This window comes from Campylobacter lanienae NCTC 13004 (genome assembly GCF_002139935.1).
Classification (GTDB): Bacteria; Campylobacterota; Campylobacteria; order Campylobacterales; family Campylobacteraceae; genus Campylobacter; species Campylobacter lanienae.
The window spans coordinates 1,153,427-1,594,554 of record NZ_CP015578.1 but is presented as its reverse complement, the minus strand read 5'-3'; the positions used below and the strand labels follow the sequence as shown (position 1 = coordinate 1,594,554).

General features: G+C 34.9%; 456 protein-coding genes, 10 tRNA genes, 3 rRNA genes and 3 pseudogenes (1 of these 472 cut by a window edge). 313 read left to right on the top strand and 159 right to left on the bottom strand.

Going from position 1 to position 441,128, the window contains the following annotated elements; all coding sequences use genetic code 11:
* Positions 1–132 precede the first annotated feature (132 nt).
* On the top strand, positions 133–606 hold the full coding sequence (gene ruvC, locus CLAN_RS08205; RefSeq protein ID WP_167368972.1) for a crossover junction endodeoxyribonuclease RuvC: 474 nt from the start codon (positions 133–135) through the stop codon (positions 604–606).
* 39 nt (positions 607–645) lie between these two features.
* Here ruvC and CLAN_RS08200 read toward each other — a convergent pair whose 3' ends face one another.
* Positions 646–3,024, bottom strand: coding sequence for a ribonucleoside-diphosphate reductase subunit alpha (locus tag CLAN_RS08200; RefSeq protein ID WP_100591026.1), 2,379 nt, complete (start codon positions 3,022–3,024; stop codon positions 646–648).
* A gap of 20 nt (positions 3,025–3,044) precedes the next feature.
* Complete coding sequence (gene purB, locus CLAN_RS08195; protein ID WP_100591025.1) at positions 3,045–4,376, bottom strand: adenylosuccinate lyase; 1,332 nt, start codon at positions 4,374–4,376, stop codon at positions 3,045–3,047.
* 80 nt (positions 4,377–4,456) lie between these two features.
* On the opposite strand from purB, the gene CLAN_RS08190 reads away from it, so the two are divergent.
* Positions 4,457–5,419, top strand: coding sequence for a pseudouridine synthase family protein (locus CLAN_RS08190; RefSeq protein ID WP_100591024.1), 963 nt, complete (start codon positions 4,457–4,459; stop codon positions 5,417–5,419).
* A gap of 97 nt (positions 5,420–5,516) precedes the next feature.
* Here CLAN_RS08190 and rlmN read toward each other — a convergent pair whose 3' ends face one another.
* Genes rlmN through hisF form a run of 3 tightly spaced genes read right to left on the bottom strand, consistent with a single transcriptional unit; the run spans position 5,517 to position 7,911 of the window.
* A complete protein-coding gene (rlmN, locus tag CLAN_RS08185; RefSeq protein ID WP_096026433.1) occupies positions 5,517–6,593 on the bottom strand; it encodes a dual-specificity RNA methyltransferase RlmN in 1,077 nt (358 codons plus the stop codon).
* Entirely contained in the window at positions 6,590–7,099 is a 510-nt protein-coding gene (locus CLAN_RS08180) for a phosphorylase family protein (RefSeq protein WP_100591063.1), read from the bottom strand. Before CLAN_RS08180 ends, rlmN begins: the two co-directional genes overlap by 4 nt.
* A 50-nt stretch (positions 7,100–7,149) precedes the next feature.
* Entirely contained in the window at positions 7,150–7,911 is a 762-nt protein-coding gene (gene hisF, locus CLAN_RS08175; RefSeq protein ID WP_100591023.1) for an imidazole glycerol phosphate synthase subunit HisF, read from the bottom strand.
* 63 nt (positions 7,912–7,974) lie between these two features.
* On the opposite strand from hisF, the gene rsmA reads away from it, so the two are divergent.
* The 16 genes and pseudogenes from rsmA (at position 7,975) to CLAN_RS08100 (ending at position 21,183) form a co-directional block, all read left to right on the top strand.
* Positions 7,975–8,784 (top strand): 16S rRNA (adenine(1518)-N(6)/adenine(1519)-N(6))-dimethyltransferase RsmA, encoded by an 810-nt coding sequence (gene rsmA, locus CLAN_RS08170; protein WP_100591022.1) that lies wholly within the window; start codon positions 7,975–7,977, stop codon positions 8,782–8,784.
* The gene (locus tag CLAN_RS08165; protein ID WP_100591021.1) at positions 8,750–10,711 is read left to right on the top strand and encodes a ribonuclease J; all 1,962 of its coding nucleotides are present in this window, start codon (positions 8,750–8,752) and stop codon (positions 10,709–10,711) included. The genes rsmA and CLAN_RS08165 overlap by 35 nt, the downstream gene beginning before the upstream one ends.
* 57 nt (positions 10,712–10,768) lie before the next feature.
* A complete protein-coding gene (locus tag CLAN_RS08160; protein ID WP_096016272.1) occupies positions 10,769–11,725 on the top strand; it encodes a KpsF/GutQ family sugar-phosphate isomerase in 957 nt (318 codons plus the stop codon).
* Positions 11,725–12,489 carry a pseudouridine synthase gene (locus CLAN_RS08155; RefSeq protein ID WP_100591020.1) on the top strand — a complete coding sequence of 255 codons (765 nt, stop codon included), beginning with the start codon at positions 11,725–11,727 and terminating at the stop codon, positions 12,487–12,489. The genes CLAN_RS08160 and CLAN_RS08155 overlap by 1 nt, the downstream gene beginning before the upstream one ends.
* Positions 12,490–12,494: 5 nt before the next feature.
* Complete coding sequence (locus tag CLAN_RS08150; RefSeq protein WP_059434219.1) at positions 12,495–13,361, top strand: restriction endonuclease; 867 nt, start codon at positions 12,495–12,497, stop codon at positions 13,359–13,361.
* A 13-nt stretch (positions 13,362–13,374) separates the two neighbouring features.
* Positions 13,375–13,890: a pyridoxamine 5'-phosphate oxidase family protein gene (locus tag CLAN_RS08145; protein WP_086243323.1), complete on the top strand. Its 516-nt coding sequence runs from the start codon at positions 13,375–13,377 to the stop codon at positions 13,888–13,890.
* Positions 13,891–13,924: 34 nt separating this feature from the next.
* Positions 13,925–14,008: pseudogene (locus tag CLAN_RS08140) on the top strand (arsenate reductase/protein-tyrosine-phosphatase family protein); the annotation flags it as partial.
* Positions 14,009–14,069: 61 nt separating this feature from the next.
* Positions 14,070–16,130 carry a DUF262 domain-containing protein gene (locus tag CLAN_RS08135; RefSeq protein ID WP_100591019.1) on the top strand — a complete coding sequence of 687 codons (2,061 nt, stop codon included), beginning with the start codon at positions 14,070–14,072 and terminating at the stop codon, positions 16,128–16,130.
* A gap of 175 nt (positions 16,131–16,305) precedes the next feature.
* Positions 16,306–16,479 (top strand): hypothetical protein, encoded by a 174-nt coding sequence (locus CLAN_RS08335; RefSeq protein WP_167368959.1) that lies wholly within the window; start codon positions 16,306–16,308, stop codon positions 16,477–16,479.
* Between the two features lie 43 nt (positions 16,480–16,522).
* Positions 16,523–16,798 (top strand): hypothetical protein, encoded by a 276-nt coding sequence (locus CLAN_RS08130; protein WP_147525237.1) that lies wholly within the window; start codon positions 16,523–16,525, stop codon positions 16,796–16,798.
* 66 nt (positions 16,799–16,864) lie between these two features.
* Entirely contained in the window at positions 16,865–17,569 is a 705-nt protein-coding gene (locus tag CLAN_RS08125; protein WP_100591017.1) for an SIR2 family NAD-dependent protein deacylase, read from the top strand.
* 491 nt (positions 17,570–18,060) lie between these two features.
* Positions 18,061–18,783 carry a hypothetical protein gene (locus CLAN_RS08120; RefSeq protein WP_100591016.1) on the top strand — a complete coding sequence of 241 codons (723 nt, stop codon included), beginning with the start codon at positions 18,061–18,063 and terminating at the stop codon, positions 18,781–18,783.
* A gap of 46 nt (positions 18,784–18,829) precedes the next feature.
* Positions 18,830–19,135: a vWA domain-containing protein gene (locus CLAN_RS08115; RefSeq protein WP_100591015.1), complete on the top strand. Its 306-nt coding sequence runs from the start codon at positions 18,830–18,832 to the stop codon at positions 19,133–19,135.
* A 153-nt stretch (positions 19,136–19,288) separates the two neighbouring features.
* The gene (locus tag CLAN_RS08110) at positions 19,289–20,485 is read left to right on the top strand and encodes a YcjF family protein (RefSeq protein WP_100591014.1); all 1,197 of its coding nucleotides are present in this window, start codon (positions 19,289–19,291) and stop codon (positions 20,483–20,485) included.
* 130 nt (positions 20,486–20,615) lie between these two features.
* The gene (locus CLAN_RS08105) at positions 20,616–20,870 is read left to right on the top strand and encodes an AbrB/MazE/SpoVT family DNA-binding domain-containing protein (RefSeq protein WP_086225263.1); all 255 of its coding nucleotides are present in this window, start codon (positions 20,616–20,618) and stop codon (positions 20,868–20,870) included.
* A gap of 1 nt (position 20,871) precedes the next feature.
* Positions 20,872–21,183 carry a type II toxin-antitoxin system PemK/MazF family toxin gene (locus CLAN_RS08100; RefSeq protein WP_086298488.1) on the top strand — a complete coding sequence of 104 codons (312 nt, stop codon included), beginning with the start codon at positions 20,872–20,874 and terminating at the stop codon, positions 21,181–21,183.
* 43 nt (positions 21,184–21,226) lie between these two features.
* On the opposite strand, the gene CLAN_RS08095 is transcribed toward CLAN_RS08100, so the two are convergent.
* The gene (locus CLAN_RS08095) at positions 21,227–21,523 is read right to left on the bottom strand and encodes a hypothetical protein (RefSeq protein WP_096018225.1); all 297 of its coding nucleotides are present in this window, start codon (positions 21,521–21,523) and stop codon (positions 21,227–21,229) included.
* Positions 21,524–21,808: 285 nt separating this feature from the next.
* Between CLAN_RS08095 and CLAN_RS08090 the strand changes: the two genes are divergently transcribed.
* The gene (locus tag CLAN_RS08090) at positions 21,809–22,252 is read left to right on the top strand and encodes a low molecular weight protein-tyrosine-phosphatase (protein ID WP_096018224.1); all 444 of its coding nucleotides are present in this window, start codon (positions 21,809–21,811) and stop codon (positions 22,250–22,252) included.
* Complete coding sequence (locus CLAN_RS08085; RefSeq protein ID WP_086243341.1) at positions 22,249–22,782, top strand: GNAT family N-acetyltransferase; 534 nt, start codon at positions 22,249–22,251, stop codon at positions 22,780–22,782. Before CLAN_RS08090 ends, CLAN_RS08085 begins: the two co-directional genes overlap by 4 nt.
* 44 nt (positions 22,783–22,826) lie before the next feature.
* Here the strand turns inward: CLAN_RS08085 and CLAN_RS08080 are convergent, their stop codons facing one another.
* A complete protein-coding gene (locus CLAN_RS08080) occupies positions 22,827–23,201 on the bottom strand; it encodes a group III truncated hemoglobin (protein ID WP_086229611.1) in 375 nt (124 codons plus the stop codon).
* Between the two features lie 21 nt (positions 23,202–23,222).
* Positions 23,223–24,293 carry an Mrp/NBP35 family ATP-binding protein gene (locus CLAN_RS08075; RefSeq protein WP_100591013.1) on the bottom strand — a complete coding sequence of 357 codons (1,071 nt, stop codon included), beginning with the start codon at positions 24,291–24,293 and terminating at the stop codon, positions 23,223–23,225.
* Positions 24,294–24,378: 85 nt separating this feature from the next.
* Between CLAN_RS08075 and CLAN_RS08070 the strand changes: the two genes are divergently transcribed.
* Both CLAN_RS08070 and CLAN_RS08065 read left to right on the top strand, forming a co-directional pair.
* On the top strand, positions 24,379–26,118 hold the full coding sequence (locus CLAN_RS08070) for a bifunctional chorismate-binding protein/class IV aminotransferase (protein WP_100591012.1): 1,740 nt from the start codon (positions 24,379–24,381) through the stop codon (positions 26,116–26,118).
* Positions 26,115–26,690, top strand: coding sequence for an anthranilate synthase component II (locus tag CLAN_RS08065; protein ID WP_086289377.1), 576 nt, complete (start codon positions 26,115–26,117; stop codon positions 26,688–26,690). Before CLAN_RS08070 ends, CLAN_RS08065 begins: the two co-directional genes overlap by 4 nt.
* On the opposite strand, the gene CLAN_RS08060 is transcribed toward CLAN_RS08065, so the two are convergent.
* Complete coding sequence (locus CLAN_RS08060; RefSeq protein WP_100591011.1) at positions 26,682–27,668, bottom strand: YeiH family protein; 987 nt, start codon at positions 27,666–27,668, stop codon at positions 26,682–26,684. The genes CLAN_RS08065 and CLAN_RS08060 overlap by 9 nt on opposite strands.
* The gene (thiC, locus tag CLAN_RS08055) at positions 27,649–29,010 is read right to left on the bottom strand and encodes a phosphomethylpyrimidine synthase ThiC (protein WP_086226618.1); all 1,362 of its coding nucleotides are present in this window, start codon (positions 29,008–29,010) and stop codon (positions 27,649–27,651) included. Before thiC ends, CLAN_RS08060 begins: the two co-directional genes overlap by 20 nt.
* Before the next feature lie 383 nt (positions 29,011–29,393).
* Between thiC and CLAN_RS08050 the strand changes: the two genes are divergently transcribed.
* From CLAN_RS08050 to CLAN_RS08035, 4 genes are read left to right on the top strand one after another with little or no spacing between them, the layout of a single operon-like run.
* Complete coding sequence (locus CLAN_RS08050) at positions 29,394–30,509, top strand: bifunctional 2-C-methyl-D-erythritol 4-phosphate cytidylyltransferase/2-C-methyl-D-erythritol 2,4-cyclodiphosphate synthase (protein WP_100591010.1); 1,116 nt, start codon at positions 29,394–29,396, stop codon at positions 30,507–30,509.
* On the top strand, positions 30,506–31,378 hold the full coding sequence (locus CLAN_RS08045) for a response regulator (RefSeq protein ID WP_096029795.1): 873 nt from the start codon (positions 30,506–30,508) through the stop codon (positions 31,376–31,378). The genes CLAN_RS08050 and CLAN_RS08045 overlap by 4 nt, the downstream gene beginning before the upstream one ends.
* Positions 31,356–32,534 carry a hypothetical protein gene (locus tag CLAN_RS08040; protein WP_100591009.1) on the top strand — a complete coding sequence of 393 codons (1,179 nt, stop codon included), beginning with the start codon at positions 31,356–31,358 and terminating at the stop codon, positions 32,532–32,534. Before CLAN_RS08045 ends, CLAN_RS08040 begins: the two co-directional genes overlap by 23 nt.
* Before the next feature lie 8 nt (positions 32,535–32,542).
* A complete protein-coding gene (locus tag CLAN_RS08035; RefSeq protein WP_086234777.1) occupies positions 32,543–33,037 on the top strand; it encodes a phosphatidylglycerophosphatase A family protein in 495 nt (164 codons plus the stop codon).
* Here CLAN_RS08035 and CLAN_RS08355 read toward each other — a convergent pair.
* Positions 33,026–33,544, bottom strand: coding sequence for a P-loop NTPase family protein (locus CLAN_RS08355; RefSeq protein ID WP_197736425.1), 519 nt, complete (start codon positions 33,542–33,544; stop codon positions 33,026–33,028). The two genes, CLAN_RS08035 and CLAN_RS08355, sit on opposite strands and share 12 nt — an antisense overlap.
* 90 nt (positions 33,545–33,634) lie before the next feature.
* On the opposite strand from CLAN_RS08355, the gene CLAN_RS08025 reads away from it, so the two are divergent.
* From CLAN_RS08025 to CLAN_RS08010, 4 genes are read left to right on the top strand one after another with little or no spacing between them, the layout of a single operon-like run.
* The gene (locus tag CLAN_RS08025; RefSeq protein ID WP_096018216.1) at positions 33,635–34,999 is read left to right on the top strand and encodes a nicotinate phosphoribosyltransferase; all 1,365 of its coding nucleotides are present in this window, start codon (positions 33,635–33,637) and stop codon (positions 34,997–34,999) included.
* Positions 35,000–35,025: 26 nt separating this feature from the next.
* Entirely contained in the window at positions 35,026–36,048 is a 1,023-nt protein-coding gene (locus CLAN_RS08020) for a ribonucleotide-diphosphate reductase subunit beta (RefSeq protein ID WP_096013729.1), read from the top strand.
* Positions 36,038–36,700: a carbon-nitrogen hydrolase family protein gene (locus CLAN_RS08015; protein WP_100591008.1), complete on the top strand. Its 663-nt coding sequence runs from the start codon at positions 36,038–36,040 to the stop codon at positions 36,698–36,700. The genes CLAN_RS08020 and CLAN_RS08015 overlap by 11 nt, the downstream gene beginning before the upstream one ends.
* Entirely contained in the window at positions 36,693–37,328 is a 636-nt protein-coding gene (locus CLAN_RS08010) for a protein-L-isoaspartate(D-aspartate) O-methyltransferase (RefSeq protein ID WP_096013727.1), read from the top strand. The genes CLAN_RS08015 and CLAN_RS08010 overlap by 8 nt, the downstream gene beginning before the upstream one ends.
* 88 nt (positions 37,329–37,416) lie before the next feature.
* Here the strand turns inward: CLAN_RS08010 and CLAN_RS08005 are convergent, their stop codons facing one another.
* The 3 genes from CLAN_RS08005 to CLAN_RS08330 all read right to left on the bottom strand — a co-directional run bounded on the left by CLAN_RS08005 (position 37,417) and on the right by CLAN_RS08330 (position 38,891).
* On the bottom strand, positions 37,417–38,037 hold the full coding sequence (locus CLAN_RS08005) for a hypothetical protein (RefSeq protein WP_100591007.1): 621 nt from the start codon (positions 38,035–38,037) through the stop codon (positions 37,417–37,419).
* A 318-nt stretch (positions 38,038–38,355) separates the two neighbouring features.
* A complete protein-coding gene (locus CLAN_RS08000; protein ID WP_096013724.1) occupies positions 38,356–38,730 on the bottom strand; it encodes a type II toxin-antitoxin system death-on-curing family toxin in 375 nt (124 codons plus the stop codon).
* Positions 38,730–38,891, bottom strand: coding sequence for a hypothetical protein (locus tag CLAN_RS08330; protein WP_167368958.1), 162 nt, complete (start codon positions 38,889–38,891; stop codon positions 38,730–38,732). Before CLAN_RS08330 ends, CLAN_RS08000 begins: the two co-directional genes overlap by 1 nt.
* A gap of 216 nt (positions 38,892–39,107) precedes the next feature.
* Between CLAN_RS08330 and CLAN_RS07995 the strand changes: the two genes are divergently transcribed.
* The 12 genes and pseudogenes from CLAN_RS07995 to sodB all read left to right on the top strand — a co-directional run bounded on the left by CLAN_RS07995 (position 39,108) and on the right by sodB (position 57,982).
* Positions 39,108–42,638: a S8 family peptidase gene (locus tag CLAN_RS07995; protein ID WP_100591006.1), complete on the top strand. Its 3,531-nt coding sequence runs from the start codon at positions 39,108–39,110 to the stop codon at positions 42,636–42,638.
* Between the two features lie 42 nt (positions 42,639–42,680).
* Positions 42,681–43,946 (top strand): hypothetical protein, encoded by a 1,266-nt coding sequence (locus tag CLAN_RS07990; RefSeq protein ID WP_147525236.1) that lies wholly within the window; start codon positions 42,681–42,683, stop codon positions 43,944–43,946.
* A gap of 145 nt (positions 43,947–44,091) precedes the next feature.
* Positions 44,092–44,658, top strand: coding sequence for a hypothetical protein (locus CLAN_RS07985; protein WP_100591004.1), 567 nt, complete (start codon positions 44,092–44,094; stop codon positions 44,656–44,658).
* Positions 44,655–45,017 carry a hypothetical protein gene (locus CLAN_RS07980; protein WP_100591003.1) on the top strand — a complete coding sequence of 121 codons (363 nt, stop codon included), beginning with the start codon at positions 44,655–44,657 and terminating at the stop codon, positions 45,015–45,017. The genes CLAN_RS07985 and CLAN_RS07980 overlap by 4 nt, the downstream gene beginning before the upstream one ends.
* Positions 45,001–46,458: a pilus (MSHA type) biogenesis protein MshL gene (gene mshL / locus CLAN_RS07975; protein WP_096018208.1), complete on the top strand. Its 1,458-nt coding sequence runs from the start codon at positions 45,001–45,003 to the stop codon at positions 46,456–46,458. Before CLAN_RS07980 ends, mshL begins: the two co-directional genes overlap by 17 nt.
* On the top strand, positions 46,455–47,972 hold the full coding sequence (locus CLAN_RS07970) for a GspE/PulE family protein (protein WP_100591002.1): 1,518 nt from the start codon (positions 46,455–46,457) through the stop codon (positions 47,970–47,972). The genes mshL and CLAN_RS07970 overlap by 4 nt, the downstream gene beginning before the upstream one ends.
* A complete protein-coding gene (locus CLAN_RS07965; RefSeq protein ID WP_100591001.1) occupies positions 47,969–49,171 on the top strand; it encodes a type II secretion system F family protein in 1,203 nt (400 codons plus the stop codon). The genes CLAN_RS07970 and CLAN_RS07965 overlap by 4 nt, the downstream gene beginning before the upstream one ends.
* Before the next feature lie 102 nt (positions 49,172–49,273).
* Positions 49,274–49,792, top strand: a complete 519-nt coding sequence (locus tag CLAN_RS07960; RefSeq protein ID WP_096013716.1) for a PAS domain-containing protein — start codon at positions 49,274–49,276, stop codon at positions 49,790–49,792.
* Between the two features lie 567 nt (positions 49,793–50,359).
* A pseudogene (locus CLAN_RS08505) lies at positions 50,360–51,034 on the top strand (methyl-accepting chemotaxis protein); the annotation flags it as partial.
* Between the two features lie 9 nt (positions 51,035–51,043).
* Positions 51,044–55,027 (top strand): DNA polymerase III subunit alpha, encoded by a 3,984-nt coding sequence (dnaE, locus tag CLAN_RS07950; RefSeq protein ID WP_100590999.1) that lies wholly within the window; start codon positions 51,044–51,046, stop codon positions 55,025–55,027.
* 196 nt (positions 55,028–55,223) lie between these two features.
* Positions 55,224–56,792 (top strand): autotransporter outer membrane beta-barrel domain-containing protein, encoded by a 1,569-nt coding sequence (locus CLAN_RS07945; RefSeq protein WP_100590998.1) that lies wholly within the window; start codon positions 55,224–55,226, stop codon positions 56,790–56,792.
* 530 nt (positions 56,793–57,322) lie between these two features.
* Positions 57,323–57,982: a superoxide dismutase [Fe] gene (gene sodB / locus CLAN_RS07940; protein ID WP_100590997.1), complete on the top strand. Its 660-nt coding sequence runs from the start codon at positions 57,323–57,325 to the stop codon at positions 57,980–57,982.
* 57 nt (positions 57,983–58,039) lie between these two features.
* Here sodB and CLAN_RS07935 read toward each other — a convergent pair whose 3' ends face one another.
* The 3 genes from CLAN_RS07935 to CLAN_RS08405 all read right to left on the bottom strand — a co-directional run bounded on the left by CLAN_RS07935 (position 58,040) and on the right by CLAN_RS08405 (position 60,066).
* Positions 58,040–59,140, bottom strand: coding sequence for a PepSY-associated TM helix domain-containing protein (locus CLAN_RS07935; protein ID WP_100590996.1), 1,101 nt, complete (start codon positions 59,138–59,140; stop codon positions 58,040–58,042).
* A gap of 235 nt (positions 59,141–59,375) precedes the next feature.
* Positions 59,376–59,843, bottom strand: coding sequence for a methyltransferase (locus tag CLAN_RS08325; protein ID WP_172618499.1), 468 nt, complete (start codon positions 59,841–59,843; stop codon positions 59,376–59,378).
* Between the two features lie 4 nt (positions 59,844–59,847).
* The gene (locus tag CLAN_RS08405) at positions 59,848–60,066 is read right to left on the bottom strand and encodes a class I SAM-dependent methyltransferase (RefSeq protein WP_096013710.1); all 219 of its coding nucleotides are present in this window, start codon (positions 60,064–60,066) and stop codon (positions 59,848–59,850) included.
* A gap of 334 nt (positions 60,067–60,400) precedes the next feature.
* Between CLAN_RS08405 and CLAN_RS07920 the strand changes: the two genes are divergently transcribed.
* Both CLAN_RS07920 and CLAN_RS07915 read left to right on the top strand, forming a co-directional pair.
* On the top strand, positions 60,401–60,604 hold the full coding sequence (locus CLAN_RS07920; protein WP_096021154.1) for a helix-turn-helix domain-containing protein: 204 nt from the start codon (positions 60,401–60,403) through the stop codon (positions 60,602–60,604).
* 304 nt (positions 60,605–60,908) lie between these two features.
* Positions 60,909–61,400, top strand: a complete 492-nt coding sequence (locus tag CLAN_RS07915) for a hypothetical protein (protein WP_096025709.1) — start codon at positions 60,909–60,911, stop codon at positions 61,398–61,400.
* A 686-nt stretch (positions 61,401–62,086) separates the two neighbouring features.
* On the opposite strand, the gene CLAN_RS07910 is transcribed toward CLAN_RS07915, so the two are convergent.
* Positions 62,087–62,359, bottom strand: coding sequence for a hypothetical protein (locus tag CLAN_RS07910; RefSeq protein ID WP_180383257.1), 273 nt, complete (start codon positions 62,357–62,359; stop codon positions 62,087–62,089).
* A gap of 187 nt (positions 62,360–62,546) precedes the next feature.
* On the opposite strand from CLAN_RS07910, the gene CLAN_RS07905 reads away from it, so the two are divergent.
* The 40 genes and pseudogenes from CLAN_RS07905 (at position 62,547) to tkt (ending at position 85,564) form a co-directional block, all read left to right on the top strand.
* A complete protein-coding gene (locus tag CLAN_RS07905; protein ID WP_096015204.1) occupies positions 62,547–62,753 on the top strand; it encodes a hypothetical protein in 207 nt (68 codons plus the stop codon).
* The gene (gene rpsJ, locus CLAN_RS07900) at positions 62,729–63,040 is read left to right on the top strand and encodes a 30S ribosomal protein S10 (RefSeq protein ID WP_002847957.1); all 312 of its coding nucleotides are present in this window, start codon (positions 62,729–62,731) and stop codon (positions 63,038–63,040) included. Before CLAN_RS07905 ends, rpsJ begins: the two co-directional genes overlap by 25 nt.
* An 18-nt stretch (positions 63,041–63,058) precedes the next feature.
* The gene (rplC, locus tag CLAN_RS07895; RefSeq protein WP_086225385.1) at positions 63,059–63,637 is read left to right on the top strand and encodes a 50S ribosomal protein L3; all 579 of its coding nucleotides are present in this window, start codon (positions 63,059–63,061) and stop codon (positions 63,635–63,637) included.
* Positions 63,634–64,248, top strand: coding sequence for a 50S ribosomal protein L4 (gene rplD / locus CLAN_RS07890; RefSeq protein WP_063997497.1), 615 nt, complete (start codon positions 63,634–63,636; stop codon positions 64,246–64,248). The genes rplC and rplD overlap by 4 nt, the downstream gene beginning before the upstream one ends.
* Before the next feature lie 2 nt (positions 64,249–64,250).
* Positions 64,251–64,532, top strand: a complete 282-nt coding sequence (locus tag CLAN_RS07885; RefSeq protein WP_086225386.1) for a 50S ribosomal protein L23 — start codon at positions 64,251–64,253, stop codon at positions 64,530–64,532.
* Position 64,533: 1 nt separating this feature from the next.
* Positions 64,534–65,364 carry a 50S ribosomal protein L2 gene (rplB, locus tag CLAN_RS07880; RefSeq protein ID WP_086226585.1) on the top strand — a complete coding sequence of 277 codons (831 nt, stop codon included), beginning with the start codon at positions 64,534–64,536 and terminating at the stop codon, positions 65,362–65,364.
* 2 nt (positions 65,365–65,366) lie between these two features.
* The gene (gene rpsS / locus CLAN_RS07875) at positions 65,367–65,648 is read left to right on the top strand and encodes a 30S ribosomal protein S19 (RefSeq protein WP_086225388.1); all 282 of its coding nucleotides are present in this window, start codon (positions 65,367–65,369) and stop codon (positions 65,646–65,648) included.
* Between the two features lie 9 nt (positions 65,649–65,657).
* Positions 65,658–65,990: pseudogene (gene rplV, locus CLAN_RS07870) on the top strand (50S ribosomal protein L22); the annotation flags it as partial.
* A 7-nt stretch (positions 65,991–65,997) separates the two neighbouring features.
* Positions 65,998–66,696, top strand: coding sequence for a 30S ribosomal protein S3 (gene rpsC, locus CLAN_RS07865; RefSeq protein WP_086244518.1), 699 nt, complete (start codon positions 65,998–66,000; stop codon positions 66,694–66,696).
* A complete protein-coding gene (gene rplP / locus CLAN_RS07860; RefSeq protein WP_086225391.1) occupies positions 66,696–67,121 on the top strand; it encodes a 50S ribosomal protein L16 in 426 nt (141 codons plus the stop codon). The genes rpsC and rplP overlap by 1 nt, the downstream gene beginning before the upstream one ends.
* The gene (gene rpmC, locus CLAN_RS07855) at positions 67,108–67,293 is read left to right on the top strand and encodes a 50S ribosomal protein L29 (protein ID WP_086225392.1); all 186 of its coding nucleotides are present in this window, start codon (positions 67,108–67,110) and stop codon (positions 67,291–67,293) included. Before rplP ends, rpmC begins: the two co-directional genes overlap by 14 nt.
* 22 nt (positions 67,294–67,315) lie before the next feature.
* Positions 67,316–67,561 (top strand): 30S ribosomal protein S17, encoded by a 246-nt coding sequence (rpsQ, locus tag CLAN_RS07850; protein ID WP_390885761.1) that lies wholly within the window; start codon positions 67,316–67,318, stop codon positions 67,559–67,561.
* Positions 67,561–67,929 (top strand): 50S ribosomal protein L14, encoded by a 369-nt coding sequence (rplN, locus tag CLAN_RS07845; RefSeq protein WP_086225394.1) that lies wholly within the window; start codon positions 67,561–67,563, stop codon positions 67,927–67,929. The genes rpsQ and rplN overlap by 1 nt, the downstream gene beginning before the upstream one ends.
* On the top strand, positions 67,929–68,162 hold the full coding sequence (gene rplX / locus CLAN_RS07840; RefSeq protein ID WP_100590995.1) for a 50S ribosomal protein L24: 234 nt from the start codon (positions 67,929–67,931) through the stop codon (positions 68,160–68,162). The genes rplN and rplX overlap by 1 nt, the downstream gene beginning before the upstream one ends.
* Positions 68,163–68,164: 2 nt before the next feature.
* A complete protein-coding gene (gene rplE, locus CLAN_RS07835) occupies positions 68,165–68,707 on the top strand; it encodes a 50S ribosomal protein L5 (protein ID WP_086225396.1) in 543 nt (180 codons plus the stop codon).
* Between the two features lies 1 nt (position 68,708).
* Positions 68,709–68,894 carry a type Z 30S ribosomal protein S14 gene (locus CLAN_RS07830; protein ID WP_038452543.1) on the top strand — a complete coding sequence of 62 codons (186 nt, stop codon included), beginning with the start codon at positions 68,709–68,711 and terminating at the stop codon, positions 68,892–68,894.
* Positions 68,895–68,904: 10 nt separating this feature from the next.
* Positions 68,905–69,300, top strand: coding sequence for a 30S ribosomal protein S8 (gene rpsH / locus CLAN_RS07825; RefSeq protein WP_086225397.1), 396 nt, complete (start codon positions 68,905–68,907; stop codon positions 69,298–69,300).
* Between the two features lie 103 nt (positions 69,301–69,403).
* Positions 69,404–69,940, top strand: a complete 537-nt coding sequence (gene rplF, locus CLAN_RS07820) for a 50S ribosomal protein L6 (protein ID WP_086226581.1) — start codon at positions 69,404–69,406, stop codon at positions 69,938–69,940.
* 9 nt (positions 69,941–69,949) lie between these two features.
* On the top strand, positions 69,950–70,306 hold the full coding sequence (rplR, locus tag CLAN_RS07815) for a 50S ribosomal protein L18 (protein WP_086225399.1): 357 nt from the start codon (positions 69,950–69,952) through the stop codon (positions 70,304–70,306).
* Positions 70,307–70,320: 14 nt separating this feature from the next.
* A complete protein-coding gene (gene rpsE, locus CLAN_RS07810) occupies positions 70,321–70,764 on the top strand; it encodes a 30S ribosomal protein S5 (protein ID WP_086237489.1) in 444 nt (147 codons plus the stop codon).
* A 9-nt stretch (positions 70,765–70,773) separates the two neighbouring features.
* Positions 70,774–71,175: a 50S ribosomal protein L15 gene (gene rplO, locus CLAN_RS07805; protein ID WP_086235450.1), complete on the top strand. Its 402-nt coding sequence runs from the start codon at positions 70,774–70,776 to the stop codon at positions 71,173–71,175.
* Positions 71,175–72,437: a preprotein translocase subunit SecY gene (secY, locus tag CLAN_RS07800; RefSeq protein ID WP_086225402.1), complete on the top strand. Its 1,263-nt coding sequence runs from the start codon at positions 71,175–71,177 to the stop codon at positions 72,435–72,437. The genes rplO and secY overlap by 1 nt, the downstream gene beginning before the upstream one ends.
* Position 72,438: 1 nt before the next feature.
* Positions 72,439–73,200 carry a type I methionyl aminopeptidase gene (gene map / locus CLAN_RS07795; protein ID WP_086225403.1) on the top strand — a complete coding sequence of 254 codons (762 nt, stop codon included), beginning with the start codon at positions 72,439–72,441 and terminating at the stop codon, positions 73,198–73,200.
* Between the two features lie 84 nt (positions 73,201–73,284).
* Positions 73,285–73,503: a translation initiation factor IF-1 gene (gene infA / locus CLAN_RS07790; RefSeq protein ID WP_009649712.1), complete on the top strand. Its 219-nt coding sequence runs from the start codon at positions 73,285–73,287 to the stop codon at positions 73,501–73,503.
* A gap of 3 nt (positions 73,504–73,506) precedes the next feature.
* Positions 73,507–74,118, top strand: coding sequence for a Crp/Fnr family transcriptional regulator (locus CLAN_RS07785; protein ID WP_086238510.1), 612 nt, complete (start codon positions 73,507–73,509; stop codon positions 74,116–74,118).
* 66 nt (positions 74,119–74,184) lie between these two features.
* Positions 74,185–75,510 (top strand): hydroxylamine reductase, encoded by a 1,326-nt coding sequence (gene hcp / locus CLAN_RS07780; RefSeq protein WP_086238511.1) that lies wholly within the window; start codon positions 74,185–74,187, stop codon positions 75,508–75,510.
* 227 nt (positions 75,511–75,737) lie between these two features.
* Positions 75,738–75,851, top strand: a complete 114-nt coding sequence (gene rpmJ / locus CLAN_RS07775; protein WP_002848032.1) for a 50S ribosomal protein L36 — start codon at positions 75,738–75,740, stop codon at positions 75,849–75,851.
* 3 nt (positions 75,852–75,854) lie between these two features.
* Positions 75,855–76,223, top strand: a complete 369-nt coding sequence (gene rpsM, locus CLAN_RS07770) for a 30S ribosomal protein S13 (protein WP_086225406.1) — start codon at positions 75,855–75,857, stop codon at positions 76,221–76,223.
* 9 nt (positions 76,224–76,232) lie between these two features.
* Positions 76,233–76,625, top strand: a complete 393-nt coding sequence (gene rpsK, locus CLAN_RS07765; RefSeq protein WP_086225407.1) for a 30S ribosomal protein S11 — start codon at positions 76,233–76,235, stop codon at positions 76,623–76,625.
* Positions 76,626–76,652: 27 nt separating this feature from the next.
* Positions 76,653–77,279 carry a 30S ribosomal protein S4 gene (gene rpsD, locus CLAN_RS07760; protein WP_086322456.1) on the top strand — a complete coding sequence of 209 codons (627 nt, stop codon included), beginning with the start codon at positions 76,653–76,655 and terminating at the stop codon, positions 77,277–77,279.
* A 13-nt stretch (positions 77,280–77,292) separates the two neighbouring features.
* Positions 77,293–78,291 (top strand): DNA-directed RNA polymerase subunit alpha, encoded by a 999-nt coding sequence (locus tag CLAN_RS07755; protein ID WP_096013705.1) that lies wholly within the window; start codon positions 77,293–77,295, stop codon positions 78,289–78,291.
* Positions 78,292–78,307: 16 nt separating this feature from the next.
* Positions 78,308–78,664, top strand: coding sequence for a 50S ribosomal protein L17 (rplQ, locus tag CLAN_RS07750; protein WP_086270410.1), 357 nt, complete (start codon positions 78,308–78,310; stop codon positions 78,662–78,664).
* A gap of 169 nt (positions 78,665–78,833) precedes the next feature.
* Complete coding sequence (locus CLAN_RS07745) at positions 78,834–79,109, top strand: NifU family protein (protein WP_100590994.1); 276 nt, start codon at positions 78,834–78,836, stop codon at positions 79,107–79,109.
* Between the two features lie 137 nt (positions 79,110–79,246).
* Positions 79,247–79,792 carry a histidine kinase gene (locus tag CLAN_RS07740; protein WP_167368957.1) on the top strand — a complete coding sequence of 182 codons (546 nt, stop codon included), beginning with the start codon at positions 79,247–79,249 and terminating at the stop codon, positions 79,790–79,792.
* Complete coding sequence (locus tag CLAN_RS07735; RefSeq protein WP_100590993.1) at positions 79,773–81,050, top strand: UDP-N-acetylmuramoyl-L-alanyl-D-glutamate--2,6-diaminopimelate ligase; 1,278 nt, start codon at positions 79,773–79,775, stop codon at positions 81,048–81,050. The genes CLAN_RS07740 and CLAN_RS07735 overlap by 20 nt, the downstream gene beginning before the upstream one ends.
* Positions 81,051–81,052: 2 nt before the next feature.
* On the top strand, positions 81,053–81,400 hold the full coding sequence (gene panD, locus CLAN_RS07730; protein ID WP_096015210.1) for an aspartate 1-decarboxylase: 348 nt from the start codon (positions 81,053–81,055) through the stop codon (positions 81,398–81,400).
* A 57-nt stretch (positions 81,401–81,457) separates the two neighbouring features.
* Positions 81,458–81,775 carry a YbaB/EbfC family nucleoid-associated protein gene (locus CLAN_RS07725; protein WP_096018193.1) on the top strand — a complete coding sequence of 106 codons (318 nt, stop codon included), beginning with the start codon at positions 81,458–81,460 and terminating at the stop codon, positions 81,773–81,775.
* Positions 81,772–82,833 (top strand): DUF7488 domain-containing protein, encoded by a 1,062-nt coding sequence (locus CLAN_RS07720; RefSeq protein ID WP_167368956.1) that lies wholly within the window; start codon positions 81,772–81,774, stop codon positions 82,831–82,833. Before CLAN_RS07725 ends, CLAN_RS07720 begins: the two co-directional genes overlap by 4 nt.
* Complete coding sequence (locus CLAN_RS07715; RefSeq protein ID WP_096015211.1) at positions 82,830–83,657, top strand: polyprenyl synthetase family protein; 828 nt, start codon at positions 82,830–82,832, stop codon at positions 83,655–83,657. Before CLAN_RS07720 ends, CLAN_RS07715 begins: the two co-directional genes overlap by 4 nt.
* A gap of 2 nt (positions 83,658–83,659) precedes the next feature.
* Positions 83,660–85,564 carry a transketolase gene (tkt, locus tag CLAN_RS07710; RefSeq protein ID WP_100590992.1) on the top strand — a complete coding sequence of 635 codons (1,905 nt, stop codon included), beginning with the start codon at positions 83,660–83,662 and terminating at the stop codon, positions 85,562–85,564.
* 21 nt (positions 85,565–85,585) lie between these two features.
* Here tkt and CLAN_RS07705 read toward each other — a convergent pair whose 3' ends face one another.
* Entirely contained in the window at positions 85,586–85,852 is a 267-nt protein-coding gene (locus CLAN_RS07705) for an HP0495 family protein (RefSeq protein WP_100590991.1), read from the bottom strand.
* Positions 85,845–86,321 (bottom strand): cyclic pyranopterin monophosphate synthase MoaC, encoded by a 477-nt coding sequence (gene moaC / locus CLAN_RS07700; RefSeq protein ID WP_100590990.1) that lies wholly within the window; start codon positions 86,319–86,321, stop codon positions 85,845–85,847. Before moaC ends, CLAN_RS07705 begins: the two co-directional genes overlap by 8 nt.
* Before the next feature lie 170 nt (positions 86,322–86,491).
* Between moaC and CLAN_RS07695 the strand changes: the two genes are divergently transcribed.
* A tRNA-Ser gene (locus CLAN_RS07695) sits at positions 86,492–86,579 on the top strand.
* 72 nt (positions 86,580–86,651) lie between these two features.
* On the opposite strand, the gene rpsU is transcribed toward CLAN_RS07695, so the two are convergent.
* Positions 86,652–86,864: a 30S ribosomal protein S21 gene (gene rpsU, locus CLAN_RS07690; protein ID WP_002848116.1), complete on the bottom strand. Its 213-nt coding sequence runs from the start codon at positions 86,862–86,864 to the stop codon at positions 86,652–86,654.
* 151 nt (positions 86,865–87,015) lie between these two features.
* Here rpsU and ccoG point away from each other — a divergent pair, with 151 nt between their 5' ends.
* From ccoG to CLAN_RS07660, 6 genes are all read left to right on the top strand, one after another.
* Positions 87,016–88,398: a cytochrome c oxidase accessory protein CcoG gene (ccoG, locus tag CLAN_RS07685; protein ID WP_100590989.1), complete on the top strand. Its 1,383-nt coding sequence runs from the start codon at positions 87,016–87,018 to the stop codon at positions 88,396–88,398.
* A 218-nt stretch (positions 88,399–88,616) separates the two neighbouring features.
* Positions 88,617–89,687, top strand: a complete 1,071-nt coding sequence (locus CLAN_RS07680) for an efflux RND transporter periplasmic adaptor subunit (protein WP_100590988.1) — start codon at positions 88,617–88,619, stop codon at positions 89,685–89,687.
* The gene (locus tag CLAN_RS07675) at positions 89,688–92,828 is read left to right on the top strand and encodes an efflux RND transporter permease subunit (protein WP_100590987.1); all 3,141 of its coding nucleotides are present in this window, start codon (positions 89,688–89,690) and stop codon (positions 92,826–92,828) included. It begins immediately after the preceding gene.
* Positions 92,821–94,221 (top strand): efflux transporter outer membrane subunit, encoded by a 1,401-nt coding sequence (locus tag CLAN_RS07670; protein WP_100590986.1) that lies wholly within the window; start codon positions 92,821–92,823, stop codon positions 94,219–94,221. The genes CLAN_RS07675 and CLAN_RS07670 overlap by 8 nt, the downstream gene beginning before the upstream one ends.
* An 83-nt stretch (positions 94,222–94,304) precedes the next feature.
* Positions 94,305–95,618, top strand: a complete 1,314-nt coding sequence (locus tag CLAN_RS07665) for a hemolysin family protein (protein WP_096018189.1) — start codon at positions 94,305–94,307, stop codon at positions 95,616–95,618.
* Between the two features lie 211 nt (positions 95,619–95,829).
* On the top strand, positions 95,830–96,948 hold the full coding sequence (locus tag CLAN_RS07660; protein ID WP_100590985.1) for an acyltransferase: 1,119 nt from the start codon (positions 95,830–95,832) through the stop codon (positions 96,946–96,948).
* Here CLAN_RS07660 and cheQ read toward each other — a convergent pair.
* Positions 96,945–97,421 (bottom strand): cheVAW transcriptional regulator CheQ, encoded by a 477-nt coding sequence (gene cheQ / locus CLAN_RS07655; RefSeq protein ID WP_096020483.1) that lies wholly within the window; start codon positions 97,419–97,421, stop codon positions 96,945–96,947. The genes CLAN_RS07660 and cheQ overlap by 4 nt on opposite strands.
* Before the next feature lie 370 nt (positions 97,422–97,791).
* Between cheQ and CLAN_RS07650 the strand changes: the two genes are divergently transcribed.
* From CLAN_RS07650 to rrf, 4 genes are all read left to right on the top strand, one after another.
* A 16S ribosomal RNA gene (locus CLAN_RS07650) occupies positions 97,792–99,303 on the top strand.
* An 80-nt stretch (positions 99,304–99,383) separates the two neighbouring features.
* A tRNA-Ala gene (locus tag CLAN_RS07645) sits at positions 99,384–99,459 on the top strand.
* A 498-nt stretch (positions 99,460–99,957) separates the two neighbouring features.
* Positions 99,958–102,988 (top strand): 23S ribosomal RNA (locus CLAN_RS07640).
* A 151-nt stretch (positions 102,989–103,139) separates the two neighbouring features.
* A 5S ribosomal RNA gene (rrf, locus tag CLAN_RS07635) occupies positions 103,140–103,259 on the top strand.
* Together the 16S, 23S and 5S rRNA genes with 1 tRNA gene alongside form the textbook arrangement of a ribosomal RNA operon.
* A 1,400-nt stretch (positions 103,260–104,659) precedes the next feature.
* On the opposite strand, the gene CLAN_RS07630 is transcribed toward rrf, so the two are convergent.
* From CLAN_RS07630 to accB, 3 genes are all read right to left on the bottom strand, one after another.
* Positions 104,660–106,237, bottom strand: a complete 1,578-nt coding sequence (locus tag CLAN_RS07630) for a flagellin B (RefSeq protein ID WP_100590984.1) — start codon at positions 106,235–106,237, stop codon at positions 104,660–104,662.
* A 540-nt stretch (positions 106,238–106,777) separates the two neighbouring features.
* Positions 106,778–108,115, bottom strand: coding sequence for an acetyl-CoA carboxylase biotin carboxylase subunit (locus CLAN_RS07625; RefSeq protein ID WP_096029899.1), 1,338 nt, complete (start codon positions 108,113–108,115; stop codon positions 106,778–106,780).
* Positions 108,112–108,561, bottom strand: a complete 450-nt coding sequence (accB, locus tag CLAN_RS07620) for an acetyl-CoA carboxylase biotin carboxyl carrier protein (protein ID WP_100590983.1) — start codon at positions 108,559–108,561, stop codon at positions 108,112–108,114. The genes CLAN_RS07625 and accB overlap by 4 nt, the downstream gene beginning before the upstream one ends.
* Positions 108,562–108,683: 122 nt before the next feature.
* Between accB and dcd the strand changes: the two genes are divergently transcribed.
* Together dcd and pseC are read left to right on the top strand one after the other, a co-directional pair.
* Positions 108,684–109,244, top strand: a complete 561-nt coding sequence (dcd, locus tag CLAN_RS07615) for a dCTP deaminase (protein WP_086239172.1) — start codon at positions 108,684–108,686, stop codon at positions 109,242–109,244.
* A gap of 9 nt (positions 109,245–109,253) precedes the next feature.
* Positions 109,254–110,378 carry a UDP-4-amino-4,6-dideoxy-N-acetyl-beta-L-altrosamine transaminase gene (pseC, locus tag CLAN_RS07610; RefSeq protein WP_100590982.1) on the top strand — a complete coding sequence of 375 codons (1,125 nt, stop codon included), beginning with the start codon at positions 109,254–109,256 and terminating at the stop codon, positions 110,376–110,378.
* A gap of 28 nt (positions 110,379–110,406) precedes the next feature.
* On the opposite strand, the gene CLAN_RS07605 is transcribed toward pseC, so the two are convergent.
* From CLAN_RS07605 to rho, 8 genes are read right to left on the bottom strand one after another with little or no spacing between them, the layout of a single operon-like run.
* Positions 110,407–110,976, bottom strand: coding sequence for a ComF family protein (locus CLAN_RS07605; RefSeq protein ID WP_086225012.1), 570 nt, complete (start codon positions 110,974–110,976; stop codon positions 110,407–110,409).
* Positions 110,976–111,512 carry a hypothetical protein gene (locus CLAN_RS07600; RefSeq protein ID WP_096014208.1) on the bottom strand — a complete coding sequence of 179 codons (537 nt, stop codon included), beginning with the start codon at positions 111,510–111,512 and terminating at the stop codon, positions 110,976–110,978. Before CLAN_RS07600 ends, CLAN_RS07605 begins: the two co-directional genes overlap by 1 nt.
* A gap of 13 nt (positions 111,513–111,525) precedes the next feature.
* The gene (locus tag CLAN_RS07595) at positions 111,526–112,185 is read right to left on the bottom strand and encodes a hypothetical protein (protein WP_096014209.1); all 660 of its coding nucleotides are present in this window, start codon (positions 112,183–112,185) and stop codon (positions 111,526–111,528) included.
* Entirely contained in the window at positions 112,182–112,388 is a 207-nt protein-coding gene (locus tag CLAN_RS07590) for a tautomerase family protein (protein ID WP_086296420.1), read from the bottom strand. The genes CLAN_RS07595 and CLAN_RS07590 overlap by 4 nt, the downstream gene beginning before the upstream one ends.
* A 51-nt stretch (positions 112,389–112,439) precedes the next feature.
* Positions 112,440–112,787, bottom strand: a complete 348-nt coding sequence (locus CLAN_RS07585; protein ID WP_096014210.1) for a hypothetical protein — start codon at positions 112,785–112,787, stop codon at positions 112,440–112,442.
* 9 nt (positions 112,788–112,796) lie between these two features.
* Positions 112,797–114,587: a translation elongation factor 4 gene (gene lepA, locus CLAN_RS07580; RefSeq protein WP_086244309.1), complete on the bottom strand. Its 1,791-nt coding sequence runs from the start codon at positions 114,585–114,587 to the stop codon at positions 112,797–112,799.
* Positions 114,588–114,594: 7 nt separating this feature from the next.
* Positions 114,595–116,160 carry a DNA polymerase III subunit gamma/tau gene (locus CLAN_RS07575; protein ID WP_100590981.1) on the bottom strand — a complete coding sequence of 522 codons (1,566 nt, stop codon included), beginning with the start codon at positions 116,158–116,160 and terminating at the stop codon, positions 114,595–114,597.
* Between the two features lie 9 nt (positions 116,161–116,169).
* On the bottom strand, positions 116,170–117,486 hold the full coding sequence (rho, locus tag CLAN_RS07570; protein WP_086293634.1) for a transcription termination factor Rho: 1,317 nt from the start codon (positions 117,484–117,486) through the stop codon (positions 116,170–116,172).
* A 579-nt stretch (positions 117,487–118,065) separates the two neighbouring features.
* Here rho and CLAN_RS07565 point away from each other — a divergent pair.
* Together CLAN_RS07565 and CLAN_RS07560 are read left to right on the top strand one after the other, a co-directional pair.
* Entirely contained in the window at positions 118,066–119,073 is a 1,008-nt protein-coding gene (locus tag CLAN_RS07565) for a hypothetical protein (RefSeq protein ID WP_100590980.1), read from the top strand.
* A gap of 72 nt (positions 119,074–119,145) precedes the next feature.
* Positions 119,146–120,921, top strand: coding sequence for a hypothetical protein (locus tag CLAN_RS07560; RefSeq protein ID WP_100590979.1), 1,776 nt, complete (start codon positions 119,146–119,148; stop codon positions 120,919–120,921).
* Positions 120,922–121,187: 266 nt separating this feature from the next.
* On the opposite strand, the gene CLAN_RS07555 is transcribed toward CLAN_RS07560, so the two are convergent.
* From CLAN_RS07555 to CLAN_RS07530, 6 genes are all read right to left on the bottom strand, one after another.
* On the bottom strand, positions 121,188–122,531 hold the full coding sequence (locus tag CLAN_RS07555; protein ID WP_096016503.1) for an anaerobic C4-dicarboxylate transporter: 1,344 nt from the start codon (positions 122,529–122,531) through the stop codon (positions 121,188–121,190).
* 61 nt (positions 122,532–122,592) lie between these two features.
* The gene (aspA, locus tag CLAN_RS07550; protein WP_096014217.1) at positions 122,593–123,996 is read right to left on the bottom strand and encodes an aspartate ammonia-lyase; all 1,404 of its coding nucleotides are present in this window, start codon (positions 123,994–123,996) and stop codon (positions 122,593–122,595) included.
* Between the two features lie 233 nt (positions 123,997–124,229).
* A complete protein-coding gene (locus tag CLAN_RS07545; RefSeq protein ID WP_232045876.1) occupies positions 124,230–125,225 on the bottom strand; it encodes an AI-2E family transporter in 996 nt (331 codons plus the stop codon).
* Between the two features lie 20 nt (positions 125,226–125,245).
* The gene (locus tag CLAN_RS07540) at positions 125,246–125,680 is read right to left on the bottom strand and encodes a molybdopterin synthase catalytic subunit (protein ID WP_100590977.1); all 435 of its coding nucleotides are present in this window, start codon (positions 125,678–125,680) and stop codon (positions 125,246–125,248) included.
* 1 nt (position 125,681) lies between these two features.
* The gene (locus CLAN_RS07535) at positions 125,682–125,903 is read right to left on the bottom strand and encodes a MoaD/ThiS family protein (protein ID WP_096027465.1); all 222 of its coding nucleotides are present in this window, start codon (positions 125,901–125,903) and stop codon (positions 125,682–125,684) included.
* 9 nt (positions 125,904–125,912) lie between these two features.
* Positions 125,913–127,223 carry an NFACT RNA binding domain-containing protein gene (locus CLAN_RS07530; protein WP_100590976.1) on the bottom strand — a complete coding sequence of 437 codons (1,311 nt, stop codon included), beginning with the start codon at positions 127,221–127,223 and terminating at the stop codon, positions 125,913–125,915.
* 69 nt (positions 127,224–127,292) lie between these two features.
* Between CLAN_RS07530 and leuC the strand changes: the two genes are divergently transcribed.
* The 3 genes from leuC to CLAN_RS07515 are packed head-to-tail and all read left to right on the top strand — an operon-like array spanning position 127,293 to position 130,000.
* Positions 127,293–128,558: a 3-isopropylmalate dehydratase large subunit gene (gene leuC, locus CLAN_RS07525; RefSeq protein WP_100590975.1), complete on the top strand. Its 1,266-nt coding sequence runs from the start codon at positions 127,293–127,295 to the stop codon at positions 128,556–128,558.
* A 1-nt stretch (position 128,559) separates the two neighbouring features.
* Complete coding sequence (gene mobA, locus CLAN_RS07520; RefSeq protein ID WP_096016509.1) at positions 128,560–129,117, top strand: molybdenum cofactor guanylyltransferase; 558 nt, start codon at positions 128,560–128,562, stop codon at positions 129,115–129,117.
* The gene (locus tag CLAN_RS07515; RefSeq protein ID WP_167368954.1) at positions 129,080–130,000 is read left to right on the top strand and encodes a phospholipase A; all 921 of its coding nucleotides are present in this window, start codon (positions 129,080–129,082) and stop codon (positions 129,998–130,000) included. Before mobA ends, CLAN_RS07515 begins: the two co-directional genes overlap by 38 nt.
* On the opposite strand, the gene CLAN_RS07510 is transcribed toward CLAN_RS07515, so the two are convergent.
* The 4 genes from CLAN_RS07510 to dapF are packed head-to-tail and all read right to left on the bottom strand — an operon-like array spanning position 129,990 to position 132,688.
* A complete protein-coding gene (locus CLAN_RS07510; protein WP_100590973.1) occupies positions 129,990–130,751 on the bottom strand; it encodes a UDP-N-acetylmuramate dehydrogenase in 762 nt (253 codons plus the stop codon). The two genes, CLAN_RS07515 and CLAN_RS07510, sit on opposite strands and share 11 nt — an antisense overlap.
* Positions 130,748–131,014, bottom strand: a complete 267-nt coding sequence (gene fliQ / locus CLAN_RS07505) for a flagellar biosynthesis protein FliQ (RefSeq protein WP_086237127.1) — start codon at positions 131,012–131,014, stop codon at positions 130,748–130,750. Before fliQ ends, CLAN_RS07510 begins: the two co-directional genes overlap by 4 nt.
* A complete protein-coding gene (locus CLAN_RS07500; protein ID WP_096015479.1) occupies positions 131,015–131,881 on the bottom strand; it encodes a menaquinone biosynthesis family protein in 867 nt (288 codons plus the stop codon).
* A 48-nt stretch (positions 131,882–131,929) separates the two neighbouring features.
* Entirely contained in the window at positions 131,930–132,688 is a 759-nt protein-coding gene (gene dapF / locus CLAN_RS07495; RefSeq protein ID WP_100590972.1) for a diaminopimelate epimerase, read from the bottom strand.
* 159 nt (positions 132,689–132,847) lie between these two features.
* On the opposite strand from dapF, the gene CLAN_RS07490 reads away from it, so the two are divergent.
* The 20 genes from CLAN_RS07490 to CLAN_RS07395 all read left to right on the top strand — a co-directional run bounded on the left by CLAN_RS07490 (position 132,848) and on the right by CLAN_RS07395 (position 150,125).
* Positions 132,848–135,637, top strand: coding sequence for a flagellar hook-basal body complex protein (locus CLAN_RS07490; RefSeq protein WP_167368953.1), 2,790 nt, complete (start codon positions 132,848–132,850; stop codon positions 135,635–135,637).
* 87 nt (positions 135,638–135,724) lie between these two features.
* Positions 135,725–136,246, top strand: a complete 522-nt coding sequence (locus CLAN_RS07485; protein ID WP_096015477.1) for a 4'-phosphopantetheinyl transferase family protein — start codon at positions 135,725–135,727, stop codon at positions 136,244–136,246.
* 40 nt (positions 136,247–136,286) lie between these two features.
* Positions 136,287–137,492 (top strand): NAD(P)/FAD-dependent oxidoreductase, encoded by a 1,206-nt coding sequence (locus tag CLAN_RS07480; protein ID WP_100590971.1) that lies wholly within the window; start codon positions 136,287–136,289, stop codon positions 137,490–137,492.
* Positions 137,489–137,848 carry a hypothetical protein gene (locus tag CLAN_RS07475; protein ID WP_096014231.1) on the top strand — a complete coding sequence of 120 codons (360 nt, stop codon included), beginning with the start codon at positions 137,489–137,491 and terminating at the stop codon, positions 137,846–137,848. Before CLAN_RS07480 ends, CLAN_RS07475 begins: the two co-directional genes overlap by 4 nt.
* The gene (locus CLAN_RS07470) at positions 137,838–138,968 is read left to right on the top strand and encodes a beta-ketoacyl synthase N-terminal-like domain-containing protein (RefSeq protein ID WP_100590970.1); all 1,131 of its coding nucleotides are present in this window, start codon (positions 137,838–137,840) and stop codon (positions 138,966–138,968) included. Before CLAN_RS07475 ends, CLAN_RS07470 begins: the two co-directional genes overlap by 11 nt.
* The gene (locus tag CLAN_RS07465; protein WP_100590969.1) at positions 138,958–139,386 is read left to right on the top strand and encodes a hotdog family protein; all 429 of its coding nucleotides are present in this window, start codon (positions 138,958–138,960) and stop codon (positions 139,384–139,386) included. Before CLAN_RS07470 ends, CLAN_RS07465 begins: the two co-directional genes overlap by 11 nt.
* Positions 139,376–140,095 (top strand): 3-oxoacyl-ACP reductase FabG, encoded by a 720-nt coding sequence (gene fabG / locus CLAN_RS07460; RefSeq protein WP_100590968.1) that lies wholly within the window; start codon positions 139,376–139,378, stop codon positions 140,093–140,095. Before CLAN_RS07465 ends, fabG (CLAN_RS07460) begins: the two co-directional genes overlap by 11 nt.
* Positions 140,089–141,300 (top strand): beta-ketoacyl-ACP synthase, encoded by a 1,212-nt coding sequence (locus CLAN_RS07455; protein ID WP_100590967.1) that lies wholly within the window; start codon positions 140,089–140,091, stop codon positions 141,298–141,300. Before fabG (CLAN_RS07460) ends, CLAN_RS07455 begins: the two co-directional genes overlap by 7 nt.
* A gap of 13 nt (positions 141,301–141,313) precedes the next feature.
* On the top strand, positions 141,314–141,763 hold the full coding sequence (locus CLAN_RS07450; protein WP_096014236.1) for an excinuclease ABC subunit A: 450 nt from the start codon (positions 141,314–141,316) through the stop codon (positions 141,761–141,763).
* The gene (locus tag CLAN_RS07445; RefSeq protein ID WP_167368952.1) at positions 141,760–142,377 is read left to right on the top strand and encodes a beta-ketoacyl synthase chain length factor; all 618 of its coding nucleotides are present in this window, start codon (positions 141,760–141,762) and stop codon (positions 142,375–142,377) included. Before CLAN_RS07450 ends, CLAN_RS07445 begins: the two co-directional genes overlap by 4 nt.
* Entirely contained in the window at positions 142,365–143,099 is a 735-nt protein-coding gene (locus CLAN_RS07440; protein ID WP_100590965.1) for a lysophospholipid acyltransferase family protein, read from the top strand. Before CLAN_RS07445 ends, CLAN_RS07440 begins: the two co-directional genes overlap by 13 nt.
* The gene (locus tag CLAN_RS07435) at positions 143,096–143,344 is read left to right on the top strand and encodes a phosphopantetheine-binding protein (protein ID WP_096014239.1); all 249 of its coding nucleotides are present in this window, start codon (positions 143,096–143,098) and stop codon (positions 143,342–143,344) included. Before CLAN_RS07440 ends, CLAN_RS07435 begins: the two co-directional genes overlap by 4 nt.
* Positions 143,341–143,589, top strand: a complete 249-nt coding sequence (locus CLAN_RS07430; protein WP_096029873.1) for an acyl carrier protein — start codon at positions 143,341–143,343, stop codon at positions 143,587–143,589. The genes CLAN_RS07435 and CLAN_RS07430 overlap by 4 nt, the downstream gene beginning before the upstream one ends.
* A 253-nt stretch (positions 143,590–143,842) precedes the next feature.
* Positions 143,843–144,082, top strand: a complete 240-nt coding sequence (locus tag CLAN_RS08400) for a COG4648 family protein (protein WP_141080490.1) — start codon at positions 143,843–143,845, stop codon at positions 144,080–144,082.
* A complete protein-coding gene (locus tag CLAN_RS07420; RefSeq protein ID WP_100590964.1) occupies positions 144,079–145,581 on the top strand; it encodes an ApeI family dehydratase in 1,503 nt (500 codons plus the stop codon). The genes CLAN_RS08400 and CLAN_RS07420 overlap by 4 nt, the downstream gene beginning before the upstream one ends.
* Positions 145,569–146,279 (top strand): glycosyltransferase family 2 protein, encoded by a 711-nt coding sequence (locus tag CLAN_RS07415; RefSeq protein WP_100590963.1) that lies wholly within the window; start codon positions 145,569–145,571, stop codon positions 146,277–146,279. The genes CLAN_RS07420 and CLAN_RS07415 overlap by 13 nt, the downstream gene beginning before the upstream one ends.
* On the top strand, positions 146,272–147,162 hold the full coding sequence (locus tag CLAN_RS07410) for an LpxL/LpxP family acyltransferase (RefSeq protein WP_100590962.1): 891 nt from the start codon (positions 146,272–146,274) through the stop codon (positions 147,160–147,162). Before CLAN_RS07415 ends, CLAN_RS07410 begins: the two co-directional genes overlap by 8 nt.
* A complete protein-coding gene (locus CLAN_RS07405) occupies positions 147,159–147,566 on the top strand; it encodes an acyl-CoA thioesterase (RefSeq protein WP_232045875.1) in 408 nt (135 codons plus the stop codon). Before CLAN_RS07410 ends, CLAN_RS07405 begins: the two co-directional genes overlap by 4 nt.
* Positions 147,556–148,068, top strand: coding sequence for a LolA family protein (locus tag CLAN_RS07400; RefSeq protein WP_096015464.1), 513 nt, complete (start codon positions 147,556–147,558; stop codon positions 148,066–148,068). The genes CLAN_RS07405 and CLAN_RS07400 overlap by 11 nt, the downstream gene beginning before the upstream one ends.
* Positions 148,065–150,125, top strand: a complete 2,061-nt coding sequence (locus CLAN_RS07395) for an MMPL family transporter (RefSeq protein WP_100590961.1) — start codon at positions 148,065–148,067, stop codon at positions 150,123–150,125. The genes CLAN_RS07400 and CLAN_RS07395 overlap by 4 nt, the downstream gene beginning before the upstream one ends.
* 304 nt (positions 150,126–150,429) lie before the next feature.
* Here CLAN_RS07395 and CLAN_RS07390 read toward each other — a convergent pair.
* A tRNA-Ala gene (locus CLAN_RS07390) sits at positions 150,430–150,505 on the bottom strand.
* A 150-nt stretch (positions 150,506–150,655) separates the two neighbouring features.
* On the opposite strand from CLAN_RS07390, the gene CLAN_RS07385 reads away from it, so the two are divergent.
* From CLAN_RS07385 to CLAN_RS07365, 5 genes are all read left to right on the top strand, one after another.
* Positions 150,656–150,730, top strand: a tRNA-Gly gene (locus CLAN_RS07385).
* Positions 150,731–150,736: 6 nt separating this feature from the next.
* Positions 150,737–150,823, top strand: a tRNA-Leu gene (locus CLAN_RS07380).
* 9 nt (positions 150,824–150,832) lie between these two features.
* Positions 150,833–150,906 (top strand) — tRNA-Cys (locus CLAN_RS07375).
* Positions 150,907–151,080: 174 nt separating this feature from the next.
* Positions 151,081–151,170 (top strand) — tRNA-Ser (locus CLAN_RS07370).
* 35 nt (positions 151,171–151,205) lie between these two features.
* Entirely contained in the window at positions 151,206–152,387 is a 1,182-nt protein-coding gene (locus tag CLAN_RS07365) for a multidrug effflux MFS transporter (protein ID WP_100590960.1), read from the top strand.
* 39 nt (positions 152,388–152,426) lie between these two features.
* On the opposite strand, the gene thyX is transcribed toward CLAN_RS07365, so the two are convergent.
* From thyX to typA, 3 genes are all read right to left on the bottom strand, one after another.
* Positions 152,427–153,044, bottom strand: a complete 618-nt coding sequence (gene thyX / locus CLAN_RS07360) for an FAD-dependent thymidylate synthase (RefSeq protein ID WP_096027482.1) — start codon at positions 153,042–153,044, stop codon at positions 152,427–152,429.
* 8 nt (positions 153,045–153,052) lie between these two features.
* The gene (locus CLAN_RS07355) at positions 153,053–153,652 is read right to left on the bottom strand and encodes a nitroreductase family protein (protein WP_100590959.1); all 600 of its coding nucleotides are present in this window, start codon (positions 153,650–153,652) and stop codon (positions 153,053–153,055) included.
* A 117-nt stretch (positions 153,653–153,769) separates the two neighbouring features.
* On the bottom strand, positions 153,770–155,572 hold the full coding sequence (gene typA / locus CLAN_RS07350; RefSeq protein ID WP_096017780.1) for a translational GTPase TypA: 1,803 nt from the start codon (positions 155,570–155,572) through the stop codon (positions 153,770–153,772).
* A gap of 149 nt (positions 155,573–155,721) precedes the next feature.
* On the opposite strand from typA, the gene fliK reads away from it, so the two are divergent.
* The 7 genes from fliK to CLAN_RS07320 all read left to right on the top strand — a co-directional run bounded on the left by fliK (position 155,722) and on the right by CLAN_RS07320 (position 163,111).
* Positions 155,722–157,302: a flagellar hook-length control protein FliK gene (fliK, locus tag CLAN_RS07345; protein ID WP_100590958.1), complete on the top strand. Its 1,581-nt coding sequence runs from the start codon at positions 155,722–155,724 to the stop codon at positions 157,300–157,302.
* 42 nt (positions 157,303–157,344) lie between these two features.
* On the top strand, positions 157,345–158,127 hold the full coding sequence (locus tag CLAN_RS07340) for a flagellar basal body rod modification protein (RefSeq protein ID WP_096028189.1): 783 nt from the start codon (positions 157,345–157,347) through the stop codon (positions 158,125–158,127).
* The gene (locus tag CLAN_RS07335) at positions 158,124–159,758 is read left to right on the top strand and encodes a flagellar hook-basal body complex protein (protein WP_100590957.1); all 1,635 of its coding nucleotides are present in this window, start codon (positions 158,124–158,126) and stop codon (positions 159,756–159,758) included. The genes CLAN_RS07340 and CLAN_RS07335 overlap by 4 nt, the downstream gene beginning before the upstream one ends.
* A 273-nt stretch (positions 159,759–160,031) precedes the next feature.
* Positions 160,032–161,090, top strand: a complete 1,059-nt coding sequence (locus CLAN_RS07330; RefSeq protein ID WP_100590956.1) for a CatB-related O-acetyltransferase — start codon at positions 160,032–160,034, stop codon at positions 161,088–161,090.
* A gap of 101 nt (positions 161,091–161,191) precedes the next feature.
* On the top strand, positions 161,192–161,521 hold the full coding sequence (locus tag CLAN_RS07325; RefSeq protein ID WP_167368971.1) for an MGMT family protein: 330 nt from the start codon (positions 161,192–161,194) through the stop codon (positions 161,519–161,521).
* 132 nt (positions 161,522–161,653) lie between these two features.
* Complete coding sequence (locus CLAN_RS08305) at positions 161,654–161,809, top strand: hypothetical protein (RefSeq protein WP_167368951.1); 156 nt, start codon at positions 161,654–161,656, stop codon at positions 161,807–161,809.
* 18 nt (positions 161,810–161,827) lie between these two features.
* Complete coding sequence (locus tag CLAN_RS07320; RefSeq protein WP_100590954.1) at positions 161,828–163,111, top strand: hypothetical protein; 1,284 nt, start codon at positions 161,828–161,830, stop codon at positions 163,109–163,111.
* Positions 163,112–163,212: 101 nt separating this feature from the next.
* Here the strand turns inward: CLAN_RS07320 and ilvD are convergent, their stop codons facing one another.
* Genes ilvD through CLAN_RS07300 form a run of 4 tightly spaced genes read right to left on the bottom strand, consistent with a single transcriptional unit; the run spans position 163,213 to position 169,281 of the window.
* Positions 163,213–164,886: a dihydroxy-acid dehydratase gene (gene ilvD / locus CLAN_RS07315; protein ID WP_100590953.1), complete on the bottom strand. Its 1,674-nt coding sequence runs from the start codon at positions 164,884–164,886 to the stop codon at positions 163,213–163,215.
* Between the two features lie 9 nt (positions 164,887–164,895).
* A complete protein-coding gene (gene nhaA / locus CLAN_RS07310; protein WP_096014260.1) occupies positions 164,896–166,071 on the bottom strand; it encodes a Na+/H+ antiporter NhaA in 1,176 nt (391 codons plus the stop codon).
* Positions 166,068–167,654 carry a single-stranded-DNA-specific exonuclease RecJ gene (gene recJ, locus CLAN_RS07305; RefSeq protein WP_096029359.1) on the bottom strand — a complete coding sequence of 529 codons (1,587 nt, stop codon included), beginning with the start codon at positions 167,652–167,654 and terminating at the stop codon, positions 166,068–166,070. Before recJ ends, nhaA begins: the two co-directional genes overlap by 4 nt.
* The gene (locus tag CLAN_RS07300) at positions 167,644–169,281 is read right to left on the bottom strand and encodes a CTP synthase (protein WP_100590952.1); all 1,638 of its coding nucleotides are present in this window, start codon (positions 169,279–169,281) and stop codon (positions 167,644–167,646) included. Before CLAN_RS07300 ends, recJ begins: the two co-directional genes overlap by 11 nt.
* A 133-nt stretch (positions 169,282–169,414) precedes the next feature.
* Here CLAN_RS07300 and CLAN_RS07295 point away from each other — a divergent pair, with 133 nt between their 5' ends.
* From CLAN_RS07295 to CLAN_RS07245, 11 genes are all read left to right on the top strand, one after another.
* Entirely contained in the window at positions 169,415–172,954 is a 3,540-nt protein-coding gene (locus tag CLAN_RS07295; RefSeq protein ID WP_100590951.1) for a S8 family serine peptidase, read from the top strand.
* A gap of 28 nt (positions 172,955–172,982) precedes the next feature.
* Positions 172,983–173,528 (top strand): DJ-1 family glyoxalase III, encoded by a 546-nt coding sequence (locus tag CLAN_RS07290; RefSeq protein WP_100590950.1) that lies wholly within the window; start codon positions 172,983–172,985, stop codon positions 173,526–173,528.
* A 129-nt stretch (positions 173,529–173,657) separates the two neighbouring features.
* Positions 173,658–173,903 carry an RNA recognition motif domain-containing protein gene (locus CLAN_RS07285; RefSeq protein WP_096014364.1) on the top strand — a complete coding sequence of 82 codons (246 nt, stop codon included), beginning with the start codon at positions 173,658–173,660 and terminating at the stop codon, positions 173,901–173,903.
* Positions 173,904–173,996: 93 nt separating this feature from the next.
* Entirely contained in the window at positions 173,997–174,821 is an 825-nt protein-coding gene (gene ppk2 / locus CLAN_RS07280; protein WP_096017769.1) for a polyphosphate kinase 2, read from the top strand.
* A 47-nt stretch (positions 174,822–174,868) separates the two neighbouring features.
* Positions 174,869–175,345 carry a 3-isopropylmalate dehydratase small subunit gene (locus CLAN_RS07275; RefSeq protein ID WP_096018606.1) on the top strand — a complete coding sequence of 159 codons (477 nt, stop codon included), beginning with the start codon at positions 174,869–174,871 and terminating at the stop codon, positions 175,343–175,345.
* Between the two features lie 9 nt (positions 175,346–175,354).
* On the top strand, positions 175,355–176,425 hold the full coding sequence (gene leuB, locus CLAN_RS07270; RefSeq protein ID WP_100590949.1) for a 3-isopropylmalate dehydrogenase: 1,071 nt from the start codon (positions 175,355–175,357) through the stop codon (positions 176,423–176,425).
* Positions 176,422–176,673, top strand: a complete 252-nt coding sequence (locus CLAN_RS07265) for a hypothetical protein (protein WP_096014268.1) — start codon at positions 176,422–176,424, stop codon at positions 176,671–176,673. The genes leuB and CLAN_RS07265 overlap by 4 nt, the downstream gene beginning before the upstream one ends.
* Entirely contained in the window at positions 176,670–177,167 is a 498-nt protein-coding gene (locus tag CLAN_RS07260; RefSeq protein WP_100590948.1) for a CiaD-like domain-containing protein, read from the top strand. Before CLAN_RS07265 ends, CLAN_RS07260 begins: the two co-directional genes overlap by 4 nt.
* Entirely contained in the window at positions 177,127–178,221 is a 1,095-nt protein-coding gene (locus tag CLAN_RS07255; RefSeq protein WP_100590947.1) for a tRNA nucleotidyltransferase/poly(A) polymerase family protein, read from the top strand. Before CLAN_RS07260 ends, CLAN_RS07255 begins: the two co-directional genes overlap by 41 nt.
* Positions 178,208–179,053 carry a Ppx/GppA phosphatase family protein gene (locus CLAN_RS07250; RefSeq protein WP_100590946.1) on the top strand — a complete coding sequence of 282 codons (846 nt, stop codon included), beginning with the start codon at positions 178,208–178,210 and terminating at the stop codon, positions 179,051–179,053. The genes CLAN_RS07255 and CLAN_RS07250 overlap by 14 nt, the downstream gene beginning before the upstream one ends.
* Positions 179,050–179,493 carry a GatB/YqeY domain-containing protein gene (locus tag CLAN_RS07245; RefSeq protein ID WP_100590945.1) on the top strand — a complete coding sequence of 148 codons (444 nt, stop codon included), beginning with the start codon at positions 179,050–179,052 and terminating at the stop codon, positions 179,491–179,493. Before CLAN_RS07250 ends, CLAN_RS07245 begins: the two co-directional genes overlap by 4 nt.
* Before the next feature lie 418 nt (positions 179,494–179,911).
* Here CLAN_RS07245 and CLAN_RS07240 read toward each other — a convergent pair whose 3' ends face one another.
* The 16 genes from CLAN_RS07240 to CLAN_RS07165 all read right to left on the bottom strand — a co-directional run bounded on the left by CLAN_RS07240 (position 179,912) and on the right by CLAN_RS07165 (position 198,528).
* Positions 179,912–180,652 carry an SIMPL domain-containing protein gene (locus CLAN_RS07240; RefSeq protein ID WP_100590944.1) on the bottom strand — a complete coding sequence of 247 codons (741 nt, stop codon included), beginning with the start codon at positions 180,650–180,652 and terminating at the stop codon, positions 179,912–179,914.
* Between the two features lie 142 nt (positions 180,653–180,794).
* Positions 180,795–181,715, bottom strand: a complete 921-nt coding sequence (locus CLAN_RS07235; RefSeq protein ID WP_100590943.1) for a helix-turn-helix transcriptional regulator — start codon at positions 181,713–181,715, stop codon at positions 180,795–180,797.
* Positions 181,712–181,891, bottom strand: coding sequence for a hypothetical protein (locus tag CLAN_RS07230; protein ID WP_086226058.1), 180 nt, complete (start codon positions 181,889–181,891; stop codon positions 181,712–181,714). Before CLAN_RS07230 ends, CLAN_RS07235 begins: the two co-directional genes overlap by 4 nt.
* A 13-nt stretch (positions 181,892–181,904) precedes the next feature.
* The gene (locus CLAN_RS07225; protein ID WP_100590942.1) at positions 181,905–183,032 is read right to left on the bottom strand and encodes an HP0729 family protein; all 1,128 of its coding nucleotides are present in this window, start codon (positions 183,030–183,032) and stop codon (positions 181,905–181,907) included.
* On the bottom strand, positions 183,025–186,195 hold the full coding sequence (locus tag CLAN_RS07220; RefSeq protein WP_100590941.1) for an ATP-binding protein: 3,171 nt from the start codon (positions 186,193–186,195) through the stop codon (positions 183,025–183,027). The genes CLAN_RS07225 and CLAN_RS07220 overlap by 8 nt, the downstream gene beginning before the upstream one ends.
* Positions 186,195–186,740, bottom strand: coding sequence for a hypothetical protein (locus CLAN_RS07215; RefSeq protein ID WP_100590940.1), 546 nt, complete (start codon positions 186,738–186,740; stop codon positions 186,195–186,197). The genes CLAN_RS07220 and CLAN_RS07215 overlap by 1 nt, the downstream gene beginning before the upstream one ends.
* Positions 186,737–186,997: a hypothetical protein gene (locus tag CLAN_RS07210; RefSeq protein ID WP_100590939.1), complete on the bottom strand. Its 261-nt coding sequence runs from the start codon at positions 186,995–186,997 to the stop codon at positions 186,737–186,739. The genes CLAN_RS07215 and CLAN_RS07210 overlap by 4 nt, the downstream gene beginning before the upstream one ends.
* 12 nt (positions 186,998–187,009) lie before the next feature.
* Positions 187,010–187,681, bottom strand: a complete 672-nt coding sequence (locus tag CLAN_RS07205) for a hypothetical protein (RefSeq protein WP_100590938.1) — start codon at positions 187,679–187,681, stop codon at positions 187,010–187,012.
* A 9-nt stretch (positions 187,682–187,690) separates the two neighbouring features.
* Positions 187,691–188,353 (bottom strand): hypothetical protein, encoded by a 663-nt coding sequence (locus CLAN_RS07200; protein ID WP_100590937.1) that lies wholly within the window; start codon positions 188,351–188,353, stop codon positions 187,691–187,693.
* A 209-nt stretch (positions 188,354–188,562) separates the two neighbouring features.
* Entirely contained in the window at positions 188,563–189,855 is a 1,293-nt protein-coding gene (locus CLAN_RS07195) for an RNA-guided endonuclease InsQ/TnpB family protein (protein WP_172618492.1), read from the bottom strand.
* Complete coding sequence (locus tag CLAN_RS07190; protein ID WP_002782963.1) at positions 189,842–190,480, bottom strand: IS607-like element ISChh1 family transposase; 639 nt, start codon at positions 190,478–190,480, stop codon at positions 189,842–189,844. Before CLAN_RS07190 ends, CLAN_RS07195 begins: the two co-directional genes overlap by 14 nt.
* Positions 190,481–190,573: 93 nt before the next feature.
* On the bottom strand, positions 190,574–192,625 hold the full coding sequence (locus CLAN_RS07185) for an acetate and sugar kinases/Hsc70/actin family protein (protein ID WP_100590936.1): 2,052 nt from the start codon (positions 192,623–192,625) through the stop codon (positions 190,574–190,576).
* Between the two features lies 1 nt (position 192,626).
* Positions 192,627–193,448: a coiled-coil domain-containing protein gene (locus tag CLAN_RS07180; RefSeq protein ID WP_147525235.1), complete on the bottom strand. Its 822-nt coding sequence runs from the start codon at positions 193,446–193,448 to the stop codon at positions 192,627–192,629.
* Positions 193,449–193,536: 88 nt separating this feature from the next.
* Complete coding sequence (locus tag CLAN_RS07175; protein ID WP_100590934.1) at positions 193,537–194,214, bottom strand: hypothetical protein; 678 nt, start codon at positions 194,212–194,214, stop codon at positions 193,537–193,539.
* A 208-nt stretch (positions 194,215–194,422) separates the two neighbouring features.
* Positions 194,423–194,851, bottom strand: coding sequence for a hypothetical protein (locus CLAN_RS07170; protein WP_100590933.1), 429 nt, complete (start codon positions 194,849–194,851; stop codon positions 194,423–194,425).
* 479 nt (positions 194,852–195,330) lie between these two features.
* Complete coding sequence (locus CLAN_RS07165) at positions 195,331–198,528, bottom strand: autotransporter domain-containing protein (RefSeq protein ID WP_100590932.1); 3,198 nt, start codon at positions 198,526–198,528, stop codon at positions 195,331–195,333.
* A gap of 301 nt (positions 198,529–198,829) precedes the next feature.
* Between CLAN_RS07165 and CLAN_RS07160 the strand changes: the two genes are divergently transcribed.
* Positions 198,830–199,450: a hypothetical protein gene (locus CLAN_RS07160; RefSeq protein ID WP_100590931.1), complete on the top strand. Its 621-nt coding sequence runs from the start codon at positions 198,830–198,832 to the stop codon at positions 199,448–199,450.
* Between the two features lie 365 nt (positions 199,451–199,815).
* Here CLAN_RS07160 and CLAN_RS07155 read toward each other — a convergent pair.
* The 6 genes from CLAN_RS07155 to glmM all read right to left on the bottom strand — a co-directional run bounded on the left by CLAN_RS07155 (position 199,816) and on the right by glmM (position 202,699).
* Positions 199,816–199,892: transfer RNA gene (locus CLAN_RS07155), tRNA-Met, on the bottom strand.
* Between the two features lie 11 nt (positions 199,893–199,903).
* Positions 199,904–199,979: transfer RNA gene (locus CLAN_RS07150), tRNA-Val, on the bottom strand.
* A 73-nt stretch (positions 199,980–200,052) separates the two neighbouring features.
* On the bottom strand, positions 200,053–200,499 hold the full coding sequence (locus CLAN_RS07145; protein WP_096016725.1) for a CopD family protein: 447 nt from the start codon (positions 200,497–200,499) through the stop codon (positions 200,053–200,055).
* Positions 200,500–200,550: 51 nt separating this feature from the next.
* Positions 200,551–200,919: an NINE protein gene (locus CLAN_RS07140; RefSeq protein ID WP_096014288.1), complete on the bottom strand. Its 369-nt coding sequence runs from the start codon at positions 200,917–200,919 to the stop codon at positions 200,551–200,553.
* Positions 200,920–201,366, bottom strand: coding sequence for a signal peptidase II (lspA, locus tag CLAN_RS07135; protein WP_096025367.1), 447 nt, complete (start codon positions 201,364–201,366; stop codon positions 200,920–200,922).
* The gene (gene glmM, locus CLAN_RS07130; protein ID WP_100590930.1) at positions 201,359–202,699 is read right to left on the bottom strand and encodes a phosphoglucosamine mutase; all 1,341 of its coding nucleotides are present in this window, start codon (positions 202,697–202,699) and stop codon (positions 201,359–201,361) included. The genes lspA and glmM overlap by 8 nt, the downstream gene beginning before the upstream one ends.
* A gap of 159 nt (positions 202,700–202,858) precedes the next feature.
* Here glmM and rpsT point away from each other — a divergent pair, with 159 nt between their 5' ends.
* From rpsT to CLAN_RS07115, 3 genes are read left to right on the top strand one after another with little or no spacing between them, the layout of a single operon-like run.
* Positions 202,859–203,125: a 30S ribosomal protein S20 gene (gene rpsT, locus CLAN_RS07125; protein WP_100590929.1), complete on the top strand. Its 267-nt coding sequence runs from the start codon at positions 202,859–202,861 to the stop codon at positions 203,123–203,125.
* A gap of 8 nt (positions 203,126–203,133) precedes the next feature.
* Positions 203,134–204,201, top strand: coding sequence for a peptide chain release factor 1 (gene prfA / locus CLAN_RS07120; protein ID WP_096015558.1), 1,068 nt, complete (start codon positions 203,134–203,136; stop codon positions 204,199–204,201).
* Positions 204,201–204,752: a manganese efflux pump MntP gene (locus tag CLAN_RS07115; protein ID WP_100591061.1), complete on the top strand. Its 552-nt coding sequence runs from the start codon at positions 204,201–204,203 to the stop codon at positions 204,750–204,752. Before prfA ends, CLAN_RS07115 begins: the two co-directional genes overlap by 1 nt.
* Here CLAN_RS07115 and CLAN_RS07110 read toward each other — a convergent pair.
* Together CLAN_RS07110 and CLAN_RS07105 are read right to left on the bottom strand one after the other, a co-directional pair.
* Positions 204,741–204,980 (bottom strand): replication/maintenance protein RepL, encoded by a 240-nt coding sequence (locus CLAN_RS07110; RefSeq protein ID WP_167368949.1) that lies wholly within the window; start codon positions 204,978–204,980, stop codon positions 204,741–204,743. The genes CLAN_RS07115 and CLAN_RS07110 overlap by 12 nt on opposite strands.
* A gap of 11 nt (positions 204,981–204,991) precedes the next feature.
* Complete coding sequence (locus CLAN_RS07105; RefSeq protein ID WP_167368948.1) at positions 204,992–206,512, bottom strand: phosphoethanolamine transferase; 1,521 nt, start codon at positions 206,510–206,512, stop codon at positions 204,992–204,994.
* 141 nt (positions 206,513–206,653) lie between these two features.
* Here CLAN_RS07105 and CLAN_RS07100 point away from each other — a divergent pair, with 141 nt between their 5' ends.
* Together CLAN_RS07100 and CLAN_RS07095 are read left to right on the top strand one after the other, a co-directional pair.
* On the top strand, positions 206,654–207,412 hold the full coding sequence (locus CLAN_RS07100) for an exodeoxyribonuclease III (protein ID WP_096029841.1): 759 nt from the start codon (positions 206,654–206,656) through the stop codon (positions 207,410–207,412).
* Positions 207,413–207,421: 9 nt separating this feature from the next.
* Positions 207,422–207,925, top strand: coding sequence for an isochorismatase family protein (locus CLAN_RS07095; RefSeq protein WP_100590927.1), 504 nt, complete (start codon positions 207,422–207,424; stop codon positions 207,923–207,925).
* Position 207,926: 1 nt separating this feature from the next.
* On the opposite strand, the gene CLAN_RS08300 is transcribed toward CLAN_RS07095, so the two are convergent.
* The 5 genes from CLAN_RS08300 to CLAN_RS07075 are packed head-to-tail and all read right to left on the bottom strand — an operon-like array spanning position 207,927 to position 213,683.
* Positions 207,927–208,088 (bottom strand): hypothetical protein, encoded by a 162-nt coding sequence (locus CLAN_RS08300; protein WP_167368908.1) that lies wholly within the window; start codon positions 208,086–208,088, stop codon positions 207,927–207,929.
* Positions 208,081–209,910 carry a mechanosensitive ion channel domain-containing protein gene (locus CLAN_RS07090; protein WP_100590926.1) on the bottom strand — a complete coding sequence of 610 codons (1,830 nt, stop codon included), beginning with the start codon at positions 209,908–209,910 and terminating at the stop codon, positions 208,081–208,083. The genes CLAN_RS08300 and CLAN_RS07090 overlap by 8 nt, the downstream gene beginning before the upstream one ends.
* Positions 209,873–210,508, bottom strand: a complete 636-nt coding sequence (locus CLAN_RS07085; protein ID WP_100591060.1) for a carbonic anhydrase — start codon at positions 210,506–210,508, stop codon at positions 209,873–209,875. Before CLAN_RS07085 ends, CLAN_RS07090 begins: the two co-directional genes overlap by 38 nt.
* Positions 210,509–210,555: 47 nt before the next feature.
* Entirely contained in the window at positions 210,556–212,967 is a 2,412-nt protein-coding gene (locus tag CLAN_RS07080) for an EAL domain-containing protein (RefSeq protein WP_100590925.1), read from the bottom strand.
* The gene (locus CLAN_RS07075) at positions 212,967–213,683 is read right to left on the bottom strand and encodes a class I SAM-dependent methyltransferase (RefSeq protein ID WP_100590924.1); all 717 of its coding nucleotides are present in this window, start codon (positions 213,681–213,683) and stop codon (positions 212,967–212,969) included. The genes CLAN_RS07080 and CLAN_RS07075 overlap by 1 nt, the downstream gene beginning before the upstream one ends.
* Positions 213,684–213,786: 103 nt before the next feature.
* Between CLAN_RS07075 and CLAN_RS07070 the strand changes: the two genes are divergently transcribed.
* The 3 genes from CLAN_RS07070 to CLAN_RS07060 are packed head-to-tail and all read left to right on the top strand — an operon-like array spanning position 213,787 to position 216,227.
* On the top strand, positions 213,787–214,671 hold the full coding sequence (locus tag CLAN_RS07070; RefSeq protein ID WP_100590923.1) for a metal ABC transporter solute-binding protein, Zn/Mn family: 885 nt from the start codon (positions 213,787–213,789) through the stop codon (positions 214,669–214,671).
* On the top strand, positions 214,668–215,429 hold the full coding sequence (locus CLAN_RS07065) for a metal ABC transporter ATP-binding protein (RefSeq protein WP_100590922.1): 762 nt from the start codon (positions 214,668–214,670) through the stop codon (positions 215,427–215,429). Before CLAN_RS07070 ends, CLAN_RS07065 begins: the two co-directional genes overlap by 4 nt.
* Positions 215,430–215,456: 27 nt before the next feature.
* Complete coding sequence (locus tag CLAN_RS07060) at positions 215,457–216,227, top strand: metal ABC transporter permease (protein WP_100591059.1); 771 nt, start codon at positions 215,457–215,459, stop codon at positions 216,225–216,227.
* Here the strand turns inward: CLAN_RS07060 and pseB are convergent, their stop codons facing one another.
* Complete coding sequence (pseB, locus tag CLAN_RS07055; RefSeq protein ID WP_096014301.1) at positions 216,228–217,223, bottom strand: UDP-N-acetylglucosamine 4,6-dehydratase (inverting); 996 nt, start codon at positions 217,221–217,223, stop codon at positions 216,228–216,230.
* A gap of 15 nt (positions 217,224–217,238) precedes the next feature.
* Positions 217,239–217,667 (bottom strand): copper chaperone PCu(A)C, encoded by a 429-nt coding sequence (locus CLAN_RS07050; protein ID WP_096017743.1) that lies wholly within the window; start codon positions 217,665–217,667, stop codon positions 217,239–217,241.
* 115 nt (positions 217,668–217,782) lie between these two features.
* On the opposite strand from CLAN_RS07050, the gene CLAN_RS07045 reads away from it, so the two are divergent.
* The 3 genes from CLAN_RS07045 to CLAN_RS07035 are packed head-to-tail and all read left to right on the top strand — an operon-like array spanning position 217,783 to position 219,991.
* A complete protein-coding gene (locus CLAN_RS07045) occupies positions 217,783–218,751 on the top strand; it encodes a L,D-transpeptidase family protein (RefSeq protein WP_096014303.1) in 969 nt (322 codons plus the stop codon).
* A gap of 3 nt (positions 218,752–218,754) precedes the next feature.
* Positions 218,755–218,994: a CmeU family protein gene (cmeU, locus tag CLAN_RS07040; RefSeq protein WP_096019349.1), complete on the top strand. Its 240-nt coding sequence runs from the start codon at positions 218,755–218,757 to the stop codon at positions 218,992–218,994.
* The gene (locus CLAN_RS07035; RefSeq protein ID WP_100590921.1) at positions 218,987–219,991 is read left to right on the top strand and encodes an alanine racemase; all 1,005 of its coding nucleotides are present in this window, start codon (positions 218,987–218,989) and stop codon (positions 219,989–219,991) included. Before cmeU ends, CLAN_RS07035 begins: the two co-directional genes overlap by 8 nt.
* Before the next feature lie 269 nt (positions 219,992–220,260).
* On the opposite strand, the gene gdhA is transcribed toward CLAN_RS07035, so the two are convergent.
* Positions 220,261–221,625 (bottom strand): NADP-specific glutamate dehydrogenase, encoded by a 1,365-nt coding sequence (gdhA, locus tag CLAN_RS07030; RefSeq protein WP_100590920.1) that lies wholly within the window; start codon positions 221,623–221,625, stop codon positions 220,261–220,263.
* Between the two features lie 118 nt (positions 221,626–221,743).
* On the bottom strand, positions 221,744–222,418 hold the full coding sequence (locus CLAN_RS07025; RefSeq protein WP_100590919.1) for an MqnA/MqnD/SBP family protein: 675 nt from the start codon (positions 222,416–222,418) through the stop codon (positions 221,744–221,746).
* 386 nt (positions 222,419–222,804) lie between these two features.
* On the opposite strand from CLAN_RS07025, the gene CLAN_RS07020 reads away from it, so the two are divergent.
* Positions 222,805–224,523, top strand: coding sequence for a hypothetical protein (locus CLAN_RS07020; RefSeq protein WP_100590918.1), 1,719 nt, complete (start codon positions 222,805–222,807; stop codon positions 224,521–224,523).
* A gap of 69 nt (positions 224,524–224,592) precedes the next feature.
* On the top strand, positions 224,593–225,033 hold the full coding sequence (locus CLAN_RS07015; RefSeq protein ID WP_415270422.1) for a DUF411 domain-containing protein: 441 nt from the start codon (positions 224,593–224,595) through the stop codon (positions 225,031–225,033).
* Positions 225,034–225,163: 130 nt separating this feature from the next.
* Here the strand turns inward: CLAN_RS07015 and CLAN_RS07010 are convergent, their stop codons facing one another.
* Positions 225,164–226,411: a malic enzyme-like NAD(P)-binding protein gene (locus CLAN_RS07010; RefSeq protein WP_100590917.1), complete on the bottom strand. Its 1,248-nt coding sequence runs from the start codon at positions 226,409–226,411 to the stop codon at positions 225,164–225,166.
* Between the two features lie 190 nt (positions 226,412–226,601).
* The gene (gene gltX / locus CLAN_RS07005) at positions 226,602–227,981 is read right to left on the bottom strand and encodes a glutamate--tRNA ligase (RefSeq protein ID WP_100590916.1); all 1,380 of its coding nucleotides are present in this window, start codon (positions 227,979–227,981) and stop codon (positions 226,602–226,604) included.
* A 71-nt stretch (positions 227,982–228,052) separates the two neighbouring features.
* On the opposite strand from gltX, the gene CLAN_RS07000 reads away from it, so the two are divergent.
* Positions 228,053–228,883: a peptidylprolyl isomerase gene (locus CLAN_RS07000; protein WP_100590915.1), complete on the top strand. Its 831-nt coding sequence runs from the start codon at positions 228,053–228,055 to the stop codon at positions 228,881–228,883.
* Between the two features lie 2 nt (positions 228,884–228,885).
* On the opposite strand, the gene CLAN_RS06995 is transcribed toward CLAN_RS07000, so the two are convergent.
* The 4 genes from CLAN_RS06995 to CLAN_RS06980 form a co-directional block, all read right to left on the bottom strand.
* Complete coding sequence (locus CLAN_RS06995) at positions 228,886–230,187, bottom strand: coproporphyrinogen III oxidase family protein (RefSeq protein ID WP_100590914.1); 1,302 nt, start codon at positions 230,185–230,187, stop codon at positions 228,886–228,888.
* Positions 230,188–230,261: 74 nt separating this feature from the next.
* The gene (locus tag CLAN_RS06990; RefSeq protein WP_096021880.1) at positions 230,262–230,927 is read right to left on the bottom strand and encodes a thioredoxin domain-containing protein; all 666 of its coding nucleotides are present in this window, start codon (positions 230,925–230,927) and stop codon (positions 230,262–230,264) included.
* A 10-nt stretch (positions 230,928–230,937) separates the two neighbouring features.
* Positions 230,938–231,435: a YajQ family cyclic di-GMP-binding protein gene (locus tag CLAN_RS06985; protein WP_096014313.1), complete on the bottom strand. Its 498-nt coding sequence runs from the start codon at positions 231,433–231,435 to the stop codon at positions 230,938–230,940.
* Positions 231,428–232,369 (bottom strand): D-2-hydroxyacid dehydrogenase, encoded by a 942-nt coding sequence (locus CLAN_RS06980; protein WP_096017735.1) that lies wholly within the window; start codon positions 232,367–232,369, stop codon positions 231,428–231,430. Before CLAN_RS06980 ends, CLAN_RS06985 begins: the two co-directional genes overlap by 8 nt.
* A 135-nt stretch (positions 232,370–232,504) precedes the next feature.
* Here CLAN_RS06980 and CLAN_RS06975 point away from each other — a divergent pair, with 135 nt between their 5' ends.
* The 7 genes from CLAN_RS06975 (at position 232,505) to CLAN_RS06945 (ending at position 239,775) form a co-directional block, all read left to right on the top strand.
* Positions 232,505–232,840, top strand: a complete 336-nt coding sequence (locus CLAN_RS06975; RefSeq protein WP_096015699.1) for a hypothetical protein — start codon at positions 232,505–232,507, stop codon at positions 232,838–232,840.
* Between the two features lies 1 nt (position 232,841).
* Complete coding sequence (locus CLAN_RS06970; protein ID WP_096023096.1) at positions 232,842–233,153, top strand: hypothetical protein; 312 nt, start codon at positions 232,842–232,844, stop codon at positions 233,151–233,153.
* A gap of 55 nt (positions 233,154–233,208) precedes the next feature.
* A complete protein-coding gene (locus CLAN_RS06965; protein WP_096014317.1) occupies positions 233,209–233,952 on the top strand; it encodes a phosphatidate cytidylyltransferase in 744 nt (247 codons plus the stop codon).
* On the top strand, positions 233,949–235,040 hold the full coding sequence (dxr, locus tag CLAN_RS06960) for a 1-deoxy-D-xylulose-5-phosphate reductoisomerase (protein WP_100590913.1): 1,092 nt from the start codon (positions 233,949–233,951) through the stop codon (positions 235,038–235,040). The genes CLAN_RS06965 and dxr overlap by 4 nt, the downstream gene beginning before the upstream one ends.
* A gap of 67 nt (positions 235,041–235,107) precedes the next feature.
* Positions 235,108–236,391 carry a M99 family carboxypeptidase catalytic domain-containing protein gene (locus CLAN_RS06955; RefSeq protein ID WP_415270433.1) on the top strand — a complete coding sequence of 428 codons (1,284 nt, stop codon included), beginning with the start codon at positions 235,108–235,110 and terminating at the stop codon, positions 236,389–236,391.
* Positions 236,388–237,386 carry a tRNA (adenosine(37)-N6)-threonylcarbamoyltransferase complex transferase subunit TsaD gene (gene tsaD, locus CLAN_RS06950; protein ID WP_100590911.1) on the top strand — a complete coding sequence of 333 codons (999 nt, stop codon included), beginning with the start codon at positions 236,388–236,390 and terminating at the stop codon, positions 237,384–237,386. Before CLAN_RS06955 ends, tsaD begins: the two co-directional genes overlap by 4 nt.
* A gap of 13 nt (positions 237,387–237,399) precedes the next feature.
* On the top strand, positions 237,400–239,775 hold the full coding sequence (locus CLAN_RS06945; protein ID WP_100590910.1) for a tetratricopeptide repeat protein: 2,376 nt from the start codon (positions 237,400–237,402) through the stop codon (positions 239,773–239,775).
* Here CLAN_RS06945 and miaA read toward each other — a convergent pair.
* Positions 239,758–240,639 (bottom strand): tRNA (adenosine(37)-N6)-dimethylallyltransferase MiaA, encoded by an 882-nt coding sequence (miaA, locus tag CLAN_RS06940; protein ID WP_100590909.1) that lies wholly within the window; start codon positions 240,637–240,639, stop codon positions 239,758–239,760. The genes CLAN_RS06945 and miaA overlap by 18 nt on opposite strands.
* Positions 240,640–240,760: 121 nt before the next feature.
* On the opposite strand from miaA, the gene mqnP reads away from it, so the two are divergent.
* The 24 genes from mqnP (at position 240,761) to CLAN_RS06820 (ending at position 258,593) form a co-directional block, all read left to right on the top strand.
* The gene (gene mqnP / locus CLAN_RS06935) at positions 240,761–241,630 is read left to right on the top strand and encodes a menaquinone biosynthesis prenyltransferase MqnP (protein ID WP_100590908.1); all 870 of its coding nucleotides are present in this window, start codon (positions 240,761–240,763) and stop codon (positions 241,628–241,630) included.
* Complete coding sequence (locus CLAN_RS06930) at positions 241,624–242,130, top strand: hypothetical protein (protein ID WP_096014325.1); 507 nt, start codon at positions 241,624–241,626, stop codon at positions 242,128–242,130. Before mqnP ends, CLAN_RS06930 begins: the two co-directional genes overlap by 7 nt.
* Positions 242,120–242,644 (top strand): DUF6115 domain-containing protein, encoded by a 525-nt coding sequence (locus CLAN_RS06925; RefSeq protein WP_100590907.1) that lies wholly within the window; start codon positions 242,120–242,122, stop codon positions 242,642–242,644. Before CLAN_RS06930 ends, CLAN_RS06925 begins: the two co-directional genes overlap by 11 nt.
* Positions 242,644–243,615 (top strand): GTP 3',8-cyclase MoaA, encoded by a 972-nt coding sequence (gene moaA, locus CLAN_RS06920; RefSeq protein WP_100590906.1) that lies wholly within the window; start codon positions 242,644–242,646, stop codon positions 243,613–243,615. The genes CLAN_RS06925 and moaA overlap by 1 nt, the downstream gene beginning before the upstream one ends.
* Before the next feature lie 2 nt (positions 243,616–243,617).
* Complete coding sequence (locus CLAN_RS06915; protein ID WP_100590905.1) at positions 243,618–244,343, top strand: 7-carboxy-7-deazaguanine synthase QueE; 726 nt, start codon at positions 243,618–243,620, stop codon at positions 244,341–244,343.
* Positions 244,344–244,346: 3 nt separating this feature from the next.
* Positions 244,347–244,928, top strand: coding sequence for a 6-pyruvoyl trahydropterin synthase family protein (locus CLAN_RS06910; protein ID WP_096015620.1), 582 nt, complete (start codon positions 244,347–244,349; stop codon positions 244,926–244,928).
* Positions 244,928–245,107: a hypothetical protein gene (locus tag CLAN_RS06905; protein ID WP_100590904.1), complete on the top strand. Its 180-nt coding sequence runs from the start codon at positions 244,928–244,930 to the stop codon at positions 245,105–245,107. The genes CLAN_RS06910 and CLAN_RS06905 overlap by 1 nt, the downstream gene beginning before the upstream one ends.
* Positions 245,104–245,511: a hypothetical protein gene (locus CLAN_RS06900; protein WP_096015618.1), complete on the top strand. Its 408-nt coding sequence runs from the start codon at positions 245,104–245,106 to the stop codon at positions 245,509–245,511. The genes CLAN_RS06905 and CLAN_RS06900 overlap by 4 nt, the downstream gene beginning before the upstream one ends.
* Positions 245,508–246,164: a 16S rRNA (uracil(1498)-N(3))-methyltransferase gene (locus tag CLAN_RS06895; RefSeq protein ID WP_100590903.1), complete on the top strand. Its 657-nt coding sequence runs from the start codon at positions 245,508–245,510 to the stop codon at positions 246,162–246,164. Before CLAN_RS06900 ends, CLAN_RS06895 begins: the two co-directional genes overlap by 4 nt.
* A 2-nt stretch (positions 246,165–246,166) precedes the next feature.
* Entirely contained in the window at positions 246,167–246,496 is a 330-nt protein-coding gene (locus tag CLAN_RS06890; RefSeq protein ID WP_100590902.1) for an NUDIX hydrolase, read from the top strand.
* Positions 246,474–249,098, top strand: a complete 2,625-nt coding sequence (gene polA / locus CLAN_RS06885; protein WP_100590901.1) for a DNA polymerase I — start codon at positions 246,474–246,476, stop codon at positions 249,096–249,098. The genes CLAN_RS06890 and polA overlap by 23 nt, the downstream gene beginning before the upstream one ends.
* Before the next feature lie 67 nt (positions 249,099–249,165).
* Positions 249,166–249,936, top strand: coding sequence for a flagellar motor stator protein MotA (gene motA / locus CLAN_RS06880; RefSeq protein WP_096014335.1), 771 nt, complete (start codon positions 249,166–249,168; stop codon positions 249,934–249,936).
* Between the two features lie 8 nt (positions 249,937–249,944).
* Positions 249,945–250,661, top strand: a complete 717-nt coding sequence (motB, locus tag CLAN_RS06875; protein WP_096014336.1) for a flagellar motor protein MotB — start codon at positions 249,945–249,947, stop codon at positions 250,659–250,661.
* A gap of 86 nt (positions 250,662–250,747) precedes the next feature.
* Positions 250,748–251,032 (top strand): DUF362 domain-containing protein, encoded by a 285-nt coding sequence (locus CLAN_RS06870; RefSeq protein WP_096014337.1) that lies wholly within the window; start codon positions 250,748–250,750, stop codon positions 251,030–251,032.
* An 87-nt stretch (positions 251,033–251,119) separates the two neighbouring features.
* Positions 251,120–251,533, top strand: coding sequence for a nucleoside-diphosphate kinase (gene ndk / locus CLAN_RS06865; RefSeq protein WP_086227234.1), 414 nt, complete (start codon positions 251,120–251,122; stop codon positions 251,531–251,533).
* Between the two features lie 10 nt (positions 251,534–251,543).
* Positions 251,544–251,909, top strand: coding sequence for a DUF177 domain-containing protein (locus tag CLAN_RS06860; protein WP_096015613.1), 366 nt, complete (start codon positions 251,544–251,546; stop codon positions 251,907–251,909).
* Position 251,910: 1 nt separating this feature from the next.
* Complete coding sequence (gene rpmF / locus CLAN_RS06855) at positions 251,911–252,057, top strand: 50S ribosomal protein L32 (protein ID WP_086225358.1); 147 nt, start codon at positions 251,911–251,913, stop codon at positions 252,055–252,057.
* An 8-nt stretch (positions 252,058–252,065) separates the two neighbouring features.
* Complete coding sequence (gene plsX / locus CLAN_RS06850; RefSeq protein WP_096016560.1) at positions 252,066–253,058, top strand: phosphate acyltransferase PlsX; 993 nt, start codon at positions 252,066–252,068, stop codon at positions 253,056–253,058.
* Positions 253,055–254,041, top strand: coding sequence for a beta-ketoacyl-ACP synthase III (locus CLAN_RS06845; RefSeq protein ID WP_096014341.1), 987 nt, complete (start codon positions 253,055–253,057; stop codon positions 254,039–254,041). The genes plsX and CLAN_RS06845 overlap by 4 nt, the downstream gene beginning before the upstream one ends.
* A 1-nt stretch (position 254,042) precedes the next feature.
* Entirely contained in the window at positions 254,043–254,660 is a 618-nt protein-coding gene (gene plsY, locus CLAN_RS06840) for a glycerol-3-phosphate 1-O-acyltransferase PlsY (RefSeq protein ID WP_100590900.1), read from the top strand.
* Positions 254,657–254,974 carry a dihydroneopterin aldolase gene (locus CLAN_RS06835; protein ID WP_096015510.1) on the top strand — a complete coding sequence of 106 codons (318 nt, stop codon included), beginning with the start codon at positions 254,657–254,659 and terminating at the stop codon, positions 254,972–254,974. Before plsY ends, CLAN_RS06835 begins: the two co-directional genes overlap by 4 nt.
* Before the next feature lie 196 nt (positions 254,975–255,170).
* Positions 255,171–255,842, top strand: coding sequence for a homeostatic response regulator transcription factor HsrA (gene hsrA, locus CLAN_RS06830; RefSeq protein ID WP_096014344.1), 672 nt, complete (start codon positions 255,171–255,173; stop codon positions 255,840–255,842).
* A 38-nt stretch (positions 255,843–255,880) separates the two neighbouring features.
* On the top strand, positions 255,881–257,104 hold the full coding sequence (locus CLAN_RS06825) for a sensor histidine kinase (RefSeq protein ID WP_172618507.1): 1,224 nt from the start codon (positions 255,881–255,883) through the stop codon (positions 257,102–257,104).
* 10 nt (positions 257,105–257,114) lie between these two features.
* Entirely contained in the window at positions 257,115–258,593 is a 1,479-nt protein-coding gene (locus tag CLAN_RS06820; RefSeq protein WP_100590899.1) for a Ppx/GppA phosphatase family protein, read from the top strand.
* A gap of 25 nt (positions 258,594–258,618) precedes the next feature.
* Here the strand turns inward: CLAN_RS06820 and bamA are convergent, their stop codons facing one another.
* On the bottom strand, positions 258,619–260,889 hold the full coding sequence (gene bamA, locus CLAN_RS06815; RefSeq protein WP_096020297.1) for an outer membrane protein assembly factor BamA: 2,271 nt from the start codon (positions 260,887–260,889) through the stop codon (positions 258,619–258,621).
* 125 nt (positions 260,890–261,014) lie between these two features.
* Between bamA and CLAN_RS06810 the strand changes: the two genes are divergently transcribed.
* The 16 genes from CLAN_RS06810 (at position 261,015) to CLAN_RS06735 (ending at position 276,952) form a co-directional block, all read left to right on the top strand.
* On the top strand, positions 261,015–261,845 hold the full coding sequence (locus CLAN_RS06810) for a prephenate dehydrogenase (protein ID WP_096014347.1): 831 nt from the start codon (positions 261,015–261,017) through the stop codon (positions 261,843–261,845).
* Between the two features lie 64 nt (positions 261,846–261,909).
* Positions 261,910–263,259, top strand: a complete 1,350-nt coding sequence (gene pgp6 / locus CLAN_RS06805; protein WP_096014348.1) for a peptidoglycan metallopeptidase Pgp6 — start codon at positions 261,910–261,912, stop codon at positions 263,257–263,259.
* Between the two features lie 36 nt (positions 263,260–263,295).
* Complete coding sequence (gene lpxC, locus CLAN_RS06800) at positions 263,296–264,180, top strand: UDP-3-O-acyl-N-acetylglucosamine deacetylase (RefSeq protein WP_096014349.1); 885 nt, start codon at positions 263,296–263,298, stop codon at positions 264,178–264,180.
* Between the two features lie 56 nt (positions 264,181–264,236).
* Positions 264,237–264,623 carry a glycoprotease gene (locus tag CLAN_RS06795; protein ID WP_232045873.1) on the top strand — a complete coding sequence of 129 codons (387 nt, stop codon included), beginning with the start codon at positions 264,237–264,239 and terminating at the stop codon, positions 264,621–264,623.
* A 9-nt stretch (positions 264,624–264,632) separates the two neighbouring features.
* Positions 264,633–265,514: a homoserine kinase gene (gene thrB, locus CLAN_RS06790; RefSeq protein ID WP_096019377.1), complete on the top strand. Its 882-nt coding sequence runs from the start codon at positions 264,633–264,635 to the stop codon at positions 265,512–265,514.
* A gap of 25 nt (positions 265,515–265,539) precedes the next feature.
* The gene (locus tag CLAN_RS06785) at positions 265,540–265,782 is read left to right on the top strand and encodes a YlxR family protein (protein WP_232045872.1); all 243 of its coding nucleotides are present in this window, start codon (positions 265,540–265,542) and stop codon (positions 265,780–265,782) included.
* Positions 265,769–268,300: a translation initiation factor IF-2 gene (gene infB, locus CLAN_RS06780; protein ID WP_100590898.1), complete on the top strand. Its 2,532-nt coding sequence runs from the start codon at positions 265,769–265,771 to the stop codon at positions 268,298–268,300. Before CLAN_RS06785 ends, infB begins: the two co-directional genes overlap by 14 nt.
* Positions 268,297–268,665, top strand: a complete 369-nt coding sequence (gene rbfA / locus CLAN_RS06775) for a 30S ribosome-binding factor RbfA (protein WP_086227221.1) — start codon at positions 268,297–268,299, stop codon at positions 268,663–268,665. The genes infB and rbfA overlap by 4 nt, the downstream gene beginning before the upstream one ends.
* Entirely contained in the window at positions 268,662–269,087 is a 426-nt protein-coding gene (gene rimP / locus CLAN_RS06770; protein WP_100590897.1) for a ribosome maturation factor RimP, read from the top strand. The genes rbfA and rimP overlap by 4 nt, the downstream gene beginning before the upstream one ends.
* 2 nt (positions 269,088–269,089) lie before the next feature.
* The gene (ribD, locus tag CLAN_RS06765) at positions 269,090–270,109 is read left to right on the top strand and encodes a bifunctional diaminohydroxyphosphoribosylaminopyrimidine deaminase/5-amino-6-(5-phosphoribosylamino)uracil reductase RibD (protein WP_100590896.1); all 1,020 of its coding nucleotides are present in this window, start codon (positions 269,090–269,092) and stop codon (positions 270,107–270,109) included.
* Positions 270,106–270,630 (top strand): LOG family protein, encoded by a 525-nt coding sequence (locus CLAN_RS06760; RefSeq protein ID WP_100590895.1) that lies wholly within the window; start codon positions 270,106–270,108, stop codon positions 270,628–270,630. The genes ribD and CLAN_RS06760 overlap by 4 nt, the downstream gene beginning before the upstream one ends.
* A gap of 30 nt (positions 270,631–270,660) precedes the next feature.
* Positions 270,661–271,047, top strand: a complete 387-nt coding sequence (locus CLAN_RS06755; protein WP_096025546.1) for a cupin domain-containing protein — start codon at positions 270,661–270,663, stop codon at positions 271,045–271,047.
* A 399-nt stretch (positions 271,048–271,446) separates the two neighbouring features.
* Positions 271,447–273,018, top strand: a complete 1,572-nt coding sequence (locus CLAN_RS06750; RefSeq protein WP_100590894.1) for a flagellin B — start codon at positions 271,447–271,449, stop codon at positions 273,016–273,018.
* A gap of 822 nt (positions 273,019–273,840) precedes the next feature.
* Complete coding sequence (gene dapB, locus CLAN_RS06745) at positions 273,841–274,602, top strand: 4-hydroxy-tetrahydrodipicolinate reductase (protein ID WP_086243581.1); 762 nt, start codon at positions 273,841–273,843, stop codon at positions 274,600–274,602.
* A gap of 1 nt (position 274,603) precedes the next feature.
* Positions 274,604–275,944 (top strand): amidophosphoribosyltransferase, encoded by a 1,341-nt coding sequence (purF, locus tag CLAN_RS06740; protein ID WP_100590893.1) that lies wholly within the window; start codon positions 274,604–274,606, stop codon positions 275,942–275,944.
* Between the two features lie 120 nt (positions 275,945–276,064).
* Positions 276,065–276,952, top strand: a complete 888-nt coding sequence (locus CLAN_RS06735; RefSeq protein ID WP_100590892.1) for a hypothetical protein — start codon at positions 276,065–276,067, stop codon at positions 276,950–276,952.
* Positions 276,953–276,993: 41 nt separating this feature from the next.
* Here the strand turns inward: CLAN_RS06735 and thiS are convergent, their stop codons facing one another.
* From thiS to CLAN_RS06685, 10 genes are all read right to left on the bottom strand, one after another.
* A complete protein-coding gene (gene thiS / locus CLAN_RS06730; protein ID WP_096015710.1) occupies positions 276,994–277,197 on the bottom strand; it encodes a sulfur carrier protein ThiS in 204 nt (67 codons plus the stop codon).
* Positions 277,194–278,786, bottom strand: coding sequence for an ABC-F family ATP-binding cassette domain-containing protein (locus CLAN_RS06725; RefSeq protein WP_096030026.1), 1,593 nt, complete (start codon positions 278,784–278,786; stop codon positions 277,194–277,196). Before CLAN_RS06725 ends, thiS begins: the two co-directional genes overlap by 4 nt.
* Before the next feature lie 9 nt (positions 278,787–278,795).
* On the bottom strand, positions 278,796–279,983 hold the full coding sequence (locus CLAN_RS06720; protein ID WP_096015712.1) for a 2,3,4,5-tetrahydropyridine-2,6-carboxylate N-succinyltransferase: 1,188 nt from the start codon (positions 279,981–279,983) through the stop codon (positions 278,796–278,798).
* A 26-nt stretch (positions 279,984–280,009) separates the two neighbouring features.
* Complete coding sequence (locus CLAN_RS06715) at positions 280,010–280,930, bottom strand: hypothetical protein (RefSeq protein ID WP_100590891.1); 921 nt, start codon at positions 280,928–280,930, stop codon at positions 280,010–280,012.
* Complete coding sequence (gene fliN, locus CLAN_RS06710) at positions 280,927–281,232, bottom strand: flagellar motor switch protein FliN (protein WP_096014195.1); 306 nt, start codon at positions 281,230–281,232, stop codon at positions 280,927–280,929. Before fliN ends, CLAN_RS06715 begins: the two co-directional genes overlap by 4 nt.
* Complete coding sequence (locus CLAN_RS06705; RefSeq protein WP_096014194.1) at positions 281,229–281,648, bottom strand: chemotaxis protein CheX; 420 nt, start codon at positions 281,646–281,648, stop codon at positions 281,229–281,231. The genes fliN and CLAN_RS06705 overlap by 4 nt, the downstream gene beginning before the upstream one ends.
* A 108-nt stretch (positions 281,649–281,756) precedes the next feature.
* Positions 281,757–282,503 (bottom strand): tryptophan synthase subunit alpha, encoded by a 747-nt coding sequence (gene trpA, locus CLAN_RS06700; RefSeq protein ID WP_100590890.1) that lies wholly within the window; start codon positions 282,501–282,503, stop codon positions 281,757–281,759.
* Positions 282,496–283,677, bottom strand: a complete 1,182-nt coding sequence (trpB, locus tag CLAN_RS06695) for a tryptophan synthase subunit beta (RefSeq protein WP_100590889.1) — start codon at positions 283,675–283,677, stop codon at positions 282,496–282,498. The genes trpA and trpB overlap by 8 nt, the downstream gene beginning before the upstream one ends.
* Positions 283,674–284,285 carry a phosphoribosylanthranilate isomerase gene (locus CLAN_RS06690; protein WP_100590888.1) on the bottom strand — a complete coding sequence of 204 codons (612 nt, stop codon included), beginning with the start codon at positions 284,283–284,285 and terminating at the stop codon, positions 283,674–283,676. Before CLAN_RS06690 ends, trpB begins: the two co-directional genes overlap by 4 nt.
* Entirely contained in the window at positions 284,282–285,382 is a 1,101-nt protein-coding gene (locus CLAN_RS06685; RefSeq protein ID WP_100590887.1) for a DNA adenine methylase, read from the bottom strand. Before CLAN_RS06685 ends, CLAN_RS06690 begins: the two co-directional genes overlap by 4 nt.
* 245 nt (positions 285,383–285,627) lie before the next feature.
* On the opposite strand from CLAN_RS06685, the gene CLAN_RS06680 reads away from it, so the two are divergent.
* From CLAN_RS06680 to CLAN_RS06670, 3 genes are read left to right on the top strand one after another with little or no spacing between them, the layout of a single operon-like run.
* On the top strand, positions 285,628–286,860 hold the full coding sequence (locus CLAN_RS06680) for an HNH endonuclease signature motif containing protein (protein WP_096017477.1): 1,233 nt from the start codon (positions 285,628–285,630) through the stop codon (positions 286,858–286,860).
* Entirely contained in the window at positions 286,857–287,954 is a 1,098-nt protein-coding gene (locus CLAN_RS06675) for a DNA cytosine methyltransferase (protein WP_100590886.1), read from the top strand. Before CLAN_RS06680 ends, CLAN_RS06675 begins: the two co-directional genes overlap by 4 nt.
* A 2-nt stretch (positions 287,955–287,956) precedes the next feature.
* Positions 287,957–288,937 (top strand): DNA cytosine methyltransferase, encoded by a 981-nt coding sequence (locus tag CLAN_RS06670; RefSeq protein WP_100590885.1) that lies wholly within the window; start codon positions 287,957–287,959, stop codon positions 288,935–288,937.
* A gap of 70 nt (positions 288,938–289,007) precedes the next feature.
* Here CLAN_RS06670 and trpD read toward each other — a convergent pair whose 3' ends face one another.
* Both trpD and CLAN_RS06660 read right to left on the bottom strand, forming a co-directional pair.
* The gene (trpD, locus tag CLAN_RS06665; protein ID WP_100590884.1) at positions 289,008–290,609 is read right to left on the bottom strand and encodes an anthranilate phosphoribosyltransferase; all 1,602 of its coding nucleotides are present in this window, start codon (positions 290,607–290,609) and stop codon (positions 289,008–289,010) included.
* Positions 290,609–291,868 (bottom strand): anthranilate synthase component I family protein, encoded by a 1,260-nt coding sequence (locus CLAN_RS06660; RefSeq protein ID WP_100591057.1) that lies wholly within the window; start codon positions 291,866–291,868, stop codon positions 290,609–290,611. The genes trpD and CLAN_RS06660 overlap by 1 nt, the downstream gene beginning before the upstream one ends.
* Before the next feature lie 132 nt (positions 291,869–292,000).
* On the opposite strand from CLAN_RS06660, the gene CLAN_RS06655 reads away from it, so the two are divergent.
* On the top strand, positions 292,001–292,774 hold the full coding sequence (locus tag CLAN_RS06655) for a sulfite exporter TauE/SafE family protein (protein ID WP_332057405.1): 774 nt from the start codon (positions 292,001–292,003) through the stop codon (positions 292,772–292,774).
* Between the two features lie 24 nt (positions 292,775–292,798).
* Here the strand turns inward: CLAN_RS06655 and CLAN_RS06650 are convergent, their stop codons facing one another.
* From CLAN_RS06650 to CLAN_RS06630, 5 genes are all read right to left on the bottom strand, one after another.
* Positions 292,799–293,341: a putative periplasmic lipoprotein gene (locus CLAN_RS06650; protein ID WP_100590883.1), complete on the bottom strand. Its 543-nt coding sequence runs from the start codon at positions 293,339–293,341 to the stop codon at positions 292,799–292,801.
* Positions 293,342–293,373: 32 nt separating this feature from the next.
* Entirely contained in the window at positions 293,374–294,039 is a 666-nt protein-coding gene (gene modB / locus CLAN_RS06645) for a molybdate ABC transporter permease subunit (protein ID WP_086302087.1), read from the bottom strand.
* Entirely contained in the window at positions 294,036–294,860 is an 825-nt protein-coding gene (locus tag CLAN_RS06640; protein WP_086240850.1) for a sulfate/molybdate ABC transporter ATP-binding protein, read from the bottom strand. Before CLAN_RS06640 ends, modB begins: the two co-directional genes overlap by 4 nt.
* Positions 294,861–294,868: 8 nt before the next feature.
* A complete protein-coding gene (modA, locus tag CLAN_RS06635; RefSeq protein ID WP_100590882.1) occupies positions 294,869–295,600 on the bottom strand; it encodes a molybdate ABC transporter substrate-binding protein in 732 nt (243 codons plus the stop codon).
* Positions 295,601–295,764: 164 nt separating this feature from the next.
* Complete coding sequence (locus tag CLAN_RS06630; protein WP_100590881.1) at positions 295,765–296,553, bottom strand: TOBE domain-containing protein; 789 nt, start codon at positions 296,551–296,553, stop codon at positions 295,765–295,767.
* Positions 296,554–296,720: 167 nt separating this feature from the next.
* Here CLAN_RS06630 and CLAN_RS06625 point away from each other — a divergent pair, with 167 nt between their 5' ends.
* From CLAN_RS06625 to CLAN_RS06615, 3 genes are read left to right on the top strand one after another with little or no spacing between them, the layout of a single operon-like run.
* Positions 296,721–297,440: an MlaA family lipoprotein gene (locus tag CLAN_RS06625; RefSeq protein WP_100590880.1), complete on the top strand. Its 720-nt coding sequence runs from the start codon at positions 296,721–296,723 to the stop codon at positions 297,438–297,440.
* Positions 297,441–297,443: 3 nt separating this feature from the next.
* On the top strand, positions 297,444–298,049 hold the full coding sequence (locus CLAN_RS06620; RefSeq protein ID WP_096014181.1) for a Tgt2/MlaC family protein: 606 nt from the start codon (positions 297,444–297,446) through the stop codon (positions 298,047–298,049).
* The gene (locus CLAN_RS06615) at positions 298,033–300,477 is read left to right on the top strand and encodes an efflux RND transporter permease subunit (RefSeq protein ID WP_100590879.1); all 2,445 of its coding nucleotides are present in this window, start codon (positions 298,033–298,035) and stop codon (positions 300,475–300,477) included. The genes CLAN_RS06620 and CLAN_RS06615 overlap by 17 nt, the downstream gene beginning before the upstream one ends.
* Here CLAN_RS06615 and CLAN_RS06610 read toward each other — a convergent pair.
* Together CLAN_RS06610 and CLAN_RS06605 are read right to left on the bottom strand one after the other, a co-directional pair.
* Entirely contained in the window at positions 300,474–300,947 is a 474-nt protein-coding gene (locus CLAN_RS06610; protein WP_100590878.1) for a DUF4405 domain-containing protein, read from the bottom strand. The genes CLAN_RS06615 and CLAN_RS06610 overlap by 4 nt on opposite strands.
* Positions 300,948–301,015: 68 nt before the next feature.
* Positions 301,016–301,591 carry a BON domain-containing protein gene (locus CLAN_RS06605; RefSeq protein ID WP_096014178.1) on the bottom strand — a complete coding sequence of 192 codons (576 nt, stop codon included), beginning with the start codon at positions 301,589–301,591 and terminating at the stop codon, positions 301,016–301,018.
* Positions 301,592–301,717: 126 nt separating this feature from the next.
* Here CLAN_RS06605 and CLAN_RS06600 point away from each other — a divergent pair, with 126 nt between their 5' ends.
* From CLAN_RS06600 to CLAN_RS06380, 44 genes are all read left to right on the top strand, one after another.
* Positions 301,718–303,511: a PAS domain S-box protein gene (locus tag CLAN_RS06600; protein ID WP_172618498.1), complete on the top strand. Its 1,794-nt coding sequence runs from the start codon at positions 301,718–301,720 to the stop codon at positions 303,509–303,511.
* 9 nt (positions 303,512–303,520) lie between these two features.
* Positions 303,521–304,375 (top strand): ATP phosphoribosyltransferase regulatory subunit, encoded by an 855-nt coding sequence (locus CLAN_RS06595; RefSeq protein WP_096014176.1) that lies wholly within the window; start codon positions 303,521–303,523, stop codon positions 304,373–304,375.
* 10 nt (positions 304,376–304,385) lie between these two features.
* On the top strand, positions 304,386–305,636 hold the full coding sequence (locus tag CLAN_RS06590) for an adenylosuccinate synthase (RefSeq protein ID WP_100590876.1): 1,251 nt from the start codon (positions 304,386–304,388) through the stop codon (positions 305,634–305,636).
* Positions 305,633–306,049 carry a flagellar FliJ family protein gene (locus tag CLAN_RS06585; RefSeq protein ID WP_096027538.1) on the top strand — a complete coding sequence of 139 codons (417 nt, stop codon included), beginning with the start codon at positions 305,633–305,635 and terminating at the stop codon, positions 306,047–306,049. The genes CLAN_RS06590 and CLAN_RS06585 overlap by 4 nt, the downstream gene beginning before the upstream one ends.
* A 10-nt stretch (positions 306,050–306,059) precedes the next feature.
* Positions 306,060–306,575 (top strand): MotE family protein, encoded by a 516-nt coding sequence (locus CLAN_RS06580; protein WP_096014173.1) that lies wholly within the window; start codon positions 306,060–306,062, stop codon positions 306,573–306,575.
* 81 nt (positions 306,576–306,656) lie between these two features.
* On the top strand, positions 306,657–307,208 hold the full coding sequence (locus CLAN_RS06575; protein ID WP_096014172.1) for a DUF507 family protein: 552 nt from the start codon (positions 306,657–306,659) through the stop codon (positions 307,206–307,208).
* Positions 307,208–308,326: a glutamine-hydrolyzing carbamoyl-phosphate synthase small subunit gene (gene carA, locus CLAN_RS06570; protein WP_096015137.1), complete on the top strand. Its 1,119-nt coding sequence runs from the start codon at positions 307,208–307,210 to the stop codon at positions 308,324–308,326. Before CLAN_RS06575 ends, carA begins: the two co-directional genes overlap by 1 nt.
* Positions 308,326–308,991 (top strand): sulfite exporter TauE/SafE family protein, encoded by a 666-nt coding sequence (locus CLAN_RS06565; RefSeq protein ID WP_100590875.1) that lies wholly within the window; start codon positions 308,326–308,328, stop codon positions 308,989–308,991. The genes carA and CLAN_RS06565 overlap by 1 nt, the downstream gene beginning before the upstream one ends.
* Positions 308,992–309,226: 235 nt before the next feature.
* Positions 309,227–309,919: a response regulator transcription factor gene (locus tag CLAN_RS06560; protein WP_100590874.1), complete on the top strand. Its 693-nt coding sequence runs from the start codon at positions 309,227–309,229 to the stop codon at positions 309,917–309,919.
* A 177-nt stretch (positions 309,920–310,096) separates the two neighbouring features.
* Complete coding sequence (gene ccoN / locus CLAN_RS06555; protein WP_100590873.1) at positions 310,097–311,563, top strand: cytochrome-c oxidase, cbb3-type subunit I; 1,467 nt, start codon at positions 310,097–310,099, stop codon at positions 311,561–311,563.
* Positions 311,564–311,573: 10 nt separating this feature from the next.
* On the top strand, positions 311,574–312,239 hold the full coding sequence (gene ccoO / locus CLAN_RS06550; protein ID WP_096017493.1) for a cytochrome-c oxidase, cbb3-type subunit II: 666 nt from the start codon (positions 311,574–311,576) through the stop codon (positions 312,237–312,239).
* An 8-nt stretch (positions 312,240–312,247) separates the two neighbouring features.
* A complete protein-coding gene (locus CLAN_RS06545; RefSeq protein ID WP_096014166.1) occupies positions 312,248–312,475 on the top strand; it encodes a cytochrome c oxidase, cbb3-type, CcoQ subunit in 228 nt (75 codons plus the stop codon).
* Positions 312,472–313,344, top strand: coding sequence for a cbb3-type cytochrome c oxidase N-terminal domain-containing protein (locus CLAN_RS06540; RefSeq protein ID WP_096014165.1), 873 nt, complete (start codon positions 312,472–312,474; stop codon positions 313,342–313,344). Before CLAN_RS06545 ends, CLAN_RS06540 begins: the two co-directional genes overlap by 4 nt.
* Position 313,345: 1 nt before the next feature.
* Complete coding sequence (locus CLAN_RS06535; RefSeq protein WP_096014164.1) at positions 313,346–313,564, top strand: DUF4006 family protein; 219 nt, start codon at positions 313,346–313,348, stop codon at positions 313,562–313,564.
* Positions 313,565–313,567: 3 nt separating this feature from the next.
* A complete protein-coding gene (locus CLAN_RS06530) occupies positions 313,568–313,669 on the top strand; it encodes a hypothetical protein (protein ID WP_096014163.1) in 102 nt (33 codons plus the stop codon).
* Positions 313,666–314,283, top strand: a complete 618-nt coding sequence (locus tag CLAN_RS06525; protein ID WP_167368945.1) for a TPM domain-containing protein — start codon at positions 313,666–313,668, stop codon at positions 314,281–314,283. The genes CLAN_RS06530 and CLAN_RS06525 overlap by 4 nt, the downstream gene beginning before the upstream one ends.
* Positions 314,270–314,803 carry a hypothetical protein gene (locus tag CLAN_RS06520; RefSeq protein WP_096017494.1) on the top strand — a complete coding sequence of 178 codons (534 nt, stop codon included), beginning with the start codon at positions 314,270–314,272 and terminating at the stop codon, positions 314,801–314,803. Before CLAN_RS06525 ends, CLAN_RS06520 begins: the two co-directional genes overlap by 14 nt.
* Positions 314,793–317,147 (top strand): PD-(D/E)XK nuclease family protein, encoded by a 2,355-nt coding sequence (locus tag CLAN_RS06515; RefSeq protein ID WP_100590872.1) that lies wholly within the window; start codon positions 314,793–314,795, stop codon positions 317,145–317,147. Before CLAN_RS06520 ends, CLAN_RS06515 begins: the two co-directional genes overlap by 11 nt.
* Positions 317,144–319,909: a RecB-like helicase gene (locus CLAN_RS06510; protein WP_167368944.1), complete on the top strand. Its 2,766-nt coding sequence runs from the start codon at positions 317,144–317,146 to the stop codon at positions 319,907–319,909. The genes CLAN_RS06515 and CLAN_RS06510 overlap by 4 nt, the downstream gene beginning before the upstream one ends.
* A gap of 85 nt (positions 319,910–319,994) precedes the next feature.
* Positions 319,995–320,420 carry a 50S ribosomal protein L13 gene (rplM, locus tag CLAN_RS06505; protein WP_063998780.1) on the top strand — a complete coding sequence of 142 codons (426 nt, stop codon included), beginning with the start codon at positions 319,995–319,997 and terminating at the stop codon, positions 320,418–320,420.
* A gap of 2 nt (positions 320,421–320,422) precedes the next feature.
* Positions 320,423–320,812 (top strand): 30S ribosomal protein S9, encoded by a 390-nt coding sequence (rpsI, locus tag CLAN_RS06500; RefSeq protein WP_096018304.1) that lies wholly within the window; start codon positions 320,423–320,425, stop codon positions 320,810–320,812.
* A 414-nt stretch (positions 320,813–321,226) separates the two neighbouring features.
* The gene (locus CLAN_RS06495) at positions 321,227–322,237 is read left to right on the top strand and encodes an OmpA family protein (protein ID WP_086229853.1); all 1,011 of its coding nucleotides are present in this window, start codon (positions 321,227–321,229) and stop codon (positions 322,235–322,237) included.
* 2 nt (positions 322,238–322,239) lie between these two features.
* Positions 322,240–323,079 carry a mechanosensitive ion channel family protein gene (locus tag CLAN_RS06490; RefSeq protein WP_096018306.1) on the top strand — a complete coding sequence of 280 codons (840 nt, stop codon included), beginning with the start codon at positions 322,240–322,242 and terminating at the stop codon, positions 323,077–323,079.
* Positions 323,069–323,716, top strand: coding sequence for an HAD family hydrolase (locus tag CLAN_RS06485; protein ID WP_167368943.1), 648 nt, complete (start codon positions 323,069–323,071; stop codon positions 323,714–323,716). Before CLAN_RS06490 ends, CLAN_RS06485 begins: the two co-directional genes overlap by 11 nt.
* Positions 323,717–323,990: 274 nt before the next feature.
* Positions 323,991–327,542 carry a pyruvate:ferredoxin (flavodoxin) oxidoreductase gene (nifJ, locus tag CLAN_RS06480; RefSeq protein ID WP_100590870.1) on the top strand — a complete coding sequence of 1,184 codons (3,552 nt, stop codon included), beginning with the start codon at positions 323,991–323,993 and terminating at the stop codon, positions 327,540–327,542.
* Positions 327,543–327,765: 223 nt separating this feature from the next.
* Positions 327,766–328,659 (top strand): DMT family transporter, encoded by an 894-nt coding sequence (locus CLAN_RS06475; protein ID WP_096020869.1) that lies wholly within the window; start codon positions 327,766–327,768, stop codon positions 328,657–328,659.
* A 59-nt stretch (positions 328,660–328,718) separates the two neighbouring features.
* On the top strand, positions 328,719–329,714 hold the full coding sequence (locus tag CLAN_RS06470; protein ID WP_100590869.1) for an asparaginase: 996 nt from the start codon (positions 328,719–328,721) through the stop codon (positions 329,712–329,714).
* Positions 329,715–329,773: 59 nt separating this feature from the next.
* A complete protein-coding gene (gene kdsA, locus CLAN_RS06465; RefSeq protein ID WP_100590868.1) occupies positions 329,774–330,574 on the top strand; it encodes a 3-deoxy-8-phosphooctulonate synthase in 801 nt (266 codons plus the stop codon).
* The gene (locus tag CLAN_RS06460) at positions 330,567–330,893 is read left to right on the top strand and encodes an SMR family transporter (protein ID WP_096015123.1); all 327 of its coding nucleotides are present in this window, start codon (positions 330,567–330,569) and stop codon (positions 330,891–330,893) included. Before kdsA ends, CLAN_RS06460 begins: the two co-directional genes overlap by 8 nt.
* Positions 330,890–331,213, top strand: coding sequence for a DMT family transporter (locus tag CLAN_RS06455; RefSeq protein ID WP_096015850.1), 324 nt, complete (start codon positions 330,890–330,892; stop codon positions 331,211–331,213). Before CLAN_RS06460 ends, CLAN_RS06455 begins: the two co-directional genes overlap by 4 nt.
* Before the next feature lie 9 nt (positions 331,214–331,222).
* Positions 331,223–331,693: a 6,7-dimethyl-8-ribityllumazine synthase gene (gene ribH / locus CLAN_RS06450; RefSeq protein ID WP_096015849.1), complete on the top strand. Its 471-nt coding sequence runs from the start codon at positions 331,223–331,225 to the stop codon at positions 331,691–331,693.
* A gap of 1 nt (position 331,694) precedes the next feature.
* Positions 331,695–332,090, top strand: coding sequence for a transcription antitermination factor NusB (gene nusB, locus CLAN_RS06445; protein ID WP_096019546.1), 396 nt, complete (start codon positions 331,695–331,697; stop codon positions 332,088–332,090).
* Positions 332,091–332,771, top strand: a complete 681-nt coding sequence (gene pyrF / locus CLAN_RS06440) for an orotidine-5'-phosphate decarboxylase (RefSeq protein WP_096020874.1) — start codon at positions 332,091–332,093, stop codon at positions 332,769–332,771. It abuts the gene before it with no gap.
* Between the two features lie 43 nt (positions 332,772–332,814).
* A tRNA-Ser gene (locus tag CLAN_RS06435) sits at positions 332,815–332,905 on the top strand.
* A 995-nt stretch (positions 332,906–333,900) separates the two neighbouring features.
* Positions 333,901–335,163, top strand: coding sequence for a major outer membrane protein (locus CLAN_RS06425; protein ID WP_100590866.1), 1,263 nt, complete (start codon positions 333,901–333,903; stop codon positions 335,161–335,163).
* A gap of 717 nt (positions 335,164–335,880) precedes the next feature.
* A complete protein-coding gene (locus CLAN_RS08350; protein ID WP_197736424.1) occupies positions 335,881–336,054 on the top strand; it encodes a hypothetical protein in 174 nt (57 codons plus the stop codon).
* Positions 336,055–336,104: 50 nt separating this feature from the next.
* Positions 336,105–337,172 carry an NAD(P)-dependent alcohol dehydrogenase gene (locus CLAN_RS06415; protein ID WP_096020876.1) on the top strand — a complete coding sequence of 356 codons (1,068 nt, stop codon included), beginning with the start codon at positions 336,105–336,107 and terminating at the stop codon, positions 337,170–337,172.
* A 6-nt stretch (positions 337,173–337,178) separates the two neighbouring features.
* The gene (locus CLAN_RS06410) at positions 337,179–338,453 is read left to right on the top strand and encodes an ArsB/NhaD family transporter (protein ID WP_100590865.1); all 1,275 of its coding nucleotides are present in this window, start codon (positions 337,179–337,181) and stop codon (positions 338,451–338,453) included.
* A 3-nt stretch (positions 338,454–338,456) separates the two neighbouring features.
* The gene (locus tag CLAN_RS06405; protein ID WP_100590864.1) at positions 338,457–338,996 is read left to right on the top strand and encodes a metal-dependent hydrolase; all 540 of its coding nucleotides are present in this window, start codon (positions 338,457–338,459) and stop codon (positions 338,994–338,996) included.
* 132 nt (positions 338,997–339,128) lie between these two features.
* On the top strand, positions 339,129–340,484 hold the full coding sequence (locus tag CLAN_RS06400) for a COG3014 family protein (protein WP_096015115.1): 1,356 nt from the start codon (positions 339,129–339,131) through the stop codon (positions 340,482–340,484).
* A 3-nt stretch (positions 340,485–340,487) separates the two neighbouring features.
* Positions 340,488–340,871 (top strand): YcfL family putative periplasmic lipoprotein, encoded by a 384-nt coding sequence (locus CLAN_RS06395; protein ID WP_100590863.1) that lies wholly within the window; start codon positions 340,488–340,490, stop codon positions 340,869–340,871.
* 19 nt (positions 340,872–340,890) lie between these two features.
* Positions 340,891–341,493 carry a penicillin-binding protein activator LpoB gene (gene lpoB / locus CLAN_RS06390; RefSeq protein WP_415270432.1) on the top strand — a complete coding sequence of 201 codons (603 nt, stop codon included), beginning with the start codon at positions 340,891–340,893 and terminating at the stop codon, positions 341,491–341,493.
* A 20-nt stretch (positions 341,494–341,513) separates the two neighbouring features.
* Entirely contained in the window at positions 341,514–342,857 is a 1,344-nt protein-coding gene (locus CLAN_RS06385; RefSeq protein WP_096014142.1) for a DUF6844 domain-containing protein, read from the top strand.
* Between the two features lie 8 nt (positions 342,858–342,865).
* Positions 342,866–344,059, top strand: a complete 1,194-nt coding sequence (locus CLAN_RS06380) for a CsgG/HfaB family protein (RefSeq protein WP_100590861.1) — start codon at positions 342,866–342,868, stop codon at positions 344,057–344,059.
* Positions 344,060–344,188: 129 nt separating this feature from the next.
* Here the strand turns inward: CLAN_RS06380 and CLAN_RS06375 are convergent, their stop codons facing one another.
* A complete protein-coding gene (locus tag CLAN_RS06375; RefSeq protein ID WP_100590860.1) occupies positions 344,189–345,481 on the bottom strand; it encodes a glycosyltransferase family 8 protein in 1,293 nt (430 codons plus the stop codon).
* Between the two features lie 97 nt (positions 345,482–345,578).
* Here CLAN_RS06375 and CLAN_RS06370 point away from each other — a divergent pair, with 97 nt between their 5' ends.
* The 6 genes from CLAN_RS06370 to glf all read left to right on the top strand — a co-directional run bounded on the left by CLAN_RS06370 (position 345,579) and on the right by glf (position 352,277).
* Positions 345,579–346,706, top strand: a complete 1,128-nt coding sequence (locus tag CLAN_RS06370; RefSeq protein ID WP_100590859.1) for a glycosyltransferase family 4 protein — start codon at positions 345,579–345,581, stop codon at positions 346,704–346,706.
* Positions 346,696–347,610, top strand: coding sequence for a glycosyltransferase family 2 protein (locus tag CLAN_RS06365; protein WP_167368942.1), 915 nt, complete (start codon positions 346,696–346,698; stop codon positions 347,608–347,610). Before CLAN_RS06370 ends, CLAN_RS06365 begins: the two co-directional genes overlap by 11 nt.
* A 9-nt stretch (positions 347,611–347,619) precedes the next feature.
* Positions 347,620–348,669, top strand: coding sequence for a glycosyltransferase family 2 protein (locus CLAN_RS06360; RefSeq protein ID WP_100590857.1), 1,050 nt, complete (start codon positions 347,620–347,622; stop codon positions 348,667–348,669).
* Complete coding sequence (locus CLAN_RS06355) at positions 348,666–349,787, top strand: glycosyltransferase family 4 protein (RefSeq protein WP_100590856.1); 1,122 nt, start codon at positions 348,666–348,668, stop codon at positions 349,785–349,787. Before CLAN_RS06360 ends, CLAN_RS06355 begins: the two co-directional genes overlap by 4 nt.
* A 91-nt stretch (positions 349,788–349,878) precedes the next feature.
* A complete protein-coding gene (locus tag CLAN_RS06350; protein ID WP_100590855.1) occupies positions 349,879–351,165 on the top strand; it encodes a glycosyltransferase family 4 protein in 1,287 nt (428 codons plus the stop codon).
* Complete coding sequence (gene glf / locus CLAN_RS06345) at positions 351,153–352,277, top strand: UDP-galactopyranose mutase (RefSeq protein WP_100590854.1); 1,125 nt, start codon at positions 351,153–351,155, stop codon at positions 352,275–352,277. The genes CLAN_RS06350 and glf overlap by 13 nt, the downstream gene beginning before the upstream one ends.
* A gap of 84 nt (positions 352,278–352,361) precedes the next feature.
* On the opposite strand, the gene CLAN_RS06340 is transcribed toward glf, so the two are convergent.
* The 6 genes from CLAN_RS06340 to mqnF form a co-directional block, all read right to left on the bottom strand.
* Positions 352,362–354,371: a motility associated factor glycosyltransferase family protein gene (locus CLAN_RS06340; protein ID WP_100590853.1), complete on the bottom strand. Its 2,010-nt coding sequence runs from the start codon at positions 354,369–354,371 to the stop codon at positions 352,362–352,364.
* A complete protein-coding gene (locus CLAN_RS06335; protein ID WP_096019145.1) occupies positions 354,364–354,909 on the bottom strand; it encodes a UbiX family flavin prenyltransferase in 546 nt (181 codons plus the stop codon). The genes CLAN_RS06340 and CLAN_RS06335 overlap by 8 nt, the downstream gene beginning before the upstream one ends.
* Positions 354,906–356,081 carry a glutathionylspermidine synthase family protein gene (locus tag CLAN_RS06330; protein WP_096020883.1) on the bottom strand — a complete coding sequence of 392 codons (1,176 nt, stop codon included), beginning with the start codon at positions 356,079–356,081 and terminating at the stop codon, positions 354,906–354,908. Before CLAN_RS06330 ends, CLAN_RS06335 begins: the two co-directional genes overlap by 4 nt.
* 80 nt (positions 356,082–356,161) lie before the next feature.
* Positions 356,162–356,809 (bottom strand): MOSC domain-containing protein, encoded by a 648-nt coding sequence (locus CLAN_RS06325; RefSeq protein ID WP_100590852.1) that lies wholly within the window; start codon positions 356,807–356,809, stop codon positions 356,162–356,164.
* Entirely contained in the window at positions 356,797–357,666 is an 870-nt protein-coding gene (sppA, locus tag CLAN_RS06320; protein ID WP_100590851.1) for a signal peptide peptidase SppA, read from the bottom strand. Before sppA ends, CLAN_RS06325 begins: the two co-directional genes overlap by 13 nt.
* A complete protein-coding gene (gene mqnF / locus CLAN_RS06315) occupies positions 357,654–358,874 on the bottom strand; it encodes an aminofutalosine deaminase family hydrolase (RefSeq protein WP_100590850.1) in 1,221 nt (406 codons plus the stop codon). Before mqnF ends, sppA begins: the two co-directional genes overlap by 13 nt.
* Before the next feature lie 90 nt (positions 358,875–358,964).
* Between mqnF and aroQ the strand changes: the two genes are divergently transcribed.
* The 9 genes from aroQ to fliY are packed head-to-tail and all read left to right on the top strand — an operon-like array spanning position 358,965 to position 366,082.
* The gene (gene aroQ / locus CLAN_RS06310) at positions 358,965–359,432 is read left to right on the top strand and encodes a type II 3-dehydroquinate dehydratase (RefSeq protein WP_096014120.1); all 468 of its coding nucleotides are present in this window, start codon (positions 358,965–358,967) and stop codon (positions 359,430–359,432) included.
* The gene (locus CLAN_RS06305) at positions 359,425–360,438 is read left to right on the top strand and encodes a M24 family metallopeptidase (protein ID WP_100590849.1); all 1,014 of its coding nucleotides are present in this window, start codon (positions 359,425–359,427) and stop codon (positions 360,436–360,438) included. Before aroQ ends, CLAN_RS06305 begins: the two co-directional genes overlap by 8 nt.
* On the top strand, positions 360,438–360,923 hold the full coding sequence (gene folK, locus CLAN_RS06300; RefSeq protein WP_096015591.1) for a 2-amino-4-hydroxy-6-hydroxymethyldihydropteridine diphosphokinase: 486 nt from the start codon (positions 360,438–360,440) through the stop codon (positions 360,921–360,923). The genes CLAN_RS06305 and folK overlap by 1 nt, the downstream gene beginning before the upstream one ends.
* Complete coding sequence (flhF, locus tag CLAN_RS06295; protein WP_096018338.1) at positions 360,923–362,254, top strand: flagellar biosynthesis protein FlhF; 1,332 nt, start codon at positions 360,923–360,925, stop codon at positions 362,252–362,254. The genes folK and flhF overlap by 1 nt, the downstream gene beginning before the upstream one ends.
* Positions 362,254–363,117, top strand: coding sequence for a MinD/ParA family protein (locus CLAN_RS06290; protein WP_167368941.1), 864 nt, complete (start codon positions 362,254–362,256; stop codon positions 363,115–363,117). The genes flhF and CLAN_RS06290 overlap by 1 nt, the downstream gene beginning before the upstream one ends.
* Before the next feature lie 9 nt (positions 363,118–363,126).
* Positions 363,127–363,471 carry a hypothetical protein gene (locus CLAN_RS06285; RefSeq protein ID WP_096014115.1) on the top strand — a complete coding sequence of 115 codons (345 nt, stop codon included), beginning with the start codon at positions 363,127–363,129 and terminating at the stop codon, positions 363,469–363,471.
* Positions 363,443–364,147, top strand: coding sequence for an RNA polymerase sigma factor FliA (locus CLAN_RS06280; protein ID WP_096017530.1), 705 nt, complete (start codon positions 363,443–363,445; stop codon positions 364,145–364,147). The genes CLAN_RS06285 and CLAN_RS06280 overlap by 29 nt, the downstream gene beginning before the upstream one ends.
* Positions 364,147–365,256 carry a flagellar motor switch protein FliM gene (gene fliM, locus CLAN_RS06275; protein ID WP_096014113.1) on the top strand — a complete coding sequence of 370 codons (1,110 nt, stop codon included), beginning with the start codon at positions 364,147–364,149 and terminating at the stop codon, positions 365,254–365,256. The genes CLAN_RS06280 and fliM overlap by 1 nt, the downstream gene beginning before the upstream one ends.
* Positions 365,249–366,082 (top strand): flagellar motor switch protein FliY, encoded by an 834-nt coding sequence (gene fliY / locus CLAN_RS06270; protein ID WP_096017531.1) that lies wholly within the window; start codon positions 365,249–365,251, stop codon positions 366,080–366,082. Before fliM ends, fliY begins: the two co-directional genes overlap by 8 nt.
* Positions 366,083–366,137: 55 nt before the next feature.
* Here fliY and CLAN_RS06265 read toward each other — a convergent pair whose 3' ends face one another.
* The 14 genes from CLAN_RS06265 to CLAN_RS06200 all read right to left on the bottom strand — a co-directional run bounded on the left by CLAN_RS06265 (position 366,138) and on the right by CLAN_RS06200 (position 377,385).
* Positions 366,138–366,830, bottom strand: a complete 693-nt coding sequence (locus CLAN_RS06265) for a class I SAM-dependent methyltransferase (RefSeq protein WP_100590847.1) — start codon at positions 366,828–366,830, stop codon at positions 366,138–366,140.
* A 42-nt stretch (positions 366,831–366,872) separates the two neighbouring features.
* A complete protein-coding gene (locus CLAN_RS06260; RefSeq protein WP_100590846.1) occupies positions 366,873–367,607 on the bottom strand; it encodes an oxidoreductase in 735 nt (244 codons plus the stop codon).
* On the bottom strand, positions 367,600–368,301 hold the full coding sequence (locus CLAN_RS06255; RefSeq protein WP_100590845.1) for an acylneuraminate cytidylyltransferase family protein: 702 nt from the start codon (positions 368,299–368,301) through the stop codon (positions 367,600–367,602). The genes CLAN_RS06260 and CLAN_RS06255 overlap by 8 nt, the downstream gene beginning before the upstream one ends.
* Positions 368,298–369,191: a Gfo/Idh/MocA family protein gene (locus tag CLAN_RS06250; RefSeq protein ID WP_100590844.1), complete on the bottom strand. Its 894-nt coding sequence runs from the start codon at positions 369,189–369,191 to the stop codon at positions 368,298–368,300. The genes CLAN_RS06255 and CLAN_RS06250 overlap by 4 nt, the downstream gene beginning before the upstream one ends.
* Positions 369,188–370,273, bottom strand: a complete 1,086-nt coding sequence (locus CLAN_RS06245; RefSeq protein ID WP_232045871.1) for a nucleotidyltransferase family protein — start codon at positions 370,271–370,273, stop codon at positions 369,188–369,190. Before CLAN_RS06245 ends, CLAN_RS06250 begins: the two co-directional genes overlap by 4 nt.
* Entirely contained in the window at positions 370,270–371,418 is a 1,149-nt protein-coding gene (gene neuC / locus CLAN_RS06240; protein WP_100590843.1) for a UDP-N-acetylglucosamine 2-epimerase, read from the bottom strand. Before neuC ends, CLAN_RS06245 begins: the two co-directional genes overlap by 4 nt.
* Positions 371,415–372,413, bottom strand: a complete 999-nt coding sequence (neuB, locus tag CLAN_RS06235; protein ID WP_100591055.1) for an N-acetylneuraminate synthase — start codon at positions 372,411–372,413, stop codon at positions 371,415–371,417. Before neuB ends, neuC begins: the two co-directional genes overlap by 4 nt.
* Before the next feature lie 4 nt (positions 372,414–372,417).
* Complete coding sequence (gene pseI, locus CLAN_RS06230) at positions 372,418–373,425, bottom strand: pseudaminic acid synthase (protein WP_100590842.1); 1,008 nt, start codon at positions 373,423–373,425, stop codon at positions 372,418–372,420.
* Between the two features lie 129 nt (positions 373,426–373,554).
* Positions 373,555–374,241 carry an energy transducer TonB gene (locus CLAN_RS06225; RefSeq protein WP_100590841.1) on the bottom strand — a complete coding sequence of 229 codons (687 nt, stop codon included), beginning with the start codon at positions 374,239–374,241 and terminating at the stop codon, positions 373,555–373,557.
* Positions 374,238–374,624, bottom strand: coding sequence for a TonB system transport protein ExbD (gene exbD, locus CLAN_RS06220; protein ID WP_100590840.1), 387 nt, complete (start codon positions 374,622–374,624; stop codon positions 374,238–374,240). The genes CLAN_RS06225 and exbD overlap by 4 nt, the downstream gene beginning before the upstream one ends.
* The gene (gene exbB / locus CLAN_RS06215) at positions 374,621–375,046 is read right to left on the bottom strand and encodes a TonB-system energizer ExbB (RefSeq protein ID WP_096018346.1); all 426 of its coding nucleotides are present in this window, start codon (positions 375,044–375,046) and stop codon (positions 374,621–374,623) included. The genes exbD and exbB overlap by 4 nt, the downstream gene beginning before the upstream one ends.
* A gap of 152 nt (positions 375,047–375,198) precedes the next feature.
* The gene (locus tag CLAN_RS06210) at positions 375,199–375,984 is read right to left on the bottom strand and encodes a sugar phosphate isomerase/epimerase family protein (RefSeq protein WP_100590839.1); all 786 of its coding nucleotides are present in this window, start codon (positions 375,982–375,984) and stop codon (positions 375,199–375,201) included.
* Positions 375,974–376,648: a pseudaminic acid cytidylyltransferase gene (gene pseF, locus CLAN_RS06205; RefSeq protein ID WP_100590838.1), complete on the bottom strand. Its 675-nt coding sequence runs from the start codon at positions 376,646–376,648 to the stop codon at positions 375,974–375,976. The genes CLAN_RS06210 and pseF overlap by 11 nt, the downstream gene beginning before the upstream one ends.
* Complete coding sequence (locus CLAN_RS06200) at positions 376,645–377,385, bottom strand: thioredoxin domain-containing protein (protein ID WP_096017543.1); 741 nt, start codon at positions 377,383–377,385, stop codon at positions 376,645–376,647. The genes pseF and CLAN_RS06200 overlap by 4 nt, the downstream gene beginning before the upstream one ends.
* Positions 377,386–377,766: 381 nt before the next feature.
* Here CLAN_RS06200 and CLAN_RS06195 point away from each other — a divergent pair, with 381 nt between their 5' ends.
* The 26 genes from CLAN_RS06195 (at position 377,767) to CLAN_RS06070 (ending at position 397,914) form a co-directional block, all read left to right on the top strand.
* Entirely contained in the window at positions 377,767–378,795 is a 1,029-nt protein-coding gene (locus tag CLAN_RS06195) for a cytochrome-c peroxidase (RefSeq protein ID WP_100590837.1), read from the top strand.
* A gap of 177 nt (positions 378,796–378,972) precedes the next feature.
* Positions 378,973–379,281, top strand: coding sequence for a 50S ribosomal protein L21 (gene rplU, locus CLAN_RS06190; RefSeq protein WP_086252651.1), 309 nt, complete (start codon positions 378,973–378,975; stop codon positions 379,279–379,281).
* Positions 379,282–379,293: 12 nt separating this feature from the next.
* The gene (gene rpmA / locus CLAN_RS06185) at positions 379,294–379,551 is read left to right on the top strand and encodes a 50S ribosomal protein L27 (RefSeq protein ID WP_038455086.1); all 258 of its coding nucleotides are present in this window, start codon (positions 379,294–379,296) and stop codon (positions 379,549–379,551) included.
* 71 nt (positions 379,552–379,622) lie between these two features.
* Positions 379,623–380,654: a GTPase ObgE gene (gene obgE, locus CLAN_RS06180; protein ID WP_100590836.1), complete on the top strand. Its 1,032-nt coding sequence runs from the start codon at positions 379,623–379,625 to the stop codon at positions 380,652–380,654.
* Positions 380,655–380,810: 156 nt separating this feature from the next.
* Positions 380,811–381,575, top strand: coding sequence for a glutamate 5-kinase (proB, locus tag CLAN_RS06175; RefSeq protein WP_100590835.1), 765 nt, complete (start codon positions 380,811–380,813; stop codon positions 381,573–381,575).
* Complete coding sequence (gene fmt, locus CLAN_RS06170) at positions 381,572–382,486, top strand: methionyl-tRNA formyltransferase (RefSeq protein ID WP_100590834.1); 915 nt, start codon at positions 381,572–381,574, stop codon at positions 382,484–382,486. Before proB ends, fmt begins: the two co-directional genes overlap by 4 nt.
* Positions 382,464–383,099, top strand: a complete 636-nt coding sequence (locus CLAN_RS06165; protein ID WP_100590833.1) for a biotin--[acetyl-CoA-carboxylase] ligase — start codon at positions 382,464–382,466, stop codon at positions 383,097–383,099. The genes fmt and CLAN_RS06165 overlap by 23 nt, the downstream gene beginning before the upstream one ends.
* Positions 383,096–383,878, top strand: a complete 783-nt coding sequence (locus tag CLAN_RS06160; protein ID WP_096018352.1) for a ParA family protein — start codon at positions 383,096–383,098, stop codon at positions 383,876–383,878. The genes CLAN_RS06165 and CLAN_RS06160 overlap by 4 nt, the downstream gene beginning before the upstream one ends.
* Before the next feature lie 3 nt (positions 383,879–383,881).
* The gene (locus tag CLAN_RS06155; RefSeq protein ID WP_100590832.1) at positions 383,882–384,721 is read left to right on the top strand and encodes a ParB/RepB/Spo0J family partition protein; all 840 of its coding nucleotides are present in this window, start codon (positions 383,882–383,884) and stop codon (positions 384,719–384,721) included.
* A gap of 62 nt (positions 384,722–384,783) precedes the next feature.
* On the top strand, positions 384,784–385,206 hold the full coding sequence (locus tag CLAN_RS06150) for a FoF1 ATP synthase subunit B' (protein WP_096014091.1): 423 nt from the start codon (positions 384,784–384,786) through the stop codon (positions 385,204–385,206).
* Between the two features lie 9 nt (positions 385,207–385,215).
* Positions 385,216–385,728 carry a F0F1 ATP synthase subunit B gene (locus CLAN_RS06145; protein ID WP_100590831.1) on the top strand — a complete coding sequence of 171 codons (513 nt, stop codon included), beginning with the start codon at positions 385,216–385,218 and terminating at the stop codon, positions 385,726–385,728.
* Complete coding sequence (locus CLAN_RS06140) at positions 385,728–386,261, top strand: F0F1 ATP synthase subunit delta (RefSeq protein ID WP_096015236.1); 534 nt, start codon at positions 385,728–385,730, stop codon at positions 386,259–386,261. Before CLAN_RS06145 ends, CLAN_RS06140 begins: the two co-directional genes overlap by 1 nt.
* A gap of 14 nt (positions 386,262–386,275) precedes the next feature.
* A complete protein-coding gene (gene atpA / locus CLAN_RS06135; protein WP_096014088.1) occupies positions 386,276–387,793 on the top strand; it encodes a F0F1 ATP synthase subunit alpha in 1,518 nt (505 codons plus the stop codon).
* Positions 387,794–387,802: 9 nt separating this feature from the next.
* Positions 387,803–388,690 carry an ATP synthase F1 subunit gamma gene (gene atpG, locus CLAN_RS06130; RefSeq protein ID WP_096014087.1) on the top strand — a complete coding sequence of 296 codons (888 nt, stop codon included), beginning with the start codon at positions 387,803–387,805 and terminating at the stop codon, positions 388,688–388,690.
* A 17-nt stretch (positions 388,691–388,707) separates the two neighbouring features.
* The gene (gene atpD, locus CLAN_RS06125) at positions 388,708–390,105 is read left to right on the top strand and encodes a F0F1 ATP synthase subunit beta (RefSeq protein ID WP_096014086.1); all 1,398 of its coding nucleotides are present in this window, start codon (positions 388,708–388,710) and stop codon (positions 390,103–390,105) included.
* A gap of 17 nt (positions 390,106–390,122) precedes the next feature.
* Entirely contained in the window at positions 390,123–390,512 is a 390-nt protein-coding gene (gene atpC / locus CLAN_RS06120; RefSeq protein ID WP_096014085.1) for an ATP synthase F1 subunit epsilon, read from the top strand.
* Between the two features lie 9 nt (positions 390,513–390,521).
* Complete coding sequence (locus CLAN_RS06115; RefSeq protein WP_096014084.1) at positions 390,522–391,082, top strand: MotA/TolQ/ExbB proton channel family protein; 561 nt, start codon at positions 390,522–390,524, stop codon at positions 391,080–391,082.
* Positions 391,083–391,475: a biopolymer transporter ExbD gene (locus CLAN_RS06110; protein ID WP_096014083.1), complete on the top strand. Its 393-nt coding sequence runs from the start codon at positions 391,083–391,085 to the stop codon at positions 391,473–391,475. It abuts the gene before it with no gap.
* The gene (locus CLAN_RS06105) at positions 391,475–392,248 is read left to right on the top strand and encodes a TonB C-terminal domain-containing protein (protein WP_096026564.1); all 774 of its coding nucleotides are present in this window, start codon (positions 391,475–391,477) and stop codon (positions 392,246–392,248) included. The genes CLAN_RS06110 and CLAN_RS06105 overlap by 1 nt, the downstream gene beginning before the upstream one ends.
* Positions 392,245–393,501 carry a Tol-Pal system protein TolB gene (gene tolB, locus CLAN_RS06100; protein WP_100590830.1) on the top strand — a complete coding sequence of 419 codons (1,257 nt, stop codon included), beginning with the start codon at positions 392,245–392,247 and terminating at the stop codon, positions 393,499–393,501. Before CLAN_RS06105 ends, tolB begins: the two co-directional genes overlap by 4 nt.
* 73 nt (positions 393,502–393,574) lie before the next feature.
* Entirely contained in the window at positions 393,575–394,060 is a 486-nt protein-coding gene (locus CLAN_RS06095; protein ID WP_096014080.1) for an OmpA family protein, read from the top strand.
* A gap of 14 nt (positions 394,061–394,074) precedes the next feature.
* On the top strand, positions 394,075–394,959 hold the full coding sequence (locus CLAN_RS06090) for a tetratricopeptide repeat protein (protein ID WP_096014079.1): 885 nt from the start codon (positions 394,075–394,077) through the stop codon (positions 394,957–394,959).
* A gap of 14 nt (positions 394,960–394,973) precedes the next feature.
* Positions 394,974–395,570: an FKBP-type peptidyl-prolyl cis-trans isomerase gene (locus CLAN_RS06085; RefSeq protein WP_096018355.1), complete on the top strand. Its 597-nt coding sequence runs from the start codon at positions 394,974–394,976 to the stop codon at positions 395,568–395,570.
* 9 nt (positions 395,571–395,579) lie between these two features.
* Positions 395,580–396,491: an ACP S-malonyltransferase gene (gene fabD, locus CLAN_RS06080; protein WP_100590829.1), complete on the top strand. Its 912-nt coding sequence runs from the start codon at positions 395,580–395,582 to the stop codon at positions 396,489–396,491.
* On the top strand, positions 396,488–397,174 hold the full coding sequence (locus tag CLAN_RS06075; RefSeq protein ID WP_096014076.1) for a 5'-methylthioadenosine/adenosylhomocysteine nucleosidase: 687 nt from the start codon (positions 396,488–396,490) through the stop codon (positions 397,172–397,174). Before fabD ends, CLAN_RS06075 begins: the two co-directional genes overlap by 4 nt.
* A complete protein-coding gene (locus tag CLAN_RS06070; RefSeq protein WP_096014075.1) occupies positions 397,171–397,914 on the top strand; it encodes a tRNA 2-thiocytidine biosynthesis TtcA family protein in 744 nt (247 codons plus the stop codon). The genes CLAN_RS06075 and CLAN_RS06070 overlap by 4 nt, the downstream gene beginning before the upstream one ends.
* 37 nt (positions 397,915–397,951) lie before the next feature.
* On the opposite strand, the gene CLAN_RS06065 is transcribed toward CLAN_RS06070, so the two are convergent.
* The 13 genes from CLAN_RS06065 to CLAN_RS06005 all read right to left on the bottom strand — a co-directional run bounded on the left by CLAN_RS06065 (position 397,952) and on the right by CLAN_RS06005 (position 410,244).
* A complete protein-coding gene (locus tag CLAN_RS06065; RefSeq protein WP_096015244.1) occupies positions 397,952–398,392 on the bottom strand; it encodes a hypothetical protein in 441 nt (146 codons plus the stop codon).
* A gap of 9 nt (positions 398,393–398,401) precedes the next feature.
* Entirely contained in the window at positions 398,402–398,857 is a 456-nt protein-coding gene (locus tag CLAN_RS06060) for a nitrous oxide reductase accessory protein NosL (protein WP_096014073.1), read from the bottom strand.
* Positions 398,854–399,681 carry an ABC transporter permease gene (locus tag CLAN_RS06055; protein WP_096014072.1) on the bottom strand — a complete coding sequence of 276 codons (828 nt, stop codon included), beginning with the start codon at positions 399,679–399,681 and terminating at the stop codon, positions 398,854–398,856. The genes CLAN_RS06060 and CLAN_RS06055 overlap by 4 nt, the downstream gene beginning before the upstream one ends.
* Position 399,682: 1 nt before the next feature.
* On the bottom strand, positions 399,683–400,321 hold the full coding sequence (locus CLAN_RS06050) for an ATP-binding cassette domain-containing protein (RefSeq protein WP_096014071.1): 639 nt from the start codon (positions 400,319–400,321) through the stop codon (positions 399,683–399,685).
* 9 nt (positions 400,322–400,330) lie between these two features.
* The gene (locus CLAN_RS06045) at positions 400,331–401,227 is read right to left on the bottom strand and encodes a NapH/MauN family ferredoxin-type protein (RefSeq protein WP_096014070.1); all 897 of its coding nucleotides are present in this window, start codon (positions 401,225–401,227) and stop codon (positions 400,331–400,333) included.
* A 4-nt stretch (positions 401,228–401,231) separates the two neighbouring features.
* Positions 401,232–401,672, bottom strand: coding sequence for a c-type cytochrome (locus CLAN_RS06040; protein WP_096014069.1), 441 nt, complete (start codon positions 401,670–401,672; stop codon positions 401,232–401,234).
* Entirely contained in the window at positions 401,669–402,208 is a 540-nt protein-coding gene (locus tag CLAN_RS06035; protein WP_096014068.1) for a c-type cytochrome, read from the bottom strand. The genes CLAN_RS06040 and CLAN_RS06035 overlap by 4 nt, the downstream gene beginning before the upstream one ends.
* Before the next feature lies 1 nt (position 402,209).
* A complete protein-coding gene (locus CLAN_RS06030; RefSeq protein ID WP_096027599.1) occupies positions 402,210–402,881 on the bottom strand; it encodes a 4Fe-4S dicluster domain-containing protein in 672 nt (223 codons plus the stop codon).
* A complete protein-coding gene (locus tag CLAN_RS06025; protein ID WP_100590828.1) occupies positions 402,874–404,088 on the bottom strand; it encodes a nitrous oxide reductase family maturation protein NosD in 1,215 nt (404 codons plus the stop codon). Before CLAN_RS06025 ends, CLAN_RS06030 begins: the two co-directional genes overlap by 8 nt.
* The gene (locus tag CLAN_RS06020; protein WP_100590827.1) at positions 404,085–404,846 is read right to left on the bottom strand and encodes a cytochrome C; all 762 of its coding nucleotides are present in this window, start codon (positions 404,844–404,846) and stop codon (positions 404,085–404,087) included. Before CLAN_RS06020 ends, CLAN_RS06025 begins: the two co-directional genes overlap by 4 nt.
* Before the next feature lie 87 nt (positions 404,847–404,933).
* Positions 404,934–407,528: a Sec-dependent nitrous-oxide reductase gene (gene nosZ, locus CLAN_RS06015; protein ID WP_096025949.1), complete on the bottom strand. Its 2,595-nt coding sequence runs from the start codon at positions 407,526–407,528 to the stop codon at positions 404,934–404,936.
* 30 nt (positions 407,529–407,558) lie between these two features.
* Positions 407,559–408,416 (bottom strand): hypothetical protein, encoded by an 858-nt coding sequence (locus CLAN_RS06010; RefSeq protein ID WP_096014063.1) that lies wholly within the window; start codon positions 408,414–408,416, stop codon positions 407,559–407,561.
* Between the two features lie 172 nt (positions 408,417–408,588).
* Entirely contained in the window at positions 408,589–410,244 is a 1,656-nt protein-coding gene (locus tag CLAN_RS06005) for an SLC13 family permease (RefSeq protein ID WP_100590826.1), read from the bottom strand.
* Positions 410,245–410,519: 275 nt separating this feature from the next.
* Between CLAN_RS06005 and CLAN_RS06000 the strand changes: the two genes are divergently transcribed.
* The 4 genes from CLAN_RS06000 (at position 410,520) to uvrA (ending at position 416,914) form a co-directional block, all read left to right on the top strand.
* On the top strand, positions 410,520–411,524 hold the full coding sequence (locus tag CLAN_RS06000) for a Fe(3+) ABC transporter substrate-binding protein (protein ID WP_096026560.1): 1,005 nt from the start codon (positions 410,520–410,522) through the stop codon (positions 411,522–411,524).
* Entirely contained in the window at positions 411,521–413,137 is a 1,617-nt protein-coding gene (locus tag CLAN_RS05995) for an ABC transporter permease (protein ID WP_100590825.1), read from the top strand. Before CLAN_RS06000 ends, CLAN_RS05995 begins: the two co-directional genes overlap by 4 nt.
* Positions 413,124–414,032 (top strand): ABC transporter ATP-binding protein, encoded by a 909-nt coding sequence (locus tag CLAN_RS05990; RefSeq protein WP_100590824.1) that lies wholly within the window; start codon positions 413,124–413,126, stop codon positions 414,030–414,032. Before CLAN_RS05995 ends, CLAN_RS05990 begins: the two co-directional genes overlap by 14 nt.
* A gap of 62 nt (positions 414,033–414,094) precedes the next feature.
* Positions 414,095–416,914 carry an excinuclease ABC subunit UvrA gene (gene uvrA / locus CLAN_RS05985; RefSeq protein WP_100590823.1) on the top strand — a complete coding sequence of 940 codons (2,820 nt, stop codon included), beginning with the start codon at positions 414,095–414,097 and terminating at the stop codon, positions 416,912–416,914.
* A 610-nt stretch (positions 416,915–417,524) separates the two neighbouring features.
* On the opposite strand, the gene CLAN_RS05980 is transcribed toward uvrA, so the two are convergent.
* From CLAN_RS05980 to nusA, 4 genes are all read right to left on the bottom strand, one after another.
* Entirely contained in the window at positions 417,525–420,116 is a 2,592-nt protein-coding gene (locus CLAN_RS05980) for a DEAD/DEAH box helicase family protein (protein WP_232045870.1), read from the bottom strand.
* Positions 420,109–421,476: a site-specific DNA-methyltransferase gene (locus CLAN_RS05975; protein ID WP_415270431.1), complete on the bottom strand. Its 1,368-nt coding sequence runs from the start codon at positions 421,474–421,476 to the stop codon at positions 420,109–420,111. Before CLAN_RS05975 ends, CLAN_RS05980 begins: the two co-directional genes overlap by 8 nt.
* Before the next feature lie 119 nt (positions 421,477–421,595).
* Positions 421,596–422,066, bottom strand: a complete 471-nt coding sequence (locus tag CLAN_RS08500) for a site-specific DNA-methyltransferase (RefSeq protein WP_415270421.1) — start codon at positions 422,064–422,066, stop codon at positions 421,596–421,598.
* Positions 422,067–422,267: 201 nt separating this feature from the next.
* Positions 422,268–423,365 carry a transcription termination factor NusA gene (nusA, locus tag CLAN_RS05970; RefSeq protein WP_096030147.1) on the bottom strand — a complete coding sequence of 366 codons (1,098 nt, stop codon included), beginning with the start codon at positions 423,363–423,365 and terminating at the stop codon, positions 422,268–422,270.
* Between the two features lie 186 nt (positions 423,366–423,551).
* Between nusA and CLAN_RS05965 the strand changes: the two genes are divergently transcribed.
* From CLAN_RS05965 to CLAN_RS05940, 6 genes are read left to right on the top strand one after another with little or no spacing between them, the layout of a single operon-like run.
* Positions 423,552–423,794: an HP0268 family nuclease gene (locus CLAN_RS05965; protein ID WP_086240403.1), complete on the top strand. Its 243-nt coding sequence runs from the start codon at positions 423,552–423,554 to the stop codon at positions 423,792–423,794.
* A complete protein-coding gene (gene miaB / locus CLAN_RS05960) occupies positions 423,791–425,101 on the top strand; it encodes a tRNA (N6-isopentenyl adenosine(37)-C2)-methylthiotransferase MiaB (RefSeq protein WP_096015783.1) in 1,311 nt (436 codons plus the stop codon). Before CLAN_RS05965 ends, miaB begins: the two co-directional genes overlap by 4 nt.
* Before the next feature lie 46 nt (positions 425,102–425,147).
* A complete protein-coding gene (locus CLAN_RS05955; RefSeq protein WP_235606099.1) occupies positions 425,148–425,711 on the top strand; it encodes a lysophospholipid acyltransferase family protein in 564 nt (187 codons plus the stop codon).
* 45 nt (positions 425,712–425,756) lie between these two features.
* A complete protein-coding gene (locus CLAN_RS05950) occupies positions 425,757–426,779 on the top strand; it encodes a hypothetical protein (protein WP_096027609.1) in 1,023 nt (340 codons plus the stop codon).
* Positions 426,769–427,302, top strand: coding sequence for a hypothetical protein (locus tag CLAN_RS05945; protein WP_100590821.1), 534 nt, complete (start codon positions 426,769–426,771; stop codon positions 427,300–427,302). The genes CLAN_RS05950 and CLAN_RS05945 overlap by 11 nt, the downstream gene beginning before the upstream one ends.
* Positions 427,289–427,816: a hypothetical protein gene (locus CLAN_RS05940; RefSeq protein ID WP_100590820.1), complete on the top strand. Its 528-nt coding sequence runs from the start codon at positions 427,289–427,291 to the stop codon at positions 427,814–427,816. The genes CLAN_RS05945 and CLAN_RS05940 overlap by 14 nt, the downstream gene beginning before the upstream one ends.
* Here the strand turns inward: CLAN_RS05940 and tilS are convergent.
* From tilS to panC, 3 genes are read right to left on the bottom strand one after another with little or no spacing between them, the layout of a single operon-like run.
* A complete protein-coding gene (gene tilS, locus CLAN_RS05935) occupies positions 427,782–428,786 on the bottom strand; it encodes a tRNA lysidine(34) synthetase TilS (RefSeq protein ID WP_096014048.1) in 1,005 nt (334 codons plus the stop codon). The two genes, CLAN_RS05940 and tilS, sit on opposite strands and share 35 nt — an antisense overlap.
* On the bottom strand, positions 428,777–430,084 hold the full coding sequence (gene rimO / locus CLAN_RS05930) for a 30S ribosomal protein S12 methylthiotransferase RimO (RefSeq protein ID WP_096023455.1): 1,308 nt from the start codon (positions 430,082–430,084) through the stop codon (positions 428,777–428,779). The genes tilS and rimO overlap by 10 nt, the downstream gene beginning before the upstream one ends.
* A gap of 1 nt (position 430,085) precedes the next feature.
* Positions 430,086–430,907: a pantoate--beta-alanine ligase gene (gene panC / locus CLAN_RS05925; RefSeq protein WP_096014046.1), complete on the bottom strand. Its 822-nt coding sequence runs from the start codon at positions 430,905–430,907 to the stop codon at positions 430,086–430,088.
* A gap of 125 nt (positions 430,908–431,032) precedes the next feature.
* Between panC and prfB the strand changes: the two genes are divergently transcribed.
* Genes prfB through CLAN_RS05910 form a run of 3 tightly spaced genes read left to right on the top strand, consistent with a single transcriptional unit; the run spans position 431,033 to position 432,885 of the window.
* Entirely contained in the window at positions 431,033–432,133 is a 1,101-nt protein-coding gene (gene prfB / locus CLAN_RS05920; protein ID WP_096014045.1) for a peptide chain release factor 2, read from the top strand.
* 9 nt (positions 432,134–432,142) lie between these two features.
* Complete coding sequence (locus CLAN_RS05915; protein WP_096014044.1) at positions 432,143–432,469, top strand: type II secretion system protein; 327 nt, start codon at positions 432,143–432,145, stop codon at positions 432,467–432,469.
* Positions 432,466–432,885 carry an SEL1-like repeat protein gene (locus CLAN_RS05910; protein ID WP_096018375.1) on the top strand — a complete coding sequence of 140 codons (420 nt, stop codon included), beginning with the start codon at positions 432,466–432,468 and terminating at the stop codon, positions 432,883–432,885. The genes CLAN_RS05915 and CLAN_RS05910 overlap by 4 nt, the downstream gene beginning before the upstream one ends.
* Positions 432,886–432,928: 43 nt before the next feature.
* Here CLAN_RS05910 and CLAN_RS05905 read toward each other — a convergent pair whose 3' ends face one another.
* Positions 432,929–434,077, bottom strand: coding sequence for a glycosyltransferase (locus CLAN_RS05905; RefSeq protein ID WP_100590819.1), 1,149 nt, complete (start codon positions 434,075–434,077; stop codon positions 432,929–432,931).
* Entirely contained in the window at positions 434,074–436,302 is a 2,229-nt protein-coding gene (locus tag CLAN_RS05900; RefSeq protein ID WP_172618497.1) for a capsular polysaccharide export protein, LipB/KpsS family, read from the bottom strand. Before CLAN_RS05900 ends, CLAN_RS05905 begins: the two co-directional genes overlap by 4 nt.
* Before the next feature lie 158 nt (positions 436,303–436,460).
* Here CLAN_RS05900 and CLAN_RS05895 point away from each other — a divergent pair, with 158 nt between their 5' ends.
* Positions 436,461–436,754, top strand: coding sequence for a helix-turn-helix domain-containing protein (locus CLAN_RS05895; protein WP_197736423.1), 294 nt, complete (start codon positions 436,461–436,463; stop codon positions 436,752–436,754).
* Between the two features lie 102 nt (positions 436,755–436,856).
* Here the strand turns inward: CLAN_RS05895 and CLAN_RS05890 are convergent, their stop codons facing one another.
* The 5 genes in view from CLAN_RS05890 to gpmI are tightly spaced (at most 59 nt apart) and all read right to left on the bottom strand, a layout consistent with a single transcriptional unit that may run on beyond the window.
* On the bottom strand, positions 436,857–437,789 hold the full coding sequence (locus CLAN_RS05890; RefSeq protein ID WP_096014040.1) for an acetyl-CoA carboxylase carboxyltransferase subunit alpha: 933 nt from the start codon (positions 437,787–437,789) through the stop codon (positions 436,857–436,859).
* Complete coding sequence (locus CLAN_RS05885) at positions 437,789–439,000, bottom strand: beta-ketoacyl-ACP synthase II (RefSeq protein WP_096019835.1); 1,212 nt, start codon at positions 438,998–439,000, stop codon at positions 437,789–437,791. Before CLAN_RS05885 ends, CLAN_RS05890 begins: the two co-directional genes overlap by 1 nt.
* 44 nt (positions 439,001–439,044) lie before the next feature.
* Complete coding sequence (acpP, locus tag CLAN_RS05880) at positions 439,045–439,278, bottom strand: acyl carrier protein (RefSeq protein ID WP_096014038.1); 234 nt, start codon at positions 439,276–439,278, stop codon at positions 439,045–439,047.
* 59 nt (positions 439,279–439,337) lie between these two features.
* Entirely contained in the window at positions 439,338–440,081 is a 744-nt protein-coding gene (gene fabG / locus CLAN_RS05875; RefSeq protein ID WP_096027610.1) for a 3-oxoacyl-ACP reductase FabG, read from the bottom strand.
* Positions 440,082–440,091: 10 nt separating this feature from the next.
* A protein-coding gene (gpmI, locus tag CLAN_RS05870) for a 2,3-bisphosphoglycerate-independent phosphoglycerate mutase (RefSeq protein ID WP_100590817.1) crosses the window boundary here: on the bottom strand, positions 440,092–441,128 show its 3' portion. 427 nt of this gene lie beyond the right edge of the window; the window shows 1,037 of its 1,464 coding nt (coding positions 428–1,464); its start codon lies beyond the right edge, outside the window; the stop codon is at positions 440,092–440,094.

The following is a 441,128-nucleotide window of genomic DNA, read 5'->3' as shown; positions in this document are numbered from 1 at the left end:
TACTTTCCCTTTAAATTTATTGGCTAATATTCTACTAAAAATTTAATTAAAAATGACTTATTATGGTATTATAGCGGTTTTAAAATTAAATTTAATTTTGCTAATGTGAATAAATGTGAATAACTCAAAAGGATATATGTGAAAATCTTAGGAATAGACCCTGGAACGCGCAATTGCGGTTATGCGATAGTTGAAAAAGTCGGTAATAAAAAGATCTTAATAGAAGCCGGACTTATAAAGATCAAACAAGATAGCTTACAATATCAGATAACCCAACTTTGCGAAGGGCTAGATCTTATATTTAAAACGCATAAGATTGATGAGGTGGCGATTGAAGATATATTTTATGCTCATAATCCAAAAACCGTCTTAAAACTCGCTCAATTTCGTGGTGCTCTTAGTCTTAAAATACTTCAAATTCATGGCGAATTTAGTGAATACACCCCACTTCAAATCAAAAAAGCCGTCACAGGCAAGGCAAAGGCAGCCAAAGAGCAAGTGGCATTTATGGTAAAAAAGATGCTAGGGATAAATAAAGAGATAAAGCCACTTGATATAACCGATGCAATAGCAATAGCTTTAACTCATAGTTTTAATGTAAAATAATGAATTTACCTAGCAATTACAACTAGGTAAATTCGAATTTTACTGACAACCCTCGCACTCTATGCTACGATCAACTGGTTTATTATCCAAGTGGCTTGAGTCTGGGCTTTCACTTCTTAGATAGTATGTAGATTTCACGCCTAAGCTCCAAGCAAGCATATATATATCGCTAAGATATTTTCCACTAGCTTTATCTAAACTCATAAATATATTTAGACTTTGACCTTGATCTATCCATTTTTGGCGGATTGCTCCTGCTTTGATAAGGACTCTTTGATCTAGCTCATAAGCTGGAGTGTAGTATTGCCAAGTTTCAGGGCTCAAATTTGGGACTACGCAAGGGGTCATACCGCTTAGATTTTGCTCAAACCATTTTCGCTTATATACTGGCTCGATGGTTTGGGTCGTTCCTACTAATATACTTATGCTTGAAGTTGGTGCTATAGCCATTAAATAGCCATTTCTTATACCATCTTTTTTGACTTTTTCTCTTAATTTAGCCCAATCACAACTACCTTCATCAAATAGACTTCCACCACGATTAACAAGGGCTTTGGCGTTTGGATTTGCTAGGTCTATTGGGAATATTCCTTTGCTCCAGTTTGAGCCAGCAAAATCTGGATAAATTCCTTTTTCTACGGCTAAATTTGATGAAGCGTAAATGGCGTTGTAGCTGATATTTTCCATTATTTCATCTATTTTTTCAAGGTGTTCGTAGCTACCCCATTGTATCTGCTTTGTAGCTAGCATTTCAGCCTCTCCCATAACGCCTAAGCCTATTGAGCGACTAGCTAAATTTGTGTGTTTAACCTTAGCATGTGGGTAGAAATTTAGATCTATAACATTATCTAGCATTCTAATGGCTATTGGTGTAACTCTTGCTATATCTTCAGGAGTGTTGATTTTGCTTAAATTTATACTTGCTAGGTTACAAACGGCGGTTTTGCCCTCTTTTAAGCCTTTTTCTACTATAAATATATCTTTGTTGTTTAATCTATCTAAAGCGGTAATTTTTTTAGCCTTTTTAGTGTATCCGCCATCAACTGTTACTTCTAGATTTTCATCAAATAGATCATAGCTACCATCTGTGTAGATTACCTTAGTTTGATAGTAATTGGGCTCAGTATTTTGGAAGATTTCAGTGCATAAATTTGAGCTTCTAATTATGCCTTTGTGCGAATTTGGATTTAGCTTATTTGCGCTATCTTTAAAGCATAAAAACGGCATACCACTCTCAAAATAGCTTGTAAGAATTTTCTTCCATAACTCTTTGGCTTGGATTACGCTTTTAGCGATATCTTGGTTATTTTCATACTCTAGATATCTTTTTTCAAATTTATCGCCATATAGATCACAAAGATCAGGCGTATCAGCTGGATCAAATAGCGTCCATCTCTCATTATTCTCCACTCTTTTCATAAAAAGATCATTTATCCACAAAGCCGGAAATAATTCATGAGCTCTGCGACGCTCTTCGCCAGAGTTTTTACGAAGATCCAAAAAGTCGCTTACATCCATATGCCAAGGCTCGATATAAACTGCTATTGCGCCTTTTCTAGTGCCTAGCTGATCGACTGCAACTGCGATATCGTTTGTAACTTTTAAAAATGGTATTATCCCACCAGCTGCGTTTTTATGCCCATCAATGCTACCGCCCATAGCACGCACTTTACACCAATCCCAGCCGATACCACCACCAAATTTAGAGAGCAAAGCCATCTCTTTATAACTATCAAAAATTCCTTCGATATTATCAGGAGTGCTTCCAACATAGCAGCTTGATAGTTGGTGCCTTGTGGTTCTAGCATTTGAGAGAGTTGGAGTTGCTAGCATTACTTCAAATTTGCTTATGATATCGTAAAATTTTTTCGCCCAACCTTGAGAATCTAGCTCATTTTGAGCCAAAAACATAGCGATCGCCATAAACATCTGTTGCGGTAGCTCTATAGGTTTGCCATTTTTGTCTTTTATAAGATATCTATCATATAGAGTTTTAATCCCAAGATATGTAAATTGCATATCTCGCTCTGGTTTTATATAGTTGTTTAGATCATCAAGATCATATTTTTCTTTTAAACCAAGCAAGATTCTGCCCTCTTTTTCACCCTTGATTAGATAATTTTCAAGGCTATTATATCCGCTAAATCCAGTTGCTTTGTGATACAAATCATACAAAAATAGCCTAGCTGCGACAAAGGTCCAGTTAGGGCGATCGATATCTATCTTATCAACTGCGGTTTTGATGAGAGTTTGTTGGATCTCTTCAGTTGTGATATTATCACGAAATTGAATTTTCGCATCAACTTCAAGCTCGCTTAAGCTGACATTATCTAGTCCGGCTACGGCTTCACTTGTGTATTTTTTGATTTTAGATATGTCTAACTCTTCAGTTCTGCCATTTCTTTTTATAACTTTCATATTATCGTTATGCCTTTATATTAAATTTCAAATACTCTTTTAAATATTCTATCTACATTTTTTGTATAGTAAGTGTAGTCAAAACACTCTTTTATCGCATTTTCATTGAGTTTTTCTCTAAGCTCATTATCATTTAGTAAATTTTGTAAAAATAGACTCTCGCCATTTTCATTAAGAGCTTTTTTACCCTCTTGTAAGTCAGCCCAAACTTTCATAGCATTTCTTTGGACGATTTTGTATGCGTCTTCTCTACTTACACCTTGTTTTGGTAGCTCTAAAAGGACTCTTTGAGAAAAGACTAATCCACCGGTTAAATTTAAATTTTTCATCATATTTTCTGGATATACAACCAAATTTGCTAAAATTCCATTTAATCTATTTAGCATAAAATCACTCGTGATAAAGGCATCAGGCAAGATAAATCTCTCTACACTTGAGTGGCTGATATCTCTTTCATGCCAAAGGGCGACATTTTCCATAGCTGGGATAGCGTAGCTACGAATCATTCTACAAAGACCGGTTACATTTTCGCTTAAAACTGGGTTTCTCTTGTGTGGCATAGCGCTTGAGCCTTTTTGCCCTGGGCTAAAATACTCCTCAGCTTCATAAACTTCTGTCCTTTGATAGTGCCTTATCGCTACTGCTATCTTCTCACAACTACTAGCTAGTATGGCTAGAGCCGATATCACTTGAGCGTAGCGATCTCTTTGGATTACTTGATTACTTGCTGGGGCTGGATTTAGGCCTAAGTTTTGACATACTAGCTCTTCTAATTCAAGTGGAGAGTGAGCGAAATTACCCATCGCACCGCTTATCATACCAGTGCTAATAACGCTTTTAGAGTGGTTTAGTAGCTCATAGGCTCTTTTGATCTCATCATACCAAATAGCAAGAACCAAACCAAATGTTATAGGCTCTCCGTGAATTCCGTGGCTTCTGCCGACCATTAGAGTGTTTTTATGCTCGTAAGCTCTTTTTTTGATAGTGTCCATTAAAATTTTAATATCATCTAAGATTAACTCCATACTATCTTTGATCTGTAACGCAACGGCTGTATCGATACAATCACTACTTGTCATACCAAAATGGATAAATCTACTCTCTTCACCCAAGCTCTCGCTCACGCTAGTTAAAAAGGCGATTACATCATGTTTGGTGGTCTTTTCTATCTCATCTATGCGGTTAATATCAAATTTAGCATTTTCGCAGATTTTTTTACAATCACTATCAGGAATTAATCCTAGCTTATTCCACGCTTTGACTGCTGCTAGCTCAACTCTTAGCCACGCATCATATTTGGCTTGTAAGCTCCATTTATCACTCATAATTTTCCTGGCATATCTCTCTACCATTTCAGAACCTTTTTTGCTAAATTTTTATATAATTTTAATCTGATATTATATAAAAAATCTTATAAAATTTAGGTTAATAAATGTCTTATGAAAAGATGAAAATCGGCAAATTTTATGGTCAAAAGATATATCAAATACTCATATCTCAAGGCTATTGTATGAAAGAGGCTCAAAAGCTATGTGATAATGGGCGAATTATAGATAATTTCGGCTCTGTGCTTAAGAAAAATAGCGTAGCAAATGGGGATATATTTTTGATAGATTATAAGTGCGAACCAAAGGGGCTCAAACCGATTTTTGAATGCAAGGAATTTGGGGTATTTGATAAACCAAGTGGGGTTTTGACTCATCCAAATGGTAGGCATTGTAGCTATAGTTTGTGTGATGAAATTTGGTCTTTATGGGGCAAAAAAGCTTGCGTGGCTCATAGACTAGATAGAGAAACTAGTGGAGTAATCTTAGTAAGCAAGAGCCAAGAAACAGCTATAGAGCTTAAAAAAATGTTTGAAAATAGAGAGATTTTCAAAAGCTATTTAGCTATTGTAAGTGGCAAAATTGAAGTGGGGGAATTTTATAAATTTAGAGCGGAAAATTATACGGATTTTGTGGGTAAATTTGGTTTTTTGGATAGTTTGGATTGGCTTGTGATTGATAAGGCTATGGATATCACAAATGATTATGATGATATTAAGACCAGAATGCGAATTTGCGAAAGTGGCAAGCGTGCTGTGACACTATTTCGGTTGATTAGTTACGAGGCAAAAAGTGATACTAGCTTAATAGAGTGTGTTCCATTAACAGGGCGGCAGCATCAGATTAGGCTTCATATGTTTTATGTGAAACATAAAATTTTAGGCGATCCGATTTATGGGCTTGAGCGTGGCGATATAGAGCGAATTTTAGATGGTAAAATGAGTGAAAATGAGCGTATAAATTTAACTGGAGCAAGTAGGCTTATGCTTCACTCTAATCGGCTCAAATTTAGTTATAATGGAGCTGAATTTGATATCAGCTCCAAGATGGAATTTGGATTAAATCTGTGAGATTAAATTTATTTATTTATTATCAGATTTAATCACATAAATCATACCAAATAATCCGATAATCACAACAATTGAGATAAAAATTAATTGTATTATATCAAGCAGTGGCACTATTTTCTCCTTTGCTTCGCTCTTTTAATTGGCCGCATGCAGCACTTATATCAAGCCCTTTACTTTGACGAATTGTGCATGTAACGCCACGAGATTGAAGGTAATCTCTGAATTTCTCTACATTTTCTTGCGATGGTCTTTGATATGGGCTACCTTCATGTGGATTAAAAAGGATTAAATTCACCTTTGCTTTAATCCCGTGAAGTAGCTTTACAAGGGCTTTTGCGTCGCTAAGGTTGTCATTTATCTTATCCATTATTAGGTATTCGAACATAACTCTTTTTCTCATATCTATAGGGAATTGACGCACAGCATCCATCACACTAGCGATATTATAAGCCTTATTTACCGGCATCAATTTCTCTCTTAATTCATCTGTAACAGCGTGTAAAGATATAGCCAAAAGCACGCCCAAATCCATTTCTCCAAGCTTTTTAATCTGTGTAGCTAACCCACTTGTGCTGATAGTTTGGCGCCTTGCTCCTATAGCTAGACCATCATTATCTTTTAAAATATTTATAGCTTTTGATACATTATCTAGATTATCAAGAGGCTCGCCCATGCCCATATATACGATATTTACTCTTCTCTCATAAGGTATGTTATTTTCTCTTTTTATCCATAGAATTTGCCCTACGATCTCGCCAGCACTTAGATTACGGATGAATCCGCCTTTAGCCGTTAGACAAAAGCTACATCCCATCTTACAGCCCACTTGAGAGCTGACACAGATAGTGTATCTAGCGTGTTTTTCTACTTTGCCATTTTGATCCAAAATTTCATCTTTCATAGGCAAAAGAACGCTTTCAATTGTCTTGCCATCGTGGAGCTTAAATAGATATTTTATGCTTCCATCTTTGCTAATTTCACTTCTAACGCAACTCAAAGGATCAATCTGAAATTCGCCTTTTAAATTCTCTCTAATATCCTTTGGCAAGTTACTCATCTCATCAAAAGATTTAGCATTTTTCTTATATATCCACTCATAAATTTGCTTTGCTCTAAATTTAGGTTTAATGATATTGGCCAACTCATTTTGAGTATAATCAAGCAAATTTTTCATATAATTCCTTCTGATTTTAGATATTTTGTGATGATTTTTTTGGCTTTTGGGTAGTTTTGGATGAAGTCATTGTGGGCATTTTCGTTACAATAGTTTGTCGCACATAAGATAAATTCAAAATCAATATTAAATTTATTTGCTACAGATTGAACACTGTAAGCTTCCATATTTTCAGCTATAAATCCTAAATTTTTAAATTTATTAGAGATATCTCTTGATTTGGTTATAAAATTTGATGAATTTATCCTATTTGTTTCTTGTGAAACTTGCGGTTGGTTTGAGATAATTGGAGTGTAGCCAACGCCCATTATGCCAGCAATTTCATAGTTAAAAGCTAGATTGCTTTTGTAAATTTCAAGTAGTTTATCATCTGTGTATAATCCACAGCTTCCTATGAAAATAATCTTTTTAGGCAAATTATCTAAATTTAGTAAAATTTCGGTTAAATTTATCGCTGATTCTACCACTCCTATGCCAATTGCTTTGGCAAATTCAAAGCTCTCCATTGCCCCAGCACAAACTATTAAAATATCGCTATTTTCTTTGATATTTTTTATCAAATTCTAACTCCAATTTGATTGGCTTTTAAAAACTCTTTTAACTTTGAAATCTCAATCTCTTTATAGTGAAATATACTAGCTGCCAAGGCTGCGTCTGCACCATTTTTAAACGCTTCTAAGATATGCTCCATAGTCCCAGCGCCACCACTTGCGATAACAGGAATTTCAACTAAATTTGATATAGCAGAAGTTATAGCTAAGTCATAGCCATTTTTTGTCCCATCGGCATCCATTGATGTTAGAAGTATCTCTCCAGCACCTAGATCATAAACTTTTTTTGCCCACTCTATCGCACCTAATCCTGTATCTTTTCTACCGCCATGGACAAAGACATTGTAGCCACCATTGCTATTTTTTTTGACATCGATTGCGACTACAACGCATTGAGAGCCAAATTTTTTAGCTGCTTCATATATCAAATTTGGATTATCTACAGCCGATGAGTTTAGGCTAACCTTATCGCAACCTACATTTAATAGCTTTGAGATATCATCTAATTTTCTTATTCCGCCACCGACTGTCAGCGGGATAAATAGCTGTTTTGCCACCTCTTCTACTACATGAACGATAGTATCTCTACCATCGCTACTAGCAGTAATATCTAAAAAGCATAGCTCATCAGCGCCTTCATCATTATATCTTTTGGCTACTTCAATCGGATCGCCGGCATCTCTTAAACCTATGAAATTGACGCCTTTGACAACTCTACCATTATTGACATCTAAACACGGGATTATTCTTTTAGCGAAATTTCTCATTTTTACGACTTTTTGTTTTTATTTTACTATAAATTCAGTCAAATTTAGCTAAAATAGCCACCCATGATTAAAGCAAAAAAGAAATTTGGCCAAAATTTTTTGATAGATGATAGTATAAAAGCCAAAATCATCCAAGCGATTCCCAATAATTTAGATAGGATTGTAGAGATTGGGCCTGGCTTAGGTGATTTAACACAAAAGCTTGTTGAACTTAGTGGGAAAATCGAGTGTTTTGAGATTGATAGTGAGCTTTATGAGATTTTATTAGATAAATTTTCTAGTGAAATTTCAGATCAAAAGCTGAAAATAATCAACGCCGATGCTCTTAAATCATGGGATGAGATAGCTAGGCAAGACTATTTTTTGGTTGCGAATTTACCCTATTATGTAGCGACAAATATAATTTTAAAGTCGCTTAGTGATATTAGGTGTAAGGGGCTTGTGGTCATGATACAAAAAGAGGTAGCCTTGAAATTTAGTGCTAAGGCCGGAGATAGCGAGTTTAGCGCATTGTCAATTCTAGCTCAGATAAAGGGCGATGTGGAGTTGCTTTTTGATGTGCCAGAAACTGCGTTTGATCCCCAGCCAAAGGTTATCTCAGCGGTTATTAGGATTATTAAAAATAGGGATTTATTACAAGGATTTGAGGCTTTAGAATTTGAGAGATTTCTCAAATCTGCCTTCTCATCTCCTCGTAAAACCTTATTAAAAAATTTATCAATCTCTACCCCAAAAGCTCTTATAGATGGCTTTTTGACTAAAGAGAATTTGTCACTTACGATTCGCCCACATGAGCTTTGTGTCGCCTTGTATTTAAAACTATTTAAAGAGGCCAAAAATGAACGAAGAGAAAAATCAAAGCGAAAAACCTAGCAAAAAAAGAAGATATCGCAATCATAAAGATAATCTAAAAAAAGAGGCGAAACACGCAGTTGTGGATCAAAATTCACAAATTGATGAAACCACTAAAACTGACGAGTCAAAAGAGCAAACCAAAAAAGCTAAAAAGCGCCGCAAAAATAGCAATCCAACAGTAAAAATCAGTGGCAACGAAGAGTGGCAAAAAGATATGAAAGCCGCCATAGAAGCAAATAAGGCTAGTCATGAGTTGCGTCTTGAGCCTTTGAAATATCTAAATTCAGCCGAGCATAAAATCACCATAACTCCGCTTGGAGGGCTTGGTGAAATCGGCGGAAATATGACTATTTTTGAGACAAATAACGATGCGATTATCATTGATATCGGTATGAGTTTTCCTACTGAGAGTATGCATGGCGTGGATATTTTGGTGCCAGATTTTGACTATGTTAGAAAGATCAAAGACAAAATCAGAGGCATTATCATCACTCACGCACACGAAGATCATATCGGTGCGGTGCCATATTTTTTCAAAGAATTTCAATTCCCAATTTATGCTACGCCACTTCCATTGGGGATGATAAGCAATAAATTTGAAGAGCATGGATTAAAATCTTATAGAAGCTACTTTCGCCCGATTGAAAAGCGCAAGGTCTATGAGCTTGGGGAATTTGAATTTGAGCTTATACATATCACTCACTCTATAATCGATGCTAGTGCGTTAGCCATAACTACAAAGGCTGGAACTATAATCCACACTGGCGATTTCAAGATCGATCACACCCCAATCGATGGCTATCCAACGGATTTAAATCGCTTAGCATATTATGGCGAAAGGGGCGTTTTGTGCTTATTAAGCGACTCTACAAACAGCTACAAAGATGGAATTACAAAGAGTGAAAGTAGCGTTGGAAAGACCTTTGATTCTATATTTGCTACCGCTAAGGGCAGGGTGATAATGAGTACATTTAGCTCAAATATTCATAGAGTTTATCAAGCTATCGAGCGTGGTATAAAATATGGCCGTAAAGTCTGCGTGATAGGCAGAAGTATGGAGAGAAATCTATGGACGGCTATCGAGCTTGGATATGTGAATTTAGATCGCAAGATTTTTATCGATGCAAATGAAGTTGTCAAATATCCAGATAATGAGGTTTTAATAGTCACAACAGGCAGTCAAGGTGAGACAATGAGCGCTCTATATAGGATGGCAACTGATGAGCATAAATATATCAAAATCAAGCCAAGTGATCAAGTAATCATCAGTTCCAAAGCAATTCCTGGCAATGAAACTAGCGTATCAACGATTTTGAATTTCTTATTAAAAAGTGGAGCAAGTGTAGCTCATCAAGATTTTAGCGAAATTCATGTAAGCGGACACGCAGCCCAAGAGGAGCAAAAGCTTATGCTAAGGCTGATTAAACCTAAATTTTTCCTTCCAGTTCATGGCGAGTATAATCACATAGTCAAACACAAAGAGACAGCGATGAGCTGTGGGATTGATGAGAGAAATATATATTTGATGAGCGATGGAGATCAAGTTGAGGTTTGCCAACGCCATATCAAAAGAGTAAAAACAGTTAAAACTGGTAAGGTATTTATAGATAATCAGATAAACAAACAGATCGCCGATGATGTCGTAATCGATCGCCAAAAACTTGCCGAAGCGGGAGTTATAACAATAATCTCACAAATTGACAAAAACGCAAAAAGGCTAATACACAATAGAGTTATAAGCTATGGCTTAGTGAGCGAAAAACAGACAAGAAATTTAAGCAAAGAGCTTGAAGAGATACTACTTCAATTTTTAACAAATATAAAAGATGAGCTACTAAACGATCAAAAAGCTCTAGAAAATCAAATTCGCCAAGTTATCAGAAAGCATATATTTAGAAAACTCAAAAAATATCCAACAATCGTACCGGTTGTATATTTAATGTGAGATTAGCCCCAATTTTTAGGGTGAAATTATGATTTTAGCAATAGAATTTGGAGTTTGATTATGAAAATTGTAGATATAGCAAGGGAAGTTTTGAGCTTAGAAGCCAAAGAGCTGGAGCGACAAGCGAATTTGATCGGTAGTGAGTTTGAAAAGGCGGTGAATTTGATACAAAATTGCTCTGGCAAACTCATCGTAACAGGCGTGGGAAAAAGTGGCCATATCGGTGCGAAAATCGCCGCAACCTTAGCAAGCACCGGGACGCCTAGCTTTTTTATCCATCCGACTGAGGCCTTACACGGGGATTTAGGTATGATAGGGGATAAAGACGCTGTTTTGGCTATCAGCTATAGTGGCGAAAGTAGCGAGCTTTTGGCGATTTTGCCACATATCAAAAGGCGTAATATCACAATAATTGGTATGTCAAAAAGCGGCTCAAGCCTAGCAAATTTAAGCAACGCAAATTTAAACTTAGATATCATCCGTGAGGCGTGTCCTTTTGATGCTGCGCCTACTGTATCTACTACGCTGACTCTGGCTTTTGGCGATGCTTTGGCTGTTTGTTTGATGAGATTAAGGAATTTTCAAAAAGAGGATTTTGCTATGTTTCATCCTGGGGGAAGCTTAGGTAAAAGACTATATCTCAAAGTTAGCGAAGCGATGAGAAAAACAAATTTACCTATAGTTAGCGATGAAGTTAGCCTAAAATATGCTATAGATTCCATGACTCATGGCAAGCTTGGGAGCGTGCTGCTTACGAATTCCAAAGGCGAATTGGTGGCGATTTTGAGTGATGGGGATTTGAGGCGTGCTTTGAGTAGCGAGAATTTCGATATAAATGATAAGGCTATTAAATTTGCCACCAAAAACCCAAAAGTGCTAGAAGATGAAAATACCTTAGCCTATGATGCTTTAAAGCTAATCGAAGAGTATAAAATCCAAATTCTAATCATCACCAAAGAGAAAAAACCAATTGGAGCCTTACATATCCATGATCTAACTAGTTTAGGATTATAATGCGTATCAATAAATTCATTTCACACAATACAAACTACTCACGCCGTGAGGCTGATGAGCTTATCAAGGCTGGTAAGGTCAGTATAAATGGGCGAATTATAAGCGACTTATCAACCGATATCAAAGATGGCGATAAGGTAAGAATCGGCTCAAGGCTAGTTAAACTCAAAAAAGAATTTAGCGTCATACTCTATAACAAGCCAAAAGGTGAGCTAGTAACCAAAAGAGATGATCGTGGTAGAAGGACGATTTATGATAGTTTGCCACGGGGATTTTCTAAATTTATTAGTATCGGTAGGCTAGATTTTGCTAGTGAGGGGCTTTTGCTTTTGACTGACGCTCCTGTGATTGCTCAGGCTCTTATGGATAGTGATATAGAGCGTGAATACTACCTAAAAATTAAAGGCAATATCACAGAACAAGTGATAAATGCGATGCGTGAAGGCTTTTTCGCTAAGGATGCTACCAAAGGAGCTCACGCTAAAACAAAGCAAATTTCAATGGAATTTAAACCATTTTTAGCCTATAGAATCATAAGCCAAAGTGGTGGCTACACAAGGCTAAAAGTCATCATAAATGAGGGGCAAAATAGAGAGTTAAGAAGGTTTTTTGGCTATTTTGATTTAGAGGTTATGGATCTAAAGCGAGTTAGCTTTGGTAGGGTTAGCTTGGATCAATTAGGCGAGGGGAAATGGCGGTATTTTACAAACTCCGAATATGATGATTTAAGAGATTTTTTAAAGCAAAATAAAGTGAGGTATTAAGTAAGATGGTTCCAAAATTTAATGAAATGGCTTTTGTAATTTTGAAATTTGCTATGAGTAAAGATGTTTTTACTCGTCAAGATGTTTATGCTTTTGTAGCTGATTATTATAAATTTAGTCAAGAGGATTTGGAAAAAACTACAAAACGAGGACAGCAATTATATAAAAATAGGGCAGATTGGGCTATTACTTATTTAATGGGTTCTGATAAAACAAATGGTAGTATAAATCGCATCATGAGAGGCGAGTACAAAATTACTGAATTTGGAATACAACTTAGCAAAGATGAAAATAAATTTAATAAATGGTTTTATGACAAGACGCCGACAAACCAAAATTTAGTAGACGATATCCAAACTCCAGATGAAAACCTAGAAGCAAATATCGAAGAGATACATTTAGAAGTGAAAGATGAGATCATTAGTCGAATTTTAGAGCGTGAGCCTAGATTTTTTGAGAATTTGGCTTTGGAGCTTATGAAAAAGATAGGCTATGACGTGGGTGGCTCTAGTTTAACCCAAAATGGTGCAGATGGCGGGATAGATGGTATTATAAATGAAGATTTATTTGGATTTTCTAAAATTTATATACAAGCTAAACGTTATGATAAGGGTAAAATCGGTCGTGATGCGCTTCAAGCATTTGCAGGAGCGCTTTCAAATAAACCAACAACAAAAGGGCTTTTTATAACTACTTCAACATTTACAAAAGAAGCTATAGAATTTGCTAAAGAACATCAAAATTATTCTATAGTTTTGATAGATAAATACAGACTTACTGATTTGATGCTAAAATATGAAGTTGGCGTGGAAGTCAAAGAGATCAAGAAAATTTATAAAATAGACGCTGATTTTTTTGAACAAGAAATTTAATAAAAGAATAATTATGCGCCGAAGTGATCGTGAATTAGATCAAGAGATTGCCTTGAAGATTATCGATGAGTGTCAGTATGCGACTCTTAGCTGTATAGATGAAAATAATGAGATATTTAGTATCCCTATTTCTATAGCTAGAGATGGTATGAGTATTTATATCCACGGAGCAAAAACTGGCTCAAAAGCTAGATTATATAAAGATGGTAAAATCGTAGAGTTAGTCGCCGTTAGCCATAACAGAGTCCCCACACCTAGCTATGAGTATTGTGAGAGTATCAAAGATAGTGCTAGTGAGCTTGGGAGTAGGGTTTTTACTACTGAATATCAAAGTGCGATAGCCAAAACTAAGGCTTATGAAGTTACTAATGAGAGTCAAAAGATAAAAGCTTTGGAGCTATTGTGTAAAAAATATACGCCAAATTATATGGATTATTTTGATACTGCGGCGATTGGATCGCTAAGTAAAATCAATATTTATGAATTAAAAATAGAGCATTTAAGTGCTAAAGCAAAGATTATCAAATAAATGATATTTTAAAGCAAAATATAAAGAGGTGTTAATGGTTAAATCAATTTTGTTTGTATGTCTTGGTAATATTTGTCGCTCGCCTTTGGCTGAAGGCATCGCAAGAAAGGCGCTTAATTTTTTTAAGTTAAAATTAGGAAATTCTAGAATTCTTAGAATCAAAATCAAGGGAGATAAAAATGCCACAAAACGATGTAAAAACATTGAATGAAATTTGTAATAAAATACTAAGAATTCCAGATTACCAGCGTGGCTATTCTTGGGGAGAGAAACAACGAAAAGATTTTTGGAAGGATTTAATTTCTATAAAAGGTGAGCAAAAACACTATACAGGTACAATTAGCTTAGAAAAAATTGAGCAAAAAGTGTGGGAAAAAAAAGAGGAATATAATCAAATTAAAGGTGCTATAAAAGAAGGTGATGGCTTATATTATGTTGTAGATGGTCAACAAAGACTTACTACAATTTTCATTTTGCTAAATGAATTATTAAACTTAGCTATAAGTAAAAATTTAGAACTAGATGATTCGCCATCAAATGAGCTAAAAAGTAGATGGATTTTGAAACAATCTGATGGAAAAGATCCTGTCTTTTTCTTTTGTTATGAAAAAAAGAATGATAATTATGGATTTATGACTAATAATATTTTTGAATACGAGTCAAATAAAGACAAAGATGCGACAAACTTATACGCAAAAAATCTAAAAGAAGCAAAAGATTTTTTCAAAGAAAAAATAAAAAATTTAAGTGATAAAGACTTAAACACAATTTTTACAAAATTAAAGAATAAATTATCATTTAGCGTATATATAATAGAAAATGAAGAGGATGTGTATATTACTTTTGAGTCAATGAATAACCGCGGTAAACCACTAAGTACATTAGAGCTTTTAAAAAATCGCTTACTATATCTAATAACACTTATAAATAGAAGAGATAATGGAGAACAAAATGAACCTAGAATAAACATAAATGACCGATGGGCAGAAATATATAGAAATCTTGGCAAAGATATTGAGTACCCACTAAACGATGATGAGTTTTTAAAAGACCATTGGCTCGTATATTACGGAGAACCAAATAAAGGCAAAAAAGAACCTTACAAAAGTTCTTTGCTGGATTACAAATTTTATATTGGTAAAGTATATGGCGAAAAGCCTGATACAACAGAAGAATCTGAAAATAATACAAGAGAGAGTGATGATATAGATGATGGAGCAAATGATGGACAAAGCTCAAAAAGCAATTATGAATCAAACACTAATATCACAAAACTAGAAATGAGTGATATTAATGAATACGCAGATAAAATAGGCGAATTTTCTAAATATTGGGCTTGGACTTGGATTGATGATGAAATAAAATTAATCTGTAGTAGTCTAAAATTAGAAAGACTAAAAAATATAATTTTTAGATTAAATATGCTAAAAATGAGGCATTTTAGACCATTGATTGCTAGCATTTTCCTTAAACTTGATAATGGAAAATTAAATATAAGTGAAGCGTGTGATTTCTTGGAGATTGTAGAAAAATATATATTTCTTACTTTTGTGTTTGGTAAAGAATACACATCTCACGAAATCACTACCTTTCAAAAGCTAAACCACGAGTTTTATACAGATAAAACAGAGCTATCTAAGATAAAATTAGAATTTCAAAATAGAATAGAACAAGAGAAAGTAAAGCATACTGAACAATTTATTCAGCGTATAAGAGATATTTTTAATAAAGATGAAAATAAAGGATTTTATACTTGGGATGGTTGTAGATATTTTCTTTATGAATATGAAAGAGAGCTATTTAAAGAAAAGCATGGTGGCAAAATGTTTTTAAATAAAGAATGGTGGTCTAAAAATAAAAGCGATGAAGGCAAAACGCTTACCATAGAACATATATATCCACAAACTCCAAAAGAAAATGATTGGAATGAATTTGATAACTTCGATGATAAAGATAAAAATATTTTAAGAAATCTCTTGGGAAATCTTTTGCCTATTGCCAATAGTGAAAACATAAAACTTGGTAACCATGATTTTTTAACTAAATGTTTATCATATAAAAAAGATTGTTATTCAGCGCAAGATATAGAAAAAAATTACCAAGTTTGGAATGCTGATATAATTTATAAGCGCAGTAAAAGCCTTATAGATTTTATGAAAGATCACTGGGGTATTGAATTTAGCGAAGAACAAGAACATTATTTAATTCATGGCAAAGAAAAACCAAGGGATAATAAATAAAAGATTTAATATAAAAGAATTCTAGAGTTTCTAATGCTTTGCTGTAATGGCTAAATAACTAATAATTCTAGCATTGTGCCTAATAATGCCACTAATAAAATATAAAACTGACAATAAATAGTCTGCTTTATATGCTAGAATTCCTATAAAATTTATAAAATCAAAGGAATTCTAGATGAAAGAATATCAGCCACAAAGTCTAGTCCAGCTAAAAGCTCTTGTAAAAGATGAGAGCGTGTATCTAGGCGATATCGATACTAATCTTATTGCCGATATGAGTTCGCTCTTTGAGCCTGATGTATGTTTAGTGGCTGTAATTGCGCCGTTCCTAGCTGGTATAATAAAATGAAAGGATAAAAATTGGTATCTCAAAATCTCTATATATAAATGGTATGCAGTGTCCTAAGCTACTGTGGCTAAGCAAACACCGCAAGGGCGATGAGAGCGTGTTTGCGCCTGATGTGAGCTTGGAGACTGTTTTTGAGCGTGGAAATGAAGTTGGTGAGCTAGCGTGCGAGCTATTTAAAGGCGGAGAGCGCATTGAGTGGGAGGGCGCGAGCTTTGATGAGAAAATCGCCAAAAAACGCAAAGAGCTACTAGCTTATTGCGGACTAGATACACTGGCTATGGTAAAGGTGCTTGAAGGGCTAAAAGAGCTGGTAAAATAGGTATTTGCAGCTATAAAAATAGTCTGAAATTTTGGCTAGAGTTATTAGTATTTTTAAGGAGTAAAGATGAAAAAAGTGCTTATTTTAAGTGGTGCTGGATTATCAGCTGAGAGTGGGCTAAGGACTTTTAGAGACAGTGATGGACTTTGGGAAGAGTATGATATAGAAGAGGTTTGCTCAGCTAGGGGTTTTAAAAAAGATAGGCAAAAAGTGCTGGACTTTTACGACAAGCGTAGGGCTCAGCTAGCAGAGTGCGAGCCAAATGAGGCTCACCGCATGATAGCTCGTATAAAGGCAAAATACCCCGAGCAAATCGCAGTACTAACGCAAAATGTAGATGATTTGTTAGAGCGGGCAGGCTGCATGGATGTCGTTCATTTACACGGATTTTTGCCTGAGATTTACTGTGAGCATTGCAAAAAAATAGAATATATCGGCTACGAGGCGATAAATGCCAAAGAGCATATTTGTAAATGTGGGTGTAAGAAGTTTCGCCACAATATCGTTATGTTTGGCGAACAAGCTCCATTTTATAAGGTGCTTTATAATGAGCTAAATGCGCTTAGAAAGGCCAAGGACTCGCTATTTGTGTGCATTGGCACTAGTGGGCAGGTGCTAGATGTGGCAGACTTTAGTATTTTTGCTAAAAATAGCATTTTAAACAACCTTGATAAAAGCGATATAGACCACGCATTTAACAAATGCTACATAGAAAAAGCCACAACAGCTGCGCCAAAAATAGAAGCTGATATAGAGAAGTTTTTTAGCTAGAGTTTTAGCAAAATAGCTATATAGAGCTTAAGAGATGCGCTTGTTTTAATATCCATATTGGATACTGGGTGTAAGTAGTGTAGAAAACACAGAAAACATGTTTAATGGAGTTAGGGCTTTTAATCAGCTCTTAGATAAGTCAGCAAATCTTAAAAATCAATGTCGCATATTTCATAATTGTAAAGGTTTTACCTGCTCACTAAACGATAAAAAAATGCAAAAAGATTACTTACCACGCTGTTATTTTATCTATGAAGCGATAAATAAATAGCGCGGTAATTACTCACGCTATGTATTTGCTAACAAGGTTGTATAATTTACAAACTATACACCTATTTAATAATAAAAGCTACTAAATTTCAATCTTTCATTTACATTTACTAGAAAACATAAAAATTTTTTAAAATTATTTTCTCTTTTATCATTTTACGACATTATATGTCGCATGCTTCTTGTAAAATACGCTTACAATTTTACTAAAAGGAGCAAATATGCTACAAACAATCTTAACTGAACTACAATGTGGCGATAGAGCCAAAATCACTGAAGTGCTAAATGCTGGGGTTAAAAAAATCTGCGAGGATTTTGAGAAAATCTGCCTTGCTAGTGATGAGCTGGGTGAGTCGTTTGCTGATGATGAGCCTAGAGAGCAAAAAGAGCTAGACTTTGAAAAAATGAGCGATGAAGAAATTGATGCAGAGCTAGATAGACAAAGTGTAGAAATCGATAAAGACTTGGAGCTTATAGACAAAGGTCTAAATGCTATTAGTGAGTGCGATTCGCTGTTATTTGGTATCATTGATATAGTCTGCTCTGAGTTTTCAAATGAGAGTATAAACTCTCAGTTTGGCAAACTGCTAAAAGAGCAGGCTAGCAAGCTAAGCCACCAAAAAGCAAAAACTGAGCTACTTGATACTGCTAGTAAGATAGAAAGTTTTGCTAAAGATAGATCAAATGGTGTTAGCGTACTTTTTACTAATGCGCTTTATATCTTTAAGGCTGATAAGCTAGTAAGCAAGGTGGGTACTAATGTCGCTAGTCTGCTTGATAATGAGAGTGATGGGAGCTTTAAGAGTGCGTTAAAGACAGCTGCAGAGCTACTAAAAGAACAAAAACTAGGCTCAAAACTACTACTTTGGGCTGAGCTAAAAAGAGCAAACCAAGCCCTAAAAGCGCAGTTTCCTAGCCTAAGCATAGAAAATCTAGAATTCTAAGGGGCAAATAAACGAAGTAAATGTAAATTTTGAAGAGATCATCGCTATGGCAAAAACTGAGCTAAGCAAAAACAAAACGCAAAACTACGATCTAAATGTGCTAATAGCAGGTAGTACAGGTGTAGGCAAGGCACTAGAAAAAGGCGTGGAGATGATGAGCAAAGATGAGTTTGAAAAAAGCGATTTGCTAGTAATTAGCGATGGGAATTTTGGCGAGGTTAGCCAAAGAATCATGGGAAAAATGGATAAGCAAAGAGAGCAAGAAAATCGCTTTTTCTTGCTAGACATTATAGAAAAATCAAAGGCGCTTGACTACTTTGATAAGCATTTTTTATATGATGGAAAAATGTGAAAGTCTTAGGCGAGCTAGCTAGCCAAATTCGCTAGGGAATTTTAGAATTCCTTACGGAATTTTAAATATATAGTAAATTATTTTTAACCACCATTAACTAAATATTTATGGGGGGGGGTATAATTGACAAATTTTTTAAAAAAAGGAGATAAAATGGCAGAAAATGCACAAGAAAAAAAATATAATCTTGAGGATTTATTAAACAAAGCTAAGGGGATTTTTGAGCAAGTTAAAAAAGAGACTTCTAAAAATCTAAATGTATTAATCGCTGGCAAAACTGGCGCAGGTAAAAGCACGCTAATAAATGCTGTTTTTGGTAGCGAGGTAGCACCTACTGGTTCTGGCAAGCCACTTACACAAAACATAGAACAATACCAAATAACAAATAATTTTAGCATTTTTGATACAAAAGGGCTTGAAATGGCTGCTTTCGATGAGACTGTATCTCAAATAAGAGATTTACTAAAAGAGCAAAAAACCAAACCAGTATATGAGCAAATTCACATCGCTTGGCTATGTATCCCAGAAGGCAATAGACGCATAGAAGAAGGAGAAAAAGAGTTTCACAAAATTTTTAAAGAGTTTGATTTGCCAGTAATTACAATTATCACAAAAGCAATACAAGATGCTGATGAAAAAGGTGTGAAATTCTCCGATATTGTAAAAAAAGAACTTAGTATAAATGATGATAAGTATTTTCAAAGAGTAAGAGCTCTAGAAGTAGAAGATGATGAGGGCGAAATCAAAAAAAGACTAGGTCTTATAAAAGATAATAAAGGCAATGATGGGCTTATTGAAAAGACTTATGCTCTACTTCCTAAGGGTCAAAATACAGCTTTTGCTAGACATCAAAAATACAATGAAGAACTAAGACAAAATGCAGCAAGAGAACACGCAAGAGAGCTAATAAATCACTATTCAATAGCTGCAGGAGGCGTGACTGCTGCACCTATACCATTTAGTGATTTTGTCTTGCTTTTGCCTACGCAAATAGGCATGATTGCTCATGTTAGCAATGCTTATGGACTTGATATGTCAGCTGATACCGCTAAAAAACTAGCTATTGCCTTTGCTGGTGTGGCTGGTGCCGGTTTTGGTGTAAAACTAGCTGTAGGTTCGCTATTCAAAATAATCCCAGGTCTTGGCTCAATAGCAGGTGGCACAATGAATGCTACAATAGCAACAACCACAACAAAGCTAATGGGACATGCGTATCTTTCATACTTAGATGATAACTTTGATGAGCTAGAAAACGCTATAAGCTCAATAAGTCCTGATATTTTAAAAGAATATTGGGACAAAGCAAAAGTCTTTTTTCCAGATGATGCTAAGAACATAGCTAGTAAATAATCTTTACTTAAATTTAATTCTAGAATCCCTTAGCTGCCATGCTAGCTAGGAAATTCTAGAATTTCTTAGATTAAAAATCTTTTATCTCTTTTTAAAAATAATTATTTTATAATTATAAAAAGGAGAGCAAATGACTACTGCAAATATAATCTCAATCGGCACTTCAAAAGGCATAAGAATACCAAAAAATATAATAGAGCATTTTGGTTTTGATAAAGTAAGCTTGGAGATTTTAAAAGACGGACTGCTTATAAAGCCTCTTAAAACTAGCAAAATTTCAAGCTGGGATACAAAAAAGCTAAGAGAGCTGGCTAAAAACGATAAAAGTGATTTAATAGATGATTTTGCCACTTGTGATGTAGAACAAAAAGACTGGGAGTGGTAGAATGAGCAGGTTTGAGATTTGGTGGGTAAGCCTCGATCCAACAATGGGTGCTGAGATAAAAAAGCAAAGACCTTGCCTCATCATCTCGCCAAATGAGCTAAACTACCTAAATACTCGCATAATCGCACCAATTACTTCAAAGGGCTTTGCTGCGCCTTTTAGAGTGAGTTTTACTCTGCTAAATAAAAACGCAAAGATACTCTGCGACCAAGTAAGGTGCGTAAGCACAGAGCGATTTGTGAGCAAAATCGGCGAGCTAGATAGCAAGAAAATAAAAGAAGTAAAAGAGATTTTGGGCTTAATGTTTGCCTAAAAAGATTTGAGTTAAGCAATTCTAGCAATTGCTTAAACTGATTTTAGCCCAAAATGCTCTTGCGAAAATCCTTGTCGCTTTCAATCTTTAAAATTATTTCGCCAAGTGCATCAAATGCTTCGTTAAACTCGGCTGGATTTTCTTTTTTAAACTCCAAAACCTTTTTGGTTAGCTCTATTGCGGCGTTTATTTTTTCATCTTTTGTGCTTGCGTTTTTTAGCTTTTCTATACTATCAGAGTTTTGATAGGCAAACCATGTGAGCTTAGCAGTCGTGCTAAAATGCTTGCAAATCGTAGGAAGTGTGTTAAACACAATATAAAAAATATTTTTTAAACTCATTTTTCATCCTTTTTATAAAATTATAGCAGAATTCTAGAATTCCCTAGAATTGTAATGTTGATTTTGTTATAATTTACAAAACAATTTTAATTATAAACTAAGGAAATATTTTGGTTTTACAAACTTTTTGGCTAGAAATGGTGGTAGAATTCTAGAATTCCTAAGATAATTAAAATTAAAAGACAAGAAAATGTATAAATGGAAAGATGGCTATCCGCCACATTCATCACGCAAAAGCAATAAAATCAAAATAATTGATTTTAAAATAAAATATAAGAGGTCTTAATGGTTAAATCAATTTTATTTGTATGTCTTGGCAATATTTGTCGCTCGCCTTTGGCTGAAGGAATCGCAAGAAAGGTAGCCAAAGAGCGTGGCTTGGATATTTTGATAGATTCGGCAGGGACTAGTAATTATCATATATCAGAGCCACCAGATAGTCGCTCTATAAGGATCGGGAGGCAAAATGGAGTTGATATCTCTATGCTAAAAGGTAGGCAAATTGATAGGAGTGATTCTAAATTTGATTTGATTATAGCGATGGATAGGCAAAATTATGATAATATTTTGCGTTTAAAGCTTGGCAATAAGGTAGCTTTGATGGGGGATTTTGGGCTTAATGGGGCTGAAATTCCAGATCCGTATTATGGTGATATGAGTGATTTTCAAAGCGTTTATAATATGCTTAAAAATGCGATAAATACGATGCTTGATGAGGTTTGTAAATGAGTTTGGATTGTAGATTAGTTGATGTAAATAGCGATATTTTTATAGATATTTTAAGGCTAAATTCAGAAGTTTTCCCTTCAAATGAGCTAGTAGCACCAATAAATTTATCTAATAACATATATGCAAATGATGAAAATCTATCTATTTTCTCTTTTTATAATGATAATGAGTTTGTAGGTTATGCTGCTATATATAGCTATGAAAATATATCTTATTTAGCATTTTTAGCAGTTTGTGTTAAGTATCAAGGTCGTGGTTTTGGTGGTTTAATTTTAGAAATTTTAAAATCAAATTTTAGCCAAATTGTCTTAGAGATTGAGAGTTTAGATCCAAAAGCTACTGATTACTTACAAAGAGTCAAACGCAGTAAATTTTATAACAATCATGGATTTAAAGATTCTGGTTATAAAATATCATATTGCAAAATGACCTATAGTATTTATAGTAATTTTGAGTTTGATTCTAAGCAATTTATAGATATGTTTAATCTATTTAAGAGCAAAAATTATTTTGATTTTAAATTTGAATAGCAGATAATATTTAGCTATATCCAGCCAAATTTGGCTGGATATAATTATGAGTATAAAACTGATTTAAATCTATTTGCGATCATTTGAGCGCGCATTAAGATCATATCAGCAATTTCAGGCTCATAAATGCTATCTAAGCTCTCTTTAAACAAATTTAGCCAATTATCAAAATATTCAGGCGGAAATGGATCAAGATTCATATGAGCTTGCATAGGATTGCCTCTAAATTCGCTCTGACCTATGAGCATCCCTTTCCAAAATTCACCAATCTTAGCTTTATGAGCGTCCCACGCCTCTTCGCTTGTGCCGATTTTGTTATTAAATATCTCGCCAAGACCGCTCTCATCTTCTCTAATAGCTTCATAAAAGCTCTCCATAAGCTTAGCAATGCTCTCGTTTGTGATCTCTTTGTATTTCATTTTTTATCCTTTTAAATTTGATTAATGACAGCCAGACCTACTCATATCAGGCTGAATAGCTGAGTTATCAGCACCGCCATTTGCGTTGATATCTTCTATAATATCCCATAGCTTTGTAGCGGCCTCTTCATATCTTTTAGCGCTGATTGAATTTGGCTTATAAAAGCTAACTGGCCTTCCGCTATCACCACCTATTCTAACAGATGGTTCTATAGGAATTTGGGCTAGTATCGCAGTATCATACTCACTAGCCAGCGCGTCAGCTCCACCCTTGCCAAATATATCATACTCTTTGCCATTATCAGGGCAGATAAATCCACTCATATTCTCTATCACGCCAGCCACTGGGATATGGAGCTTTTCGAACATATCAAGGCTTCTAGCAGAGTCATCTAGAGCGACTGTTTGCGGAGTTGTAACGCAAATTCCAGCTGTTACTGGCACACTTTGGGCTAGGGTGATTTGCGCATCGCCTGTGCCTGGAGGCATATCTAGAAGTAAGATATCTAGCTCTCCCCACTCAACTTCATTTAAAAGCTGAGTTATAGCCTTCATAATCATAGCGCCACGCCACATTAGTCCTTGACCCTCTTCTATCAAAAGCCCCATGCTCATCATCTCGATTCCGTGAGTTTGAAGTGGCTTTAACTTTTGGCCTATGACTTCGGGCTGTTTGCCTTGGACACCTAGCATTCTTGGGATATTTGGCCCATAAATATCAGCGTCTAATAGCCCTACTTTTTTGCCTTGTTTGGCTAGGCTAATGGCTAAATTTAAAGTAGTTGTGGATTTGCCTACGCCACCTTTGCCGCTGCTTACCATTACGAAGTTTTTAATCTGTGGGGCGATATTTTTGCCACTTTGTGAGTTGGATTGTTGGGTTTGAGGCTTTGGGGCGATGATCTCTATCTCTTTGTTTAAATTCAGCTTTTCTATCTCATTTTTGATAGTTTGAGCGACTTCAGGTTTGGCTGAGGTGATCTCTACTATGATCTTTGGATCTGTGGATTTGACAAAGCCAAATTCTACAATGCTCTTTTTAAAGCCTGGGTAAATCACGCTTTTTAGTCTGTCTAGAATTTTTTCATCCATTTTTAGTCCTTTTTAAAATTTGGATATATTAGCTAAAAATTATAAATCTTTGGCTAAAATTTTTTAAATTAAAATAGAGAATTATATGAGTGAATTTAGTATTTTTGGTAAATATTTATATCGTGATTTAAAAAGCGAATTTATCTGCTTTAATAAAGATGAGCTTAATCAAGCTTTAAAAACTATACAAAAGATAAAAAATTTATATTTTGTAGGTTATATAGTTTATGATATTAGCAAAACAGCGTCAAATTACCCTATAGCGCACTTTAAAGGCTATAAAAATAAAGAGATTTTCAAACCAGACAAGAGCTTTGAATTCTCTATATTTAAGCCATATTTTTATCCGCAAATTGTAAAAAATTTATCCAAAAAAGAGTATGAAAAAGCATTTAATCAAATAAAAGATGAATTAGCCAGTGGCAATAGCTATCAAATAAATTTCACAAATGAACTACAAATATCCACCAAAGCTAGTAGCAAGGAGATTATAACCTCACTTTTAAGTAGGCAAAAGAGTAGATATTTTGGCTATTTTAAGAGTGAATTTTGTGAGATAATATCATTTTCGCCAGAGCTGTTTTTTAAACTAAAAGGCAAGAAAATCACCTTTGCGCCTATGAAAGGCACTATAAAACGGGGTCAAAATAGAGATGAAGATAGGGTTTTAAAAAATAAGCTTAAAAACGACCCAAAAAATAGAAGTGAAAATTTGATGATAGTTGATTTGCTCCGCAATGATATGAGTAAGATTATCAAAATTGGCTCATTAAAGCTAAAAGAGCCGATGAAAATCATCAAGCTAAAAACGCTATTTCAAGCGATTTCGCCACTTAAAGCAAGGCTTAAGAGCAGAAATTTAAATAAGATTTTTGAAGCGGTTTATCCTTGTGGATCGATTACTGGTGCGCCAAAACTTGCCACAATGCGTATTATAGAGCGTTTAGAAGCTAGAGATCGTGGGGTTTATTGCGGTGCGATGGGGATGATTAGCCATAAAAGGGCGGAATTTAGCGTGCCGATTAGAACGCTTCAGAAATGGACTAAAGATGAATATTATAGATATGGTGTTGGGAGTGGCGTGGTATGGGACTCAAAGTGCGATGATGAATTTGCTGAATTGGAGCTAAAAAGTAGCTTTTTAAGACCAAATATTGAATTTAATCTTTTTGAGACTATGCTTTTGCGTGAGGATAAGATATTTTTGTTACAAAATCACTTAAAAAGATTGATAAATAGCGCTAGGTTGCTAGGATTTAAATTGCCTATTGGATTTGAGCTTTGCGAGATGGATGAAGAGAGATTGAAATTTAGCGATATAATTGGCGGGATTAATGGCGGATTTGAGAGTATAGATAAATTTACAGATATTTTTGCTAATTTAAGGGCTGATAATGTGGATTTAAGAGTGAATTTAACCCTTAATAAAAGTGGCGAATATCAGATAACCCAAACTCAAATTCCCCCACTTAAATCCCATAAAATCGCAATTAGCCAAAACCGCCTAAACTCTTGTAATGATCTATTGTATCACAAAACCACGCTAAGAGATGAGAGGATTATAGATGATGGGCTTTTTGATATTTTTTATCTTAATCAAAGAGATGAGCTATGCGAGGGGAGTCGCTCAAATATCGTCTTAAATATCGGCGGTGAGCTATTAACGCCAAAATTAGATTGTGGTCTATTGGCTGGGACTTTGCGTGAGAGACTGCTGAAATTTGGCGAGATAAAAGAGGCGATTTTGGGTTTAGATGATTTAAAAAATGCTAAAGAAATTTACGCTATTAACTCACTTCGTGGCGCTATCAAGGTGGAGTTATGAGAGTTTTACTAATAGATAATTATGACTCATTTACCTATAATATAGTCTATTATTTAAAGGAGTTAGGGGCCAAAGTCAAGGTAGTCAAAAATGATTTTGCTAAAGCTAAAAAAGCTATAAAATATGCTAATAAATTTGATAAAATCATTATTTCACCAGGCTTTGGCACACCTGATGATTCTGGAGTTTGTATGGATATTATCAAGGCTCTTGGGGCTAAAAAGCAGATTTTAGGTATATGCCTAGGTCATCAATGTTTGGCTAAGGCTTTTGGCGCAGAAGTGGTGCGAATGCCACGCCCTTTTCATGGAGTGAGCGTGGAGTGTGAATTTAGCAAATCCACGCTTTTTAAAGGGGTGAAAAAGCCATTAAAAATCGCTTTGTACAACTCATTGCGAGTTGTAAATACGGCTGAATTTGATATCTTAGCGGATATAAAAGTGGAGAATAAAAGCATTATAATGGCTATCAAGCATAAAAAATATAGTTGCTATGGGGTGCAGTTTCACCCTGAGTCTATATTACAAGCTCAAGGCAAAAAGATATTAAAAAATTTCTTAAATTTAAAATAGCAAATTTGCTAAGACAAAAGCCAAAACAATAAGCCACAAAAATATCAAACTAGAAGCGACAAATACCTTTAAATTCGCATTTTTCAAAGCTTTTTTGGTGATTGTAAGCCCTAGAGCGCTCATCGCAACACTAAGCAAGAAATTATCAATCAAAGATATGAATTCTCTAACTTGAGGATTTATAAATCCAGAGCAGAGCAATGCTACAAAAAACCATAGAGCAAAATATGGGAAATTTGCTCTAATGCTTGATTTTTCGCCGATGAAAAATCTACTAGCAAGGCTTAAAATTATCAAAAATGGCGCTAGCATTAGAACTCTTAGCATTTTTATTATAATTGCGTTATTGGCTACTACTTCATTATAAGCACTAGCACCAGCTACATGCGCTACTTCGTGTAAGCTAGCACCGATTATAAATCCAGCTTTGAGATTTTGAGCTTCACTAAGGACAAATGGGTATACAAACATCCCCAAACTACCAAATATCACAACCGAGCAAAGTGCGATGGCCACGGCATTTGGTGAAGCTTTAACAATACTTTGAGTAGCCATCAAAGCAGCCGCACCGCAGATGCTAGACCCAGAGCTTATTAAAACTGAAAGTTTCTTATCAATACCAAAAACACGACAGATAAAATATCCAAAAATAAAACTACTAAAAACAATGATAAAAGCGCTTAAAATCCCAGCATAGCCGATACTAAGCGCTTCATCAAGGCTGATTTTAAATCCATATAAGACAATGCCTAGTCTTAGAATTTGCTTTGTAGATATAGCCAAAATCCCACTTCTAGCTATCAAATTCGCACTTTTTTTGCTACTATTAGCTAAAATAGCACCCAAAATCACAGCAATTATCAAAGCACTAATCCCAAAAGCGCTTAAAAAATTCGCTGCTAAAATAGATATAGCCGCTAAAATTATCAATATAGTAGCGGCGTAAATTTTCCTTGTTTTATATATCTTTGCTCTCATTTGTAGGGTAGCTTTCACAGCTAGTTTTGGCTATCTCTTGGCTAATTTTATAAGCGCAAAATTTCGGCCCACACATAGAGCAAAACTCAGCTTCTTTAAAGACATCTTGAGGCAAGCTCTCATCATGAAGTTCTCTAGCCTTATCAGGATCTAGAGCTAATTCAAATTGTTTATTCCACTCAAATTTATATCTAGCGTCGCTCATAGCGTGATCTCTATCTATAGCTCCTGGTCTATTAAGGGCGATATCAGCAGAGTGGGCAGCGATTTTGTGAGCTATTATCCCATCTCTTACATCTTTTGCGTTTGGTAGGCCTAAATGCTCTTTTGGCGTTACATAGCATAGCATACTAGCGCCATGATATGCGGCCATAGTCCCACCAATAGCACTTGTGATATGATCATATCCAGCGCCTATATCAGTAGGAAGTGGCCCAAGGATATAAAATGGCGCATCATCGCAAAGTCTTTGCTCCTCTTTCATATTAAATTCAATCTGATTAAATGGCACATGGCCGGGGCCTTCTACCATTACTTGGACATTTTTGGCCCAAGCTCTTCTAGTTAGATTGCCAAGCTCTTTAAGCTCAGCCATTTGAGCAGCATCACTCGCATCAGCCAAGCAGCCAGGACGCAAGCTATCACCCAAAGATAGAGCCACATCATATTTAGCACAGATATCGCATATATCATCAAAGGCTGTGTGGAATGGATTTTCTTTGTGATGTTTCATCATCCAACTAGCCATCAAGCTACCGCCACGGCTGACAATTCCCATTTTGCGTTTAGCCACTAATGGCATAAATTCAAGCAAAAATCCAGCGTGGATAGTGAAGTAGCTAACGCCTTGTTTAGCCTGTTTTTCGATACAATCTAGCATAATTTGTGGTGTGAGATTATCTAAATCTTTGATATCGTGGATGATTTGGTATATAGGCACGGTGCCAATCGGGACGGTTGAGTTGGCTATTATAGCCTTTCTAATAGCATCTAAATCCCCACCAGTGCTTAGATCCATCACGGTATCGGCTCCATATTTTAAGCATACATTTAGCTTTTCTATCTCTTCATTTATATTGCTGATTATCGCACTTGATCCGATATTTGCGTTGATTTTACAAGTTACGGCTCTGCCTATTGCCATCGGAATTAGATGATGGTGATTGATATTTGATGGGATTATGAGCTTTCCACTTGCGACTAGGTCTCGAATTTGGGTTGCTTGAAGCTTTTCTATCTTGGCTACATACTCCATCTCTTCAGTGATTATGCCCTTTTTGGCGTAATACATTTGAGTTGGGGTAGCGTCGTTTTGGCGTTTTTGACACCACTCTTTTCTCATTTATTATCCTTTTTTAAGCGTTTAAAAGTGAATTCTACAATATTTAATTAAATACAAAACAACTCTTAAATAATTTATTCATTTAAATTTGATTTATATAATTTTTTCATTAAATTTAGACTATTTTGAGCTATTTGTGTTACAAATTTAGCTTTTATAATATTGTTGAGTAGAGATTACACATTAAAAAGCTTAAATTTAATATATCTTAAATATAGTTTTTAAGTGGCTTTTGTAAGTAAATTTGGTTTATATTTGATTAAAATATCTATAATTTGGTAATTAACTAGCCAAATTTGGATTAAAATTTCTGTTAATTTCAGTCAAATGAAATTAAAAACTATGTATAATTTCGTAACATAATTTTAAATTTAGGATCTATTTTGATTGATATATCTTTAATAATGCTAGGTGCGGGAAGCTCTACAAGGTTTGGATTGCCTGTTAAAAAGCAGTGGCTACGCACCGGTGATATCCCATTGTGGCTAAAAGCGACTAGAAATATAAGCTCAAATTATAATTTTAAAGAGATTATTGTAGTTAGTAATGAGTGCGAATATATGTCTAAATTCGCTACTAATATAAAATTCGTCCAAGGTGGCGCCACTAGACAAGAGAGCCTTAAAAACGCTCTTAATCATATAAATAGCGATTATGTTATGGTAAGTGATATAGCTAGAGTGGATATAAGCCAAGCTCTGATAAAGCGGTTGATAGATGATGCGAATTTGGCTGATTGTATTGTGCCAGTTCTAAAAGTCAGCGACACAGTTGCTTATGGTAGTGAGTATATAAATAGAGATGAATTAAAGCGAATTCAAACCCCACAACTCTCCAAAACTGCGGTATTAAAAAAGGCTTTAAATAGCGACAAAATTTACACAGATGATAGCTCGGCTATCGCTGCTACCTGTGGTAAGGTATGGTATATTGCTGGTGATGAGAGAGCTAGAAAACTAACATATAAAGATGATTTGAAGCTTATAAATCTTGATCCACCTTCATCTGATATATTTTGTGGTAATGGCTTTGATGTCCATGCCTTTTGCGATGGTGATCATCTGAATTTAGGCGGTGTGAAGATAGAATTTGATAGAGCTTTTAAGGCTCATAGCGATGGCGATGTAGCTATACACGCACTTTGTGATGCGATCTTAGGGGCGGCTAGCGCGCCTGATATTGGGCAGTTGTTTCCTGATAATGATATGAAATTTAAAGGCATTGACTCTAAAATTTTGCTTGAAAGGAGTGTGGATTTCATCCGTTCTATTGGATTTGAGATTGTAAATGTGGATTTGACTATCATTTGTGAAAAGCCTAAAATCTCTCCATATAAAGATGAGATGGCTCAAACCTTAGCAAGCGTGATGGGTATAAATAGATTTAGAGTAAATATCAAAGCCACAACAAGCGAGAAATTAGGCTTTACAGGGCGTAGCGAAGGGGTAGCTGTGATAGCAAATGCGAATTTAAAATATTTTGATTGGACTAGGATATGAGAGTTTTAATAGTAGAAAATGAAATTTACCTAGCTCAAAGTATCGCTAGCAAGTTATCTGAATTTGGCTATAGCTGTGAGATTGCTACTCATACATTTGAGGCTTTAAGGGATGATAAATATGATGTAGTTTTGCTCTCTACTAGCTTTGGGGCTAATGAATTTTACAAAGTTATACAAAATCATAAAAATTCAATTATAATTTTATTAATTAGCTACATTAGCTCTGATACCGTGCTAAATCCTATTAAAGCTGGGGTGAGTGATTATATCCAAAAGCCATTTATGATAGAAGAGCTTATTAGAAAGATTAAATTTTTTGAGTCTTTTAAGCGATATGAGACCTTAAATGAAACTTACCGCATTATGCTAGAATCAGCCATGCTAAGCTATAAGCCTTCAAATTTAGATCTCAAAAAGATTAAGCTACCATTGATTATTAGCTCTAGTAAAATTCAAATTAGCGATGGATTTGTCTTTGCTTATGCTCAAGATAGCGGATTGAATTGTAAAATAGTAGATGCTAAGACCTTATTTGATATCAAGGATTTATTGCCAAAGAGCTTTATATATGTTAGAAATATAGATGAGTTGAGTTTAGAAGCAGGGGAAGAACTATTAGATTGTTTGCGTAGTGTGCCTACTATTATCCATAGCAAAAATGAGCATACCGGATATAATTTTATGGTATTAAATCACTCTCGTACCACTACTATGACTGATATTTTATCTATTGATGAGTATGTTAAACAGATGATTTTATTGTATCAAGATATATTGCCAGATACTGAAATTTCCAAAAAGCTTGGAATATCACGCAAATCAATATGGGAAAGAAGAAAAAAGCATGATATCTATAGACAAAAATAATGTAATAAATATCAATCAAGACACATACGGCACACTATGCCTAATCAAAAATCAAATTCTAGGCAAATTTAAAAGACTAATGGACGCTAGTGAGGCCAAAAGCGTCTATCAAACTGGATATTTCAGAGGTGAGCCTATGCCATATGCTTATACCTTTGCTCCATTTGGTAGGCGAAATCAAGCTATAATTAGATCTATAGAGCAAGGTCAAAAGCTAGAATTTGCTCTAAATGGCAATATAGTAGGGCATATGATAGTCTCATCTGTTTATAAGCTTGAAAATCCGCATAATAGCATATTTGCTGCTAGAGAGATTGAACTTGATGAAGATAATAAAACAGGTAAATACGCAGTTAGCGGCGAATTTGAAATTTATGATAATAATTTAGCTAAGATTAAAGAAAATGTTCTAAATAGAATAAAGGAAAATAATTATCAAAAAGTAACCGCCCTAATGCTCACAGCTGATCCATTCCACAGACTTCATGAAAGGCTAGTGAGAATGACTATTGATAAGGCTGATATCACTATAATTTTTTTGATTTGTACCCTTGAAAATAGACGAAATTTGGATTTTAAATTAAGGCTAAAAACCTTAGAATATTTCGTAAGCAATTTCTTGCCTAATGAGCGTGTGGTTATAGTGCCTTTTGAAAATACCTATCTATTTAGCAATCATATAAATCCAGTTTTGGAGTGCTTAGCCGCTTATAACTTTGGTGCGACGAAGTTAGTAGTAGGGCAAAATCACGGCGGTATCGGAATGTTTTATGATCATAATCAACCAAATACAATCTTAGATAGTGTAACAAAAAATTTGGATATAGAGCTTATAGTTATGCCTGAATTGGTCTATTGTAATCAGTGTAGAACGATTGTGAGTATCAAGACTTGTCCGCATGGTCAGCACCATCATATCAAGTATAAATCCGATACCCTAAAAGAGCTTTTATTTAGTGGGATTTTGCCGCCTGCGATTTTAATGCGAAAGGAGATTTCAGCTATGATATTAAGCACGCTATTTCCAAATAGATTTGAAAATTTCCAAAAAATTTGTAATGATCTATTCCCTAATGTTGGGTTATTAGAAGATCGCACTCAAAATGATTTTTATCTAGATTTAATGGGTTTATATCAGACTACTTCGCTTACATAAGGATGAAAATGCAAAAGCTATTTGTAACATTTTTTTACTCTGGATTGCTAAGGCCAGCACCTGGGACTTGGGGTAGCTTGGCTGGGAGTATAGCAGGCGTGGCGATATATTATTATATCGGGCTTGAGACGCTATTTATGGCTAGTATATTGCTATTTTTGGCTAGTATTAGCGTGATTGACTCTTATGAGGCTAAAAGTGGCACACACGATGATAGCTCTATAGTCATTGATGAGGTTGCTGGTGTGTGGGTGGCAATATCTATAGCTTTATCTAGCTGGGAGCAGTTTGGGGTGGATAAATTTGGATGGGTTAGTGTGATTTTGGCTTTTGTCTTTTTTCGAATTTTAGATATTACTAAGCCTAGTATCATTGGTAGGCTAGATCGCAATCTCAAAGGCGGCCTTGGTGTAATGAGTGATGATATGGTAGCGGGGGGATTTGCTGGGCTTATCACCGCTGCAGTTGTGGCTATTTTGGTTAAATTTGGTTTAATTATTTAGTGAATTATTAAAGCAAATTTGATAGGTTGATGATATATCGATATTTAATTTTGAGTTTATAAGGGATTTTATAAGCTTTGGATCGCTCTCTCGCTGATTTAGCTGATTTATGCGTTGGGTTTCATCTATTTTAAGAGTGATTAATATATCAGCAAAGTTAACTCTAGTTGCGTTGGCATTGATATAAAAAATTAATTTGATATATGATGGAAGGAATTTAAAAAAGGGCTTGAGATTATCTACTGGATTAGATGGGGGGGGGGTATGGCGTATTTTGGGCCGTATCAAAAAGAGATTAAGGCTCATTACATTATCATCGATAACGGCGATTTGATAGGGCTTAAAGTCGCCAAAACCTTCTTTTCTTATGAATTTGCCAAGGGTGCTTTTGCCGCTTCCGCTTAGTCCTGTGATGGCGATTATTAGGCAGGATTTGCTTTTTAGAATCTCTTGGCAAATTTGATTTAACTCATTAAAAAGCTGAGATTTAGTATATACTATTTTCATTGATTACCTTTGGTTTGAATTTGGCTTGATTATATCTAAAATTAAAATAAATTTGATAAAATACAGGCCAAATTTCACAAAAGAGTAGATATGAATCCGATACTAAATACCGATAGTTACAAAATTTCACACTATTTACAATACCCAAAAGATATTAAATTTATAAGCTCATATATTGAGTCTCGTGGTGGGCGGTGGAATCGCTTGTTATTTTATGGATTACAGATATTTTTGATGGAATATCTAAGCCAAAAGATAAGCTACGATGATATAGATGAGGCTGATGAGTTTATCAAAGCACATGGGATGAAATTTAATAAAGATGGCTGGAAATATATAGTAGAGCATCATGGTGGGGTTTTGCCTTTGGAGATAGAGGCGGTGGCCGAAGGTAGCATTATACAAACTGAAAATGTCCTTTTACAGATTAAAAATACAGATCCGAATTTAGCGTGGCTTGTGGGGTATTTTGAGACGGCGATTTTGCGATCGATTTGGTATCCTGTGGCCGTAGCTACTAATAGCTACTTTTGTAAGCAAAATATCTTACACTTTTTAAAAGAGAGCGGAACACCTGAAAATATCGATTTTGCCTTACATGATTTTGGTGCTAGGGGGGTTAGTAGCTTTGAGAGTGCCGGTATTGGTGGGAGCGCTCATATGGTGAATTTCAAAGGCTCTGATACCATCACAGGCGCACTATTTGCCAAAAAATATTATGGTGCGGATATGGCGGCATTTAGCATACCAGCTAGCGAGCATAGCACGATGACTTCATGGGGCAAGGATGGGGAATTTCAAGCTTATGAGAATATGGTACAAAGCTACGGCGATGGGACTTTTGCTTGCGTGATTGATAGTTATGATACCTTAAATGCTATTGATTTGTGGGGAAAACTCTTTGATAAGGTTAAAAAGCTAGGTGGCAAGGTGGTGCTTCGCCCAGATAGTGGCAATCCTGTGACAATGGCTAGTGAGTGTATAGAGAAGATGATGAGCCTAGCAGGATATAGTATAAATTCCAAAGGCTATAAGATCTTGCCAGATCATATAAGGCTTATATATGGCGATGGGATAAATCCACAAAGTATAGAAGATATCTTAAATGAGCTTAAATTTAGAAAAATTAGTAGCGATAATATTGTCTTTGGTATGGGCGGGGCGTTGCTTCAACACTTAAATAGAGATACTCTAAGGTTTGCTATGAAGGTAAATGCCGTAAGTAGCGATGGGATAAAGTGGAGAGATGTATATAAAGATCCAGTTACAGATCCCAAAAAACGCTCAAAATCAGGTCGCTTAGCACTCATTAAAGAGAATGACCTATATAAAACTATAAGATTTGATGAGCTAAATGGTAGGCAAAATTGGCTAACTAAGGTATTTAAAGATGGCGAAATTTTACGCAAATTTAGCTTTGATGATATCAGGGCTAGGGCTAAAGAGTATGATTAATTTATAAATTTAAATAAAGGATAAAAATGCATAGAAAAAAGATATATAATCCAGCTTCCAATGAGACGCTAAGTGATCGTAAGGTTTTTAATGGCAATCCGCATGGAATTTTGAATTTCACAAAGGCCAAATATACTTGGGCGCTTAAACTTTGGGATCTTATGGAGGCAAATACTTGGTTTCCAAAAGAGGTTGATACTACTGATGATGTGCGGGACTATGCTTGTAATCTCACAGCAGCTGAAAAGCGTATGTATGATCTAGTGTGGAGTCAGCTTATATCTATGGATAGTTTTCAGACAAATAACCTAGCTGATAATATCAATCCATATATAACTGCTCCTGAGATAAATGCGGTTTTGGCTCGTCAAGCCTATGAAGAGGCAAATCACTCTAAAAGCTATGCTGTGATGGTAGAAGCGATCTGTGATAATACAGATTTAATCTATGAGATGGAGAAGCATGATGAGGTTTTAAGGCGTAAAAATGATTATATTTCAAGTGTTTATGAAGAGTTAGCCGGAGAGGTGACTGATGAGAAACTGCTTCTAGCTATGGTGGCAAATCAAATTCTAGAAGGGGTATATTTCTATAGTGGATTTACAGCAATTTATGCGCTAGCAAGGGCTGGAAAGATGCTTGGAAGCGCTCAAATGATAAGATTTATCCAAAGAGATGAGATAACTCATTTGCTATTATTTCAAAATATGATAAACTCAGTTCGCAAGGAGCGTCCGGATCTATTTACAAATGAGATTGAAGCTAAAATTTATGAGATGTTTCAAAAGGCTGGAGAGCTAGAGATAGAGTGGGGAAAATATATCACACAAAATCAGATAATGGGCTTTACAGATGATATAATAGATCAATATATCAAATATCTAGTTGATGATAGGCTAACTTCAATAGGCTTAAAGAGAATATATAATGTCGCTCATCCGATAAAATGGGTTGATGATTTTGCTAAATTTAATGACCAAAAATCAAATTTCTTTGAAAGCAAGGTTACAAATTATAGCAAAGGTAGCCTAAGCTTTGATGATTTCTAATCTCATAGCTTATAATCTAAATTCCATTGGAGCGATCAATAGAGCTAGTGAGTTGTGTAGCTTGGCTGGCTCTTTAGATAGCGGAGATTTAGCACTTTGCTCTGAGCTTTGTGTGAGTGGATATGAGAGCCTTGGGGGTGAATTTGAGCGTGATTTGGAGCGGAATTTAATCAGCTCTTTAAAAAATGGGGCTTATCTTGGATTTAGTAGAATTTATAATGGATATAATGAGTTTATTTGCTTAAGCTCTAAAGGGGCGGAGTTTAAGCAAAATAAATATAAGCTTTTTAAACCAAATAACGAAGATAAAATCACACTAAAAGGGAATTTAAATGATATTAAAATTCACCATATCAATGGGGTTAAAATAGGGGTTTTAATCTGCTTTGAGCTGCGTTTTATAGAGCTTTGGACTAGATTGATGGGGGCTGAAATTATCTTGGTTCCTGCTATGTGGGGTAAGGGTAGAAAGCGTGATTATATGGTGCTTTGCGAGGCCTTAGCCTTACAAAATAGAGCCTATGTCGTTGCGTGTAGCGATATGGATTTGAAATTCAGATCCATATTTACGCCCAGTGGCAAAAGAGGCGAAAATATGAAATTTGATATAAATTTGATAGATAAATTTAAAAATTGGATAAATTATGGATAATTTAGAAAGAGTAAAATGCCAAACAATGAGCGATGAGATTGCTAACTTAGTAGAGCTTAGTCCGATGGTTTATAATGCGTTTAGCAATACGCCTAGGACGCCTTTTGTGCCAGTATCGATAAATGCTTTTAAGCTTGATGCTCATCCTATTGGTGGTAATCAATGGATTAGCTCACCTCTAACTGTGGCGAAAATGACAATGGCGTTAAAAGCTGAAAATTGCGATAATATATTAGAGATTGGCTGCGGTAGCGGATATCAAGCAGCGATTTTGGCTAAGATAGCAAGGCGTGTTTTTAGTGTGGAGAGGATCGAGGCGTTGGCAAATTCGGCTAAATCTTTGATGAAAAATTTAGGGATAAATAATGTATTTATACGATTTGATGATGGGAATTTAGGTTGGCGAAGCTATGCGCCTTATGATAGGATTATACTTAGTTGCTTTTGCCAAAGTGTGCCTGATAGGCTATTTGATCAGCTTAAAGATGATGGAATTTTAGTTGCGCCAGTAGCTAAGGATAATAAACAATATATCACACAATATAAAAAATCAAATGGCCAAATCATCAGCCAAATTTTAGATGAGTGTGTATTTGTCCCGTTGCTTGATGGAACAGAGCAGAGATAAAAAAGGAAAAAGATGGAATTTAAAGATTTATTAGCGAAATTTAGAGCCAAAAGCAAAGATGAAAGAGCCAAAGGGACAAAATTTGAGCTCATATCAAATCTAAGTTATTAAAATTATTTTTAATATAATATCTTAGAATTAAAGGGTTATAATTATCTAAAGTATCATTATAAGTATGATTATCTATCTCTTTACATTCATTGAAAATAAAAGGTCTACCGCTAATTTTAGAAATTGTTTTACCATCTTTTCCAAACATAGGGCTGCCTAATTTGATTTCACTTTCATCGCACATTATCAAATAATAATCTCCACTTTTAGTGGAAAATGTTATAGCTTCTTGATTGAACTTTTTGCCCGCATTTATTAGATCCTGTTTTAATTTACCTGTATCGTTAATATCTATAACTATGAACGACATTTCTTTAACAGTTTTTTGATCACCACTCGGTGTGGTTGCTTCATAAGTCCCTTGTATTTGTGTTACAGCGTAGCCGTTGGCTAACAAATAATTTTTTAATTTCTTATTATTTTCTTGATTTTTAGTTTTAGTATTTTCGCTGCGATATGCGCTGATAGTGCCAGAATCGTGTTCTGTGTAGTGTTTGTATAGTCTAGATTTAGAATCTATTTCAATATTTTCGATGCTTTTAATATTTTCAATATTTTTAAAATTTTCAATAGTTTTAATATAATCTCGAAATTTCACATTCAGCTCCTTTTTAATTGATTTTTAAATTATAATGAATTCAACTTAAATTAGATTATAAAAATCTCTGAAATCAAGAATAAATATACAAAAAAGTAGCTGTGCTTACTCTTGCGTAGATTACATTTAATCTACCATCATCGCCTTTACCAAGTATTTTATAGACATCTCATCGCTACATTTGTAGTATCCGTTTGGGACTTTTTTCTACTCTTATTTTTCTATTTTTAATATATTTACAAAGAGCAACACGAGATATTTTTTATAATTTTAAGACTTCGTTTGATTTCATTGTCTATTTCTTTGTTTAGGAGATTTTTAAGTAAGAATTACAAAAAGAATATCTTTTAAATCATCTTTTGATATGTAATTTTCGGCAATCTTAATAACTACATCTTCCATTTCAGTATAATATCGATTTGGACAATCTAAGCCATTTATTTTAGCAAAATGACAACCAAGATAAATTGCAGTTCTTTTGTTGCCATCTAAAAAGGGATGAAATTTTACACAAGAAAAAATTATATGAGCCATTTTATCCAAAAAAGTTGGATAATAATCATCATTTTGTATCTGATCTAATGCTGAATTTAGGTATCCTATTTGAGTTTTATTGTATCCTTCTAAACCACCTATTTCACGAATTATATCATCGTGAAAATCAATAGCACATCGCAGATCAAAATAATACATTATTTATCTTTTAAACGCATAAATACGGCTCTAATTTCTGGGTCTTTTAGTTTTTCTAATCCATATTGTCTAGTTTTTTCAAACTCTTCACGAGTAATCATACGAGATGTTTTTTTACTTTTTTTCTCAACATTTTTTTGGGTATTATTTACATTATTCATTCTGTCTCCTTATTAGTTTGATTATTATATATTTTTAATATTTTAAAATTACTTATATGGAAAATTATATTATGGATATTTGAGCTATACACAAAAGTGGTTTAAAATTTATAATTTCTAATGTAATTTAAATGAATTTAAGCGAATTTAAAGTGATAAAAAGTGATAATTTTAATTATTAGGCAAAATTATTTATCATATTTTTAAGGAAAATTCGTGAAAAAAATCTCAAAAATCACGCTATCATTAGTTTGTGCTTCTGTTTTATTATCAGCTACAAATTCTCTAGCACAGGCCAATGATAAGGTTTATAGCGTTATAAATCTCCATAATGCCAAAGCAGAAAATCCAAATATAAATGGCGCTGGCGTGGTAATTGGCGTTGTAGATAGCGTATTTAATACTAAAAATCCAATAATCCAAAACAAATTGATAAATTCGATAAATAACAGCATTGACCCAGATCGCTTCTCAGGTAGTGATAAGATTACTATGCTTCACGGCACTCAAGTATCATCTCTCATAGTGGGTAATAGTAGCGATCTAATGGGTGTGGCAAATGGTGCGACATTCTACGGCCTAGCATATCTAAATCCAAGCCCATTATACACAGGCGATATAAAAACCGATATCCAAAAAATGATAGATAGTGGCGTAAAAGTGATAAATCATAGCTATGTTAGCAATGGATTTGCTCTTATAAATCGCAAATGGGATAATGGCCTAGAGCCCATAGTCCCAAATCAACAAAATAGCCAAAATGGCAGCGCTATAAGCTACGATGAATTTCAAAAGCTCACACAAAGCGATATAAGTTTGCAAAGGGCTCAAGCCTTAGCCGAGCTATCCAAAGAGCAAGGGATATTAAATATCGTTGGCGTAGGAAATGATGGTTTTAGCTCACCTAGAGCGAATTCTGTTTTGCCAAGTTATGATGAGAGCTATCGTGGGCTTTTGGCTGTTGGGGGCTTGAATGCTGATAAAATCACTATCCAAAATGACAAGATAACAATCGGTAAAATCACTGATGATGAGTGGAAAGCCGCAGCCGATAAGTGGAGCGCCGGCACAGGCGATAAAAGCAAGGTAATCCTAAATGAGCTAATTAACAAGCAAGGGATCTATACTTATAGCAATTTTTTTAAAGGCGGAGCGTCTCTTTATGGCATTATGGCGCCGGCTCAAAACATAGTAACAGCTAATGGTAGATATGGCTATACATATTATGATACTGATAGCAAGAAGATAAAAACAGACCTAACCACCACTATCACAGATTCTGGGACTAGCTTTGCTGCTCCACTTGTGAGTGGGGTGGCAGCTTTGGTAGAGCAGAAATTTCCATTTTTAAATGGCTCACAAATCGGCGATATCTTGCTAACTACGGCTAATAAAAATGTAGAGACTCCAAATTTAGTAGTAACCAAAAATGTCGGCAAAACTGGCTCGGCTGAATTTTATAGCATTTTTTATATCGATAATGAAGTACCAAAAGATGGTAGCGGCGGTATAAACTGGGAGCAAGTAAAAAAAGATTTAAAGGATGCTGGATTTAAAGCAGATGAAAATGACAATGGTGTAGCAGAATATATCATAAGCAATCTATTAAAAAGTGAAGCCGATGTGAATAACAGTCTTAAAGCAAATTCAGTAGCAGTGGTGAAACTAAGCAAAGAAGATTTCATAGGTAGCGGTATTTTAGACGCTAGGAAGGCTCTAAAAGGCTTAGCAGCGCTAAATATAAATCGCCTAAATCCTAGTAATATTGAGAGTTTTGATAATAAATATTATGGATTTTACACCATCGATACAAAGGGGCTAAATGGCACCTTCACAAATAATATAGATGAGATAAAATGGGATGATAAATACCATCTAAATGACGCTACAAACTCCCTTAAAAGCGATAATAGAGTAAATGCGGATTTATCCACTTTACAAGCTGGATTTATCAAAACTGGTGATGGGAATTTGAAATTTAGCCAAAATACTCTAAATTATTATGGTCCTACGATAGCTCGTGGCGGGATTTTGGAATTTGATAGAGTAACAGCGGAAAATTCAGCTCTCTATGCTGATAATGGCGGTCAAATCCTAATATCAGGCGAAACTAACGCCAAACAAAATCTATACGCTATCAATGGCGGTGAGGCTAGAATAATTGGCAAATTAACAAATGGTGATATTTTTGCTAGAAATCGTGGTTTGATTAGCGGAACTGGAACCATAGCCAAAAATCTCACCAATGAAAGCGGTATTGTGATGCCTGGTGGCGCCAGGCAAATCGGCGTTTTAAATGTAAATGGTACATACACTCAAAACCAAAATGCAAGCCTACACATAAATTTTAATAACCAAGCAAACTCAGATATCATCGCTACAAACTATGATATCAAGGGCGGAAATTTGGTTTATATCCCGCTTAGCGGGGAGTTTTTCAAAACTGGACAAGAGATTAAAATTGATTTTGATAAGCTTAGTGAGAATGGAAATTTAGATAAATTTACTAATATCTCAGTCCTAGATACAAGCACTTTAAATTTCAAGCTAAAAGATAATAACACAATAGAAGTAAATGTCAAAGAAGGAGCCTACATACCTACAGGTGGTTTTACAATGGTAGGTAATTCTCTTATAGAGATTAGAAATTCAGCGAATTTAAGCCCAAAATATCAACAATTCTTTACAGAATTAGATACAACAAGCAATAATCGTAAAAAAGAAATTCTATCAAGTGTAAATTCAAAAGATATCTCAAGATCCGCAGGAGAAGCTGCGACATTCACAGGTAGAACTTTAGGACAACAAACATTGCCATTTACAACTATTCAAAGTGGCGCTACAAAGGTCGCTACTATAGCTAAGAATTCGAAATTAGCTCTCATAAATAGCGATATGACTGATAGTATGGTCTATGATATCTTAGAGAGTTATAACGCAGCTTTGAGTAAAAGCGAGATTTTAAGTAGGGTTTCATACTCATATTTTAAAGGCGATGACTATAATATCGATACATATTCTGTGAATTTAGGTACCAACAAATGGGTAAGCGATGATGTGAAATTGGGTGCGTTTTTGAACTATTCTCACCAAAAAGGGGATTATGAATTCTCAGATATTAAAAGCGAGTTAATATCTGTGGGTTTAGCTGGTTTAAAAGATTTTGGCGATTTTAATTTAATAGCTAGTGTGGATGTCGGTATGGGATTTAATGATACGAGTCGTTATATCCTAACCTTAAGTGATGAGCTAAAAGCCGATTATAAGAGCTATTTTGTCTCAACTGGGCTTGGTCTATCAAAAGATTTTGCGATAAATGATAGCTTTGTTTGGACGCCAGTATCTATGCTAAATTATATATATTCTAAGCAAGATGGATTTGAAGAGAGTGGCGGTATATTGGCTAAGGGGTATAAAAATATATCTATAAATAGCTTAAATTTAAGTCTAGGTGGCAATATAGCTTACAATATCGCTACCCAAAACAATCTTTTTGCTACTTTAAATGGCTTTGCCTTTTATACAAGGCGATTAAATAGCGATAGTTTTAGTAGTACAGAGTATTTTGTAGATGCTAAAAATAATCTCTGGACACAAACAACTAAGCTAAATACCGATAGCGTCTATTTTGGTGCTGATGCCAATATCGAAAAGGGTAATAAATTTATAAACTTTTTAGTCTCAAGCGAGATAACCAAAGATGAATATAGCGTAAATACTGCTATTAGGGCTGGGATTAGATTTTAAGAGTGAAATTATAATTTTATGAAAAGCAATAAGTGGAGAAAATTGGCGATAAATTATAAGAATTTATCGCTACCGGCCTTTAAGCTTGGAAAACAAAATTTAATATCCGCTGATCTATATAAAAATATAATTTATCGCTGTTTTGATGAGTTTAAATTTAAAAATCAAAAAAGATTATCTAGCAAGGATTTTAACGCCTCTTATATGGAGGCTAGGGCTTTTAGTGCTTTGCGATATAGGGGTGAGGTGGCGAATTTGGATAGTAGGATTATATCTTATGCTTATGAAGAGTTGCTTTTAAATCCTACAAAAGAGTATAAGATTAGCTATTATAAGAATTTAGATGATAGTTATACTATCTTTGTGATTGATATGGAGCTAGCTTTAAATGGGTTAAAAAATAGCTTAAAATCTCTACCAAATATCGATATTATAATACCATCACCATTGCTGATGAGTGGATTTTATAGTAGTGGATTGGTGGATAAAAGCAAGGTAGATTGCTATATATTTTTGGATCAAAATGAGAGTTATATGAGCTTTTATAAAGATGGCGAGTATATATTTCATCATCCTATTATTACTGATAGCCTAGCTTTGATAGCTGGGGCGAATTCTTTTGAGCTTAGTATTAAGGCTATAAATCAAAATATAGATAAATTTGATGAGTTTATCAAGATGAGTATCGAGACTCTAAAAAGCATAGCAAATATAGATAAAATCATCCCACAAAGAGTGTTTTTAAGCTCATTTCTTGGGGATTTGAGTGAGCTAAATAGAGAGCTTAGTAATCATCTAAATATCAGTGTAAATGGGTTTAGCTTTTTGGATAAATTTGACGGTAAAGAGGTTATAAACTTAATGATTGCCATATATGCCAAAGAGCTAATCTCTAAGCGATTAAAAGCAGATTTTAGGGTATTTCAAAGAGCTAAACCACTACACCAAAGAGCCGATGGAAAGCTGATAATTAGCCTTGTAGCTGGCGCTATGCTGGGGATGATATATCCTATTTATATGCTTATTTTGGCGCTTAATTTGGATTTAAAAAGAGAGATTTTAAAAGCAGATTTAACCACGCAAAATGCTAGTTTAAATAGCTTAAATAGTGATTTAGCACTCATAAATAACCAGTTAGAAAATCTATTAAAAGATAAGCAAAATATAAAAGATAATATAAATCTAAATTTAAGCAAAATAGATAAAATATCAAATAAAATTAATAACCAAAATTTAGCCATAATCCTATCAAATATCACAAAATCAATGCAAACGCACTCTCTAAAAGCTAGAGAAATAAAATTATAAAATCAAAAATTAATCATCTCAATAGTATCACCAAATACTAAAAATATAAATGATTTTATAAAGGCATTTGAGAGTATCGCTGATATATCACAGATAGTTAGTAATAAAAATTTATTTGAATCCAATATTACAATAGGGCTAAAATATGGAATTTAACTCCCTATTAAATAATCGCAGCAAAAAAGAGCAATATATGATATTTATGGGTAGTTTTTTGGTGGTTTTTTATCTATTTTATCTTAGTTGGGGATATTTTGATAAGTTATATTTTAAGGCTTTAATGAGATATGAAAATGAGCTAAATAGCTATCTAAGCACGAATTTACCAACTCAAATTCAAAATCAAATAGACCTATCTAGCCAAAAACTCCAAAATAGCAAAACCGAGCTAAATCAGCTAAAGATTGAAAATGAGTTTTTACAAACTCACGCTATAAATCTAGCAAATCAAATATCCAAATTTAGTTCAAATAGCGAAATTCTAGCCTTTATAGACAATAAATCCAACACCAGCGGTATCAAAATATCCAAAATTCTCCCAAATCAAATATCTAATGATAGATTGTATGATTATAATATATCTTTTAGCTCTACTTTTGATTTAGCATTGATATTTATAGATGAGTTAGAGGGGGCTTGGCTTGAGATTTCACAGGCTAGATTTGAGCCTTATAATAGTGAAATTCGCTTGATTTTAAGGGATTTTAGATGAGAATATACGCAAGTATTTTAGTGCTAGTTTCTACTATATATTCTCAAGATTTAAATATCAAATACAAATATATACTAGATTTGTATAATAAATTTAACACAAGGGCAAATTTAGCTGATATTAGCTCACCATTTTTCATATCACAATCCCCACAAACCACCATGGATACACCAAATTTAAATTTAGAAGCCATCATAGAAAATAGAGTCAAAATCAACTCCAAATGGTATGAAGTCGGCAAAGAGTATGATGATCTATATATCTTAGAAATTAATGGTTTAACTGCTAGAGTTTTACACCAAGATCAATATATAAATTTAAAATTTATAAAAAGCAGCGTTGATGTTGAAGTTTATTAATATAATTTTGCTTTTATTTGCTATAAATTTAAGCGCCAATGAGTGTAAAAACAAAAAATTAGATATGAGCCTAAATCCATCTATAACCTCATATGAGATTTTAACCCAACTAGCTGATATATGTAAATTTAGCATTGTTTTAAAGGACGCAAATACCACAAAAATACTCAAATCCCCCACAACGATGATTAACATTTCACGCCTAAACCTAGATGAGATAATCAAATTTATAGCCGAATCTAGCGCCCTTAGTTATAAATTTAATGATAATATATTAAGCCTATCATTTATCCAGACTAAAACTTTCAAAATAGATTATATAATCTCATCACGCCAAGGCCAAGCCATCACCAAAGCTTCGGTGGATTCAGCGCCCATAGAGATATCCCAAGAGTATCAAAACAACCAAAATTATGATGAAAATAGCCAAGAAAATATTATTAAAACTACAGAAAAATTTGATTTTTGGCAAGATTTAGCCATAGAGCTTAAAGCGATATTAAATAGTCATAACGACCCTTTTGTCGCCCCAATGCCTATAATCAACAGGGCTGCTGGCCTCATTCATATAACCGGCACAGAAAATCAGCTTAAAAGGGTTGAAGAGTATTTGGATCTACTCTCATCAAGGCTAAAAAGACAGGTTTTAATAGATGTCAAAATCATCTCTGTAGATCTAGATAATAGCTATACAAAGGGGGTTGATTGGAGTAAATTTGAACTTGGATTTAACACCTATTTAGATGATAAAAGCCCATCTAGACTAAGCTTTTATAAAGGCACTACGCAAAATCCAGCTCACAGCTTACGAAATATTTCGGGTGGATTTATTGTTGGTGGGAATTTGAGTTTGAGCTTAGATGGAGTTTTGAATTTCTTAAATAGCAATGGCAAAACTCACATAATCTCAAGCCCTAAAATCACAACGATGAATAACCAACAAGCCCTAATCTCTGTAGGTGATAATATAAATTACAGAATCGCCGAAGATATCACCAATAACGAAACCAGCCAAATCACCAAAACAACTTACAAGCAACACTCTGTATTTGTGGGAATTTTGCTAAATTTACTTCCTGAAATTAGCGAAAATAACCGCATAATGCTAAGGATAAATCCTAGTTTAAGTAGCTTTAAATACTCAGCCGATGATACTAAGCAAGATTTGCCACGAGTCATCGCCCCAGACACAATGCAAAAGAAGCTCTCCACAGTAGTAGAAGTAGCCAGTGGCGATAGCATAATTTTAGGCGGATTAATAGCCAAAACCCTAAGCAATGAGATAAATAAGGTGCCAGTTTTAGGCGATATTCCACTGCTTGAGTATCTATTTAAAAGCGACAAGCAAATAGAGAAAAAAAGCGAGCTAATCTTTATAATCACGCCTATTATAATGGATAGCTCACTACCACCAAATGCCCTTGGATACGATGAAATATGAATGAGTTAATATCCAAGCTTCAAAATTTTGATTGTGAGTTTAGTCAAATAGCTAGGGAATTTGGCCTTAGTCAAGATGAGATTTTTGATATTTTGGTGAGTAAATTTGATTTTGAAGTGGCGGATATGGAGTTTGTAGATTACTCTTTGGCTGAGAGTTTGCCACTTGATATGATGATGAAATTGGAGCTTTTGCCTATTAAATTTGAGCTAAATATAATCCATATCGCTATGAAAAATCCCCTTAATATAGCTACAATTGCTAAGCTTAGAAATATCTATAAAGATAAGATTGTCAAGCTACTGATTTCTCACCCAACCACGATGGATAGGCGACTTGCTAAACTGCCTTTGTATTATGGATTAAATGAGATAATATCGCTTATAAGAGTTCAGATAAATGCCAAAAATTCAAATGACGATAGTGCCGTTTTAAGATTGATTGATAAAATTTTGCTAAATGCCATAGAGCTAAACTCAAGCGATATCCATATCGAGCCAACTAGCAAGGCATCTAGCATTAGAGTGCGTGTAGATGGGGTTTTGTGCGAGTTGTTTGAATTTGATAAAGATATATATAATAGCTTAATTGGTAGGATAAAATTGCTAGCAAATTTGGATATTGCTGAACATAATAAGCCTCAAGATGGGAGATTTAGCTACTTTATAAATGATAGAAAGATAGATTTTAGAATCTCCATTTTGCCAGTTATTGGCGGTCAAAGCGTGGTACTTAGGATACTTGATACGCATAAGATGATTGTAAATTTACAAAATTTAGGCTTAAATGAGTTTAATTTAAATTTGCTCAAAAGATCAATATCTAAAAGCTATGGAATGATATTAGTCACAGGCCCAACAGGCAGCGGCAAGACCACCACCATATACTCGGCTCTAAATGAGCTAAAAGGCACTACTAAAAAGATAATAACAATAGAAGAGCCAATAGAGTATCACCTAAGCCACTTACAGCAAGTTTCAGTCGGTAAAATCAGCTTTGAAGACGCCCTTAGAGCTACTTTGCGCCAAGATCCTGATATCATAATGATAGGCGAGATTAGAGACCATCAAAGCCTTCGCACAGCCCTTAGAGCATCTCTAACAGGCCATTTGGTGCTATCAACTCTTCATACAAATGATGCTATAAGCGCTATAGATAGGATGACTGATATGGGTTTGGAGCGATATCTTATAAGTGGCTCGGTGATTGCTATAATGGCACAAAGACTAGCTAGAAAACTTTGCGAACATTGTAAGCAAAAAGTTGAGAATAATCGCTATAAAGCTCATGGTTGCCACCACTGCGTAGGGACTGGGTATAGCGGTAGAGTAGTGATAAGCGAGATTTTAGAAATTACTAATGATATATCTTCGCTAATTGCTAAGGGTGAGCCTAGTAAGGCGATTTTACAAGAGGCCTTAAAAAATGGATTTATCCCCATAAGAGATAGCGCTATGGAGCTAGTAGATAAGGGAATTACTAGCTTAGAAGAGGTTTTAAGTATAATTAGATGAAAAAATTTATAGCCAAAATTATAAAAGATGGCACCACTCAAACTCACACCATAAACGCTATAAATCTAGAAAATGCCAAAGATATTTTGTCTAAAAATGGCACCATAATCGAGATTAAAGAGATTAAAGAATATGGATTGAATTTAAGTTTTAAGGCTATTGATGAGAGAATTTTAGCTATTTATATTAAAGAGCTTAGCGCACTTTTAGAAGCTGGAGTGAGCGTGCTTGATGCCTTTAATAGCGTAGCAAAGGGGTGCGATAATCCTAAGCTTAAGCAGATTTTTAATGATATTAGTGCTGATTTAAATGCTGGAGCAAGCCTAGAAAAAGCCTTAAATACGCATAAAGATGAGCTTGGGAGTGTGGTTTTGGCTATGTTTGCCCTAGGGCAAAATAGTGGCAAACTCGCAAGCTCACTATCCACCCTTAGTAATATGCTAGAAAATATCTCTATAAATAGGGCTAAATTTAAAAAAGCAATCAGATATCCCGCCCTTACATTTGTAGCTTTATTAATAGCTTTTAATATACTTATAACGATGGTTATGCCATCATTTAAAGGGATTTTTGATAGCTTTGGTGGGGAGCTTTATTGGGCTAGTAGAGCTATATTGGCTTTAGGGAGCTTTGTGAGTGATTATGGGATTTTGATAGCTTTTGGCTCTGTTTTTGTGATATTTTTGATCTGGTATTTTCATAAATTTAATTATAAATTTCAGCTTAAATTTGATGAGATTATGCTGAAAATTCCACTATTAAAAAGGCTTATTTTATATAGTTTTTTGGCTAAATTTAATCTCATTTTATCTCAACTAATCACCGCTGGAACCCCTATAGATAAGGCTTTAGTCATCTCAAATAGCGTAGTAGATAATAGCTATATAAAGCTTAAAATCAATCAAGCTATCAAAGATATTTATAATGGAAATACCCTAAACTCATCATTTCAAAAGATCGCCATATATGAAAATATCGCTATAGAGATTATAAAAGTCGGTGAAAAAAGTGGCACAATAGATCAGATGTTTGGCTATATCTCAAACTATTATAAAGAGAAATATGATTCTCTCATTGATAATCTTAGTGCTTATTTGGAGCCGATTTTGCTCGTGATTATATCGGTGGCGGTTTTGGTATTGGCGCTTGGGATTTTTATGCCACTTTGGGATATCTCTAATAGGGCTAATTTGTATTAAATTTAGGTTAAATTTATATTAATTTATTTTAATTTAGGGTAAATTATATTAGATTGTTTTAATATATTATTGGATATAATCACAAAAATATTAGGAGTTTAAATGAATAGTAATACGCTATATAATCATCAAAAAGATATTGGTGATGAAGCTTTCATTACTACAAAGACAGATTTAAAAGGCCGCATTACTTATGCTAATAGCTATTTTTTAAATATCGTAAATGCCAAAAATTCAGATCTCATAGGCAAAAATCACAATATAGTTCGCCATCCCGATATGCCAAAGTATGTATTTAAACTACTTTGGGATAGGATAAAAAATAAACAAGAGATATTTGCTTTTGTTAAAAATATAACCTTTGATGGTGGATATTACTGGGTATTTGCCAATGTTACAAGCTCTCTTGATGAAAGTGGCAATATCATAGGCTACTACTCAGTTCGACGCAAAGCCAATCCACAAGCCGTGGAGAAAATCATCCCAATATACCAAAAAATGTTAGAATTAGAAAAATTCGGCGGAATCGAAGCTAGCCAAAAATATATAGCCGATTTGTTAGCTACACACAACACTACATACGACCGCTTTGTCAATGAACTACAAAGAGCAAAAGGATAATAAATGGGTATATTTAGCAAAAAAAGCAAATTTGATGATATTGTTTATAATGAGATAGTAGCAGTAGCATGCGGCGCATCAAAAGGCAAATTAGAAGCTAGAATTACAAATATTGATAATGATTCTAGATTAGTAACTATAGCTAAGTGTATTAATAATCTTTTAGACCAAGTAGAAGCCCTACAAAGAGAGACTCAAAGCAGCATTTTAGCAGCCAGAAGTGGCGATGACTATCGAAATATCTATGTTGAGGGATTTAAAGGAATTTTTAGAAATAACGCAGAATCTCTAAGCGAAGGCGTAACCGGTGTTTTAGAGGGCCAAAAAGGTAGAATTAGGGGGATTTTGAGTCAGAAATTCACAGAGTTAGGTAACGGCACAAGCGGAATGGATGCCGTCCAAAGAGATTTGATAGAGAGTGTAAATGATCTATCTAAGGTTGTTGATTCTAGCAGACAAACAGCAGATATAGCCAAACAAAGCATAAGTAATGTAGAAGAATTAAGCTCAAATTTCAGTGTAATTACCGCAAATAGCAATCAAACTACCCAAAGCATATACCAAAGAGCTACTGATATTAGCAGTATGGTAAATTTGATTAAAGATATCGCAGACCAGACAAATTTATTAGCTCTAAATGCCGCCATCGAAGCAGCTAGGGCAGGCGAGCATGGTAGGGGATTTGCCGTGGTGGCTGATGAGGTTAGAAAATTAGCTGAAAATACCGCCAAAGCCACAGCTGATATAGAAAGCACCGTAGCAATGCTAAGCCAAGATGCCGATGAGCTAAACCGCTCAACTGATATGATAAACAAAGTAGCGCAAACCGCCATTGACAACACAGATAAACTCAAAACCACGCTCCAAAATTTCAGCACAGACTCCGCCACAACAGCTCAAATCTCTGAACTAACACAGAATAAAGCAATTGGAATTCTAACCAAAATCGATCTAATCTTAGCTAAAACTAACGCCTATAACAACGCTCTAAATGACCTAGTTATCACGCCAGAGCAAGAAGCTCACATAGATGAATTACTCAGTGATTGTGATAAAAACTTTGCTAAATTCAAGCCATCGCAAGCGGCTCAACTCAAAGAGGCATTAGAGACTATAGCAAATATTTTAAAAGATAAAAATAGACAAGATATTGATGGATTAGTCCGCAAATTTAACTCAATTGAACAAAATAGTAGCGCAATTTTTAAAAATATTGACAATATCATATCAGACAAAAATTAGGATAGTTATATGAGCGAATTTACCCATCTTCATCTACATACCGAATACTCTTTATTAGATGGTGCGAATAAGATTAAAACCCTAGCCAAAAGGCTAAAAGAGATGAATATAAAATCTTGCGCTATAACAGATCATGGCAATATGTTTGGTGCGATTGAGTTTTATAAAGGTATGAAAGCAGAAGGGATCAAGCCTATTATCGGGCTTGAGGCCTACATCCACAATAGCGATGATATAGAGTCCAAAGAGAGTAGATATAGATTTCATCTATGCTTATTTGCTAAAAATGAGATAGGATATCAAAATTTAATGTATCTTAGCTCAATGAGCTATATCAAGGGCTATTACTACTATCCAAGAATCAATAAGAAGCTATTAAGAGAGCATAGTGAGGGGCTAGTTTGTAGCTCGGCTTGTTTAGCAGGAGAGGTGAATTTTCATCTAAATTTAAGTGAGAGAAATATCAAAAGGGGTGCAGGCGGATATGAAGCAGCCAAAGCTGCAGCACTAGAGTATAAAGATATATTTGGGGATGATTTTTATCTTGAGATTATGCGTCATGGGATATTTGATCAGCAGCGAATCGATAGTGATATTATCAGATTATCTAAAGAGACTGGTATTAAATTAATCGCCACAAACGACGCTCACTACACCACCAAAGATAGCGCCATAGCACAAAAAATATTTGTCTATATCTCAGCCAATAAAAATTTCGATGAGAGCGTCAAAGAGCAGGTTTTAAGCGAATTTTATGCTAAATCCCCAGAGCAGATGAGCGAGATTTTCGCTGATATCCCAGAAGTGGTATCTAATACCCAAGAGATAGTAAATAAGTGTAATTTAGAGATTAAATTAGGCAACGCCACTCCGCCAAATTTTAAATTCACTCAAGAATATGCCAAAGCAAGGGATCTAGCCTTGCCAAATCCAGATTTAGAGTATGATTTGGATAATGATAGCCTTTTGTTTGAATATGAGTGTAAAGAGGGGCTTAAAAAGCGTTTAGAGTTTATCGATCCTAGCAAACATCAAATTTACAAAGATAGGCTAGACTTAGAGATAAACACCATTAAAAATATGAAATTCCCAGGCTACATGCTTATCGTGGCTGACTTTATCAACGAAGCCAAAAAGCGCGGTATCCCAGTAGGCCCTGGACGTGGCTCGGCTGCTGGAAGCTTGGTAGCTTACGCCCTTCGTATAACTGACCTTGATCCGATCCCATATAACTTGCTATTTGAGAGATTTTTAAATCCTGAGCGTATCAGTATGCCTGATATTGATGTGGATTTTTGTCAAAATCGCAGAAGCGAAGTTATTGATTATGTGATTGAAAAATATGGCCAGTATAATGTCGCTCAAGTAGCTACATTTAATAAGCTCTTAGCCAAGGGCATTATAAGAGATGTCGCTAGGGTTATGGGTATGCCATACGCTGATGCTGATGCGATGGCAAAGTTAATTCCTGATGAGCTTGGAATTAGCTTAAAGGGCTACACAAATAAAAAGGGCGAATTTGAGCCTGGAGCCTTTGAAAAAGAGCCAAAAATCGCTGAATTGATAGAGAGTAATGAGCTAGCTAGAAGCGTGTGGCAATATGCTTGCGAGCTTGAAGGTTTAAATAGAAATCCCGGTATGCACGCTGCTGGTATAGTAATCAGCAATGAAGAACTATGGAAAAAGGCACCGCTATGGCGACAAAGCAACGCCGAAGATGGCCACTATGTCACGCAATATACTAAGGATTATTTAGAAGATGTAGATCTGATCAAATTTGACTTTTTGGGGCTTAAAACTCTAACTGTGATTGATGATGCCATTAAGCTTATTAAAGCTAAATTTAATCAAGATATTTTATGGGAAAAGATCGATTTTAACGACCCTAAAACCTATCAAACTATACAAAGTGGCAACACTCTTGGAATTTTTCAGATAGAATCTAGCGGAATGCAAAAATTGGCCGCTAAGCTTAGGCCAGATTGCTTCGAAGATATAATCGCTATGATTGCACTCTATCGCCCAGGACCTCTAAATTCAGGTATGGTTGATGACTTCATAGATATCAAACATGGCAAAAAGAGCGTAGAATACGCTTTTGAAGCCTTGCGACCGATATTAGAGCCAACTTATGGAGTTATAGTCTATCAAGAGCAAGTCATGCAAGTAGTCCAAACTGTGGGTGGATTTAGCCTTGGTGGAGCGGATTTAGTCCGTAGGGCAATGAGTAAGAAAAAAGAAGATGAGATGCTAAGGCTCAAAACCCAGTATCTAGATGGCGCTTCTCAAAATGGCTTTGATAGAGATAAGGCTGATGCTCTTTTTGAATTGATTATGAAATTTGCCGAATATGGATTTAACAAATCCCACTCCGCAGCTTACGCTCTTATCACCTTTCAAACAGCATATTTAAAGACATATTATCCAGCTGAATTTATGGCTGCTCTTTTAAGTAGCGAAGAGAATAACGCCGATAAAGTCACCAAATATATAGAAGAGATCCGCCGTTTAGATATAGAGCTACTCCCACCTAGTGTTACTAAAAGTAGTAGTGAATTTAGCGTTATTAGCAAGGATGGTAAGGATGCTATCATCTATGGACTGGGCGCTATCAAAGGCGTTGGTGGATCTGCGATTGAAGATATCACAAATATCAGAAAAGATGGCCTAAATAGCTTAGAAGATCTAGTGTCTAAAAGCGATTGTACCGTAGTAAATAAGCGAGTTTATGAATCGCTTATTAAATCAGGTGCTTTGGATGAATTTGGCTACACTAGAAAAACTTTGATGCAAAATATTGAGTATCTCACAGACCAATCCAAAAAAAGCTCCGATATCAAAAAAGAGGCGCAATTCTCGCTATTTGGCGATGATGAGAGTATGAGTAAAATGGTGCTTAATCTAAGCTTAGCACCAGATGAATTCACCCAAAGAGAGCTTTTAAGCTTCGAGCAAGAGTATCTAGGCGTATATATCAGCGGACATCCATTAGATGAGTTTAAAAGTAGCATTGAAGCCATTTCGCATACGAATTCAACGCAGTTTGATACTATCGAAGATGGCAATGAAATTATCGTAATAGGCAAGATAGAAGATATATCAATCAAGCTGACAAAATCTGGCAATAAAATGGGTATCATAACCATCCTTGATATGTATGGAAGTATGGAAGCTACGGTATTTTCCCATATACAAAAGATAGAATCAATGCCAAAAGATGAGCTAAATAAACCACTTGTATTTAAGATGCTTTTTAATAGAGACGACCAGCAAGTCAAGCTAAAAGTAAATGAAATTTACACTCTTGAAGAGGCCGGAAATACCAAAATCACACTAAAATCCAACAAAATCACCGCCGAAGAGATAGAAGAGAATAAAGAGTATTTTGGCGCCATCAAACACTCTACAATCCTAGATATCTTAAAAAGTGCTAAAAACGGCGAACATCTCATCATCGCTAAGCTAAATGATATCAGCATCAAAGATACAAAATCAGGCAATAAAATGGCGATATTAAGCGTAACTGACAAAAGCTCAAATGCCGATATGTTTGCCTTTGATGTGGCTTGTACTCAAGCTAGTGAGATAATCAACACAGATAGATTATACGCACTCAAAGTCACACCACCAAGGGACACAAACTCAAAAATGATAGTCAATCAAATCATCGATATAGACGAGGCAAAAAATGGCGATATAACCCTTAGAAACGCACCTAAAAAAAGAGCCATAAATACAGAAACCACTATCGAACAACCTAGCTCAAATATCGTTGGAAAATTAGAAATTGAGCTAAAATTAAGCGCTTTAAACAAAAATAAAATCAATCAAATTTACCAACTCGCACACAGACACAACGCTATAATCGGAGCCAAAAAGAGCTTGATTTTAAGAGTTTTAGATGAGAATAAAACGCAAATTATGCAGTTTGTAACTGAATTTAGCGTCACTGATGATTTCGAAAGTGAGCTAAATACGCTTTTAGCTGGTTAAGAGATTAGCGATAATCTCTTAACTTCTTTTTAATCCACGCCATTATTTTGTCGCCACACCACACTCACGCTCTTGCTTTTAACAATATAAAAATTTATAAAAATTTACTCAATTTATCCAAATTTAAGCTTAAATTAATGGGGGGGTATAATACCACCTTTAAAATTTAATTTTATCAAAAAGGTGGGGGGAGATTATGAAAATTTCAAAAATTCTAAGTGCTGTGATAATTGGTTTGGGCTTGAATGGCTCTTTGTATGCTAACTTTGTTTATGACCCTATCAATGACCCAAAAAACTCTAATAAATATATGCAAGATTTTAATGAGTTGGTAAATAATAGCATTTGTCTTGCAGGATGCGACAAGACTGAAGAACAGCGTGCTAATGAAATTAATGAGTTTAATAAATTTCCTACTATAAATGCCGAGCAAATTAAAAATCAAATCGATAAATATACAGATAGTATAGCAAACAATCCTACATATTCTGATTTAAAGGCTCTTGGTGAAGCTCTTATAAATTATCAATATGCTAAAGATAATCCTACTGATATTAGGGGTTGGGCTTATGGAGATAATGTATACCAAATGGGTAAGTTTTTATTTATAGAATTTTTAAAAGATCCAAATATAAATTTAGGAGTAGATGTCAGTCAATATAGTAATCTTAGTGGTGGATATGTTGTCGTAGTCGAAAGACTTCAAGAAATCTTCGCCAACGCCATCAAAGAGCTAGAGGCCTTAGAGAAAAGCTCGATCAATAATACAATAGAAGCATTAAGACCAAACACAAATATAAATTCTATAATAAGCTTAAGCAAAAACGCCCTTGATGCTAGAGCTATAGCCTTGCTAAATCCAAACAATAGTAGCAATATAGCTCTTGCGGCCGCTATCAAAAATCTTGAAGGATTGGAATTTGCTTCTTGTGATAACGACCAAGCTTTGGCGTGTGTAGTCCAAGAATATACAAAGAGATTTGAGACTACTAACAACCTATGGGCCAATGTCTTAGGTGCTAAAGCCTATCTAAAAAACAGCCCAGATACCGATATATACGGCTTTATACTAGGGTATGACCACGCATTTGATAGCGATATCTTAGGTGCGTTTATAAGCTTTGCTAAGGCAAAAAGTGATGGCAATAATATAACAAATGAGAGCGACAATTATCAGTTTGGTATCTACTCAAAAAGCTTTTTTGGAAATTCGGAGCTAGACTCTAAAATTTATTATGGATTTAGTAAGAGTGATTATAGTAGATCTGTGTTAAATAGGGTTTATAGCGCTGATTATGATAGCGATTTTATGGGGATTGAGTTAGAGTATGGATATGTCTTTGATATAAATTCGCTATTTATCAAGCCGCTTGTGGGATTGGGTTATAGCTATATAAGGACTAATGACTTTAATGAGCGTGGGGATTTAACTCTACACTACAATAAAACAACCAATAAAAATGCTATGGCTAAAATAGGAGTTGAGCTAAGAAAATATTATGATGAGTATAGCTACTTTTATATCAAACCAGCCATCGAGAGAGATATCTATAAAAGCGGCACCGATAGTGTGGCGAACTTCATAGGGAGTGAGTATAGTATCATTAATCAAAATGATGAGAAAAAGCACACATATATAAGCGGAAGTTTAGGTGCTGAAGTTTCGCTAAATGAAGCATTTAGCATAAATGCTAATATCGGTGCTAAGCTAAGAAGTGATGAGAAAATTTATAATGGCACCTTTGGGGTTAAATATAAATTTTAATTGAATTTACCAAATAGCAAATACCATCTTTGCTATTTGGCTTATTTAAAAGATGGATTTATTTTTGTAAATTTATTTTTAAATTTAATAAAAGTGATTTTGTGAATTTAAAATTTTAGATAAATTCTTTTTTAAGTAAGCATTAGCACTTTGGTAGCTACGCTACGAATAATAGCAACACAACCCCCCCCTTTTTTTTTTAACAACCCCTAACCTCCTGTAATAGCCTTCTAAGGTTAATTATCCCAAATTTTGCCGCAAAATAATCATTTAAGGTCATTTTGCTATTGCGAAAATTTTATCGCAAACGGCGGGCTTTTTGCCGTGCGAAGTAAAAATAGGCTGCCACGCTTGTGGGGCTTTGTGAAGTCAAAATAAAAATTAAATCTCATTTTTAATGCTCTGAATTTGCTTGGTATTTAGGTGATAGCACGATTTTTTAAATTTATAAATTTGTTTAAGAGTTTTATACTCTTATTTAATATTTTAGGCTATAATTTCAAATCTCAAATTTAATCAAAGGAGAAAATATGCTAGAGTTAAGAAACCTACCATTTGACCCAAATTCCAACGCAGTAGTGAGTAAAGAAGCCTGTGATTATCACCACGGCAAACACCACCAAACATATGTAAATAACTACAACAATCTAACAAAAGATAGCGAACTAGCTAATGCTAGTTTATATGATGTGCTTGTAAGCTCACAAGGCGGATTATTTAACAACGCTGCGCAAGTGTATAATCACGATTTTTACTGGGATTGTATAGCGAAAAAAAGCGATAAAAGCAGCGAGCTTGAAGCGGCTTTAAAAAGCGATTTTAAAGACTTTAAAGCTGAATTTATAAGCTCAGCTACAACTCTATTTGGCTCTGGCTGGACTTGGCTAGTTTATAACCCAAACACAAGCAAACTAGAGATCAAAAACACCTCAAACGCAGCTACACCGGTAACTGATGGATTAGTACCACTTCTAGTAGTTGATGTATGGGAGCACGCATATTATATAGATAGTCGCAATGCTCGCCCGGCGTATTTGGAGAAATTCTATGAAAATATCAATTGGGATTTTGTAAGCGCAGCTTACGAATGGGCGAAAAAAGAGGGGATAAAATCTGTGAAATTCTACATAGATGAGCTTCACCCTGTAGCATCTGGTTGCTGCGGCGGCGGATGCGGTTGCGGACATTAATCTAATAATCAAACTCTAAATTTATTTAGAGTTTGACCTTTTTATACTATTTAAAATTTATATTTTTGGCTTTTTGTGAATTTTAGGTTTAAGCCTATTATAAGTCAGCACAAAGCCAAGCACCGCCAACACAGCTCCCATAAAAGAGACAACACAAAATACAAACTCACCTATAAAGCCAAAAACCCTACCAGAGTGTATATCTAGAACTTTTCTAGCTAGATTTTTGCTTTGTGCTGTGTTGGATTTAATCTGTGAATTTGGGTTATCTGTATTGATCGTGATCGATGATTGGTCATTTGCGTTTTTGATATTAAATGTATAGTGTTTGGCTCTATTTTGTGTAATTGAGATGGTATCAAAGCTATTTAAATTTGATTCCATAGCTTTTAGGGCAGTTTGTAACTCTATGATATCAAAGCTATTTTCTATGATTTGGGGCGTGCTTTTATTGCCTCCTTTTGGTCTGTTTTGGATCTCTACACCATAGGCCCAAGCAAACGCCTTTTGAACGACACTATATGACCAAAATAGCCCCGTAACGCTCATTGTCAAAAAGACAATAGCAAATATCACCCCAAGTGCGGTGTGAGTCTTATAAGCTATCATTAATTTTTTAGCTTTTAAACTAATACTAAGGGCTTTTATAAAATTATGCTTCAAAGCTGGTAAATAGATATAAATTCCGCTTAAAACAAGGATTACAAACCCAATAGCACTCAATGCTACAATCTGTTTGCCGATAGCGACATTATCAAATTCATTAAATAGCAGCCATCTATGTAGTGAGCGTATAGTACGCATAAATAAAGTCCCATTATCACCGCTTATTATCGCTCCATCTTTGCTGGTTAGATAGCCGATATTTTTGCCATTTTGATTGGTGTAGATGGTGTAGTATGAATTTGAGTTTTCATATGATATGCTAGAGATATTAAGCGAAGGATTTTGAGATTTAAATTTGCTTATTACATCGGCAAAATCGGGCTTAGATATCTCATCGGCGTTATGAGTAATAACAGCATTTATAGCTCTTGCTATAGCCTTATCATATGAGAGCATAGCTCCAGTGATACATACTATAAATAGTGGTATAACCGCCATTATAGCGACTATTAAGTGGAGATTAAAGATCCACTTTTTCTTTTTAAATAACATATTTGCTCCTGAAATTTAATCTTTGATTATAAATTTGATTTGTTAAATTAGTGTGAAATTTATAATCTTTATCAATTAAATTTGGATAATTCCCCATTTTATAGGCAATTTAGTTGGATATTGTTATAAATTTATTTTAAAATGAAATATAAAAATTGCTATATTTACAACCCTTAAAATCATAAATATAGCAAATATTGTGTAATTAGCGAATTCAACTATTATTAAATAGCGATTATTTCTGACCTATATAGATATAATGCTCCACGCTACCTTCGTAATTGTGTAAATTCATAAGCTCATAATCACCCCAAAATAGCGGCTTAAATGGTTTAAAATTCTCTTTTAACTCCTCAATGCTATGAGTGTATCTAATGTATGAAGAGCCTTTGATCCTACCTGTCGGGCAATCTTTGACTTCACGAAGTCCATTTGGCATAACTTCGCCCCGTTTATACTGGCTATAACCCTTATCGCTCATCATCGTAGCAAAGATTATCGCACCATCATTACACATATCATAAAATTCATTAATTGTATTTTTGAAGCTAGAATTCGTAAGATAATATAAGCTTTGATTAGCAAATATAAAATCCATTTTGACATTAAATAGACCTTTTATGCTTGAATTTGGCTCTATTATATGGAAGTTTTGCGGATTTAGTGTTTTATCATTGTCCCAAATTTTTCTTAAACTAGGCACAATATCAACGCCATAAGGCTCTATACCCCCCCCCAGTAATATTTTTAAAATATTTTGAGTGAATTCCATTACCGCAACCAAAATCTAGCAAATTTCCGCTAGTTTTGTGAAGTTGGAATTTAAGAATTCTCTCATAAAACCTAATAACATGACCATCAGGATATTGTAATCCATAACCCTCTTTGTCATATTTTTGCGTGTAAGCCTCCAAAGAGTTATCCATAAAAATCCTTTATATTAAATTTAGACCTAGTCTATCTTAGGATTATAACAAAAAATAGTTAATTGTATAAATTAGAGATAGGATATATTAAATTTATTCCTGATAAAAAGGAAAAAAATATGATAAAATTTAACAAAATAGCCTTAAAATTTGATTTCAAGATTAAAAGCAATCCCCCATTTATAGAGGATCACTCACAAAGAAGCGCTGTAATCAACTGAATTTTAGGATAAATGGCAATTTGTATAAATTGCCATTTGGTAAATTCATTTATTCGCACCACGATAATGACACGCTAGATCGTCGCTGATATAGTATTTGGAAGCTTAGAAAGTTGGATTGTAAGTTTTTACATAGTTTAGCTGATGAGCAGCATATGATGGTGCGTGATAAAAAGATAGTTCAAATTCCATTTTCTATTGCTACGCTATCTAATCTTTTAGGTGCACAAAGACAGAGTGTATCGACTGTATTTAATAAACTTATTAAAACCGGAAAGCTTATTAAATACGGCAAGAGTAGTTATATTATCTCTTGAATTTAATATTTATTGCAAAGTGCGTTAAAAATTTACATTAAATTACTTTATTATTATAATTTTTAATCATTAAATAATTATATTTAAGCTATTTTTTTTTTTTTTTTTTTTTTGAATACAATAACGAAAATTTTATATAAAAAGAGCGAATATGGGCTGGGCTTTTTTGATTTCTTTAATCGTGTCATTTATGGTTGTTAATAATGATTACCTACGATCTACAAGCAAAGATTTTTCTGCATTGACTATTTTAGTAACCATTATGCTAGGCATTATTTGGTTAGTTTCATAAAAAGGAGTAATTATGGGAATTTTTTGGGGTATCGTTTTTGCTATTTTTATTCTTATAGCAATGTTTAAATTGGGAAAAGCTTGGTCTTTTACACAAAAAGTAGATGATGATATTGAATTTTATATACAAGAATATATAAAATTTCACGAAGAATTATTTGCTCGCTCGCAATTGCCACCTACATTCACAGAAGAACTGAGGGAAGGATTTTCTAAATCCGCAGAAAAACGGAGGGAAAAATTTTATGCAGAATGTCGTGCGATAAATAGATACAAATTCGCTAAAATGGTAAAAATTATACTTCCGCGTATCGAAAGTTATTTTCATAAAGATGATATTTTGTTTTATTTAAATGCTATTATATGGGATTATCATTATAGAAAGGGAGATGGGTGCCTTGGAGATGGAGTACCTTTAGATGGCTTTTTATTAGGTAAATTAATATCTGATACAATTAAAAATTATTCTATGAATGATGGTAATATATTAAAATTAATTCGTTAGCCTTAAATTTATCATTGGAGCGTTGTCATTGCGAGCCTTACGCCAGGAAGTCGTGGCAATCTTTTGCGAATAATGCTTTTTATAAAATTCAAAATTTGGCAATTCTGAATTTATTTAATAAGATTGCTTCGTCGCTACTTCAAGGTAGCTTCGCTTTTATGTTTCGTAGCGTCGGCAAACGATAGATAGCTATCGTTTGCCTTTTATGCTACTCATCTCGCAATGACCGAATTTGGTGCGTGATAATCGTTCGTTATTGCGAGACTTGCAAATGCAAGTCGTGGCAATCTCTTGCGACAAATTCAAAATAGCCATCATTGTGAGCAGACGAAACGAGCGTGGCAATCTTTTTAAAAAAAGCGTTACTTTTAAATTTACACTATCACGCCTTATATTTGCAAAACCCACAACGGAAAAAATTTTTAAATTTAGTTAAATCATAGAATTTAAAGCTACTCCACCAAACAAAGTCCGTGTGTAAAAGGTGTATCGATATTTATTTTTCCGTTCATTAGGATTTTATTAGCTCTGCATCGCTCTCTCTTTGTTCTAGCTGTTTTTGGCGTCTTTGCTTATCGATTTTAAGGATTATCACTACATCAGCAAAGTTTATTCTTACTGGATTTGCACAGATATAAAAAATTATTTTGACATATGAAGGTAGAAATTTTGTAAATGGTTTTAAATTATATTTTAGATTGTGTTGAGGGAGGGGTATTGCGAATTTTAGGGCGCACAATAAATAGGTTTAAGCTCATCACATTATCATCTATGACGGCGATTTGGTACGGGGCAAAGTTACCAAAGCCTTTTTTGCGAATTGTCTTGCCAAGTGTGCTTTTGCCACTACCACATAGCCCAGTTAGTGCTACTATTAGTCGTGGTTTTTCTTTTAATGTTTGAATACAAATTTGATTTAATTGCTCAAGTAGTTGCGAGCGATTTTGATATATTTTCATTAATTACCTTTTTAATTTATGTTAATTATATCTAAAATTTGATTGTAAATTAGATAAATTTAATGTTATATAAAAATTACTTAATTAGCTTTACAATCTTTTAGTAATAATAACATAATGCTATAGATTATCTAAATTTAAATTTCATTCTAATATTTAAAATATTCCTTATAAAAAGGAAAAAAATATGATAAAATTTAACAAAACAGCCTTAAAATTTGATTTTAAAACTTATTTTGGGTATAATTCGCGTCTTTTGATGAGAAGCGTAAGCTTTGCTTGTATGCTTGATTCTGTTTATAAGCCTCTACAAGAGCATTATATCAAAAGGTCGCAAGTTAGCGATAAGTTATTTTTAAAGGAAAAAATATGGAAAGAATTAGGCTTAAGCTAAAAGCTTATGACCACAGAGTTCTAGACCGCACAGTTGCAGCCATCGTAGAAGCTGTCAAACGCACTGGTGCCGATGTTCGTGGGCCAGTACCTATGCCTACAAAGATTAAACGCTACACAGTGTTAAAATCTCCACATGTAAATAAAGATTCTCGTGAGCAATTTGAGATGAGAATTCACGCTCGTATGCTAGATATCGTAGCAGCTACGCCTGATACAGTTGATAGCCTAACAAAGCTTGACTTAGCTCCAGAAGTTAATGTCGAAGTTCGCGCTATGGGCAAGTAAGCATAAAAGGAAGAGATGATGGAATATATCGTAGAAAAAATAGGTATGAGCAGAACTATCTCAAACCCAAGCACTCCTGTTACATTGCTTAGACTTTTACCAGCTAAAGTATGCGAAGTAGGCGAAAATAGCAGAGCTATCGTAGCTTATGCACACACAAAAGCAAATAACAAAGCCATAAAAGGTCAGCAAAAAAAATATGGTTTAAGTAGTGAATTTAACCAATTTGCGACTCTAAGCGTAGCAAATAGCGAAGCTGGGGATTTAGATACTACTCCACTAAATGAAGCAAAAGTTTTAAAAGTTAGCTTTAATACAAAAGGTAGAGGCTTCCAAGGTGTTATAAAAAGACATGGATTTTCAGGTGGTCCTGCGAGTCATGGTTCGAGATTTCACCGCAGACCAGGTTCTATAGGTAACTGCGAATGGCCAGGCCGTGTCCAACCAGGTAGAAAGATGGCCGGACACTATGGTAATGAAAAAACTACCGTTAAAAACGAAGTTGTAAGCTTTGATAGTGCTAATGGAATTTTAGTATTAAAAGGCTCAGTTCCAGGATTTAATGGTGCGATGGGTAGAGTAAGGATAGTTAAATGAGTAAAATAGCAGTTTTAAATGATAAATTTGAAAAAACAAGTGAATTAGAACTTCCAGCTAGTTACGCTGAAGTAAATTCGCACAATTTATATCTCTATGTCAAAAGCTACCTTGCTAGTATGAGAGCAAACTCAGCCCACACAAAAGGTCGCTCAGATGTAAGTGGTGGCGGTAAAAAACCTTGGCGTCAAAAAGGCCGTGGTGGCGCAAGAGCTGGTTCAACTAGAACAAATGTTTGGGTTGGCGGTGCTGTGGCATTTGGTCCTAAAAATAATAGAAATTATAATCAAAAAGTTAATAAAAAACAAAAAAGATTAGCGCTTGAATTTGCTCTAAATGAAAAAGTAGCAAATGGCAAATTTTACGCAGTAGATAGCATCGCTATCGAAAGTGGCAAAACAAAAGACGCAGCGGCTATCATCAAAAAACTAGGCGTTAGAGATGCGTTAATCATCAAAAATGAGCTTGATGCTAAGACTCTTTTAGCATTTAGAAACCTAGCAAATTGCTATGTAATTGATGCTAGTGAAGTAAATGCATATTTAGTCTCAGTCTATAGTGCGGTTATAGCAGAGAAATCAGCACTACAATCAATAGTAAAAGAGGGCTAAAAATGGCAGATATAACAGATATCAAAACTATAGTATATACAGAAAAAACTCTTGGCCTTCAAGAACAAGGTGTAGTAGTAATCCAAACTTCACCAAAAATGACTAAAAATGGCCTAAAAGAGGTATTGAGAGAGTATTTTGGTGTAACGCCACTTAGAGTAAATTCACTTAGAATAGACGGCAAAGTTAAGCGTTTTAGAGGTAGAGTTGGCGTAAGAAACGACTATAAAAAATTCTATGTCAAATTACCAGATGGCGTAAGCCTAGCAAGTCAGGAGGCATAAGATGGCAATAAGAAGTTTTAAACCTTATACCCCAAGTAGAAGATTTATGACAAGTCTTAGCAGCGAAGATATCACAGCTAAAGCTAGCGTAAGAAGCCTACTTGTTAAAATTCCTGCCGCAGCTGGTAGAAATAACAATGGTAGAATCACGAGTCGCCATAAAGAAGCAGGTGCTAAAAAATTATATCGTATAATTGACTTTAAGCGTCGTAAATTTGGAATTCCAGGCAAGGTTGAAGCTATTGAGTATGATCCAAATAGAAATTGCCGTATCGCTCTAATCTCATATGTAGATGGCGAAAAAAGATATATTATCCGCCCTAGTGGCTTAAATGTAGGCGATGTTATCAGTGCAGCCGAAGCCGGCCTTGATATAAAACCAGGCAACGCTATGAAGTTAAAAAGCATTCCAGTTGGTACAATCGTCCATAATATCGAGCTAAAACCAGGCAAAGGTGCCCAAATGGCAAGAAGTGCGGGTGGATATGCTCAACTTATGGGTAAAGAAGAAAAATATGTAATCCTAAGACTTCCAAGCGGTGAGATGAGACAAGTATTAGCTGAATGTATGGCTACAGTTGGCGTAGTTGGCAATGAAGATTGGGCAAATGTAACTATCGGTAAAGCAGGTCGCAATCGCTATAGAGGTATCCGCCCACAAACTAGAGGTAGTGCGATGAACCCAGTAGATCACCCACACGGCGGTGGTGAAGGTAAGAAAAATTCAGGTCGCCACCCAGTTACTCCATGGGGCAAACCAACTAAAGGTGCTAAAACTCGCCGTAAAAAAGCTAGTGATAGACTTATAATTTCTAGAAGAAAGGGTAAATAACGATGGCTAGATCGCTAAAAAAAGGTCCTTTTGTAGATGACCATGTAATGAAAAAAGTCATCGCTGCAAAAGCCGCTAATGATAATAAACCAATCAAAACTTGGTCAAGAAGAAGCACAATTACACCTGAAATGATAGGTTTGACATTTAATGTGCATAATGGCAAAAGCTTCATCCCTGTATATATAACAGAAAATCATATAGGTTACAAGCTAGGCGAATTCGCTCCAACAAGAACATTTAAGGGTCACAAAGGCTCTGTTCAGAAAAAAATAGGTAAATAAGGGGAAGTTATGAGTAGAGCGATTATTAAATTCATCAGACTATCTCCAACAAAAGCTAGATTAATAGCTGATGAAGTTCAAGGTATGAATGCTGAATTAGCATTAGCTAGCCTTAGCTTTATGCCAAATCGTGGCGCAAAATATATCGCAAATGCTATCAGCTCAGCTGTAGCTAATGGCGGATTTGAGCCTGAAGAGGTAGTTGTGAAAAGTTGTAGAGTAGATGCAGGTCCTGTCTTAAAAAGATTCCGCCCAAGAGCAAGAGGAAGCGCAAGTAGAATTCGCAAACCTACTAGCCATATCTTAGTAGAAGTAGCTAGACCAGTAAAAACAGAGAAGGAAGCATAAAATGGGACAAAAAGTTAATCCAATAGGTCTTAGACTAGGTATAAACAGAAACTGGGAGTCTAGATGGTTTCCATCAAAAGCAACTCTTCCAGAAAACATAGGCGAAGACTATAAAATAAGAAAATTCCTAAAAGCTAAGCTATATTACGCTGGTGTTAGCCAAATTTTAGTTGAAAGAACAGCTAAAAAACTAAGAGTTACAGTAGTTGCGGCTCGTCCTGGTATCATCATCGGCAAAAAAGGTGGCGAAGTAGAAAATTTAAGACTAGAAGTTGCTAAATTAGTCAATAAAGATGTAGCTATCAATATCAAAGAAGAGCGTAAAGCAGGAAGCTCAGCTCAATTAGCAGCTGAAAATGTAGCGATGCAACTTGAGCGTCGTGTGGCATTCCGCCGTGCTATGAAAAAGGTAATTCAAGGCGCTCAAAAAGCTGGCACCAAAGGTATCAAAGTAAGCGTAGCAGGTCGCTTAGGCGGTGCTGAAATGGCTAGAACAGAGTGGTATCTTGAGGGTCGTGTGCCTTTGCATACTTTAAGAGCTAGAATAGACTATGGTTTTGCAGAAGCGCATACAACTTATGGCAATATAGGTGTCAAAGTATGGATATTTAAAGGCGAAGTATTACAAAAAGGTATCCAAGCTGATAAGAGTGAAGAGACAACTTCTAAAAAAGCAAAACGCGCTAGAAGGGGTAAATAATGTTATTACCAAAAAGAACGAAATATCGTAAAATGATGAAAGGCCGCAATCGTGGCTACGCAACTCGTGGTACAGCTCTAGCACTTGGCGAATTTGGATTAAAAGCTGTAGAAGCTGGTAGAATCAACTCTCGTCAAATAGAATCTGCTCGTCAAGCATATACTCGTCATGTTAAAAGACAGGCTAAAACTTGGATTAGAGTATTTCCAGATAAACCAATAACCAAAAAACCATTAGAAACTCGTATGGGTAAAGGTAAAGGCGGTGTTGAAGAGTGGGTTATGAATATTAAACCAGGTAGAATAATATTTGAAATGGCTGGAGTATCTGAAGAGCTTGCTAGAGAGGCTCTGACATTAGCTATGCACAAACTACCATTTAAAACTAAGTTTGTAACAAGAGAGAGCGAAAATGAAATATACTGATATAAGTGGAAAAAATTTAAGCGAACTTAACGCTTTGTTAAAAGAGAAAAAGGTGCTTTTATTTACACTTAGACAAAAGCTAAAAACTATGCAGTTAACTAACCCAAATGAGATCCGTGAAGCTAAAAAAGATATCGCTAGGATCAATACTGCAATTAGTGCTGCGAAGTAAGGGGTAAATGATGGCAGTAGAAATGAAAAGAGAAATTCAAGGTGTCGTAGTAACGATAGCTGGGAATAAAACTGCAACTATATTAGTTGAAAGAAGAGTTATGCACCCAAGATATCATAAATTCGTAAAACGCTTTAAAAAGTATCTAGTTCATGATGAGAAAAATGAACTAAAAGTGGGAGATACTATATTAGCTGTTGAGTGCAGACCGCTAAGCGCTAGAAAAAAATTCCGCTTACAATCAGTTTTGAAAACAGGAGTTGAATAATGATACAAAGTTTTACAAGACTAGCAGTAGCAGATAATAGTGGCGCAAAAGAGTTAATGTGTATAAAGGTTTTAGGTGGTAGCAAAAGACGATATGCAAGCCTAGGTGATGTTATCGTTTGCTCAGTTAAGAAAGCTCTACCAAATGGCAAAATTAAAAAAGGTCAAGTGGTAAAAGCAGTAGTAGTAAGGACTAAAAAAGAGGTTCAAAGAGATAATGGATCTTTAATTAGATTTGATGAAAATGCTGCTGTTATACTTGATAACAAAAGAGAGCCAGTAGGTACTCGTATATTTGGCCCAGTGGGTAGAGAAGTAAGATATGCGAATTTTATGAAAATCGTATCTCTTGCACCGGAGGTTCTATAATGGCAGTAAAATATAAAATCAAAAAAGGCGATGAAGTAAAAGTAATCGCAGGTGATGATAAGGGCAAAGTTGCTAAAGTTTTAGCAGTGCTTCCTAAAAAAGGTCAAGTGATAGTAGAGGGTGTAAAAGTTGCTAAAAAAGCTGTAAAACCAAGTGATAAAAATCCAAATGGTGGCTTTATAAGCAAAGAGATGCCTATTGATATTTCAAATGTAAGCAAAGTTGAGGGCTAAGTATGAGATTAAAAACTAAATACGCAGAGAGTATTAAACCGGCTTTGGTTAAAGAATTTGATATCAAAAATCCTATGCTTATTCCAGCGATTGAAAAAATTGTGATTAGCGTCGGAGCTGGCGAGGGTGCTAAGGATCAAAAATTACTTCAAAATATGGCTGATACAATATCTTTAATAGCCGGCCAAAAAGCAGTTGTTACAAATGCTAAAAAATCAGTTGCTGGCTTTAAAGTAAGAGAAGGCTTCCCAGTGGGTATAAAAGTAACTCTAAGAAAAGAGCAAATGTATGCATTCTTAGATAAACTAATTAGCATCGCACTTCCTAGGGTAAAAGACTTCCGTGGTTTGCCTAGAGATGGATTTGATGGTCGTGGTAATTATAACTTTGGTTTAAATGAACAACTAATGTTTCCAGAAGTTGTATTTGATCAAATTCTAAGAACACATGGTATGAATATAACTATAGTTACAACAACTAACGATGACAAACAAGCGTTCAAGCTACTTGAACTCTTTGGCATTCCATTTGCAAAAGGAAAGTAATATGGCAAAAAAATCAATGATAGCAAAAGCAGCACGCAAACCTAAATTTAGCGTGCGTGGATACACTAGATGTCAAATTTGTGGTCGCCCACACTCTGTTTATAAAGATTTTGGAATTTGCCGTGTGTGCCTAAGAAAAATGGCTAACGAAGGACTAATACCAGGTCTTAAAAAAGCAAGTTGGTAAGGGAAGCAAGATGATAAATGATTTAATTTCAGATGGATTAACACGCATTAGAAATGCGGCTATGAGAAGATTAGAGACTACTCAACTTCTACACTCAAATGTTGTTGAGGCGACTTTAAAAATTCTAGCACAAAAAGGTTATATTGAAAGCTACAATGTTATTGAAGAGAATAATAAAAAATTCATTAATGTAGTTTTAAAATATGACGAGCGTGGTAGAAGTGTTATCAATGAGCTAAAAAGAGTTTCAAAACCAGGCCGTAGAGTTTATCAAGGCAAAGATGAGATTAAAAGATTTAAAAATGGTTATGGGACAATTATCGTTAGCACAAGTAAAGGTGTTTTAAGCAATGATGAAGCACACAAAGCTGGTGTTGGCGGTGAGGTGCTTTGTACAGTTTGGTAAGAGTGGAATTAGCCTTTTTAAATTTGAAAGGCTAATCTTTTTATGGTATTGGGTATCCATTCGCATAGCGTAGAAATACCCTAGACAAGTAAAAAGGAAAAATATGTCAAGAATTGGAAAACAGCCAATATCTATCCCAAGCGGTTTAGATGTTAGTTTAAATGGTGCAGTTTTAGTGTTTAAAAAGGGCAACGCTACTAAAGAACTAGACACTAAAGGCAATGTCAATGTAGAAGTTAAAGATGGTCTTATCACTTTTGCTAGCAAAGGCGATGATAGACAAAGCAGAGCCTACTGGGGTACATATCGTGCTTTGGCTAATAATATAGTAATTGGCTTAACTGCTGGATTTACTAGACAGTTAGAGATCAATGGTGTTGGTTATAAAGCTGCGGCAAAAGGTAAAGTATTAGAGTTAGCATTAGGCTTTTCTCACCCTATTAATTATGAGCTTCCTGAAGGTGTAGAAGTAAGTGTTGAGAAAAACATTATCACAATTAAAGGTAGCGATAAACAAGTAGTAGGCCAAGTAGCAGCTGAAGTAAGAGGCTTTAGACCACCAGAACCTTACAAAGGCAAAGGTGTCAAATATGTTGAAGAGCGCATAATCCGCAAAGCCGGTAAAACATCTAAGAAATAAGGGTAAGCAATGGTAGCAAATGTATTAAAAAGAAAATTATCTCTAAGAATTAAGAGAAAAAGAAGAATAAGAGCTAAAATTAGCGGTACTGCGTCTTGCCCTAGAATTTCTATATTCAAATCTAATAGAACTCTATATGTCCAAGCGATAGAAGATATCAACGCTACTACGCTTTGTGCTAGTGATGGTAGAAAACTAGGCATAAAAGCAAATAAAGCCGGTGCGGCAGTGCTGGCTAAAGATATTGCTGCAAAACTAGAAAAAGCTGGAATTAAAGAAGCGGTATTTGATAGAAATGGCTATCTTTATCATGGTGTAGTTGCAGCATTTGCTGAAGCTCTAAGAGAAAATGGCATTAAGCTATAACGCAAGGATTGTTGATGGAAAAGTATAATAGAGAAGAATTTGAAGAAGTAATCGTCGATATCGGTCGTGTTACTAAGGTTGTAAAAGGCGGTAGAAGATTTAGATTTACAGCTCTTGTTGTTGTAGGTGATAAAAAAGGTCGTGTTGGATTCGGATTTGGTAAAGCCAAAGAGGTGCCAGATGCGATGAGAAAAGCTACTGATGATGCCTTTAAAAATATCGTAGAGGTAAAACTCAAAGGTAGTACCATTCCACATGATGTTGAAGTTAAATATAACGCAAGTAGAATCTTGCTAAAACCAGCTAGCGAAGGTACCGGAGTTATCGCTGGTGGTGGTGCTCGTCCAGTTGTAGAGTTGGCAGGTATCAAAAATATACTTACTAAATCTCTTGGTTCAAACAACTCTGCAAATGTCGTTCGTGCTACAATTAAAGCATTAAGTATGCTAAAAGGTTAAGGAGAGAGCATGGGACTAGAAAATTTACAAAAAGCTGCTGGCTCAACTCGCAATACTAAAAGAATCGGTCGTGGTCAAGGTAGTGGCTGGGGTAAAACGGCTACAAAAGGTGGCAAGGGTCAAACAGCTAGAAAAGGTTATAACGAAAAAAGAGGCTTTGAAGGTGGCCAACAACCACTTCAAAGAAGACTGCCAAAAGTAGGCTTTACTTCTAAATTTGAAAAACCATATGCGATTAGCGTTGATAGAAATCCTGCTATTAAAGAGTTAAGCGAAATTACGCTAGATACTCTTAAAACAGTACATAAATTCTCAAACAGCATTAAAAAGGTTAAACTCATTGGTGCTGGTGCTAAAGATTTAGCAAGTAAAATAAAAGATGAGAATATAAAGGCAACTGGAAATAGCTAATGAACAGAGCATTAATCAACAAGATATTAATTACGCTTGGATTTTTGTTTGCTTACAGGGTGCTGGCTTATGTGCCAGTACCTGGTGTAAATATTGATGTTATTAGGGAATTTTTTACTTCAAATAGCTCAAATGCACTTGGTATGTTTAATATGTTTAGCGGCGGCGCTGCTGAGCGTTTAAGCATTATTTCGCTAGGCATTATGCCTTATATCACTGCTTCAATTATTATGGAGCTTTTAGCTGCTACATTTCCAAATTTAGGCAAGATGAAAAAAGAGCGTGATGGTATGCAAAAATATATGCAAATTATCCGCTATGCTACTATCGTAATTACCGTGATACAAGCTATAGGAGTAAGCATCGGATTACAAAGCCTAACTGGTAAAGATGGATCTAGTGCGATAATGATAGATATGAATTTATTTATCGGAATTAGCTGCGTATCTATGCTAACTGGCACAATGCTACTTATGTGGATAGGTGAGCAGATCACTCAAAGAGGTATTGGTAATGGTATCAGTCTTATAATCTTTGCTGGTATAGTAAGTGGTATTCCAAGTGCTATTGGAGGGACAATTGATCTAGTCAATACCGGCGAGTTAAATTTCTTAGTAGTTATAGCAATTGCTTTGATTATCCTAGCTACTGTTGGTGTGGTAATATATGTAGAGATGGGCGAAAGAAGGGTGCCAATTTCATATTCTCGTAAAACTGTTATGCAAAATCAAAATAAGAGAATAATGAATTACATCCCTATTAAAGTAAATTTAAGTGGTGTTATTCCACCGATTTTTGCTAGTGCTATTTTGATGTTCCCAGGGACAATTTTACAAGCAAGTACAAATGAGTTTATAGTAGCTATCAATGATTTTTTAAATCCAAATAGCTATTTTTTCAATATTTTAACATTTTTGTTTATTCTATTTTTTGCATATTTTTATGCCTCCATTACATTTAATGCAAAAGATATAAGCGAAAATTTAAAAAGACAAGGCGGATTTATCCCTGGTGTCAGACCTGGTGAGAGCACGGCTAATTTCTTAAACGAAGTAGCTAGTAGGCTTACCTTGACTGGTTCTATATATCTTGGTCTTATATCTACTTTGCCTTGGGTTTTAGTTAAATTTATGGGAGTGCCATTCTACTTTGGTGGTACATCTGTATTGATTGTGGTGCAAGTAGCACTTGATACGATGAGAAAGATAGAAGCTCAAGTCTATATGAGTAAATATCAAACTCTAAGTGCGGTTGGGCTATAAAATGGCTATAGGTATAAAAACTCCAAAAGAGATAGAGAGTATGCGTGCGGCTAATAAGATAGTCGCAGCTACTCTAGATCATCTCCATACTATTATTAAGCCTGGAATTTCGCTACTTGAAATTGACAAAATTTGCGAAGATATGATAGTTTCTGCTGGGGCTAAACCCGCTTTTAAAGGACTTTACGGCTTTCCAAATACAGCTTGTATCAGCGTAAATGAGGTTGTGATTCATGGAATTCCAAATGGCTATATTTTACAAGATGGCGATATAGTTTCAGTTGATATCGGTTCAAATTTAAATGGATTTTTTGGTGATAGTGCTAGGACATATCCAGTAGGCAATATCTCAAAAAGCGATGAAGATTTGATAGCTTGTAGCAAAGATGCCTTGTATTATGCTATTGATGAGATTAGGGTCGGTATGCATTTTAAAGAGTTATGCTATAAGTTGGAGCAATTTATACTATCTCGTGGGTATGTGCCTTTGAAGGGCTTTTGTGGTCATGGTATAGGTCGCAAACCACATGAAGAGCCTGAAATTCCAAATTATTTAGAAGGGACAACCCCAAAAGCTGGGCCAAAGATTAGAAATGGTATGGTCTTTTGTATCGAGCCGATGATTTGTCAAAAAGATGGCACCCCAAAGATTGCCGCAGACAAATGGACTGTTACTAGCGTAGATGGTATGCGAACTAGCCATTATGAGCACTGCGTAGCTGTGATAAATGGCAAGGCTGAAATTTTAAGTAGCGTTAGCTAAAGGTTGCTTTGAGTTTAAAGAAATTTAAATTCAATTTAATTTTCTTTAAATTTGTAATAGCTGATAATAACGAAAGGAATAAATTTGGCAAAAGATGATGTTATAGAGATTGATGGCAATGTAGTTGAAGCCCTACCAAATGCCACTTTCAAAGTAGAATTAGATAATAAGCATGTGATTTTATGCCACATTGCAGGCAAGATGAGAATGCACTATATCAAAATAATGCCAGGTGATAGGGTTAAAGTGGAGCTTACACCATATAGTCTAGATAAAGGCAGAATCACATATCGTTATAAATAATCTATGATAGAGATTTTAAAAGATAAGCTTAAAAGATTTGGTGTATCTTCGCAAGATTTAGATGAGATAGAAGAATCTTTACAAATTAAAAAATTTAGCGATGGTAGCTCCCTTACAAAGAGCCATTATGGACTGCTGATGATAGGCTCTGGGTCTCTTAGAGTTTATACTATTTTTGGCTCTCAAGAACAGACAATTCTCACCCTTGAAAAGGGTGATGAATGGGTAATATGCCAAATTTGTACTCAAAAATCACTTCAATTAGAATTAAATCTTCAAGCTCTTGGCGATTTAGAAATTATTGCAATCCCAGATAATATTTTTAGAAATTTAAGGGAGAAATATCCTAAGCTTAGTGAGTATATTTTGACTATTTTTGCTAAGCAATTTGCTAAGAGTATAGAGGTAGCTTCAAAAAGCAAAACTATACCATTTCGTGATAGGTTGATTGAATTTATCAATAAAAATGCTATAAATAACAGCATAAAGATAACTCATCAGCAAATAGCAAATCATCTAGGCGTAACAAGAGAGAGCGTATCTAAAAATCTCAAACAGCTAGAAAAAAATGGATTTTTAACCCTATCAAGAGGTGAAATTTGTTTAGTTGTGTGAAGCGGTTACATACAAAAATATAAAAATTCTATAAAATCCAAATTTAATTTATTTTAAAGGATTTTTATGGATTTAGAGATGTTTTGTCATCAATGTGAGATGAGTGCTAATGATGGATGTGGTTCTAAAGGACAAAGTATCGGAACTTGCGGTAAAGACGCTACACTAGCAAGACTACAAGATATGATGATATTTGCCTTAAAGGGTCTAAGTGCATATCGCCACCACGCAAATGAATTAGGGGCTAATACAAAAAATGTAGATGATGTAATGGCTCAAACCTTGTATTTTACACTTACAAATATGAATTTTAACTTTGATCAGCATATTGAACAATTGCTAAAAGTAGGCAAAGCTGGAGTAGAAGTTATGGATATTCTAAGCAATGCTCATACAAGCAAATTCGGTATCCCGACTCCTGTAAAAATCACTCAAAACAGAGCAGAAGGCAAAGCTATTTTAGTAAGCGGACATAATCTTCATGCACTAAAAGAGCTATTAGAACAGACCAAAGACAAAGGGATCAATATCTATACTCACTCTGAAATGCTTCCAGCTCATGGCTATCCAGAGCTTAAAAAGTATCCTCATTTAAAAGGGAATTTAGGCAAAGCTTGGTTTGATCAAACTGAGCTTTTTAATAAATTTAACGGGGCTATTTTGATGACTACAAATTGTATTGTCCCACTTCGCAAAAGTGCCAAGTATAGTGATAGATTGTTTGGATATGATATTGCTAGCACTAAAGGCATAGCTCATATTATCGGCGACGACTTTACTCCATTAATTAATAAAGCTTTAGAGCTTGATGATGTAAGCGGCTTTGATAGCGATGAAGTAATCAGCACAGGCCATCACTATAAGGCTGTTTTGCCTATGGCTGGTGAGATTTTAGAGGCAATTAAAAGTGGTAAAATTCGTAGATTTTTTGTTATAGCAGGATGTGATGCGCCGGGCAAGGGTAGAGAGTATTATAGAGAGCTAGCTCTTAGCGTGCCAAAGGATTGTGTGATTTTGACTTCAAGTTGTGGTAAATTTAGATTTAATGATATAGATTTTGGCTTAATTGAAGGGACAAATATCCCAAGATATTTAGATTTGGGTCAGTGCAATGATAGCAATGGCGGAGTAAAAATAGCTATGGCTTTAAGCGAAGCTACAGGGATAGCTATCAATGACTTGCCGCTTTCAATAGTGTTAATGTGGATGGAACAAAAAGCTATAATAATATTAGTAGCACTCTTATATTTAGGTGTAAAAAATATCCATATAGGGCCTAGCTTGCCAAAATTTTTAAATAGCGAGATATTAAATTTCTTAGTAGAAAAATATAATCTATCACTAATCAGCGAAGATCCAAAAGCGGATTTGGAGAAATTTTTAAACTCTTAAGTTTTTAACAGAGCTACGGCTCTGTTAAGCGTAATTCCATTTCGATTTAAATTCAAATTTATAAATTTTAAAGCCAATTTTAGATACAATTTTGCGCTTTGCATCCAAACTGGATAAAAGAAGTGTTTTCAAAGCGTGCCACTTGTTTTGAAAATAGTTGGTTTAGGCGTGTTCTTAGACCTAAGTGCAGTCTAGTAAAAGTGGTAAATAATTTTTAGGAGACTCAGATGAAAGTTCGTCCTTCTGTAAAGAAGATGTGTGACAAATGTAAAATTGTCAAACGCAAAGGCATAGTTCATGTAATTTGCGAAAATCCAAAACATAAACAAAGACAAGGATAAGGTATGGCTCGTATTGCAGGTGTTGATTTACCAAAGAAAAAAAGAGTTGAGTATGGCCTTACATATATCTATGGTATAGGGCTATATACTTCAAGAAAAATTCTTGATGCTGTAGGTATCTCTTATGACAAGAGAGTTTATGAGCTAAGTGAAGATGAAGCCGCTGCGATCAGAAAAGAGATCCAAGAGCACTATATGGTTGAAGGTGACCTAAGAAAAAGTGTAGCTATGGATATTAAGGCTTTAATGGATTTAGGTAGCTTTAGAGGCTTAAGACACAGAAAAGGTCTGCCAGTGCGTGGTCAAAAAACAAAAACAAACGCAAGAACTAGAAAAGGCAGAAGAAAAACTGTTGGCGCTGCTACTAAATAAGGATAAAATATGGCAAAGAGAAAAGTAATTAAGAAAAAAGTAGTTAAAAAAAATATAGCTAGAGGCATTGTATATGTTTCTGCTACATTTAATAATACAATGGTTACGGTTACTGATGAGATGGGTAATGCTATTGCTTGGAGTAGTGCTGGTGGCTTAGGCTTTAAAGGTAGCAAAAAATCAACCCCATACGCAGCTCAACAAGCTGTAGAAGATGCATTAAATAAAGCTAAAGAGCATGGCATTAAAGAAGTAGGCATCAAAGTCCAAGGCCCAGGTAGTGGTAGAGAAACAGCAGTTAAAAGTATCGGCGCAGTAGAAGGAATTAAGGTGCTATATCTAAAAGATATAACTCCTCTAGCTCACAATGGCTGCAGACCACCAAAACGCCGCCGCGTGTAATTGTAGATAGAATTTAGGAGAATTATAATGGCAAGATATAGAGGACCAGTTGAAAAATTAGAAAGACGCCTAGGTGTATCTCTTGCACTTAAAGGCGAAAGAAGACTAGCTGGCAAGAGCGCATTAGAAAAAAGACCATACGCTCCAGGCCAACATGGACAAAGAAAAGCTAAAGTAAGCGAATATGGCTTACAATTAAGAGAGAAACAAAAAGCTAAATTTATGTATGGCGTAAGTGAAAAACAATTTAGAAGATTATTTGCCGAAGCCGCAAGAAGAGAGGGAAATACCGGTGCACTTCTTATCTCTTTATTAGAGCAAAGACTTGATAATGTAGTTTATAGAATGGGCTTTGCATCTACTAGAAGATTCGCAAGACAGCTAGTAACTCACGGCCATATCTTAGTAAATGGCAAAAGAGTTGATATCCCTTCATACAGAGTAAGAGCCGGTGAAAAGATAGAAATTATCGAGAAGAGCAAAGAAAACCCACAAATCGTTCGTGCCATTGAGCTTACTAACCAAACAGGCATAGTAGCTTGGGTAGATGTAGAAAAAGATAAAAAATATGGAATTTTCACTAGAATTCCAGAACGAGAAGAGGTTATCATTCCAGTTGAGGAAAGATATATAGTCGAGCTTTACTCTAAATAATAAGGAGATTATGATGAGAAAGATAACAACATCAGCTTACATGCCTACTGACATAGAGGTTACCCCAATAAGTGAAAATGTGGCTAAAATAGTAGCGTATCCTTTTGAGACCGGCTATGCAGTTACTCTAGCTCATCCGCTTCGCAGACTACTCTATACAAGCACGGTTGGATTTGCTCCAACTGCTGTAAAAATAGAAGGCGTGTCTCACGAATTTGATAGTATGCGTGGTATGCTAGAAGATGTAACGCTATTTATCATAAATCTCAAAAATTTACGATTTAAGCTCAAAAATGACTCAGAGCATGAGGTTATCGAATATAGCTTTAAAGGGCCAAAAGAGATTACAGGTGCAGATCTATCTAATAATATAGTAGAGATAGTAAATCCTGATGCGTATCTAGCTACAATTAACGAAGACGCAGAGCTAAATTTCTCTCTAATAATAGAAAAAGGAATTGGCTATGTGCCTAGCGAAGAGATTAGAGAGAGTGTAGAGAGTGGCTATATCGCTCTTGATGCTTTCTTTACACCTGTTAAACATGCAGTTTATGAGATTGAAAATGTGTTAGTTGAAGATAATCCAGACTACGAAAAAATAGTCCTAACTATAACTACAGATGGTCAGGTAACGCCTTTAGAAGCATTTAAAAACTCAATTGAAGCTATGTATAAACAGATGTCTATATTTAACAATATTTTAAATATAGATGTAAATATGGCTATGACTTCATCTCAAGGCTCTAGTGAGCATTCAAAACTTTTAGAGAGTATTGAGAATTTAAATTTATCAGCTAGAAGTTTCAATTGTCTAGATAAAGCTGAGATTAAATTCATTGGTGAGCTTGCTTTAATGGAAGAGAGTGACCTAAAAGAGCTTAAAAATTTAGGCAAAAAATCTCTTGATGAGATTAAAGCTGTAATGGCTGAAATAGGCTATCCATTTGGTGAAAATAAGCTAGGAGATAGCAAAGAATCACTCAGAAAAAAAATAGCTGAGTTAAAATCATAAAAGCGAAGGAAAGATAATGAGACATAATCACGGATATAGAAAACTAGGCCGCACTAGCTCTCACCGTGCTGCTTTGCTTAAAAATCTTACGATAGCAATCGTTAAGTCTGGTAAAATAGAAACTACTTTACCGAAAGCAAAAGAGCTAAGAAGCTATGTAGAAAAGCTAATAACAAGAGCTAGAAAAGGTGATTTCAACGCCCATAAATATGTATTTGCATCTTTACAAGATAAAGAAGCTACTAACAAATTAGTTACTCAAATCGCACCAAAATACACAAATAGAAATGGCGGTTATACAAGAATCATCAAAACACGCACCAGAAAAGGTGACGCAGCTGAGATGGCTTATATCGAGCTAGTATCTGAGTAGCGATTTGCTAGGATTTTTCCTAGCAAATTTGCTTTTATAAATTCAAAAATCAATAATTTTTAACTAATAATCCAAACAAAACAACCTTGCTGTCATAAATTTAAAAATACAATATTTAATCTAAATTTCTTATTTTTTAATATAATTGAGTAAAAACAAAAGGATGATTATGATACCATTTAGTGATGAAGAGCTTTATGAGCCAGTTAGTGAGAGTCTTAAAGTTGTCACGCCTATGCTTGAGCGTGATGGCGGTGGAATCGAGCTTTTGGGGATTAAAAATGGTGTGGTTTATGTGCGTTTAGTAGGGCATTGCCACGGCTGTGCGGCTAGTTCTCAAACTCTGAAATTTGGCGTTGAAAAGCAAATTCGCAATGATATTCACCCAGAGCTTAACATTGTTAATATCCCAATGGGGCAAGAATTTGATATTACAAAGATGTAAAAATTATTATAGATTGTTAAATTTTTAATCAGATAATAGGGATAAAATCGGCGATATTTAAATATAAATTTTTTATATTTTGTGTATAATTATCGCAAATTTTATTGAGAGATAAAGAGTATAATCCGAGGAAGTTGATGAGTCAAAGGTATAAAGATATCGCAATTAAGCTATTTAAAAGAGGCAAATTTGATCTTGCTAAGATGAGTTTTAATATCGCATATAATATCTCGCCTAGCGATGAAATCCTTGCTTTTATAGAGCTTTGCGAGATAGCTAAAAGCAATCCTAGCGAGGCCATATCGCTATTTGAGATATATTTTGATCCAGCCCAAAAAGATAACTCCGATACTATCGCCGAGATTATCGATATCATACAAAGCGCATCTCAAGAGAGTAATATGATATTAGAGAGCCAAAATGCCATCACCTATGCGGATTTTAAGAATTTATTAAATAATAACGATTTTAAGCAGATATTTGAGAGTATTTTGTTTTCTACTAAGATTATAATCACAGATAAAGATGAGCTTTTTGAGCTTGTGAATTTCTTAATAGATAATGGATTTATAGATATTGGGCTTAAATATTTAGAGAGTTCGGTTAAGATGTTTATGGGTGATGAGAGAGTTGGCGAGGTCTTGGCTAAGATTAGGAGCAAAGATGAAAATAGCCTTAAATAGTGGATTTATTACTGATAATTCTAAAGAAGTTAAGAGTGGATGCTACTTCGTAGTCTCTAACTCAAATTCCAAATATAGCGCTGAAGCTATGGAGCTTGGGGCAAATTTGATTACTCCTAGTGAAGCCATAGATATTTTAGGGCTTAGAGATCGCATTAAAATTATCGGTATCACAGGGACAAATGGCAAGACCACGACGGCTTTTTTGCTCTCTTATGCTTTGGCAAATTTAGGCCACAAAAGCGCAGTTAGCGGAACTTGCGGATCTTTTATCGGTGATAGGCAGATAGCTAAAAAAGCTCTAACGACAAGTCAAATTTTAGAAACTATTAGCTATATTAAAGAGGCTGTTAATAGTGGATGTGAGTATTTCATTATGGAGGTTAGCTCACACGCAATAGCTCAAAATCGCATTGAAGGCTTGAGTTTTGCGTTAAAAATTTTTACAAATTTAAGCCAAGATCATTTAGATTATCATAAAAGTTTTAGCGAATACGCAAGAGTAAAATCTAGCTTTTTAAGCGATGAGTGTGATAAGATAATAAATGGCGATGATGATAATATCACCTACAATAGATCAAATTCGCTTACATATTCTTTTAAAAATGGCGATATTTGCGTGGGTGAGTTTGAGCTAAAAAATGGCATAAACGCAACTATATTTACAGATAAAGAAAGGGCAAATTCAAGCCTTGATCTACATGGTAAATTTAATCTCTATAACGCTCTTGGTGTGGTAGGCGCTTTGAAAAAACTCTTAAATTTGGATTTACAAACCATATCCAATTCGCTCAAAGGCTTTAAAGGCGTAGCCGGTAGGATGGAGATAGTATCGCATTCTCCGACAATTATAGTTGATTTTGCCCACACGCCAGATGGGATAGAAAAGGTGCTAAGCTCTATGAAAAATAGCGAATTGATAGTGGTATTTGGTGCTGGTGGCGATAGGGATAAAACCAAACGCCCTATAATGGGGCAGATAGTCGCTAAATACGCTAAAATAGCGATCGTAACAAGCGATAATCCAAGAAGCGAAGATCCAGATGAGATAATAGAGCAAATCAGCTCTTCAATGCCTAAAAATACGATTAAAATTCAAAATCGCAAAGAGGCAATCGCCAAGGCTATATCTATACAAAATGATGAAATATTGCTGATTTTAGGCAAGGGCGATGAGGATTATCAGGAGATAAATGGAGTTAAATACCCATTTAGTGACCAAGAAGTTGTAAAAGAGATATTAAGCAAAAAAGGATAAAGATGAAAATAGAGATGCTAGCTAGCAAAATTCACAGAGCCACAGTAACTGATGCGAATTTAAACTATGTTGGTTCAATCACTATAGATGAAAAATTGATGAAAGCGGCGAATTTGCTTGAGTTTCAAAAGGTTGAAATTTTGGATGTTAATAATGGTGAGAGATTTGCTACATATGTGATTAAAGGCGAGAAAGATGGCGAAATTTGCCTTAATGGCGCAGCAGCTAGAAAGGTCTGTGTAGGCGATATAATCATAATTGTAAGTTATGCTTCGATGAGTGTTAAAAAAGCGAAAAAATTTCAACCTACAATTGTCCATGTAGATTCAAATAACAAAATAGATGGCTAAAAAGCCAATTTTAAAGGCTCTTTTGATATAATCGTGACAAATTTAAAAGGTTAGTGTATGTTTAAAGATTTTGATCTTTCAAAGATGACGCAGATGTTATCTCAAGCTCAACAAAAGGCAAATGAATTTGAAGAAAGCCTTGCTAAAAAGGAATTTGAGAGCAAGTCAGGTGGTGGATTAATCAGTGTAAAAATCAATGGAAAATCTGAAATTTTGGATATTTGTATTGATGACTCGTTACTTGAAGATAAAGATAGCTTACAAATTCTATTGATTTCAGCGATTAATGACGCTATAAAATTGGCAAATGATGAGAAGCAAAATGCCGCCGCATCGCTTTTTGGTGGATTTGGTGGTTTTGGAGGTGTAAATTGATTAGAATTTTTATAGCTATTTTGATGGTTGGGGCGATTTTATACGCAGCTCCAGAACCAACGATCGCCGATAGAACTGCGATATATGAGAAGATGCGAGAGTCTCAATTTAACTATAAAGACAATATCGCAATTGCCTTAAATGGCGAGTATGCCGCCGTGATTTATGACAAAAAAAATCCATTAGATAAAAAAGATTATATCAAATTTGATCCGTATCTTGGCCTATATCTAGTCAAGCCAGGATTTACTCTTCGTGGGGCGTTTATGCTTGATGAGCTTGATAGTAAGCAAGATATGTGGGTTATGACGCTAGAAGAAAATATAGCAAATATGGGGCATATTAAGAGTTTTGGTAGCGAGCTTGGGCAGTTTGATGAGCTTAGTTTTAATACCGGTAGAGCTGGAATGCTGGTGTGTGATTGTGCTTCTATGGTGGGGATTAGCCTTGGGGATAATAAGTTTATCCCAAATAGATATTTAAAACATTTTATGCGATATGATGATGTGTATTATGGTGATATTGGAGTTAAATTTATTGAAAATAACGGCACGATAAAGGTATCAAGCGCAAATCCATTTGGCTCTGGCAATGAGCTTAGAAGTTCTGATGAAATTTTATCAATCAATGGCAAAAAGCCATCAACTCTAAGAGAGATAAATGAGATGATATTATTTGCTGATAAGGGCTCTTTGCTAAAATTTGAGATTAAGCGTGGAGAGCAAATCCTAAATTATAATATAAAAATGTCAAATATCACAGCTAAAAATATTGTAGATAACAATAAAACCACAGAGATAAAAAAAGTCCCCCCAAAACCAAAATTTCTTTCTGAATTTGGGGTAAATGTAAATAAATATATGATAATCACTAGTGTAAAAGCAAATTCCAAGGCTAGTAAATTAGGGCTAAAAGTTGGAGATAGAATCATGCAAATAGATGGCGTAGCGGTAAAAAATGCTATTGATGTAGATAATATTATGAAAAATAAAAATTCACAAACATACTATCTAATTTCAAGGGATGATTTTCAATTTTTTGTTCGGGTAAATAAATGAATTTTTCAGACTATTTGGAGGCGAATTTGCCTAAGGTAGAGAGCTTTCATCCGCATTTTAACGAGGCTATTGCGTGGATTTTAAAAGCAGGTGGCAAACACTTTAGAGCTAAGTTATTAATCGGCACAGCAAAAGCGATAAATCCGCTATGCGATCCATATCCTGTAGCCTTGGCGGTAGAGTTTTTACACGCTTATTCTTTGATCCACGATGATTTACCAGCTATGGATAATTCAGCACTTCGCCGTGGTGTTGAGACCTTACATGTCAAATATGATGAAGTTACGGCTATTTTGGTTGGCGATGCTTTAAATACTGAAGCTTTTAGAGTGATAGCAAATTCAAATTTACCACCACAGATAGCGATCAAATGCATAGAGATACTTAGTAGAAATGGCGGCCTAGAGGGCATGGTGATTGGTCAAGCGATCGATTGCTATTTTGAGAATAAAAAATTAAATTTAAATGAGCTTAAATTTCTTCATCTACACAAAACCGGCGCACTCATAGCAGCTAGTATGGAGATGGGCGCTGTGATCGCTGGGGCTAGCGATGAAGAGTGTAAAAGCATCTATGAAGCGGGATTGAAGCTTGGCTTAGCTTTTCAAATTCACGATGATATAATCGACGCTACAAGCAACGCTAAAATCGCTGGAAAACCCACAAATAACGATACTTCTAAGAATTCATTTACAAATTTACTTGGGGTAGATGAAGCTATAAAAATCCAAAATGAGCTAGAGTCTCAAATAATTTTAGAAATTCAAAACAAAGAGCTAAAAGAGCTAATCTCAAATCTAATAAACAGATATTTAAAAGGATAAAAATGTATAAAAAACAGGCCGATACAATAAGATTTTTATGTGCCGATATGGTACAAAAAGCAAATTCAGGTCACCCAGGCGCACCAATGGGGCTAGCTGATATAATTGCGGTTTTAAGCACTCATCTAAATCACAATCCCAAAAATCCATCTTGGTTAAATAGAGATAGATTGATCTTTAGTGGCGGTCATGCTAGCAGCTTGGTTTATAGCTTTTTATATCTTAGTGGATATGATATTAGCTTGGATGATTTAAAGGTATTTCGCCAACTTCACTCTAAGACTCCAGGCCATCCCGAGATCGAGACTGCTGGTGTAGAGATCGCTACGGGGCCTCTTGGTCAGGGCGTGGCAAATGCTGTTGGCTTTGCTATGGCGGCTAAATCGGCTGAGAATTTGCTAGGTAGTGATATCATAAATCACAAGATCTATTGTTTATGTGGCGATGGCGATTTACAAGAAGGGATTAGCTACGAGGCCTGTGCGCTTGCGGGTAAGCATAATTTGGATAATTTAGTAATAATCTATGATAGTAACGAGATTACTATTGAAGGCGATACAGCTATAGCGTGGTCTGAAGATGTAAAGGTGAGATTTGAAGCGGCTGGATTTGAGGTAGCTAAGATAGATGGTCATTGCTATGATGAGATCGAATTTGCCCTAAATGAAGCCAAAAACAAAACCAAACCATATCTAATAATAGCCAAAACCAAAATCGCTAAAGGCGCTGGCGAGCTAGAAGGCAGCCATCACGCTCATGGCGCTCCGCTTGGCGCTGAGATTATCGCTAAGGCTAAAGAAGCGGCCGGATTTGATCCGAATTTAAGTTTTTTTGTAGATGATGATGTGAAATTTTGGTTTAATCTAGCCTTAGAAAGGGGTGATTTGGCAAATGCTTTATGGGATAAGAAAGTAAGTGAGTTAAGCCAAGATAAAAAAGAGCTGCTAAATTCACTCTTAAATCCTGATTTTAGCAAGATAGAATTTCCTATTTTTAACGCTCAAAAGATAGCTACAAGAGATAGTAATGGTAAAATTTTAAACGCTATCGCCGCCGCTTTGCCAGGTTTTATAGGTGGTAGTGCGGATTTAGCACCTAGTAATAAAACAGAGTTAAAGGGCTTTGGCGACTATCCAAACGGCAAAAATCTACACTTTGGTATCAGAGAACACGCTATGGCTGCGATCTGTAATGCCTATGCTAGGTATGGAATTTTCATCCCATTTAGTGCGACATTTTTTATATTTAGCGACTATCTTAAAGCTGGAGCTAGACTTGCGGCGTTAATGAAGCTTAAACACTATTTTATCTGGACGCACGATAGTATCGGAGTAGGTGAAGATGGCCCAACACATGAGCCAATTGAGCAGCTTAGTACATTTAGAGCAATGCCGAATTTCTATACATTCCGCCCAGCTGATGGCGTGGAAAATGTAGAGTGCTGGAAGGTTGCGCTTAGGCTCAATGCGCCGTGTGCTTTTGTCTGTTCAAGACAGGGATTAAATCCATTAGATGAGCCTAAATTTGGTAGCGTGGCAAATGGTGCTTATCTCATTAAAGAGAGCCAAAATCCGCAAATTACACTAGTAGCTAGCGGCAGTGAGGTTGGATTATGCCTTGAAGCATCTAAATTATTAGAAAATAGCGGTATTGGCGTAAATGTCGTCTCTGCGCCTTGCTTCGAGCTTTTATGCGAGCAAGATGGTGATTATATCAAGCGTATATTTTCGCCTAATACTAAGATTTTAGCCGTAGAGGCAGCAAGTGCGCTTGAGTGGTATAAATTTGCTGATAATGTGCTTGGAATGAGTTCATTTGGTGCTTCAGCTCCAGCTGATGAGCTATTTAAATATTTTGGATTTAGTGCTACAAATGTAGCTAATATCGCTAAAGATATGATCAAATAAGCTCTAGCCGATTGGCTAGAGTTATAATACAAATTTAGAGTGTTTTTTAAGTAGAGTAAATAGCTCTAAACGCTCTGTGTTGTTATTTACTAATACGCTTAGATTAAAGCTTTTGAATTTAGCATTTTTGCTAGTGTGAGAGCTTTGAAGTTTGTATTCCCTATCGCCTACGCACTCTTTTATAATGCTTTTTTCATCGCTTAAACTATCAAATATTACCTTATATTCCCAAAATATTGGATAGATTATTTCTGGTTTTTTATTATTAAAATCGCAAATTTCAGTCATCATTTCTCCTATATTCTCCACTTTTACCGCCACTTTTAGATTCTAGGGTTATATCGCTAATTACCATGGATTTATCAATAGCTTTTATCATATCATAAATAGTCAAAAGCCCGATACTAACACTGCTTAAAGCCTCCATCTCTACGCCTGTTTTGCCATGAGTTATAACCTTAGAAATGAGCTTAAAACCTGGCAAATTTGGCATATCTTCTATATCGATATCAACTGAATTTATATAAAGTGGATGACACATAGGAATTAGCTCGCTAGTGCGTTTAGCACCCATAATTGCAGCGATAACAGCAGTTTGTAAGACAGGACCCTTTTTGCCTGTGTTTTGTTTAATCGCATTGTAAGCTTCTTGCGACATTGTGATAGTACCACTAGCGATTGCGACTCTTTTGGTTGTATCTTTATCGCCTACATCTACCATTTTGGGCATATTTTTTTCATTTAAGTGAGTTAGCATTTTGATCCTTTGATGTGGATTATATCAAATTTGTTTTAATAGCTTTTATTTATTATATGTTAAAAAAGTAACTATATAATCTAGCTTCCTAAATAGTAATCTCCTTTTTTAAGACGCTTGCTCTTTTTAGAGCTAGTGTTTTGATTAATCAAATTTTATTTTTGTGTTTTGGGCAGATGTCCGAGTGGTTGAAGGAGCACGCCTGGAACGCGTGTAAGGTGAAAGCCTTCGGGGGTTCAAATCCCTCTCTGTCCGCCATTATAACAATTGTAAATTTCTAGGCTGAATTCAAAAATTTGATATAAAAGACCGCCGAAGCGGCCTATGGTATTAGAGTCTTGACTCATAGCGTCTAAGCATATAAAGTCTTTTAAGCATTTTTTTGCGAGCTGAAATTTTCTGTTTTTTGCGAATTTCAGTCATTGGCTCAAAAAAGCGTCTAGCACGAACTTCAGTAACAACTAAGTTACGATCAGTTTGCTTTTTAAAGCGTCTGTAAGCTTCATCAAAAGACTCATTTGGATGTACCTTAACTCCTGGCACGATCCTCACCACCTTTCGTTAAAATTTGAGCGATGATTATATCTAAAAATAACTTAAATTTAAATTTCTTAAACAAATAATAAATTTGACTTAACTATATTTTAATATAATAAGGTATATAATTACGCCAAAAATCAATAAGGAATTATCAATGTCTTGTACGCCTACACACTACACCAAACGGCGATATATTGTATATTTGATTGTTACGATTGTCGCTTTGGTGCTTCCATTTATTCGCATTAATGGAAATCATCTATTTTTGCTTAGTTTTGATAAAAAGCAACTTCATCTATTCTTTACTGCTTTTGATATGCAAGAGCTCTATTTGATGCCTTTTTTGCTTATTATTTTATTTTTAAGTATATTTTTTCTTACCACTTTGGGCGGTAGAGTTTGGTGCGGTTGGAGCTGTCCACAGACGATATTTCGTGTAATTTATAGGGATTTGATATGTACTAAAATCCTGAGAATTCGTAAAAATATTAAAGACAAACAAAAAGAATTTGATGGTAATATCATTAAAAAATTTATCTCAATAATCATTTGGGTAGCTCTAGCTTTCATAGCTGCGAGTAATTTTATGTGGTATTTTGTGCCACCTGAGGATTTTTTTGCTTATCTTAGTAATCCAGTAGAACATAAACTTTTAGTTGGAATTTTGATAGGGATTACGGCGTTTTTGGTATTTGATGTTGTATATTTGGCTGAGAATTTCTGTGTTTATGTCTGTCCATATGCGAGAATTCAAAGCGTTATGTTTGATAATGATACAATTCAAGTGATTTATGATGAAGACCGTGGTGGTAAAATTTATGATGGCCACACTAAATTAGGTAAAAAGCCAACTACTCCAGATGCTGAATGTATCGGCTGTGAGGCCTGTGTGAGAGTCTGTCCAACCCATATTGATATACGAAAAGGTATGCAACTTGAGTGTATAAACTGCTTAGAGTGTAGTGACGCATGTAGCGAAGTGATGGGCAAACTTGGCAAAAAAAGCTTGATAAATTGGACAAGTGCTAAATCTATAAAAAGTGGCAATAAGGTAAAATATTTTAGATTTAGGACGATTGCCTATATGGTTGTATTGTCTATAGCTGTGGTTGCGCTTGGGGTTATGACGACTAAAAAAGAGCATATGCTATTAAATATCAATAGAGCTACTCAATTATATAGCATTAAAGTACTTGATGATGGTGTTTTGAAAGTACAAAATGCTTATACATTTTTGATTCAAAATACAGATAATAGTGACCACTCTTATTATTTTGATGTCAATGAGAGTAAAATATCAATCGACAGACCACTAAATCCTATAACTCTAAAAGCTGGCGGCAAGAAAAAAATAATAGTAGTATTGAGCACCATTGATGCCCTAGCTAATGACAATAGGCATGATGTTCCGCTAGATATTACGATCCACGCTTACGCTAAGGATAATAAAGAGTTAATTAGCGTTGATCGCAAAACTATCTTTGTCTATCCAAAGAGCGTTGAGCTAGAAAAAGCCTTAAGCTCAAAAGAGAGATAAAATTTGATTTAAAGCCAAATAAATGGCCTATTTAGCATATTTTGCGAATTTGGCTAGGCTAATTGGGATTTTGATCTCTTTTGGCCTATTTTTGATTAAGATTGAATTTAATATTTTGCTTTTTGATAATAAATATCCAAATATTAATTTAAAATTGTTTATTAACATTTTCTTTATTAAATTTTTGTATAATATTGCCAAATTCGAAAGGTTATAATATGAAAAAATTAGGCAAAATTCTAACTTTTGGCTTTGTTGCTTTGATGATTACAGGTTGTGGTGAGAATAAACAAACCGCCCAACAAGCCGTTCCAGCACTGCCAGTTAGTGTAGCGATAGCAAAGATAGGCGATATACCCATAACTCTTGAATTTAATGGTCAAGTTGTCAGTGATATGGATGTAGTGCTTAAAGGCAAGGTGGTTGGCTCCATAGAAAAGCAGTTTTTCACTCCAGGAAGCACGGTAAAGCAAGGTGACAAGCTATACCAAATAGATCAAGCAAAATATAGATCTGTATATAATGAGAGATTAGCAACTTACAAAAATGCCAAAGCTCAATATGACAGAGCTGTTATATTGAGATCTAAAAATGCAATTTCAGCTAAAGAATTTGACGCTGCTAGTAGCGCATACGGCTCGGCTGTGGCAAATTTAAATAACGCTAAAGTGGATTTAGACTATTCAGTTGTCACAGCTCCATTTGATGGTGTTATCGGCGATACGCTCAAAGATGTTGGATCATATGTGAGCACTACTGATAATGATTTAGTAAGAATCACAAAGCTAAATCCAATATTTGTGGAATTTGGAATTTCAGATACCGATAGGCTAGATATAGATGAAAAAAGTGCCAGTGGTCAGTGGAAGCAACTTAACTCAATTGTGGAGATAAGATTAGCTAATGGCAGTGAATATAATGGCACTATAAGCTTTCTTGATAGGGTAATCGATGAAAAGAGTGGCACAGTAAAAGCAAAAGCCAAATTTGATAATAACCAAACGCAAATTCGCCCAGGTGTATTTGCTGCTGTGAAAGTTCATGGATTTTACCAAAAAGATGGTTTTAAAATACCGCAAATTGCCGTATTACAAGATTTAGTCAATCCATTTGTCTATGTTGTAGAAAATGGCAAAGTATCAAAAAGAGCTATCAAAATCGCCTCTCAAGATGCCACTAGCGTGGTAGTTTCAAGTGGATTAAAAGATGGCGATCAAGTTATCTTGGATAATTTTAAAAAGATCAAGGATGGCTCACCTGTCCAAGTCGTAGCTACAAAAGGCGAGTAGATGTTTTCTAAATTTTTTATTAATCGCCCGGTTTTTGCCTGCGTTATCTCTATAATAATTGTTCTAGCTGGTCTCATCGGACTTAAAAATGCCGCCGTAGAAGAGTATCCGCAACTCACTCCACCACAAATAGTCGTCCAAGCCACATATAGTGGTGCTGATGCGCAAACCATAGCAAGCGCCGTAGCCGCTCCATTAGAAGAGGCGATAAATGGTGTTGATGATATGATATATATGCAAAGCACTTCTAGTTCAGCTGGCACTATGAGTTTAAATGTATTTTTCGAAATCGGCACCAATCCGCAAACCGCTTCGGTCAATGTCAATAATAGAGTAAGCCCAATCTTGTCTAAACTCCCAGAAGAGGTGCGTAGAGTCGGCGTAAAAGTAGATGAGAGAAGTAGTAATATCTTAGAAGTTTTGGCATTTTATGACCCAAGTAAAAAGATGAATGATACAGAGTTATCTAACTATGTAAGTATTAATATAGCAGATGAATTAAAGCGTGTAAAAGGCGTTGGTGATGCTGTTGTAATCGGCAATAAAGAGTATTCTATGCGAATTTGGATTAAGCCTGAAATGCTCAAACACTACAATATAACTGTAAATGAAGTCATTTCAGCAATCAGAGAGCAAAACTCACAATACGCAGCCGGCAAAATCGGAGAACAACCGACATCTACAGGAAACCCATATGTATATTCTATCAAGCCAGAAGGCAGATTAACGCAGATTAGCGAATTTGAAGATATTATAGTAAGAGCTGATTTGAGCGGCAATATTATTAGATTAAAAGATCTTGCTAACATAGAGCTTGGATCGCAAAGTTATTCATTTGCTGGGCGTTTTAATGGCGGTAGCATGGTGCCTGTGCTTATATTTTTACAAAGTGGCGCAAATGCTCTAGAAACGGCTGAAGCTGTAAAGGCTAGAGTCGATCAGCTCAAAGAGAGTTTTCCAGGCGATATGACTTATAGAGTGGCATATGATACTACTGAATTTGTCAAGGTATCTATCGATGAGGTTATTAAAACCTTTATTGAAGCAATTATTTTGGTTGTGATTGTTATATATATGTTTTTAGGAAATCTTAGGGCGACTTTTATTCCATTGCTTACGGTGCCAGTGTCTATTTTGGGGGCATTTGCGGGAATTTATGTGATGGGATTTTCTGTAAATTTGATTACGCTTTTTGCTCTGATTTTGGCTATTGGAATTGTCGTTGATGATGCTATTATCGTTATAGAAAATGTCGAGCGTATTTTACATGAAGAACCAAATTTAAGTGTTAAAGAAGCTACTATTAAAGCTATGGATGAGATTATGGCACCTGTTATATCTATCGTTTTGGTGCTTTCGGCGGTATTTATTCCGGTTGCATTTATGGAAGGTTTTGTGGGCGTGATACAAAGGCAATTTGCCTTAACTTTAGTTGTATCTGTATGTATATCTGGACTTGTAGCCCTTACGCTTACTCCAGCACTTTGTGCGATAATACTACGCAAAAAAGAGAAACCGCCATTTTGGTTTGTGCGTAAATTTAATGAATTTTTTGATTTTTCAACTAGGATATTTTCTGCCGGTGTAGCAAAGATTTTGCGTCATGTGATTATCAGCTTAATTAGCGTTGGGATTATAATATTTATGATGATCGAGCTATTTAAGGTTATCCCTAGTGGGCTAGTACCGGCTGAAGATAAAGGTAGTATATTATCAATTATAAATTTACCTCCAGCCTCAACTCTACCTAGAACTCTTGAAGATGCGGCATTTATAGAGAGTTTGGTATCTAAAAATCCAAATGTAAAAAGTGTAACCACGCTAACAGGTTATGATATGATGGCCGGATCGCTTAGAGAGAATGCGGGTATGATGTTTATCACTCTTCAGCCATGGAGCGAGCGTCCGGGCAAGGAGAATTCGGCTGCTGTTATGGCTGGCGAGTTTATGAAAACACTATATGGTGTTGATAGAAACTCATTAGCCTTTGTAACTACGCCACCACCTATTATGGGGCTATCTATGACAGGTGGCTTTGAGTTATACGCACAAAATATAACCGGTAAAGATTACAATCAAATAGAAGCCGATGTGCAAAGAGTCGTAGCAAAAGCCAATCAAAGTCCAGTTTTAACTCAAGTTAGAACCACTCTTGATACAAATTTCCCTCTATATAACCTAACTCTAAATAGAGATAAAATTAAGATGATGGGAATTTCATTTAGTGATATATTTGATACCATAAATTCAACCATAGGTCAATACTATGTAAATGATTTTAATATACTTGGTAAGACTTATAAGGTAAATATCAGAGCCTATGAGAGCTATAGAGATTCGCCTGAAGATTTGGGCTTGATCCATGTGCGTGGTGCAAGCGGAGATTTGGTGCCACTTGATTCTGTTGTTACGCTTACAAGGGGGCTTGGACCAGATAATGTCGATAGGTTTAATGGCTTTCCAGCGGCTAAAATCATGGGTGAGCCAAAGCCTGGATATACTTCTGGAGACTCTATTAAAGAGATTGAAAGAATTATAAAAGAAGAGCTTGGCAATGATTATAACATAGGTTGGGCTGGATCAGCATATCAAGAGGTTAGTAGCACTGGCAAAGGGGCTCAAGCCTTTATTTTTGGTCTTATATTTGTATTTTTAATCTTAGCAGCGCAGTATGAGAGATGGCTAATGCCTTTAGCGGTTGTAACGGCTGTGCCATTTTCGGTATTTGGAGCCTTGACATTTACCTATTTTAGGGGGCTTAGCAATGATGTTTATTTTGAGATTGGGTTGCTTTTATTGATAGGTTTGGCAGCTAAAAATGCAATTTTGATAGTTGAATTTGCTATGCAAGAGCATCTATTAGGCAAAAGTATAAAAGAGGCTGCCATTAGTGCGTCTAAGATGAGATTTAGACCGATTATTATGACCTCTTTGGCATTTACTCTTGGGGTATTGCCTATGGCCTTAGCTACCGGCGCTGGAGCAGCCTCACGCCACGCATTAGGCACGGGCGTAATCGGCGGTATGATAGCAGCATCTACTATTGCGATATTCTTTGTGCCACTATTTTTCTATATATTAGAAAGTTTCAATGAGTGGCTAGATAGAAAACGAGCTAAATTTGGAGCAAAAGATGAATAAGGTTATAACAATTTTAATAGCAGCTATTATAAGTGGTTGCTCTCTTCGCCCTGATATGATAGAGATACAACAAGAGTATAGATATCAGATGGACTATTATAGTGTTAATGAGAAGTGGTGGGAGAGTTTTGGCGATGAGAAATTAAATTTATTAATCGAAAAATCACTACAAAACAATAGCGATCTGCTCATTGCTTTAAACAATATAGAAAAAGCCAGAATAAGCCTTAGGCTAGATAGACTTGAATACCTTCCAAATATCACGCTAGAAGGCCAAGCAATCAAAGATAGTAGAGCAGATAGCAGTAAGAATAATATAAATAACTTCTCTCTAAGTGCTGTTTTGAGCTATGAGCTTGATCTATGGGGTAGAGTAAGAGACCAAGCAAATGCGAGTGAGGCTTTATATAATGCTACTAAATTTGATTATGAAAGCGCTAGAATCAGCCTAGCAAGTAGTGTGGCTAATGCCTATTTTTTGCTAATTTCATTAAGAGAACAAGAGCAAATTTTAAAAGATACCCTAATCTCATATATCCAAAGTGTAGAGTATAGGGCTATGCAATTAGCTAGTGGTGAAATAGATGAGCTAGTATATGCCCAAACAGTAGCAACCGCAGATGAAGCTAGGGCCCAGCTAGCCGGATTACAAACTCAAATTTCACAAGCCAATTCAGCTTTAGCGATATTAGTCGGTGGAAGCTTGAATGAGATATTGTATGACAATATGAATGTGGCAATCTCTTTACCGATGCTTCCAGATGTCCCAAGTGGAGTTAGCTCAGATATCTTGCTAAAAAGAGCCGATGTAGCAAGCGCACTTGAGAGATTAAAATCTAGCAATTTTTTGGTCGGCGTAGCTAGAACGCAGTGGCTACCACAAATTTCAATTACTGGAATGTTTGGCTACTCTAGTAATGAATTAGATACACTAATCAGCTCCAATCAATCTGTATGGAGTGTAGGTGGAAGCTTGCTTGCTCCTTTAATAGATTTTGGTCGCACATACAATAGAGTGGAATTAGCAAATTTAGATCAAAACGCATCTTTTTTGGCTTATGATAAAGCGGTTAAAAATGCTTTTAGCGAGATTAGAACGGCTCTAGATAGTAGAAAAAACTCAATGATAAAAGCCCAAAGCACAGCAAATTTAGTCGCTAGCCAACAAAAGGTCTATGATATAGCTCAAAGTCGCTATGAGGCTGGATATAGCACTCATTTGGAGTTATTAGACTCACAAAGAAATCTATTATCAGCTAAGCTTAGTCTCTCTGGCGCAAATTTAGAAGCGGCAAATAGCATTGTCTCTGTATTTAAAGCATTTGGTGGCGGATTTGAGTATGAGAGCGATGAAGAGACAAGGCAAAAATTAACCCAAGATGGCTTAAATTAGCAAAAATTTTTAAAATTTATGCTATAATTGGAGCTATTTATCTAAATTTTTAAGGACATATTTTGGAGAGTTACCCCATTATTATGATAATTTTGGCGGCCATTTTTATACTTTTAAATGGCTTTTTTGTTTTATCTGAATTTTGTATTGTTAAGGTTAGAAGATCACGCTTAGAGGAGCTTGTCAAAGAAAAACGCCCCAACGCCAAACTCGCTCTAAGGATGTCAAATTCCCTAGATACCTATCTTAGTGCCACGCAGCTTGGCATTACACTTAGCTCTCTTGCGCTTGGTTGGATCGGCGAGCCAGCTGTGGCTGATATCATCAGAGAGCCATTAAAAATTATATTTGATATTGATAATACCACTACTTTACACACGGTATCTTTTGTTATTGCTTTTAGTTTCATCACTCTTTTACATGTTGTCTTAGGTGAACTAGTGCCAAAATCAGTAGCAATCGCCAAAGCCGAACAAGCCGTGCTTTTGGTCGCTAGACCATTATACTTTTTTTGGCTTATATTTTTTCCTGTTATACGCACATTTGATTTTGTAGCGGCTATGTTTTTAAAGCTTATTGGTATTAGACCTGCTAGAGAGAGCGAGTTAGCACACTCAGAAGAAGAGATTAAAATCATAGTCGGCGAGAGCTTAAAAGGCGGCGTATTAGACAGCATGGAGAGCGAAATCATCAAAAATGCTATAGATTTCAGTGATACAGTGGCCAAAGAGATCATGACACCACGCAAAGATGTAGTTTGTCTAAATAAAAAATTAAGCTTTGAAGAAAATATGAATATCATAATAAAAAGCAAATATACTAGATTTCCATACATTGATGGTAGCAAAGATAGTGTTTTGGGGATGATTCATATAAGAGATATTTTACAAAATGATCTAGAGGGGAAAATAGAAAATTTAGATAAAATTGTGAGAAAATTCATCATAGTACCAGAAAATAGCTCTATTTCTAAAATCCTTGTAATGATGAATAAAGATAGAATTTCAGCAGCGCTCGTAGTCGATGAATATGGCGGCACAGCGGGACTTCTAACGATGGAAGATATCATAGAAGAGATCGTAGGCGATATCAACGACGAACACGATGATAAAGACCAAAACTATAAAAAAATCGCCGATGATACATATGAATTTAATGGTAGATTTGAGATTGAATCTGTTGAAGAAATTATGGGAATTCGCTTTGATGAAGAGACCGAACAGCTTACGATTGGCGGATATGTTTTTAATCTATTTGAAAGATTGCCAGTTGTCGGAGATACCATAGAAGATGCAAATTGCCTATATGAAGTTATCAGTATGGATGGCACCAGCATCGGCTCAATCAAGGTAACTCTGTTAAATTCCAAAAATGATGATGAAGAGGAATTAGACTAATATGCTACGCCTTTTTTGGCGTAGCATATTCTTAAATACACATATTAACTAAATTTAATTCTATCAATAATAATTTTTAATTAAACAAGAGTGATAAGCCTATTTTTATTAATTTAATCTTAAATAAATAAACTAATCTATTTTTATAATTTCATTTTTTTTTTTTTTTTTTTTTTTGATAACCTACCGCCAAAGTTTCGCGGGAGAGATTATGCAAAAACATATAAGAGAAAATGGAAATGTGATTTATGGAGATTTATCTAAACAAGTAAATTTGAAATTAGATTTTAAAGGCAAAAATAATATTGTATTCTTTGCTGGCGGAAGCAGGAATGTGAATATTATATTTGATAGCGATGATGGATTTGTATTTATTGGAAATAATGTTATATTTGCTGGAGTAATAAAAATACATAACAATTCTTTATGTTTTATAGATGATAACTCTACTTTTAACGGCACTTCAATCGAAGCGTTTGAAGCTAAGAATATATTTTTTGGTAGAGATTGTATGTTTTCATGGGGGATATGGTTATCAACAACTGATTATCATCCATTAATGGATTGCAATACTAATAACAGAATTAATTTTTCTAAAAGTATTTATATTGGAGATCATGTGTGGTGTGGACGCGATGTTGGTATTTTAAAAGATGCTTTCATTGCCACAGGGTCGGTTATTGGTGCTAAAAGCGTAGTGTCTAAGATGTGCTACTCTAATGCTGTCAATGCTGGTGTAATCAATAAAGAAATTAAGCAAGATACATTTTGGTTACGTAACTCTATTGGCAATAAGGCATGGAATAAAAAACATACTGAGCAATATTCTAATGTTGCTATTAATGACTTCAAATACACCTACAACCAAAACGAATTCCTATCACCAAAAGCGATTGAAGCCAAGCTAGATTCCCTAAACACAGCGCAAGAGAAGTTGGAATTTGTATATGATGCAATCTATATGAATAAAAACAAAAATCGATTTGCTTACTTCAAAGATATGCCTTATGATATCCCTTTGCCAAAATACGAAAGCAAATTTAAACTTTTAAAATTTGAAGAGATAGAACCCGCGCCACCAAAGCCAACCACACCACAACCAACCCCACAAGAGCAGATAAACTCACTTAAAGAAGAGATAAATAAAAAAGATATAGAGATTAAAAATTTAAAACTAACTAACCAAAAAGCCCAAAATATCAAAAATCATTTAAGCTACAAACTAGGAAATGCCCTTATAAAAGCACATAAACAATGGTATAAAGGTGGATATATTAAATTCATATTTGAAGCTATAAAAATCAAAAACGAACACAAATTCAAACGCTAATAATACCCCAAGCAAAGCGTATCAGTGATCTTGATACGCTTTTCAAATGGTGTTGGCGAAAAATATTTACACTTTTCTATATAAATATGCGCCGAATAGGCAAGTCCAAGGTCATCATAGAGCTTTTTAAGATTGACAAATTTGAATTTATCCACCATCTTAATCTCAAGCAAACTATGTAAATTCGAGCCATTTGACGCCACCAAATGCGAACTTGCCATGCCACTAAACGAACAAAACGCACTTGCTAATACAAATCCATCTAAATTTGAACACGATTTTATAGCGTATCTATATTTTTGCGGGATGGTTTTTTTATGTAAAAACACGGTGCGAGAGTTTTGATACGAGGCCGAAATCGCATCTTTCCAAAATTTATAAGCCCCATTTGATATTTTACAAATACTACAAAATTCACAATTTAGCACATAATCATCCAAAAAATCATTTGACGATAAAGTAAATTTAACCATAATCACCTCAATTTTTTGCTTATTTTAATAAATAAATAGAAAAAAATCAACTTTTTTAAAATACCACCCATTATTTAAGCATACATTAAGTATAACTCTTATATAATTCCAGCTCACGAATTAAGAAACCATCTTACCACACTTCAAAGGTTGGATAAATCATATCTTAATCGTCTGTTTTGTTTTTTAATTTTATAATGTTAAACTATCTTTTATAGTCAATCTTTGAAATCTAAACAAGTGATCGATTGAGCCAAGCAATTTTAATTATTTAAATTATTAATTGCTAATTTAATAGTTACAAACAATTAAGTTTTTAGATTAAAACTTCATAATAAAGATCTTGCTTTACTATTTTGTAAAGTATTTTTTTATGGAGAGTTTGATCCTGGCTCAGAGTGAACGCTGGCGGCGTGCCTAATACATGCAAGTCGAACGGACAAGTAAGAGCTTGCTCTTATGAGTTAGTGGCGCACGGGTGAGTAATGTATAGTTAATCTGCCCTATGCTGGAGGACAACAGTTAGAAATGACTGCTAATACTCCATACTCCTTCTTAACACAAGTTAAGTTGGGAAAGTTTTTTCGGCATAGGATGAGACTATATTGTATCAGCTAGTTGGTGAGGTAATGGCTCACCAAGGCTATGACGCATAACTGGTCTGAGAGGATGATCAGTCACACTGGAACTGAGACACGGTCCAGACTCCTACGGGAGGCAGCAGTAGGGAATATTGCTCAATGGGGGAAACCCTGAAGCAGCAACGCCGCGTGGAGGATGACACTTTTCGGAGCGTAAACTCCTTTTCTTAGGGAAGAAATTTGACGGTACCTAAGGAATAAGCACCGGCTAACTCCGTGCCAGCAGCCGCGGTAATACGGAGGGTGCAAGCGTTACTCGGAATCACTGGGCGTAAAGGACGCGTAGGCGGATTATCAAGTCTTTTGTGAAATCTAATGGCTCAACCATTAAACTGCTTGAGAAACTGATAATCTAGAGTGAGGGAGAGGCAGATGGAATTGGTGGTGTAGGGGTAAAATCCGTAGAGATCACCAGGAATACCCATTGCGAAGGCGATCTGCTAGAACTCAACTGACGCTAATGCGTGAAAGCGTGGGGAGCAAACAGGATTAGATACCCTGGTAGTCCACGCCCTAAACGATGTATACTAGTTGTTGCTGTGCTAGTCATGGCAGTAATGCACCTAACGGATTAAGTATACCGCCTGGGGAGTACGGTCGCAAGATTAAAACTCAAAGGAATAGACGGGGACCCGCACAAGCGGTGGAGCATGTGGTTTAATTCGATGATACGCGAAGAACCTTACCTGGGCTTGATATCCTAAGAACCTCTTAGAGATAAGAGGGTGCTAGCTTGCTAGAACTTAGTGACAGGTGCTGCACGGCTGTCGTCAGCTCGTGTCGTGAGATGTTCGGTTAAGTCCGGCAACGAGCGCAACCCACGTATTTAGTTGCTAACAGTTTGGCTGAGCACTCTAAATATACTGCCTTCGTAAGGAGGAGGAAGGTGTGGACGACGTCAAGTCATCATGGCCCTTATGCCCAGGGCGACACACGTGCTACAATGGCATATACAATGAGACGCAATATCGTGAGATGGAGCAAATCTATAAAATATGTCCCAGTTCGGATTGTTCTCTGCAACTCGAGAGCATGAAGCCGGAATCGCTAGTAATCGTAGATCAGCCATGCTACGGTGAATACGTTCCCGGGTCTTGTACTCACCGCCCGTCACACCATGGGAGTTGATTTCACTCGAAGTCGGAATGCTAAACTAGCTACCGCCCACAGTGGAATCAGCGACTGGGGTGAAGTCGTAACAAGGTAACCGTAGGAGAACCTGCGGTTGGATCACCTCCTTTCTAGAGTACAAAGTGATAATCTCACAATTATCACTTCAATATATCTCAATCACACTTGTTTAGGTTTGAGAGATTGACAAGGGGAATTAGCTCAGCTGGGAGAGCGCCTGCTTTGCACGCAGGAGGTCAGCGGTTCGATCCCGCTATTCTCCACCATAGTTTAAATTTAAAAGATAGCAATAATATAAATTTATTAATCAAAGTCTAATCAGAGAGTTTATTTTAAACTTTCTGATTAGACTTTAGTCTAAAGTTACTTAAATTACCATTGTTAAAAGTCACAATCAAGTTTTAATATTTAAAACAATTTTACAGGACTTGTTAGAGCTTTGAATTTAGTTTAATTTCAAATATTCTATATCAAACACTGTTATCCCAATAATATAAAAGATATAGTTTATAAATATTAACTTCACAAGCTATTAAGCTTTAAAACTTACTTAATAGTAGTTAATACTTTCCGTCTTATTAAATTTAAATTCAAATATTATAAATCTAATAGCCATATCTTTAATAAAAGAAAAGAGTAGTAAAAAATCTAGTAAAATCTAGTAAAATCTAGTAAAAATCTTTTTATATTTTAAGATTAGCTATCTATTTTTATCTTTAACAAGGAAGTGATGCGAATTAGAATATCAATAATCTAATTAAAAAAGGTAAGCTACTAAGAGCAAATGGTGGATGCCTTGGCTAGTAGAGGCGATGAAAGACGTGCCAGGCTGCGATAAGTCTCGGGGAGCCGTCAAGGGGCTTTGATCCGGGAATTTCTGAATGGGGCAACCCAGTATATAGTGATATATACTACCGCAATGCGGAGCGAACGTTGGGAATTGAAACATCTTAGTACCAACAGGAAAAGAAATCAAACGAGATTACGCTAGTAGCGGCGAGCGAAAGCGTAAGAGGGCAAACCACTAGCTTGCTAGTGGGGTTGTAGGACTGCAATATAGACTTAAACAATCTAATAGAATAAGTTGGAAAGCTTAAGCATAGAGGGTGATACTCCCGTATATGAAAGTGCGTTTATACTTAGCAGTATCCTGAGTAGGGCGGGACACGTGTAATCCTGTCTGAAGCTGGGTAGACCACTATCCAACCCTAAATACTACTACTAGACCGATAGTGCACAAGTACCGTGAGGGAAAGGTGAAAAGAACTGAGGTGATCAGAGTGAAATAGAACCTGAAACCATTTGCTTACAATCATTCAGAGCCCTATGATTTATCAGGGTGATGGACTGCCTTTTGCATAATGAGCCTGCGAGTTGTGGTGTCTGGCGAGGTTAAGGAAACCCGGAGCCGTAGCGAAAGCGAGTCTTAATAGGGCGTATAGTCAGATGCTGCAGACCCGAAACGATGTGATCTATCCATGAGCAGGTTGAAACTGGTGTAAGAGCCAGTGGAGGACCGAACAGACGGCCGTTGAAAAGGCTCCTGATGACTTGTGGATAGGGGTGAAAGGCCAATCAAACATCGTGATAGCTGGTTCTCTCCGAAATATATTTAGGTATAGCGTTGTGTAGTAACTTTGTGAGGTAGAGCACTGAATGGGCTAGGGCATACACCAATGTACCAAACCCTATCAAACTCCGAATGCGCAAAGTGTAATCACAGCAGTCAGGCGGCGAGTGATAAAATCCGTCGTCGAGAGGGGAACAACCCAGACTAACAGCTAAGGTCCCTAAATCTCATTTAAGTGGAAAACGATGTGGAGTTACTGAAACAACCAGGAGGTTGGCTTAGAAGCAGCCATCCTTTAAAGAAAGCGTAATAGCTCACTGGTCTAGTGATTCTGCGCGGAAAATATAACGGGGCTAAAATGAGTACCGAAGCTTTAGACTTGCACTTAATTCTGATTATAAATTTGGCTATGAGCTTTTAAGTTATATTTCTCATAATTTAATTGTACTCATATAAATTAAATTATGAGAAAATAGTTTAGCTAAAATAATTAGAAGTAGTTAGAATTAAGTGCAAGTGGTAGGAGAGCGTTCTATTCAGCGTTGAAGGTATACCGGTAAGGAGTGCTGGAGCGGATAGAAGTGAGCATGCAGGCATGAGTAGCGATAAAAGGGGTGAGAATCCCCTTCGCCGTAAACCCAAGGTTTCCTACGCGATGCTCGTCATCGTAGGGTTAGTCGGGTCCTAAGCAAAGTCCGAAAGGGGTATGCGATGGAAAATTGGTTAATATTCCAATACCAATTATTATGTGCGATGGAAGGACGCTTAAAGTTAATGGAGCTAGCGGATGGAAGTGCTAGTCTAAGGGCGTAGGTTGAGTTATAGGCAAATCCGTAACTCTCTATCCGAGACCTCAAAGGCTCTTGACGCTCTTCGGAGTAGATGGAGAATCCATGATACTATCGAGCCAAGAAAAGTTTCTAAGTTTAGTAATAATTGCCCGTACCGTAAACCGACACAGGTGGGTGGGATGAGTATTCTAAGGCGCGTGGAAGAACTCTCTTTAAGGAACTCTGCAAAATAGCACCGTATCTTCGGTATAAGGTGTGCCTAACTTTGTATTAAGATTTACTCCTAAAGCATTGAAGGTTACAACAAAGAGTCCCTCCCGACTGTTTACCATAAACACAGCACTCTGCTAACTCGTAAGAGGATGTATAGGGTGTGACGCCTGCCCGGTGCTCGAAGGTTAATTGATGGGGTTAGCATTAGCGAAGCTCTTGATCGAAGCCCGAGTAAACGGCGGCCGTAACTATAACGGTCCTAAGGTAGCGAAATTCCTTGTCGGTTAAATACCGACCTGCATGAATGGCGTAACGAGATGGGAGCTGTCTCAAAGAGGGATCCAGTGAAATTGTAGTGGAGGTGAAAATTCCTCCTACCCGCGGCAAGACGGAGAGACCCCGTGGACCTTTACTACAGCTTGACACTGCTATTTGGATAAAGATGCGCAGGATAGGTGGGAGGCTTTGATCCATAGACTCTGGTTTATGGTGAGCCATTGTTGAGATACCACTCTTCTTTATTTGGGTAGCTAACTAGCCTAAGTTATCCTTAGGTAGGACAATGTCTGGTGGGTAGTTTGACTGGGGCGGTCGCCTCCCAAAGTGTAACGGAGGCTTACAAAGGTTGGCTCAGAACGGTTGGAAATCGTTCGTAGAGTATAAAGGCATAAGCCAGCTTAACTGCGAGACGTACATGTCAAGCAGAGACGAAAGTCGGTCTTAGTGATCCGGTGGTTCTGTGTGGAAGGGCCATCGCTCAAAGGATAAAAGGTACCCCGGGGATAACAGGCTGATCTCCCCCAAGAGCTCACATCGACGGGGAGGTTTGGCACCTCGATGTCGGCTCATCGCATCCTGGGGCTGGAGCAGGTCCCAAGGGTATGGCTGTTCGCCATTTAAAGCGGTACGCGAGCTGGGTTCAGAACGTCGTGAGACAGTTCGGTCCCTATCTGCCGTGGGCGTAAGAAGATTGAGGAGAGTTGACCCTAGTACGAGAGGACCGGGTTGAACCAGCCACTGGTGTATCAGTTGTTCTGCCAAGAGCATCGCTGAGTAGCTAAGCTGGGATGTGATAAGAGCTGAAAGCATCTAAGCTCGAAGCCAACTCCAAGATGAATCTTCTTTTAAGAGCTCTAGTAGACTACTAGTTTGATAGGCTGGGTGTGTAATGGATGAGAGTCCTTTAGCTGACCAGTACTAATAGCTCGTTTGCTTATCTTATAAGCATCACTTCCTTGTTAAGGATAAAATATAATCCTTTTAGGTTTTTAGAATATTTTTAGATATTAAACTTAGTGATTTTTAGCTTTAATACTCTAAGCAGTGTTAAATAAGATATCATCTTTTCTGATATGATATTTTATTTAACACTGCTCGTGGCTATACATGATTAGGAAACGCCTTGCTCCATCTCGAACCAAGAAGCTAAGCTTTTCATGGCCGATGATACTCTCCCTTACTGGGATGCTGGAAAAGTAGGTTGCTGCGAGCTTTGTTAAAATCTTTTTAATATTCTTTCTTTTTATCTCTTAATCCTCTTTTATGGAATTATTTATAGATTAATCTTTTTAAATTGTTAAACTATTTATGATTACTGTAGTTTTAAAAGATTTTTTATATTTATTTATATTTATTTATATTTATTTATATTTATTTATATTTATTTATATTTATTTATATTTATTTATATTCCCAGATTTAATGTTTGTATGCTTTTGAATATATCTTTATTATCTTTATTATCTTTATTATCTTTATTATCTGCCCCAGGCTTTTGAATTTTTAACTTTATACTCTTAATAGGAGATTTGGTTATAAATAATTAATGTTATGATATGATATGATATGATATGATATGATATGATAGGGTGTTTAATATACCATTATGAAACTTTATAATAGCTCTATTTTTATTAGTGATTTAGGTATAGATATATGAAATTGGTATGTTATTAAATAGTTTTTTTATGTTTATTTTTTTAAATTAATATATTGTAATTACTTTTATTTGTGTTATTATTTATCTTTTTATTAAAATTTCTTTATTTGCCTCGCTTATCTAAGTTATTTAAATTTTAATATTAGCAATCAAATAACTTTTTTATTTATCATAGAGTTATTTTATTATTGATTTAAAAAAGATATGTGTATCTACTAAGTAATTTTATAAATTTTAATTTTAGCTTAAATATATTAGATTTTATAATTGAGCTGTAGGTGGCGTATGAAAAATTAAAGAAAAAAAGGATTAAAAAGAATTTATAATTGTAATATAATTAAATTTTTGAGGTTGTGAGGGATTTTTGGTTGATTTGGGGAGATTGCGATTTAAAAAAGAGATAGAGTACTGAAAAAGAGTAGTGGAATGTGTGATGATTATTTTTTGTGTTTTTTTTGGGGGGGGGTGTTGGTTTGTGATGGTAGTTAAACTTACATTACTTGTAAAATGATTTTTATTAAAACTTAAAAGAGCTTTAAGAAAAATCATTTTTAGAATAATAGAAATTTAAATTTCTCTCATATTTCAAAAAATTTAAATCCATAAAAAAGAAATATAAATTTAAAATTCAAATTTTCTAAAATTAAAAATTTTAGTAAAAATTTGAAGTCTAAAGTGAGGTACCCTGCAAGTGGGGCTTTAGTGCGTTTCCAAAACCAGCTAATGCAACCCCAAAGGGTGGTCTCTGTGAAAGACTTGTCTTTGGTCGCAAAGACTAGCTTTGCTAGTCTGCGAAGTAAAAGATAATTTAATTTAAGTGGGAAGGGGGAGTGCTTTTTTGGCAGCCGCTACCCCTTCCCCCTTAACAACCCCTAACCCCCTGTAAAAGCCTTTCAATGGGTGGCTTCGCCACGGATTTTATAGGGGTAACCTTGCGAAGTAAAAAATTTAAATTATTGTAACAATCTTAAAATATTTTGTTGGACGGCGTTGGCTTGGCTCATGGCGTAGCTACCACTTTGAGCTAGGATATTGAATTTAGAGAAATTCGCACTCTCACTAGCAAAATCCACATCCCTTATCTGACTTTCAGCTGATTTGACATTGACTTGGGTAACTGTGATGTTATTGATAGTTGCTACTAATTGGTTTTGGACTGAGCCTAGATCTGCTCTTAGTTTATCCAAAGTTTTTCTAGCTGATTCTGCTACATCCACCATAGCTTGAGCACCACCATAGGTATTTACCCCACCGGCTTGATCTACTTGCTGACCTGCATCAGAAGCTCCGCCATTGAAAAATCCCATTGCTTTAGCTATCGTGGCACTAATTGTTCCAGCATTCATATATTTTAAATTTACACTAGCTTGATTGTAGGCATTTGAAGCTACAGAAGCCTTGCTTATTGCTGCGTTTGAACTAAATACTGTAGAAGCAACAGTCGACATACCATTTAAGCCTATTTTAATATCCCTAGCATCTTGGCGGACAAAAGTTAATTGACCTAAATAAATTACGCCACCTGTACTAAATGCGGTTTCTTTACCACCTGCATTACTTAATCCACCAGCGGAATTTGTATCTACTGTTATAGCTCTACCATCTTTAGCTGCTAAGACTAGTCTTCCGTTATCTAAACTAGCTTCTACGCCTGTTTCATCCTTTTTAGCATTGATCGCTGCGATTAAGGTATTATCGCTATCATTTGCTTTAAATGTTACATTTCCGATTGTAACACCATTGATTTTTAAATCATTAATTGTACCACCAGCTATTGCCGCGGACATAACTTGAGTATTATTTACATTTACTTTTACACCAGTTTTATCACTTACACCATTCATCATTTCAGCTACAGCTTTGTAACCTTCTGATTTTAGAGTATCCGCATCTATAGCTTGAAATTCATAGCCATTAGGATAACCATCAACACCACTGAGTTTTATTGTCAAAGTATCGCCAGTTGAGATTAGCGACACCACAGATACATAAGTATTCAAAGTAGTCTCAAACCTCGTATGCCCTATAGTATTTGAATTTGTAGCCCCTATACTTACCTTAGCAGTTTCATTGCTATAAGCACCTATTTGGAAGTTTTTATTACTAAAGTTACCATTTAGTAGTTGTTGTCCATTAAAGCTTGTAGTAGTAGCTATCATATCTAGCTCTTCAAGAAGTCTGCTAATATCATTTTGAAGGGCTCTTCTAGAATCACTATTTTGACCATCTTGAGCTGCTTGGATAGCTTTGGTTTTAATAGTATCTAGTATTTTAATCTGTTCATCCATAGCTTTATCAGCTGTTTGGACTATACCTATTGCGTCATTACCATTAGATATAGCTTGACCTAATGAGTTAGCTTGGCTTTTTAATGAGTCAGCAATAACTAAGCCAGAAGCATCATCAGCTGCTGTTTGAATTCTAAGGCCTGAACTAAGGCGACCAAGTGAGCTAGTAAGCTCTCTATCTGTGATTTGTGAGTTAGCATGAGCATTCATCGCTGCTATGTTAGTGTTGATTCTAAAACTCATATTTGATCCTTTTTAAAAGATTTAAGCTTAATCCTTTGCTTAAGCATATTTCATTATATCGCACGAAAGATTAAAATATTAATATGGGGGGGGGGGGAATTCACTAAATTTTTTAAAAAATTTAAAAATTTTTATATAAATTTACCTTTTTGGCTTAAATATTACTTAAATTAATTATATTTTAATGGTTAGTTGTAAGTAATATAATGGTAAAAAATTAAAGAAAAATGGATTAAAATGAATTTGTAATGAGAATGTAATTAAATTTTAGAGAATTTGGAATTTTATTGGTTTTTATAGATTTGTATAGTGGAGAAATTTATTTTTAAATCTATTTTGAGATTTTAATAAAAATCATTTTTAGAATAATAGAAATTTAAATCTTATTTTTAAAGTTTTAAATTTTTGCTAATATTTTTAATTTATGAAATATTATGTGAATTTGGTAATTTAAATTTATCAAAAAATAAATTTAGAATAATAAAAATATGATTAAGTAATCAAATTTGGCTATCTTAACCAAATTTGATTTAAGTAGATTTAATGCTTTGATAGGTAGTTTGTATCATATAAATTATTGATAAAATCATCATTATTCATCATATTTATATGAAAATCTTTAGTTGTTTTGATCCCTTGTATGATTAGCTCATCAAGTGCGACTTTCATCTTGGCAATAGCTCTATTTCTATCTATATCATGGACGATTAATTTGCCTATCATGCTATCATAATACGGCGGAACGCTATAACCCTCATAAACATGGCTATCCATTCTGACATTTCTACCGCCTGGGGCGACATATTTTGTGATTTTACCTGGATTTGGGGTGAAGCTTTTTGGGTCTTCGGCTGTGATTCTACACTCGATTGAGTGGCCGCTTAATTTGATATCTTTTTGCTCTGGCAATCTCTCGCCTTGTGAGATTCGTATCATCCACTCTATAAGATCTAGCCCGCTACACATTTCGCTCACACAATGCTCGACTTGGAGTCTTGTATTCATCTCAATAAAATAAAATTTATTATCTCTTTGATCGTATAAAAACTCAAAAGTCCCAGCACCCGTATATCCTATAGCTTTAGCAGCATTTACGGCTGTTTGGTGGAGTTCGGCCCTAGTTTTATCATCCAAAATTACTGCTGGGCTCTCTTCTATTAATTTTTGGTGGCGGCGTTGCATTGAGCAGTCTCTTTCACCTACATGGATTACATTGCCATACTCATCGCCTAGGACTTGAACCTCTATGTGGCGTGGATTTGAGATATATTTTTCCATATACATTGTTCCATCACCAAAGGCACTCATAGCCTCGCTTTCAGCTGACCAAAAGCTCTTTTCTAAATCCTCTTCTTTCTCTACCACTCTCATACCACGGCCACCGCCACCTGCGGCTGCTTTTATAATCACTGGATAGCCTATTTGAGTGGCTAATTTCTTAGCTGCTTCTATATCTTTGATAGCGCCATCACTACCTGGGACAACTGGAATTCCCGCTCTCATCATCATCTGTTTGGCTTTGCTTTTATCACTCATTAAAGCCATAGCCTCTACACTTGGGCCTATAAATTTGATATTGTGTTTTTCGCAAATTTCTACGAAATTTTGATTTTCACTCAAAAATCCATAACCTGGAAATATCGCATCAGCTTCGCTAATCTCGCAAGCTGTGATAATAGCTGGGATATGTAGATAGCTCTCGCTACTTCTAGCACCACCTATACAGATACTAGCATCAGCGTATTTAACATAAAGAGCATCTTTATCAGCTGTAGAATGCACTACAACTGCTTCTTTGCCCATCTCTTGGATAGTTCTAAGTGCTCTAAGGGCTATTTCACCACGATTTGCTATTAGGATTCTTTTGATCTCTCTCATAGTTTTTCAACCTCAAATAACGCCATACCAAATTCCACCGGCTGACCATCTGCGATTAGGGCTTTTGTAATTCTACAATCAAACTCAGCTTCAATCTCATTCATAATTTTCATCGCTTCTATAATACCTATAGTATCGCCTTTTTTCACTGTTTGACCTACCTTAACAAAGCTTGGAGCGCCTGGACTTGGAGCTATATAAAATGTCCCTACCATCGGTGCGTTTAATGTATCAGTTGCTGTTGAAGTAGTTACTGTTTTTTCATTTACTACTACATTGATTGGGGCTGGGGCTGGGATCGGAGGGCAAGCTGGGGCTGGGGCTACTTGCTCGCATGGCTCGTGTTTTTCTAGCTCGATTACGAAATCACCATCTTTTATCTTAATTTTATTAATGTTTGTCTCATCAAAAAAACTAATAAGCTCTTTAATTTCGTCTCTTGTCATAAATTCTCCTTAAATTTGGGTAAAATCTCATAATTTTAGCAAAAATATATAAACAATAAGCTAAACTTTAGTTTAAAGTAGAAATTGCTATAATCTTACAATTTAATTTTAAGGGGAAATTTATGGGTTTAAAAAGCGATAAATGGATACGCCAAATGAGCTTAGAACACAAGATGATAACTCCATTTTGTGAAGAGAATATCGGTCGTGGCGTTGTCAGCTATGGGCTTTCTAGTTATGGATATGATATTAGGGTTGGAAATGAATTTAAGATCTTTACAAATGTCGGCGGGACGGTGGTGGATCCAAAAAATTTTGATGAGAAAAATGTAGTGGATTTCATCGGTGATATCTGTATTGTGCCACCAAATTCATTTGCCTTAGCTAGGACGGTGGAGTATTTTATAATGCCTAGAGATACCCTAGCTATATGCCTTGGCAAAAGCACATACGCAAGGTGCGGGATAATAGTCAATGTAACGCCATTTGAGCCTGGATTTGAAGGACATATCACAATTGAAATTTCAAATACTACCCCACTTCCGGCTAAAATTTACGCAAATGAGGGAATAGCTCAGGTGCTATTTTTACAAGGGGATGAGATCTGTGAAACTAGTTACGCTGACAAAAATGGCAAATATCAATCCCAAACTGGCATAACCCTACCAAGAATACTACAATAAGGGTATAAAATGATGGTTTATAGCAGACAAAAAATAGAAGATGATGATATAAAAGCCGTGGTAGAAGCGCTAAAAAGCGATATGCTAACTTGTGGAAATCGTGTGGTTGATTTTGAGAGTGCTTTGTGTGAGCTTACTGGGGCGAAATTTGCTGTGGTGATGAACTCGGCCACTTCAGCACTTCACGCTGGATATATCGCACTTGGCGTGGGGTCTGGTGATGAAGTTATCACCACCCCTATAACTTTCGCAGCCACCGCAAATGCGGCTATAATGTGTGGCGCTAGGATTAAATTTGCTGATATTTTACCAAATGGAAATATAGATCCAAAAGCTATAAAATCTTTGATAAATACAAAAACCAAGGTTATAACCGCTGTGGATTTTGGCGGGTATCCAGCAGATATGGATGAGATCAAAAATTTAACGCAAAATAGCCAAATTAAAATAATCGATGATGCTAGTCACGCCCTAGGTAGTAGCCGTGATGGCGTGATGGTGGGGAGCTTGGCTGATGTGAGTATATTTAGCTTTCATGCGATTAAGCCTATTACGACTTTTGAGGGTGGGGCTTTGCTAACTAATGATGAAAATATCGCTAAATCCGCTAGACTCACACGCTCACATGGTATGATAAAAAAAGAGGCTTGGAATATGAATATGGTAACTCTAGGCTATAATTACCGCTTAAGCGATGTGGCGTGTGCTTTGGGGCTAAGTCAGATCAAAAAGCTTGATAAGTTTATTAATAGGCGTTATGAGATTGCTAAGATATATGATGATGCCTTTAAAAACTCAAAATATCTAAAAACGATAGATATCCCAGATAATATAAGAAGTGCTAGGCATCTATATCCGGTGCTTTTAAACTCAAATTTATGGTGCGTAAAAGAGGATATCTATAACGAACTTCACGCTATGGGCATTGGGGTACAAGTGCATTATAAGCCAACTTATCAATTTAGCTTTTATAAAAATTTATATGGCGAAATGAGACTAGATGGTGCCGAGGATTTTTATAGAGCTGAGCTTAGTCTGCCGTGCCATCAGATGATGAGTGATGATGATGCAAGAGTGGTTATATCAAGCTTAAATCAAATGTTAGAAAAATATAGTTTTGGGTGCGGGATTTGATAAATTTAGGATTTTAATACCCAAATTCCTACTCCCTAGCATCGGCTAAAACTAGGCCAAAAAGCACCCTGACTCCGGCTCTTTTTAAGAGCTTTTGAGCCTCTAGCATACTAGAGCCGGTGGTGATTATATCATCTACTAAGATTACAGGATATTTAATCTGCTTTAAAAGCTTGAATTGCCGTGGATTTTTGCGACGAAACTCCAAAGACTTTCCAGCATATTTCACGCTATTTGTAGCACGCAACGCCCTATAAAGCGGTGATAATTCTGAATTTGATAAAGCCTTGGCTAGGATAGCAGTATGAGAATATCCGCTTTTTGTATTATCATCAAGCGGAATTACTAAAACCTTGCTCCCAAAGCTAAACTCACTAGCGAATTTGGTTAGGCTCAAACGAGCTAAATTCGAAATCGCAAATGAGCCACAAAGATGATGCTTAGTAGATAAAATCTCTTTTATATCACTATATTTATAAAAATAATATACCTTAAATCCATCTACTAATCTACAACCTTGCTGATACTCACTAAGTATCTTTTGGCAATCTTTACATATCAATTTAAGCGATATTTTAGCACATTTCACACATCGCATTAATTTGCCAAAATAGCCTTAGAAGTAGCTAATACCATATCATTTAGCATATCATTAATGAATGGCTCAAACGCACTTGCTATCGGAAGTGGCGTGTATTTGCTCTGTGGTTGCGAAATGGTCTTTGTGGTGGTGGTATCACCTTTTTGAATTTTTATTATCACTTTGCTTTGACCTTTTAAATTCTCTCCACTATAACCACTTAAATTAGCACTAAATTGTGCTATTTCTATATCCACTACAATATCACTACCTTTGATTACGCCATTTGCTTCTAGCTCTTTATTTAAAGAGTTAGCAAAGATATCTTTTAGGCTTTTATCCAAGATCACACTATGATTTAGATTGCCTTTAGAATCTGTGATTGTGGCGACTAAATTTCTATTTGATCTTGTGTCGATTATGCTATTTATCGTTACTTTTTTTGGGCTATAGGTATATTTAGTAGGCATGTAGTCTTTAAGTGTCAAAACTGAACTAGAACCACCGCAACCTACCAAAATCACCATAAAAACAGCGATTATAGTCGCTCTCATATCTCTTTGCCTTTTATAAATTTGATATCTCTTGGGCTACTTTATTAGCAGCTTGTTTGATGAGCAAATTCATAAATAGATCAAAATCTGATGGTTGAGTGAAATTCAAATCGCTCACGCTTTGAGTTGTGGTGATGAGTATCGATCTTTTTTTATTTATATTTTTGAGATTTAGCGTCCCTGTTAATTTGGAATTCAAATAGTTAGCCCCTGGACTATAGACGCTTCTAATATCACTAAATTCGAAATCCACTCTATAAGTATAAGGTGATTGATCGCTATTTTCTACATAAATTCCACGAGATTGCAATTCAGCTACCAAAGCTGTGTAAAATACCGAAGCGAAATTTTTATCGAATTTAACATTTTTACCATTTATCTTTACAGATTTTTGCGATTCAGCTAGATCAACTACTTTATGGATATAGACCTTTTTTAACTCTGCTGAAGAGTCAATAGTTCGGCTATTTTCACAACAATTAAGCGCTATATCACTCCTATACAATCTACCATCTATCGTAGTTTCATAGACCTTCTGCGAGCAAGGTTCGCACTTGGTATTTATACGAAACAGCGTATCATAAGACTTTGAAATACCTGTTTTAGTCGTGTTATTTTGCGCAGCACAACCACCTAAAATCATAGCTAAGATTAAAACTAAAATTGATCTCATTTACTCTCCCTTATAGATTTTATACTTTTAGCACCTAAGCCGTAATTTTCCATATCTATCTCATCAATTACCACTATGGTACTAGATCTGTTTCTACCTAAAATTTGACTTACTAGCTCCGTTACGCCCTCTATCAACTTCGCTTTTTGCTCCGTTGTAGGCTCTCCATTTTCTTTTGTTACTTTGATATTTATATAAGGCATTAAACTCCTTTTGGCTTATTAGCAAATTTTATGCCATTTTAGATTAATATGCTATTTTATTATCATCCACTCGCCGTTATCATCCCTTTTGAGTTTGATCTTATCTCCATCTATGTGGGCATTAGCAGATCTGATTTTGATAGTTATATAGGCGTTATTTTCACTGATATCTTGGCTTAATATCTCTATATTTTTTATTATCTCATTTTGATTTTTATCCATAGCGTTTTGTATATACTCCATTGCTGGGTTGGATTTGATCTCTTCTGGTAAGGCTACTTTGATAATCTCTTGGATATTAGCATCTTTAACGCTATTTAATATATCTGTCGCCTTAGAGCTATCAGAGTTACATCCAGCTATAATCAATACTGGTACAATCCATAATCCCCTTTTCATCATCTCCCCTTAATCTATCTTAAGCACGCTTAAAAACGCCTCACTAGGCAAGGTAACCTTGCCTATGGCTTTCATACGCTTTTTACCCTCTTTTTGCTTTTCTAGAAGTTTTCTTTTGCGTGTTATATCGCCACCATAGCATTTAGCAGTTACATTTTTGCCCATTGATTTGACCGTTTCTCTAGCGATAATTTTGCTTCCTATACTGGCTTGGATCGCTACTTCAAATAGCTGTCTTGGGACTATCTCTTTCATCGCTTTGACAAAATCCCTACCCTTACTCATAGCCTTTTCTTCAGGTACTATGATAGATAGAGCATCTACGGTCTCGCCTGCTACTTTGATATCTAGCTTAACTAACTTGCCAATCCTATATTCACTTGGCTCATAATCAAAACTCGCATAGCCTTTTGTGGCGCTTTTGAGCTTATCATAAAAATCCATAACTATCTCATTCATCGGTATATCATACTCTAAAAGCACCCTTGAAGTGGTGATATAATCCATCTTAGTTTGAATAGCACGGCGTGAGCTTAAAAGAGTTATGATATTGCCTAAAAACTCGCTTGGCGTGATGATAGTAGCCTTGACATATGGCTCTTTTATATGCTCTATTTTATTTACTGGTGGTAGTTCGCTTGGGTTTTGAATATTTATAGTAGCTCCATCGGTGCATACTACTTGATAGGTAACTGTCGGTGCGGTAGCTATCAAATCTAGATTAAACTCACGCTCTAATCTCTCTTTGACAACTTCCATATGTAATAAACCCAAAAATCCAACCCTAAATCCAAAACCAAGAGCCGCTGAAGTTTCAGGCTCATAACTTATAGAGCTATCATTTAATTTTAATTTATCTAAAGCATCTCTTAAATCTTCGAATTTATCCGTATCAATAGGATATAATCCAGCAAAGACAAATGGCTTGGCCTTTTCAAATCCACCTATTGGCTCTGCGGCCCTATTTTTGGCTAGGGTTATGGTATCGCCTACACTTACACTAGCTACATCTTTTAGCCCCAAAACCACTATGCCTACTTCACCAGCTTTTAGCTCATTAGTCTTGATAGGCAAAACAGGATTTGGATACATCAGATCTAATACAATATGCCTTTTATCAGTTCCCATTACATAGACTTCATCACCCTTTTTAAGGCTACCATCGTATAATCTCACAAGAGCCAAAGCACCTAGATAGTTATCAAACCAACTATCATAAATAAGCGCTTTAAGTGGTAAATTTAAATCCGCTTTTGGCGGTGGAATCTTGCGAATTATTGTCTCTATTAGCTCTTTTATCCCAACTCCACTTTTAGCACTCACCTCTAAAGCCTCAGAGCAATCAAGCCCAATAACATGCTCTATCTCATTTTTGACTCTATCAGGATCGGCTGCTGGGAGATCTATTTTGTTTATTACTGGAATTATCTCAAGATTATTTTCAAGTGCGATATATACATTTGCTATTGTCTGGGCCTCGACTCCTTGAGAGGCATCTACTACTAGCAAAGCCCCTTCACAACTTGCTAAACTCCTACTAACTTCATAGCTAAAATCCACATGCCCCGGGGTATCAATCAAATTTAATATATAATGCTCGCCATCAAGTGTATAGCCAAGCCTTACAGATTGCGCTTTTATGGTGATTCCGCGCTCTTTTTCTATATCCATTGTATCCATGACTTGAGAGCTCATAGATCTCTCATCTACAGCGCCACACTCTGTTATAATGCGGTCTGCTAGCGTGCTTTTACCATGATCTATATGGGCTATAATGCTGAAATTTCTTATATTTTCCATAATTTTCCTAACTATTTGATAAAATCTGCGGCTCTCCAAACAGCCGTTTTAACTCTTTTAAATTCATATCCTCTTGGCTAAGCGATGACTTTAAACTCAACACACTACTAGGCTCATTAATAGGTTTTGGCTCATTAATTTGCGTTTTTGGCTCGCTATTTTGCTGGGTTATTGGTGGCATTGGAGCTTGGCTTAGTGGAGTTGGCTTTATGGGGGTTTGCTTATTGACATTTAGCTTAATAGACTCACCATAGATAGACTTCGCAGCTGGTAAAATCACATCATTATAGTGCTTTCTAGCAAAGGCTAATTGCTCATCATCCATAGCAAAATCAAGAGTTAAAAGGCCATTTTCTAACCCTTTTAAGCTCACACACTCATCAAAAAGCACGCCTAATTCATAACTCTTATCATAGAGATGATCTACAAAAATTTGATAATCATCTTTTGGTTTTGGCTTTAAAGCTGATGGTGATGATATAAGCTTATTTGATGATGGTGGATTTGGGGCTAAATTTGGCGTGGATTTCAAAGCCGAAATAGCATCATTTATATTAGTAAGATTAAAGGCTTCAACCATCATAAATAGTGTTATAAATAGCACAAATTCAGGATCAGCAGAGTTATTTAGCATTGACTTTGCTTCGCTTAGAATTCTAAAAAATCTCTCAAAAATCAATAAAGAAAATTCGCTATTTTGATGGATAAATTTGTATTTTAAATTCTCTATTAACTCATCGATGATAGCGCTAGAATCATAGCTTTGTAACTCACTTAAAAGCTTTAAAAGCTCATTTTTATCCTTGGAATTCACAACAGCAAATATCTCATCGATCTTGGCTGGATCAAGTAGTCCTAGCATATCTACAACAATCTTATGTGTGAGCTTTTCGTGTGAATAGATAATAGCTTGATCAAGCAAAGTAAGAGTATCTCTAAGGCTACCACCACCACTTCTAGCTAATACCTCTAAGGCTCTTGGCTCAAATTCAATCCCTTCTTTATTTAATATAAACTCCAAATGCTTCACCACACTAGCCTTAGCAATAGAGTGAAATCTAAAATGTTGAGTCCGTGATAAAACAGTAGCTGGTAATTTCAGCGGATCAGTAGTCGCTAAAATAAATTTAACATAATCAGGTGGCTCTTCAAGCGTCTTTAAAAGCGCATTAAAGGCCTCTTTGGTTAGCATATGAACCTCATCAATGATAAATATCTTAAATCTCGCACTACTTGGTGAGTATTTTGTCTGCTCGATTAGCTCTCTGATATCATCAATTTTACGATGACTTGCTGCGTCCATCTCTATGATATCCATATGTCGATTTTCATTAGCCATTATACAATTTGGGCAAACTTCGCACGGATGAGCGCTTATACCCTTTTGACACAATAAAGCCTTAGCAAAAATCCTAGCGCTACTAGTTTTGCCACTCCCTCTAAGCCCCGAAAATAGATACGCATGACCTAATCTATTAGAGTCTAAGGCGTGAGATAGCGTATTTGCCACCACATCTTGGCCTATTAATTCATCAAAGCTCTTTGGGCGATATTTGAGTGCTAAAGCTTTCAAATTTAGTCCTTATTCGTTCATTATGCTTAAAAGCTCTTTATTGTTTTTGGTTTTTAACATTTTAGAGTATAGGAATTTAAGAGCCTCTATATCATCCATAGTAGCTATAATATTTCGTATAGCCCAAATTTTGCCTAAATCATCACTACCTTGTAGTAATTCATCTTTTCTAGTGCCGGATTTGAGTATATTTACAGCTGGATAAATTCTACGATCTGAAATGGTGCGATCTAAGATAATTTCGCTATTACCCGTCCCTTTAAACTCTTCAAATATCACATCATCCATTCTAGAACCTGTATCGATCAAAGCGGTCGCTACTATCGTTAGACTTCCGCCATTTTCTATATTTCTAGCTGCACCAAAAAATCTCTTTGGTTTATGAAGGGCATTGGCATCCACGCCACCGCTTAAAACCTTACCGCTACTTGGAGTTACTGTGTTATACGCTCTAGCAAGGCGAGTAATGCTATCAAGCAATATCACAACATCTTTTCCCATCTCTACTAGTCTTTTGGCCTTTTCTATCACCAATTCAGCCACCCTTACATGATTTGATGCTGGTAAGTCAAATGTAGAGCTAAATACCTCACCACGCACACTGCGTTGCATATCTGTAACCTCTTCTGGCCTCTCATCTATTAAAAGCACTATTAGCTCAACTTCTGGGTGATTTCTTGTAATGCCGTGAGCAAGCTCTTTCATAAGCTCAGTTTTACCTGTTCTAGGTGGGGCAACTATAAGCCCCCTTTGCCCCTTGCCTATCGGGGTGAAAAGATCAAGCACACGACCTGTAAGCTTCATTGGATCATATTCTAATTGAATTTTTTGATTTGGAAATAGCGGAGTTAGGTTATCAAATAGTGGGCGCTCTTTAGCTTCGGCTATGGATTTATAATTTATCGCTTCTATCTTTAAAAGAGCGTAATATTTCTCTTGTTCTCTTGGCTCTCTTACTTGTCCTGTTATGATATCACCGACTCTTAGGGCGAATTTTTTAATCTGGCTTAAGCTAACATATGTATCATTAGCAGAATCGCTCAAATTCGCATCAGTAGAGCGTAAAAAGCCATATCCGCCCTCAACTATCTCTAAAATTCCAGTAAATAAGATAAATCCGCCTTGTTTGGTTTGAGCTTTTAGAATTTCAAATACTAGCTCTTGGCGGCGAAATTCTCTAGGGTTTTGGACGCCTACTTCTTCGGCGATTGCTACTAAGCTATCTAGGTCTTGGAGTCTTAACTCTTCTATTTTGTAGCCATCAACTGGCGTGTGTGTGCGTGTGTGTTGTTTTTTGGTTTGTTGGGTGGTTTCCTTGCTTTCCATTAGTCCTCTTTAGTCCTCTTAATATGTGAATAAATAGCGGTTACAACGAATAAAATTGTAGTTTAAAGTCTTAATTTTATACTAATTTTTGACAATTGTCAAGGCGATATAAGGCTTGAATTTTAACCCAAAAGCCCTAAATCACCATAACTTAACAATCATAAAAAGCCAAAAAGCAAATCCAAAATAGTTAGCTAGATTGCTTGGCTTTTTTAATAAATTTAAGTAGATATTTAGAGGGGGGGGGGGTGTAGAATATGCGACGCAAACGGGGTTCTAGGTTGTATGGATGTGAATTTCATGTTTGTGGGGAATAATATTTCGAATATTGCCTAGCTTAGCTCTTGGCCTTGGTGATGGGCGCATAAGAGCTAGATCTTAAGAGCAATAAAAGCGAAATATAGGAACAGACCATTGATTGCCGTATCGATGAAGGTATGGTTTGTTTGAGAAATTTGGAGCAAAGAGAAGGTTTATTCTATTAATGTCAAGGCTTACAATCGTTATCAAGGCTTTGGGAGTTGATGAGAATTTCGGAATTAAAGATAAATTTCAAAAAGATAAATTTAAGGAGATAAGGTGCCATTACCGTTAATACCTATTATAGCTGGCGGATTAGTAGCTTCAGCTTTAGGATATGGAGTCAAAAAAGGTTATGATGCTTATAAAGATAGCAATGAAGCAAGCGAAAAAAGAAATGAGGGGCAACAAATATACTCTGAAGCTGTTGATGCCTTTAAACTTGTTCAAGACAAAACAGATTTAATGTTTAAGCAATTTGGCGAAGAAAAACAAAGAATCCTTAATGGAACATTGGAGCGTTTTGCGTCGTTAATTACTAGACTAGAACTTGCTAATGATGATTATACTGTCGAAATAAATGGTAAAAACATTGAGCTTTCTAAAATTAGTGATAATGTTTTTGAGTTAAGTTCTATGATAGGTGGTGTTATTGCTGCTGGTGGAGCTGGTGCTTTGGCTGGATTTGGTGCTTTTGGTAGTGCTGGATTATTGGGTGCCGCTAGTACTGGAACCGCTATTAGTTCGCTTTCTGGTGTGGCTGCTACTAATGCTACTCTTGCGTGGTTTGGCGGTGGCGCTTTAAGTGCTGGTGGTCTTGGAATGGCTGGTGGAACTGCTGTACTAGCTGGAATTGTTGCTGCTCCCGTTATTGCTGTTGCTGCTACAATTTTTGCTTATAAGGCAGAAACAGCAAAAGAAAATGCAAGAGGATTTAAAATTTACTGTAAGCAAGCAGCTGAAGCTTTAAATGCGCAACATCCATTATTGAAAAAGCTTTATTATAAAGGTTATGAGAAGCACAGAAGTCTTATCAAAATGGATTTAGAGCTTAGCGATCAACTTGATTTAGTTGAAAAAATAGCAGATGATAAAGGCAACAATCTAGCAAATTGGAGCAATGATGAGCAAGACAAACTTCATATATTGGTCAATACAGCTGAGAGCGTAATAACTATCATCAATGAGCCTATACTAAGAGATGATGATAAATTAACCCAAGATCTTATATCTTTGCAAGAAAAACATGCTGAAATTTTAAAAGAGATAAAGGCTAAATACGAATAAAATAATTAATTAAAAATTTAAAATCCCCATCTTGAATGATTTAAGATGGGGATCTATTTAAAAAGGAAAATTATGACACAAGCGACTAGGGCAAAAACTCTTAGTGATGAAATAATAGAAGAAATCGGCAATCAAATTCTAGCTAGATTTGGACTTAATATTTTTAGCCTAAATACTTATGCTGGATATGGCGCTGCTGTGGATGCGCAAAGAGAAATCGGAGCTATTAATAAAATTCATGCCAATAATGATAAACAATATGGGTTTCAACATGAAGCATTGGAAGCAGGCGATAAAAATATCGAATTCGCTTTAAAGAGCGATGGTGGTCCATATGGCATGTATCTTGATGAAAACAATAAAGGCAATGCGGCATTTCGCACAGATAAATTAGCTTGGATCACCCAAGCACAAAGCGGAAAACTACAAACAGCTATCGATGATTTGTCTATTAGAGAACAAAAGTTACAGGAGCTTATAAAATCTGGAGCTGATGATAAAAAGATAAAAGAAGCACAACAAGCATTATCAGAATCTAAGAATGCTAAGATTAAGCTTGATTTTATAAATGAAACATATACAAAACAAGAGCAAGAAGCTATATTGCAGCAATATGGCATACAAGCCAACGCAAACGATACTATAACTGATATAAAAGTATTTGAAAATGGCGAAATAACGATAAATGGTCAGTTAAAAGCAGTGGAAATAAGAAATAATAGCGATTTGACAAAACTATTTGGTAAAGATAATAAATATTTAAATGAAGATGGATTGGCAATAATAATTACAAAAGATGAATATCCAAAAGCAAAAGATCTTTTAGAAAACATAATAAAAAATGAAAAAGATCCAGTAAAAAGAGAAAACGCTAAAAAATTACTAGATAAATTACAGCCTAGTAATCATACAATAGATGATGCCAAAAATGCTGAAGAAATATCTAAATGGAATACTATAAAAATGGGAGCAGCACATGTGGCTATGACCGGACTTAGTGAGGCTGCTGTGATGGCTCTTAGCATTATAGCTAGTGGAGCTGTATGGGAGATAAAAGATATGTTCTATGGAGATAAAACCACGCCGCTTGAAGTAAGGGCAAAAAGACTCTTGGATGAAATAGTAAAAAATTTTAAAAATCTAGCTCATGCTTTTAGCAAAGGTAGTTCTTATGCTCTTATAGATATGATAGTAAAATCTATTAGCGCTGAATTGCGTGCTATTTGGTCAAAGCTAAGAAGCTCTGCTAAGCAAATATATAACGCTATTTATGATTATATCACAGGCAAAACAAAAAGTTTTAAAGACCTGCTATCTGTAATTTTAAAAGGACTCATTTCTGCTTTATGGGTTAGCGCATCTGCCTTTATCTCAATAAAATTAAAGCCATATCTAAAGCCGATATTTTCCGGTTTTGCCAACATTATATCTGGAGTATTAACTATCGTGATATCTGCTTTTGCTATAGTGCTTAGTAGTAAGGCTATCGATATGGCGCTTGATAGCATATTTGCAGCAATCGCTGCAAGGGATATGGCAAAGCAAAGAGCAGATGAAATAGCAGAGCTTGTAACTTATAATTTGCCAGCTTTGATTGCTGAGGGAGAAAGGTTGGAACTAGCAGTAGAAGGGGCTTACATTGAGCGAATGATGGCACTAGACTGGGCATTTAGCGATTATGCTAATGCTAAGTTTGGTGGGGAATTTTCTGCCATTTTTACATCGCTTGATAATATTTGTAAGCTACACGGCACAGCGCTAAAAATAAGAACAAAAGAAGATTTAAAAACTTTTGTAAATAGTGGAGATGGAAAGCTTTATTATGCTAATTCTAAAAAGGATATTTAAAAGTTAAATTTAATATTAAAAATAGATTAAAGATTTTAAATGTGGGTTTTAGTTGTGATTTTGTGTTTGATTATGAATTTTAGGTTTTATATGGAATTATTCTTTATTTATTCTTTTGTAATTTAAATTGAGCTTGAATTCTACTTATTAGATAATTTAAAGCTATAAATTTGGATTTATAAAAGTTATTGCTTGATGCTAGTTAAGCAATCAAGCAATAATGAAAATGTGGATTAAATAAAATTTATAAATTATATTAATCTACATTATACAAGCACGCAAGCGATAAAGCCAAATGCCACAGAAAAAGCAATGGCTAAAACGCCAGGGATTAAGAAAGCATGGTTAAATACATATTTGCCAAGTCTTGTAGAGCCTGTATCGTCCATTTGGACTGCACCAAGAAGTGTAGGATATGTAGGCAATACAAATAGAGCCGAAACAGCAGCAAAAGACGCAACTAGCATATATGCATCGCCTGGATTAGCTGCGCTGATACCAAGGGCTGCTATAACCACTGGAGTGATCGCCTTAGCGGTTGCTGCTTGAGAGTATAGAAGCATAGCCGCAAAGAAGAATATAACAGCAAGTAGTGATGGAACAGCCTTAACCCAATCACCAGCTAGAGTTTTAATCTCTTCTGTATAGCCACCAACAAATGTATTACCAAGCCACGCCACACCAAGAACACAAACGCACGCTACCATACCTGATTTAAATACGCTTGTATCGGCTACTTTACCAACTTCAATTTTACAAAAGATTGTAATAAATGTAGCCACGCCTAGCATAAAGCTCATAATAGCAGCATCTCTAGGGACAACGACATTTTCTATAAGAACCGGTTTGCCGCCGACTTTTGAGATAGCAGTAGCATATAGAACAACTAGTAAAACACCGATTAAAAAGATAGCAACAGATAGTTTAGCGCCTGGTTTTAGCTCTTTGCTTTGAACGCCAACTGATGGTTTTACCAATCCTTGAGCTAAACGCTCTTGATAGACTGGATCTTTGCTTAAATCAAGATTAGCAAATAGAGTTATTATAAGAGCTGTAAGCATACAACCAGCAAATGTAGTTACTAGCCATAACCCAATTAGAGTTGGATAGCTCCAACCAAGTGGCTCTAATACGCCTGTCATATAGACAACGGCCGCACTAACAGGGCTAGCTGTGATAGCGATTTGGCTTGATACAACTGCGATTGATAGTGGAGCTGAAGGTTTGATATTTTGCTCTTTAGCGACTTCGACGATAACAGGAATCATAGAAAACGCAGTGTGGCCTGTCCCAGCTAGAATTGTTAAAAAATATGTAACAGTAGGTGCTAAAAAGTTGATATATTTTGGATTTGAGCGAAGGATTTTCTCAGCTATTTGGACTAAGTAGTCTAATCCGCCAGCGAGTTGCATAGCTGAAATAGCAGCGATAACGCTCATAATGATCAAAATAACATCCCAAGGAATAGTGCCTGGTTTCATACCAAGACAAAGACCTAAGATAACAACGCCGATACCACCGGCGTAACCAATACCGATACCACCAAGGCGAATACCTACAAAGATAGCGCCTAGCAAGACAATGATTTGTAAAATCAATACAAAATCCATAGATTCTCCTTATATTTGATCTGCTAGGTAAGCCTAGCAGATTTTGAGTTTAAATTTAATATTATTTTTCGCCCATATGTGGGTTAAGCATATTAGCAGGTGTTAAGATTTTATCAATCTCTTCTTTGGTTAGATAGCCACGCTCTAAGCAGATATCTGCTACGCTTTTGCCTGTTTGTAGGGCTTCTTTGGCTATGCTAGCTGATTTTTCGTAGCCGATATATGGGTTGAAAGCTGTAACAATACCAATAGAGTTATAGACAAAATCGCTACAAATTTTCTCATTAGCTGTAATTCCATCTATACATTTGTCAGCTAGAGTTTTCATGGCTTTTTCAAGCATGATAATTGAGTTAAATAGACTATATGCTACAACTGGTTCAAAGACATTTAATTGTAATTGACCACCTTCGCAAGCGAATGTAACAGTAACATCAGAGCCGATTACAGAGTAGCAAACTTGATTTACCACTTCAGGGATTACAGGATTTACCTTGCCTGGCATGATAGAGCTACCTGGTTGCATTTTTGGTAAATTTATCTCATTTAAGCCACATTTTGGACCTGAGCTTAGAAGTCTTAAGTCATTACAAACTTTTGATAATTTAGTAGCTACCCTTTTTAAAACACCAGAAATTTGGACATATACGCCTGTATCTTGTGTAGCTTCTATTAAGTCTTCAGCTACTTTATACTCATGACCTGTAACTTCTCTTAATTTTTTCTCTACTACTTTTGGATAATCTGGGTGAGAGTTGATACCTGTACCGATAGCGGTACCGCCTAAATTGACTTCTAATACAAGTTTTCTAACTTCTAGAATTCTCTCGATATCTTCGCCTATCATTACGGCAAATGTTTTAAACTCACGCCCTAAAGTCATAGGCACCGCATCTTGAAGTTGAGTTCTACCCATTTTTAATACATTTTTAAATTCTTCAGCTTTTCTCTCGTAAGCTTTTTTGAGATACTCCATAGCTGTGGCTAAATCTGTCAAATAGTCGTGAAGTGCTAGGTGAAGTGCTGTTGGATAAGCGTCATTGGTGCTTTGGCTTAAATTTACATGATCATTTGGATGAAGATATTGATATTCACCTTTTTTGTGGCCTAAATGCTCTAAAGCGATATTGGCTATAACTTCGTTTGCGTTCATGTTGGTTGAAGTACCAGCACCACCTTGGATCATATCTACTACAAATTGATCATAGTATCCACCAGCTAGAATTTTGTCGCAAGCTGCGATGATAGCGCCTTCTTTTTCTTGATCCAAAAGGCCTAATTCTCGGTTTGCCATTGCGGCTGCTTTTTTAACTCTTGTGATAGCGCGCACAAATCTAGGGAAGTTTTTTAATCTGTCATGAGATATGTTGAAGTTTTCAACGGCTCTAAATGTTTGGACGCCGTAATAAACATCATCGCTAATTTCTAATTCGCCGATAAAATCGTGCTCTTTTCTTGTACCCATTGTCTCTCCTTTGAAATAAATGTTTCAAATAGAATTTTAACGATTTGTAACTTAATATCATTTTAAAATCCCAGCAAATAGCCTAAATAGCGAATTTGTAGGAATTTAAATTTATTTATAAATTTATTATATACGATAAATTTGCTAGATTTATTTTATATTTTTAAATAGAAAAAATATAAAATAAAATTAAATTTAGTTTAAATTAAGCCATAAATAGCTGAATTTAGGGGCTAATTGCTTAATAAAATTGATATAAATTTAGTTCTAGGGTTGGCGTCTAGGGCGATTTTGATACTCATAGTTAGCGGCACGGCTAAAAACATCCCGCCGATTCCAAAGATAAATCCCCAAAATAAGAGGCTCAAAATCACAACAAGCGTTGATATCCCAAGCCCCTTGCCTAAAAATCTAGGCTCTATGAAATTCCCAATAGAGATATTGACTACTAAATAGATTAGCGTTAGCCATAAAGTCGTACTTATATCATTGACAGCTAAGCTAACCAATAGCGCTGGAATCGCTGCTATGATAGAGCCGATTGTTGGGATATAGTTTAAGATAAAAGCCAAAACCGCCCAAAGCAAGGCGTGAGGCACATCAAAAAGAATCAAAAACCCCCACACTATCACACCAGTAGCGATGGATGAGATAGTTTTGATAGCGAGATATCGTTTTAAATTTGATATAAAAGTATTTGCGATATGTAGCGCTGATGGGTCTTTGATAGCAAAATACTCCACCTTTTGTTTAAAAATTTGAGATTCAAATAGTATAAATGCTAAAAGCAAAAAGACCAAAAATGATTGCGTGACTAAGCTTCCTGTTTGAAGAAGTAAATTTGAGGTTGTGATAATGAGCTTGTCAAGGTTGATAAAGCTTAATAGATTGTTGCTTATATCGATATCTGCTTGATCTTTAGCATAGATTATAAGGTTATCTATAAAGATATCGATTTTGGCCTTATATAGTGGCAAATCGGTGCTAAATTGCACAATCGCCCCAGCTATAACATTGCCTAAAAACCAAAGCCCACTACCACAAATTCCAATTAAAATTATAAAAGCAAAAAAGCGATTAATATGAATTTTGCTCATCATCTCCAAAATCGGATAGACAATAATAGCGATAAAAACAGCGAGCAAAAACGGCACCACGATAGAACTAGCTAGACTTAGCCCGCTGATGATAATCACAAAACTAGCCACTTCAACTAGATTAAATCTCAATTTTATCCTTTCATTGAAATTTAGGCCAAAATGCCAGCATTTGGCAATTTTTGGCTTCTATCAAGAGCATAAATTCGCTCATCCCCTACCAAATCATACTTCCATATCGGCGCATTAGCCTTAAAATCTTCTACAAATTCATTTATAAGCTTTAAAGCAACATTTCTTTTTGGGCTACAAACCCCAGCTATAAAGCTTGATTTATGGATCGCTACATCGCCTTTGCTATGAGCCATTAAGATTATGGCATTTTGGGATTTTGCTATTTCTTGCCAACGATCAAACCACGCTTTTAAAATCGGCTCATATAGATCAAAGCTAAGCCCATCTATACCGCCCTCATCACGCACCACGCCTACAAAGCTTATAATGGCGCCATAATTTTTTAGCCTATTATCATTATACCAGCGACTTGTGATCTCATTAGCATCTAAAGCGCCATCATATAGCTCCATTTTAACCCCCACAAACCGGTGGTAAAATCGAGATTTTATCGCCGGTTTTTAGCTCTTGATTGATATCATTTACTATCTCATCATTTAGGGATACAGCGCAGAGCTCTAGCCACTTTGAAATTTGAGTATTTTGAGATAAAATTTCTTTTAACTCAGCTAAATTTTTAGCATCTAGCTCCATCGCATCAACGCCAATTGGCCCTAGGAATTCCACTTTTACCATTATTATCCTTTAAATTTGAATTGCTATAGTTTTGTAATTTGTATAATTTACAAAGGCTCCATTTTGGATTTTGAGATTTTGCCTTTTGGTGAAATCGACCTCATAAACTCCAGCTGATTTGGTGCTAAATTTCACACAAATTCTAGCTGCGAATAATATCACTTCATCGCTTAAGTTTTGTTTGTTTGATTTGACAATTATGTGAGCGCTTGGGCGGTCTTTTAGATGAAACCAAAAGTCATCTTTTTTGGCATTTTTAAGCAAAAATTCATTTCCTTTTTGGCTTTTTCCAAGACTGATTTTGTAGCCATTGATATAGAAATTTTCTACCAAATCGCTAAATTTATTTTCATTTTTTTGGTTTTGTTTTTTAGGTGATAAAATCTCTATTTCACTCATATCATTGCTTGAGTTTATCGCATTTTTTAAGGAGTTTAAAAACTCTAATTTGGTTATCAAATTCTCTTTTTGAATTTCAATATTATTTGCTTTTTGTCTCAATTTTTTGCTAGTTTTAAATAGCTCATTAGCAGCTATTTTGGGTTGGGTATCGATAGTGAAATTTATGCTATTTCCATCATAATCTATGAGATTTAGCTTGCGATCATAATCATTTAAATTATGTAAATTTGATATTATTAAATTTGCTATTTTGTTTAGCTCTTTGGCTCTATTTTCTAAATTTTCTTTAGTTTCTAAGGTGGCTAAATTGCTATTTAAAAGCTCGATTTTTCTATCTAAATTTGCTATTTTATTTGCTTTTATTTGATTGAGATTTTGAAGTGTGATTTTGTGAAATTCATCTATAAAATAGTTATCAAAATTCTCTATAATCTCACTTGGCTTCTCTCTTATCTCAAACTCATCAAGCGGGGTTAAAATTTTACCGACTTTTATGCTTCTTGTATCGTTATCAAAGTGGTGTAACGCCTCTAATATCACTCCATTTTCATCACAAATTATCGCATTGGTAAATCGCCCTGTAAATTCCAAATAAATAGTAGTAGTAATCTCTTTATACGAGCCACTAAGAGTTGCTTTGATAGCGAGTATTCTATTGTTTGGTAGGGTTTTTATGCTTAGGATTTTGGCCGAATTTAGCCGTTTTTTAAGCAAGATATCAAAGGGTGCTTTATACTCTTTTATCTGAATTTGATCGCTTTTATAGATGGATGAGTGGGATTTATTTAAATCAAATATAAGCTCATAATTACCATCAAATTTAATAGCAATCATCAAATCGCCAACTCTTTTTATGGTTGAAATTTTATTAAATTTTGACAAAAACTCTGATATTTGGGTTAAAATTTTATATTTCATAAGCACGATTATACCAAAATTTTGCTACAATGTAGCCTTTAAATTTGGTCAAAACTCAAAGGAAAAGCTATGAAACAGACAATAACAGAAAAAATTTTTAGCGAACATGTAGGCAAAGAGGTTTTTGCAGGGCAGATAGTAGAGAGCAATATAGATATGGTTATAGGCAACGATATTACCACGCCAATTTCTATAAAAGCCTTCAAAGAGAGCGGTGCTAAAAAACTTGCCAACCCAAAAGGATTTGCGATAGTAATGGATCATTATATCCCAGCAAAGGATATAATGAGCGCAAATCAAGCTAAGATTAGTAGGGATTTTGCCTATGAGCATGATTTGCCAAATTTCTTTGATGAGAAGGATATGGGTATAGAGCACGCTTTGATACCTGAAAAAGGCCTTGTAGTCCCAGGCGATGTGATTATAGGCGCTGACTCTCATACCTGTACTCATGGTGCGATCGGTGCTTTTAGTACAGGAATGGGAAGCACAGATTTAGCATATGCGATGATAACAGGCAAAAACTGGTTTAAGGTGCCTTCTACAATCAAAGTTGAGTTTATCGGTAAGCCAGCAGAGCATATATATGGTAAGGATCTGATACTAGAAGTTATCCGCCAAATAGGCGTGGATGGGGCTTTGTATAAGGCACTTGAATTCACAGGTGATGGGATAGGATATCTAGATATGGATAGTAGATTTAGCCTTTGTAATATGGCTATTGAAGCCGGTGGTAAAAGTGGTATAATCGCAGTTGATGATATCACTAGAGAGTTTTTGAGCAAGGTAAATTTAAGAAGTGAGCCAAAAATTCATTATAGTGATGATGGGGCAAACTATGAAAAAATCATAAGAATAGATGTTAGCAAGCTAGAGCCAGTCATAGCATATCCATTTTTGCCAAGTAATGGCAAAAGCGTAAGCCAAGCCGTTAAAGATGATATCAAGATAGATCAAGCCTTCATCGGTAGCTGTACAAATGGCCGTTTGAGTGATTTACGCATCGCAGCAAAAATCCTAAAAGGCAAAAAGGTAGCAAAACACACAAGACTTATAATCACCCCCGCAACGCAAAAAATCGCCCTAGCAGCACAAAAAGAGGGTTTAATGGATATATTTGTAGAAACTGGAGCAGTAGTTAGCAATCCTACTTGTGGGGCTTGTCTTGGCGGATATATGGGGATTTTGGGTGCTGGTGAGAGATGTATCAGCACGACAAATAGAAACTTTGTAGGCAGAATGGGCGATAGGACTAGTGAGGTCTATCTAGCCAATTCAGCCGTAGCAGCAGCAAGTGCAATAGCCGGTAAAATCGTAGATCCTAGAGATATATAAGGTGAAAAATGCTCTGATACTAGCAGGGGGCAAAAGCTCTAGAATGGGCGTGGATAAGACTACGCTAGAGTTTGGTGGTTTTGCTAGTATTACACATTTTTTGTTTTTTAGATTAAATGCTATTTTTGATGAGGTTAAGGTGGCGGCCAAGGGTGAGAAATTTAGGCCGCCTTTGCCTGTTTTGGTAGATGATTTTGCGGAGTTTGCACCGATTTTTGTGATAGCAAATTTGGATAAATACTATAATGATCCAGTATTTATAATAGCAGCTGACACGCCTTTGATAGAGGCTAAAACAATATATGAGTTATCAAATTCAAATAGCCTAGTAACCTTAGCTAGTGATGGGGAGCATCTACACTATTTATGCGGATTTTATCACCCTAAAATTGCCCCAGTGGCTAGGCAGATGATCCAAAATGGGGATTTGAGGCTATCAAATTTAGCTAAAAGATCTGAATTTAAGAGTATTAAATTTGAAAATTCTAAGCAATTTTTTAATATAAATACCAAAGATGATTATGAAAAAGCTAAGCTTTATAGCTCTAATTTTATTTAATTTTGCTTTTGGAGCTGATAAGCTATATCAAAAAGCACTTGAATTCGAATCTAAGGGCGATATGGAAAATGCGCTTAAATATTACAAGCTCGCAGCCCAAAAATCACTAAATATAAATAATGAACCAAAATCGCAAGATTTAACCGCCGATTTTCAGCAAAAACCAAGCGATGAAATGGCTCAAGATAGTGAGCTATTTTGGGGGATTAGCACTTATGATATTAACTACTTTATGCCGTTATCATATTCTAGTCCAAATAGCTTTAAAAAGGATATTTCAAGCCAATTCCAAATAAGCTTGAAAAAGCTGATTTTTGATGATATTTTGGGATTTAATGAGAAGTATTATTTTGCTTATACACAAATTTCGTGGTGGGATTTGTATGCGGATTCGGCGCCATTTTATGAGACGAATTATCGGCCAGAGTTGTTTGTAGAATTTCCGCTTAAATACCGAAATTTAATTAATCTTAAATTTGGCTTTTTACACGATTCTAATGGCAAAGATGATGAGTTGTCAAGATCATGGAATAGGCTATATATCGCTAGTGAGTTTGAGTTTGATAAACTTACTATCACCCCAAGATTATTCCAAAGAATCCCCGATAACAAAGATGATAACCCAAATATCCAAAATTACAAAGGCAGAGGCGATATAAATTTAAAATACAATATGGATAATGGTGCGATTTTTCAAGCAGTTTTTACAAATAATCTTAAATTTGACAAAACCAATAAAAGCTCATTAGAATTAGGCTATTTATACCCTATCAAAAATGGATTTTATCTATATCTATCTGGATTTAGCGGTTATTCTAAGAGCCTTCAAAGCTATGATAGATACCAAAACTCTATAAATTTAGGTATAGCCTTTATAAGATAACGACCTCACACCTTAATCTAATCCCAAAAAGCTCATAAACTCGCTCTTTGGCTAAATTTATAAGATTTAAGGCATCTTCAAAGCTCCCACCACCATAATTTATCAAAAAATTAGCGTGAATCTCGCTAAATCCACATCCGCCGATTCTAAATCCCTTTAATCCCGCAGCCTCTATGAGCCTACCGGCGTGATCGCCACTTGGATTAGCAAAGCATGAGCCAAAGCTAGCGCCCTTTGGTTGATTAGATCTTTTTTGGTTTAGATAATTACTTAGCTCATTATCAAACTCACCCTTAATATCAAAACTCGCTTCAAATATCACGCCATCGATATTTGAGCGCCTATAGCCAAATCCGCACTCATTGCGATGCTTGATCCCTTTTGAAGTGGATATGGATTTTAATCTCGCACCTATCTCATACTCTTTGACTCCAGCATTCATGGTGATTAATCCCCCAAGCGTTCCGGGGATTTTCTTGATAAACTCAAAGCCACCTAGATTATTATCTTTGGTGAATTTATATATTTTTGCGCTACTTGTTTTAGCGCCGATTTTTAATACTCCATTTTCAAGCTTTATATAGTCAAATTTAGAGCCTAATATCCCCATTTTAGGCGGATTTGGCGATATTAAAATATTATTTGCTCCACCTATCATCACTCCATCAAACTCGATAGTCTCATCTATAAGCTCAACTTCAAAAATTCCGCCGATTTTCACAGAGCTATACTTGCTAAAATCAATCTTCATTGTATAAAAGTCGGTATCATATTTAAAATTCGCTCCGTAAAATCAATCATCTGGCTCATCATCCAAGGCATTAAAAATATAATCACTATAACGACCAAAATTATCTTAGGGACAAAGCTTAGCGTCATCTCATTTATCTGCGTTGTAGCTTGAAATATGCTAATTAATAGCCCAGCGATTAGCCCAGCCATTAGCATCGGAAGGCTGATTAATAAAGCTAGTTTAAAGGTCTCAACCCCAAGACCGATTAGATCGCCTTGCATTTAGCTTATCCTACTTTTTAGATACTCACTAGGGATGAAGTTTGGCTCAGCTTTTATCAAAGCACTATAAAATCCACGCTCAAAACCAATCTCAAATAGCCTATTTAAGGCTTTTATCTGTGTTTCATCCATATTTATAGAGCTATCATTTGCGTATAAATTTAGATAAATTTCAAGCTTTTTATCATCGACACGGACTAAGTTTCGCTCTAAAAGCATTTTAGAGAGCAAATTTTTATTATCATATGCGATTTTAACAGCTTTGGTTAAGATTTTTTCGCACTCTATCGCATCAGTTAGCGGAAGACTTCTTCTAATCGCCATTCCGCCAAGTGGCAGAGGCAAGCTCTCATCTCCCCTAAGCTCGCACCAAATATCCCAAATTTCACGCTCCACGCATAGCTCACTACTAAATTCCAAAATGCTCTCATGTATCAGCACCCCAGCATCGACTTCTCCGCTTAAAACAGCACTCTCAATATCCAAAAAATTTTTATAAATCACCCTAGCATTTGGATAAGCTATTTTAAATAAAAGCGCATTTGTGGTATATTCGCCGCTCAAAGCAACCTTGAAATTTGGCTTTAAATTAACCCCTTTTTTCTTTATCAGTTTTGGGCCATATCCATTACCAAAGCTCACAGCAGTCCGCAAAAGCGCATAATCTTGCCATATAAATGGATATAGCCCAAAGCTAATCGCACTAGCGTCAAATTCACCCCTTAAAGCACTTTTATTAAGCGTTTCTATATCATCAGCTTTAGAGCTAAAACGCAAAATTTCACTACCAACCCAGCCCAAATTTATCGCACTATACATAAATATATCATCCGCATCAGGCGAGTGAGCTACGCTTATATTTTTCAAATTTATCCTTTGTATTTTGGCTAATATTACTTAAATTTAGCTAAATTTCTAATATATCGCCGTATCAAAAATATGGCTTACCCTACCACCAAAATGTATTCTAGCCCCATCAAATCTAAGGCTTAAAATCTCCTTGCTTTTAGGGATTACAGCTATTTTATCCCCCAGGCCAAATCTCTCAAACCCAGTAAAAAACGCCGCCGCCATCCCAGTGCCACAAGCATTAGTCTCATTCTCCACACCACGCTCAAAAGTCCTAACTAAGAGCTTTTCATCATCAAATTTAGCATAATTTACATTTGCATTATACTTTTTACGCATTGCCTTACAAATCTCTAAATCAAATTTAGCCAAATCATCTACAAAGCTCACTAAATGCGGCACCCCAGTATCATAAAAGCTCCACTCAAATCCCATCTCATTAAATGGCTCACTTAGTTTTTTTGGCTCACTTAGGCTCACTTCTACCATATCATTACCTATTTTAGCAGTGATTATCCCAGCGCCAGTTTCAAAGCTACAAATATTATTACAAATTTGATTTTTATACGCATATAAAGCAGCCGCACGACTACCATTGCCACACATCGCAGCCACGCTCCCATCACTATTATAAAACTCCCAAGCAAAATCGCTACCCCCTTTAGAGCCTTTAATGATGATTAACCCATCAGCCCCAACACCGCTAAATCTATCGCACAATTTAAGAGCCAGAGCCGATCTATCTAGGCTTAAAAATTTGGAATTTTCAATAGCTTGAATGATTATAAAGTCATTGCCACTTGCGTTATATTTGGAAATTTGCATATATATCCTTAAAGAAAAATGCGAGATTTTAGCATAAAATTAATTCAAATTTGCTTTTATCTCATCTAAAATTCAAATTCCAATATCATAAATTTATAGTCAAATGGAACGGCTTTTGCTTAAATTGCCCAAAACAAATTCCAAAATAAAGGATTTCTCATGATGGGCGCATTATGGTCTGGAGTTACTGGTCTTCAGGCGCACCAAGTAGCAATGGATGTTGAAGGTAACAACATAGCAAATGTCAATACCGTAGGATTTAAGTATTCTCGTGCGAGTTTTGCGGATCTATTCAGCCAGACTCAAAAAGTCGCCACCGCTCCACAAGGCGATCTAGGCGGTAAAAACTCTATGCAAATCGGCCTTGGCTCCACAGTCAATACAGTAACCAAAATTTTCAAGCAAGGAACCATCCAAACCACAGATAAACAAAGCGATATGGCGATCCAAGGCGATGGATTTTTCGTCGTATCACCAGATGGTGGCAAAACCTATCTATATACTAGAAATGGGGATTTTAGCCTAGATTCTGTGGGGAATTTCGTAGATCGCAATGGTTATATAGTCCAAGGTTGGTTAAGAAATGAGGACACCGGCATGATAGATCCTACCGGACCGCTTAAAAATATCGTTATAGAACCAGGTATGTCTATGGAGGCTAATCCAACTAGCGAGCTAGCCATCATCGCCAATCTAAATTCCGGCTCAAACATAGGCACCAAAAGCTCCCCAATCTATGCGCTAGATGAATTCAACGACTTTTTAGACCTTAATGGCAATGGCCTTTGGGATGATGGTGAAGCAAAAAATCCAAACGACCTAAACACCAACACATATTATATAAACTCAAACAAAGAAGTAGCAGTAAAGGAAGCCGGCGTGGATCTAGGCGTGGTATTTAACGGCGCAGGAGAAGGGATAAATCTACGAGAGGGTCAAGGTATGTGGGTCAGCTACGCTGATGCGAAGGTTACATTCGGCCCTTTAAATAATTTAAATAACAACCAAGCGCAAAATCGCACCCTACATATCTCACTAAATGGCATTGAGATACCAGCTACTACCATCGCTAGCATGGATGAAGTAGCCAAAAAGATAAATGAATTTACTAACAAAACAGGCGTCCAAGCCACCGTAATAAATGGCAACGAACTCCAACTAACAAACAACAACAACACCGGCACCACCGATGAATCCAAAAATATCAAGATCAAAACATATGAAGATGATAGCACATCTATCAAAAGCACAAATATCATAACCGCATATAAATACACCTATTCATCAGCTGCTGGCACTGAAGCGGGTCATCTATATAGCGATAGTGCTGCTAGGGTAGTTAGAACCACAGAAGATCTAAGAAAAGCTATGCAAACAGACGCTAGAGAGTATGTCAATTATAGTGGTTCTAATGTCTCAAATGCCGTAAATGGTGCGACATATATCACAAATAAAATATTAGGCATTATTGACGCAGCAAACGGAAATGTACAAACAGCTAAACAAAATGTACAACAGCAAATACAAAGAGCATTACAAGATACACAAGCTACATTTAATGGTTTTAAAGCTAATGGTGCCGTAACAGAACCGATTTCTGAAGCTGCAGTAGGCGTAATGGTAAATATATTGAACTCATCAAATCAAATAATGAATAATGCGCAAATTACCACTATAAATGATCTAAAAGAAGCTGTAAGAGAGTTAGTAACTAATGACAAATTGGCCGAATTCGCCTCAAGAGAGTGGAATTCTCCGCTAGATGCCGATGGAAATCCAGATGCTAATAATAACGCCGCTAATGGCTTACCAGCTCCAACCGGTAACGAACATAGCAACGCCACATATAGAGATACGAATTTAAATGATGGGGTGAAAGTAACAGTCAATGAAAAGGGTCAATTCGTCTTTGAAAACCCAGCCGGTGATGCTAGCTACGGCCAAAATGATGGTCATATGACTCAAGCAAACCCAGCTGGTCCAGGTGGTAATCCGGTAAAAGATAGCCCAAATGCCTTTACTGACGCAAATGGCCAAAAACAAGTCCCATCAAATCAAGATACATATATCAATGACTATAATATGCAAATTTCAGTTACAGGCTATAGCAATCTAGCACAAAATATCAATGAAAACTCAGCCCTAGCTGATGTATTCAAAAGCCTTAGCGGTGGCCTAAGCACAGGAACTAGCTCAAGAGTTAGTAGCAACCTTACAATGTCTAGCCACGCTGCTACAACTGAAATTTATGATAGTTTAGGCTCTAAACATGAGATTAAATTTGAGTGGAGAAAGGTGAGTTATAGTCCAGAAAATGGCACCGAGTGGTCTCTTCTCATCCAAGTCCCAGAGCCAGGTGTGCTAAATGCTGATGGCGCTGTATCAAATGTAATATCAGGCTCAGCAAGGTTTAATAACGATGGAACCTTACTAGGCTTTACCCCATCGACGCTGACCTTCACAGCCAATAACGGCTCAGCTCCCGGCCAAAATATAGAGCTAAATTTCGGTAAAATCGGCGACTCAAACGGCCTAAGAAGTAACGATAACCCAAGCTCAACTGACAATATCGTCCAAGATGGCTACGCCGCCGGTAACCTAACAGGCACAAGGATAGATGAATCAGGAACGATAATAGGTAGCTTTAGTAATGGTAGAAGCTTTGGCTTAGCGCAAGTGAGCCTAGCGGTATTTACAAATAACGAAGGCTTAGAGACTAGGGGCGGAAATATCTTTAGCCAAACGGCAAATAGCGGTGATCCAGTCTTTGGCGCAGCGGGAACTAGTAGGCGTGGGACTATCACAGCAAGTGCTTTGGAGATGAGTAATGTGGATTTAAGTAGGGCTCTAACTCAACTCATTGTAGTCCAAAGAGGCTACCAAGCCAACTCCAAAACCATCACTACAAGTGACCAAATGCTAACAGCTTTATTACAAATTAAGCAATAAATTTATAAACCCAAAAGGCGTTTTAAATGCTTTTTGGGGTTTTATCTTTAATATTTTTAAACTTCAAATAAATTTAATCAATCTAAGATGAAAATTGAAATTTACATATCTCAAAGAGCAATTAACAATTTTAAACTATATAAAAAAGATAAGCGAAGATTAAAAAAGCATAGAAATTTAAAGGGCAATAGCGGCTTTATAATATCTAGAGCTTTAAAATGGCGATTTAAATTAAAAGATCATATCTGTATATCACATAAGAAAAATATAGCCGCCATCGCTCGTTGTAAGGGCAAAATCGGGATTGATATCGAAGAGTTAAAAAGTAGAAATTTTGATTCAGTGGTGGAATTTTGCTTTAATGATGACGAGAGGGCATTATGGCAAAGATCAAGCGATAAAATTTTGGAATTTTATAAGATTTGGACAGCCAAAGAGGCTTTTATAAAGTTTAATGGATTGAATTTTTCAGATTTAAAAGTGGCAAATTATAACCATATCTCTACTAATTTAAACTTAAATTTTTTCATATTTAATAATTATTTAATCACAATAGTAACAACTAAGTCTAAATTTAATAAAAATCAGATTATTTTAATCTATTTTTAAATAGAATACAAATATTCAAAACAAATCAAGGTGAAAAGTTGTGAAAAATGTCGATGTGCTAATCATAGGTGCTGGCCCTAGCGGATCAATAAGTAGTGCTTTGCTGCGTAAAAATGGTTTTAAAATTTACTGCGTTGAAAAAGAGCAATTCCCACGCTTTGTGATAGGGGAGAGCTTGTTGCCAAATTGTATGAATTACTTAGAAGAAGCGGGATTTTTGGATGCGGTAAATAGATATGGCTTTCAGTATAAAAATGGCGCTTCTTTTAGTTGGGGCGATGAGTATCGATATTTTGATTTTTGTGATAAGAGCACTCCTGGATATGGGACGACTTTTCAGGTGATAAGAAGCGAATTTGATAAGCTTTTGATAGATGAAGCGATCAAGCAAGGCGTTGAAGTGAGCTTTAATACCGAAGCTAAAAATATAGACTTTCAAAAGGATTTTGTGCTTACGACACTTAGTAATGGGGAGGTTGTAAAATCGAAATTTATAGTAGATGCTAGCGGGTATTCTCGTGTGTTGCCTACGCTTTTGGGGCTTGAAGTAAAGAGCCATTTGAGCGAGAAAAAGGCCTATTTCACTCATATTACAGATAATATCACAGAGCCACTATATGATAGAAATAAAATTCTAATCACAACTCACCCAGAGTATAGAGGTGTTTGGTTTTGGCTTATACCATTTAGTAATGGTAGATGTAGTATAGGTGTGGTTGGTGAAGATAAGTATATTAAAATAGAAAATTTAAATGAGCTTGAGACGCTAAAATCCCATGTCTATAAAGCACCTTTGCTAAATAGATTATTAAAAAATGCTATTTGGGACACGCCAGCTAGATATATCCAAGGATATTCTAAAAATGTTAGCCAACTCTATGGCGATAGATTTATAATGCTTGGCAATGCGACTGAATTTTTAGATCCAGTATTTAGCTCTGGAGTAACAATCGCTATGCACTCAGCCTCACTAGCTTCAAAATGCCTAAATAAAATTTTAAAAGATGAGCCTTGTGATTTAGAAAAAGAGTATGCAAAGCCGCTGATGATGGGGGTAAATGCCTTTAGAACTTATGTAGAGGGCTGGTATAATACCAAATTCCAAGATGTAATCTACAATGGCAAAAATCAAACCATAAAGCGAAATATATGCTCTGTCTTAGCTGGTTATGCGTGGGATGAGAGCAATCCTTATGTTAGTAGAAGCGATGAAGCGTTAAATGCGCTTTGGGAGTATTGTAGGTGAAATTTTGGCTAGTTTTTCTTGCTATATTTTTGGCCAGTTGCTCAGACAAAATCACCGCTCCAAAGCTTGAAAATTTCAACCAAAAAGAGTTTATCGTGGCGGATGAAAATAGAGCAAATAGGCTATTTGTAAGTAATCAAAATGGAATTTATAGATTTGTGATGATCGATGCTTTTGGTATGCCTTTGGCTGATAAAGAGCTAGTAGATAGCGAATTTAAAAATCTTAAATTTCTAAGGCCAAATAGTGATTATAATCAGCTATTTTTAGAGATTTTAGAGCTTTTAAGCAAAAATACCAAAGAGGCTACAATAAAGATAGATAATAAAATTTATAAGGTTAAAAATGTATCTTAGCCTACCACGAATTTTTAGCCCCTTTGGGGATGAAGATGCACTTTTTAATGCTTGTTGTGATGGCAAAAGAGCATTTAAAAAAGAGAATTTTATAAATAAAGATATGCTAGTTGGCAAAATAGATCTATCCTTGCCAAATTTCAGCCATAATACACCCAAAATGTATCAAACCAGAACCAATCAAATTCTCCTAGCTACTATTTTGGCTTTAGAAAATGAGATAAAAAACGCTATTAAAAGATATGGCAAAGATCGTATCGGCGTGGTGATCGGTACTACTACAGCTGGCATGGAGGAGAATTATGAGGCTTTTAGAGATGGGGGATTTTGTAGTGATAAATTTATAATGGGTAGAAACGCCCTATCTAATCCGGCTAATTTTGTGCGTGAGTTTTTGGGGCTTGAATCGCTTAGTATGGGAGTTTCTACTGCTTGTACTTCTGGGATTAAGGCATTTGAGAGCGCTAGGAATTTTATAAAATTAGATCTTTGTGATGCTGTGATTGTAGGCGGGGTTGATAGTTTAAGCTCGCTTACTTTACTTGGATTTGACTCGCTTGGTGTCTTATCAGATAACCCATCTAGGCCATTTTGCAAAGATAGAGATGGTATAAATATTGGCGAGGCGGCGGCTGCGTTTTTAATGTGTCGTGATAAAATTTCAGATTATAGATTAAAGATGGTTGAGACAAATTGCGATGCTTTTCATATCACGCAGCCAAATCCAGAGGCGACAGAGCAGATAAAGCTTATAAATAGCCTAACTTCAAAATACAAAATTGATTATATTAACGCACACGCAACAGGCACACAAGCAAATGAGATAATGGAGTCAAAAGCGATTTTTAACACCTTAGCTGATACCCCAACTAGTGGTATAAAGGCAAATATCGGTCATACTTTGGGCGCTGCTGGTGCGGTGGAAGCTGGAATTTGTCTAATGGCGATAAAAAACCAAATGATCCCTATGCAAATTCTAGATGAGCTTGATGGCGATCTTTTGCCGATAAATTTGGCCACCAAAAGCACTAAAAGTGTGATAAAAAACTGCTTGAATCTCTCATTTGCCTTTGGCGGAGATAACGCTGGTATGGTGGTTGGAGTAGATGATGAGAGTTAAGTTGCCTCATAGTGGGGATATGGTTTTGATAGATGAGGTGGTCGAATTTGGCGATGGATTTATCGAGGTTAAAGGGGTTATAAAACCGCAAAATGCCTTTTTGGATGGCGGGGTGTTTCATACCTATAAGGCTATTGAGATGATGGCGCAAAGCCTTGGGGCTTATAAGGGGATTTGGAGTCAGGATAAATTTAGAGTTGGATTTTTACTTAGTGCTAGGGATTTTGAAATTTATAAAAATAGCCTAAATATCGGGGATGAAGTGGTGATAAAATCAGCCGTTTCTATACAAGATGAGAGTGGTTTTGGCGTTTGGCAGAGTGAAATTTGGCTTAAAGATGAGCTAGTAGCTAAGGCTACTTTGAGTGTTTTAAGTCCTAGCAAAGAGCAGTTTTTGGAGTTGAAAAATGCTAAATAGAGTTTTGATAACAGGTAGTTCTAGGGGTATTGGTAGGGCTATAGCTTTGCGCCTTGGTAAGGCTGGATATAAGGTTGTGATAAATGCCAGAAGCGATAGTGATGAGTTAAAAAGCTTAGAAAATGAGCTTGAGGAGAGTTTTGGCAGTAAGCTTATATTTGATGTTAGTGATACTGAGCAATCTCGTAAGGTTATAACAGATGATATCGAGAAAAATGGAGCATTTTACGCTATTATCTTAAATGCAGGAATCACAGCCGATAATACCTTTGTAGCTTTAAGCGAAAATGAGTGGAAGGGGGTAATTGATGTGAATTTACATAGTTTTTATAATGTTTTAAATCCAAGTTTAATGCCTCTAATCCGCACTAAAAAGCCAGGCCGAGTAGTCGCCATAACATCAGTTAGTGGTGTTATAGGCAATAGAGGCCAAAGCAACTACGCTGCGAGCAAGGCCGGAGTCGATGGGGCTATCAAAAGCCTAGCTATAGAGCTTGCTAGTCGCAATATAACAGTAAATTCAATAGCTTGTGGAGTGATACAAACTGATATGACAAGCGATATAAATGAAGATTTCATCAAATTTGCAGTCCCAGCTAAGCGTGCTGGTAGCGTAGATGAGGTGAGTGGCGTGGTTGAGTTTTTGCTTAGTAAAGATGCGAGTTATATCACAAGGCAGGTTATAGGAGTAAATGGCGGATTATGCTAAATAGGGTTTTTGTAAGTGGATATGGCTTTGTAAGCGCCTTTGGTAAAAGCTGGATAGAGTTTAAAACCGCTCTTGATAAGAATAAGAGCGCCATAAGATACATGAGCGAGTGGGATAAATATAAAGATTTAATGACTAAAATCGCAGCGCCCATAGATGGCTACAAACCGCCAAAAGAGTGGGATAGAAAGCAGCTTCGCTCACTTGGGCGTGTATCACAATACGCAGTAGAAGCGGCTGGGCTTGCTATAAAAAATGCTGGTTTAAATAATAGCGATATATCCAAATTTGGCGTTGCTAGCGGTAGCAGCACAGGAAGCACCGATGCGATAGCCTCAATGGCAAGGCTTTTATTAGATGGACAGAGTGATTGTAACGCAAATACCTATATAAAGATGATGCCACACACAACAGCGGCCAATATAGCTCTATTTTATAAATTAACAGGGCGTATTATCCCAACTTCAAGCGCTTGTACTAGTGCGTCTCACGCTATTGGCTATGCGTATGAGAGTATAAAATATGGAATTTGTGAAGCTATGATAGCAGGTGGGGCCGAGGAGCTTTGTGCTAGTGAGGCCTATGTCTTTGATACACTCTATGCTACTAGCACCAAAAATGATACGCCAGAATCTACCCCGGCTCCATTTGATGTCAATAGGGATGGCTTGGTGCTTGGAGAGGGTGGAGCCTATGTGATTTTAGAGAGTGAAGATAGCCTAAAAAGGCGTGGTGGTAGGGCGATTGCTGAAGTAGTAGGCTTTGGCTCTACTTGTGATGGGACTCATATCACACGCCCAAATTCTCAAACTATGAAAGAGGCGATGGAATTCGCCCTTAAAGATGCGAAAATCTCATCAAGCAATATAGGCTATATCAATGCTCACGCTACAGCTACAAAGCATGGCGATATAGCTGAGAGTATCGCTACAAATGAGCTTTTTGGCTCAAATATAGCTATAAGTTCATTAAAGGGGCATATCGGCCATACTCTTGGTGCGTGCGGTGCTATCGAGGCGATTGCTAGTATAATGATGATGAATGAAAATGAATTTTATCCAACTCGCAATTTAAAAAATATAGATAATGAGTGCGCTAAACTCAACTATCTAAGAGAAAAAACTATGATAAATACGCAGTTTGTTATGAGTAATAACTTTGCTTTTGGTGGGGTAAATACTAGTTTGATATTTAAAAAACTTTAATAAAGGAGAAAAAATGAAAAAATTTTTAGTTTTTGCTATAGCAGTTCTATTTTTAACAGGTTGTGGCGTAGCCGATAAGTCAAAGGTTGTAAGAGAAGATGGTTCAAATGAGATTGTCCGCTACTCTATCAAAGATGCGCTAAATTCACCACTTGCAAAAGAGAAGTTGCCAAGTGATATTAAATTTGTTTTTGGTGCTTCACAAGGCAAGGTGATTAAACAAGGTCTAGTCTCAAATAAAAAGACAAATGGAGTTGGCAAGGATAATGAAGCAGCTTGCCAAAGAGCCTTTATCTCAGCACTTATAAGCTTTGCCGATAGTGCAAAAAAAGAGAATGCCACTAAGGTTGTGAATTTGACAAGCTACTTTAAAAAGCAAGAATTTAAAAGTACAACCGAGTATGAATGTGCTATTGGCAATATAATGACCGGGGTGGCCTTAAAAGGCGATATTGCGAAGTGATAAGCTTTAATATATCAGATTTTAGGGCAATTAGCTTTAATCTTGGTGGGGGGTATGATCGCCAGCCTGATATTTCTAGGGTGGCTCCCATCTCTCGCCGCAGACTTAGTCAGTGTGCTAAATTTTGTGTGGATATCACAAGCCAAATTAAGCTTGATATGCCTATTGTTTTTAGCTCTTATTTTGGCGAGACAAATCGTTGTTTGGATCTATTAAATGTACTAAAAAGCGAAGTTTCACCAACGGCTTTTAGCCTTTCAGTATTAAATGCGACCCCTGCTATGCTAAGCATAGAAGCTAAAAATAATAGTCCAGTATTTGCTATATCGGCAATGGCGAGCCTTGAGTATGCTATTATAAATGCTTTGAAATTTCAAAAAGCCTTTGTAATTAGCTACTTTGAAGGGGCTAATAAGGATTATTATAAAAATGATCCATTTGCCGTTGCTATCGGTATGATGATTACAACAGGGGATAAATTTAGCTTAAAATTTAGCCCGGATAATAGAACTGCAAATTATAGTGAAATTTGCTTTTTAGAAAATTATGGCAAAAATAGCTCATGGTGTAGCTTTGACGGGGCGTTAAAATGGGAGTATAGATGCAACTATTGAGAATTTTAAGAGTGGCGTTTTTATACTCATCGTTTGGATTTATATGTCTATTTGGTGATCTGCTTTTTATGCCGATTGTGCTTTTGAAATTTAATAAATTTGAGTTTGTGCAGAGGTTTTGTCGTAAGCTTGTTAGGTTATCTTGGGGGATTTTTATATGGCTTTGTAAGATTAGTGGCTATTTAAAAGTCCAGTTTGATGCTAGTAGTTTAGGCAAGAGTGGGGAGATTATCATCGCTAATCATCCATCGCTGCTTGATGTTGTATTTTTTTTAAGTAGTGTGAAGAATTTAAATTGCGTTGTTAAGGGTGAGCTTGGAAAAAATATATTTTTAGCTTTTGCTATAAAAGCTTGTGGATATATCTCAAATGAAGATAACGAAAAGCTCTTAAAACAAAGCCTAAATAGCTTAGAAAATGGCGAAAGTTTGCTGATATTTCCAGAAGGCACTCGCACAAAAGATGATATAATTTTTCATAAGGCGCCATTTTTTATAGCGATTAAAGCGGCGAAAATTTTGACGCCTGTTATCATAGAGATGAGGCCACGAAGCCTTAGGAAAAATGAGAGTTGGTTTAGTGTGCCAAGTGAGCGTATTAGCTATAAATTTAAGATCGAAAATAGCTTGAATTTGGCTGAATTTTTGGCTGATAAACCAGATCCGATTAGGGTTAGGCGATTACAAGATGAAATTTTAAAAATTTATAAGGAGTTAAGATGATAGATGAGGTTAAGGAATTTATAATTGAAAGCTTGAATCTTTCAGATATTAGGCCTAATGATATAGATGAGAATGCGCCACTTTTTAATGATGGATTAGGGCTTGATAGCGTTGATGCCTTAGAGCTTGGACTTGCTATTACAAAGCGTTATGGCATAGTTCTTGATAGCAAAAGCAAGAATTTAGAAGAGATATTTGCTAATGTTAGTAATTTAGCGAAGTTTATCAAGGAGAATAGAAAATGACTCAAAATGAGATATTTGGAATTTTAAAAAACGCATTAATCACGCTTTTTGAGATAGACGAAGCCAAAATCACGCCGCAAAGCTTGATTTATGAAGATTTGGGTATTGATAGCATTGATGCGGTTGATCTTATAGATTATGTCAAAAAGCAAACGGGATATCGCTTGTTGCCAGAAGACTTTAAAAATGTTAAAACACTTGAAGATATCGCAATAATAGTGTCAAAAAAGCTTGCTGATAATTAAAATTTTACTAATTATTTTTGGGATTTTTTATCCATTTGTGGTTGTGTTTTTTAGGGATTTTACCCCTTTTATTGTCTTGATTTTGGCTATTTTATGGGGTTTAAAATTTTGCTTTTCTAGGGATAAATTTGAGCTTTTTGTGGCTATATTTTTTGTTTTGATTTTTTTATTTGATGGGTTGAAATTTGCCTATCCGATTATTATTAGCGGGTTTGCGTTTGTGATTTTTTACGCGAGTTTAAAGGGGGTAGCGATGATTACCAAATTTGCCCTTTTACAAAATCCAAATTTAGATGAAAATGGGCGTATTTATACACGCAAACTTACTAAAATTTGGATCTGGTTTTTTGCGTTTAATGGTTTGATTTGTCTTGTTTTGGCGATTTTAGATGAGAAGGCTTGGGCATTTTATAGCGGATTTTTATCATATATTTTGATGGGTATTTTGTTTTTTGGTGAGATGATTTATAGGAGATTTGTTTTAAGGTTATGATAGAGTTTTTAGAAAACTACAAAGAGCTTATTGCTCAAGCAATTGGCGGCTTAAAAACGCTTGGCGTTAAGAGTGTGAAAATTTATTTAGAAGATAGCAACGACTTCATCGTAGCATTTTTTGCCTCGCTTTCGCTGGACTTAAAGCCGCTTATTTTAAGCTCAAATTTCAGCGATGATGATGGACGATTTTTGATCGATGATTTAGGTAAAATTTTATCAACTTCATCAAGTAAATTTGAGATTGATGAATATGCCAAGTTTTATCTTAAGACTTCTGGCAGTAGTGGAGAGGCAAAATTAATAGAAAAATCCCTCTATCAGATGAAATTAGAAGCCCTAGTGCTCAAAGATAGCTTTGAGTTTGGTGATGAGTTTTTAGCCAGTGTTTCTCATCAACATATGTTTGGGCTGACATTTAAAATTTTCTTACCATTAGTTTTAGGTGCTAAAATAGAGCCTAAATTTCTTAATTATCCAGAGTTTATCTATGAAAAAGAGCCAAATAACCACACTCTAATAAGCTCCCCAACTATATTAAAAGCACTTTTACAAAGTAATAAAAAAGAGCTTTTAGCCAAGCTTAAAAATATAATCTACGCTGGTGGTAGATTAGAAGATAGTCTAAAAAATGAGATTAATAAGCTTGCAACTTGTATAAATATCTATGGTAGTACAGAAACGGGCGTTGTGGCCTTTGAGATAAATAGTGGATTTAGAGCGATTAATGGGGTAAAATTAAGCACCCAAGATGGCGTTTTAATAGTTAGTTCGCCATGGTGTGAGTGCTTTAAAACTAGTGATTTGGCGGCTGTAGATGGCGATAAACTCACGCTTTTAGGTAGGATTGATAGGATAGTAAAAATCAATGAAAAACGAATAAGCCTTGATAGCGTTGAGCAAGTTATTTTATCAAATGAGCTTATAGAGGATTGCGTTTGTGTTTTGAGTGAAACAAAAGAGCGTATAAGTGCGATAATAACCCTAAGTCAAAAGGGTAAAGAGAGATTTAGAAATGATGGTAAAATAGCGATTATCAATGCTTTAAAAAGCGATTTGAGAGCTGAGTTTGAAAACAATATAAGGTATTTTAAAATAGTCCCCAAAATAGAGCGAAATCAGCAGGGCAAACTACCTAAAATTGTGGCTGATGAATTGCTAAATACTAAGTATAAATTTGAATTTACCAAAGAGAGTTTAAGCGAGACAAACGCTGTATTTAAGGCATTTGTCGGTTATGAGTTATTCTATTTTGATGGGCATTTTTTGGATTTTGCGTTGGTGCCTGGATTTATACAAATTGAGTGCGTGATGGAATTAGCCAAAAATCTTGGGCTTGATTTGGCCCATACAAATAAAATCGAAACTATGAAATTCAATAGCTTTTTACGCCCTGGTGATATTGCGAAATTCGAGTTAAATATCAAATCAAATAAGCTATATTTCAATATTTTTGCTAATGATAAACCTTGTGCAAGTGGTAGAATATGTATAAATTAGCATTTTTGATACCGCATTTTAATCATAGTAAAAATTTAGCAAGATTAGTTGAGATATTAAGCAAATTTGGGGCTGAAATTTTAATCATTGATGATGGTTCAAGTAAAGAGCATAAAGAGATTTTAAAGGATTTAAAAGCAAAAATAATATATAGAAAAACCAATGGCGGCAAGGGTGCGGCTATGAAAGATGGCTTTAAATATTTAATAGAAAATGGCTTTACTCACGCACTTCAAATAGACGCCGATATGCAGCACGATCTTTTATATTTGAGAGACTTTATAACCCTTAGTCAAGATCATCCAAAAGCGCTAATTTGCGCTAATCCAATCTATGGCAAAGACGCCCCAAAAGCAAGGCTTTATGGCAGAAAAATTACAAATTTTTGGGTTTATATAAACACTCTTGGCGCAGATCTTAAAGATGCTATGTGCGGTCTTCGTATCTATCCATTAGATTCTACAAACCAAATTCTCCCCAAGCTCAAAGCCTATAAAATGGATTTTGATATAGAGATTTTATATCTGTTTTTTAAATTAGGCGTTGAAATTTTATGGTTTGATGTGTTAGTTAGGTATGATAAGGATGGAGTATCGCATTTTAGGGCATTTAGAGATAATCTTTTGATTAGCAAAATTCACGCAAAGCACTTTTTTGCCTTGCCAAAATTTATATTTAAAAGGCTATTAGATGGCTAATTCATGGCATTTACAAAAAGAAAAAGCAGGTAGAGGGCTTCTTAAACTAACTCTATTTTTAGTCGCTTATATGCCTAAAATTTTATTAAAACCTACTATTTTTTTGGTTAGTTTTATATACTATTTGATATGTAAAAATGAGCGTAAAAATATCAAATTTTATCTTAATTTACTCTCTTGCAATGGGATAAAAACTAAATGGGCATTTTGGAATTTTTACCATTTTGCTATATCAATTTGCGATAAATTTTGCGTTTGGCAAGGAAGAATAAATAGAGATAATATAATTTTAATGAATGAAAAAGAGATAAAAAACCAGTTTTTAAATAGCAAAAAAGGTAGAGTGCTTTTAGTAAGCCACTTCGGTAATATCGATATAGCAAGGACTATATCAAATGAAGTTGCGAATTTGGATATTACAATTTTAATGTATACAAAGCACTCAAGCGAATTTTTTAAAATTCTAAAGGAGGTTAGCAAAGTGCCTATTAAAGTGCTTGAAGTTTCAAACCTTGATATGGCTACAATGTTAAAAATAAAAGAGATAATTGATAGTGGCGGACATATCGGTATTATGGGTGATAGAGTTGCAGTAAATGGCAACAAAAACGCAAAGGTAGAGCTCTTAGGTCGCAAGTGTGAGATAGGCGCTGGACCTTATCTTTTAGCTCATCTTTTAAAGACGAAGCTTAGCACATTTTGGGCGATAAAAAATGGCGAAAATTATGAGCTTACATTTGATAATATCGCTGATGAAGTGGTGCTTGATAGAGATAAAAATGTTGATAAATATGCTCAAATTTATGCTGATAAATTAACAAATATGTGTAAAAAATATCCGCATTTGTGGTTTAATTTTTTTGATTTTTGGGGTGTGAGATGATGGAGTTTAGATATAAAATTAGGGTTGAATTTTATGATGTTGATAGCATGGATGTGGTCTGGCATGGTAACTATATCAAATATTTTGAAGCGGCTAGGTGTGCGTTTTTAAGGGAGATTGGCTATGATTATGCTAATTTTAGAGATGATGGCTTTGCCTTGCCTGTAGTAAAGCTAGATATTAAATATATTAAACCACTATTTTTTGGCGATGAGGCTGAAATTCTAGTTAGATTAAAAGATGCTACAACCATGCTAAAACTAGAGTATCAGGTGCTAAAAGATGGTGAAATCTTAAATATCGCAAACTCCACTCAAGTCTGCGTAGATATCCAAAAACGCCTTAGTATGTATGAATTGCCAAGCGGGTTTTATAGGGCTTTAAAGGCAAAATATGAAAATTAAAATTTTATTATTAATAGCTCAAATGGCATTTTGCTTTGATATTTATGAGTTTAAAAATATAATTAAAAGCGATGTTAGCGGGGATTTTAACCAAACCAAAAATATCACCGGATTTAAAAAGGCTATTTTAAGTAGCGGTGAGTTTAGTATCAAAAATAACGAATTTATTATGACTACTTTAACGCCGATTTTTAGTAGCATTAAGGTGGATAAAAATGGCGTTTTTTTGATGAGAAATGGTAGCTGGCAAAAAGAGGATAAGAGTGCTGATATCAAACTTTTATTGGATATTATAAATTTAAATATAGATGCGTTAAAAGCGGAATTTGATATAAATTTAGTTGGGACAAAAGAGAGCTGGAAGCTTAATTTAACGCCAAAAGGATATCTGATATCAAAAATCTTTAAAAATATCGAAATTTCTGGCTCAAACTATGTCAAAAAGATAGTTTTGAGAGAAATCAATGGCGATGAAACAATAAATGAATTTAGCATAAAATGAAAAAACCATTAGCGATTTTTGGTTCTATATTTTTGCTTTTGTGCTTTTATATAGGGTTTAATTTTCATAAGATTAATAGCGATATTTTTAGCTTTTTAAATATCGATGAGAATGCTGTATTTAGGGAATTAAATAAGAATTTATCAAGTGAGATTAACATTCTTGCAAGAGATGAAGAGAGCCTAAAAAAGCTAGAAAATTTTAAAATTTTTAGTGAGATTTTTTATAAAATAGAGGATCTAGATGAATTAAAAAATGAGCTAAAAGTAGCTAAATTAGCGCTATTTAAAGGCAAAATTGATGATGAATTTGTAAATTTGGCTATTACAAATATATATTCGCCTATAAATAACGGAATTTTAAGCTTAAAAGATGATATTTTGGGACTTTTGAATTTTGCTAATATCTTAAATTTAAGCTCAAATATTAAAATAGAGCCAAAAACTGGATTTTTAAAAGCTGGTGATTTCATCTATGCTAAAGCCAAGCTAAAAGAAAATTATGATCAAAACGAGCTTTTAAAAGCTTATAATATCTTAAAAAACGATGGCGCCATACTTAGTGGTGGGGCTATTTTTGGTGCTTTTGGTAAGAAGCAAGGGCTCAAAGAAAGCGCTATTATGGGCGTTGTGGGCGTGTTTTTGTCTGTTGGATTTTTGCTTATAATGTTTGGTAATTTTAAGATATTTTTGATATTTTTAGCGCCAATTTTTGGATTTGTTTGTGGGCTTGGGGGTTCATTTTTATTCTTTGATAGTATTCATGTTTTGGTGATTGTCATTAGCACTAGTTTGGTAGGGCTTATGCTAGATTTTAGTTGTGGGTGGCTTGGCTTGGAGCGTAGAAGTAAAATAAGCTCAAATAGTATTTTTAAGCTAAAAAAACTATTTTTACTAGCACTTTTGATCACGATGAGCGGCTATCTTCTCTTTTTATTCTCACCTATGAATTTCTTGCACCAAATTGCTGTTTTTAGTCTATTTGGACTTTTGGGTTCGTTCTTAATATCATATTTTTTAATTCCTAAAATTTTTAATGATACCAAATTTAAAAATCCAAATTTCATAGAGATTTTACTATCTAAAATCCAAAATCTCTTTGCTAAATTTAAGTTCAATCCGCTATATGCGATTTTATTTGTGTTTATCTGTCTTATTTGTCTTGTGTTTGCTGATTTTAAAGATGATATTAGAAACTACGCCAAATCGCCTAAAGAGCTGCTCGATGATGCTCAAAAACTATCGCAAATCACCGGTTTAAAAAGCGATTTAAAGCTAGTTTATACCAGGGATATTAATGCTGATTTATCCGCCCTTAGCAAGGTGGCTGATATTAGCTATCTTTATGGATTTATCAATGATCCAAAAAGCCAAGAGTTTATAAAACAGAGGCTAAAAAGCCTGGATTTTAGGGATTTTGATGATGAGATAAAGAGCGAAATTGACGAGCTTGCGATCTTGGATGAGAGTGAGCTAAAAAACCTTAAAATCTTAAAAAATTTTGCTTTTTTCTTTGAAAATCCAAATTATATTTTGATACATGATATCAAAGATAGGGCGAAATTTGATGAAATTTTATCCTTAAATGGATTGAAATTTTATGATTTAACGCAGATGATAAATGAGAATTTAACTGCTGTGAAGATAAATGCTATTTATTTAAAGATATTTGGGATATTGCTTGCTTTTGTTTTTTTGTATTTTGTATTTGGTTTTAAAAGAGCTTTGATTTTTATTGGGTTGATTTTTGGTGTTAGTATTGCCACTCTTACGATATTTATGATATTTTTTGATATTAATATTTTTGTGATTTTTGGCGTGATTTTAGCAAGTGCTGTCGGGGTGGATTATCTGCTTTTTGCTCTTAAACAATCTCCTAGCAAGGACAAAATTTTTGGTATTAGTGTGGCGGCGATGACTAGTATATTTAGCTTTGGGGTGCTTTGTATGAGTCAGACACATGCTGTGTTTAGCTTTGGGGCTAGTGTTTGTGTGGGGATTTTTCTAAATATGTTATGCGCTTTTATGCTATCAAGCAATCAAAGGTATCATAGCTAGGGTTTTAGCCTTGCTTTAATAGTCTAAATTTATTTTCTAAATCCATATCACTCCAATTAGCACTAGCCGTATTAAATGGGTGATTAACACAAAGAATTTGTATGCTCTAGTATCTACAAATTTATCAAAGCCTAAAGCGACTAGTATTAAGAGACGCTCTATGTGGCCCTTTACTTAGATTTGCCATTAGATAGCCTTTGATATGGTAATTTGCTCTAAATAATCAAAAAAAGTAATAAAGTATGATAAAAAGGGAATTGAAACGAATTAAAAAAGATTGATTGAAACTTAAAAGAAGCTTAAGTGGTGGAGTTAAGCGGGATCGAACCGCCGACCTCTTGAATGCCATTCAAGCGCTCTCCCAGCTGAGCTATAACCCCATTTGGATAAATATTTGAGAATGATACAATTATTTTGCTTATAATTTAATGAAATTAAATAAAATTAACTAAATTTAGCCAAATTTAATCAAACAAAATTAAACTTTAAGTTTTCTTTTGATATTATTCAACTTTCAAAATTATTTTATTGCGGGAATAGCTCAGGGGTAGAGCACAACCTTGCCAAGGTTGGGGTCGCGAGTTCGAATCTCGTTTCCCGCTCCATATTTAGCCCAGGTGGTGGAATGGTAGACACAAGGGACTTAAAATCCCTCGGAAATTACTTCCGTGCCGGTTCAAGTCCGGCTCTGGGCACCACTAGCATATGGCGACATGGCCAAGTGGTAAGGCAGAAGCCTGCAAAGCTTTTACCCCCAGTTCGAATCTGGGTGTCGCCTCCATTTTACAGGATTTATATGCGTTATATATTTTGTGCTTTTATCTTGTTATTATGCGGATGTTCTAATACTTGGCACGGAGTCAAAGAGGATTCTAAAGATGCCTATGAATGGTCTAAAGAAAAGGTCAATCAAGGTGCTAGCTGGGTAGAACAAAAAACTTCTAAATAATATACTCGGGAGATGGCTGAGTGGTCGAAAGCGGCGGTCTTGAAAACCGTTGAGGTGTGAAAGCCTCCAGGGGTTCGAATCCCTTTCTCCCGGCCACTTTTTATAATCTACACTTTTAAGGCTATTTTTTTATGCGAAGCACTACAAAGATCCATGGATTTGCTAAATTTAAATTAATCATTATTTTAGCCTTTATGTCTAGCATTGCACCGCTATCTACAGATATGTATCTACCAGCGCTATCGCATGTTCAAAGTAGCTTTTTAGCTAGTGAGTTTCTTACTCAGCTTAGTCTTGCTAGTTTTTTTATAGCATTTGCTTTAGGGCAGCTTATTTATGGTCCTTTAAGTGATACATTTGGGCGTAAGACTCCCTTGATAATTGGAATTTTGATATTTATTGCTTCAAGTCTTGGGTGTGTGCTAGTGGATAATATCTATATTTTTATTACTTTGCGATTTTTTGAAGCGCTTGGCGGTTGTGCTGGCGTGGTGATTGCTAGGGCTATTGTCAATGATAGTTTTGATATCAAAGATGCTGCTGGAGTGTATGCTTTGATGATGGTATTTTCATCACTTGCGCCTATGTTATCGCCGACATTTGGCGGGATTTTGCTTAGCTATTTTTCGTGGCAAAGTATTTTTGCGGTTCTTTTTATGTTAGGGATTTTGCTACTTGGGTTTATTATTTTTGGGCTTAAAGAGACTCAGCCAGTACGAACTAAATTTTCTCATCAAGCTACTATTGCTAGTTATAAATTTGTCCTAAAAGAGCAGATATTTATACTTTATAGTCTGCTTGGCGCATTTGCTTCGGCGGTACTTTTTGCCTATATTACTGGTTCATCTTTTGTATTTATGGGGCATTTTGGCCTTAATGGGACGCAGTATGGACTTCTTTTTGGTATTAATGCACTTGGATTTGTACTATTTGCTAATATTAATGCTAGGCTTACTAGAAATTTTGATTGTCAAAATTTGCTTAAATTCGCCCTATTTATAATGCTTGGAGCGCTTGTAGTAGTAAGCATTGGAGCGCTTTTAGGGCTTGGATTTTGGATTTTTGAGGCTGGAATTTTTGTAGCTATTAGTATGCTTGGATTTATTTTGCCAAATGCTACAACATTAGCAATGGCAAGATTTACAGACCACTCTGGTACCGCCTCAGCTGTGCTTGGGACTATGCAGTTTGGATTAGCTGGGGTAATTGCTTTTGGGGTTGGAGCGCTTGGGGCAAATACTCCGCTATTTCTAGCTCTAGTAATGTTAGTACCGTGTACTTTAGCAGTTATTTTACGCTTTAAAACAATATAGCTAATATAGATTTTAGCTCTTACCAAAATCTATATTATTTTAATCTTTATATACACACTCAGCAAAGATAAATTTATGCTCATTAGGGAGTGCATTATATATTGCATTTGCTAGATTTCTTATCTCCCATAAGGCGGATTTCGAGCTTCTAAGGCTTAAGAAATTTTGTAAGCTTCTAGCATTTATACTCCAGCTTAATTCTGTTTTATAGCTCTCTGGAAGGCAGTATTTGGCTATATCTAAGCTTGTGTTTTGGTTTAGAATTTGGCGCAAATTCTCAAGTGCGTTTATGCTTGCGTTATCTACAAATTCATTGCCAGTTAGCACTATATATCTACTTGCGTTATCAAAGTCATTAGGCTTAAATTCGCTTTCGTTTTTTAGCTCTTTTAGGGTGTATCTAGTGGATTTGACGCTTAGGCTAGCTATGCGGTGGCGAGCTAACTCTTGGAGGCAAGCTCTGCTAATGCCTTTTATATAAAAGTTATAAAATAGATGCTCTAGCGTGCTTGCGTGTTTGAGTTGATTGCCTACTCTATCGATTAAAGCTAGATCTATTTCGCCGCCATTATCGCCTTTATCAAAGCTCTGCCAGCAAGTGCGAATAGCATTTGAGCATATCCAAAGCGGTGTGTAATTTAGTAATTTTACTTCCATATCTATGCCTATTTATAGATCACGACTTGATCTTTGCTTTGGCGTATTTTAGTCGGTGCTAACTCATCACTATAACCCAAGGCTATCACAAGAACAGGTCTGAAATGCTCACCTAAATTTACAAAATCATCTAATTTTTGCGGATCAAAACCAGCCACAATACAACTTTTTACCCCTAGGCTTTGAGCGATATTTACCATATTGGCACTTGCTATGTAGCATTGGAGTGAGGCGTAATGCATTAGCTCTTCATCGGTTTGTGGATTGAATCTATCTGCGAAGTGATCAAGAGCTTTTTGTAATCTTTCAGGTGTGCGTGGTTTGCGATCTACTTGAGTTCTTATGAAGTCGCAACCGCTTTTTAGGTCGTTGCGTGCGATGATGATTATAGCGTGGCTACATTCACTTACTTGGGCTTGGTTATTACAAATTTGACCTAACTCTTTTAGATCGTTTTCTTTGCTTACTACCATAAATTTCCAAGGCTCTAATCCACATGAGCTAGGGCTTAATCTACTTAGGTCTAATATCTCATCAATTATAGAATTATCTATTTTTTTGGAGTTGAATTCTCTACATGAAAAGCGCTCTTGCATTATTTTTTTCATTATTTTTCCTTTTTGAATTTTGTAGATTATAGCGGTAATTTATCAATAATTGGTTAAAATGTGATTAAGATATATTTAAGCTGAATTTCTCAGCTTAAATTTTTAATCTAAAATGCTCTATTTTTTCGCCATTCTTTTGCGAAGAGTTGGGTCTAGATAGCGTTTTCTTACTCTTATATTTATAGGTGTAACTTCTACTAATTCATCTTCTTCGATCCATTCTAAAGCACGCTCTAAGCTTAGTTTGCGTGGTGGGACTAGCTTGATAGCATCATCGCTTCCACTAGCTCTAACATTTGTTAAATTTTTGCCTTTTATAGGATTGACATCAAGGTCGTTTGGTCTGCTATGCTCACCTATTATCATACCGATATAAACCTTAGTTTGCGGATCGCAAAATAGCACCCCACGATCTTGGAGATTAAATAAAGAATAGGCTAGAGCCACGCCATTTTCCATGCTCACTAAAGCGCCGTTACTTCTGTGTTCTACTGAACCACTTAGTGGGCGAAACTCCAAAAAGCTATGATTCATCACGCCTTCGCCTTTGGTATCAGTTAAAAACTGACTTCTAAAGCCGATAAGCCCACGAGCTGGGATTTCAAATTCAATTCTAGTTTGCCCATCGCCAGTTGGATTCATACTTACCATTTCGGCTTTTCTTTTGCCAAGTTTTTCTATCACGGCGCCAGTACAATCATCAGGTGCATCTATTACTAAAAGTTCATAAGGCTCACATTTAACCCCATCAATCTCTTTTATAATTACTTCAGGCCTACCAAGACAGAACTCAAAGCCCTCTCTACGCATATTTTCAGCCAAAATTGTGATTTGTAGCTCTCCACGGCCACTTACTTTGAATTTACCTTCGCCGATGTTTTCATATTTCATAGCGATATTTGTCTTCATCTCGCTCTCTAAACGCTCATCAAGCTTATTTGAAGTTACAAATTTACCCTCAGTTCCAGCAAGCGGAGAGTCATTTACGCTAAATACAACGCTTAAAGTTGGCTCTTCTATATGGAGCGGGTCGAGCGGCATAGGGTTGTTTGGATCGACTACGCTATCGCCTACATCCAAAGCATCAAAACCAGCAATAGCTACGATATCACCGCTATTTGCACTCTCTATATCGATTCTTTCAAGGCCTAAAAATCCGATTAATTTGCTGATTCTGCCTGTGGTTTTGCTGCCATCGGCTTTGGCTAGCATTACGCTTTGGTTTTTACTAATTTTACCATTGAAAATTCTCGCAATACCGATTTTGCCTACATAATTATCATAATCAAGGGTGAAAACTTGAAGTTGAAGTGGATTTTCATCTTTACCACTTGGGGCGGGGACATGATTTATAATAGCCTCAAATAGTGGCTCCATATCGGTATTTTCATCTTCTAATTTATGTTTTGCGTAGCCATTTTTAGCTGCGGCATAGACTATTGGAAACTCTAGTTGTTCATCATTGGCATCAAGTGCGACAAATAGATCGAAAATTTCATTTATAACCCTATCTGGATCGGCGGCTGGTTTGTCTATTTTGTTTATTACAACTATCGGGCGAAGGCCTAGACTAAGAGCTTTTTTAACGACAAATTTGGTTTGTGGCATTACCCCTTCTTGCGCATCTACAAGGAGCAAAACCCCATCTACCATCTTCAAAACACGCTCAACCTCGCCACCGAAATCGGCGTGGCCTGGAGTGTCAATTATGTTGATTTTATACTCTTTATAGCGAATTGATGTATTTTTGCTAAGGATGGTAATTCCACGCTCACGCTCGATATCGTTGCTATCCATTACTCTTTCGCCTACTGTTTGATGGTCGCTAAAGGTGCCTGATTGTTTAAGTAGCTCATCTACCATTGTGGTTTTGCCGTGATCAACATGTGCGATGACTGCTATATTTCTGATATTTTCCAAAAGTCTTCCTTAGATTTTTCAAATTTTTGGCGCTAATTATATCTAAAAGTTGCTAAATTTGCTATGAATTTAATAACTATAATTTATGGTGATAAATGCGGAATAGAAATTGCTAAGAAACTGCGAAAATAGCTAAATTAGGATAAAAAATGCAAGGTTTAAATCAAGCTCTATCAAGTTTAAATAGCACCACACAAGTCCAAAATGTATCAAATAAATCAGATCAAAACAGGCCATCAAGCGAGCAAGATAGCTTTCATAAAATGATTGAAAATAGCGTCCAAGAGTATGAAAATTCGCAAAATTCCAAAAATCCACAAGATGAAAAATCTCAAACGACCACCACAACTGCCACAACTGCCCAAAGCACGGCCGAAGCTAGCCAGAAATCTACTAAAAATATAGATAATCAAAATATCAAATCACCGCAAAATGAATTTGAGCTAGTAGCACAAAATTCAGATGAAATAATGCTTGAAAATGCTGATTTTATCACTTTGCTTGCTCTTTTGGACTCTCAAGATGGAGCGATGAAAACAGGAATTAGCAATATAGTAAGCTCAAATTTAAATAAATTTTTATCAATTGAGAAAAATATACAAGAGTTAAAAGGGGCTAAAAATTTAGAAGATTTACTAAATTTAAGTGAAAAATTCAATCTAGGATTAAGCAAGATTAAAATCACCAAAGATGGGATTGAGGCTCTAAAAAGCGAGTTTAAAAATTTAAATTCCAAAGGATTTTTTAGCAATATCCAAACGATAAATAACGCCATCAATCTAAATTCAATAACCAAAAAAGATATAGAAAGCACCATCTCAAAGTTAGAAAATAGCGACAAAAATATCCTAAGCAAATTAATGCTAGGTCAAAGCGTGGATATAAATAAAGATAGCAAAAATACAAATTTAAATGATGATGAGCCAAAAGCTCAAATAAAATCAGAGTCAAAAATTGAGCCAAAACCAGAGACGAAAATCGATCTAAAAGAGCTATTAAAAGATAGCACCCAAAAGAGCAAAAATATATTAGATGAACCTATGATAGATGAGAAAACTCAAATCAAACAAGCCACCACAGAGCCAAAAACCGATATCTCAAACAAAACTCAAAGCATATCTAGCGTTGATGAGTATCTAGCTAATATCATGCAAAAAGCTATCAAAGAAAGTAGCGAGCAAAGCTCAAAATCTCTCAATGAAAGCTTAAATATCTCATCAAGCTCTAGTGAGACAACCAGCGAGAAAGGCTCTGAAAATTTCGATAATCAAAATGGCTCAAATCAAGCAACCAAAGATATAATCAATATGGCAAAACTAGACTCTAAAGAGCCAAAAGCGCATCTTAGACAGGTTTTTGATAATTTCGCTACGCAATTACAAGAAAAAATCAGCGAATATAAGCCACCAATTACGAGATTTCACCTTACTTTAAATCCAGGAAATTTAGGTGAAGTGGAGGTTACGCTTATCAATCGTGGCTCAAATTTGCATATAAATTTCAACTCAAACACTCAAACAATGCAGCTTTTTATGCAGCATCAGGCTGAATTTAAAGCCAGTCTTGTCAATATGGGTTTTAGTGAGCTATCCATGAATTTTAGTGACAACGCAAACAAAGAGCAAAATCAAAACCAAGGAAAAAGAGCGAAATTTAACCTTGAAGCAAATGAAGAAGAGATAAATCAAGAAGAGACAATCTTGGAAGTTATCTTGCCAAAATATTTTTAGGAATAAAAGTTGCTTAATAAATTTAAAAACTAGGAGAGAAGCATGGCAACATCTGTAAATTCAACACCACAATTTACTACTGATATATGGGCGGCTAATGAAGCCAAGCAAAAAGCCGATAGCGTATCAGGTGGAGTAAATCCAAATTCGCAATTAGACAAAGATGCCTTTTTAAAACTTCTTTTAGTAGAGCTTCAATACCAAGACCCAACTGAACCTATGGATAGCGCTAAGATGCTTGAGCAAACTAGCCAGCTAGCCACAGTTGAGATGCAAGAAAAGACCAATCAAGTAATGACTCAGCTAAGCCAGCAGATGCAATCAAGCGCTGCGTTAAATGCTATGAGCGCTCTAGGCAAGATGGCTAATTTAACTAACTCTGTGGCTAAAGATACCACTTCATCTTCGGTTGATTTTAGCCTATATTTCCCACTAGATGCTAAGAGTGGAACGATAGAGATATATGATTCTGTAGGCAATGTCGTGCGTAATGTCAGTATCAGCGATATCAAAGCTGGAGTTAATAAATTTACTTGGGATGGCAAAAACAATAACGGCGACCCAACCTTGCCAGGCGAATATCTCATAAAAGCAAAATATCTAGATACTAGTGGCGCATCTAGGGAGACCTTGCTAGGTCAATATCCTGTTGAAGCTGTGAAATTTGACAATGGTGTAGCCTATATCAAAGTGGCCGGCGAGTATGTAGCTATGGATAGTGTGCTTGAATTTACTGAACCAGTTACTTATAGCTCAAATCAAAATAATAGCTCAAATAACAGCTCATCAGGCTCTAGCAATGAAAATGAGGAAAATATATCATGATGACGGCATTTTATAATGGCGTAAATGGCGTTAAAACAGCTGAATTTGGCCATAATACCATAGGAAATGATATCTCAAATATCAATACCGTAGGTTATAAATCCTCAACAGCAGAATTTAAATCGCTATTTTATACCACATTAAGAGGCGCATCTGACTCACCTGTAAGCTCTCAAATCGGCTTAGGCACGACGAAGATGGCTACATCTTTGAATTTCAAACAAGGGAACCTTCAACCTACTGATAAGGTCTTTGATATGGCTATAGATGGAGATGGGTTTTTTGGTTTGGTTGGCATTAACGGAGAGCAGTATTTTACCAGAAATGGTGATTTTGCCTTAGATGTAAATAGAGATATGGTAAATAGAAGCGGTTTGTATCTACTAGGGACTATGGCGAATTTAAGTAGCACTACCCTTGGGCAAAGTGCTTTAAATAAGCTTGGAGTTGTAGATGGCAATGTAGAGGCATATACCTTGCCAGTTGGCGAAAATGTAGAGCTAAATAATGTAAATGCTCAAACAAAAATAAATTTACCAGAGGTATTATATATCCCAGCCACACCCACTACCAAGGTGAGTTACGCAGGATTTCTAAACTCTACTATTGAGACAGAACACCAAGAAGTAGCGCTAAATACTCAAAATTTAGAGACTCAAATCGATAAGGATAACAATACTATAACAATCGTCGGCAATCTCCATCAAACGCCTGAAATTCACCATCCAAATTCAGTTAGCAAAGATGTGAAAATCACCATAACCGACCAAAATGGCAAGAGCGTTGAGGCTACAACGCAAACTCTTGAAAATGGTGCTTTTGTCTTTAGCGTAGATAATGCTGTGGCGGGATTAAATTTGGATGGTGAATTGACTTATGAGGCTATAGCAGTTGTCCTACAAGAAGTGGCGACCCCACAGAGCTTTACTACTGATATTTGGGCACCAAATGGGGATAAAAATATCTTACAACTTGAATTTACCAAGCAAGTCCCGCAAGGCGAAAATATCGCTTTTGATGCTTTGGTGAGTGTGCTTAGTCCAGATGGAGAGATGATTAGCGTCACTCAAGGTGAGCTAAGATACAATGAAAGGGGCGCTTTGATTAGCAATACTTTGGGTGCTATAAATAATGGTGGAGCAAATTTAGAGCTAAATTTAGGCACACCATATGATCCAAATATCCCAAATAGCGGTTTTGATGGTCTTCGCCCAGCCGAGCAGAGCAACCCAGAGTTGCGAGTAGCCAAAAATGGTAAATCCGAAGGCTTGCTTCATGAATACACTATGAGTGATAGCGGGGATATTTTGGCCGTTTTTGATAATGGGGATATCGCCACGGTAGCCAAAGTAGCACTATATCACTTCCAAAACAATCAAGGCCTAAGCAAAGCTAGCGAAAACACATATCAAGCCAGTGCCAACTCAGGCGATCCGATATTTTATACCAATGCTGATGGCGAGATAATTTATGGAGCTGTGATTAAAAACTATACTTTGGAGATGAGTAATGTGGATTTAGGTGTATCGCTAACTGATATGATCGTGATGCAAAAAATGTTTGACGCTAGCTCAAAATCCATAACAACCGCTGATGAGATGATAAAAAATGCTATAAATTTGAAACGATAAGAGCTTTTGGTGGTTCTTTTATTTTAGAATTCTAAATTTATTTGGAATTCTAAATTCGCTAGAAATTTAAACTCATTTCAATCTCTAATTTCCTAAAACTTGAATTTATCTAAAATTTCAAATTTACCAAAACACTAAATTCCTAAGATCCTAAGAGTATTTTTGGTCTTAAATTAACTGAAATTAATCTTAAATAAATCAACTAATCTATTTTTATAATTTCATTTTTTTTTTTTTTTGATAACCTACCGCCAAAGTTTCGCGGGAGAGATTATGCAGATAAAAGTTAATAAATTTGTTAGAGAGTATTTAGAAGAGTTTAATGTATTAATGGCTTATCCAAATGGCAAGATTTGTCGCTACAAAGATGATGAAATGATAAATGTCCCAGATAGTGGCTTTATGGAAGAATACTCTACTATAAATAGAGGTAATAACGCTTGTCAAATGAGGAGTTTTAGCTATTCAAATGCGATTATTCCAAGACTAGATATCAAAATGGGAAGGTATTGCTCTATTGCTGTTGGGTTAAATTTCATAGCAGGAAAGCACCCTTTGGATACTATCTCAACTTCATCTTTTATCTATGATCCAAATTTTTATATCTTTAAAGATGCTAGTATAGAGCGTATCAAAAAGCCCTATACACACACTCCGCATGGCGCCCTAGTCCCGCCGCCGGGGCCAACTATTTTTGAAAATGATGTCTATGTATGTACAAATGCTCTATTAAAGCCAGGGATTACGCTTCACACAGGGTGCGTAGTGGCTCAAAATGCCATCGTGACTAAGGATGTCCCGCCATATGCTATAGTGGGTGGCAGTCCAGCTAGAATACTCAAATACCGCTTTGATGAGCCTACGATCAAGAGACTTTTGGGGTTAAAATGGTGGGAATATCACTTTGCTGATTTTGATGGGATAGATGCCAAAAAAGATATAAATTACTATTTAGATGAGCTAGAGAGTAGAATTCAAAATCACGCTATAAAGCCATTTAATCCTAGAAAAATGGAATTTAAAGAGTTAATCCAGCGAAGCAAACAACCAGTTTTAGTAGCCACGCCACCACAACCACCAAAACCAGTCACACCACAACCAGTTCAACCAACCCCGCAAGAGCAGATAAACTCACTCAAAGAAGAGATAAATAAAAAAGATCTAGAGATTAAAAATTTAGAAATAAATAGCCAAAATATCAAAAATCATCTAAGTTACAAGCTAGGAAATGCCCTTATAAAAGCTCATAAACAATGGTATAAAGGGGGATATATCAAATTCATATTTGAAGCAATAAAAATCAAAAAAGAGCATAATAAAACTAAAATATAGCTTTAAATTAAATTGTTTAGATAAAATATTTGAGCTTTTTAAGTAGAATTTCCCTTGCGATAGCAAAACCTTAAATGATGTTTAAGGATTATGAGGTGGTGATGAATTTTAATCAAGAAGTCTATAATTTGTTAAGATTGATACCAAAAGGCAAGGTGGTTACATACTCTCAGATTGCGCTGTGTTTGGGTAATGCGAAGTTGGCTAGGGCTGTTGGCAACGCTCTACATAATAATCCTAATCCAAAGCTATATCCTTGCCACAGAGTGGTAAATCGCAAAGGCGAATTATCTAAGGCATTTGCGTTTGGTGGGAGTGGGGCACAGATGAAAATGCTAGTTGATGAGAATACCCAATTTGATAGATTTAATCGTGTTAGGCTTGATATTTGTGGATTTGATATTGAGAAATTTATAAAGTCTCAAAGCTAGATGAATTGTTATAATCTTAATTTATTATTAAATATTTCTATTAGTTTTAATTTCTAATTTCATTTTTTTTTTTTTTTTTTTTTTTTTTGATAAACTGCCTGCTTTTGAAATTAAATTTTAAAAGTTGGCAAAATGAAAAATATCATACTTCTTGGTGGTAGCAACTCTGTGATGGTAAATGGGCTACAAAAAGGTCTTAGAGAGTATGCGAATGTGACAAATTTGGCTTTAGGTGGTACTACTTCTTTACAAAATTTATATGAATTAAAACGAGAAAAAAATCAATAAGCTATTAAAAATGCTGATTTGATAGTAACTGAATCTGTGATTAACGAATTAGATAATCATAATATTATAGAAAACCTTTCTTTAGAGATAATATTTAAAAATTTACAATATTTATACGCAACTTTATATGAGCTTAAAAAGCCGGTTTGTATATTGATTTTACCTTATAGGACTAGAGATTATCAGATAATTATCAATATGCATAGATTTTTGGCTAATTATTTTGGGTTAAATATTATAGATATGCAAAGTTATTATGAAAAAAGCGAGATAATCCAGTTTGGTAATAAATTTGGCGGTCATCAGCTTGAAATAGTTAATCGATATGTCGGCAAAGAGATTGCTAAAAATATTGATTGTTTTAAAATTTCAAATAAGCATTTAGATATCAATCTACCTGAATTTAAGATATTAACCCCGCAAGATATGAAAAGAGTGGGGAATTTTAAGATTTTTAATCCTAAAAATTCAATGTATGATGAGATTGTTTATAGGTTAGAAGGTGATAATTATTTGAGTTTTGAAGGATATGAAGAGTATCAAATTATTGGAATGCATAGTTGGAATTTGGAAATCAATGGAGAGATAACAAAATTAAATTGGGCTCAAACAATATCGCATTGTGCTTCTATACATTTAAAAAATAAGGATAAGAATATTGTTAAGCCAACTTCAAAGCTTAATATATTTTGCGAAATACAAGCCGAGCCGATAATAGATAGTAGTTTGATAGTCAAATTTAATGATGAAAATTTAGCAAATAGTGAATCTTATATTAACGCTCGTCCAAATACCCCAAATAGCGTATCTTTACCATACTTCGATTTAATCGCATTTTTCTTATGTAAGCCAAATTCAAAAATGAAATTATTTGATTTAAGCCTTATTCCAAGTGATAGGGATATAGAGATTGATAGGGATATAGACCGCTCTTATCTTATACCAAATATCGTATTTTTCAAAGATTCTATGGAGTTTATAGATGAGTATATCGGGCATTTGTATCCTAATATCACAAAACACATTGATAGAGTCCTAAGCCCACAAATTATAAATAGGCTTAAAGAGCAGTTAGCCACGCCACCGCAACCGCCAAAGCCAATCACGCAAGAGCAGATAAAAGCCTTACAAGAAAATTTAAAACTAAATAATCAAAAAGACCAAAATATCAAAAATCATCTGAGCTATAAACTAGGAAATGCCCTTATAAAAGCACATAAACAATGGTATAAAGGCGGATATATCAAATTCATATTTGAAGCTATAAAAATCAAAAAAGAGCATAATAAAGCTAAAATATAGCTTTAAACCATATTTCTAGATAAAATCTTAAGTTTATATAAGTTGATATAAGCTTAAGATCAGATCTAAAATTTAGCCCCCCAAAAAAGGGCTAAATCATCTCACGCTTCTAAAATCGCCCCATTGCTTGCGTTGGTAACTAGCTTTTGGTATTGTCTTAGCCAGCGACTATCTATCTTTTTGCCGGCGTATTTCCACTCTTTTTTTCTAGCGTTAATCTCATCATCGCTTAAGCGAACATTTATGCTGTATTTATCTACATCAATATCGATGATATCGCCATCTTTTAAGAGTCCTATCATACCGCCTTCAGCAGCTTCAGGGCTTACATGGCCGATACTTAGGCCTCTTGTTGCACCGCTAAATCTCCCATCAGTGATTAAGGCTACATCAGCCCCAAGCCCACGCCCCATTATAAGGCTAGTTGGGCTTAGCATCTCTTGCATTCCTGGACCTCCTTTTGGCCCTTCGTATCTTAAAACAACCACATCGCCCTTTTTGACCTTGCCACTACTGATGCCTTCTATGGCTTCATCTTGAGAGTTAAAGCAGATCGCTTTGCCACTAAATTGTCTTGAACCGACTATACCAGCAGTTTTTATCACGCAGCCTTGCTCGGCTAAATTACCAAATAAAATAGCTAGTCCGCCGACTTTTGAGTAGGCGTTTGCTACTGTGTGAATGATATTTTGATCCAAAATTTCAGCATTTTTGACCCTATCGCCTAAGCTCTCACCACTTATAGTAAGAGCATCTAAATTTAGCAATTTATCATCAAATTTAGCTATCTCATTTATAACCGCACTTAGCCCACCGGCCTTGGCTATATCTTCCATATGCACGCTAGGTAGGCTCGGGGCGATTTTGGCTATATGTGGGACACTGCGACTAATGTCATTTAGTTTTGCTATATCTAGTGGCGCACCAGCTTCACGGCTGATAGCTAGCATATGTAAAATTGTATTTGAGCTACCGCCCATTGCCATATCTACGACCATTGCGTTGTGAATGGATTTGGTATTTATGATATTTCTGATTTTATATCTCTCATCAAGGGCGATTTGGCAGATTCTTTTCGCAGCTTTTCTGATTAGCTCTTCACGCTCTTTGGTTAGAGCTAGGATAGTTCCATTGCCTTCTAAGGCCACGCCCATCGCTTCACAAAGGGTATTCATAGAATTGGCCGTAAACATTCCACTACAGCTACCGCCACCAGGACAGGCGTTACACTCTATATGTTTAAGCTCTTTTTCATCTATTTGCTTTGTTTCATACGCCCCAACAGCCTCAAAAGCTGAATTTAAATCCAAGGCCTCACCCCTAAGCCCAACTCCAGCAGCCATTGGCCCACCGCTTATAAATATAGTTGGGACATTTACTCTTAAAGCTCCCATGAGCATTCCAGGGACGATTTTATCGCAGTTTGGCATACAAACTAGCGCATCAAGGCAGTGAGCATTCATCACGGTTTCAACTGAATTTGCTATTATCTCACGGCTTGGGAGAGAGTAGAGCATACCGCCATGCCCCATAGCGATACCATCATCTACGCCGATACAGTTAAACTCAAAAGGCACGCAGCCATTTTTGCGAATTTCATCTTTTAGGATTTTAGAGTATTTATCTAAGAAAAAATGCCCTGGAATTATCTCTATAAAGCTATTTGCCACGCCTATAAAAGGCTTATCAAAATCCTCATCTCTAAGACCAGTTGCCCTTAGTAGCGATCTATGTGGGGTTTTGGTATAGCCTTTTTTGATATTGTCACTTCTCATTTTATCTCCTTAATCGATATTCTTTTTTGGCTTACATAGTAAAAATAGATAGATATATCCTACCACTCCAGCGACAAAACTAGCTAATAATATCGCTAATTTATCAGCGTGATAAAATACTGGGCTATCATTATAAGCCAAAGCGCCTACAAATAAACTCATTGTAAAGCCAATTCCAGTTAATATACAAACTCCATAAAATTGCAGCCAATTTGCCCCATCAGGAAGCTTGGCAAAGCCTAATTTGATAAATATAAAACTAAATAAAAATACCCCTAATTGCTTACCAAAAAACAGCCCCAAAAATATCCCTAAGCCAACTGAATTTATAAGCTGCTTAGGATCAACTCCAGCTAGGCTAACTCCAGCATTGACAAAGGCAAAAATCGGCAAGATAAAGTAGCTTGTAACGCCGTGAAGATCCTTTTCAAGGTCTTTTAGCATACTTGTGCCAGCACTATCTCTCATAGGGATGAAAAATGCGGCTAAAACTCCAGCTATGGTAGCATGGACGCCACTTTTTAACACGCTAAACCAAAGGATTAAGGTAAATAGCAAAAATATCGATTTTTTATTTACTTTTAAGCGGTTTAGGATAAATAAAATAATTAAGCAAATAAATGAAATTCCAAGCGAAGTAGCAGATAGCTCAGTTGTATAAAATAGCGCTATAATCACGATCGCACAAAGATCATCTATAATAGCTAAGGTTAGCAAAAATATCTTTAAAGAGCTAGGCACTCTATTGCCAAGAAGCATAAGCACCCCAAGTGCAAAGGCAATATCAGTAGCAGTAGGTATAGCCCATCCCCTTATAGCAAACTCATCGCCATAGTTAAATCCCCAAAATATAAGAGCAGGGCAGACAACTCCGCCAAGAGCACCTATAATTGGTAGGGCTATTTGTCTAGGATTGGATAGCTCACCTTCTACAATTTCACGCTTTAATTCTAATCCCACAACAAAGAAAAATACCGCCATAAGGCCGTCATTTACCCATAAAATCAGTGGTTTAGCTAAGGTAAATTCTCTAAATCCGATGCTAAATTCAGATCTTAAAATCTCTTGATAGAAGTGGCTTAAAATGCCATTTTGAAATACCAAGGCCAAAATCGTAGCAATAATTAGCAAAACGCCGCTAAAGCTCTCATGCTTTACAAAGGTTTTGATAAAATTTAATTTCATTTTTGCTCCTGTCTTATAATCTCTTTTATTAGTAGTTGCGGGGTGATTAGCCCACGAAATGAATTCTTAGAGATGGTAACTAAGATATCTATATTTTCGCCACTTTTTGGCATATAATCGTAGTTAAAAAATATCGCTTCTAGGGTTTTATTCTCTTTTTGTAAGATGATTTTTAGGTGAGTTTCTTCTTTGCCTATTTTTTTGGCTGATTTTACCATAGCTTTTTTAAGCTCAAAGAGTGGCCGTGGGTTTTTTTGGCCGTATGGCTCGAAAAACTCCAAAATCTCCAAAAGCTCATAATCTATAGCCGATGGATCAATCTCGCCTAAAATCTCATCATTAACGCTAAATTCATATAGCTCTTGTAAAAAGCAAGATTGATTTATAGCGGTTTTAAATTTATCCAAATTCGCACTCTCTATCACCAGCCCAGCAGCGCCCTTATGCCCACCATATCCGCACAATAAACTCTCTTGAGAAGCGATCAAAGATAAGATATCAAATTTACCAACGCTCCTAGCGCTACCCTTGGCCTTATCTCCATCTATGCTAAAGACAATTGCTGGTTTTTTATACTTTTTAGCTAGTCTTCCAGCGACGATACCAATCACGCCCTCGTGCCACTCATTGCCCCAAGTAACTATGATATCTTCATTTTCGTTTATATCATTTTGGCTAGACTCAAAAAGCGCCTTCTCTTCTTCTTTTCTTGAAGCGTTAAATTCGCTAATCATACTCAAATACTCATTTGCTTCATTTAAACTTTTGGCTCTTAGGAATTTAAAAGATATGGTGGCATCATCCATTCTACCGGCTGAATTTATAAGTGGCGCTATCAAAAAGCTAATATCATCAAATTCAAATTTCTCTTTATTATAGTAGTTTTTGATCGCTTCAAAACAAGCTCTTTTGCTAGAGTTTATACGCACCAAGCCAAGGCGGACTAAAATTCTATTTAAATCCCTTAACTCCATCATATCAGCGATAATTGCCAAGGTTAAAAGATCAAGGAATTTCCCCATATCATAATTTTTTTGATTACAAACTTCTTTTAAAGCTCCAATAAGATACCAAGCGACTTGAGCTCCGCAAATTTCGATATTTGGGAAGGTACAGGCTTTTTGTTTTGGGTTTATTATAGCGTATGCATCAGGGAGTATGGGTGGGGGCATATGATGGTCTGTGATGATGAGATCAATCTTTCGCTTTTTACATATATTGGCCGCTTCGATAGCGCTTATACCATTATCAACGGTGATTATCAAAGTGGCGTTATCTAGCTCATTTATGATCTCTTCATTTAATCCATAGCCATTTTTAAATCTATTTGGAATTTTTATTATATAGTTTGCTGACATATCGCTTAAAAATTCAGCCATAATAGCTGTGCTTACGATCCCATCAACATCATAATCCCCCACAACGGCGATTAGCTCATTATTTTGTATCGCCTCTTTGATTCTTTTAGCTGCTTTAAATGTATCTTTTAGCTCACAAGGCAATGGAATTTGAGATAATTTAGTATGGATATCGTTACTAAAACGACTGCTTAATAGCTCTTTTATAGCCTTTTTATCTAGCATTTTTGTATTCTATCCCAGCTTTTATAAATCCTAATATTACAGGGTTTGGCTTAGTTAGCCTTGATGTAAATTCAGGATGAAATTGAACACCTAAGAAAAATGGGTGATCTTTGATCTCTACTGCTTCTATGAGTCCATCGCTCTCACCACTTACTATTAGACCGGCTTTTTCAAATTCGCTTCTATATTTTGGGTTGGCTTCATATCTGTGGCGGTGGCGCTCTTTAATTTTGCTTTGATTATTATATACCTTAGCTAGTAGTGAGCCTTTGAGTAGATCACACTCATATCCGCCAAGTCTCATTGTCCCACCAAGTGGGCTAGTGTGCGTTCTTAGCTGTTTTTTGCCACTTGCATCGATGAAGCTGTCTATTAGATAGATTATAGGATTTTTACAATTTTCATCAAATTCAACCGAATTAGCATCATCTAACTTCAATACATTTTTAGCAAATTCAATCATGCTAAGTTGCATTCCAAGGCAGATTCCTAGATATGGGATTTTGTTTTCTCTAGCGAATTTGATAGCTTCTATTTTGCCACTTACGCCACGAGGCCCAAAGCCTCCAGCGACCAAGATAGCATCGCAATCTTTTAATGTTTCGGCTACATTATTAGAATCTATTTTTTCGCTATCGCACCATTTGATGATAACTCTTGTATCTAGATTTGCCCCAGCGTGGATTATGCTCTCTGTTAGGCTCTTATAGCTCTCTTTTAAATCTACATATTTGCCTACGAAGGCTAAATTTATCTGATCATTTGGTGCGATAACTCTTTTTACTAGATTATCCCAATTTTGCATATTTGGCTTAGGATTTTTGAGGTTTAAATTTTGTGCTATTGGCTCAAGGATGTTTTGGTTTAAAAAGCTTAATGGCACTTGATATATGCTTTGCATATCAGAGCTTTCTATAACTGCGTTTCGCTCTATACCACAACTTGCGGCTATCTTATCTTTAAGCTCTCTATTTAGCGGAATTTCAGTGCGACAAATTATCATATCTGGACTTATACCGATACGGCGAAGCTCACCTACGCTGTGTTGAGTAGGCTTGGTTTTTAGCTCTCCAGCGACTTTGATATATGGCACTAAGGTAAGATGGATAAACATACCATTAGATTTGCCAACTTCACTTCTAAGCGCCCTAATAGCTTCTAAAAATGGAAGCCCCTCTATATCGCCTACCGTTCCACCTATCTCAACTATCAATATATCATTGCCCTTAGCAGCCTTTTTAATGCGATCTACGATATCACCTACAATATGTGGAATTACTTGAATAGTCTTGCCTAGGTAGTCACCACGACGCTCACGCTCAATTACAGAGCTATATACCTTGCCGGTGGTGAAGTTATTATCTTGGTTTAAATTCTCATCTAAAAATCTCTCATAATGCCCAAGATCCAAATCAGTCTCAGCACCATCATCAGTCACAAAGACCTCCCCATGCTCTAGTGGGCTCATCGTGCCAGGATCTACATTGATATATGGATCAGCTTTTAGCATACTAACCTTATAGCCTATATTTTTAAGTAGTGTGGCGATACTCGCAGCGGCTATACCCTTGCCTAAACTGCTTAAAACTCCGCCAGTAACAAATATATATTTAGTCTCTTTGCTCATATTTTTTCCTTGATTAATTGAGCGATTATATCAAATTTATTTTTACTATCTTATTAAAGATTATAATTATTTTTTATATTTTTATAATATAAATTATTATATAATAATCAGTATAAAACATTAAGGCAAATTTATGAAATCCATTAAATTATCACTTATTCTTCCTATATATCTATTTGGCCTTACGGATTTTGAGCTTATTAATTATAATGACAAGAGCGTAACGGGTAGTGGCGTGTTTGTGGGGGTTATAGATAGCGCTATTAACAAAGACCACCCTAACTTATCAGGTCAGATCGTGGATCAAATTTATTCTGAGTATAGAGGTAGCACTTATACGCCGGATTTTTCAGTTGATACTCATGGTAGCCATGTAGCAGGTATCATACTAGCCAAGCCTGATGGCCAAATAGGCGGAATCGCTACAGACGCCAAGGCTTACGGCGTTCAGATAACAGGGCATAATACTTCTGGTTCAGCTAGTTTTACAGCCCCAAATGTATATGAGTATTTTAAGGATAAAACTATCGCAGCTATTAATAATAGTTGGAATGCCACGGTTTATCCGCTATCTGGATTAAATTCGCTTACTAGTTCATCGATTTCATTTCTAAAAAATGCTAATAATCCAAATGATTATATCCCGTTAATTCAAAGAGATTCAACTGCAAGTGATCTTATAAAGCTATCTAAAGAGAAGCAAATGCTTAGTGTTTTTGCCTCTGGTAATGAGGGGATCATATCTCCTGGGATTATGGCTCTAGCTCCATACTATGATGAAGAGATCAGATCTATAATTGTAGTAACGGCCTTAGATAGCGCACAAGTTAGCAAGGATAGTGATGGTAAATTTATAGTAGCCACAACAAGAAATGATAATTTTGATTATTTGAGTGCTCCTACTACATATTCTAATGGATTAAAAGGTGTTTATAACTTTAGTTTAGCAGCACCTGGGACAAATATCAATAGCGTAAATGCTAGTTATAATACTAAAGATATCTTAACAGGTAAGTTGGATAATGATCTATATAGGGTCTCTAGCGGTACATCTATGGCAGCCCCTGTGGTGACTGGCGCTGCTGCCTTAGTAGCTCAAAAATTCCCATTTATGAGTGGCAAACAGATAGCCGATACCTTGCTCTCTACAGCCAATAAAGACTATATAGGGCCTAAAATTGTTTTAAAAGAGACTACTACCGGAAAAACTCTTTGTGATGGTAATGTTCTTTGCTCTAGCTCAAAGAGATACACAATATTTTATGTAGATAGCAAAATTCCAAAAAAAGAAGATGGTAGTATAGATGAAAAAGCCGTTGAGAAGGATTTATCAAATTCTGGATATTTTGGTATAAATTGGAAATATGATCGTATGAGTGGTATGGCTGCCATTGATGATGATGACTATCCGTGGGTTCAAGAGGTTACGAAAGAGGATCTATTTGGTCAAGGAATTTTGGATATTGATAAGGCTTTAAAAGGTATAGGAATCTTAGACGCGAATAGATTAAGTGATGCTGATGTAAGTAGTCAGTATGGCGAAACTGCGGTGTATTATTCGCTAGATACTAAGGGAAATGATACTGAGTTTAGCAACGATATAAGCCAACGAAAATGGGAAGCCGATACTCACAACCCTGAAGCATATAATTTGCCTAAAAATTTAGATAATCTAAATGTAGGCCTTATCAAATCAGGCAGTGGGGTTTTAACTCTAAGTGGGGTTAATAGCTATGAGGGTGCTACTGTTATAAATGATGGCGGTATAAGACTACTAAGCAAAGATGGCAAAACAGCACAAATAGCTGGAAGCGTCTATGTCAATAACGGCTCAATTCTAAGCGGTAATGGAGTGATTAAGCACAATTTAACCAATGATAACTCAATCATTCGCCCTGGAAATGAGGATTTAAGCGATTTAGTAGTCGATGGTACATACTCGCAAACAGGCCAAAACTCAAAGCTTATTTTGGATTTTGGCAATGATGACAACTCGCAATTAATCGCTAAGGATTATAGTATTAGTGGCGGAAATTTGGAGTATAATCCATTAGCGCAGTATTACACCGTGGATAAAGAGATCAAAATCACGCTAGGCGATCTATCTAATCATATTAATGACTTTAACCAAATTTATATCGCTAGCAATAATAGCATTAGCTTTGAGATGAAACTTGATAGCGATAAAACCACGATAAACAAAGATCCAATCTTTATACCACCAATCCATGAAACTGAAGTGCCAAACCCAACACCATCAGACCCAAATTCAAATAACCAAAATACCACAAATAACAATAATCAACAAAACAACAACACCCAAGACCCAAGCAATAATAATAACCAAAATAGCAACTCTCAAAGCTCAAATTCACAAGGTAGCACCACCACACCAACGCCAACACCGAGCAACCCAGAATCAAGCAACCAAACACCAAATAACCAAAATACCACAAATAACAATAATCAACAAAACAACAACACCCAAGACCCAAGCAATAATAATAGCCAAAATAATAATATAATCATAACCCCAGTAGTTCGTCCAGATGCCTATCAGACCGGCTCAGAGACACTTAGTCAAACTATGAGAAATATCAGAAAAGAAGCGAATTTAGATGATAAATATAAGAATTTCTTCGCTGCTTTGGATCAAAGCGATTCTAACACATATCAAGAGACTATGAGTCGCATAGAGGGCAATTCTGTATCGAATTTAACCTCGATTACGACATCTAATCACACTAGCTTTTATCAAAATAATTTGCTATTTAGCATTAATCCGGTTAATTCAACTCTATTTGCTTATGGCTCAAACCCTTATGATAATGGAATTTTCGTCGCATCTGTGGCTAGTGATTATGTTATTGATTTAGGATTTGATGCTTTAAAACCTAAAAATTATTGGTATATCAATCCAACTTACAAAAGATATAATGGTGATGGCTTCGATGGATATCAAAGTGGTATCAGTATAAATTTAGCCCATGATTTAGACAATGCGACCGTATCTTATGGTATTGGTGCTAGTAGATCAAGCTTGGATTTTGATATCGGTGCGAAGTCTAAAAGCGAAACTATGAGCTTAGCGGCCAATTACACCTATGATTTTGGCTCATTTAAGTTATTAAGCGGTGGGTCAGTTTTGGTAGCGTTTAATGAAAATGAGAGATATTTAGAAGGTGATATCAAAGGTAAATATAAGAGCTATAATGCAAATTTCGAGCTTGGTTTGGCAAAAGATTATTTAATAGGTGATTTTGTTTTATCACCTCTTGGATATTTTAGTTATGGTTATATCTATCAAGATAGCTTTAGAGAAAGTGGTGAGATATTTGCGAAAAATTATGATAGCATCAATCACGATACCATCACCGCAGCACTTGGTCTAAATAGCTCATATAAGGTTAGTGATAATTTACGATATACAGGTTTTGTATTATACGAAAGAATGCTAAATGGCTATGATATGGACGCTCAAGCTGAGTTCAATGACTTTAAAGGTGAGAAATTTACCCAAAGATATCACCTAGATAAAAATAGATTAAATATCGGCTTAGGTAGTGAATATACTACAAATAGTGGCTATTTCTTTAAATTTGGAGTAGGCGGGGAGTTTGCTACTACTAGTGATAATTTGAATATTTCAGCCACAATCGGTAAGAGATTTTAGCGATTTTAACTAATTAAAAGGAGAAAAAATGGCAAAAATAGCTGTAATTATGGCAAATGGTTTTGAAGAGATTGAGGCTTTGAGCATTGTGGATATATTGCGTCGTGGTGGCGTGGAAGTGAGTATGGTAGCACTTGAGAGTAATCTTAGTGTAAGTGGCGCTCACGGCGTTAGTCTAAATAGTGATATAACCTTTGATGAGTATGATTTTAGCCAAGCTGATATGATAGTTTTGCCAGGAGGGTTGCCAGGCGCTGAGTATCTAGCCAAAAGCCAAAAATTGGCAACAAAATTAAAAGAAGCCAAATCAAATGGCAAAAAATTAGCCGCTATTTGCGCTGCGCCGTGGGCGCTTAGCACGGCGGGCGTTTTGGGTGAGAAATATACTTGCTATCCAGGATTTGAGGCTACAGTAAATCATAATGGTTATAACCCTGATAAAAATGTCGTGATAGATGGCAATATCATAACTTCTCGTGGGCCCGCAACCGCGATGGAATTTGCCCTAGCATTGCTAAAAGAGCTATGTGGCGAAGAAAAATACAATCAAGTAAAATCCGGACTTCTATTTTAACCTTTTCAACGCCAAATAGCAAAATGCGGTTAAATTCGGATCAAATTTAAATTTATTGTAAAAATTATTTAAAATTTAGATATGATTAGTAACCGCATTTTCGTAAAATACAAAAAGGATGTTACTATGATAAACATATATGTAAGCAATCTTCCATACCGCATCAATGATGAAGAGCTTAGAGAGATTTTCGCTGCTTATGGCGTGGTAAATAGAGCCAAAATAGTCAAAGACAAAGCTACGAATCGCTCTAGGGGATTTGGCTTTGTAGAGATGGAGAATGATGATGAAGCCAGAGTCGCTATAGATAACTTAAATGGCAAAGATATAGGTGGTAGGGCGATTAAAGTTAATGAAGCCAAACCAAAAGAGTAGGGTCAAACTAGCTTAAATCAAAATATCTATAATAAGCAAAATTTCAATCAAAAAATTATAAAATATCCAAATTTTACATTATATGGAGAGTCAATGGCAAATCAAGAAGAGTATGTAACCATAAAGGTTAAAAAATCAAAATTAAGATATGAAGAGGAGCTTAAAAAGCTTCAAATTGAATTCCTAAAATTCCAAACTTTTGTCAAAAAAGAGGGGTTAAAAGTCTTAATAATCTTTGAAGGTCGTGATGCATCTGGCAAGGGTGGGACGATTAAGAGATTGATCGAACATACAAATCCTAGGGGCTGTAGAGTTGTGGCACTAGAAAAGCCAAGCGATGTAGAGAGAACTCAATGGTATTTTCAACGCTACATTAGCCATTTGCCAAGTGGTGGCGAGATAGTAATATTCGATAGAAGTTGGTATAATAGAGCTGGGGTTGAGCCTGTGATGGGATTTTGTAGTGAAGAGGAGCATAAGGAGTTTTTACGCCAAGTGCCTCAATTTGAAGAGATGCTAGTAAATTCGGGTATTATCTTATTTAAATTCTACTTCTCAGTATCCAAAGAAGAGCAGAAAAAACGCTTCAAAGAGCGTAAAAACGACCCTTTAAAGCAGTTTAAACTATCCCCAGTTGATGAGAAGAGCCAAGAGCTATGGGATCAATACACACTAGCAAAATACTCAATGCTCCTAGCCTCAAACACCCCATACGCACCATGGTCAGTAGTAACTAGCAATGATAAAAAAAGGGCTAGAATTAATGTATTTAAGCATATTTTAAGTAATGTAAATTATGATAACAAAATTAGCCAAAAAGAGCTAAGAGTAGATAGCGAAATTTACAGAAGCGGAAGTGCCGAGATCAAACGAATGGAAGAAAATTTTAGCCAAGAGCATGTAAAAACTAGAGATTAAGATTAAATTTGCTATAATGCTATCTTAAAATTTTATTAAGGAAAAATATGTCAAAAGTATGGAAATTCGGTGATAATATCGACACTGATGTGATAATAGCTGCTAGATATTTAAATACAAGCGATCCAGAAATTTTAGCAAAATATGTTATGGAAGATGCTGATAAGGATTTTAGCTCTAAAGTAAGAGCGGGGGATTGTATCGTAGCTGGGGAAAATTTCGGCTGTGGTAGTAGTAGAGAGCATGCCCCAATAGCGATTAAAGCTGCTGGGATAAGCGTAGTAATCGCAAAATCATTTGCTAGGATTTTTTATAGAAATAGCTTTAATACAGGCCTATTGATACTTGAGTGCTCTCAAACTGATAGTATCAATGAGGGCGATGAGCTAGAGATTGATTATAGTGGCGGTATAATCAAAAATTTAACTCAAAATTGCGAATACAAATTTGAGCCAATTCCTGAATTTATGCAAGAGCTTGTCAAGGCTGGTGGCTTGATTAACTATGCTAAAAGCACTCTATAAGGATAATTGATGAAAAGTTATAATATTTGTGTGATAAAAGGCGATGGCATAGGCCCAGAAATTGCTGAAGAGGCGATAAAAGTCCTTGATAGCGTGAGTGCTAAATTTAATTTTAGATTAAATTATGAGTATTTTTTGATGGGTGGGGCTGCTATTGATGTATTTGGCGAGCCGTTACCTGATGAGACTTTACAAGGTGCTAGGAGAAGTGACGCTGTGCTTTTTGGTGCGATTGGTGGAGAAAAATGGGATAATTTGCCAAGACATCTTCGCCCTGAGAGCGGACTTTTAAAGCTTAGAAAATCTCTTGGTGCTTATGCGAATTTGCGTCCAGCGATGATATATGATGAGCTTATCAATGCCTCAACCCTAAAGCCTGAAGTTATTAAAGGTGTGGATATTTTGGTTGTTAGAGAGCTTACTGGTGGGTTATATTTTGGTCAGCCAAGAGAGAAATTAGAAGATAGAGCCTATAATACCATGGCTTACACAGTAGAGGAGATAGAAAGAATAGCCAAAATCGCCTTTGACGCAGCTATGAAAAGACGAAAAAAAGTGTGTTTAGTAGATAAGGCAAATGTGCTTGAAACTAGCCAATTATGGCGTGAGGTTACTGCTAAGGTAGCTAAGGATTACCCTGAAGTTAGTTTAGAGTATATGTATGTAGATAATGCTGCTATGCAACTTGTGAGATATCCAACTGGATTTGATGTGATTTTGACTGAAAATTTATTTGGCGATATATTGAGCGATGAGGCTAGTATGGTGTGTGGATCTATAGGACTCTTGCCAAGTGCGTCAATAGGTGGAAGCGTAGGAATATATGAGCCAATTCATGGTAGCGCTCCTGATATCGCTGGACAAGGGATCGCTAATCCAATTGCGATGATACTTTCAGCTGCTATGATGCTTAGATATGCCCTAAGCGAAAATGAAGCGGCAAATTGTATAGAAAATGCGATAAAAGCGGTCTTAAAAGATGGATATAGAACCAAAGATATTGCGAAATTTGACGCTGTTGAGATCTGTACTACAAGCGAAATTGGCTCTATAATTAGCGATTACATTAAAAAACAATGAAAGGGACTATTACAGAGGCTTTAATATATGAAAATCAAGGCCTAAGAGATGAGGCCTTAGAGATTTATAAAAATATTTTAAAGCATGACCCAAATAACCAAGAGGCACGCTCAGCTATTAGAAGATTGAGTGGCTTAAAGCGTAAAAATGGCGAAACAAATGAGCAAATGCTAGAGTTTTATCTAAATTTAAAAGAGGGCGACGCTGCTGGAATTAGAGAATTTAAAAGGTGGTTGATAAAGATATGAGATTAGAAGAGATTGCGAAATTTACTATTGATGAGGTTAATGCCGAGCTACAAGGCGCTAGTGACGCAGTGGCTAAAAATGGATTTATCGTAGAAGAGGCAAATGAATACAAACCAAATAATTTTACCAAAAAAGAGCCATTGAAGAGTGAATTTAATCTTGCTAAAGAGCCACAAACTCTAAGCAATCCGCCTAAACCTGAAATTAGCATAAAAGAGCCGGCTAGCAAAACAGAGATCAAAGAGGCCCTAGCGGCAAATATCGCCTCAATTGATAGCCAAGAAAAATTAAAAGATGAAAAGCCAAAAGATGAAAATATCGGCTCAAATGAGATGCTATATCTACAAGGATTAAAAGAGAGAATAGGGGTTTTGTTTGAAGGGCTTAATAGTGCAGATGAGAGCAATAGCGCCTTTAGGCTTGATATGACAATTAAATTTTTGGAATTTGCGCTTGCGAGTATCGAAAATAGGCTATCAAATCTCTCAAAATAGTGATTTAAACGAGATCAAAAATCTACTTTCAAACCACACAAAACGAGCCTATTTAGTCGGCGGATCGGTGCGTGATCTGATTTTGGGGATTGGCTCTAAGGATTATGATATTGAAATTTATGATATAGATCCGATTGAATTTGACTCTATTATGAAGCGTTGTGGTGCTACAGGCGTTGGTAAGAGCTATTTTGTCTATAAGCTTAAAAATTATGATTTAAGTCTGCCTAGAAGGGAGTCTAAAAGCGGATTTGGTCATAAGGGCTTTAGCGTAGAGTATTGTAACGATGAGTTGAGCGCTAGCTTGCGTAGGGATTTTACTATGAATTCGATTATGGTAAATATCTTTAGTGGTGAAGTTTTGGATTTTTGGGGTGGGATTGGCGATTTAAGGGCTAAAAGGCTTAAAATTACCAATCCATCTAGCTTTAGCGAAGATAGCTTAAGAGTTTTGCGTGCGGTTGGTTTTGTCTCTAGGTTTAATCTAAGTTGTGAGCCAAGAAGTTTGAGTTTGATGCGTGAAATCGATATTAATGATTTAAGCTTAAATAGGATAAGTATGGAGCTTGAGAAGTTTTTTGCCTCTAAATTTCAAAGATTAGGTGCTGAGCTTTTAAGAGAGCTAAATTTAGATAAAAGGCTTTTTGGGGTGCGATTTGATGATGGATTTTTTAGATTAATTTCTAGCAAAATTAGCACAAATAAGGCTTCATTTTTATACTATCTTGTTAATTATTACGGCATTAATGGCAAGGAGTTATTATCTAGTCTTGCCTTGCCAAATTCATACTCAATATCATATAAACAGCCATTTTTTACAAAAATTAGTAAATTTAATATGATGAAAATCGCCCTAGATATGCCACTATCTAACTGGCTTGGGCTTGATAGCAAAGCTAGAATTAAGATGGCAAAGGATTTGGGAATTTATGATTTTAAATTCTCACCGCATATTGATACCACTAGTATCAAGGCGACTGACAAAGCGTATGGAGATGAGCTAAAAAGGCTTAAAATAGGGGCTATAAAGGAGTATTTAAGTGATCGCAATTGACCTTGGTAGCAACACGATTAGAGCCTGTAAAATGCGTAGATTGGGTAGCGGAAATTTCGAGTGTGAGTATAGCTTTGAGCGGATAGTTGGCTCTGCTAGGGGGCTAGGCTCAAAGGGTTTGGCTAATGATGCGATGGATAGGATTAGGCTAGCTATTAGTGAGCTTGTGAGTGAGGCAAAATTTGATTTTAGTGTTGCGGTTGCTACGCAAGCCTTTAGAGAAGCGGCGAATTCTAGCGAATTTTTTAGGGATATTAGGGATAAATTTGGGATTGAATTTAAGATAATTAGCGGTGAATTAGAGGCGTTTTTGACCAGGGTTGGGGTGGAAAATCGTGCTAAAATATTATCTTTAAATATCGACAACTCTCTTTTAATCGACCTTGGTGGGGCTAGCACGGAGATTAGTTTTAGGGATTTGGGGCGTAGTTTTGAGTTTGGTATTATCACAGCGTTGCAGAGTGATAAAAGCGCTTTAATAGAAGAAGCTAAGAGATATATAGACGAGTTTGAATTTGATAATATTATCTTAACTTCAGGGGTTCCTACCACGGCTTTGGCTATTAAGCGTGGGATGAATTATGAGAATTACAATGCCAAAATGATAAATGGTGCCAAAATCGATAAAGATGATCTGATTTATGTGGCTAATTTGTTAAAAACCACTACAAATAAAGATGAATTAGTAGGCAAAAATAGAGCGGATTTGGTAGTAAAGGGGTGCGAGATTTTGCTTGATATCTTGCCTAATAAATCTTGTATTGTTATAGATGATGGGCTTCGTGAGGGGCTTTTTATCGCTAAAGAACTAAATTTAAAGGAGTTAAAATGAGTATAAAAGAGCAAATTTTAAATGATATTAAATCAGCTATGAAGTCTGGAAATGGCTTTGAGAGAGATACCTTGCGTATGATAAACTCGGCATTTAAGCAGATTGAAGTTGATGAGAGAGTGGAGCTAGATGACGCTAGAATCTTTACAATTTTACAAAGCGAAATCAAACGCCGAAATGACTCAGCCACGCAGTATAAAAACGGCGGTAGAGATGATTTAGCGCAAAAGGAGCTTGGCGAGATAGAGATAATCTCTAGATATCTCCCAAAACAGCTTAGCGATGATGAGTTAAAGGCGAAAATATCAGAGCTGATAGCGCAAAATGGCTTAAATGGGATTAAGGATTTAGGCAAATTAATGAAACTAGCCAAAGATTCCATCGGCTCTGCTTGCGATGGTAAGCGTATGAGCGAAGCGGCCAAAAGCGCTTTGGGATAACCAAAAGTACCCTTTGGGGTAGATAAAAGCGCCCTTGGGGTGTGTGGAATTTCATTTGTGAGTGAAATTTCACTATCGTGGCTGAATTTCGTTGTTTTGGTGAAATTTTGTTTGCTGGTGAAAACTGAATTTAAAGCTTGGAATTCTATTATTGCGGTGAATTTAGCCTTTTGATCGAGATTTGCCCCTGTTTTAGTGGAGTTGGGGATTATTTGAAACTTATTATAAATTAAATTCAAATTATTCAAAGCTAAATTCCCATTATTACTGGCGGAATTCCACTATCGTGGCTGAATTTTATTTGTTGGTAAATTCTATTTTTTTGGCGAAATTTGGATTATAACTAAATTTGCTTATGTGTGAAAATTAAACTCAAAGCCAGAAATTTCATTGTTGTGGGGCGTCCCCCTATGGGGGATTATTTACAACTATATGTAGCTAGGGCTGATAGGGTTTGGGTATGTTTAGACTCTGTTGGCGTGGCGGCTGATTTTAAATTTGCGTAGGCTTCTATGCGACTTGGAGTGCTGAAATCCACGCTATTTAATAGGCAGTTTTTGTTTAGCTCTTTGGAGTAGGACTCGGCTTTGGATATAGCGGTATTTAGGATTTTTGAGTGGAGTATTTCGCTATTTTGGGTTTTTAGTAAGTTTGATGATGATTGGCTTATAGCTGGTAGATTCATCGTTATAAATTCATTATTTTTGATTAGACTATTTAGGGCGGTGATTAGCTCTTCATATTTTTGGATATTTTGCTTATCAAATTCGCATTTAACATTGAAATTCACTAACTGACCACTGATAATCCTAGCGCCATCATTGTAGCTATAGCTTGGCTCGATTGAGTAGGTGGCGGCTTTACAAATTTGAGAATCTTTGGTTAGATTTAGTGCTTTATCTAGCGTGGCGGTGATGATTTCTAGCTCATCAGGTGCGATTTGGGTTTTGGTGCGTAGGGAATTTGCGGATTCTATATTGATACTAGCGCTAAATCCATCAGGAATGAAATCCATGCTCTCTTGAATCAAGCGATTAAATTTAAGCTCTTTATCGCTAAATTGATCTTGAGATAGAAATTTCGCATCAAATACCACACCGGCGATGAATACTACAAGCACAGCCAAAGCAAAAAGCGACTTAAAAAGAAGATTTAACATATTTATCCTTAGAAGTGAAATTTGGGTATTATTTTACAATTTTAAATACAATATTTGGTTAAATTTGGCTTTCTTGCGGCGAGGTCGATCAAATTCGCCGCAGTTGTAATGGCTAAAAATTCACCGCAAAAATGGCGGCGGATTAAGCTAGATTGCTTATTGGTTCATCATTTATATAGGATTTTAAGATATCTTTTAGCTTTGTCTCTAGCTCTTTGGGTTCTATGATTTTGATATATGGGATCCAAGCTTTTATAATGTTTAATAGCTCATTATCAAAAGCAAACTCTACATTTAGCAAAATTCCATTTTCATCATCTTTGATTAATTTGTAGCTTTTAAATACTTGCTTACGCCCAAAATACTCTTTGGCTTTGGGAGAAACTAGGATTCTAGCGTTTTTTAGGCTAGTGTTAAACCATTTGAGATTATTAGATTCTATTCGTTTTAAAAATGTATTTGAGGGGGTGAAGTGCTGGTCTAGTGACTTGTAGCTTTTGATTTTAGATAGGGTGAAGTGCTTTAATTTGGCCTTTTCATCGCCTAGGAGATACCAGACGCCAGCTGTATTTATGAGCTTATAGGGTTTGATGGTGCGCTGTGAGCCATTGTAATAAAAGCTGATCACGCAGTGTTCTAAAATAGCATTGCTTAGTAGCTCAAATAGATCTTTTAACTCTTTGGAGTCTTGCTTTGGTTCGCTTGATACGATAAGGCTTTTAGAGATTGTGGCGCTTAGTATATCGGCTATCATTGGGGTGTCGAGCTTGGGGTATAGATCGGCTACGCCGCTTCTTTTGGCGAAGGTTTTGATATCCCCAAAGCTTAGCAATCCATCTTCGTATTCTGTGCGTGAGATATAGTATTTTCCATCTTTGGCTTTTTGTATATCTAGGGCGCAATACTCTTTTAAGCGCGCGATGTCTCTTTGCATGGTTCGCAAACTAAGATTAAACTCACTACAAAGCTCGCTAGGATTTAGCCCTTGACCCAGATATAGCATTTTTAGCATTATCATGAGTCTGCGGATCATATTTTCGCCATTTGAGCTGTTGGAATTCATCGGCCGCCTTTGAGTTTGCCTATGAGTTTATCTATGAAATTTCCGCTAGAAGGGATCATTATTGTATCGCATTTTGGACAAGAATAAAAATTAATTACACAGCCAGCGGTGATCACCTTTTTCTTGCCACATTTTGGGCATTTTAGGGTTTGGATATGTGGGACAAAGCCGTTCATTTTCTCTCCTTTTTTAAATTTGTTTTGAGCGATCTATTTTGGACTTTTTGGATAGGGCATTTAGCTTGGATTTTAGCTCCAAACAAGTTATCAAAATACTCTCTTGACCTATGCCTAGGATCGCATTTCTGATCTTTTGGGTCTCTTTTATGGTGGCGTTTTTGCCGTGGATATTTTCGTTTCTAATATCTTTTAAAATATACATAAAATTAAGTATTTTATAATAAAAGCCATTTTTTATATCATTTGGGACTAGGTTTTCAAAGGTGCTAGATATCTCGCTTTGCTTCATCAAATAGCCATATGAGCCTAAATTTGGTTTATGTGTGAAAATATCTTTTAGCTGATATTTTATACCTTGGACATCATATCTGATGGTTAAAAGTCCAGGATTATGATAACACAAATAGGCAAAAAGAGCTTTAAAAAGAGAGTAAAATTCTCTCTCAACGCTCTTAGAATACTTCACCAAAATAGAGCTAAAATCATTTAGCATATTTTTTTGGTTTTGTATGTATTCGATCTCGGCCAAAACTACCGCATCTATGGTATCGCTCATCAGTTTATCGATATTTGTGCCAAAGCAGTATCTAGATAGGGTTTTTTTGGTTTTTAGATATTTTTTGGTTTTATAGATATCTGTGTGGTGTAGGGTTTCATCTTCGAAATAGTTTTGGTCTTGGTCGATGATGAGTGGATATACATAGTTATTGCCATATAGGGCGTAGGTGTGATTATCACGCAAAGGCAAGGTGATACGGGACAAAAAATAATCCCTAACACTCTCAAATTCATTTCTATAAATTTCACGCATATCTGTGATGACAAACCAGCTCTCTACTAGCAAATTTTGCTCTTGATAATACTTAGGCGCTATGGCGGTGTGGTCATCGCTACTGATCTTTACCACCTTAGCGACATATAAATTTGAATAATCAGTGATAAAAAGCTGAGTGAAGCTATCAGGATTTGTATCATTATATATCTTTTCTAATTCGCCCTTAAAGGGGTGTGGCATATTGTTGTTTTTGACTCGTACCTTGCCAAATGCCACCTTGCCACACTCCTTTAGGAGTTCTAAATGCGCCTTTATCAAATCGCTATTATATCTTGGGTTGTATAGGATTAGAAGGTTATGCATCTCTGAATATATCCCCAAATTTTTTTGTATCTTTTGCTAAGAAAGAGTTGTTTAAATATTTATCTAAATACTCTTTTATCTCATCTGTATATTGAGCCAAAATCGAATTCTCAACCATAAAAATTCTCACCAAAATATCAATACTAACCCCATTATCGATGAATTTTCTCAACTCTTTTTGGGAGGTAGTTATCTTTGTTCCGTCTTGTCTGATCTGTTTTACTAGATCTTTTACACCTTCTTTTTGTAGTTCAAATAGCTTGAGCATATCATCTTTGGTTGGATTTTGTATGATATCTGAGCCGATGAGTATTCCGCTTTTGGCGTTTTGTGTGTAGAATTCCAAAGCAGATTGCTTGATTAGCTCTTTGTCTAGGATTTTGTCAGTGGTTTTGGAGCTTTGATTGATTTTGACTGATACAGATTTATTAAATCCACCGCTAAAAACTATAGCTTCACCCACTCTTAATTTGCTTAGAAAATCGCTTTGTTCATCTTCTAGCGCCATTGTATTTCCTATTGCCTTTTTATCATCGGCTGCAAATATTCTATGAACAATTTTTGTATTTGTGTTTTTTAGAACTTCAGGTGCTAGTTTGTTTGGTATTTGGTCTGCTATCATCAAACACTCACCATATTTTCTAATCTCAGCAAGCATATCGGTAAATACTTCTACACCTTGCTTTTTATTCATACTATCGCCAGGCTCATATTTGCTAAGAAGCCTATGCGCTTCTTCTATTAAGATTATGTGATTTAATTTATGCTCGTTTCGCTCTTCAAAATTTGATTTGATAGCTTCTAATAAATGAGTTAATATAAATCCCATAATAAGAGATTTTTCGCTACCATTTCTGATCTCTTCTAGCTCAAAAACGACTCTTTGATTAAGCAGTTGCTTGAAGTTTATTGAACGCTTGGTATTTAGCATAAAGCCCTTAGACCCTACGATAAGCCCTTTTAATCTAGCTCTAATTGAGCCAAGATAATCATTTTTAAGTCTTTCATCAAAGCCTTGTTTTTTAACCACATTTTCTACTTGGACAAGCAAATCATCAAGTGTAGGAAAGGCATAAACACCATCATCAAATGCTTTATCGCCATAATATTCATTTTTGTTTGTGCCGATATTCCAGCCTTTATTTTCGTAGCATTCATATATTGCACTTTCTATGATTTGTGGGATTGCGGCTTCCATATCAAAGGCTGCTTCTATACTAGCCTTTATCATATCGACCCTAGAGGTTATACTCTCATGTGGGAAGAATTCAAAAGGATTTAGCCTAAATGGGGCTAAGCTATCATTGCCAAGAGTGAAGATTAGTAAATCAGGATATTTCTCTTTTAAAATTCTATATTCTGTTTTGGCAGGCTCAATAACCAAAAAAGGCAAATTTGAATTTTCTAAAATATTCAAACAAGTTGTAGTTTTCCCGCTACCAGTTACGCCTGTGATAAAAATGTGTTTATCAAGGGATTTTTTGTCTATGCTTACGATTTTGTTTGTTTTGTTTCTACTTTGGAGTAGATAGCCCAGTTCTAATGGGTTATCGAATGTTTCGAAGTTTAGACCAAATTCCACTTCTTCTTTTAATTCTAGTCCCATAATATCTTTTTTTGGTAATCCAGCTATTAGACTTAGCTCTTTTGAGCTAATTAAATTTCCCATACCATAATCGCTTTGAGATAGTAGTGATTTTAGCTCTGTATCTACATCTGAATGGATTTTTGGTAGTTGTAAATTTTTTAAAGATTCTAGCTGTAAATCATCTTTTATCAAAAACGATCTTAAAGGTATTTTATTGCCAGTTTCACCACTAAATAGCGACATTACTGTATTTTCTAGCTTTTTTAGTATGGCTTTGGAATTTGAAAAGCAAAACATACCGCTTCTAAACATCCCCTTAGCACTACCATAATCCAACCTAGCCAAAAGCATATCATCAATGTATTTGATCCAATCTTGTGCTTGTTTATCTACTATTTCTGTGGTGACTGATTGTGAGTAGGATGTCCCTTCGCTAGTCCCTGTGGTGGTATTGGTGTTTGTGGAGGTGCTCTCATTGGTGCTAGTAGTTTTGGCTATCGATTTGCTCGTATTGCTACCTGTGGTGGTATTGGTGTTTGTGGAGGTGCTCTCATTAGTGCTTTGGTTTGAGCCAGTAGTTTGTGCTATTGCTTGGCTTTTACTGCTGCCTTTTGTCGTTGCGCTAGTTGTCACGGTGCCTTCACTAGAGCTTTTGTTTGTGCTAGATGAGCTACTAGATGAGCCGCTTCCTTTGCTTGTGCCTGTTTGGAGGGTAATACTTTTGTTTGTTCCTTCATTTGTACCTTCATTGTTGGTAGTAGTTTCTGTTCTGCTTTCGCTCTTATTGGCGCCTTTTGAAGTACCTTTTGTTTCTGATTGACCTTCGCTTTTGCTCTCATTTGTGCCGGTGCTGTCTGTTTGGCTATGGCTATCGCTAGTGCCTTTTGTCTCTGATTGGCCTTCGCTTTTACTCTCATTTGTGCTGGTATTTGTCCCATTAGATACTTGTCTGCTCTCTTTGCCTATTTCTGCTAGGGTCGCATATATATTAAAGATATTTTTTTTGACTATTTCTAGCTCAGCATCACTAACTAAGGATGAAATAATCATAAAGCCGTATTCTGGGCTATTACTCATAACATCAGCTAATCTATCAACCCCTTGAAACTCATCATCTTTTTCTAAGACCCCAGGGACGCCCTCTACTATGCTGTAATATTTGTTAGAGCCTATTCTTTCTAAAATTTTTCTTTTTGTATTCTCTTCGATTTTTTGGATTTCGCTACCACGGAAATTTCCTTTTATGCTAGGTTCTAGTATATATTTTCCTATTTCATCTATGTCGATTTCTAGCTCGTTGGTATAAGAATAATCTCTTGAAAGACCATAGTAAAACTCCACCCCTTCGCTATTGCCTAAAATCAAATAGATAAAATTTATCCCCTCTATTCTAAGAGAGCTAAGTACATTTTCTAAGGCCTCTCTCCTTGGTGAGTCTTTTTTGTATGTTACGCTATTTATCTTGTATAATACTACATCGCTAGTATCTAGTTCGGCGGTTTTTTCTACCTTATGTTTGTTGGCGTTTAGATAGTAGTTATTAAATTTTTCTAAAAAACTTTTGATTTCGCTCATTATTTTCTCCTTTGTCTATCTTCTCTCTCACGCATTTCACGGAAATATTTTTGCATCGGTGTTTCATCTTGGATAGTTGGGGCTATTGTGCCTTGATTGAATTGTTTTTTGCTAGAGTTGTTGGCTCTACTTTTTGGTGGTAATTGGTTTTTTAGTATTAAGTTAGTGTAAAACTCTTTTTCATACTGCTCAAAACCGATAGAATTACCATTTGGAGAGCTTATCTTGCCTTTAATATCAAAAAGCCCCAAAAGCAAATCAAGGGTTTCTTCATTCCAAATATCAGATTCTAGATCATTGCAAAATCTCTCATTTTGCATAATTAGATCATTTTTCTCATCCCATACAAAGCAAAAGTCCATCTCATCACCATTTGAAAACCCAACCTTCTCTTCCCACCAAGCCCAAAAATCAGAATTTATAGCTTGGAATTTTTCACCTTCTTTTTTGAGAAATTCAAGCTGTTGTTCGCTTTTATTTATATTTTTTAAGCGCAAGACAGCTATTTCATTATTTTGTATAAAAAACAAATTCACTCTTTTCATCTTTTCTCCTTGCCTAGTTTGGCAAAAAACTCTTTGCTATCATCTAATTTATATTTATCATTTAGCGATAAGTTTTTCATCTTTTTATTCTGTTTTTCTATCATTGCATCCATTTGTCGTCTTATCTCGTCCAAATCTAAATCTGGTTCGGACGGGACGCTAGATGACGAACCTACCGCCGAACAAACAGCACCAATAGCACCACACAAACCACCACCCGGAGTAATACTACCACCAATCGAATCCCAAAACCCCATATTTTCCCCCTATTATTCTATTAATTTATTAAATCTACTTGTGATCTCTTCATCGCTCATATTTGGATTTGCTGCTTTTAGACCACCTTCTATGGCATCAGAAACACCAGATGCTTTTTGTCCATCTGTCATCTTATCGCCATTTATGTAGTTGGTTACATTTTCAGCGCTTACACTATTTTTTGATGAGGTTTCTAGTATTTTAGTTATCTCAATTGGGGTTATCTTGCCTTCTTCGAATTTTTTTCCCATTTGGCCCCAAAATTCGTCGCTAGTTTGAAGTTGGTATTTTTCATCTATGGCTTTTATACCAAGCGCAGCACCAGTGGCGGTGTAAGCGGCTTTTTGTATATCGCTTAAATTGTCATTTAGCTTGACTTCACCAGATCTTATGCCCTCTCTTAGATAGTCTATATACTCATTTATACTATCAAAATCCTCTGGCTTTTTATCCATTTGCTCCATAGCTTGTCCTAAATCTTCTGGCCTTTCATTTTCTTTAAAGATTCCAAGTATATTAGCTATGGCTGACACGATAGTTGCCACTGGACCTAGATACGGAGCTATAGCAGTTGCTAACGCCCCAATACCAGCAGCAATAGCGCCACCCACAGTCGAACAAATAGACCCAACCGCTGAACAAAAACTACTAAGAGCACCACCAATCGCACTAAATAATCCCATATTTTCTCCTTATTTTTCTAATAATTTATTAAATCTACTTGCGATCTCTTCATCGCTCATATTTGGATTTGCTTTTTCTAAGCTATTTTCTATTAGCTCAGATACATCACTAGCTTTTACACCACTTTCTACTTTATCTCCTTTGATATAGTTTGCTATATTTTTTGTATCTATACCACTTTCTTTTGAGCTTTCTAGTAGAGCTTGGACTTCATCTGCGTTTATATCATCGCTTTTTGTTTTTAGTCCTACTAGAGCCCAAAAATCACTATTTGTAGTTAGAGCATACTTTTCATCTATAGCTTTTATCGCAATAGCTACCCCAAGAGCCATGTCAGCTATTTTTTCATTATCTGTTTTTGGCTTATTTGTATCAATGTTGCCAGATTTTATCTCATCTCGCAAGTGCTCAATGTAGTCGTTTATGCTATCGAAATCTTCTGGTTTTTTGCTACTTTCTCTCATAGCTTGACCAATGTCTTCGGTTTTATCCTCAGGCTTGATTATCCCTATAAGCGTGGAGATTGTTTGTATCACAAGAGCTATTTTTTCAACATACGGAGCTATTTTTTTTGCTATTTCTATTATATCTCCACCAACTTTACCAGCAAGATTGACAATAGTGTTAAATACACTAATAACAGTATCTAAAGGTATTTGAGGTATTATCATATTCTCTCCTTTTAATCTAATTTGATTTCTTTGTTTATATTTGATAATTTTTTTCCATTTTTATCAAATACTTCATAAATAAAGCTATTAACGCTTAGTTTTTTGATTTTGACTAAATCATCTGGGCCATACTCTTGGTCTAATATTAAATTTTGACTTTTTACACCGTTCTTACAAACCTATAAAATCCTATAAAAAGATATAAAACTCTATAAATAGGATTTTTGTTGTATTCCTGTTTCAACCTTGCTAGTTGCTATTTGATTTATTGCTAAATCATCTAGCAGAGCTGTCAAGTCCGCAGGCGTAAATTCGGCAAGAACTTTGCCTATTTTTTGCTTTAATTGTGAAAGCAAATTAAGACTAGCATTGTAGTCTCTATCAATGCTAATTCCACATTCATCGCAAATATAAACTCTATCTTTTAGAGCTAAATTTTCTTTTATAGTTCCACAATTAGAGCATAATTTAGAACTAGGATAAAATCTATCTACTTGATAGATTTCTTTATCGTTGTAGCTAGATTTATATTCTAGTTGCCTTTTAAACTCATAAAAACTTACATCGCTTATAGATTTAGCAAGTCTATGATTACTCATCATCCCTTTTACATTTAAATCCTCTAAGCAAAAATATTTAGCATTTGCTACCAAGCTAGAAGTAAGCTTGTGTAAAAAATCACTTCTTATATTTGCTATTTTACGATGCAATTTATTTAGCTTAATACTTGCTTTTAGATAATTGCTAGATTTTTTAATGCCTTGTAATGCTTCTTGCTTGGTTTTTGCGTGTTGCTTTTTGCTTAGCTGTCTAGCTCTTTTTATCATTAAACGATTAAACTTAGCTAATGGTTTAGGTGCTTTTATCTCTAAGCCATTAGATAAACTTAAAAACGATTTTAAGCCTACATCTATGCTAAGTGCTAGATTATTATTTTTAGCTTTATTATGAGTTTTTAGATACTCATCTTTACTAATTTGCATACTAAAAGAAACAAAGAATTTATCAGCACTTTGAGAAATAGTAAAAGAATTGATTTTACCATTAAATCTCAATTTCTCTTTCATTTTTACAAGTCCTAAATTTGGCACTTTTAGATATTTTTCATCTTTGATTATTGCTTGGTCTCCACCTATGTAATAAGAGCCGAAATTATCTTTCTTTTTCTTAAATTTTGGATAGCTTACTTTACCTTGTTTTAAATCTCTAAAAAATTTTTGAAATGCTAGATTTAGATTTAAAAAAGGCTGTTGCGTAGCATATTTACTTACTTCATACACAAAGGGGAATTGTTCTTTTTTAATGGCATTAAATTCCTTTTTTAAATCTAAATGTGTTACTTTAATGCCTTGCTTGTAGTATTCTTGCCATTTTGCAAGTCCCCAATTATAAGCAAGTCTAGCACAACCAAAGGCTTTTTTAAAATGAGTTTTAGCTTTATTATTTGGCTTTAACTCTATCTTATGAGAAATGCTAATAAGCTCATTATTATTTGCTGACATTTTCTACCACCACTTCTTGCATTTCATCTAAAAGTTTTTTATTTTTCTTTGAGCGTGAGCCATAAAGTCTAGCTGAAAATACTGTGATTATTTCCAACACATCTTTGGCTAATTCTTCTTCAAATTTTACGCTTTCTTCGCCTTTATTTATTATTATTACTTCTACTTCTTTGGCTTCACATATAGCAAATACTAGCTCAGCACCAAAGCGTAAAAGTCTGTCTTTGTGAGTTAAAACTAATCTTTTTACTTTGCCATCTAGAATTTGATTTAGCAATTTAGTTAAGCCTTTTTTATAATAATTCATACCAGAGCCTAAATCTTGTATAACTTCATAATTAAAGCCTTGTTTAGAACAATATAGCTCTAAGACTTGAACTTGCCTTATTAAATCATCTTTTTGGTCGTGGCTAGAAACACGAGCATAAGCAATAGTTTTTAAGCTATCTTTATTAAAAACTAGGTTTTTATTTATAGCTTTTAATGTTTCTAGCTTATACCTACGCTCTCCACCCTTAGTCATATCATCAGGTTTTAATAAGCCTTTTTTATCCCAATTTCTAAGAGTTTGGATAGTAACACCAAGAGCTTTACTAGCTTGACCGATTGATAATAATTTATTCATAGGACTATTTTAGCAAATTTTAAAAAATAAGTCAAGTAAAATCTATAAAATATTTATATAATTTTATAGATTTTTTTATAATTTACTTAGCAGTTATAAGCCCTCTATGCTAATGCTCTCTTCTGATGTAGCTCTAGCCTCGGCAGTATAGTAGATAGTGATTGTTTTTTCATCTGCGTAATCAGATATCTCTTTCCACTCTCCTTTATTGAACTCAGCATCGCTCCTATCTACAAGTAGCTTAAACTTCTCATATTTTTCACAACCTATATAAAACTCAAATTTAGCTTCATCTTCGGCACTAATTTCAGAGAATACTTGTATTTTACCGCCCTTTCTATTGTCCAATAGCCCAAAGACAACTCCAGTTTTGCAAGTTATCTCTTTAGAAAAGTCATCGCTGTGAGTTACTTCAAGCCCTCTTTGTCTTTTCTTCTCATCAGCTTCTGGTGTGCCAAGAGCAGGAAATATCTCAAAATTATTTTTATACTCTTCTGGTAGTTTACCTATCTCTTCTTCAAAGCACTGCATCACAAGAGCAGAGCGAGAGGCATTACCACCTAAAAATATACAAAGTTTATCATTGCTTGCTTTTAAATCCATTTTGCTAGCTACATTTTTAAAACTATTAATAAAGTTTTTTACACCTTTTGAAATTTGATATTTCAAAATTTTTTCTATTTTTTCTCTATCTACTTCTAAATCAACAGGCTTAAGCCCAGAGTCATTATCCATAAGCTGTAGATTTATCTTACCTGAGAGAATGTTTGAGATATTTTTATTATCTTTAGCGATCTCATCTATTTTGCCGATATTTTCCCAAAACGGCCTAATATATTCAACCAAAATAGTAGTATTTTTTCTAGATTCTCTTGAATCTTTGACTATGGATTCTGACCCACCAAAATCCTCTCCTAGCTCTGATTTGCTAAAAGAGCAGTTGCTCTCTTTCATTACCGCTTTGTTATCTTTGAAAATCTCAAAAGCCAATAACTCTAATAAATTTTCTCCACCCAAAGTAGGGTCGCCACCATCACCAAAATGCTCAATCTTATAATCAAATTTCCTACTATCTACCGTGCGCCACATACCAAAATCAAAATCAGTAGTCCCGCCACCAAAATCGAAAATTCCATAGCAGACAACTTCATCTGGCTTTAAATAAGGCGGTCTAAATCCATACTCTTTAAGAGCAGAAACAGCATACGCCGCTGGCTCGCTAGTCGTTATATCAACATTTATGTTATGCTTTGGTGATGTGAGAACTGCGTAAGGGATGGATTTTTTGATTCCTCTTTCAAAACTCTCTTTTATCTTATCTCTAACAGCTTTTTCATACTTAACAGGATAAGACAATACATAGTTTATATAAATTCCTTTTGTCATATTGTTTATATATCGCCCTATATAATAAGCATAAATTTCAATAGGATTTATATCTGTTGGATCGCATTTTAAAAAATCTTTTAGAGTGTATGTCTCTAATTTGTCTTTAATGCGAATTTTTGAGTTTTTGATTCTAGCCCATTGTTTAAGCTTGGTAAAAAATCTATAGAAATTTTCATTATCAGCTTCTTCTAAGTGATTAACAGCAGTGTGTGATATACATATATCATCCCACGAAGTAAGCGGTCTAGACTTCACAGAGAAATAATCTTCCATAAAAGTCCTAATATCTGTAAATTCGATTATTGTAGGATTTTCGTAATCATTTTTGTTGTGGTCTTTTTTGTAACTGCCACCACCAATGCGAATTAGTTGTTTTCTATTTGTCTTTGAGTCTATAAATCCAGCTACCGTGCTTTTGGTTCCAAAATCAATAGCCACCACATCATTTTCTCTAATATCCAAAATTGGAGATCTAGCGACCAAGGTGTCATTAAATTTAATTGTTACTGTGTTGTTATGAGCTTCACAAGCACGATAAATATCCCAGTGGCCTAAATTTATATCTTCACAAACCCCTCTGTCATATTTGTCTAAATTTGCTGCTATATTATCTACTTCAAGGAGCAAATCTATTAGCTCATTACGATCAACGCTATTTGTTGCGCTATCGTATGATTCGAGCTCGGTGATTCTTTTAAATAACCTTTCATCTTTGTGAAGTGTTATCTCAGAAATGTTTTTTATTTGTTCATTCATCTTATTCTCCTATTTTTACTACTGATTTATATGGCTGCTTACCATCTTTAAAGCCTTTAAATATAGTTTTTTCTATTTTTCCCCTAGATTTTCCTCCTAAATCTATGTGATTTGACTCATCAAATTCACTGCTAGCTTCAATCCTTTCTAAGCCATAAATATCTCTTTGAATCTCAAATAACTCATCAAAAAATTCGCTTAATTGGCTTATATCTTTATTATTTTTAGCTTCATTTTTTATATGCTCATAAAGATTGATAAGAGTATGTTTATCTCCACTTGTGATGATAAATTTCATTTGAGTATCTGCTTTTATATAGCTAAAAGTCTGACGAAAATCAGCTGGTAATTGCTTGTATAGATTAAACAAATCCGTATTTATATCTTTATTTAGCTTATCATTTTTTCTCTTTTCATCTGTTAGCTTACTATTTAGATCTTGATTTTTTGAATTTAGATCTCTATTTTCCCCTTTTAGATTATCTATCTGCTGTGTTAAGCCAATTTTGTCGCTTTTTAGTTGATCATTTTGAGATTTCTCACTTCTCAAATTCTCTGATAGCTCTTGTTTTTCGACTTCTAAGCGTTGTTTGTCATTACTCAAGATTTTGTTTTGGCTTTCTAAGACTGGGATTTTTTTTATTTCGGTTTTGTTTTCTGTATCTATTTCATTTAATTTCTTGGTGATACTTTCAATTTTCGTATCCAAATTAACCAAGGCTCTAACTATCTTTTCTATATCATCTTTAGTGATGATAATCTCTTTCATAAAATCAGTTGCTCTGATTTCAAACAACACTTTATCGCCTATATCGATTGCCATTATTTTTATTCCTTTCTTTTTGGTCGTTGCTTTGTAAAGAGTTTTTAATAGCTTACACAATATCTTTTTTGCTGATTTAAAGCTAATTTTATTTTTCATTTTCTTGATTGCTTGCTCCTTGAGTGTGATTTGAATTCTCTATTTTAGATTGAATGAAATTTTCATAAGATCTATTTCGTTCTTTTAAATATGGATTATTTTCATCATAATAGACATAGCCACAATCTGGACACACCACATTATGCTCTTGTGACTCTTGATCTGCTAGATCGATATCTTGGACTTTTAGTGCCACCATCTCAAAATACTCCTTTTTAAAATCATTATTCACACCTTTATCATAAATTAATAAGGCGAGTTTATTGTAATTGCTGATCTGCGCAGACCTAATCAAAGCAAATATAGTTTTTATAAAAATATAAACCAGCGCAAAATAAATATATATTTCTAAATTATCAATTTTGGATATATAAATAGCGATATTACTCATTATTTTGGTATCAAAAAACCAATCAATGATTCTAAATAAACTTATCAAAATAAATATATAAAAAGCGATCTTAGCAACCCTAAACACATAGGCCAAAGGTAGCGCTATAATCGTCATTAGATATGGATTGCGTAGTTTTAGACCTTTACTCTCGTATAAAATTTTGTTAGCATATAGATCACTTAAACTCTCGATTTTTTTAATTAACTTTTCGATTTTTTCATAATTTTTCGGTAAGACCATTTGGTTTAAAAGCACAAATTCTCTTAGTTTCATCACTACTCTCTTATGAAATAATTAATATTATTTTAAATTTTTACCACCCCACTGGCGTAATCCTAGCCACGCCAAACTCTCATAAATCAAATTTATAAGAGTTTGGCGGATTTGACATCAAAATCTTAATTATACCCCCCCCCTGTCTTAAAACCTACTGATAAGAGCGCTTTTATCGCTCTTTTTCACCAGTATTGGTAGCGCAAGACTATGATTGGTTTGTCTCGCAGGCATTGGTATTGAGTGGTTGTGCTTGATCGGCGCCATAAGGCTCTGACTTGTTGGCACCTTCATTAAATCCAGCATTCATAGACATAGCACCAAAAATCTTAAGCAAAGCCTCTCTCATCTCTGGCGATACCTCATTGAGATCTAAAATCGTGCGGTGATCTACTTCTTTGCCTGTGATCTTGGTTTGTAGTTTATCAAGAGCAGTTAGTGTAGTCTCTTCGGCTCTCTCAAGCGCATCATAAGACTTCCAAAGACCATTTTCTAATTTATCCAATAAGGTATCTTTGATGGAGTAATCATCGCCATATATCTTTTTGGATTTTTCCACCTCTTTATCTAGCCATTTTTTGGCCATGAAGCCCGCTGCACCTAGTGCGATCGCTGCTATTGCGTATTTTGCTTTCATTGTTTGCTCCTTGTATGTTGATTTATGGGACAGAAGTATAACAAAGCCAGATGACATAATTTGTCGTTTTATATAAGATTGTGAAATTTTGTGCGGTGTTTTGTTTGGTAAATGTAAAAATTTTGTTTTGAGAAATTTAAATTTTCGATTGGATAAATTTGTAATCTTTGGATTGAGATATCTAAAATTCCAATTCTTTGAGATTTAAAAGGGATTAAAGAATTTAAAAGGGTTAAAAAATAGGGGGGGGCTAAAGCTTAAAAATCTTTAAAAACTCTCAAAGATTTTAAACCCCCAAAGGGTTTTTAAATTTAGAAAGTTTTATAAATTTGGTTTGGTAAATTTAAAATTCGGTTGGATAAATTTAGAATTCCGGATTAAGTAGATCCAGAATTCTAGATAATTTAAAGAATTTAAAAAATCTTTAAAAACCCAAAGGGCTTTTAAAGATTAAAATATTTTAGAATTCAAATTATAGATTAGAACTCAAATTTAACATTTGCTATACCATTGATACCTTGGCGTTTTCCCATATGTCCAAAGGCACCTAGATCTACGCTAAAGCCTTTATTGTTATCGATAGTTACACCAGCTTCTAGCATAGTAGATGCGCCTCTTAGCGTAGGTGAATCCACAGCAAATCCAGCCGCATACACATCTCCACTACCTTCAAACTCATAATCCAGAGCCACCCCAGCATAAGGTGTGATTTTGAAGTTATCTTTAGGGTCTAAATCTAGCTTATATCTACTACCAGTTAGTAGCCTATGAGATTCGACAGCTTCAAATACATATGGTATATGCATAATCTCTATCTCATCACCAGCTAAGCGAGTATATAGATATTTAGCATATAACTCAATAGCTTTATCATCTTTTCTAAACTCATATCCAGCACCTAGATGATAGCCAATGTAGTTTGTATTCATATGATATTTAGCATGATTTCCAAAGCCATCATTCATATAGATATTCTCATATCTATTGTAGTTTCTACCATATCTAAAAGAGGCTTCTACATATGGCCTAGAGCTTAGAATGCTACCAAAGTCATATCTAGCTAGCAAACCAGCACCGATATATCTACTATCACCATCACCTCTTATCTCGCCATTACCAAAGTCATTATAGGTGCTATACCAGTTTTTACCCATTTCGATAAAAGGCCCTATAGTTAGTTTGCCATCATCGGTATATTTACCAGCAGCCGCACCAACTATTAGGCTAATACCAGTTGATCTGACATAAGAGCCAGTTTTTATCTTGCTTGATCCACCCATTGAAGAGCCAAATGGAGCTACCACAGCAGTTCCAGCACCAGCAGTAGCCATATTTACATAAGTAGAAGCAGCAGCAGACTCTATACCTTTACCAGCGGTATTTTCAGAAGCTATAGATATAGTAGCCGCACCAGCTACTAGACCTTCACTTATAGTTTTTGTCTCAGGTGTTATGCCTGTTATTTTTGCTTCAGCAGGTTTGGTAAGGTCGCTTTTATCTATCTCTACTTTATAGGTTACTGCACCACCTTTTACGGCAGTTACATCTACACTATTTGCTTCGCCTTCGATTTTAGCATTGCCCTGTGTTTGAAATAGCTTTAGCGTATCACCATGATTGAAGTTATCTTTTACTTTTAGTTCAGCGCTAATAGTAGTGCCACCTACATCTATTGAGCCGTTTGGGCCGATAGTTACAGCCGCATCACCAGCACCTAGATTGCCTACTGCTATATTGATGTTTTGAGCACCATTGGTTTTACCTCCTAAGGTTACAGGGTTTTTAGTATTTATATTTAGGGTATTTCCACTACCACCATTGCTAGTGGTATCACCTACTTGGATATTACCAGTTACTTTAGTAAGGTCGCCTGATAGGGTTATTGTGTTGTTGCTACCTTGAACCTTTTGTGTTGCTTCATTATAACCACCATAGATATTACCATCTACATTGCCATTAGCAGTTATTTGGTTGCCACTAGTTTGGCCATTAGGATCTTTAGTTTGACCGCCGATGATATTTCCTTGGGTATTACCATCTATATTTATAATGTTATTACCAGCTGAACCACTATCTGTTTTACCACCGATTACATCACCACCTACACTACCAGCTACACTTATGTTGTTGTTTTCAGCGCCGGTTTTACCATCACCACCGATTACATTGCCACCTACGCTACCACCGATAACTATATCATTGCCACTAGCTACAGTAGTATCACTTTTACCGCCAGTTACATTACCGCCTACGCTACCAGCTACGCTTATATTGTTGTTTTCAGCGCCGGTTTGGCCTTCACCACCAGTTACATTACCGCTTACACTTCCGCCGATGGTTATATCGTTTTTATTTGCGGTGCCTTGGGCACTTTGGCCACCAGTTACATTGCCTGTTACGCTTCCAGCTATGGTTATATTATTATCACCAGCATCAGTGTTACCTATACCACCGATTACATCACCACCTACGCTACCACCGATGATTATATCGTTTTTATTTGCGGCACCGGCATCGCTTTGGCCACCGATTATTGCTCCGGTGCTATTTCCACTGATTAATATATTATTATCACTAGCGCCATCTTTGCCATCACCACCAGTTATATTGCCAGTGGCATTTCCACCGATGGTTATATCGTTGTTATTTGCGCTGCCTTGGGCACTTTGGCCGCCGATTACTGCTCCAGCGCTATCTCCACTGATTAATATATTATTATTACTAGCATCAGTGCTACCTACACCACCAGTTATACTAGTATTAGCACTTACACTACCAGCGATATTTAATTCGTTATTATTTGCGGTGCCTTGAGTGCTTGTAGCACCAGTAATTTGTGTAACTTGTGATATATTGGCATTTTGGCCTATAGTTATTTTATTGAAATTTGCTGTGCCATCTTGTGCTATGCTACTACCACCTGTTATATTTCCTATTATTTGAGCTGTGTCATTTATAGTTACTTCGTTACTATTTGCTTCTCTCGCATTGCTTCCGCCACCAGTGATATCGCCCTTAACAACGGCATTGCCACTGATTGTTACACTATTTTCACTAGCTGCGATACCACCACTATCTACATTTCCAGCTGTAACTTTACCAATTACGGTAGCTGAGTCTATTATTATATTATTTCTTGATGATTCACCTTGTTCCGCATCTCCGCTAAAAACGCTACCTTCTACTGTGGCTCCGCTATTGATTATTACATTATTGTCATTTGCTGTGCCTTTTCCAGGAACCCAACCAGCAGCCAAGACATTACTTTTTTTTACTATTGTTCCTTCTCCGGATATAATTAGGTTATTACCACTTGCACTGCTAGTGCCATCACCAGTAGGATTATTAACTTTTGCGGCGGCTATATCAAATTGATGAACATTTGATCTACCAGTTATTGTTAATGTATTGTTATCAGCTTTTTTATTTCTTACATTGCCCCCAGTAATGGATTTACCATATTGATAAGTAACGGTAGTTCCACCATCTATAATTACATTCTTGCCAATTATATTATCATCACGGCTAAAGTAAGGATTGAAACTGCCATTTATTGTTTGGCCGCTTACGGTACATGTGTTGCCATTTTCTGTACCAGGGCTACAAGCAGCTGATAAATTGACAGAGCATAAGATACTAATTGTAATTGATGAGAGTAGGATTTTGGAGTTATTCATTTTACACTCCTTTTAGAAAAAATAGGGGGGGGTAGTAGCAGAATTTGCTACTATAGTAGCTATAGCGCCTTTCATTTTTTCTCCTTATTTAGTAAAATTTGGGCGGAATTATATAAAAAATTTACTTATTTTTAAATTAAATATAAAAAAAATTATTTTTTAATAAGGATTAAAAGACAATTTTTTCTATTTGAATTTAAAATCTTTTATTTGATTTATGGGTGTTTAATGCTGTTAAAATTTGGTATTGATTTTAAAGATTTAAAAGTATAGAATTGTAAAAATCAAAAAAAGTGATAAAATGGATAGAGAAAAATATATAGAGCTGTATTCAAGCCCACGAATAGATAGCTATAGTAGCATTGATGAGCATGAAGCAAACTTCGAAATGCTAGGCAGAATAGCGCCGAAGCTAGCTAAAATAGAAATCATCATTAGAAATAGAATTGATAGAAAAATGTGCGAAAAAAATCGACATTGGATCTTTGATTTGACAGATAGTATAGGGCTAGATGATGATAAAGGTAGGATAAAAGAGCATGATATTTTGGTTTCTAGGCAGAGTTTTGGATTTTGGATAAGGGTGGTGGAGCATTATAAAATCCATAGTTGTGCGTTTGATAAAGAGTTTTTAGATGGGTTTTCTTTTAAAAAATATTATGAGAAAAATAAAGAAAGGTTAAATAAAATACCGCTTAGCAACTACCAAAAGGCTTATGGTATATTGCTACTTACAAAAAGTATTAGAAATAGAGCTTTTCATTTTGAAAATTTATTGAAATTAAGGGCGTTGGGGGTTCCTAGATTGTCTGTTAGGGTGGATTTTAGCAAAGAGAAATTTTATTATTTTAATATTAAGCCAAATATGATTATTCAATATTTAGATGATATTTTACAAAGTTTTGATAAGGAGTTGAGCTAAAAGAAAATGGGGGAAAAGTATCCCCCCCGAAATCAAGGTAGCATTATACTAAAAAATGCTTAAATAGTGATAAAATCATAGATGTCGCTTTCCGTAAATCATCTAAATTATAGCGTAATTTTGCTACTATCGCCAAAACGAGCAAATACGCATCAAGAAATTAAAATTAAATTTATGATTTTGATTAAATAGCGGTTATATCGTTGTTTGATGAGTTTTTTTAAGGTTTGCGTGGGTATCCTTTGGGGTGAAAATAACTGAAATGAAATGGTATCAGATGAAAGCTTAAATTAATTCTAAAAACCGATTTTTATGGCTTTTTTGGTGATTTGTGAAAGTTTAAGAAAAGTATTGAAATGGGGGATTGGTGCCTAGGGGGAGACTTGAACTCCCGACCTCCGGCTTATGAGACCAGCGCTCTAACCAGCTGAGCTACCGAGGCACAAAGGATTATGGTGGCTCTAACAGGACTTGAACCTGTGACCCCCACCATGTCAAGGTGATGCTCTACCAACTGAGCTATAGAACCTTTGGTTAAAAAGATTGTGATTATACAAATTCAAGCCTTAAATTTGTATAAAATTTAGGCTTGAATTTGAAATTTATACTAAATTTGCTTTGACTACCATCGCATAAAGTATAACAAACATTATGATTGTTGGAATTTCATTATAAAATCTAAAGAATTTTCCGCTTTTTTGACAGCGATTTTCTTTAAATTGCTTTAAAAAATAGCCAAGGCTAAAATGATATAGCACCAAAAGCACAGCGCAAAGCAGTTTTATATGGAAATAGCCTTGCTTGATTAATTCGGGTTTGGCGCTAAGTAAGATAAATAGTCCAGAAGAGATGGTGAGTATCATCGCTATCCAGCCGATACCATGAAATAGCTTTGATTCTTGGATTTTTACCACATCGCAAAAGCCTTTATCGGCGATATGCTCGGCGTGATAGACAAATAGTCTTGGCAGGTAAAAAAGCATAGCCATCCACGATATAAAGGCGGCGTAGTGTAGCCATTTGATCCATAAGTAGGTTTGGAATTCCATATTTTCTCCTTAAAAATTTTTGGAAGTCTAGCATATGATTTATAAATAAATTTAAATATTTTTTAAAATCATATCTTTTCTGTTTTGATACTCTTCGTAGCTTATGGCGCCACTTTTGTATAATTGATATAATTTTTCTATATTTTCTAGTTTTTTGCCATAGCCAATGCCACGCTCTAGGGATTCTATATCATTGATTCTAGCTATCCAGCGATGGATCAAAAAGGCATCAATGAGCCACCACACAAGCCAAATAGCCAAAAATATATATCCGATTAAAAATACCGCCGTAGCGCTACCAAGCCAAAATAACCCAAGTTGTAAAAATCCGCTAAAAAGCTTACCACAATAAATTCTATGTCCGCTAAAAGCAGATAGGAAAAACCAGAGCAAATATGCTATATAGACATTGCGACCCATTTAAGCCTTTTTCTTTAATATTATAGTTTGGATTAGGATGATTGCTACGCCTAAATTTATCATAATATCAGCGAAGTTGAAGACAGCAAATTCAAACCACTTATGCCAAAATATATAATCCACAACTCCAGGATGGATAAATCTATCAAAAATATTAGAGCATCCACCACCTAAAATGAGAGCGATGCCAGCAGTGTGTGATCTCAAAAGCTCTTTTTGGCCTAGTAGATATCCTAATAAAAGGGCGATTAAGGCTAGTTGGATATACTTTAAATTCGCCCCCAAAAAAGAGAACATAGAAAAGGCCACACCTTTATTATAGACAAGTACCAAATCAATAACGCTACTATGGTATCTAAATCCATGTAAAAATAGCCATTTTATAAGCTGATCAATGGCAAAAACGAAGGCAAAATAGCCTAAAAATCGTAAAATTACCCTACTCATTTAAAGCTTTTATAAAGAATTTTTCTACCTCTTCCATCTTTTTATTGACTAGGTATTCATCTTTGCCTTCAAGAAGCAGTCTAATCAAATTCTCTGTCCCAGAGTAGCGAAAGAGTGAGCGAATATGAAGCTTATCAAGCTCATTTTCTAGATCTTTTATACCTTTTATCTCATCTAATGGGCGTTTATGTGAGATTTTTAAATTTAGCAATTTTTGGGGATATGGTTTGACCTTGCCAAATATTTCACTAGCTTTTTTACCGCTTTTTAAGATACAAGCACTAACTTGAAGTGCTGATACAAGGCCATCGCCAGTCTTTGAAAAATCGCTAAATATAATGTGGCCACTCTGTTCGCCGCCGAAATTTATCCCATTTTCTTTCATCAATTTTAAGACATATTTATCGCCGACATTTGAGCGTTTAAGGGTGATTTTGCGTCTGCTTAGATAGTCATCTAAGGCGGCGTTGCTCATGATGGTTGAGACAATCTCTTTTTTAGATAGCATATTGTTTTCATCTAAATAAGTAGCTAAAATTCCTAGCAAAGCATCGCCATCGACGACATTTGCCTTATCATCTACAACCACAAGTCTATCAGCATCGCCATCAAAGGCAAATCCGATATCGGCTCTTAATTTTTTGACTTCCATTGCTAATTTTTCGGGGTGTAAGGCTCCGCAATTTTCATTGATATTAGAGCCGTTTGGATTGTCATTTAGGACTATTATCTCGGCGCCTAACTCGCTAAATACCGTAGGTGCGACTTTATAGGCAGCGCCATTGGCTACATCTAAGACAACTCTTAGGCCTTTTAAAGTAAGCTCTTTTGGGAATGAATTTTTGATATGGACGATATAGCGACCTATGACATCATCGATTCTTTTGGCGCTACCGATATCTAGGCCTGTTTTTTGATTGTGTTCTATCAAATTTGAATCAAAATATATCTCTTCGATATCTTTTTCATCCTTTTCATCTAGTTTATTTCCACTAGCATCAAAAAATTTAATTCCATTATCATAAAATGGATTATGGCTAGCACTTATCATTATACCAGCGTCACAACGCATATCTTCGGTTAAAAATGCGATTGCGGGGGTTGGCATTGGGCCTATTTGGACTACATCATAGCCAACGGCTGTAAGGCCGGCGACTATGGCGGTTTCGATCATATAGCCACTTTTTCTAGTATCTTTGCCAACTAAAATTTTGTTTGTTTTAGAGTGCGCTCTAAAGTATATCCCAGCTGCCATCGCTAGGCGCATAGCGGTCATGGCGTCTAGCTTTTGACCAGCTAGGCCTCTTACTCCATCAGTACCAAATAGCTTCATTCTATCCTCATTATTGTGAATTTAAAACGCATTTTACCTAAAAATATTAAACTATTAAAATGTTATTAAATTTAATTAAATTAAAAGATACTTAAATTCAGTTATAATTAATAATATTTTGGTATAATTTCAGGCTAAAATATTTGAAAAAGGTATCTTATGGCAAATCATAAATCTGCTGAAAAAAGAGCAAGACAAACTATCAAAAGAACAGAAAGAAATAGATTTTACCGCACAAGACTTAAAAATTTAACAAAAGCGGTAAGAGTTGCAGTAGCTAATAACGATAAAGAAGCGGCTTTAGTGGCGTTAAAAGATGTTAATAAAAGCTTCCATAGCTTTGTAAGCAAAGGCTTTTTGAAAAAACAAACCGCTTCTAGAAAAGTTAGCCGCTTAGCAAAATTAGTAAATACATTAGCTGCCTAAGCTAGTTTATGCTCGCACAAAAACTCCGTCCATTTATAGATCGCTTTAGTGAAATAGAGAATTTACTAAGCGATCCAGCAGTCATCAGCGATATAGATCGCATGACTAAACTCTCAAAAGAACAGCGAAATTTAGAACCGATTAAAGAGGCTAGTGATAGGTATCTTAGTATCTTATCAAGTATCGAAGAGAATCGTGAATTATTAGGCGATCCAGAGCTAGGTGAGTTGGCTAAAGATGAGCTTAAAACGCTTGAGCCAGCGCTTGAGAGATTAGAAAATGAGATTAGAATTCTACTTATCCCAAAAGATCCAAATGATGATAAAAATATATTTTTAGAGCTTAGAGCTGGCACGGGTGGCGATGAGGCGGCTTTGTTTGTTGGGGATTTGGCAAATGCCTATATGCGTTATACGGAGCAAAGGGGCTATAAATTCGAAATTGTAAGCTCTAGCGAGGGAAGTGCTGGTGGATTTAAAGAGATTATCTTGCTTATTAAAGGCGAGGGGGCATATTCAAGGCTGAAATTTGAGGGTGGTACTCATAGAGTTCAGCGTGTGCCAGAAACTGAAAGCCAAGGCAGAGTCCATACATCGGCTATCACTGTGGCGATTATGCCTGAAGTCCAAGATAGCGAGATTATAATTAATGAAAACGATCTTCATATCGATGTTATGCGTAGTAGCGGCCATGGTGGTCAGAGTGTAAATACCACCGATTCAGCTGTGAGAATCACGCATAAGCCAACAGGCTTAGTAGTCGTCAATCAAGATGGCAAAAGCCAACATAAAAATAAAGAAGCGGCGATGAAGGTTTTGAAAGCTAGATTATATGAGATGCAAGAAAAGGAGCGTCTAGCAGCTCAAAGCCAAGAGCGCAAAGAGCAGGTGGGCACCGGCGATAGAAGTGGGAGAATTCGCACCTATAACTATCCACAAAATAGGATTAGCGATCATAGGATAAATTTGACTCTATATAGGCTTGATGCGATTATGGCGGGTGGATTGTTTGATGAGATTATCGATCCATTGATAGCTGATTATCAAGCAAATGCTATAGCTAATGCTGGGTTATGATGGAGATTATACTTTTAGCGATTGCTCTTTCTATGGATAGTGCGGCGCTTAGTATTGCGAATGGTGCTAAGTGTGGGAATTTGAATTTATTTAAAATTAGTAAAATTGCCTTTATATATGGATTTTTTCAAGCTTTTTTATTGCTTATTGGTTATTTTTTGGGTTTTAAATTTGTAAGTTATGTGGAATTTGTAGATCACTATATAGCGTTTTTTATCTTAGTATTTTTGGGTATTAAGATGATTAGAGAGTCTAGGGCTAATCTAGAGTGTAGTATGGATTTGAGCTTAAAACTGTTAATTATCGGTGCTATAGCTACTAGTATTGATGCGTTGGCTGTAGGTGTGACGCTTGGATTTAGTGGTGGTAGTGTATTGTTTAATTCGATTATAGTTGGACTAGTGTGCTTTGGGATTTGCGTTGGGGCTGCATATATCGGCAAGTATCTTGGTGAAACTTTGGAGAAAAAGGCGTTTATCTTGGGTGGTGTTATCCTTATAATTATCGGATTTAAGATTTTGTTATCTCATATTTTTGATTTAGATGCTTAGTTGATATAGGCCATTTTTGATCTTTTTTATAACCCTTTTTTGGGTTAGTAAATTTATGGTATCAATGGCCGTTGGTTTGCTGATATTTAGCGTAGCGCATAGCTCTTTTATAGTGTATTTAAATCTCTTATCATCATCTAAATTATCTATGATAAACTCTATAATTTCTGATTTTTTATCCCCTAAAATCATACAAATAACACTTTTATATAGAGCTATATTATCCAAATTTATCTCCATTAATCTTTTTTATACATTATATCTAAGTTTGGATTATATTCGCTTGTTTGGATATCAAAAAATCCTAGCATAGTGTGAAAAATATTATCATGCGAAAAGCTATTATCTTTTAATATTTTTAAGCTCTCTAGCTGATTTTGATCTTTTAGCCATAGTAGTGCGGGGACTTTGGTTTGAAAATCTGGTGCTAAGAAATATGGGGCGCCATGAAGGTAAATGCCATTTTCTCCAAGGCTCTCGCCATGGTCGCTAACATAGAATAATCCGGTTTGCATATCGCTTTGTTCTAGCATATCTACTATTTGATTGACTATATAATCTGTGTATAAAATTGTGTTATCATAGGTATTTACTATCTCTTCATAGGTGCAGTTTTTAAGCGTAGCGGTATCGCAAGTCGGGCTGAATTTAGCAAATTCTTTTGGATATCTTTTGAAATATGTAGGTCCGTGGCTACCTTGGAGATGGATTACTATAAAGCTACTCTCTTTGGCATTTTGAATTCTATTTTGTATCTCTTCAAGCATAACGCCATCATAGCTATCGCCGCCAAAATTTTTGGTATCTTTTAAGCGAGCGCAGACGCCTTTGCAATATCCAGAGTTATTTCCTATCCAGCTTACTTTTATCCCAGCAGTCTCTAAGACATCTAGTAAATTTCCGCTATTTTGGGCTATATCAGCGGAGAAATTATCTCTATTTAAATTCGAAAACATACAAGGCAAGCTTATGGCAGTCGAGGTCCCGCATGATCTAAACTCAGAAAAGCTTAAAAGGCCATTTTCTTTTGAGTATGGATTTGTATCGTATTTATCATATCCATTTAGTGAGTAGTTGGCTGCCCTAGCAGTCTCACCAGCTACAAAGACAAATAGCTTTTTTGTCTCTTTTGTCTGTTTAGCATCAAGGCCAATTGGATTAAATTCAGCCTTTGGTGATAGAGATTTTATATATTTGTAGCTTGAGTATAGTGGATAAAATGGGGTTGTGTAAAATCTTATTTGATTGTAATTTCTAAAAAATGGGATATAATCTTTGCTTAAAATACCAAAAAGAGAGCCAAAAACTACTAATGAAGAGATTATGAGTATGGTGCGATTTTTTAAGGCTGTTGGGATATTGGTTTTGGTTATTTTGACTTTTATTATCAAAAATACAGCCACAATGGCTAAAAATATCCAAAATATCATATTTAAATTTAATAGATCTTGAACCTCTTTGGCGTCTGTTTGAAGGGCGTTTCTTATCATTTCGCTATCGATGATTACCGAGTAGGCATTCATAAAATAGGCTCCAACAACGCCAACGATGGTTAAAAATATTGCTAAAGCTTTTGTGATATAGGGCAAAAATATTAAGCCAAATACAAATACTATTAACGAGTAAAATAGTATCGGTAAGGTTAATAAAGTAGAGATATTTTCAGAGAAATTTAAATTTTCAAACCCAAAAGCAAAAAAATTATAATTTAATGCTGTGATAAATAGGGCAAAATATAGGATAAATTTGTTTGAAGTCACTATAATTTCCTTTGATTAAGATTAAAAGGTGTGAATTATAAAACTAATTAGTAATTTAATGATAAAGATATGGTTAATAATTGTAAATTTTAAAAAATATTTTAAAATTTGAATTATAATGAGATTAAAAAAGGATTAAATTTGAGATTGATTTCGTGGAATGTCAATGGGCTTAGGGCTGTTGTAAATAAAGATGGATTTTCGTGGCTTGGTGAGTATAGGCCAGATTTTTTAGCTTTACAGGAGATAAAGGCAAGCGAGGATAAAATCCCAGCTGAAATTTATAATCTAGGATTTGAGAATATCTCTGTAAATTCAGCTAAAAGAGCGGGGTATTCGGGTGTGATGAGCTTATCAAATTTAAAAACACAAAATCTAAAATCGCAGTTTTTTGATGATGATGAGGGTAGAGTTTTGGAGCATAGATTTGATAATATCCATCTTTTTAATATATATTTCCCAAATGGTCAGCAAGGTGATGAGAGACTAGGGTATAAGATGGATTTTTATGATAAATTTCTAGCTTATATCAATGCTTTGGTTAGTGAGGGCAAAGGGGTGATATTTTGCGGTGATGTAAATACCGCTCATAAAGAAATTGATCTAAAAAATCCAAAGGCTAATGCTAAAACAAGTGGATTTTTGCCTTGTGAAAGGGAGTGGATAGATAGGGTTGTTGAAAGTGGATTTATAGATAGTTTTAGGTTTATAAATGGCGATGTAAAAGATGCATATTCTTGGTGGAGTTATAGATTCAATGCACGGGCTAAAAATATTGGTTGGCGGATTGATTATTTTTTCATTAGTTCAAATTTGAAAGATAAGCTAAAAGACGCTTTTATACTAGGTAGCATCGATGGTAGCGACCATTGCCCTGTAGGGATCGATATAGATTTATAAGGAGAGATTATGGATAGTGTGGTTGTAGTTATAGATATGCAAACTAAGCTTTTAAGAGTGATGAGTGATGAGAATTTGGTGGCTAATAGCGTTAAATTCTTAAAAATTGCTAACGAGCTAGGGTTAAAAATAATCGCTACCGAGCAGTATAAAAAGGGTCTTGGCGATACCGATGAGCAGATACTAAATTTGATAAACTCTAAGGTATTTGAGAAACTAGAATTTTCAGCATTTAACGCTATAAAAGATGAAATTTTAGGGTTTAAAAGCGTGATTTTAATCGGCGTAGAAGCTCATATTTGTGTATATCAAACGGCTTTGGATCTTATCCAAAATGGCTTTAATGTAACGCTCATTGATGAGTGCGTGGGTAGTAGAGATCCGCAAAATAAAGCCTTAGCCTATTTAAATTTAAAAGAAGCAAAGGTAAAATCAGCTGAAATGGTAGCCTTTGAGTTACTTCAAAGTGCTAGCCATCCAAGCTTTAAGGCTATTTCTAGTTTAATCAAATAGCCTAATCCATATCGTAGCTATCCTCTTCATCTTCATCATCGTATGAGTAGTCGTTTTCATCATAGTTGTAGCTACGATGGCTATCTTTGTAGCCATCATCGTAGTCATCATAATCATTATAATCTAGATCTTCATCTAAGTCATCATCATATATTTTAGACACTTTTTTCTCCTTTGTAGATTTGAATTTTTGGTATGGATTCTATATATAGACTTCTGCTAGGGAAAGCGAAACTCGCATCATCATATCGCTCTACTATCTCTATTATTTTTAGCATTACATCCTCTTTGGTAGCTAAATACTCGCCCCAAATCACGCTTTTGCTAAAGCAATATATCAAGATATTTATAGAGTTATCGCCAAACTCATCAAGCACTACAAAAAGATTGCTCTTATATCCATCTAGGTCATCGACTGAAACCATACTTTGGCGATATTTTATCCGTGCGTCATTGCTATTTAGGGCACTATCTATACCGCTTTTAGCGATGCCAGGGTGATTTAAAAGCATCTGTTTTATATCATTTATACAATTTTGGATACTCTCTTTGCTTGTAGTGTAGCTTAGGCCGACTTGCATTTTGATTTGGCGGCCGACTTTGCGGCGATTCCAGTTTTTGATATTTTCGCTCATGATTTTTGAATTTGGTACAAATACCAAGGCATTATCAAAAGTCCTAATAGTGGTTTTTCTAAGTCCGACTTCTACTACGGTACCTTCTATCCCAGCACAAACTATCCAATCGCCTTGACTAAATGAGCTATCAAAAAGCAGTAAAATCGAAGCAAAAAAGTTGGCTATAATATCCTTTGTTGCTAATGCTACGGCTAATCCGCCGATACCAAGGGAGGCGATAATGGTGCTGATATCAAAGCCAATTTTGCTTAAAATTACCAAAATTGTAATGAGAATAACGATGAAATATAGGACTTTAATTATAAGATTTATCACCTCTTTTCGGCCTGATTTTTGGGCGATTTTGGATAATAGCATTATGCCATATCCATCAAGGGCGCCTATCACAAACCACGCTATAACCACGCTATAAGCGATATCGAAGTAGTTTTTTATCTCTATATTTATGGTGGAAGGATAATAGGCAATTATCAAAGATAAATTTAAAGCATAAATAATAAAAAATGTAAATACCGGTAGCCTGATAGCAGCTACAAACTGCTCTTTAAATTGATTTTGTGTATTTTGATAGCGTGATAAGATGGTGATAAATATCCTATAAAGCAAAAGTGAGGTTAGTCTTGGTATTAAGATAAAAAATATACAAACTAAGATTATAATCACTATTTTGCCGATATTTATAGAATTTGAGTTGAGGTTTAGAGATGAGTTTATCTTGTCAATTACGCTTTGTAAATTTAGGCTAGTTAGTACAAAATTGCTATCAAATAGTTCAGAGTTATCCTTTAAATAGTTGAGAATTTCGCTATAAGTTTGCCTTTTTAGCTCTAAGGCGTCTATATCATCTTTATAAATTTGAGTTTGGTCTTGGCTTAGGGCTTTTATCTCTTGGTAGTTTGAGATTTGAATTTGAGTTATAGCATCTATCAAGGCTTCATCTGGGGTTTGGTCGTAGTCTTTGAAGGCTGTTGAAATTTGAGATAGAGTTAGGTAGTAAATTTTGTCTAAATTTATAGATGCTAAATTTATTTGAGTTTTGATATAGTGATTAGAGCTAGGCTGATATTTTCTAAGCTCTTTATTTAGTACTTTTATGTATGAGTTTATCTGCGTTTGATTGAAGTCGCTACTGCTAGTTATAAGTGCTGGTAGGCTCTTGATAAGGCTATCTTTTTCTTTTTGTAGAATGGATATCTCATCATTAATGCTAGCATTTTGCTCTTTTATTATGGTTAATTGAGAATTTAGCGATATGATTTTATCACTTACGCTAATTAGCTCATTTGATAATAAGATATTACAAAATAGATTAAAAATCAGTAAAAATTTGAGAGTAAATTTCTTCATAGTTGATGCTTTTTTCTAATAATTTAAAGCTTTTTGTAGTGTCATCATAGTTGTATAATTCTCCTGTTTCTATAATGTAGTGCCAGCCATATAGCTTTAGCTCTTTGGCTTTGAGTTTGTCTATTACGCCTGGGAAGGTCATGATATTTTGAAGTGAGTTAATGATATTTAGCCTTTCAGTTACCCAAGCTCTTTTGGCTGGTGTGATATCTTTGTCTTTTAAAACTTCAGTTTTGATATTTTCAATTATCATAAGCCACTTTTTGACAACTGGGGTATTAGCTAGTTTATCATCGCTTTGATATAGTGCCTCACAGCCACCGCAGTTGCTATGTCCGCAAACTATGATATTTTTAATCCCTAGAGTATGTATCGCATACTCAATAGCAGCCGTTGTAGCCAAAAATTCATCTACTAATCTATAATGCGGGACTATATTTGCGATATTTCGCACGACAAATAGCTCACCTGGCAAGGTATTGGTAATCAAATTTGGGACAACTCTAGAATCAGAACAACCGATAAATAGCGTGTGTGGCGCTTGTTTTTTGCTTAGATGTTCAAATAGCTCTTTGTGCTCTATGAAGTTTTCTTCCATGAATTTAACTGCGCCATTTATTATATTGTGATGCAAATTTGCTCCTATTATTCTATATTATTTGGCAATACCGGCCTAGCTAATAGATAGCCTTGCGCATAGTCTATGCCTAGATTTTTGACAATCTCTAAAATTTGTGGAGTAGAGACAAACTCAGCCACAGTCTCATAGCCTTGTCGTTTGGCAAATTCTACAATAGTCATGACAACGCTTTGAGCATTTTTGTCAAATGGTAATTTGGATATGATGGAGCCATCTATTTTGATATAATCTATATTTAATTCAAGCATTCTATAGTAGTTAGAATACCCACTACCAAAGTCATCAAGACTAAGCTTACAACCATAATTTTTAATCTCTTGGATAAATGGATTTATCGCATCATAGTCATCTACGCCTTCGCTTTCTAGAATTTCTATAGTTAGGTTTGTTGGGTTTGAGCATAGGCTTAGTTTGTGTAAAAAGAGATTTTTGACCGGTTCATTTAGCATATCTACGCTTGAGAGATTGATAGAAAATCTCTTTTGATCCCCAAATCTCTCTAAAAGCTCAAAAACTCTATTAATAACTTGCTTAGTAAGTGCTAGATATAGCGAAGTTAGCTTAGCTACGCTTAAAAATTCATTAGGATAGTGAATTTGGTTTTGTTGATCTAGGATACGGATTAAGACCTCATAAGAGCTGATTGTAGGCTTAGAGGATCTAATATCAAATATCCCTTGACATTCGACAATTACTCTATTTTCATTTAAGGCGTATTGGATTAGCCTTGTTACGGTGGCGTTTTTTTGGTAGCTTTTTTCTATTATATTATCATGGTTATAAAAGCTAAAATCTAGCTCTTTTTCTTTGGCTTCTTGAGCTGCTAATATCCCTTGGGTTAATCTATTTAAGCTTGGTTTATCGCTATTGGAGCTAATGCCTATGGTGATTGATATATTTGGTAAGACTTCAAATCCATCTTCTGTTTGGATGGTGATATTTTTGGATTTGAAATATTCTAAAAGATATTTTATATCTTTTTTGATATTATCGCCTTTATACCAGATACAAAACTCATCAAGTTGCATTCTATATGCTGATGCGTCGATTCTATAGGTTTTTATAGCTAATTTGATGGAATTTGCTATAGCTATAAATATCTTATCTATCATATCAGACCGATAAAAAAATCTCAAATTCGCAAAATTTGCAATCATAAGATATATCAATACACCATTTTGATTATTTTTGATAGCGTCATTTAGCGCACTAAGGTTTCTTAATCCTGTGAGATTATCTATATTTGAGCTCTCTTGGAGTTGGGAGTTTTTGAAATTTAGCTCTTTTCTTATGAGTCTTTCTTTGGTTATATCTCGTTTTAAGATTAAAGCGCCATTTATATCGTTGAATTCATCGAGCATTGGGATGGCTACTATATTTTCATAGATCAATACTCCATCGTTTGATTTGCTTACAAATTCATTATATGATTGAACCTCTTTGGTTTGGCTGACATCATCGAAGATATCGATACCTTGCATATTCATATTTAGGGCACTTAGCTCTTTGCCTATTATTTTGTGTGGTTTAATATTTGTAGCGTGGGTAAATGAGTCATTGACGCTAGAAATTTTGCCAAATTTGTCTAGGATTATTATTTGATTAGGATTGCTATCTATTAGATATTTTAGCTGTTTGAGCTTGAGTTTGCTAGCTTTATATAAAGAAGTTAGGGTGCTATTTCTACCTACTATAAATATAACTATCATCAGCAAAAATGCCGAGCTAATGATGATGGCGTATATAGCTGAGTTAAAATTCTTAATAGAGCTATTTAAAAGATCTTGAATTTGACGCTCTATATGTAGATTGTAGTTTTGGATTTGTAAATTTGGGATTGAGATTAGGCTATCATTGACGCTTTGTATCATGGATAAAAAGTGATAGTCAAACTCTGATTGCTTTTTGCCGATTAAATCAGTTAAATATAGATCAAATTTATCTCTATCAAAATCATTTAAAAATCTTGAATTCATCAGCAACGCATACGCCTTGCTCATCTCTTTTATATCTGTGGTATTGGAAAGATTTTTGTTTAGCTCAACTAAATTTTTGGATATATCTTGGCGAAGTATGTAGTAGTTGCGGATTATATCTATTTGACTTTTGATTTTGGTATTTAAATTCTCTAAAAGCAAAAGATTATCAATCTTATAAAATAGCTTTTTGCTTGCAAAATTTGAGTTTATTTTGTCTAATAGAATATTGATTTTATCTATGCTATCTTCGCTTTTATCCATTGTTGTGTGGATATTTTGAAGGTCAATTTGTAAAAATAGCTCTTTATTTAATCTTTTAAGCTCATAAAAATCATATAGTCTTTCATCTGCTTTTAGCAGGACTCTACCAGTTTCTATAATAAAATATAGATACGCAAATGCAAAAAACAGCATTATAATTTTTAAAAAATTCATCATCAAAATACTATAACTTTCACGCAAGTGGCGATGCTCTCACTGATCTCATCACCTTTTGCTAGGTTTATTATCTTGTTTTTTATCTCATCTTTTGTGTAGTTTTGGCCGCTAATCTCTAAATGCCAGGCCAAATTCTCTACCATATCATCTAAGCTTCTTGTGGCAGTTCTATTCTCATTTATAATTTTGGATTTGAATTTGATATTTTTGGTTTTTAGAAACTCTTCAAGCTTAGCTATAGGTGCTGACATATCGGGTCTATTGGAATTACTATTAAAAAGCTCTAATAAATTTGATTTTCTAGGCTTGAGCCAATTCATATATATATGCTTACTAGCAAGGTTATAAAATATCTCAAAATCCTCATCGCTCCTAAGTGCGGGCGACATAGTCAAAAATGCTATATCAAATTTGCGATCTTTGATATCGGTTATTTGGTTATTTGCGGTTTGTATGTTGGTTATATTGTGTTCTTTGGCGCTTAAACTTAAAATCTCAAGCATAGAATCACTGATATCTAAGGCCAAAACGCTCTTACTCATTTTGGCTAAATGTAAGCTATATACACCAGTTCCAGCACCTATATCAATTACGCTTTTATCAGCAAAGCTAACCCCACACTCATCCAAAAAAGCGAAAAATTCCGCCTCAAATGGACGCATAATGGGGCTAAATTTAGGATATGTTTTGGACTTTTTATTCCAAATTTCACGCATATAATTACCTTGGGATTGTTTGCTAAATTTTATCAATTTTTGCTTTAAATAAATTTAAGTCAAATCAGATATAATTTTACTCCCAAATTTTTAAGGAGAAAATATGATGAGATTAGGTTTGATTTTGGCATTTTTATTAGCTATATTAAACGCCAAACCCGTAGTGAGCGCTACTATCTTGCCTGTTGAGTATTTTATCGAGCAAATAGGCTCTAATAGCGTAGAGATCACCACCATAGTCAAGGCAAACGCCGATCCGCACTCATTTGAGCCAAAGGTAAGTGATATGAAAAAGCTAGAATTTAGCGATCTATTCTTTGCTGTTGGGATCGAGTATGAAGGGGTTTGGCTACCTAAATTTAGCAAAGCATATCCAAATTTAAAGATTATAAACACTCAAGCCAATGCTCATACGCCACAAGACCACGATAATCACGATGGCCACGATCACGAAGATGAAGAGCATCACGGCGATCACGATGGCCACGATAATCATGATCACGAAGAGTTTGATACTCACATTTGGCTAGATCCTATACTGGTAAAAGACCAAGCCAAGATAATAGCCCAAGCATTAAGCGATGAGTATCCGCAAAATTCTCAAATTTATAGCCAAAATTTGGATAAATTCAATCAAGAAATTGATAAATTAGATAGCTATATAAAAGATAGTTTAAAAGATTTAAAAAATAGAAAATTTATGGTTTTTCACCCTTCGTGGGGATATTTTGCTAAGCGATATGATCTAACTCAAATAGCGATAGAATCAGGTGGTAAAGAGCCTAAACCAGCTGCTTTGGCTAGATTGATTAAAAGAGCTAAGGATGAGAATATCAAAGTTATTTTCATCTCACCAGGATTTAGCAAAAAATCAGCCGAGCTTATAGCTAAGCAGACAGGCGCAAAGCTAATCGAGATTGATCCACTATCAAAAGAGTGGCTAGAAAATATGTATAAAATTGCTGATATCTTCAAAAGTTCATTATGAAAATTCAGATTGAAAACTTAAGTTTTGGCTATGATGATGGCTATATATTTGAGAATTTAAATTTCAGCTATGATAGCAAAGATTTTCTAGCAATTATTGGGCCAAATGGTGGCGGTAAAAGCACGCTTTTGCGTTTAATGCTTGGCATTTTAGAGCCTAAATCTGGTAAGGTTAGTATAGACTCTAAATCTCCTAAGTTCTCAAAAGAGCTAATAGGCTATGTCCCGCAATACATTCCGGTTAATAAAACCTTTCCTATGAGTGTTTTGGAGGTGGTGTTGATGGGGCGGCTTCGTGGTGGGCTATTTAAATTCTACTCAAAAGCTGATAAAAATATGGCTATGCAGGCTTTGGAAATGGTCGGTATGAGAGAGTTTAGCTCTAGGGGGATTGGGGCACTTAGTGGCGGCCAAAGGCAAAGAGTATATATAGCAAGAGCCTTAGTAAGCGGGGCTAGGATCTTAATGCTAGATGAGCCAACGGCCAGTATCGATACGCAAGGCCAAGCTCAAATTTATTCTGTATTAAAAGAGATAAACCAATCAAATGTAGGAGTAATTGCCATTAGCCACGATATAAATATGGCTATTAATTTTGCCTCTAAGGTCGCTTATGTGAGTAATGGTAGTGTGGTGCTTCATGATATTTCAAATTTAGATAATAGAGATTTTATAAGCCATCTTAGCAAGGATCATACGCATTTTTGCGATGTTGAGTTGGCGCTTAATAGCTGTGGTTGCGATAAGCATAAGGGGTGAGAGTTGGAGATTTTAAGCTTTAGCTTTATGCAAAATGCTATTTTGGCTGGGATTTTGGTTAGTATAGCTTGTGGGGTGATTGGCTCATTAATTGTGATAAATAAGATGACTTTTATCGCTGGTGGCGTAGCTCATGGGGCTTATGGTGGGATAGGAATTGCCTTTTATTTTGGTTTTTCGGCTCTGTTTGGTGCGGCTGGATTTGCTGTGGCGATAGGGCTTTTAATAGCCTTTATAAGTAGCAAAAATCGTGATAGGATAGATAGTATAATAGGTGCGATCTGGGCATTTGGGATGTCTGTTGGGATAATTTTTGTCGATCTTAGCCCTGGATATAATGCTGATTTGATGAGCTATCTTTTTGGTTCTATTTTGGCTGTTAGCACAGAAGATCTGATATTTATGAGTGTTTTGGATACTGTTTTTGTCTTATTTGCTTTATTGTTTTATACTCAAATTTGTGCTTTTTGCTTTGATAGTGAATTTGCTAAATTGCGTGGGATTAATGTAGGGTTTTTATATTATTTGATGAGTCTGCTTATCGCACTTTGTGTGGTTAGTACTATTAGTGTTGTGGGGCTTATTTTGGTGATTGCTTTGCTTAGTATTCCGCCTTATATCGCAGAGAAATTTAGCCCAAATTTGGCTATAATGATGGTTTTATCGGCGATTTTATCGGCGATTTTTATCTTATGCGGATTGATACTTAGCTGCTATTTTGACCTTACTAGCGGTGCGGCGATAATAGCAGTAGCGACTATAGCGTTTTTTATCGCAGAGTTTTGTAAAAGAGGATAGTTAAATCCTCTCTATCATATCTTTTAGCGATTTTTCATCTAGCCATTGGGTGTTATTATCAGAGCGATACTCAAATTCGCTACCAACGCTATAGCCCTTTTCTCCAAGCTTATTAATAGCAAAATCAGCCTGTTTATCATAAAATTTGATAGATGGCATAATAACATAATGATCGCTAAATTCCAAGCTATGTAGGGCATCATCGGCACTTATCATAATCTCATGTAGCTTCTCACCTGGTCTAATACCAATTATTTTAGTAGGTAAATTCGGTGCCAAAGTAGCAGCTAAATCTGTGATTTTCATAGATGGAATTTTAGGTATAAATAGCTCTCCGCCTTGCATTCTTTCGAAATTTTTAAGGACAAATTTAACCCCATCTTCAAGCGTAATCCAAAATCGAGTCATTCTCTCATCTGTGATAGGTAGCTCCTTAGCGCCATTTTCTATGAGTTTTTTAAATAATGGAACGACCGAGCCCCTAGACCCAACTACATTTCCATATCTTACAACACTAAATCTAGTTGGCGCTAGGCCTACGATATTATTAGCAGCGATAAAGAGCTTATCGCTAGCTAACTTTGTAGCACCATATAAATTTACTGGATTACACGCTTTATCTGTGCTTAGAGCAATTACCTTTTCTACTCTATTTTTGATAGAGGCGTTTATAACATTTTGAGCGCCATGGATATTTGTCTTGATACACTCCATTGGGTTATACTCAGCTATTGGTACATGCTTCATAGCAGCAGCGTGGATAACAAAATCCACACCATTCATAGCGGTATTTAATCTACTCTCATCTCTTACATCGCCGATGAAATAACGCATAATAGAGCTATTAAATTCTTGAGCCATTTCATATTGTTTTAGCTCATCTCTTGAGTAGATTATTATCTTATTTGGCTTATAGTTTTCTAATAAAATTTTGGTATATTTTTTACCGAAGCTACCAGTTCCGCCTGTGATGAGAATATTTTTATTGTTAAACACGCAATGGCTCCATTATTAATGCATTTTGATAGGGACGACTTTTTTAACTGGGATGGCTTTTAATTCATAAGTTTTGCCATCGCTAAATGTTAAATTTAGATCCACATTTTGGTTATTAATATCTTTATTTAAGCCAATTAACATTATATGTAATCCACCTGGCTTTAAATCTACCTTAGAGTTGGCTGGGATTTTGATGCTTGGGATTTGGATCATCTGTTTCATACCATCTTGCGTGATATGAGTGTGAAGTTCGCTTACTTTGCTTACATTGCTACTAGCTGAAACTAGCTCAATATCTTTAGAATCTTGATTTTCGATACTCATAAAAGCGGCGCTATTTTTGGCGTTTGGTGGGGTCTCTTTGATATATTGTTTGGTGATTAGAATTTGGGCATTTAAGCTAATAGCAACTGCCGCTGAGGTTAGAATATATCTAAACATAAAATATCCTTTGTTATTGAAATAAGCTCAAAATTATACAAGAATTTAAATTAATTTTCAACCGATTTGGATATAATTTCGCACTTAAATATTAAATTACTTGAAGGTTAAAATAGTGAAAAAATTACTAGTTTTATTATTAACAGCTATCTATTTATTTGGTGGTGAGTTAGAAGATCTATATCTAAAAGGTGGTATAAAAGCCGTCCAAGACAAAATAGAAAAAAATTTACAAAGCCCAAAATATTGGAGCGATAGCTTAAAAGATAAGGATTTAAGATATGGCTATCACGACGATAAAAGCAGGTTAATTATAGTAGCCGATAAAACAGCTAAAAATATATCAATTAACCAATATGAAAATGGCAAGATAAAAGAGCTTCAAAATAATGAGATGATTACTGGATTAATGGGTGAAAAGCTATTAGAAGGGGATTTGAAAACCCCAGTTGGCGTATATGATATTACACGCAGATTTACCCCGCCTACTACATATTATGGGCCAGTGGCATTTAGCTTATCTTATCCAAATTTATATGACAAACTTCGCAAAAGAACAGGCAGCGGTATATGGATACACGGATATCCTATGGAGGGCGATGTAAGAGAAAATGAGCTAGAGACTAAAGGTTGCTTGGCTATGAAAAATGATATTTTAGAAAATTTTGAAGATATCGTCCAAAACAACAAAGCCATAGTAATCATAAGCGAAAAGGGCGCACCAAAATCCAATAGAGATGATATAGCGGTGATTTTGGCTGAGTTATTTGCGTGGAAGGATGCTTGGACTAAGAGTGATTTGGATAGATATATAGGATTTTATCATAGTGATTTTCGCCGTTTTGATGGGATGAAGTTGGCTGAATTTACTCAGATGAAAAAGAGAGTTTTTAGCAAAAATGAGAGCAAAATAATTGAATTCCAAAACTTCAATATAACTCCATATCCAAATACAGATGATAAAAATATATATCGTGTAAATTTCAGCGAAAAATATAGAGCCGATTCATATAACTTCAATGGTGATAAAACTCTATATGTAGAAGTAGCGGATAATAAGATGAAAATTTTAGTAGAGGAGTAAAATATGGATGAAAAAGAGCTAGTAAAAAAACAGATTGAAGAGTTTTTGGCCGCTAGGGGGAGATTTTTTGAAGTTTTGGATGCGAGTGTGCCTAAAAAGGGAAATAGCACGGCTTTTGACTTTGATGCTTGTAATGAACCAAGTCTAAAAGCACTATATAAAGAGTTTTACGCATATGATTATGCCATAAGAAAGATGCTACCACATATCTATAAAAAATTTGATTTGAGCTTTAATGTCTGAGATTTTACTCTCAAAGAGTGCTTATACTCACAATCTAACTCAAATAGCTAACAAAATTGGCTCCAAAGATAGAATCATCGCTGTATTAAAAGACAATGCTTATGGGCATGGGGCGCTTTTGATGGGTAAGATCGCTAGTGAATTTGGGATTAAAATAGCTTGCGTGAAGAGTGAGTTTGAAGCAAAAGAGCTATCAGAATTATTTGATCATATAATTGTGCTTTCTCATCTACCAAATGGCAATGAGAGCGGTGAGTTTATCTATGCTATTAATGAGCTTAGAGCCTTAGAACTCATCAAACCCAAAACCCAAATTCACCTTGCTATCGATACTTTGATGCATAGAAATGGCATTAATATAGATGAAATTGAAGAAGCGATTAATATCATTAAAAAGCGAAATTTAATCTTAAAAGGTGCCTTTACTCATTTTAGAGCTAGTGATGAGCATGGTGGGGATTACTTTGTACAAAAAGATAATTTCAATACCGCCAAAACCAAAATCAAAAAGCTTTTTAAAGGTGAGTTGATATTTCACTCTCACAACTCAGCCGCAATTGAGAGAAGTGCAGATATAGGCGATGAGTATGTCCGTGCTGGAATGGCGCAATTTGGGTATTTTGGATTTAATGATAGCTTAGGGCTAAAAAGGGTGCTTAGTCTCTATGCTGATCGCATAAGCTCTAGAGTCCTTCACACCGGTCAAAGCGTGGGCTATGGCGGGACATTTACGGCTACAAGTGATATGAATATCGCTACATACGATCTTGGCTATGGCGATGGGTTGCTTCGTTATAACGGCAAAGGCGAGTTATATTTAGCTAATGGCAAACCTATCTTAGGCAAGATGTCTATGGATAGCTTTAGCTCTATAGATATGGGTGAGAGAATCTGCGTATTTGATAATGCTGATATTTGGGCGGAATTTTTTGGGACTATTAATTATGATATTTTAGTCAAACTTAGCCCTACGATTACTAGAAGAGTGGTGGAGTGATTGTTTAAATTTTTAGATTTAGATTATTAAATTTTTTAGACTAAGCAAATTTAGATTAACCAAATTTTGGTTAATAAATTTCAGATTATTAAATTCAAATCAATTTTTTTAGATTAAACAAACTAAATAATTTTAGATTAAGTGATTTTTTAGATTAATAAAATTCTGTTATTTAAATTCAGATTTTAGATGATTGAATTTCTTCGGTTATTTGATTTTTAATTTTGAACCACATAATGGCTCAGCCGACGCATTGTCGGCTAGAGTTGTTATACATATCCTTGATCGATCATCGCATCAGCGACTTTTCTAAATCCTGCGATATTTGCTCCTAGAACAAGGTTGCCCGGTACGCCAAATTCAACAGAAGTTTCATAACTAGCTTCAAAGATATTTGTCATAATTCGGTGAAGTTTGCTATCTACTTCATCGAAAGTCCATTTTTGCATACTTGCGTTTTGTGCCATTTCTAATCCACTAGTTGCCACGCCGCCAGCATTTGCAGCCTTAGCAGGACCAAATAAGAAATCTTTTTTGCTAAGCATAAAGTCAATAGCCTCAAGTGTGCTAGGCATATTTGCACCCTCACAAACCAATCTACAACCATTATTATAAAGAGTTGTGATATCTTCTAAATTTAGCTCATTTTGTGTAGCACTTGGGAATGCAGCATCACATGGAACACTCCAAATTCCATTTGTACCAGCTTTATACTCGCTAACTGGAGTGAATTTTGCACTTGGTTTAGCCGCTGCGTACTCGCTAAGGCCTTTTCTCTCAACCTCTTTAATGCGTTTTAATAGCTCTACATCGATACCTTCGCTATCATAGATAAATCCAGTTGAATCACTAACTGTTATAGGAAGTGCGCCAAGTTGATATAGTTTTTGAGCTGTATATATAGCCACATTGCCAGCACCGCTTATTGAACATTTTTTGCCTTCTAGGCTGCTATTTTGTTTTTTAAGCATCTCTTGAGCGAAATATACTGAGCCATAACCAGTAGCTTCTACCCTTACTAAGCTACCACCCCAGTCTAGTCCTTTACCAGTCAAAGCACCATCAAAGCGATTTGTTAGTTTTTTATATTGACCAAACATATAGCCAATTTCACGACCACCAACGCCGATATCGCCAGCTGGAACATCTTTTACATCGCCGATTAATTTGTATAATTCATTCATAAAAGCTTGACAAAATCTCATAATCTCGCCATCGCTTTTGCCTTTTGGATCGAAATTTGCGCCGCCTTTACCGCCGCCCATATTAAGGCCTGTGAGTGAGTTTTTAAAGATTTGCTCAAAGCCTAAAAATTTGATGATATCAAGGCATACTGATGGGTGAAATCTCAAACCACCTTTATATGGTCCAAGAGCAGAGTTAAATTCTACACGATATCCGAAGTGTGAGCAAGGTTCGTTTTTGTCATTCATATAAGTCACTCTAAACATCGTAGTTCTTTCAGGCATTACAATACGATCTATGATTTTGTGATCTAGATACTTTTTCTCTTTTTCTAAAAGTGGTTCTAAAGTATGTAAAACCTCTGTAGCGGCTTGTAAAAATGTTGTTTGACCTGGACTTGACTTTTTGATATTTTCAAGTGTTTGGTTGATATACTCATGTACTGACATTGTAACTCCTATTGTAAAAATGTTTGTAGTTGGATTATATTTAATTTTTCTTAAATTTAATCTTAATATAGAAAAATTTGGGATAATTTTTGGTTATATTGTTACAAATTTACTCACTTTATGGGTGAAAATTATGCTTTTTTGCTAGTGAAATAAATTTTTTTAGGGCTAATTTTTCCCTGTTTTTGATACCATAACTAATATGCTCTAGATACCATAAAATCATATTTGGATGGATATTTCTACTTTTTGAATACTCATTGAGTATGTATTTTGGTATCTTTATTTTTTGCTTTAAGAATTGATTAATAATTTTTTTATACAAATTTTTATTTTTATTGCAGCAAAATAGCCCAAAAACAAAAGGTAACCCCGTTTTTTGATACCAAATTTCACCCATATCATAAAATTTATCCCCACCATCTTTTATATATTGTCTTAATGCTTCATCTCCTATTATTATCTCTCCATTAAGCGACAAAATTTTACCAAGCATATTTGAACTCTTAGATGCGGGGTCTAGTTTTTTGGGGCTATTTTTACGCACTAAGACTGATTTTACCGCACCTTTGGCGCATATTCCTAAATTTAGTTTTGTGTATTTTGGATTTCTGCTCTCTATGCTTGAGATGATGGCGGCATCGATTCGCCTTTTGCTTAGATCTTCGCATAATTTTGCTGGGGTGCCTTTTTTGAATTCAATAGATTTTTTAGTTTGATTGCTTAGTGGGTAGCGCTTTAAAAATACATGAAATGGAAGCAAATTTAGATAATCAATCTTGCCAAATAGCATATTTAAACCCTTTATTAGTGTGTTATCTTCAGCGTCTTTAAAGGCTGAGATTTGTAGCCTTTATGGCTTAAAATTTGGATTAAATATATGGATTATACCCCAAATTTGCTTAATTTTTGAGCCTTAGCGCAAGGGATTGTATCTAAATAAATCAAAATATATTAAGCTATTTTTCTTATCGCCGATTTATGGATTATATTTCAAATAAAAAGAGATTTTATGAAAAAGTTTGCTTTAGCAATTATTTTTTAGTTTCTGCTCTTTTTTCAGCAGATAATTTTATCTTTTATTTTAATAATGGCAAACTTATAGTTGCTGATATTAGGGCATATTAATTAACTTTGGGCGATTAATTCGCCTAAAGCTCAACGCAAGAAAGGTTTAAAATGAATATTAGCTCACTATCATCAAATACATTTCAAATTCAAATTAATCAAAAATTGCCAAAAATAGAAGTAAATTTCGCTCAAACAGAGCAAATAAAACAAGATGAAAACACTGATAGATTTGGTAGAAAAATAGAGTATTATGATTATTATGCAGGATCTTACGGAGACATAAATATAGTCCAAAAATTTGGAACAAAAACACAAACCAAAGAAGAAGCATTAGATGAATTTATCGCTAGACAAACAAAGAGTATTTTAGGTGGTGCTTTTTATCATTCAACATTTGGTGCGTCAGATATAAAAGGTATATCAGAAAGTGGATATTTTTTTAATAATGATTATTATCGATATGGCAAAATCCCGCAAGAGTACTACCTAAACTCCTACGCAAACTCAAATTTAATTGATACTAAATTTGGTAAAGCGGAGTTATTTTTAGATTTAGCTGGGGATAATGATAGATTAGGAGTTGGAAGCTTTAGCTCAAATTCGCAGCTTTTTAGATTTGATAGTGATGGAAATGGATTTGTAGATAAAAATGATGATTACTTTGATAAGTTAAAAATAAGAGCTTATGATAAAGATGGAAATGAGATTATAAAAAAGCTTAGTGAAGTTGTTGATAGTATAGATTTAAAAGATTTTATAGATAGCAAAAGTAATGCTATAAAAAAACTTGAAGCACGAAAAGATAATTATGGAACAATAGAAGCTTATGAAAACTCATTACAATCGCTAAAAGATTATAATCCATACTCTATTTTTAAGCCTGAAGTAAGATATGAAAGTATGAATGAGAATGATATAAAAGAGCTCTCAAAACTAGCTGATGAAGATGGCTGGATAGATATAAATTCAAATTTGGGAGCTTTTAATGGATTGCTTGGGATTGCTTATGCTAAGCAAGGAGTTGATGGGAGTTATAGATTAGAAGAGTTATCGAGTTATCCGCATACTACAAATTTTGGCTTTAATAATGTATTTGATACAACAACCAAAGAGTACTATTGGCGAGATAGCGATAAAAACTCTTATCAAAATCAACAATACACGAGATTTATGAATTTATATAATGATTATATGAGCGAGCTTAAAAATAGAGATGATTATATAAATGAATTTGATGATGAAACAAAGGCAAGGTATCAAAATGTAAAATCTAGCGTTATGCTATCTATAGAGCGTGAATTTAGCTCTGCGACCGGACTTAACTTCACCTTAGAAAATCTACAAAAAGTTAAAGATAGCTTTGAAAAAGATAGAGCAAATACCGCAAATATGCTTAAAGACACAGACGCATTAACAGCTATAAGAATTAATAAAAATGGCACATTTACCCTTAAATTTAACAGCGGAAGGGAGATAATCGTAAATGAGCTTTATAAAGATAGCGGTAAGGCTTTTGATGTAGAGCTAAATTTAAATGCTAAATTCGCCACTCAAATAGAGCTAAACCAAGATATAGATTTGGTAGTGAGCGCAGCTAAAATCCAAGATAAAATCACAGGGCAAATCGAGATAAAATCCCTAAAAGATCTAGGCGTGGAGATAATCAAAAAGCTATCAAATAACAAATTCGCACTCCAAACAAAAGATGGTAAAACCATAATCATAGATCAAATTTACACTAGATTTATGCCAAATAATCAAAATGATATAAATTTAATAAACGATAAGGATAAATTTTACCCAAAACCGCTTAGAATTTGGGTTTAAAATAGCTTTAGTATCTGTTTATTATAAAAAAGTATTATTATAAAGATAAAAAATCTAAAAGGAAAAATAGTGAAAAAGTATATTTTTGCTCTTGCTTTGGCTCTACCTTTGTTTGCTCAAGAGAGATTAATCCATGTTTATAAGTCGCCATCATGTGGTTGTTGTGGGCTTTGGGAAAGTTATATGGAGAAAAATGGCTATAAAATCAGCTCTCATGCTAGTGATGATTTTATAAAAATTAAAGAAAAATTAAATATCAAAGATGAGTATCAAAGTTGTCACACAGGGGTTATCGATGGTTACGCTATTGAAGGGCATGTGCCTAGTAGCGTTGTGGATTGGTTATTAGAAAATAAACCTAATGGTGTGATAGGAATTTCAGCCCCTGGTATGCCTATGGGAAGTCCTGGGATGGAGCAAGGAATAGAGGAGATATATTCTGTAATTTTGATGAAAAATGATGGCTCAAGTGAGATTTTTGGATATTATAAGGGTGATAAAAAGATTTAATTTGTTATGAAATTTAAATTTAGTATTAAATAAATTTAAATTAAGAAAAAATTTATATAAAATATTAATGAAATTTAATTTTGATAGTGATAACTGCATGATTATAAGCAGTTATCACTAAATTTATAAGTTAAAATAAATTTTTCAGCCTTTGTACATAAGCACTCTCATCAAATTCTTTTATCAGTGCCACTCCATCTTCTACAGCGGCTTTTGCCACAGCTGGAGCAATTGTGAATAAAACTCTAGGGTCAAATGGTTTTGGGATTATATAATCTTTGCCAAATTTAATTTGACTTACATTATAAGCTTTACAAACTTCACTAGGGACACTCTCTTTGGCTAGTTTGGCTAGGGCAATAGCGGCGGCTATTTTCATATTTTCGGTGATCTTTGTCGCTCTTACATCGAGCGCACCACGAAATATAAATGGAAATCCTAAGACATTATTTACCTGATTTGGATAGTCGCTTCTGCCTGTACCGATGATGATATCATCTCTAATCTCATGAGCGATCTCTGGTCTGATCTCTGGCTCTGGATTGGCTAGAGCGAAGATTATAGGATTATTTGCCATGCTTTTTACCATATCAGGCGTTAGAAGTTTGGCTTTAGAAAGGCCTAAAAACATATCAGCACCCCTTAAAGCATCGCCCAAAGTTCTATCATCTGTATCTATGGCAAATTCCATTTTTTGCTCGGTCAAATCATCTCTTTTTGAGTGGATAACGCCCTTGCTATCGCACATAATTATATTTTTAACACCAACGCTTTGATACATTTTCGCACATGCTATTCCGGCTGCTCCGCTACCGCTTACTACGACTTTGATCGTGCTAATATCCTTGCCATTTATCTCTAAAGCGTTTAATAATCCCGCCGTTGTGATGATGGCTGTGCCGTGCTGATCATCGTGCATTACAGGGATATTTACGCTTTCTTGAAGTTTTTTCTCTATGTAAAAGCATTTTGGTGCGGCGATATCTTCTAAGTTTATACCACCAAAAGTTGGGGCTAGAGCTTTACAAATTTCAACTATCTTATCTGGGTCTTTCTCATCAAGTTCGATATCAAAGGCATCTACATTGGCAAATTTTTTAAATAAAACAGATTTGCCCTCCATAACAGGTTTTCCAGCGATAGCGCCGATATCACCAAGGCCTAAAACCGCCGTGCTATCTGTGATTACGGCTACTAGATTGCCTTTGTTTGTGTATTTGTAGGCTAATTCGTTGTTTGACTCTATCTCTATACAAGGTTCAGCCACGCCAGGAGAGTATGCTAGGCTAAGGTCTTCAGCGCTAACGCAAGGTTTTTTGACATTTATCTCTATCTTTCCACCTTCGTGGTAATCAAGAGCTTTTTGCTTTAAACTCATTGTTTTTCCTTAAATTTAACTTTAATTTTAAAAATAATATAGAATTATAACTTAAATTTATTTTATTCTAGGTAAATATTTAGATAATAGATAAAATTTATTATCTATATGTTACTTTTGGTAAATTAAATGGTAAATTTAAGCTATACTTGATAAAATAAAAGCCAGAGCCTTAAGCTCTAGCTAAGTTTTATAAAGATTTTAGGAAGTTTTGAATTCTTGATTTTAGCTCATCAATGCCGATTATCTCAATCACTTCAAAGATGCTTGGGCTGACTGCGCTTCCTGTGATTGCGATTCTGATTGGTTGGGCTAGGTCTTTTAATTTTTTATCTTTTTTGGCTAAAAATTCGTTTGTCATCTCTTCTATGGCTTTGGCATCCATCTCCTTAAATTCAAGAGATTTGGCAAATTCATCAAGCAAAATTTTGTTACTATCATTTATAAATTTTTTAATAGCATTTGGATCATAGGTTGTAGGTCTATTTATGATGGCTAGGGCTGAATTTTTAAGCTCTAAGAGAGTTTTGGATCGCTCTCTTAATAGATCTAGGAGCATATGGCCTTTATCAATAGCTCTAAAATCCAATCCAAAATATAGCATATCATCAGCGAGTCTTTCGAATGGTAATGATTTTATATAGTGTGAGTTTAGCCACTCTAATTTAGATTGATTATAAGTAGAGGCTGATTTGCTAAGATTATATGGATCAAATAGCTCTATCATTTGGTGTAAATTAAATATCTCATCATCGCCATGGCTCCAACCTAAACGCACCAAGAAATTTAAAATCGCCTCAGGCAGATAGCCCATATCTTTATACTCCATCACATCGGTTGCGCCGTGTCTTTTGCTAAGTTTAGACCCATCGCTACCATTTATCATCGCCACATGAAAAAACTCTGGAATTTTAAATCCAAGAGCCTCATATAAGATAATTTGCTTTGGTGTGTTGCTTAGGTGATCATCACCTCTAATAATATGCGTGACCCCCATCAATGCATCATCTATCACAACACAAAAATTATATGTAGGCGACCCATCACTTCTAGCGATGATAAAATCATCTAAGATATCGCTACAGTTGAATTTGACATTACCCTTTACGCCATCTTTAAACTCAATCACCCCTTCAAGTGGGGCTTTTATGCGGATTACAGGCTCAATGCCTTGTGGTGGTGTGCCTGTAAAATCTCTATATCTACCATCATATTTTGGCCTTAACTTCTTAGCTTCAGCCTCGGCTCTCATCTGTGCTAGCTCCTCTTGGGTAGTGTAGCATTTATAAGCTTTGCCGCTTTCTAATAGTTGATTAATATATTTTTTGTAGATATCAAATCTCTTGGATTGATACTCTACATCGCCATCATAGTCTAGTCCGCACCAATTAAATGCTTCTCTAATTGCGATTACTGCTTCTTGTGAGTTTCGCTTTAAGTCTGTATCTTCTATGCGAAGAAGGAACTTGCCACCATTTTTACGCGCAAAAAGGTAGTTATATAGTGCGGTTCTAAGTCCGCCAATGTGTAAAAATCCAGTTGGAGATGGGGCAAATCTTGTAGTTATCATTATAATTATCCTAATGTTAATTGAAATTTGGATATAATTTTAGCCAAAATTTGCTTTAATAAAGGTTTTATATGGTTAAAAATTTGATTTTTGCTTTGCTATTTTTGGCTATTAGTGCTAATGCGAGATATGTTGGTGGTTTGGTGGCTACTGTGGATAATGAGCCAATTACCACATATGAGCTAAATAGCGTGATGGCTAAGACAAATTTAGATAAAAATGAAGCTTTAAATTTGTTAATAAGAGATAAGATTGAGCTAGCTCAGATAAAAAGGCTAAATATAAGTGTGAGCGAATTTGAGATTGAACAAAAAATTGCCCAATTAGCCGCAGCCAATAATATGAGCGTTGAGGGCTTTAAATCTGCGGTAAAATCACGAGGCACTAGTGATGAGCAACTCCGTGAAGATATGGCAATTTCAATTAAAAAAGAGAGACTCTATGCTGGGATTTTAAATACCCCAACTCAAAATATCACACCGCAAAATGCTAGGAGATTTTATGAGAATAATGCGGGAGCGTTTTTACAATTTGGAAGTATTAGCTTGATACGATATATCTCTAATGACGCTAATGCCTTAAATAGACAAGCTAAAAATTATAAAGCCGATATAAAAGGGGTAGAAAAAGAGTATTTAACTCTAAATTCAGCCAATATCACTCCAAGATTAGCCTATACGCTAAACACTACCAAAAATGGCGAATTTACCCCTATTTTAGAGTCTCCATCAGGATTAGAGAGATTTTATATCGTATCTAAAAGTGGCTCAGTTTTGCCGCCATTTGAAGCAGTAGAAGAAGCTGTTGTAGATAAGATGATAGAGCAAGAAAGAGAGATAGCCATGATGGATTATTTCAATAAATTAAAAGCCAAAGCAAATATAAAATATATCCAAAAATAGCCTTAAATTTGGCTTTTCATTATATTTATTTTAGAGCTATTTTTGATCTTTGCGTCATCTTTGAAAATGGCTCTTACTCTATCCATCCCAATGTAAAACTCCTTCATCAAACTCACCCACAAATATCTACCAAATTTTGTAGATTCAATCATATTATCTGTGATTTTGATAGCACCAACAAGGCTTAGCAATCTTAATTCTATATTTAGCGTTTTTAATAGATTTGTTTTATTGGTTTGATTGAATTTACTAATATCAATAAAACCACTGAAAATTTCAGTTAAAAATAGATATTTTATCCGCTCTTTTGGTTTGAATTCGCAACTTGCGATTATGGAGCTTTGGTTATTTTGAATTTTGCTATTATACTCATTTAGATTAAAAGCATTGATAAAAAGCTTGCCATTAATAAAGCTAAATCCACCACTTCCGATGCCTAAATACTCGTGCTTTGAGCTGACATATTCATCATTGAAATTTGATCTATTCTTAGCATAAGACCAGGCGTTATTTTTGTGATAATCTTTGAAATTTTCTTCTATGATGGTATAAAGCTCAAACTCATTATCAAATTTGCTTACACCTAAGCTAGAAGCTATTTTGGCTTTTGTTAGATTGGATTTCATGAGCGGATAAAATGTGATTTGATCTGCGTCAATACTTTTAGCTAAATTTATATCATTAATTAGCATATCTTTGGTTTGGTTTGGGAAGTTAAAGATTAGATCTATACTTGTGATGGGTAGGATGCCTACGGCGTTTTTTAACTTTGTGATTAGGGCTTGGCTTGAGCCGAATTTATCATATCTACCAACTCTTTTTAAGATATCATCATTGAAGCTTTGTACTCCGATACTTAGACGCTTAATCAACCCTTTAAATCGCCTAAGATTATTAGGTTCAATGTGGCTTGGGTCGCTCTCGCATGAAATTTCATCTATATTAAAGAGCCTTTTGGCTAATTCTAGTGTTTTTATAAGCTCATTTTCATCTATTAAAGTAGTGCCACCACCAACATACATGGAGTTAAATTTATACCCTAAGGCGTGAATTTGCTCCATTTCTAAACGCAAATTTTTAAAATACTCTTTTGCGATGCTTTTGTCATAAGCATATTTATGAAATGAACAATATGGGCAAAAAGTATGGCAAAATGGGATATGAGCATATAACATATAGGTTATACTTGGGTCTGGTGGGGTGGTTGTGGCGTGTGGCAAGATATCTAAATTTAATTGCGATTTCAAAGAGCGATTTAGCGAAAATTTCGCATATTTAAGGGCTAAATTTTGTATAAGTTTCATCTGCTATAACTTTTAAATTTATTTAAATAGCAAAATTATAGCAGATATTTTAAATTAAATATTAAATTTAAGTTCTATTTTAGCTTAACTATCTCAGAGATTATCTCGACTAACTCTTCTTGGCTATTTACATATTCGATATTGATTAGGTATTTGCCATTCACCACAAAGCCTGGAGTTCCGCTGATTTTAGCCACTTCTAAGGCTTGGTCTGTTAATTTAGCATAGGCTTTGCCCTCTTGCGAATTTATGTATTTTAAGATATTTTCAACGCTACTATCTTTTACGCCGTTTGATTGTAGGATATTTACGGCTCTTTGATAAAATTCTTGGGCGTTTTTATATCTTTTTTTACTCACAAAAGCATCTTCAAAAAAGCCTTTTAAAACTTGATGAAAATTTGATTTAGCACTTAGAGTGCTTAGACCATTTTTATCATCTAAGCTCTTAGCATAGCCTAAAACTTCACTCATCTCAAAGCCATATTCGCCCATTTGACGCACTTGCCACTCATCATATTTTAGATCAGGTAGCATCTCAGATACAAATTTAAGCGTGCCAGCTTTAAAGTGATTATAGCAGTGGATACAGCTATAACTAAATATCTCAATAACGCTATTTGAAGCGTCTTTAAACTCTGCGTTTGAAGGTAGTTTGATATACTCTTTGCCTTCGCTAATAGCATTTGCGCCAATGGCAAATAGCAAAGAAAATGCTAAGAAAAGTTTTTTAAATTTCATTATTTACTCCTTATTTTAGATTTTTAAAACTCAAAGGAAGCTCTAAATTTAGCCCCTTTACAAGCTTAATCACACTTTGTAGATCATCAATCGACTTGCTCTCAACTCTAATCTCATCGCCCCTGATGGAGGCATTTACCTTGATTTTAGCATCTTTTATCGCTTTTGTGATCTTTTTGGCATTGTCGCTATCTAAGGTATCATTTAGTTTCAAAATTGATTTAACATTGCCACCACTTGCGTTTTCTATGCTCTTTTGACTTAGGGCAACTGGTGGGATATCTCGTTTTATTAGTTTGCTTATTACTATATCTTTTAGTGCGTCTATTTTTGAGTCGCTTGAGCTAATTAGGGTTATGGTTTTGTCCTTTTCATTTAGCTCAATTTCAGCCTTTAAACCCTTAAAATCAAATCTATTAGCTACTTCTTTTTTAGCTATTTCAAGGGCATTTTTGACCTCCATCATATCTACACTAGCACTAATATCAAAACTATGAATATCAGCCATTTTGATCCTTTATAAAATCTTCTATATTTTTCGCACTTAGCTCGATTAATTTTCTTCTAGCCTCTACACTCGCCCACGCAATATGCGGAGTAATCATCAATCTATCTTTGTTTTTGACCTTTAATAGCGGATGATTAGCCACTATCGGCTCTTTTTCTAAGACATCAGTGGTAAAATAAATTTCACGCTCATCAATTAATTTAGCCATATACTCTTCATCTACAATCCCGCCACGACCACTATTTACTAGCATCGCTCCATCTTTTAATTGATTAAGAGCCTTAGAGTTAAAGAGATTTTTTGTATTTTCATTAAGTGGTGCGTGAATGCTGATTATATCAGATTTCAAAACTTCATCAAAGCTAACTCTTTTGAAATTTGAATTTGAGTTATTGCCACTTGTGGAGTAGTAGGATACTTCGCAGCCAAAAGCTTGAGCCACCTTAGCCACTTCAAGGCCGATTGTACCAAGCCCAACAACGCAAAATTTTTTACCGCTAAGCTCGAAAATTGGTTTATCTAAATTTACAAATATCGGACTTTTGGCCCAGCCATCGCTATTTTTGCCATAATTTTCATAGTAACTTGTGCTATTTCTAATGGCTAAGATATTGGCAAAAGTCTGTTGAACTACGCTATTAGTGGAGTATCCAGCGACATTTTTAACAGGGATATTAGCCTCTTTGGCAGCTACTAAATCGATATTATTAACGCCAGTTGCGGTTACGCAAATTAATTTTAAATTTGTTTTAGCGATAACATCTTTGGTGATTAAAACCTTATTTGTTAGCACTATATCGGCGTTTTGGAGCCTTTGGATGGTTTGAGTCTCATCTGTCATATTGTAGCTGACAAACTCGCCAAATTTGCCAAATACGCTATCTAAATCAACATCATTGCCCAAAGTATCGGCATCTAAACATACTATTTTCATATTTTCCCTTTTTTGAAGTTGGGTTAATATTAACATTTTTTTATTAATTTAAGGACAATTTTGAAATTTAAATTTGTAAATATTGCTAAATTTGCCGATTTATTGCTAAAATACAGAAAATAAAAAGGAAAAAAAGTGGCAATTACCCCTATCTCAAATTCTATCTATGTCAATCAAAATGCCCCAGTAGCAGCAAGTGTCCAAAGTGATTTTCAATCCAAATTAGATATGCAAATGGCGATTAACGCCGCAGCTGCAGCTGAAAAGAAAAAAGAGGTAGAAGAGATTCGACCTACTGAAGAAACTTATAAAATTGATCCCGAAAATGAGCATGAAAAGCAGACGCAAAAAGAGGATTTAAACGACCACCATCACAAGCCAAAGCATAGCGATGATGAGAGTGATGAAGATGATGAGAGTGATGAGAATTATGAAAGCCAAGAGATTAAAAAACTTGATATAGTGGTGTGAGATGAGAGTTATAATTTTAGCTATTTTTGCTCTGATATTAAATGCTGGGAGTATAACTAAGGTTGATATAGTAGTAGCAAAGCGTGGAGCGATGGGGGCTTATATATATGGAAGTGATACGAATAATATACAGGTGTTTTATGCGGGGAGATTGGTAGATGATTGTCGTATTGATGGGATTAAAAATCCATTAGATAGGGTTGTTCGTAAATGGGCTTTGAGCTGTAGATTGCCAAATGAATCTGGAAAAGTAGAGATAAGGTATTTTGATCTACATAATAAGCGTCAAATAGTAGCTAAATTTATACAATAAATTTGGTTTAATTTTAGCTAAATTTAGATACAATCTAGCTTTTTAAGGATTATTAATGAAAAAGAGAGTTATCACTGGTTTGGCCTTATTTGTGGCGTTTTTGGTTGTGGCGGTGCTAGATATTTTTTGGCTAAATTTCTTAATTTTTGCTGCTATTTTGGTTGTGGCGGTCTTGGAGAGCTTGAATCTTTATGGGATTAAGGAGCGATCTTTGGCTATTATAGCGCTTATATTCTTTACTATAATTCCATTTGTGAGTGGGATACAAGATATTTTTAAGATTATTATTTTAAATTTGGTTATTGTGGCTAGTGTTTTGGCCTATATTAAAAGCGATAATTTGAAATTTATTTTGCCTTTTATCTATCCTGTTGCGCCGATATTTATGCTATTTGGAGTCTATCAAAGTTATGGTATTAGTGCTTTGTTTTGGCTTATTTTTAGTGTGATTGCTAGTGATAGTGGGGCGTATTTTGTTGGTAAATTTTTTGGTAAAAGAAGCTTTAGCCCATCAAGCCCAAATAAGACTTTAGAGGGCGTCATAGGTGGATTGATTATTGGTGTTGCTTTTGGGGTGATATCGGGGCTATTTTTGATGGATATGGCTTTTGTTATTGTGGTTTTGTGTAGTTTAAGTGTGGTGGTTTTTGGTATTTTTGGGGATCTATTTGAGAGCTATTTGAAGCGTTTGGCTGGGGTGAAAGATAGTGGTGTGATACTTGGCGAACAAGGTGGAATTTTAGATAGAATGGATGGATATTTGTTTGGTGTTTTAGCTATGTATATGGTGCTTATATGATAGTACTTGGCAGTAGTGGGAGCATAGGGCTAAATGCTTTAAACTTAGCTAGGGAAAATGGCTTACAGATAGATGCTTTAGCGTGTAAGAGCAGTGTGGCAATCTTAAATTCACAAATAGAAGAATTCGCCCCAAAATTAGTATATATAGACGATGATAGCCTAAAATCTCAAATCAATCACAAATTTGTCTTTAGCAAAAAAGATGGAATAGAGAAATTCTTAAAAGCCTGTGATGAGCAAAGTCATGGGGCTAAGCTTATAAATGCATTTGTGGGATTTGATGGATTGATACCTAGCTTAAAGGCTTTGGAGCTTGGGTTTGATCTAGCTTTGGCAAACAAAGAGAGCCTTGTGGCTGGGGGAAAATTTTTAGATTGTTCTAAGATTACGCCGATTGATAGTGAGCATTTTGGGCTTAAATTTATGTTAAAGGATCGCCCAAAAATTCATAGATTGATAATCACAGCTAGCGGTGGAGCCTTCTATAATCGTGAGATTTCGGCGTTAGCAGGTGCTAGTGTAGAAGATGCTCTAAAACACCCAAATTGGAGTATGGGAGCTAAGATTACCATTGATAGTGCTACGATGGTAAATAAGCTATTTGAGATTGTGGAGGCGTTTTGGCTATATAGTTGCCAAAATATAGACGCTTATATAGAGAGAAAATCCCTAATCCACGCATTGATTGAATTCCAAGATGGATCTAGCACGGCTCACATCTCAAAGCCTGATATGAGACTTGCTATAGCCCACGCCATAGGGCTTGGTGAGCAAAGAGTAATTGAAAATTTAGATATTAAGTTGTTGCAAAATATCACCCTTGAGCCAATTGATTTAGATAGATATAAGGCATTTAGCTTAAAAGATGAATTATTACAAAATCCGCAAATCGGCGCTATTATCAATGCTGCTAATGATGAGATTGTGGCTGGATTTTTGAATAAAAGAGTGAATTTTATCTCTATTAGTAATGCGATTTTTGATGCTTTGGATAAATTTGGTAGTTTTAAACTTGATAGCGTTGAGTCTGTAATTGAGATAAATCAAAAGGTGAGAGAGTATATAAAAGATAGATATATGGCTTAAATTTTACTAATTTTTAACAAAAACTTATTAAAATATAGCAAAATTAAAGGAAATTATGTTGCGTAGTATCATTATATTTTTAACAATTTTTATCTTTGTTAGTGGTGCTTATGCTAAATTCACATTGATAAAGCTAGGAGTCGATGATAATAACACTGTGCTTGTTACAGGAGGGATCCAAGGTGATGAGCCGGGCGGATTTATGTCAGCAAATTTGCTAGCTCGTGGTTATGAGATCACATCTGGGTCTTTATATGTGGTGCCAAATTTAAATATGCCAAGCATAATTAAAAAGTCCCGTGGCGTAAATGGTGATATGAATCGTAAATTTGATATTATCTCAGATAAAGATCCTGAAAAAGATATAGTAGAGCAGATTAAATCTTTGGTTTTAGAGCCAAATATCACTATGCTTGTGAATTTGCATGATGGAAGTGGATTTTATCGCCCAAAATATATAAATCCAACAATGAACCCAAACCGCTGGGGAAATATCGTTATAATTGATCAAATTGCTCTTGATGGTGCCATATATGGGGACTTAGAAAAAAACGCCAATAAAGTAGTAGAGAGATTAAATGATAAGCTTTTAAACCCAATCCACAAATATCATCTTCGCAATACACGCACCGCCGAAGGCGACAAAGAGATGCTAAAAAGCCTATCATATTTCGCTATCAAAAACGGCAAAGCAGCTTACGCCAATGAAGCTAGTAAGACTCTGCCGATACATGAGCGTGTATATTATCATTTGAGTGCGGTTGAAGAGTATTTGAAATTAGCTGGGATAGAGTTTAAACGCAAATTTGAGCTAACGCCTCAAGGGGTTAAGAGAGCCTTAGATGAAGATTTATCTGTGCTTGTGTGTGGTAAGTTTTTGTTTCATTCTCCAAAAGCTAGATTAGGATATATCCCACTTCCAAGTAGTGGTGAGCTAAAAATTGATTGCGATAATGCGCTTGTGGCATTGAGTAAAAATCAAAATGAATACAACATCCATTATGGCAATACCATAGTTACGAGATTTACGCCAGAGTATTTTGAGTATTCAAATTTAGTTGATGAGACTAGTATTAAGATCGATAATGATGAGGTTAAGAGTGTTAAATTAGGTCAAAAAATTGTAGTAAATAATAGCTTTATGATAATCCCAAAAGATAAAATAAGAGCAAATATAATAGGATATGGAACAACCATAGTAGATGAAAGCGGGATTAAAATTACCAAAGATATGATAAAATCACGCTTTTCAATGGATAAAAAGGGGCAAATTTATAGGGTTGAATTTTACGAAATTTCAGATAAAAAGGATAAATTTATCGGTATGATTTTGGTGGAGTTTGCTAAGTGATTTTAGGAATTGAGAGTAGCTGTGATGATAGCTCTGTGGCGCTTTTGGATCTAAAATTCAATCTCATATATCATAAAAAAATAACTCAAGAGCTAGAGCATAGTAAATATGGCGGCGTAGTCCCTGAACTAGCTGCTAGATTACACACTGGGGCTTTCCCAAATTTAATTAAAGATATTAAGCCATATTTTAAAGATATTAAAGCGATCGCTGTGACAAATAGCCCTGGGCTTAGCGTTAGCTTAGTTAGTGGTGTGAGCGTGGCTAAAGCACTTAGCGTGGGGCTAAATTCGCCATTAATTGAGATAAATCACTTAGTTGGGCATATATACTCTTTGTTTTTAAACTCAGATGAGAAGTTACCTCTTGGGGTGCTTTTAGTCAGTGGTGGGCATACTATGGTTTTGTATATCGATGAAAAGGGCGATATCAAGACCCTTGTGTCTACTAGTGATGATAGCTTTGGTGAGAGCTTTGATAAGGTGGCTAAGATGATGGGCTTTGGCTATCCTGGTGGAGCGATTATAGAGAATTTAGCCAAAAAATCAACAAATGATAGATATAAATTTACAATTCCACTAAAAGGCGATAAGAGATTAGAATATAGCTTTTCAGGATTAAAAAATCAAGTTAGAATAGAGATAGAAAAGAGCCTTAATAACTCTAATAGCGATTTTGCTGATATCGCAGCTGGATTTGAGAAGGCGGCTTGTGAGCATATTATAGATAAGCTTAAAAGAGTGTGTGAGAGTGTGAAATTTGCGAATTTAGGTGTCGTGGGTGGGGCGAGTGCGAATTTGTATTTGAGGGCTAGGTTGCTTGAGCTTTGTGAGAATTTTGATATGAATTTGCTAGTTGCGCCGATGGAATTTTGTAGTGATAATGCAGTTATGATAGCAAGAGCAGGTATAGCAAAGTATCAAAAAGGCAGATTTGCTAATATAAATGAGCTAAAAATTAGCCCTAGATCAAGCTTAAGCTCAATTTATTTATGATATAATTTCGCCCATGAGATATATAGCTTTTTTCATATTTTTTTGCTCTTATTTAGGCGCTTTTACATTTAGCATTAATAGTGGTAAACATGATGGAAATCCCTATTATATCATACATCTTCAAGATGATAAGGATATGATTTGTGATGAGAGAAATAACCAAGAAAATAAAGTATATAGCTGTAGGGTTTTTACTAAATTAAATCAAAATTTAAAAAACCAAGATCTACCATTTGCCAAAATCGGATTTTATCCTTTAAATGATGGGTTTGTGGTGATAATAGAGCCTAAGATAACATCTAGAATATTTAATGTCAATAATAGATTATTTGATTCTCAAAACTCCCTAGCTGATAAAACCAATCGCTCCAAACACTTCACAATCAATATAAATAAGAGATTAAATGAGCTAGATACAAGCTATATAAAGGGGATTGAATTCCCTATCAAATACCCAAATTTACTTCATCCAAGCGTTGGTGCCTTGGATCTAAATAAAGAGCCAATCACATATAATGAAAATGGCGATATGGGGATCTATCTCCTAGTCAAAAGAAATTACGAGCGTCAAAATTATCAAGAGGTAATTAACGAGAGTCAAAAGGCGATAAATATGCACCCAGATAGCATATTTGTGGGTGAGTTTTTGCTATACCAAATTCGCTCTTTAGATAAACTAGTCAAAGAAGAGACCCAATACCAAGCCATACAAGCGATAAATAAAAATATAATTGATCTATCCAAAGTTTGGATGAGATTTAACGGCTCAGATAGAAACTACCCTGAAATTTTATATATCAATATGATAGCAAATATCAGTAGCGATCTTTTTGATGATGCGGAGTATATATTAGATATTTTGATGACTGAACATAGCAATGACAACTGGACAAAACAGGCTATAATAGGCTATGCTGACTATCTAGCATCTCGTGGTAAATTAAATGACGCAATGAGATTTTATGAAGATGTATTGTATAGCTCAAATGATGTTGATATCGCTAGTGAAGCAACATTTAGGTTAGTTAAAATTTATCTATCTCAACAAAGATTTTTAGAAGCAGCTCAATATATAGATAAAGTAGTTATAACAAATCCTAAATTTATAATATCTGATAAAAGTTATAGCCTAGAGATTGCCGATGAGTTAAGGGCAAACAGTCTATTTGATACTGCAGCTAAGATATATAAGGCTGTTTTTTTGGATTCTACTTTACATGATGGGTATTATGAGAGTAGCCTTAGGAAGCTTGGGGCTACGCTAGTGCGTGGGAGTGAGCCAGTAAGTGCGTATGAGTATCTACAAAAATATAAGAGTGAATTTGCCGATAATGAATTTAATAGCGAGATAGAGTATGCTCTTGATAGGCTATTTTTTGAGTTGCCTGATAGAAATAGCGATGAGAGACACTCTCATTATAAAAATTTATTAGCCAAATATCCAGGTCAAGAGCTTGCTGATATGGCACTTATAGAAGAGGTTAAATTAAGCTTTGAAGAGAAAAAATATAATGATATTTTGAGCTTAAATAATTTAATATTGGATTTAAATCAAAGTGATATCACAGATATGATGGAGGCATCGGCGTTGAGCTTAGCTAATAGATATAATCAAAGCTCAGATTGCTTAGATGTCGTGGCTTTGAGTGATAAATACAATATCCAAAGTAAAGTAGCTGATCAATTAAAGCTATTTAACTGCTATTATAGAACCAAACGATACAATCAAGCTTATAATCTTACTCAAGCCAATTTAAATGAGCCAAATTTAAATAATAGAGTAGTTTGGTTAAATAATCTAACTAAAATCAACTACCAACTATCTAAATTCACCGCTGCTATAGATAGTAGCTTTAAGGCTGTAGAACTAGCTAGTAAGGTGCCATATAGCGATCCAAGCGAAGCGATAATTTATAGATTTTACTCACTTTTAAAATTAGATAGATTTGATGAGGCAATCAGAGCTTTGGATACACTAAAAGATAAAAGAGGTATCGATATAATGCTAGTTGAGGCGTATGACGCTGCTATGATATATGCTAATAGCAAGGGCGATAAAGTAGCTAAAGAGTATTCTAAAAGAGTCTTAGATCTACAAAATAAACTTAATATCGATACATTTAGCCCAGAAGCGGACTTCATATACGCTGAGAATTTAGCTATGGATTTGGAATTTGATGAGGCTAAAAATGTGATTTTAAAGCTTTTAAATAAAAACCTACAACCGCAAAATAGAGCTAGAGCCCTACACAAAATAGCCCAAATCGAAATTTCACAAAACAACCCAAAAGCCGCCGCACCATATGTAGATGAGTGCTTAAATATAGCTGAAAATAGCGAGTGGAGAGAGCTTTGCTTGGAGCAAAAGCGATTAGTTGATGGAATTTGATATTTGAGTTAGAAATTTATCTAAATTTAAATTTTTAGCATCAATTTTAATGGAGTTAAAGCTTTTATTAAATGTTCTTTGTCGCTTGGCTAGTTGCGTTGTGTGAATTGTGATCAGATCATTTAGCTCATTTAGATTTATCTTACCATCAAGATAATCTTTAGCCTCTTTAAGACCGATGGAATTTAGCGGTTTTAATGCGCTATCATAACGCCCAAATAGATATCTAGCTTCATTTATTAAGCCATTTTCAAGCATATTTTTGGTGCGAGTTTTGATGCGCTCTATCAGCTCAAATTTATCCCACACTAGCTCATAAATAGTCAAATTTTTAATCACCGGCTCACCAGTGTTAAGCCGTAGCCATTGAGTTGGAATTTCATTGGTTTGGGCGTAAATTTGATACCATTTGTGAAGTCGAAATTTATCATTTTTGCTAAATTTAGCGCAAAATTCCTTATCAATCTCCACTACCAAATCCCAAATTTCATCATCACTTATATTAATTTTCAAAGGCTCAATTTTAGGCGATAGACCACTTAGCATTGATTTTAGATAAAATCCACTTCCGCCGGTGATAATTAGCATGGAGTTATTTTGCTGTGCGTATAGCTTGGCCTTTTTATACTCATCTATAAAATCTCCCACACAAAAATCCATATCAGGCATAACAAGATCAATCCCAAAATGGCTAACAAGCTCTAGCTCATCCTTATTAGGCTTAGCACTTGCGATATCGATCTCTTTATATAAACACAAAGAATCAAGGCTTAAAATCACCGCATTAAACTCTCTAGCTACCTTGATAGCCAAATCGCTTTTGCCACTTGCTGTAGTGCCGATAATTGCTAATTCACTATACATTTTACGCTCTTTAATTTTTGATATTTTATCTAATCAAATGTCCCAATATGCTTAAATTCGCTATTTTATCAATATAAATTTAGTTAAATTTCGCTAAAATACCACCCTTAAAAGGAAAAATATGTCAAAATTTATTAAAATTTTAAAAGATATTGATGAGTTAATTGTCTTTAAGCACTCTATTTTTGCTCTGCCATTTATATTTGTAGCGATGATAGTGGCATCTAAGAGCTTAAATAACTCAATTTGGTTTGGTTGGGAGCTTTTGATTTTAGGTATTTTGTGCGCTGTTAGTGCTAGGAATTTCGCTATGGGGGCAAATCGCTATTTGGATAGAGATATTGACAAGGATAATCCTAGATGCGCCTCTCGTCCAAGCGTAGATGGCAGAATTGGCAGTGGAAATTTATTAATTTTTATCTGGATTAATGCTTTTATTTTTGTGATTGTGGCCTATTTTATAAATTCTCTTGCATTTTGGCTTAGTTTTCCGATTTTAGCACTTCTTGGGGTGTATTCATATTTTAAGAGATTTTCTGCTTTGGCTCATATTATGCTTGGAGTTTGCCTTGGGCTTTCGCCTATTGCTGGGGCGATAGCGGTGCTAGGAGAGGTGCCTTTGTGGGTGCTTTTGCTCTCATTTGGGGTTGTGTTTTGGGTGGCTGGATTTGATATTTTATACTCACTTCAAGATATGGAGTATGATAAAAAGGTAGGATTGTTTAGTATCCCTAGCGTATATGGTGCGAAGGCTGCTATGTTTATTTGTGGGATTTTTCATTTTTTGACTATACTTTTTTGGCTGCTTTTTGCTATTGGTGCTGGGCTTGGAGTGGCTGGTTTTATCGGTGTGGGGATTAGTGGGGTGATTTTGTATTTTGAGCATAGGATTGTTAGGCGGGATTTTAGCAAGATAGATAGGGCGTTTTTTACTCTTAATGGATATTTGGGAATAATATTTTTTATCTTTGTATTGGTGAGTTTATGGTAGATTTTAGGTTGATTAATGGTAGGGTTGAGATCGGCTTTGAGCCTGATGAAGAGTATAAATATGAGGCTGAATTCAACCAAAGTAGAAGCAATATAGATGAGTGGTTAAGTCACGAAAAGGTGCGTGGAGAGAGTGAAAATAGCGATCCATTAACGATAAAATTACTCGTTGAATTATATAAAAAGGTAGATGAATTATCAAATATTATCAAAAATCAACACACACCGCCAAAACCGCTTAAATTTACTCAATTAACAAGCAAAATTGGGTATGAGGGTTTTGAGTTTGATAATGAGTGCTTGGAAGTGGGGGGAATTTACTTTGCTAGAGTGAATTTACCACTATTTATAAAGCGTGAAGTCTTGATATATTTCAAAGCACTCACGCCAAAATGTGCGAAAATTTTAAAGCTTTCAAGAGGAAATGAAAAAGAGTGGAATGCCTTTGTGGCTGAGAGTGATAGATTAGAGATTAGAAAGGCAAAAAATAGTGAGCAATGAGTTATTACTTTATATCGCTTTTATACTTCTTTTAGCTGTTTTTGGGGCGATTTTTTGGCTTAGAGAGAAGCAGATTAATTCGAAATTTTCTAAATTTGAATTGGCGATAGAAGGGCTTATCAAAGAGAATTATCAGCTTAAAAAGCAGATTAAAGATAACGCCAAACCACAAGAGATTATCAAAAATGATATAGATATGGATGAGATAAATCATATAATAGAGCTAAAAATCAATGAAGGATTAATCCAAAAAATCTCCCCAATTTTACAAAATGTCCATATCATAGAACAGGCCGTAAATGAGATCAAAGATGAACAACAAGAGAGGCTTTATAGCCTAGAAGAGCGAACCAAAAGTATAGGCAAGATTACTCCACCTAGCTTTGAAGCAAATAATGAAAATAGAGTTGTAGAGATGTTTAGAGCTGGTAAAACGCCAGAGGCGATAGCTAGGGATTTACAGCTTGGAGTGGGGCAGGTTACTATGATTTTGAAATTTAAAAAAGAGATATAATGCTAGTAGATAAATTTGGTAGGGTTATTGACTATTTGCGTATTTCAGTAACTCAGCTTTGTAATTTTAAATGTAGGTATTGTATGCCTGAAGATGGTGAGTTTAATGGCTTAGAAAAGAGCAAGATTTTGAGCTATGAAGAGATGTTTGGGTTTGTTAAAATTTGCCTTGATAATGGAGTTAAAAAGATTAGATTAACCGGCGGGGAGCCTTTAGTAAGAAGAGATATTGAAAAATTTGTAAAAATGATAAATGATTATAAACCAGATCTTGATCTAGCTATGACAACAAATGGATATTATCTAAAACAAAAGGCGAAAATCTTAAAAGAATCAGGGCTAAAAAGATTAAATATCTCGCTTGATACTTTGGATGTTAAAAAGGCAAATTTCATAGCTAGAAAAGATGTCTTAAATCAAGTTTTAGATGGAATTAATGAGGCTGAAAAAGAGGGCTTTGGTATCAAACTAAATAGCGTTGTACTTCGTGGGATAAATGATAATGAGATTATAGAGCTTTTGGAATTTGCTAGGAGCAAAAATGCACAGATTAGATATATTGAATTTATGGAAAATACTCACGCAAGTAGCGATATAAAAGGGCTTAAAAAAGATGAAATTTTAGATATCTTATCTAAAAAATATAGTATAAAAGAGATTACCAAAAGCCCAAATAGCCCATCTAGTCTATTTGAAACTAGCGATGGATATAAATTTGGAATTATAGATCCGCATAAACATGATTTTTGTGCGAGTTGCAATAGGCTTAGATTAAGTGCTGATGGGCTTTTGATACCTTGTTTATACTATGAAGATGGCAAGAGCATAAAAGAGGCTATGAGAGATGGGAATTATGCTAGGGCTATGGAGATTTTAAAAGAGGTCTTAGAGACAAAACCAGAGAAAAATAGATGGGAAAATGATGGTAAAGGCGAGATTTCTAGTAGGGCATTTTACCAAACTGGTGGTTAGAGATGGTTGAGGTAGTTGAGTATTTCCACTCCATTCAAGGCGAAGGGCGATATCAAGGCAAAAACGCCTTTTTTATCCGCCTTGCTGGTTGTAACCTAAGATGTCAAGGCTTTGGGTCTATTATGAAATCACCTAAAAATGGTGAAATTTTATTAGGTTGTGATACCATTAAAGCAGCGCAATCATCACATTTTAGCTATGAAAAATTCAATTTTGAGCGTTTGAGTAGTTTGCTCATTAGTTTAAAGCATAAGCCTTTGATCATTATAACCGGTGGCGAGCCGCTTTTATACCATAGTGATTGGGATTTAATTAAATTTCTTGAGTATGCTTTTAGCGTTGGATTTAGTGTGCAGTTTGAGAGCAATGGGACTATTGAGATTGATTTTGCCAAATATCCAATTTACAAAAAATGCACCTTCGCAGTGAGTGTAAAGCTATCTATAAGTGGTGAGCCAGCGCACAAAAGAATCAACAAAAAAGCCCTAAAATCGCTATTTAATAACGCTGATTGCTTCTATAAATTTGTAACTACGGCTAATGAATTTGATGAGATTAAGGAGATTTTATCTATCCAAAATGGCGAAGTGTGGTGTATGCCGCTAGCTAAAAACCAAGATGAATTAAACCAAAATGCCAAAAGCGTGGCGAGTTTTGCTATAAAAAATGGATTTAATTATAGTGATAGATTGCATATTAGAATTTGGAATGATTTAGATGGAGTTTAGAATATGATAATTAGAAAAATTTATGATTTTGAAAATGCTCATATAGTGAGATTTTGTAGCTCAAAGCGGTGTAAAGAGAGTATCCACGGCCATAGCTACAGGTGTGAGGTGCTACTTAAATCTGAGTATTTAGACGCTGCTGGGATGGTGTATGACTTTGGCCTTATGAAGCAATATATCAGGATGATTATTGATAGTTTTGATCACACTACGACGCTTTATGCTAATGATGAGATTGGGTATAAAAATGATATGAAAAAGCACTCTAAACGCTGGATAGAGCTACCTTATAATCCAAGTGCTGAGCATTTTAGTCGTGTGTTTTTTGTCTTAATTGATAAGCTACTTAATCAATCTATCATGCAAAATGGCGAAAAGGGTGTGGAGCTATATAGCATTATTGTCCATGAGACAGCCACAGGCTATGCGCAATGCTTTAAAGAAGATGCCTATAGCCCTAAAATGGGGATAATAAATTTAGATGAGATAATCTTTAGCGATGGGATCAAAGAAGAGTGGAGTGATTTTGACTTTTATGAAAAGCTCAAAAATGGTAGTAAATTTATAAATCCAAAGGAGTGCTAGTGAGAAGATTAACCTTGATATTTTTGGTGATTTTTAGCTTTTATGGTTGTGATGATAAAGAGCCAAAAAAGAGCTTAAATAACGCAATCGAGATCCCGCCACCAGATGTCCCGATAGCCAAAAGCGATGGCAACGCAAGTATAGATAGCGATTTTCCTCCAATGCCGGTGGCAGAATGATAGAGACTTATGAGATGAGCATTGGCTTACACCTTCTATTTGTCAAGGTGCTTTTGGGGTTGTTGGTTTTACATTTGGGGCTTGTATTTATAGGCGATACGGCTAAATTTAGTTATATTAAACGACTTATGTATTTCTTGCCTACATATTATATTTTTATGGCATTTATATTTTTTACTGGGATGCTTAATTTGGCTATTTTACACTTTTCTATGAGCTTATCTATTTGGGTAATGATAGTTTGTTGGATATCGCTCATTCCGCTTGGGGCGATTGGATTTAAGCGGTTAAAAGCCGTTAGAATCAATAGAGAATTTGCTAAATTTAAAAAATTTATGCTTATTAAGATAATTTGCGAATTTATCATTGTAGGGTTAGGAACTTATATAGGAATTGCCTTATGAAATTTATCTATCATGAGAGGGCAAATGCTGAAAATATCGAGCTTAGTGGCGATAGTTTTAGCCACTTAAAAGCCCTTAGATTAAGCCTTGGCCAAAGGGTGGATATAAGAAATTTAAAAGATGGCTATAGCTACATTTATGAGATCAAATCCATAAATAGGCGTAGTGCGGATTTGGAGTTGGTATTTAAATCACTCATAAGCCCTATTAAACATAAATTTGAATTAGCTTGGGCGGTTGTGGATGGTAGCGTGATAGAAAAGAGTTTGCCTACTCTAAATGAGCTTGGAGTGGGGCGGTTAAATTTAGTCTATTGTGAGTTTTCGCAAAGGAATTTTAAGCTAAATTTAGAGAGATTTGAGAGAATTTTGATTAGTAGTTGTGAGCAGTGTGGTAGAAATTCCATCATGGAGATTGCTATATTTGATAGCGTGGATGAGCTTTTAGAGTATAAAAAAGATATAGCCTTGGTGGATTTTGGCGGTGAGAGTTTGGATAGATTTAATGGTGAGTATATGCTATTTGTGGGGCCTGAGGGTGGATTTAGCCAAAGTGAAAGAGATAAAATACCGGCCAAATTCGCTATAAACTCACCTTATATTCTTCGCTCAAATAGTGCTATTATCGGCGTTGCTAGTAAATTTTTGGTGTGATTATGGAAATTATAATAGTCTTAATAGTAAGCTTAATGCGTGCTATAATCTGTGCTTTGCCGGGCTTTTTTATCGGATTGTTTTATGATATTCAAAGATGGAAAAAGTGGATATTTTTGGTCTGTGCGGTTAGTTTTAGTATATATTTGTTGTTGCTTAGACCTGATGGGATTGGATTTTGGGGGCTTGTGAGTGGATTTATAGAAGATTTTTGTGGAATTTATATAGGGGCTTTTATTTTAATTGGATTTAAAAATATGGCTGAGAAATTTGGACTTTGTAAGATATGTGATAAATTTAGGAGAAAGCGTGAAAACTCTAACGATAATTGATACTTTTGGCTTCTTTTTTCGCCTTTATTACGCAATGAGCAGCTTAAAAACTAATGATGGAAAACCAAGTGGAATGATCCATGGATTTGCCAATTTCATAGCGAATTTAAAGCAAGATTTTAATAGTGATTATATAGTTTTTGCCCTTGATAGCGGCTCAAAAACATTTAGAAATGATATAGACCCAAATTACAAAGCCAATCGCTCCGAAGCCCCAAAAGAGCTTAAAGAGCAGTTGCCAATCTGTATTGATATGATTGAAAAAATGGGCTTATGTAGTTTAAGAGTTGATGGATATGAAGCTGATGATATAATCGCAAGTTTTATCAAAAACAACCCACAAAATGATCTATTTATCAAAGTCGTAACCCATGATAAGGATCTATATCAGTTAATTAGCGATAGGGTAAATATCTATAGTCCAGCCAAAAAAGAGCTATATGATAGAGATGGTTGCTATGAAAAGTATGGTGTGTATCCAGAGCAGGTGCGTGATTTTTTAGCTTTGACAGGTGATAGTGCTGATAATATCCCAGGGGTTAAGGGTATTGGAGATAAGGGGGCTAAGAAGCTTTTAGATGAGTTTGGGAGTATTGAGAATTTATATGAAAATTTAAATCAAGTCAGAAGCGAACGAACCAAAAATTTGCTTTTTGATGGCAAAGATAGTGCCCTTATATCCAAAAAATTAGCAACCTTATATGATGGACTCCAAACCCCAAATCTATCAAGTGCCAAATTCCCAGATTATAACCCATTAATAAAAATTCAAGATATCCTAAAAGAGTACTCTTTAAATCGCCTTTTGGCTACTTTAAACCTTGAAGATAGACAAAAAGATCTTAGCTTTGAGCCAATTTTGATAACCGATGATAGCGAGCTTGAAGAGATTTTATCTGATATTAGTAGTGATACATTGATAGCGTTTGATACTGAAACTACTAGCTTAGAAACCAAAGAGGCTAAGATTGTTGGATTTAGTTTTTGCTTTAATGAGCAAAAAAGCTATTATGTCCCTATAAATCACAGCTATTTAGGTGTCCCAAAGATGATAAGCCAAAAGGCGGCTTTATGGGCTATTGAGCGGATTTACTCAGCCTTTGTAATAGGGCATAATCTCAAATATGATTTTAAGGTTATACTAAATAATTTTAACCTAAATCCGCCAAAACGCTACGCAGATACAATGATAATGGCGTGGCTAGATGACCCTAGCAGTAGCGTAGGGATGGATGCTTTGGCTAAAAAATTGTATGATTATGATACTATTAAATTTGAAAATGTAGTAAAGCGTGGCGATAATTTTGCTAGTGTGGAGCTAGAAAGCGCCACCAAATACGCCGCAGAAGATGCTTGGGTGACGCTTAGATTTTATAACACTTTTAGTAAAAAACTTAGCAGTCAAATGCTAAAAATTGCTTATGATATTGAGTTTGATTTTATACTAACTTTGCTTGATATGGAAGCTAATGGAATAGCCGTAAATAGGGCAAAACTAAGGAATTTAATAGACCAAAATGAGATAGCGCTTGATGAGATAAAAGGTGAAATTTATAAGCTTTGTGGGATGAAATTTAATATCAACTCAACAAAACAGCTAGGCCAAGTGCTTTTTGATGAGCTTAAATTACCGAGCAAAAAAAGCACCAAAACCGGTTATAGCACCGATGAAAGCGTGCTTAAAGAGCTTAGCGACGCTCATCCATCCATAGCTAAAATTTTAGAATATAGAGAGCTTTATAAGCTTCAAAGCACATATTGCGAACCGATTTTAAATTTAGCCTTAAAAGATGAAAATAGCAGAGTTTATACTAGCTTTATCCACACTGGCACGGCCACTGGTCGCCTAGCAAGCAAAAATCCAAATTTACAAAATATCCCCGCTCGTGGGAATTACGCTAAGCTTTTTAGATCTGTTTTTGAAGCTAAAGATGGTTATAGCTTTTTGAGCCTTGATTACTCTCAAATAGAGCTTAGGCTTTTAGCGCATTTTAGTGGCGATAGTGCCTTGATATCGGCTTTTAAAAGTGGTGAAGATATACACGCCAAATCAGCAATCAATATTTTTGGTGAGTTAAATGATACCAACAGAAGTATCGCAAAATCCATAAATTTTGGTTTAATTTATGGAATGGGGGTTAATAAATTAAGCAGTGATCTAGGTATAGACAAAAAGGCCGCAAAAGAGTATATAGCTAGATATTTTGCCGCATTTAGCAGTGTTAAAGAGTATCTACAAAGCATTAAAGATCAGGCTAAAAGCGATGGATTTGTCCAAACATTGATTGGCAGAAGAAGGTATTTTGACTTCTCTAACGCCTCGCCTATGCAACTTGCGATGTATGAAAGAGAAGCTGTAAATACCAAATTTCAAGGCAGTGCAGCTGATATAATCAAGCTATCAATGCTAAAAATTGATAAAATTTTAAGCGATGAAAAGATGCTTTTACAAATTCACGATGAGCTGATTTTTGAAGTTAAAGATGAAAAGGTTGATGAATTTGGGCTAAAAATTGCTAAAATTATGAGCGAGATAGTGAGCTTAAATGTGCCTTTAGTTGTGAATTATAATGTAGCAAAAAACTGGGGCGAGCTCAAGTAATTTCTAAATTCAGTTAAATTTTTGTTACTTTATGTAATAATTTAATAATTTTTCAAATGAGGTTTTTATGGATCTTTCTACTATTTTAGGTATGGTATTGGCTGTTACTAGTATATCTGTTGGCGATATTTTAGAAGGGGGAAACCCTTTACATGTTTTACATATTAGCTCTGTTCTTATCGTTATCCCTACAGCTATGTTCTCAGCGATGACTGCAACAAACAAAAAGTATATTAAAGCAGCTTTTAAAGAGCTTAAAATCGCGTTTAAAGGCTCTGGCGTAGATATGACAGCTAGGATCAATGAACTAGTAGAATACAGCACTCTAGCTAGAAAAAATGGGATTTTATCATTAGAGCAAAAAGCAGTAGCTATAGAAGATGAGTTTTTAAAAACCGGCCTTAGTATGTTAGTCGATGGTCAGCCTATTGATGAGGTTAAGGAGCATTTGGAGCTATCTATTGAGACTACTGAGGAGTATTATCATGAGTGTGGGCATTTTTGGATTCGCACGGGTGAGAGTTGTCCAACTTTTGGGCTAGTTGGTGCGGTTATGGGTCTGATGCTAGCACTTCAACTTCTTGATAATCCTGCTGCGATGGCCGCTGGTATCGCAGGGGCATTTACAGCTACAGTTACTGGAATCATGGGCTCATACGCTTTTTTTGGGCCTTGGGGGATGAAGATTATAGGAAATGCTAAAGATATAGTTAAAGAAAAAGTTATGATTCTAGAGGCGTTAGTAGGTATTGCAGAAGGGGCAAACCCAAGAAGTTTAGAGGCGAAATTATTTAATTTCTTAGACAAAAACGAACCTAGAATTTCTCAATTTAATTAAGGCAAAACATGGCAAAGAAGAAGAAGTGTCCAGAGTGTCCAGCAGGCGAGAAATGGGCCGTCCCTTATGCGGATTTCCTCTCTTTGCTTTTGGCTCTTTTTATTGCGCTTTATGCGATTTCAGCAGTAAATAAAGCTAAGGTTGAAGCTTTAAAAACTGAATTTATAAAGATATTTGAATTCCCAGATACAAAATCTCTTAAAGAGAGTAGTAAAACATCAAATAGTAGTAAGGAATTTGATAGTCCTAGTATCGCAGTCCAAACACAAACCCAAGCTGCTGTTAATGTCAATGCCAATAACGAAAGGTATAAAGTCACACTAGACCAAGCTGAAAATCAAATAGCAATTGACTTGCCAGCAAGTATTAAATTTGATCCACAAAGCTCAAAAATTTATAACCCAGATGTGATAAATTTTATCAATATCGTAGCTATGATTATTAATAAAATTCCAGAATCAGTAGCGGTAGAAATAAGAGGTTACGCAGATGATTTTGGTGATTATGCGACTGATTATAGACTTGGGATTGAGCGTGCTTATAGTGTATTTACGATGCTTACAAATGGTGGCGTAGATAGCAAAAGAATGAGAATCACATCTTTTGGAGATAGCGTAAAAATAATGAATAGCGACCTAAAAATCGCTAAAATATATTTCAAGATTGATGTCAAAGAAAAGGCGTTACAAAAATCAGTTTTAGATATACTTAGTGAGCTTAAATAATAATCATTATCATTTCATATTAAGTTATATGTAAGTTTAAATTTGATAATCTTTTTGCTAAATTTATCAAATTTAAGGAGATGAAAATGGCGGTAAAAATTACTGATATTTGTATTAGTTGCGGTTCTTGTATAGATGAGTGTCCAGTAAATGCGATTGTAGATGATAGTGATAACCCAACAGGTGAAGATACATATTATGTTTATGCTGATAAATGTGTCGAATGCGTAGGACACAATGATGAACCAGCATGTGCAAGTGCCTGTCCAACTGATGGCTGTATTGTATGGAGTGATGTAGTAGATGGTCAGCCAAGCAGAAGTGAAATTAGCAAAGAGTTAAGGGACGGCACAAACGCTGTAATAGCTTAATATAATCATAAATTCAAAAGATTACTATTTTTTTAAGTTTAGTTTTGATATAATCACGCCTTTAAAACCTTATTATAGGAGATCCATATGGAACAAACTCTATCAATAATCAAACCTGACGCAACCAAAAAAGGCGTAATAGGCAAAATTATAGATAGATTCGAAAGCAATGGGCTTAGAATCGCAGCAGCCAAAAAAGTACAATTAAGCGTTGAAGATGCTAAAAAATTTTATGAGGTACATGCCAGTAGGCCATTTTACAATGATTTAGTCGAATTTATGACTAGTGGCCCAGTGGTAGTAATGGTGCTTGAAGGTCAAAATGCAGTGCTTAAAAATAGAGAATTAATGGGCGCTACAAATCCTAAAGAAGCTGCTCCAGGAACTATTAGAGCTGATTTCGCTGAGAGCATTGACGCAAACGCAGTCCATGGTAGCGATAGTTTAGAAAATGCTAAAATCGAGATTGCATTTTTCTTTGCTAGTAGAGAGATCTGCTAAGGTTTAAATATTGAAAATTCGCTTTGATAGGCTAAGTGCTATACCTATTAATTTTGAAAGCAGCATCGATGAGGTTAAATTTAGTGGAAATATTAAAAAATTTTCTCTAAATTTAGCCAAATGCGATGGATATTTAACTGGCAAATTAGATCATATTTGCGATAGTTGCGGTGCGGATATAGTTTTAAACTTAAATGAAGAGTTGAATTTATATCTAAGCGATGGAATATATAAAGATAAAGATGATGAACTAAGCAATACTATAGAATTCTACAATGGCCAGATAGATACTGATGAGATATTAATCAGTGAATTAGAAGCCTACAAAAGTGACTATTTTTATTGCGATAAGTGTAAAATTTTAAAAGGAGAATAAAATGGCAGTACCTAAGCGTAGAGTGAGTCATACAAGAGCTGCAAAACGCAGAACTCACTATAAAGTTACATTACCAATGCCTGTAAAAGATAAAGATGGTAGCTGGAAAATGCCTCACCGTGTAAATAGAACAACTGGCGAGTATTAATAGATATAATGGTTAAGATAGCAATTGACGCTATGGGCGGGGATTTTGGTGCTGAGCCAATCATATCTGGAGTTGTAGAAGCTTTAAAGCAAAGAGAGTTTCAAGCCTATTTAGTTGGTGATGAGATTAATCTAAAATCCCTTATTCCGCAAGAGTATTTGAAATTTATTACTTTTATCCAATCTGATGAAATTTTTGGTATGGATGAGAGTGCTACTGATGTATTAAAACGCAAAGATAGTAGCATATATAAAGCTATTGAGCTAGTGCGAAATGGCGAGTGTAAGGCTGTAGTATCTGCTGGTCATAGTGGTGCTAGTATGAGTCTAGCAACCTTGCGTCTTGGTAGGATTAAGGGTATTAGCAGACCGGCGATCGCTACTTTGATGCCTACAACACAAACTAATAAAAAAACTCTTGTCTTAGATGTCGGTGCTAATGTTGATTGCAAGGCTGAAAATCTATTTGAATTTGCGATTATGGGCTATGCTTATGCTAAGGAGATTATGAAAATTAATAATCCTAAGATAGGCTTATTAAGCAATGGAGAAGAAGATTGTAAAGGAAATGAGATCACAAAAGAGACATTTGAGATGCTTAAAAAACTCGATAGTTTCATCGGAAATGTAGAGGGAAATCAAATTTTTGATGGAAGTGTTGATGTGATTATTTGTGATGGTTTTGTCGGAAATATTTTGTTAAAAACTGGCGAGGGTGTCGCTAGTGCAATTACAAAAATTATCAAACAAAATGTTAAAAAATCACCATTTGCTATTTTGGGTGCGATGCTTATGCGTGGTGTATTTAAAAAACTTAAAAATCAAATCGATTATGATGAGTATGGTGGAGCGCCACTTCTTGGGGTTAAGGATTGTGTGATTATAAGTCATGGTAAATCTAGCCCAAAAGCGATCAAAAACGCAATTTTCCAAGCTCTAAAATTCTCAGAATCAAAGATAAATGAGGTGATTTTAGATGAGCTTACAAAGTTTGAGAAATGATTAAGGCTTCTTTGATATCTATTGGTGCTTATGCTCCTAGCGGTGTGCTTACAAATTTAGATTTAGAAAAGATGGTTGATACTAGTGATGAGTGGATCACTAAGCGAACTGGTATCAAAGAGCGACGCATTGCTAAGGATGAATTTACTAGTGATCTTGGCTATAAGGCGGCTCTTCAAGCCTTAGAGCGTTCAAATTTAGATAAGAGTGAAATAGATGCTATAATATGTGCTACTATAACGCCTGATTATTTTTGTATGCCATCTACTGCGTGCGTGATTGCTAATAAGCTTGGGTTAAAAGGGATAACGGCATTTGATATAAGCGCTGCTTGTACAGGCTTTATCTATCTTTTAGAGGTTGCTAAATCTATGATAGAGAGTGGCGCAAAAAAAAATATTTTGATAGTTGGCGCCGAGAAGACTAGCACTATTATGGATTGGAGTGATCGTAGTATTTGTATATTGTTTGGTGATGGTGCGGGTGCTGCTGTTATAAGTGCGTCTAGCGATAATCATATAATTGATGTACATACCTCAAGTGATGGAAGTAAGGGCGATCTACTCATAACTCCTGGATGTGCGATTGTAAATCCAGCAAATAGCCAAACCATTGAGCAAAGGCTAAATTTTATGAAAATGTCTGGCAATGATGTCTTTAAAATCGCTGTAAATACCCTAACTAAAGATGTAGTTGATATCTTAGAAAAAAACCAAATTCCCCCTGAAAAGATTGATCTTTTCATTCCTCATCAAGCTAATTTACGAATTATAGAAGCCGTGAAACAAAGATTAAATTTCGATGATTCTAAGTGCGTTGTAACTGTGCAAAAATATGGCAACACAAGCTCGGCTTCTATCCCCATGGCTATAAATGACGCTTATGAAAGTGGTAGGCTTAAGAGTGGCTCATTAATGCTACTTGATGCTTTTGGTGGTGGATTTACTTGGGGGTCTGCGATACTTCATTTTGGTGGGAAGTAATATGAACGAAAATTTAATAGCCTATTTGTTAGCTTATTTGATCGGTGCGGTGCCTTTTGGGTTGCTATTTGGATTGCTATTTGGCGGGGTAAATATCAAAAAAAGTGGTAGCAAAAGCATAGGCGCAACTAATGTTTTAAGAGTGATAAAAGAGAACAATCCAACCCTTGCTAAAAAGCTTGCTATCTTGACTGTTATCTGTGATGCCTTAAAGGGTGTGATACCTATTTTGGTAGCTAAATTTATATTTAATCTTGATATTTCTACTCTGTGGGCGATGGGAGTGTTGGCAGTTGTAGGGCATTGTTTTTCTCCGTATTTGATGTTTGAAGGTGGAAAGGGTATAGCTACTGGTGCTGGAGTTTTGGCTTGTTTTTTGCCTATTGAATTGATAGTGGCGGTTGTGGTTTGGTTTATTACTGGTAAGATACTTAAGGTATCTAGTCTTGCTTCTCTTGTTGCTCTTTTGACTATGGTGGTTTCATCATTTATATTTCATTATGATATGCCTAGTATCAATACTCATGCGCCGGTTTTGATAATCGCATTTGTAGTGGTCTATAAGCATATACCAAATATCAAACGTTTAATTAGCGGTGCTGAGAGTAAAGTTATTTGATTAGCGTTTTTGTTGATAATCTTGAGTTTGATACTATAATTGGGCTTTTGGATTTTGAGAGAGTGAATTCTCAAAAAATTTGCGTTAGCATGGAGTTTGAGGCTTATGAATTTGTGGATTATGCTGCTGTTTGCGAGATAACTCAAAGAGAATTTAATGAAAATAAATTTTATAAAGTAGAAGATGCCCTTGAGTATTTTGCTATTAAATTTAAAGCTACCTATCCTAGTTTAACTAAATTTTATATGAAAATTTCAAAGATTGAGATTGTGCCAAATGCGATTGTAGGGGCAAAAATATTAAAGAATTATTAAAATATTTTTTTAATTTAAGGCTTAAATTTAATCTTTTAATAAATTTAAATTAGAGTAGAATATATTTAAGGTAAGTTTTATATCGTAACAAAGGCTAAAATTTATCTTATCTTAATATAATTTTATATTTTCTTGAATTTTGGCTTAAATTTTGCTATAATTCCGCATTAAATTTTTTGTTTTTAAGGAAAAACTGATGAGAATCTTGATAGTTGAGGATGAAACAACGCTGGGCAAAACGATAGCTGAAGGCTTACAAGAGTTTGGTTATCAAACGGATAATTCAGAGAATTTTAACGATGCAGAGTATTTCATTGGTATTCGCAACTATGATCTTGTGCTTAGTGATCTTATGCTACCAGATGGCGATGGAATTGATTTGATTAATGTTATTAAACAAAAATCACCACGCACATCTGTGGTGATAATTTCAGCAAAAGATGATAAAGAGAGTGAGATTAAGGCGTTTAAAGCTGGTGCTGATGATTATATCAAAAAGCCTTTTGATTTTGATATTTTGGTGGCTAGATTAGAGGCCAGACTTCGCTTTGGTGGGACAAATGTGATAAAGATTGATGATCTAACAATAGATCCTGATGAAGAGAAAATCACATATCAGGGCGTAGAGATAGAATTAAAGGGCAAACCATTTGAAGTTTTAACTCATTTAGCAAGACACAGTGATCAAATAGTAAGCAAAGAGCAGTTATTAGATGCGATTTGGGAAGAGCCAGAGCTAGTAACTCCAAATGTAATTGAAGTAGCAATAAATCAAATTCGCCAAAAAATGGATAAACCATTAAATATCTCAACAATAGAAACAGTAAGACGCCGTGGATATAGATTTTGCTTTCCCAAAAAAGCTTAAGAGCTAAATTCGCTCTACAATTAGCATCAGCTTCTACGATGCTAATTGTGATATTTTCGGTGATGTTATATCATTATATTAAGATTACAATTTTTGAAAATATAGTTCAAAATCTCACTTTTGAGGCCAAAAATATCTCTTCAAAGCCTGAGATAATTGATTTAGAGTATCAAGATAAGAGCTTTGATCTAATCAAAATTATACCAAATGATGAGAATTTAACTAGGGCTGAATTTGTCTCTACCAAAGATGATAACGGCACCTATCTTACTCTTTATTATCCATTTCAAAATAGAATTTTGATACTCACAAAAAACACTAGCGAGTATAGTTTGATCGTAGAACAAATTTTAGTCGATATCTTGATTATCAATGCTACGGCTATATTTTTGATTCTATTTTATGCTCTATTTTTATCTAGGATGTTGCTTGCGCCGTTGCGATCTTTTTGTTTGAAACTTGGAGAGTTAAATGAGAGATTTTTACAAGAGGTTGAGACTGATGAGTTGCCTATTGAATTCAAGCCTTTAGGCGATGGGGTAAATAGATTAATCGGCAGGATTTTGACCTTTGTCCAGTATCAAAAAGAGCTTTTTATAGGGGCGGCACATGAGCTTAAAACGCCACTTTCTGTAATGAAAACTAAAAACGAAGTGACTTTAATCAAAGAGCGAGATACGCAAAAATATATTGAAACACTCAAAAACAATAACGAAGCTATAGATCAAATGAATAAGATGATTAGCTCAATTTTAGAGATTGGTAGGCAAGAAGGAGCGCAGTTCGAGCAGCCTGTGATGACTGATATGATATCTTATATCAATGATATTGGCAATAATTTTTTGATTTTGGCAAAGGGTGATGATAAGGATATTAAGATGAAATTAAGACCGCATAGCTTAAAGATTATGATTCAGCCTACTTTGTTTTTACATGTTTTACAAAATTTTGTCCAAAATGCTATTAAATTTTCGCCAAAAGGAGCCATAATAGAGATTAGCTCAACTCTTATAAATGGCGAATTTATTGTTAAAGTAATTGATGAGGGGATAGGGATAGATGAGAGCAAGGATCTCTTTGCTCCATTTAAGCGATATGGCAATAGCAGTGGTGCTGGTTTGGGACTCTTTTTGGCTAAGGGTGCGGCTCAAGCTCTTGGCGGAAATATAGAACTTCGTAATCGCACCGATAGAAGTGGAACTATAGCTACATTTATTTTGCCAATTAGAAATAATAAGTATAAAAAACAGAAATTTATATAAAAGAGATTTAATGTCAAAGAGAGTTGCAGTCATTGACTTAGGGTCAAATTCAGCTAGAATGGCGATATTTGAGCGGACAAGTAGGCTTGGATTTTTCATACTTCGTGAGTATAAAGTCAAGGCGAGATTAGGCGAGGGGGCGTATGAAAAGGGCGGAGTTTTACAAGAGAGCGCTATGAGTAATGTCCTAAATGCGTTTAAGGAATTCAAATATTTTTTATCTATTTATAAGGTTAGTAAAGTCTTATGTACTGGGACTTCGGCATTAAGAGATGCGCCAAATTCAAATCTCTTTATCAATCGCATAAGGCGTGAATTGGGGCTAAATTTGCGTGTGATAAGTGGTGATATGGAGGCCTTTTATGGTGGGATAGCTGCTTTGAATTTGCTTACGCCACTTGATGAGGCGACAACTATTGATATTGGTGGGGGTTCTACTGAATTAGCTAAGATTATTGATGGGAAGATTGTTGATATTATCTCATTAAATCTTGGGACTGTTAGGCTTAAAGAGCTCTTTTTTGATAAGGGTGATATCAATGGAGCTTTAAAATTTACTCAAGATATCATAGATACAATTCCGCCGCATTTTGCTAGTAGAGATATAATAGCAATAGGTGGGAGTTTAAGAGCGATATCGGGCGCTATTATACAATTACAAAATCATCCTATTAGATTGGTTCATAATTTTACTTATAAATATAGTGATTATATGGATTTGATTAATAAAATTGCTATTGATAATGAGTTGGATTTAAAGATTATAGGGATTAAAAAAGATCGCTTTGATACTATTAGACAAGGTGCGATGATATTTAGTGCTGCGGCTAAAAATTTAAAAGCTAGGATGGTTTATACTAGCGGTGTTGGGATTAGAGAGGGGGTATTTTTGACTAATTTGCTTCGTCCAAATTTAAAATCCAAAGAGCTAATCCAAATGCCACAAAAGTATAAAATAGCCTTTCCAAAAGGCTTTAATCCAAGTCTTAGGAGCCTTCAAGATAGATTTGCTAAGCGTGATAATAGTATTACTACAAAGCATGTAAAGGCTCTATTTGAGATTTTAGCGCCACTTCATAAGCTTAATCCAAGCTATTTAAATGAACTTATAATCGCTTCTAAACTCTATAATATCGGTAGAAGTGTTGGTTTTTATTTGGAGAATTCTCATAGTGGATATCTTGTGAAAAATGCTCTAAATTACGGCTACACGCATCAGCAAAAGGCTTTAATAGCTTCTATTATAGAGTATCAAGGCAAAACTATAAATAATTTGGGTGAATTCCAAAATCTGCTTCCAGATATTGAGATTATTAGGTGGCTTAGCTTCTTGCTTAGTCTTGGGGCTGCTTTGAGTCTAAGTCCAAATATAAGCTTTGAATTTGCGTCTAATACGCTGTATATCAAAGGGGCAAAAGAATTTTTGATGTTAAAAGATGAGATAAGAAAGCTGATTAAACCAGCGATTTTTGCGATATCGTTTGAGTAGTGAATTTGGCCTAAGCCAAATTCAGCTAAAATCTTCTACCAATTGTAAATTCAAAACTGCTAGTTTCATCGCCCTCTTTGTCATCAAGAGCTTGAGCGTAGAATAGCTGTAAAGGCCCAATAGGCGTCATCCACTCTATCCCAGCACCAGCACTAGATCGCTTGATATCATTGATATCGCTATTGCCGATCATACCATAATCATAAAATAGCACCCCACGCATTTTAAGGCGATTAATGATAGGGAAGCTAAGCTCAAATGAGTTATTAAAGCTAATTTTGCCACCAGTTTCTACCATCTTACAACCAGGAATTATACCGCCATTATTTGTTTTTGGGTTACATATATTTTTCTTAGGGGTGATGGATCTGCTCTCATATCCCCTAACGGAGTTAATCCCACCTAAAAATAGCTTTTCATTGATTGGGAGTTTCTCGCTATCATCGTTAAATATATACCCAAATCCAGATTTATATCTTAATATAAGATCCATATTTATGTATTCTTGTAGGCCTTGATAGGCATTAAATGTAGTTCTGTTCTTTAAAAATTCCATATCGCCACCAAGACCAGCATACTCAAAGCTAGTTGATGCGATAAATCCACTTCGTGGGATATAGTAATCATCTGTGTTATTAAATGTAATGCTTGGAGTTAGAGAGCTTTTGATATTTACGCCGTTTTGGTATCCAGCCTCTTTATAGAATTCATCCAATCCTTCTATATCGCTTCTTTCTATTTGATAAGTTAGATATACATTTACATATCTTCCAATCTGCCTACCACCGATGATATTAGCACCATAATTTTGCTCATCATAGTCATCCCAGCTATAGTCATTAGCAAAGATTCCTCCACCTAGACTATATAGTGAGTCATTTACTCTTGGGTTGGTTAAATTTATATTGCCACTTAGAGTATCGTCGCTTTTATCTACCATAATGCTACCTTTATACCCTGTCCCAAAGATATTTGCGTCGCTCACACCAGCATTTAATAAAAGCCCATCGGTGCTACCATATCCTATACCGCCTACAATGCTACCAGTTGTTGTCTCTTTGACTGCTACTTCTAGGTCTATTTGATCTTTATCTATACGCTTTTCTATGATTTGGACATCTTCAAAATATCCGCTTCTTTTTAGGGCGTTTTTAGAATCTATTAAATCAGTTTTGTTGTATAAATTTCCTTCAGTTAGGTATAATTCACGCCTTATTATCCGATCAGCTGTGCGGTCATTTCCGCTGATTATAACATTTCTTATATAGACCTTTTCTTCAGGGATCACATCATAGATTATATCAGCTGTGAAATCGCTATTTTTGTTGGTGCGTGGATAGACTTTAACATAAGCAAAACCCTTATCTGCCACCAAATCTTCAAGTTTGCTAGCATCTGCTTTCATCTTGGTTGAATTTAAAATATCGCCTTTTTGTAGCTTAAAATCACTGATAATCTCATCGCTATCAAGCTCTAAAAATTCAGGTGCATTTATAGATATATTACCAGTTTTATAAACTTCACCCTCATTAATGTAGTATAACAAATCTGCCTTATAATTATCAAAATAAGCATTTAAGCTAGGCGCTGATACACTAGCGTCTAGATAGCCTTTTTTGAGATATTCGTTATGGATATTTTGGCTATCATTAGCTAATTCATAAATTTTAACCTTGCCATCATTTAAACCCCACATCCAGCCCATAAATTCACGACTTTTATTTGCCACCACAGGCTCAATATCTGAGTAGTCAAGAGCATCTGAGCCGATTAAATGAATATTTTCAATGGTGATATTTTCGCCACGATTTACGGTAAGTGTAATGTGAAGAGAGTTTTTATTTTCATTAATTGGAGCGATATCTGTAGTTACGACAGTATCGAAATATCCACGAGCTTCATAAAATTGGCGAATTCTAATTTTGGTGTTATTTAGGGCAAACTCATCATACATTTGACCTTTTTTGATATCGATTATTTGCTCAATTGCCTTTTGATCATTGGTAACAACGCCGTTTATATCGATTTTAGCAATTACTGGCTTTTCGCTTAAATTTACTACGATATTGCCATCATTTTCTTCAATATAGATATTTTCAAAATAGCCTTGTTTATATAAATTTATAATAGCTTTATTGGCGATTTCATCATTAAATTCGCTACCAACCTTAAGTCCGCTAATATCAGATGCACTCTCATCTGATAAGTGTAAAAGTCCGTTAAATTTGATGCTTTGGATCTGTATAGCATTCATAGAAGCGACCATAATAAAGCTTGAGATTACTGCTTTTTTCATATAAATTTACCTACTTATAAAATTGCTTTGGAAATAGTATCATAAATTGATTAACATTTGAATTATTAAATACTATTTTAGGTTAAATTTAGATATAATCTTGGGCTAAAAATCAAGGAAATATTATGCATGTAGGAATAATCGGACTTGGGCTTATTGGCGGCTCTTTAGGCCTAGCGTTAAAAGATATGAAATTAATATCTAGAGTTAGTGGCTATGATCTAAATAAAGATAATGAAAAAGAGGCTTTAAATTTAGGTTTAGTTGATGATATAATCAGCTTTGAAGAGATGAAAAAGAGCTGTGATATGATATTTTTGGCTATTCCTGTTGAGGCGATTATCAAAGTGATGCGTGATTTAAAAGATATCCCAAAAAGCACTACAATTGTGGATTTAGGCTCTACAAAAGCGCAGATTCTCCGCTCTTGTCCTATTGAAATTCGCAATAATTTTGTAGCGGCTCACCCTATGGCTGGGACTGAAAATTCAGGGCCAAGGGCTGCTTTTAAAACCTTATTAAATGGCGCTGTGGTTGTGGTGTGTGATGATAAAAATGCTAGTGAATTTCATGTCAAAAGAGCAGTTGAGATATTAAGCCATGCTGGGATGAAAATAGTATTTATGGACTCAAAAAGCCACGATCATCATGTGGGGATTATCTCGCATTTACCGCATGTTATTAGCTATAGTTTGGTCAATTCAACTCTAAAAGAAGAAGATAAGCGAAATATTTTGCTTTTAGCTGGTGGGAGTTTTAGCGGTATGGCAAGGATAGCAAAATCCAATCCGCAAATGTGGAGCGATATCTTTAAACAAAATAAAGATAATCTATTAGAAGCGATTACGGCGTTTAAAAAAGAGCTTGAAATTTGTGAAAATATGATTAAAGATGAGAAATGGGATGAGCTAAAAGAGTGGATGGAAGCAGCAGGTGAGTTAAGGCAGATACTCTAAGATACCATTTATTGAATTTATTTTGATAAAATTCGGATATTTAATTTATTTTTAAGGATAAAGCGTGAGAGGCTCAAGGGTTAAAACTTTTATATTTGCTATAATTTTTATAGGTTTGGCATTTGCTATTATAAATCTTTTGGGATCAAATTTTACAGATAATGAATCGCCAAAAATATCTATAAAAGATGAAATTTACTGGAATCAAAAATCCCCAATTGATCTAAATATCACAGACAATTCAGCTTTAGAGTCGGTTAAAATTTCATTATCAGATGCGAATTCAACTAAGATTATATTAGATCAGAGTATTAATGAGCCAAAAACTCGCTTGGAGCTTAGTTTAAAGTTGCCAAGAGAGCTGATTTTGGATAAAAATCAAATTTATAAACTCACAATTGAAGCTAAAGATTTTAATATTTTTGGTGGAAATAAAGCAGTTAAGAGTGTAAATTTAATAATTGATAACAAAACCCCACAAATCCAGATAATAAACCAATCTTATAAGATAACCAAAGGCGGCTCAGCGGTTGTGGTATTTAGGGCTGTTGATGAGAATTTAAATGAGCTATATATACAAAGTGATAAGCATATATTTAAGCCAACCAAATTTATAAAAGATGGCTACTGGGCCTCTTTGGTAGCGTGGGATATCCAAAATCCAAGCTTTAATGCCAAAATAATCGCTATAGACAAAGCCGGCAATAGAGCAATATCCAATATCGGATACTATCTACAAGATCGCAAATATAAAGAATCTATAATCGCTTTAAGCGATAAATTTTTAGACGGCAAGATAGATGAATTAGCTAATCAATATGCGCCAAATTACGCCGATTTAGGCAGGTTGGATAAATTTAAATTTGTCAATGAAACCTTAAGAGAATCAAACGAAAATATCATTCGTAAGGTCACATCTGCGGTGCCTGAAGAGATTATAGAGAGCTTTTATATAGAGCCGTTTTATCCGCTTAGAAATGGCGCTGCGGTGGCGAGTTTTGGGGATCATAGGTTTTTTACTTATGAAGGCAATAGAGTGAGTGAGAGCTGGCATATGGGGCTTGATCTAGCTAGTACGGCAATGGCTGTGATGGCTACTAACAATCCTGCGTTTGTGGCATTTAATGAGTTAAATGGAATATATGGTGAGAATATAATCTTATATCACGGATTTGGGCTTTATACCCTTTATGGGCATTGTAATGAGACATCAGTAAAGGCTGGCGAGCATATCGGAGCAAAGCATATAATAGGCAAAACTGGAACAACTGGCCTAGCACTTGGAGATCACTTGCATTTTGGGGTTATTATCCAAGGTATCGAGGTGAGACCTGAAGAGTGGATGGATAAAAAGTGGTTACAAGATAATATATATGATGTTTTAAACACGGCCAAAAAGGCGATAAAAGGCTAAATTTAAAATTTTAATTTGCTAAATTTAAGGAATATCGTGAAACAAAGAACTATAGGAAAAAGAGTAGAAGGAGTCGGTATAGGTCTTCATAAAGGTGAGCCAATTAAGCTTATATTAGAGCCTTTGGAGGCTAATAGCGGTATTGTCTTTTATAGAAGTGATAAAGCTACAAGCTTTAAAGCTGAGCCAAGTAGCGTGCTAAATACGCAAATGGCAACCGTAATAGGCAATGATAAGGCTAGAGTATCTACTATAGAGCATTTGATGAGCGCTATAAATAGCTATGGAATTGACAATATCAGAATTGTTTTAGATGCTAATGAGGTGCCGGTGATGGATGGTAGTGCTATTAGCTTTTGTATGATGCTAGATGAAGCCGGTGTAGTAGAGCTAGAAGCTGATAAAAAGGTGATAGTAGTCAAGCGAGAAGTAGAGGTAAGAGAGGGTGATAAATATGTCAAACTCACCCCATCAATCAATCCCAAATTTAACTATACAATTAAATTTGAAAATCCAGTAATAGGCTTACAAAGTTACACTTTTGAGTTTAGTAAAGCTAATTTTATAAATCAAATAGCAAGGGCTAGGACTTTTGGATTTTTACAAGATGTTCAAAAGCTAAATTCAATGGGATTAGCACTTGGTGGTAGCCTTGATAATGCTGTTGTGATAGATGGTGCTAAGATCTTAAATCCTGAAGGATTGAGATTTGAAGATGAATTTGTCCGACATAAAATTTTAGATGCTATTGGGGATATTAGCCTTCTTGGGGCGCCTATGATTGGGGATTATGAGGCTTATGCTGGAAGTCACGATCTAAATCACAAGCTAACCTTAGCCTTATTAAGTGATGAGAAAAATTATGAGATAGTAACTCTAAGCCAAGAGAGTCAAAAAGAGTATGAAAAGGCCTTCGCATAAAAAAGATTGATATATTAGTTATCTGCCTTAGCTCACCACTTCTTGTGGGTGTCTATTTGGATGGAAATTTAATAGAAAAAATAGAAAGTCAAGATAAGGCTAGTCAAGCTCTAATAGAGATTATTAGCGATTTAGATAATAGATATGAGATAGATAGCATTATCTATGCTAATGGGCCTGGGAGCTTTATGGGACTTAAGGTGGCTTATCTTACGATTTGTGTGTTTTGTTTGAGTCGTGATATTGAATTTTATGGAGTTGATGGATTTAGCTTAAATGATTTTAAGCCAATTAGAGCAAATAAAAATATGAGCTTTGTCTTTGAAAATAACAAAATAAGCTTAGACAAAATCGAGCCTTGCGAGCTTAAATTACCGCAAAATTTGGGCGCCCTTAAGCTCATAGCTAATGCGTTGCCAAATTATGTTATAGATGCTGTTTAGGAGATTATGATGACGATATTTACGCCCGCTACAAGTGCGAATTTAGGCCCTGGATTTGACTCTTTGGGCTTAGCTTTAAAACTTTATAACGAAGTTAGCATCACAGAACAAAAGATTAGCTCTATTAGTATCACAGGTGAAGGAAGCGATAAAATTTCGTTAAAAAAAAATAACACATTTGTAAATATTTTTAATGAAACTATGACTTATTTAAATGCTAAAAGCTTGAATTATAAATTTAATTTTATCAATAATATCCCATTTTCAAGAGGTCTTGGCAGCTCTAGCTCAGTGATTGTAGGTGCTATTGCGGCGGCTTATTATATGGCAGGATTTAAGGTAGATCGTGGAGTGATTTTAGATAGGGCTTTAAAGTATGAGAGCCATCCTGATAATATATCAGCAGCCGTATGGGGTGGATTTACTATTAATATAATCCACAACTCATCAGTCTATACTCAAAAAGCTGATATCGATCCAAATTTAAAGGCCGTGGTGGTGATACCAAATGAGCCTATGAATACAAAGCAAAGTCGCAGCAAGCTACCAGCAGAATACACGATGAGCGAATGCGTAAGCAACCTTAGCCACGCAGCATATCTAAGTAGTTGTTTTATCAAAAAAGATTATGAGAATTTGCGTTTAGCTAGTATCGATAAGATGCACGAAGAGCGTAGAATGAGTGCTTTGCCAGAGCTTTTTAGGGTTAGGGATATAGCTTATGCTAATGGTGCTTTGATGAGCACACTATCAGGAAGTGGCTCAAGCTTTTTAAATTTAACCTATCAAGATAGAGCTAAAAATTTAGCCGAAATTTTAGAAAAAGAGTTTCCGAAATTTAAGATAAAAATTTTGGATATTGATAATGATGGATTTAGCATAAAAAGCTAAAAATAAAGAAAACTAAGATATAATAGTGAGAAAATTTCATAAACCTATTAGAATGTGCGTGGTTTGCAAGGGCAGATTTTACCAAAAAGAGCTTTATAAATTCCGATCATTAAATGGCGAAATAATCTTAAATTTAGGTAACGCCAGATCATTTTATATCTGTGAAAATTGTATCCAAAAAGATATAAAAGAGCTTAAAAAACCACTTACAAAATTTGGTAAAAATAGTATAAATTTAAAGGAGATAATAGTCAATGGCAAAGGTTAGAATTCACGAAATAGCAAAAGAGCTAGGCTCATCATCTAAAAAAATTTTAGAGAAGGCAAAAGAGCTAGGTTTTGCGGTGACTACTGTCTCAAGTGCTGTAAGTCAAGAAGACGCCGCAAAATTATATGATTATGTCCAATCAGGCATAATCCCAGATGCGACATCAGTTAAAAAACCTACCCCAAAACAACCCGTAAAAAGCGAGATAGAAGCCAAAAAAAATATAAAAGAAGAATCAAAATCTTCTATCACAGATACCAAAAATATAAAAAATGAGCCAAAAGAAAGCCCAAAAAATGAGCCAAAAGAGCAGACCTTAGGCAATTCTAGTTTAAATAAAAGAAGAGGCTTAGTCATCGTCAAAAAGAAAAAGGATGAACAACCAAAAGAGCAAAAACCTAGCCAATCTATAATCAATAATAAAGCATTAGAATCTATGTTTGGCAGTAGCGATGAGAGCTTAAAAAAGAAGAAAAAAGATAAAAAGCAATTCCACGCCACTAAAAAAGAGAGCTCATCAAAACTTGATTTAATGGGGCTTAGCGAATTTGGTGATGATATTGTAATTGATGATGAAAATGTAGTTATTTTGCCTGATTTGACTATAAAACCAATTGAGGTAGAGAGACAGCAAACTATTAAAAAACCATTAAATGTATATAAGCAATCACAAAATAGTGGCTTTAATCTTGATGGCGGAATCCAAAGAAGTAGCCGTAAAAAACATAAAAAAGTGGTCAAAGATAATCAAAATGAGAGTATAACTAGTGTCGATATACCAAAAGAGATTAGAGTATATGAATTTGCCGATAAGATCAAAAAATCCCCAAGTGAGATTATTGGTAAGCTTTTTATGCTTGGCAAGATGACTACCAAAAATGACTTCTTAGAAGAAGATGAGATTGAAATTTTAGGTGCTGAGTTTGGTATTGAGATTAATATTGTAGATACTCAAGAGGAATTTGACTATGTCAAAGCTTATGAGGGCGAAGATGATCAACACTCCGAGCCTAGAGCGCCTGTAGTTACGATAATGGGGCATGTCGATCATGGTAAGACAAGCTTATTAGATTATATTCAAAATTCCAGAGTAGCAAGTGGTGAAGCCGGTGGTATCACTCAACATGTTGGCGCATATATGGTAGAAAAAAATGGCAAAAATATCACATTTATCGATACGCCAGGGCATGAGGCCTTCACTGCTATGAGAGCTAGGGGAGCTAGTGTTACTGATATTGTTATTATCGTAGTGGCTGCTGATGATGGTGTTAAACCTCAAACCAAGGAGGCGATAGCTCACGCTAAGGCAGCGGGCGTGCCAATTATTATAGCGATAAACAAAATGGATAAAGAGAGTGCTAATCCTGATTTGGTCAAAAGTGGTTTAGCTGAATTAGATATCATGCCTACAGAGTGGGGTGGGTCTTATGAGTTTGTCCCAGTATCGGCAAAAACGGGGATGGGGATAGAAGATTTATTAGAAATAGTGCTTTTACAAGCTGAAATTTTAGAGCTAAAAGCCAATCCAAATAGAGAAGCCAAAGCTACAATTATAGAGAGTTCATTGCAAAAAGGCCGTGGCCCAGTGGCTACTGTGATTGTTGAAAATGGCACACTAAAAGTAGGTGATACTATAGTTGCGGGTGTGGCGTATGGTAAAGTAAGGGCTTTAAGCGATGATAAGGGTCGAAGCTTAAAGGCTATTAAGCCAGGAGAGTGTGGGGTATTAATAGGTCTAAGCGAAGTGCCTGAAGCTGGTGAGACTTTAATTAGCGTAAAAAGCGATAAAGAAGCCCGTGAATACGCACAGAAAAAATATGAGTATCTACGCCAAAAAGAGTTAAGTAAATCTACAAAAGTTACAATAGATGAGTTAAGCGCCAAAATCGCAGAAGGCGAGTTGAAAAACCTCCCTGTAATAATCAAAGCCGATGTCCAAGGCTCATTAGAGGCTATTAAAGCTAGTCTTGAGAAGCTTAGAAATGATGAGATTAAAGTTAGCATTATCCACTCTGGTGTAGGCGGTATCACTCAAAGCGATATTTCACTAGCTAGTGCTAGTCAAAATTGCGTGATATTAGGATTTAATATCAGACCAACTGGTGATATCAAAGAAAAAGCCAAAGAAAAAGCTGTCGAGATCAAAACCTATAATGTAATTTACAATCTTTTAGATGATGTTAAGGCTTTATTAAGTGGCCTTATGAGCCCAGTTATCACTGAAGAGGATCTTGGTCAAGCAGTGATTAGACAAGTTATAAATGTACCAAAAGTCGGTCAAATCGCTGGCTGTATGGTGACTGAAGGTATTATTAGCAGGGGTGCGAAAATTCGTGTTATCCGTGATGGCGTGGTGGTATTTGAAGGCAATATCAGCTCACTTAAACGCTTTAAAGATGATGCTAAAGAGGTAGCAAAGGGCTATGAGTGTGGCGTAGGGATTGAAGGCTATAATGATATGAGAGAGGGCGATTATATTGAGAGTTATAAAGAAGTAGAGAATAAGGCTGAGATATGAACCCCGCTGAGTTAAAAAGACTTCGCACCCAAAGCATATTAAAAGAGCTAATTCCAGAAGCCCTAAGCACTCTTGAAGATGAGTATTTAAAGGGACTTTGTGTTACTGATGTTGAGTGTAAAAAGGGTAGATATGATGCCTTTGTATATTTAGATAAGATGAATTTTGATGAGAAGGAACAAGCCTATATATTATCTCATCTTAAAAAGATTAGTCGCCATATCCAAAATCATTGTATGGCAGCCGAAGGGTGGTATAGGGCTCCAAATTTTCATTTTATCTTTGATGATAGGTTAAAGTATCAAAATCATATAGACGCTCTATTTGCTAAAGTTGCTGATGAGTTACAAAAGGGTAAAAAGTGAATTTAGAAGAGTTAGAAAAGTTATTAAATGATTGCGGCGTGGCTCTGTATGATACAGAGATAGCCAACGAAAATGGCCGCCAAATTTATAGAGTTTATATAACCAAAAGTGGTGGTGTGAGCTTGGATGATTGCGAGGTTGTTAGTAAGCTTTTATCGCCTATTTATGATGTTATGCCGCCAGTTAGTGGGGATTGGGTTTTAGAAGTTTCTAGTCCAGGGCTTGAGCGAAAACTAAGCAAGATAGATCACTTTGCCAAAAGTATTGGTGAGATGGCGAAGGTAACTCTAAATGATAAGAGCCAAATAGTTGGTAAAATAATAAGTGTAAATGGCAATGATATATTGATTAATAGCGATGAAGGTAATGTAAGCGTAAATTTTAATGATATCAAAAAAGCCAAAACCTTCATCCAGTGGTAACTATGAGTGATGAGTTTTATCTATCTTTAGCTATTGATAAAGCGTGGGATTATCAGCTTTTGACCTATCCTAATCCTGCAGTTGGGGCTGTGATTTTAGATGAAAATGGCAAGATTTTATCTATTTGTGCTCACCAAAAAGCCGGAGAGGCTCACGCTGAATTAAATGCGACAAAAGAGGCTTTAGAGAGCAAAGATAGCAGTTTAAAAAGCATATTTGCTGCCGCTAAAAATCCAAATGAGCTATATAATCTCATAATCCAAAATCACCGAAATTTGCTTAAAAACTCCACCTATTATGTGACGCTAGAGCCATGCGCTCATCAAGGCAAGACGCCACCTTGTGCGAGTTTAATTCTTGCTATGGGGGCAAGGCGAGTTGTGATCGGCTCAAAGGATTTAGGTGAGCATGCTAAGGGCGGGGCTAAGCTTTTGGCTGATAATGGCGTGGAGATAGATATTGGAGTTTGTGCTAAGGAGTGTGATGAGTTGCTTGAGCCATTTCTTAGATGGCAAAGTGGGAATTTTATATTTTTTAAAATTGCCTTAACGCAAAATGGCGTAGCAACTGGCGGTGTGATATCAAATTTAACTAGCAGAGCTCACACTCATCAAATTCGCTCATTAGTTGATCTTATGGTAGTTGGCGGTAATACAGTTGGCATAGATAGACCGATTTTAGACGCAAGACTAGCTAATGATAGAGCGCCAAATATCTTGATATACTCATCTAAATTTGAATTTGATAGACAAATACCGCTTTTTAAAGTGTCAAATAGAGAAGTTACTATCTCAAATTCCCTAAAACTAGCTTTTGAAAAGAGATTTGTGATGATAGAAGGTGGCGAAAATTTCTTAAAAAATTTAGATTCTAGGGTAGAGTGGATCTTGATATATCGCTCAAATGAGTTTAAAATGGCTGAAAATATAAAGCTAAATTTAAAATTAAATATTCTACATAGAACGAGATTAGATGATGGTGAGCTCTTGTGGTGTAAAAGAGTAAATTCGGAGCAAAAATGAAGTATGTAACGATTTTTGGCTCATCAAGATTGGATGATACAAATATACATTATAAAAAGGCTTATGAGATTGCGGCGGCCTTGGCTAAGGCTGGTTATGGCGTGATAACTGGAGGCGCTGGTGGCATTATGGAAGCAGCGAATCGTGGAGCATTTGAAGCGGGTGGAGAGAGCATCGGCTATAATGTTGTTTTGCCAAATGAGCAGCACCCAAATTCGTATTGTAGTGCTGTAGTAACCATGGATAATTTGAGAGATCGCAAACACGCTTTGATAAAAGATAGCTCTGCTTTTATCATTTTGCCAGGTGGATTTGGGACTTTAGATGAGGTTTTTGAGGTGATGACTTTAGCTCAAACTAAGATAAAAGAGCATAAAGTTGTATTTGTCCAAAGCGAATTTTGGTCGTTGCTTTTCGAGTTTTTCAAACGCTTAGCTGATGATGGATTGATAGATTATGATAGTGAATTTTATAGATTAATAGATGATGTAGATGAAATTTTAGAGTTTATAAAATCTTAATTTTTAGTTAAATCAATTTAAGGAGTCAAAATGACAAAATCAGGTAAAAATTATAAGGTAATATCTAGCAAAGATAGCCCTAGAAGCGAGTTTCATGATGAGCTGAATTTAACAGGCTGTGAAGTCTCTATAAATCACTTAAAAGCCGGTGATAGCGTGCCTTTTGTCCATTCTCATAAGCAAAACGAAGAGGTCTATATAGTGCTTGAGGGGAGTGGAGTTTTGTATATTGATGGCGAAGAGTTTGAAGTAAATGGTGGCGATATCTTGCGTATAGACCCAGAGGGCAAAAGATGCTTTAAAGCAAACTCTAAAAGCGATTTGAAATATATCTGTATCCAATGTAAAGCCGGTAGCTTAGAGCAGTTTAGCTACGGAGATGGTGAGTTAAATAGTGAAAAACCAAGTTGGCTATAAACTCACTTAAATTTATAAAATAGCAAATTTAAATCTCCTAATTTGTTAACAATATCAAAAGATGATTATGCTAAATGCGAGATAACCGGATATCCAAACTCCATTTAGCTTGATCACAACACCAAAAATCTAAAATTTAATTACATTCTCATTACAAATTCATTTTAATCCATTTTGCTTTAATTTTTTACCATTATATTGCTTACAACTAACCATTAAAATATAATTAATTTAAGTGATATTTAAGCCCAAAAGGGAAATTTATATAAAATTTTTTAAATTTTTTAAAAAATTTAGTGAATTCCCCCCCCCCCATATTAATATTTTAATCTTTCGTGCGATATAATGAAATATGCTTAAGCAAAGGATTAAGCTTAAATCTTCCAAAAAGGAACAAATATGAGTTTTAGAATCAACACTAACATAGCAGCGATGAATGCTCATGCTAACTCACAAATCACAGATAGAGCACTTAGTAGCTCACTTGGTCGCCTTAGTTCAGGCCTTAGAATTCAAACAGCAGCTGATGATGCTTCTGGCTTAGTTATTGCTGACTCACTAAAAAGCCAAGCCAACTCATTAGGTCAAGCTATATCTAATGGTAATGACGCAATAGGTATAGTTCAAACAGCTGATAAAGCTATGGATGAACAGATTAAAATACTAGATACTATTAAAACCAAAGCTATCCAAGCAGCTCAAGATGGTCAAAATAGTGATTCTAGAAGAGCCCTTCAAAATGATATTAGCAGACTTCTTGAAGAGCTAGATATGATAGCTACTACTACAAGCTTTAATGGCCAACAACTCTTAAATGGAAATTTTAGCAATAAAAACTTCCAAATAGGTGCTTATAGCAATGAAACAGCTAAAGTAAGCATAGGTGCTACAAACTCAAATACAATTGGGCATACTAGGTTTGAGACTACGAATAATGCGATATTTTCATCTATTTCAACACTATCAGGCGTAGCAGTTAAATTAAGCGGAATTGATGGTTACCCTGGCGGTTATGAATTTCAAAAAATAGATAATGACACATTTAAATCAGATGGCTACAAAGCTGTAGCTGAAATGATGAACGGCGTAAGTGATAAAACTGGCGTAAAGGTAAATGTAAATAATACTCAAATTTTGGGTGTTGTAGCTGCAGGTACCGTAAGAGATTTAATCATTAATGGCGTTAGTATAGGTAATGTAACCGTAAAAGCTAATGATAGTGATAACGCTCTAATTGGAGCAATTAATGCTAAAAAAGATGAAACAGGCGTAGAAGCTAGTTTGGATAACGGAAGACTAGTCTTAGCTGCTAAAGATGGTAGAGCTATAAGAATAGCAGCATTCTCTGCTACTGCAACTACAGTATTTAGTGCCAGAACTGGTGCATCCTTAGGTGGTCCGGCGCATAGTGCTGGTACGGTTTATTTAGGAACTATCACATTTGTCCGCCAAGATGCTAGAGATATAAAAGTTGGTTTAAATAATATGTCTATTGTGTCTGGTATGTCGGCAGCAGCTATAACTGTAGCTTCTATCGCTTCAGCAACTTATAATCAATCAAGCGTAAATTTAAAATATATGAATGCTGGAACAATTGATTTTGCTACCGCTAAGGCTATGGGCTTCTTCGATGGTGGCTATTCTGCAGCTTATGGTCAAGCGGCTCAAGCCGGTGGGGTAAATACCTATGGTGGTGCTCAAGCTATGGTGGATGTAGCAGAATCAGCTAGAAAAACTTTGGATAAACTAAGAGCAGATCTAGGCTCAGTCCAAAACCAATTAGTAGCAACTATCAATAACATCACAGTTACCCAAGTCAATGTCAAATCAGCTGAAAGTCAGATAAGGGATGTGGATTTTGCTAGTGAGAGTGCGAATTTCTCTAAATTCAATATCCTAGCTCAAAGTGGTAGCTACGCCATGAGCCAAGCCAACGCCGTCCAACAAAATATATTAAGATTGTTACAATAATTTAATCTGTGCTTCGCACAGGTTTAAATTATTTTTATTTTTTACTTCGCAGACTAGCAAAGCTAGTCTTTGCGATAAAATTTTCGCAATAGCAAAACAACCTTAAATGGTTGTTTTGTGGCGAAAATTTGGAATGTGACCCATTCGCCCTTGACCCACCTAAAGCCCCACTTCGTGGGGTACCCCAGTTATCTGCTCCAAAACCTTTTTAGCAAGTTAAATATTTTATTAAAAACTCTTTTGAGTTTTTAATAAAATTAGTTAAATCTGTGCGAAGCACAGCAATGGGGTACCCCGCTTGCGGGGCTTTAGGGGTTTTGAAAGGGCGTAGCCCTTCATCGCAAAGGTCGGCTTTGCTGACCTGCGAAGTTAGAAATAGAAGGCTTTTCAGGGGGTTAGGGGTTGTTAAGGGGGAAGCCAAGGTGTTGCTATCCTTCGTAGCGTCGCAAACGATGATTTACATCGTTTTTGCTGTCACGCTACTCAGCTGCCAAAAAAGCGCTCCCCTTCCCACTTAAAAAAGAAAATAAACTTATAATAATAAATTTATATAATATTCTAAATTTACAAAAAAGAAAAATAAATTCAAAATTTAAATTTTCTAAAACTAAAAATTTTAGTAAAAATTTGAAGTCTTAAATGAGCTTTCCCAGTTATCCGCCCCAAATCTTTTTTAGTAAATTTAAAATTTTATTAAAACTCTTTAAGATTTATTAAAAATGATTTTGCGGAAGGTATAAGCTTAAATCATATTTGTAAATTTGCTATTTTTTATCTTTTTTTAGCTAGAATAAAACTTTAATTTATCCAAAAAGGGCGATGATGATTCGTATAGGTTTGCATGGGGCAAGTGGCAAGATGGGAAGCGAGATAATCGCAAATTTAAAAGGACTTAATAACGCTAAATTATCAGTAGCATACACTATAGAGCCTATGAGCGTGGATGATGGTGTGATAGTTACTGATAAATATGATGTTTTGTTTGATAATAGCGATGTGGTGATTGATTTTAGTATCGCAAAGGCATCTATAAATTTAATTAATTACGCTAGGACAAATCCAAAACCACTAGTTATAGGCACAACTGGGCTAGGCGATGAAGGGGGCGAACTAATCAAACTAGCAAGTGCTACTATGCCGATACTTCAAGCTACAAATATGAGTCTAGGCGTAGCGGTGCTAAATCGCTTAACTGAGATTGCTAGTAGGGTGCTAAGTGAATTTGATATTGAGATTATTGAGATGCATCATCGCAATAAAATTGACGCACCAAGTGGCACTGCTTTGACTCTTGGGGAGCATGCTGCTAGGGGTAGGAATTTGAATTTATCAAATGTTAGGATTAGTGGTCGTGATGGGATGATGGGTCCCAGAAGTAAAAATGAAATAGCTGTAATGTCGCTTCGTGGTGGTGATATCGTGGGTAGGCATACGGTTGGATTTTATAATGATGGTGAGTATATAGAGCTCAATCACACAGCTACAAGTAGGGCTACATTTGCTAAAGGTGCGATAAAAGCAGGAATTTGGCTAGCTAATAAAGAGCCAAAATTATATACAATATATGATGCTTTAGGGATATAAAATGTGTGCGATAGTAGGGGTAATAAATTCAAAAGATGCGGCTAAAACGGCGTATTATGGGCTGTTTTCTATGCAGCATAGAGGGCAAGAGGCAAGTGGGATTAGCTCTAGTTATAATCATCAGATTAAAACTATTAAAAATAGAGGATTAGTAACTGAGGTTTTTAATAGCGCTAGCTTCGAGATATTACAAGGGCAGATGGCTATAGGGCATAATAGATATTCAACCGCTGGAAGTGATAGTGTGCTAGATGCTCAGCCGGTGAGTGCGAAATACTCTTTGGGTGAGATTAGTATCGTTCATAATGGAAATTTGATTAATAAATATGAAGTTAGGGAGCGATTAATCGAAGATGGTGCGATATTTCAATCCAATATGGATACAGAAAATATCTTACATTTAATAGCTAAAAGCAAAAAAGAGAATTTACAAGATCGCATTATAGAGGCTTTGGGGCATATCGTTGGGGCGTATTGTTTGTTGATTTTGAGTCGCTCTAAGATGTTTGTGGTGCGTGATCCATACGGCGTTAGGCCTCTTAGCATAGGTAGATTAAAAGATGGTGGATATATCGTAGCTAGTGAGAGCTGTGCTTTTGATCTGGTGGGGGCTACATTTGTGCGTGATGTAGCGCCTGGCGAGATGATTATATTTGAAGAGGGCAAAAGCTCATTTAAAAGTATAGATCTATTTGAGACTAAAGACCCTAGAATTTGTGCTTTTGAGTATATATATTTTGCTAGACCCGATAGTGTGATAGATGGTAAAAATGTATATGAGATTAGAAAAAAGCTTGGTGAAATTCTAGCTGATAAATCCACTTGTAAGGCTGATTTTGTCGTGCCGGTGCCGGACTCTGGTGTGCCTGCGGCTTTGGGGTATGCTGCTAGGAGTAAAATCCCATTTGAGATGGCGATTGTGAGAAATCACTATGTGGGTAGGACCTTTATAGAGCCAACCCAAGAGATGAGAAACCTTAAGGTTAAATTAAAATTAAATCCTATGAGTAGTGTCTTAAAAGGCAAAAGCATTGTAGTAATCGATGATAGTATAGTGCGTGGGACAACTAGCAAGAAGATTGTAGAGCTGCTTCGCAATGCTGGCGCTAGGGAAATTCATATGAAAATTGCCGCTCCTGAGATCAAACATCCTTGTAGATATGGTATCGATACGCCAAGTTATGAAGAGTTAATTAGCGCTAGGATGGATGCTAGAGAGGTGTGTAAATTTATTGGTGCGGATAGCTTGGAGTTTTTAAGTATTGATGAGCTAACTACAGGGCTAGGAAGTGAGCGTAAATATTCGCTTGTTAGCTTTGATGGGGATTATTTTATAAGTTAAATTTGGCTTGTGGCTTTATTTAAGCCACTTTTTGTTTGATTGAATTTAAATTTTGTCTAAATGGCTTTGTAATTTGATATAATTGTGATATTGATTAAATTTTAATTTAAGGAGTGTTTAATGAAGGGGAAAATTTTAGGTGCCGGTGCCATTAGCGGCGAAGATGGCAATAGATATTATTATGATGAAGATGCCATAAAAAATCTTAATGAAAATAGTAAGATAGAGGGTTTGGAGGTTGATTTTGATATAAAAGATGGAAAAGCTGTTGAAATTTATATTATTAGCAAAAGCTTTTCGCCAAATTTCGGCTCTATTGGTGGTAGCTTACAAAATACAAATTTACCAAAGATAGATTCTAAATATGCCTTTTTGGATCTAAATGAAGCAAAAAACAATATTTTGGCTATTAATATCCATCCTGTAAAGATTTTTATCATTATTGCTATTTTGATAAATTCTATTAATTCTTATGCGGCTTATCCGGAATTTAGCGGGTTTTTTTACTATTTCTTTACTGTTTTATCTGTTGTTTTGATGGGTTGGGTGAGCTTTTGTTTGTCTAAACTTGCTAACTCTTTAGCACTTATAAAATATTATGCCTATATGCTTATATCGTGTGTCATGGTCTTTATCTGTACTAAAGCATTTGTAGAAAATTTAATTCCTACTTTTTATAATAATGGTTTTCCATATTTTAGCCTTATATTTGGTTTAATTTTTTTAGTTGTTTGTATTTATATGCTTTTTAAATGGTATAAAACCTTAGCTTATGTAACAAATGAAAAATACTTTATATATAGCTTGTATCTTGGGATTTTAGCAGTAATTACTGGAATTATTGAGCTTATTATTGTTATAAATATTATGGTTGGTAATGTTGGAAGATTTGGCGGTGGCACATTTATGGGCGATATCTCAATGATTTTATCTATTTTATCCTTTGTGATATTTATAGTAGCAACACTGAAATTTAGAGATATCAAGCAAGATAATCAAGCAAAATAGTCAAGATTTAGATCCATTATATAATGGATCTAAATATAGCCTTATCCGCCACCTACGAATTCTACGATTTCGATTTTCATACCATCTTTTATGATAAACTCACCCCATTTGACTTTTGGGACGATTTGCATATCTATTTCGGCGGCGACTCTGCTGTGATCGTAGCCTTGTGATTTTATTAGCTCGGCAAGGGTGGAATTGGCTTTTATGGTGATGGAATTTGAGTTAAGCCAAATTTGTATCATTTTTCATCCAATCCATAAGCGACTCTATACTCTTCATAACTACCTTTAAAATCCACGATTTGGCCATTACCTTTAAGGTGTAAAATTCTATTAGCAAAAGCATCTATAAGCTCTCTATCGTGGCTTACGCAGATACAACTACCACTAAAATTATAAAGCGCCTCGCCTAAAGCGATGATAGCTTCAAGATCAAGATGGTTATTTGGCTCATCTAAGATAAGTAAATTCGCCCTTTGTAGCATAAGCTTAGATAGCATTAATCTATGCTTTTCGCCACCGCTTAGACTGCCAACTTCTTTTTCTTGTTCAGCGCCGCTAAATAGCATTCTACCAAGGCATTTGCGTATCTCATCTAGATCTTTGTTTTTAGAGTCTTGAAGCCACTCGTATAATTTATGGTTGCCTGTGATTTTGTTTGAGCTATCTTGAGCGAAGTAGCCCAGCTCGATTGTAGCGCCGATATGAATATCTCCGCTATCTGCTGACAATTCACTTGTGAGAATTTTACATAGAGTGGTTTTGCCAACGCCGTTTGTGCCGATGATTGCGATTTTATCGCCTTTATTCATCTTAAAATTGAAATTATCCAAAATTACATTATTATCAAATTTTTTGCTTACTGATTTTAGCTCGATTAGCTCATTTCCGATCTCACGATTAATCCTAAACAGTATACTAGGATCACGGCGGCTAGATGTTTTGATCTCATTGATTTGGAGTTTTTCAAGCTGTTTGGCTCTACTTGTGGCTTGTTTGGCTTTGCTGGCATTAGCGCTAAATCTAGCTATAAATTTCTCAAGCTCTTCACGCTCTTTTAACTTCTTATCACGCTCCATTTCAGCTTGTTTGGCTACTAAATTTGCTGCGATATACCAATCATCATAGTTACCGCTAAATTCTCTAATTTGTTTAAAATCCACATCCAAAATATGCGTACAAACTCTATTTAAAAAGTGTCTATCGTGGCTGATTACTACTAGCGTGCCTTCGTGGTTGATTAACTCTCTTTCTAGCCAAGCGATAGCATCGATATCAAGGTTGTTTGTCGGCTCATCAAGAAATAAAATATCAGGCTTAGGAAATAGCACTTGAGCGAGCAAGACTTTTACCTTATCGCTGCTTTCGATTTGGCTCATTAATTTATCATACTCATGTAAGCCAAGTGAGCTTAGGATTTTTTCTATCCTTGTTTCATACTCATATGTTGGGTCCTCTTCAGCGGTGATAATCTCAAGTTCGCTTAAACGCTCATTAATTTCATCTGTGAATTCTTCGCTTAGATATAATTTTTCTTTCTCTTTTATCGCATCATATAGTCTTTTATTGCCCCATAAAACAGCGTCTTTTAAGCTGAAGTCTTCAAAGGCGAATTGATCTTGACCTAAGACGCCGATTTTTTTATTAGATTCTATAATTATATCGCCGCTAGTGTGTTCTATTTGGCCACTTAAAATCTTTAAAAATGTAGATTTTCCAGCACCATTTGCGCCGATTAGGCCATAGCGATTGTGCGAATTTAGCTTTAAATTTACATCTTCAAAGAGTAGTTGCGAGCCAAAACGATGAGTTAGGCCTTTGATTTCAACCATTTTGTCTCCTTAGTGCAAATCGGCATTTAGTTTGATCGCTCTTTTGCTGATGTTGGCTGTGATTTGACCTGTTTGGCTATTTTGGCGATAGTGAATTCCATTTAAATTCGCTAGTTGAGAGGCTTTATAGATGTCTTGGTTAAATTCAAATGTAGGATTTAGCTTTTGAAGGGCTTCTTTGTCATTTATAAATACCTTTGTGCCCTCTAAGATAGCAATACCTGCATCTACGATACAATCATCGCCGAGCGGGACACCTGTGACCGAGTTTGCGCCTAATAAGCATCTTTTGCCTATGCTAATTGGGTTGCCATTTGTGCCGCTAAGTACCCCTAAGATACTAGCACCGCCACCTATATCGCTACCATCGCCTACTTTGACCGAGCTTGATACTCTACCTTCTACCATCACAGCGCCGGTGGTGCCTGAGTTGAAATTGACATACGCAGCGCCAGGCATTATGGTGGTGCCTGGGGCTAATACTGCGCCCATTCTGACTTTAGCGCTATCTAGAATTCTAGTATTGTCACTTGGGATTATGTGATTTAGGTAGCGTGGGAATTTATCTACGCTTACGATATTTGGATACCAGCCTTTCATTTTTAGCCAAATTTCATTCTCTCTTAGGTGATCTAGCTCGTGCGGATTTCCATCGCTATCCCAAGCTAAATTTGGGAGTATCCCAAAGGCGCCATTTAAATTCAAGCTTCTAATTTCAGCTTTGTTTAATGATAGTAGATATAGTTTTAGATATACGGCTTCAACGCTTTTTGGTGCTTCATCGCTATATAAAAATGTAACTACAAATTGAGCGTCGGATTCTAATTCGTCTTCACTTAAAATCTCATCTAAGATTAGTAAATTTTGGATATTTTTGTGTTTATCGCCTTCGCACTCATCAACTAAAAAATCGAAAATATCCAAAGCGTCGCTGACAATGCTTGAATTAATAGGTGCTATAAATTCGCTTGTGCTATTATCGATTTTTATCCCATTTTTCTCAATTGCCCAGCTTAATACAGCGGCGCTTCCATAATTTTCATTCATATTTACCACTGCGTAATTTACGCTTATTGTCTTGCCTGATTTGCCCTTGATGCTTCTGCCTATGGCAAAGGCGATTGGGTCTTTATATCCAGCTTTGGAGCGTATCTCATCGGTAAAATTTTTTAAATCATCTAAATTTTTGATACTCATTTTTTTCCTTTATTTTAAGATTAAATTTACTCTTTATCCATCATATCTTTGTAGCTATTTAAGGCATTTTTACGCTCTTGAAGGTAGTTTCCAAGCTTTTGCTTGTTCTCTTGAAAAAATAGCTCAAAATCATCTTTATTTTTTATCTTCTCTTCGCCAAACTTATCCAAAAGCACATTTGAGCTACCTACTAAAACTAGATATTTTTGGTTTTCGTAGTTTAGCAAGATTACTTTATTTTGTTCATCTAGTGGTTTTTCATAGATTATATCAACGCTTTCATTATCTAAATTCCAGCTTAGATTACCATTTGGTTTGGCTGAATTTGAGATATTTTGCGTAGATATTTCAAATGGTTTTGGGTTTGGATTGATCTTTGGGGTTTGATCTTTTGGCTTAGGGGCTTTGGATTTTAAATTTTTCTTAGCGTATTTGGTTTTAAGATACATAGAAAATACAAATAGTGTAAATAGCACTAAAATTACGATAACATAGTTTGTATAGATATCATCTTGACTATCTTTTTTGGTTGGGATATTGGGTAGTGATGGCTCTTTTGGTATGGGTTTGGTTGTGGCGGTTTGGCTCGGCTTTGTTTGTGGTGTTATGCGAATTCTAAGGCCAAATTTATCACTTGTTTTAGATGCTATTATAGAGATTGGCTTTGATGATTTTAGCTCTAATATAGTTGTGTTATTAGCAGAGGCGATCTGTATGTTTTGTAAGATATTGGATTTTATAGCTTTATTGATTTTGTCTTTGGTTGATACGCTATCTAAGATTATATTGGTTGTTTGATTGTTGTTTTGTTGCTTTATAGTGCCACTATATGGAGCGTCAAAGCTTAGCATAATATCAACTCTCTCATCTCTTTCATAGATATTATGAGTGAGCAAATTCACAGCCCAAAGTGGCAAGGATATTATCATTAAAAGCAAAATTTTCATAACTGCTCTCTTTTGAAATATTGGATTACAGATTTAGAGTCTAATATCTCATTTATACGGATTGCGAGATTTTTCTCATATACCATTACCTCGCCTTTGCCAAATATTCTGTTATTTATATATAACTCTACACTCTCTCCGGCTGGCTTTTCTAGGTCTATAACAGAGCCGATTTCTAGTTTTAAAAGCTCTCTAACGCTAATTGTAGTCATACCAAGATCGCTGATAAACTCCACCCCTATATCAAGTAGCTCATCATAGCCGTGAAATAAGCCATTTGGGCTTAGATCTGTATCGTTCATGCTCTTTTGTAGCCTATTTTAAATGTTTTGTTTTTCATTTTAAATATTTGTGATTTTTCAAGTCTAACTGGAAATCTCTCAACTTTACCTAAAAATTCAGGTGTGCCAAGCTTGTAATTTCCATTGTTATTGTCATTTAAGAGATTTTTGGCGTATCCTACGATTTGATTGGCTACTTCTCTGCTTAAATCGCCTAGATCTGTTTTTTTGCCTTCTTCTTTATTAAATAATTTATCTACAAATAGCTCTAATGTCTCTTTTTTGAAGTATAGATAAAATTGGATCTCTTCGCCATCTTTATATATCGGAATGCTAGCACCATATAAATCTTTGCCTAGGCTCTTTCCCTCTTCTAGTTTGTATCCAAAAATATCACTGCAAAAGTGCTTTGTAGCGTAGTTAATAGCATTTAGCATTATAATCTCCTCGAGTTTTGGACGGTATTATACAAAATTTAACTTTAAAAGAGAATATTTATAGATTTTTTGGCTAAATTATTATCGCAAATTTAGCCAAATTTATATCTATTCAAATAGCTCTTTTATCTTTTTATGAGCGGTTTGTGGGTCAAATTCGCTTGTGATTTCTATAATCTTAGTGCCTATGATTGCTCCATCGGCATACTCTTTTACCTTTTTGACATCGCTAGCATTCTTGACCCCAAAGCCTATGGCGACAGGCAAATTGGTGTTGTCTTTTATAGTTTTAATCATATCTTTTAATCTATCAATTGAGCTTTGTTCCCCGCCAGTTACACCCAAAGAGCCTACAGCATAGATAAAACCATTAGCTTTGTTTAATATCTCTTTTGACCTTTTGGTGCTTGTAGGAGCGATTAATCTTATGAGTGCGATGCCGTATTCTTCGCATTTTTGGGCGAATTTACTACTCTCTTCAAAAGGCATATCAGGGACTAAAATTCCGCTAATTCCACAATCCTTGCTATCTTGTAAAAATCTATCTTCACCATAAGTTAAGATGATATTATAATAGACTAAAAATACTAAGGCTTTTTTGGTTTTTACCTCTTTTAGCATATTAAATACCTTTGTTGTATTTACCCCATTTTCACACGCTTTAAAAGCGGCATTTGCGATTACTTTTCCATCAGCTAATGGATCAGAATATGGTATTCCTATTTCTACTAAATCCAAGATACTATCATCTAATAAATTCAAAAACTCTTTTGTATATTCTAAGCTTGGATATCCAGCTAAAATATATCCGATATTTGCCTTTTTACCATTAAAAGCAGCTGATATTTTATCCATAGATTGTTCCTTTTTTATACTCCATTATAGTATGCATATCCTTATCACCCCTACCACTTACATTGACAACAATATTTGATCGTTTATCTAAGGTTGGGCAGAGCTTATCTAAATAGGCTAGGGCGTGAGAGCTCTCAATAGCTGGTATTATCCCTTCTAATTTTGATAGAAGTCTTAGGGCATTTATACACTCATCATCATTAACAGCGTAGTAGCTCACTCTACCTATATCTTGTAAATGCGCATGCTCGGGCCCAACACCTGGATAATCAAGCCCCGCACTTATGCTATGAACGGGCAAAATCATTCCAAATTCATCTTGTAAAACGATGGTTTTCATCCCATGGATTATGCCATCAGCGCCCTTAGTTAGAGTCGCTGCGTGGTATTTAGTCTCTATACCAAGCCCAGCGGCTTCTACGCCTATGATATTTACACTTGGATCATCTAAAAAAGCTGAAAATATCCCAATAGCATTACTCCCACCGCCAACACAAGCGATGATATAATCAGCTTTTACCCCTTTTTCATCTAATTGTGCTTTGGCTTCAGTGCCGATTATACTTTGGAAATCTCTAACGATTTTTGGGTATGGATGAGGCCCAACAGCTGAACCGATCACATAAAATCTTGTTTCTATCTCATTTACCCACGCTTGAATAGCTGCCGTGGTGGCCTCTTTAAGCGTGCCAAGTCCATCGCTAATAGGCACTACATTAGCCCCTAAAAGCTGCATTTTATAGACATTTAGAGCCTGTCTTTTGGTATCGCATTCGCCCATATAAACATCACACTCCAAACCCAAAAGCGCCGCCGCAGTCGCAGTAGCCACGCCGTGCTGACCAGCGCCTGTTTCGGCTAAAACCTTTTTTTTACCCATTTTTTTGGCAAGCAAAGCTTGGGCTAGGGCGTTATTGATCTTGTGAGCTCCTGTGTGATTGAGATCTTCTCTTTTTAGATAGATATCATGCCCATAATGCTCACTTAGCCTTTTGGCGTGATACAATGGGCTTGGTCTGCCTACATAATCTCTTAAAAGCTCATTTAACTCAGCCTTAAACTCATCGCTACTAGCTATCTTTTCATAAGCAACTTCCAGCTCATTTAATGCGCTCATCACGGTTTCAGGGACAAATTGGCCACCATATTTACCAAAATAGGCTTTTGCATTCATCTTAAATCTCCTAAATTAACTATTTTTAAAATTTTATATATCTTTTTGCTATCTTTAAACCCAAACTCATCTTCTATTTTACTATTTATATCAATTAAATTTGGTTTAAGCTTCATAGCTTCTTTTAAATTTTCTACACCGATTCCACCGGCTAAACCAAATTTAATATCTAAATTTTTTAGTAAATCCCAATTAAATTTAACCCCATTTCCACCCTTTTTTTCACCTTTTGTATCAAATAATATTTTATCATAACTCCCATTAAGCTCTGGTAATGATTCATCCACGCTAAAAACTTGCCAAACTTCGCAACCAAATTTGGTTTTATCATCTACTTTTTCATAGATTTGAGCAGCGTCTAAATTCGCTAAATTCACTATCTTGGCTATCTTATCAAACTCAATCCCAGCAAATACTCCAACAACTTTTATACCAAATTTATGAGCCAAATCAGCAATATTTTTAGCCATTTCTAAGCTAACTTGCCTTTTACTCTGAGCAAAAATCACACCGATGAAATCCACCCTTTGAGCGTCAAATTCGCACTCGCATACACTTTTGGCTTCGTTTAAATTTTTGATACCGCAAATTTTGATTAATGGCTTCATCTCATATCCTTTTTGATGATATAAAGATACTCTGTCACATATAAATCTCTTGAGTTTAAATTTCTACTAGCTCTGTAAGTTGGGTATTTGATCTCTACCTTATCAACCTCGCCAATTTTTGCTAAATTTATCAAAAATTCATTCATACTGATAAAGCCATCTGAGCTAAATGAGATGATTAGATATTTGGCTTTAAATTCGCTTAAAAGGTTGAAAAATTCATCGCTTGCTTTTGCTTTTTTATTATATTTTGAGCGGTTCCAGTCGTTTGGTATGCCGCTAACTTTGCTGATTTGTTCTATATTTGGAGCTTTAAAATTGCTAATTAAATTTAACATAAAGTAGTTTGACCCATAAGGATGTTGATTATAAGGTGGGTCAAAATAGGCTATATCGACTTTTGATATGGATTTGGCAAATTCCAAAGCGTCATTTTGGAAAACTTCAAATTCACTTTGAAAATTTGAAAAAATCGGCATTTTTAGCTCTATTTTACCCAGAATTCGCCTCAATGCATTTTCGCCCTGTCCGCCAAATTTACCAACGCCATCTTTGTCTTTATAAAATCCTTTAAAAACCCCACCGGTATTGGAGTGGATGGAAGCCTGACTAAGCAGCGGGGCGATAAAATATTTTTGAAATTCAGTTGGAATTTTAGATATTTCATCTCTTAAACCGCCTAAAATTAACGCATTTTGCCTAGAGTAAAAAACTCTTTCATTTTTTTGGATATTTTCATCATTTTTTGGGGCATAAAGTTCGCTTATAAAGCTCTCTTTTGGGGTGAAATTATTTTGAATTTGAGTAAAATATTTAGATAGATTATCTATCAAATTTGGATTGTAATTTGATAGATAACATGAGTTTATAATGTATGAGTATCTCTCTAAATCATTGGCAAAGATTACGCTAGAATGAGATTTAGCAGCTCTTGCGACTATGCCGCTACCACTAAAAACATCAGCAAATGATATCTTGCTTTTGGCAAGATCATTTTTGATATCAGTTATCACTTTAGTGATATTTGATAGGAGTGAGCGTTTATTGCCTAGATAGCTGATTAATTGCTCACTTAGATACTCTTTTTTTTCTTTCATTAAATCTCCAAATTTCAAGAAACAGATTATATTAAATTTTAACTTTGAATTTGCTCAAATTTGTTTTTAATTTTTGGTATTAAAATTTGTAAATAGTGCGAAATTATAGTAAAGAAACAATTTAAATTGTTTGTTGAAGCAAATCAACACGCAAAAATAACTTAGTTAATAATAGGTCTATATTACAATTTATATTAATTTTATTTTATTTATGTATAATTTGCCCATTTAAAAGGGCTAGAATTATGAGTAAAATATATACTAACGAATTTATAGAGGATAAATATAAAATTTTAGATTTTTTAGATGATGTATCTCCTATAATGACAAAGTATATTAAAGAAAATAGTTATAGCAAATTTTATCTTTTTTATAAAATTATAAATCACTCAGATATTCCAACTTTTGCTAAAGCAACTAAACAAAATTCTTTAGAAAGAAATTTACTTTATTATCTTAGTATTGATGAAATGTACGAATTAGAAAATAAAAGAAATGCTCCTTTTGAAACGGCTCATCAAAGCAATATAGGTTTAAGTTTAAAGTTTTATGAAACATTAAATTTGAAAAATCCAAGAGATAATAATTATTTATTAAATGATTTCAAAGATGTTTATTTAGTTAATGAAAATATAAAATATTTTAAGTTAGAATTTACAAAAAGAATTTTTGATAAATTAAATAAAAATTATAATAGTTATAGAAAAATCAAAGATATACAATTAAGCAATAATGATTTTACTGCTATAAATCTCTCTGTTAGAGTTCATGGAATTGGTGCAAGAAATGATGAGGATTTTCATCAATTAAGGGCAAATATTTTTAAAGGCGATTTATTTTGTTTATTATGCGAAGAAAAACTAGATCAAAAAGGTAAAATTTTTATTATCTTAAAGAAAAATCCTAGATTTTTTACACTTCTTGATATGACTAATGAAACTTATGAGAATTATCAACAAAAGCAAATGCAAAAAATCATACAAAATGCAAAGCAACAAGAAAATATTAATTCAGATGAAATGATAACTAGAAAATTTCAACCAAAATGGCGAAAAATGTTGACCGATGAAATTATGGCTTGCTTGCAAAAAGATAATGAAATAATTTGTCCTTTTACTTGGATAAGTGCAGATTATACAAAAGTTGGAACTCTTTTTAGAGCTTCACATATAGTAAGTTATGCCGAGGCAAACGAAAATGAAAAATTTGATATAAATAATGGAATTTTACTTTGTGCTAATGCTGATGCTTTATTTGATAAACATTTAATTTCTGTTGATGAAAATAAAAATTTATGTTTTTCATTTTTACTTGATGATGAAATTTTAAAAAGCAAACTACTTCTTAATCAGCCTATTTTTAAGTCAATTTTGACAGATAAAAGAATGGAATTTATGACTAGACATTATGAGAAATTTAAAAAATTAGAACTATTAAGGCGAGATTCAAATTATGATTTATCAAGTGAGACAATTTGAGATTAGCTACAACTTTTAGCGGAATCGGTGCTATTGAATATGCTTTTAGGCGACTAAATTTAGAGCATGAAATTATATTTGCTTGTGATAATGGTAATATTGACATTAATATAAATTATGATATTGAATTACAAAACATAAAAAATATGAATTCCATAAATAATAAAAATAAATATGTAAAAAATTTATATAAAACAAAATCAAAAAAGAAAAATTTTGTAGAAATTACATATAAAAATAATTATAAAATTTCAGATGATAAATTTTTTTATGATGTTAGATTGTTAGATGGAAATGATTTTAAAAATAAAGTTGACTTATTTGTTGGTGGAAGTCCTTGCCAGAGTTTTTCAATTGCTGGAGCTAGAGGTGGGCTTGAGGATACAAGAGGAACATTATTTTATGATTATGTTAGATTGATAAAAGAAATAGAGCCTAAATTTTTTATTTACGAAAATGTTTATGGGGTTTTGACACATGATAAAGGCAAAACTTGGCAAATAATGCAAAATACATTTTCTCAACTTCACTATTTTGTAAAATGGAAAATTTTAGATAGTCGTAATTATGGAATTCCACAAGGTAGAAGACGACTTTTTGTTGTTGGTTTTAAAGATGAAGAAGTTTACAAAAAATTTAATTTTCCACAAGAAGTTTTACTTAAGTATACTATGCAAGATTTTTTGCTTGATAATTGTGCTAATGGAAATATGACATATGATAAATTTGGTAACATTAAACTAAAAAATGGTGGAGAAATAGTAGATAAATATCTTTCAGATAAACTTGTTACTTATGTAATGTCTCCTGGAACAAAAAATTTTTATCATGAAGATGTAAAAATTGATTTAAAAATAGCACGAGCGATTCTTAGTACGCAAGGCAATACGCATAGGGCTAGTGTCAATAATTATGTGACAACAAACGGAAAAATTAGGGCTTTGCAACCAAGAGAAAGTTTAAGGCTTATGGGGTTTTGTGATGATTTTAAACAAACTGTTTCTAATGCACAAAGTTATAAACAAAGTGGAAATTCAATTGTTGTAGATGTTTTAATGCAAATTATAAAAGAACTAATAAAAGCGAATTCATAAATATGCAAAGAATTAAACCAATAAATATCGAATTTGACACTATTAGCCTTTTTGCTGGTATTGGTGGATTGGATTTGGGTTTTAAATACGCTGGATTTAATTTGATTTGGGCTAATGACTTTGATAAATTTGCTTGTTTAACATATCAAGAAAATGTTGGTAAAGAGATAATTTATGGAGATATAAGAGAATTACAAGATGAAATTCCAAAACACGAAATTTTATTAGCCGGTTTCCCTTGTCAACCTTTTAGTACTCTTGGAAAACTAGAAGGCTTTAGTGACACACAGAGAGGAACTCTATTTTTTGAAATTCAAAAAATTATAGAAAAACATAACACAAAAGTTGTTGTTTTAGAAAATGTAAAAAATATAATAAATCACGATAAAGGAAAAACTTTTGATAAAATCTTATTAGAGTTAGATAAACTTGGATTTTATATATATTATGAAGTGTTAAATAGTGCTGATTTTGGGATACCACAACGCAGAAATCGATGTTTCATAGTGGCATTTTCAAAAAAATACTTTAAAAAAACAAAATTTAAATTTCCTAAAAAACAAAAATTAGAAATAACAACTCAAGATTTATTAGATGAAAAAGTAGAAGCTAAGTATTTTTTATCAAAAAAAATTATAAATACTATATTAGGATATGGCACAAAGGGTTATATGGCAAAACCTACAATAGATTTGCCTATCTCAAAAACTTTGACTGCTACAATGGCAAAAATGCATCGAGCTAGTCAAGATAACTATGTGACAGATGAAAAAAATTTTGTAGCAAATAACGATGAAACCAGAACCAATATAAGAAAATTAACGCCAAATGAGTGTAGGAAACTACAGGGTTTTCCAGATGACTGGAAGCAAGTTGTATCTGATTGTCAAGCGTATAAACAATTTGGTAATGCTGTGACAGTAAATGTTAGCTATGCTATCGCAAAAGAAATTTTTAAATTTATAAAATTGAATAAATTATAAAATTTGAATTCTAAATTTATAAAATTCAGCAAATTTTGATATAGTTATAAACTCACTGAATTTTCTAAATCTACTCAAAACTCTCCACATAGCTTTGATAAAACTCCCAAACCTTGCCAGATTTAATCGCATTTAAGATTATATCCTTAGCTTCTAGTGGAGAGTTGGCGCCATCTGCTGTATATAGAGCAAACATCGCATTTAAAAGCACTATATCAAATTTTGGCCCACTAAGCTCGCCTTTTAGCGTGGCTTTTAAAATTTCGGCATTGTAACTAGCATCGCCACCGGCAATATCAGAGTGGAATGCCCTTTTAAAGCCAAATTGCTCTGGCGTGATCTTATATTCTAGTATTTTGCCATCTTTGACTTCGTGGATTAGAGTCTCATCGCAAAGGGTTATCTCATCCATAGAGTCCATTCCATGGACTACAATAGCGTGTTTGCGACCTAAATTTAGTAAAGTAGCTGCGATTAACTCATTAACTTCTTCAAGGTAGTTGCCTACTACTTGATTGCTAAGGCTTAAATTTGGATTTAGAAGTGGGCCAAGGATATTAAAGACCGTTCCCACACCAAGCCTTAATCTCACATCACGCACACTAGCTGTAATAGGGTGAAAATATGGAGCATGAAAAAAGGCTAAATTTTGGTTATTGAGTTTAAATTTCAAATGCTCGATATCGCTATCTAGATTTATACCTATTTGACCTAAAACATCGCTACTACCGCTTTTGGAGGTTATGGCTTTGTTGCCGTGTTTGGCTACTTTGACACCCAAAGATGCTAGTATGAAGGCTGTTGTTGTGGAGATATTTATCGTTTTTAGGCCATCGCCACCTGTGCCTACTATATCCATCATTTTGGAGTTATCACTATATGTAGTTGAGTATTTTAGTATATTTTTTACAAGTGCTGCTAAGCTATCTGGATATAGGGATTTTTCGCTTATTAAAACTAGTAAAGCCCCAAGCTGGACTTCATCATAATTTTTCTTATAAATCTCTTTGCATATTATCTCATAATCCTTGCTATCAAGGGCAAAGCCCTTTTGGAGCTTGGTAAGAAATGGTGCGAAATTGGCTTTTTTAGGCTCTTCATTATCTTTTTTATTTAGCGAGACGAAGTTTGCTATTATCTGTTTGCCATATTGACTAAAGAAGCTTTCAGGGTGAAATTGTATCCCAAAAATTTGATTTTTACTATCTTCTAACGCCATCAAAACCCCATCGCTGCTATAAGCTGTGGCTTGCAAGTTTGGCGGTAGATTATCTACATATAAAGAGTGGTATCTCATCACGCTAAATTCAGTTGGTAAGCCATTAAATATAAGGCTATTTTGTTGGATATGAATTTGGGATATTTTGCCGTGTACTGGGGTGTCAAGTACCTTGATATCAGCACCATAAACTAGCCCGATAGCTTGATGCCCAAGGCAAATTCCAAGTATAGGAATGCCTAAATTCGCCCTTAAAATATCTAAGCAAACGCCACTATCTTTGGGGTGCTTTGGCCCTGGGCTTAGGATAATTTTAGATGGATTTAAGGCTTTGATCTCATCAATTGTGATCTCATCATTTCTAACGCATTTTATAGACTCATTAGTTGTATCTAAGATATATTGATAGATATTATAGACAAAACTATCATAATTATCAATCATTAAAATCATTATTTATCCCTTTTGGTTGCGTATTGCTCGAAGATTTTTAGACAGCTTTTGCGTTTGTTGCAGATCTCTTCATACTCATTTTGGGCTATGCTATCCCATACGATACCAGCACCAGCGCCGATAAATACACGATTTGAATCTGAATTTGGCACAAATATAGCTGAACGAATCAAAATCGCCATTTGCATATCGCCATTAAAATGCCAAAATCCAATCCCACCACCATAAATTCCACGACTATGCTCTTCAAGCTCATTTATAATTTGCATCGCTCTTATCTTTGGGCTACCGCTAAGTGTGCCAGCAGGAAATATCGTAGCTATCGCATCCATCGCTGATGATGAGTCTCTAAGCTCTGCGTATATATCACTTACGATATGCATTACACTTTCATAAAACTTAATATGTATAGGATTTATCACTTTTACGCTACTTGGAAGTGCGAATTTGCCTATATCATTTCTAGCTAAATCAATTAGCATTCTATGCTCACTAAGCTCTTTTTCATCATTTAAAAGCTCATTTTTTATAATTTCATCTTCATTAGCATCTCTCCCACGCTTTTTGGTTCCGGCAATTGGGCTTGTGTGGATAATGCCCTTTTTGATCTCTACTACTAGCTCTGGGCTACTACCTACGATGGTGCCAAATTCACTTGGATAGTAAAACATATATGGGCTAGGATTTTGTGATTTTAAAATTTCATAAAATTCAAGTGGATCAAAATCGCTTTGAAGCTCTAAAGTTTTGGATAAGACTACTTGGAAAATATCACCATTTTTTATATAATTTTTAGCCGTTTCAATCATCTTTAAATAGTCGGCTTTTTGGCTATTTAAGTCGCTTTTGATGGTGTAAAAATAGCTTTTATCTGATTTAAGTGGCTTAATATCTTTAAGATTATTAAAGTAGTTGCTATCACCATAAAAGCTATAAATTTTACTCTGTTTGTCATAGTGAAGATAGGCTTTAGCGTCGCTATAATGATATAATGGAAACTCATATAATGCGGGTTTAAGCTCACCAATTTTTTCGAATTTATATACTGCTTCATAGCTTAAAACGCCAAAAAGCCCGGCAAAATTTGAGATTTTTTGGCCGTTTTTTATTCTATCGTTTAATTTGCCAAAGTCATCTCCGCTGATATACTCACAATCAATTCCGATGATTGATTGAGTCTCATCTTCAGCTAGATAAGATTTTGGATATTGGCGTAAAATTTCTCTAAAATATATGGTTGGATCACAGAGTAAAAGCATATTAGCTCCAAAAAGTTTTTTTAAAGAAATATTATACAAAAAATTTTCTTTATCAATCTTAAAAATTACTATTTCAAAGCTAGATTTTATCTTAGGATTACTATAATTTGGCATTAAATTTAAGGTGTAAAAATGGTTGATATGATCTTATCTGGCGATACTATCTATTTGTTGATTGCGTTATTTGTCGCTATCGGGGTTGGTGTGGGGTTTATTAGCGGATTTTTTGGGATTGGCGGGGGGACGATTTTGGTTCCGATACTGCTAAATTTGGGTTTTGATATTAAGAGTGCAATTGGTATTAGTGTGCTTCAGATGTTTATGGGGGCGGTGTTTGGTAGTTATATAAATTATAAAAATAAAAAATTGGTTTTAAATGATGGGATTGTAGTTGGCATTGGTGGGCTTTTGGGGGCTAGTTTTAGCGGATTTATCGTTTTAAATATGCCTGGTATTGTGCTTAAATTAGCGGTGCTTTTTATACTTTTTGTGGCTATAATTAAGTTTTTTCAAGCTGATGTGGTAAATGAAAATCCAAAAGATATATCTAAATTTATAATGTTTGGTGTGGGGGTTTTAGTAGGTGCTGTGGCGATATCGGCTGGGATTGGCGGGGCGCTATTTTTAACACCGATATTTGTGGGATTTTTAAAAATGGATATCAAAAAAGCTATATCAATTGGGCTATTTTTTGTCATATTTAGCTCATTTTCTGGGCTTATAAGCTTAGCAAATGCTGGACTTGTGGATTATAAAAGCGGATTTACAATTGGGATTGGGTCTATAATTGGAGTATATTTTGGTGTAAAATTTGGCCATAAAGTTGATAAAAATATTCAAAAAAGATTGGCGCTTGGCCTATATATAATTATGTTTATTTTGATGGTTAAAAATATACTATTTTAATCAACTTTTGTGGCTAAATTCGGGCTAAAATCCATTTAAAATTTCAATAATTTTAGATATTATTTTAAGCTCAAAGCTATCTATAGCTTGAGTTTGAGAGTACTCAAAGCTAGATTTTTGGCTTTGTAGATTTAAATTCGTTTGATAATTATTGCTATCTTTAAGAGCGATTAAAAGCGAGGCTTGAGCATCGTAAAAATACTCATTTTCGTATCCACCACCAAAGCCGCTACCAAAGCCAACATGCCTAAATCCGCCACTACCAAAGCCAAATTCCATAAAATTATTATTCTTAATATCGCTATTTTGGCGTAGGTAATTTAGCGTAATTTTGATTGCGATATCTGGATTTTTGGTAGCTTTTTTATAGCCATTTTGGATTAGGGCAGAGCTTAGATTATTTTTAAAGTTTTCGCTGAAATTTTGTGAAGATATACTAAAGCTCTTGCCTTTTATATTTTCAGTGATAAAAATCGGATTAGAAGTTGAGAGATAACTAGTAAAAACAGGGCTACTACAACCTAAAAATACCAAGCTAATTATAAGGCAAAAAAATATATTTTTCATCAAAATCCCCTAAAATAAATTTAGGTATTATACTATTTTTTCTCTATTTTTTGGTTTATGAAATAGACTAAAAACAAAACACTAAAGCTAATTATAAGCATAATCGCTGAATATATATGTGCAAGTTTATAATCCAATATCTCAACAGCCTCATAAATAGCGATACTAGCGACCTTAGTCTTGCCTTCTATGCTTCCGCCTATCATCAAAATCACTCCAAATTCGCCCAAAGTGTGAGCAAAACTAATGATAATAGCGCTCAAAAGCGATGGCTTAATATTTGGCATAGCGACACGAAACAAGGTAGTAAGCTTGCCTTTGCCAAGGCTATAACTAGCTTCTATAAGCGAATTTGGCAGGGATTTAAAACCTGATAAAATCGGCGAAAACATAAAGGGCAATGAGTAAATACAACTAGCAATCACAAGACCGCTGAAATTAAAAACAAGCCTAATATCAAAATATTTTTCCATAAATTCACCCAAAAATGAGTATGGCGATAAGAGTATCAAGATATAAAATCCAAGCACTGAAGGCGGCAATACAAGTGGCAAGGATATCACGCTTTCTAAAACAGGCTTAAATCTAAACTCACATCTAGCAACGATATAAGCGAAAAATATAGATATGATAAAGAGTATAATCGTAGATATAATAGCTAATTTAAATGACAATAATAGTGGCGTCCAATCTATCATATATCCACCTTTAAATTTGATATTTGTGTGCTTAGAGTGATGGTATCTCCGATTTTAAATTTATTGATATTTGTAGCTGGAATTTTGTAAATTTGATTTGCGTATTCGCAGGTTATGCTTTGGCTATTTATCTCTAAAATTGTAGCTAATAGATTGATATTTTGATCCAAATTTGAGCTTAAAAATAGCTCTTTTGGGGTGCCACTTTGGATGATTTTGCCATTGTCAATCTCATAAATATGGTTAGCGAGTCTATAAATTTCGTGTTTATCGTGGCTAACTAAGATTATACTCATATTATATTTTTTGTGAATTTGGCTTAAGTAGTCTTGGAGTTTAATGCGTAATTTCGCATCTAAAGCAGATAAAGGCTCATCTAAAAGCAAGATTTTAGGTCGCCTCATCAAAGCCCTTGCTAGGGCTGTGCGTTGCTTTTGACCGCCAGAGAGTGTGTGCGGATAGGCGTTTTGAAACTCTAAAAGCTCGGCTAATTCTAGTAATTCAGTAGCAAATTTAATATCATTTTTGGCAAATAGTAGATTTTGTATCACACTCATATTAGGAAATAGAGCATAATCTTGAAAAAGATATCCGATATTTCGCTTTTGTGGGGGCAAAAATATATCTTTGTTGTAATATATCACTCCATCACTGCTAATAACTCCGCTATCAGGCTTATCAAATCCAGCAAGTAGCCTTAATATCGTGCTTTTACCACTACCACTTTTGCCATATAATGCGACAAATTCGCCATTATTTATCTTAAATTCAAGATCAAGCTTAAATCCATCAAAGGACTTTTGGCAGTGAAAATGGATCATAAATTCGCCTAATTAATCGCTTTATATCCAAATTTAACAAATATATCTTGAGCCGGTTTGCTAAGCAAGTAATCATAAAAATCTTTAGCTAATTTATTTTCTTTACCATGATTTAGGATTACCATTGCTTGATCTATACTAGTATGAAGTGAGCCATCTAAAATAGCATAATTTGTATATTGTAGCATCTGTTCAGCCTTCAAAGCACTAGCTGCGACAAAACCGATATCACCAGCTTTTATAGTTTGACTTAGAGTATCGCCTATGCTATTTGCTTCAATGATTTTATCTTTAATCTCATCATAAATTCCAGCATTTTTAAATGCTTCTATCGTGGCAGCACCGTATGGGGCGGTTTTTGGGTTGGCTATTATTATTGTTTTTATATCTTTGTTTTTTAATGAGTTTAGGCTTGGTTCATAGCCTCTAACGCTCAAAATAGCCACGCTTCCGCTAGTGTAAATAACAGGTTTATTAAGAGCAAAACCATCTTTATAGAGTGTATCAGCGAAATCTATATTTGCGCTTAAAAATAGATCAAAAGGGGCACCATTTTTGATTTGGGCTACTAATTTACCGCTTGAGCCTAATGTTATGTTGATTTTAGCATCTGGGTGAAGTTTGATAAATTCGCTTTTTATCTCTTCTAAGACATAGGCTGTATTTGCCGCTGCGGCTACATTGAGTGTTGAAGCAAAAGAGCAAACCACAAAGGCTAAAAGTAGTAGAAATGATCTCATATCTATCCTTATATTGTAAATTTATATTTAAAAATTATAAGAAAAAAGTGTAAATAATGGATAAATATTTAATTTTATATCAATATAAATTAAATATTTATATTTTAAAATAGCTTTGTTGGCTTAAATTTAGCTATTTTGATTAAGCCAACAAAAGAGATATTCTAAGCTTGTGTAGCGATTATAATATGGCTAGCTTTGATAAATAACTCAACTTCATCGCCGACATTGATTCTCATATCTTGGGCTGATTCGTTAGTGATGATAGCGTGTATTGTCTGATTATCGCCTATATTTACGGCGATTTTGGCATTTACTGCACCTAAAGTTGCTTGGGTTACATTGCCTTTTAGTTTGTTAGAAGCAGAGATTTTAAGCTCTTTATCATCAGTTTTGGCTAAAATCACGCTTGATGCTTTAAAGACAAATATTACCTCTTTACCAACTTCTAAATTTAACTCTTTTTGACTATCGATGGTGATCATGGATTTTAGTAACACTCCATCGCTTAATTTAGCAGTGATTTGGCTATTTACAGCACCCGTTTCGATATCTGTGATTGTAGCTTGAAGCTGATTTTTGGCACTTAATTTCATGTTTATCCTTTTTAGATTGCTTATTATATTGTTGTCTGAGTAGGTACAAATTTCATTTAAAAATTCATTTTGAGCCTTTAATATCGCATCATATCTATCTATCATATCTTTTGCGTATTGGCTTAATTCGCTACCGCTGTTTTTTCTCTTTCCATCAACTCTTAAAATTAGCGGCTCTTTGGCTTTGGAATTAAGTAGATCTAAGCAATCCCAAGCATTTTTGTATGAGATATCTACTGCGGTTGCGGCTTTGGTAATGCTTCTAGTCTCATCTAGTGCTTTTAAAAGTTTGATATGTTTTGGCAAAAGTGCCACTTCATCATTTAAAAATAGTTCAAGTTTTATTTGGGCTTTCATAAAAACCTCTTTTTAAAATTTATTTTTTAGGTTATTATAATATTTTTTATTAACAATTTGGCAAAAATTAAAATAATTATAGATAAAATGTAATAAATTTATTATTTATATTAAACTTAAGCTATTATTTAATATAATACCAGCCTTTTTATTTTCGGAGTTGATAGATGCTTAGGATTTTTGTGGTTAGTTTTGTCTTTATTATTAGCTCTTTTGCTAGCGATATTGACTCATTTGAAGATGAGTATGCCCCGCAAGATAGCTTTGATCCGCTTAGTGGGTATAATAGAGTTATGACTGAATTTAACCATATAATATATCAAAATCTTTTGATACCGACTTTTAAGGGTTATGACTATGTGATGCCTGACCCAGCCAAAGATGCTGTAAGCAATTTTTTTGATAATTTAATGTTTCCTGTTAGATTTATAAACAATATTTTACAATTGAAATTTACAAATGCCGGCGAAGAGAGCCTAAGATTTATAGCTAATACTATTGTTGGTTTTGGCGGCATTAGCGATGTAGCAACTAATGTATATGGACTCAAAAAGCGAGACGAAGATTTAGGGCAGACTCTTGGATATTGGGGCGTGGGTAGTGGATTTCCTATTGTATTGCCGATACTTGGGCAATCAAATTTGCGTGATTTAGTAGGTATGAGTGGGGACTTTTTCATTAATCCATTGAGTTATACCAATGAGATATTTACTGATGATGCTAACAAATATTTTCACTTAAATTTAATTCCTAAATCATGGAATGTAATCAATGAAGGCTCCAAAGACCCAGAGCTTTATAATAGACTTACAAGTGGTGCTATCGATCTATATCTATTTTTAAAAGATGGATATGAACAACGCAGAAACGCACAAATTCAGGAGTAAAATATGAGAAAAATTATATTTTTGTTATTTTTGGTATGCTCAATTGCTTTTGGCATAGAGCTTAAAAATATTGATGAAACCTTAAAGAGTGATTTCAAAAAAGCTCTTAATATAATGAGCGATAATAGCATTGATAAAGAGCGCAAGCCACTTAAGATTTTTGAGATTTTTGATGGTTATTTTGATTACTCTTTGATGGCGAGATTGTCGCTTTCTAAGCTATATAAAAGCTTAGATAAGGCTAAGCAAGATGAATTTACAAATCTATTTATATCAAATTTAAAGCTCTCATTTTCTCAAAAGCTTGGATATTATAGCGACCAAGAGATTGAGTTCGTCAAAGGTGAGCTAACAAACAAAAATAGATATAACGCCTATGCGGTGATAAAAAGTAAGAACGAAGATTACTCTTTGGTGCTTAAATTTCATCCGGCTAATGGGCAGGATTATCTAATTTATGATATTGATATTTTGGGTGTGAGTATCATACAAAGCTATAGAAGTCAATTTAGTGATTTGAGTCAAAATGCTGATTTTAGCGAGATTATAAAGAGATTACAAAGTGTAAATTTAGATAATAACTCAACTTTAAATGAAAAAAATATTTAAATTTATAGTCTTATTTCCTAAATTAACCTTGGCGTTGAGCCTAGCAATATCTATTATAATAGGGATATTTTCATATAAATTAGAAATTGATGCCTCAACGCAAACTCTGCTTTTAGAAAATGACAAAGATCTAGCAATTTATAGAGAGATTACAAAGCGATACGAGAGCAAAAATTTCCTTATAATTGCTTATAGGCCAAATTCAAATTTACTAAGCCAAAGTAGCTTAGATAAGATTGCGGCTATATCAAAGGATTTAGAAAATTTACCAATAGTAGATTCTGTGTTTTCTATCCTAAAAGCACCACTTCTAACTAATAATCCAAATTTAACTATCAGCGAACTTATAGAAAATGTCCCAAATCTAAGCAAACCAAATATCGATCTTAACGCAGCCCAAAAGGAGCTAACAACCAGCCCATTATACAAAAATTCGCTTGTGAGTGCTGATTTTAAGACTACTTCGATTGTTGTGAATTTAAAAAATGATGAGATTTATGCTAATTTTCTTAACCAAAGGGACGCTTTAAAAGCAGAAAATAGCCCAAAAGCCAAAGAAGAGTTGGCGAAATTAGAGATTGAATTTAAAAAATATAGAGATTCTATACGCATTTTTGAGCATGAAAGTATCGTCAAAATAAGAGAGATTATAGAGCGTCATAAGGGCTATGAGAGGATATTTCTAGGCGGGATTAATATGATCGCTGATGATATGATAAGCTTTGTCAAAAATGATTTGGTGATATATGGAAGTAGCGTTTTATTCTTGCTTGGGCTTTGTTTGTGGCTCTTTTTTAAGCAGATGAGATTTGTGGTGTTGCCTATTATTGTCTGCTTTTTGAGTGTGATTTTGGCTAGTGGGTTGTTTGGGCTATTGGGATATGAGATTACGGTTATTAGCTCTAATTATATAGCACTTCAGTTGATTATCACTATCTCTGTGGTTATACATTTGATAGTGGCGTATCGTGAGCTATATTTAAAGCATAGGGATTATACAAATATTCAGCTAGTTTATCTGACTTTAAGATCTAAATTCAAGCCTTGTTTTTTTGCGATTTTTACCACTGTGATTGGATTTTCATCACTTTGCTTAAGCGATATTAAGCCTATTATTATGCTTGGAATGATGATGAGTGTGAGTATCTCTATATCGCTTTTGGTGGCGTTTTTTGTCTTTGGCAGTTTGCTTGTGTTACTTAAGAAAAAAGAGCCAAAAATGAGCTTTGAAAATAATTTCAAATTCACACATTGGTGTGCTAAGATAGCGATTAATAGACCAAAAAATATATATTTTATCAGTTTTATTATAGTTATAATTGGGATTTATGGTATTAGTAAGTTAAGAGTCGAAAATAGCTTTATAGGGTATTTTAAATCAAATACCGAAATTTATCAAGGTATGAAGGTCATTGATACAGAACTAGGTGGGACGATTCCGCTTGATGTGATTATCAAATTTACTCCAGCAAAGATGGATTATAGCGATGAAGATTTGGGTGAGTTTGAAGATGAATTTAGCGATAATTCGCCGGAGTATTGGTTTAACTCTTATAAGCTTGATATCATAAAAAAGGTTGATAAATTCCTACAAGAGCGTGAATTTATCGGTAATGTCGGCTCCTTAGCAACCTTATTAGAAGTTGGCAAGAGTATAAATAGCGGTAAAGAACTTGATCCACTAGCTCTCTCACTCATATATAGTAATCTACCAAATGAGTATAAAGAGCTGATTTTAACCCCATATTTAAATATAGAAAATAATGAAGCTAGATTTAGTATTAGAACACTTGATAGCGACCCAAATTTAAAGCGAGATGAGTTTATAAAATCATTAAAAGCAGATTTAGAAAATCTGCTCAAAGATGAACCACTCAAAGTAGAAGTGGCTGGAGTTATGGTGCTTTATAACAATATGCTTCAAGCTCTATTTAGCTCTCAAGCTGATACGATTATCTTTGTGCTTTTGGCTCTATTTTTGGTATTTTTGGTTATTTTTAGAAGTCTTAAACTATCAATTATCGCAATTATCGCTAATTTAGTGCCACTTTGTTTTGTCTTTGGTGTGATGGGAATCGCTGGAATTTCGCTTGATATAATGAGTATCACCATCGCAGCAATCAGCCTTGGGATCGGCGTGGATGATATAATCCACTATATCCATAGATTTAAAAACGAAAATCGAATTTACTCTACAAATCGCTCTATTATAAACTCTCATTTAAGCATCGGATATGCGATGTATTATACTTCATTTGCGATATTTTTGGGCTTTAGTGTGATGAGTTTATCGAATTTTTGGCCGACTATATACTTTGGGATTTTGACTGATTTGGTTATGATTATGATGCTTTTAGGGGCTTTGATTTTGCTACCAGCTATGATTGGCTCATTTTATAAAAAAGAGCCAAAAAGGCTCTTGGATTAGCGTTTTATAAGGATTTTTATAAATTCAGCTTCATTTAAATTATTCTTAGCGATAAACTCTTTAAGATCTATATCTTCAAATTTAATATTTTTACTATTTAGATAGTTTTCAATTGCAGTTTTATCGCTATTAAAAGCTATTATTGCGTTATTTAAATTAACGGCCATAAAGCTAGAATAAAGCTCTTTTTGTGCTGATTTTGAATTTGGAGCAAATAGCATAAATATCACGCAAAGCACGATAGCACCACTGATAAATCCAAGCTTTTTGCCGCTGAAATATTTCTTAAACGGCGCAAGATTGGCAAATATATGTAGCACACACGCTAATACCATTGCTATACCGACATATTCGTGTATGGTTTTGATCCCATAATTTTTAAGATCAAAAAACATAAAAACACCAGTAGCGCCAACAATGAAAAAAGTAGCTATGGTCGCAGTTGTAGCGATCGGTTTTGAGACCTTCATCCTCTATCCTTTTATAAAAAATTTGAAGTATTATTATAATATTATGTTAAAAATATGTTAAATTATAATTATTTTAAAATATGTAAAAATGAGTAAGCATTGCTAACTCCATCTGTGTGAAAAGCATACCAAAGGGCACGCTTTTCTTGTTCTATCGTAGCGACCGCACCGCTAAATACGATATCACATTGAACAATGTGTATATTGATATTTGTGCTATCTATGTGCGGATCGCTGATTAGATCAGTTTTGATCTTAGTTAGCATGGTTAATTCATCTATGAAGTGGCATGAATTTGGGGTTTTTAAATTTATATAAGTCTTAATATGATTTACTCCCATTGTATTTTTGGCTAGGTTGATTAGCTTCATTTTATCATCCATATTTGCTACTTCACCGATTAATAACACTTCGCCCCATTGAGATACGACATCGATATGAAAATTACTCAAATTCGGCGTTGCTAGGATTTTGGTTTGGATCTTTTTTTGGATTATATTGTCTTTGATTATGGTGTAAATCCCTCTTTCATCTTTGCTAATTGTGTAGGTATCGTAGATGGAATTTAGATTTAAAAGCGGTGATTTAAAGGAGCAACCACTAATGATAATAGAGATAAAAATAGCCGATATAGTAAGTCTCATGGCGCAATTTTATCCAAATTTCTACCAAAGCTTTCTTAAAAATTTATATTTAGCTTGAATTTATTAAAATTTAGGTAGAATTTGAGCCTATATCACATAAATTTACTTATGCCAAAGGTTAGGTGTATGCGACAAGGCAGAGTTTTTCTCGCTTCTGGGCTACTTAGACGAGCTATAGCTATATTAGTAATATTTATTGCTATGAGTATTTTTAGCCTATATTTTATATTCTCTAATGATAGCGTAAATAGCATTATGTATCTATATTTTTCTACATTTATTATAGTACTTTTGGCTCTATTTTTAGATATATTTTTGTATATCAAAAATAATATTATTTTACCCATCGCAAATACCAAAATATTTATAGATAAACTTGCAGCCAAGGAGATTATTGCTCCTGTTTCGAATTTGGATTTTTACTATATCAATAATAGTATTTATGAGTTTTTTACATCGTGGGTTTGTGCTGAAAATAGCTTAAAATATTATATAGAATATTATAGTTTATTGTTTGACAAAAGTGATATCAAGATATTATTTATAGATGCCAAAGATGGCAGTATAATGGATGCTAGCAGATGTGCGGTGGATTTTTATGGATACTCTAAGGGTGAGCTTTTAACCATGAGTATATTTGATATCCAAATAGATGATAAATCATCATATAAAAAGCATAAATTATCTAATGGCGATATTAAATTTGTTGAGGTGATTAGCACGCCTGTGAGTTTGTATTTCAATGATTCATACTTTATGATTATACTAGATGCCACAAAAGCGCAAGAGAAGATTGAAGGTCTAAATAGCGAAATTTCAATGATAGAAAACAACCCAGCTATCGTGTTTAAATTTGTATATGCTGATGAATGGATCGTTACTGGGCTTAGCTCAAATATAAATTTACTAATCCAAAATAATGATAAAAATCTAGATCTTAAATCCATTTGTCATAGCGATGATATAGAGCCTTTAAGCTTAGAGATCAAACGCAAAATCAAACTAGAAAATAGCATATATGATACCAAAAAAGAGCTTGATCGCTCTTATAGGTTTAAGTTAGTTAGTGGCGAGTATGGGTGGTTTAGGATATTTGTATCAAGTAGCAAAAATATAAATGGCGAGATAGAAGTTACTATGTTTTTGCTAGATAATACCAATCAAGAGATATTAAGAGAGATTCTAATCAGCAAACTCAAACGACACGAGAGCAGAATTCTAAGTAGTAATTTATTGGGATTTGAGTATTTTGCTAGTAGTGGGGTTTTGAAATTTAGTGTTGATTTTGTCGAGTATTTGGGATATAAAAATAGCATTGATATGGGAGTTGGATCTATAGAAGATATCTATAAAATCGTATATAGAGATGATATCGATATATTTATAGACGAGTTAGATAGATATATAGATGGCAGCTCAAGGCTTGTTGAGTGCAATGTAAGACTACTTAAAAAAGATGGAAAGCAAATTTATGCCAAGATCAAGGCTAAAGCCCTAGATACTCTAAATGATTCTGATGAGATCATAGGCACAGCTATAGATATTAGCGATCATCAAAGATATGTAGTCCAAAACGCTTTAACAAATGCTATAATGTCAAGCTCAATTAATGGTATTTTGATATGCGATGTCAATGGTGATATACTTGATGTTAATGATAGCTTTACTAAAATTACAGGATATAGCAAAGAAGATGTAATCGGCAAAAAACCAAAAGTCTTACGATCAGATAAGCATGATAATGTATTTTATGCCAAAATGTGGTCTGATATCAAGCATTTTGGTAGTTGGAGTGGTAAAATTTATAACAAAAATAGAGCCGGTGAAGTATATCTAGAGCATTTAGTTATCACAGCTATTAAAGATGAACACGATATCATCCAGCGATATATAGCGTCATTTTATAAGATTATGGAGTAAGGAGAGAATTTGAATTTATCCACACAAAAAATTTACGAACACGATATCCCTGATGGCTCAAAGCTATATTTTGGCTCTAGTGCGAAGCTAAAAAGGCGTATAGAGTCCAAAGCAGCCGATATCTTAGAAGATAACGGCTTTAGCGAAATCATTACTCCATATTTTAGCCATCATCAACGCCAAAGCGTTAAAGCTGAAAATTTAATACGATTTAGTGATAAGCAAAATTCAGAGATAGCTCTTCGCAGTGATAGCACGATAGATGTGGTTAGAATAGCCACAAAAAGGCTAAAAGACAGCAACACCAAAAGATGGTTTTATATCCAGCCGGTATTTAAATACCCAAATAGTGAAATTTATCAAATCGGTGCCGAAATATTAGGTGATAGTAGCGTTATGCCTTGTATAGATATAGTTGGGCAAATTTTTAAAGAATTTGGCATTGAAGCGCATTTGCAAATTAGCAATATACAAATTCCAAAGATAATATGCCAACTTCTGAATTTACCAATTAGCGTATTTGAAAATGGCAGATTAGAAGTGATATTAGGACTTGATCTGCCGTGGTTAAATCTTTTGGCAAATATAAAAAGTGATAGCGACATAGACTCAGTAATTGCTATAGCCCCAAGTGAGTTAAAAGAGCCATTAAGGTCTATGAAAGGCCTAGCTAATAACTACGAAAAACGCATATACGCACCTTTATACTACTCTAAAATGCGATATTATGATAAGCTATTTTTTAGGTTTTTATGCGATAATAGTGTTTTAAGTAGCGGTGGAAGCTATGAAATAGATGGTAATATTTCAGCTGGGTTTGCTATATTTAGCGATGCTGTGATAGAGAATTTAAGAAGCAGATAAAAGGATTGATATGACAAAAGCGGATTTAATAGTTGGAATTCAGTGGGGCGATGAGGGCAAGGGTAAGATAGTTGATATGCTCTCACAAAATTATGATTTAGTATGTAGAAGTGGCGGCGGGCATAACGCAGGCCATACTATATGGGTTAATGGCGTTAAATACGCTCTTCACCTAATCCCAAGTGGAATTTTGCATCCAAATATTATAAATATTATCGGTAATGGTGTTGTGGTAAATCCAGAAGCGCTTATAGAAGAGATGTCGCAATTTGAGAATTTACAAGGGAGATTTTATATCAGCGATAGGGCGCATTTGAATTTAACTCACCACTCTTTAATTGATCAAGCCAAAGAGAGATTAAAAGGCGATAAAGCCATAGGCACCACGGGCAAGGGTATAGGTCCAGCATACGCCGATAAGATCAGTCGCACAGGGCATAGGATTGGCGAGTTGCTTAACCCAAAAGAGCTTAGCGAGAATTTAATAAGTGATCTTGAATCAAATAGAGCCTATTTGGATGCCCTTGGCGTGAAAATCCCTAGCAAAGATGAGCTATATCAAAAGCTTAGTAGCTTTAAAGAGGCACTTGAGCCATATATTGCTGATACTACTCAAATATTATGGAGCGCTATGGATGAGAATAAAAAAATCCTTCTAGAAGGAGCTCAAGGCACCTTACTTGATATAGATCACGGCACATATCCATATGTTACTAGTTCAAATACCATCTCAGCTGGAGCTTGTACTGGGCTAGGTTTAAGCCCAAAAAGCATCGGTAATGTGATTGGAATTTTAAAAGCCTATACCACAAGAGTTGGTAATGGCGCTTTTCCAACACAAGATAGTGGCAAAGATGGCGATACAATGTGCGAAGTAGGCAAAGAGTATGGCACCACAACGGGTAGAAGAAGAAGATGTGGATGGCTAGATGCCGTAGCTGTGCGATATGCATCAAGATTGAATGGTGTAGATAGCTATGCGTTGATGAAGTTAGATGTGCTTGATGGATTTAAGAGTGTTAAAATTTGTAAAGCATACAAATATAAAGGCGAGATTATAGATTATATGCCATCAAATTTAGATGAGGTTACACCTATTTATGAAGAGTTAGATGGTTGGGATAGTATTAGCGGGATTAGAAAATATGATGATCTTCCACAAAATGCTAAGATATATATAAAACGAATTGAAGAGCTAACAGGAGTTAGAGTTAGCATTATATCAACAAGTCCAGAAAGGAGCGATACAATACTAAGATGAATAATAAATTTTCACAAATAGTCAAGGTAAAAGAAGAAGAGTTAAATAAAATTGAGATGAGTTTAGCTAAATCCAAAGCGACATTTCGTGAGCTTAGTCGCTCTATGGATGCTATTAATACCGAGTTAAATATGAGTCAATTCCCAAAGAGTGGCTCATCATCTAAGATCAAATCCACCATAGAACAACAAAAGCTCTTAAGAAGTCAAAAAGATAAGATAAAAGAGAAAATGCTACTTATCCAAAAAGAGATTGTGCATTTTGAATTTAAGTATAAAAAGGCATATGTAGAGCTAGAAAAAGTAAAATATATGGAAAAAGAAGAGATTCAAAAAGAGCTAAAAAATCTCAAGAAAAAAGAGAGTAAAGAGCTAGATGAATTAGGAAATATGCGTCGCTCATCTATGCGTTAAGGATGTTGGTTTGAAGTTATATTTTACACTTTTTTTAAGTATATTTTTATATGCTAATAGTGATGAAATTTTAGCTGATAGAGAGGCAAATATCGCTAAAAATTTAGAGCTAATAGACAGCTCACGCCAGGAGCTAGAAGCTTATAGAGCTGCTACTACTACTTTATTTAACCAGCGTGAAGCTCAAATTCTAGCCAAAGAAAAAGAGCTTAATGCGACATTACAGACCATATCTCAAAAAGAAGAAAATATAAAAAATATGCTTGATAAAAATGAAAAAATTTTATCCGAGCTAAAAAGCATTACAAGCGATAAGGTATTAGAGGTATATGCTAAGATGAAAGACGCCCCAGCCGCTACTATAATATCAGAACTCCCAAGAGATGAAGCGGCGAAGGTTTTACACTCACTTGAAGCTAAAAAGATATCATCAATTTTAGCTAAAATGGATCCGCAAATAGCAGCTGAACTTACGCAAATTTTGAAAAATGATGAGCTTTTTAAGGATTTAAATTCAACTAAATAAATTTAATTTATCTTGCTATTTTTAGCTGATTTTATATATTTTTTTGATAAAATTAGCTAAAAATTTATAAAGGTCATTTAAATGCGTATTAAACTTCCTCATGCTCCATACATAGCAAGAAAAATTGCAAACGATCTATTTAAATCTGGTTTTATCAAATTCAAAAGCGGAACCGAGCCTATAGTGGCTGTAGCTCAAGATATTTTGTATGCTGATATAAACAAAGAAAGGGCCTTAGAAGAGCGTGTAAAAGAGCTTTTAGAGCAAAATGAAAATGAGATTGATTTTATGCAAGTTGATCGCAAGAGTATGTTTTGGTTAATCAAGAAAAAATTGGCTAAAGATTTTGGTGTGATGCTTGCTTATGATGATCGTTATAGTAGCTTATCTCACGAAATTTTACAAAGATTATGGAAAGAGAATTTAATAGATTATAGCGTATCAGAAAATAGGGTTAAAAATCTCATATATAGTGCGATAGAGAGTTACTTAAAGCAGTATGAATCAATAGAAGATATTGTGGCTGATCGCTTGGATAATTATAAGAAAAAGTTGATTCCAGGCACAGATGAGTATGATTTGATATTTGAAAGATTATATGAAGAAGAGCTTAGTAAAAGAGGGATGATATAATGAAAGCGTATATTTATTTAGAAAATGGCATTTATATGGAAGCTAAGGCATTTGGCAAGGGCGGAAGTGCCTTTGGTGAATTAGTTTTTAATACCTCGCTAACTGGATATGAAGAGATCATCACAGACCCTAGTTATGCTGGTCAATTCATAGTATTTACTATGCCAGAAATCGGAATTGTAGGGATCAATGATGATGATAAAGAGAGTAATAAAATTCACGCTAGTGGGGTCTTTATGCGTAATTTTAATGCTAAGCCTAGCAATTTTAGATCCAAAGAGAGTATTGACAAATTCTTTTACGAACAAGGCAAATTCGGAGTATATGATATAGATACTAGATATCTTACTAAAATGCTAAGAGATAGCGGAAATTTAAGAGTATATGTATCTACTGAAATTAGCGATAAAGATGAGCTTAAAAAAGCCTTAGAAAATAGCGCTAGAATCGATGAGATCAACTATGTAAGCATTGTTAGTACTAAAGAGCCATATACTCATCTTTTAAGCAGATGGGATCATAAAAACCAATCTTATGGTAGTGTAAAATCAATTGGAAAAAGAGTTGCGGTGATTGATTATGGTGTTAAGAGAAATATATTAAATGAGCTTTGTAGCGTTGGCCTTGAGCTTGAGGTTTATCCGCATGATGTAAAGGCTGAAGTTTTGATAGATAAATTTAATAAAGGCCAAATTCATGGAGTATTCCTAAGCAACGGCCCAGGGGAGCCTAAAATGCTAGTAAATGAGATAGCACAGATCAAAAAGTTAATCGCAGCAAATATCCCTATGTTTGGTATCTGTCTTGGTCATCAGTTGTTATCAAATGCCTATGGTTATGAGACTTATAAACTCAAATTTGGCCAACACGGATCTAATCACCCAGTCCAAAATCTAGATACAAAAAGCATAGAGATAACAGCACAAAATCACAATTATAATGTCCCAGAAAGTATATGCGAAGTAGCCACAATTACACATAGAAATCTCTTTGATAACACTATTGAAGGGGTTTGCTATAATGGTGGAAGAGTATTTTCAGTCCAGCACCATCCAGAAGCGAGTAGCGGACCAAATGAGAGTAAATATATCTTTAAGAAATTTATAGAAATTTTATAATGGATTTAGCCACGATCCTTACTACTATTGCACTTGCGATTAGCTTTAGCTTGTCGCATTGTATCGGTATGTGTGGTGGATTTGTGGTAGCTTATAATATCAAACTTAATCAAAAATCAAAATCAACTCAATTCATCTTACTACTTAGTTATCATCTTAGCAGAGTTTTGGCATATATGATTTTAGGTATTTTATTTGGGCTTTTTGGCTCGGCTGCTCTTTTGAGCGGTGCTAATAGGGGGTTGGTTATCTTTTTTGCTGGGGTGATTTTGATTATTTTGGCTTTTGGGCTTTTTAAAAGAGGTAAGCTGCTATCTTATATCGAAAATCAGAAATTAAGCTATTTAATTATCCCTTTATTTGCCAAATTCAGACAAAAAAATAGCCTTATATCGTTTTTGATTTTAGGATTTTTAAATGGGCTTTTGCCTTGCGGAGTTGTATATTATTTTTTGGCTGTTTCGCTTGGGAGTGGCTCTTTGATAAATGGTGCGATGATTATGGCTATTTTTGGTCTTAGCACAATTCCTGTGATGATGGGAGTCGGTGGTATTTTGTCTGCTTTGAGTGCTAAATTTAAAAATTATTTAAATTTAATCTCTTTTATAATTATGCTTGGGTATGGAATTTATTTTTTATATTTAGGATTTATGTTACTTAAATAAAAATTATAAAATTTTGATATTCAATATCTATTTTTTAGTTTAAATTCACTATATTTTCTCTTTTTTTAAAATTATAAAATAGCCTTTTTTTTGATTATAATATAGCAAAAATCCACTTAAATATAAACTCAATATCTAAAATGATATTAATTAGCAAATTAAATATGCTATAATTAACGAACCAATAATTAGTAAAATTAGTTTTGTAGATTAAATATATTAGGCGGAGAGAGTAATGGATGAAAATTTAAAAAATTTAACCATTTTAATAGTAGAAGATGACAATAAGATAAAAAGCTCAATAGCTAGAGCCTTAGAAGGGCTTTTTAAAAGTGTTATCTTGGCTAAAAATGGCGATGAAGGGCTAAAAAAATTTAAAAAATACAACCCAGATTTAGTGCTTACAGATATAGTAATGCCTATAATGGATGGTCTAGAGATGACTAAAGAGATCAGACAGATATCGCAATCCACGCCTGTGATTGTATTTAGCGCTTTTAGCGATAGAGATAGATTGCTTGGTGCAATTGATGCTAGAGTAGATAAATATCTTATAAAGCCACTTAGCGATGATGAGTTGTGTGAAGAGATATCTAAGGTCGCCAAAGATAGAATAGATCTTACTTCGCAAATCGATATTGGCCGTGGAATTAAATTTGACAAAACCAAAAGAGTGCTTATAAAAGATGATGGAACTCAAATAGGATTAACCAAAAAAGAGTTGGCATTTTTGACAATTTTAGCCCAAAGGATGGATACTTTGGTTTTGCACGAAGAGATTAAGCAAAATGTCTGGACAGATGAGAGGGTTAGCGATGCGGCTATTAGGACTTTTGTTAAGAGAATTCGTGATAAAGTTGGGGTAAATTTGATTAAAAATATATCTGGCCTTGGATATAAAATTAGCTCAAAAGATGATGAAATATAAATCAAATTTATACTAAAAAATATATTTCAAATGAGATAAATTTAAAATTTATTGTTTAAATTCTAAACATTTTAAATTTATTTTTGTATATTTTTGATCTTTTAAGTTAATTTATATTTTATTTACCATATAATTAGAAGTGCTTTTCAATAATAACTTTACAGGAGGAACTTTTTAATGCAGCCAAGTAATGCATTGAACTACGACTATACAGTCGCTAAGTACTTCATGTTTACCACTATTATCTTTGGTATAGTTGGTATGGGTATCGGTACTTTGATAGCTTTTCAGTTAGCTTACCCTGACCTTAACTATATAGCTGGTGAATATGGAACATTTAGCCGTCTTAGACCGCTTCATACAAATGGCGTGATCTACGGATTTATGTTATCAGGTATATTTGCTACCTGGTATTACATAGGACAAAGAGTGCTTAAGGTTTCTATGAACGAATCTAAATTCCTAATGTTCATAGGCAAGCTACATTTCTGGCTATATGTGCTAGTTATAGCTTTGGCGGTTATTACTCTTTTTGCTGGTGTTTCTACATCTAAAGAGTATGCAGAGCTTGAGTGGCCAATTGATATAATAGTCGTTGTTGTGTGGGTTTTATGGGGGATTTCTATATTTGGGCTTATTGGAATTCGCCGTGAAAAAACTCTATATATCTCTTTATGGTATTACATTGCTACATTCCTTGGCGTAGCTATGCTATATCTATTTAACAATATGGAAGTTCCTACTCGTCTAGTTACAGGTATGGGTAGTTGGATCCACTCTGTATCTATGTATGCAGGTACAAATGATGCGCTAGTTCAATGGTGGTTTGGACACAATGCGGTTGCGTTTGTATTTACCGTGGCGATAATTGCTCAAATTTACTACTTCTTGCCAAAAGAGAGTGGCCAACCAATTTTTAGCTACAAACTCTCACTATTCTCATTTTGGGGCTTAATGTTTGTCTATCTTTGGGCTGGTGGTCACCACCTTATCTACTCTACGGTGCCAGATTGGATGCAGACTATGGGATCTATATTCTCTATAGTTCTTATTTTGCCTAGTTGGGGTTCAGCTATAAATATACTTTTAACAATGAAGGGTGAATGGGGACAACTAAGAGAAAATCCACTAATCAAATTTATGGTTTTAGCCTCTACATTCTATATGTTCTCTACTTTAGAAGGACCAATTCTTTCAATAAAATCAGTAAATGCTCTAGCGCACTTTACAGATTGGATTCCTGGACACGTTCATGATGGTACTTTAGGCTGGGTTGGATTTATGACTATGGCTGCACTATACCATATGACTCCACGTATTTTTAAACGTGAGCTATATAGTAAATCTTTAATGGAAGCGCAATTTTGGATCCAAACTACAGGTATCGTACTATACTTTGCATCTATGTGGATCGCTGGTATCACACAAGGTATGATGTGGAGAGCTACAGATGAATATGGTAACCTTGCTTATTCATTTATAGATACAGTTACTGTTCTTATCCCATATTATTGGATTAGAGCTATCGGTGGTTTATTATATCTAATCGGTTTCTTTATGTTTGCTTACAATATTATGAAATCTATCTCATCAAGTAAGCCTATAGATCGTGAGCCAGTAAGTGCTTCACCAATGGCTGCGTAAGGAGGGATGTATGTTTAGTTGGTTAGAGAAAAATCCATTCTTTTTTGCGGTATTTGTGTTTATCTTTATAGCATATGCTGGTATTGTCGAGATTTTGCCTGATTTTGCTGATCGTGCTAGACCTGTTGAGCATAAAAAACCATACACAGTTTTACAACTAGCTGGTCGCAATGTTTATATAGCTGATAGCTGTAATGCTTGCCACTCTCAATTAATTCGCCCATTTAAATCAGAAACCGATAGATATGGCATGTATTCTGTAAGTGGTGAATTTGCTTATGATAGACCATTTTTATGGGGATCTAAAAGAACAGGCCCAGATCTAGCTAGAATCGGCAACTATAGAAGCGTTGATTGGCATGAAAATCACATGAAAGATCCAGTAAGCGTAGTGCCAGGATCTATTATGCCAGCATATAAACATATGTTTAATAAAAATGCTGATATAGAAACAGCTTATGCTGAAGCCCTAACAGTTAAAAAGGTATTTAATGTCCCTTATGATACAGAAAATATGCCAAAATTAGGCAGTTGGGATGAAGCTCAAGCAGAGATAAAAGCAGAAGCGGAGGCTATCGTAAGCCAAATGAAAGATCAAGATGTAAAAGATGCATTTGCTAGAGGTGAAATCCGCCAAATAGTAGCATTGATTGCATATTTAAATAGCTTAAAATAGGGTTTGTTATGAGTATAGAGACTATGAGAGAACTACAAGCTTATGGCTTTTATATAATGCTAGTAGCGATGGTAGTGATACTATATAGCTACTGGTTTCATCTAAAAAGATCAGAAAAAATAGGTAGAAGAGATTATGAAAAATACTCAAATTTAGCCTTAAATGATGATTTAAAAGATAATGTTCTTGAGAGTTTCACTTCAGACAAAGATGACAATAGGAGCGTTAAAAAATGAAATGGTTTAATCTAGAAGACAATGTAAATTCGCTTTCTATTCTTGGTGCTATAGCTATCGTTTTATTGACATTGATTGTCGTAGGTAGGCTATTTAAACTAATGAAAGTGAAAAAAGAGGGCGGAGAGTTAAGTGAGCATAGCTGGGATGGAATCGGAGAGTATAAAAATCCTGTGCCGATCGGCTGGGCTGTGGTGTTTGTTTTAGCTATAGTTTGGGCTATATGGTACTTTTTGGTTGGGTATCCTTTGAATTCATACTCTCAAATCGGCGAATATAATGAAGAGGTCAAAAAATATAACGCAAGCTTCCAAGCTAAATTCCAAAATGCCACTCAAGATGAGTTAAAAGCAATTGGCGAGCAAGTATTTTTGGTTCAATGTGCAGCTTGCCATGGAATCACAGGTGATGGCATTAATGGTAAGGCGGCAAATTTAGTAGAGTGGGGTAGCGAAAAGGGTATTTATGATGCTATTATCAAAGGCTCAAAAGGCCTAGGATATCCATTAGGCGATATGCCAAATGCTATTGATAATGGCATTGATGAGGCTACGGCTAAGGCTATAGCAGCATTTACAGCTAAAGAGATATCAGCTATCAAATCTACTATAAATGAAGATCTAGTAGAAGCTGGTCGTGCAGCGTGGGCTACTTGTGCGGCTTGCCATGGTGAAGATGGCAAAGGTATGGATGGTATGGCGCCAGATCTTAGCAAATATGGATCAAGTGATTTTGTAGTAGATGTATTAGTTCGTGGAAAAACAGGCAATATCGGTCATATGCCTAAATTCAGAGACACAGGCTTGATTAATCCAACTCAAGAAAAAGCCGTTGGTGAATATATAATCTCACTTTCAAAAGGAGAATAATATGGATAATACAAATAGATCTGTTTTTGCATTAAATGGCGTGACTGGGATGCTGATCGCTACTGCTCTTTTGCTATCTATATTGGTTGTGCTTACATATCTTGGTATATCGGCACAACAAAATGTAATGCAAAAACCATATAAATTAGTAGATCCTTCATCTGTAGAGATGAAAAGTAGCGTCCAAAAAGCTGCTGAAGTTATGGTAATTAAGGAGTAAAATATGTCTAAATTATTAGAATCATTAATTGTTATCGGACTTATTATAGCAGCGGCTATTACTGCTTGGTCAGTGCTTACACCAAATAGTCTTTATATCGGATGATATTATTTAAGATTTTTAAGAGCGGCTTTATAGCTGCTCTTTTGAGTTTGGGAGCATATGGCGTAGTAATTGACAATGCTAATATCATTAGCGAGGCTGTAGAGATAAAACTAAATTTAATTGGTGAAGAGTTAAAGAGTAAAACGGGCGTTAGTCTAGATCTTCTTACTATATCTGATCTCAATGGCTCTACTTTGGAAAATGCTGCTAGCTCACATATATCAAATTTAAAGCCACCATATATAGTTTTAGCTATATTGCCTAAGGATTTTTCTAGTAAGGCTGGTAAGCTAGATATATTTGCGTCAAATGACGCTTTAGAGCTTTTTGACAAAGAAGCAGTGCTTAGCCCATTTCCGCAAATTGGCTCTATAATCCCACTTCTAACGCAAAATAAAGGCAAAGATATCTATAATTCCTCTATGCTAAATGGATATGCCGATATCGCTGATAGAGTCGCAAATAGCAAAAATATAACCCTAGAAACTTCAATAGGCTCACAAAATAGAGATACTATAAATATCTTTAGATATCTAATATATGGGACAATTATACTTGTGTTGATTGTTTTATTTATGCGTAAATTTAAAAAGGCTAATAATGCAAAATCGTAAAACGCTTTGGCCGTATGGAATTTTGCTCTCCATATTTGCTATAGTCTGTGCTTGTGCTTATACTATATATTACTCTTTGGATTATCCTGTCTATATGGATGATTATTACTTTGATAAGTATCAAAAAGTTGATAGCAAATTTAATGAAATCCAAGCGGCTCAATCAAATTTTAGTCGTGAATTTAGTTTTAATACAACTCCGCAAATTGAGCTAAATTCGCTAATCTTGCCTAATCAAACCCAAAGACTTCGTAGGGGCAAGAGAGCTACAATAGTGCCATTAAATCAAAATTTCAATCTCAAATTCGATACAAATGCCACTAACTATTCTACTAAGATATTGCTAACTCGCCCAGATAGCAGTGAGTTTGACAAAGAGCTAATATCACAAAATCAAAGTGGCAAGATGACTATAAATGACCTTAATCTAACCAAAGCTGGCAGATGGCAGATAAAAGCCAAGATTATCATTGATGAGAATAAAACCGGATTTTATCAAGTAGAGTTATATGCAAAATAGATCGCTTTTTGTCTTTAGTACTTCTAGAAATGTGCGGGATTTCTACTCTAATAATCTAAGCTCAAATTCGCTCTTGCCAAAGATAATGAATATATCAGAGTTTTTTGGTGAGGTTATATATGTCCCAGATAGACGCCGTGCTACTGATATGGAGTCCTTGCTATATATGCGAAATGCTATTAATAGGGTGGAGAATATCTCTTCTATATTAAATATAAAAGATGAATTTTTGGTCTTTTTGAAAAACTCCAACTATATATTTTCATTCTTTAAAGAGCTAAGCAAAGAGAAAAAGAGAGTCGCAGATTTAAGTATCGCTGATACATATGCTAATTATGATGAGCATCTAGCTATTTTGGATAATCTAGGGCGGATTTATAAGCAGAGTTTGGATGAGCGTGGCCTATATGATGATATTACGATAAGCGATTACTATGAGATAAATTCAAATTTCATTAGCAATTTTGATAGGATTGAGCTACGGATTGATGGCATTTTGACGCTTTTGGAGTGGGAGATTTTGATTAAAATAAGCGAAAAAATTCCACTAATTTTAAATTTTGATTGTAGTAAATTTAACCAAAAAACGATAGAAAAGATAAAAAATTTTACAAATTTAAATTTCAAAGCCAGCCATAACTATAAGCTAAATTTAAGCGATAAATCTATAGAAAGCGAGACCAAGCTAAACCAAAACCCAAATATAAATATTATGGGATTTTCTCTTCGTAGCTTACAAGCGGCCTTTGTCTTTGATGAGATATCAAATATGATAAGAGATGGGATAAAACCGCAAAATATCGCCGTGATACTACCTGATGAGAGCTTTGCAGATGTGTTACAAAATTTAGATGAGAATAATATGCTAAATTACGCTATGGGAAAAAGCTTGAAAAATAGCCCAATTTACACGCTTTTACACACGATTAAAGAGGCTATATCTCAAGAGTTAGAATATGAATTTAATGAGAATTATATAAAAGATTCCAAAGAACTAAATCAGTTAATAGCAACGCTAAATAGCTTTAAAATCCCAACGCAAATATATCAAGATATCCAAGGTATATTCTATTCTAATGTGGAGTTTAATCGCTTTGAGAATGCTATAAAATCGCTATTAAATGATATCAAAAGGGTTGATGAGATAGATGAGATTATAGAAAATGAGCTATTTTATATCAAAACTCTTTTACGCCAAATAGAGCTTAAATTTAGCGATATTTTAGAGCTATTTTTGATAAATTTCTCTAGCAAAACTCAAAGCATGGCCGGCGGGGGTCTAGTAAGCGTGATTGGGATTTTAGAGAGTAGATTTAAGAGTTATGATGGTGTGATTATAGTTGATTTCAATGACTCTTTAGTGCCTAAAAGAAGCCAAAAAGAGATGTTTCTAAGCTCAGTAGTGAGAAAAAATGCTGGTCTAATCAGTCATAGCGATAGGGAGAATTTACAGAGATTTTACTACGAAAGCTTGATAAATAGAGCCAAAAGGGTATCTATCAGCTATGTTGAAAATGATGAGAATATCGTATCTAGATTTATTAAGGATTTTGAGGGCGTTAAGAAGATTGAAATTTCGCAAATTTCATATGAAAACGCCTTGCGTCAAGGCGGAATCGCCATTGATTTGACGCCTAGGGAGATTGTAGAAACTCACGATTTTTTTGCTTGGCCTCTCTCATTTACTCGCTTAGATACCTATCTTAAATGCCCAAGGCGGTATTATTATAAATATATCAAAAATATTGAAGAGTCTAGATTTGATGATAGGGATGCGCTGGATTTTGGTAATTTGATACATGAAGCCTTAGAAGAGTATTTCAAGCAATCAAACGCCAAATTTGATAAAAGCGAGTTTTTACAGATATATAGCAAATATCAAAAAGACACCACGCTAAAAAGCGAGATTTTCAAGCTAAAACTTGATGATTTCGCATCTAGTCAAAATAGCCATTTTGAAAATGGATTTAGAGTTGATGAACGCGAGATGGAAATTGAAACTGAGTTTGATGGTATTCCTATCAAAGGCAAGATTGATAGAGTAGATATCAATGATGATGATATTTGGCTTATTGATTATAAGAGTGGAAAAGCAGATGAAAAGTCCTTGCAGCTAGCATTTTATGAGCTTTTATATCAAGCGAAATTTAATAAAACAGCTAGTGGTCATTTCTACTCATTTGATGATAATAAATTTACCAATAGCAAAGCCGACATTGATAAATTAATCGAAGTTTTAGATGAGTTAAAAAAGGAAAATAATACCCAAATTGAATTTTATCAAGATACAAAACATTGCGATATATGCCCGTATAAATCTCTATGTTTAAGGGGATTAAGATGAAATTTGAAAATTATTTATGCTTAGAAGCGAGTGCGGGAAGTGGCAAGACATTTGCTCTATCAGTTCGCTATATCGCTCTATTATTAAAAGGCAATCACCCAAGAAAAATTCTAGCCCTAACATTCACAAACAAAGCCGCAAACGAGATGAAGCACAGGATCACAGATACATTTTGTAATCTACATTTAAGCAAGTGTGATGGCGAGCGAAATGCGATTTGCGAGCTTTTGGGCAAATCAAAAGAAGAAGTTTTGGCGCTTAGAGATAAATTTATGGCTGATTTTTTATCAAGTGAGTTAAAGATATCTACATTTGACTCCTTTTTTGCTACGATTCTTAGGCAGTTTAGCTTAAATTTAGGTCTTATGCCAGATTTTAACTCTCTTAATGATAATAGCATTGAGGTTAAAAGTGAGTTTAAAAGGCTCTTAAACTCAAATTCAATGATGAGTAAAGTAGCAAAATATCTATATTATACAAATAGCAAAGAAAATGCCCTTTTTGAAAAGCTTGCTCTACTCTCACAAACTAAATTTGATAAATTCGACGCCCCATGGCCAAGCTCCGAAAACGCAATGGATAGATATAATGAGTTATGTGATGTGGCATTGAAATTGAGTAGCGATAAGTATTATGTGGCTAATTTTAATAAAAATTTAAGCTTAAACGAGATAGTTGAAAAAGCCGTCGTAAAAGATATAGATAAAAAATATTTTAATAAAGTAAGAGACAACGCCGAATTTAACGCCGCTAGAGATGAGTTTATAAGTGCTCTAAAAGAGTATTATCTAGCTCTTGAGAAATATGAAATATCTCAAATTTCATATTTTGTGGATCTCTATAAAAAGGCAATTGCCAATGTAAATCGCCGTGAAAATAGCCTAAGTTTTGCCGATATCACAAATTGGGTCAATGAGCTTCTAACTAACAAAAACAAGCAAAATATCGATATGCTATATTTTCGCCTTGATGCTAAGATTAGGCATATTTTGATCGATGAGTTTCAAGATACTGATATCAAGCAATATGAGATATTAGAACCACTCATAGCTGAAAGTCTCTCTGGCATAGGTCAAAGTGGCGTTGGGAGCTTTTTTTATGTTGGTGATATAAAGCAGAGTATTTATAGATTTCGTGGTGGTCAAAGTGGATTATTTAATAAGCTTACAATTAAATTCCCGCAGATAAAAACTCAAAGCCTAGATAAAAATTATCGCAGTAATAAAGAGATAGTAGAATATGTAAATACCATATTTAAAAACAAATATCCACACTACATAGACCAAATTCCAAATAGCAAAGATGATGGCTATGTAGGGGTTGTTAAATTTGATAGAGAAAAAGAAAAATATTTAGAAGCGATTTATGATAGCATAAATTATCTAAGCAAATTTGGTGTAAAGTATGAAGATATGGCGATACTTTGTTGGAAAAATAGTGATATTTATAATATCAAAGACTATTTAGAAGCTAAAGGCTTAGAAGTATCTACCCAAACTACAAATAATCTTATCAAAAGTGCCAATGTAGCGGCGGTGGTGGCATTTTTGAAATACTCTATTTTTGGTGATGAGATATATCTAAACACTCAATATGAGATAACCAAAACCAAAAAAGCCAAATTAGAGTTAAAAAGCGATGCTAGCGTAGCTCAAACTCTGAAATTCATCGCTAAATACCTTGAGCTTGAGCCTTGCGATGTTGATCTATTGAAACTATATGAGATTAGTAGCAAATATAGCGATATATATGATTTTGCTTTTAATATCGATAATGACCAGACAACCAGTGCTAAAAATAGCCAAAAAGGCATAACGATAATGACCGTCCACAAGAGCAAAGGGCTGCAATTTGAGCATGTTATCGTGCTTGATTATATAGGTAAAGAAAATAGCCAAAAAGATAAATTTTTAATGGAGTATAATCTAGGCACAGATAGCTGGGATATAAGGTTAGCTAATAAGGTGTTTGAGTATTTGGGCGATGAGAATTATATCCAGCTTCAAAATAGACAAAAAGAGCTTGATAGAAAAGAGGTTATAAATAAAATTTATGTAGCATTAACCAGGGCTAAACATAGCTTAATAATCTTAGCCAAAGATAATCCAAATGGCAACAATATCTCATATTTTACTGAGTATGAATCAAATGGCAAAGCAGTAGAATATCTAAATTTAGATGAATACAAATCAGGGATTATCAAACCAAATAGCGACAAAAAGCAAGAGTCCAAGCCGCAAATAACCGATCTTAAACCATTTGAAAAGATTGCGCCACAAGAGATTTTAACTAGTGATAAGCCAAAAGAGAGCTTAAATTTGGATTCTATCTACTTTGGCAAGGCGCTGCATTATTATCTTGAGAGCATTGATTTTGCTGATTTTAACTCACTTAAAATCGCTCAAAATTGCTTGTATAATAAATTTGGAGCATTTATCGACCAAGATGGTTTAAAAGATATTAAAGATAGAGTTGATAGACTTTTAAATAACCCGCAATTTTTAGAAATTATAAAAGATAAAAGATTATATCAAGAGCAAGATATCGGATTTAATGGGGTGTTAAAACGCATTGATTTATTATGCGTAAATAACGATGAAATCGAGATAATAGACTATAAAAGCTCTCTTAAAAATAGCGATGAGCATAAAGAGCAAGTTAGAGAATATCTAGATATTTTATCTCAAATTTACCCACAAAAAAAGCTAAAAGCTAGTATAGTTTATATACTACATGACAAAATTCAAATTTCAAAGCTCTAATATAAAAATTTTCTTAAATTCAGCTATTTTTAAACTAGTCTCGCTATAATTTCACTCTTAAATTAATTATATAAAAGGCAAGATTATGACAAAGATAACAAAGCCAAATGAAGTAAAGCGTGATTGGATCGTTCTTGATGCTTCTGGAAAGAGATTTGGTAGATTGCTAACTGAAGCTGCTACACTACTTCGTGGCAAACATAAGCCAGGATTTAGCCCAAATGTTGATTGCGGAGATTATGTAATCATCATCAATGCTAGTAAGGCAGAATTCACAGGTGCGAATAAAGCTGAAGAGAAACTTTATCACAGACATTCAGGCTATTTTGGTAGCGTAAAGAGCGAAAAATTTGGTGATTTACTAGCTAATAAACCTGAAAAACTTTATAAATTAGCAGTCCGTGGTATGCTACCTAAGACAAAATTAGGCAAAGAGATGCTTAAAAAATTAAAAATCTATGCTGGTAGTGAGCATCCGCACACTGCACAAATAGCTAAAGAAGGAAAATAATAATGGCAACAACATACGCAACAGGTAAGAGAAAAACAGCAGTTGCTAAAGTTTGGGTAAAACCAGGTAGCGGCAAAATCACAGTAAATGGTATGGATCTAAATACTTGGCTTGGCGGACACGAAGCTATAAAGCTTAAAGTAGTTCAACCATTATTAGTAACAAAACAAGAAACTTCTATGGATATCACAGCTACAACTTTAGGTGGTGGGTATTCAGCTCAAGCAGAGGCTTTAAGACACGGAATTTCAAGAGCTTTAGCTTCTATCGACGCAACATTTAGAGGAGCTCTTAAACCACAAGGCCTTCTAACTCGTGATAGTCGTGTTGTAGAGCGTAAAAAATATGGCCGCAGAAAAGCAAGAAGAAGTCCGCAATTCTCAAAAAGATAATACTCCATATTTCCAAAGGTCTTTTGGCTTTTGGAACTTTTTTAAATTTAATTTTGTTTATTTAGCAAAAATTTATAATAAATTTTTATTAAGTTAAGATTGATTACATATAATTCCGATGTCCAACAGATAAACCTCCTTTTTGTAATAGTTTCGGAGTTGTAATCCAACTCCGATACCACATTTTATTACTTTTCTTAAACTTTCATAAATCACGAAAAAGCCATAAATCGCATTACAAAATAAATTAAGTTTTCTGATCATTTCATTTTGGTTATTTTCACCCAAAAGAGTAGCCAAATCTTTATAAATCTCAAACATTCAAAATCACAAAATTTATATTGTTTTAAAGCGATTTAATGTATTATTCTTAAATTAATCATTACATTTAATCACACTTTTTAAGGAATTAAAATGAAAAAAATCATTTTAGCATTATGTGCGGCGTCAGCGATATTTGCAAGTGATAGATATGAACTAACCATAGTTGGTGGATATGCTCACCCAGAGGGCACTCAAGGTATTGATGATCAAAAGCTAATTGGTCTAAGATTAGGTAGAAATTTAGATCTATCTTGGCTTAGTCAAATTGAGCTTGGCTTTGATTACACTCCTAAGGCTACATTTGAAGACAAAAATGGCAAAGAAATTGGCTATGATACAAGAATTGCTAGATACTATTTAAATTTAGTAAAAGATTTTGCTTTAACCGATAGATTTTCTGTTTATGCCTTGGCCGGTGCTGGATATCAAGATCTAAGTAAAGAGGCAAATGATGCTAATGATGATGGATTTGGTCAAGCTGGTTTGGGGGTTAAATTTAAAGTAGTGGATAATTTTGCTATCAAATTAGAAGCAAGAGATGCTATTAACTTCAAAGAAGGAGATAGCACATTTTTATATACTTTAGGTTTTGCTAGTAGCTTTGGTGCTACCAAAAAATCCGAGCCTACCATAACCCAAGAAGCCCCTATCGCTTCACAAGTAGTAGATGGCGATGATGATAATGATGGAGTGTTAAATAGCAAAGATAGATGCCCTAATACCCCAGCAGGTGCCGTGGTTGATGAAAATGGCTGTCAAAAATTAATTAGATTAAATTTACATGCTAATTTCGCAAGTGATAGCGCAACTTTAAGCCCAAAATTTGTAGCTAAAATAGAAGAAGTTGCTAAAGTTTTAAATATGAATAGCGAGTATAAAGTTGTATTAGAAGGCCACACAGATTCTACAGGTTCAGAAAAATATAACCAAATTTTATCAGAAAAAAGAGCCAAAGCAGTAGCAGATGTGCTTATAAATATGGGTGTAAGCAAAGATAGAATCCAAACAATAGGCTATGGTGAGTTATCTCCAATCGCTACAAACAAAACCAAAGAGGGTAGAGCACAAAATCGCCGTGTTGATGCTAAATTTAGTAATTAATTATGCAGATAATCACCGATTTTGATTATACGGCTATATTGGCACTTTGTGCTAAATATAGCCTTAGAGTTATATTTTCACTACTTATATTTTTTATTGGCAAGTGGGTTGTTTGGCGAATTTGTCTTGTTATAGAAAGAGTTATACAAAAAGCCAAATTAGATAAATTAATAGCTAGTTTTATTGTAAATTCATCCAAAACAATATTTTTGATAATTGTCATTGTAGCAGCATTAGCAAATCTTGGTATCGATACGACCTCATTTGTAGCGATGCTTGGTGCCATAGGGCTTGGTATCGGTATGGCCTTTAAAGATTCATTTGGCAATATCGGAGCTGGGATTTTGATTCTATTTTTTAGGCCATTTAGGATAGGGGATAATATCGATATTGGCGGATATAACGGCGTAGCGAGTGAGTTAAATTTATTTAGTATATGTCTAATAACTGGCGATGGCAAAAGCGTCATTATCCCAAATAAACAGGTCATAAATAGCAAAATTATAAATTTCTCACTAACACCAACAAGGCGAGTTGAGCTACTTTTTAGTGTGGATTATAAAGATGATTTAAGATTAGCTAAGGATATAATCTTAAATATCGCAAATCAAAATGAGTTAATCCTAAAAGAGCCCGCACCTAGCGTATTAGTAAGTGCTCTTGGGGCTCACAGCATTGATATATTAGTTAGATTTTGGGTGCTTAATGAAAATTATAGCGCCACGCAGTCAGCTATGCTAGAAGGCGTTAAAATGGCATTTGACGAAGCTGGGATTAGTATCCCATATCCGCAACTTGTAACGCATCATATATATGAGAAAGAGAGCGAAGATGATAAATAAACCTACTATTTTATTTGATCTTGATGGGACACTTATTGACTCTACTGAAGCTATCGTAAATGGATTTTATAAGGCTTTTAGGAGCCATAATTTCACCGAGCCTACAAAGGCTCAAATTTGCTCATTAGTGGGACATCCTTTGGAGTATATGTTTGGCTCACTTGGAGTTAAAGAGCATTTGATAGCTGATTTTATCGCTATTTACAAAGATGATTATAGACAAAACTACCTAGCACAAACCACTCTTTTACCCGGTGGATTTGAAGCAGTTAGCAAGGCTAGTGAATTTGCGAATTTAGGAGTAGTAACCACAAAAACCTCTTTATATTCTAAAAATTTGCTTGAAAACTTAGGAATTTTAAAATATTTTAGCGTTGTTATAGGGCGAGATGATGTAACCCATCCAAAGCCAAATCCTGAGCCGATTCTAAAGGCTTTAGAAGTGATTGGCAAGAGTCCAAAAAGCTATATGATAGGCGATACTCCAATGGATGCTAAAGCGGCTAAGAGTGCCGGTATTGTCAGTATTGGCGTAACTTGTGGATATGAGAGTAGAGAGAATTTAGAGTCAATCTGCGATTATGTCTGCTTAGATACTTTAAGCGCTGTAGAGTATATCAAGATATCTAATTCATAAAATTTATTGATTTTTTGTTTAAACTTATAAATTAGCTAAAAAAATTTGGCTAATTTTTTCTAATTAATTATATATTAATTTTATGGAAAAATCATATTTTGAGCTATGTATTATTTATAGAACTGATAATTTATATAAAAAAAAATTTATAATTTACTTAGTTTTTAGATTTTTATAATATAATTACTAACTTTAAGTTAAAGAAAATAATCAAACCAATATGAGTTTTTAAATTTTATTTTATAAATAGAATTTAAGCTTAGAAAGGAAAAATATGAGCAAAATTATGAAAACCATGGATGGCAACGAAGCAGCAGCTTACGCCTCTTATGCTTTTACAGAAGTTGCTGGGATATATCCTATTACGCCTAGCTCACCTATGGCAGACTATGTGGATATATGGGCAAGTGAAGGCAAGAAAAATCTCTTTGGGATGCCTGTTAAAGTAGTCGAGATGCAAAGCGAAGCCGGTGCGGCCGGTACGGTACATGGTAGCCTTCAAGCTGGAGCATTAACTACTACATTTACAGCAGCTCAAGGGCTATTGCTTAAAATTCCAAATATGTATAAAATCGCAGGCCAAATGCTACCAGGCGTGATCCATGTCGCAGCTAGATCTTTGGCGGCTCAAGCCTTATCAATTTTTGGCGATCATCAAGATATATACGCTTGTAGGCAGACTGGATTTGCTATGCTTGCTACTGGGTCAGTCCAAGAAGTTATGGATCTAGCGGGGGTAGCTCACCTTAGTGCGATTAAAGGTAGGGTGCCGTTTTTACATTTTTTTGATGGATTTAGAACTAGCCATGAAATTCAAAAAATCGAAGTGATGGATTATAGTGTATTTGATAGATTGCTTGATAAAGAGGCAGTTGAAGAGTTTAGACGCACATCTATGAATCCCGAAAATCCAAAAATCAGAGGAACGGCTCAAAATGATGATATATATTTTCAAACTAGGGAGCTAACAAACAAATTTTATGATGCTATCCCTGATATTGTGGCTTATTATATGAGTGAGATATCTAAGGTTACTAGTAGAAATTACGCACCATTTGTATATTATGGCGCTAAAGATGCCACTAGAGTGATTGTAGCGATGGGTTCAGTTACTCAAACGCTTGAAGAAGTTGTGGATTATCTAAATTCCAAAGGCGAAAAAGTAGGCGTGCTAAAAGTCCATCTATATAGACCATTTAGCATTAAATATATGTTTGATGTGATGCCTAAATCAGTAGAAAAGATAGCCGTTTTAGACCGCACCAAAGAGCCAGGAAGCCTTGGTGAGCCACTATATTTAGATATCAAATCCGCATATTATGGCAAAGAGAATGCCCCGATTATAGTAGGTGGAAGATATGGCCTAAGCTCAAAAGATGTCGATCCAGCTCAAATGTTAGCAGTATATGAAAATTTAAATTCACCTACGCCTAAAGATGGATTTACAGTTGGTATAGTAGATGATGTCTCATTTACTTCACTAGCAGTAGGAGATAAAATTTCACTAAGTGATGAAGATTGTATAGAGTGTTTATTTTATGGGCTTGGAGCTGATGGTACGGTTGGAGCAAATAAAAACTCAATCAAAATTATCGGCGATAAAACAGATCTATATGCTCAAGCATATTTTGCTTACGATAGCAAAAAATCCGGCGGCTATACTAGAAGCCATCTAAGATTTGGCAAAAATCCTATCCGCTCTACATATCTAGTATCAAATCCGCATTTTATAGCCTGTTCTGTGGCGGCGTATTTGGATATTTATGATGTTGTAGATGGTTTAAGAGATGGGGGGACATTTTTGTTAAATTCCATTTGGGATGCTCAAAAAACAATAGAGAAAATCCCAAATAGAGTTAAACGCATTTTAGCGCAAAAAAATGCGAATTTCTATATACTAAATGCTACAAAATTAGCCTATGAAATAGGCCTAGGAAATCGCACAAATACCATTATGCAATCGGCATTTTTCAAGCTTTCAGGTATAATTGACTATGAAGAAGCGCGAAAATATATGAAAGAATACGCCTACAAAACCTATCACAAAAAAGGTGATAAAATTGTAGAGATGAACTACAAAGCCATCGATGAGGGTGCTAGTGAGTTAGTCAAAATAGATATTGATCCAAGCTGGATAAATTTAAGCGATGATATAAAAGAGGATAAATATAAAGGTAGTGATTTTGTAGAAAATATCGCTAAACCTATGAATGCTGCTCGTGGGGATTATTTGCCTGTTTCAGCCTTTGTAGGGTATGAAGATGGCTCTTTTGAGTCTGGGACTACTGAATTTGAAAAGCGTGGCGTAGGTGTGATGGTGCCAAAATGGATAGAGGAGAATTGTATCCAGTGTAATCAATGTGCTTTTGTATGCCCACATGCTGTTATTAGGCCGTTTTTGATAGATGAAAATGAGATGGCAAATGCCCCACAAGGTGTCAAAGATAGAGCGATCAACGCTAAAGGCAAAGAGCTAACAGGATTAAAATACAAAATTCAAGTAAGCCCATTAGATTGTACCGGTTGTGAGCTATGTGCCCATGAGTGCCCAAGCAAAGAAAAATCCCTAGTAATGGTGCCGCTAAATGGCGAAATAGAAAAAGGCGAACAAGAAAACGCAGATTATCTATTTAAAAAAGTTGTCTATAAAGATGATTTAATGAACAAACAAAGCGTCAAAGGCTCTGGCTTTGCTCAACCTTTATTTGAATTCCACGGCGCATGTCCAGGATGTGGTGAAACGCCATATATCACGCTAGTTACAAGGCTATTTGGCGAGCAATTAATGATAGCTAATGCGACTGGTTGTAGCTCTATTTATGGCGGGTCAGCACCATCATCACCATATAGAAAATCTAATAAAACAGGCAACGGCGTAGCATGGGCGAATTCGCTATTTGAAGATAATGCCGAGTTTGGTATGGGTATGGAGATAGCTATGCAAACTATCCGCAATAGAGTAGAGAGCATAATGCTAAATACCAAAGACAAATCCCCAAATGCTATAGCAGCGCTATATAATGACTGGTTAGCTAATAAAAATGATAGAATAGCTACCCAAAATATTAGAGATACCTTAGTCCCACTACTTGAAGCAAATTCAAATTTCGAAGGGGCAAAAGAGCTTTTAAGCCTTAAACAATACATAGCTAAAAAATCACAATGGATCATTGGTGGCGATGGCTGGGCTTATGATATCGGATATGGCGGTTTGGATCATGTATTAGCAAGTGGTGAAAATGTCAATGTTTTAGTCCTTGATACAGAGGTTTATTCAAACACAGGTGGCCAAAGCTCAAAATCTAGCCGAAGTGGCTCAGTAGCACAATTTAGCGCTAGTGGCAAAGCAGTCCAAAAGAAAGATTTAGGCCAAATTTCAATGACTTATGGTAATATCTTTGTAGCCCAAATCAATCTAAACGCTAGTCAAGCAAATGTGATAAAAGCTATCACCGCAGCTGAAGAATATGATGGCCCAAGTCTTATAATAGCCTATTCTCCATGTATAGCTCATGGTATCAAAGGTGGCCTTACTATGTCAGGAGAGCAAGCGGAGTTAGCCACAGCTTGTGGATATTGGCCTACATATATCTATGATCCAAGTCTATTAGCTCAAGGCAAAAATCCGCTTAAAATTACATCCAAAGAGCCTAATTGGGATAGATATGAAGAGTTTTTATTAAACGAAGTTCGTTATAACTCGCTTAAAAAGATCAATCCTAGTCACGCAGATGAGCTATTTGCTAAAAACCTAAACGACGCTAAGCGACGATATAGACAATTAAAACGCTTAGCCGCAGCTGATTATAGCGATGAGTTAAATTAAATTTAACTCTCTTGGCTGAGTATTTACCAAATCAGTTATATAATTTTACTATTAACTGATTTGTTTTTACTCCTTTTTTATGCCACGGATCTGCTCTTCCGTGGCATTTTAAAATCTCTATTTTTTATCTAAAAATTTATAAATTTTTTAAATATTTATTTTAAATTCAGTAAATTATATTAATATTACAAACTAAATTAAATTCAAATTCACAAGTCAAAAAATGAGTTATAATAAATTTTTAATCCGACATTTAGGTATATATTATATGCTTATTGCCTCTATGCTTTTTGCTGGGACTGGGGCTTTATCTAAGCTTTTAAGCAGTGAGCTTAACTCTATTGAGATTGTATTTTTCCGTAATATCATAGGGTTATTTCTCATCATCTTGATGATATATAAAAAGCCACTTCATCAAACTGGGGGCAAATTTTGGCTCTTGGCATTTCGTGGCATTATAGGCACTATCGGGCTATATGCGTTTTTTTATAATATTGCTCATATAGATTTGGCTACAGCTTTTACATTTTCTAAAACTAGTCCGATTTTTACCGCACTTTTTGCGGCTTTTTTATTTAAAGAGAGACTTAATTATCTTAGTTGGTTTGCTATTTTTATTGGGTTTATTGGAATTTTATTTATTGTTGAGCCGACTCTTGGAGTTAGTAAAGATGAGTATATAGGATTGATTAGCGGTATTGGTGCGGCGATGGCATATACGAGCATTAGGGGGCTTAGAAAGCATTATGATACTAGGGCGATTGTTTTGTCTTTTATGATTTGTGGGAGTGCTATGCCGCTTTTATCCATGATTGTTGGGAGTTTTTATTATAGGCCAAATTTGGATTTTTTGATTAGTCCATTTGTGATGCCTAGCTTAAATGGTTGGGTTATGATAGTTATTATGGGATTATTGGCTACGGCATTTCAAATTTATCTTACCAAAGCTTACGCAGCAAGCAAAAAAGCCGGCGTAGTCGCAGCAGTAGGTTATAGTGATGTAGTTTTTAGTATGATTTTTGGGTTAATTTTGGGTGATTCTTTGCCTAGTTCTTTGGCGTTTTTGGGGATTATAATGATTATAGGAGCTGGGATTTTGGTCGCTTATCAAAGGTGATTAAAGGGTGAAATTTAGAGAGCTATTGTTATTTTTATATCTATTTTATAGGAGCTGATATGGCGCAAGCAAAGCCAAAAATCGCTATTTTAGCCACTGGTGGGACAATTGTTAGTAGCATTGAAGATTGCGTTGCTACTACTGGATATAGTGTTGGGGGTTTGAGTGTTGAGAATTTGATTAGTGGAGTTAAGGGGATTGAAGATCTAGCCACCATAACTACCAAGCAAATTTCAAATATCGATAGCGCTAATATGCGTGATGAAATTTGGCTTAAACTTGCTAAAGAGATTAACCAAATTTTAGATAGTGATTTTGATGGAGTTGTGATAACTCACGGGACTGACACTATGGAAGAGACGGCCTATTTTTTACACTTAACTATCAAAAGCCATAAGCCTGTGATTTTAGTAGGTGCTATGAGACCATCAAATAGCGTAAGCTCTGATGGGGCTAAAAATCTATATAACGCAGTAGCCTTAGCAGCCAATAAAGAGTCTAAATTTAAAGGCGTTATGGTAACAATGAATGATAAAATCCTAAGCGCTAGGGGTGTAACAAAAACTCATACCCTAAATTTAGACGCCTTTTCATCGCCTGATTTTGGTGATTTGGGCTATATGGTAGATGGCAAGGCCTATTTTTATAGTGCCATTACCAAAGCTCACACCACAAACACCCCATTTGATATAAGCCAAATATCAAATTTACCAAAGGTAGATATCTTGTATAGCTACTCAAATGATGGCAACGCCGTAGCGGCTAAGGCGCTTTTTGCTAATGGGACAAAGGGGTTAGTAATAGCTGGAAGTGGCGCTGGAAGTATCCACGAAGATCACGAAAAAGCCCTAAAAGAGCTGATAAGCCAAGGGCTTAAAGTCGTTGTAAGCTCACGAATTTCGCAAGGGCGAGTCGCTTTAAATAGTGAGAAAAAATCTCTTGGCTTTATCAGTGCTGAAGAGCTAAATCCGCAAAAAGCTAGAGTTTTGCTTATGTTATCTTTGATTAAAACAGATGATATTAGCCAAATTCAAGACTATTTTTTGAAATATTAAATAGCTTTAGCAATATTTGGCTATAATTACCCATTAAAATTAAATTCCAAAGGATAAATATGATATTAATAGCTGGACCTTGCGTCATCGAGAGCAGGGATTTGGTCTTTAAAGTAGCACAAAATTTAGTAGAGATAGCGAATTTAGATTGGATAGATTTTTATTTTAAATCTAGTTTTGACAAGGCCAATCGCACAAGCATTAGTAGCTTTAGAGGCCCAGGGCTTGAAAATGGGCTAAAAATCTTAGATGAGGTTAAAAGGGAATTTGGCTTTAAAATCCTAACCGATATCCACGAAAGTTATCAAGCCCAGCCCGCAGCGCAAGTAGCAGATGCCCTACAGATACCAGCATTTTTATGCCGCCAGACAGATTTGCTAGTAGCAGCAGCCAAAACCAAAGCTATGATAAATATCAAAAAGGGTCAATTCCTAAGCCCTGATGCGATGAAACATAGCGTTAAAAAGGTCTTAGAGACTCGTGGCGTGAGTGAATTTGGCTATGAAGTTGCTAGGGATAATGGGGTATTTTTATGTGAGAGAGGCTCTACATTTGGTTATGGAAATTTAGTAGTGGATATGAGAAGTTTGCCTATTATGAGAGAGTTTGCGCCTGTTGTTTTCGATGCTACTCATAGCGTTCAAATGCCAAGTGCAAACGGCGCTACAAGTGGTGGCGATAGCAGATTTGTGCCATATCTAGCTAGGGCAGCAGCCGCTGTGGGTGTGGATGGATTTTTCTATGAAACGCATATTAATCCATGTGAGGCTATGTGCGATGGGCCAAATATGCTAAATCTTGAAGCCCTTAAAGCAAATTTAGACGAGATCAAAAGGATCAAGGACGCCTTAGGTGAGTAATAAGGGCTTTTTTTGGGTGATTTTGGGGGCGACTTTTGAGTGCGGATGGGCGTATGGGCTTAAACACGCTAATACCACGCTTGAATGGATCGCTACGGCTCTTTTGATCTGTTGTAGTTTTTCATCTTTTATGCTTAGTTTTAGATACCTTAGTGCGAGTGTGGCATATACTATGTTTATCGGCTTTGGGACTATATTTATAGTAGGGGCTGAGATTGTGACAAACTACTTTAATAACGAGAGTATAAGCTTTATTAGAATTCTATTTATCTTGCTTATAATTATCGGTGTATTAGGGCTTAAAAGGAGTGAGGCGTGATATATAGTCTTGCTCTTTTGGTTGCTGGATTTTGCGAAGTTTTAGGCGTGGCAGCTCTAAATCAAATGGCAAAAAGCAAGAGCATTGCTAAGATATTTTATTTTATATCTTTGATAATTGCTTTTGGTGGTTCTATATCCTTGCTTGGCTTTGCTATGAATGAATTTTCCATGTCTGTGGCGTATGCCGTATGGACTGGTATAGGTGCTGTTGGCGCTGTGGCCGTGGGAGTAGTATTTAATGGTGAGAAATTCACTATCCCAAAGGCGGTTTATCTATTTTTAATAATTTTTAGTGTAATAATGTTGAAATTTATTTAAGGAGTTTTTATGAATATTTTAGAAGGTAGATTATCTCTAAAAGGAGATGAAAAAATAGCTATAATCCAAGCTAGATTTAATCACATAATCACAGATAGATTAAGCGAGGGCGCTAGGGACTCATTTTTACGCCATGGCGGTAGAGATGAGAATTTATCATTGATTTTAGTTCCTGGGGCTTTTGAGATTCCTATGGCACTTCAAAAAGCCTTAGAAAGTGGCAAATTCGATGCTGTAGTTTGCGTGGGTGCTGTGATCCGTGGCGCTACACCGCATTTTGATTATGTAAGCGCTGAAACCACAAAAGGTATAGCCAACATAACGCTAAAATATGCTAAACCTGTAACATTTGGCGTCTTAACCGTAGATAATCTAGACCAAGCTATCGAAAGAGCCGGCTCAAAAGCTGGTAATAAAGGCTTTGAAGCTATGTCAAATGTAATAGAAATGATAAATTTATATGAAAATTTAAAGGCTTAAAATGGCTACTAGACATCAAGTAAGGCAGTGCGTAGTAAGCTTGCTCTACGCCAAAGAGATGGGTAGTCAGATGGAGCAATTTAGCGATGAGTTCTTAGAAGAAAAGAAGATCCGAAACGACCAAAAAAACTTCACAATCAGCCTATATAACGGCGTTTTAGATAATATTGATAATATCGATAACTTGCTTAATAACTACCTTGGCAAATGGAAGCTAGATCAAATCGGCATAGTAGAAAGGCAGATTCTACGCCTTGGGGCTTATGAGATGAAATATAGCGATATAGACCTAGCCATCGCTATAAACGAAGCCGTAATCTTAGCTAATGAGTTAGCATCAGAATCTTCTATCAAGCTTATAAATGGCGTTTTAGACGCAATCGCAAAGGATAAATAGATGAAGCTTTGTGTAGCATTAGATATGGCTAAAAAAGATGATTGCCTAGCCCTTGCTAAGGAGCTAAAAGGGCTAGATCTGTGGCTTAAAGTTGGGTTAAGAGCTTACCTTAGAGATGGGGTTAAATTCATAGAAGAGCTAAAAAATATTAGCGATTTTAAGATATTTTTAGACCTTAAAATTTATGATATCCCAAATACCATGGCCGATGCGTGTGAAGTCATCTCATCACTTGGCGTAGATATGATAAATATCCACGCAAGTGCCGGCCAAATCGCTATGAAAGCGGTTATGGATAGGCTAAATTCGCTCCCTAAAAGGCCATTGGTTTTGGCTGTTTCAGCTTTGACTAGCTTTGATGAGAGTGAGTTTAAATCCATTTATAATTCTAGTATCAATCAAAGTGTTATCAATATGGCTCAAATATCCTACAAATCGGGCTTAGATGGTATGGTATGCTCTGTTTATGAGAGCCTAGCTATCAAATCTGTTACTAATGATAACTTCATCACCCTAACACCAGGAATTCGCCCATTTGGCGAAGAAAACGCCGACCAAAAAAGAGTAGCCGACCTAACTACAGCCCTAGATAATAAATCCGATTTTATCGTAGTTGGCAGACCTATATACGCATCCAATAACCCCAAAGAGATAACCCAAAGGATACTAAGCCAAATTTAAGTAGCCTTTAAGTCTAAAATTAGTATAATTCCACTTCTTTTTAGGACAGATGGGTGAGCGGCTGAAACCACACCCCTGCTAAGGGTGCAAGTCTTAATCGGGCTTCGAGGGTTCAAATCCCTCTCTGTCCGCCACTAAATTTCAATCATATTTTTATCAATCATCTTTAAATTTTTAATCTCAAATAATTTTATTTTTATTATCATTAAACTTTATTAGACCTTTTTTAACAAAGTTTTATAATCCTATGCGAAATTTAGTCAAAAAGTGTGCTTTGCTCAATCTTGCGAAATCAAATGGGGCACCCTATAAAAATCCGTGGCGAGGCCACCCATTGAAAGGCTTTTCCAGGGGGTTAGGGGTTGTTAAGGGGGAAGCTAAGGTGTTGCTATCTTTCGTAGCGTCGCAAACGATGATTTACATCGTTGTTGCTGTTACGCTACTCATCTGCCAAAAAGCGCTCCCCTTACCACTTAAAAAAAGAAAAATTTAAATTTCTCTCATATTTCAAAAAATTTAAATTCACAAAAAAGAAAAATAAATTCAAAATTCAAATTTCTAAAAAATATAAAATTTTTATTATAAAATTTAAAGAGTTAAAAATAAAAATTTAAATTCATATTATCCCTAAAATAATTTTTATTAAAGCTCGAAGAGTTTTAATAAAAATGGTATAAATCTGCGCCTAGCGCAGCAACTTTGAAAGGCTTTTCCAGGGGGTTAGGGGTTGTTAAGGGGGAAGGGGTAGCGGCTGCCAAAAAGCGCTCCCCTTCTCCCTTAAAAAAGAAATTTCTTTAAAAATCTCAAATCCGCAAAAAGCAAATTTCTCCAAAATTTCAAATTCACAAAAAAGAAAATTCAAATTTCATTAATATTTTAAATCTACTAAAAACTAAAAAATCTTAATGCGAATTTAAGTATTAAAAAATAATTTCTCTAAAATCTCAAATTCCCATAATATCCTAAATCACTAAATAAATCCAAGCCAATCTATGATAAACGATGATTTCATACCTTTGGATTTTTCATTGAATTTCGGTAAATAGTCGGTAATAATTTGGCAAAATTTCAGTAAACATTAAGTAAAAAATCATTACAATTCTAAACCTATTTTTTACAAGGAGACAAAATGAAATTAGTTAAACTAAGCTTAGCTGCTATTGTAGCTGCAGGTGCTCTTTCAAGCGTAGCAAGTGCTGCATCACTTGAAGAAGCTATTAAAAATGTAGATGTATCAGGCTATGCAAGATATAGATATGATAGCAAAAACACTACAACCAACACTACAAGCACTACAAAGAACTACCACAGATTTACAACAGATGCAAATTTCAAAGCTGCACTAGATGATAACTTCTTTGGTGTTATCGGCTTTAGATATGATAGCCGTGATGCATCTGGTGAGAGAAGAGACGCTAACACCAAAGTAGGCTCACAAGATGTTGGTAATGAAGAATATGGTCAAACATTCAATGTCCGCCAATACTATCTAGGATATACAGCAGGTAACACAACTATCCAAGCTGGTCGCCAAGTCCTAGGTACATTCTTCACTGATGATATGGTAGGTACTGGTATCAAAGTTCTTAATAGCGATATCAGCGGTCTGACTCTAGCTGCTATAGCATTTGATAACCTACAAAGCACTGATGGTGATATGGGTACAAGATATTATGTAGATGACCAAGGCAGAAGTCAAGGTATAGTAATTGGTAATAATAATAATGAGTATGTATATGATAGAAACCTATATGGTGTAGCTGCTATCGGCTCATATGATCCAGTAAGCTTCCAAGCATGGTATGCAGCTCTAGATAGCGTAGCTCAACTATACGCTCTTGATGTAACACTAGGAGCTAACCTAGGTGGCGCTGACCTAAGCTTGCAAGCTCAATATGCTGGCTCAAGCGTATGGGCTAGCAAAGTTGGCTATTGGGAAGATGGTGTTTTAAGTCGAAATGTAGATTTAGACGATGCTCAATTCTTAGCTGTTAAAGCTGGTGCTAAAGCATTTGGCTTCGATGGTAGCGTAGGATATGTAAATATCAATACTCAAGGCGATGGCGCTTCTCTAATCTCACTTGAAGACCAAGGTGGCTTCATCACAGCTGGTGAGGATCTACTAGACTATACATTGATCGGTGCTGATCAAAGTATCTACTTCGTAACTGCTGGCTATACATTTGCTGACAAAGTAAGAGTAGGTGCTGACTATGTAGGTGCTAGATATGATAATGAAGGTGACTACACAGATGCTTATGAAGCAGTAGCTAGAGTAGATTATAAATATAGCAAAAAACTTAACTTCAAAACTTGGTATTCATACATTGATAGAGACAACAATGAAGATGATGCTAAACACCTAAGATTTGAAGCTAGATATAACTTCTAATATAATTAGGGTTTAAATCTCTTGGGGAGCTTAGCCATTTATGGTTAGGCTCCCTTTTTTTATGCTTTTAAAATCCACTAACCAAAATCCAAAAATCATAATTTAAATTCATTTTATTATTTTTATTATTTTTATTATTTTTATTATTTTTATTATTTTTATTATTTTTATTATTTTTATTATTTTTATTATTTTTATTATTTTTATTATTTTTATTATTTTTATTATTTTTATTATTTTTATTATTTTTATTAAAAACTCAAAAAAATTTTTAATAAAATATAGTAATCAAAATTATAAGATTAATGATTTAAATTTAATGTTTTTCACCGCTTTACTTCGCTAAAGCCAAAGCTAATATTTGCGATAAATTTATAAAATTTAATTTTTTGAATTTATTTTTAGTTTTGAATTTGAGATTTTAGAGAAATTATTTTTTAATACTTAAATTCGCATTAAGATTTTTTAGTTTTTAGTAGATTTAAAATATTAATGAAATTTGAATTTTCTTTTTTGTGAATTTGAAATTTTGGAGAAATTTGCTTTTTTTGTGAATTTGAAATTTTGGAGAAATTTGCTTTTTTTGCGGATTTGAGTTTTTTAAAGAAATTTCTTTTTTAAGTGGGAAGGGGTACCCCGCTTGCGGGGCTTTAGGTGGGCGGGGGGAGTGTAACTCCCTGCCGCAAACGGCGACTTTGTTGCCGTGCGGAGTTAAAAATGGGTAACCCCGCTTGCGGGGCTTTAGGTGGGTCAAGGGAGTGTAACTCCCTGCCGCAAACGGCGACTTTGTTGCCGTGCGGAGTTAAAATAGTTTGCTACTTTAGGCATGGCTTTGCTACGCCGTTAAAAGTAGGTAAAAATAAAAAGTGGGAATTTGTGATATTTAACTAAAATATTAATAATTTTGGTTAGAATTTGGCAAATTTATTAAAGGAGATGAGATGAGTATTTTCACAGATAGAATCCCTGCTAAGGGATATGCGTTGCAATCAAAGGATTCTAAATTTAGCTCTTTTGAATTCACTCGCCATAGCTTAGGTGATGGGGATATTTTGATTGAAATTTTGTATAGCGGGATATGTCATAGCGATATTCACACGGCTAGAGATGAGTGGGGCGGGACTATTTATCCATGCGTGCCTGGTCATGAGATAGCTGGTCAAGTGGTCGCTGTGGGTAAAAATGTGAGTAAATTTAAAGTTGGGGATTATGCTGGGGTAGGATGTATGGTAAATAGCTGTGGAGAGTGCGATGCGTGTAAGGCTAGTATGGAGCAGTTTTGTGAGCGTGGTAAGACTATTTATACTTATAATTCTAGTGATTGCTTTCATGGTGGTGAGAATACATATGGCGGATACTCTAATAATATAGTTGTGAGTGAGAAATTTGCCATCAAAGTGGCAAAAAATGCGCCATTAGATAAGGTAGCGCCACTTTTGTGTGCTGGGATAACTACATATTCACCACTTAAATTTTCTAAGATAAAAGCTGGTGATAGGGTCGGTGTGGCTGGATTTGGCGGTCTTGGGATGATGGCTGTGAAATATGCTGTTAAGATGGGGGCTAGTGTTAGTGTCTTTGCTAGAAATGATAAGAAAAAATCTCAAGCTATGGAGCTTGGGGTTAGTAATTTCTATACTACAAATGATAAAAATATAGTTAATGAGAGATTTGATCTTATCATATCTACTATACCGACTAATTATAATGTGGGAGCTTATATAGATCTGCTCAAATATGGCGGAGAGCTGGCTATCGTGGGATTGCCGCCGTATTCACAGGCGCCTAGTGTGAGCATAATAGATCTAGTATTTAAAGCTGGTAAAAAGGTATATGGCTCACTCATTGGTGGGATTAAAGAGACGCAAGAGATGATGGACTTTTCGCTTGAAAATGAAATTTACCCTGAAACTATAATAGTATCGCCATCGCAAATCGATGAAGTATATGAGAAGCTCACAAATGGCTCTGGGGAGTTTCGCTATGTGATTGATATGAGGGCTAAATAAATTTAGATGGCGTTTGGGATTTTCGCTATTGCTATGGTGCTAATTTACGCTAGGCCATTTGGGCTGCCGGTGTGGCTAAGTGCGGTGGCTGGGGCGTTATGTGCTTTGGCTTTTGGTGTGGTGAGCACTATGGACGCTTTGAGAGTCTTGGCGATGGTGTGGGACTCGACTTTGGTTTTAGTGGGGCTTATAATCATCGCTATGGCTTTTGAGAAGATAGGGTTTTTCGATAGTTTGGCTACGAAAATTATATCAATGTGCGCTGATCGTGGGTATAGGATCAATAGATTTAAATTTTTTGCTATTATGATGGTGTTTGGGCTGTTTTTGGCTACATTTTTGGCAAATGATGGGGCGATTTTGATCCTTACGCCTTTGGTGTTTGCGCTCTTTGGTAAGGGTGAGAAGGGTGCTGTGATGGCGCCTTTGGTTGCGTTTTTAATATTTTTTGGATTTTTGAGTGATTTTGGCTCAAATGCTTTGAGTATTTCTAATCTTACAAATATAATTAGTGTTAATATCTTTGATATCTCATTTGGTGAGTATTTTGGCTCTATGATTGTGGCGCAATTATCTGCTTTTTTAGCGGCGTGTGTGCTCTTTTGGGTGGTGCTTGGTAGGCGGTTGCCTATGGTGCTTGAATTTGCTTTGCCAGATAGGCAAATTAGCAAGAGTGGGTTTATAGCTTGTATTGTTTTGCTTTTGTCTTTGCCTGTTGGGAGTGCGGTATTTGGGGCGATGGGAGTGCCTGTAAGTGGATATATCTTGATTGTAGCGGTGATAGCTATAATGATGCAAAAGAGCGGTAAATTTGAGCTATTTAAAAGAGCGCCATTTGGGGTTGTGGTATTTAGTGTGGGGCTTTTTGTGATGGTTTATGGCGTGGGTAAGGCTGGTGGATTGGAGCTTTTGCGTTTGGGCTTTGAGAGTATCGCAAATTTAGATAGCTTGGCTTCGATGCTTGGGGTGGCGACACTATCTAGCGTGGGATCTGCGATTATAAATAATTTGCCGATGGTGATGCTAGGGGATTTGGCGCTTAGGGAGCTTGGGGCTGATAGTGGGCTGATATATGCGCATTTGCTTGGGTGTAATATCGGGTCTAAGCTTACGCCGATTGGATCGCTAGCTACGCTTTTGTGGCTTGCTAGTTTGAGATTACATGGTGTGAGAATTAGAATTTTGGATTATTTTAAGCTTTCGTTTATATTTAGTTTTGGTGTGCTTTTGGCTGGAGTTTTGGGGCTTTGGATTGGGCGTGATATCTTGAATTTGGGGTAAAATATGACTTTTAGGACGCATTTGGCTATCGGGGCGCTTGGTGGCATGGGATTTGTGAGTGCTGTGGATTTGGGTAGTGTGGATAGGGTTTATATATTTGGTTTGATTTTACTTGGGAGTGTGCTACCTGATATTGATGAGCCTAGGAGCTTTATCTCTAAGAAGTTTCCATTGGTTTCTGGGGTAACGGCGACATTTTTTGACCATAGGGGGCCTACGCATTTTCTTTTTATACCGATTTTGCTCTTTGTGGCGTGGGGGATTTTTGGTTATATTTGGCTTGGGGCGATTGGGTTTGGGATGATTATGCATCATTTGGGTGATATGCTGACGCCTAGTGGGATTCGTGGGTATTTCTATCCTTTTAAAAGGGGATTTATAGCTAGAATTTTACCGAAAAATTATGCTATCAAGACTGGCTCAAAGATAGAATTAATGCTGGTGTTGCCTATAATTTTGGTAGTTGATGGGTTGCTTGGGGCTAGGGTTTTGGGCTTTGATATTGATATGGGTAGGATACTTGGAATTTTAAATTTGATTTAAATTCACCCGCTTAAATCTAAAGATATATAACAAAAGTAATATAAATAATTAATGTAAATTTAATATATAATTTACCATTAATTAATTATATTTTGCGACAATTTAATAATAAAATTCAAAATTAGGTTATCTATGATTAGAGTTGCTCTTTTGTGTTGGATTATATTGCTTGGATTTAGTGGTTGTGCTGTGCCAAATGCCCTTTCTATCGCTGTTACACCTGATGATTATATAAGCAAATTTGGGGTTAATAACTGCGATCAAAGTTACTTTGAAAATGAGCTTCAAAAGGCTAAAAATAATAAAGATCCGATATATACTGCTATAAATGCTGCTTCAATAGCTAGAGTTTGTCAGGAATTCGCACTTAGCAATGAGCTTTTGGATATTGCTGAAGATAAGTATAAATATGATGTAGATTTAGAAAGTACAGGCAATAAGATAGCTAGAAACCTTGTAGGGATACTTTTAAATGATACATTTAGTGATTATGATGGAAATTTGTATGAGAGAATAATGGTAAATCTCTATAAGGGACTGAATTTTATGAGTTTAAATGACTTTGAAAATGCTAGAGTGGAGTTTAATCGTGCTTTAATTCGTCAAGATATGGCTAAGGAGTATTTCGCTCCACAGATCCAAGCGGCCAAAGAGGAGCTAGAGAAACAAAAAAGCGATCCAAATTACAAAAAGAATTTAAAAAATACTAAATTAGTATATGATGAGTATTCTAGGCTTTTTAAGGAGTTTAAAACTAGTGAAAATTTCATCAATCCATATGCTACTTATGCGGCTTCTGTCTTTTTCTATTTAGATAAGGATTATAAAAATTCGGCAGATAAATTCCGTGAAATAGCTATCGCTAATCCTAAAAATAAAGCGATATCAGCTATAAATCAAAGATTACAAACTAGAGCCAAAAATGTAAAATCTAAGGGCAAAAAATATATATTTTTAGCTTATGAAGATGGCCTTGGGACTATAAAAAATGAATTTGCTATGAATATTCCATATATTATTAGCGATGGGGTGGCAACTTTGAGTTTATCTTTGCCGATGCTTAAAAAGCGTGATTTTAGTTATAAAGATATAAGCATAAATGGGGTTAAGGCGACTCAAATTAGTAATTTTGATAATATTTTTGCTAGTGAGTTTAAGATAGAGCTTCCTTGGATCATCACGAAATCTATATTATCAGGCGCTATCAAATCCACAACTAGTGCCGTCGTGGCTAGTGAGGTTGGTGGGGTAGCGTCTTTGGCTACAACTTTTTTGCTTTCAGCAACAAATAAAGCTGATATAAGAGTGTGGCAAACTCTACCGAAAATAGCTAGTATCGCTATGGTAGAAAATAAAGGCTCATATACAATCAAAGATAGTAGTGGTAAAATCATAGTTAGTGATAAGATAGATAAGAGCAAAGATGCGTTGATCTGGCTACGATCATCAAATAAAGATATGGTAAAATCCATTATAATACAGAGGTGAAATATGAAAAAATTAGCAATGTTTTTGATATGTGCTATGCTGTTTGGCTGTGCTGGTAATAGCGATATAGTCTTAGGGGATAATGGCTATAACTCGAATTTAGTAAGCCTAGAGGCGATAGATAGGGATATAGTCCAAGGTATCAATCACAGATTTAATGATCTTGGGTTATTGGAGTTTCAAGTTATTTTAAAAAGTAATTCTGAAATGGATGTGGCGTATAAGGTGATTTGGCTAGATGAGAGTGGATTTGAGCTTAGAAATTCGATCGATGAGAGCTATAAGGTTTTGCGTCTTAATGCTAATCGCCAAATCTCTATCAATAAACTAGCTCAAGACAAAAGAGCTAAAAGTTTTAAAATTTATCTAACTACAAAGGGGTTATAAGATGAGAAAATTAGCTTTAATGAGTGTGGTGGCGGCAACTTTGTTGCTTAGTGGATGTACTAATCAGCCATTTTATACAGATAATAGTGGCAAAGTCAATCAAGGTGATACTATTACCCTTGGGTTAAGCAATGAGGATTTTGAGTTAGCGGCTGAGACTATGATAAATAGCTTGCTTAGTGATCCGGCATTTGCTAATCAAAAGCCAGGGGTCAGAAAAGTTGTAGCGATAGGAAGAGTAGTCAATGATACGGCTCTTAGGCTAGATACTGATAAACTAACTAGGAAAATCACTCAAGCTATGAGAAGATCAGGTAAGTTTGTGCTTACTTCTGCGGTGGCATCTGGTGGGGCGCTTGATAGTATGAGCGAAGATGTCAGAGAGCTAAGGGGTAATGATGAATTTAATCAAAAAACAATAGCCAAAAAGGGAACTCTAATCTCGCCTGATTTTTCGCTATTTGGTAAAATTCGTCAAGATAATATAAGATTAAGCAACGGCAAAACAAAGGTTGAATATCTATTTTTACTTGGTTTGACTGATCTGAATTCGGGTCTAGTGTATTGGGAGGATGAAAAGATAATCAATAAAGCCGGCTCTAGCGATAGCGTAACTTGGTAAGATATTATAAAGGATAAGAGATGAAAAAGATACTATTATCAATGGCAGTTTGTGCGGCTTTGGCTTTTGGGATGGGGGATAAGGCTAATGAGATAACTCAAGCCGATGTGGATATCCAAAACAAATTAAGCGATGCTAGCACGCAAGATATAACGCCTAAAAGCGTAGAAGATTTTTTTGATGAGTTTAAGGATGAATTTGGTATAGAGTATGGCATCACAAAAGATGGCAAGACATTTTATACCGGAGTTAGCGAAGTAACGCTAAGCCCAACTGATAAAAGCTTTGCTAAATCTTTACAAAATGCCTATAATAGAGCTCTATTAAATTTACAAGGTGAGTTTGTCAAAGATGCCTTTGGTAGGATAGCTACAAGTAGCATAAGCAGATACAAAGCAGATCAATCAGACAACGCTAGGGAATTCGAAGAGTTGCCAAAAGGCGGGGCTATCTCTCAAATTTTTGATCAGCTAACGCAGCTAGCGGGTGCTGAATTAAATAGGGCTTTAAATGATCTAGGTGTAGATAGCCAAGGGCTAGAAGAGGTGAGAAAAAAAGAGCTTTTAAAAGATGAATTTACTAAAAATATCGTTACAAAAGCCTTTGGCAATATGAGTGGATTGGTGCCGGTAAAAACGGTTGTAACACAGACAAAAAGGGGTAATTATAGAATTGGTGTTATCGCTGTAATGAGTGATAAAACTAGACAAATCGCAAAAGATATGAAAAATAAAACCTCTTCACTCATAAAAGCAAAAGGTGGTAAGCCAGTAGTAGAGTATCTACCAAAAGAAAAAGCCGGTTTTATACAAGAGTATGGAATTAGGCTAGTATATGATGAGAATGGTGCGCCTATAATTTTAAGCTATGGAAATTGGGGTTATATCCCAGATGCTAATAGCAAAATAGCAGATAGACAAGAGAGTATAGCCAAAGATACCGCCGCAGCACAAGCTGATGCGGCTATAATAGAGTTTATCAATACTAGCGTATCATTTAGCGATGAGAAAGAGACAGGCGAGGCAATAAACCAAAATATAAAAGAGACAAAAAATATTCTTTCAGGTGATACGCAAATTCAAGAAGAGACATTAGAAAATATGATAGATAGAGTCTCTAAAACCATACAAGCAAAAGCTTCAGGTCAAATCCGTGGGATACAAACGCTAAAAAGATGGGATTATACCGATGAAAATGGCGTGGAATATGTAGGTGTAGTGAGATACTACTCTTATGCTAATTATCTAAATATCACAAACGCCATATCAGATAAAAAGGGCTCAAATGCTACTTCAAATTCCGCTACACCGGCTAAGGCTACTCAAAGAAGCTCAAAAGTGGTAAATACGATAGATGATTTCTAGGATAGAGTATGAAAAAATATCTATTTATATTTGCTTTTTTGGCTTGCGCTTTAAATGCTGAGGTGGTAACTCACACTAGCACCAAAACAGCTACGGGAGAAGGGCATGGCCTTACAAGAGAAGAGGCTATAAATAACGCAATAGTTGAAGCTGTCGGTAAAATTAGCGGTGTAAATATAAACTCTATAAAAAAATCAAACACACAAGCGATAAGCGATAATAGTGGCTCAAATATCGTAGATACCTACCTAAATGATATCAGCAAAGCCACAAAAGGCAGAGCCGATAGCTATGAGATTATCAGCACTAATCAAGATAGCACAGGCAAGTGGGTAGCAGTAGTAGAGATAAAAAACTCAAAAACTACCAAAAGCTATAAAGCCCCAGGCTTAGATAATAAGCAAAGAAGAAGCTTAGCGGTATTTAACGCTAGTGATGGAGATACTAGAGGGCTTGGCGAAAACCTAAAAACTCATATAATCACAAATCTAACTAAATCAAGAAAATTTAATATTCTAGATAGAGATAATGGTGGATACTATGAGATGGAAAAGGCTTTGATTAAAAGTAGCAATGCTAATAGCGATGAAATATATAAGCTTAAAAATGTTCTTGGTAGTGATTATCTTATGATTTTTGATATTAAGGCCGCACAAGCTAGAACAAAACATAGTAATCTAACTGGCCAAAATATCACAAAAGCGGAATTTGCAGTGGATTATCAAGTGATTTTATTTGCCACTAGGGAGGTAAAATATAGCAATACTCTTACAATGAGTGTAAGCGTAAAAGATGATCTAAAATCAAATGAAGAAGCCTATAAAAAAATCGCTGATAAGATAACAAGCGATATATTAAACGCTATTTATCCCTTAAAAATCGCTAGTGTAAATGGGAAAGAAGTGGTATTTACACAAAATTTAAATGTAGGCGAGAGATTTGAGTGCTTTTCTCAAGGCAAAGCTCTAAAAGATAGCTACACAAAGCAAAGCACAAATGATATGAGAGTAGAGAGCAAAGTAGGAGAAGTCGAGATAACAAGAGCCGATCCAAAGCTTAGCTATGCTAAGATCATAGATGGCCAAATGAAAGAAGGCTACATTTGTCGGCCATTAGGCGGTGGTTCTGGCTCAGGATATAGCGAAGGTCGTGATACAAACTACCAATTAAATGATGGCGGCGGCGTGAATTTGGGATTTTAGGATATTTTACAAAACTTTGCGAATTTAAAAAATTGAGTATTAAAAAATTCGCAAAGTTGGGAATTTAAGAAGTTAATACTTTGCGAATTTACGCAATTGTGCGGAATTTGGCTCTGTTTTGAATTTAGCTTATAGAAAATTTTTTGTGTTGTATTTGGTAAATGTGGTTTTCATTTTATAAGCTTTTAATATCACGCTTAGAGCGCTCTTTTTGTGTCTTTTGGCGTGTATTATCATCTCGCCTAAAATACAGCAAAGCCCGAAAATATCATCTGGAATTTCGCTATTTAAATTTAGATTATCTAGTGGTTTATCTATCAAATTTTTTATCACAAAATAGCCAAAAATGCTTTTTAAAGCTTTTAAGATCTCAAAGCCTAAAGTAGCAAAAACCTTATACTCATTTATATCATTTCTCATAGCCATAAGCTCATCTCTAAACTCTGGTGTGCTAGCAGCATACTCCCACCAAATATCATTGATATTTCGATTTTGGCTATCGGTATAGCTTTTTAAAAACCGCCAAGGCTTTTCGCCATAATGGATGATTTTTGGCTCTTTATAACTTTGCATAAACTCAGCCCTAGAGCAGTTAAGGCGGTGATCTTGCTCATCTTTACAGATCGCAAAACAGAAGCTAATGGATGAAAAATTATAGCTAATAGGTAGCTTTAAGAGCTTATTTGCTGGTATTGTAGCGTTTAATAGATCTTGATCGGCGGCTTTTATATAGGTGGCATTTTGGGCTAGGGATTGGCATTTTTGTTCTATTTTATTCTCTATATAAGCCTTTGTGTTGATGAGTAACAATCCAGCATTGAAGTAGTCATTTGTAAATTTATGGGTGATGATTTGGTTATTTTGTTTATATTTCATTTTGCGTTTTTTGCTTCCGGGGTCATTGATAGCAGCTAGGATATTCTCTTTTAAATCAATAGCAAAAAGCTCCCTTAAATCGCAAAGGCAGAGCATATCAGAATCTATATATAAGCATCTATCCACGCTTGGGTTGAGATAGTTTTTGAGTTTTAATCGATAATAAGTCAAAAAATTGCTATGCGCCGCCCCAGAAACTGGAAAATCATAAAACTCATTATCATTTAAAATATGAGTGGTAATCAAGCAAGGGTAAATCTCATTAAGGCTCTTTTCTAGGGCTTTTAGCTTATTTTGCGTGGCGGTGGAGATTTGGTCGCTTAATATATGAAATACATAGCCTTCAGTTCTATTTTCAGCGCTTAAATCATTGAAATTTAAATTTTCATAGCTACTAAATGAGCTATTAGGTGGCATTTGCGGGGTAGGCTTTTGACAAAAATCTTTGAAATGGAGATTTAAATTTGTATTTTTGATAATGCTATTTATAAGCACCGCTGTGTATTTGATATAATTTTCATCTGCGCTAAATACTATATGGAACATTTTAAGCCTTTTTTATGTATAATTGTGCCAAATTATAGCAAAATATGGTAAGATTTAACTCATTAATTTTACTTACCAACTTTAGAGGGCGTATTATTTGAAGAAAATATTGATAGTTGTTCCTGATTTAAGTATAGTTGGCGGCAGGGAGCGTGTTGTAGCGAATTTGAGTAATGAGCTTGTTAAAAATTATAAAATTTATATAACTAGTATATTTAATGCTAATAAAAATATAGTATTTAATTATAGTAAAAATATCGAATTAATAAAATTATCTGATATTAAAGAAATCACCTTGTCAAATGTAAAAAACCCATTTTTTAAAATTTTACGTGAATTAGCTAGGCCATTAGTTAGATTTGCAAATAGAATAATTATAAAAATAATGAGCAGGCGTTTTATAAAATTAGCAAAAAAAATTGAGCCAGATATTATTATCGATAATAGTGATAGTTTTATCAATGGTAAATTTGCTGTAAAAAATAGTGCTGTAATTAAACTTATTCATGGTAAATTTGATATTTATAAGAATTTTAATTTAGATGGTTTGCAAAATTTTGTATTGCTTTCTTCTCAAGAGCTTGATAAATTTAAAACAAAATACCCAAATTCTAATTTTTATATAATCCCAAATTTCATTCCAAATATCTCAAATTTAAATACTAATTACTCACAAAAATTAGTTGTAAGCGTAGGTAGGCTATCAAAAGAAAAAGGCTTCCTACGCTTAATAGATATTTGGAAGTTAATTCAAGATAACAAAGAATTCAAAGATTGGAAACTACATATCGTAGGCGATGGCGATCTAAAAGAACAGATAAAAACTAAGATAGATAATCTAAATTTATCTAACTCTATAATCTTAAAACCATTTACTAAAGATGTAGAGAGCGAGTATCTAAGTGCTAGCATATATGCTATGGCAAGCCACTTTGAAGGACTTCCTATGGTGCTTATAGAGGCGGGGACTTATGCCTTGCCAACCATAGCCTTTGATATCGCCACAGGCCCAAGCGATATAATAGAAGATGAAAAAAGCGGATTTTTGATAGAAGATAATAATTTAGATGAATACGCCAATAAACTAAAAATATTAATGCAAGATGAGAGCTTAAGAGCTAAAATGGGTGAAAAAAGCAAAGAGATAGTCAAAAATAAATTTAGCAAAGAGGTGGTGATGAAGCAGTGGGAAAATCTATTTAAGAGGCTTAAAAGTGATAAATAATCCAAAAGCATCAATAATAATTCCTGTATATAATATAGAAAAATATTTAAGAGAGTGCTTAGACTCAGCAATAAATCAAAGTTTAAAAGATATAGAGATTATAATAGTAGATGATTGCGGAAGTGATAAAAGCATGGATATCGCCCAGGAGTATGCTAAAAATGATAATAGAATAAAGATTATTAAAAATAAGCAAAATCAAGGGCCATTTACTAGTAGAAATAACGCTGTTTTAGCAGCTAATGGCGAGTATTTGGTATTTTTAGATTCTGATGATTTTTTGGATTTAAGGGCTTGTGAGATAGCTTATAATGCCACTAAAAATGGGTATTATGATGTAGTGAAATTTAATGCTTATAATTATGAAAATGGCAATGCTACTATATTTGATAAAATTTTAGAAAATGATAGCTTTGAATCTTTAGAAGAGTATGCTAATTATATGTATAGACAAAAAGGCTATCCGAGATGGAGTTTAGCTTTTATGATGGTTAAAAGAGATATCTATTTAAAAGCTTTTGAAATTTTAAATTTAAAAGATAGAATTATCATGGCAGAGGATGCTTTGATGAGTTTTGTGCTTTGGAATTTATCTAATAAATTTTATCATACTTGTGATATTTTGTACTACTATCGTCAAAATGAGAATTCAACAACTAAAAGTAACTGTAATAATGTAATTGAAAAAAATATACAAGACCTTATATTTGTAATTAATAAAATAAAAGAAATTTCAAAAAAATATAAATTTAATACTAAAATTACTAAATTATATATAATTTATTTGCGATATTGCGAATACAATATAAGAAAACAGCATAAAAAAATCAATAAGATTATATTTAAAATATATAATAAATATTTTAAATATAATAGAAGTTTAAGAGTTAAATTTGGGATTTAAAGGCATAAAGTGGGTAAGATTAAAGTATCAATCATAATTCCAGTATATAATGTAGAAAAATATTTAAGAGAGTGCTTAGATTCAGTAGTTAATCAAACTCTAAAAGATATAGCAATAATCTGTGTAAATGATGGTTCAACTGATTCTAGCTTAGAAATTTTAAAAGAGTATGCTAAAAATGATAATAGAATTCATATCGTAGATAAGATAAATGGCGGACTTGGTGCGGCTAGGAATTCAGGAATAAAATATTTAATAGATAGCAATATAAACCCTAAATATATCTATTTTGCAGATTCAGATGATTGGTTAGATACTCAAGCTTTAGAAAAACTATATAATAAATCACAAGAGTCAAATTCAGATATATGCATAATGAGTTTATTGCTATACATAGAGAAAGATAAAAGAATAGAATCAAGTGATTATTTAAAAACCGATTGTTATAAGATTAGAAAAAATGATGTATGTGATTATAGTGAGATTAAAGATGTATTATTTGGACGCTTTGGAGCATGTTTAAAATTTTATTCATATGAATTTTTAATAAATTCCCTATGGGAAAATGAAGAAATCTATCCACAAAATTTACTTTTTGAAGATATATATCCACATATTAAATCCTTAATACTAGCTAAAAGGATCGCATTTTTAGATGAGGCTTTGTATTATTACCGCATTAGAGAAGGCTCTATAATGACATCTAGTGCAAAAAGTAAAAGAGTTTTTGATATTTTTAAATCAATTTATATGGTGGAAAATTTTTTAAAAAATAAACAACTGCTAAATGAATTAAAAAATAATTTTATGGAATTTATATGCGAATTAATTCAAGGGTATTATTTTTGTTGTCCATTGGAATATAGGCATGAATTTGCTACAGAAGCCAAAACATATTTATCTAAATTTGATAGTTCTTTTTATTCGCTCAATAAAATAAAAAAACAGCATTTAAGATTAATGCTAAATTTAAATAACCCATATGATAAAAAATTAATTAAAATAAAGCATAAAATCATATATATATTTAATAGATTAAAGTGGAGTTTAGGAATATGAAAAAAATATTGATGATATACGATGATATTAGTTATGGAGGTGGTGCTGAGAGAGTTATATGCAATTTTAGTAATTCTTTAATTGCTAGTGGATATGAAGTGATGGTTTTTAGTATTACACTTAACAAGCAATGTCCTTATGAATATCACCAAGAAGTTGTAATTAGATTTATTAAAGAAAATGTAAAACCTAAAGGATTAGCAAAGGTTTTACACGAGATAAAAAGATTAATAATGCCTATAAAAAAATGGAATGAAATCAAAAAAAGAGCCGTGTTTAAGCAAGCAATAAATGAATTTAATCCGGATTTTATAATATGTCATACTCATTTTGATAACAGTTTGACTAAAATATTAAAAAAAATGCAAGATAAAATTATTAAAGTTGTACATAATTCTTTTGATGCTTATGAAAAATGGCAAATAGATCTAAGTATTTATAAAAATATTGTTTTATTATCTAATCATGATATTGATAAATTTAAAACAGAATACCCAAATTCTAATTTTTATATAATCCCAAATTTCATTCCAAATATCTCAAATTTAAATACAGATTATTCTAAAAAATGTGTAGTATCAATAGGTAGTATGGATGAGAGTAATCGAAAAGGCTTCCTACGCTTAATAGATATTTGGAAGTTAATTCAAGATAACAAAGAATTCAAAGATTGGAAACTACATATCGTAGGCGATGGCGATCTAAAAGAACAGATAAAAACTAAGATAGATAATCTAAATTTATCTAACTCTATAATCTTAAAACCATTTACTAAAGATGTAGAGAGCGAGTATCTAAGTGCTAGCATATATGCTATGGCAAGCCACTTTGAAGGTCTTCCTATGGTGCTTATAGAGGCGGGGTCTTATGCCTTGCCAATCATAGCCTTTGACATTGCAACTGGCCCAAGCGATATAATAGAAGATGAAAAAAGCGGATTTTTGATAGAAGATAATAATTTAGATGAATACGCCAATAAACTAAAAATATTAATGCAAGATGAGAGCTTAAGAGCTAAAATGGGTGAAAAAAGCAAAGAGATAGTCAAAAATAAATTTAGCAAAGAGGTGGTGATGAAGCAGTGGATGGAGCTGTTTGGGAAGATTAATAAGGAATGAATATAAAGTAGTGGCGTTGCAAGATGCATAATTTTAGCTTGTAAATGGCATATTATAATTCGATTCAAATAAAGAAAGGTTTGATATTTTAATGCAATTAATTAATAAAAAAAGAGCGATAAAACAAAAGGAAAATATTGATAATATAGTTTTTTTAAATGATGTTTTGGATATTAGAGCTGGAGGACCTTCTGGATATATAGCAAATCTAAAAGAAAGTATTTCTCAATACCATATTTCTAGTAGTATTGCCTTTATCTCAATGGATAATGTTATTATTAAAAATCATCAATATAAAATACAAAAAAACATTGCAAGGATTTTTTCATTATTCATTCCAATAAGAAAATATAGAAAAAAATTAAGAGAAAAAATATTTATTTTTTTAGTCTCAAAGGCATCATTTAATGACTTAGGGATAGATGCGATAGAATATATGGGATATATCAAGCAATTGGATAAATATCAGTTTAAAACAATTATTTGTCACCATGTGACGGATGCTATTTTTATTAAAAATTATTTAAAATATAGAAAAATAGAAGCAAAGTTAATGCTAATGTCTCACTCTCCAGAGCCAATGTCAGAAGAAGTGTATCATCATGCGAAATTGAAACAAGATCAAAATGCCGATAAAATTTATGCTATGCTTCAAAAAATAGAAAAAGATGCTTTTAATCAAGCGGATATTTTGGTTTTTCCTAGTAAAGAGGCTATGGAGCCGTATCTGAAAGGTTTAGATTATTTCGAAGAATTAACTAAGAGTAAAAAAGTAATGTTTATTAGAACATGTTGTGCTAGGTTAGATATTGAAAATAGCATTAGAGATATAAGAGAAGAATTTGGTATAAAAACTAAATATATAATATCATTTATCGGCAGACATACCGCTATTAAGGGTTATGATATATTAAAGAGCATAGCAGATAAAATATTAGCTAAAAGAGATGATATAACATTTGTAATTGGGGGGGGGCAGACAAGTGAAATATCGCCCCTTGACCATCCTAGATGGATAGAATTAGGAAAAATAAATCCAGCAGATTTACTAAAAATAACAGATTTATTTATTTTACCAAATAGACAAACTTATTTTGATTTGATTTTGATCGAAACTTTGTCATCTGGTGTGCCTATTTTGGCTTCAAATACTGGCGGAAACAAAACCGTATATCAAGACACGCAAGCCATAGAGCTTTATGATAATCAAGATGATTGCATAAATAAAATAGAAAATTTCATCGATACTTCTAAAGAGTATAAAAACCAACAAAGAAAACTCGCAAAGATCGCATATGAAAATAATTACACTTTAGAACACTTTGCAAAAAATTATAATAATCTTATAATTAATCTTACAAAAGAGTGCGAGCAATGAAAAATTTGGTAGTTGGAGCTGGATTTTCTGGGGCAGTAATCGCAAATTTAATTGCTACAAAACTCAATGAAAAGGTTGTTGTAATAGACAAAAAATGCCATATTGCGGGCAATTCATATGATTATAGAGATAAAAATGGGATTATGATACATAAATATGGTTCGCATATTTTTCATACTTCAAATGAAAGAGTTTGGGATTTTGTTTGTCAATTTGGTAAATTTAATCAATATATGCATAAAGTGATAGCTCTAATCGATGGTATAGAGACTATCATACCTTTTAATTTCAATACTCTTTATGATCTTTTCCCGCAAACAATGGCAAGGCGTTTAGAAGAAAAGCTTTTAGAAAAATTTGAATACAATACAAAAGTGCCAATATTAGAATTTCAAAAACAAGATGATAAGGATTTAAAATATTTATCAAATTATATTTATGAAAAGGTTTTTTTGCATTATACTATAAAACAATGGGGAGTTTCGCCTAGCAATGTTGATGGCGCTGTGACTGCAAGGGTGCCTGTGTATTTAAGCAAGGATAATAGATATTTTCAAGACAAATATCAAGGTATTCCACTAAAAGGCTATACTAAGCTTATTGAAAATATTTTATTTCATAAAAATATTAAAATTAGATTAAATACTGATTTTAAGGATATTAATAGCAATAAATTTGATAGGATTTTTTATACTGGGTCGATTGATGAATATTTTGATTATAAATATGGACAACTGCCTTATCGTAGTGTAAAATTTGAGTTAGAAGAGTATGAGAGGGAATTTTATCAGTCTAATTCGGTTGTTAATTATCCTTGTAACTATAATTTTACACGAATTCATGAATACAAACACTATCTTCAGGATAAAACCGATAAAACAGTAATTGCCAAAGAGTATTCAGAGGCTTTTGAACTTGGAAAAAATGAAAGATACTATCCTATACCAAAAGAAGAAAATAGAATATTGTATGAAAAATACCTAAAAGAAGCAAATTTGAATAAAAATATTTATTTTTTAGGTCGCTTGGGTGACTATAAGTATTATGATATGGATAAGGCTATTTTACGGGCTATTGAATTGTTTGATGATTTATCGGTAGGTAAAATATAGATTTATATCTTATTTCAGAGCTATAAAACCATCATTACACCGCCAATCAAGGATTGACGGTATTTGCTATTGGGATTGATAGTTTCACTCCCACCCATCAAGTGCGGTTTGGAGTGTGTCAATGGTATTTTCTATCAGGCCGGCTAGGCTAAAGAAGTAGTATCCATGCTGTTTGACATACTCAAAAATCTTCTTATCACGATCGCTCTTACTCTTTTCAGGACGCACCATTAATGTAGCAAAATCTAGCTCTTGATGTAAGCAAAAGTTATACGCCGCACTCATATATACATCATTAAAACTCTTATCATTATCCAAATTCGCTTTTAATCTATCTATGCGATCTTTAAGCTCATAGAATTTAGCATATCTTGGCTCTTTGCCATTTGCTAGATCTGCGTTTGCGGGTTCTACTAATTTGCTAATTTTCTTAAATAGCTCTTTGATTAGATCTTGTTTATCTTTGCCTATTTTGATGAAATTTTCTATAATTTGCTTTTGGGATTGTAGTTTGGCGTGGCTAATATCTGGTGATATCGGTTCTGGTTTTAGTAAATTCTTTTTAACTTTGCTATTTATAATTTCGCTTACAAGCTCACCAAAAGGCCTTTCTATCGTGCCTCTAATCCTAGAGCCACCCTCGGTGGCGTTATAAACTTTTACATCAGTATATGAGCTAATCGCATCTATCATCGCCTCGAAATACTCTCTAAACATATCCCAAATTTTGATAGATTTTACATGCGTTTTGCCGCCATAGCCTAGAGTTGTTGTTATATTAGACTCATACTCTTTAGAGGCGATAGTAGGCGAAGTCTCACCAAAGACCATTCCCCTAGCGTGAGTGGTGCCATCATCTGCCATGGCTAGATCTTGTCCGATAAATATTATCTGCTTACAGCCAAGCTCTATAGCTAGATCAAAGGCGAAGTGAGCGGTGCTAGGCCCTTTACACATATAGTTTTTCGGATCTTCGCCTAAGGCCTCTTCGAATTTCAAAGGCTTATGAGCGAAGGCGACATCTCGCCCTTTTAAAAGCTTAATTGTATTAGGATGGATGAGTGAGCTAGCGATAAAGGTTATGCCATTATCAAATTCACTCACCTCACTATCAAAAAACGCCCCGCTAAGCTCGATTCTCTCCATTGTAGTTACAAAATCTGGCCTAATATTATTTAATTTTAGTATCGGATATGAGGCGTCAGCAGCGATCAAAATGGCATATGGAGCGACGCTTCTTAATAGCTCAAGTTGCTTAGTTAGACTTGGTCCAGTTGAGACGATGATGGCGGTTTGGTTGCGATTTGTGTTTAAATTTAAAATATCTTTTAAGCTGTAATTAGCATAGAATTTTGGCATATTCTCTACTACATGCTTCATCCCTATAAGGGTATCTTCCGGCGAATTGCCGGCGGCTTTGATATTTAGAAGTAAGATATTTAATAATCTTTTATTTATGCTATTTGCGTTTTGTTTGTAGGTTTGGTCATAATAGTCATTATATATGTGAAAATCATAGTTTTTGGCGTTGTATTTAATCTCTTTTTGATTACAAATTATATGTAGATACGCATCATTTAAAAAGCCAACACAAAATGGTATAAAGCGATTTTCACGCATCTCTTTACTAAAATCATTTAGGCAAAAAGCTATAAATAATATCTCAATTTCAGGCTCAAATACTACAATTTTCTTATGATTTTTATTTTCTAATAGAGCTTTATAGAAGTTGCCATTGCCAAGCCCATAGAAAAATAGCGATGGATAAAGGGCGTAATCTCTTTTGAATTTATCTAGCATATTGATTGTATGTTCTGCTGGCGAGCCACTATAAATCGGGGTTTTGGTATGTGTGTTGATGATATTTATATCTAGGTTGCCCTTGCCGGCAAAGACATCAAATTTGCTATTGCTTTTTAGGTCATAAATGGCCTTAGCTAGGATAAAGTTAATGGAGCAAAGTGCGATGATATTGTGTATAAAGGCATTAGCACCGCCATTTGCTTTGATATCTTGTTCTATTGCGTGGTGCAAGGCTTTTACTGCTTGGGGATCGACTTGGTGATTGTAGTTTTTGTTAAAGATATTATCCATTCCATCGCCTCATTAGATTGTGTTTGATATGTAGATTGTCTAGCCATTTTGCTATGATGAAATTCTCAGCTTCATCAATGGTGCTAGGATTAGTATAATAGCCCAAAATTGGTGGCGCTATCCCAACGCCTATACTAGCTAGATCAGCCATCTGTCTAAGAGATATAGCACTAAGTGGCGTCTCACGCACTCCTAGAACTAAATTTCTACGCTCTTTTATCATCACAGATGCCGCTCTTAAGAGTAGATTATCGCTTATTGCGCAACTGATTTTAGCCAAGGTATTTATAGAACAAGGCGCAACTATCATCGCATCATACATAGCCGAGCCACTAGCTGGTGGTGCGGAGATATCGCTATTATCATAGATTTGAGCGCCATCAGCAATTTTAACGCTTAAATGCTCTTTTTGTATTGATAGCTTCGCATTTTGCGTGATAATAAGAGTTGTATCTATACCCAAATTTAGCGTGGTATTAGCTAGTTTAATCCCAAGATGAGCCCCGCTAGCTCCACTTATTGCGACTATTAATTTCACTCTATTATATGTCCTACAAATTTAGAGTAATTATCTATGATATCTTTGCCTTTTCTAAAGCCCAAAGCACACCCCTCAAAAGCAAAAAACACCCCAGCTTGATAGCTATCGCCGTTACTATCTTTGGCAAATTCAGCGAATTCTTGATATAGGAATTTGCCATTATCATACTCACCGCCATTTTGGGCTTCTATATTGCCATCGCTATTTATGATAGATACATTTGCTCCTTCTCTAGCTAAAAAGGGCTTTTTGACCTGTTTTTTGCCTTTTAATGGCTCGAAGCTACTTTGTAATAAAAGCGGATGATTAGGGTATAAATCCCATAAAATTTTCATAATTCCTTTGCTTTGAAATAGCAGTGTATAGGCGGGATTTAGGATTATGGCTTTTTGGTTGTTTATTATATTTTTGATTATTAAGGCTAGGTCGCTCTCATCTATGGCTATCATCTCCCAAGGGATGAGCTTAAACCAATACTCCCAATTCTTCTCATTCCAAAATATCCCCTCATCATCATCAAACCCAACTTCATCCACAAAAGCAAAACCGCACTCAAACCCAGCGTCCCTAGCGGCCGCTTCTAGCAATCTAGTGGTATTTTCATCTTCATTATTACCAGCAATAGAGCTAAATAGAATCTTCCACCCCTCATAATACTCATCAAATTTGCTAGTATCTTCTTCAAGGGTGATTAATCTTTTGAAATTCTCCACCAATGCTTCATATAGATTATTAAATTGCTTAGCTTCATTTATATTATTAAATTTCAGCATCGCCCATTGTATAATCGCAGTCTCAAACAAACTTGTAGGCGTATCAGCGTTAAATTCAATAAGCTTAATAGGCTTACCATCTATACCGCCAGCAAGATCAAATCTACCATATATATGCCAATGAACATCATTTTCCCAACTAGCTTTGATAATATCAACTAGATTAAATGGAATTCCAAGCTCATGAAATAGATCATTATCGATCACATGCTTTGCCGCAGCCACATACATATCATATAGCTCATTTGCTGCTTCATAGAATTTCTCGGCCTCATCATCTGTGATGGATACTAGCTCATCAGCGATATATCTACTACCATCTAGATCAGTATGCCAGCCAAATCCGATACTCTCTAAATATCCATTATCAAGTGGATTAATCTTTTTTAGTTTCACTTTTGTCCTTTTGAGATAGTTTGATTTGTGTTATTATATTTTGGTAATTTAAATTTATTATTTGCTAAATTTGAATTTAGCTATATCTTATACATATAACTATCATCATATGCTCCTTTTAGGCGGGCGGTTATGGTATCTTTCCAGCTATTTTGGATATTTGTGGATTGGAGTTTGGGGATGAGGTTTAAATGTTCTTTTGGGGCGTAAAATAGCATATTTAGCTCCATTATGCTTAGATTATTTTGATTTTGAGATATTATCTCTATCTTATCGCCACTTGTGATTATGCCAGGTTTTAAAACTCTATAATACCAGCCACTAAGGCCATTTTCAAAGATAAATTTAGAGATTTTAGGGGCTATTATTTTGTTTAATTTCGCACAAGGCTTTCTAGGTTGGCTAACTTCTAAAATAGCTGAGCCAATGCGGTGAATATCGCCGATATATACGCTCTTTTCATCAATATCTAAGATGGTTAAATTCTCACCCATTTGGCCAGGATTTAGAGATCTATTAGCAAATTTATTAAAGATTTTATAGTTGCTAAAAGCATTAGCAAAAACAGCTTTATCCACGCCGCCGTGGTGCTTTGTATCGCTTAGATTATCATCTTTAACGCCATTAAAATCACAAATTATGCTACTTACACTATGCTTATCCATCGCACTGCTAAACTCGCCATAATCTTTGATAATGCCTATATTTACGGATTTTACCACTGCCATAATACGCTCTTTTGGTTTAATGAGTTTGTGATTAAATTTGCGCTTTGTTTTGCGATACCACTCATGAAACGCTCTATTGCTGGGGCTTCATACCATATATCTAGCTCCACTTGACTAAGCTCTTTTAGCCTAGATTTGGCCTCATCGTAGGTTGAGATCTTGTCTATTAGGCCTAAATTTAGAGCCTCACTAGCTAAAAATACTCTAGCATCGGCCCACTCATTAGAGCGATTAAGATCTAAATTCCTAGCATTTGCCACATCTGTAGTAAATAGCTCATAGCTCCTATCTACCAATCTTTGCAATTCATCTCTTTCGCTTTGGCTCCACTTTCTAGTATAGGTGCCTGACTCTTTATACTCACCAGCCTTTACTACTTGGGCGCTAATGCCGATTTTATCAGCTAATTTCTCTATATTTGGGGCTTGTAAGATAACGCCGATTGAGCCTATGAAACTTCCACGATTAGCATAAATTTCGTTTGCACCAATGGCTGCGTAGTAGCTACCACTAGCCATTGTCCCGCTAGCGTATGCTAGCACCGGCTTTAAGGCTTTTAGTGAGCTAATAGCATCGCTAATGGCTACACTTGCGCTCATATCGCCACCAGGGCTATTGATATTGAGTAGTACCCCTTTGATAGCTGGGTCTTTGGCTAGTTCTATTTGAGCTAAAAGCTCCTTATCATCCAAGATAGCTCCATTTAGCGATATCTCCATTAAATTTGCCCTATTAGAATTAGAGCTATTTGCAACAATCAAAATGACAATAAGCACAAAAATCATACTTTTAAAATAGTTATTGATAAATTTCAAAAGCCCTTTAATAGGTGATAAGATTAAATTTAAAATTCGCATTTTTTTCCTTTTATATATAGTGATTTAGCAGATTTGGTGTGAAGGATGAGATTTATATATAATTGATTGGTATCACTAGCATCAAATCCATCGAAAATAGCTATATCAGCGATATTGCCAACCTTTATTTGACCAAGATTTAATCCCATAGCTTTGGCGGGATTTATGGTGACTGATTTTATAGCGAATTTGGCTAGGTCGCTTAAATCCATATCGCTATGAGTTATTAGCATTGCCCTTAGCTCATCCCAGAGATTTAAGCTGATATTTGAGCTTAATCCATCTGTGCCAAGTGAGATATTGATACCATTTTTAAGGGCGTTTGATAGATCAAATTTAGCACTTAAAAGCCTATTAGAAACAGGACAAGTAACAATAGAATGAAGTGATTTATCCATTAAATTTAGATAATCTTTAGCAAAAACAGAGTGGATAAATAGCGTGCGAACACCGCTAAAAAGCTCTATAAATTCACTTGGAGTATAAAATGGCTTAGCAAGATTATTAAACTCTTTAAAAAATTTGCTAAATCCACCACTACCACCCTCTAACCAAAGCTTCTCATCTAGGCTTTCCATAAAGTGTGTAGAGATCATCATATCTGAATTTTTGGCTAAATTTATAGCTTTTTTAGCTAAATCTATATGAGTAGAGTAGGGCGAATGAACGCTAATAGCAGGGATGAAAAGATCGCTTTTTAGCTCATTTGCGACCTTGAAACGGCTTAAAAACCCATCCCATTGCTTATCTAAAATTGCCGCATTTGAGCCTAAAATTTCACTAAAATATATAGTTCTAATAGCAGATTTAGCGCATAAGCTCGCACTAAGCCCAAAGCTAGAAATCTCGCCGATCGTGCCTACACCAGCTCTAAGCTGAGTATCAATAGCGTTTTGGATATCTGAAATTTTATCGCTATTATCAAATTTATTGCTATTTGCGATAATGCTTCTTAACCATAGCAAAAAATCGCCATAATCTAGCGTAGTTTTGTTGCTACTATACTCTAGATGGATGTGCGGATTAATGAGAGCTGGCATAGCGATATCATCGCTAAAATCTAGGATTTGAGCATCTTTATACTCATTTATTAGCTCATCAAATTTGGCGATTTTTTCGATTTTGTCGCTAAATGCGATGGCGGAATTTTCTAATATATCTAGGCTTTCATTACACAAAATTATAAATTTAGCTTTTAATATTTTCATAAATTTCCTTTAAAAAAGCAGACATTATAGCCAAAATTTAGCCAATATTTTGTAAAATAGTTGCCATTAATTTTTTATCGGAGTAAAATTATGAAAATAATGGTAATCCAAGGTCCAAATATCAATATGCTTGGCAAGAGAGATCGCAGAATATATGGCTCTATGACAATGAGCGATATACACGAACAGATGAAGGCAGTAGCGGATCAAGCTGGGGTTGGGATTGAGTTTTTTCAAAGCAATTTTGAGGGTGAAATAGTCGATAAAATTCAAGAGTGTTTGGGTGAATTTGATGGTATTATCATAAATCCAGCCGCTTATACTCATACTTCAATAGCCATTAGAGATGCCTTGGCAGCTGTAAATTTGCCTACTATTGAGGTTCATATTAGCAATATTTATCAAAGAGAGGAGTTTCGCCATAAGAGCTTAATAGCGCCTGTTTGTGCTGGGCATATCGCAGGATTTGGGCCAATTGGGTATCATTTAGCCATCATAGGTATGCTTCAAATTTTTGAGCAATTAAAGCGTATGGAGTCAGCTTCTCAAAATGCTTAATTATATCTTAAAAGATGAAAATGCCGTATATTTCGAGTGCGGTTACAGCTGTGATAATGAGATTTTTATTAAATTCCAAAATAGGGGATTTTTCATAACAGATTCTAGATATGCGATTGAGGCTAGAAGTATTATAACAAATAGCGAAGTGATCGAATCAAGAGATATTATCAAAAGCGCAAGATTGCTACTAAGGAGTCTTGGGGTGCGTGATATGATCTATAACCCAAGCGATTTTAGCTATTTTGATTTTGTAAATCTTAGTCGTGATTTACATATAAATTTCATAGCTAAAAATGAATTTTCTAAGCTAAAAAGGCAGATAAAAAGTAGCTTAGAGATTGAAATTTTAAAAGAGGCAGCAAGACTTGGAGCTAGTAAATTTGATGAGTTATCGCAGGCGATAAGTAGTGGAATGAGCGAAAAAACGATAAATTTCAAGGCTGAAAATATATTTAGAGATGGTGGGAATTTAGCTCTTAGTTTTAATCCCATCACTGCTATAAACGCCAATGCCGCCAAGGCTCACGCTTTGCCACTTGATGAGCGGATAAAAAGCAATGATTTATTACTAGTAGATGCTGGAGTGAGGTATCAAAGATATTGCTCAGATCGCACTAGAACGGCGGAATTTAAAGATGGATTTAAATTTACAAAAGAGCAGAAATTTTCAAATTCAAAACAAAATGAAATTTATCAAATAGTAAAAGAAGCGCAAAATTTAGCTATCAAAGCAGTCAAACCAGGAGTTAGGGCGTGCGATATAGACGCAGCGGCTAGGGATTTTATAGCTAAAAATGGCTATGGGGAGTGCTTTTTTCACTCTACAGGGCATGGGGTTGGGCTTGATATACATGAGTTTCCGATAATCAGCCCTAAAAGCACAACTATCATAGAACCAGGGATGGTATTTAGCGTTGAGCCAGGAATTTATATAGAGAGTGAATTTGGCATAAGAATAGAAGATGTCGTAGTAGTAACTAATGATGGGTGTGAAGTGCTTTGATGGATAGAATTTGCGTTGATGGGGCTAGGATGTTGCTTAGGAGTAGGTATTTTCCTAATGAATTTAACCCGCAAGCCCCGCACAAATATACCGCTATCATCGGTCTTGGTGGCAATATCGGTAACACAGCAAAGATATTTGATAGATTTTTAAATTTGATTTTAAAAGATAGGAGATTTGCTATAATCCAAAGCTCGCCAATGTTGGTAAATAAGGCATTTGGGTATGTTAGTAGGGATTATATAAATGCTGTTATAATCCTTAAAACTTCTTTATACGCTAAAGAAATTTTAAGGATTATGCAGCATTTTGAAAAGAGATTTAAACGCACTAGGGAGTTTAGAAATTCGCCAAGAACTTTGGACTTGGATATACTATATTTTAGTGCTAAGAGTTATAATAATAAGATTTTAACCTTGCCACATCCAGGGGCTAATAGCAGGGCGAGTGTATTTATCCCATTGGGTCTTATGAAAGGAGTATGATGGCTACAGTTTTAAAGACTTTTACAGGAGAGAGTGCGATAGAAGCACTAAAAAAGGCCAAAGAGGAGTGTGGCGAGAGTGCTATGCTAGTAACTACTAAGCAAATTCAGCCTAAAACCTTAAACAAAAAACCTCTATATGAGATTTTAGTAAGTGTAGAAGAGAATCAACCACCAAAAAGCACTGATGAAAAGGGCAAGCAAGCTCAAATCAATCAAATTCAAAAGCAGATCGCAGCCTACACACTAAGCTCAAATCAGCCCCCAGAGCCAAATAAATTTAATCAAAATAACCCAATAGAACAACCCAAAAAAGATAGCAACGATATTTTGCTTAATATCTCACAAGCTGCTAAGGAGATTAGCAAAGTAGCTGGTGTTAGCAACGAGACGAGCGATAAGGGCTTAGAATATGATAAAAAGATAGATGAAGTAGCAAAAGAGGTTAATAAACTCAACCAAAAAATCTCTATGATAGCTGATATGATATGGGATGATAGGTCTGAAAATCGTGATGATATCATTATTCCGCCGGAATTTGCTACTATATATAAACTAGCTAAGCAAAGCGGGATGAAAAGCGAGCATTTAAAAGGCATAATGCAAGCTACAATCGAGAATATGCCATCATCTATGAAGAGCAATCCAACCACGGTAAAGCGATATTTTTACTCACTTTTGCGCAATATGCTACCTTGTAGAAGTGAGAGCTTTGATAATAAAAAGCAAAGAATTATGATGTTAGTAGGTCCTACTGGCGTAGGCAAGACTACGACACTTTCAAAACTAGCCTATAAATTTGCTCATGGCGATCAGATCAGATATAAAACAGGGATTATAACCCTTGATACATATAGGCTTGGGGCGGTTGAGCAGCTGTTTCAATATGCTAAGATTATGAATATACCGATACTTGACGCGATTGAGCCTGAGGATTTTAGATCAGCTATTAAGAGCTTATCAAATTGCGATTTAATCTTAGTTGATACGATGGGAAGTAGTCAATATGATAGAGAGAAGTTGGTGCGACTTCATACATTTTTAAAAGAGTGCGGTAGCAAGGTTGATGTGAGTTTGGTGGTATCAGCTGGGTCAAAAATCGATGATTTATTGGAGATTTATAATAACTTTTCATCTTTGGATATTGATACTTTGATTATTACTAAATTTGATGAAACTAAGATATTTGGCAATATATTCTCTCTTATTTATGAAACGGGCGTGCCTGTTAGCTTCTTTTCAACTGGGCAAAATGTCCCTGATGATATTATGGAGGCTAAAAGCGAGTTTTTGGTTGGTTGTGTTTTAGATGGATTTAAAGGAGATGAGTGATGGATCAAGCAGATAAATTAAGAGAGTTAATGATAGCTCAAAAGATCAAAAAATCAACCCATTTTATAGCCATCACTAGCGGAAAAGGCGGAGTAGGCAAATCCACAGTAAGTGCGAATTTGGCTAATCTTTTAGCATCTAGTGGATATAAAATAGTGCTATTTGATGCTGATATTGGGCTAGCGAATTTGGATGTTTTGTTAAATGTTAAAATCAATAAAAATATGCTAGATGTGTTAAAAGGCGAATGTCCGCTTGAAGATATATTGATCAAAGTTAAGCCAAATTTAACACTAATTCCAGGTGAGAGCGGAGATGAAATTTTTAAATTTAATGATCAATTTTTATATGAGAAGTTTTTAAATCAAGCATCAATTTTAAAAGATGTTGATTTTGTGATTATAGATACAGGGGCAGGGATTGGCTCTAGTACCCAAGTATTTTTAGAAGCGTGTGATGAGATTATAGTGGTTACTGTGCCTGATCCAGCGGCGATAACTGACGCTTATGCTACAATTAAAGTTATTTCTAAAACAAAAAGCGATGTTTTTATGCTAATTAATCAAACAAGAAACGAAGATGAAGCACAAAAGATATTCCAAACTATCAAAATAGTAGCTGACAAAAACATCACGCATAAACTAAATTTAAGCCTTTTAGGTTGGTTGCCAAGTGATAAGGTTGTATCAAAGAGCATTAAGCAAAGAGCATTATTTACCACTGATGCGCCGCACTCTCTAGCTACAATTCAGCTTAAAAAAGCGGCAAATAATCTACTTGAGAAATTGGAACGAAAAGTGCTTGATACTAGCGAAGATAGAAGTTTTGCTGGCTTTTTCAAGCGTTTAATAGAGCAGTTTTAAAGGAATTTTGTGAGAGCAGATAATTATATAGCATTTTTTACAGTGTGTGGATTTTTCGTAGGTCTTATGTTTGTTATCCTTAAGATCGAAGATCCTGTAGAGATTGTTGTTTATACCTTGCTTATCACATTTTTTTTCTATATTATCATCCATATTGTGGTTATGAACTATATAGATGCCAAAAAGATTGGTCTAAAGATATTTAACAAAGAGCATCACGAAGAGATAAATGATTATCTCATTACAGAGCTTGCTATTAGAGAGCGTAAGCTTGATAGTATTGTTTTACACTTAGACCAAAAGCTCAAAAAATCAGGTAAAAAGCATGAACTACGCAAAGCAAAAGCAGCTTGATATATATAAATCTCAAATTAAAAAAGAGCAAGATGATTTAGTAATTGCCTATATGCCAGCTCTAAAGGCTATGGCTTATAGACTTAAATCCCGTTTGCCTAGCTCGGTGGAAGTTAGCGATCTAATCAGCGTAGGGAGCGAAGCTATGGTAAGGCTAAGTCATAGTTATGACAAGAGTCAAAATGATAATTTTTGGGGTTATGTCAAGCAAAGGGTCTATGGCTCGATGTTAGATTACCTTCGCACTCTTGATAATATAAGTAGAAATAGCCGTAAATTAGTCAAAGATATAGATCGCTTAGTAGATGAATACTATAATAAACATCAAAGCGAACCAAGCGATGAATATCTCGCTAAAACCTTAAATGAAGATATAAGCAAGATCAAAGAGGCTAGGAATTTAAGCGATATAGCATCTGTTTTGCGTTTAGAAGATCAATATGAGTTATTAAGTGAGTATAATACAGAAGCACAGATAGAAAAAGATGAGCTAATAGAGCATATTAAATTGATTTTAAATGAATTTAGTGAGCGTGACCAGATGATAATCCAGCTATATTATTATGAAGAGTTGAGCTTAAAAGAGATAAGTGAAATTTTAAATATAACAGAGTCTAGGATTAGTCAAATTCACAAAAGACTTATAACCAAAATTAGAGAAAGGCTAGGCTTTTAATGGCAGATATTTTAAGTCAAGAGGAGATAGATGCGCTTTTACAAGTTGTAGATGATGATGGAGATGGGCAGAGTGCTGATATCCCAGAGCACATAGAAGAGCCTAAACAGGTTGTTATATATGACTTTAAACGCCCAAATAGGGTTAGTAAAGAGCAGTTAAGAGCAGTTAAGGGGATACATGATAAATTAGCTAGAAATCTAGCATCACAAATTTCAAGCATTATGCGTAGTATCGTTGAGATTAGGCTTCACTCGGTTGATCAGATGACTTATGGTGAGTTTTTGATGAGTTTGCCAAGTCCAACTAGCTTTAATGTATTTTCTATCAAGCCACTTGATGGAAACTGCGTCTTAGAGATCAATCCTAGTATCGCATTTCCTATGATAGATAGACTTCTTGGTGGCAATGGCGATGGATTTGATAGTAATAATAGAGAGCTAACTGATATCGAGGTTAATCTTTTGGATGCGATTTTGCGTATTATTATGCAACGGCTTAAAGAGTCGTGGTCGATGATTACAGATATGTATCCAAATGTCGAAGCCAAAGAGTCTAGTCCAAATGTCGTCCAAATCGTTAGCCAAAATGAGATTGTCATTATGGTTGTTATGGAGATTATCATCGGAAACTCAAGTGGGATGATAAATTTATGCTATCCAGTCATCTATCTTGAGCCGATTTTAAGTCGCCTTGCTAATCGTGATATTATGCTTGGCGAAACCAGTGCGAAAAAGAGCCGTAACAAAGAGCTTAAAACCTTAATTGGTCGTGCTGAGGTGTTATATGAGGCGATTTTGGGTAAGACTGTGATTAGTGTGAGTGAGTTTTTGAATTTAGAAGTTGGCGATATATTAAGGCTTGATCGCAATGCCGATGACAAAGCTATAGTTTGTATAGACAAAAAAGAGGTATTCTTAGCCCAGATTGGAATTCATCGCTTTAGCAAATCTATTAAATTAGAAGAGCTTATCAAAACTGATAGAGATGAGATAAAAGCGATCTTAGAACAATACGAAGAGGATAGAAAAGCTAAGTTAATGGCATATAATGAGCCTGAAGAAGATAGCGACGAAGATAACGAAGAAGAGGATGACTACGATGATTAGATTTTTTGAGATTTTCAAAAATGAATTGAGTGCGACAATAGAGGGATTAACAGGTGCTACGCCGCAGATATCAGATCCGGCTGAATACGATGCCCCAACGCAAAATGGGATTAAAACCCCAGTTGTAATAGCTAATATAGCTCTAAGTGGCGATATAAATGGCAAGATGAATATCGTAGCTTCTCCACTTTTGCTGACTGCGATAAATGACTTGATGCTAGGCGAAGAAGAGCCAACAGGCAATGTAGTAATCGGCGATGATGAGCTAGATGCTGCAAAAGAGATATTTTCGAATTTGCTAAGCGCTATCACAACTAGCCTTGGTGCGGCTAAGGATATGCCAAAGATAAATTTCACTATCAACGCAGTTAAGTATATCGATGAGAATCAAATTTTGGATTTTACCTCATTTGAAAAGATGTTTTTGTATCAAGTTGGTATAGCGAATTTAAGCGAGATGATGGGGGTTTGTATTGATTTTGCGTTTTATAAATACTTTCATAAAGCAGAATCTTCAAACCAAAAAGAGAATAAATCAGAGCAGAAGCACGATCTAAGCGATGAGATTAGAAATATCGGGCTAATTATGGATGTAAGGCTACCGATTAGGGTGCGCATAGGATCTAAAAAAATGCTATTAAAAGATGTATTGTCTATGGATATTGGCTCTGTTATTGAGCTAAATCAGCTAGCAAATGATCCGCTTGAAGTCTTAATAGGTGATAAGCCAGTTGCCCTTGGCGAAGTGGTGATTGTAGATGGTAACTTCGGTGTCCAAATCACAGAAATCGGCAGTAAAAAAGAGCGCTTAGAACAACTCAAATAAATTTCTTATTGTCTCTAAATTTGCTATGAATTTAGCAAATTTAGAGAGATTTATCTTAAATTTTTTTACCAATAAATATAAAATGCCTTGAGCTACCTTCAAAATTATATAGATTAATCGGCGTATAATCACCAAAATATAGTGGCTCAAATAGCTTAAAATCATCTTTTAACTGCTCTATATCCTTAGTAAATTTAATATATGAGTCCTCGCTCATTCTACCTGTGGGGGTGCCTTGGATATGGGTTAAGCCATTTGGTAGTGGGGTGGATTTTTGATACATATCATAGCACTCATTTGCCATCATTGTAGCAAAGATTATGGCGCCATCATTACAGATATCATAAAGCTCTTTTATGGTAGTTTCGAAGTGATTTTTGCTAAGATAGTATAAACTTTGATTAGCAAAGATGAAGTCCATTTTTTGTTTAAATAGATGAGCAAATGAGCTATTTGGCTCGATTATATGAAAATTATCTTGATCTATATGGGGATCATTATGCCAAATTTGCTTTAAGCTTGGCACAATATCTATGCCAAATGGCCTTATACCCCCCCCTGAACGCTTAGCAAAATATTTAGAATGAACCCCATTACCACAACCAAAATCTAATAGATTTCCACTAGTTTTATTAAGAGCGAAATTTAAAATTCTCTCATAAAATCTAATAACATGTCCATCAGGAAACTCTAAGCCGTAGCCCTGTGTATCATACTTTGTAATGTATGCTGATAGTGAATTATCCATTTTTCTCCTTTAAAATTTGTTTGATTATAACTAATTTAAGCTTTATAAGCAAAATCCATCATCAACTATGATATTTTGCCCATTGATAAACTCGCTATAATCACTAAGCAAAAATATCAAAGCCCCGCAAATATCGCTAGGATCGAGCATTCCCTTGCTTAGGCAGACATCTTTATATTGTTTTAAAAATATCTCATTTTGATTATCCAAAATTCCCCCTGGGCTTATACAATTGACCCTAATGTTGCTCCCTTTTAGGTATTTAGCTAGGTAGCGACTTAGGTGGATTACGCCCGCTTTGATAGCGCTATAAGCTACTGGTGAGCTCATTTGCGTGCCTTTGTAGGTTTGGAATTTAGGAGCGACCACGCCTTGGATAGATGAGAGTGTGATTATATTGCCATATCCTTGAGTTTTGAAATATTTAGCAAATCTTTGCATCACCAAAAACGCCCCACCAAGCTGTAAATTTGTATTTAGACAAAAATCCTCATAATCCACATCAAAAAAGTGATTTGAAAAGCTTTTGGTTCTAGGATAGGCTGAATTTACCACAGCATCTATCTTGCCATATTTTTGGCTAACTTGTTCTATTAGATTATCTAGTGAGTTTTGGTTTGTGATATCTGTGCTTATGAAATCGCATTTTTGTTCTAAATTTGGTTTGGATATATCGGCGTTGATTGTTGTGGCGTGATTTTGGATAGTGGCGCTTACAAAGGCCTTGCCGATTAGTCCTGAGCCACCTATTATTACTACTACTTTATCTTTAAGCATTTTGACTCCTTAAAATTTGCTCTACAATCATAAAATCTAGCTCATCATCTATATCAATGCTGCGATTTTGAGGCATTATGTATAGTCCAGTTTTAGGCAAAAATAGCTCATCGTGATTTAATAAAATTTGAGATTTCCATATATAGATTGAGGCGTTCATATCATAGGTTTGCGGTGCATCTTGTCTGCGTAAAATCGCATTTGGGAGTGGTTTGCTTAAATTTATTGTGCCATCAATTTGCCTCTCTATTAGGTTAAAGTATGGGCTACGGCGACTAGGTGCGGCTGTGATTAGGATATCATTATCATCATCTATAAACTGCTTAAAAGCTCTATTGATATCACTAGCTAATCGAAGTGGCGAAGTGGCATCAAGGTCTATTATATAAGGAAATTCACGCTTATAATGCTCTTGCGATCTAATTAGCGCATCACGGATAGCAGGGATCTTCCCAGCGTTATCACTAGCTAGATTTTCATTTCGCTTGAAAAATACTTCACCACCATAATTTTGAGCCACGCTAGCTATCTCATCGCTATTCGTGCTGATAACTATGTGATCAAATAGTCCACACTCTCTAGCTTGATTTATTGTGTGGGCAATTAATGGGAGACCAGCAATTTGGCGGATATTTTTATTCTTAACTCCCTTGCTACCGCCCCTAGCACAGATGGTACATAGTATATCACTCATCTATTATCCTTTTGAATTTGATCTATTAATCTCATTGTATCTAGAGCTTCATTCAATTTACATATATATTTTTGTAAGCCCAAAGCATCGGCGTGCATAGCCATAAATAGAGCATTTCTATCTAAATTTGGCTCATTGATTAGCGTGGTTAATCCATCTTTATTAGTGATTTTAAGCTCATTTGCTATAAGATCAAGATGATAGCTATTATCATTTGTCTCAACGAAAATTTGGCGATTTGCCACTTTGCTTAGGTAGTTTAGGCTAATATTGATTAAAGCACCATTAGAGCGAGCTAATATCATTGATATATCATCGCTTGTGATGTTTAAATTTGAAATTTTATCTTGAACGCCTTTGATTAATTCTAGATTAAATCCACATAAAAATCTGATATAATCAATCTCATGACTAAGATCTAGCAAAACCCCACCACCACGCTCTTTATAAGCACTATATGATTTGGTATAATCCCTATTTCGCCAAGAAGGTAGATATTGACCGCATCGTGCCTCAATGGATAGAATTTTTTCATTTTTTAGCATATTTTTTAGCTTTAATATCAAAGGGTGAAATCTAAGATTATAGCCAATTAGAATTTGATTATTTGGGCTAAATGGCTTAAATTTATCAAATAACGGCTTTTCACAAAGTATGATTTTACCAGATACTTTAGAGTCAATATAGCTTAAATGCTCATAGTGCAGATGCGTCGCAGAAGCGATGATGAAGTAGTCATATATCTCTAAATTTACCTCATGTAAATCTTTGTAAATAGTGATATTTTCTATATTTTGTGATGATATGGCGTGGGCTTTTATCCCCATTTTACTTAGCACTTCATAGTGTCTAAGCCCGATTGAGCCCATAGAGATGATGAGTGCTCTCATGAGAAAAACTCATTGTAAATTTCATTTGCGGTATTATACTCCTCGATTCTACCTATATCTAGCCACTTTTCGCTAATTGGATAGGCCTTTGGATTAAGGCCTTTAGCGGCTAGTTGATTAAATAGATCTGGCATATCAAGATAGCTATTTTTATCTATTAAATCCAAAATTTGTGGCTTTAGCATATATATTCCAGCACTTACATGAAATTTGGATTTTGGCTTTTCTGTGATGGATTTTATGGTGTTATCATCTAAATTTACAACCCCATAAGGCACTTGCATCTCATACTCTCGCACGCACATTGTGGCTATGGATTTGTGAGCGTTGTGATAGTCGTGAAGTTTGCTAAAATCAGCGTTAGTTAGCAGGTCAGCATTCATCACGAAAAACTCATCTTGTGGTCTATCAATAAGGCTTAAAGCCCCAGCTGTTCCTAGTCGTTTGCTCTCGTGAATGTAACTGATATTGATACCAAATTTATCTCCATTGCCAAAATACTCTTTGATAATCTCTGAGCGGTAATTAACACATATTGTAAAATTTAGGTATCCATAAGAAGTAAAGCTTTCGATTATGGTTTGTAAAATGGGCTTTGGCCCTACATGGAGCATTGGCTTTGGGATTTTGCTAGTAAGTGGGCGAAGTCTCATACCAAGCCCGCCTGCCATCAATACCACTTGATTTGGCTTTGTTTTGTTTGATTCATAGATATTTTTGATCGCTATTGCTATGCCATTTTGATCTATAATTGGTATGTAGCGGATATTTTTGGCTTTTGCTTTTGTCAGGATAGAAGCTGGGATTATGGGGGAATTTGAGATGATCGGCGTGCGGTAGTATAGGCTCTCAATGCTACTAGTAAGCTCCATTGAATTTAGTAGTCCACGCCTGATATCTCCATCGCTTATCGTGCCTAGGAGCGCTCCATTTTCATCTACGACCAAAGCCATTTGTAAAGCACCATTGTTTATTATCTTTAATGCCTCTTTGATCGTGCTATTTGGGCTTAGTTTTATAGAGTTTATATCCATAATATACCCTTTTTGCTCATAGGGCAATACCCCCCCCCAATCTCTCATACTATATCCTTAAATTTTTTTACTGTTATGCCTTTTAAATTTATATTTTTTAGCACCTTTATTATGGCTTTGCTAGGTTTTGAGTTGCCATATGGATTTTGCTTTTTTTGGACTATTTTTTGAAATTTTGAAGTGTAGGCTAGTTTTATCGCTTTTAAAATTTGAGATTTAATCGGCTTGGTATCTATGACGCTTAAAGCCTTTAATCTACCATCTTGCCTAGAGCCTACATTTATAGTAGCAACCCCTAAGCTTGGGGCTTCTAAAAGGCCGCTTGAGCTATTGCCTAAGATTATATCTACATATTTTAAAGCGCTTAAATACCTTAAGCTACCCAAAGAGGCAAAGGCGATGGAGTTTGGGTGGGATTTGACATACTCATCTATCATTTTATTTATAGCCATTCCACCAGCATCGCTATTGGCTTTGGTAAAGATGATATTTGTATCTTTTAGCTCACTTAGGGCTTTTAAAATCTCTTTAAAGTCATCTTGACTATCCTTTTTTGTAGTGAGTGGATGGTATGTAACTAAGATATTTTTCTTATTTAATTTAAATTTGATTGAGTCTTGAAATTTTCTTTTGCTTAAAAGCTTTAATCTTTTGATATTTTCAATTCCCATTCCACCGACATTAAATATAAATTTAGGATCCTCTCCTAGCTGAGCCACCCTTTTAGCATACTCTTTGGCTGCGGTAAAATGGATATTTGCCATCTTAGTAATGCTATGTCTAAATGCCTCATCTATCGCTCCAGCACTTAGCTCACCACCATGAATATGAGCTATAGGAATTCCAAGCACCAAAGCAGCCGCCGCAGCGCAAAATATCTCATATCTATCACCCAAAACAACCACTATATCAGGGCTAAGCTCACTTAAGGCTTTTCCAATTTTACTAATGGCTTCACCCATTGATTTACACACGCCAAGAGCGTCGTTTGAGAAATTTAATATATCTACTTTTTTATCGATATTAAACTCATTTTGAATTTCTAAATATGTATTGCCATATTCGCTTCTTAGATGGCTACCTGTAACTACTAGCTGAAGTCTTAGACTATCACTAATGCTAAGCTCACTAATAAGCCAATATAATAGCCCATACTCAGCCCTAGAGCCTGTAATTACACAAATTTTTCTCATATTATCTCATCTTTTTTATAATCTTTTTTAGCTATTTGCCCTATGACTTTATCCCATTTCATCGGACTTATGCCAATTAGAAGGCTTCTTTTGGTGATGATATTTTGCTCATTTAAAATTTCCCCCTTAATAATATCACGCTTTGCTACTATGGATTTTCTAACGATATTGATATTTTCAATCTCGCTTGGGCTTGGACGCTTGATACCATCGCCTAAAGAGGCCTCTATAGCCCTAATCCCATCTACCATCATTTTTAGCTCATTTGGCTCTAAACTAGCTTTGTGATCTGGGCCATTTTGAGTTTTATCAAGCGTGAAGTGCTTCTCTATCACGCTAGCGCCAAGGGCAACAGCCCCAATAGGCACATAAATCCCCAAAGTGTGATCGCTATAGCCAAATTTAACCCCAAATTGCGCTCCAATGCTATTCATCGCTTTTAAATTCACATCACAAAATGGGGTTGGATACTGCGTATTAGCGTGTAAAATCGTGATATTTTCTAGCTTTGTATATTGCGTAAGAATGCTTAAAGCATCGCTTATTTCACTCATTGTCGCCATACCAGTTGAGAGAATTATCGGTTTTTGAAATTTAGCTATGGTGCGAAGTAGGGGTAAATTTGTAATCTCCCCACTTGGAATTTTAAAACTCTTAATCCCAAGCTCATAGAGCATATTAGCTGAGTCTATATCAAAAGGCGTAGATAAAAAGTCAATCCCAAGGCTTTTAGCGTGTGAGATTAGCTCAACATGGTCATCATAGCTTAGCTCAAGGGCTTTTAGCATATCATATTGGCTTTGGTTGGCATTTGTAGTTTGCTTTTGATAACTAGCTTTTAAAGCCGTTTTGCTAGCTAAATTCTCAGCCTTAAAAGTTTGAAATTTCACCGCATTTGCTCCAGCCCTGTAAGCCTCATCTATCAAGGCTTTAGCGCTATCTAAACTGCCATTGTGATTTACTCCTGCTTCAGCTATTATATATACTTTTTGCATAGTTTTACTCAAAATCGCTAAATTCTAAAGGCTTGGCAAATTTAAGATCTTTTAGCGCTCTTTTGCCTATTACTTCATCATAATATTTAGGGTGCAAGCCTTGAGCTGGACGAATGGAGCGGATATTTTGTGGGGTTAAAATTTCCCCTTTTTTAATATCTTTTGTTACAAAAAGCGATCTAGCATATTTGCGATTTTTCTCATCAAAGCTATAATCTACCTTTCCTAGAGCCTTATAGGCATTTTTGACTGCTTTTGCCATGGCGCTAAACTCATCATAATTAAGAGAAAATCCGCTATCTTCGCCGCCTAAGGCTCTATCAAGTGTGAAGTGCTTCTCTATCACGCTAGCACCAAGGGCAACAGCGCAAATTGGCACCTCTAAGCTCATTGAGTGATCGCTTAGACCGACCTTAACGCCAAGTGGGCTAAATCTAGCTACCATATCAGCTATGGTAGCAATATTCATATCCTCTATCTTAGCTGGATAATCAGAAGTGCATTTAAGAATGGTTATATCATTGTTTCCTACACTTTTACAAGCTTCAATTGCCTCATATATTTCTTCAATTTCAGATACTCCAGTTGAGATAATCATAGGCTTTTTATGCTTTGCTGCGTAGCGAATAAGCGGATAATCCATCGCTTCAAATGAGGCTATTTTATACCTACTTACATTGATACTTTCTAAAAAATCAACCGCACTAAAATCAAATGGCGTGCTAAAAAACTCAATCCCAATCTCATCAGCATAAGCTTTAAGCTCGCCTTGCCACTCCCAAGGGGTATAGGCCTTTTGATAAAGCTCATACAGGCTCTGCCCAGCCCAAAGCTCATCATCTCTAGTCATGAAAATCTCATCTCTAGAATTAATCGTGATGGTATCGGCGGTGTAGGTTTGAACTTTGATAGCATCGGCACCTGCATCTTTAGCGGCTTTTATGATTTTAAAGGCTAAATTCTTATCACCGCAGTGGTTTGCTGACATTTCAGCTATGACAAATGGATTCATATCAACTCCAAATTTAATTTTATAGATTTTATCCAAAAAATCCAAAATTATAGCTTGTAAGCCAAAATAATACCAAATTTAAATGGTATTTTGATTTTTGGCTATTTGGATTGGAGTTTAGGGGTGAAATTATGATATTTTATAGACTAATGGAATTTGAATTTCAATGGTTTTATCATATTTTGGAAAGTGCTTTGACGCATCTAAAATAGTGGTTAATGCTGCGTCGTTTAATATCTCATATGGTGAGCCTTTTATAATTTTAAGAAATTTAAGCTTCATATCCTTAGTCCATGTGAATTTCACCACAACTTCGCCTTGCTGTTTTAATTTTCTAGCCATTCTAGGGTATCTATGCTCTTTATCAATTGCCGATTTTATCGCAGCTAAGAATGGATGATTGGTTGAATTTGAGATATTAAAGCTCTCTATTTGCTCGGCTGAATTAACTTGAGCCAAAGGGGCTTGAGAGCTAACATTTGTCGTAGCTATCTGTTCTACTTGCTCTGGTATCGGCTTCGTAGCTGGTTTTATAGCTGGTTTTGGTTTGTGTCTTGGCTTTTTGATCGACTTTTGGATCGGTTCAATTGGCTTAGCAATTGGCTCTATTATAGGTTCGATATTGTGAGTTGTGGTGGGACTGGCTTGTTTGGATGAGGCTTGGATAATCTGGCTTAAAGATATGCTATTATCAGCGCTAATAGATGGTGTAATGGGCTTTAATACATTTAACCCAAGCCAAAGAAACGGTAAAAACAGTATAGTAGTCAGACAAAATGATTGTGTTTTGGTTGAATTTGAGATATATCTTATCATTGTGCCCTTTCTGTAATGATAGCGAAATTTTCGTGATGATTTAATTTTAATATATCTATGACTTTGACAAAACTATCAAATCTCGCCTCTTTATCGCTTTTTAGCTCTACTATTGTATCTTTTGGCGTGATTGATATTTTATTGCTTAGCTCATCAATGCTAATTTGCGTATCATCAAGATAAAATTTGTCATCTTGGTCTATTATGATGGTTAATTTCTCCTTAGACTCAAGCGGTTTAGCAGAGCTAGCACTTGGCAAATCTACTTTGATTTTACCGCTTGCGATAAAGGTTGAGATACTCAAAACCATCGCTAAGACAACTAGCATAATATCAATAAATGGGATTATATTTAACCCTTCGTTTTTAGGTAATTTAATCAAGATTCTATCCTATTTTGATATTTGCTAGATATCAAATTCACGCCTCGCAAAAGATAGTTATAAGCTATCAAGCTAGGAATTGCTACTAGTAGCCCAAGCGCAGTTGCTTTAAGCGCTAATGAAAGACCCAAAACCACACTTTTAACATCAATAGTAGCTGAAATACTCATATCATAAAAGCTAATCATAATCCCAATAACAGTACCTAAAAGTCCGACATATGGGGCATTTGAGTAGATTATATATAGAGTAGTGAGATTGTAGCTTAGGGCGTTATCTAATTCGGTTTGATTAGAATAGTTATCAAAATCAACTCGCCTTAAAAACAGAACTCTCTCTATAACGCACCAGCAAGCTACAAACGCCATAATACCAAGCGTAGCAAAGATTATGTAATCTATGTATTCTTTTAAAAATTCCATTAAAATCTCCAAAAATTTTGATAATTATACTCAAAATAACTTTAAAATAAAATTATAAAAACAGGAGATTTATAGCTTAAATTTGATATTATAATTAAATAAATTCCATTTAATTAATAATCTTAAGAATTATTATCAAAACTAATATTAAATTATAAATTTGAGATAATATCTTTTAAATAATTTGAATCTTTGATAAAATCATCTAAATTTTCTTTACTATCTTTGATAGTCTCAATAGCCAAAAACTCGCCCCCACGCAAGATTGATACAATCCTAGCTATATCGATACTGCCATCACCAAAGTGTAAATGAGCGTCAAATTTAGCCTCTTGGTCATTGTCACTTATGTGATAAATTGTAGGTTTTAGGGTATTGAATTTGGTTATATAATCATATGGATTTAACCCTTGATAGTTCGCACTACACAGAGCATGCCCCGCATCAAGACAAAAATCACACCCAACTTCGCTTAAAATCTCTTTGATATCTTCGTATGTGCTACCTACGCAAAATGCGTTGTTATCGCTATCTATGGGGACTATATATGGTTTATTTTCTATAGCAAATTTGAGATTCTTGATCATTTTCATCTGTCTTATACTCTCTTTGAGTTTGCCACCAATTCCTGGATGAAAGATGGTATATAGGGCTTCAAGCTCATTTTGATATACTTTCACCTCTTCGCATAAATTTAAATTATCATTAAGTTTATTAGGATTAGAAAAGTCAAGCCCACTGCTAAAATGCGGAGCATGGATGGCGAATTTAACCCCGCAATCTTTGGCTAGGCTTTTCCATTTTGATATCATATTAAGGCTATTTGGCACCGCATAAAGCTCGATATAATCATATACCCCAAGCTCAAAAAGCTCTCTTGCTGGTGATATATAATTTTCATTTAAACTCCAAAGTTTTAAACCAATTTTATAACTCATTTTTGACCTTAAATTTAATCTGCGCCATATTCCAATCATCCATTGTATCGATATCTTGAGCTAGGGATTCATCTATTATATATGGGATTATATTGTTGCTATAAAGCCATGAAGTTTTATGGAAATAAAACATTCCCGCATCATGATACATAGGCTCTAAATCCTGACTTCTTTTTGTGGCGTTTTGTGGTTCATTATATTGTAAAATTCCATCTACAATTCTAAAAGCCCTTTGAATCGGAAAGCTAAATTTCACCACCGGCGTCAGTCCATCAGCACCGCTAGATATAAACTTATCATACGCATCACGCAAGATACCACCATCTAAAAACGGCACACAAGGATACACACAGCATATCGCACTTGGTTCAATCCCAAGATTTTTATACTCACCAATCACCTCTATTAAAACATCATTAGTAGTAGCGTAATCATCAGAGTTTTTTCTTGAGCGCATAAAAGGCACTTTAGCACCTAAATTTCGAGCTATATTAGCAATCTCATCATCATCTGTTGAGACCATAATCTCATCAAAGATATTTGAGTTTTGACAAGCTTGTATAGCGTAAGCTATCATAGGTTTTCCCATAAATTCTTTGATATTTTTGCGTGGAATTCGCTTTGAGCCACCCCTTGCTGTGATGATAGCTAGATTATTTATCATAATCCCAAATCCTTAGCATCTATAAGCGTAGGCACTCCACGCACAGCACCAGTGGCAAAAATCCTATCTACTTGAGATTTAAATTCACTAATTTTCTTATCACTTATATCTGTTGGCTCTTTTGTATCTATAGAGAAATATTTTCTTAAAATTGCTATTTTAGTGGCATCATCTTTGGCATTTTTGGCTTCGTTTAAAATAGCTATAGATTTTTTAATTGCTGGAATTCCATGCGATGAGACTGGGGCTAGGATGACTTTTAAATTTGATTTTTCAAGCTTATTTTCTATCAATTCTAAATCCTGACGACAAAATGGACAATCAGGGTCTGTAAATAGATATTTTGTCTCTTTATTTTTATCATCTCCTATTGTTATAATGCTATTTTTTGGTAGTGATTTTATCACTTTGCCAAGGGATTTTGCGGCCTCTTTTAGAGCTATTTTGTTTTGTTCGTTTTCGAAATTTGCTAGGTAGCTAAATTTGTTTTTGATATCTATAATATCAGGAAAGATATACTCTCCATCGCTATAAAGTGCGCTATAAACACTATTTTTGCCATCGCTTATTTTGATTTTGATCTCTTCGAAATTTGTGTTTGGTATATTTTTGCGTGAGTCGATTGAGTATTTTAATTGGCTATTATCTCCTTTAAAAATCTCTAAAATTTCAGACTCGCTTAAAGCACCAAAGAGCAAGCTAGAGCTTAGAATTGAGCTTACAAATATCTTTTTCATTCTATATCCTTATTATATATAAATCGCAATTATATGGGCGAATTTTAAACAAAAATCACAATCTATTATCAAATTTTTAAGAATCCAAAGCTCAAAAATGGCATAATATTACCTTAACTAACACAAATTTTAAATTTGATTTGAAATTTTTATATAAAATTTGATTATATATCTATTAGATATATTTATCTTTAAATAGCTTTCAAGCTCTATTTTATCATTAAAAAAGATTAATTTTATCTTAAATAAAATAAGTAAAATTTATATTTAATAAAAATAATTAATACTTAAAGAGTATTTTTAGCTTAAATTCGCTATTTTTTATTTACTTTTAGTTATTATATTTCTAATCGCAAACCAAATTTTGTAAGGAGTTTCATTATGAAAAGTAGATTACTTTTAAGTTCTGTATTAGTTGCTACATCTTTATTTGCTGCTAGTGATGCTGATCTTTTAAAAGCTGCTAAAGATGCTGGTTTAAAAGCACTTCCAACTACACAAGCCCAAGTAGATGAGATGCTAAAAGAGATAGGCGTAAAACCAAATAAATTTACAAAGGCAAAAGCCGAACTTGGTAAAAAGCTATATTTTGAGCCAAGATTATCAAAAAGCGGTATAATCAGCTGTAATACATGCCACAATCTAGGTCTAGGCGGAACTGATGGTATCGCTGCTGCTGTGGGACACAAATGGACGGAAAATCCGCACCATCTAAATAGCCCAACAGTCTATAACTCAGTGCTAAACACAACACAATTTTGGGATGGTCGTGCTATGACTTTAGTAGATCAAGCCAAAGGCCCGATAGAAGCTGAACCAGAGATGGCTACTCCAGCAGCACTTGCAGTAGAGAGAATAGGCTCACTTCCAGAGTATCAGGCTGAATTTAAAAAAATATATAAAGATGGTATTACATTTGACAATATCGCTGATGCGATCGCAAGTTTTGAAAGAACACTTCTTACTCCATCTAAATTTGATAAATTTATGAATGGCGACTTAAAAGCTCTAAACAAAGCTGAAAAAGAAGGCCTACAAACTTTCATTGACAAAGGTTGTGTTACTTGTCACACAGGTGTAAATCTAGGTGGATCTATGCAAGCATTTGAAATAGCAGGTAAATATAAATTTGCTAATATTGGGGACTTTAAAGGTGATGCAAATGGTATGGTTAAAACTCCAACTCTAAGAAATGTAGCAGAGACTGCTCCATACTTCCATAATGGTGCTATATGGAAACTTGATGAAGCTGTAAAAGAGATGGGAAGCGTCCAATTAGGTATCGAAATCAGCGATGCTGAAGCAAAAAGCATTATTAACTTCTTAAATGCTCTAACAGGCGAAAAACCAAAAATTGTATATCCACAATTCCCTATAAGCACAGAAGCTACTCCAAAACCAGAGCTATAATCTCAATGCCTACCAAATCGGTAGGCCAAATTCAAATTTCATCCCAAATTTAGTCAAAATTTATAATAAATTTAGTATAATCACGCCTTAATATCCAAAATAGCTCCATAAATCTCTTTGATAAATTTTTTATTTAAGAGTGCTTTTTGGTCTTACCAAATTTTAAAGGATAGTTTGATGTATGCGATTATCAAACATGGCTCAAAACAGTATAAAGTTAGCGAAGGCGACTTCCTAAATTTAGATCATTTTGAAGCCGAAGCAAAGTCAATTGTTGAAATCACCGAGGTTTTAGCAGTTAATGATGGCAGTTTAAAGGTAGGTGCGCCGTTTGTGAGTGGTGCAAAAGTTGTTTTAGAAGTTATACGAGAAGGTAAAGATAAAAAAATCGTTATCTACAAAAAACGCAGAAGAAAAGATTCAAAATTAAAACGCGGTTTTAGAAGAGAATACACTCGTGTAAAAGTTACAAGTATAAAAGCCTAAGGAGAGTAGAGTATGGCACACAAGAAAGGTCAGGGTTCAACCCAAAATAACCGTGATAGTATAGGTCGCCGCTTAGGTGTTAAAAAATTCGGTGGTGAGTTCGTAAGAGCTGGAAATATCATAATCCGCCAAAGAGGAACGGCTACTCATCCAGGCAATAATGTAGGTATGGGAAAAGATCATACTATATTTGCTTTGGTTGATGGTTTTGTGAAATTCGAAAGAAAAGATAAAGATAGAAAAAAAGTTTCTGTCTATCCAGCTGCATAATCTAAGCCCCATAATTTGGGGCTTTTCTCTTTTTATTATCTCTTAATAGCCTTTAAATAAAGGATATCCAAATGTTTATCGATAGTGTAAATTTTAGTGTAAGTAGCGGCAAGGGTGGCGCTGGGTGCGCTAGTTTTCGCCGTGAAAAGCATGTTTTATTAGGTGGGCCAGATGGCGGCGATGGCGGAAATGGCGGTGATGTATATTTCATAGTTGATAACAACACTCACACCTTAGCTAACTACAAAGGCAAAAGAGTCTTAAAAGCTCAAAATGGCCAACCCGGACTTCCTAGAAATATGAGTGGCAAAAAGGGTGAAAATCTAAATTTAATTGTCCCACCCGGCACCGTAGTATATGATAATGATAGTGGTGATATATTGCTAGATTTGACAATCCAAGGGCAAAAAGAGTTATTTTTAAAAGGTGGAAAAGGCGGACTTGGTAATGTTCATTTCAAAACAAGCGTCAATCAAGCCCCATCAAAAGCCCAGCCAGGACTTCAAGGTGAGAGTAAAAATATCCGTTTAGAGCTAAAACTCATAGCTGATGTTGGATTAGTAGGTTTTCCAAATGTTGGCAAATCCACTTTAATCTCAAGCATATCAAACGCAAAACCACAAATTGCTAATTATGAATTCACAACTCTCACACCCAAATTAGGCCTTGTAGAAGTGGATGAATTTAGTGGATTTGTGATGGCTGATATCCCAGGTATCATAGAGGGTGCTAGCGATGGCAAGGGGCTTGGATTGCAATTTTTAAAGCATATTGAGAGGACAAAAATTTTGCTTTATATGATAGATTTAGCAAATTATCGCTCACTTAAAGAGCAGTTTGAAACTCTTAAAAATGAAGTTTTGAAATTCTCACCAAATCTAGCCAAAAGAGATTACGCCATAGCCCTAACTCGCCTTGATGCGGCGATGTATAGTGATGAGAGGATAGAAGAGTTTTTGAGTGAGTTTAAATTTGATAAAAAACAAGATATTTATGAGTATAATCACCAAAAGCCATTTTTTGTTTTGCCTATTTCTAGCGCTACGGGAGAGGGATTAAAAGAGCTTAAATTTAATCTTTTGGAGCTTTTAAATTCAAATTAAATTTAATGTTTTATTATATTTCCTTATATGTATAATAAAAATTAGCTAATTAAAAAGTCTATTTGAGTTAGCTAATTTTGCTTTTATTCTAACCAAATTTTTAAGCCAAAAATAGTATAATCACAAAATTTATTTTTAAATTCAAGGCAATAAGTGATGAAAAGAGTGGTGATAAAAGTAGGCTCTCATGTTTTAAGCGATGAGAGCTCAATTAATCAAAATAGGATAGATAATCTTTGTAAATTTCTAAGTGAATTGAGTGATAAATTTGAGGTGATATTAGTTAGTAGTGGGGCTATTAGTGCGGGGCAAACGAAGTTTAATCTACCTAGGACAAGCGTGGTAAATAAGCAAATTTTATCTAGTTTAGGCCAACCATATCTGATGGAAATTTACTCTAAAACATTATCAAAATATAATAAATTAGCAGCTCAAATTCTCCTTACGGCGGGGGATTTTGACTCTAGGAAGATTACAAATCATGCCAAAAATGTTATCAATGGTTTGCTTGAAAATAAAATTTTACCAATTATAAATGAAAACGATGCCACAGGAATTAGCGAGATAGTTTATGGCGATAATGATAGGCTCTCAAGTGCGGTAGCACACTATTTTGACGCTGATTTATTGGTGATATTAAGCGATATAGATGGGTATTACACAGCTGATCCAAGCCTAGATAAGAGCGCAACAATCCGCCCACTAGTCACTGCTTTAAGTGATGAAGAGTTAAATAAAACTAGCTACACAGGTAGCAAGCACGGCACAGGCGGCATCACCACAAAGCTCTTAGCGGCTGATTTTTTGATGAAAAATGGCAAAGATATGTTTTTAGCTAGTGGATTTGATCTAAAAGTAGCTAGAGAATTTCTTTTAAACTCAAGCCAAATCGGCGGGACAATTTTTAAGGGTAAAAGATGAAAAATATCGTATTTATGGGAACTCCGAGCTATGCTAGTAGAATTTTGGACGAAATTTATAAAGAGGGATTTAATATATTAGCTATCTACACTCAACCAGACAAACCAGTAGGCAGAAGTGGCGAACTAACCCCGCCCGATGTGAAAAAAACAGCTATAAATTTAGGCCTTGTGAGCATAGTCTATCAGCCAAATTCACTCAAAGATGATGGAGTCAAAGAGCATATAAAATCACTAAATCCAGATATTATAATAGTAGCAGCTTATGGGCAGATTTTACCAGTTGAAATTCTAGATATCGCACCTTGTGTAAATTTGCACGCTTCTATCTTGCCAGATTATCGTGGTGCGTCGCCGATACAATCAGCGATTTTAGACCAAAATAGATTAAGTGGCGTAACGGCTATGAAGATGGATGAGGGGCTAGATAGTGGCGATATATTGGCATTTAGCGTCATTGATATAGCTAAATTAAACTCTCAAGAGTTGTTTGAAACATTAAGTGATATAGCAGCAAATTTAACTATCAAAATCTTAAAAGAATATGAAGACATCAAGCCTATTAAGCAGTTTAACGCTCTTAGCTCAAAGTGTAAAAAGATTAAAAAAGATGATGGATTAATAAATTTACAAAGTGATAAAGCTAGTGAAATTTGGGCTAAATTTTTAGCATATTTTGGTTGGCCGGGTATTTTCACACAAAATGGAGTAAAAATTTTGGATATGGAAATTTCGAATTTAAATGGCGAAGTTGGCAAGATTATAAGCGTAAATAGCGATGGATTTGTGATCGGGGCAGTTGGCAATGGGATATTGATCAAAAAAATTCAAATAGCCGGTAAAAAACCAGTTGATGGAATAAGTTATCTAAATGGCAAAAGGATAGGCATTGGAGATAGAGTATCTTTGTGAGTGTGAATCTACTCAAACCAAACTAATTAATGATATAAAATCACTACAAAAATCCCCACCATGCGCCATCATAGCTGATTCGCAAAGCTTTGGTATCGGTAGTAGGGCAAATAGCTGGGATAGCCCAAGGGGGAATTTATATCTTAGTTTTGCGATAGATGAGAGTGAGCTACCAAGCGACTTAGCCCCAGCATCAGCTAGCATATATTTTGCTTTTATTTTAGTTTTAGCTCTAAGGGATAAAGGCTCTAAAACTTGGCTAAAATGGCCTAATGATCTATACCTAGCAAATCGCAAAATCGCTGGCATCATCACCACCAAGATCAACAATATCTATATATGCGGTATAGGATTAAATTTAACTAATTGCCCAAATTACGCCGATTGTTTGGATATAGAGTTTAGTAGAGATGATATAGTGGATTTATACTTCAAAAGTTTAAGCACCAAGCCAAAATGGAAGCAAATTTTTAGCAAATATTTGATAGAATTCGAGCTATCAAAGAGTTTTTCCATCCATATAGATGATAAAGAAGTTAGCCTAAATGACGCTAAACTAGAAAATGATGGCTCAATAATAATAAATAATAAAAGGGTGTATTCAGCAAGATGAGTGAGATTATAACCATTGCCAACCAAAAAGGCGGCGTAGGCAAGACTACAACAGCTGTGAATTTAGCAGCATCTTTGGCCGTGGCTGAGAAGAGAGTTTTGCTACTTGATATAGATCCACAAGCCAATGCTACAACTGGTTTGGGATTTAAAAGAAGTGATTATGAATTCAATATCTACCATGTCCTAACAGGTAGAAAAAATATAAATGATATAGTTTTAAAAACAGAGCTAAAAATGCTTGATATCGCCCCATCAAATATAGGATTAGTAGGCATAGAACAAGAATTTAGCGAACAAAATAGAGATTATAAAACCATTTTAAAAAATAAACTTGCCATAATCCGTGATAGCTATGATTATATCATCATTGATAGCCCGCCAACTCTTGGGATTTTGACTATTAATGCACTTACTGCTAGTGATAGTGTTATTATCCCGATCCAGTGTGAATTCTACGCTATGGAGGGGTTAGCACAAATTTTCAATACCGTAAAAGTGATAAAAGAGACAATAAACCCAAAACTAACTATAAAGGGATTTTTGCCTACAATGTATAGCGCACAAAATAACCTTTCTAAAGAGACGGTAGCCGACCTTAAAAAGCACTTTAGCAATAAATTATTTAAAGCACAAAATTGCGAAGATGGATTTGTGATAATCCCTAGAAATGTAAAATTAGCCGAAAGCCCAAGCTTTGGTAAGCCTGTAATTTTGTATGATATTAAATCTAGTGGCTCACAAGCTTATCAAAATTTAGCTTACTCGATAATGGGGTAGGATATGGCACTTGGCAGAGGACTAGACTCCATTTTAGGAGATGTGGAACAAGCGTATAATAAAGAGTTAAATAAAGAACTAGTGGCTGAAATCGATATCGATAGAATTCAGCCAAATCCATTTCAACCTAGGAAAAGCTTTAGCGATGAAGCCTTAAAAGAGCTTAGCCAAAGTATCGAGCGTCATGGACTTATCCAGCCGATAATTGTCATTAAAGATGGTAGCAACTTTACCTTGATCGCTGGCGAGAGACGCTTACGAGCTACTAAACTGCTTGGTTTAAGCAAAATCAAAGCAATTGTAGCCAATATCGCAGATAAAAATTTAAGAGAGTTAGCGCTAATTGAAAATATCCAAAGAGAAAATTTAAGCCCAATTGAGTTAGCTAACGCCTATCAAGAGCTTATAAATGAGTATAAAATCACCCAAGAAACTCTCTCATCAATAGTCAAAAAGAGCCGAACGCAGATCACAAATACACTTAGACTTTTAGGTCTTGATGATTATACAAAGAGCTTAATAGATGATGGCAAAATTACTCAAGGTCACGCTAAAATAATGGTAGGATTAAGCAGCGAAGATCAAAAATTAGTCGCTGACACCATAATAGGGCAGAAATTAAGCGTAAGAGATACCGAGAATTTAGTAAAAAGATTAAAAAGCCCCAGTCAAACCAAAAAGCCAAAAATCGATATGAAAGATAGAGAAAATTTAAATTTACTTAAAGATCTAATAGAAGATTTTGGCATCAAATGTAAGATAAATGGTTCAAAATTGATACTAAATTTAAACGATAGTAAAAAAATAGCTAATCTGATAAAAATAATTCAAAAAATTCAGTAGAATTTATTTTTTAATATTGTAAAATAACTGGCTAATTTAATGAAATTACATAAGGAGAAGTGATGCTACAGATAGATCCGCCGTTGTTGCTGATCACGCTAGTGATCTTTTTAGGGCTTATCTTTGTGTTAAATTCCATTCTCTACAAGCCTTTGCTTGGTTTCATTGATGATAGAAATAGATCTATCAAAAATGATGAAGAGAGCGTTAGCAAAAATGCTAGCGATGTTGGAAGTTATGAAGCACAAATAGATAAGATTCTAAGTGATGCCAGAGCTGAAGCACAAGCTAAAAAGCACGCTGCTTTAAGCCAAGCCAAAGAGAAGGCCGCTACACAAATCGCTATCAAAAAAGAGAGCTTAGAAGCTGATTATAACAGCTTTATAGCGGGATTGATTGATAGAAAAGCTGAGTTAAAATCAAATTTAACCGCCAAAATCCCAGAATTAAAAAGTGCCCTTGCTGGTTCTTTATCTAAAATATAGGAGTTTTGTATGAATATTAAATTTATTCTATTGCTTATAGCTCCGATATTTGCTTTTGGTGCTGCTAGTGGAAATGGTGAGTATGACATAGTCCCTAGGGTGATTAACTTTGTTATATTCTTTGCTATTTTGTATTATCTAATAGCTAAACCTATAAAAGCCGCTTATAATGGTAGGATTAACTCTATTGCCAATAGATTAAATGCTATTCAAGAGAAGTTAAAAGCATCAAACGCCAAAAGAGAAGAGGCAGCTAAAAGGGTAGAAAATGCTAAAGTAATAGCTAGCGATCTAACTGAGGCTATCAATAAAGAGATAGAAATTATGCTAGCTAAGATAGAAAAAGATACTCAAAACGAGATCCATATCTTAGAAAAAAGCTATGAAGAGCAAAAAGATTTTGAAGAAAGAAAGCTTGTTAGAGTTGTAGTAAGCGAAATTTTGGATGAGTTATTTGAAAGTGACGCTATAAAAATTGATCAAAATGAGCTTGTTAATCTTATTATTAAGAAGGTGAGCTAATGAGAGAAATAGTAGCAAAAAAATATGTAAAAGCGCTAATTCTTGCTTTGGATGCTAGTGAATTTGATAGAGCAAGTGATGAGTTTAAGAAGTTAGCATCTGCATTTTCTATCCCTAAATTTAATTTTATCATAGACTCTCCTATGATTGATGCTAAATCAAAGGTTGAATTTCTACTATCTTTAATAGATGATAGCTCAAATAAAAAACTAGGCAATTTTTTATTGCTTTTAAGCCAAAGGCAAAGATTGCATTTAATACCAGAAATTTCAAAAGAATTTGAGTATCAAAAAGCTATAAGAGATGCTAAATACAAAGGTATAATATCAGGAAATATAGATATAACCCCAGCACAAAAAAGCGAATTAGAGAGCAAATTTTCGAATAAATTTGATGTAAAAGTTGAATTTGAAACTATTAAAAATGATTTTAATGGTATCAAAATCGAACTTGATGATTTAGGTGTTGAGGTGAGTTTTTCTATCGATAGACTAAAAGCTCAAATGAGTGAATATATATTAAAAGTAATTTAATAAGGAGTAAAAGCGTGAGTGTTAAGTTAAAAGCTGATGAGATTAGCAGTATCATCAAAGAACGCATAGAGAACTTTGATCTTAGCGTGAATATTGAAGAGACTGGCAAAGTTATATCAGTCGCAGATGGCGTGGCAAATGTTTATGGTCTTAAAAATGTCATGGCCGGCGAGATGGTTGAGTTTGAAAATGGTCAAAAAGGTATGGCCTTAAATCTAGAAGAGAGCAGTGTAGGGGTTGTTGTCTTAGGTAGTTGTAATGATATCAAAGAAGGAAGTAGCGTCAAAAGACTGGCCAGACTTCTTAGAGTGCCAGTAGGTGATGCGCTAATCGGCCGTGTTGTAAATGCTCTTGGTGAGCCAATAGATGGCAAAGGGGTTATAGATGCTACTGAAACTAGATTTATAGAAGAAAAAGCCAAAGGAATTATGGCTAGAAAATCTGTCCATGAGCCATTACAAACAGGTATTAAAGCTATTGATGGTCTTGTGCCAATCGGTAGAGGCCAAAGAGAGCTTATAATCGGCGACCGCCAAACCGGTAAAACCACAGTTGCTACAGATACAATAATCAACCAAAAAGGTCAAGATGTTATATGTATATATGTCGCTATCGGTCAAAAACAATCAACAGTAGCTCAAGTGGTTAAAAAGCTTGAAGAATACGGCGCTATGGATTATACAATAGTTGTAAATGCTAGCGCAAGTGATTCTGCGGCACTTCAATACCTAGCTCCATATGCGGGCGTAACAATGGGTGAGTATTTCCGTGATAACTCTCGCCACGCACTTATCATATATGATGATCTAAGCAAACACGCCGTAGCATATCGTGAAATGTCACTTATCCTTCGCCGCCCACCAGGTCGTGAAGCATATCCGGGTGATGTTTTCTATCTACACTCCAGATTGCTTGAAAGAGCTAGCAAACTAAGTGATAAATTAGGCGCAGGAAGCCTCACAGCTTTACCTATTATTGAGACTCAAGCAGGCGATGTTTCAGCTTATATCCCAACTAATGTTATCTCTATTACAGATGGTCAAATTTTCTTAGAGAGCGATCTATTTAACTCAGGTATCCGCCCAGCGATCAATGTCGGTCTATCTGTATCTCGTGTTGGTGGTTCAGCTCAGATCAAAGCTATCAAAAAAGTATCTGGTACATTAAGATTGGATCTTGCTCAATATCGCGAACTTCAAGCTTTTGCTCAATTTGCTAGCGATCTTGATGAGAGCAGCAGGAAACAGCTTGAAAGAGGTCAAAGAATGGTTGAGGTATTAAAACAACCACCTTATAGCCCACTTCCAGTAGAAAATCAAGTTGTCATCATCTATGCGGGTAGTAATGGATATTTAGATGATATTCCAGTATCTGCTGTTACTAAATTTGAGGCTGAACTTTATCCATATATCGAGGCTAAATATCCAGATATTTTTGAACAAATTCGCAACAAAAAAGCACTTGATAAAGATATTGAAGAAGCACTAGATAAAGCATTAAATGAATTTAAAGCAATATTTAGCGCTGAATAAGGCTAAAATATGTCAAATTTAAAAGATATCAAAAGAAAGATCAAGAGCGTTCAAAACACGCAAAAGACGACAAAAGCTATGAAGCTTGTCTCTACTGCTAAGCTCAAAAAAGCAGAAGAGGCGGCTCGTCATTCTCGTGTTTATGCTCTAAAGATTAATGAAGTCTTAAGCGAGATAGCTTATGAGATTAACAAATTTAAAATCGTCGGCGAAGGAAATAAATTCTTTGATACAGAAGCTAAAGTAGAAAAGGTTGATATAATCTTCGTTACTGCTGATAAGGGTCTTTGCGGTGGTTTTAATGTTGCAACTATCAAAACTATAAGAAATATGATAGATGAATATAAATCTAAAAAAATAAAAGTCCGCTTAAGAGCTGTTGGTAAAAAGGGTATTGAATTTTTCAATTTTCAAGGTATTGAAATTTTAGAAAGTTATCGTGGTGTTAGCTCAGCCCCTACATATGAGAAGGCTCAAGATGTGATTAGGGCTGCTATTAGTGATTTTACGGCTGGTGTGACAGATAAGGTTGTATTGGTCCATAATGGATATAAAAATATGATCTCTCAAGAGATTAGAGTCAATACCATAGTGCCAGTTGAACCACCAAAAATTCAAGATGATAATCAGCAAGGCTCACTAATGGATTTTGAACCAGAGCACGATGATAGAATCCTTGATGAGCTGATGAGAAAATACTTTGAGTATAGTATGTATTATGCTCTTATTGACTCTTTAGCAGCGGAGCATAGTGCTAGAATGCAAGCTATGGATAATGCTACAAACAACGCAAAAGCCAGAGTAAGAGAGTTAAATCTTGCCTATAATAAAGCAAGACAAGAAAGCATCACAACAGAGCTTATAGAGATTATAAGCGGCGTTGAGAGTATGAAGTAAATTTATAAGGAGTGATAATGAAAGGTGTAATTAGCCAAGTTATGGGTCCTGTAGTTGATGTTGATTTCAAAGACTACTTGCCTAAGATTAACGAAGCTATCGAAGTGAATTTTAGTGTTGAGGGTAATAGACATAGATTAGTTTTAGAAACCGCTGCACATCTAGGCGATAATAGAGTTAGAACAATCGCTATGGATATGAGCGAAGGGCTTACTAGGGGATTAGAAGCCACTGCTCTTGGTGCGCCTATTAGCGTTCCAGTAGGTGAAAAAGTTTTGGGTAGAATTTTCAATGTTGTTGGCGATTTGATAGATGAAGGTGCTGAAGAGAAATTTGATACAAAATGGTCTATCCATAGAGATCCACCGCCATTTGAAGAACAAAGCACAAAAAGCGAAATTTTTGAAACAGGTATAAAAGTAGTTGATCTTTTAGCTCCATACGCAAAAGGTGGTAAAGTTGGACTATTTGGTGGTGCTGGTGTTGGTAAGACAGTTATCATAATGGAGCTGATCCACAATGTTGCTTTTAAACATAGTGGTTACTCTGTATTTGCTGGTGTTGGTGAGAGGACAAGAGAGGGTAATGACCTTTATAATGAGATGAAAGAATCAGGTGTTTTAGACAAAGTTGCCCTATGCTATGGTCAAATGAATGAGCCACCAGGGGCAAGAAATCGTATAGCACTTACTGGTCTTACAATGGCTGAATACTTCCGTGATGAGATGGGATTAGATGTTCTTATGTTTATTGATAATATCTTTAGATTTTCTCAATCAGGTTCAGAGATGTCAGCACTTCTTGGCCGTATCCCAAGTGCTGTTGGTTATCAACCAACACTTGCTAGTGAGATGGGAAAACTGCAAGAGAGAATCACATCAACCAAAAAAGGCTCTATCACATCAGTGCAAGCTGTATATGTCCCAGCTGATGACCTTACTGACCCAGCCCCTGCGACAGTTTTTGCTCACCTTGATGCGACTACAGTTCTTAACCGTGCTATTGCTGAAAAGGGTATCTATCCAGCAGTTGATCCGCTAGATTCTACTTCAAGAATGTTAGATCCTCAAATTTTAGGTGAAGAGCACTATAAAATAGCTCGTGGAGTTCAAGCGGTATTACAAAAATATAAAGATTTACAAGATATTATCGCAATCCTTGGTATGGATGAGCTAAGTGAAGAAGATAAACTTACAGTTGATAGAGCTAGAAAAATAGAAAAATACCTATCTCAACCATTCTTCGTAGCTGAAGTTTTCACAGGAAGCCCTGGTAAATATGTGAGCTTAGAAGAGACAATTGCGGGATTTAAGGGCATTTTAGAAGGTAAATATGATCACCTACCAGAAAATGCATTTTATATGGTAGGAAATATTGATGAGGCTATCGCTAAAGCTGAAAAGATGAAATCGTAAGCCAAAAAGGAAGCTATATGAATACAATACATTTAGAAATAGTCACCCCAGAAGGGCTAATATTTTCTAATGATGCTAAAATGGTAGTTCTTCCTGGTGCGGATGGTGAATTTGGAGTTTTGCCAGGCCACGCCTCTTTAGTTTCACTACTTCAAATTGGAGTAGTTGATATCGAAAATTTGGATGGAACGCACGATGCTGTTGCTATTGATTGGGGTTATGCTAAGATTGATGAAGATAAGATTAGTATCTTAGTTGATGGTGCTGTATATGTGAGCGGTAATAGCGAAAGTGATATCGCTAAATCCATAGAAAATGCCAAAGCTCTTGTTAGAAAAATGCAAGATAATAATGGTATCTTGGCTACTGCTTTGGCTAAGATAGAGAATTCAGCAAGAGCTAGATAAGTAGATACTATGGAGCTTTTTATAAGTTATCTATCCAAAAGTAGTTTAGTGACAATCATTGTTTTATCATGGTTGTCGCTATATTTTGTCATCACTTTTACTATTTTATTCTCACGATATAGTGGGCTAAATCGCTGGATCAAAAGAGAGAAACAAGCCTTAGAGGCGATTCTTTTAGGTAAGAAACTAGATACCACGGATTCATCTTTAAAAAAATGCCCACAAGAGAATTTAACCAAAGAGCATTTAGAGGTCTTCATATCATTAGCTCAAACTAACTCTACAAGCGGTTTGACAACTTTATCTATAATAGCATCAACTTCACCATTTATTGGGTTATTTGGGACTGTTATTAGTATATTAGAGACTTTTGCAGCTTTAGGTAGTGGTGGTGGCTCAGCATCTTTATCGGTGATCGCTCCAGCAATTTCTGAAGCGTTGGTTGCCACAGGTTGCGGGATTTTTGTAGCAATTCCTGCTTATAGCTTTAATCTCTTAATAAAGCGTAAAGCCTACGAGCTAATAAGCCTTATACAAAGAGAGTCAAATTTATTGCTTAGTAGTAGATAGATGATAAATTTTGATGAAAATCCAGAGTTAAATATAACTCCTTTGGTTGATATAATGCTGGTTTTGCTGGCTATTTTGATGGTTACAACACCAGCCATTATATATGAAGAACAGATTACCTTACCTGATGGATCAAAATCCAAAGTATTATCTCAAGAGATAAAGAGTTTAACAGTCAGAATAGACGCTCAAAGGCAAGTTTATATAGATCAATCTAAAATTTCATTAAATGAATTAGGTGATAATCTAATCTTAATATCTAAAAAATATGATAAAAATTCCCCAGTATATATAAAAGCCGATAAAAGATTGATTTATGATGATGTTATGTTTGTTTTAAAAAGTATGAAAAATGCCGGCTTTTCTAAGGTTGCTTTAGAGACAAATGGCTAATGAATAGTAAATTTGGCATCTCATATAACACTACGAGTGCTTTTTGGCTCTCTTTGATCTTATATGTTTTTATCATATCTTTTATATTTTACAAACTTAGCAATTATGAAGATAGCACAAAATATACAAATGATAAAGATGCATTTATGGATGTTTTTGTGATTGAGACTAATCTTGGTGAGATTATAGCGGCTCCAGAGCAAAAAAATATAAAAGTAAAAGATACAACAATAGAAGAAAAAATAGAAGAAAAACCACAACAACAAACAACTAATAAAGATCTACCCCCATCCAAACCAGATACACCAAATTTAAATTTCAGCGATCTTTTTAGCGGAGCAGCGCCCATAGATATCACGCCAAGCACTACTCAAGCAGTCCAAAGTAACGCTAAAAGCGCCCCCGAGCCAAGCTCTAAAAGTGCAGCCGATATAGTCGCATCGCTCCAAAAAGATATAGATGCTAAAGCACCCAAATCATCTATGACAGGGGTTTATAATAAATATATGGGCGATATAGTTGAGATTATACAAAGCAGATGGATGGCATACAAAGCCGATACAAATAATCAAGCAAAAGTTCAAATCATTATAGATAAATTTGGAAAATTAAGCTATAGTGTGGAGAAATATTCACTAAGCAGTGCTTTTAATAGCAAGGTAAGAGAGTATCTAGAGCAGTTAAAAGATTTGGATTTTCCAACCCCGCCTAGTCAAAACGCTGTAGTGATAAATATAAATTTAATAGACCAAATAGAAACGGAGTTAGAGTGAAAAAGATATTTTTGTTACTTAGTATCTGTGTAGGATTGTTTAGTGCAGATGCTACGATAGATGTGATTAACAAAGGGTTAGTCTTACCTAAAATTATAGTCCAAGATGCAACTAAGGATTTTGCTAATAGAGCAATGCAAGATAAATTTTTTAAGCTTGTTGTTGGTGATTTAAAAGTTGGATCCGCATTTGAAGTATCTGATAAATACTACACTAGCGGATTTGATGATAGTGCGATAATAAGCGCCGATGAGAGAGCTGATCTTATATATAGATACTCTTTAACTCAATTAGGTGATAAGCTAAGTTTGAAATTTAAAATAATAAATGTCAAGACAAATCAGATTAGATTTAGCAATGAATACACGCAAAGTGTTGATAAATTCGTATTTTTAGCTCACAAGAGCATGGTGGATATGGCTAGAAATTTGAATTTATCACCTGTGGATTGGATGGATAAATCTATCATATTTTCTCAATACACTTCACCAGGTAAGAGCAATATTATAGTAGCAGATTATACGCTAACATACCAAAAAATCATAATAAGCGGCGGATTAAATATCTTCCCAAAATGGGCAAATAAAGATCAAAGCGCCTTTTATTACACTTCATATATAAATTCAGTCCCTACGCTATATAAATTTAATTTAGATAATAATCATAAAAGCAAAATCGCTCAAAGTGGTGGGATGATAGTAGCAAGCGATGTCAGCCAAGATGGCACCAAGTTGCTTTTAAGTATGGCACCAAACGATCAAAGCGATATTTATCTATATGATATAATAAGTAAAAAATTCAAAAGAATTACCACATTTAGTGGAATTGATGTCAATGGCAATTTTGTAGATAATGATTCTAGGGTTGTTTTTGTAAGTGATAGATTAGGATATCCTAATATTTTTGCTACTAGTGTAGATGGTGGAGCGGTGGAGCAGATGGTATTTCACGGCAAAAACAACAACTCAATTAGCACTTTTGAAAATTATGTAGTATATTCTAGTCGTGAAAACGTCAATGAGTATGCTCAAAAGACCTTTAATCTATATTTGATCTCAACTAAGAGTGATTATGTAAGGCAGCTTACAGCTGGTGGGGTTAATACTTATCCTAGATTTTCTAGTGATGGTGGGAGCATCATTTTCATTAAAAATTTAGATGGTAATAGTGCGGTTGGGATTATAAGAGTAAATGAAAATAGAAGTTTTCAGTTTCCATTAAGAATAGGAAAACTTCAATCAATTGATTGGTAAAATATATTTTTATATCTTAAAATTTAAATAATTATGATATAATAACGCCCAAATTTTCAACAAAAGGAATAAAATGAAAAAGTTAGTTTTACTTTCAACTGTAGCTGCGGCTCTATTTATGGCTGGTTGTAGCTCAAAAGCTCCAGAAGTGGATATGAGTGCTGATGCAAACAAAGCTGGCCAACAAGGTATGATGAGTGATGCTGAAAGATTAAATTCTCTACAAGCGCAAGTTAGAAATGTATATTTTGATTTTGATAAATTCAATATCCGTCCAGATATGCAAGGCGTAATTAATCAAAATGCTTCTATCTTTAACCAAGCTGGTAATTTCAAAATCATGATAGAAGGTAACTGCGATGAGTGGGGTAGTGATGAGTATAACTACGCTCTAGGCGTTAAAAGAGCAAAAGCTGGTAAAGATGCTCTAATAGCTCAAGGCATAGCTGCTGATAGAATAGAGATTACAAGTAATGGAGAGAGCAAACCTGTATGTACTGACAAAACAAAAGCTTGCGACGCTCAAAATCGTCGTGATGAATTTAGATTGCTTCCATAATTTCATTTCAATATATGAAAAAATCAATCCACCTTGCAGCCTTAGTGGCTGCAACTTCTATATTTGCTGAAGTTTCAGTATTCGATGCAGGTAACATAAATAAAGAAAATCCATATGGTTTAACTGAGAATGAAAAGGTCTTATTAAACAATAAAAAAAAAGTAGATAGATTAGATCAAAATATCGGCACAATGCAGTCCGATGTATCTTTAGTTCAAGAGAATATCGAAGGTGTCAAGAGTCTTTTAGATGGCATAAATAAGAGAATTTTAGCTATGGAGACTAGAATAACTGAATTAGAAAATAGCGTAAATTCGCAAAAAGCCACAAATTCTAATGATATATCAAATTTAAAATCTCAAATCAAAACAACTCAAACTCAACACGACAAAGATATCAAAAATATCACAAACGCACTTAGCCAACTAACTGCTTTGATAGATTCTAAACACTCAGAAGCAGCTAATCCAAAAGAGTTAAATTCAGACTCTAAAGCTAAACAAGCTGATAGTGAGAAAAAAAGCGATAATTTAAAATACAATGATATCCCGGGTGCTGAGTTGCTTGAGATGGCGGATAAAGCCTATAAATCTAAGGAGTATTTGAAAGCTAGTGAATGTTTTGCGAGTTTGATTAAGAAAAATTATAAACCAGCTTATTCAAATTTTATGCTTGGAGAGATTGAGTATTTTAACAAAAACTACAAAACCGCTATTCCATATTACGAAAAGAGCGTTGCTATCAGCCAAAAAGGTAAATATATGCCAAAACTTCTATATCACACAGCTATTAGTTTTGACAAAATAGGTGATACAAATAGTGCTAATAAATTTTATAAAGCATTAAAGCAAGCCTATCCAGATAGCCCAGAGGCCGCAGCAGCACCAGATAGAAAATAAATTTAGGAGAAAATATGTCAAAAGTTATAAAAATGTTCTATGAATTAAAAGATGCCAATACAGGCGAGCTTTTAGAATCAAATTTGGGCGGTCAAGAGATCGCTTTTGTAAGTGGTAAAAATCAAGTTTTAGATGCTTTAGAGAGCGGTGTTTTGAATTTAGCCGTGGGTGAGAAAGCTACTATTAAAATTCCAGCTAGCCAAGGTGTGGGCGAGTATGATGAAAGCGCTCTTCAAACCTTGCCAAAAGAGCAGTTTGCCGGTATTGATTTGAGTGTTGGTATGGAGCTTTTTGGTGAGGGTGAGGATGGAAGCACAGTTCGTGTAAGTGTGAAATCTATCGGCGAAAATGATGTTACTGTGGATTTTAACCATCCATACGCTGGTAAGGATTTGGAATTTAATGTTCAAATCACAGAAAATAGAGACGCAGACGCCGATGAGGAGCTAACAGGTGTTGTGGCTATGCCACATGTGTGTGGTTGTGGTGGTCACTCTCATCATCACGGTCATCATCATGGACACGGCGGTTGCGGAAGTCATGATGATGGTTGTTGTAATGGCGCTCACCATGATGAAAATGGTGGTGGATGCTGTGGAAAACACCATTAAGAGTGTAGCATGAAAGTTGCATTTATTTTTCCTGGCCAAGGCTCACAAAGTGTCGGTATGGGTCAAGAGATATATAGTGAGTTTAAGGTAGCTCAAGAGCTATTAGATAGTGCTAGTGAGCATTGCGGTATTGATTTTAAATCCTTATTATTTGCAGAAAATGATAAGCTAGGAGAGTCTGAATTTACTCAACCGGCGATTGTTTTAAACTCATTAATGTGTTTTGAAGCCTTTAAAAATAGCCTATCTATAAAACCTGAGTTTAGCTTTGGCCACTCTTTGGGTGAATTTAGCGCCCTTAGCGTAAGTGGTGCTATTAAGCCACTTGATGTTATTAAATTAGTAAATTTGCGTGGTAAATTTATGGCTCAAGATTGTTCTGGGATCGGTGCTGGTATGATGGTGGTGTTAGGTCTTAGCAATGAAAAAGTAGAAGAGATTTGCCAAAATAGCAATAGGCAAATTTGGGCTGCGAATTATAACTGCGATGGTCAAATCGTAGTAGCTGGAATTAGAAGTGACCTTGAATTAAGCGTAGATGAGTTTAAATCAGCTGGAGCTAAGAGAGCTATGCTGCTTGATATGAGTGTAGCAAGCCATTGCCCGCTACTTCAAAATGCTAGTGTGAAGTTGGCTAATGAGTTAGAGAATTTATTGAGTGATGAGTTTTCGCCTGTTATCTCTAATGTAACTGCTAAGAAATACACAACCAAAAAAGAGGCCTTAGAACTACTCAAACTTCAATTAATTAGCCCAGTTTTATACCAAAATAGCGTGAAAAACTATTGTGATGGCGTTGATTGTTTTGTTGAATTTGGCGCAAATGTCTTAAAGGGAATGAATAAAAAAATATGTGATAAACCAACTTATAGCATAACAAATTTAAGCTCACTTAATGAAGCGTTAGAGGCGTTAAGATGAAAATTGCTATTCTTGGGGCAATGAGCGAAGAGATTGAATTTTTGCTAAAAGAGATTGGCGAATATGATAAGATAGACCACGCTAAAAATTCATTTTACAAAGCCAACTATTTTGGCCATGAGCTAGTGATAGCCTACTCCAAAATCGGTAAGGTAAATGCGGCATTAACAGCGGCTATTTTGATAGAGAGATTTGGGTGCGAGAAGCTGATATTTACCGGTGTGGCCGGGGCTTTAAATGAGAATTTAAAAATTGGCGATATGATCTATACCACCTCTACAGCCCAACACGATCTAGATATCACGGCATTTGGCCATCCGCATGGATATGTTCCTGGTATAAATGTATTTGAAAATAGTGATGATATACTAAATAGCGTCGCTAAAAAAGTAGCTAATGCTTTGGGGATGAATTTGCTAAGTGGGATAGTCGCTACTGGTGATCAATTTATCTGTAATGAAGATAAAAAAGAGTGGATTAAATCAACTTTCAAAGCTGATGCAGTGGAGATGGAAGGGGCGAGTGTGGCTCAAGTTTGTGCGGCTTTAGGGGTTGGATTTTGTATGCTTAGGGCTATTAGCGATGAAGCTGGTAAAAAAGCGGAGATTGATTTTGATAAATTTTTGATTGAAGCAGCGGATAAATCGGCTAAATTTGTCTTAGAAATGGTAAAAAATTTATGATAGAATTAAGCAAAAAGCTAATTAGACAAGTAGGTCAAACTAATGCTAAATATAAGATGTTTGAAAAAGATGATAAGATCTTATTGGGTTTAAGCGGTGGCAAGGATAGCTTAAGCCTGGCTCATATTTTAAAACATTTTCAAAATGTTACGCCGGATAAATTTGAATTCCAAGCCGTAACCCTTAGCTATGGTATGGGCGAGGATTATGAGTATCTAACCAAGCATTGCCAAGAACACGGGATAAAGCATAGTGTGATTGATAGCTCTATTTTTGAAATTAGCAAGGATAAAATTCGCAAAAATTCAAGCTTTTGTAGCTTTTTTAGTCGTATGAGACGGGGATATCTCTATACTTATGCGTTGGCTAATGGATTTAATAAACTTGCTATTGGGCATCATTTAGATGATGCGGTTGAGAGTTTTTTTATGAATTTTACTTATAATGGGGCGTTAAGGACTCTAGCGCCTAAATACACTGCCAAAAATGGTATAGTGGTGATTCGACCACTTATCAATGTGCGTGAGCGTCAATTGCGTGATAATGCTATTAGAAATGAGCTTAGAGTAATTGGTGATGAGGCTTGTCCTGCTATGAGATTTGATGTCAAAATGCCACACGCTAGGGCTGAAACTAAGGAGCTTTTAGCTACTTTAGAAAAGCAAAACCCAAAGCTATTTACTAGTTTGCAAGGGGCGTTTGAAAATATACATTTAGATACATTTTTTAAGCCAAATTGATAGCCAAATAGCCTAATTTTGGCTATTTGATCTAAAATCAATATTTGAGATTAAAATCTATATAAATTCCAAGCGGTTTGTCCTTGTCGTATAATTCTAGTCTATAATTCATCACTTCTACCACGCACGAGCTTAGCACTACTGAACCTGCGTATATATCGCCTCTGTTTTCTAAATTTGCTTTAATTGTCCCCATATCCATATTTAGGCCATAGATTCTAGCATTTAGGTTTTTATACTCATTTTTTAGCCCATTCACCTTTAAAGTAAGTGGTGCCATCGCTTCAAGCGGTCTTGGATAAAATGAGAAAGTGATACTATCACCATTGTGATTAACGATACAATCTTGGCTATTTAGATCGCAAGTGATATTAGAATCGGCAGATATCTTTTGAATTTGGTTATCAGATGAATTTGCGATAAAAGCAAATACACCACCAAGGATAATCGCACTTATGATATATAAAATCTTTTTCATATTTTTTCCTTAATTTAAGTAATCAATTAATTTTTTATTGATTTTACTAAATTCAAAAATCCTACTAGCAGAGGTTTGAGTAGTAAATTCTTTGGCATCTTCGTAACTAGCAAATGGTATGAGATCATCACCGCTATAGCTCACAATGCGACTACCAAAGATATAAAAGGCATCTGTAGCTTCTATTAATTCTTTGGTTTTATAGTCTGTGACATAGAGTTTTTTGATCGGTACTACCTCTTTTGGTTTGCTAGTATAGAGATAGTAAAACATCTGTTTTGCCGAGCTAAATAGCACCTTTTTGCCATTTTTATACTCAATAGCAGCTATCCAATCAGGATATTTGAAAACATCTATAAATTTAATAGGGCAGGTGGAATTCGTATCTTTAAAAAACTCACCATCTCTTAAATTTGCCCCAAAAATTGCCCCAACAAATATGGTTAAATATATAATTTTTTTCATACTAAATCTCTTTTTAAAAAGAGTATATAACCAACTAAAAGCGAGATTATACCAAGTAAAATAGGATAAATAACTGAATATATCAAGAAGTTGATTCTACCAAATCCATCTAAAATAAAATACGCCGCTGGGCCAATTAGAGCTAAATTTGGATCAAATAGGCTAATTGCTGCGATTCTAAATACCTCGATAGGATTAGAGAGCGATATAGCGTATATGATATTTTCATTTACGGAGCTTTTCATCATTAAGCCTATTAAAGCAAGGTCTAAAAACGCTAACAAAAATAGCCAAAATAAAAATGAAAATCCAAGCCCAAGCTCACTGCTTTTAATCAAGCTTGAGATTAAAAATCCAAATGATAAAAATACAAATGACAATACCATCAATAATAATGTATAGTAAAAAAATATTCCCCAAGGTATCTTAGTATCTTTGAAAATAGCTATAAATAAAGATAAAATAAGAGCTAATAATATAGGTAAAAAGACGGTAAATGCGCGCCCTAATGCCTTGCCAAAATAATACTCTTTAAGCGAAATTGGAAAGCTAAGTAGATACTCTAATGCACCAACTTCTCTATCTGAGTTTATACTTCTTACTGTGGTGATTAGGATAAATATAGGCAAAATAATTATAGAAATTTGTATAAAGAGTAAAAGCATTCTAGTAAGTCCGCTAAATCCAGCAACTCTGCTATCTATAACGCCAGTTACAAAAAACAGAGCTATAAGTCCAGCAAATGTAAGTAGGTAAAATAAAAACCATTTTGAGGCGAAACTCTCTTTGATATCAATTTTTGCTATTAGTAATAAATTTTTCACTCTATACCTCGCTATCTGTGATTATATTGCCTAAATCCATCTCTACAATGCGATTTACAATACCTTTAACTTCGCTTAATCTATGTGAGATAAATATTAATGTGTGAGATTTGAATTTAGAATTTAAAATATTTATAAACTTCTCTCTAGCATCTGGGTCTAGATTGGCTGTTGGTTCATCAAACATTATAATTTTTGACTCTCTAGCTAGTGCTAAGGCTATTAATACCTTTTGTTTCATACCGCCTGAGAGTTTATAAAATGGCTTTTTATGCTCTTTTTCATAGCTTAGATCTAGCTCTTTTAGATAGCTTATTATATCGTTTAAATTTGATTTTGTTGAGCTGATTGAGTATTGACAAAGTTGAGCAATACTAAGCTTAAGCGGTGGCGGAGTTTGTGGGACAAAGCTTAGGTATTTTAGGGCGTTTTTTCTATCTTTAATGGGGTTTATGCCATCTATTAATATACTTCCATTATCGCAGATTATCTCACCTAAGATCGCTTTCATTAATGTAGATTTGCCTGCTCCGTTTTGGCCTATTATTAAGAGTTTTTGGCCATTTGAGATATCTAAATTTATGCTATTTAATATGGTTTGTGAGCCAAATTTTTTAGTGATATTTTCTATTTTTATCAATACTTATCCTTATAAAAGTTTTTTAAGCATATTATCATAGCTTAAAGCATCTTGATGGCATACATCAATACATCTACCACACATAGTGCAATCGCCACTTACTACGCTAAATTTATCTTTTGGGTTATCTTTGTTTTTTGTTTTGGTTATCTCTAATACTTTTGGGACGATACAAACATCCATACAAACAGCGCAGTGATCGCATCTATCTTTATTCCAGCTTACTTTTATAGCTCTAAATTTAGATAGCAAAGAGTATAGCGTCCCAATAGGGCAGATATATCTACACCAAAATCTCCTACTAAAAAATACTTCAACCAAAAAAACCAAAACAACCCACCAAATCGCCGCACTATAACCATAGATTATAAATCTTGATATTATACCTACAACATTGAAAATTTCAAATATCAAATATCCACTACTAAGGCTCAAAGTAGCAAAAACTAGCAAAAATATATATCTAATTTTGGTATCAAATTCTCTTTTTTTGATTATTTTTTTGCTAATTAATTTAGCGTTTAATCTCTCGGCAAATTCGCTAAAAAAGTTATATGGACAGACCCAAGAGCAAAAGGCACGCCCAGCAAAAAATATATAAAATCCCAAAATAGTAAAAGCCCCAATGAGTAGATTTACAGGTAGCTCTGCTCTACTAAGGATAATTTGTATGGTTATAAATGGATCAGCTAAGTGAAATCCTAGCATTCTAGAACCAGTTATATCACCTTCGATTACTTGGATATCTGCTACAAAAGATAAAACAAATAAAAGATGGATTAAAATCATAGTAAAATATCGATAAAATCTTATGCTAGGACGCTTTTTGCCACTTTTTGTAGTAGTTATAAAAGTAGAGAAAAACCCAGCATTGGCTATAGTTTGACGACCTTTATATTTATCCATAATATTATTTAAATTTAGATATCTCTTCAGCTAGAATTGTTAAATTTTCATCACTGACATTATCTAAAAGTCCTTTCATTAAGCTATTTTCTATTTTTCCATCTTTATAATCATATAATCTAGCTAGAATCTCCTCTTTGCTCTTTTTGATAATTGATGGAGCGATGATTCCAGAGCCATCTTTAGCATGGCAAGGAGCACAGCTTTGTAGATATAGTTTGCTAACTCCATCGCTGTTGGATGATATACTCTGTTTTAACTCTTTTATCTTATTAAATTCAGCTTCAAACTCGCTATTTTGGTTATTTTCGTCGTTTTTGATATTTTGGTTTGGCTCTATTGTGGATTGTTGCGTTGGTTGGCTAGGTGTGTTAGCTAACATAAATATCATTAAAATAACGATTAAAATAGATAAAAATATGGTTATAGCTTTGCCTAGATTCATTGTTTGCTCCTAAATTGTTTGTTAAATTCACTAATCTCATTAGCGATATCTTTTATCTCTTGATCGCTCATAGCATTGACAAGATCGCTCATTAGAATATTTGTTTTGGTTTTGGTGCGATAAGCAATTATCATATCATATATTTGCTTATTTGTCTTATCTAATAAAGATGGCCCGATAATTCCATTGGCATAATCATCGTGGCAAGCTGAACATTTGGTGATAAAATTTTTGCTTAATTGACCTTTTAATAGAGCTTTATTGATACTTTGAAGTGGTGCTCTTCTTAAGGCTATGGCGCCTATGGATTTGGTGGTTTGATTTGATTCGCCAATTCCAAATTTGATATTTTTCTTACCATCTATATCATAGATAGCCCACTCATCGGACAAATTTGAGTTATTGCTATTGCCTTTTTTTATTGTGATTGAGTTTGTAGTTGTGTTTTGTTCAACTAGCTCATTTTGTTGCTCTTTTTGATCCGAGCATCCTAAAAATATAATAGCGCCTAATAGCATAATAATTGATTTTTTCATTTTAATCTCCATATATATCTTTATAACTTTTATTTGGCAAAATTTCTATTACATTAGCGAAGCATACCTCTTGACAAACGCCACATCCTACGCAGTTTGGACTGATATTTACAATATTTTTATCATTGATTTTGATAAAGTTTATCGCATTATCAACCAAGCAAGAGCTTACGCATAGTGAGCAGGTTTTGTCAATATTATCTTCTATAATTTGTTTAGCATCATACTCTCTTTGATTATAGGTTTTACGCTCTAATAAGCTACTAACATCGCTTTTGCTTATTTTTTTATTAGCGTAACATCTATCTATATCTTTGATTATAGCAACTCCCATTTTAATATCTTTGATGGAATTTGTATTATGATCTAAGGCTCCACTAGGACAGGCCAAAATACAAGGGAAAAGATCGCATAAATAGCAACCTCTTTTGTTTGGGTCTATATAAGCAGTGGCTAAATTTATCCCATCATCAAATCCAAGTAAATTTATACTATGATATGGGCATACTTGGACGCATTGACCGCATTTGATGCATAGAGATTCGAAATTCTCAACACTTCCAGGTGGCCTAAGATGAGATTTGGGCTCATAAAATTTATTTATCACCATCCCACCACCTATAGCACCACCAATTGCAATAAGGCTAAATATGCCAAATTCTCTTCTATTCATTATATGGCTCCATTAGCGGATTTGTATCTGTGATTAGTAGTTGTGGCTCAGAAAATGGCGCAATTTTGGCGATGAAATTTAAAATACTCATAACCGCACTTCCATAAAATAGCCTTAAATTCGGATAGTATTGCCAAAGAGAGTCGATATATGTGAAATTTTTATACTCAATATCACCGATTCCATCTTTGTTTTTATCAAAACCTATATAATCATCAAAGTAGTTTTGGCGCCACTCATTTTTATCTATTTTAGATCCGGGCGTGTCGTTGATAGCGACTTCCATATTACCTATAAAATCATTGTTATTAAATATACTTTTGTGTTGCGTAGCGTGAAATTGAATTCCAATAGTATTATAAATTATCTCATTTCTTTCATAGATATTTGTGGTGCCAGGTTGAAATGGGGATTGATCTATATAAAGCCCCCTAGCATTATAAGCTAAAATGTTATCTTGTATGATAAAATCGCTCGTATCTTTCATCCCAATACCAACCCCAAATGTGCCAGTGGAGTTTAAAACTTGATTTTTTCTAGCTGTGGTCCCAGAAGAGAACATAAAAAATATACCAACAGAGTTGTATTTAAATATATTTTCTTCAACTAAATTTTTACCCGCATACATAAAGTGAAGTGAGTATCTACCATATTCGCCATAATTTTTGCGAATTTGGTTATTGCTAGAATACCATACTACCATATCTCTGCTCTTGCTTAGATGGTTGTTTTGTACTATATTGTCATGACTATACCATAGGCGAATTCCATCACCTCTAAGTCCTAAATCAACAGGCTTTGAAGTGATAAAATTATCAACTATTTTAGATCCATTACACTGCTTAAAATTTACTCCAAAAAGTGAATTTTTGATAGCATTGTTAATAATCTCAACCCCACTAGCGCTATCACAACTTATAGCTGAATCAATAGTAGTGTGAGAATTACCGCTATTTTCAATGGTTAAATTTAATATTTTTACATTTGAGCTATTGATTTTTATCACATCACCATTTCCATCGCCTTTAATGATAGCGCTTCTATCTTTTCCATCAATAGTAAGTGGCTTATTGATTATGATATTTCCATTATAGACTCCACTACCAAGCTCTATTATATCTCCGCTATTTGCGTTATCTATCGCATTTTGTAGCTCATTAGCAAAAGTAGAGATGAATAATATAGCTATTAAGTAGAGTTTTCTCATGAGTTACCCTTAAGATATCTGTTTTTAGAAAATATCGCCAAAATAGATAGAGCACTCATAGTAATCATCACCCAAAATCCTATAGCAGGATATGAGTGAGTGGTGAATTGTGCTACCTTGCCATCGCCTAGTGCTGTTGGCATAAATGGCTTTATTTTAAATGCTCCCCACTCTTGCATATTGTGCCCATACCAGTATAGCCAACCAACAAACGCACTCATAAATAAAATTGGCGCTATAATAGTAGGAATTAATAAAAGAAAATTCCCCTTGCCATTGTAGTATAGGTATAAGAGCATAAATATTGTGGCAATCAGCAAATAGTATGGTGCTATGGCTCTTTCTACATTACCACCATACTCCATAGGATACATTCCGATATAGTGATTTATGGTATTCATCTCATGAACATCGCCACTATATCCATCTACATGAAAATATACTGGAATTCCATCGGGAAAGGCCTCTTTGGGATAATTTGGTGCTTCAAGCGATACATACCAAACAGGCAAACTAGGCACTCCGATTTCGACTCTTGCGTCTATCATTTTGGCTAGATCGTTTTTAATTTCAGTAGGGATTAGATGATTTTTGTATTGAAATTTGGTATAAAAATTATATATTGGATAGACATAGCTTGGGATTTGTGTGTTATTTTTAATCTTATTAGCCACTCCGTGATAGGCAATAACAGGAATAGTAAATCCTATAGTCATTAAAATCAAAGCCAGTAAAGTGTAGAGTTGGTATTTTTTCATCTTTATCCTTTAATTAAATTTAATATCAGTCCATTTGGGCGGATATTAAATTTAATCAGCGAGGCGGAAATCTCCGCCCCATTTATTTTAATACAACCCAGCGTTTTCATCGATCCATTTTAGATACTCTATAATATCTTTGATCTCTTGATCGCTCATATGTTGATTTGGCATTCTAAGATTAAAGAAGTTAATCATAGCTTTTACATAATCTTCTTCGTATTTGCTAGCCGGATCTTTGATGAATTCAAATACCCATTTTTCAGCGTTTTCATGTCTTAGCAAGACTCCTGTTAGATCCGGGCCAGAGCTTACTTGACCGATAACATGGCAGCCATTACATCCACCTTTTAAATAGGCTTCTTCCCCACGGGCTTGTACGGCAGTCATAGGCGTAGCTAGGGCTTTTGTAAGATTGTTTTTAGCTCTTAGGCCGACATCGGCGGTTTTAACCATATATTGCCATACTTGATACTCCCAAAGTATTGCGCCATTTATATCACCTTTTTTGTAAGCTTCATCGGCTTTTGCTTTGACTTCAGGAATTTTGCTATATTGATCTAGAGCATCATCAACAAGTTGTTTGACTTTTGGATATTTTTCAAAGTGTTTCTCTTTTAAGAATTTGACAACACTTTGTATAACATCATCTGTGGCTTTATTTGTAGCGATAACTTTTTTATACTCTGCTTGTAGCTCTGCTGGGCTTAGCTCTTTTAGTTTGGCTTTTTTGATGGATTCATATTTTTTGTTTGGATCTTTAACATATAAATACCCCATCATTTCAAGGTGTAAAGCAGAGCAAAACTCAGTACAATAATAAGGGAATACACCCTCCATATCTGCTACGAAATTTACACTAGCTGTTTTGCCTGGTTCGATTGATGCATGGACATTATATAGATCTATAGCAAAGCCGTGAGTCTCATCTTGGGCTCGTTCAAGGTTTGTTAGATAGATTGTTACATTGTCATCTTTATTTACCTCAATATGCTCTGGATTTATGTGGCTTCTTACTAAGGTCGCATATACGGTCACATTTTTGCCATTTCTCTCGATTCTCTCTTGACCAGCTAGAGTCATACCGACTGATTGCTCGCCTGTTCTTGAGTTAGTTCCCATTTTATAAGTCATTGCCGGTTTTAATTTGCTAGCTGATATAGATACGACATCATGAGGCTCACCTAATGGTATAGGCATATCATATATAAGCTCCATTTTTGCTCCAGCAATATCGATGAGTTGGTGATTTTGTGGATGAAGTGGGCCTACAGGATTGAATCTATCTATAGAGAGTTTATCTAATGCTAGGGCATATTTACCAACAGGCTTAGCTGATTTACCCTCCATAGTATCAAGGTGGCCGATATTATAATGGACATTTACTCTATCTAGAGTTTTTAAATTTTTATAATCCCATTTTACGATTTGGCTATCGACATACAAAGAGGTATATACCACACCATCTTTAGAATCAAAAGCGTTATGAAGTGGCCCAAGGCCTAACTCTACTTGTCCGTGTAGGGATTTTTGCATATCTAGGATTGGAATTCCAAATGGATCTTTGTTGGCGAATTCTTTTTTGTCTATTAAGGCTTTAATCTTTCTAAAGTCATAGACACTAGCGTGGGTATCTAGCTTGCCACCAACTAAGATATATCTACCATCAGGGCTTACATCTACGCCGTGTGGAGATTTTGGTTCAGGGATTAAAAACAACGCATTATTTGCCACAGCTACACTAATAGGTATAACTTTGTGGTTATTTATAATTTTGTAGTTTTTAGGATCTTTGGCCAATTTTTCTAAAATTTGCCAATTATACATATGTAAATAGTCTGTATCATTTCTACTCATACCAGCTTCAAATGGTGGTAAGCCTTTTTCTATACCACCTGTATACATCTCAGAGTTAAAGCTATTAGTAAATGCCCAACCCATAGACTCACCTTTACCGGCATCGCTTAGATCTTGCATATATGGAGGAAGTTCAAGTGAAAATGAAGCTTTCTCATCTATTTTACCTTTTGGATAATCAAATTTCCAAAATGTTATAGCACCTCTATATACAGACTCATACTCTTCGATTGGGTGATAATTATCATCTAATGGAGCTGCGTATTGGCTAGCTTCTATTACATATTCTGTGTTTGGGGTTACAAAGCTACCGCCGTGTTCGCTTTTCATAATTGGATTTACTACTATTTGAGTAGTTTCAAAATCACTAAGATTTATAACAGCTGTTCTTGGATTGGCTTTATCATTTATAAATAGATAATCCCCTACATATTCGCCATTTTTTTCAGTGAAATTTGGGTGGTGAGTATCACCCCATGTGATATCCTTGCCTCTGATAGCACCGCCTTTTAATACAGCCTTACTCTCGCTATCATAGCCATAGCCTTGCCATGGCTCTGGAGTGAATACACCTATATATTTGTAAATTCTCATAGATGGGACGCCATATACGATTACTTGGCCACTTTGACCGCCAGAACTAAAGACGATATACTCATCTTTGCGACCACTTGGTTGATATGTTTTAGCTGCTGCTAAGACATCTTTTTCACTCAAGTTTCGCTCTTTCATGATAGTTTCAAGCTCACTAGCACCAAAAAGGCTAGATAAGCCTAAGCATAAGCCAGCACCAAATAGCAAAGGCTTTTGGATAAAACTATACATAAGACTCTCCTTTTATAAAATTTGTATCAATTACTCAATACCACAAGAATAAATAGCACGATTCCATAAGATTATTTGGCTATTTGTATTTATAAACATATCCATAATTGCGTCATTACCAATCTTTATGCTATTTTTTAAATTTAAATTAAAATCATAAATATATAAATTTGAGCTCCAATCTGCGATATATATGTTGTTTTTATAAATTTTTATTGCGCTTATTTGGTTATTTGAAACTTTATAAATTTGATTTTTGTAGATTAATTCGCCATTTATCAAGCCAATTATTATCTCATTATTTACGCTATGAATAGCAGTTGGGATACTTGGTGTTGTTGAAATTTTATCTATTGTAAGGTTGTGTAAATTTATGTTATAGATATTTCTATCAAAAGTAGAGATATATAGATTATCATTGATTATATGCGTGGTGGTGATTTTGGATTTTAGATTTAAATTTGATATTTTGTAGATTTTGTTTATCTCATCATATATTATTAGATGATTAGAGCCGATAGTAAGGATTATCTTATCTTTTATAAAATTTATAGATGTGATGGAGTCTATTATACCAGTTTTGATAGGATCTATCAAAATTTCTTTATCGCCTTTTGGGCTGATTTGTATGAGATATCCGCTATCTAATCCAGCTATTAGATTTTCATTATTTAATTTAATTGTATTTATTTTATCGCTTTTTAGTTGTATGTTGGTCGTGATTTTATTAGTTGCTAAATTTAGCGTATATAGATTTTTGCTATCACTATATGAGATTTGAGCAGAGTTTAAAGAGGCGCTATTGATATCGGTATTAGATTTTTGGATTAATTCGCATTTACAATAGCCGATTAAAACAAGCGAAAAAATATAAAATAAAATTTTCATACCTCAACTCTTATTAATTTTAATAATATTTCTATGATTTATATGATTTTTAATTATATCATATTTTTTATTTTTATTCGTATAAAATTGTAAAAATATTTACTGAATTTTATAGTTTGTTAATAAAGATTATTTAATTTAAAATAGCTAGGCAGATTTGCCTAGCTAAGTTTTATATATTTAGTCCAAATACCGTAGTTGTAAGGAATATAATTGTTAAAGTGATTAAGAATATTGCTATGATATTTAGCCACAAACCCGCTTTAATCATATCACTAATTCTCACATATCCCGAGCCATAAGCAATAGCATTTGGTGGAGTGGCCACTGGTAGCATAAATGCACAAGTAGCAGCAAGTGCGACTGGAACTGTAAATAGCATTATATTTTGTCCTTCGTATCCTAGACCGATCGCCACACCGGCTATAACAGGCAAGAACGCTGCTGCGGTAGCTGTATTTGATGTAATCTCTGTTAAGAATATTACAAGAGCAGTAACAATCAATATAATAAGCACAATTGGCATAAAACCAAGAGCTGAAACTTGATGTCCTATCCATAGAGATAGGCCTGTTTTGCTAAATTGAGCTGAAAGCGCTAGACCACCGCCAAATAATATTAAGATATCCCACGGCAATTTTTTGGCTGTATCCCAATCTATCAATCTCTCATGATTTGAATTTGCTGGAATTATAAAGAGCAACACAGCAACACTCATAGCAATAACAGAATCCAAACTAGCAACTTTAATCCCATAGTGTTTAAAGATAAATCCAAGGAATATCCAACAAAGCGCAGCCAAGACAAACACCCCACCTACTAGCCACTCAGCTCTACTCATCGTACCTAGCTTTTTATACTCTTGATGGATTACCTCTTTGCCGCCTGGAATTTCACTAATTTCAGGTTTAAATAATACATAAACCAAAAGCGCCCAACAAGCAATCAGCATAATAATAGATAGAGGAACACCCATCAACATCCACTCACCAAAGCCAATTTCGATACCAAATTCATTTTTCATATGAGCTACTAAAAGCGCATTTGGCGGAGTGCCGATAATAGTGCCAAGAGAGCCGACAGAAGCGGCATAAGCTATACCAAGCATTAAAGCAATACCGAAATTTGAAGTATAGGCTGCGGTTTTGTCTTTGATTTCGCTTACTACATCTTTTCCTTTATGGATAACAGCACTTGCAAATCCGCCTTGAGTACCTTGACGAGCAACTTCATCCATATGATTTGCATCGACTTGTTTTAGCTCATTATCTTTGCCTGTTAGTTTGCTAACTAGATGAAGCACAGATAGACCAACAGGGAGCATCATAACAGCAGTTGCGGTATTGCTAACCCACATAGACATAAAGCCAGTAGCTATCATAAATCCAGCTACAAGTCTTCTAGGGCTAGTCCCTACTAACAAGACAATTCCAAGAGCTATACGAGTATGGAGATTCCATTTTTGCATAGCAAGGGCTAAGATGAAACCACCCATGAATAGATATATAGTATCACTTGCGTATGGAGCGGCGGCGTTTTTAAATGTATCTACGCCCAAAATAGGGAACAAAACCATAGGAAGCAAAGCCGTAGCAGGAAGTGCGATAGCCTCAGTCATCCACCATATACCCATTAAAACAGCCACAGCGGCAACTATAGGAAGAGCATTTACATTGAGTGTTTTGCCATTTGCAGCTGCTAAAGCTATCTCGCCAGCATTGCTAGGCATAATGTAATAAACAAGCATAGCAGCTATAACACCACCGATTAAGCCGATGAATTGAATAGCATTTGTCTGCTTGTCAATAGGGATGTTTGGATTGGACATCTTTAACCTTTATTATGAAATTATTTAAAATTACATTATAACAATAATTTATTGAATTTAAAAATATTTATATTAATTTAATTAAATTTTTTATAAAAATGTGTAAATATGTAACACATTATTATAAATTTTTTTAAATTTTAATAATTAAGTTTTATCTAAGAATAATCCAAATTCTATACATTTATAGAAATTAATAACCATTATCATTTATTGATTATTTACTTTATGTCGCTATCATTTTGCAATCGAATTTAAAAAATGTGGGAGAAAATATGAGAAAGGTTATCATCACTGCGTTACTTAGTGCGTCAGCCTTGATAGGTGCGGAGCTTAATGTATATTCAGCTAGGCATTATGATGCGGATTTTGAGATATATAAAAAATTTGAGGCTCAAACAGGAATTAAGATAAATCACACAACAGCACAAGCGCCAGAGCTTATAAAAAGACTTCAATTAGAGGGCAAAGACTCGCCAGCTGATATATTTATCACTGCTGATGTGTCAAATTTAAGCGAAGCTAAAAACGCAAATATTTTAGCCCCTGTAGATTCTAAGGTTTTAAAAGATATAATTCCATCAAATTTAAGAGATAAAGATGATATGTGGTTTTCTATCACTAAAAGAGCTAGAATCATCGCTTATAACAAAAATGCCAATGTGGATCTGAATTTAGTTAAAACTTATGAAGATTTAGCTAAGCCAGAGCTAAAAGGCAAGGTACTCATGAGAAGTGCGACTGCGCCATACTCTAAGACACTTTTAGCATCAATTATCGCAAATGATGGCAAAGATGAAGGCAAAAAATGGGCCAAAGGTGTGCTAGATAATCTAGCTATAGCACCAAAAGGCGGTGATAGAGATCAGGCTAGACAGATGATAGCAGGAGTGGCGCCATTTGCGGTTGTGAATACATATTATATAGGGCTTTTGAAAACTTCTAAAAATCCAAAGGATAGAGAAGTTGGCAACTCTATTGGTATAATTTTTCCAAATCAAGATGGCCGTGGAACACATATAAATGTAAGCGGTATAGCCATGACAGCTTCTAGCAAAAACCAAGATGCGGCTAAGAAATTTATGGAATTTATGCTTAGTAAAGATATTCAAGCTATGCTAACAAATATAAATTACGAATTTCCAGTTCGCTCGGATGTGGAGCCTTCGGATATTGTGAAGGAATTTGGCAAATTTAAAGAAGATAGCATCGATGTATCAAAGATCGCTGATAATGTCAAAGATGCTGTGCTTATATATGATGAAGTAGGATTTAGATGAGAAAACGCACAAAAGCTATAAAATTCTTAGGAATTTTATTAGCTTTTTTGGTGATTATTCCTGTTATTAGTATTTTTATTGAATTTGGCATCTATCTATATCAAGCCCTTGCTAGTAGCGATGCTACAAGGCTTGATGAGATATCTAGGAATTTAAATCATTTTTTTGATTTTTTATTTTTGAGATTTGTCAAAGATACATTTATAGTAGCCTTTTTCGTGCTTGTGATTTGTGCTATTTTGGGTGTTAGCACGGCTTATTTGATAAGCAATTATAACTTCTATCTATCTAAAATTTTAGAAAATTTACTTATATTGCCACTTGCTATTCCTGCTTATATATTGGCTTTTGTCTATGTGGGGATTATGGATTATGGTGGGGAATTTCAAAGCATTTTTGGATTTAGGATTGATATTTTTAATATTTATGGTGTGATTTTTGTGCTTAGTATGTCGCTATATCCTTATGTATATTTGCTAGCTAAATCAGCTTTTAAAAGCGAGTCAAAAGCGATTTATGAAGTTGGCAAAATCAACGGATATAGCGAATTTAGCATATTTTATAAGGTAAGTATCAAATTAGCAATGCCAAGTATTTTGGCTGGGCTTATGCTGGTTTTGATGGAGGTTTTAAGCGATTATGGAGCTAGTGCGTATCTAGGTGTGGATACATTTAGTGCGGGGATTTTTAAGACTTGGTATGACCTTGGAGATGCCTACTCATCTAGTGCTTTATCTGCGATTTTGATGATTTTTGTCTTTATACTTATGTATATAGAGTATAAGCAGCGTCAAAAGAGCAAATTTAGCTTCAATCAAGATATAAGCGACTTTATTACTAAACGAAATTTAAATAGATTTAAATCCATCATAGCGATGGTTTATTGCTTGATAATATTATTTATCGGATTTATATTGCCATTTTTGTGGCTTGGATATTGGGGGCTTAGAGATTATAAGTTATTTGAGATTGATTTTTATATGCTTAGTTTAAATTCTCTTATCCTAGCTGGTATTACTGGGGTTATTACTACTATTTTGGCTTTTATATTGTGCTTTGTAGCTAGAGTTAGCAAGGGTGGTAAATTCGGCTTTTGGCTGCTTAAAGCTAGCTCAGTTGGATATGCTATCCCTGGAGCGGCTATCGGTGTGAGCTTAATGATAGCAGCGGCCTTTGTGGGTAAATTCTTTGGTGTTGGGATTTTGGGGGTATCGTTTGGAGTTTTGATATTTGCTTATGTGGTGAGATTTTTGGCTACTGCTATCTACTCAATTGATGGTGGATTTGCGAAAATTCACGACTCACTTGATGAGGCTGGATATATGCTAAGACCGAGCTATTTTATCTTGATGATTAAGCTATATATGCCACTTTTGAAGCAGTTTTTCTTGCTCTCATTTTTGGTTGTTTTTATAGATACTATAAAGGAGTTGCCACTTACTAGAATGCTATCACCATTTAGCTTTGAGACTTTGAGTGTTAAGGCATTTTGGTATGCGAGTGATGAGAGAATTTATGATAGTGCCTTGCCATCTTTTATGATAGTGGTATTATCGCTATTTATATTGATTTTTACCAAGATATTTATAAGGGCAAAAAGTGCTAAAAATTAAGAATTTGCGTAAAAAATTTGGTCAAAATGAGGTTTTAAAGGGTATAAATTTAACTCTTAATGATAATGAAATTTTATCTATTTTAGGTGGCAGCGGTAGTGGTAAAAGCACGCTTTTGCGTTGTATAGCTGGTTTGGAGAATGGCCAATATGATGAGTTTAGCTGTGATTTGAATATTGGATTTATGTTTCAAAATTACGCTCTTTTTCCACATCTTAGCGTATATGATAATATCGCTTTTGGCTTAAATAAATTTAATAAAAATGAGATTAAAAATAGGGTTAATGAGCTTTTGGCTAAATTTGGTATAGAGGCTTTAAGAGATAAAAAGCCAGATCAAATTTCAGGCGGACAAGCTCAAAGGGTGGCCTTTGCTAGGGCTATTGCGGCTGGTGCAAAGCTCTTGCTTTTAGATGAGCCATTTTCGAATTTAGATCAGGGGTTAAAAGAGAGCTTAAGAGCGGAGTTAAAACAGATGATCCAAGATGAAAATCTATCGGCGATTTTGGTTACTCATGATATTGATGATGCTTACTATCTAAGTGATAAAATCGCTCTATTTGATAGGGGTGAGATATTGGATATTGGGGCGGCTAAGGAGCTATTTTATAGTGTGAAAAATCCAAAATCAGCCAAGATGCTAGGCGGATTAAACTATATAGAGCAAGATCTTTTAGATGGTGATAAGTTTTTTGAGTGGATCAAAAGTCGCAATAATATCTTTGCTTATAGCGAAATTTATATGGGTGGAGAGTTTGAGGCTAGTGTGATAGATAAGAGCTTTATGGGGATGTTTTATAAGGTGGAGTTAGAGTATAAGGGTGTTAGGTTTTATGCGCTTTGGCCATCTACTCTTAGGATAGAAAGTAGGGTGAAATTTGGATTTTATGCTTAGTTAGTTATCGTATTATTAAAATTTAGATATAATCCTAATTTTATTTAAATTATGGATTACAAATGAATGACATTATCAAAATTAGAGGCGCTAAAGAGCATAATCTAAAAAATATTAACCTAGATATCCCAAAAAATAGATTAGTTGTATTTACAGGTCTTAGCGGTAGTGGCAAGAGTACTTTGGCTTTTGATACCTTATACGCTGAGGGACAAAGAAGATATATAGAATCACTCTCAAGCTACGCTAGGCAGTTTCTTGATAAGGTAGGAAAGCCCGATGTAGATCATATAGATGGGCTCACGCCAGCTATTGCAATTGACCAAAAAAGCACTAGCAAAAATCCACGCTCCACAGTCGGGACGATAACTGAAATTTATGATTATTTAAGATTATTATACGCTAGGATCGGTATCCAGCACTGCCCAAAATGCTCTAAAAGAGTATCTAAAATGAGCGCAAATGATATAATAGATCAAATTCTCAAACTCCCGCAAAGCTCTAAAATCACGATTTTATCCCCAATTGTAAGAGAGAAAAAAGGTAGCTTTGCTGATACTTTAGAGAGCTTAAAAAATAAGGGCTTTATAAGGGCTATGATAGATGGCGTGATGGTGAGATTGGATGAAGATATAGAGCTATCAAAGACCAAAAAGCACACTATAAAAGCCGTAATTGATAGGGTTGTAGTAAATAGCGATAACGCTTCTAGGATAGCAGATGATGTCCAAAAGGGGCTTTATGAGAGTTTTGGTGAGCTTGAGATTGAGATAGCTAACGCTGATGAGCTTGGCTTAGATAACTCTCATATACATTTTAGCGAGCATAATGCTTGTTTTGATTGTAAAATTAGCTTTAATGCTCTTGAACCACTTAGTTTTAGCTTTAACTCACCTAAGGGTGCTTGTCCTAGCTGTGATGGGCTAGGAATTCGATTTAGCTTGGATTTAAATAAGATAATTGATGATAATTTAAGCATTGAAGATGGTGCGATAAAGGTTATGTATGGATTTAATAAGAGCTATTATTATAAATTTTTAATAGCATTTTGCGAACAAAATGGCATTGATATCAAAACTCCATACTCCAAGCTTGATGATGATTCTAAGAGACTTATACTTTATGGAAATGTAAAAAATATCGAATTTTTATGGAAACGACATAGGATTAATAAGCATTTTGAAGGGGTTTTGAAAGTTGCTTATGAAATTTTAAAAGATGATAAAGATTTTAGCGAGTATATGACTGAAAAAGTATGCGAAAGTTGCGGTGGTGATAGATTGTGTGCTGATAGCCTAGCTGTCAAAGTAGCCTCTAAATCAATAGGCGAAATCATAAATATGAGCATAGAAAATGCTACTAAATTTTTTAGCAATAGTGATAATTTCGCTCATTTAAGCGCTCAAGAGAGTTTGATCGCTACACCGATTTTAAAAGAGATAAATGAGAGATTATTTTTCTTATATGATGTTGGGCTTGGCTATATTAGCCTTGGTAGGGATGCTAGAACTATCAGTGGCGGTGAGGCTCAACGAATAAGAATCGCTAGTCAAATAGGCAGTGGATTAAGCGGGGTTATGTATGTGCTAGATGAGCCTAGTATCGGACTTCATGAGAGAGATACTCTAAAGCTTATTAAAACCTTAAGAAATCTACAAGAAAAGGGTAATAGCGTAATTGTCGTAGAGCATGATAAAAAGACTATTGAAGCAGCTGATTATATAGTAGATATCGGCCCTGGGGCTGGAGTTTATGGCGGAGAAGTGGTATTTCAAGGTACATATAAAGAGCTATTAAGCTCACAAACCCAAACCGCACAATACCTAAATGGTCAAAAAGAGATAAACTACTATAAAGGCCGAAAACAAAAAAAATGGTTAAATTTGAGTGGTATAACTATAAATAATATCTCAAATTTAAGTGTCAAATTCCCACTTAGTAATCTTGTAGGCGTTACTGGTGTGAGTGGTAGCGGTAAAAGCTCATTAGTGCTTAAAGCTCTACTTCCAGCAGCTGAAATAGCATTAAATAGAGCTAGAAAATTTCAAATTTTAAAAGGGGCCAAGATAGAGGGCTTAGAGCAATTAGATAAGGTCATCTATCTAGACCAAAGCCCAATAGGTAGAACTCCACGCTCAAATCCCGCTACATACACAGGCGTGATGGATGAGATAAGAGTGCTATTTGCTGCGACAAAAGAGGCACAAATCAGAGGGTATAAAATCGGCCGATTTAGCTTCAATGTCAAAGGCGGTAGATGCGAAAAGTGTAGTGGAGAGGGCGAGATAAAGGTTGAGATGCACTTTTTGCCCGATATTAGCGTGATTTGTGATGCGTGTAAGGGAAGTAGATATAATGCTCAAACTTTAGAGATCAAATACAAAGGCAAGAATATATCAGAAGTTTTGGAGATGAGTGCTGATGAGGCTTTGGAGTTTTTTTCTAAGGTGCCTAAAATCCACTCTAAACTAAAAACCATTTGCTCTGTTGGCCTAGGATATCTCACACTAGGACAGCCAGCTACTACGCTAAGTGGCGGTGAGGCTCAACGCATTAAACTAGCCAAAGAGCTTAGTCGCACAGACACCGGCTCTACTCTTTATATCTTAGATGAGCCTACTACGGGGCTGCATTTTAAGGATGTAGATAGGCTTACTAGTGTGCTTCATCATCTTGTTGAATTAGGAAATTCAGTTGTGGTGATAGAACATAATTTAGATGTGATTAAAAATTGTGATTATATCGTTGATATGGGGCCAGAAGGTGGTGCAGGTGGCGGTAAGGTGATCGCCAAAGGCAGTCCAGTAGAATTAGCCAAAGGATATAAAAAAAGTGGCTCATACACCGGAAAATTCCTAGCCTTAGAGCTTGGAATGGAGTGAGTATTAAATTTATTTTTATTTTTTGTGGATTTAAATTTTTATTTTCTTTTTAAGAAGTTTGAAATTTTAAAGAAATTTATTTTTAATTATTAGATATTTGTTGTTTTGAATTTATTTCTTTTTTAAGGGGGAAGGGGAGCGCTTTTTGGCAGACGCTACCCCTTCCCCCTTAACAACCCCCAACCCCCTGGAAAAGCCTTTCAATGGGTGGCTTACACCACGGATTTTTATAGGGGAACCCCACGAAGTGGGGGCTTTAGTGCGGGGTCAAGCCGATGGGGCTTGCCGCAAACGGCGACTTGTTGCCGTGCGGAGTTAAAATAGTTTTCTACTTTAGGCGTGGCTTCGCTGCGCCGTTAAAAGTAGGTAAAAATCAAAGGTGCTTTTTGGCAGCCGCTACCCCTTCCCCCTTAACATTCCAAATTTTCGCCACAAAACAACCATTTAAGGTTGTTTTGCTATTGCGAAAATTTTGTAAAAGCCTTTCAATGGGTGGCTTACGCCACGGATTTTATAGGGGTACCCATTGTTAATATTCCAAATTTTGGCCACAAAATAACCATTTAAGGTTGTTTTGCTATTGCTCTAAATTGGTTAATTATCCCAAAGTTTAAATTTTAAAAAATTCATCAAATTGCCTTTTGAATTCTTTATTTTTATCCTTATCTTTATTCTCATCAAGGAAAAATGGCAAAGCATAGACTTTAAGCCCTATTTGCCCATCAAAATCTTTTGTAGCTTTAAATACTTTTTTGTTTAAAATACCCTCATTTAAGATAAAATCTTCTTTCCATTTATCTTTTTGATAATACACATCGCCTTTGCTTTCTATTATTATTTGCGTTGATAGATGGTCTGTGCTTGTATGCTCTTTTGGCTTACCAAAAAATATAAAATCAGGCTCAAAACCCTCGCCATAAGTAGGCTCACTCACTCTATTATCATAAATTTTAAACTCCTCAAAGCCCTCATTTCGCATAATTATCCACTCGCTGAAATTTCTATCAATTCTCTCTTTATTGGCTTCTATAAAGTCTAAAAACTCTCTTTCCAGATTGCTATCAGTAGAGAATTTATCATAGTAAAGCCACTCATAGGGGCTATTTTCTATATTTTTAAAAATTGGCTCATTATTTTCATTATACTCCACATTTTTGACTATTTTTCTACTGCCGATACTAGCTAATTTTTGAGCTTTAAATTCAGTTATTTCAAAGTTTTTGCTCTCTGTATTTAGTTCATCTTTGTAGCAATTAAGGATATATTTGGCAATTTCTAGCCGTATTTTTGGGTCTGTAAAATCTTGATTTTTATTAAATACCAAATTTAGCGGTGCGATGATATCGCTGTAAAATTCAACTTTGCTTTTTAAGCTCTCATCATAGATTTTTAGCTTATTTATATCTATTTGTAAGATATTCATAGCCTTAGCAAAGATTTTGTATTCGATTTTATCACCTATTTTAAAGTATTTTTGAGAGCTTGTGTTTATCTCTTCAACAAGATCAAATTTCTCTTCGTTATTGCTAATTTTATGCCCTATATATGGTATTTTGATGGACTCTAGGACTGTTTCGAAATTCTCTTTGTTAAAAAGAGAGATTTTATCTAAAAATATTTTCTCATTACTCACATAAAAAATTTCATTTTTATCTGTGATTTCTTTGGCTTTTTGGCTAGGTTTTAGCTCTGTAATGCCCTTGTCTTTGTCCATTAGGCCTTGTTCTTTTAGCTCATTTCTTATCTTTTGGATATACTCTACATCATTTAAAGCGTGATAGCTAAGGCGTTCTAGCATTGTAAGCTCGCTAAATTGCTTATCATCATATTTTCGTTTATATCTCTCTTCGCCTTTTCCAAAGGGATAGTATCTAGCCCCACGACCTATTAGCTGGGCTTCTTTAGTGGTTGTTTTTGAGCTATTTTTGACTACGGCTGAGCCTAAACGCACTATATCAAAGAGATTTAGCACATCCCAGCCCTCATTTAGCTTATCTACAGCAAAAATCGCTCTTATAGTGTTATCTTTATCTTCAAGAGTGTTTAGCTTGATTTGATAATCTTTTATCTCCTTTTCATCATTTGCGTTTATTTGATAAATCTCTTTAAATGACTCTTTTATATGATTTTCTAAGATATTTGTATAGCTTTTTCCAAATTTATTTTTAAAAAACTCCAAGCTATATTTAAACAGCTCATCATCTTTACCCACATTATTATAAAATTCGCTTATATCATCACTATTTAACTCTTGAAGTGTCTCATTAAATAGCTTTTGATTCTCTTTTGAGAGATTTATACTTTCGCTTTTAAATAGCACTATTGGCTTTAGCTCTATATTATTTTCCCTTGCCAAAAGCTCCCTATAAGCACTAAGCAAGCAAGCCCCCAAAAGCCTTGCTTTTAGCTCGGTATTATCATATTTGACTAGAAAAATTCTCTTTGAGTATCCATCTAGGCAAAACTCCCTTAAAGCATACTCATAAACAATCTTATCTTCATATTTTGCTAAGACTTTTCTATCATTTGGTATCGTAGCGCTAAATTCTAGCATTAGGTTATTTGCGTGGCTATTAAAAGCTTTGTTTATTATGCTCTCCCAGCCATCTTTGTTATCTTGTTCGCTTGAATTTAGCTTATTTTTGGTTTCACTATTTAAGTGGTGAGCCTCATCAGCTAAAAATACAATCTCATAATTTTGTAAATCTTTAAGAGTTAAAGAGTTTTCCTTCTCATCTTTAAAAAGGCTAAAAAGTCCTTGAATAGTGCTAAAATAGATATTTATAGCATTTTCATCACTCTCACCAAAGTTGCTAATCGCCCTTATCTCTACTCTTTTGCCATCTATATTTATCTCATTAGCAAATAGATATTTTGATGAGAAAATATCACAAAAATTCGCTTTTGTCTTTTCTAAAATCGCCGTGCTATTGACAAAAAAGACAAAATTTCTATATCCATTTTTATAGCAATCAAGCATTAAAGCCGCCATTACAAGCGTTTTGCCGCTGCCTGTAGCCATATTAAACATTAGATGATTTTTATTTAGCGTTTGTTTGTTTGCTAGGTAGTATTTTATAGCATCTATTTGATACTCTCTTAGCTCTTTACTGATATTATCTCTTATATGATTTGGGATTTCCATATCTCTTAAGGGCATTTTGCCATATTCGGCGATTATCTCTTCATATAATTTACCCATCATTTTCTCCATAAAATATTTTATTTAGCTTTTTAGCTCTCTCATCTATCTTATACTCACTATCATTCATATCAGCATAAGGGATATAATCCATATTTCTATCTAAGCATTTTTTGAGAATTCTCTTTTTATTTATAAAATCTAAATTTGAAAATTCATCATCTTTTAAATCATTTTGTATATCCACTCTATAATCTATAAAAGCTAATTTTTGTAAATTTTCATAAATTTGATTTAGCTCATTTTCATCGCTTGAATTTTCTATTTTTTCTATAAATTTAGCATTTAAACTAGCTAATTCGCAGTAAATTAAATTTCCACCGCCACTCCAGCTTACAGCTTTGCTAATCCCACCTTGTTCGCCCTCAATTACCTTTTTTAATCTCTCTTTGGTGATACTCTCTATATACTCCATCTGCTCGATACCTATATAGCGCCTTTTCATCTTATGTGCCACTGCTAAAGTCGTGCCAGAGCCAGCAAAGAAGTCTAGGACAAGATCGTTTTCGTTTGTAGAGATTTCTATAATTCTTTTTATTAAGGCTTCGGGTTTTTTGCCTTTTTTTAATGTTATCTGCCCCTCTCTTGCGATACCTTCCCATCTAATATCAGTCCATATATTAGAAATTTGTTCAGCTGGAACCATTTGATTATTTATATTTTTGACTTTTGAAGAATAAAAAAAGATTTGATTTCCTTTATGTATATATCTTTTTCCTTTTGATGTTTCTACAATATAAATTTTATTATCAAGTATAGATTTATTTCTTGCATCAATAGTTTCTTGTCCAGCATCATCGTTGATAGCTGTGTATCTAAACACTTGATTTAAATGTTCAAGTGCAAATTTTGAAAAAATTAAATTTTGCAATTCTTTTGGTTTAATATTGAGCTGTTTAGATATACTATTTAAGTCTTTTAATGGAAATTTATCTGTTAATTTTGCGATTTTCCACTCTGAAATTTCATCATTTATATTTTCTACAAAAAGATTGTAATTATCATCATAGGGAACATTTTTAAAAACCTTATTTTCAGAAAACATAGATTTATTTTTAGCGTAAAATAAAATATACTCCATTACTTCCATAACGCCTTTATTAACTACTTTAAATCCAGCAGATGATTTTACTTGAACAGCAATACAATTTACAAAATTCTCTCTCCCAAAAATCTCATCCATAAGCACTTTTAAATACGCTTGTTCGTTATCATCGCATTGGACAAATATAACCCCATCATCTCTTAAAAGCTCTCTTGCGATTTCTAGGCGATTTTTCATAAAGGTTAGATAAGTGCTGTGATTAAATCTATCATTATAATTAAAGCTATCACTACCGGTGTTATAAGGTGGGTCTATGTAGATTAGTTTGACTTTGTTTTGTTCGCTTTGGTGGCGAAAATACTCTTTTAAAGAGTGTAGGGCGATTAGATTATTGCCTTTGATTAATAAATTTGGTCTATTTTTAAGAGTAGTTTCTAAATCCCCCCCCCAATTAGCTCAAATTTATTTAGCACTTTTGGGGCAAAAAGCAGATCAATTTCACTTTTAGCTAAGATATTATTAAAAAATAATTCTGTATTTTTATCATCATCTTTGCTTTGTGAGCCTTTTAAAACACAATCTTTAAAAGGGAAATTTAGTACCACATTTTGGCTATTTTTAAGAAATTTTTTCTCGCTAACTCCAAGGCCAATTTTGTTTGAAAAACTTGTGTAGCTATGACTAAGCAATCTTAAATCTAAAAAATTTAAAAACTCATCTTTTTTAAAGATTAAAGCCCCATATTGTGCCTGAAAAAATCTCTCTTTATACTCATTTTTAAAGCTTGATTTTACTAGCAAAAACTCCAAAATTCTCTCATCATTGCTAATTGCTAAGCTTCTAGCATTTAAAAGAGTGTTAAAATGCTCTTTAATGTCGCTTATTAAGCTATCTTCTTTTATCATTTTTATCCTTTATCTGATTTTAAAATCTTTGCGAGATTATAATCAAAATTTATTCAAAAATATTTTAAATTTTATAATTAATTGATAATGGAGTGAATTTAGGCCAAGCTTAATAAATTCAAATATCTATAAAATTTAGTTATGAATTTTATCTCGCTTGGCTTGTGCTTTTGGGTTAAAATTAAGATAAATTAGCGTAAATCACAGATCGCCAAATAGCGCTTTTAGATTTTTTAGCCCCTCTTCGTTGTTTATCTGATTTGGCTGGGTGCTTAACTCTTGTAGTTCGATCTCATATTTGGTTAGCATACTTGCTAATCTGATATTGATACCGCTTACGCCGATGGCTTTGGATTTTTGCTCTGGTACCAAAGATACAATAGCCTTATCGCCTTCTATTTTTACAGAGCTTACGATAGCTGGGGCTAAGGCTCTTGCTACAAATATTGATGGCTCATTGCTATACTCGATAGCGTCTATATTTTCGCCATTTAATTCATTGCTTACAGCATTGATCCTAACTCCCTTGACACCTACTGTAGCACCGACTGGATCGATATTTGGGGTGGTTGAGTATAGGGCGATTTTGGCTTTTTTGCCTGGGATTCTAGCACTATTTTGGACGATTACGCCACCATCTTTGATCTCTGGGACTTCAGCTTTTAATAGAGCTTCAAGAAATTTAGGCGAAGTGCGTGATAGCTCGACTTTTATCCCATCTTTTTTATCTAATTTTACACTTTTTATAACACATTTTACCACATCGCCGACTTTGAATTTCTCATCTTTAATGCGGTTTTTCATACTCATCACAGCTCTAATCTCATCTATTTCTATAAAGGTATTTTCATCGCTATCGACTCTTGTTACTGCCCCAAAGACTAGTGAGCCAACCTTGGCATTGTATTTTTCAAAAATTTTCTCTTCTATAAGGCGTTGGATGTGATATTCTATCTCACGGCTTAGCACTCCAGCGGCGCTTCTGCCTAGGTCTTCGATATTTATCTCATAGTTTAAGCTATCACCAATTTCAAGAGTTTTATCAAGCTCTCTAGCCTTATCAAGACTTATAAAATGCTCATTATCTAATCTCTCATCATCTTCATCTACAACTAAAATTTTTTGATATAGAGTTATGTTTTTGCTATTTGGATCTATCGATGCTTCATACTCATATTGATTGCCATAAAGCTTCTTAGCAGCTGATTCAAAAGCCTTTAAAATTCGAGCTTTTACATCATCAATGCTTAAATTTTTCTCATGAGCGATTGACTCAATTATATCTAATATCTTCTCCATAAAACTGCCTTTTGTGATTAATCTGTCAAAATAATAAATTATTGAGATTTAAAATTTGAAAGGCTGGTATTCTATCTTATATTAGCTTTTATAATCTTTAAAATTATTTCTAGCTTATAATTTAAACGAAATTTTATAGCAAATTTGTTATACTAGCAAGTTAAAATCACTCAAAAAAGGATAGATATGGAGTTAAAATTAGCTAGAGCTGAATTAGATACAAAACCAAAAACAATTAGCTTAGAAAAGATAGAGAGCGCAGTGTTAAAAGATGGTGGAAAGATATTTTATTTTGATCGTGATAACTCACATAAGCAGCTTATAGCTTTGGTTGAGTATTTTGAAAATAAGGGCTTGAGTGTATATCATCGCACGGTTAAATACGGCTTAGATGAAAATGATTATATGTATGAGGTACATATACTTTGAGCGCTGAATTTAGTAAAAAAAAGCTATTTATAGAGACTTTGGGATGTGCTATGAATGTCCGTGATAGCGAACATATTATAGCTGAACTTGATGATGAGTATGAGACTACTAGTAAAATTGATGAAGCTGATTTAATACTTATTAATACCTGCTCAGTGCGTGAAAGACCTGTTCATAAGCTTTTTAGCGAGGTTGGCGGATTTGAAAAGGTCAAAAAACCAGGAGCGAAAATAGGTGTTTGTGGCTGTACGGCTAGCCATCTTGGCTCTGATGTATTTAAGCGTGCGCCGTATGTGGATTTTGTCCTTGGTGCTAGAAATGTATCAAAGATCAAAACCGCAGTCAAAACACCTAAATTTGTGAGCGTAGATATCAATCACGATGAGAGCGAGTATGCCTTTGGCGAGTTTCGCACTAGTCCATATAAAAGCTATGTAAATATCATGATAGGATGCGATAAGAAATGCACCTATTGTATAGTCCCACACACTAGGGGCGATGAGCTAAGCATTCCAAAAGATATAATTTTAAATGAGATTAAAAAAGCTACTAATAATGGAGCTAAAGAGATATTTTTGCTAGGGCAAAATGTCAATAACTATGGCAAAAGATTTAGCAATTCTAATGGCCAAAAGATAGATTTTAGTGATCTTTTAAATATGATTAGCCAGATTGATGGCGTGGAGAGAATTCGCTTTACTAGTCCGCATCCACTTCATATGGATGATAAATTTTTACATGAATTTAGCACTAATTCTAAAATTTGTAAATCCATGCATATGCCATTACAAAGTGGTAGTAGCGTGATTTTAAAGGCTATGAAGCGTGGATATACGAAAGAGTGGTTTTTGGATCGGGCTAATAAGCTTAGATCGCTCTGTCCTAGCGTGAGTATATCTACTGATATTATAGTTGGATTTCCTGGTGAGAGTGAAGCTGATTTTGAAGATACGATGGATGTTTTAGAAAAAGTTAGATTTGAGCAAGTTTTTTCGTTTAAATACTCGGCCCGCCCGCTAACTCCAGCGGCAACTATGCCAAATCAGATTGATGATGCTATAGCCGGTGCTAGACTCACTAGATTGCAAAATAGACATAATGAAATTTTAGATGAGATTGTAGCTACTAAGATGGGTGAAATATATAGGGTATATTTCGAAGAGCTTAGGGCTGATGGGATGATAGCAGGTCGAACGGATAATAACTTTTTAGTCCAAGCTAAGGGGAGTGAAGAGCTTTTGGGTAAGTTTGCTAATGTCAAAATCACCCAGCCAAGAAGAATGGTATTAAATGGGCAGATTATTTAAGTCCAAATTCGCTAATAAAATTATAGAAAATTTATTAGTTTTTTTAATGAGGCTTATATATCTAAGCTGTAAGAAAGAATTTATCACTAACACCCTACCAAATAAGCCTGTTGTGATTCTCTTTTGGCATGAAAAGCTTGCTTTTATGCCTTTTATATTTACTAAATGTTGGAATGGGCGAGAAGCAAATGTGATAATATCAGATCACAAAGATGGTCAAATGATAACTGATATTATCGCTCATTTTGGTATCGGCTCTATCCGTGGAAGCTCATCTAAAGGAGCTTTAAGGGCATTTTTATTAGCTATTAAATCCATAAATAACGGCATCGATGTAGCGATCACGCCAGATGGCCCAAGGGGTCCTAGACATAGCATTAGTGATGGCTCAGTGACAATAGCGCAAAAAACTGGAGTAAATATGGTTATTTTGAGCTATAAGGCTAGTAAATTTTGGGAATTTAATAGCTGGGATAAGATGATTTTACCAAAGCCTTTTAGCAAGATAACCTATTATATTAGTGATAGTTTTAGTGTGGATGGATTAGAGATCAATGAGGCTAAGGCATTAATAGCCAAAAAATTTGATGAGGTGGATAGTATAATCTAAATTTAAAGCTAAATTGGCTAAAATTTTTAAAATTTAAGGTTTAATATGTCTGGTTTAATCTCTTGGATTCGTGGATTTTTGACCATTTTGTATGTTAGTGCTATTATCAAAGATGGCAAATGCTATCTTTTTTCACGGGCTATTAAGGGTGATAAAATCTTAAATAGCAGTGAAGCGGTATTTGAGATAGACAATGGAGTGGTGGATTCTAAGCTTATAGATTATCTCAAAAAACGCACAAAACAGTATCATACTCTATATTTTGCTGCTATGTTAAATAGCCCTAAGCAGTGGGCTTTGCCAGCAGTTAGTGCTAGTGAATTTGAAAAATTTAATATAGAATATAACTTAGTTGATAAAGTTAAGCTAGATGGTTGGAGTATCGTGGTGCCTGATAATGAGTTGGAGCTTTTTGAAAACTCATTAGCTGTAAAGCCAGATTTGATCTACTCACCATTTGCTATTTTACACTCTTTAATCAAGGAATCCCCAAAAGATGGGATAACCTTATATCTATTAAATATGGACGATAGTAATACTATTATGATTTTTGATGCTAATAAGATGAAATTTGGCGGATATTTTGATACTAGAAAAGATATTGAAGATTTTAACTATTATGATAAGGCTGTTAGCAAAGAAGAGAGCGCAGATTTGGATAATGTAATAGAAGAGGAGCAAGATAGATTAAGCCAGCTTGATAATTTAGGTGATATTGGCTCATTTGACTCTTTTGATAGTGAGAATTTAGGTAATGGCGAATTCGAAGATATCAACCAAGAAGATATGGAAGTAGCAAGCAAAAATCTAGAAGATAGCGTAAGGGATATTGGCGAGGAGATAACGATAATTAGCAATATCAAACTAGCAATTAATGAGTATTATCATAATAAAATTTATAGCGGAGATTTTATAGAAGAGATTGTAATTTTTGATGGATTGAGCTTGGATAATGAGTTTGTAGTGATGGCTGAAAATGAGCTAATGATAAATACAAAAATTTATAAACACGATATTGATAAGTTATTAAATAATATGATGATAAAAGAGATTAGCGATGAGTTATAGTTTTATCCAGCCTAAAATCAAGCCGATACTATCTATCTTTACCAAAATTTGGCTTTGTGCGATGGCGATTTTGACTGTTTTGTTTATATTTGGGGCTATGTTTGTGAGTATGAGGGTTTATGTGATAAACTCAAATTCCCAAGATCTACAAGCCAAATATGACGAGACATTTAAAGCAATCAAGCAGATAGAAGAAGAGACCAAAATCACTTTGATAAAAAGAGATATGAGCTTAGATATCTATAATAAAAATTTGATTTTAAATAAGAGTTTGATGAATTTATTTAACCTTGTGCCAGATGGAGTAACTCTAAATAGCCTATATTTAGAGGATAATGCTTTGAAAATCAAAGGCGTAACACCGACGCAAGACCACTTCAAACTACTATTTGAAGCACCGCTAAAATCTATATTTAGCATATCTAATACTACATTTTATCAACTTCCTAATGGATGGTATAACTTTGTTAATATTAGCAAGATAAGCACACAGATGGAGAGTGAAATAGATGAGAATAGATAGAAGTTTAGATAACATTGATATCACTAAATTAACGATTTTTAGCCTAATTTTTATTATTTTTATGCTTATTATGGTATTTTCTATAGCGATGCCAACTATTGATAAATACAAACAAGCAAGCGAAATAAATAGCGAAAAAAGGATAAATTTAACCAAAATAGAGCAAATTTATAATGAGAATTTAGCCGCTTATGAGAGTCTTAAATCAGAACACCAAAGAGCCTTAAATGTGCTAAAAAACAGCTTTAATGAGATGAAATTTATCAGCATGGCCGGGAAGTATTTTAGCAATGTTTATCTATCTAGACCTACGATTTTAAATGATGACCCTAGATATATAATTAACCAAGTTAGGGTAAGTGCTAAGATAAAAAATCCGCAAAATTTATATGATTTTATAGAGGATTTAAAGAATTATGATAGTCTAATTAATGTAAATTTCCCTATAGAGATGAAATCCAAAGATGATTATATCGAGACTAGCTTTGTGATAAAAATCTATCAAGAGCGTTGAGTTTATGCGAATTTAGTGATAGATATGGGCGAAGTAGGGGTGGAATCTTTAAAATCCTAAAACGCTCTTTTGTCTTTTTATCCATTGTTGTTTTGATATATGGAGCGATGAAATAGTAGTTTTGGTTTGATGTGATTGCGATTTTATGAGAGATTACGCAGTCATTTTGGGTGCTTAACTCTCTTGTCTTTTGGCTCATCAATACACCTAATTTTTTACAAGCTTGATCTATTAAATTTGATGAATTCAAAGATTTTTGAAGCACAAAAATCTCTCCATCATCATACTCAAACTCACCTAATAATATCTTCGCATCATCTCTTAAAAGTTCAAAACTTCTCTTAACTCCACTAGCAAATTGCGATATAAACTTATCACTAAATTCAGCTCTAATTCTATTTCGTTTAAATTTGAGATTTTGGTTTGAGCTATCTATAAAATATCTTATATTTTTGCTATTTAGATAGTTTAAAATTTCATCACGACTCACCCCTAAAAGTGGACGAAATATCTCTATATCTTTGGTTATATTTTGGAATTTAACTCTTTTTTTGCTCCTAGGCATCATACCAGCTAGCCCCACAGCGCCACTACCTTTGCTTAGTTGCATAAGCAGCCACTCTAAAGAGTCATTGAGTTGATGAGCTAAAATAAGTGCGTCATAATCATACTCACACATAATTTTAGCGAAAAACTCATATCTGATATCTCTAGCACTGTTTTCAAAATTTGAGTTTTCAAGCTTTAAATTTGCCCTATGAATATATAAATTTTTGTGATATTTCTTACATAACTCCTTAGCACTTAGCTCTTCACTTAAGCTAGTAGGGCGAGTTTGATAATTTACCATAGCACAATCAAAGCTCACCCCAGCATCATCTAATAGATAAAATAACGCCGTGCTATCAACTCCATGCGAGAATGCTAGAAGTGGTTTTTTGTTTTGTAAATATTCAAGCTCTAATCGCAAACGATCTGCCCAATCAATTTATCTTTAGCATATTCAGTGATTTGACAATTATAAATTTGTCCAACTTTTGGATTTGGTATTTGGCTATCATTTATTAAAATCTCACCATCAATATCCCTATCCCAAATCACAGCTTTAGCCCCATAAAACATCTCCCCTTCGCTACTTACGCCATTGATTTGGATTTTGATAGTGCGACCAACTAAGCCTTTGAAGCTCTCATCAATTACGGATTTTATGATCTTTTCAATCTTATTTAGCCTTTGTGTGATTATTTTAGGCTCTATTTGCTCCATATCATAAGCTAGGGTATCTTCTTCTTTAGAGTAGGCAAAAGCTGAAATTCTATCAAATTTAAACTCACGCAAAAACTCACAAAGCTCATTAAAATAGCTATCTTTTTCGCCAGGATGGCCTATTATAATCCCAGTTCGCAAAAAGCTATTTGGCGCCGATCTCATCATATTTAAAAGATTTATAATTTTATCTTTATTAGCACCCCTTCGCATTATCTTTAACATCTCATCATTAATATGCTGAATAGGCATATCAAAGTAATTTACAAAGACCTTTGAGTCTATGATTTTTTGTATCAGTCTCTCATTAGTGCTAGTTGGATATAGATACAAAATCCTAGCAGCATTAATCCCATCTATCTTTTCAACCGCATCGATCAAATCAATTAGCCCATCACTCTTGCCACAATCACGCAAAAATGAGCTACTATCTTGAGCGATAAAGCTAAAATCATTATATCCTCTACTAATTAGCTCTTTTATTTCAGCAACTATGCTATCGATATCTCTACTTTTTAACTTGCCTTTAAAGCTTGGAATAGCACAAAAGCTACACTTTTGATTACAACCTTCAGAAATTTTGATATATGCGTGATAGCTTGAGCCGGTGATTACTCTTTTGGTATTTTTAGGTTGTAAATATGTATCGGGACTAAATAAATTTTGCTTTTTAAGGATGATCTCATCAATCCTAGCATAATCCCCCACACCAGTAAATATATCAACTTCAGGAAGCTCACGCATAAGCTCATCACGATATCTTTGCATCAAACAACCTGTCACTACTAAGACGGAATTTGGCTTTTTATAGCTAGCCAACTCCAAAATAGTGCTAATGCTCTCACTCTTGGCATCTTCTATAAAACCACAGGTATTTACTATCATCACATCAGCATCATTTGGATCATCTACTATATCATAAGCGCCCAGCCTACCAAGCATAATCTCACTATCAACTAAATTTTTATTACACCCAAGGGAAACTAAATATAAATTTGCCACATTACACCCACAAATTATCAATTAATCTTGTATTGCCGACATACGCAGCGACCAAAATAATGCTATTGCCTAGCTCTATATTTTGAATTTGCTTTAAGTTTTTATCCACAATTTCGATATAATCTACCTTTAAAGGCTCCAAAATACTACTCATAGATTTTTTAATCTCAATTGAATTTAGCTGATTGGCTTTGATTAGATTACTAGCTTTCATTAATGACCTAGATAGTTTAAGAGCTTGAGCTAGCTCATCATCATTTAGATATGAGTTTCGACTTGATAAGGCTAGTCCATCACTAGATCTTACTATATCAACCCCAATGATATTAATATCCATAAATAGTGATTTTACCATATTTTCAACGATTAAAAGCTGTTGGGTATCTTTTTTACCAAAGTAGGCATTTGTAGGTTTAATAAGATTAAAAAATTTAGTCAAAATAGTACAAACTCCATCAAAATGCCCCGGCCTAGAATGGCCTTCTAACACGCTGCTAAGCTCTTTTGGTGCTATAATCTTTGGCTCATCTTCGCTATAAATTTCATCAACTTCAGGCATAAATACCGCATCAACTTGACACAACTCACAAATTTTGATATCAGCTTCAGGCGTTCTAGGATACCTGTTTAGATCCTCACCGGCTAAAAATTGCGTTGGATTGACAAATATACTTACAATTGTATGATCATTTTGAGTTACGGAGCTTTTGATTAATTCTGCGTGGCCAGCGTGTAACGCCCCCATTGTCGGCACAAAACCTACACTACCAGAGCATTTAGATCTAAACTCACGCAGTTGGGATATGGTTTTTAAAATTTGCATTATACTCTCTTTTGGAATTTTTAATCTGTAATTTTAGCATAAATTTTGAGAAATATTTACCATAAATAATCAAATTTTAACCATATTTTAGATAGAATTTCGCCAAAAATTTAAAGGGCAAAACTTTGGATAATTACGAATATAACGAGCTTTTAAAGAGTTTAAAAATAAAAATTGATAATATCGCTAAGGTTATAAATCCCTCAACCATTGAGTCTAGGCTATCTGAGATTGAGAGTTTAGAGCAAAAGCCAAGCTTTTGGAGTGATATAGAGCTTGCTAGCCAAATCGGCAAAGAGAAAACCAAGCTAAATTCAATGCTAAGCAAATTCCAAAATGCTCAAAATGCTTTAAATGACGCAACCGAGCTATTTGACTTAGCAAATTCAGAAAACGATCTTGATACGATAAATTCGCTATTTGAAGATTCAGAAAATTTAGAAGATTTAATTACAAATTTAGAAGTCTCTATGATGCTTAGCGGCGAAGATGATAATAAAAATGCTATTGTTACTATCCATCCTGGAGCCGGCGGGACTGAGAGCAATGACTGGGCGAGTATGCTTTATAGAATGTATTTGAGATTTTGTGAAAGAGAGGGCTATAAGGTAGAAACCTTGGATTTTCAAGAGGGCGATGAAGCTGGTATTAAAGATGTAAGCTTCATTGTCAAAGGTGAAAATGCGTATGGATATTTAAAGGCTGAAAATGGCATCCATCGTCTTGTTAGAACTAGCCCATTTGATAGTGCAGGACGCCGCCATACAAGCTTTTCAAGTGTAATGGTAAGCCCTGAAGTTGATGATGATATAGCTATAGAGATAGAAGATAAGGATTTAAGGTTAGATTATTACAGAGCTAGTGGGGCAGGTGGTCAGCATGTCAATAAAACAGAGAGCGCAGTCCGCATAACTCACATACCTACAGGTATCGTAGTTCAGTGCCAAAATGATAGAAGTCAGCACAAAAACAAAGCCACAGCTATGAAAATGCTAAAATCAAGGCTTTATGAGCTTGAATTAGAGAGACAAAGAGCCGCTAGCGACTCAGTAGAAAAGAGCGAAATGGGTTGGGGGCATCAAATTCGCTCATATGTCCTATTCCCATATAAACAGGTAAAAGACAATAGAAGTAATATCGCATATTCTCAAGCTGATGCGGTGCTAGATGGCGATATTAAAAAGATTATAGAAGCGGTTTTGATCAGCCAAAAAACACAAAATTAGGGGGATATAATGAGTTTAGAGGTAGTATTAACAGGGCTTGGATATAATGTAAATGAGCCACTTTTGGAGCAGGTTAAAAGGGTTTTATCAGCTTGTGATTTTGATGAAAGAGAGATTGAACATATTATAAATTTACATGAAAAGATCAAGCATTTAGATGGTTTTGTCGCTCTATCTAATAGCGAAGATAAATTTAAAATAAAATGCGAAAGCCAAATACCACAAATCATAGATGAATTCAACGAAATAGTCCAATCATGGGCTAATAAATATAAAATTATAATCAAAAAACTAACCCCAAAAGAGACATATTATATAGTAAGGAGAGAGAGTTGAGAGGCGTTATTGTAGCGATTTTAGCTGGATTTATCCTAGCTGGTTGTTTCCAAAAAACCACGCTCACCACCAAGCCAAAGCAAATAGAGGTGAGCCAAGAACAGATAGAAGCCAAGATAGAGAGCTTTTATAATGAGTGCTCCAAACTTAATAATCCATCAAAATGTAAAAGACTCGTTGATGAAATTTATAAAAGTGGCGACTTTAAAAGCGCTGCAATCGCCTATGATATGATCTGTTATGGATTTCAGTATATTCCTGCTTGTAAGCAACTTGCTGATATGTTTGTCTATGGTGATGGCGTAACAAAAGATATTGATACGGCTATTACAATTTATCAAATCGCTTGTAATAATGGTGAAAATGAGTCTTGCGATTTAGCTAGAAATTTAAGATCGCAAAAGAGCAAAAAATAAATTTAGCCAAAGGGCTAAGCCCTTTATGGCGATTTAGAATTTATCAAATTAAGTTTTTATTGATAAACTCTTTTAAGGCTTTGTTAAGCTCTGATCTTGGTATAGTGAGACTTTGTGCGATTTTGCCTTTAAATTCGCACTCTAGTATAAATGTGAAAATCGATTTAGAATAGATATAAAATCTAAAATCCTCAATGAAAGCTAGATGAAATTTAACCTTTTTGCTAAAGTCAATATCAATAATCATCTCTTGATTATCTAATTTTATTTGCGAAATTCTCTTAGCTAAAGCTATTTTTTCAAAATACTGAAACACCTCCCCGCCACTTTCAGGCACTTCTAAAAAGCTTACAAAGCCTTTTTCATAAGCACTACCACCTAAATTTAGCCAATTTTGATAATATACATTCCAAGATGGCCAAGCAAGCGCACAAAGTTTGTTATTCCAAAAGCGATTATTCTGCCCCCAAGCGTGGATAATAGAGGCATTTTTGCTTTTTACCCAAGAGATATTTCCATAGTAGTTATCATCTAGCTCATAAATTTTTAATCCTTTTTCTAATAAATATAAGGAGAATAAAAATTGATCACCAAGCTTAGCTTCATCAAAAAATTTCTCATTTTCAGCAATAAATTTATAAATAAAATCATAAAATTCATAAGGATTTTTTATATTATCAGTAAAAACGATGATGCCAGTAGAGTAATTTTTGATATCAGCATATTTTGTAGGAGTTAGCTTACCCCCCCCCATAATCATATTAGCAGAGCCCCTAAAACAAGCAACTTCATAGTCTTTGGCTTTTACTTGTTTTAACTCATCAATACCTTTAAGCAAGAGCATATCAAAATCAAGATAAATAATAGTTTCGCACTCATCTAGAAATTTCAAAGCCTCAAATCTAGCATAGCTCATATGAGTGTAGCGATTTAATATATCACTTTGCTTATCAAGATTAAAGTTGGTATTAAATTTTTTAATATTTCTCTTAAAATCATCAATTGTAAAATCTATAAATTTAATATTTGGGGCAATATTTAGCATTATGGATTTATCATTTTGGCTAAATCCATCATTTACAATATAAAATATTATTTGTGAAATATCCATTTTATCCTTTATATTTACAAGCAAAGTGCCTATGGTAAAAGCACTATCTTTAGTAGCAGCGAGTAAAATTCCATATTTCATAAACTTCTCCTTAAAATTGACTTTATTGGTTTCATGAGTGGATTTTTGCTATCCATTACAAAATCTTTTGGATTTGTGATTAATTTTCTAAATAATCTATAAAATTTTAGATGCGAAAATTTGGCTTGTATCGCATTTTTATAGTTTGTATTTTGTAAAATATTTTTAGATTTTATGCCGTTTTTAATCTCATAGATATATGGCTTATATATAGGAGAATTTAATCTATATTTTTGCTTTTCCAAACTATTAAAATTAAAAATTTTTTTACCAAAAAGCACCAAAGAATAAAATTCGATCTTATAAACACTAGTATAAATACGCCCTTTTTCTTTTCTTTCTTTATAATAACTCTTCCCAAAACTATAAAATTCATATCTTAAATAGTGTATAAATCTCAAAGCTTTATCTTCATCAAATTTAAAATTTCCATCTGTTATATTTAATATATGCTCTAAAAGCTCATCTTTGCTCTTGGCTTGTAAATTTAAATTGTCAAATCTGTAAAAAGCATTCGCACAAACTATACAAGGCTTCTTAGCTAAAATCGCATAGAGACCAACTCCAGAATTTAAAGTCAAAACCGCATCGCAAAGCTCCAAAAGGTCTATTAAATTCGCATTATCGTGCGTAAAGATTAGATTATCATAAGCTGTTTTATCTGCATTTAGACTTAAAGGGTGTTTTTTTACCACAAAAGCGATATTTTCTATAGAAAGTTTTTTTGCTACTTCATTTAAAATATTTAAAAAATTATCATAAGAAAATGGCTCATAGGTAAAATGATTAATTACAGAATCATTTTTTACTTGTAAAGGGATGAAAATTATCTTTTTATGTCTTAAGCCAAATTTGCGTCTTAACTCCTCGCTTCCTTGCCTTGCCCCTTGCTTTTCTAAAAAGCTCTTAGCATTTAAAACCTCTTGTATATAAGCAATTGTTTTGCTTTTTTGCTCTTCATTTAATGGCTTATTCCAATTTTTTTCATCATATGAAGTAGAGTCATAGTTAAAGCCTTTTTCATCAAAAAACCAAGAATCAGGCAAAGCACCTCTATCAAAAACAATATAAGGCAGATTATTCGCTCTTAAAAATTTTAAAATTTCAAGCCTTTTGTCATTGCCATGCGAATTTGGAAAAATCAGATGAGTAATATTATTTTTCATCCAAAATTTCATAAAAATTTGAGAATCAAATTTATCATCTTCATTAAAAAATATATACTCTTTGGCTGAAATGAATTTTTCAAAATAAGGCATAATCTCTCTTAAACTTCTATAAACTAAACTATTTTGTGTGAATAACGCCAAAGCGTTGCGATTTTTAGCTTCATTTTCGATTAATGGATCAGGTTCATCATCAAAAATATTATTATAATTTTTAAGCTTTTGATAAAATATCTTATGATTAAGTTCTCTATTGTCTAAATATCCATTTTGATTGGGCTCAATATGCCAAAGATGATAGAGATAAATTCCATGCATACAAGCTTCTTGACCTACTAGTGAAAACAAGGCTCTAAATCCTTTATAATCATTAAAACTCCAGTTTCGATAATCAAATTCTAAATTATCAGGCATTGCTTCAAAACTAGCACAATTTTTTAAAATTCGCATCATCAAATCAAAATCTTCATATCCATGCCCCACAAATCCATTATCATTCCCGCCTAATTCTAAAAATTTAAAACGATTCATTATAAAAGTGCTTGAAGCTGGAGTGATAAATTTGATAAATTTACGCTCATAAATCATATCATCTATAAGCATATTATCCCACAAATCAAAATTGTAATTTTGTAATATTTCACTTCCAAATTCATTTAAAAAGATACAAGGCAAAATTAAAAAAGCGTTAGGATTTTTATCTATCTCTTTTATTTTAATTAATCTTAAAATACTTTCTAAATTTTTTCTACTAATAATACAATCAACATCCAAAGACATTACCACATCACTATTAGCGTTAATGATGCCTAAATTTCTACACCTACCTAAGCAAAAAGCCTTATTTGATTGCTGGATTTCGTCTTTAAAATAGCGATGACCATTGCTTTGAATAAGAGTTTTAAGCTCAGGATGCTCTAATGACGAAAACCCTTCGACAAAAATATATTCAATTAAATCATTTGATCTATACTCATTGGCTTTATTTATTACTCTATCTTTTATATATGGTCTCTCTTTGCTAGTTCCAAAAGGTATTATGATGGATAGTAAGGCCATTTTATTCCTCCGCATTTTTATAGAAGTTGAATTTTTAGTTGATTTTTAAGCGAAAAATAATATTATTAATCAAAATATAGTTCAACTTATTATAATAAGTTGATATAGGGTTACACATTAAGTAATAATAAGAACAACTTATAATAATAAGGTATTTTTTGCTTAGTGAAGAACAAATTTTAAAAGCTTATAAGAAAATAGGTCAAAATGTAGCAAAAGCTAGAAAGGAGCGTAAGATCTCGCAGTTATCTCTATCTTTAGAGATGGGATATAAATCTGTAAGCGTGGTTAGTTTTGCTGAAATTTGTCTAAATGGTGCGCATTTTAATATCGCTCATCTTTTAGAAATATCTAAGATTTTGGGTGTGCCGTTAAATCATCTCTTAGATGGCGTTCAAGAGATAATTGATATGAGTAACATAGAGCAATTAAATTTAGATTATTTAAAATAGTTAAAGATATTTTGGATTTGATAAGTTAGTTTGGTAGAATTTGGGTAAAAAAATGGATTAAAATCAAGCCAAATTTCATACCAAATTTGGCTAAATACTCAACTATTCATAAGCTCCGACAGATAATATTTTTGCCATTCTAGCACTTACAACTTCATCTATAGATAATTTTTCTAACTCTTCAAGTTGATTTCTGATATATTCACCAACTGCTGATATAGCACCATCTTTATCTCTGTGAGCTCCCATTATAGGTTCATCTATCACATCATCGATTAAATTTAGCTCTTTTAAGTCATCGGCTGTGATCTTCATAGCTTTAGTAGCGGCTTCGCTTTTACTAGGATCATTCCACAAAATCGCCGCACAACCCTCTGGTGATATCACAGAAAATACAGAATTTCTCATCATTGCCAAGCGATCAGCAACACCAATAGCAAGAGCACCACCGCTACCACCTTCGCCAATTACAATTGCTATTGTTCTAGTTTTAAGCTCACTAAGCTCAAATAAATTTCTAGCTATAGCTTCACTTTGACCACGCTCTTCAGCGCCAACACCAGGATAAGCGCCCGGAGTATCAATCAAAAATATTACAGGAATTTCAAATTTTTCAGCCAATCTAGCTACACGCAAAGCTTTTCTATAGCCTTCAGGATGAGGCATACCGAAATTTCTCATAATTTTATATTTTGTTCCACGGCCTTTTTGTTCGGCTATGACAATTACCTTTTTATTGCCTATGTAGCCACTATAACAGACAATTGATGGATCATCAGCGTAAGTTCTATCGCCGTGAATTTCATAGCTATCAGTCAGAAGAGCCCTGATATAATCAAGCGCATAAGGGCGATCTGGATGTCTGGCTAAATTTAATCTTTGGAATTCATTTAAATTTTTATATGTTTTTGCTATCTCTTTTTCTAAATTTTTACTTAGTATCTCAATAGCGTGCTCATCGCCTTTAATCTTAGCGTTGGCTATATCCTCATCAATTTGTTGAATACCTTTTTCAAAATCAAGATAGCTAGCCATTATTTTAGCCTTTTGAATATGACTGAGCCGTTAGTTCCACCAAAGCCAAATGAGTTACTCATAACAGCATTTAGTTCAGATTTTCTAGCTGAATTTGGAGTATAATCCAAGTCACACTCAGGCGCTCTATCTGTTTGATTGATAGTAGGTGGGATGATACCTTGATTCATAGCCATGATAGAGATTACCGCTTCTATGGCACCAGCAGCACCTAAGCAGTGGCCTGTTTGACCCTTAGTAGAGCTAATAGCTGGGATATTATCGCCAAATACGGCCTTTATAGCAGCAGTTTCGTTAGCATCATTTGCTGAAGTGGATGTGCCGTGAGCATTGATATAGTCAATTTTGATATCTCCAGCCATTGATAGGGCTTTACTCATGGCTCTTTGTGGGCCATCTAAGCTAGGGCTTGTGATATGGTGTGCGTCTGCACTCTCGCCAAAACCGACTATTTCAGCGTAAATTCTAGCCCCTCTAGCTATAGCACTCTCATACTCTTCTAATATCAATGCTCCAGCACCTTCGCCCATTACAAAGCCATCTCTATTGGCATCAAATGGTCTTGATGCTGCGGCTGGATCGTCATTTCTTGTAGATAGTGCCTTCATAGCGGCAAATCCGCCGATACCTACAGGGCAGATAGCAGACTCAGCACCAATAACTAGCATAGCTTTTGTCTCGCCTATCATAATTGTCTTGGCTGCTTCGCATATAGCGTGAGTTGATGCAGCGCACGCTGTCACACTAGATAAATTTGGACCTTTAAGATTGTGAGCTATGCTAACTAATCCACCAAGCATATTTACCAAAGCAGAAGGGATAAAAAACGGAGATATTTTTCTAGGGCCTTTTTCTAAGCATATATTGGAATTTTTTTCTATATTAGGTAGGCCACCGATACCAGCAGCTGAGCTAACGCCAAATTCACTTGGATCAAAATCTTTAAAATTCGCATCATCCATAGCGTCTTTAGCGGCTTTTAAGCCTAACTGGATAAATCTATCTACCTTTTTTATCTCTTTTGCCTCCATTATAGTAGCTGGATCAAAATCATCTATTTGAGCAGCTATTTGTACTGGAAAATCAGTAGCATCAAATAGGGTTATCTTTTTTACACCTGTTTTGCCATCGCAAATATTTTTAAAAGATACATCTTTATCAAGACCTAGCGCAGTTATCATACCTAAACCAGTTACTACCACTCTTTTCAATGCTACTTCTCCTAAAATTTAAATTTAATCACTTAATATTTTAATTATTTTTTTAGACCTTCAACATAATTTACAACATCTGCGATGCTAATTAGTTTTTCGGCTTCACTATCTGGAATTTCAACATCAAATTTCTCTTCTAAAGCCATAACTAACTCAACAACATCTAATGAATCAGCACCTAAATCTTCTATGATTTTTGACTCCATTTTTACAGCATCAGCTGAAACGCTAAGTTGTTCTACTACAACATCTCTAACTTCGTCAAATATTGCCATAATTTTCTCCTAAAAAATAAAAATGAGTGTAATCTTACTATAATTTGCCTTAAAGTTTGCTACATATATAATCCGCCGTTTATTTTTAGCGTATCGCCGGTAATGTAGCTTGCGTAATCGCTTAATAAAAAGGCCACCGCATTAGCTACCTCACTAGGCTCGCCAAATCTTTTAAGTGGGATATTTGCCGAATAATTTGCTTTGATCTCATCGCTTAATTCACTAGTCATATCAGTAGTGATAAAGCCAGGAGTTACGCTATTAAAACGCACATTTCTACTAGCGCCTTCTTTGGCAAAGCTTTTACTCATTGCTATCATACCACCTTTGCTAGCTGAGTAGTTTGTTTGGCCTGCGTTTCCCATTTCACCAACTATTGAAGCGACATTTACTACAGAGCCAAAGCGTTTTTTACTCATTACTTTTAATGCCTCACGAGAGCCTATAAAAGCACTTTTTAAATTCGCATCAATAACGCTATTAAAGTCATCTACGCTCATTCTAAGAGCTAATTTATCGTTTGTAATTCCGGCGTTATTGACAAGGTAGCTTAACTCGCCATCGCTTTGGACTATTAAATTTATAGCCTCGATAAATTCCGCCTCATTAGTAGCGTCAAATTTCACCACAGCAGCACTACCGCCACCAGCTTCTATCTGGGCTTTTAGAGCATCAGCAATATCGGGATTTGATCTGTAATTTATCCAAACTTTAAGCCCAAAACTAGCCAAAACTTTACAAATTTCAGCACCAATCCCACGACTACCGCCGGTTACTAATACATTTTTTCCGCTAAATTTCATATTTTATCCTTTAAAATAGTGGTTTATCCATAACTTTTGGAATTTCTAAATTCATCAATTTTAATATAGTTGGCGCCACATTGCTTAATCCGCCATACTCTATTTGTGTTACTCCATCGGCAATTATATAGTTAAATACATCAAATGTAGTGTGATTTGTAAGAAGTTCACCGCTACTATCTTTCATAGCTTCGCAGTTGCCATGATCGCTAATTTGCATATATGAGTAGCCATTTTCAATAGCTTTTTTTATCACCTTGCCAAGGCACTCATCCACAGCTTCAACGGCTTTTATAGCGGCATCATAATTGCCCGTGTGGCCGACCATATCGCCATTTGCGTAATTGACAACGATGAAATCAATCCCATTTTCAATCCCATTAAGGACAGCTTGAGTAACTTCATATGCGCTCATTTGTGGCTTTTCATCGTATGTTTTGACCTTTGGACTAGGGATTAAGACTCTTGATTCATTTTCTACTAAATCCTCTTTTCCGCCATTGAAAAAGAAGGTGACATGAGCGTACTTTTCGGTTTCGGCTGTGTGGAGCTGGCGTAGGCCATTTTGAGCTATTACTTCAGCTAAAGTATCTTTAATATCATCATTTTCAAACATTATAGGAAATTTAAATTTATCATCATAATTTGTCATTGTAATTAAATTTTCGCAGATATTTTCACGCTTAAATTCATTAAATTCACTAACAGCCAAAGCAGCACAAATCTCTCTAGCTCTATCATTTCTAAAATTGATAAATATCACTCCATCATCAGCCTTAATCCCGCCAAAATCGACAAAACTAGCAGGCTCTATAAACTCATCAAAAATATCATTATTATATGAATTTTGGATATATTCATCTGGTTTTATGCTCTGGATATTTTGGTTTTTGGCTATTACATCGTAGGCTTGTTTGACTCTATCCCATCTTTTATCCCTATCCATAGCGTAAAATCTACCGCTGATTGTGGCAATGGTAAATTTGTTTTGTAAAGATTTGATAAAATTTAATCCACTTTTTGGGCTTACATCACGACCATCTGTGA

What these genes read in the sequence shown, in the direction of transcription:
- CLAN_RS07530 (WP_100590976.1), bottom strand. Translation starts at nt 127,223, where the DNA reads ATGAAATATAAAATTTTAACCCAAATATCAGAGTTTTTGTCAAAATTT.
- CLAN_RS06525 (WP_167368945.1), top strand. Translation starts at nt 313,666, where the DNA reads ATGATATTATTTAAGATTTTTAAGAGCGGCTTTATAGCTGCTCTTTTG.
- CLAN_RS07220 (WP_100590941.1), bottom strand. Translation starts at nt 186,195, where the DNA reads ATGAGCGAAATCAAAAGTTTTTTAGAAAAATTTAATAACTACTATCTA.
- thyX (WP_096027482.1), bottom strand. Translation starts at nt 153,044, where the DNA reads ATGGAAGTAAAATTACTAAATTACACACCGCTTTGGATATGCTCAAAT.
- CLAN_RS06910 (WP_096015620.1), top strand. Translation starts at nt 244,347, where the DNA reads ATGATAATTAGAAAAATTTATGATTTTGAAAATGCTCATATAGTGAGA.
- CLAN_RS06000 (WP_096026560.1), top strand. Translation starts at nt 410,520, where the DNA reads ATGAGAAAGGTTATCATCACTGCGTTACTTAGTGCGTCAGCCTTGATA.
- CLAN_RS05900 (WP_172618497.1), bottom strand. Translation starts at nt 436,302, where the DNA reads ATGGCCTTACTATCCATCATAATACCTTTTGGAACTAGCAAAGAGAGA.
- rpsD (WP_086322456.1), top strand. Translation starts at nt 76,653, where the DNA reads ATGGCAAGATATAGAGGACCAGTTGAAAAATTAGAAAGACGCCTAGGT.
- kdsA (WP_100590868.1), top strand. Translation starts at nt 329,774, where the DNA reads ATGATATTAATAGCTGGACCTTGCGTCATCGAGAGCAGGGATTTGGTC.
- CLAN_RS08180 (WP_100591063.1), bottom strand. Translation starts at nt 7,099, where the DNA reads ATGGAGAGCTTTGAATTTGCCAAAGCAATTGGCATAGGAGTGGTAGAA.
- CLAN_RS06145 (WP_100590831.1), top strand. Translation starts at nt 385,216, where the DNA reads ATGAATATTAAATTTATTCTATTGCTTATAGCTCCGATATTTGCTTTT.
- CLAN_RS05890 (WP_096014040.1), bottom strand. Translation starts at nt 437,789, where the DNA reads ATGGCTAGCTATCTTGATTTTGAAAAAGGTATTCAACAAATTGATGAG.
- CLAN_RS07915 (WP_096025709.1), top strand. Translation starts at nt 60,909, where the DNA reads ATGGGAATTTTTTGGGGTATCGTTTTTGCTATTTTTATTCTTATAGCA.
- rpsS (WP_086225388.1), top strand. Translation starts at nt 65,367, where the DNA reads ATGGCTAGATCGCTAAAAAAAGGTCCTTTTGTAGATGACCATGTAATG.
- CLAN_RS07200 (WP_100590937.1), bottom strand. Translation starts at nt 188,353, where the DNA reads ATGATAATACCTCAAATACCTTTAGATACTGTTATTAGTGTATTTAAC.
- CLAN_RS06475 (WP_096020869.1), top strand. Translation starts at nt 327,766, where the DNA reads ATGAGTTATAATAAATTTTTAATCCGACATTTAGGTATATATTATATG.
- CLAN_RS06400 (WP_096015115.1), top strand. Translation starts at nt 339,129, where the DNA reads ATGATTAGAGTTGCTCTTTTGTGTTGGATTATATTGCTTGGATTTAGT.
- CLAN_RS07140 (WP_096014288.1), bottom strand. Translation starts at nt 200,919, where the DNA reads ATGGGTCGCAATGTCTATATAGCATATTTGCTCTGGTTTTTCCTATCT.
- CLAN_RS06060 (WP_096014073.1), bottom strand. Translation starts at nt 398,857, where the DNA reads ATGAAAAAAATTATATATTTAACCATATTTGTTGGGGCAATTTTTGGG.
- CLAN_RS06600 (WP_172618498.1), top strand. Translation starts at nt 301,718, where the DNA reads ATGCGACAAGGCAGAGTTTTTCTCGCTTCTGGGCTACTTAGACGAGCT.
- CLAN_RS07295 (WP_100590951.1), top strand. Translation starts at nt 169,415, where the DNA reads ATGAAATCCATTAAATTATCACTTATTCTTCCTATATATCTATTTGGC.
- ccoG (WP_100590989.1), top strand. Translation starts at nt 87,016, where the DNA reads ATGTCTTGTACGCCTACACACTACACCAAACGGCGATATATTGTATAT.
- CLAN_RS06380 (WP_100590861.1), top strand. Translation starts at nt 342,866, where the DNA reads ATGAAAAAATATCTATTTATATTTGCTTTTTTGGCTTGCGCTTTAAAT.
- CLAN_RS06325 (WP_100590852.1), bottom strand. Translation starts at nt 356,809, where the DNA reads ATGGCAGTGGTAAAATCCGTAAATATAGGCATTATCAAAGATTATGGC.
- CLAN_RS07035 (WP_100590921.1), top strand. Translation starts at nt 218,987, where the DNA reads ATGTCTGAGATTTTACTCTCAAAGAGTGCTTATACTCACAATCTAACT.
- CLAN_RS08150 (WP_059434219.1), top strand. Translation starts at nt 12,495, where the DNA reads ATGGTTCCAAAATTTAATGAAATGGCTTTTGTAATTTTGAAATTTGCT.
- CLAN_RS07555 (WP_096016503.1), bottom strand. Translation starts at nt 122,531, where the DNA reads ATGGATTTTGTATTGATTTTACAAATCATTGTCTTGCTAGGCGCTATC.
- CLAN_RS06585 (WP_096027538.1), top strand. Translation starts at nt 305,633, where the DNA reads ATGAATAATAAATTTTCACAAATAGTCAAGGTAAAAGAAGAAGAGTTA.
- CLAN_RS08085 (WP_086243341.1), top strand. Translation starts at nt 22,249, where the DNA reads ATGAGTTTGGATTGTAGATTAGTTGATGTAAATAGCGATATTTTTATA.
- CLAN_RS07595 (WP_096014209.1), bottom strand. Translation starts at nt 112,185, where the DNA reads ATGAGATCAATTTTAGTTTTAATCTTAGCTATGATTTTAGGTGGTTGT.
- moaC (WP_100590990.1), bottom strand. Translation starts at nt 86,321, where the DNA reads ATGCTAACTCACTTAAATGAAAAAAATATGCCCAAAATGGTAGATGTA.
- CLAN_RS08330 (WP_167368958.1), bottom strand. Translation starts at nt 38,891, where the DNA reads ATGAATAATGTAAATAATACCCAAAAAAATGTTGAGAAAAAAAGTAAA.
- CLAN_RS06970 (WP_096023096.1), top strand. Translation starts at nt 232,842, where the DNA reads ATGAGAGTTATAATTTTAGCTATTTTTGCTCTGATATTAAATGCTGGG.
- secY (WP_086225402.1), top strand. Translation starts at nt 71,175, where the DNA reads ATGAACAGAGCATTAATCAACAAGATATTAATTACGCTTGGATTTTTG.
- map (WP_086225403.1), top strand. Translation starts at nt 72,439, where the DNA reads ATGGCTATAGGTATAAAAACTCCAAAAGAGATAGAGAGTATGCGTGCG.
- dxr (WP_100590913.1), top strand. Translation starts at nt 233,949, where the DNA reads ATGATAGTACTTGGCAGTAGTGGGAGCATAGGGCTAAATGCTTTAAAC.
- leuC (WP_100590975.1), top strand. Translation starts at nt 127,293, where the DNA reads ATGAAACAGACAATAACAGAAAAAATTTTTAGCGAACATGTAGGCAAA.
- CLAN_RS06995 (WP_100590914.1), bottom strand. Translation starts at nt 230,187, where the DNA reads ATGAAACTTATACAAAATTTAGCCCTTAAATATGCGAAATTTTCGCTA.
- CLAN_RS08070 (WP_100591012.1), top strand. Translation starts at nt 24,379, where the DNA reads ATGAGTGAATTTAGTATTTTTGGTAAATATTTATATCGTGATTTAAAA.
- fliQ (WP_086237127.1), bottom strand. Translation starts at nt 131,014, where the DNA reads ATGCAAGGCGATCTAATCGGTCTTGGGGTTGAGACCTTTAAACTAGCT.
- panC (WP_096014046.1), bottom strand. Translation starts at nt 430,907, where the DNA reads ATGCAAATTTTAAAAACCATATCCCAACTGCGTGAGTTTAGATCTAAA.
- CLAN_RS06980 (WP_096017735.1), bottom strand. Translation starts at nt 232,369, where the DNA reads ATGAAAATAGTATGTTTAGATGCCGATACTTTGGGCAATGATGTTGAT.
- CLAN_RS07945 (WP_100590998.1), top strand. Translation starts at nt 55,224, where the DNA reads ATGAAAATTTCAAAAATTCTAAGTGCTGTGATAATTGGTTTGGGCTTG.
- CLAN_RS07485 (WP_096015477.1), top strand. Translation starts at nt 135,725, where the DNA reads ATGAAAATTGAAATTTACATATCTCAAAGAGCAATTAACAATTTTAAA.
- CLAN_RS06575 (WP_096014172.1), top strand. Translation starts at nt 306,657, where the DNA reads ATGCGTATTAAACTTCCTCATGCTCCATACATAGCAAGAAAAATTGCA.
- CLAN_RS06705 (WP_096014194.1), bottom strand. Translation starts at nt 281,648, where the DNA reads ATGCTAAATGCTATTAACTACGCTACAAAGCACTTTTGCAGTGATATT.
- CLAN_RS07510 (WP_100590973.1), bottom strand. Translation starts at nt 130,751, where the DNA reads ATGAAGATTGATTTTAGCAAGTATAGCTCTGTGAAAATCGGCGGAATT.
- CLAN_RS07050 (WP_096017743.1), bottom strand. Translation starts at nt 217,667, where the DNA reads ATGTTTAGATATATTCTAACCTCAGCGGCAGTTGCTATTAGCTTAAAT.
- atpC (WP_096014085.1), top strand. Translation starts at nt 390,123, where the DNA reads ATGAATACAATACATTTAGAAATAGTCACCCCAGAAGGGCTAATATTT.
- bamA (WP_096020297.1), bottom strand. Translation starts at nt 260,889, where the DNA reads ATGAAAAAAGCAGTAATCTCAAGCTTTATTATGGTCGCTTCTATGAAT.
- CLAN_RS08080 (WP_086229611.1), bottom strand. Translation starts at nt 23,201, where the DNA reads ATGAAATACAAAGAGATCACAAACGAGAGCATTGCTAAGCTTATGGAG.
- CLAN_RS06660 (WP_100591057.1), bottom strand. Translation starts at nt 291,868, where the DNA reads ATGCTTTTACTCTGTGATCCAACCATATATTTTAGAGAAATTTTACGC.
- CLAN_RS08145 (WP_086243323.1), top strand. Translation starts at nt 13,375, where the DNA reads ATGCGCCGAAGTGATCGTGAATTAGATCAAGAGATTGCCTTGAAGATT.
- CLAN_RS07590 (WP_086296420.1), bottom strand. Translation starts at nt 112,388, where the DNA reads ATGCCTTATATAAATATCAAAGTAACAAAAGAAAATGGAGAGCCTACA.
- CLAN_RS07085 (WP_100591060.1), bottom strand. Translation starts at nt 210,508, where the DNA reads ATGGAAGAAAACTTCATAGAGCACAAAGAGCTATTTGAACATCTAAGC.
- fliM (WP_096014113.1), top strand. Translation starts at nt 364,147, where the DNA reads ATGGCAGATATTTTAAGTCAAGAGGAGATAGATGCGCTTTTACAAGTT.
- purF (WP_100590893.1), top strand. Translation starts at nt 274,604, where the DNA reads ATGTGTGCGATAGTAGGGGTAATAAATTCAAAAGATGCGGCTAAAACG.
- CLAN_RS06035 (WP_096014068.1), bottom strand. Translation starts at nt 402,208, where the DNA reads ATGAAAAAATCAATTATTATGCTATTAGGCGCTATTATATTTTTAGGA.
- pyrF (WP_096020874.1), top strand. Translation starts at nt 332,091, where the DNA reads ATGAAGCTTTGTGTAGCATTAGATATGGCTAAAAAAGATGATTGCCTA.
- CLAN_RS06725 (WP_096030026.1), bottom strand. Translation starts at nt 278,786, where the DNA reads ATGGTTGAAATCAAAGGCCTAACTCATCGTTTTGGCTCGCAACTACTC.
- sodB (WP_100590997.1), top strand. Translation starts at nt 57,323, where the DNA reads ATGCTAGAGTTAAGAAACCTACCATTTGACCCAAATTCCAACGCAGTA.
- CLAN_RS07335 (WP_100590957.1), top strand. Translation starts at nt 158,124, where the DNA reads ATGATGACGGCATTTTATAATGGCGTAAATGGCGTTAAAACAGCTGAA.
- CLAN_RS06065 (WP_096015244.1), bottom strand. Translation starts at nt 398,392, where the DNA reads ATGAAAAAGATTTTATATATCATAAGTGCGATTATCCTTGGTGGTGTA.
- CLAN_RS06565 (WP_100590875.1), top strand. Translation starts at nt 308,326, where the DNA reads ATGGATTTAGCCACGATCCTTACTACTATTGCACTTGCGATTAGCTTT.
- CLAN_RS07400 (WP_096015464.1), top strand. Translation starts at nt 147,556, where the DNA reads ATGAAAATTAAAATTTTATTATTAATAGCTCAAATGGCATTTTGCTTT.
- moaA (WP_100590906.1), top strand. Translation starts at nt 242,644, where the DNA reads ATGCTAGTAGATAAATTTGGTAGGGTTATTGACTATTTGCGTATTTCA.
- fabD (WP_100590829.1), top strand. Translation starts at nt 395,580, where the DNA reads ATGAAAGTTGCATTTATTTTTCCTGGCCAAGGCTCACAAAGTGTCGGT.
- CLAN_RS06890 (WP_100590902.1), top strand. Translation starts at nt 246,167, where the DNA reads ATGGAAATTATAATAGTCTTAATAGTAAGCTTAATGCGTGCTATAATC.
- nosZ (WP_096025949.1), bottom strand. Translation starts at nt 407,528, where the DNA reads ATGTATAGTTTTATCCAAAAGCCTTTGCTATTTGGTGCTGGCTTATGC.
- fliK (WP_100590958.1), top strand. Translation starts at nt 155,722, where the DNA reads ATGCAAGGTTTAAATCAAGCTCTATCAAGTTTAAATAGCACCACACAA.
- CLAN_RS07095 (WP_100590927.1), top strand. Translation starts at nt 207,422, where the DNA reads ATGGATAGTGTGGTTGTAGTTATAGATATGCAAACTAAGCTTTTAAGA.
- CLAN_RS07885 (WP_086225386.1), top strand. Translation starts at nt 64,251, where the DNA reads ATGGCAGATATAACAGATATCAAAACTATAGTATATACAGAAAAAACT.
- CLAN_RS07175 (WP_100590934.1), bottom strand. Translation starts at nt 194,214, where the DNA reads ATGAAACTAAGAGAATTTGTGCTTTTAAACCAAATGGTCTTACCGAAA.
- trpD (WP_100590884.1), bottom strand. Translation starts at nt 290,609, where the DNA reads ATGATTTTAATGATTGATAATTATGATAGTTTTGTCTATAATATCTAT.
- CLAN_RS06250 (WP_100590844.1), bottom strand. Translation starts at nt 369,191, where the DNA reads ATGAGAGCACTCATCATCTCTATGGGCTCAATCGGGCTTAGACACTAT.
- CLAN_RS06630 (WP_100590881.1), bottom strand. Translation starts at nt 296,553, where the DNA reads ATGAAAGCCCAAATAAAACTTGAACTATTTTTAAATGATGAAGTGGCA.
- dnaE (WP_100590999.1), top strand. Translation starts at nt 51,044, where the DNA reads ATGAGCGAATTTACCCATCTTCATCTACATACCGAATACTCTTTATTA.
- modB (WP_086302087.1), bottom strand. Translation starts at nt 294,039, where the DNA reads ATGATAGATTGGACGCCACTATTATTGTCATTTAAATTAGCTATTATA.
- lspA (WP_096025367.1), bottom strand. Translation starts at nt 201,366, where the DNA reads ATGAGTAGGGTAATTTTACGATTTTTAGGCTATTTTGCCTTCGTTTTT.
- CLAN_RS07215 (WP_100590940.1), bottom strand. Translation starts at nt 186,740, where the DNA reads ATGAAAAGAGTGAATTTGTTTTTTATACAAAATAATGAAATAGCTGTC.
- CLAN_RS08115 (WP_100591015.1), top strand. Translation starts at nt 18,830, where the DNA reads ATGGCAAAAACTGAGCTAAGCAAAAACAAAACGCAAAACTACGATCTA.
- rlmN (WP_096026433.1), bottom strand. Translation starts at nt 6,593, where the DNA reads ATGAAAAATTTGCTTGATTATACTCAAAATGAGTTGGCCAATATCATT.
- CLAN_RS06620 (WP_096014181.1), top strand. Translation starts at nt 297,444, where the DNA reads ATGAGAAAAATTATATTTTTGTTATTTTTGGTATGCTCAATTGCTTTT.
- CLAN_RS07465 (WP_100590969.1), top strand. Translation starts at nt 138,958, where the DNA reads ATGAGAGTTAAGTTGCCTCATAGTGGGGATATGGTTTTGATAGATGAG.
- CLAN_RS06200 (WP_096017543.1), bottom strand. Translation starts at nt 377,385, where the DNA reads ATGAAAAAGATATTTGTAAGCTCAATTCTAAGCTCTAGCTTGCTCTTT.
- CLAN_RS06685 (WP_100590887.1), bottom strand. Translation starts at nt 285,382, where the DNA reads ATGAAAGAAAAAAAAGAGTATCTAAGTGAGCAATTAATCAGCTATCTA.
- hcp (WP_086238511.1), top strand. Translation starts at nt 74,185, where the DNA reads ATGGATTTAGAGATGTTTTGTCATCAATGTGAGATGAGTGCTAATGAT.
- CLAN_RS06385 (WP_096014142.1), top strand. Translation starts at nt 341,514, where the DNA reads ATGAAAAAGATACTATTATCAATGGCAGTTTGTGCGGCTTTGGCTTTT.
- rpsI (WP_096018304.1), top strand. Translation starts at nt 320,423, where the DNA reads ATGGCAACAACATACGCAACAGGTAAGAGAAAAACAGCAGTTGCTAAA.
- CLAN_RS08100 (WP_086298488.1), top strand. Translation starts at nt 20,872, where the DNA reads ATGAGCAGGTTTGAGATTTGGTGGGTAAGCCTCGATCCAACAATGGGT.
- motA (WP_096014335.1), top strand. Translation starts at nt 249,166, where the DNA reads ATGGATCTTTCTACTATTTTAGGTATGGTATTGGCTGTTACTAGTATA.
- CLAN_RS07330 (WP_100590956.1), top strand. Translation starts at nt 160,032, where the DNA reads ATGCAGATAAAAGTTAATAAATTTGTTAGAGAGTATTTAGAAGAGTTT.
- CLAN_RS08010 (WP_096013727.1), top strand. Translation starts at nt 36,693, where the DNA reads ATGGATAATTTAGAAAGAGTAAAATGCCAAACAATGAGCGATGAGATT.
- CLAN_RS06280 (WP_096017530.1), top strand. Translation starts at nt 363,443, where the DNA reads ATGAACTACGCAAAGCAAAAGCAGCTTGATATATATAAATCTCAAATT.
- CLAN_RS06115 (WP_096014084.1), top strand. Translation starts at nt 390,522, where the DNA reads ATGGAGCTTTTTATAAGTTATCTATCCAAAAGTAGTTTAGTGACAATC.
- CLAN_RS06610 (WP_100590878.1), bottom strand. Translation starts at nt 300,947, where the DNA reads ATGAAGGTCTCAAAACCGATCGCTACAACTGCGACCATAGCTACTTTT.
- CLAN_RS07455 (WP_100590967.1), top strand. Translation starts at nt 140,089, where the DNA reads ATGCTAAATAGGGTTTTTGTAAGTGGATATGGCTTTGTAAGCGCCTTT.
- CLAN_RS07160 (WP_100590931.1), top strand. Translation starts at nt 198,830, where the DNA reads ATGGATAGAGAAAAATATATAGAGCTGTATTCAAGCCCACGAATAGAT.
- CLAN_RS08135 (WP_100591019.1), top strand. Translation starts at nt 14,070, where the DNA reads ATGCCACAAAACGATGTAAAAACATTGAATGAAATTTGTAATAAAATA.
- CLAN_RS07010 (WP_100590917.1), bottom strand. Translation starts at nt 226,411, where the DNA reads ATGAGTTTAAAGCAAAAAGCTCTTGATTACCACGAAGGTGGAAAGATA.
- CLAN_RS06655 (WP_332057405.1), top strand. Translation starts at nt 292,001, where the DNA reads ATGGTTGATATGATCTTATCTGGCGATACTATCTATTTGTTGATTGCG.
- CLAN_RS07970 (WP_100591002.1), top strand. Translation starts at nt 46,455, where the DNA reads ATGAATGAGTTAATATCCAAGCTTCAAAATTTTGATTGTGAGTTTAGT.
- CLAN_RS06615 (WP_100590879.1), top strand. Translation starts at nt 298,033, where the DNA reads ATGAAAAAAATATTTAAATTTATAGTCTTATTTCCTAAATTAACCTTG.
- CLAN_RS08190 (WP_100591024.1), top strand. Translation starts at nt 4,457, where the DNA reads ATGTCTTATGAAAAGATGAAAATCGGCAAATTTTATGGTCAAAAGATA.
- cheQ (WP_096020483.1), bottom strand. Translation starts at nt 97,421, where the DNA reads ATGGTTAAATTTACTTTATCGTCAAATGATTTTTTGGATGATTATGTG.
- CLAN_RS08060 (WP_100591011.1), bottom strand. Translation starts at nt 27,668, where the DNA reads ATGAGAGCAAAGATATATAAAACAAGGAAAATTTACGCCGCTACTATA.
- ccoN (WP_100590873.1), top strand. Translation starts at nt 310,097, where the DNA reads ATGCAGCCAAGTAATGCATTGAACTACGACTATACAGTCGCTAAGTAC.
- CLAN_RS06810 (WP_096014347.1), top strand. Translation starts at nt 261,015, where the DNA reads ATGCATGTAGGAATAATCGGACTTGGGCTTATTGGCGGCTCTTTAGGC.
- rpsK (WP_086225407.1), top strand. Translation starts at nt 76,233, where the DNA reads ATGGCAAAGAGAAAAGTAATTAAGAAAAAAGTAGTTAAAAAAAATATA.
- plsY (WP_100590900.1), top strand. Translation starts at nt 254,043, where the DNA reads ATGAACGAAAATTTAATAGCCTATTTGTTAGCTTATTTGATCGGTGCG.
- CLAN_RS06195 (WP_100590837.1), top strand. Translation starts at nt 377,767, where the DNA reads ATGAAAAGTAGATTACTTTTAAGTTCTGTATTAGTTGCTACATCTTTA.
- CLAN_RS07675 (WP_100590987.1), top strand. Translation starts at nt 89,688, where the DNA reads ATGTTTTCTAAATTTTTTATTAATCGCCCGGTTTTTGCCTGCGTTATC.
- CLAN_RS07585 (WP_096014210.1), bottom strand. Translation starts at nt 112,787, where the DNA reads ATGAAAAGGGGATTATGGATTGTACCAGTATTGATTATAGCTGGATGT.
- CLAN_RS07540 (WP_100590977.1), bottom strand. Translation starts at nt 125,680, where the DNA reads ATGGAGCTATATGATGGCGCTTTAGATGCTAATGAGATCACAAGTCGC.
- trpB (WP_100590889.1), bottom strand. Translation starts at nt 283,677, where the DNA reads ATGAATGCAAAAGCCTATTTTGGTAAATATGGTGGCCAATTTGTCCCT.
- CLAN_RS08000 (WP_096013724.1), bottom strand. Translation starts at nt 38,730, where the DNA reads ATGTATTATTTTGATCTGCGATGTGCTATTGATTTTCACGATGATATA.
- CLAN_RS07115 (WP_100591061.1), top strand. Translation starts at nt 204,201, where the DNA reads ATGGAGATTATACTTTTAGCGATTGCTCTTTCTATGGATAGTGCGGCG.
- rpsH (WP_086225397.1), top strand. Translation starts at nt 68,905, where the DNA reads ATGATAAATGATTTAATTTCAGATGGATTAACACGCATTAGAAATGCG.
- rplE (WP_086225396.1), top strand. Translation starts at nt 68,165, where the DNA reads ATGAGATTAAAAACTAAATACGCAGAGAGTATTAAACCGGCTTTGGTT.
- CLAN_RS07755 (WP_096013705.1), top strand. Translation starts at nt 77,293, where the DNA reads ATGAGAAAGATAACAACATCAGCTTACATGCCTACTGACATAGAGGTT.
- CLAN_RS07560 (WP_100590979.1), top strand. Translation starts at nt 119,146, where the DNA reads ATGACACAAGCGACTAGGGCAAAAACTCTTAGTGATGAAATAATAGAA.
- CLAN_RS06680 (WP_096017477.1), top strand. Translation starts at nt 285,628, where the DNA reads ATGAGTAAAATATATACTAACGAATTTATAGAGGATAAATATAAAATT.
- CLAN_RS07195 (WP_172618492.1), bottom strand. Translation starts at nt 189,855, where the DNA reads ATGTCAGCAAATAATAATGAGCTTATTAGCATTTCTCATAAGATAGAG.
- CLAN_RS07905 (WP_096015204.1), top strand. Translation starts at nt 62,547, where the DNA reads ATGATAAAATTTAACAAAACAGCCTTAAAATTTGATTTTAAAACTTAT.
- rplQ (WP_086270410.1), top strand. Translation starts at nt 78,308, where the DNA reads ATGAGACATAATCACGGATATAGAAAACTAGGCCGCACTAGCTCTCAC.
- atpD (WP_096014086.1), top strand. Translation starts at nt 388,708, where the DNA reads ATGAAAGGTGTAATTAGCCAAGTTATGGGTCCTGTAGTTGATGTTGAT.
- CLAN_RS07435 (WP_096014239.1), top strand. Translation starts at nt 143,096, where the DNA reads ATGATAGATGAGGTTAAGGAATTTATAATTGAAAGCTTGAATCTTTCA.
- cmeU (WP_096019349.1), top strand. Translation starts at nt 218,755, where the DNA reads ATGGATGAAAAAGAGCTAGTAAAAAAACAGATTGAAGAGTTTTTGGCC.
- nusB (WP_096019546.1), top strand. Translation starts at nt 331,695, where the DNA reads ATGGCTACTAGACATCAAGTAAGGCAGTGCGTAGTAAGCTTGCTCTAC.
- glmM (WP_100590930.1), bottom strand. Translation starts at nt 202,699, where the DNA reads ATGAAGCTATTTGGTACTGATGGAGTAAGAGGCCTAGCTGGTCAAAAG.
- atpG (WP_096014087.1), top strand. Translation starts at nt 387,803, where the DNA reads ATGTCAAATTTAAAAGATATCAAAAGAAAGATCAAGAGCGTTCAAAAC.
- ribH (WP_096015849.1), top strand. Translation starts at nt 331,223, where the DNA reads ATGAATATTTTAGAAGGTAGATTATCTCTAAAAGGAGATGAAAAAATA.
- CLAN_RS06535 (WP_096014164.1), top strand. Translation starts at nt 313,346, where the DNA reads ATGGATAATACAAATAGATCTGTTTTTGCATTAAATGGCGTGACTGGG.
- CLAN_RS06265 (WP_100590847.1), bottom strand. Translation starts at nt 366,830, where the DNA reads ATGGATAATTCACTATCAGCATACATTACAAAGTATGATACACAGGGC.
- CLAN_RS06085 (WP_096018355.1), top strand. Translation starts at nt 394,974, where the DNA reads ATGTCAAAAGTTATAAAAATGTTCTATGAATTAAAAGATGCCAATACA.
- CLAN_RS06515 (WP_100590872.1), top strand. Translation starts at nt 314,793, where the DNA reads ATGCAAAATAGATCGCTTTTTGTCTTTAGTACTTCTAGAAATGTGCGG.
- CLAN_RS06560 (WP_100590874.1), top strand. Translation starts at nt 309,227, where the DNA reads ATGGATGAAAATTTAAAAAATTTAACCATTTTAATAGTAGAAGATGAC.
- CLAN_RS06820 (WP_100590899.1), top strand. Translation starts at nt 257,115, where the DNA reads ATGTCAAAGAGAGTTGCAGTCATTGACTTAGGGTCAAATTCAGCTAGA.
- CLAN_RS06340 (WP_100590853.1), bottom strand. Translation starts at nt 354,371, where the DNA reads ATGGATAATATCTTTAACAAAAACTACAATCACCAAGTCGATCCCCAA.
- CLAN_RS08165 (WP_100591021.1), top strand. Translation starts at nt 8,750, where the DNA reads ATGAACGAAGAGAAAAATCAAAGCGAAAAACCTAGCAAAAAAAGAAGA.
- CLAN_RS07515 (WP_167368954.1), top strand. Translation starts at nt 129,080, where the DNA reads ATGAAAAAGCTAAGCTTTATAGCTCTAATTTTATTTAATTTTGCTTTT.
- rpmF (WP_086225358.1), top strand. Translation starts at nt 251,911, where the DNA reads ATGGCAGTACCTAAGCGTAGAGTGAGTCATACAAGAGCTGCAAAACGC.
- CLAN_RS06210 (WP_100590839.1), bottom strand. Translation starts at nt 375,984, where the DNA reads ATGAGTTATAAAATTGGTTTAAAACTTTGGAGTTTAAATGAAAATTAT.
- CLAN_RS07145 (WP_096016725.1), bottom strand. Translation starts at nt 200,499, where the DNA reads ATGGAATTCCAAACCTACTTATGGATCAAATGGCTACACTACGCCGCC.
- rplX (WP_100590995.1), top strand. Translation starts at nt 67,929, where the DNA reads ATGGCAGTAAAATATAAAATCAAAAAAGGCGATGAAGTAAAAGTAATC.
- CLAN_RS06395 (WP_100590863.1), top strand. Translation starts at nt 340,488, where the DNA reads ATGAAAAAATTAGCAATGTTTTTGATATGTGCTATGCTGTTTGGCTGT.
- rpsE (WP_086237489.1), top strand. Translation starts at nt 70,321, where the DNA reads ATGGAAAAGTATAATAGAGAAGAATTTGAAGAAGTAATCGTCGATATC.
- CLAN_RS06915 (WP_100590905.1), top strand. Translation starts at nt 243,618, where the DNA reads ATGGTTGAGGTAGTTGAGTATTTCCACTCCATTCAAGGCGAAGGGCGA.
- CLAN_RS08025 (WP_096018216.1), top strand. Translation starts at nt 33,635, where the DNA reads ATGAATCCGATACTAAATACCGATAGTTACAAAATTTCACACTATTTA.
- CLAN_RS07935 (WP_100590996.1), bottom strand. Translation starts at nt 59,140, where the DNA reads ATGTTATTTAAAAAGAAAAAGTGGATCTTTAATCTCCACTTAATAGTC.
- CLAN_RS06545 (WP_096014166.1), top strand. Translation starts at nt 312,248, where the DNA reads ATGAGTATAGAGACTATGAGAGAACTACAAGCTTATGGCTTTTATATA.
- CLAN_RS06640 (WP_086240850.1), bottom strand. Translation starts at nt 294,860, where the DNA reads ATGATCCATTTTCACTGCCAAAAGTCCTTTGATGGATTTAAGCTTGAT.
- CLAN_RS06290 (WP_167368941.1), top strand. Translation starts at nt 362,254, where the DNA reads ATGGATCAAGCAGATAAATTAAGAGAGTTAATGATAGCTCAAAAGATC.
- CLAN_RS07340 (WP_096028189.1), top strand. Translation starts at nt 157,345, where the DNA reads ATGGCAACATCTGTAAATTCAACACCACAATTTACTACTGATATATGG.
- CLAN_RS08125 (WP_100591017.1), top strand. Translation starts at nt 16,865, where the DNA reads ATGAAAAAAGTGCTTATTTTAAGTGGTGCTGGATTATCAGCTGAGAGT.
- CLAN_RS08400 (WP_141080490.1), top strand. Translation starts at nt 143,843, where the DNA reads ATGATTACCAAATTTGCCCTTTTACAAAATCCAAATTTAGATGAAAAT.
- nhaA (WP_096014260.1), bottom strand. Translation starts at nt 166,071, where the DNA reads ATGAAATTAAATTTTATCAAAACCTTTGTAAAGCATGAGAGCTTTAGC.
- CLAN_RS06090 (WP_096014079.1), top strand. Translation starts at nt 394,075, where the DNA reads ATGAAAAAATCAATCCACCTTGCAGCCTTAGTGGCTGCAACTTCTATA.
- CLAN_RS06520 (WP_096017494.1), top strand. Translation starts at nt 314,270, where the DNA reads ATGCAAAATCGTAAAACGCTTTGGCCGTATGGAATTTTGCTCTCCATA.
- CLAN_RS06870 (WP_096014337.1), top strand. Translation starts at nt 250,748, where the DNA reads ATGGCGGTAAAAATTACTGATATTTGTATTAGTTGCGGTTCTTGTATA.
- CLAN_RS08045 (WP_096029795.1), top strand. Translation starts at nt 30,506, where the DNA reads ATGAGAGTTTTAATAGTAGAAAATGAAATTTACCTAGCTCAAAGTATC.
- fliY (WP_096017531.1), top strand. Translation starts at nt 365,249, where the DNA reads ATGATTAGATTTTTTGAGATTTTCAAAAATGAATTGAGTGCGACAATA.
- CLAN_RS07985 (WP_100591004.1), top strand. Translation starts at nt 44,092, where the DNA reads ATGGAATTTAACTCCCTATTAAATAATCGCAGCAAAAAAGAGCAATAT.
- ppk2 (WP_096017769.1), top strand. Translation starts at nt 173,997, where the DNA reads ATGGCAAATCAAGAAGAGTATGTAACCATAAAGGTTAAAAAATCAAAA.
- CLAN_RS07020 (WP_100590918.1), top strand. Translation starts at nt 222,805, where the DNA reads ATGAATATTAGCTCACTATCATCAAATACATTTCAAATTCAAATTAAT.
- rpsM (WP_086225406.1), top strand. Translation starts at nt 75,855, where the DNA reads ATGGCTCGTATTGCAGGTGTTGATTTACCAAAGAAAAAAAGAGTTGAG.
- mqnF (WP_100590850.1), bottom strand. Translation starts at nt 358,874, where the DNA reads ATGAAAATATTAAAAGCTAAATTTATAATTTTGTGTAATGAAAGCCTA.
- CLAN_RS07180 (WP_147525235.1), bottom strand. Translation starts at nt 193,448, where the DNA reads ATGGCAATCGATATAGGCGATAAAGTGTTGTTTGAAATCAGAGCAACT.
- CLAN_RS06590 (WP_100590876.1), top strand. Translation starts at nt 304,386, where the DNA reads ATGACAAAAGCGGATTTAATAGTTGGAATTCAGTGGGGCGATGAGGGC.
- panD (WP_096015210.1), top strand. Translation starts at nt 81,053, where the DNA reads ATGAAAATAGAGATGCTAGCTAGCAAAATTCACAGAGCCACAGTAACT.
- thiS (WP_096015710.1), bottom strand. Translation starts at nt 277,197, where the DNA reads ATGATACAAATTTGGCTTAACTCAAATTCCATCACCATAAAAGCCAAT.
- CLAN_RS06690 (WP_100590888.1), bottom strand. Translation starts at nt 284,285, where the DNA reads ATGAAGCCATTAATCAAAATTTGCGGTATCAAAAATTTAAACGAAGCC.
- sppA (WP_100590851.1), bottom strand. Translation starts at nt 357,666, where the DNA reads ATGCGAATTTTAAATTTAATCTTATCACCTATTAAAGGGCTTTTGAAA.
- CLAN_RS06670 (WP_100590885.1), top strand. Translation starts at nt 287,957, where the DNA reads ATGCAAAGAATTAAACCAATAAATATCGAATTTGACACTATTAGCCTT.
- CLAN_RS07290 (WP_100590950.1), top strand. Translation starts at nt 172,983, where the DNA reads ATGGCAAAAATAGCTGTAATTATGGCAAATGGTTTTGAAGAGATTGAG.
- CLAN_RS06410 (WP_100590865.1), top strand. Translation starts at nt 337,179, where the DNA reads ATGGCGTTTGGGATTTTCGCTATTGCTATGGTGCTAATTTACGCTAGG.
- CLAN_RS07265 (WP_096014268.1), top strand. Translation starts at nt 176,422, where the DNA reads ATGAAAGGGACTATTACAGAGGCTTTAATATATGAAAATCAAGGCCTA.
- fliN (WP_096014195.1), bottom strand. Translation starts at nt 281,232, where the DNA reads ATGAACGATACAGATCTAAGCCCAAATGGCTTATTTCACGGCTATGAT.
- CLAN_RS06605 (WP_096014178.1), bottom strand. Translation starts at nt 301,591, where the DNA reads ATGAGACTTACTATATCGGCTATTTTTATCTCTATTATCATTAGTGGT.
- rpsQ (WP_390885761.1), top strand. Translation starts at nt 67,316, where the DNA reads ATGAAAAGAGAAATTCAAGGTGTCGTAGTAACGATAGCTGGGAATAAA.
- recJ (WP_096029359.1), bottom strand. Translation starts at nt 167,654, where the DNA reads ATGCTAGATAAAAAGGCTATAAAAGAGCTATTAAGCAGTCGTTTTAGT.
- pseF (WP_100590838.1), bottom strand. Translation starts at nt 376,648, where the DNA reads ATGATAAATAATCTAGCTATCATCACAGCAAGGGGTGGCTCAAAGCGA.
- CLAN_RS06930 (WP_096014325.1), top strand. Translation starts at nt 241,624, where the DNA reads ATGGTAGATTTTAGGTTGATTAATGGTAGGGTTGAGATCGGCTTTGAG.
- CLAN_RS06110 (WP_096014083.1), top strand. Translation starts at nt 391,083, where the DNA reads ATGATAAATTTTGATGAAAATCCAGAGTTAAATATAACTCCTTTGGTT.
- dcd (WP_086239172.1), top strand. Translation starts at nt 108,684, where the DNA reads ATGGGTTTAAAAAGCGATAAATGGATACGCCAAATGAGCTTAGAACAC.
- rplB (WP_086226585.1), top strand. Translation starts at nt 64,534, where the DNA reads ATGGCAATAAGAAGTTTTAAACCTTATACCCCAAGTAGAAGATTTATG.
- CLAN_RS07490 (WP_167368953.1), top strand. Translation starts at nt 132,848, where the DNA reads ATGATGGGCGCATTATGGTCTGGAGTTACTGGTCTTCAGGCGCACCAA.
- CLAN_RS06005 (WP_100590826.1), bottom strand. Translation starts at nt 410,244, where the DNA reads ATGTCCAATCCAAACATCCCTATTGACAAGCAGACAAATGCTATTCAA.
- CLAN_RS06140 (WP_096015236.1), top strand. Translation starts at nt 385,728, where the DNA reads ATGAGAGAAATAGTAGCAAAAAAATATGTAAAAGCGCTAATTCTTGCT.
- CLAN_RS07740 (WP_167368957.1), top strand. Translation starts at nt 79,247, where the DNA reads ATGAGTCAAAGGTATAAAGATATCGCAATTAAGCTATTTAAAAGAGGC.
- CLAN_RS08065 (WP_086289377.1), top strand. Translation starts at nt 26,115, where the DNA reads ATGAGAGTTTTACTAATAGATAATTATGACTCATTTACCTATAATATA.
- CLAN_RS07960 (WP_096013716.1), top strand. Translation starts at nt 49,274, where the DNA reads ATGAATAGTAATACGCTATATAATCATCAAAAAGATATTGGTGATGAA.
- CLAN_RS06415 (WP_096020876.1), top strand. Translation starts at nt 336,105, where the DNA reads ATGAGTATTTTCACAGATAGAATCCCTGCTAAGGGATATGCGTTGCAA.
- CLAN_RS06845 (WP_096014341.1), top strand. Translation starts at nt 253,055, where the DNA reads ATGATTAAGGCTTCTTTGATATCTATTGGTGCTTATGCTCCTAGCGGT.
- CLAN_RS06485 (WP_167368943.1), top strand. Translation starts at nt 323,069, where the DNA reads ATGATAAATAAACCTACTATTTTATTTGATCTTGATGGGACACTTATT.
- CLAN_RS07630 (WP_100590984.1), bottom strand. Translation starts at nt 106,237, where the DNA reads ATGAGTTTTAGAATCAACACTAACATAGCAGCGATGAATGCTCATGCT.
- proB (WP_100590835.1), top strand. Translation starts at nt 380,811, where the DNA reads ATGAAAAGAGTGGTGATAAAAGTAGGCTCTCATGTTTTAAGCGATGAG.
- CLAN_RS06750 (WP_100590894.1), top strand. Translation starts at nt 271,447, where the DNA reads ATGAGTTTTAGAATCAACACTAACATAGCAGCGATGAATGCTCATGCT.
- CLAN_RS07670 (WP_100590986.1), top strand. Translation starts at nt 92,821, where the DNA reads ATGAATAAGGTTATAACAATTTTAATAGCAGCTATTATAAGTGGTTGC.
- CLAN_RS06510 (WP_167368944.1), top strand. Translation starts at nt 317,144, where the DNA reads ATGAAATTTGAAAATTATTTATGCTTAGAAGCGAGTGCGGGAAGTGGC.
- miaA (WP_100590909.1), bottom strand. Translation starts at nt 240,639, where the DNA reads ATGTATAGTGAATTAGCAATTATCGGCACTACAGCAAGTGGCAAAAGC.
- CLAN_RS06755 (WP_096025546.1), top strand. Translation starts at nt 270,661, where the DNA reads ATGACAAAATCAGGTAAAAATTATAAGGTAATATCTAGCAAAGATAGC.
- CLAN_RS05945 (WP_100590821.1), top strand. Translation starts at nt 426,769, where the DNA reads ATGAGTTATAGTTTTATCCAGCCTAAAATCAAGCCGATACTATCTATC.
- CLAN_RS07420 (WP_100590964.1), top strand. Translation starts at nt 144,079, where the DNA reads ATGATAGAGTTTTTAGAAAACTACAAAGAGCTTATTGCTCAAGCAATT.
- CLAN_RS05905 (WP_100590819.1), bottom strand. Translation starts at nt 434,077, where the DNA reads ATGAAATATGGAATTTTACTCGCTGCTACTAAAGATAGTGCTTTTACC.
- fabG (WP_096027610.1), bottom strand. Translation starts at nt 440,081, where the DNA reads ATGAAATTTAGCGGAAAAAATGTATTAGTAACCGGCGGTAGTCGTGGG.
- CLAN_RS08350 (WP_197736424.1), top strand. Translation starts at nt 335,881, where the DNA reads ATGGGTAACCCCGCTTGCGGGGCTTTAGGTGGGTCAAGGGAGTGTAAC.
- CLAN_RS06245 (WP_232045871.1), bottom strand. Translation starts at nt 370,273, where the DNA reads ATGAGAGATTGGGGGGGGGTATTGCCCTATGAGCAAAAAGGGTATATT.
- CLAN_RS07965 (WP_100591001.1), top strand. Translation starts at nt 47,969, where the DNA reads ATGAAAAAATTTATAGCCAAAATTATAAAAGATGGCACCACTCAAACT.
- hisF (WP_100591023.1), bottom strand. Translation starts at nt 7,911, where the DNA reads ATGAGAAATTTCGCTAAAAGAATAATCCCGTGTTTAGATGTCAATAAT.
- CLAN_RS05940 (WP_100590820.1), top strand. Translation starts at nt 427,289, where the DNA reads ATGAGAATAGATAGAAGTTTAGATAACATTGATATCACTAAATTAACG.
- CLAN_RS06305 (WP_100590849.1), top strand. Translation starts at nt 359,425, where the DNA reads ATGCTTAATTATATCTTAAAAGATGAAAATGCCGTATATTTCGAGTGC.
- gdhA (WP_100590920.1), bottom strand. Translation starts at nt 221,625, where the DNA reads ATGTCAGTACATGAGTATATCAACCAAACACTTGAAAATATCAAAAAG.
- rplP (WP_086225391.1), top strand. Translation starts at nt 66,696, where the DNA reads ATGTTATTACCAAAAAGAACGAAATATCGTAAAATGATGAAAGGCCGC.
- CLAN_RS07210 (WP_100590939.1), bottom strand. Translation starts at nt 186,997, where the DNA reads ATGGGGTTTTGGGATTCGATTGGTGGTAGTATTACTCCGGGTGGTGGT.
- CLAN_RS06625 (WP_100590880.1), top strand. Translation starts at nt 296,721, where the DNA reads ATGCTTAGGATTTTTGTGGTTAGTTTTGTCTTTATTATTAGCTCTTTT.
- CLAN_RS05995 (WP_100590825.1), top strand. Translation starts at nt 411,521, where the DNA reads ATGAGAAAACGCACAAAAGCTATAAAATTCTTAGGAATTTTATTAGCT.
- motB (WP_096014336.1), top strand. Translation starts at nt 249,945, where the DNA reads ATGGCAAAGAAGAAGAAGTGTCCAGAGTGTCCAGCAGGCGAGAAATGG.
- CLAN_RS06105 (WP_096026564.1), top strand. Translation starts at nt 391,475, where the DNA reads ATGAATAGTAAATTTGGCATCTCATATAACACTACGAGTGCTTTTTGG.
- CLAN_RS07415 (WP_100590963.1), top strand. Translation starts at nt 145,569, where the DNA reads ATGTATAAATTAGCATTTTTGATACCGCATTTTAATCATAGTAAAAAT.
- CLAN_RS06405 (WP_100590864.1), top strand. Translation starts at nt 338,457, where the DNA reads ATGACTTTTAGGACGCATTTGGCTATCGGGGCGCTTGGTGGCATGGGA.
- CLAN_RS07070 (WP_100590923.1), top strand. Translation starts at nt 213,787, where the DNA reads ATGATGAGATTAGGTTTGATTTTGGCATTTTTATTAGCTATATTAAAC.
- ilvD (WP_100590953.1), bottom strand. Translation starts at nt 164,886, where the DNA reads ATGAGAAGTGACAATATCAAAAAAGGCTATACCAAAACCCCACATAGA.
- nifJ (WP_100590870.1), top strand. Translation starts at nt 323,991, where the DNA reads ATGAGCAAAATTATGAAAACCATGGATGGCAACGAAGCAGCAGCTTAC.
- aroQ (WP_096014120.1), top strand. Translation starts at nt 358,965, where the DNA reads ATGAAAATAATGGTAATCCAAGGTCCAAATATCAATATGCTTGGCAAG.
- CLAN_RS06735 (WP_100590892.1), top strand. Translation starts at nt 276,065, where the DNA reads ATGAAGGGGAAAATTTTAGGTGCCGGTGCCATTAGCGGCGAAGATGGC.
- CLAN_RS07300 (WP_100590952.1), bottom strand. Translation starts at nt 169,281, where the DNA reads ATGAGCAAAGAGACTAAATATATATTTGTTACTGGCGGAGTTTTAAGC.
- CLAN_RS07605 (WP_086225012.1), bottom strand. Translation starts at nt 110,976, where the DNA reads ATGCGATGTGTGAAATGTGCTAAAATATCGCTTAAATTGATATGTAAA.
- dapF (WP_100590972.1), bottom strand. Translation starts at nt 132,688, where the DNA reads ATGCAAATTTCCAAATATAACGCAAGTGGCAATGACTTTATAATCATT.
- CLAN_RS07395 (WP_100590961.1), top strand. Translation starts at nt 148,065, where the DNA reads ATGAAAAAACCATTAGCGATTTTTGGTTCTATATTTTTGCTTTTGTGC.
- rpmJ (WP_002848032.1), top strand. Translation starts at nt 75,738, where the DNA reads ATGAAAGTTCGTCCTTCTGTAAAGAAGATGTGTGACAAATGTAAAATT.
- CLAN_RS06155 (WP_100590832.1), top strand. Translation starts at nt 383,882, where the DNA reads ATGGCACTTGGCAGAGGACTAGACTCCATTTTAGGAGATGTGGAACAA.
- CLAN_RS06375 (WP_100590860.1), bottom strand. Translation starts at nt 345,481, where the DNA reads ATGTTCCATATAGTATTTAGCGCAGATGAAAATTATATCAAATACACA.
- CLAN_RS07240 (WP_100590944.1), bottom strand. Translation starts at nt 180,652, where the DNA reads ATGTTAAATCTTCTTTTTAAGTCGCTTTTTGCTTTGGCTGTGCTTGTA.
- flhF (WP_096018338.1), top strand. Translation starts at nt 360,923, where the DNA reads ATGGCTACAGTTTTAAAGACTTTTACAGGAGAGAGTGCGATAGAAGCA.
- CLAN_RS05965 (WP_086240403.1), top strand. Translation starts at nt 423,552, where the DNA reads ATGGAGTTAAAATTAGCTAGAGCTGAATTAGATACAAAACCAAAAACA.
- CLAN_RS07785 (WP_086238510.1), top strand. Translation starts at nt 73,507, where the DNA reads ATGATAGAGATTTTAAAAGATAAGCTTAAAAGATTTGGTGTATCTTCG.
- CLAN_RS07080 (WP_100590925.1), bottom strand. Translation starts at nt 212,967, where the DNA reads ATGATGAATTTTTTAAAAATTATAATGCTGTTTTTTGCATTTGCGTAT.
- CLAN_RS07980 (WP_100591003.1), top strand. Translation starts at nt 44,655, where the DNA reads ATGAGAATATACGCAAGTATTTTAGTGCTAGTTTCTACTATATATTCT.
- rplO (WP_086235450.1), top strand. Translation starts at nt 70,774, where the DNA reads ATGGGACTAGAAAATTTACAAAAAGCTGCTGGCTCAACTCGCAATACT.
- rplU (WP_086252651.1), top strand. Translation starts at nt 378,973, where the DNA reads ATGTATGCGATTATCAAACATGGCTCAAAACAGTATAAAGTTAGCGAA.
- rplF (WP_086226581.1), top strand. Translation starts at nt 69,404, where the DNA reads ATGTCAAGAATTGGAAAACAGCCAATATCTATCCCAAGCGGTTTAGAT.
- pseC (WP_100590982.1), top strand. Translation starts at nt 109,254, where the DNA reads ATGATGGTTTATAGCAGACAAAAAATAGAAGATGATGATATAAAAGCC.
- CLAN_RS06825 (WP_172618507.1), top strand. Translation starts at nt 255,881, where the DNA reads ATGCTAATTGTGATATTTTCGGTGATGTTATATCATTATATTAAGATT.
- prfA (WP_096015558.1), top strand. Translation starts at nt 203,134, where the DNA reads ATGCTCGCACAAAAACTCCGTCCATTTATAGATCGCTTTAGTGAAATA.
- hsrA (WP_096014344.1), top strand. Translation starts at nt 255,171, where the DNA reads ATGAGAATCTTGATAGTTGAGGATGAAACAACGCTGGGCAAAACGATA.
- CLAN_RS06965 (WP_096014317.1), top strand. Translation starts at nt 233,209, where the DNA reads ATGAAAAAGAGAGTTATCACTGGTTTGGCCTTATTTGTGGCGTTTTTG.
- CLAN_RS06650 (WP_100590883.1), bottom strand. Translation starts at nt 293,341, where the DNA reads ATGAAAAATATATTTTTTTGCCTTATAATTAGCTTGGTATTTTTAGGT.
- CLAN_RS07450 (WP_096014236.1), top strand. Translation starts at nt 141,314, where the DNA reads ATGAAAAAATTTTTAGTTTTTGCTATAGCAGTTCTATTTTTAACAGGT.
- CLAN_RS07260 (WP_100590948.1), top strand. Translation starts at nt 176,670, where the DNA reads ATGAGATTAGAAGAGATTGCGAAATTTACTATTGATGAGGTTAATGCC.
- CLAN_RS07440 (WP_100590965.1), top strand. Translation starts at nt 142,365, where the DNA reads ATGCAACTATTGAGAATTTTAAGAGTGGCGTTTTTATACTCATCGTTT.
- CLAN_RS06900 (WP_096015618.1), top strand. Translation starts at nt 245,104, where the DNA reads ATGATAGAGACTTATGAGATGAGCATTGGCTTACACCTTCTATTTGTC.
- CLAN_RS06225 (WP_100590841.1), bottom strand. Translation starts at nt 374,241, where the DNA reads ATGATAAGATATATCTCAAATTCAACCAAAACACAATCATTTTGTCTG.
- CLAN_RS06495 (WP_086229853.1), top strand. Translation starts at nt 321,227, where the DNA reads ATGAAAAAAATCATTTTAGCATTATGTGCGGCGTCAGCGATATTTGCA.
- leuB (WP_100590949.1), top strand. Translation starts at nt 175,355, where the DNA reads ATGAAAAGTTATAATATTTGTGTGATAAAAGGCGATGGCATAGGCCCA.
- CLAN_RS06025 (WP_100590828.1), bottom strand. Translation starts at nt 404,088, where the DNA reads ATGAGAAAACTCTACTTAATAGCTATATTATTCATCTCTACTTTTGCT.
- CLAN_RS07910 (WP_180383257.1), bottom strand. Translation starts at nt 62,359, where the DNA reads ATGAAAATATATCAAAATCGCTCGCAACTACTTGAGCAATTAAATCAA.
- accB (WP_100590983.1), bottom strand. Translation starts at nt 108,561, where the DNA reads ATGACAAGAGACGAAATTAAAGAGCTTATTAGTTTTTTTGATGAGACA.
- CLAN_RS07600 (WP_096014208.1), bottom strand. Translation starts at nt 111,512, where the DNA reads ATGAGAGCGACTATAATCGCTGTTTTTATGGTGATTTTGGTAGGTTGC.
- CLAN_RS08355 (WP_197736425.1), bottom strand. Translation starts at nt 33,544, where the DNA reads ATGAAAATAGTATATACTAAATCTCAGCTTTTTAATGAGTTAAATCAA.
- ccoO (WP_096017493.1), top strand. Translation starts at nt 311,574, where the DNA reads ATGTTTAGTTGGTTAGAGAAAAATCCATTCTTTTTTGCGGTATTTGTG.
- nusA (WP_096030147.1), bottom strand. Translation starts at nt 423,365, where the DNA reads ATGGAGAAGATATTAGATATAATTGAGTCAATCGCTCATGAGAAAAAT.
- CLAN_RS07355 (WP_100590959.1), bottom strand. Translation starts at nt 153,652, where the DNA reads ATGAAAAAAATAATGCAAGAGCGCTTTTCATGTAGAGAATTCAACTCC.
- CLAN_RS07405 (WP_232045875.1), top strand. Translation starts at nt 147,159, where the DNA reads ATGATGGAGTTTAGATATAAAATTAGGGTTGAATTTTATGATGTTGAT.
- plsX (WP_096016560.1), top strand. Translation starts at nt 252,066, where the DNA reads ATGGTTAAGATAGCAATTGACGCTATGGGCGGGGATTTTGGTGCTGAG.
- CLAN_RS07170 (WP_100590933.1), bottom strand. Translation starts at nt 194,851, where the DNA reads ATGAAAGCAAAATACGCAATAGCAGCGATCGCACTAGGTGCAGCGGGC.
- CLAN_RS08305 (WP_167368951.1), top strand. Translation starts at nt 161,654, where the DNA reads ATGAAAAATATCATACTTCTTGGTGGTAGCAACTCTGTGATGGTAAAT.
- exbB (WP_096018346.1), bottom strand. Translation starts at nt 375,046, where the DNA reads ATGGAATTTTTAAAAGAATACATAGATTACATAATCTTTGCTACGCTT.
- rsmA (WP_100591022.1), top strand. Translation starts at nt 7,975, where the DNA reads ATGATTAAAGCAAAAAAGAAATTTGGCCAAAATTTTTTGATAGATGAT.
- CLAN_RS06945 (WP_100590910.1), top strand. Translation starts at nt 237,400, where the DNA reads ATGAGATATATAGCTTTTTTCATATTTTTTTGCTCTTATTTAGGCGCT.
- CLAN_RS07235 (WP_100590943.1), bottom strand. Translation starts at nt 181,715, where the DNA reads ATGAATTCCAACAGCTCAAATGGCGAAAATATGATCCGCAGACTCATG.
- mqnP (WP_100590908.1), top strand. Translation starts at nt 240,761, where the DNA reads ATGTCAAAATTTATTAAAATTTTAAAAGATATTGATGAGTTAATTGTC.
- CLAN_RS06540 (WP_096014165.1), top strand. Translation starts at nt 312,472, where the DNA reads ATGAAATGGTTTAATCTAGAAGACAATGTAAATTCGCTTTCTATTCTT.
- CLAN_RS07625 (WP_096029899.1), bottom strand. Translation starts at nt 108,115, where the DNA reads ATGAGAGAGATCAAAAGAATCCTAATAGCAAATCGTGGTGAAATAGCC.
- CLAN_RS07000 (WP_100590915.1), top strand. Translation starts at nt 228,053, where the DNA reads ATGGTTAAAAATTTGATTTTTGCTTTGCTATTTTTGGCTATTAGTGCT.
- CLAN_RS05955 (WP_235606099.1), top strand. Translation starts at nt 425,148, where the DNA reads ATGAGGCTTATATATCTAAGCTGTAAGAAAGAATTTATCACTAACACC.
- CLAN_RS07025 (WP_100590919.1), bottom strand. Translation starts at nt 222,418, where the DNA reads ATGCTATTTGGCAAGATTGATTATCTAAATTTGCTTCCATTTCATGTA.
- CLAN_RS06150 (WP_096014091.1), top strand. Translation starts at nt 384,784, where the DNA reads ATGCTACAGATAGATCCGCCGTTGTTGCTGATCACGCTAGTGATCTTT.
- rho (WP_086293634.1), bottom strand. Translation starts at nt 117,486, where the DNA reads ATGGAAAGCAAGGAAACCACCCAACAAACCAAAAAACAACACACACGC.
- CLAN_RS06355 (WP_100590856.1), top strand. Translation starts at nt 348,666, where the DNA reads ATGAAAAAAATATTGATGATATACGATGATATTAGTTATGGAGGTGGT.
- rplD (WP_063997497.1), top strand. Translation starts at nt 63,634, where the DNA reads ATGAGTAAAATAGCAGTTTTAAATGATAAATTTGAAAAAACAAGTGAA.
- rplR (WP_086225399.1), top strand. Translation starts at nt 69,950, where the DNA reads ATGGTAGCAAATGTATTAAAAAGAAAATTATCTCTAAGAATTAAGAGA.
- mshL (WP_096018208.1), top strand. Translation starts at nt 45,001, where the DNA reads ATGTTGAAGTTTATTAATATAATTTTGCTTTTATTTGCTATAAATTTA.
- CLAN_RS06715 (WP_100590891.1), bottom strand. Translation starts at nt 280,930, where the DNA reads ATGAAAATTTTGCTTTTAATGATAATATCCTTGCCACTTTGGGCTGTG.
- CLAN_RS07060 (WP_100591059.1), top strand. Translation starts at nt 215,457, where the DNA reads ATGCAAAATGCTATTTTGGCTGGGATTTTGGTTAGTATAGCTTGTGGG.
- CLAN_RS07665 (WP_096018189.1), top strand. Translation starts at nt 94,305, where the DNA reads ATGATAATTTTGGCGGCCATTTTTATACTTTTAAATGGCTTTTTTGTT.
- neuC (WP_100590843.1), bottom strand. Translation starts at nt 371,418, where the DNA reads ATGAGAAAAATTTGTGTAATTACAGGCTCTAGGGCTGAGTATGGGCTA.
- CLAN_RS06045 (WP_096014070.1), bottom strand. Translation starts at nt 401,227, where the DNA reads ATGGATAAATATAAAGGTCGTCAAACTATAGCCAATGCTGGGTTTTTC.
- rpmA (WP_038455086.1), top strand. Translation starts at nt 379,294, where the DNA reads ATGGCACACAAGAAAGGTCAGGGTTCAACCCAAAATAACCGTGATAGT.
- CLAN_RS06040 (WP_096014069.1), bottom strand. Translation starts at nt 401,672, where the DNA reads ATGAATCTAGGCAAAGCTATAACCATATTTTTATCTATTTTAATCGTT.
- lpoB (WP_415270432.1), top strand. Translation starts at nt 340,891, where the DNA reads ATGAGTGTGGTGGCGGCAACTTTGTTGCTTAGTGGATGTACTAATCAG.
- rpsC (WP_086244518.1), top strand. Translation starts at nt 65,998, where the DNA reads ATGGGACAAAAAGTTAATCCAATAGGTCTTAGACTAGGTATAAACAGA.
- ndk (WP_086227234.1), top strand. Translation starts at nt 251,120, where the DNA reads ATGGAACAAACTCTATCAATAATCAAACCTGACGCAACCAAAAAAGGC.
- CLAN_RS06720 (WP_096015712.1), bottom strand. Translation starts at nt 279,983, where the DNA reads ATGAGTATCAAAAATTTAGATGATTTAAAAAATTTTACCGATGAGATA.
- CLAN_RS05980 (WP_232045870.1), bottom strand. Translation starts at nt 420,116, where the DNA reads ATGGGTAAATTATATGAAGAGATAATCGCCGAATATGGCAAAATGCCC.
- CLAN_RS08155 (WP_100591020.1), top strand. Translation starts at nt 11,725, where the DNA reads ATGCGTATCAATAAATTCATTTCACACAATACAAACTACTCACGCCGT.
- lepA (WP_086244309.1), bottom strand. Translation starts at nt 114,587, where the DNA reads ATGGAAAATATAAGAAATTTCAGCATTATAGCCCATATAGATCATGGT.
- CLAN_RS06985 (WP_096014313.1), bottom strand. Translation starts at nt 231,435, where the DNA reads ATGGCTGATATTCATAGTTTTGATATTAGTGCTAGTGTAGATATGATG.
- CLAN_RS06095 (WP_096014080.1), top strand. Translation starts at nt 393,575, where the DNA reads ATGAAAAAGTTAGTTTTACTTTCAACTGTAGCTGCGGCTCTATTTATG.
- CLAN_RS07190 (WP_002782963.1), bottom strand. Translation starts at nt 190,480, where the DNA reads ATGAATAAATTATTATCAATCGGTCAAGCTAGTAAAGCTCTTGGTGTT.
- pseI (WP_100590842.1), bottom strand. Translation starts at nt 373,425, where the DNA reads ATGAATCCATTTGTCATAGCTGAAATGTCAGCAAACCACTGCGGTGAT.
- CLAN_RS08015 (WP_100591008.1), top strand. Translation starts at nt 36,038, where the DNA reads ATGATTTCTAATCTCATAGCTTATAATCTAAATTCCATTGGAGCGATC.
- CLAN_RS06030 (WP_096027599.1), bottom strand. Translation starts at nt 402,881, where the DNA reads ATGAATAGAAGAGAATTTGGCATATTTAGCCTTATTGCAATTGGTGGT.
- CLAN_RS07230 (WP_086226058.1), bottom strand. Translation starts at nt 181,891, where the DNA reads ATGAACGGCTTTGTCCCACATATCCAAACCCTAAAATGCCCAAAATGT.
- CLAN_RS07715 (WP_096015211.1), top strand. Translation starts at nt 82,830, where the DNA reads ATGAATTTTTCAGACTATTTGGAGGCGAATTTGCCTAAGGTAGAGAGC.
- CLAN_RS06255 (WP_100590845.1), bottom strand. Translation starts at nt 368,301, where the DNA reads ATGAGTGATATACTATGTACCATCTGTGCTAGGGGCGGTAGCAAGGGA.
- CLAN_RS06895 (WP_100590903.1), top strand. Translation starts at nt 245,508, where the DNA reads ATGAAATTTATCTATCATGAGAGGGCAAATGCTGAAAATATCGAGCTT.
- CLAN_RS06010 (WP_096014063.1), bottom strand. Translation starts at nt 408,416, where the DNA reads ATGAAAATTTTATTTTATATTTTTTCGCTTGTTTTAATCGGCTATTGT.
- CLAN_RS07660 (WP_100590985.1), top strand. Translation starts at nt 95,830, where the DNA reads ATGCAAAAACATATAAGAGAAAATGGAAATGTGATTTATGGAGATTTA.
- trpA (WP_100590890.1), bottom strand. Translation starts at nt 282,503, where the DNA reads ATGGATAAAATATCAGCTGCTTTTAATGGTAAAAAGGCAAATATCGGA.
- CLAN_RS07535 (WP_096027465.1), bottom strand. Translation starts at nt 125,903, where the DNA reads ATGGTAAAAGTGGAATTCCTAGGGCCAATTGGCGTTGATGCGATGGAG.
- CLAN_RS06490 (WP_096018306.1), top strand. Translation starts at nt 322,240, where the DNA reads ATGCAGATAATCACCGATTTTGATTATACGGCTATATTGGCACTTTGT.
- CLAN_RS07745 (WP_100590994.1), top strand. Translation starts at nt 78,834, where the DNA reads ATGATACCATTTAGTGATGAAGAGCTTTATGAGCCAGTTAGTGAGAGT.
- purB (WP_100591025.1), bottom strand. Translation starts at nt 4,376, where the DNA reads ATGGTAGAGAGATATGCCAGGAAAATTATGAGTGATAAATGGAGCTTA.
- CLAN_RS07830 (WP_038452543.1), top strand. Translation starts at nt 68,709, where the DNA reads ATGGCAAAAAAATCAATGATAGCAAAAGCAGCACGCAAACCTAAATTT.
- CLAN_RS07165 (WP_100590932.1), bottom strand. Translation starts at nt 198,528, where the DNA reads ATGAATAACTCCAAAATCCTACTCTCATCAATTACAATTAGTATCTTA.
- obgE (WP_100590836.1), top strand. Translation starts at nt 379,623, where the DNA reads ATGTTTATCGATAGTGTAAATTTTAGTGTAAGTAGCGGCAAGGGTGGC.
- CLAN_RS07410 (WP_100590962.1), top strand. Translation starts at nt 146,272, where the DNA reads ATGGCTAATTCATGGCATTTACAAAAAGAAAAAGCAGGTAGAGGGCTT.
- fabG (WP_100590968.1), top strand. Translation starts at nt 139,376, where the DNA reads ATGCTAAATAGAGTTTTGATAACAGGTAGTTCTAGGGGTATTGGTAGG.
- CLAN_RS08110 (WP_100591014.1), top strand. Translation starts at nt 19,289, where the DNA reads ATGGCAGAAAATGCACAAGAAAAAAAATATAATCTTGAGGATTTATTA.
- CLAN_RS06075 (WP_096014076.1), top strand. Translation starts at nt 396,488, where the DNA reads ATGAAAATTGCTATTCTTGGGGCAATGAGCGAAGAGATTGAATTTTTG.
- carA (WP_096015137.1), top strand. Translation starts at nt 307,208, where the DNA reads ATGAAAGCGTATATTTATTTAGAAAATGGCATTTATATGGAAGCTAAG.
- CLAN_RS08200 (WP_100591026.1), bottom strand. Translation starts at nt 3,024, where the DNA reads ATGAAAGTTATAAAAAGAAATGGCAGAACTGAAGAGTTAGACATATCT.
- CLAN_RS07245 (WP_100590945.1), top strand. Translation starts at nt 179,050, where the DNA reads ATGAGTATAAAAGAGCAAATTTTAAATGATATTAAATCAGCTATGAAG.
- CLAN_RS07325 (WP_167368971.1), top strand. Translation starts at nt 161,192, where the DNA reads ATGAATTTTAATCAAGAAGTCTATAATTTGTTAAGATTGATACCAAAA.
- CLAN_RS07735 (WP_100590993.1), top strand. Translation starts at nt 79,773, where the DNA reads ATGAAAATAGCCTTAAATAGTGGATTTATTACTGATAATTCTAAAGAA.
- CLAN_RS07090 (WP_100590926.1), bottom strand. Translation starts at nt 209,910, where the DNA reads ATGAAGAAATTTACTCTCAAATTTTTACTGATTTTTAATCTATTTTGT.
- CLAN_RS08405 (WP_096013710.1), bottom strand. Translation starts at nt 60,066, where the DNA reads ATGGATAACTCTTTGGAGGCTTACACGCAAAAATATGACAAAGAGGGT.
- aspA (WP_096014217.1), bottom strand. Translation starts at nt 123,996, where the DNA reads ATGGGTACAAGAAAAGAGCACGATTTTATCGGCGAATTAGAAATTAGC.
- rplC (WP_086225385.1), top strand. Translation starts at nt 63,059, where the DNA reads ATGGAATATATCGTAGAAAAAATAGGTATGAGCAGAACTATCTCAAAC.
- CLAN_RS08335 (WP_167368959.1), top strand. Translation starts at nt 16,306, where the DNA reads ATGAAAGAATATCAGCCACAAAGTCTAGTCCAGCTAAAAGCTCTTGTA.
- CLAN_RS07365 (WP_100590960.1), top strand. Translation starts at nt 151,206, where the DNA reads ATGCGAAGCACTACAAAGATCCATGGATTTGCTAAATTTAAATTAATC.
- CLAN_RS06470 (WP_100590869.1), top strand. Translation starts at nt 328,719, where the DNA reads ATGGCGCAAGCAAAGCCAAAAATCGCTATTTTAGCCACTGGTGGGACA.
- rbfA (WP_086227221.1), top strand. Translation starts at nt 268,297, where the DNA reads ATGAACCCCGCTGAGTTAAAAAGACTTCGCACCCAAAGCATATTAAAA.
- CLAN_RS08120 (WP_100591016.1), top strand. Translation starts at nt 18,061, where the DNA reads ATGCTACAAACAATCTTAACTGAACTACAATGTGGCGATAGAGCCAAA.
- CLAN_RS08035 (WP_086234777.1), top strand. Translation starts at nt 32,543, where the DNA reads ATGCAAAAGCTATTTGTAACATTTTTTTACTCTGGATTGCTAAGGCCA.
- CLAN_RS08500 (WP_415270421.1), bottom strand. Translation starts at nt 422,066, where the DNA reads ATGATAAAAGAAGATAGCTTAATAAGCGACATTAAAGAGCATTTTAAC.
- CLAN_RS07225 (WP_100590942.1), bottom strand. Translation starts at nt 183,032, where the DNA reads ATGCATAACCTTCTAATCCTATACAACCCAAGATATAATAGCGATTTG.
- uvrA (WP_100590823.1), top strand. Translation starts at nt 414,095, where the DNA reads ATGAATGACATTATCAAAATTAGAGGCGCTAAAGAGCATAATCTAAAA.
- CLAN_RS06160 (WP_096018352.1), top strand. Translation starts at nt 383,096, where the DNA reads ATGAGTGAGATTATAACCATTGCCAACCAAAAAGGCGGCGTAGGCAAG.
- infB (WP_100590898.1), top strand. Translation starts at nt 265,769, where the DNA reads ATGGCAAAGGTTAGAATTCACGAAATAGCAAAAGAGCTAGGCTCATCA.
- CLAN_RS08130 (WP_147525237.1), top strand. Translation starts at nt 16,523, where the DNA reads ATGCAGTGTCCTAAGCTACTGTGGCTAAGCAAACACCGCAAGGGCGAT.
- rplN (WP_086225394.1), top strand. Translation starts at nt 67,561, where the DNA reads ATGATACAAAGTTTTACAAGACTAGCAGTAGCAGATAATAGTGGCGCA.
- CLAN_RS08075 (WP_100591013.1), bottom strand. Translation starts at nt 24,293, where the DNA reads ATGGATGAAAAAATTCTAGACAGACTAAAAAGCGTGATTTACCCAGGC.
- CLAN_RS06760 (WP_100590895.1), top strand. Translation starts at nt 270,106, where the DNA reads ATGAAGTATGTAACGATTTTTGGCTCATCAAGATTGGATGATACAAAT.
- CLAN_RS07065 (WP_100590922.1), top strand. Translation starts at nt 214,668, where the DNA reads ATGAAAATTCAGATTGAAAACTTAAGTTTTGGCTATGATGATGGCTAT.
- neuB (WP_100591055.1), bottom strand. Translation starts at nt 372,413, where the DNA reads ATGCAAAAAGTATATATAATAGCTGAAGCAGGAGTAAATCACAATGGC.
- CLAN_RS06425 (WP_100590866.1), top strand. Translation starts at nt 333,901, where the DNA reads ATGAAATTAGTTAAACTAAGCTTAGCTGCTATTGTAGCTGCAGGTGCT.
- CLAN_RS08020 (WP_096013729.1), top strand. Translation starts at nt 35,026, where the DNA reads ATGCATAGAAAAAAGATATATAATCCAGCTTCCAATGAGACGCTAAGT.
- CLAN_RS08095 (WP_096018225.1), bottom strand. Translation starts at nt 21,523, where the DNA reads ATGAGTTTAAAAAATATTTTTTATATTGTGTTTAACACACTTCCTACG.
- folK (WP_096015591.1), top strand. Translation starts at nt 360,438, where the DNA reads ATGGATAGAATTTGCGTTGATGGGGCTAGGATGTTGCTTAGGAGTAGG.
- CLAN_RS08040 (WP_100591009.1), top strand. Translation starts at nt 31,356, where the DNA reads ATGATATCTATAGACAAAAATAATGTAATAAATATCAATCAAGACACA.
- CLAN_RS07075 (WP_100590924.1), bottom strand. Translation starts at nt 213,683, where the DNA reads ATGCGTGAAATTTGGAATAAAAAGTCCAAAACATATCCTAAATTTAGC.
- ribD (WP_100590896.1), top strand. Translation starts at nt 269,090, where the DNA reads ATGAGTGATGAGTTTTATCTATCTTTAGCTATTGATAAAGCGTGGGAT.
- rpmC (WP_086225392.1), top strand. Translation starts at nt 67,108, where the DNA reads ATGAAATATACTGATATAAGTGGAAAAAATTTAAGCGAACTTAACGCT.
- gltX (WP_100590916.1), bottom strand. Translation starts at nt 227,981, where the DNA reads ATGATAACTACAAGATTTGCCCCATCTCCAACTGGATTTTTACACATT.
- CLAN_RS08105 (WP_086225263.1), top strand. Translation starts at nt 20,616, where the DNA reads ATGACTACTGCAAATATAATCTCAATCGGCACTTCAAAAGGCATAAGA.
- CLAN_RS07205 (WP_100590938.1), bottom strand. Translation starts at nt 187,681, where the DNA reads ATGGGATTATTTAGTGCGATTGGTGGTGCTCTTAGTAGTTTTTGTTCA.
- CLAN_RS06530 (WP_096014163.1), top strand. Translation starts at nt 313,568, where the DNA reads ATGTCTAAATTATTAGAATCATTAATTGTTATCGGACTTATTATAGCA.
- thrB (WP_096019377.1), top strand. Translation starts at nt 264,633, where the DNA reads ATGACGATATTTACGCCCGCTACAAGTGCGAATTTAGGCCCTGGATTT.
- modA (WP_100590882.1), bottom strand. Translation starts at nt 295,600, where the DNA reads ATGAGATCATTTCTACTACTTTTAGCCTTTGTGGTTTGCTCTTTTGCT.
- dapB (WP_086243581.1), top strand. Translation starts at nt 273,841, where the DNA reads ATGATTCGTATAGGTTTGCATGGGGCAAGTGGCAAGATGGGAAGCGAG.
- CLAN_RS06070 (WP_096014075.1), top strand. Translation starts at nt 397,171, where the DNA reads ATGATAGAATTAAGCAAAAAGCTAATTAGACAAGTAGGTCAAACTAAT.
- acpP (WP_096014038.1), bottom strand. Translation starts at nt 439,278, where the DNA reads ATGGCAATATTTGACGAAGTTAGAGATGTTGTAGTAGAACAACTTAGC.
- tkt (WP_100590992.1), top strand. Translation starts at nt 83,660, where the DNA reads ATGTATAAAAAACAGGCCGATACAATAAGATTTTTATGTGCCGATATG.
- CLAN_RS07275 (WP_096018606.1), top strand. Translation starts at nt 174,869, where the DNA reads ATGTCAAAAGTATGGAAATTCGGTGATAATATCGACACTGATGTGATA.
- CLAN_RS08090 (WP_096018224.1), top strand. Translation starts at nt 21,809, where the DNA reads ATGGTTAAATCAATTTTATTTGTATGTCTTGGCAATATTTGTCGCTCG.
- CLAN_RS07470 (WP_100590970.1), top strand. Translation starts at nt 137,838, where the DNA reads ATGTATCTTAGCCTACCACGAATTTTTAGCCCCTTTGGGGATGAAGAT.
- rplM (WP_063998780.1), top strand. Translation starts at nt 319,995, where the DNA reads ATGACAAAGATAACAAAGCCAAATGAAGTAAAGCGTGATTGGATCGTT.
- CLAN_RS06260 (WP_100590846.1), bottom strand. Translation starts at nt 367,607, where the DNA reads ATGCTTAAAGATAAAGTAGTAGTAATAATAGGTGGCTCAGGACTAATC.
- fmt (WP_100590834.1), top strand. Translation starts at nt 381,572, where the DNA reads ATGAAAAATATCGTATTTATGGGAACTCCGAGCTATGCTAGTAGAATT.
- CLAN_RS05915 (WP_096014044.1), top strand. Translation starts at nt 432,143, where the DNA reads ATGAGTTTAGAGGTAGTATTAACAGGGCTTGGATATAATGTAAATGAG.
- CLAN_RS06990 (WP_096021880.1), bottom strand. Translation starts at nt 230,927, where the DNA reads ATGAAATTTAAAAAACTTTTCTTAGCATTTTCTTTGCTATTTGCCATT.
- CLAN_RS05950 (WP_096027609.1), top strand. Translation starts at nt 425,757, where the DNA reads ATGTCTGGTTTAATCTCTTGGATTCGTGGATTTTTGACCATTTTGTAT.
- rpsT (WP_100590929.1), top strand. Translation starts at nt 202,859, where the DNA reads ATGGCAAATCATAAATCTGCTGAAAAAAGAGCAAGACAAACTATCAAA.
- CLAN_RS07705 (WP_100590991.1), bottom strand. Translation starts at nt 85,852, where the DNA reads ATGACTGAAATTTGCGATTTTAATAATAAAAAACCAGAAATAATCTAT.
- CLAN_RS07185 (WP_100590936.1), bottom strand. Translation starts at nt 192,625, where the DNA reads ATGAATGAACAAATAAAAAACATTTCTGAGATAACACTTCACAAAGAT.
- CLAN_RS07725 (WP_096018193.1), top strand. Translation starts at nt 81,458, where the DNA reads ATGTTTAAAGATTTTGATCTTTCAAAGATGACGCAGATGTTATCTCAA.
- CLAN_RS06350 (WP_100590855.1), top strand. Translation starts at nt 349,879, where the DNA reads ATGCAATTAATTAATAAAAAAAGAGCGATAAAACAAAAGGAAAATATT.
- CLAN_RS07680 (WP_100590988.1), top strand. Translation starts at nt 88,617, where the DNA reads ATGAAAAAATTAGGCAAAATTCTAACTTTTGGCTTTGTTGCTTTGATG.
- thiC (WP_086226618.1), bottom strand. Translation starts at nt 29,010, where the DNA reads ATGAGAAAAGAGTGGTGTCAAAAACGCCAAAACGACGCTACCCCAACT.
- rpsJ (WP_002847957.1), top strand. Translation starts at nt 62,729, where the DNA reads ATGGAAAGAATTAGGCTTAAGCTAAAAGCTTATGACCACAGAGTTCTA.
- CLAN_RS07430 (WP_096029873.1), top strand. Translation starts at nt 143,341, where the DNA reads ATGACTCAAAATGAGATATTTGGAATTTTAAAAAACGCATTAATCACG.
- CLAN_RS06020 (WP_100590827.1), bottom strand. Translation starts at nt 404,846, where the DNA reads ATGAAAAAATACCAACTCTACACTTTACTGGCTTTGATTTTAATGACT.